The organism is Microbulbifer mixtoriginis (SeqCode) (genome assembly GCF_052467235.1).
Genome location: NZ_CP174305.1, coordinates 3,316,200 through 3,777,572, shown reverse-complemented (window position 1 = coordinate 3,777,572; position 461,373 = coordinate 3,316,200). Strand labels below are relative to the sequence as shown.

Below are 461,373 nucleotides of genomic sequence, written 5' to 3'. Positions count from 1 at the left end.
TTAAAGCAGGCAAGGTTTATTCTCACCGTAATTTTTACTTTCAGGTACAGGGCTGTGTCCCGAACATTGCCGCCCAGATACTTGAGCAAGCTACTGATAACGGCAATGTGCCTGAAGCCCTGCGTTTAGCGCATATGATAGGCGCAGCAGTAATGACTGGACAAAGTGGGAACAGAGCCTGAAACATCTCTTTAATGTATTTTCTTATCCTTGGCACCTTTGAATTTATTCTTTCCACAATCCAATTAAGGCTAAGAGTGAGGACATCTTTCATTGGATACCAAACTATTATCGGCGACCTGTATCTCAAAATAGGCTGTTAGGAATTCTTTTATCGATCTTTCTGCTCAGCTCTTCTCCCCCATATTGATCAACCCTCCCAAGATATCTCAAAATATCTATTATACTCAGCAGCAAGCAATAGTAATCTGAGTAAATCAGGATCACTCCAATGCCTCAATACTTCAATATCACCTACTGCCTTGACCTCAATATCACCAAGAAAGTAAATTACGCCTATATAGAGGATAATAAGCTGGAAGAAGGCTTTGTTGGTTACAGGTATCGAGTGGAATGTACATGCAGAGCAAAATACCAAGATCCTCCCACCGACATGTCATTCCTGAAAAAAATATTTAAAGCTGAGATTCAGGATCTCTGCGATCATGCTACGATTATTGATTATCAAGACCCCTTTTTAAAGGAAATTATTAACTCCATAGAATACATGGGCATAATCTATCAACAACAAAAAAAGGCACAATTTATTCAAGCGAACTCCAAAATTGGGAAATTGTGTATAACACCCTTTAAACCAAGCTCCGAAAACCTCGCTAAAGCTTGGCATGGTGCCATTCATCAAAGAGTTGCCGCCAATAGCTCAGACCTAGATATTAATTTCGAAAAGATCAAAGTCTGGGAAACCAACAATTGGTATACAGAGTTCTCTGTAGATCTGTAATTAAAATAGTGGATAGTGATAGCAAAACAAGTTTCACTTAGAGTGGACCACTCGGGTACATTTCAAGGCTATTTTCACTGGTTTTTAATGAAAGTAGCCCTGAATATTAAAAGGTACTGCAATCTACAGAATAACAGCGCTATCCCTCGAGCCAGAGGTGAAAAGAGCGACTAAAGAAAACTGGCTAAACCCTTGGTCCGTTGAAAGAAACTCCTTGCACCAAAAGTGTAAATCTTCAGAAAATGCAGCTATAGCGGATTGTTTGTCGTCATCAGTTTTAAACTGAGATTCTTGAAATTGCTTTTCCAGCGCAGTGAAGTGACAGCGAACAACAGCCTGGGCATCATTCTTTCTTTGGTCATCCGTGACGGTCAGGGTTAATTGCGAGCTGATGGGTTCCCACTGAATAAGGAAGTAACGAGAACTATCATTTACATTTTTACTTAGCTTGGAAATAGCCAGCTCAAGGCTTTCGGCAAGATCCTGATAAATACCCTCACTGCTTAATGCCTGACTTTCCGCATTATATATTTCATACTCAGTATTATCCCCCTCTACCGCTTCAAAGGCGGATATCGAATGACTCATATCCCAAATTAAACCCATAACTCCTCCAGCCAGTCGATCGATTACCCTTACAAGTGAACTATTTTACGACGTTCACGGCCTCCGTACATCCACTTACGAGGTTCAATTGACTGTATAGATTATAAGCAGTGATCTAGGCCAAGACTGTTATATTTCAGATACTCAGAAAAGGACTATGAGGACTACCTGCCCTCAATTTCGGTCAATTTCTGCGACTTGTGACAGTCTAAAAACCTAACCCCATTTGCCAACCGCAGCCTTTACTTGTTTGTGGGGCGCTGAGATACACGCATGGTGATGTCCGCGTGAAACACTTCCTCACCGTTAGCATCGAAGACACCCACGGGCATAACCACATCACCAACCTGAATAGATGCAAAATCTGGATACTCACAAACCGCACGCAGGTTGGTTTTTGCCATTTTCAGGTACTTAACTTCCATCCCCACGGGTATCCAACGAAAGCGGCGATCCAGAGAAACATCCAAGCAGACCCCGCCGGCTAGTTCGGCAGCATTACACATCGCAATCGCATGCACTGTGCCTATATGGTTTGTCACTCCCCAACGTTTCTTCAGCAATACTTCTACACGCCCCGGTGATACCTCAGCAAAGCAGGGCTTAATAGACCTAAAGTAAGGTGCTTTGAAAGCGACCACCTTCGAAACTGTCCAACGCCCAAACGCCGAACCACCAAACTTCTTCCAAAGCTGCAAAACTGCACTCTTCGAGGACTGATACTCCATCTTGTCTCACTACCTTAACCGTTTACTGATAAGCCCTTTGCTAAGGGGCTTGTTAACGGGGGCACTATACAACATCTCTTCTCTAAATCAGGTAATCAGAACTATCAGGGTAATTGACCCTCAAGTGCGCCTAGGGGTTGCCCAAAGACAAAGGAAGCGGAAGATGACCTGTACTCAAGCCTGTGTAGGCTCTCATCCACAGTTTAACCATGCATGCCAACCCTGCACTGAAATTAGCATTTAAATAGAAAGTAAAAGTCGAAAAGCTAAAAACACATTCACCGGAACTTAAATATCTATCTATAGCTTGTGAATTGTGAGAACCATTTCTTATCGACAACATGTAATACTTGAAGAAATTTTACCTATGAATCTACAGCAAAATCAAAAAAACCTAAAAACCATCTTTAAGTTGTATGCTGATTATTGTTTAATTTCGTAAGTTAAAATCATAAAAGTCTAAATACTAACATTTAATAAAAGAGGCTTGCCAATGCCTATTGAGCGATTAAGAACTCCCGAAGAGCGCTTTTCCCTTCTGCCAGGCTTTCCCTATCAACCAAAATACATCGATACTCTGGATGGATACGATTCAATGCGTATGGCCTACATTGATGAAGGCACCTCTGATGCAGAAACAACATTTCTTTGCCTACATGGGGAACCAACCTGGAGCTATCTGTACCGAAAAATGATTCCAGTATTCATAGAAGCTGGGCACCGGGTTATTGCTCCTGATCTCTTTGGTTTTGGTCGTTCCGATAAACCAACAGATGACAATACTTACACCTTTAATTTTCATCGCAACAGCCTGATACAACTTATTGAACACCTAGACCTAAAAAATATCACTTTGGTATGCCAGGACTGGGGTGGACTTCTAGGCCTCACTCTGCCAATGGATATGCCGGAAAGATTTACACGATTACTGGTAATGAATACTGCGATTGCAGCGGGGGATGGCGCTTCGGAAGGTTTTTATCAATGGAGAAATTTTTCTGTCAGTGTTCCAGAGATACCGGTAGGCGGCTTAATTGCCACTGATGCCAGATCGGAAATCAATCTATTTGATATAGTGGCTTATGATGCTCCCTTTCCCGATAACAGCTATAAGGCCGGTGTTCGTCGCTTCCCCTCAATTGTTCCCGTTGATCCCGACATGGAGGGTGTAGAACTGGGGCTAGAGGCCAGAAATTTCTGGTCCAAGACCTGGGAAGGCGATAGCTTTATGGCAATTGGAATGAGGGATGCCGTACTCGGTGAAAAAGTAATGGAAATGCTTAGGGGAATTATCAAAAATTGTCCTCCGCCTCTCAAGCTTGAAGAGGCTGGTCACTTCGTACAGGAATATGGCAAGGAAATTGCTGAAAAAGCCCTATCTCATTTTCAGCTACAAAAACCTGCCCAATAGATAAGAGTTAAAAAATTAGTGTTCATTGCATCTAAATCAGGCCGAATTAACGGCCTGATTTACTAATCGAATAATTTGATCAACACAACTCAGTTATTGACAGTAAAACTGCTCGACTTGCCTGAGTAGCTGCTAACCTTCCCTGTCCAGCCACTTTTCCAGTTTCCCTTGTGTTTTATGCGATAAGTACCCGCAGGAGTATCCTCACCAATTACCCACTGCCCTTCAGCAAAGGAGCAGGCCAGGCAGTCTACCGCAGTATCCCGTGTCCAGATAAAGCGAGTATCCAAGTCATTGTCAGTAAGATAGGTTTCCCAGTTGCCATTTACCTTACGTTGAATCTCTATAAAGGTATCTCCCGTTCTGAAATCGTTACGGGGATGACCGGAGCGAAAACTCGCGGAGACAGTATCACCAATAGAATAGTTGTTACGTACATCATTCCAAACCTGGCCGAAGGATTCCCATAGGCGCTTATCATCGTAGACGACACCAATGACATGAATAATTTGGTCATTCGATAAATCTGTTGGTGTCGGCCCTGCATCCACCGCCAGATTATTATTCATGGCGTTGGCCATGCCTGTATAAATCTGTTGATAAGCCGCCAAGGTATTGGGCCCATAGATCGTATGCCCCCCCTCATAGTGTTGTCTGTCAAATTCTTCATGAGTGGTCACATAACCGGTATAAGCATTGGCCAAACCGGCAATAACTACCCTGGTAACACCGTGCCCCTGCATTGAAGCCAATACCTTTTCTTCCAGGCGGCGACCAGCCATAGTGGTCATTTCACTCGGCGCAGCCACTAGGACCAGGGACCCAATGCGAAACATCTGAAATGGCAGATAAGGGGTATACAGCTGTTGCCCTACTACTTTACGCTCAACAAAAGTGGGTTTGGGATATTGGCAAGGATCATCCTGTGTATCCTTATAAACGGCAGCCGCAGAGAAAGCGTTCATTAACCCAAAGAGCGGGAAACCTCTGATCACTGATTCGAATAGGCTTTCGCTGCGATCCCACTCAATGCCTTCGTTTTCAACTGACATCCCCTCGAAAATACCATCAATCCCACTGGGGCCATCCCAGGAAGAGCCAGCTGTGAATGACCAGCCCACGGCACCTTCGCAAATGTTTTGCTGCCCTTCGCCAGTATATTCCCCGGCTACGGTATAACCGGGGAAATATATGTATTGATGGCGATAATCAAGATTGTTCAATAATTTATTGTTAGAGGTGCTGTAAAGAGACTTCGCTTTGTTTGCCTGTTTTTCTGCAGCCAACTCAAGACTCTCATATTCACTGGAGCCACAACCATTCCCTGGGCCACAAATATTGGGAGAAGCGTCACCTAGATTGCTATTGGCAAAGGCCGCAACAAGATTTCCTGTCGAATCTGTCTGATTTGAAGCCCATTGCTCAAATAAATAACTGGCAGCACCCTTGTGATCACTACTCAACTGACGTTGACCGGTACCAAGTGAAACATTGTGTAGCGCAAACCAGTTAATAATACCCAATGCTTTATTATTCGCATTAACCAGCTTGAGCTGCGTCATAGTTTTGTTGGTATCGTATTGGTAATTGCCCGTATCCGGATTTTGCGCGTAGGGCTCCGGGTTGCGGTTGACACTCGTGTTGAGCAAGGTACCTTGCTCCAGGTAAATGTCGCCCTCTGCCAAACTGCTATTTGCCATAACAATAGATTGGTAGATACCTTCTACGATCGCGTTATAGTTATCTTCCGCATAACCCAGTGCACTCATATTGAGCATCACATAGTGATCATAACCTCCAGGACCTACGTGGGTGTGGGTGGCCGTGAGCATCACATTTTCATCTGTAAAGCGGTCGTTGCCATACCTACTCTTGAGCTTAGCAACCACACCCTGTTTAACACCTTGAGTAATACTCTGTAAATCGGCGGAAACAAATACTAGACGCTGACTATCCTGAGGATTGGCGATTACAAAAGCACGGGACCACAAGCGGCTATGAATTCCTTTGGTTGTCTGACTGGTTTCTCCATAACCAACCATACCAACATCGGCGGCTGGCCCAGTGATATCGTATTTACCCGTACCTAATAGCCACTCTGCACTAAGAGCCAGGGGGGAGAATCCAAGCAGTATAAAAAATGTGGTATACCATCGAATTATTTTTGTCTTCATTTTTTCTCCATAATTTTTATACGAAAAGTCCTTTCAAAGCCCTCTATCCTTGATTTCAAGGCGCCAAGAAGCCAGTCCCTTCCGAAAAAATCAGCTTGATATTGTGTAATAAAAACTGGCCGAACCAGTGGATAGCTGTGAGTAATTACCAACTACTCACAACGGTTCTCTCTTCCTGATACCGCTGCCTTAGCATTCTAGAAACTGCGAAGAATGATCGGCAGGGTCGATGTCCTTGATCGCACCAGGCGTTTATTATTCTGTAAAGGCACGCGGGTGCCAGCATACTCTAATTATCCCAGTCAGTGTGGTTAACAGAACTCAACGGCCGCCAAAATAAATCTGACATGGTAAATTTCAAAGTAATACCAACCCAATAAAAAACAGAAATAACAATTAATTATTTCTGTTTGCGCCAACTGACAGCACTATTCATCTTATAAAGCACAACAATAAAAAGATGACTCGCGCGTTCTAACAAACACTTGATCAGCCGCTCATCTACCATGGCGATAAAGGACGTAATGAAAAAAAGACCGATAAAACTCATAGGCTTCCAGTAAACAATCACTGAGGAATGCTGGGAAGGGGATCAAAGTATGGCCAGGTCTTTTCCGGATAAAATGACCTACAAATGGGAAAAAATAGAGAAAAATATACCTTGGCTATTTAGTCATGAAAATCCAGATATTCCAGAAAGAAACTTTATTGCCCAGAAAGGGCCCTAAGAAGAGTTGCAAATAATGAATAAGCAGTGGTTAGCAAATGCGTATTAAATTACTCAAAGCGGGTTTCACCTCCCTATTCTTACTCGGCATCACCCCTCTCTCCATGGCCGCAACCAACTGTAAGGTCAATATGGTTGTCCAAAGTCAATGGGATAAGGGCTATATGGCCTCTGTAGTGGTCCGTAATACTGGCACAGAGCCTATTAATGGCTGGAACCTTAATTGGCAATGGCCCGGAGACCAGGTAATTGACGGCTCCTGGAATGCCAAAATTTCCCAAAATGGCAATACTGCAACAGCGGAAGGTACAGGTGACTTTGCCAATATTCCCGTGGGTGAGGCTCGCTCTTTTGGCTTTAATATCGCCTACTCTGGAGGAACACAAATCCCCTCCAAAATCAATGCCAGTTGTCACAATCAGCAAACCCCTCCACCGACAACATCAGAGCCACCGAAAACCAGCCCGACCTTATCAGCAATAGAGAGCTACAACTATATTTTGGGCACCCAGACTATCAGCCCTAAGTACAGCTTCACAGGCGAAGGCTCTCTAGTGGAATCCGCTAAAGCCATCCGCGCAATGGGGTCCAACCTACTTAAGATCGCCCTGTCTACCGGCTTGTACGATGAACTTAATGGCTTGGGCCTTGACTACCAGTTCAAACGGATGCTGGAAGAAGTACCCGCTTACCGAGAGGTGCTCGATATGGACTTCTCCCACTATATGTTCTGGGTGGAGGACTCCGGATCTTGGATGGACAATAAAGGCATGTCTCAGGAAGAGCTCACCTGGCAGTACGATAAGATTTATGCGATGGCCGAGTATCTGTTAACGAAATACAGCGGCTCAGGTAAAACGTTTATGATCGGTCATTGGGAGGGCGACTGGAACCTCGTGCAAAAAGCCGATGGAACACGGGACGACAACCAAGTGAAGATTGATCCGCTGCGTATTCAGGGATTGATCGACTGGCTCAATATACGCCAAAAAGCCATTGAAGATGCCAAGGCCAATATTCCCCACTCCAACGTCAACTTGTATCACTATGTAGAGGTGAATCGGGTTGAATCCGCAATGCAGGGTAAAGAGCGCATCACCAACGCCGTGTTGCCACACACCAATGTCGACCTCGTTTCCTACTCAGCCTATGATCTGACTACCAAAGAGAAACATTCTGATTTTGCCACCCTACACGCCGAGCTAACCAAAGCACTGGACTTTATTGAGTCAAAACTGCCGCAAAAAACTGGTCTGCCCTTCGAAAAGCGGGTGTTTATCGGTGAATACGGTTACGGTGAATCTTGGTTTAAAGACTGGGGCACCCGCTCTGGTGAAGCGCAAGATATGTTGTCTCGCAATGTAATTAAAACCTCTCTTGAGTGGGGCTCTCCCTTTATTCTCTACTGGCAGATGTACGGGAACGAATACGATAGCTGGATTAAAGAATTTGTCGGTTACTGGCTGATTGATAACAATGGCAATAAAAAGGAGATTTATCAAACCCACAAGAATTTTTACACTGATGCCAAGAGCTATCTAAATAACTATCACACCAAGCAGGGAGCTCTACCCTCAGAGTCTGAATTCCGCGCTTTTGCCCTAAAATGGTTTGAATCCTCTACTGCGACTAAACCTGACAACACCACTGAGCCCACATCAGGTACGAACACTGGGAACGGCACTAATACTGGAACTGAGCCAACACCCACAACACCCACAGAGCAACCCCAAGCCTCAGGTCAATGTACGGTGGAATACGCCATTCAAAATGACTGGGGTAATGGATTTATGGCCAATGTTGTCATACGCAATACCGGGGATCAGCCACTGGATGCTTGGCAAATAAAATGGCAATGGCCGGGCAACCAAAAAGTAACCCACTTTTGGAATGCTGAGGTGGTTGACCACTCTGGCTCGGTAACCGCTAGCGGCCAGGATGTTATTCCACCAGGAGAGGCACGTGCCTTTGGATTTAATGGCGAGTATAGCGGAACCAATAGTCAGCCAACTCTTAATGCCACCTGCCAAGCCAGCGGTTCATCCCAGGTTGGCACCGGCAATCCAGCAACTCCCCCCGTAGCCGGAAACCAACCCGGCGATAGCGGAAGCTCCTCTCAGGATGGTACCGGTAAAATCAAACTTTGGTTTATCGGGGATTCAATCACCTATGGTATGACCACCCTGCCCTACAACTCAATGGGGTTCCGCTCACAAATCTGGCAGCAAATCGTCGAGGCCTCTGATGGGAAATCCAGCTTTCCCCTAAGCAGTAGCGATAATAACGGCAGCCTGACCATTAGCTATAATGGTCAGCCCGTAGAAACTATTGGTACTGTGAGTGGCCCAACCGGACCCGATGGAGTAGAGAAGAAGACTGGAAATTACTGGCATACCGGAATTCCTGGAGCAAGTACGAGCGATATGCAGTGCTTTCTTAATCCTACAGGCCATCAAATCCCAGCAGGTTATAGCTCTGCCAGCTGCGCAGATGCTATTGCCTACTTTAATTCTGTCGTTACTGAAATGTGTCGTGAAAGTGGTAACAGCGCAGGGTGGTTAGACAACCAAGCCTGCCCATTAAACCTAAATCTGGCGGCATCAGATGCTATTATTGTGCCTATCCAGCTGGGCACAAACGATATCACCCATCTCAATCGGAATGGCGCTACCCAATGTGGTGCGGCTCCGAAGGCTGGGAGCCTAACGGCTAAGCGCCTAGACGAAGTAGTGGAAAGCATTATCTCTAGCAATAATACTCGAGATAAAACAACGTTGGTGGGCAAAATATACAGCCACCTAAGTGCAATGGGTATACCGGATAATAAAATTGCCTTTGTAATTTCCACCATTCCCCGTAGAACGAACTTGGATGGTCAGGACCCTTCCAACCATTGTACAGACTATTACAACACGAAAATCAAAAGTACTATTGCTAGTATCACTCCTCCGGTAAAGATTCTTCTTGTTGATCAGGGCAATATTGTACCGACAGGTGATTCTGTACACCCAACAACAGCCGGACATAAAGTTATGGCCTGCAACTTGCTGTATGGCTATAACTATGGGCACTCAGAAAATTTTAACTGTCCTACCCCCAATAGCACACCAAAAACTGGTTTACTGCATGCTTTTGCTGCTGTATCAGTAAAATAGCCTCTATTAGCTATTAGAAAGGTGTTCTAAAAATTCTAGCATCCATTAAAAAATAGAAGTGATTTATTGCGGAGCATTTTTGCAAGATATAAAGTCCCCATGGATTGGTGCGGTATCATAAATAATTGTTACAGCCATAAAAGTACTGAAATCTTCCGTTAAATCGAAGAGGTCTACCACATCAATTGTGGCCGGACCTCTTCCTGCTACTGACCGGGTATAGCTAAGATGTAATGCAACTTGGTTAGTCTTTAACACACCCGAAAGTATATTATTCAGTTTCATAGCACGATCACTAATTGACTGAAAAATATAGGAATAAAAACTCTCTACTGAGCATTTCCCAAAAATTGGCGAATAGACCAAAGCATTTTCTGAAAACAATGAAAGAAGTGTATCCAAGTCCCCCCGCTCCAAGGCAGATAGATATTGGTAACAGAGCTGCTCGGTCTCTTTAATATCTACAGATTTCTTCATCACTTATCTTGCCTAGCCAAAGTTCGATCCACCATCTCACCACAAAGCCCAAGGTAATTATTGGGATCAAGCAGCTTATCCACTTCATTATCGGTTAAGGCCTTAGAAACCTCATTATTCTCCTTTAATAGATCCGCAAATGGGCGATCAGTTTCCATTGCTTGACAGCAAATTTTGTAAACAAGATCGTGAGCTTTCTCACGGCCAATCTTTGGGCCTAGCCCCATCATCACCGCTTCAGAAGAAACCAAACCTCCAGTCATCTGTAAATTTCGCATCATATTATCTGGGTGTACATTGAGACCCCGCAACGCGAACTTCGCCTGTGCCAATGCCGCAGCGGATAAACAAAAGATTTCAGGAAGAACCACCCACTCAATCTCCCAGGTTCCCGTCGCACGCTCGTGATCTTCCTCCATAGCATTGAGTAACGCCGCCACCTGTTGTCGCACAATGGGCACTATTCCACTCATGTATACTGAGGAAACTGGATTGTGCTTTTGCGGCATAGTGCTAGAAGCACCGCGCCCCGCAGTGAAGGGCTCCGTGACCTCCCCGACTTCTGTCTGTGCCATCAGTTTGATATCTAGGGCTATCTTACTCAGAGTGCCGGTGATTAACCCCAATAGACAGGCGACTTCAGCTATCCGATCACGCATGGTATGCCAGGCGATAACAGGTATAGCGAGATTAAGCTCCTTCATAAGTCCAGCCTGTACCTCTAGGCCTTGATCTCCCAAGGAGGCTAGGTTTCCCGCAGCACCACCAAATTCCCCGACTAGGACTCGTTTCTTAATTTCTGTAAGCCGTTGCTGGTGCCGATGAAAACCCGCTAACCACACAGCTGCTTTATAGCCAAAAGTAATTGGTACAGCTTGTTGAAGGTTACTTCTCGCAACCATTGGCGTATCCCGGTAATCCTCGGCTAGAGAGGCCAGCGCACCGGCGATTTCATCTACTTCCGTCTCCACAAGCATTAATGCTGCACGAATCTGCAATACAGTAGCGGTGTCGGTAATGTCCTGAGTTGTTGTGCCCCAGTGGCACCACTGCCCTAGACCACCGTTACAACGCTCAACTAACTGCTGTACAACTCCAAATACCGGGTAGCCAATTAACTCTGTCTGGGATCTTAACTGCTCAAGGTCAATTTCTTCAGCACGACAATGTTGGCAAATCTCATCTGCTGCCTCTTTGGGAATGATATCAAGTCTCGCCTGTACCCTGGCCAAGGCAGCCTCTACATCCAAGTAGTACTGAACTCTTTGCCGGTCAGAAAAGATCTCACTCATGGCAGGAGTGCTAAAGAGACCAGAAAAGACCTGCGAGTCTATAAGAGTTGAAGCCATTGTTAACCTCCCAAATAACAGGTAACAGCAGCGCTTTAAAGCAAAGTGTAATAATCAAGAAGAGCATAAAATGAGGCAAATACAAGCATCAGTGTGCATATGCCACATTTTCTTTAAAGAGTAGACAATAGTCCCAACTTTCAGAGACATTGGTATGATCCATAGCTGGTAAACTTAACCGGGTCAAGTTAAGAAACTATGTAATCAAATTGAAGCAAAGTTGAGATATTCGGCGCTAACCAGCACCTAGGCCAAATGCTAAGTACCCGGTAATAGCCAACAGGAGCAGAAGCCCAATTAATCCCGCCCGACCAGGTAATTCTGCAGGTGATGAGTGTATGTTTTTTTCACGTACATAGGTGTTAACAATTATTCTTGCTTCTTTAAGATTAATATTCTTGTATTCACGCAGAAGCTTCATAGCTTGAATCATTTGGCCACTTTCAATTGCATCAACTACATCTTCTTCCAATTTCATCATTGGTCCAATTACCGCTCAAGGAACTATAATTTTGGCATATAAAATATAAAAATTCATGAAACCTACTATAGTTATGTCGAACCATTCCTATTAGTGTAATTGATTATATAAGAACGCCCCCTCAAGAACCTGACTACAAATACCCACAAATTCTTAAACAATCTTTAATGTTACTGACTGAAAAAATAAAATATATATTCTATAACCACCAAGAATAAGCCACCACTTAATCCTTTTTTGCAACCACAAAGAAGTCAACTCGAGCAGGCGAAAATAAATTAGTATCAACCCCTGCTAACCAGGAGAATGCCATCTTTGGAAACCCTAAAGACAACAACGTTAAAGCGCCTAGATCTCACAAAAGTATTACCAGTGAGACTTACAAGTTCGACAACTACACCCTTCTCACACATCGACCAACACAAGAGCAACCCCCTTTAACCCAATAAGATATTGAAATCATTGATTTAGATCAATAACCCGGGCCTCAAGACAGGAAATCAAAAAACATAAAAATAACAAGAATGAAGTCATTAACAACCAGAAAACCTACAACTGCATCAATCAAAAACGATAAAGCACAAAATAAAAGGCATGCTCTTGAAATATTTTTGAGCACAAAAAAATTATTCACCATTCAAAAGAAAACAAAACAAGCACTAAACCTGCATCAACTCTCACTTAAAAAAAGCAAATACCCCCAAATAGGTATAGAGATCTAACCACCAAGAATCACAGAAAACAAAAACCCATAAAATAAGAAGCGCCCATGGGAAATCAATTACAATTTAACAATTGCCAATAAAAATCCAACTTCGTATACTGAAATTCTATCAAAAAACAATAAACTTAAAGCTAGTGGGCACAGGATGTGCATTGACAACCTGAAAAGCAAACAAGCTATACCGTCAACATCTAAAAAAGGAATTTTAACATTAAAACGAGCAACACAAGCCGAGTTTGGCTGGAAGATCTATCCAAGGAAGTACTTAACCATAGGGCTGTAAATCATACCTATTTAATGCGGTTTAGTGAGGCATCCCTGCCAAACTTTCCTTATGTTGTGGCTGATTTTGCACAACAATACAGCCTATACACATCCCGATTTATTAACTTATTAAGTGCAGCCATCTCCAAGCTGACCATTCCGGAGCACCGAAATATACTCTTGGAAAACCTGAACGAAGAATCTGGTAATTATGAGGAGGATGAACTCCGAATACTAAATCACCATGGAATAGATCCAAGGTGGATAAAAAATATCCCCCATGCTGATCTTTTTACCCGCTTTAAAGAAAAGGTCACACAGGGTAAACAAGAAACACCTCTTTCGGATGATGCGATCATCTGGTATGACATGCTTTCAATGGTATTACTTTATGGCTCTACCGAGGAAGCAATAGGAGCTTTAGGGATAGGAACAGAGCATGTAGTAAGTACAATTTATCCATATATTGAAAAGGGCTTGAAGCATTTACCTGAAATTCAGCCCAAGGACTACTGCTTCTTTTCCGTTCACACTCTAATCGACGATGATCATGCTGAAAGTCTCAACCAGATCGCATTAACTTTTGCCGAGACAGAGGAAGGAAGGAGGCGTCTTCGCCAGGGTGCAACTAAGGCTCTGAATTTAAGAGCTGCTTTTTGGGATGGCATGCTTGCACGAGCATACAACAATACAAAAATCATCGACAACAATTATAACTCGACAACCACACAAGTATCAGGAGTGGCTCAGGATGAACCAACCTATATCAACTGAATCAATTTATAATGCACAAGCCACGAATTGGCTTAGATCAGAAAAAATACTGTTGAGCGACTTCACGGCAAGACCTCGTGTTTTAGAGGCTCTGGGCAAAATCAAAGACCAAGATATCCTAGACTTTGGCTGTGGAGAGGGCTATGTATCACGCATGCTGATAGAGGCTGGTGTCAAGTCAATTTTTGGAGTTGACTCTTCTGCTGAAATGATAGCTCAAGCACAATCGATGGCTAAGGAACTCAAGCTATCTAATGCAACTTATACCGTGGGCAATGCAGTTTCATTTAATCAATTTCCACAAACCAGATTCGACAAGGCCATTGCCGTATTCCTTTTCAATTACCTGACTATCGAAGAAATGACTCAGGTAATGAGTAAAGTACGCTCTTTGCTGGTAGCAGGTGGTACTTTTGTCTTTACCGTACCCCATCCATGCCTCCCCTTTATGAGGGAAGAAAGCCCACCGTTTTACTTTGAACATGGTGAAAAATCTTATCTCGACGGTATAAATAAGACCTTTGAGGGGAAAATCTGGCGTAGAGATGGTGTCCCGGTCTCTGTTCGCTGTGTACATAAAACCTTTGCACACTACTTCGAAGCCCTTGCTAAAGCCGGCTTTAACAGCCTACCCGAAGTCAAAGAATTAGCTGTAACGGATGAACATCTGGCATTTGACCCTGAATTTTTTGGTCCACTAAAAGGCTATCCACTGCATGTGTTATTTAAGGTGAAGGTAAATGATTGATATAGCACCTGACGAGACTATCCGTGCACAAGCATGGACAGCCGCAGAGTTGGAAGCTAAACCCAACTGGAAATTTAATTGGCCTAATGACTGGCCAAATGAAATCAAAGCTCTGCAAGAATGGTCTAAAGCGCAAGACAACCCTATTCGGGCTTTGCAAGCAGATTCTGTTGCCACTCCTCAGTTTGATCAGCTCGCCCAAAAAATCAAAAGTGAAATCCATGAAGGCAATGGTGTTACTTGGATTCGAGGAGTAAAAGGCTTTGATCAAGCAACACTAAATCTTCTGTTTCTCAAAATCAGCCTGGCAATGGGGCAGACTATTGATACCTACGGTAGACTCTACGGTATTTTAGATACGGGCAAAAGCTATAAAGACGAAGCCATTCCTGTTTCACAAACTAACGCAGCAACTGGTGTACATACAGATAGCTCACAACGAGCCATACAACCAAATATTTTAGGGCTCTGCTGTATTACCCCCGCGATTCAAGGTGGTAAATCTAAAGTAGTTTCTGCAGCCCAGGTACATCAAAATCTCAAGAAACAGGCACCTAAAAAGCTAGAGCTGCTCTACAAGAATTACATTCGAGATCTTGTCACACCAGGGAGCGATAAAGATATCCAGAATATTCTAAACAATCATTTCCCGATTTTCAGCTATGCCAATGACAAAATTTCTATCCGCTATATGCGCTACTGGATAGAGAAAGGCCATCAACGAGTCAATAATCCCTTAACAGCAGAGGTACTTCAAGCACTGGATCTTCTTGATGGAGAACTAAATAACAAAGAAAATGTTGTTAGCTTTTATATGAATTCTGGTGATATGATTTTTATTGACAATACTAGAGTCTTGCACGATCGCGATGAATTTATAGACACACCCGAGCAAAAACGAATATATACAAGGGTGTGGATAGATTAAGCGCTTACAGGCTCCAGGAGAATCTTCTCCAGGGGCCTGGCAATTAGGTGCATTAGTCTACTGGGTAAGTAATTATAAAGTCGGATCCGATTTAATCATTCTCACTAGCAACATAAGTATGAGGAAGCTGAATATATTCAAAAAACTTTCGCCCAAATCGGCCTCCAGTACTCTCTCTAACTCCAGGCCTGCTAAAAAGCAGCTCCCCTATATTCACTCCAACCCCAACATAGAGCTCTCTACGCAAAGGGTCGTCTCGTTCTTTTTCTTTCAAAGTGAAACCCCGAGCAAAGTAACCCCCATGTAACTCCAGATAATTAAGAGGATTTCTCCGTGATAAGCCAAAGCCACTTAACTTTAAGGCCAGTAGATATTTTTGCCCCGAGTAATCTGAGTGTGGCTTAAAGCCAGAGCGATTACCCGATGGAAGATATTCTAGACGAAAATCCAGCTTTTCCCTAAGCCCGGGGATATTCCGTCTCAGGTAAGAGATTCCTACCCCTGCAGTATTGGCAACAACGTCCTCCCAGGCAAAGCCATGCTCCTTAGAGTAACCATCGCCTAACTCCACAAATAACATACTCAGCCAAGCTAGAGTAACTGCACTAGCCTCCGCCCCCACCGCATTACCAGCCTTGCAGTGAATGGCATCTGTAAAGAATTCACTGAGAAGATAGCTCCCATAGACATGACCGAGCTTATCCATACCACCATTGGCAGTATCATCCTCAAAGAAACCCTCACTAGTTGTACCAAAACTACTAGATCCCCAGTCCCAATCCACTAAACCAATCGCTAAAGTGGAAACAGCTACCCCTGCAGCCTCAAATGGAATGGTAGATACATGCTCCTTGAATTTAGGCAGTTTAAAACCATGCCATCTAGAATCAGCCACCGGATACTGCTGTATACAACCAAATCTTTGTGATTCTTCGAAGGACATTGAATTACGGCCTACAGGGCTGGCCACCTCTTTAGCTAACCCCTCAAAGCTCCACATAGCAAAAAGCATGACCAAAGAAATTCTCTGAGCTATTACACGGTTCATCATTTCCATTTATTCCTTTAATAGGAAAATCCGACTTCAACTTTTATCACATTCAAGGGTAAGTGTTGTATGACAAAGCAAGCTATCTTAGCAATAAAGCCAAACTTGCTAGCTCAACTTTCCTTATTATCTCTATATATACCAATCATTAAGCATAGGAATAAATATAGACAAGGTCCAGAAACAGACCTAAAGGAGATTATTGCGCCAAAAAGGTGGGACGGGGCATATTGAATCAACTGATATTATTATTGGAACAACTCACTTCAAGACAATGCATCAGCATATAAACACCGCTCCAGGAGGATAAAGCATCTATAAAGACAAAGTGATTTATTTCATATAAACAATCGACTAACCGCCAAGTATTGGCGCTTTAAATTAAAGATTAGTAAAGATCAACGTCAAACAACATTACATCATAAAAATTCACTGTCTATCAACACTTGAAAGTGCACCCCAAAAATCAGCCTCATAGGCTTGAATAAGCCTTACGCGAGTTTCAATATCCGACTCACTTACTCCGGAGGCCAAGCCTTTTGCCACTATAGCTATAGCCTGCTCTCTAAAATCAGAAGGTAAAGTGCTAAAATTGATTAAGAACTCCAACTGACTGTCAGATAACCCTCTATATTGTTTAAGTGCTTTTGCCATACGGCCAACATTTTTACCAAAACTTTGAAAGTTGATTAAAAGAGCTGCCGCAATCTCTGCAGGTTCCGCATAATTTGCCAACCATGTTGTATAAGCTGGATACGCCTGCGCTCCAGCTAGTGGACGATACTTGGCAATGTGACTTTCCGAGATATTAAGCGCCTGAATGAGAGCCGGTAATTGCTCACTGGCTGATACCTCATTAACAACTAAACGATAAAAGAATTTATTAGTTACCTTACTTGAAGAATCACCGAATCGATGCAATGAAAGTGCGTTATTACGAAGGTCAGATTGAATAATCAAACGCTGCTCCAGTGCAAAAGCGTTTATAACTGACATTGACAACTCATTCTTCTCTAGCTTCTGGAGAATGACAGGAACTTCATTACTAAGATATTTATTTTCAAGCCTCTGGATTAACTCTTCGGCCTTATTTCGCTCTTCCTTAACAACCTCAGCTACAGAATCCGCCATAGCCATTACAAAGAAAATCACAATAACCGCCATCCTGGCAAAAAATCCTAAAGTCACCTTATGGCATCCCCACAATTAAAACATTAAGTGTAGCACCCTTTAGGAGGTTTAATTAAGCCACCTCAAGAAACCTCAAAAGATAATTTAGACAAATTACCATCAGAGGAGATATCATTCATTTAAAATTAACAAGAGACATAAATCGCTACCAGCAAGACGAAACTGCTTTCATTAAAAATGAATAAATTTTCCTTACACAAAAACTTTCAAAACTGATATTTAGCCGACCCCACATATTCACCTCAATAAACAACACAGTTTATATTAGGTATGCAGGAAAACCCTCTAATGAACCTTGATTTTAACTTTAATTTACCGATCACAGGATAAAGAGATCGGTGATCTCCAACCTCAATTAGGTCAAGCGGCGATAATTATCATTGGAAGCTAGTTTTCCCAAAATGAAAACTTGTACGGAAGGTTCAGAACCCACAAATAATTACTCACAATCATGAAGCAACGTTAATATTGCCTCACCTTCTATTACCCAACATCAAGCCCTTAATGGAGTAAATTGTAATGCAAAAAAATTGATCGATTGCAAAAATTTCTCTAACTGTTGACATAATCATTAAGTAAATTTAATCACCACCCCTAGCGGCATCAGAGCCTTTCAATTAGGACACAGTTTACTAGCCACACTCTATCACTGGGACTATTAATTAAAAACCAATTAATCCTCCCTCACCTTCAAAACATTTATCTCAAGCCTCTCCACTCATACAATACTCATTTATGAAACAAAAAGGAAAGCCATTTGAAATGGTATATGAAAAAATATTTCACTATGATAATATACCAAAATCTATTGATGATAATTTTATAGCTCAGTGGATTCAAAGGGTCTAAGAAGCTTTCTTTCTGACTTCTTGGACGAACCACAAATATTGAGTGAATTTTATACCATTATATACGTACGGTAAATTAACTAATGAGAATTAAGATTTTATTCTTGGCCCTTTCAATTTTTTCTTTATTACCACTGAAATCCCTCGCAGGGCATTCCGGGGAGGCTGGGGGAAATGTTCATAATATTATGGTTCACCGTACTATGGATATTCCAATTTTAATGTTTTCTACAAACCCTTACTTTGATGCACCGACCTGTCCCGAATCAAACAAGCCCGCAATACAATGGGCAGTTAAACTGGATGAGTTTGGGAAATCTGTTTACTCTCTTGTGCTATCGGCACAGGCACAAGGGAAGAAGGTCAAAGTAACTGGTTCTCATCAATGTTCAGACTGGCCAGATAGAGAGTCTATTTTCTATATTGAATTAGTAGACTAATCTAAAGCAGCAGCCATTTACAATTGAGCCCCATGTCTCCGAATCAAAGGACATGGGGCTACTGCCTATTGTATATACGCGATTTCACTGACCGCTTTAAACATCATATTTAACAGCTCTTGTTAAGATAATCATTACCATATCTACCCCACCTAAATCGACACCAATTTGTTTGCTTTTCAAGCAAAGTTAACAACCAAGGGGTAAACAATAAATTATTATTCTCGTTATACCTTCAAGACCCAATAGCAACTCTAAACAATTAAGAAGCGCCTATAACAACACTAATATTTAGCACCCTAGAAATTACTGTTAGATGGGAGAATGAGCAAAAAATTTAATTTAAATTACTTGTATTACCTACCATACTCACCCATAGCAGACATTAATAATAGGCACATTTAAAAGTTCAGAAATTTTTATCAACAAGCGCTAGAAGTAAGATTCTTTTTTGCAGAAAAGCATAGGTATTTAATGGTTTTAACAGGGATTCAAATACGCAACAATAGAAAGCTAACAGTGATGTCAAAAGAAAATGTCCCGGGTAATCCGCCGTGAATCATACGAAGAATAGTTTCTATGGAGAATTAGGATATGAAATTAAAATCCGCCATATTTGCTTTAGCTTCCTTTTTGTTTACCTATGTTGTTTTGCTGGCAGCATCACTAGTACAGTTCGGAAAGTAGCTTGTCACATTGACCACAATCACTGCTTTGTCTATTTGAATGAAACAATTGAAGATAAAGCAAATTGCGGGAATAATTCCTCCCTAAGGTGGGATGGTTCAGGAAACACCTCACAGAATGTCCAAGCAGCTTTATCAATTTTACTTACAGCCAAAACTACGGGACAAGCTGTTGAACTTGGATCTACCGGTAAAACCTGTTTTGGAGGATACACCAGCTTTACCTCGCTAGAATTACACTGAATAGCACAGAAACATTAGACTAATCCTTTATCTTCTTGCCCCACAGTACTCGGTATATTTGGCGATAGTGTAGGGGCTTGTTGACTGGAGGATTTCCGCATTAATAGGCCTAAAATATTATTACCCCGCCCCTACACATAAATGCCTATAGGTCAAAGCAAATCCTAACCATAAGTAAAAATTGATACCCCCTTTCAACTGTACAATTATTGAACAGCTATTGTACTTTTACATTATAAGATTTACATAAAACCTTTTATAGAAAACAGCATGAAAAATATTGTTAAAGCTGGATCCGCAATTTCATTGCTTTTTAGTTCAGGTATCACTGGGGCAGTCACCTCAACTGCAGTTGGTTGCACAGGTACGGTTTCTAAAGTATGGGTAGAAGCCAATGATTACTGTACTATGAAATAGAGCCATCGAGTTCAAGCTCATGCACCTGTAACTTTAATATAGGTAACGCGAAAGGTTTTATAGTTCCCTCAAGCCAGCCGAATAAAGATGAACAGTATACAGCCCTATTAGCCGCATTTATGGCTGACAAGAAAGTTATGGTCTGGTATGACTGGGATGGTGCAGATGGCAATAATAGATGTAAGGGCTACAATATATCGCTTTCCAAATAAACTCTAGATTTCCACATCAACTTATTCGATGCCGATAAAGCAAAGAGGCAGCCATCCAATCTAAAATTGGCTAGCTGCCTAATTAATAAGCTGGGTATACCATAAGGATTGATTTAAAATCGTCAGCCTTGAAAAATACCAGACCACACCTTTAGCATGGAATAATCAATATGACTCCAACAAACAACTTAGGCATCAGAAATTTTTCTATATCCAAATGTTATCATCCCTAAAATAATCCTGCCCCCCAACTAGTTAAATATTGTTGACCAGCTATCAAGTAGCTATAGGCTAATTCAACCAAAAAGCAATGCATGATCTCTGCCAACCTTTAAATTTCTGCACCTTCATATTCTACTTTATGGCCAACTAAAATTAATTAGCGCATGCGCAGTCTGACAAACTCGGCAGCATCGCCAACACATGACGACTCGCTAGTCTGAAAATCAATAGTACGATTCGAGGCCTGCGCAGCGAGAGCAATAGATAATGCATGGGAACAATAAGAATTATCTGTAGAGCAAGCAATAATTGTTTCCCACTTGGAGCAGGATGGCTGCTTGTTCATAGGCTCCTTCAAATGAATGTATACTTTGTTTCCACTTAGAGCCTCCACCAAACGAATAGCTTTATCCTCATCATCCAATGCCAAAGCATTTAAGGAGGTGAATGCAAATAGGCAGAGACTGGCTATTTTTTCAAATGAACCTTTAAACAACATTATTCTTTCCTCACAAACCTTAAAAAGTCAAAAAATCATACACACTCTTTATGGAAGGGCAATAGTCAAGCCCCACAAAAGCCGAAAACACCATTTAAAATTTATCAATAAAATCATTATAGTCCTCTCGACCATCAGGGCGAAATATGCTATTCGACCATCAATAGATCACAATAAGTAACCTTAACGGTGAAACTTGCTGATTATTTTTTGTTAAAAAAATAATCAGCAATCATACAACACCTAATACATGATAATTATAACAATCCCCTTTTATGATTATCACACTACCAGAGTAATAAAAAGCCTATCTTACGAAAGATAGGTAAAATTTACATATGACTTTATTTGCAGAACCTACGAATTTAAGAAGAGTTTCTTTTAAATTCGCCATGATAACTACTTAACAATACGTATCATCGAAGTTACGTCGTACATTCCTATACAAGTCTTACCATCAACACGCACCTGCACTTTTTTACCCAGGCTAAATGCTGTTAAAGCCGTACTATACATTGCCTCACCTTTACCTTCCTGTAAAGGCCACACAACCCAATCCCCACTTGCGCATTGATTATAAGAAGTGTAGTTGCTACAACTTCTAATAAAAGCCGTATCATTAGTTGCCTGAATTGCACAAACTTCAAAATCGAAATCTGCACTCCAAGCAGGAAACGGCAAGAGCATCAAAAACACTAAAAACTTAAAACGCATAAAGTAGTCCCTTTATCTATTGCAGATAATTTATTGCCCGCCAAGAGTATTAGAATGAATAAAAAATATCAAGAGGTAGCTATGACCAACCAAACATTAATCCTATTTAGCTTGAATCAAACGGAGCATACGTACCAAATATATTACACCCTTCCTTTCCACCGCCTATAGAATGCCTGAATGATTAAAGTAAAAACCCTACACGATGCACAAATCTGCAAATGGCTTAAGGCCAGCAATCATTGATTGACCTTATACCTCGAGCCTTTTATGCGGCTATTTCTACTTTGATTCCCTCTATGATAAGCTCAAATATATAAGCATAGATGCTCATCATTAGCTGATATTTACCAATAATTTATTTTTGAGACAAACGGAATTATCTAAGCTTTTCACATACAGCTAAATAACAGAATAGGCATAAAGTCTTAAACTTATTAATCTAGCAGGCACTCTCACCTTAGAAAAACAACTTAATTTTATACTTTGAGATTATTTCTGAAGCAGCGGAATTAAAGCCAAAAGGAAAGGTGAGTTCTAAAACCCGAAATAAAAACCACAAACGTTTACCTTGCATGAAAATTCATTCATGTTGATTTAAGCCTTTGAAACCAGGCGAACTGTGTTCTTTTATGAGGCTAAATTATCTATCAAGACATCCTAACTCTAAGATCAACAACCAACTCAAAATAAAAGCCCCTAAAAATTTTAGTCATTAGCGCCTGGAAAATTAATTTTACATGCATAAATCATCCACAAATCCAGGGAGACTTTTACTCATATCTAACTTTCATTTTCAAACCGTTTTGTTATGCATTTGCACCGTATTCAGAGACTCCATTACTACGAATATCAACTTAGATAAGAATCTTCTACTTGCAATTGCCTTATTAAACACTGTCAGCTTCATTTCCACTACCTTAGTATCTGATAACTCCTAGCCCTCATTTTCTGTGAGCAAAGATAACAAACTCAACTACATGTCAGCCATTACTCACTGACCTAAATATTGATCATTCCAGCCTTATCGATGATTCCTACCTCTTTCATAAGTCGCCCAATGCGCTTATAATTTATTCGCCCATCATCTGCTTAAAATTTAGATAAACTCTTTTTCAAATGCTGCAATGATAGCCTTTATACTTCCATGATTCTTTTATTTTTTCAATTCAAAAATTTTCAATATAGTTAAACTATTTATAGAAGTCCTGGGGCGTAACACTGATATATCTTAAAATGGGGAAACGTTTTTCTCCCCCCCTCTTTTTCAAGAGGATGTGTCAGATTTGATCTGAACTAATACAATTTATCGGTCTGCAAGATAATCTTCTTGCAACATGAAAGCACTGCAGCTATTACTTGAAACCAAGCGCTGTATGCCGCATAGCACACAGTTTTTTCCTTTGCCTCCAGAATTTTTATATCATATTTTTCACATTCCATTCACTGAAATAGAAAACTCTAAATAACTTTCCTGATCCAAATTCCCACAAGGAAAGATATTCACCCCGTATGTTAATTTTTTTGCCCGCGCCCACTCAACATTATAATACTCGTTAATATCAATTACTGCTTCCAATCTTTCCATAGGCTTAAAATATTTTACGATCTTTGCAATTTTAGTATCAGTTATTAAGGATGGTTCTATACCTAAAAACTCACTCACTAAATTCCCATTATCGTCATAAATATCAAGTACATCGACTTCCAATCCTCCTTGAGGGATTTGTTCATTGAATACACATAAATCAACCTCGGAAACATTAGTAGCCTTTAGATGTAGCACTCTGACTTGATCAAGCGTTAAATCAAGTTTAAGGAGCTCATCTGCGCAAGCTAAAGGCGCCACAAGTGTAAAAACATAAACAATCAAGATTTTCATTTAGCAATCTCTAGTCATATATATAGCACAAGAATAATTTGAAGCATTACTTGATGTAGCTGGAAATCCAACCTTGTTCGCCAACCTTCGAGATGCCCTCGAACCGTACTGGATTTTCTTTCTTATTTTATAGTGCCCGCTTCCTGCTAAATGAGCACCTTCATGAACCAATAGAGCAGCAAAATCCTTCCTACCTATCATAGCGGGATTATAAAATATCGTATCCGGATACTTTGATTGATGAACGTAAGCACCAACAGTCACCCCGTTTTTAGCTCGTCGTGCAATATATGCAGCATCGGCTTCAACTATTATTGCGGATGCAAACTCATTTCGGATATCAACATATTTTTTTGACAATACATTAAGATCAACATCAGCCCCAAAATATTTCACAAGATGCTTATTCGCACTGGTATCGCCAGCCTGGGCCGAAGCTATATCAGCAATCATTGCATCAATTTTTTCTAAAGCCTGCGCTCGGACTGCCTCAATATCTACACCACCTTCAGAAGAATCCTTCCCGACGCTAATCTCCTCAGCTGCACCTTCAGAAATAATACTTACAAACGCCGCTGTCACCGCCCCATTTGCAAATTTTCCACCAGTTAACCTGGAAATTGTACCTCCAGCGATTGTACCAACAACAAACTGCCCGGTGCTATTTCCAATATTGCCTATATAAGGTGCAGCAGCCATTCCTAGCCCAGCAGAAACAAACCCATGCCCAAATTTGCCACCCTGCAAAACGCTCATGGTGCCGCCAACCAGTCCTGCATATAAAGCAGCTTGACCGAGATTAATCGCACCCGCTTCAAGCCCTCCGCTTATTCCAACAAACGCATTATAGGAAACATAAGCATATGCACCCGCCTTAAGTGCACTCTTCCAAGATGCACCGTGGCCTCTCGCGGAAGCTACTGCGTAGGCAGCGCAACCCCATTCGCCGCCGTAATAACAAGCAGCAGCCTGTGCAACAGCATTTAACAGTGGACTCTCAGTTATGCCTAAAATGTCATCAAATACTTCTGAGAAAAATTCATAACCACTTGGGTCAACTCCACTAAGCGGATTATTTTTTCCGTAACTGTAACGACTGTAACCCTGGGTATTAAGCGTACCATCGATAAAGGGGTCCGCCTGCATAAAGCGCCCCAGGCGCGGGTCGTAAATCCGCCCATTCATATGGATCAGGCCCACCTCATCCAGCATTTCGTGGCCGGTGTAACCACGGGTGGTGCGGCTGTGATCGAAGTTGGACAGCGCGCTGAGAGAGAGCGCATTCCAGTTGGCCGTATTTCTGCGCTGACCCCAGGCGTCGAAAGACATTTCCTGTTTGACATTACCGGCTTTGTCGGTAATCAGGTCCATAGAGCCCAGGTGGTCCTTATACAGGAACAGTTTGTCGGTGGACTGTACGGCATAGGCCAGGTCGGTCTTGACCGTATATACGGCGGTGCCCAGTTGACGCTTCCATTCGATTTCGTTGGGGGCACTGGATTTCTGGATACGCTCAATGCCGCCGATATACCAGGTTTCCGTGACTTCGCCATTGCTGCTGTTGGTGTCCTTGCGGTAATAGCGGCTGTGGCTGGGCCCGTAAAGGAATTCAGTCGTGTGATTACCTTTCTTGATCCAGGAGGCTTTATCGAAGGTGGTATAGCGAATAGTGCGGCCACCGTTAAAGCCATCCGAGGTCATATTGCCATTGGCGTCGTAGTTGTAGCGCACGCCGCCGGCAGTGGTCACTGCGTGGGGACCGGCTCCATTCTCGCCGTACACATAGGATCCAACCCCGGCTTTATAGGTGATATTGCCGATGGCGTTATAACGCACATCCTGGTTGGCACTACTGAGACTACTGCAGTTGTAGTTGCTGCTGCCGATATGGGTTTTGATCAGGCGATTGAGGCTGTCGTAACAGAAACTCTCGCGCAGATTCTTGCTACCACTTTGGTTGTGGCGGCTACTGAGGTTGCCGAGGGTATCCCATTGGTAGGTAATATTCTGGATACCAAAGGTGCCCAGTACGGTGGAGGTCTGGTTGAGCAGGCGACCAGTACTCCCTTCGTAGCTGTAACTGGTGGTGGCGCCGTTCCCCAATAGTTGCTCTTTCAGCTGGCCGCGGGCGGTCTGGGCTTTGACTTCCTGGATCAGGTCTCCAGTCGCAAGATCGACCACTTTGTACAGGTAGCCATTGCCATTGTAGTAGTTGCGCACACCTGATTGCCCGGTGCTTAGCAGACTGTCGAGGGCGTCGTAACTGCGCTCTACCCGGCCGTAATCATCAAATAGCGTGGTGGTAACGTAGGCGGGCTGAGGGCCGGCTCCATCGAAGTCTACCGCTTGGGCATGGTTGCGACCCAGCTGGTCGTACTGGTACACGGCTTGGTAGCCGGTGACGCTGTCGCTGATCATTTCCAACTGGCCGAGGCCATTTTGGGCGGTATCGTAGAGCCAGGTTACGTTGCTGGTGAGGCTGCTGCCTCCGGCTTTTTCCATACGCGTCAGCTTGCGACCCAGCTTGTCGTAGGTGAAGGCGACGGTGTGACCATTGGCATTGGTCTGCTTTTTCAGCTCGCCATAGCCCGTGTATTCATAGCTCCAGGCGCCCTTATCGGGGTCATCCATATTTTCCTTACGACCCAGATGGTCGTAGTTGATGGTGACGACGATGGGGTAGCTGAGGCCGTCGCCTTCATCAATATGGCTGCCGGAGGCATTGGTCTTGCCCCAGGATTTCGCTTTGTGCAGGTTGCCCTGGCTATCATACTCGTAGGTGAGGCGACCATTCATTGCGTCGATCACTTCCACCAACTCACCGGCGACATTTTTGACTTCGGTCTTAGGCTGCCCCTTGTCGTTGGTGGTGATGGTCTTCAGACCGGCGTAAGTGATCGTTGCGTCCGAGTTGTCGGGGGCGATGACCCGGATAGGACGGCCGAGCAGATCGTACTGGGTCTCGGTCCACATACGAGTGTCCCCAGAGAAATAGGGCTCGCTGACAAATTTCACCCGGCCGAGGTTATCGTACTCTTTATCTGCATAGACTTTATTGTGCAGCCCTTGGGTTTCGGTGCGCATGGAACGGCCGAGGGCATCGAAGTATTCCCTGCCCCAGCTGCCGGTACTGCTGCTGGTGGTCACTCTGTACTTGGCGCCACTGGGACAGCCACTGGTACAGCGTTCATATAGAGTCTTCTTATCCGCACCGGCGTTGTTCCAGCTGTAGCCTTCACGGCCAAAGGCGTCGTAGGAGGCATAGCTGATCAGACCATTCAGGCCCTCCACTATCAGGGGGGAACCAAAGTGGTTACGGGAGACGACCTTCTCAGTCAGGTGCCCTAGGGCGTTATAGCTCTCGGAGACATAGCGACCGGAGGGGTCGTACACCGTTCTGGCGCTGCGGCTTGTCTCGCCAGCGGCAGAGAGTGCTTTCTTGCTGACATTGCCGAAGCCGTCGTACTCGTAGCTGGTGACCTGCTTAAATTCCGACTTATTCGGTTCGATGATCTCGGTTTTCAGCAGCCCTTTGTGGGCTCCAGAGGTGTAGTAGGTAAAGGCCGATTCACGCACATGGCTGGGCATCCCTGGGCGGGTGCTCGTCACCTTAGTTTTACTCAGGCGACCCTTCTCTTTTTCCCAGGTGGTGCTGCCATACACATTCTCGGTTTTTTTGACGAACTGCTGGCCGGATGCTCCATCCTTTGTCACCACGTTAATAGTGAGAGCGTTACCGTAGCCATCATAGCTGTTAGTAGTACTGACCGTTTGCAGCAGCTCTCCAGCACTATTGCCGTTATCTTTTAAGTCATAGGTTTCTTCGACCGCATTGTAGATATAGGGTTTGTACGGCCTAGAAGGTGTGCCACTACCTCCCCACCCCTGTAGGCGCCAATTATTAGTTGCTCTGCTCAACAGCCTTCCGCTAGCTGTGCGAGTTTCCGTTTTTAACGGCATTCCGGTAAAAGGAAAGTCCTGGCGATAGGTGGTTTCTGTTACCACGCCAGTCTGGTTATCTGTAGTACTTAATTTTTGAAAGCCCAACATACCGCGCCCAGCGGCTTGTAGCTTCATCTGATGGTAACGATAAGTAATTGAACTGCGGGCTAACTGATTAACTGAGCCTGGATTGATACCCGCTGCAGGAGCAGAGCTCTCCACTTTTGTAACCAAATACAGAGGACTTAAAAGTTCTAGAGTTGGTTTATCTTTGCCCAGAGAGTGGCTACCACTAGGAAGCACCCAATTACCATTTAATGCCTTATAAAAGTCCGTAACACTGGCTTTAGGGCTAATGCCGGAGTAAACATTTCCATCCAGCATATTCGCATAAGTGATTTCTGTAACATTACCCAAGCCATTATCTACTTTATAAATGACTTTATTAGGTTTTCTCTGTTCAGCTGGCTTATCTTTATTGGCAATTCGAACGGCAATTCGCCCGAAATCTCCATTATATTTATGATAATCCATCTGGCCATCGCCATTTATATCGGAAAACCAGATAGCATCATCATAATCACTACCTACAGACTGAGCAGTTTTCTGGGTAGCCGTGAAGTTATTTATGCTTGGATCAAAGTAACGCACCATCATATAGCGGCTACCCTTAAACTCAGGCCAAACCAAATCTTGGTAGCCATCATTATTTAAGTCTACAAAAGTAGATTTCTTGCCATATGAGAACAACCCAAGATTTTCAAACCCTGTACCTGTACTAAGTTTAACAACTAGTTTGTTTGATTTATTCAGAACATATGTAATATCAGTCAAGCCATCAGCATTGATATCCAGCGCCCTAGGTTCTTGAACCTCTGTAACAGGTAGATGTCCGAAGGATACAAATCTGTTACGTGACTGATCAAAAACCGCCACTTCATAGCCACGGAATTTAACACCCAATTCCCTCCACTCGTAATTTGGAGGGCAAGTGCCCGGACCACTGACCAACTGCCTAGGAAGAAAAGGTTCATCAGGTATAAAGGGTGGGTCAGTGACACCACCTCCACCACCGGTAGATTTCTTCACACAGCGCGCATCATTGTAGTAAGAGGCTACAAGGATATCGATAGAGCCGTCACCGTTAAAATCGCCCAGAGTATTAGGAACCCTCTTTTCAGGATCACCTATCGTTCCGCCCTCTACATCCACATAGTAGCGCTGTTCTTTACTGCTAAATGCATAAAAAACATCAGATGAAGCAGACTTCCCTGAGGGGACTAAAAGACGAACTTTAACTTTTCCATCTTGCGCAAATGAAATGTAATCAGCCAGTCCATCACTATTAAAATCGGCGAAAATAGCATCCTTATCTCCTAAACCAGTTTTAACGGGAGAATCGGAGTCAAGTTGCCAACGATTATTTTTATAGCGGCTAATAAATATATTCCACTGATAACTTGGCAAGCCATAATCAACTCGCGGGCTATAGACTGCCAGGTCAGTTCGACCATCACCGTTATAATCCAAAGTGCGTATTGAAAAAACTTTACCTACATCAGCTTTAGAGAAATAGTCCTTAAACTTAGAGCCACTAAAGACTTCTTTATCGTAACCTGTGCCATTAGCGAGGGCATATTTTACTCGAACATCTGTATCGCCGTGGTCACCGTCTTTATACCCCTCAATCCAAACAACATCCTGCTTACCATCTCCATTAAAGTCTGCATATTGGTGACCACCAGAGAATCTATTGGAAGTAGGTTCAAAGTCTAAGACTTCCACCTCCTGTCCCGAGTACTGCAATTTGGGCTGTAGCCAGCTAAAACTAATTGCAGGTAAGCATTTCGAGCCGACACATTCCTGTAAACTACTTAGTAAAGAAGTTTTATCTACGCCAATCGTTTCGCTGATGAACTGATAGCCGAAATTATATTCTCTAATAATTTGATTATCGGATCTTGAGACTAATTTCTTGAGGCGCTGAGTTGTTTTCAATTCATAACCCGCAGTATATCCACTCAGCTTGTCAGGACGGGGCTCGTAAACAAATTCAATTTCAGCATTATAACTGCCAGGGCCAAAAGCATATCTGATCTTTTTAATCCGGTGTCCAGTTTTCGTATCACCCTCATAGCGATACTCCATGTGATTGCCGACACTATCCTCAAAGCGATTCTGAGCCCAGGACAGGGTATGATTTCCAACCAGCTGTTTAGAGTCAGTGGAATTGCCATAGTAACTGATGGAGCCATCTTTGCGTTCAACCTTGAAATAGCTAGGCTTGCCAAGACTGCCTCCAACCGAAGTCACCATGACATAGGAGTCCATTTCGGTCTTATAAGTAGCGCCTACGGCACCATACTGAGAGCCGCTAGTCTTTATTAGGCGCTGTCCATCAAGACAAAAACGATCTGATGCAGACCAATTTAGAGGTGTGACCTGGCCATCAATCGCCAAAGTCTGTCGACAGCGTGATACTCCAGATATACCGCCGATGGCCCAGCCACGTCCCAATAAGCCATTGCCACCGCTGCTGCTATAATTAAGGGTAACCTCAGGCGCAACACCCGCAGTGCCCGCTGCTTTTGCAATGGAAACAGAGTATGTTGCCGCTCCAGACTCATTGACGCGAAACTGCCCAGCTGAAGAACCCGCCACATTGGGGCTACTTACCACTGCTGAGTCATTGTGCCCCTCAAAAATTCCTGTATTGCTGGCTAGAAGCGTTCTACGTAAAGAGCCCCCCACAGAAATATCATCCCTGCCATCTCCATTAGCATCACCAATAATCAGGATATCTGCATTTGCACGCGATAGAATAACTGCTGCCTCTGTGGCAAAACTATTAATAGGAAATTCTTGCGCAAGGCGAGGAAGACCGTTGCCATTGGCATGCAGGACTAGAGGGGTTGTGTCAAGCAGCAATAGATCAGACGCCCCATCACCATTAAAATCACCGGAAAAAGAATTTCTTTTGTCGAGCTTTTGTAGTTTCGCGACAAAATTACTACTTAGTGTTTTCTGTATCGGTGTACCGTAAGTCTCCCATGCTACCCCTCCCTTTCGATACAAAATGAAATTAGGCAGTAACGGCATCGCAATCGGAGTTATGACCTCACCATGTAAAAGAACCAATGGCTGCTCATACTCAAAGTAACGGTCACTATACCCATCGCCATTAATATCTCCTTTATATATGGTGTAGCCCCCATCCCAGATCCCTACGGAAGCAACTGAAAGATTGGAGAAGCTTAAAACACAAATCAGACATATAAAATTAAAGAGAAGGCGCATAGGTGTCACTGGAAACCAATGGTTTAGCATTACTAAAAAAAGGCCGCGACTCTAACAAGACATAGGGATTAATACAAATTATTTTAACTATGAAATCGCAAGCATTTGTCCAGAGGTCAACTTGTGAGTACATTTTTTGATCCGCTTATAATTAACGGGTGTATATCGGATTCACACAAACAATAGGCAACCCAATACAATCGCATAAAAAGCACTGTAAAAAGTTGAATTACCTACTTTTCAAATATGAATAAGACACATCAAAAAAAAGAAAGACTCAACATTATCCTTAAACACTATGCGAGCCACTGAAACCGAGGTTTAATTCTCTCCAGCCACAAAAAATAAGTCATTTCTACTTCTTTATTAACTTTAGCGACAAAGAGGTTCTAGATTAGCTTGTAAAGAATGGAGAGACTTACTTTAACAGTTTTCAGCTTAAAAAATTCTGAAGAGCATGAAAGACAAGGCCAATGCAGTCCCGCAAGCTGTGCGGTTGCCAACAAAACCGCCTTCAAAAAGATAACTCTGTAACCACTCTAAAACTTGAGAACTCTAACTATTAACCATAGCCTATCCCAGCGCGATTGATGTAACTATCTCGCTGAGGAGCAACTAACCACTCATCGCTATAAGCTTTGCCCCAGCAAAGCGCTTAATACCGACAGTAGAGTCGTGCATACAGTGAAGATTTTCAGAAAATTCCTTTATTTCATCAGCCGATAATATTGGAGGCAACTCCCTCTAAAGCACAAAAATATTTATATTTATAGTTGTCCCATGAAATATCTTGAAAGTCTACTTTTACTAGCCTATCCATACACTGAACCTTATTAACCATAGCATCTACCTTTGCAACTGCATCCTTCCCCCCTAAATAACGCAGCTCCTCAGGATAAAATTCCGGATAACACTGCTCATCCGGCACTAATGGCGTACAGCCTGCTACGGCGGCCTCCATTACCGCCAACCCCTGAAATTCATGATAAGCGGTAGATAAAAATACATGGCTGTTATGCAAGGTTTGTCGGTATAGAGATTCACTCTCCACGTACCCCACCACTAGCAGATTTTCACTAAACTCCCGCTGTATCTGCTCAAACTCTTTTGGGCTATTACGAAAGGATTGCCCCATCAGGTTGAGTAAGAATTTTACCTTTTTCTCTTTTAGGCCCCGAAGAATTTGCAGCAGGCGGTCTGCACCTTTGTCATATTCCCAGCGGGCGGCCCAACTGATGATTAGTGTATCCTTGCTTACTTCGCCCTGATAACCCTGCCCCCAGCGGTGATCCCAGCAAAAATCAGCTTGTGTGTACTCTTGAGTAAAGAGTGCATCCTCTAGTGGTACTGGCAGCACCTTCGACTTACTTGTAATTTCTTCACAAATTCCCACAGGCACACAGTCCGGGAAGCGCTTTAAAAGCTTGGCTGCGCCTTCAATCAGGGTACGGCGGTTGTATTCCGAATTAAACAGCAACAGGTCACCAGCTAGTGCGGTATAGATATTGAGTAGCTGTGGCTCTATAGACTGGAACGCACCTGAACTTACTGGATAGGCAAACTGATTCTCGTGAAAGTAGACCACCGTGGGCACCCCCACTATCTCGGGCACTAAGCCGCGCAACGCACTGAGATCGGTCATAGACGTGGCAACAATTAGGTCCCACTGTTGCTTTAGTATTTGTGCCGCCTCTCCCCTGGCCCAGGAAAGGCTGTTGCCACGTATACGCCAGCTGAAATAGCGCGGGGGCAGTGTCAAGACTGTCCACTGCCACTCGGGGAAGGCGGCGACTAGGCCTTTACGCCAACGTTTGTGACTGTCGGCATCATAGGCCGAGAGCAATAAAACTTTCATGGGGGAATCTGAAACAACAAAGAGTGGCAATCAGAGCTGGAAACAGGAGTATCCAGCTCTGCCATGGGCTCAAGGGAGAGTAAGATCAGTCAAAAGAGCGCACATTCATCAGGCGAGCAAACAGACTAGAGGTATCCCAGCGAGAACCGCCGATCGCTTGTACCTCACTGTAAAATTGATCTACCAGTGCCGTCACTGGTAACAGGGCGCCATTACGCTGGGCTTCCTGTAAAACGATGGCCAAATCCTTCCGCATCCAGTCCACGGCAAAGCCGTGATCATATTCACCGGCCAGCATAGTTTTTGAGCGGTTTTCCATCTGCCAGCTTTGTGCCGCGCCCTTGGAAATTACATCCACGACCTGTTCGGCATCCAGCCCTGCCGCTTTAGCAAAATGCAGCCCCTCTGCCAGCCCCTGCACCACACCGGCAATGCAGATTTGGTTGACCATTTTACAAAGCTGGCCACTGCCTACCGGGCCCAATAAGGTAACAGCACGGGCAAAAGTGTCTATCAACGGCTTTACACGTTCAAAATCTGTCTCTTCACCACCAACCATTACGGTGAGAACCCCATTTTCCGCACCGGCCTGGCCACCAGATACTGGGGCATCGAGAAATCCGATACCTTTCTCTTTGCCATTTGCTGCCAGTTCACGCGCGACATCTGCCGAGGCAGTAGTATGATCGACGAACAGGGTGCCCTCTTCCATAGTGGCGAAGGCACCCTGCTCCCCAATAGCTACCTGGCGCAGGTCGTTATCATTACCCACACAGGCAAATACCACTTCTGCACCTTTTGCGGCTTCAGCGGGTGTTGCAAAGCACTCCCCCTGATACTCACCCAGCCATTTTTCTGCGCGACTTGCGGTACGGTTATATACCCGCACTGAGTGGCCCGCTTTTGCCAAGTAACCCGCCATGGGATAACCCATTACGCCCAAACCAATAAACGCTACCGTTGCCATATTGATTACCCCCATATCATCCAAATAAGAGCCGCCCCCAAAATCAGGCGGTAAATCGCAAATGGCGCCATGCCGATGCGACTAATAAATTGCAGGAAAAAATGAATACATAGATAGGCACTAATAAAAGAAAGCAAAGTACCCAATAAAATATCCCCCCAGGGTACCGACTCTAGGGCGAGTAAATCATAGGTCAGTAACATGGCCGGCAGGGCTATCGCCGGTATGGATAACAAGAAAGAAAAGCGCGCAGCAGCTTCACGCTTCATGCCGAGCATCAGCCCTGCGGTCATGGTGATACCCGAGCGGGAAGTACCTGGAATAAGCGCCAATACTTGCGCACCACCAATAACTAGTGCTTTTTTCCAGTTAAGTTGCGCTAGGGTTTGCACCCTGGCACCACGCACATCAGCCCACCAAAGCAACAGACCAAAACCGATGGTGGTGGCAGCTATAACTGCTGCTGAGCGTAAATGCGTTTCTATATAGCCTTTAAAAATTAATCCTACCAAACCGACAGGAATCGTAGCCAGCACAATCAGCCAAGCCAAACGTCCTTCATCGCTAAATTGCCTCGATTTAAGCCCCCCTAAACCATCACGCAGGAGTAGCCAAATATCTTTTCGAAAATAGGTGACTACCGCGATCAGTGAGCCAAAATGTACAGCCACATCGAAAGCAAGCCCTTGATCCTGCCACCCTAAAACTTCTGCAGGCAAGATCAGGTGTGCCGAGCTTGAAATAGGGAGAAATTCAGTCAAGCCCTGGATCAGGGCCAGTACAACAATCTGAAATATTTCCATGAATTATCAGGATCGAATTTTTTGACGTTTTTGCCAGGTAACTTCATTGCGAAGATAAACGGGCTCCAAAGCTTCAGCAGATACCATTGCACCAGCTCGATAGAGAGGAACCGCTAGCTCAGCAATATCCCGTGCATGGATTAAGGCATTCAGATCCAGCTCTGCCGCTCGAGCCTTGCCTAATGCCTCATAGTGCCAACCGGGACCGGCACCGTAATATGTGTTTGTCAGCTTGGCCTCACTCAATGACAGTAGAACCTGCTCTGAATTCTGTACTGCCTCAGGTATCAAGCTGTCATTAGGCATCTCGGTGCCGTAAATACCCCAGTACACCTGCTGCATACGAGCGTCGAGCATAGCGACAATAGGATCTCCTCCCCACTGCGGGTGCGCCCTTCTGGCCCCCAAGGCCAAAGCGGCAAGGCTGGAAACCGGCACTACTGGCTTATCGGCGGAAAAGGCCAGCCCCTGTACACAACTGATAGCGATACGCAGACCCGTAAATGAGCCGGGCCCCCTGCTTACAGCAAGGGCATCCAGGTCGGGAAGGCTCAACTGGGCCTCAGCCAATACCTCATCCACCATTGGTAGCAGGCGCCGTGTATGGTCTCGCTCTGCTTGCACAAAGCGTTCGGTAATCTGGCCATTACTATAAAGTGCCACTGAGCAGGCACCAGACGTGGTATCCAGGGCAAGAATCTTCACAACTATTTCAAACCGGGTTATCGAAGGGAGTGAATTGTGGCACGGTCACAAGGTCTAGTCATGTAGATTAGCGATATTGAGGAAAGAGAAAACCCCGGTATTAACCGGGGTTGATGAAGAGTGAGCCATGCCACTAAGGCATGCTGTGAACTAGAGGAGGTTTAATTAAGCCGCACTCTTGGGTGGTCGACCACGGCGAGCGGTACCGGCCTTAGGTGGGCGCCCTCGACGAGTTGGCGTTTTCTTGGCCGCCTCCGCTTTGCTAGCAGACTTCTTCGGACGCCCTACTCTTTTCGCTGGCTTTGCTGCGGAGGTGGCCTTCTTGGGGCGCCCTACACGCTTGGTGGCTTTAGTTTCAGAAGCAGCCTTTTTGGGGCGGCCTACTTTCTTGGCCGTAGTAGTCTTTTTAGTCGCCGCCTTTTTAGCTTTTTGAGCATCAGCTTTTAGCTTCGCAGCTGCTTTCTTCTCTAGCTCCTTGGCTTTTGTCGCAGCCTTCTTTGCTGCAGCTTTTATCTTAGCCTCAGCTTTTTTCTCGGCGGCTTTGATCTTCTTGGCATGAGCCTTAACGCGAGACTTCATCCAGCGCGCTTCGAACGCCTTCAATGCCGCCGCCAGGTCTTTATCTGCCTTGGCAGAAAGGCTTTCAGAAAGGGTGGCCACCTTCTCCTTAGCCGCTTCTTCTGCATGACGCACGGCATCCATGGTCTTGGCCTTGGCAAGCTCCATTTTTGCCATCGCCAGCTTGGCGCGTAAATCTTTTGCTTTACCATTGGCGCTGGTCAAGGAAGCCTTGGCCGCTGCCGTACTACTTTTTTGTGCCCGCGCTTTTGCTTTTGCCACACGATCCATTTGTGCATCCAGCGACTTACTTGCTGCATCCACGGCTTTCTGTGCTTTTACGACTACTGGCGACGCTTTGGTCGATGTAGTTGCCTTTTTAGCACGTGTACTCTTTTTTACTACTCTTGCCATCCCTTGTCTCCTCATTAAAAAGAAGAAGTACTTCCAAAAGTGTGCTGGCAACGCGGCCTGTTAGCTATCGAATAAAACCCGGGGGTTATTTTATTGCTTATACAGAGCGGTGCGCTGCCTATTTCAATACAACTTTATCAAAGTTAATAAAAATACACGGCATTGCAAGTAAAAAAGCGAAAAATGAGAAATTTTTCAGCAAATAAGTCTCTTTTCCTTAACAAATTGCCTTTTGAAGAGGCAAAACACCTAAAAGTAAAAATTATTTTGGGCCTGGCAACTTATCTTCAACAACCGCAGCAAGAGCTTCGATATGATCCGCACGTAAATTTAACGCGGGAATATAATGGTATTCACTTCCACCCGCTTCGATAAAATTAGCGCGATTCTCTACCGAAATTTCTTCCAATGTCTCTAAACAATCGGCCGAAAATGCTGGGCAAATCACATCAACACTCTTGATACCGCCTTTGCCCCATTCAATCAGAGTTTTATCGGTATAAGGTTGCAACCACTCAGCCTTACCAAAGCGTGACTGAAAAGTAACTTGCCAACGCTCCGGGGAAATTTGTAATTCTTCCGCAAGCAGCCTCGCGGTTTCCTGACAATGGCGTAAATAGGGGTCCCCTTTATCAACATTTGCTTTGGGGATACCGTGAAAAGAAAGCATTAATTTTTCAGCCTGGCCGTGTTTCTGCCAGTGTTCCCTGACAGAGTTGGCGAGAGATTTAATATATAGAGGGTTGTGGTAATAATCACGAACCAGGGAAATATCCGGAATATCACGACTCTTTCGGAAAATTTGCGCCACTTGATCATATATTGCAGCAGTAGTGGTAGCCGAATACTGCGGATATAAAGGGAAAACAACAAAGGACTCATAGCCTTTTGATCGCAAGCTTTCAATAACTTTATCGAGGCGCGGTTCACCGTAAGTCATGGCATACTCTACCGCGATATCCCGCCCTTTATCCTTTAAATGCTTTTGCAGTAGCTGCGCTTGATGGCGGGTATAGTAGAGAAGTGGTGAACCTTCAACTTGCGCATCGTCCGCGCTGCAATTCCAGATTTCCGCATAAGCCGGAGCAATTCTCTTGGGGCGAAAAGGTAATATCAAACCGTTTAGTATTGTAAGCCACAGTGGTCGGGGTATTTCCACTACCCTGGGGTCGGAGAGAAAGTCTCGCAAGAAATCTCTTACGGCGGACGGCGTGGGCTGCGCAGGGGTACCCAGATTCATCAAAACTATCGCTGTGGACATACAAAGACCCGTCTGAAATACAATTTTGCCAGGAATAACCTGCCGGCCATCTTAATGATTGGTCAGTCAACTACAAGGTAGGCGCTTGCGAAACTAAAAAGGAAACCATCGGAGAAGATACAAAAAAGCCCCCAAACGGGGGCTTTTTTTAACAATGTTCAGTGCGATCAGCTCAATGCTTCGATGACCTTATCGCGGATCTCATCCATGCTGCCAACTCCCATCACTTTACTGTATTTCGGAGCTGCTTCAGGGGAGCGCACTTCCAGCTCTCGGTAGAAGCCAACCAGCGGCGCCGTCTGCTCGTGATAAACCGCCAAACGCTTGCGCACGGTCTCTTCGGTATCATCACTGCGCTGTACCAGTGCCTCACCAGTCACATCATCCACACCTTCGCTCTTGGGCGGGTTGTACACAACGTGATAGACGCGGCCTGAACCCTCGTGCACGCGACGCCCAGACAAGCGCTTGACGATTTCTTCATCGTCCACAGCAATTTCCAGCACATGATCGATATGCACATCGGCATCCAGCAGTGCTTGCGCTTGGGGAATAGTGCGGGGGAAACCATCGAAAAGGAATCCATTTGCACAATCTGCCTCTGCGATGCGCTCTTTCACCAGGGCAATAATCAGGTCGTCGGAAACCAGTTTGCCGGCCTCCATGATGTCTTTTGCCTGCAAGCCGAGAGGTGTGCCCGCTTTCACCGCAGCGCGAAGCATATCGCCGGTGGAGATCTGCGGAATGCCGAACTTCTCTGTTATGAATTGTGCCTGAGTGCCTTTACCGGCCCCCGGTGCCCCCAAGAGAATAATTCGCATGTTCAGTAAGCCTCCAAAACTATCGACGCACTAAGAGCCGCCGCGCCAAAAGAGCGCTACCTTACACGTCCACCCCAAATTGGGCAAGATTATGACTGTGGTACCGCCATTACCGCAGAATAAACTGCGGCCAATACGGCTACTTATCTGTCTGAATCCTGTCTTTCTGTGTCTTTCGCGCGTTCCCAGAGTCGATCAAGCTCTTGCAGGCTGGCATCTTCTGGCCCACGTCCATCTGTCCTGAGCGCTGCCTCAACAGCGCCAAAACGACGCTCGAACTTACGATTACACTGTCGCAGTGCAGACTCAGGATCAACTTTCAAATGCCTGGCCGCGTTTACACAGGAGAACAACAGGTCGCCGAGCTCCTCCCCAGCATGCTCACGATCACCGGTTGCAATAGCCTCGCGCAATTCGGCTACCTCTTCCTCTATTTTGTCCAGCACACCGGTAATATCTGGCCAATCAAAACCCACCTGTGAGGCACGCTTTTGCAATTTGGCCGCACGCGTCAACGCGGGTAAGCCCGCGGTAACACCAGCCAGGACTCCACTCTCACCCTTTGCGTTGCGCTCTTCAGCTTTAATGGCTTCCCAGTTTTGCTTTACTTGCGCTTCATCCATTGCAGAGGAGCCATTCTCGCCATAGAGCTTTCCGCTGGGGAATACATGAGGATGGCGTCGCACCAACTTGCGTACCAGGGTGTCCACAATACGGGAAAAGTCGAAATGCCCCTGCTCACGGCCGAGCTGGGAATAGAAGATCACCTGAAACAATAAGTCCCCAAGCTCTTCATGTAGATGTTCGAAATCTTCAAGCTCAATTGCCTCGGCCACTTCATAGGCCTCTTCAATCGTTGAAGGAACAATACTGGAAAATGTCTGTTTCAAATCCCAGGGGCAACCACCGTTTGGGTTGCGCAACTGGGACATTAGGTGGAGTAAGTCCTCCACCGAGTATTGGTCTTGCAAGGGTCCCCCTCAGCGCAGCATACGCCGCTTCGCCGATGCGACATTGGGCAGGCGATTAATACGGTGCAACACGTAACTCAACTCTTCAAAATTATGAATCTCGGCGGTAAGTACCATCTCTACAGTATGCTTATGCCTATTACTGTGTGTCTGCATCGCCGTAATATTGATTTTCTGACTATCGAGCATAGCGGTGACATCGCGCAACAGCCCCAGGCGATCATAGGCTTCGATAACGATTTCCACCGCATAGAGCTCCCTCGGTTTTGCCGCCCAATTAACTTCTAGTACTCGCTCAGACTCCTCTGCCTGCATACGCAGCATATTCGTGCAGTCTTTACGATGTATCGATACCCCGCGACCAAGAGTGATGTAACCCATAATTTCATCACCGGGAACAGGGTTACAACAACCCGCAATATGCGTCAGTAAATTGCCAACCCCTTCGATATAAACATCGGCTTTGCCCGCCCCCGTGGCCACCGGGGCAGTAAGTGAAGGCACACGCTCCGCATTGTCGACCTTTACCATACGCTGGGCGGTATTCAGCACCTGCCCCACACCGATATCCCCAGCTCCCACTGCCGCGTAGAGATCATCCAACGAGTGCATATTCAGCTTGGCGGCAAGCTGCTCAAAATTAAAATCACTCAGAGCGAGCTGTTTGAACTCACCATCCAAAATACTGCGACCATCGGCAATATTTTGATCCCGGGCCTGCTGCTTAAACCAGTGGATAATCTTGGCCCGTGCCCGCGAGGTTGTTATATAGCCCATACCGGACGAAAGCCAATCGCGGCTGGGGGCTTCACGTTTACCAGTGAGAATCTCCACCTGATTGGCGGTTTCCAGTTCGTGGTTTAATGGCACTATGCGGCCATCCACCTTAGCGCCGCGACAGCGATGACCAATCTCGGTGTGGATTTTATAGGCGAAATCCAGCGGTGTGGCTCCGCGGGGCAAATCGACTACATGGCCATCTGGAGTAAAAACATAGATACGGGAGTCCCCTTCCCCGGTCTGAAGATCTTCTTGTAAGGGATTACCACCCACCTCTTCATGCCAGTCGAGCACTTGCCGCAGCCAAGAGATCTTTTGCTCATAGCTATCTTGGCTCTCTGTTTTCAGGTCGGTGCCCTTATACCGCCAGTGAGCGCACACCCCATATTCAGCCTCCTCGTGCATGGCAAAAGTACGGATTTGCACTTCCAGCACCTTGCGTTCGGGGCCGATCACTGCAGTGTGTAGGGAGCGATAGCCATTCTCCTTCGGAGAGGCAATATAGTCATCAAACTCGTTGGGAATATTGCGCCAGAGGTTATGTACAATCCCCAACACCGCGTAACAATCCCGCACGGTAGGTACCAGTATGCGCACAGCACGAATGTCATAAACCTGAGAAAAGCCGATATTCTTGCGGCGCATCTTGCGCCAGATACTGTAGATATGCTTTGCGCGGCCATAGACATCACCCTCTATATCCGCCCGCGCCAGTTCTGTGCGAAGAAGCTCCAGCACCTCATCGATATATTCTTGTCGCGCCATCCGCTTTTCATCTAAAAGGCGCGCTATCTGCTTGTAGTCTTCAGGCTCGAGGTAACGGAAGGACAAGTCCTCCAACTCCCACTTGATATGCCCTATACCGAGGCGATGCGCCAGTGGTGCATAAACATCGGCCACCTCGCGAGCGACCCGCTGGCGCTTTGTGGGCTCAGCATTCTTGGCCGCACGAATTGCACAGGTCCGCTCGGCAAGTTTGATCAGCGCAACGCGAACATCATCAACGAGCGCCACCAACATACGGCGAATATTTTCCGAGTGTTCCTCTACCGCACCGCTTTTGCTTTCCTCACTAGTATCGGCACTGCGACTGCGAATAGCCGCCATCCGCAGTACCCCGCGAATAAGCTTGGCTACAACCGACCCAAACTCCTCTTCAACGCTTTTAAGCGCGAGGCGCTTCTCTCGTACTGCTCGGTAGAGCACTGCAGCCACTAGTGCTTCAGAATCAATTTGCAAGTCCGCCAGGATTTCCGCCATTTCAAGGCCGGTGGCAAAACTGCTGGCACCCTCTGCCCAAATATTTTCCGCGGCAATAGCCTGTTGTTCAGCTTCAGCACTTACTTCTGCTGCACGGCGCAAGGTCACTATGGCAGCCCCATCCAGCCCAGCCAGTTTTTGCACATGGCGCAACCAGGCTTCCAGGTCGTGCTCTCTCTCACCTCCAAAGGAATGATGTTTTCTGACTTGAACCATGTTTTAACCGGGCCGAAACAGGAATTTGTAAGCTTACTAGCATTGCTCGGTAGCTTGCATGATGGCAAAACCAAGCAAAAAGAATAACTTCCCAAATTAGGGACGCTTCTATCATAGGTTTGGTCAGACTAAAGTCCACGATTTTCTTTATGTTTTCAACAAGCTGCGTGAAATTTAGCGATAACTCACCCCAGCGGATATGGCTTGATACTGGAAACTGCAAACGACAATACCAATTGGTCAATCACATTGAGTAGCGAGAATTTTTACCGAGGAGAATGCGACCAAAGGAAGGCTTGCCGGGTTGAAAGGCTTTTACAAGGAGACCCGCTCATTTTCGACATCTCTGCGGTGACACTCGAAAACTGAGAAAATCAGCTTCTATTACAGCCTTTTTAGTGAAAGCCTATTCATTAGCCACATAAAGAGAGTTTTAAGCCCTCACCTGCCGCCCACCGCTAAGTAATAGTCTTTGTTTTAATAAAACAATCTACGCACTGACAAGCTTAAACTGAGGACACGCTTAAAATCAGAGCATCAAAAAAATAAAAATAAAAGTCGCAGAGAGAAAATATCAAATATACGCAGATAGATTGGCAGGCATATAAAAATTCACACTAAAGTCGGGGGCAATAAAAAATCTGCACACCCGACTGTGCCTTTTTCCCAGCCTTACTGATTGAACAATCCCGAGGATAAATAGCGATCGCCGCGGTCACAGATGATTGCCACAATTATGGCATTCTCCACTTGGCTGGAAAGGCGCAGTGCTCCGGCAACCGCTCCGCCGGAAGAAACACCACAGAAGATGCCCTCTTCACGCGCCAGCCTACGTGTCATTTCCTCCGCCTCCCGCTGATCCATATCGATAACGAGATCCACTTCCTCTGGGACAAAAATTCTTGGTAGGTAAGCCTGTGGCCATCGGCGAATTCCGGGAATACTGGAACCATCGGTTGGCTGCAGACCCACAATCTGAACCTCCGGCTTCTGCTCTTTCAGAAAGCGGCCGCAGCCCATTATGGTACCTGTGGTCCCCATAGAAGAGACAAAATGAGTAATTTCCCCAGCGGTCTGCTGCCAAATTTCGGGTCCGGTACCCTCGTAATGGGCCAGAGGGTTATCCGTATTGGCAAACTGATTGAGCACAAGACCACGACCTTCGGTCTGCATTTGAAGAGCCAGATCCCGAGCACCTTCCATTCCCTCCTCCGCGCTGACCAAAATCAGCTCGGCACCGTATGCTGTCATAGAGGCCTTACGTTCTGCGGTAGCACTGTCCGGCATAATCAGGATCATACGATAACCTTTAATGGCAGCTGCCATTGCCAGTGCGATACCCGTATTGCCGCTGGTAGCTTCTATCAAGGTATCCCCTGGTTTAATCTGCCCTCTTGCCTCGGCGTGGTTGATCATTGATAGAGCCGGGCGATCTTTTACCGAACCGGCCGGATTATTGCCTTCCAGCTTGAGCAAAATCGTATTGCTGGTATCACCGGGGAGGCGTTGCAGCTTGATCAGTGGCGTATTACCTACGCAGTCAGCAATCGTTGGGTAATCCATAGCACCTTGAGTCCAGACATATTGCGGCCGCACAGTGTACCCGATGCTCCCTCCCGGACTAAATACCGACTATTTTGGTGGACTATATAGTCGAGTTATTACAAATATCAAAAAATCGCAAAGCAGAAAACATTTACCCAGAGCAGCCCGTATAGGAGTGCGCCTCCTCTCGCATAGGGGTAAAATGGGGAAAAAATAATCGCACAAGACCCTTGATTTCTCATGGCCCCAAATAATACCGACCCTTCCATGCCGGCTCCTTCAGAGCTCCGCTCGTTGCGTTCAACTATGTTTCGCTTCACGGTTGCGCCAGCGCTGATTTTGGCCATGACTCTGGCCCTGGTGTTCACACTGCAACAAATGCACGATCGCCGCCAGCTCTTACTCAGCCACGGACGGGCAAGTGCCGAGCAACTGGCCGAGTTAATTGAAATGAGTGGCGGCCACCCTTTCGATCTGCGTATGGAATGGTTACGCAAGAGCCTTCTGGCACTGATGTTGGAAAAGGACATGGTGCGCTCGGTGCATATTTATTCCACTGAGGAAAGTAAAAAAATCTCACTGGATAGATCCACTGGGCTGGGGCTTCTGGCCAGTGTGGGCCCACGACCACGCACCCCGCTTACAAACCACCAACTCAATCAGCGCGAAGCTTTTATTTTTGAAGATGATGAAACCCTACAGGTATTACAGCCATTAAAGGGGGACATCACCACCTGCTGGATTAGTATCGAGCTACACCGGCCCTATTTTCTTGTGGGCACCTACCAAGTATTACTCGTGGGCTTGGTGGGCTTAATTATTTGCACCTTGGCCGCCCTAGCTTGGTCGGTGATTTTATCTGAGCGTTTTGCTCACAGCCTGGTACGTATGGGACAGGTGTTACAAGCCATGGGGCGCGGTGAGTTTGACCGCCGCATTCACGAGATAGAGAACCGCGAACTCGCACAACTGGCCGATCAGATTAACGAGATGGGTGAAAGTCTTGCCAATTACCAGCGGGACTATAAATCCAACATGCTGCAGAGCATGGACGATCTACGTCAGTCTCTCGACAGTATGGAAGAGCAAAATATCGAGTTGGACCTGGCACGCAAAAGGGCCCAGGAGGCGAGCCGTATCAAGTCGACCTTCCTTGCCAATACCAGCCATGAAATCCGCACACCATTAAACGGCATTATCGGGTTTACTAATTTATTGCTTAAAACCGAGATCGATGAGCTACAACAGGACTACCTGCAAACCATTCTGCGCTCCTCAGAAAACCTGCTCACCACAATTAACGATATTCTGGATTTTTCTCGAATCGAGTCCGGCAATTTGGTGCTCGACCATATCCCTATGGACCTGGGGCAGCTGCTTGAGGAGACCCTGCAAATCCTTGCCCCTTATGCCTATGAGCACCACCTGGAACTGGTGCCACTGATTGACCCACAATTGCCTGTCACCCTGGTGGGCGACCCTCTGCGTACAAAGCAAATATTTACCAACCTGCTCGGTAACGCCGTGCGCAGTTCCGAGAATGGTAATATCCCGGTACGCCTCATTGTACAGAGCAATAAGGACTCTGAACTGGTATTGCGAATCAGTGTTACCGACCTGGGAAATCGCATTGATGAGCCCGGCCGCCGCGAGCTGGAACAAATTCTCAACGCCAAAACACCACAACATTCGCAGCAGATCAGCGCCAACGGTCTCGGTATCTCTATCGCTCGCAGCCTCGTCGAACGCATGCGCGGTTGCACGGGTATGGAAGTAGCTGCGAATGGTGCCAGCACCTGCTGGGTGGAGCTGACCCTGGTGCCCGAACGCAACCGCGGCATCCCGCCACGGGTGCTTTTCCCAGACTGCCGCATACTGATTGCCGACCCCAACGAATTGACCCGCTCCCAGGTTGCTCAACTGCTCAAACAGTGGCAGGTTGAACCCATTGAACTTGCCGATACCGATACTCTGCAGCCAGCAATTGAACAAATGTGGCGGCACGATGCGCTGCCAGATGCGGTGATTATCGATACCGCCATCGCCAAGGGAGACTTCGACAGCTTCAGCATGAAGGTACAGTCCCTGGTCGATGCCTATCAATGCCGGGTAATCGTACTCGGTGCCCCAGCAGAGCTGCGCCGCTGCTATGAGCAGCTGCGCACCCGCACCTTAACTTTCCTTGGCAAGCCGGTAACCCGCGAGAACCTGCTTCGCGCTCTGAAAAGAGCCGTCCCCCAACAGAGCCAGCCTCGCCCCAGTAATGGTGCCGTACCCGCCCTCCCCTGGCCCGCGCCGCCGCGTGTCCTGGCCGTGGATGATCACGCCGCCAACCGGCGCCTGGTCGGCGAGTTACTGCGCGCCCAGGGTGTAGAGGTGGTGATCGCCGCCAGTGGTGAAGAAGCCCTGTTACATTGGCAGCAAAGCACATTCGACTTGGTCTTTATGGATATCCAGATGCCCGGTATGGACGGTATTGAAGTCACCCGCTGCATCCGCGAACGAGAGACCGGCCGCCGCACGCCCATTATTGCACTCACTGCCCATGTGGGAGCCGAAGAGAAGGCGAGGCTACTGTCCGCAGGGCTAGACGACTACCTGAGCAAACCAGTGAGCGAAGCCCAGTTGTCCCATATGATCAAACGCTGGCTCAAAATTATCACTCCACAAGTGGTAGAAAAATTGAGCCCAAACCAGATGCGCCTGGTGGATATCGGCGAGAGTCTAAACCTAGCAAATGGCGATGCAAAACTGGCCAGGGATATGCTGCAAATGCTCGTGGATGGGTTGATAACCGATGAACGGGAACTTGAGCGACTACAGGGTCTAGGTGACATAAAAGGTATGTTTGAGTTGACCCACCGCATGCACGGCGGCTGCTGTTATTGTGGCGTATCACGCCTACGAGAGGCCACTTGTGTGTTACAGGAGGAGTTACGCATCCAGCAAAATCAGGAGAATCCCCAGCTCGACCGCCGCAAATTGGATAGGGCACTCAGGGAAATTCGCGCCCTGCGAGAATGGGCCTCTGAGCAGGATCTCGACACACTGTTTGGGTTGGAGGTTGCCTGACTCGCAGTGAATTAAGGCCGGGGAGATGCTCCGGCCTAACTGCGAGCTTCAAAAATCACGAACGCCAGGGCTGCATCCTTTTCATCGGAAAGGGAGAGGTGTATCACCTCCACCCCCATCGCCTGAGCCCGCCTCTGCGCTCCACCCTGCAGCAGCACCTGCGGAGCTGCACCCTGGCGCCGACGCACTTCGATATCCTGCCAGGAAACACCCTCTCCAATACCAGTACCTAGAGCTTTACCCACCGCTTCTTTAGCAGCAAAGCGCTTGCACAAATAGGCCGTTTTATTGGCCTCGGCAAGATCGGCAAAATCACAGCGTTCGCCATCACTCAATATACGCTCCACGAAACGATCACCATGGCGGCGCCAAACTGACTCGATACGGCTGTAATTGCAAATGTCGGTACCGATGCTAACAATCATTTCCCGTAAACCTGTTTAAATAACTCGCGGCTCTGCAATGGCTTCTCCCCCAGTAATGTGTGCAACAAAATACGGGTTAAGCGCTTTGCCGGGCCCAATACTTCTGCCGGCCACTTACCTGACTCTTTAGCCTGCAGTATTCCCAGCAGCTCTGAACCAAAAAACTCCCGCTCACGCAGAGCAGTGGCACCCTGCCTGTGCACCGGCACAAAGCCCACCTCCAATTCCAACCTGTAGCTGCCGGCCTCACTCACAACACCCTGACTCTGCACACAATAATCCAACGGCGGACAACTACCCAACTCCCCGAGCAGCTGTAATTCGAAACTGCGCAGTGGTCCTTCCAACTCTGCACTGTCCGTACCGCCCAGATCTGATAGCTCCTGCAGTAGACGCTGATAGGTGGCAAACAGACCTATGTGCCCCTCACCCTCCGGTAGCAAGCGCACCATCAACTCATTGGCGTAGAGCCCGCCATAGACAGCACGCCCCTTAAGCCAGAGTGGAACTCCAACATTCTCCACGGGCCCGAGGGTTTTCAGGGATCCAGCACCGAGCAGAGTAACTAATAGAGGCGTAAAAGGTTGCAGCGCCTGCTGGCGCCGCTGCTTGTCCCTCCGAGCACCGCGGGCAACACAACCAATACGGCCATGGTTTGGAGTGAATAACTCAAGAATCAGGCTGGAGTCGCGATAGGGCCGGGCGTGGAGAATGTACGCCGGCTGCGCCGGCGGTGGTGTCTTCATGGCGGACGAGTCAGGGGAAGAGGGTTACTCGTCACGATAGCCGAGACTGCGTAGGGCACGCTCGTCATCAGACCAGCCGGACTTCACCTTAACCCACAAATTCAGCATTATCTTGCTATCGAACAGGCGCTCCATATCTTCACGAGCCTGACTGCCAATCTGCTTGATACGCTCACCCTTGTTGCCGATGATAATTCGCTTCTGCCCCGATCTCTCCACCAGGATCGCCGCGCTGATATGCAGAATCTTCCCTTCCTGTTTGAACTCCTCAACCTCAACAGTGACTTGGTAGGGCACTTCCGCACCCAGCTGACGCATAATTTTTTCACGCACAATCTCTGCGGCGAGGAAGCGTGAACTGCGATCAGTAACTTGATCCTCTGGGAAGAAGTGTTGCCCCTCTGGCAAATGCTTGAGGATTACCTCTTCTAAGGAATCAAGGTTGACGTTGCGCAGTGCCGAGATCGGCACAATTTCAGCCTTAGGGTGCTGTTCCGCCAAAGCCTGCAGCTGAGGCAGCAGATCACTCTTATCCTCCAGCTGATCGACTTTATTGACGGCGATAATCAGCGGACACTTGAGACCGCGTAACTTATCGGCCACCAGCTGGTCTCCCTCACTCCAGCGGGTGCGCTCCACGACAAACACCACCACATCTACATCCCGAGCTGCACTGGAAGCCGCACGGTTCATATAGCGGTTGATGGCCTTTTCCTGATCCGAATGCAGGCCGGGTGTGTCCACAAAAATAATCTGATTGGGGCCATCGGTTTTAATACCGAGCATGTTGTGGCGGGTTGTCTGGGGCTTGCGTGAAGTAATCGCCAGCTTCTGGCCCAGCAAATGGTTAAGCAGCGTGGACTTTCCCACATTGGGGCGGCCGACGATCGCTACATAGCCGCAGCGAGAGGGTTGTTCGCTCAAGAAGTTTCTCCGAAAGGGTTGAAGTGCCCAGCGAAACCGGGCTCTGCTCGCCCCCGCACACAGGGGCTATCTGTCCGAGCCGGGCGATAAACCGCTGCGCTCTAATTGTAAGGTTAGTCCTGCCCAGTGAGGCGCTTATAAGCCTCTACCGCGGCAGTTTTCTCTGCGGCGCGGCGACTATTGGCCTCGCCGCGAACCGGCTGGGCCAAACCACTAACCCGGCATTCTACGATAAAGTGCTGGGCGTGCTCAGCACCGGACACATCCACGACTGAATACTCAGGCAGTGGCTTTTTACGGGCCTGGAGCCATTCCTGCAAGCGGGTTTTGGGGTCTTTCACCGTCTCCAGTGACAACTCCTGTAGCCGTGGTGCAAACCATGCCAGCACTCTAGCGCGCGCTGCCTCCAGACCGGCATCAAGGTAGATGGCACCGATCAGGGCCTCCACCGCATCAGCCAGGATAGAGGCGCGGCGAAAGCCGCCGCTTTTCATCTCCCCCTCGCCCAGGCGCAAGCAGTCGCCAATATCCAGCTCTCGCGCCAGCTTGGCCAGGGTTTCACCACTGACCAGTTGCGCGCGCAAACGGCTCAGCTGGCCCTCGCGCCCCTGGGGAAATTGCTCATAGAGTGCGGCACCAATAGTAAAGCCGAGAATGGAATCACCGAGAAATTCCAAACGCTCGTTGTTACGGCTGCCGTGGGATCGGTGTGTAAGCGCCAACTCCAAAAGAGTGCTTTGTTCAAATTTGTGGCCAAGGCGCTGGCAGAGGCGCTCCAGTAAAAGGTCAGTCACGTTTGCGGAATTGCTCCAGATCTATCAAAGGATCACAACAAAGCTCAGGCTTGGCCGTATCGAGCTGTTTGTTAAATTTCATCACGACATCCACGTTATAAATCAGCGGCTGGCGCAACTCGTAATTAATACTGACCACAGTACTTTTCGCCCCACGCACCACCTGCAATGCTTTAGTGGGCTCTCCGCGCACATTGTTGATCAGAAAGAAACGGCCCAGCTCTTTCTTGATCTGGCCGGTCGACATATTTTCCAGCTCAGGGTTCTCACCCAGAGTTCTCAGGGCCTCACTCACATAACGCGCATCCACGTAGGCTGGGGCCATTTTAGAAACACAGGTAAGGGCAAAGCCCAACACCGCAATAACCAACAACCAACCCCAGTAACTCATGCCGCGCTGACGCTTTAGTGAAACCCGGATAACACTACTCATTACCTTTGCCCTCAATCCATATCGCCGGCACAACGCCGACCATTTTCGTTATTGGATAGAGCCTACTCGTTTAAAGCTGGGCAAACTGAGCCAGTTGTCCCAGTGCATCCAAATAGCAAAAGCTTTACCCACTACATCACGCTCAGGGACAAAGCCCCATGCACGGCTATCGAGGCTGTTATCGCGGTTGTCGCCCATCATAAAGTAATGGCCTTCCGGGACTACACCACTAAAGTTACCGTACTGACTGGCAGGGATATTTTTTTGCATTAAATGGCGCTTGCCATAGAGATTTTCCCACAATATTTCCTGTCTCGGATTTACCGGGGGCATCGCCTGAATCAGCTCCTGCGGTGCCAGCTCACCGTTGACATAGAGCACATTGTTTTTCAGCTCAATTTTGTCACCGGGAAGGCCAATAACCCGCTTGATAAAGTAGGTATCATTCATGTGCGGTGGGAAAAACACCATCACGTCGCCGCGCTGAGGTTCGCCGATATCTACTACTTTTTTACGGGAGACCGGCAGGCGCAAGCCGTACTCATACTTATTGACCAGAATAAAATCACCAACCTGAAGGGTTGGGATCATGGAGCCAGAGGGAATCTGGAAAGGCTCGACAATAAAAGAGCGCAACACAAAAACGATTGCCAGGATTGGGAAGAACGACTTTGCGTACTCCACAACCACTGGATCCTCTTGCTTGCCCCCACCTTCTTTTTTGCGGCGACGGGCAAAAAACAGGCTGTCTACCAGCCAGATACCGCCACTGATAACGACTAACCAGAGCAGAATCAGAGGTAAATTAATATCCATTATGTATCTCTATTTTCCTTGAAGCCAATAGCGGACCTAGCCGCTATTGATCCACCTTCAGCACGGCCAGGAAGGCCTCTTGTGGCACTTCCACTCGACCGAGCTGTTTCATACGGCGCTTACCCGCTTTCTGCTTTTCAAGCAGTTTTTTCTTACGGGTGACATCGCCACCATAACATTTTGCAGTCACATTCTTGCGCAGAGCCTTTACGGTGGTACGGGCCACCACTTGGCCACCAATAGCCGCCTGAATTGCCACATCGAACATCTGCCGGGGAATCAATTCTTTCATTTTTTCCGCCATGGCACGCCCCTTCTGCTGGGCATTCTCACGGTGCACGATCAGCGCCAGGGCATCGACTCGATCCCCGTTAATGAGGATATCCAGACGCACCAGTTTTGCCGCTTCGAAGCGCACAAAGCTGTAATCCAGGGAAGCAAAGCCACGGCTCACCGACTTGAGGCGGTCGAAGAAATCCATCACCACTTCACTCATGGGTAGCTCATAGCGCAGGGATACCTGGGAACCCACGTACTGCATATCTTTCTGAATACCGCGCTTCTCCACGCAGAGAGTAATCACGTTGCCCAGATATTCCTGCGGTACCAGGATATTCACCTCGGCAATAGGCTCACGCATCTCCTCAATGTTACCCACATCCGGCAGGCGCGATGGGTTATCCACCATCACCACTTCGCCGTCGGTCTGCTCAACCTCATACACCACAGTTGGCGCGGTGGTGATCAAGTCGAGATCATACTCGCGCTCCAAACGCTCCTGGATAATCTCCATGTGCAGCATACCGAGGAAGCCGCAGCGGAAACCAAAGCCGAGCGCATCAGAGGTCTCAGGCTCATAGAACAAAGAGGCATCGTTAAGAGAAAGCTTCTCCAGCGCATCGCGGAAGCCTTCGTAATCGTCGGAGCTAACCGGGAACAAACCCGCGTAAACCTGTGGTTTGACCTTCTGGAAGCCCGGCAGCATTTCGATTTCATCGGCACCCTTAGCGTGGGTCAGGGTATCGCCCACTGGCGCGCCATGGATATCCTTGATGCCAGCCACAACAAAACCCACTTCACCGGCACGCAGCACACCAGTTTCTTTGCGCTTGGGGGTAAAGATACCGACGTTATCCACCACATGGGGGCGACCAATCGACTTGGTGACAATCTTGTCTTTGGTTTTCAGGGTGCCCTGTACTACTCGTACCAGGGACACAACGCCCAAATAGCTATCGAACCAGGAGTCGATGATCAGGGCCTGTAGCGGCGCATCCACATCACCCTCGGGTGGTGGAACCTGACGCACCAGATCCTCAAGGACATCCTCTACACCCAGACCGGACTTGGCGCTGCAACGGGTCGCATCAGCTGCATCGATGCCGATGATTTCCTCAATTTCCTCAGCGACTTTATCCGGGTCCGCTTGAGGCAAGTCCATCTTGTTTAGTACCGGGATAACCTCCAGGCCCTGCTCAATCGCCGTATAACAGTTGGCCACTGACTGGGCCTCGACACCTTGTGCGGCATCCACTACCAACAGCGCCCCTTCACAGGCTGCCAGGGAGCGGGATACCTCGTAGGAGAAGTCCACGTGTCCCGGGGTATCGATAAAGTTCAACTGGTAGGTCTTACCATCCCGCGCTTTGTAGTCGAGCGTTACACTCTGCGCCTTGATGGTAATACCGCGCTCGCGCTCCAACTCCATGCTGTCGAGCACCTGGGCTTCCATTTCGCGGTCTGAGAGCCCACCGCAATCCTGAATAAAGCGGTCCGCCAGGGTAGATTTCCCGTGGTCGATATGGGCAATAATGGAGAAATTGCGGATATGTGAGAGATCTGTGGCCACTGCGGAATAAAAACCCTTGAAAAATCAAATGATTAGCTGACGGAGCTGCCAGCTGTGTGGCGCAAGTCTAACAGAACTCCCGAGCAGAGGTGAGAGGCAGGTGACCCAATGGGCCACCATTTGCCTCTTGTACTTAGCTTTCGATCTTAATTGTGCGGAAAGTTGACTGGCCAGCTCGGAAAAAGCGGATCGGCAATAGCTCATCTTTGGGGAGGTCATCGACCACCGTTTCGTAGTCGCTGATATCAGTCACTTCCTCAAAGCCCAGCTGGGCGATGATATCACCGCTACGCAGACCCGCCTTTGCACCTGGCTTGCCGGGAATAACCTGGCGTACAAGCACGCCAGTATCTACATTCCAGCGCTGCTTCATACCTTCCGGGATTTCCTCGACAACCACACCGAGGGGGCCACCCATTCTGGATGCCGGCTGATTGGACGCCTGGCTGCGCTCTTCATCAGAACCCGGAAGAGAACCGACAACCACTTGTAGCTTTTCGGTTCTGCCCTTGCGCATCAGCTCTACAGGAACCTCGGTGCCGGGGCGAACCTGACCTACTACATGTGGCAGGTCTCCATGTACACCAATCTTGCGACCATCAAAACGGATAATTACATCTCCAGGTTTAATACCGGCCTCAGCCGCAGGAGTACCTGGACTCACCTGCTCCACTAGCGCACCAGAAGGTTTACCGAGCCCCATGGCTTCAGCCATATCACGGTCCACATTGCGGATACCAACGCCGAGCCAGCCGCGATCCACACGACCCTTCTCTTTCAACTGGGCAACCACATCCTGGGCCAGGCTCGCTGGGATAGCGAAAGACAGGCCTATAGATCCGCCGCTACGGGTATAAATCTGGGAGTTGATCCCCACTACCCGCCCATCGAGATTAAACAACGGCCCACCGGAGTTACCAGGGTTGATGGCTACATCGGTCTGAATGAATGGCACATAGTTTTCACGACTCTCATTGGGAATACTGCGCCCCATAGCACTCACGATACCGGCACTGGCGGAGTAGTCGAGGCCGAATGGCGAGCCGATCGCGACCACCCATTCACCCACCTGCAGCTCCTCTGAGTCCCCCCAGCGCACTGCCGACAGGTCATCGGCTTCGATCTTAAGCAGGGCGAGATCCGAGCGCTCATCGGTGCCTATCACCTTCGCCTCGTATTCGCGGCGATCGGTTAGCGTAACTCTCACCTCATCTGCACCATCGACCACATGGTTGTTGGTCACGATATAACCATCTTCAGAAATGATGAAACCTGAGCCCATGCTGGCCACTGGGCGCTGACGACGGCGTGGCTCGATCAGGTGACGGAAAATATCGGGGATTTCCTGCTGATACTGCGGCGAACTGTTGCCGCGAGCCACTCGGCTGCGATCCACCGTGTTGATCTTAACCACCGCAGGAGAGTTTTCCTCTATCAATTCGGTAAGCTCTGGCAGTCCGCGCGCACTAGCAGCGCCGGAAACCAAGAGACAGAGTACCAAGAGATATTGTGTACAGCGTTTAACCATAGGTTTGTTACCCCTAGTGTTCCCTTCTAATATGAAACCATTGGAATTTGAATCCCTTCCAGGGCATGCCTCGACGGAATGGCTCCGGCCCCTTTAGGGACATTCAGTAACGATTTAGTGGCTGTATAGCCACGAAAGTTCTGCCGCCTAATGTAAATCTGTGTAAAGGCCAGCGATGTCCAAACTGCGCCCACGCCCACAGCGAGGCCAATTCCACCTCCCCAAAGAACTGTACGGATACAGTGCCCTGGGCGCACCACTTTTTTATTTTCCCGCTCAATCCGGCCACAAACCAGGCCTGGTGATGGCCGGCACCCACGGCGATGAAGTCGCAGCAGTGGTAGCACTCTCTTGTGCATTGCGCTCACTCGCGACGAACCAACTCAAGCACCATGTGATACTGGCGGTAAATCCCGATGGTTGCCAGTTGGGTACCCGCTGCAATGCACACGGCGTGGATCTGAACCGCAACTTTGCCACAGAGAACTGGGACGGCGGCGGCAATGTTTACCGCTGGAATAGCACAGCAGATGCCCGCGATGTCCAACTCGGTACCGGCAACAGGCCCGCCTCCGAGAGCGAAACTTCCGCGTTATCCCAGTTGATTACCAAACTGGCACCCCCTTGGACGGTATCCATCCACGAGCCCCTGGGCTGCGTGGAAGACCCCGACAAAACTGCTCTGGGAGCCTGGTTGGCCGAAGGTATGCAGCTGCCACTGGTCGAACAACTAGGCTACCAAACACCGGGTTCTTTCGGTACCTGGTGCGCCGAGCGCGCCCTACCCTGTATCACCGTGGAGTTTCCACCAATCTCCGCCGATGCAGCCAGTGAAGAATATCTGGATATACTGATCGACCTGATTACTTACGACCAATAAACCCTGCCAGCAGTAAAGCGCAGTGGGGGCTCGGTATCCCTCGCCAGCCAGGTGGGGCCATCCAAATCCAGGTAGCGCGCCTTTGACCCCAGAGGCCAAGCCGCACGTATTGCCCGCGAGGTACACAACATACAACCGAGCATCAGCTCAAAACCCTGCGCGGATGCCTCCTTCGCCAGAGCCTCAGCCTCACGAATCCCCCCGGTCTTATCGAGCTTAATATTGACCATCTCATAGCGCCCCTTCAGGCGCGGCAGGTCAGCTCGGGTATGGCAGCTCTCATCGGCACAGATAGGAAGTGGATGGGGAAATGTGGAGAGAAATTCATCGTCGTCCGCAGGCAAGGGTTGCTCCAGCATGGCAACCCCCAACTCGGCCAACTGCTGACAGCGTTCGATCAGAGTAATGCTCTGCCAGGCTTCATTGGCATCAATCACCAACTGGGCACTGGGCGCAGCGGCACGTACGGCCGCCACCCGCTCACAGACCAGATGATCATCCAGCTTGAGCTTTAACACTTGCACTCCATGGGATACCGCATTGTCCGCGGCCATAGCCATGGCCTCCGGGCTGTCGATCACCAAAGTCTGTACGGTGGGCAGGGAATCGGGGCCGGCAAAGGGCACATTATTGTACTTCGCCTCCCAGTCAGCCAGCGCGCAGTCGAGGGCATTGCGCGCGGCGCCAGCGGGCAATCGCGACGCCAAAGCACTTCGCTTCAAACCGGCAGCCAGCTCGGAAAGCAAGGGTTCCAGCTGCTGCACAACCGATTCAGGGCTTTCGCCATAGCGGGCATAAGGGGTGCACTCTCCAATACCCACGCGGCCTTCCAGCTTTACCTCTACAACGACGACTTCTGCTTCAGTGCGGGCTCCGCGGGAGATAACAAAGGCCGTGCGCAGGGGCCAGCGCTCTATATAGCAGCGGGCCAACATGGAAAGACTCCGATTAAACCTTGGAGTTATCAGTTTAGGTTCTGTTATGAATGCCCGCTGCTGGGCTCTATGCGCAATAGCACCGGGGTATAAGTGGGATTGGCAGCTTGGCGGCGACTGTACCAACGCACGCCAAGAGCACCGCCCAGCAGGCCCAGTAGCGCGCCTATAACGGCGCCAGCTTCAGCGAAAAGATAGTCCCCCAATAGTGCGACAAGCATCAGGGAAACCAGGGGTAACAAATAAACCAGCAGGGTACTACTGGTAAGGGCACTCTCAGTAATGCCGATTACGGCGGTATCATTCAGGAAAATTTTATCGGCCGGGTAGCCGTTAAGAACTGCTCTCACTCGCGTGGAAGAAGAAAAAAAGTCACCAAGTAGACCAGTGCCGCAGCCAGACTTGGCCTCACAACCATTGCAGGCGCTGCGCTGGATTGTTTCAACCCATACAGCGTCGGATTCTATGGCGACAATACGGCCGCGCTCTTCAAGCACGGCACTCAGCCTTTTTCAGCAATAGAACTGGCTACTCTGCGCGCCGTGGCATCGGGGATTTCCCCAACGACAGTAACGGTATAAGCGACGCCATTGACTTCCATCCGGTCCATATAGGCCACTGTCGCACCGCGTATGGCTCTGCCTTTAAAATCCTTTAGCTCAGGTCCAAGGCGTTGCACAAACACGGTAAATACGCCTAGCCCATCACTAAAGACCATCATATCGCCATCGGAAAGGGGTTTCACCGATACCACCTTGAAACCTTCCGGCAGCCAGCGCACTTGCCAGCGACTCTGGGAGGATTCGCAGCTAGTTCGATTATCAACCCGTCGCGCATTATTGGAGACCGCCTCCAGAGCACCATCCTCTACCGGCGACAAGTCTAGCTGTACAAACTGGTAGCGCTCCAACACTCGGCCCTGAGTGCTCACCAACATAGTTTTAAGGGGCAGGCCGGTTTCCCGGTCTAAGCTGACCACCAGCCCGAGCCGGTAGCGATCCCGCGGCCTGGCCTCGATCACTACTGCATCGCGGTCGGCAATGCGCTCCTCGCCACGCAAAATAAACTGGTAGGCGCGCTGAACTTGTTGCTGCCCCACCGCATTCCATAGGGTAGCCCGAGCACTGGGCGAAACACCGTAGTCACAATTGCTGCTGCTACCGTGGCTGATCAATTCTCGCGGTTCGCCACTGAGGTAGCGCACACGCTCTACCTGTTCTCCGTCGCGGACCGCGTGTACCACCTGCAGGGTTTCAAGCATGCCGGCGTGCTCAAAGGTGACCAGCCCGCTGTATTCCAGCTCAGCAACCGCCTTGGCAAGCTTGGCCAGCCACTGCTCTACCTCATTACCGGCAACCGCTACAGACACAGCACCAGGACTGGTCAGAGCTTCCGCAGAGAGCACTGTGGGGTCAACAGCCGGAGCTTCCGGGTTGGCGGTAGTCAGGGCATCCTGTTCACTGCTCGGGTTTGTCACCTCAGCAGCAGAAGCTGCCGCCTGGGTGCTGGCCATATCGAGGTTTACGATACTCGGCGCACTGGGTTGGATAGCATTATCGGTGCTGGCTGTCTCCTGGGCGATCGCCAGTGGCGCCAGCAGTGAGGTGGCCAGTAAGAGGTTACTGGCCCTGCGAATTCCAATATGGATAAGACTCCCCCTGAAAACGGCTTTCGTCACGCTACATACCAACTTGTTCGCCGTAGGTCGCGCGGGCAAAAGGCACCATGCCCTGGCTGCCGACATGCGCGGCCTGTTCTGAGTGTTGCATCATTACGCGGTTCAGATGGCGCATCAGCTCCGGTGTAGGCACCTGCTGAATCACCTGCTGGCCAACCACACCGCGCTGCTCGGGTACAAAGCTCGGAGTGGCTGTGCTCACTGAGCGGGTAGATGGTGCCGGCACATAAAAACCGGACGGCTGCGGGGCAGATTGCACTACCGGCTGTGCCGGGCGCTCAACCTCCGCCATCAATTCCACACCCTGACCCTGCACTGGACTCTGCTGTGTATCGGTAATCTGTTGAACCCCAAGAATTGCAGCAAATGCTACAGTGGCCGCTACCGCACCGCGTGAAAGCGGACGCCACCAACGGTTATTGATCAACCCATTGGCCGCCACGGCACCACCACTCCCCGTTTGCGACAAGGGCTCTTCGAGATCAATTGCCGCAGAGATGTTCGCAGCGAGACTGCTGTTCACAGGGGCAACCTGTTCGCGGCGCATTACACTCGCCGCAAGTTGGTAGCGTGACCAGCGCTCACCCAACTCTTCAGAAGCCGAAGAGGCTTTTAACAGCCGCTGCAACTCCAACTCGCTGACTTCGCCATCCATAAGCGCCGAGAGCGACTCGTTGAGACGTTCCTGATGATTCCCGTGGGACATAGGGGTTAACCCTCTTGTGCAATCATTTATTCGGTGCCCACACGCACCATAGTTGGTATGAGATAAGACCGGGCTCTCGGCGGTTGGTTTCCCCAGTTGGGAAAATTTTCCGCAATTTTAACCCCGGTCACCCAGTGTTTCCGGCTCACCGGCCATCACGGCCTGGACTGTCCGGTCAATAGCTTCCCGTGCACGAAAAATTCTCGAACGCACTGTGCCTACCGGGCATCCCATTACCTCGGCGATCTCCTCATAGCTCAGTCCCTCAAGCTCTCTCAGCGTAACCGCTGAGCGCAGATCCTCTGGCAGTGCGCGAATGGCGCGATGCACCGCAGATTCAAGCTGGTCACGAAACATCTGGTTCTCAGGTGTTTCGTTATCCCGCAACAGATCGGCGCCGGAGTAAAACTCAGCATCCTCAAGATCCACATCGGAAGACGGGGGCCTGCGGCTACGGGAAACCAAATGATTTTTAGCGGTATTAATCGCAATCCGGTACATCCATGTGTAAAAAGCGCTGTCGCCACGGAAATTGGCGAGCGCCCTGTAGGCCTTAATAAAAGCCTCCTGAGTGACATCCTGTACCTCACTGTGGTCCTTGATAAATCTGCTGACCACAGCAACAATTTTGTGTTGATACTTGAGTACTAACAGGTCAAAAGCGCGTTTATCTCCCTTTTGAACCCGCTCCACCAGCTCACGGTCACTCGTTGACGCCTGATGCGCTGTCATCCCCAACTCCCATATCCAGCCACACTGCGGGCACCACAACGATTTACTGAGGGGCTGCCGGCGCAGGCGTTTCTTTTACTGTGTTGAAGACACTGACAATAGGACATAAGTTCCACGTCAAATCGACGAATAATCAGGAGGCGCTATACTACGCGACCCTTAAAGATAAATGAAATCTATGAATGCCCCGGTAAACTACGACGTTCTCGTCATCGGCAGCGGCGCCGCTGGCCTCACCCTGGCCCTGCATCTCTCCGCCAAATACCGCGTAGCCTTGCTTTCCAAGCAGCGTCTGCAGGACGGTTCCACCTGGTTCGCCCAGGGGGGCATCGCGGCAGTGTTAGACGATATGGATTCGGTGGAGTCACATATTGCAGACACATTAGACGCGGGTGCCGGACTCTGCCACCCATCGTCTGTCCGCTTCACGGTAGAAGAGAGCACCGCAGCCATTCGCTGGCTGATTGACCAGGGCGTGAGTTTCACCCGCGAGGGCGAGGACTACCACCTGACAAAAGAAGGTGGGCACAGCCATCGCCGTATCATTCACAGCGCCGACGCCACGGGCAAAGCCGTACATAGCACCTTGCTGGTGAAAGTACTCAACAGCCCCAATATTGACTGCTTTGAACATCACGTCGCCATTGATTTAATACGCCAACCGGACCCCGAGAAAGGGCGTTTTCGCTGTGCTGGCGCCTATGTGCTGAATAAAAATACTGAAGAAGTCGAGCTATTGCAGGCCAAGGCCGTGATCCTCGCCACCGGTGGTGCCAGCAAGGCCTATCTGTATACCAGTAATCCAGATGGTGCCAGCGGCGACGGCATTGCCATGGCTTGGCGCGCCGGCTGCCGGGTGGCCAATATGGAATTCAACCAATTCCACCCCACCTGCCTCTACCACCCCAAGGCTAAAGCCCTGCTGGTTACAGAAGCCCTGCGCGGCGAGGGAGCACAGTTGAAACTGCCCGATGGCGGCCGCTTTATGGAACGCTTTGATAAGCGCGGTGAATTAGCCCCCAGAGACATCGTCGCCCGCGCCATTGACCACGAAATGAAACGCCTTGGTGCCGACTGCCTCTATTTGGATATCTCCCACAAAGATTCCACCTTTGTACGTGAGCACTTCCCCACCGTATATAGCAACTGCCTGAAATACGGCATTGATATCACCAAAGAGCCCATCCCGGTGGTGCCTGCCGCCCACTATACCTGCGGTGGAATTATGGTAGATCAACACGGTTGCACCGACCTGGACCAACTCTATGCCATCGGGGAAACCACTTTTACCGGCCTTCATGGCGCCAATCGCCTAGCTAGTAACTCCCTATTGGAATGCCTGGTATACGCCCGTTCTGCCGCCCTGCATATCGACGAACATCTCGACTCGGTGCAAGCACCGCGCAAGGCGCCGGAGTGGGACGCCTCGCGAGTTACGGACTCCGATGAAGACGTTGTGATATCCCACAACTGGGATGAGCTGCGGCGCTTTATGTGGGACTACGTGGGAATCGTGCGCACCCGCAAGCGCCTTCTGCGCGCTCAGCACAGAGTAAAACTCCTGCAGCGGGAAATTCGCGAGTTTTATGCCAATTACCGCATCACGAATGATCTAGTGGAACTACGCAATCTGGCCTTGGTTTCCGATTTGATCATCCGCTCGGCTCTGGACCGCCGGGAGAGTCGGGGCCTGCACTACTCTCTCGATTATCCAGATCTCAGAGAGCTGGCCATGGATACGGTGCTGGTACCGGAAAACTACGCCAATCAGAGGCAATTTATCTGAACACAGGGGTATGGGTGGGCAGAGCCCACCCTAGCGCGAATAGCGCAAAGCCACCTGCAATCTGCGCCAGTCGTCCCGATTGAGCGCGTCCCGCGCCAAAACCAAGCAAAGAGAGGCGCCCATCTGATCACGCCCACGGATTACCAGCAACCACTGCCACACTACCAGCTCACCACAAAACTCAAATTCTCGTTCCACTCCACTTTCAGTACGCCAAAACCAGCGGCGGTCTCGGGTTGATAAGATCCCGCTCATCCGCTCCAGACGACGTTTTTCAACAAAGGCATAGAGGCACACAAGCAGCAGTGCCGACCAGAAAAGCCAGGAAGGGAGGTCACTCAACCACAGCAGCAATACCGTCTGCCCTGTGGCAAGCAATAAAAAGAGAAGAAGGAGAGGCGATCGCGCAACCACGCAGCTCAAGCGTGCGCTGCGCTCAAAAATTTGAGACGGCGGTCTACTGCTGTAAACCGGTGTTGTCACGGATGATCTGTACTATGCGCAATAGCTCCGGGTCGGCCGGATCTTCACGGCGCATGAACCAGGCAAATAGATCCTGGTCCTGCTCGTCCATCAGTCGCACATAACGCTGTTGATCTTCGGGCTCCAGGGTCTCGTAGATATTGTCCAGAAACGGCAGCAGCACCAGATCTAACTCCAACATGCCGCGGCGGCTGGCCCAAAACAGGCGGTTGCGATCCATACTTCATTTCCAACCAGATTAAAGTGCGCAGTATACCTGCTAGCTGAGCAAACTTGAAAAGGGGCGCTGTAATCCCCAATTAATGCCACCAAGACAACCGGAGGTGGCAACACTATGGACCAGCAACAGTGGCAGGATTTTCTCAGTAGCGAAGGCGCCATTTGGGAAGGCGGCAGAGCCCACTTCCCCCTTACCAGCAATGATGACCGCCAGGGCTTACATCTTATCGACCTCGGCCCCGTGGGCGCCGTTTCAATAGTAGGCCCCGATAGTCAGAAGTTTCTGCAAGGCCAGCTCACTTGCGACCTTGTAAATCTTCCCGACGGGCACAGCACACTGGGTGCTCACTGCAACCCCAAGGGACGCATGATCAGTGCCTTTAGTGCCCTTAAACTCTCCCAGAGCGAATTTATACTCCGCCTACCCCGCAATCTCGCCCCAATCGCCCAGCAGGCGCTGGCGAAGTATGCCGTATTTTTCAAGGCGGAACTCAGCGACACTAGCGATAACTCCCATTGGCTAGGCCTACAGGGAGAGGATGTTGCGGAGCAGGCGGCACAACTACTGGGCTTCGAGGCCCCTTCTCCAGGCCAGGTAGTGACTTTCGATTTCAGTGGCGAGCGCTGTATCGCCCAATCGGTCAATGAGTTCCAATTGGCTCTGCTTAGCCCCAGCGATAAAACACAACAACTCTGGCAAAAACTCTCTCCCCATAGTGAAGCCACAGGTTACGACCAGTGGCAGAAGGGGCAGATCGAAGCCGGCATCCCCCAGGTTGATGCCACCACTTCTGAGATGTTTATCCCACAGATGACTAACCTGCACCTACTTGGCGGTGTGAGCTTTAAAAAGGGATGTTATACCGGCCAGGAAGTTGTCGCCCGCATGCAGTTCCGTGGCGCCGCCAAGCGTCGCCTATACCGTGCAAAATGTGAGGGTGGTGATCTTCCAGCCAGTGGACTGGAAATTTTTGCCGACGGACAACAAAGCATCGGCAATCTGGTTGAAGCCTGCCACAGCGAAGAAGGCATAGAATTGCTCGCCGTACTAACAATCGCCAAAATTGCCGCCGGCGAAACCTTAAAGTTGAAAGATGGCCGCACCCTGGAGATTCAGGATTTACCCTACGATGCTGATGCCGACCCCTTAGCATAAGGGTAATTAACCGGCTGATTCACTTTTGGCAGATAGACCGGTATACAGTTCATACCGGTCTCAGGCGGAAAACACCTTTCCAAACGGCCTTTAGTCAATGTTTATAACCATTGCCTCCATAGGCCTGATAATCCAATCAGATATTAGGCAAAAAATTCACAAAGTGATATTCCCCGTCGCCGCTTTCACATTCAGGCCACTAATTAATAAGCGCTTTCCTAATACGACATGTAACTTTTACACCAAATAATTACAGCTATTTCCACAAAAATATTTTGCCTTTTTCCACTAATCTTATTCTGCTATACCCAAAACTTACACAGGCAAAGGGATGACTCCACTGAAAGAGATGAGCCAGATTATCGTTACTCTTGAATCCTGTGTTGTACTGGCAGGTTTCGCGGCAATCGTAGGCACCCTTCAGCCAAAAAAAACCAGGAGAATCACCAAGGGAAGAATTGTCTCCCTCGCCATGATAATTTATATCAGTCTAGTTAATGCTCTCCTCGCCGCCTTCACCCTAATACTTGCAAACTTTGGCATTAGTGATCAAACCTTATGGTCTGCAAGCAGCTTTGCCATGAGTTTGGCTACCGCTTTCTCCATTACTTATTTATGGATAAAAAAGCGCCTTAGGACAGTTTCCAAAGTAGCGAAAATTATTTACTTTGCACTCTTTGGAGGCGCAGGGTGCATGGTAATTATCAACCTCTTAAATGCCTTTGGACTTGGCTTTAACAAAGAATACGGACCCTACTTCCTATCATTTGTTTTTAATTTGTTTATTGTTGGTTATGCCTTCACTAGACTGCTTATGCGACCTCTTTGGGCAGTAGTAATAGAAAACGAACAACAACATGCAAGAAAGAGTCAAGCCGGTACAAGGTAGCTCTACCAAAACAGATAAGAATCACACCCGACTCTCAAGGGCATATAAATTGCCCTAAACAACCAAACGTACTTCATCCACCGAGAAGTACCTACCTTACCAAGAGCCCTCAATAGAAAATTTCGGCATGCAACAGAAACGAATGAAACCCTATAAAGTCTGCAAGCCACTAAAAAACATAAACTATCCTTTACACACCGATAACCCCCTCACAACATAACATCTCTGCCCAGGGCAACAGCGGAAGATGGATACACTGCCGGGACAAATTGAACAACTGCTGCATATTATCGAAGTCTCCATTATCCTGGCAGGTTTTGCAGCTATGGTTGCAACTTTTCAGTCAAGAAAAATGGAAAGTATCTCCAGAGGACATGTCGTCTCTCTCGCCATGATTGTCTATATCAGCTTGTGTAGCGCCTTACTCTCCGCTTTTTCACTTACGCTTTTAAATTTTCATGTCGAGGCTAAGCATGTCTGGTCTATCAGCAGCAGCCTCATGGGAATAGCCACCATGGGGTTTATTGCTTACCTGTGGAAGAAAAGACATTTCAAGTTTGTCTCCCCCATAATGAAATTCACCTACTACGGACTTTTTGGCATAGCTTCTTCCATTGTCATTATAAGCACTCTAAATGCAGCCGGGATAGTTTTTGAAAGAGAGTTTGGGCCGTATTTTCTTGCTTACATATGTAATTTGTTTTTTGTCGGCTTTGCCTTTGCCAGGCTCTTAATGCGGCCTTTATGGAAGTCCGTTGAAAAGAAAGAAGCCAGCCGGCCTCATATCGAGCGTGCAAGGAGGCGCCGTTAACCACACAGGGAAGCCTCTGGATAATTCATGAAAAATTATTTTTTAGTAAATCCAAGACCTCAAGAAACCTGCTGCACAGTAAAATCAACCGTCACTCAAAAAACCGAAGACCCCATACCTATTTTTCAAACAATAGATACGGGGTCTCTGAAAACTACCCAGCTGTAACTTCAACTATTTACCAGGGCTGCTCTTCACCAAGGTGAATAAATTGACCGTTAGGGCCATCACTAGCAATCAAGGCAAGCTCCACAACAGTTCTCGCCCCTTCGGTCACATCCATTGGCGCCGCGCTGGTACCCAAATCGGTTTTAACCCAACCTGGGTGTGCGCTGTTTACCTTAATACCAGTATCTGCAAGACTTTGGCTCAAAGAAACTGTAAACATATTAAGCGCAGCCTTTGACGCATTGTAAGCGAAGGGCTTCACTGCACTCCAACCAGAGTTCTGGTCAGCATTCACAGCTAAAGAACCCAGAATACTACTCACGTTCACGATACGGCCAGCTTTACTCTTCTTTAGCAGTGGCAGAAGATCTTGCGTTAGACCAATTTGAGCGAATACGTTAATACTAAAAGTGGTGTTCAGATCCTCCTGCGAAACTGTTTCACTATTGTTCTGGCCCCACTCCCCCTCAACGATAACACCGGCATTATTCACCAGAATATCCAGCCGACCATATTGCTCCGCAATCTTTTGAGCAGCTCGTGCCCTATTTTCAGCTTTGGTAATATCCAGCTCAATAATATCAATTGGTGCCACCTCACCATTCCAAGTAGCTTGAACGGCCTCTAATTTCGCTTTATCTCGACCAGACAGGATTACTTTGACTCCTTGGTCAGAAAGCTGCTTGGCAGCCTCCAGACCAATTCCTCGATTTGAACCGGTGATCAATGCAATTCGATCGTTAGACATGGTAAATCTCCTGTGAGTTAGGTTGCTTCAAACACAGGAGCATTCTATTATTCGAGAAAATAGAAACAATTATATAAAAAGAAAATGAATGTTCGCGAACTGGAAACAATCAGCCTTAGAACTTTATCTGTTTTTGTCCATGTCTGTAGGACATTAAACCTATCGCTGGCTGCAGATCAGCTAGAACTTCCTAAGTCAACAGTTAGTAAGGAGGTTTCAAGACTGGAATCCCACCTGAAAGCCAAACTATTGGATCGTACCACCCGGCGTGTTGCACTGACAGAAGTGGGGGCTATTGCCTATGACCGGGCTCTGCATTTGATAGAAGACTTTAAAACCATGCAAAATGATGTGCTGGTAATGGATCAGCAGGTCCAAGGCTTATTGCGAATCTCAGCCCCGCCAGCCCTGGGTGAATTTCTCTCCAAGAGAGTTTTACCCACTTTTTTGAAGCGCTGGCCAAAAATTACCGTCTCCCTAAACCTCACTTACGACTTTGAAGACCTCTTCTCCCAAGGCATTGACCTCGCGTTTCGTGTTGGCGACATACATGATGAGCGCCTGATTTCCAGAAAGCTTGGCAGTTCAACGCGAATTCTCGTAGCCAGCCCTGAATATCTCACCACACAGGGAAAACCACAGCAGCCCAGCGACCTAATAAGCCATAACTGCCTGAGATTTCAATTTAACCCTGGAGATACCGAGTGGGCGCTAACCTCTAAACAATCGACAGTGACTTTACCCGTTAATGGGAATTTCTTTTGTGCTAATATTTCAGCCCTGAAAAATGCGGCAGTCAATGGGCTGGGAATTGCGCAATTACCAATCAACAATATTATGGAAGAGTTAGGCAAAGGCTCACTCGTTAATATTCTTCCAGACTGGCATGTTCCACCAATGGACATTCATGCCGTTTACCGCCAGGGGCTCAATAAGCCCAAGAAACTCGCTGCATTATTAGACTTTCTTAAAGAGGAAAAAAATTTATTTAATTGGAGTATCTAGCAGGATGAATAGAAACCTATACAGTCAACCGCCAATCGCCCCTCACCTTTATCGCCACCAGAGTATTCCTTAAGAGTATTTGGGGCTGAATTTTTAACCTTATCTTAAGTAACATTACAACAACAAAAGCTCTCAAAGGGCTCCGCTCAAAATCATAATCCCAATAGGCAAAATTCTTTGCATTTAGAACCTCTCAGGAAAACACCCAGAAAGCCTACTCTTCTAACAACAAGCATCGAAATCAACTAAATACCAAGCTCTTAGATTTGACAGGAAGACTCTATTCTTCTCACTTTTTCCACAGAAGGAAACCCTGTTACCATCCCCCTTACAGTAGACTTTGTGACAGCAAACAGAGACTTGTTTAACTTGAGGCTTTCAGCCAACTCTGGCAGATGCGTCCCTTTGCCGCACAAAGCTTGAATTGCCGAATAAGTCCCATGTGACCATATCCCAAAAACCAAGCATATAAAACTGTCTTTATGGTAGGGGTTTTCCGAAAAAAATATAAACCCATAATCTTCTGTAATTGAATCTCCTAAAACACTCGACTTATAAACACTATCATCAACCTCATCAATCGCATAGCGGCCTAAAAAATCCATTTTGAACTTTTCATCTATTCTTCTAGTTAGCAATAAATCACGGCTCACAACATTTATAGCGGGCCCACCGACACAGATAAAGGTCTTGTGATCATCTACAAAATTATGAGAATCATGAAAAATTACTTTTCTTTTCGGATACACCCTCTCAATCCGATCCTTTAACAACTGTATTCCAAGAGACTCATCGTAGGGCATAAACAGCACATTATCAGGAATTCGACTTTGTGTTCTAGTAATCTCGGAAAACAGTGTTCTTTGCTTTATCAAAGGAAGCACCACGTGAATATCAGAGTCAGAATCACCAAAGAATTTATCCCACAGAGCCTTATAATCTTTTGCATCAAATTTTTTCTTTAAAATTGCTGCAGAACCAATAAAGCTAGCAGTAAGAAAAGCCTCCACAAATGGGGCCGAAAGGAAATCCAAAAGAAAATCTGCAAATGTTAGCACCATTTCCACCCCTAGTCAGGCCACCAGACACCCTAAAAATTTTATACAATGAAAATCTGTCAAATAAGGGGCAAACCTAGAAAACCCTTATTAAAGGTTGCAGAAATTTAAACTACAACCATTGTAGACAAATTGTAAATTCCATCAGTACGTGAATTTTTTTTCTGGCGCTGAAATACATAAATGGAGAAGTGTTATTAAAAAGATTTCAAACAACTAAAAATCTTCCGACTTAGCAGATAAAAGATGCCCAGCATACTCACAAAAGCCGGAAGCTGGGCAAAGATATTATTAAGTAGACATCTACCGCACTGATAAGTGCTATTACACTTCCACAGCAACTCTTTCCAACAGATGCGCTTCCGGCAACGCCCACTCAATGGGCTTTTCACCTCGCTGCTGCAACCAGTGGTTAGCTTGAGAGAACGGCTTGGTGCCAAAAAAACCGCGGTGCGCTGAAAGGGGGGATGGGTGAGGGGCGCGTAGTACCAAGTGTTTATTGCGATCAATAAAACCGCCTTTCTTCTGTGCGTAACTACCCCAGAGTATAAACACTAGACCTTCACGCTGCTCGGCCAGCTTATGGATAGCGGCATCGGTAAACTGCTCCCAACCGCGTCCCTGATGGGCACCAGCTTTACTGTCCTCTACAGTGAGGGTGGCATTGAGTAGCAGCACTCCTTGTTCTGCCCAGGGTTGTAGGCAGCCGTGGTGCGCTGGAAGTATCCCCATATCAGAGTGCAATTCTTTGTAAATATTTTGTAACGATGGCGGGATTCGTACGCCGGGCATCACAGAAAAGCATAAACCGTGCGCCTGGCCTATCCCGTGATAAGGGTCCTGCCCCAAAATCACCACTTTCACCTGATCAAATGGGGTGGAGTTGAAAGCATTAAAGATCTGCCCACCAGGTGGATAGATGCGCTTACCAGCCTCTTTTTCTCCCCGCAGAAACTGACGTAGTTCCGCCATATAAGGCTTTTTGAATTCCTCGCTCAGCACATCGTACCAGGAGGGGTGAATCTTAACTTTTTCCGGAACCGGCATTATCAAACCTTCAGAATCTTTTTTACGTACTTTTGCAACTCGGGCACCACAGCCTCTTCAAACCAAGGTCTTCGCCGCAGCCAAAGTGTGTTGCGCGGACTCGGGTGGGGCAAAGGGAAATACCCTGCGGGCAGGGCATCACGGTAGTGGCGCACATTCTCTGTAATATTGCCATACCAATGCGGCAGGTAGTGTCGCTGGGCGTATTGTCCCACCAACAGCGTGAGTTGCAAGTGAGGTAGCTGTTGCAGCAAGCGCTTATGCCAGGTGACAGCACACTCCGGGCGCGGTGGCAAATCACCTCCTTTACCTCGCCCCGGATAACAGAAGCCCATGGGAATAATGGCAATCTGGGATTCATCGTAAAAGATATCCCTATCGATCGACAGCCACTCGCGCAGACGATCACCAGAGGGGTCATTCCATGGGATACTGGTGGCATGAACCTTAGTTCCCGGCGCCTGACCAATGATCAACAAACGAGCAGATTCTGCCGCTCGCAGCACCGGATTGGCTCCCAATGGCAGGTGGTCCTCACATAGACGACAAGCGCGTATCTCCTCCAATAAGGTTGGTAACTTCTCGACGACCACCTATTGCGCCCCTTCGGGATAAGCTAGGTGTAACAGAAGCGCCCTGCGATCTTGAGGGTCATGTATACGGCTGATATTGTCGTTGTCAAACACTATAAAAATGCCCGTATCGCCCACTGCCAGCCCATCGCCTTTGCCCCCAGTGCGGGATACTTCATAGCCCAATTCAGAGGAGTTCTCTTGCTCCCAATAATCCAGGCACCACTGCGCCTTCAAGCTAGGTAATTCTCTCCGACATACCGCAGACGCATTGGGCTCCAGAGTAAACAGCGCGCCATCATAATAGGACAAACCCGCCAGGTTCTCTGATTGTCCGCGAAAATTTAGCCCCTCTACAGCCGGCGGTGTAAAAATTTGCACTCCCCCCTTAGGGCCAAGCTTAACTAAAGCACGGGGATCACGCTCTAGCACCATCCAAAAATCATCGCCAACTTTCTGTAAGCCTACGCCTGATAGATTGTACCCCTGCATATAGCCCTGAGCCTTAGCTGTGGTCGACCACATATTTTCCAGCCAACGGCCCTGCCCCTGCATATCAACTTCGGCAATGCGGTTGTAGCGCTCACTTAATAAATACAAATTATTATCTACACAGCTGATTGCTTCAAAATCCATTGCCGCTGCCGGTCGGGTAAGATCCAATAAAAAGTACCATACGTTTGTCGGCCGATCTTTCTTTGGAACATTCAAACCAGAGAGTGTGACAAAGGGCTCCAGCTTGGCATGAACACCCTTTAAAACGATCTGATAAACTTTCTCTGACTTTTTATCTGAGATAGTAAGAAGTCTGCCATCACAAAAAGTTAAACCAGAGAGGCTCAACCCTGCGCTGGCATTTACCCAATAATGCTGTACTTTTTTAGCGGGAATAATGTCAGCAGCCATCGCTGAAGGCACCAACAAACTGATAAAGAAAAATAAAATTCGCTTGATCACGATTTTTCCAATCCATCGAGAAATGAATGAACTAATAGGATAATTAGTGATTTGGCGCATTCTTAGATCTTCTAATTCACCGTTTACCTTTCAGAGAAATGGAAAAGTCTCTCTCCATAAAGCCGCTGCCAACATACTCTAGATCGCTAATCACTAGGAAATAGCATAGCCACCATAATACCCATCGACAATTTTTGCGCTACAAGGAGGATAATACGATACCCGATTTAGGAGGCAGACTAAACCCAAGCCAAAAGTTGGCAAATAAAAGGAGAGGAAATGAAAAGAGTTCGACGCCGAGCGCAATAAACGTGACGCCGAAATTTATCGGCATAGTGCCAATAGAGCTGCAATTAATTTGCCATTTCCGGCATTGCAAGGTGTAGCAGTAACGCGCGCTTATCTTCAGGCTCTTGCGCACGGCCAACATTGTTATTGTCCAGCACCACAAAAATGCCCTTCTCGCCCACAGCCAATCCCTCACCTTTTCCATAGCGGGTTTCCTCATAAACACGCTCTGGAGACTCTTCAAGCGAGCGATAATCCAGACACCACTCCGCCCGTAGACTGGGCAATACTCTGCGACAAACTGCGTGCGCATTTCGCTCCAAGGTATAGAGGGCGCCGTTAAAGAAGTCCAGGCCGGCTAAATCCTCAGAGCGATCAGCAAAATTTAAACCCTCTGCCTGTGGCAAAGTGAATGCGCTGGCTTCTCCATCTGAATCCAGCTTCAACAGGCCCCTTGGCTCACGCTCCATCGCCACCCAGAAAGTATCGCCAGCTTTTACCAGGCCCTCACTGGAAGCGTTGCTCTTTTGTAAGAAACCTTGAGATTTGGCTTCACCCGACCAGATATGCTCTTGCCAGCGCGCATTCCCCTCTGGGTCCACCACGGCAATGCGATTGTAATGCTCACTGACCAGAAAGATCTGATTCTCACCACAACTAACGCCCTCAAAGTCCAGATCTTCTGCGGGGCGGAAAAACGCTTTAAAGCTCTCCCAGACATTAACAGGCTCGTCACGTTCCGGCACTCCTAGACCACTCAAACGCAAAAAGGACACCAGATCGGCGGAACCTTCGCTGAGCTCTAATGAGTAAATCTCTCCAGAATTCTTATCGGAAACTGCCAGCAACTTGCCAGCACAAAAGCTTAGGCCAGAAATATCCAGACCTTCGCTATTATCCACCCAATAGCTGGCTTGCAGCTTGGCGGGAGAAATCTCCACTGCCGCCAGCAAGGGGGAGAACAGCACGATAGCAATGCCAGAGAGATAATTTTTGATCACTGTGTAACCATTTAATCGCGGAAGTTATTAAATTGCAGTGGCTGTTCCAGTTCCTTACCACGAAGTAAGGCAATTACCTGTTGCAGATCATCGCGCTTTTTCCCGGTAACCCGCACCTGTTCACCCTGAATAGCCGCTTGCACCTTGAGCTTTTCATCTTTGATCAGCTTAACGATTTTTTTTGACAATTCTTTATCCAGGCCATTCTTTAGGGTCACACCCACTTTAACCTGCTTACCAGACTGCTCTTTTTCACCTACATCCATAGCCAGCGGATCGATATCACACTTGATCAAGGCACCACGCAGCATATCCACCATTTGGTCTACTTGCATATCCACCTCGGCACGGACCACCAGAGAGAAATCGCTCATCTCCACTTCCGCATCCACGCCTTTAAAGTCAAAGCGATTAGTAACAGTGCGGTTTACCTGATCCACTGCGTTAGTCAGCTGGTGCTTGTCTACTTCAGATACAATGTCAAAAGAAGGCATTAAATTCTCGGCTCCTATTTCCAGATTTGCGGAGTAATCTCCGTATTGTGATCGTTATCGGCCAACCAAATATGGCCGTCTTGAATGGTGATACTGAAATCCATATTGCGCTCAACCATCTGTGCCAATTGCTCAGTGGTGTCCGCAGCGAGATTGTAAATTCTAAGGTTGTCAAAACGTTCGAGCTGATTCTCCAGCTTTTGCCACCAGATCGGTGCGGCACGACGCCCGTAACTGTATACCAAAACCCGCCCGGCACGGTTACAGGCCTTGCGCAAGCGCTCCTCAGCTGGAAGACCCACTTCTATCCATAGGTCGATTTCTCCACTGAGGCTCTTTTGCCATAAATCCGCCTCCTCATCAGATGAGAGGCCTCGGGTAAACTCCAATAACTCGGATGCATTGTGTGCAAACGCCAATAAGCGCACCATCATACGCTCATCTGTTTCTGAAGGGTGGCGCGCCAAGGTCAGCTGGTGTTCCGCGTAGTAGTCACGGTCCATATCGGCTATTTGCACCTTGGCTTTGAAAATTGTTGCTTTTAGTGCCATTTCGGCTCCATCTCTACGCCACCTTCAGCACTACAACTGAGGCGGACTATTCTTGGTTGGTTTACGGAAGAATAAGGATATTCCGCATGACCTCTGCTACCGGCAACAGCCTGCTAATTTGGCGCTGCACCATGCTGTGTCTGATGGCAAGTCTCATCAGTGGCTGCGGCGTAAACAATATCCCCACCTATGACGAACAGGTAAAAGCCGCCTGGGCTCAGGTGGAAAACCAGTACCAGCGTCGCGCAGACCTAGTGCCTAACCTGGTGAAAACCGTTCAAGCCTATGCCGGGCATGAGCGGGAAACCCTTCAGGCCGTAACCGAGGCGCGCGCCAAGGTGAACTCACTTCAGCTGGACAGCAACCTGCTCAACGATCCGGTCAAATTACAACAGTTCGAAGCCGCACAGGCACAACTCTCCAGCGCCTTGTCACGGCTGCTGCTTGTGGTCGAGCGCTACCCCAACCTCAAAGCCAATCAAAACTTTCTCAGCTTGCAATCCCAGCTAGAAGGCACCGAAAACCGCATCAGTGTCTCGCGGCGGGATTATATCCAGGCAGTGCAGCGCTACAACCGTGAGATTCGCACTTTTCCCGGTCGTATTTGGCACGCACTCCTATATCGAGATATGTCTTTGAGGGAGACCTTCCAGGCCACCAGCGAAGAGGCCGAGAAGGCTCCGGAAGTCAATTTCCAGTAGGCCGCCGGGAAACCCTTATGACACGCTCCCTTCTGACCTTGTTGACGCTCATTACAGCATTACTGGCTTTGGCTCTATGGGCCGAGGTACAGCTCCCTCCTCTATCCGGGAGGGTGGTGGATAAAGCTGAGCTACTAACTGCCGAAGAGAGATACAAACTTACAGAATTGATTCAGCAATACGAATCTGAGAGCAGTAACCAACTGGTGGTGGCCACCCTCCCAGAGCTCCAGGGTATCACCATAGAGGAATACGCCAATCAACTGGCAAGAGAGTGGAAGCTGGGCCACAAGAAGAAAAACAATGGAATTCTCTTCTTGATAGCCCCCAAAGAGCGCAAGCTCCGAATTGAGGTTGGCTACGGCCTCGAAGGTGCTCTCACCGATGCGCTATCTGCCAATATTATTCAAACCAAGGTTCTGCCGGAATTCCAGAAAGGGAGTTATGCCGGTGGAATTAATGCCGGCGTGAACTCAATTATTGCCGCCACCAAGAACGAATATGTGGCCGAACCGATCGAGACCAAGGAGGGCCGACGCCTGGCCTTTGTAGTTGGGCTATTTCTCTTACTGGTAATGCTGCATCTGTTTGGTAGCTCGGTCCTCAGCTCACCAATTCATGGGCGTAATTATAAACGCGGTCGCTTTGGCGGCTACTATGGTAGCGGAGGCTTTGGCGCGGGGCACCCTAGAGGAGGCTTATCCGGGACTGGTACAGGCGGTGGATTTAGTGGAGGAGGTGGCGGATTTGGCGGAGGAGGTGCTTCGGGAGGATGGTAATGCTTAGTAATAGCTATCAACGCCAGGTGGCGGAGGCCATCAAAGAAGTGGAGATCCAAACCGACGCGGAGTTGGTAGCTATTGTCGCGCGGGAAGCCGATAACTATTTGTATATCTCCACCCTTTGGGCTGCCTTCTTGACCCTGCTGTTATCGCCACTATTCCAGTTCCTACCCTGGTGGCTCAGCTTTCAGCAAGCCTTTCTGCTACAGTGGGTTCTCTTTATTGCGCTGGCAGTACTGTTTCGCTGGCGGCCGATAACCATGCGCCTTGTACCCAAAAAGATCAAATACTGGCGCGCCTCAAACCTAGCCCGCCGTCAATTTCTTGAACAAGAGCTGCATAGCACCAAAGATCGACTGGGTCTGTTGATTTTTATTTGTGAAGCGGAGCACTATGTAGAAATTCTGGCAGATCGCGGCTTGGCTCAGCATGTATCCAACGACAACTGGCAGGTTATTATCGAGCAATTTGTACGGGAAATTAAGCGCGGTAAGGCTGGGGAAGCACTGTTACTCTGTATTTCCCAATGTGGAGACTTATTAAAAGATGCAGCCCCCTGTAGTGCTGTGAAAGATGAGTTACCCAACCACCTGATTCTAATTAACTAACCTAATTTATTGCCCTACTTACCCTTCAGGCGTGATTTTAACGCCACAATACTTCTATACCTACGCTTTAACAACTCCTTCTACTAAGCTGCTGTAAAGGAGCAATAATCCCCATGAAAAATTAAAGCTTATGGTGATTATGCACTTATAAAACCCATTAAAAGTGAAAACTAAACCAGATAAAAACAAAGTCAGCCACGCCAATTTAACTGGGCCTGGCAATTAATATTAAGCTTAAAAAATGTCAAATAAAAACTTCAATATCCGTATGAAAGCATCCAGCTCACAGAAAAGTCCAGCGCCAAATACTAGTTACGCCTATAACTACAGTGATTCCTCGCAACCAAAAAATTAGAAAACCTAATGAGAAAGATCTTAATTACAATTTGGTTATTTATATCGGCTTCACTGTCCTCCACTATCTGCGCCGACTATATCAATCTCACCGGTGCGGAGACTGCACCAAATATTGCAGAAATAGAGATACTCAATAACAATCTTTACATCAGCCTAGAGGTTTCTGCAGCTGATGCGAACGCGTTTTGGCCGGGAATACCACCTACAAAGAGTATTTATGAAATAGCTAGACTTGCTCTTGCACAAAAAGAGATCGCCATTGAGGTGCACTCCCCAGAGGGTAAAATTGAGCCGACTATAACCTCTGTCAGAATTGCCGAGAGAAAACCGAGAAACTCACCTTTTGCGGGAAGAATAGATCCAAGGACAGGCCTGCTAAGGCCGAATTTTCCAGCCGACAAAACCATACTGTTGGCAGATATCGAGTTTCCAATAAAAGGCTTGAGCAATCTGGAAATACGTCCACCACTGGATTCCGATGGGGCTGTCTTAGCCACAATAGGATTTACCAGTCAACACGGCCACACATCAGTAAGCAGTTTTCAATATTTGTCTCAAATAGAAAAGCTGAAAATTGATTGGGGAGATCCTTGGAATACTCGCTTTGAAAACCAAGCTATAAATCGGCACAATCGCTATCCCCTTAGGTCTTTCCTCTACGTGGAACCTCGCCAGGTTCGCCACGAAATTTTATTGCGCCCAAGAGATTTATTACAATGGACCGACCAACCCTTTGATGCCTGGAAGCCCCTTACAGCCAAGCGAAGAAAAGAGTTAAGAGCAACTACAGAGAAATTCCTACAGAAAAAAAATCCCACTAGCATCAACCAAACGCTGGTTGAACCTATCAGCACGGAAACAGTTTTTCTCAAGGCAAACGATACAGGCTTTACCACAATAGGAGAGCATGAGCGGATCGAGATAGGTTCATTACTGATCGGTTACCGGGAAAAATATCATGTTAAGGAGCTACCACAAAGTGTTACTATCGACTGGAACCTCTTTACAGAATCTATCAAATCAGTTCCCACACTAATACAAGATCCGGCTGGTCCTTTCCCAACACATGTTATGCCGGACTTTCCCGACATTCAATGGCGCAATTATTTATATGATTACCGTGCTCCCAATAGTGATCCAATCCCCATTGAGAATACCATAGCGGCCATACCCATGGCGGTGCTTTTCTCCTTCTGCTTTGCAGTATTTTTCATTCTCACCCTGCGAAGCAAAAAGGTTGAGACAAAAAACAAACATCCGATACTCTTTTACGGCATTGTAATTATTTGTGCCGTACCCATTTATTACACCCTTCCAAGTGAACTGCGCATCCCCCTGCCCGGAACCATAAACAAGCAAGAAATAAAAGAAATTACCGAGACAATACTTGATCGCCTTTCCGCTGCCTATGAAGAACCTCAAAGTGAAAAATTAAACGACCAGCTTGCCAATCTAGTAAGCAGTGAAAATTTTGATTTTACCGTCGCAAACTTGTCACAAGTTTACCAACCTCTAACCAACAGCGGCAATAAGGGTTCTATTAGATCTATCCGTGACCTGGAAATTGAGCACGCAGATCAAATGATCCTAAACGGAAATAAAATTTTCAGAATTGTTGGGAAGTGGCATTCAATGATTGAAGATTACAGCTGGGGACATATGGAGCAATTACCGCGAGAAACTCGTGCAAGTATAGAAATAACCCAATCAGACAAGTATTGGAAGATATCCGCCTTTACACCACTATCTATACGATAAGCCTGCCACTAGAGTTGGTAACTAAGTGCCATGAAAAAAAATATCTCAAATTTAATTAATCTCCTCTCTTTTGCTCTGGCTCTCCACCTATCTGTAATATCTCAAATCACTGAAGCCCACTTTTCACTAAACCTAAATATAAGAATTCTACATATTGAGCACACCATCAATGGAACCAGCCTCTATATGAGACTGCCTCTTTCCTATTTACTGGCGGATAAGGCGCAACATGGTATTGATCCCTACTCGGGGAAAATTCCATATCAAGTACCATATACTCGCAACAGCTTGGAAAATGATCGGCTGGTTCACTATGTGGATGTCGAACAATTCACGATCGACCCTGAGGGGGTGGGCAATATTGCCGCAGCAGCGACACATATCCTCTCTGCTAATCAGGAGCTTAAAGGGCATGTAAAGTCAGTACGTCTTTATCCTATCGGCAACGAGCCAGCTTTTGCCACACTTGCAGAGGCAAAACGAGCCCTTTCTAATAACTTTGAACAGATGGCACTTAACAACTCACTCCATGTCAGTGACACACTGGTTGATATCCACATCCATTACCCTACTCAGCAACAGCTGGAAGAATATCAACTCTTTAGCTCCCTGAATCCAGGGCTTCCCGATCAAGAAAATACTGCAAATTTAATCCTCAGTTACAACCCTGGAAAAATCCAGATTTTCCGCTCTAGGGGGCTAATGCGAGAGCCTGTTCAAATCCGTTATTCCAGTATAGATGCCATCAATACCTTTCTAAAGGAGGGTATGGTACATATTATTCAGGGGCTAGATCATGTGCTTTTTGTACTTTGTCTTAGTCTTGGTGCCCTCGCTCTCCCCTTATTATTCTGGCGTGTCACGGCCTTCACTATCGGCCACAGTATTACCCTATCCGTAGGTTTCTTTGGTTTTATTCCTAGCACTGTCTGGTTTGTCCCACTGATTGAAACCGGAATCGCCATTTCCATAATCTATATTGCCTGGCTTACAATAAGACAAAAATCGATCGCCTCTATATCCAGCGAGCGTACAATTTTTTTGACTTCCTTGATGCTGGGCTTATTGCATGGACTGGGATTTTCCTTTGTATTACACGAAATACTCAACATCAACTCACCTAATATTTGGCAGAGTTTATTAGCCTTTAATCTCGGCGTAGAAGCTGGTCAAATTTTAATAATTTTAGCAATCTGGCCTCTGCTTTATTTGGCCAGACGTCGAAAGAAAAACTGGGAATCTAACCTACGCTACACAATTGCCACTATATGCTGCGCCATTGCCTTACTCTGGACTTTTGAGAGGGGTTATGAATTGGTGAACGCAATACAGCAAGAAAACCAACCCAGAACCAATATTACAATCAGCAACAGTAAAATCTAATTCATGATTTTACCAGAGAGGAAGTTATAAGCCTCATTATATCGAACAATAAATCTAACGATTTAAAGTTAAAGACAGCCACAAATCAAGCAGCACTCTATTTACTGGATTTGTAACCAAGAACCGAAAAGGTAACCACTCCTATAGACTAAATGGAACAGGCCAATAAAAAAGTATTATTTTTTACAACTATTGCTATTCGCCCACAAGGGATCTTATTAAACTCACCAGCGAAGTGTATTCTACACACTATTAGCCACCTTCCCCCTGCCTAATAGCCGAAAACAAATTCGACCACACCCTGCTTAGAGCAGAATAATAATAGCATCCATATAACATATGGTCATATCAGAACGAATGGTATCTTTAAACCTAAAGGAGAAAGTCACCGATATCATTATAAATTAAAAACCTACCATTAATAACTTAGTGTATTTTCGAGACAGATTGCATTTACTTAATTGAATCAGGGTTTCTACATGGACGTCTAAATGCCCTCTAACACTGGAAACACTTGCAGACTTTTATGTATTTTGCACTGAATAAGCCGGGATAAATAAATCCACTTCGCTACAGCCCCACTGGAGGCCTCTCAGCATGCACAACTACCAAATCTACACCCTAGAAGAGCAGCTCCTTGTATTATTTGCCCACCCATTAATCGACAATACTACTTCCATTAAATGGACTAAAATCGAATAACAGGAAACTTACACAGAAAAAAATGGGGATGCTACCCCCTAGTTACCAAGAATTAAAACCACCTACCCCACAAACAAGAGGGCCTGCTCTTAGGCTAGGTCAATCTAGAACAAATACTAGTAGCCAAAAAGATGCTTTCCTCCATTTGCAACTTACAAACATTCAATCTCGGGGGACATGATGATCCTTAGCAGATGGGTTGGTAAAGCACTCTTTCTTCGACAGCAAAACGAGGCCAGTGGCCACACACCAAATCAGATTATCCTCGCTAGGGCAATACCACCTCAATCAATAACAAGCACCAAAACATAACGAATAGCTTTGCTTTTATTTAACCACTACTTAAAGGCTTGAATCGCTGCTTTACATATTAGTATTACCAAGGGAATATTGGATAAAGCGAAGATAACAAAGCGAAATTCTATTTTATTAACTAAAGCCTGAACAAGGCTATGAATCACTCTTAAACCCACATATGCCCAAGCAGTATAAACGATAAACTCCGTGGCTGCGCCTAGAAAAGCCAATGAGAAAACTGCTGCATAAAATAGAGTAGGCTGCTCCATTAAATGATTATAATTATCCGCCTTCCATCTAACCCTTGCCGGAAGCTGTGACATTTGGACTCCGGATGGCACTTCAGAGTCCAACTTCATTTTCATAGATGCAATCGCCGGCAGTCTTGTTGCATACATCCAAAACCACATAACCATTGACCAAACCAGCAAAGCCACTACCGGCTGAATTAATTGAACCGTTGAATTCATCTTATTTCCAATAGTTAAATTTTAATTTTCCAATAATGCACTGAACCTTTAGGGAAGCAAAATTACGAAGCTTAAGTTATATCACCTCACCCACCAAGCAAAAGCTATCAAACTTAATCTAATTCAACATGCAATAGCAGATACGGATTCCCTCAACCATCCTATTGAGACCTACCAATAACGATGACACCTAATTTTCTTAAGCATCCAGGGTTTGGCCTCTATATTCATCGATATTTTTTCGTTACGCCTAACTTTTATTGAATATCTAGCAGCAAGGGTACCGGTCTCAACCACTCTCAACTCAAGCGCAATAAGCAACACCTCAATAATCCTATCACTTACCCCACAAAAACCAAACCCCAACTCCATCTATCACGTACAGTAAATTAACTTTATCAAAATGTTGCTGCACGATAAAAACTTATATTTAAAAAAACACCTCTATTTATCAGATATTTGTTACCACACACTCATAAAACTCTGGAGTTTCAGAGGGCTCAATCTTACTGACTTTTTCTACATTAACTTTTGAAACAACACCCCCAAAACTGAAATGTAAAAGTATCCCCCTAATAGACTGCGTCATATGCCACTGCCCGGTTTCCTTAAGCATAAAACCCTAACTATTTTACTTGCCACCCGTTGATTGCGATATTTTGGAAGAACAAAGATATCAGACAATTCCGGCATTTCCATACCAACAATTTCGGCTTGCTCTATAGTTACAATACCAGCAATTCCACCTTCAACCAGAACAACAAATGCATCACATTCTACATTGCCAGATATCACATCACTTAGATGCTCTTCATCTATAGTACCGACCTCTACTATCAATATCTTCCAAATTAAAGGAGCTCTGATGATATTGATAGAACTGCCATAACATAAAAAACGAATCGGCATAATCGCTCACGAAATTGACCCGATAAGTACTCGCTGCCACGGTCAGAGTGAAAGATCAGCTTCGGATGATGTCCACGGTTTCGTACCGCCCTATCGATACTAGCCAGTGTCAGAGAGGCATCCCTCCTACTGTAGCGATCCACGACTACTGACAAATACTGCCAGCTGCCATCTCTGAGCTTTATATAAGTAACATCACCTACCCATAGCTGGTTCGGGCACGTTAGCTTGATTCCCTATATCTTACATGTGATCCCGTAAACATGTCTGTAAGTACCTGGCCTAGCCGTATAGAGCCTCGATTTTACAGCCTAAGACCATGATTTCGCATGATCCTTGCCACCCGTTTTTGACCAACTTTTATACCCCTCTTTTTCAGATCCTGGGTGATCTTAGGACTACCACAGCAGCCATCATGCCGGTTAAAAATTGATCTTATATGTGCAAACAGCTCACTATATTCTTGTCGATGTTCACACATGCCCCGGCGGCGCCAAGAATTGTATCCATCACGGGTGACGTCATAGATCCGGCACATCATTGCGATACTGTGCTTCTCCCTGTTTTGATCTATGAACTCGAAGATTTCCTTTTTTGTAGTAAAGAGAATCGGGTGGTTTTTTTTAAAAGGGCGTGCCCTTCCTGAAGCAGATTGTACTCCTGCTCCAGTTTCCTGAGACGCTTCAGCTCGGATTTTACCTCAGAATCTATGTTTATGTTTTTCTTCTTTGCCATGATCTGCCCCCGCCGCATTTCCATGCGCCAACGATAAAGCATCACGTCATGGATATCGAGAGCATCAGTCACGTGTTTTGCTAGTACACCGGGGGTATCCGCTGTTGCCTTAAAATCGTCATCGTAACGGTTGTAGTGTTTTCTTCGTGCCATAAGACGCCTCCCCATACCAGTTAGGTGGAGGTGTGTGTAAAAACGGGTTAGGCTCCCTCTGAGTCCAATCCTTTTGTTAAGTCATCAATCATGGCCCTAGAGAGTATAACGCCCAGTGCAGCGGTGTGTATTAGAGCGTCCGAAGGGAGATACTGCCTTTGCTTGTATGGTTGTTCTTGCCCGATTCTGATGTTGAAAATCCTTTTCGCTAACGGGTAAATTGAGACCCACCTTCGGCGGCCAGCGAAGGCCTTGTTTATCACAGTTCGCTGCCTGGCCGGCTCGTAAAAGACCGATAACAAGTATGAACGTGATAAGCACTCACTAGGCATAACTCGAATAGTCATGTGGGCCTCAAGCTCGAATAGCAAGGCGGAGATAGCTTATCTTATGGAACCTCAAGAGATCAATGTCGGTATCGATACCAGCAGTAAACAACTCGATATTTATGTGAGACCTACTGGCCATTTCTTTAGTGTTGCCAATGATAAAAATGGCATCAAGGAGGCCATTAAAAAACTACAACCTCTTAAACCCCAAAGAGTATTAATAGAGTCTACAGGAAGACTAGAATTAGAATTCGTTTGTGCTGCTCATAAAGCGGGACTGCCGATAGTTGTTTGCAATCCTTCACAAGTAAGAAACTTTGCAAAGTCAGCGGGGCGGCTCGCAAAAACAGATAAGCTGGATGCAATTGATATCGCACATTTTGGTGAAGCAATGAAGCCAAGATTGTCATCAATCAAACCAGAAAAACTTAGAAATATTAGTGATTTACTGACGGTCAGGAACCAGTGCTTAGAGATGAGCACAATGCAAAAGAATCGTCTCAAAAGAATGCCCAAATCTGTTCACAAGCCCATTCAGGCTATCTTAAAAGCCATCAAGAAAGAGCTAGAAGGGGTCGATAAGCAACTTGATAAACTTGTTAACAGTGTTGCCGAATGGCGACAAAAACGCGATCTCTTATTAAGCGCTAAAGGAGTCGGCAATGTACTGGCTTACACGCTAATGAGCGAACTTCCTGAACTGGGCAAGTTGAACCGCAAAGAGATTGCGGCACTTGTGGGTGTCGCCCCGATGAATCGTGATAGCGGCAGCTTCCAGGGTAAACGCTATATTCGAGGTGGGCGACATCGTGTACGCACGGTTTTGTTTGTTTCTATGATGTCAGCAATACAATGTCACCCTATATTAAAGCCAATGTATGAGCGCCTGGTCGCTGCCGGTAAACCAAAGAAAGTGGCCCTTATCGCATGTATGAGGAAGCAACTTACCATTCTAAATACGATGGTAAAAAACAACACTTACTGGGATGAGAAAATGGCTTAAATACTTGACAAAGGACCATAGTCACTTGTTAACCAATCCTCGCGTGGACTTTGACTGGGCGATCCCTGTACCCGAACTCAACGCTAAAAATAAGTTTGCCATATTTTGAAAGATCTATTAGATCCTCCATTTCAATACGACCGCTCCAAATCTCACCAGGGGCTAGAAGTATTGGAAAGTTCTGATGCGTGTGACTTTGAAACCTCTGATCTGTTTTGGTTAAAGTCGATCCATTTTTGGAGGTATGGCTGGCCTCAATTTTTGTAATTGTTCCAGCAACTCTACCAACATTGACAATTTCTTTATGGCAGTAGGATGCCAAAGTGGAGCTTGTGCCATGCTCCGACACTTCTTTAGAAATTACTCGTGAGTCTGGGTAGCAAGTATTTGGCTTTAACTTTACCTTCATCCGGGCGTTACTCAAAAAGAAATTAAAGAAATTCCAACTTAGAGCAATCGTTGCAACTACCGCGCCCCACCATTTTATAAAATCGATATCTTCCACAGAACTTCCTTAAAGTGGCTAACGTTGCCAGAAAGGGCAGCCGAAGCGGAGCGTAAGCTGTCCAGCCCAGCCTCCGGCTGGGCGAGCTTGCCTGGCCTGGTTATAGCTGGCGCGCACTGAACAACCTACTTGCTCTCTGCCAGCCACCGCTGGCTGGCCACTGCCCGATAAATTTACTAGGAAAAATACCATACTTTTCCAACCAGTTAACTAGCTGATTGGCACTCCACAATGGTGCAACTGAATTGCAGGGCTTACTTGCTTTAAACGAAGGCACTTGAGCGAAACTACGGTGCCAGCTTGCAGATAAACTCTCTGGAGGAGAGTGTTCAGGTAGAGCTTGGTACTTGCAGCAACTACATACGATCTAAAAATTGACCGCCACAATAACGACGCCGGCAGGGGCAGCTTACCTTGTACGCTTTTTGCGCGAAAATAGGAACGCAGCGACCTGCACAAAACGTGCACAAGGTAAGCTGTCCCGCGGAGGGCCGTCGGCCCGGAGCAAACTGCCCGGCTTTGTTAAGGTTTACGGGGCCGGATGTCACTAGGATTTACCCCTATCCTCTTTACTTGCCACAAACCAGAACTCATATGAAAAGCTACTATTTTTTCTCCGACCTGGACATTAGGAGAACCGCACGAGCCAAGCTCAATTCCGATTAATTTCTTTTCTGAGCCGGCGCCTAATAATGTTTCCACGATCGATACTATAATGGTGCGATCATATAGGCCCGATATTTCTATGGGAGGGAATTGGTCTTCAGTAACATTTTCGATGCTTTTTACTCTGCGGCTAGTGACATACCCTACATAAATGCCTTTCGAATTTTTTATCAAGTGGGCAGTGGTTTCCTGCGGTATTTCACAAGCATTTGTCACTTGGCAGATAAGACCAAGAAGTAGAACCGCAATGTATTTCATTGCTTGAAACCTTAACGCTCTGCGCACAGGCGAGCGAAACGTAGTGTAGCGAGTCCAGCCCGCGCTTTTTGCGGGCGATTGTGCCGTAGTTTGTTATAAGCTTTTGCCACGATGCTTCTTCCTTAACGCCCTAGCACTAACTGGCTTTAGTGGGCAGTATTTTGCAAAAATAAACTCAGCTAAAAACGGACCCGCTAGTAGTAAGGAGCCAAAAACCAGTAAACTTTGAAATCTCAACCCCAAGTAAATAGCAAAGATAGGTATAAACGCCCATCCGAATGCTATTACCCTCTTAGATAAGGCTGTATATTCATACTGGAAAAAGCATTTATCACAATGCATTCTACTTGAGAAAGATAACATCTTTACCTTTACAGTTTTTCCATTACATTTTGGGCATTTTCTCAACATGAATTATAACGTTACCAGCAAGGGCAGCCGAAGCTTAGCGTAGGCTGTCCAGCCCAGCCACCAGCTGGGCGATCTTGCCTGGCCTGGTTATAGCTGGCGCGCACTGAACGACCTACTTGCTCTCTGCCAGCCACCTATGGCTGGCCACTGCCCGATAAATTTACAGGGAAAAATACCATACTTTCCCCACCAATTAACTAGCTGATTGGCACTCCATAATGGTGCAACTGACTTGCAGGGATTGTTGACTTAAAACGAAGGCACTTGAACGAAACTGCGGTGCTAGCTTGTAGGAAAACTCTCAGGAAAAGCATGCGCAGATAGAGATTGATGCTTGCAGCAACTACAAAATATCTAAAAATTGACCATCTCAATAATGGGCCAGAACGTAGCGGCGAAGCCGCGGAGTGAAAGTCCAGCCCCGCAGGGGAGTCGATGATTGATTTGTTATGATTTTTCCTCACTTTCTATACACTACAATTTTAGTGAGAACCCCCGCTTCATTAAACATAAATCCGGATATTTCGTTCGTAGCAGTGTCATACATATACACGCTTCTACCATCTGGATTGTTGTCTATATAAGCAGGCTTCCCAAGTAGCGCAATTGTATCTTCCTGAGAAGCTTCGCCAACTTTTAGTGCACTATAGTCAAGGCGCGAGGTCTCTCGTACTTGAGTTGTACTACATGAGGTCAAAAATAGTACTGCAATGCAGAGAAAAACTTTGATTTTCATTTCAACGCTCTCTAAGAATCATAACGCCCGCAACAGGGACAACCAATGCTGTGCACCTTTTGTGCAAAACTGGGAGCGCAGCGACCTGCACAAAAGATGCATAGCGTTGGGTGTCCCGCGGAGGGCCGGAGCAACCTGCTTGCGTTTGTTATGCACGGGTAGCCCTAAACTCTAAAATAGTTTTCGGCATGCTATAGCGATCTATAGTCTTTTCCACAAAGAACGAGATATCCCATTTTTTGTTGAAGAGCCTACGTAAGTCAGCTTTGTCGAAGAAACGCTTAGCTTGATTATTTACAATGAAGAGGTTCGATTCAACTTTAGGGTAACCAGTTGATCCGTAATTGGTATCATTTTTCGAATTTACTCGGCCTATTAACATACCACCAGGCGTTAATACCCTATAAAGTTCGGATACTATCTCTTCAGTTTTATTCCAATCGAAGTAATGTAAGCAAAGACTTGCTACGACCACTTCAAAACTATTCGATTCATATGGCAATGGCTCGCTATGATCTAGCTCTTCAATATCCAACGGATCATTTCGCACCAAGTCAGTCGCTATCAGTTTACTCGCAATAGATCTAAGAATCTGCGTATCTATACCCGTACCTGCACCAAGCTCTAGAACTGACTTCCCCTTTATCTCTTTTACCCAGCTGTCTAGCCACTTGTAATCAGATTTCATATTAGATTCAGTGCAAAACGCAGCAAGCATCGAAGAGCGAATCGAGTCCGGTGCCTTGCTTTGTTATACTTGCTTTGTGAATGTTTCTAACAAGCGATTGAAAATTTGGTACTCTCTGTTTTTTACAGTTTCTTCGGATGGGTTATACATACCATCAAAGGACCTAGAAATATCGGCCTCGACCACATAGTACCCTTGGTTAAGGTATACCACCCCACACAAAAGCCACTGAGATGGCCCCATTTTGAAGGCTACGTAAAAACCTTTATTGCCATTAATCTCGATTTCAGTGTTCACGAGCTGCTCCGCCGTGTCAACCTCCCGATAGGGCTGCATTTTGGTTAATTGATTAAACAGACCTTCCGAAGGTTTAGATATATCATCAATAGAAGGAGTATTAACTAATGTGACATGATAATAATTAATATTAAACGCAGCTGGCCCAAACACTACCTTTGTGTACTTTTCTTCCTGGTGTTCGTGAACCTTTGTGTACGTCCACTCATATCCATCAATGCTTGGAGGATGCGGCAAGCCCACCTGAAACACACAACCCTCGGCAATATACATATCACCTTCGACCTCTCCTTCTAGAAACTTTGGCGCTGGTATAAGGCCTCCAATAATTCCTCCCGTTCCAGAACACGCTGTTACAAACACGCACAAGAAAAAAAGAACGACTTTTTTCAATTTAGTTCTCCTTTGTTTGAAGAGGTATAACGCCCGCATTTGCTTCTGGTTTGGAGCGCAGCGGAAAACCAGTGATCTTGCCCCATTTTAACGGACACCTCGTCTGTTTGACTTTGGTGTCCGTTAAAATGGGGCAAGATCAACGTCCCGTTGCTGCGCCTTGTTAAGCCCTTACTCCCAGAGCTCCAGGTACTTGCTATGGAGCTCTTTCCGCTCTTGATCTGACATATTTGAAATTGCCAAACCTTTGGCGCACCTATTTTCGATCACATACTCCTGCCAGCTTGGAGGGAAATCTGAAAGCCTTACTTCTGGCTCAGGCCGCTTAAAGTGAACTAGCTTGAGAGTAAAGTAACTAAACTCTTCTGCTCCACGCATAACTTGGAAAGATTGCCAGAAATGCATATGCCCGAAGAGAACAGAAAGCATCAAAACGAGCGAAAAAAATGGAATAAATCGCTGGGCTTTTGCAACTATACCAAGCCCCAACTCCAAAAGTGACCAGATAGCAAGTAACAGGAATACTACCGTATACATCCAAAAAGGATTCAATGAATCCGGATGGTAGTCCCACACGTCCTCAAAACTCCAGCATTCGAATGTAGTTACCGTCATAAAAATATGGAATCGGAAGAAAATCAGAACTGCCGTAACCGACAGCACCAGCACCGTTAATCTCCAATAATTTGATTCCACGTATCTCATTTTACTTTGGCTTAACGCCGGCCACAGCGGCTGGCAAAGCTGGCGGTTTTTGTGCTGAAAGCACAAAAAGTGACAGGTTTGACAGTCCGTTGCTGGCCCTTGTTAAGCGCCTAGCCATATAAGTACCCCAAACTAACAAAATTTGAATTAAGCCAATAAGGATAAGCCCCCTTACCTTTGACCAAACTCTCCAAAAGAGACTTGAAACTGTATGCGATTATGGGAGATTCACTTGTTGCATGAAGCTCCCAGAAGCTATCGTAACAGTAGCCAAACTGGGGATTTCCCAGATTAATGCTTATTGCTTGTTCCGGGCCATTTCTTGCGATGATATAGAAATTGTTAGAAATATCATCTTTAGTTATTTCTTCCTCAAATCCTTCAGGCAGTATATCTGGATTAGCAGGAATTAATTCTTCCGGTGAAGAGATCTTGAACCAATAGTCACTTCCCTCAAATAGAAGCACACCACCGCAGAGTGAATAAAACTCTTTTAGATCATCTGGAAGATCTATTTCGGGAATACTTGAAGGTGGAAATACCTTGCAGCTTTCCATCTCACCGATCTGTCGGAGTAATTCTCTCATTCTCTAGTCGCCTAAACTCTCTCTGCGCTTAACGCCGCCAACAAAGGCCGAGTGGTAGCGAGGTCCAGCCGCGCTTTTCGCGACGATTTTGCTTGGCCTTGTTAGCATTTTTCTTTGAGGCTGTAAGATGCATACCCCGAACGTTTTCCTTTTTTGTACTTTTCATGCCTTCCGAGTTTTTTAATACAGCCCACATCAATTCGCCGTTCTTCGGCGACATATTGAACGAGCGTAAAGTAATTCTTCGGATTTTGGCAATCCAACCTTCTAGGATTACAGAAGAATTCAGCAGGACCTATATTCCTACTGTTTCCCTTACAGATTCTTAAATAAGGTTGTTTCTTACACAAGACTCCTGCATGAGCTTGAAATATATTCTCACTAGGTAGAGATATCACAAGATTTTCCTCTCCCATACATAGGCTCGACAACAAGAAGCTTGCAACTAATAAGATGCCCCTCACTTTATACTCCGAAATGCTAACGTCGCGCTCAGCCGCAGCTTACTTTGGACATATTATGCGCAAAAATGGGAGCGACAGCGACCGCGCAAAATATGCCCAAAGTAAGATGTCGGGCTGCAGCGCTTTGTTATGGCTGAACGATATCAATTGTACCCATGCCATCCACTACTTCATTAACTTTGTGCAAGTTTTCTGAACTTGGCTTTAAAACAAAAGCGGGCCTGCATGGGTCTTGTAGTATTCTGTATTTTACAGCTTTTGATCCAATAGAATAAGGTTGATTCGCCAGCACAGCTGATGGCAACGCCTCCCTCTTAACAGCAACAAGGTATCTACCTTGCTCGAAATTCTCAGGCATATAACTGTAATCCTGCCAGAACGCATCCAACTCATATTCTTTATCATCACCTAGAAGATAACTTTCAATCTCAAAAGAAATTAACGAATATGAAGCCGTCTTTGCCACCGGGTTTCTATCAAAATAAATGAACTTAGATACATGACCAATAAAAATTGCGTCAGCATTTTCAATGTAGTCAAAATCAAGAGGTTCAGGAAATAAACAGGCTTTCACTGAACTTGAGCCCGTAGAGGCCAACAAAAACAATGAAAAAATTAATAATTTAGAATTTCTCATACTAGCCATCAATGGTTAACTCTGAGCCATAACGCCTCAATAACCCGCAGCTGAAACGCAGCGAAGCGGAGTGTAAGCTGTCGGGCGCCGAAGGCGCGTAGTTAATTGATTTATTAAATGTAAGACCACACTGCACCTATGATAAGTAGAACTATTATTGCCACTTGGATTTTATTGGCTTTACTTTGTTCAGCTCTGGCTTCAGGTGTATCAGTCACTCCTACCTGATGATCGAACCCTCCTTCATCAAGATCTTCGTTGAAGATGATAAGACCATTAATCAAAACAGCGATCATTACCAGTAACATTGCTGTTAGCCAGTAGAATCCCGTGAAGTACTGGATACCCAAACCAAATAGAAGACAAAAAGTAATCATTATTGCTGCGGATTTTAGGTCAATGCCATTCATTTTCGCGTACATTTAACGCCGCTAGCACCGAGCGAAGCACGCAGTGCGTAGTCCGGTGCCTAGCCTGGTTAAATGCATGATTAGGCATCTGCTCGTCTTTTCAGCTTGACGCAGCACAACGTTGTAAACATGTAGCTGCCTTTTTCATGCTCTACTTCTACAACGACATTATCTTTTTCTAAAACGTTGTCTGTTGTAACCCATTGCAAAAATCCTTCTTCTAGTTCGCTGTGAGAATAGTCTTCTCCGAGCATTACAACATTTGCAGATACGAATTCGTTTGGGCCCACATCGTATTCAACGATATCACCCAATTTTACTTCTTCTCCAGATTCGTATTGCATAAGCATTTAACGTCTTTAGCAGGCGAGCAGCGCTTTTTTGCATCGCCCTGCCTAAATTTGTTATGCAGGTTTCAAGTTAAAATCCGTTACCCTGATATCGGCATTTATTTGGACCATTAAAGCCTGCTTCTATTTCAGATAGTAACGACATTAAAAATTTAGTTGCCGTTCCTACGTCTTCAATACCTGATGGATCATGCGCCCACAACTTAACTTGATCGTCGTCTTCGTCGGTTGCTACTAGAAAGAAATAATTCCCGCACCCGTCCCCAACTCCAATATCAAAATATTGACTCTCCCATTTAGGCTCAGCATCAGAAAGGCTTATTCTGAGTTTCAAATTACCTTCTATAACTGACTCTGTGTCATAGGAAATTCCATATTTTTTAAGATCCAAGTCCTTTGAATCAATAGCATCAATAAACATACGATAAATATTAGGAACAATTAGATCTAGCTGACCTTCAATCTCATCAAAATCCATATCCGTCATCTAAAAACACCTATTACTGCATAACGCTGAGCTAACCGGCAGCCAGTGCGAAGCACGCTTTTGGCTGTCCGACGGAGGCCGCTTGCGGCCGGAGTGTAGTTGAGCGTTTTGTTAGGCATGCTCTCTACGCAGCTACTGAACACGGGTAACGCTCCCTTTGTTTGAAAACATTAAATGTTTTGCACGCTTAGTGGTAATGCCCCAATCGTCGGTTTTCCACCGCTGATCACCAGCCTCGGTTAGAAATAGGATGGTATTCCAAGACTCAGATTTACTCCAAGTCACTGCTATAGCCAGGGAGTCGTTTACGGAGTAGTCACTAAAGCTCTCACCTTCGCGCTCACTTAGTAAAATGGTACCGTCCTTAATGAGGCTTTCTATGATGGTGGTTACTTCAATAGAGCTATGATCCCACTTCTCGAACTCCCATCTAAGCTCGATCAGGGACGACTCTTCTGATGCGCTTAGAGCGACAAGGAAGAAAGCATCTTGCTCAGTTATTATTTCCATATGATGCCTAACGCCGCCAGCAGGGGCCGAAAAACCAAAGCGAAGCGGCGATTTTTTGGTCCCTATGGCTGGCTTTGTTAACTCTTTAAATTAATTTCATATGACAAATGATTGTGCTCGAAAACTTTAATTTTAAGTTTATTCTTAATTTTGTTGCCCGCATGATCGCCGATTTTACAATCAACTTTAAAACCATATAGTTCAACAATAATTCCAACACATTCAGTTTGGGAGAATAAAGGCGACACAGATACTACTTGGTCTATAACCATATCTTCTCCCACTTTGCCACCTATCTCCAGACTAACGTACTGGTTTATGTCCGCTTCGCCAAATGCCAGCTTAGCTAGGAAGTCAGTATCCAATGCCAACGCACTATTTTTGGTAAAGAATACATCCATTCCCAATATGGTTTTTACAAACCATTGCTTAACCTTTAAATAGTCGACTTCCCGTTTATGAACACTCCACCTCTTGGGTTTCTTTCTAGACCTCTCGTTATGTAGAGATACAGCGTATTCGAGTGCTTCAGAGAGTTTTATAGCTTCGGCATCAACCGGTGACAAATCATTGTTATGTCTTTCACACAAACAATTTCTTACAAGCTTCTTTATTGGTATTTCTTTTGTTTCGCCTTTTAGAAAATCAAAGCCACTGACTCTAACCAACTCAGATGAGAATAGGCCTTTTGATATATAGTGTTCTTCAGATTGAACATTACAGCAATCCGTAGACACATTCTTTGCCCAACACTTCATTTATGCCTCGTAAAGCTAACGCCCAGCGCAGGCGCAGCCAACGCGGAGAGCCTTTTGTGTTAATGTTTGAGCGACAGCGAGTAACACAAAAGGCGCGTAGTGTTGGCTGTCGCTCTGCCGCTGCTTGTTAGCCGTTTTTGATAAGTGCCAACTTGGACCCGAAGCCAATAAGTACAAGACCAGTAATGGAATTGAGCCACCGCCTAAACTTGGCGTTATTAGAAGCACTTTTAACACGAGATAGAGCAACAACCATGATTGAAAACCAAACAAAGTTGACCACCGAGTGCGCTGTGACTAATGCATATGCGTGTATTGCACTTTCATTTACTGACACGAACTGTGGAAAGGCGGCCAAATAGAACATTGAAACTTTAGGATTTAGAACGTTTGTCAAAAACCCTTCTAACAAGGCGGAACCAACCGAAGCAGGCCCAACATTATTCTTAGGTGAATCTGGCAGACTGGAATTACCACTTTTGAAGGCGCTAATAAGAGCTTTTATGCCAATCCAGATTAGGTAGACTGCACCTAGCATTTTGAAAATAAAGAACGCCTGTGCTGATTGCGTGAGAAGCGCTGAAACACCAAAAATGGCTAATGTTCCATGGACGTAAAAAGCGGCAACAAACCCCCAGACATTCGCGAAGCCAGTTTTTTTTCCCGATAATGGCACTGTTTTAGCTATCAGAAACCCGTTCGGACCTGGCGAGATAACCAGCAAAGCAGCTATCAGCATAAAGGCCATGACGCTATCTATATCCATATATTTTCCCTAAAGGTCCGAATTTTCATTGACGGCTAACGCCGGCCACAGTGGCCTGCAGACCCGGCACGTAATTGCACCAGCAATTTGAGTGACAGGTTTGCAGGTCCGTTGCTGGCCCTTGTTAAATTTCTAGTCTGCCACACCATGCAGCATTTGCCCTTTATTGAGCGCATATCCAATGACTGCGAGTAATTTATATAAAATATCCCTTTCTGAGTCAGGTAAGTCAACGACAAGAAGCTCTCCTAGTGACTCTTGAGCTTGATTAAGCTCCTCTACCGAAAATGACTGATCTTCAAATAGATTGGAAATTCTCGCCAGAAAGAAATTATCCGATCTCTTTAAAAGAGAACAAATATGAGGATATTCGTCGAACTCTATGCCGCCGACGATTACTGGATTGTCCTTAACGAACTTGCTAATTCCTACTACTAGATCGTAAGCCATGACTTCCTTGGAAATTTAACGCCAAGTTCAGCGGCAGTTTGTGGAGCGGAGCAAATGTGTTATAGCGTAGCGACAACACATTTGAGCAGTGGAACAAACTGTCCGTCTGCAACGCCTTGTTAGGCGGCTGCTCCCATAACTCGGTTCAATAATTTTCTTTCTGTGCAATTTCCCACACTTTCAGAAACTCTTCTTCCGTTAATTCTACAAGATCAAACTCTTTCTCAAGACGAGGTATATCTCCCTCAGGAAACTCCGGTTGATCAGTAAAAAAGTATACCTCATTATTTTCGGTGTCAGGTGTCGCCCAAAAATGGCATCCATCGATAACGTAAATTTGCCTTACGATTAGCTGGTCTACAACTTCACAAAGGAATGCACCTTCCTCACCTTCCATGCCCTCAGCATACGATTTATAAAATCTTTGATTCATGGTTTTATTTAACCCTCATCGCCTAACAGTTAATTCAAAAGCAGCGTCTACATATCACCCTTCTATATAATTCTGCTGTCCTCAATCAAAGCCAACTCAAAAACCTAGTAAAGTCAAAGAACTACATTGAGTGTCACAAAATAAAACAGGTAGATATATAGCAGCGTCTTTATAATTCCACGCTTTTCCTGCTTTATATCACTTTTCACATCCGTTAAAAATCAACAAGTTATATAGTTTTCCCTAGAAATAGGAGAAGCGTCTTTTGAATTCTGATATTTGAAGCAGGGCTTAGCTGTCAGTACTGTATTTCACCAACCTACTATGCACACATGTCCTAACTGGAAGGATACACTACCACGTAGAAAATTGGCTTTCTCAGTACACGGTCTTGAAGAATCGGGTACCTCCCCTGAAAAAAACAACAACTGTTTTTTTGGAGCAAAGAAAAGTGAAAGCCCTTACCTCAAAAGCAAAACATCCCGCTTCTCTAATTAAAGTTCTCATAAAATCACAGGGTCGCTAATAGCCATCTCTCCAGCGCTTGATAAGCCATCCATAGTGGTTTGTCCTCCACTCTGCTATTCTGCGCCCCCTATAAAGAAGCTCTTCGAACTTTGGCCTGGACCTTTCTGTTCAGATCTACCCCGATTGCATGCTTCAAGAACATCAGGTTTGGGCTTGCCGTTCATTATTTGATCGAACGCTTCTGCTCATTAAGCCCCCAGGAAACCTGCCCCCTACCCCAATCTGAGCCGACCGCCACTCCTGCGGAGCTCTTGGGGTTTGCGAACACTTTTGTAACTTACTGATTTTCTAAGAGAAAAATGCCAAAAACCGCAAACAAGACTAAGGCCGCGAAACCCGAACACACCCCCATGATGCAGCAATACATGCGCATCAAGGCCCAGCATCCCCAAGAGCTGGTGTTCTATCGTATGGGGGACTTTTACGAGCTGTTCTTTGATGATGCCAAGAAGGCAGCTGAGCTGTTGGATGTCACTCTTACTGCGCGTGGCAAGTCCGGGGGTGAGCCTATACCCATGGCCGGTATTCCCTACCATGCAGCTGAGGGCTACTTGGCGCGGCTGATTAAAGCTGGTGTTTCCGTTGCCATCTGTGAACAAATCGGTGATCCCGCCACCAGCAAAGGGCCGGTTGAGCGCCAGGTAGTACGTATTGTTACTCCGGGCACGGTCACGGACGAGGCACTTCTCAACGATCGCCGCGATAACCTCCTGGCTGCTATTTCGCACTTGGGCGATGTATTTGGCCTGGCACTGCTGGACCTGGCAACCGGTCGTTTTGTGGTTCAGGAAACAGATTCTCTGGAAGCCCTGGCCGAGCAGGTTCAGCGCCATAACCCGGCTGAGCTACTCGCGCCAGAAGACCTCTCTTTGCCAGTGGAAATTGAACGCCGTGCCGGTGTACGCCACCGTGCGCCTTGGGAGTTCGAGCTGGAAACCGCCCTGCGCCTGCTCAATCAACAATTTGGCACCATGAACCTGGAAGCCTTTGGTTGCAGTCATATGCACGGCGCTATAGTGGCCGCCGGCTGCCTGCTGCAATATGCACGGGATACCCAGCGCACCGAGCTGCCACACATTCGCGGCCTGCACACCGAAAGCGGCAATGAAACCGTGGCCCTGGATGGCGCCAGCCGTCGCAATCTGGAAATCGATCTGAACCTGAATGGCGGCGATGATAATACCCTGCTGTCGGTTCTCGACAGCTGTAAAACCGCCATGGGTAGTCGCCTGCTGCGCCGCTGGCTGAACAACCCGCTGCGCCAGCTCACTACCCTGCGCAACCGCCAGGATGCCATTGCTGCATTGATTGAAGAGTATGGTTTCGAGCCCCTGCGCGATGCCCTCAAACCCGTGGGTGATATGGAGCGCATTCTGGGCCGCCTGGCACTGCGTTCCGCACGCCCCCGCGACCTGGCAAGGCTGGGTCAGTCTCTGGCACAGTTCCCCGAAATCCTACAGCAGCTAAATGAATCAAATGCCACTCTAATAAAAGAGTTATGCGGTCAGATCGGTGAATGGCCTGAAACTGTTGAGTTGCTGCAAAAAGCGATTATTGAAAATCCGCCTGTCGTGATACGTGATGGCGGCGTAATCGCCACCGGCTACGATGAAGAGCTGGATGAGCTGCGCGCTATCAGTGAGAACGCAGGGGATTACCTGGTACAGCTGGAACTGCGCGAAAAAGAGCGCACCGGTATCCCCACATTGAAGGTGGGTTACAACCGGGTGCACGGCTACTTTATTGAAATCAGCCGTGGACAGAGTGACAAGGCACCGGCGGAATATATCCGCCGCCAAACCCTGAAGAATGCCGAACGCTTTATTACTCCCGAATTAAAAGAGTTCGAAGACAAGGCACTTTCAGCCAAAAGCCGCGCCCTGGCGCGAGAGAAGGCCCTCTATGAGGCGCTGATTAATCAACTGAATGAGTCTCTGGCTGAGCTGCAAGCCGCTGCGGCTGGTATTTCTGAATTGGATGTTCTGGCCTGCTTGGCTGAACGTGCCGACAACCTGCGCCTGTGCCGCCCTGAGCTGGGCACCGATCCTGGCCTGCATATCACCGGTGGACGTCACCCGGTGGTGGAACAGGTATTGGACGAACCCTTTGTCGCCAACGATATCGAGCTGCGCGACGATCGCCGTATGCTGGTCATTACCGGCCCGAATATGGGTGGTAAATCTACCTATATGCGCCAGACTGCGCTGATTGCCCTGCTGGCGCACTGCGGCAGCTATGTCCCAGCAGACAGCGCCCAGATCGGTCTGCTGGATCGCATCTTTACCCGTATCGGCAGTGCCGATGACCTGGCCGGTGGCCGCTCCACCTTTATGGTGGAAATGACCGAGACCGCTAATATCCTGCGCAATGCCAGTGAACACAGCCTGGTACTGATGGATGAAATCGGCCGCGGCACCAGTACCTATGATGGTCTTTCCCTGGCTTGGGCCTGCGCTCATTACCTGGCCGGAGAAGTGCGCGCCTTCACCTTGTTCGCCACCCATTACTTCGAGCTGACCGATCTACCCAATCAATGTGCCGAAGCAGCCAACATCCACTTGGACGCCACAGAGCACGGTGAGGGCATCGTCTTCCTGCATCGCATTCAGGAGGGACCCGCCTCCAAAAGTTACGGTTTACAAGTGGCCAAGTTGGCGGGGATTCCCGCCGATGTACTCACAGAGGCCCGTACTCGCTTGGCGGCCTTGGAGGCCGGCGCCCAGTCAGTAGATGTACCCGTAGTGACTCCCAAGTCCACTCAAGCACCTGAGCAGGCAACGGAAACGACTATAGCGCCAGTGCTCTCAGCACCAACTCAAGCTGATTCTCCCCAACAGGTCGATCTGTTCGGCAGTCCCAGCCACCCGGCAGTGGACGCGCTGGAGGAGCTGGACCCAGACGATCTGACCCCGCGCCAGGCCCTGGAAGCGCTCTATGCTTTACGCAAGTTATTGAAGTAAAAGGCTGGGCGGCAATTGTCGCCCAGTGCAACTTGTTATAAACAGTGAACTAAATCGACTGAAAAGCCACTACAATTCGCGCCAGTAATTGATAGAATCCGTGCACGAAAGAATCAGTGCACTATTGAGGGACAATCATGACATTCGTAATTGGGGAAAACTGCATTAAGTGCAAATACACCGACTGTGTAGAGGTTTGCCCGGTAGACTGTTTTTACGAAGGCCCTAACTTTCTAGTGATCCATCCCGACGAGTGTATCGACTGCGCCCTGTGCGAGCCGGAGTGCCCCGCCAATGCGATTTTCTCTGAGGACGAAGTGCCCGATGATCAACAGGAATACATCGAGTTGAATGCCGAACTCGCCGAGGTTTGGCCAAATATCACCGAGAAAAAAGACCCGCTACCCGATGCCGAAGAGTGGGATGGCAAGAAAGGCAAGCTCGACCTTCTCGAGCGATAGCAAAGCACAAAAAGCCGTCTCTGACGGCTTTTTTCTTTTCTGGTCCAGATAAAATTGCCGCATTAAATGAGAATAATAATATTTACGGTATCGAGCATTTTCCTATGCCTGTCTCTGGCAGTACTGGCAGAACCCAAAGAGAAAAAACGTATTGCCCTGGCTTTTAGTGGCGGGCCTGTGCCGGGCATAACCGAATCCCTGTTACACCAGCTTGAAGCCCTGCAAATACCCGCAACTTTCTTTCTGGTTGGCAAGGATATGGAGCGTTATCCCAATCAAACACACGCCATAGTGCGTGCCGGCCACCAGGTGGGAAGTCACGGTTACTCCTATGTCGACTTGGCAAATCTACCTTTGAGTAGTGCCAAAGCAGAGATTAAAAAGACCTGTCTGCTTTTACAGCATCATAGCTATCGAGAAAAACCGGCGATCCTGCCCCCTTTTGGCCATATTTCTGAAGAACTTGGCAGCCTTTTGGCTGCACAAAACTTCGAGTTGGCTCAATGGGACCTTCAGCCTCACCTGCATGTGGATATGAGCAGGCCCGAGCTCATCGCCGACTACATAGTTCAGAATGCCAAAGACCGCAGCGTGGTGATGCTGCACCCAATGTATGCGCATGGTGAGGAGGTGACAGCAGCACTGCCTCTCATCCATGCACAGGCCACGAAACAAGGGTTTTACTTTGTTAGCCTCGATAAGGTCACAGATACTGGCGGTGATAGAAATTTGTAATTAGCGACTCCATTCACTACCAATTAAGAGGTTGGGAGTCTGCCCCCCAAAGTTTTGCAACCGGTTCCCTCTATCTTAACTGGAGACCACCATGCTACGTTGGGCCATCATTTTCCTGGTTATTGCACTGATAGCCGCATTTTTCGGTTTCAGTGGTATCGCCACCACAGCGACAGAAATCGCTAAAATCCTCTTCTTCATCTTTATTGTGCTTTTTGTCCTGACATTGATTTTTGGCAGGGGCCGGCCACCCAAGTAGTACCCTTGCGCTATACAAGATTTTACCCCGGTAATTCACCGGGGTTATTTTTGGTGGGGCGTTCTGGTTGGTACCAGGTCCAGCACTTCTGCCAGGTGGTTGAAGCCCAGCACCAGCTCCATAACCCCCAAGGCTTCCAATAACTCATCATCCCCCGCTCCCAGCTTGCGTGCCTCAGCGATCAGGTGCTGCCGGTGATCGTCTGGGGATGTATTGGCGTTGCGAGCTAGGTCAAACAGTGCATGCTCCTTCTCGGAAAAGTGCACATTCTTTGGGTCTGTGCGAATACGCATGACTTCATCGGGGGTTACCCCGAGCATTTGCAGGGAGGTACTGTGGTGGTAAATGCCATAGTCGCAGTGATTATCCGCAGAGACCGCCAAGCCAATAGCCTCCTTCAGCTGGGCGGAAAGACAGCCGTGTAACATCACTGCCTTGAACTTCTGCCAATTAGCTAGCAGCAGTCCTTGGTGGTGGGCATAAATCCTAAACAGGCTGGGAATCCCACCCAGCTCATCCTGAATTTCTGCAAAAACCCTGATGGCTTCATCTGAATCAGGGGTCTCCACTAAAGGAATGCTACTCATCGTTCACCTATCCGTTGTCAAACCGGCTCTGTCTAATGGCAGAAATAACTTCCTGGCGCCATAAAACACTGTATATAATCACAGCATGAAAAAGATTATCCACTGCGACTGTGATTGTTTTTACGCTTCGGTCGAAATGCGAGACGATCCCAATCTTCGCGGGCGCCCACTCGCCGTAGGTGGTAGCAGTGACCGCCGCGGGGTAATCTCTACATGCAATTATGAAGCTCGCAGTTACGGCGTGCGCTCCGCCATGCCAACCGCCCAGGCCAAAAAACTCTGCCCTGACTTGATTGTAGTACCCGGCAACATGGCCAAATACCGTGAAGTCAGTCAGCAGATCCGCGAAATTTTCCTCGATTACTGTGATGATATTGAGCCCCTATCGCTGGATGAGGCTTTTCTAGATGTCAGTAATAGTGGGCGCTGCCACGGTAGCGCTACATTAATGGCGGAGGAGATCCGCCAAAGAGTGAGAGAGACCCTTGGTATTACGATCTCAGCCGGCGTCGCCCCAAACAAGTTCCTGGCCAAGATCGCCAGTGACTGGCGTAAACCCGATGGACTCACGGTAATCACGCCAGAGGAAGTAGATCAATTCGTATTGCGTTTACCGGTGAACAAAATCCATGGTGTGGGCCGAGTAACAGCAGAGAAAATGCACCGCCAAGGAATTCACACCTGTGCCGACCTCAGGCGCTATTCCCAGGTGGAGTTGAGTAAAACCTTTGGGAAGTTTGGGCGCCGTCTCTATGAACTGAGCCGCGGCATCGACGATCGCCCAGTGAGTGGAGATGGCTCTCGCAAGAGTGTCAGTGTGGAGCGCACCTTTAACAAGGATCTCTGTGAGTTTAACGAATGGTTGGAGGAAATGACTCACCTGTATACGCGACTGCTGGAACGCCTGGAAAAACTCAGCGATCGCTATGAAGTTAATGGCGCCACCGTAAAGGTAAAATATGCTGACTTTTCCCAGAGTACTCATGAACGCAATAGTCGCGCAGGTCGAATTTCTGAATTTCGCCAGTTACTGCAGGAATGCTGGGATAAACGATCGACTCCCATTCGCCTGCTTGGCGTAGGTCTGAGGCTAACAGATCTGCGCGCCGAACACGGTCCCTTACAACTGCCTCTACCACTGCCGGATTTGCCGACACATCACTAACCGGGAGACTTCTCAAGCAAATTATTTTTTATAAATAGTTTGCCCTGCCCCCGCAGAATCGGTCGCATTTTTTCTGTCATATTTTCAAACAAAGCGAACATCGACAATTTTAAAGAAAACACTCTTTATTAAGAGAATTTTTGAGTCAAAAAAAGTCATTGCGCGCCAATTACCCCTCAGAAAAAGGTTTAAAGCGCCAAACGACCGTTCATCAAGTTATGGCGTTACCCGTTACCCTCTGTAAGCCCTGGCTAAGCAGGGGCATCTATACTTCGCAGGCCAAGAGAACTTGGGCCGATCTAAAAGCAAGAGGCATCCAAAGTCGTTCACTTGGATAAAAAATTTAATGTCTAAACCGACTACAATTTTTATGATCAACGACGCATAAATCCAGACCTAAGCCACCTCTGGCTTTCGGGTTCACTGCGTACGGAGGCACAACACTTTGTCTCGCAAAGCATTCAAACAATTTTCTGATGAAAAACTGCTCGAGCATTACCGGGAGAAACGCAGTCTTGCTGTATTTGAGCCACTGTATAACCGCCACAAAGACGCTCTCTATCGCTACTGCGTACAAATGGCACCCTCTTCAACCACACAGTTGCTACAGGCCCTGTGGGAAAATATCTTACAGAACCCTCCGCAACTTCATGGCCGGCTATTTAGAAACTGGCTGTTTATTCAAGTCAACAAAGCTCTGCGGGAACATGTAGACAGCACTACACGATCTGAGGCATTAACCAGTGAGAGTAAGGTTGTCGCAGCTATTCAAAAACTCCCCAAGCTTCAGCGCAACGTATTACTACTGCATATGGAGTGCAAACTCTCCCTGGCCTCAGTAGCGGATATAGAGCGTATTTCACTGAAAAAATGTCGAGAGTATTACCAGTTGGCTCGACAACAAATTGAAACCCTGATCTACGGATCTCAAGCAAAACCCTGGCAAGTGGAGGCCATAAAAGAGTGATTGAGGTAGAAGCATGAGTAACTGGGAGCACCAATACCGCGAAGAGGCGTCAGCTTTTACCTCACCGCAAAAGTTAGACAGTGGAATCTTATTACAGGCAAAAGGCTATCAACCGAAAAAGGATATAGGCCGAATCTTATCCGGAGCCTCCCTGAGTTGCGCTTTGGTGACCGCTTTTTTAATGTTGGTACATCCGGCACAGCACCTTGGTGCCCGAACCCCCGCTATGACTCAGAATAATGAGATTCAACTAACCACTCAGGAAATTGCCCAGTGGCAACCTCCTCGGCCAGAACCTGAAGTAAAGGAAGACCCATGGCAGACATTACGCAGCCAGGTTAGTGCCGAAAACTATGTTGCTCTTTGCCAAGAATGGCGCCAACAACAAAATAATATTGCGGAACCGGTCTTACCCCGAGAACTGCGTAAGGCAGCGCAGAAACGCTGTCGGATTCTGCCATAGAAACAGTAGCTCTCTTACCAGTGTGCTACGTCTATTTCTACACTTAAGCATCAGTGTCGTTGCAGTGCAAAATGACACTTATAAACAATAAAGTTACAAAGAGTGAGCTGGCCGTGGTGGGCATCTATGGCGCGGGTGGCTCCAATGCCGGTGATAACCAAGCTTTGAGGGCTTGGGTAACCGAAATGGGCGGGGCCATGTTCGGTCCAACTGAAAAAAGTAGAGCCCGGGATTTTCTAGTGGGGGCATCTCTACAGCAGAAGCACTTATTACTGCTTGGCTACAGCCGTGGGGGAACCACGGCCATCAACCTGGCCAATTTACTCGGTCGCAAAGGCATATCCCTAAACCACCTGATAATCTTCGATGCACATAGTGTCTTCGATAATAGAATTTTTTATCTCAGATATGACAATGTTCAGCAAGCGATCAATTTTCTGCAGAGAAACCCCAGAAGCGCTGGTCGATATGGCTGGTGGGGAACAAATCCCTACTGGGGAAGCCCACTAGTCTCTAACTTTATCAAAGTTCAAGAAATTGACTTTACCGGTGCATTCTTTAGAAAAGGGATGCCGGTTTCCCATTTAAATATCGTGCGTCAATCTCTTGCTTCGCTCTGACTTCTTAAACTCAAAGGCAGTGATAAAAAGTAGCAACAAAAATTCTTTACCCATAAAACTCTAGAGAGAGAACGGAAGGATAACCTACTCATAAACCCCAGCAGTTTTTTCAGCACAAGCAATCACTTAATTTCAACCATCCACTCCCAAACCGGTTTCTTGGCTGCTTCTGGGTTCGTATCAACACATGGTTTACCCATGATTCACTTAGGGAAACAGTTAATTCATCACTGAGCAATCTCCAATCTTCTTACAGAGTCTCTCCCAGCGTATTAAAGACTTCCCATATTCTTTTTGGAAATTAATTTTTACTGGGAATATTCCCTTTAGAGCACTATCTTCATTAATAACTTATTACATCGAAGACTCATATTCCTTTGCCCCCTTTGAAAAAAAGACAAAAACTCCATATCAAACAAAATATTGTCTTTAGCCTAATATATCTACATTACCCTATTAACCTCAGATATCCGCTAAGCAAGTGAAATCAATATGCCATCAAAAATATTATCGCATCTTAGCCTACTCCTGATCTGCTTCGCCTTCTCAAGCCACGCCAAAGAATTGAAAATTGCCATATCTCAGGATGCCCCCCCCTATGTCATCAATCAGGCGAAGAGTGGGTTAGAAGTCGATGTCATCACCCAGTCTCTTCCAGATTACACCATCTCATTTATCCAAATGGGCTGGGGGGAGATTCTTGGAGCAATAGAGCGAGGTATGGCAGAGGCCGAAGCGAATGTACACGGAAACAATGGAGACCTCTATTATTCAAATGACTATATAGCATTTATCAACTACGCAATCAGCCGTAAAAAAGATCAAATTAAAATCAATCAACTAAAGGATCTAGTAGGACACCACGTAATAACCTGGACAGGAGCACACAAGGATCTTGGGCCAGAATTTAGCCAGCTCTTCTCTCCCGGAAAGATAGGTGCAAAGAATTATGTAGAATTAGAAAGCTCTCAAGATCAGGTAAGGGAATTCTGGAGGGAAGACAACTCAATTATAATCATTGATAAAAGTATTTTTTCTTATTTCTCCTCTAAAGATGGCCACTCTATGAATGAGGTCGATATCCATACAATCGTTGTACCTGTTCTGACATTTAAAATGGCATTTAAAAATAAAGCAGACAGAGATGCCTTCAATCACGGTCTCAGACAGCTATGCAATAAAGGAATATACGAAGCTCTCCTAAAGCGATATAGCGTTGCACCAGAAGCCAACATCTGCAAAAACCTTTCGCAATAAACTTGCTTTTAGGATTCTCCATCGCGGACTGGTTTTCATCAACCAAAAAAATATCAGGTTGTGGGCTGTTAACACCTATCTGCCTTCTCCCTTGCTCGGCAATAAATCTTCAGGGGTGGCAGTGCAGGTATTAACAGCACCTATTTTGATCCACCTCAGCTATCAATAAGCCGATAAACCGCCATCCACAGCCAGTGCCTGGCCGGTAACATAAGTCATCTTCGGAGAGAGTAGCATTAACATAGCCGCTACTACTTCTTCCGGCTCACCAAGACGCTTCATCGGACAACCTTCGGCGAGAAAAGCCTGAACCTCTTCCGGGCTGGCCCCTGGGGCCTCCACAGAGGTCACCATTGGCGTCAGGCAATAGAATGGGCAAATGGCATTCACCCGAATACCGTACTTGGCGTTTTCCATTGCTGCAGTTTTGGTCAGTCCAATAACCCCATGCTTGGCGGCAGCATAGGAGGCAATTTTGGGTGCACCCCCCAGCCCTGCCATAGAGGAAACATTGAGAACCACACCGCCTCGATCTTTCATCAATGGCAGCTGGTGCTTGAGACCGAAAAATACGCCCTTCAGGTTTACATTGTATTGATGGTCCATCATCGCTTCGTCAGTCTGCTTCAGGGACATCATCGGCGGAGCGATACCGGCATTATTAACCGCCATATTCAGGCCACCGAACTCAGACTCGGCCAGTCGCACCAGAGCAACGCAATCCGCTTCAGAGGAAACATCGCAACGTTGAGCGCGCACCTGGATACCATCACTACCCAGGTCATCAGCGAGTTGCATCAGGCCCTCTTCATTAATATCTCCAAGTACCAAGCGCGCTCCGCGAGATCCCAACTCTTTAGCCAGCAGTTTGCCAAAACCACTGGCGGCGCCGGTAATTAGGGCAACCTGGTTGTCGAAATCCAATATTGGGTCTTGCATATTAAATTCCCCCACAGGAAGTCATTCCGCCATCCACCACTACGCATTCGCCCGTGGTGTAACTGGAGGCGTTGGAAACTAAGTAGAGTACTGTACCCGCCATCTCCTCAGGCTCGGCGTGACGGTGCATAGGGATATGGCCGATTGCGGTTTTATAAATATCCTCGTGGGTGAAGAGAGCCCCGGCAAACTTGGTTTTGGTCAGCCCAGGCAATAGGGCATTAACACGGATATTGAACTGGGCACACTCCTTGGCAAAGGCTTTGGTCATATTGACTACTGCCGCCTTGGTGATGGAATAGATTCCCTGCCCCACACCAGGCTGCAGGGCATTGACCGAGGCAGTATTCACAATCACACCACCACCCTGCTCACGCATCAACTTGCCCGCTTCCACAGACATAAAGAAATAGCCACGAATATTCACTTCAACCGTTTTTTCAAAAGCCGCGAGGTCGGTATCAAGGATATGACCAAAATAGGGGTTGGTAGCCGCATTGTTAATTAGGATATCCAGCCGCCCAAAGCGTTCGCGGACATCGGAAAACATTTTCTGGATATCTTCCATATTGCCGATATGGCAAGGCACCGCTTCCGCTTTACCGCCGGCATCGACAATCGCATCGGCAACAGCCTGACAGCCTTCAATTTTTCGGCTGGATACCAGCACATGGGCGCCCTGCTCAGCCAAAAGTTTGGCAATTGCCTCACCAATACCCCGGCTAGCACCGGTTACCAGAGCAATTTTTCCGGTGAGATCAAAAAGATTCTTTGCCATTTTTTTATCCTTATCATTTTTCCAAAGCACAATAAAAAGCGAAATAAATTGTATCGAGATGACCTTCTAACTAACTCGCCTCACTGGCAATGCTCATTGCCGTTTGTGCCAGTGGCGCTACCAGGGCGCCGAGGCTCGCCGCATTGCGATTAGAGGCGTTGCCATCCTGTGCGCGTTTGGCCACGCCCTGGACTATCGCCGCTAAACGGAAAAAACTAAACGCCAAATAAAAAGGCCAGTGGTCAATGCCCTCAATCCCCATACGCTCACAATACTTGGCCACATAGGCCTGCTCTGAGGGGATACCCAGCGAGGCAATATCCAGCCCCAACAGACCGGACATCTTGTCACCCCCAGCAGGCATACGCATTTGCATACACTGATAGGCAAGATCGGCAAATGGGTGGCCCAACGTAGAAAGCTCCCAATCCAGCAGGGCGATCACTTTGGCTTCTTTAGGGTGGAAAATCATATTGTCGAGGCGGTAATCACCGTGTACTAGAGCTATCCGACCATCGTCTTCCGGGAGCGCACTGCCAAGCCATTCAATCAACTCTTCCATCGCCGAAATAGGCTGTGTCTCGGAAGCCCGGTATTGCCCCGTCCAGCGTTCCAGCTGCCGCTGAAAATAGTTTCCCGGGCGGCCGTAATCGGATAACCCCATAGCGTCGATGTTGAGACTGTGTAATGCGGCGAGCACCCGATTCATTTCATCGTACATAGCACTGCGCGTGGGAGCATCCACCTCGGGAATTGCCGCATTCCAGAAAATCCTCCCCTCACAGTATTCCATCAGGTAAAACATGGAGCCGATCAGATCCCGGTCTTCACATAAATGAAAAACTTTGGGCACCGGTACATCGGTATCTGCCAGTGCAGACATAACACGGAACTCACGATCCACTGCGTGAGCAGATTTCAATAGTTTTCCCGGGGGTTGCCGACGCAATACATAGGTATTTGAAGGCGTTTCCAGCTTAAAGGTGGGATTGGATTGACCGCCGGAAAATTTACTGACTTTCAGTGGCCCGGAAAAACCTTCAACATTTGCGCTGAGGTATTCCTGCAACTTTTCCAGCGGCAAAGCTTCCACTGAGTTACGTGACTCCTTTACGGTTTCAGACATGCTCCTCTCCCTGTGCAGTCTCTGCGGCATAACGGGCAGCCAGGTTACGTCCCAGCTGCATCATATGTACTTGGTCTGGTCCATCGGCTAAACGGATTGTCCGCGCGTAAGCATAGTGGTGGGCCAAGCTATAGTCCTGGCTCAACCCTGCCGCACCGTGAATCTGGATAGCGCGGTCAATCACCTTGCAGGCCATTTGCGGTGCAACAATTTTAATCATGGCAATCAGGTCTTTGGCCGCTTTATTGCCAAGCCGATCCATTTGCGCCGCAGCTTTTAAAGTTAGCAAACGTGCCTGCTCAATTTCACAGGCAGACCTGGCAATATCCTCCCGCACTGAGCCCTGCTTGCTCATCGGGCGTCCAAATACAATACGATTTTCCGCGCGGCCTGCCATCATTTCCAGGGCGCGCTGGGCCTGGCCAATTAAACGCATACAATGGTGAATTCTGCCCGGCCCCAAACGCCCCTGGGCAATTTCAAAACCACGCCCTTCTCCGAAAATCAGATTAGACGCAGGCACCCGAACATTCTCAAAAATCACTTCCGCATGACCTTCCGGAGCATCGTCGTAGCCAAATACCTGCATGGGCCGAATTATTTTTACCCCAGGGGTATCTGTGGGAACCAGGATTTGCGATTGCTGTCGATGCCGATCCGGATTAGTGGGATCGGTCTTGCCCATCACAATCATGACCTTACAGCGCTTATTCATCAGGCCACTAATATAAAATTTATGACCATTAATCACATATTCATCGCCATCGCGCACGATAGAAGTTTCAATATTCGTAGCATCGGAGGAGGCCACCTTGGGTTCAGTCATGGCGAATGCCGAGCGAATATTGCCCTCCAGCAATGGCCTCAGCCAGGTTTCCCGCTGCGCTTCCGATCCGTACTGGGCCAGCACTTCCATATTGCCGGTATCCGGGGCGCTGCAATTAAAAATTTCTGAGGCAAATAAGACCTTCCCCATCTCCTCCGCCAAAGGCGCATATTCCAAGTTTGTAAGGCCGGCACCATAGCGGGAATCGGGTAAGAATAAATTCCACAGCTCAGCCTCACGGGCTTTTTCTTTTAAAGCCTCCATAATAGGGGGCTCGCCCCAGGGGTCATCCTGCAACTGCTGTATATAGGTACTCTCAGCGGGATACACATATTCCTGCATAAAGTTTTTGAGCCGCTCCAACAGGCCCTGTACCTTTTCTGAATATTCAAACTCCATGTCTTTTCACCTTTAATTGTGTTGTAGGTTTTAATTCAGCTGTAAGTCACGGAAGTGTGGCGCTCATCTCTCTCCAAATGAGGCACGTGATTAAAACTGTTCAAGCTGAGCCCCTGCCCTGCGCTAGAGAAAAAACGGGTAGTGCCGGTATTCTGTATCTGCATATTGAGTTTGATCACCGACTCGGGGGGACCGCCCAATACCTGCCGCACCATCATGGCAATAGCCCCACCGGAACTGACCACCAGAGTTTTACTGCCTTTGGGGCTATCGCTGATTAAATCCAAAACTTCACGAATGCGATTTTCGAATGCCTGCCAACTCTCTGCCGGTGCAATTTCCCCTGCAGACCAGGCGAGCATGCCCTGCATTAGAAAGCGGTAAAAGTCGGCACGGGGTGCATTGGGGCCCGGGGTAGCTGTGGGTTTTTTCTCACTGTAGAGGCGAGCTACTTCAAGGAAGTCGAACTCATTCAATTGGGGAACCACCGTCAAGTGGCCCTCTAAGTCGATGCCAAGGCCTGCACAGATACCCTCGGTAGTTTGCCGATGACGGCGCAGGCTGCCGCAGAAAATCCGGTCAAACTTCTGGCCAGTGCCCCGCCAGTATTCCCCCAGCCAGCGGGATTGCTGCCAGCCGATATCGGAGAGATTGTCGTAATCATCGGCGCCGAAGGACGCCTGTCCATGGCGCACCACGATTGATTCGGCCACTGCGAGTTCCTCTTTTTATGGAACTCCAACCCTAGTCCTCTCGTTTGAATCATCAAAGTTTATTGTGCGAATATATGATCATTCACACTGGTTATGATTGAGGCACAGATGCAGTTGCAAAAAATGGATATGAACCTGTTCTTGGTTCTGGAGGCCATTTATAACTCGGGCAACCTCACCCGAGCCGCTGAGCAGTTGCATATCACCCAGCCGGCAGTGAGTAATGCCCTGGCACGTCTGCGCCGCACTCTTGACGACCCATTATTTATTCGCGGCCCCTCCGGCATGGCTCCCACCCCTCTTACGGAGTCCATCATGCCCAGGGTGCAGCAGGCCCTTTCCCTACTGGGTACCAGCCTGAATGAACACCGCCAATTCAACCACGCCCAGGCACGCAAAACATTGCGACTATCTATGAACGACATGGCAGAAACCCTACTGCTGCCGCCTCTCTTAGAGCGCCTGGAAAAAGAAGCGCCGGGTGTAACAGTAGAGTCATTTCACGTTCCCAGGGATCAGCTTGCCAAGGAACTGGCCGCCAATACATTGGATTTCGCCCTGGATGTCCCTCTGGCTACAGCGCCCCAACTGCAACAACAGCGCCTGCACCAAGACCGTTATCTCTGTATGTTGCGCAATGAGCATCCCTTGGCTGGGGAGTCGAGCCTGACACTGGAACAGTATTTACAACTGGAACATATCCATGTTTCCAGTAGGCGCACGGGTCCTGGCCTGGCGGATATAGCACTGAACAAACTGGGGCGGCGACGCACCATCAAACTGCGTGTACAACACTACCGAGTAGCACCTTTAATTGTATTACGCACAGATTTGGCTCTAACCGTACCGGCGAGTCTGGCCAGTCAGTATTCGGCACGTCTATTTGAACTGCCGTTCCAAATACCCCTGATGGACTGGCATCTTTTGTGGCACAAAAATCTACAAGAAGATCCCGCCAATCGCTGGCTGCGAGAGCAGCTTCTGTCGGTTTTGGCTGTGTAAGTGAACAGAGCAAAATCCCTTTAAAAACAAGCATTTCAGCCAAATGAGAATGGGACGCAAATAGCTTAATAAAACGTCAGGAATTGATCACTGAATTCGACCGGAAAGGTCACTGTTTCACGTCAAAGGCTCTTGTTATCCTGCTGGGCAACGATATGCACTTTTTTGCATATATAAATGAACCCCAAAGGTTACAAGAAGAGAATTTTGCCATGTCCCAAGCCTACCCTAATATGCTTGCCCCCCTGGACCTGGGCTTCACCACCCTGAAAAACCGGGTGCTGATGGGCTCCATGCACACCAACCTGGAAGAACACCCCGGTGGCTTTACCCGTTTGGCGGCATTCTACGCTGAGCGCGCCCGCGGTGGCGTTGGCCTGATTGTAACGGGGGGTATCGCGCCCAACGAAGAGAGTGGCGTATTTAAGGGTGCCTCTAAAATGAACACCCCAGAAGAGGCTCAACAGCATCGGGAAGTGACCGAGGCCGTTCATGCCGAAGGCGGCAAAATCTGCATGCAGATCCTGCACACCGGCCGCTACGCTTACAACGAAAACCTGATTGCTCCCTCCCCCATCCAGGCTCCGATCAACCCTTTCACTCCGCGCGAGCTGACCAGTGAGGAAATCGAAGGCCAGATCGATGATTACGTACGCTGCGCCACCCTGGCCCGCGAAGCCGGCTACGACGGCGTAGAGATCATGGGCTCCGAGGGTTACTTTATTAACCAGTTCATCGTAAAGCGCACCAACAAGCGTACCGATGAGTGGGGCGGCAGCTTCGAGAATCGTATCCGCCTGCCGATCGAAGTCGTTCGCCGTGTGCGCGAGGCTGTTGGCGAAGACTTTATTATTATCTACCGCCTGTCCATGCTGGACTTGGTGGAAGATGGCAGTGACTTCGACGAAGTAGTTGCCCTGGGCCAGGCTATCGAAAAAGCCGGCGCCACGATTATCAATACCGGTATCGGCTGGCACGAAGCGCGCGTTCCCACTATCGCCACCAATGTACCCCGCGCCGCATTTACCGATATTACCGCCAAGGTGAAACAGCACCTGTCTATCCCGGTAGTTGCCAGTAACCGCATCAATGTGCCGGAAGTGGCCGAAGAAGTGCTGGCCTCCGGGCAGGCCGATATGATCTCCATGGCGCGTCCATTCCTGGCAGATTCCGATTTCGTCAACAAGGCCGCAGAGGGCCGCGCCGATGAAATCAATACCTGTATTGGCTGTAACCAGGCCTGCCTGGATCACACCTTCCAGCTGAAGCTCACCTCCTGCCTGGTCAACCCACGCGCTTGTCATGAGACAGAGTTGAACTACCTGCCTACCGAAAACGTGAAAAAAGTTGCTGTTATCGGTGCCGGCCCCGCTGGTTTGGCTGCCTCCACCGTTGCCGCCGAGCGCGGACACCAGGTAACCCTGTTTGAAGGCAGCGACAAAGTCGGTGGCCAGTTTAATATCGCCAAGCAGATTCCCGGCAAGGCAGAATTCCAGGAAACCCTGCGCTACTTCAAACGTCGCCTGGAAGTGACTGGCGTTGAGGTCAAACTCAACACTATCGCTACCGCAGAAGACCTGCAGTCTTTTGACGAAGTGATAATCGCCACCGGTATCGAGCCACGCACTCCACCGATCCCCGGTATTGAGAGCGACAAGGTGTTGGGTTATCTGGACGTACTGAAGCACAAGAAACCAGTCGGAGAAAAAGTGGCCATTATCGGCGCGGGCGGTATCGGTTTCGACGTAGCGGAATACCTGACTCACGACGGCCCCCACTCTACCGAAGAGGAAGTGGTTGCCAGCGATAAAGAAGAGTTCTTTAGTGAATGGGGTGTGGATATTGAGCTGGAACAGCGCTCTGGCCTGAAACCCCGCGAAGCGGTAAGCACCCCTCGCCAGGTTTATCTGCTACAGCGCAAAACCACCAAAGTGGGTGCGGGCCTGGGTAAAACTACTGGCTGGATTCACCGTGGCAGCTTGCAACACCGCAAGGTTGAGATGATTGCCGGTGCTCTTTACGACAAAATTGACGAGCAGGGATTGCATGTTCGTGTAGGCGATGAAGAGCGACTGCTAGAGGTGGATAACATTATTGTCTGCGCCGGCCAGGAACCTGCTCGCAAACTCTATGAAGCGCTGCAGGAGCGCGGAGTAAAGACCCACCTAATCGGTGGTGCCGACGAGGCCGCGGAGCTCGACGCTAAGCGCGCCATTGACCAAGGCTCACGCCTCGCCGCAGAGATCTAAAAAAATTCCCCGGCAATATTCTTGTCGGGGATTTTCTCAGGCAAATCAGAACGGGAAACTCCACGCTTACTACTGGATTTCCCGTTTTTTATGCCTCACAGACACCATCTATTTCTATATCTGAAAAACCTCTTTTTAACTATCCAGTGATTTTGGCACTTTCACCTGAAGAGATTATCGGCTCTTTCTGCTCCGGCCACTGTGGGCGGGAGAGGTAAGCTGTTGTGCGATAAAGCGCGAATACTACACCGCAAAGCGCCAGCAACATCCAATAAAGCGTCGGTCCACCCCACCACTCTAAAACCACCCCTCCAGCCAAAGGAGCCAGGGCCCAACCAAGAGCGTAAAAGGAAGAGGCCCCAAAATAGGTACCGCGTAAATGTTCAGGCGCCAACCGGTCTATCTGTACACTCATGGTTGGAAAGAGAATCGCTTCAGCCAAACTGAGGACAAAGGTCGCCCCCATCCAGCCCCAAAACCAGTGCACCGGATTGAGGGCAAACCACATTTGTGCCGCGGCCAATATCACCAGCCCGATCATAATTCGCCCATTAATATCCAGCTTGCGCATCAACTGCATGAGTGGAAACTGCAATAACACGATGGTCATTGCGTTCACAAAGATCATACTGGATATCAGCTCAACCAATCGCGGAGCCTCCGCCCGTGTCAGATATTGCACCAGACTGGAATCCATATGGGCATAGATAAACATCGTGAGGATATTGGCAACAATCACCACCATAAACACCTGGTCCCTGCGCAATATCGCCAGGGTACTGCCTAAATCGACAGAACCATCACCATTGCTCTTTGCGAGCTGTCCCTTCTCTGTTTTTGCAAATCCCCAAATAAACGCCAGCGCCAAAAGCAGATAACTGAGAGAAGTTAAGCCAAAGGTGGACTGCTGCGCACTAAGCCCCGCCCAGACACCAACAATGGGCCCTAATGCCGCTCCCGCATTAATAAGGAAGTAACGCAGCTGCAGAGCTAACTCACGACTCGCCTGGTTATCAATTAAGTCGCCAATCAATGCGCTAGCTGGCGGCTCCCAAACGGCGCGACCAATTGAGCAAAGAGTCATCGCCAGAATAAATCCCGCTAATGTCTGGGTCACTGCTAGTAGGGCAAAAGAACATAAGTTTATTAGCGAACCTAATAGCAGGATATTCCGACGTCCATAACGATCAGACAAAGCCCCCACAAAAAAGCCTAATAGCGCCGCACCAATTGCTGAGGCACTCAGAATCAAGCCAATTTCCGCTGCACCCAACTCAAATTTATTGAAAAGAAGAATGGCCAGAAAGGGCCAAACCATAAAATAAGTGCCACGACTAAAAAAACTGCCTACTAATATTATCCAGACCAGAGGAGGAAATCCCCTGAGGTTCTGCCACCAATTCCAACGCATTGCCTAATACTCCACTTCTATTTCTTCCTTGTTCTCTAAAGGTCCTCTAAGACTCTTTGAGCTCCGCACCAGGTAGTAAAATTCAAACAAAACCAGGAAGGACAACCCTTCGCACAGGCTTAACGCCCATGTGCCGCCTTAAAAGTCGACAGGGTAATCAACCGCGAGAACCAATCTTTAATTGGTCGGTTAATAGTTTTCTGACAAAAAACCCGAAAGGGTCGCCTTTCGGGTTTTAGGGATTGGCAAGCGTATAACCTGCAAACTCATTCAACCTGGAGTTAACCCTTTTAAGTTGCTTAAGGGTTAATTGTGAGAACCTTCGGCACTTTGCGTGCCTTCCATTCTTAAGCGCGGTATCCCTAATACTATCCAAGTGGATTAGTTTTGAAAACCTAATTTTCTATATTCATAAAAAATTTATCTGATCAGATTTTTCCTGCAAGATTTCTCTCATTACCAGCAGAATCTGTTCGCATGTCTATACTCCAGCAGGAAAGTCCTCTTTTAGTTACCCAGCAAAGCTATACGAATAATGTAGCCGTCACCCCGATCCACAGAGAATAATAGCGACATGTCCCTATCCAGCATGCTTAGACGAGCACGCCCCATGGTAGAGCGGGCACTGCGTGATCTCAGCCCACCCTATACGCTTTTTTTTTCTATCAGTGACGCCAAGCAACGAGCTCAAGTACGGCACACCCATGCTAAGGACTTCCCAAGCGCTTGGCAGACTCTCACTGAAATTACCCATAGGGCAGCTAAAAGCTCCAAAATAGAACCCTGCTGGCTACGGGTAGATTGGGTTACCCGCAGGAGCACAATGACTCTTGCCGGTTTACATGAACTTCTCCAGGACACCAAGCGCTCCTACTTCCGCTACGGCCTTGCATTGGATGTCGATTGCAAATTTGCTTTTCTCGAACAAGAGCTTAACGGGAATGCCATGCTACATGGCGGCGATAAAATCGAGCATGGATTCCTCAATGAAAAGAATTTTACTTCATACTTCAAGAAACGTTTTAACCAGCAAGAAGATCTGGATTTCTCCGATGAACGAAGCATTGTACTTCTGACCACTGCAGGGCTTTTTTGCGAAAAAGAACTGGAGCCTTTGTGCCTATATGAATCGGGATTGAATACTGGACGCCGGGTTATTGAAGAGCTGGATAGCCAGAATGCTACAAAGATTATTGAAAGTAGCAGCCATTATCTAGCTGGTCAGGTAAAGCCCAGTGGGCATTTTCACTATGGATGGCATGCCTGTTTCGATCAAGAGATCATCAATGACAAAAACTTATGCCACGCAAGTAGCATCTGCGCGATGGTTGAGGCCTGGGAAGTCACCAAAGAGTATTCTCTATTGGAAGCCATAGAGGAGGCATTGAAATATCTTACCTCTAAATTAATCCAAATAACTTTCCCAAACACAAGTGAAGTCGCTGCCTTTTGGGTAGAACAGCATAGTGAAATTGACCTAGCTAGTAACGCGGCAAGCCTATTAGCCCTGGTTAAATATTCTGAGGCTTTGCAGTGCAGGACTTATGCAGACCTGATGGAGCAATTAGCCAGGGGCATAGAATTTTTACAAAACCTGGACACTGGGCAGCTTCCCCTTGTTCTGGAGTTTTCTTCTTTCACCATTAAACAACAGCCGGCCTCGAATAACCCTCTGGGTAAAGCAGCTTTCGCATTAATATGCCTTTATAGCTGGGATAAGAATCCGCGCTGGTTAACACTGGTAGAGAAAAGCTTGGATCATTTTATAGCGACTGAGCACTGGCGCGCTCACGATCACTGGGTGAGCCACTGTGTAAACCTGCTCACGATTTATAGGCCGAAGGAAAAATACTATCAGTTCGGTATCCGTAACTTTGTCAGTATTCTGGACTTTGTCGAGAAGCATATAACTGCATCCCCAAGGTTACTCGAGTTAATGGTGGCTGCGGCAAAGATGATCTCAGATCTAAGCACCCAAGAGGCATATCAATATCTACTGGACCAAATTGATCTTGAACACTTTTATCGTGCATTACATGGAAGGGCCAATCACCTATTAAACGGCTATTTTTGGCCTGAGCTTGCCATGTTCTTTAAGAATCCGGCAAGAGTTACTGGCAGTTTTTTTACTCGCCATGAAAACTTCAGGGTCAGATTAGACGAAGTGAGTCATTGTCTTTCTAGCTTGATCGCCTATAGGAAATATCTTTTATCCCAAGCACCTAAAAAAACAGGGGCTACCGCCAATCTATACCATTCCAAAATCATTACTGATGGGCAAGCCACCGCGTCCTCTGTCGCTCAAGATCGGCCAGTGATTGCCTGGGGCGGTGATGTAAATCTGGGGCGCAGACAACACTACCGTACAGCCCAGCTGGGCATTGAACAGGTTCTGGGGCATGTCCCAGCAATGAATAATGCCGATCTCAGCGTTATCAATCTGGAGTGCGTGATCGCCACTAGCGGTGAGCAGGGTATTCCAAAGGGAGAGGCCTCCCCATGTTATTACCGCGCTAGACCAGAGATGCTGTCCATACTCATTAATGCAGGAATAGATATAGCCTGTACTGCTAACAATCACAGTGGCGATTATGGGCCTGCCGCATTAATGGAACAGGGGCAGTGGCTTGATTGCACAGGGATTGGACATTCAGGTTCCGGCAGGAATCTAGAGGAGGCACTCAGCCCTGTAATCAGACCTGCTGGAAATATCAATGTAGCGATATTCTCTCTTGATGCCACCCAGCCTCGTTATGCTGCCGGCCCCACGCATCCTGGTTGTGCTCACCTCCCCCTATCAGTACCAGAGCTATGGTACGACACTCTGCGGCCCCTTATTACTGCAGCTCGCAAGAAAGCCCAGGTGGTTCTGGTAGCCGTGCACTGGGAAGCAAACCATAAGGCTCAACCCTGTCCGCAGCAAGTCATCGCAGCCCACAAAATTATAGAGGCTGGCGCAGATGGTATTCTGGGCTCTGGCAGTTACAATCTAAAAGGTATAGAAATATATCAACAGCGCCCTATTATCCACGGTGCCGGGGACTTACTCTTTGATTGTATCCGTGAAAGCGTGTCCGATAGTGGCGTTTTTCGCCTGCATCTAAGTACCAGTGGCATTGAGCAAATCACATTTGCTCCTGTTGAAGCTGGTTTTGGCTACTCAAAGCAGTTATATGGTGAAGCTGCTAAAGCACACTGTAAAAGGTTTTCCCAAATTTGTTTGTCACTGGGAACTCAACTCCATTTATGTGAAGACGGCACAGCCAATCTAAAGCTTACTCCGCCCTCACGCCTGGCAGGAAAACTCTCTATTAGTAGGAAAACCACTTATCGGCAAGAAAAGATATTGGCAAAACGCCCAATAAACCCCCAATGGCAGGTTCCTTCGGTACCTGTTGATGCCCAAATCCCCCCCCAAAAAATTGGCCCTCTAGTGCTACTGGGGGTTAAATTAACTCCTAGAGAGCTAATATCCCGGCAGATGCTATGGGTGGAGTCCTTTTGGAAAATCGAAAGTAAACTCTCTGAGGACTTCAGACTGGACTTCCGCGCTATACCAACTTTGCAGAGTTCCATGCCCTGCTGGGGAACCTCTATGGACCACGACCCCTGTGACTGGCAGCTCCCCACTAGCCACTGGGAGCCCAACACGATTTACCGCGATTTTTTTGGGCTTAGAGCCCCTGCAAGCAGAGATCTTAGTGATGCGGAGCTACATCTATATGTCGGTTTGATTTCCAATAAAACTAAAATCAAGCCAATACCTATTCCAGGAGTAATGAGCAAACTAAGCCTCACTCCGCAACGTGAATACCAAAAGAGCAAAATTCCAGTTTATAGAACCAAGTTTCCAGACATTATTTATGATCATCTACCTGGGCAAACTTGGAATGCAGAACAGCTGGCCACTATCTCTGGAGGCACCTGGCTGGAACCTCCCCCTAAAGATAAAGAGTGGTTCGTAAGCAGTGTAGTTTCAGATAGTGGACTTATTGAAGCATCATCAGAGCCAGTTCTCTTCGTTGCACATACAAACTTGGATCGCTCCTACCATGCGCCGATTCCGAAGGTCTCAGCAAAATTCTGGGATTCTCATAAAAAACTACCATCGTTTGCTGACCGAATTGCCGGAGCAATAGTCTCACGCCCTATCCCCGGACTGCCTAAAGGACTGCCAGTGTTAAAGGTGGATGACCCTCTTAAGACGATCATAGAGCTAGGTTTTGCAGCCCGCGAGCGTTTCGATGGTGAAGTCATTGCTATTACTGGAACATCAGAGGGGCTTCCTATACGAAACATGATCACACATACACTTGGTCCAAAGGATAAAGTTCTAACCAATTCCGGTGCAGACAATTCATGCATAGCAGCCCCATGTGTGTTGGCCAGTCTAAATAAGGATCATGAAGCTGCGATTATTGAAGTTACGCAAAGTGCCCTCAGTATGAAGCCTGGGCCAATTACACATCGTATTAAACCGACAATATCTTTAATTACTGAAATTGATTTACCGTCCACTAACCAAATGGCAACTTCAGTAGCCGACATGGCCAAATTGTGCTCCCGGATCTTTGAAGGTTTAACCGGTCCTGCTATTGCAATAGTTGGAGAACACCTTCAATGCTTTGACTATATATTCAAAAAGGCTAAGAAACACGCTCGAAGAGTTATTCTATTTGGGGAAAGCACTAATGCCGAAGTCCGTATCAATAAAACATGCGCAAACGACAATGATGACTCGGTTTCCCTACAGTTACCAAATCGAGAATTAGAGATAAGTTTACCAAACTCAAGTAACGAAGTTTTATATCGCATAGCAGCGGTAATTAGTATCATCTATGCAATGAATGGCAATATTGAAGAGGCAGTTTCTAAACTTCAAAAAATCAATTTGAATGCGAAGCCCAAGCAACAAGCAACCATCTCTCCACCACAATATATCAACTGGATATGATCACTAAACACACAAACTAAGTTACAGTGGTCATCATTAAGGGAACGCATGAAGATCTTCAATCTCATAAGAATAACAAGCGACTAAAAAGTGGGGCAAACTATCTCAAACGAGGTATGTTTCTCATAAACGTTATAAATAGTGAAGTCAGCGTTTTCAAAGACAAGAAATTTGAAAATATGAATTTTTTATGAATGTAACATGACCAATCAGCTTGCAACATAAAATTCATGAAATCTCTAACCACTTCTTAAGGCCATCGCTTAATACCCGACCAGCAGTGCACTCCCCCATGACTAATCATCCTTCAAAATCCTAATCTAAACAAACCTCAGACTAATAGACAGCTAATACCCCACCGTCAGTAATCCGCTGACTAAATTATAATTCACCTCATTAAAATTACGCTCAGGGTATAAGTATGCACTCCCCAACAGCGCCTTTTTGTAAATATGATTTCAGTTGAGCCTGTAACAGTCATGCAACCATTCACACTGCAAAAACAAATCTGAGAATTAATTTTAGAGATAGGGGCGCCAGAAATGACTAAGGATCCAGATATTGGCAAACACTTAAATAAAAATCTGACGCCAATAATAGAAACTAGCTCTGGCCCCATCATCGGTAAAAGTGATTTGAAATTGGGAATCCATAAGTTTCTTGGGATACCTTATGCCCGCCCCCCCGTAGGAGAACTACGCTGGAGTCCTCCTGAAGAGCTCCCCCCCTGGACAACTCCATATCATGCAGAAGAATTCGGCATGCCGGCTGCGCAAAACCCATCCACATTAATGGAAGTCCGAGGACGAGATGGCGAAATTCCTGAGCGGGAGGAGTGTTTACATCTCAACATTTTTTCTCCCTCAGTCAACCCCTCACAGAAGCTTCCAGTTATGTTCTGGATTCATGGGGGATCTTTCTATATGGGCTCTGGCTGTCAACCTATTTACAATGGTAGTTACTTAGCTGCCAGTGGCAGGGCCATCATCATTACATTCAACTATCGACTAGGCTCTTTTGGGTTTTTGCGCCTCAAGGACATCAGCGAGATTCCCTCTACCGGTAATGAGGGCATTCTGGATCAAATTGCCGCACTTAAGTGGGTAAAGAATAACATCTCCGTATTTGGTGGAGACCCAGACAATATTACACTTTTTGGCGAGTCTGCAGGCGCTATGAGTATCGCCTCTATTTTGAATATTTCTGAATGCCAAGGATTATATGCCCGTGCCATTGTGCAAAGCGGCCACCCCAGAGCCCTTCACTCTATCGAGCAGGCAAACCAGATGGCAGAAGCCTTTACTTTTCATCTCAGGAAAATAAGTAAAGGAAAATCACTTTATCACTATACAGCAAAAGAACTTTTACAAGCACAGAAAAAAATTCTAGAAGCTACACAGCTACATCAAAAATGGGGAAAACTTCCGTTTAAACCCGTTATTGACAATAAACTTATAGAAGATACAAAACTTAGTAGAAAACCAACAGAAAAAGGCCTCCCACTCCTTTTAGGAAGCAATCTAGAAGAATGGAATTTGTTTAGTGCATCCAATCCGGAAATATATACACTTACTTATCAAAAGATTTGTAAACACCTAGAGTGGTTAATTCCTGAAGATAAGCTAAAACCCATTATCAATTATTATTATCAACAAGCCTCTATAACTAAAGATAATCATTGGCCAATATGGAGTAAAACCTGGAATCTAATGCTTACAGATATGGTATTTACCCTCCCAGGCCTCAGGCATCTCAATGGATATCCCGGTAATTGTTTTCACTACCATTTCACACAACCCCTTGCCTCTCAACCTCTGTTAGGGGCTTGTCATGCAGTAGAGCTCGGCTATGTATTTGGAACCCATGGCGAAGATTCTCTTAAGATGCTGTACGGTGGAGAAACCGAGGCCCATCTGCTCAGCGCCTCTATTCAGGGATCCTGGCTTAGCTTTGCTGAAATAGGTACTCCTGGAGGGGATTGGGCTGTCTATTCAGGCACCAACAGTAAGCGATTAGGCCAAAATTCAACCTCTAGAGAATTTAATGCCACGGATTTACTCAACTTATGGCAAGATATTCCCAATGAAGCCTTAAATAAATACCTATAAAATCAAAAGCATGATAAAAATTCTACTTGCCCGTCATGGTGAGGCCGCAAAAGGTCCTCTAATACCTGACCCAACTCTCACCACCTTGGGACATAAACAAGCCACAACTTTAGCTCAAAGTTTCACTGAAAATACGGATCTCAATATAGTTAGTAGTCCCAAACTACGCGCACAGCAAACTGCACAACCTTTAGCAGAGAAGTGGAGGAAAATCGTTACTTTAGAAAACAGAGTCAGCGAAATCCCTACACCCAAAGGGGTCACACTACAACAACGCTTACCTTGGCTACGTTCTTTATTAGATCAGAATTGGGACCCCAACAATACACAACAAAAGAAGTGGCGTGACGGAATCATTCACTATCTTTTAAGTGTTCAAGAAGACACTATAGTATTTTGCCACTATATGGTAATCAATTCTGTAGTAGCACATGTTCTAGATAACTCTAAAATTCAGCAGTTCCGTCCTGACTATACATCCATTACCGAACTAAAACTACTCAACGAAAAACTCAACTTAGTTAGACTTGGCAGCGAGCGGATAAGACCAATATTATAAAGAAATTTAGAGTGCTTCACGCTCAAGTCAAAAATGGGGCAATTTATCGCCCCATTTAACAAACTTGACAACTGAGCTTTAGTTTATACTTTTACTCACCACCTCAAAAACATCCTTAGATAACCCACCAGAATCAAGAATACCCTGAAGAGCCTCTCTCATTTTACCCGAAAGATCATCACTGTATTTTTGCCAGCGTGTAATCGGCACAACAAGCCGTGCTGCTATCTGTGGATTAATTTTATCTAGCATAACGACCTGCTCAGCAATAAAGAAGAAGCCGCTACCATCTTCCTTATGAAACTGCTTAAAGTTTCGATTAGCAAATCCACCGAGTACCGCTCGAACTTTATTTGGATTTTTAATCTCAAAGGAGGGATGCTTTATTAAATTTTTGATATTGGCAAGAGTCCCGTTTCGGGCACTGCTACTTTGCAGCCCTAACCAAAGCTCCACAACTTGAGTATCATCTTTCCAGCGCTGATAGAATTCTTGTATTGCCGAATCAACCTTCGGAGCACTTCCGTAGTTAATCAATGCACTAAGTGCTGCGGCGCTATCAGTCATATTCCCAGCTGTCTCAAACTGCTTTTGTACAATATTTAACGCATCATCTTTTTCTGTAGCTGCAAGATAAGATAAGCAAGTATTTTTCAAGCTTCGCTCAGCAATATCTTTTGCATTGGGACTATAGGGTTTCTGGTGATCCAACGCTGTATATCTTTGTAACAGCTCAGGAGCCAATGCCGTTGCCAAAGTTTTTAAGGCGAAATCTCGCGCTACAACTATCGCTTCAGCATCAATAAGATCATTCATCTCTGCAACGGATTGCTCACTTGGCAATCGTAGTATTTCTGCCACTAAGGCGGGATCTAGTGTGCTATCTTTTAGCACATCCCGGTATGCCTCTATCAGTTCAGGCTGTAACTGAAGTGCCTCTCCACTACGATAGTCTTGCTGTAGTTGTGTAAGGGCCATAAATGCAAGACGCTGCGATGCATCCCAACGGTTAAACGTATCTGAATCATTACGCATCAGGAAAATCAACTGTTTCCCGGTATAGGGGTAACGAACCTTGACAGGCGCAGAAAAATCACGCAGAAGTGATGGCAGGGGTTTTTCCCGAAATCCACTAAACTCAAAGAGTTGCTCAGGCTGAGTAACCTCTAGAACTTCCTCAATGTCCCCTTCATTGTTGAGAATAGAGTTATTTCCATCCACATCCAGCAAACCAATTTTAATCGGGATATGAAGTGGTAGACTTTTATCCTGGTTCGCCCTAGTTGGGCAAGACTGAGAAACTTTAAGGCTATATCTGCCCGTTGCTTGATCAAAGCTGTCTGTAACCTCTAAGAGTGGAGTTCCAGCTTGACTATACCAATGTCGAAACTGGGTGAGGTTTACCTGATTAGCATCTTCCATCGACAGGATAAAATCTTCACAGGTTGCTGCACTTCCATCATGTCGTTCAAAATAGAGATCGCTACCTTTGCGAAACTTCTCCTTCCCCAATAGGGTGTGCAACATCCGGACTACTTCCGCACCTTTTTCATATACTGTTAATGTATAGAAATTGGAAATCTCTATGTAAGAATCTGGTCTTATTGGGTGAGACATGGGGCCCGCGTCTTCAGCAAACTGGTTGGTTCGTAATAGTGAAACATCTTCGATACGCTTAACAGCCCGAGAATTCATATCAGCAGAAAATTCGGCATCACGAAACACCGTAAAACCTTCTTTTAAACTGAGCTGAAACCAATCCCGGCATGTAACTCTATTTCCCGACCAGTTATGAAAGTACTCATGCCCAACGATAGATTCTATTCTCTGGAAGGCAGAATCGGTTGCTGTCTCAGGACTCGCCAGCACACAAGCTGAATTGAAGATATTTAGCCCTTTATTTTCCATGGCCCCCATATTGAAATGATCTACCGCCACGATCATAAAAATATCTAGATCATATTCTCTGCCATATACTTCCTCATCCCAACTCATAGCCTTTTTCAGGGAGCGCATGGCATGCTCGCATTTACCGATGTTTTTTGCTTCAGTAAAAATTTGCAGTTTTACTTCACGCCCGCTACTAGTAGTAAAAGTATCCTCTACATTTTCTAAATCCCCTGCCACCAAAGCAAATAGATAAGATGGTTTCGCAAAAGGATCCTCCCAGGTCGCAAAATGACGACCATCCTCACAATCGCCAAAATCAATCTGATTACCATTGGATAGCAATACAGGATGATCTTTTGGCGCAACGATAGTAGTGGTGAATTTCGACATCACATCTGGACGATCGGGGTAAAAAGTTATTTTTCTAAACCCTTCTGCCTCACATTGTGTGCAATACATACCATTTGAAAGATACAAACCTTCTAAAGAAGTATTATCTTCAGGATTAATTCTATTATGGATTTCCAATATGAATTCAGGCTTATCCACCAATATAGACAATCCCTGGAGGGTTTCTTGATATGAGACCTCGGGAAGAATTGAACCATCAATTGCAATAGATAACAGCTCTAAATCGACGCCATCCAGAAGTAAAGGCGGCAAACCTTGACCCGCCTTGGGGTTCCTACGGATTTTTAGCTGTGACTTTACCAGAGTCGCCTTGGGCTCCAATTCAAAATGAAGATCTGTGCTATCTACCAGATAATCTGGTACTTGATAATCTTTGAGGTAAATAGTCTTCGGCTGAGCGTCTTGCATTTTTTAAATATCCTCATTCAATTCGCCCCCATGGAAGATTAATTCCGTGTAAATTGGGCTCGTATATTCCAACACAGGCTAAAGAAAACATAAATAGATAATACCTCTTCTAATCTTGAATATCTCTAAGATCCATGCCCCATTTACCAATCACAAATTAGGCTAATTTTGCACAACTCAAGCAACGCTTCCTAAACAGATTCAATACCCACCCAGAATCATCGCCGTGTTTATCCCTCTAGCGGATGGTCAATTTTTTAGCTATTTAAGCCTCTCTCCACCAATCACCGGCTAAAAATCTTATATTTTTAGTTTGATAAGAATGGGGTTCTTGGACTGTTTGTTGGTCCATTGACAGAGGCAGTGGTTTAGTAGGGGTAAACTGATCGGCTATCTTCTAATCAATGAAAACTTCTAGTTACCCGCCCGCCACTCCTGTGGCAGATTTCAGCCTGGACAGCAACTCTAACCACGTGCGGACTGCCTCCGATCGTACGTGATGACCTTCACAACAAAAGCAATTACAAGACTCTTACTGATAGCCTAAAACTATTTAACATGCACCTTAATCACTGAGTGAACCTACAAAAGATTCCAGGTGTTGCAGGTCAAGATACCCCTCCCTCATGAGGTATCTGCATTGCTATCAAAGCCCAATACAGCCTTAATACTTCATTCGAATGGGACTGCATGGCTAAGCCTGTTGCTTTCTGGCTTTTACACCCAAAGCCGGAAAATAATAACAGATGCAATGACACCTAAAACTGCTGCAGGACAGAGTGGCTGACATCTTATGACCCAACATTCATTTCTCATTTTGGTGGGTAGGTGAACCATCTTAGTAGTCAATAATCTAACTCTCACAAAGTATTATCCTGACAGTCTGATAAGATATCTTGTTACAGATCTGCAAAAGACACTATTAACCCGTTACATGACTGCTGCAGTTTTCTAGCGATTATACGAAATCACCTCCACTCTATAAGTTAAGAGTTTTAAAGTGCGAAAACCCCGTATTCTTATCATTGTGACTACAGTACTCTTAGCTACCTTTCTAGTTGGTAGTTGGTGGAAAAAAGATATTGTTGTCTCTCAGATGATCAACCTATTTGCAGGCGAAGTTGTTATTCAGCAATTATCCGGATTGAAATTAGGCATCAAGGAAGCTTCTATCGAACAAGTCCGCCTTCAGTCCAACCGAAAAAATAACCTTATCCTGAACAAGGTTAAAATACTCTATCCTTTTCATATTATTTTTGATCGGGATAACACCCAAAAGATTGAGCTATCAATTGGCAAACTCACATACTCTGAAATAAAAAACTCTACATCAAGCAAACCTAACAAAACTGAAAAGATACCCTCTAAAGAAAACACTCTCACCTTAAGTAATTTAACTCAGAATATAATAAGCTTTATACCTGGATCAGTATTCGTAAGAGAAATTGAATTTGGTGATGATTTGAAGGCTGGCCCACTGAAAATTAACCGGCATAATACAGAGATCCATATACAAACACCTTTCAGCTCAATCAAAACCGGAAATCACGAACTTTCACTAAAAGCCAATTTGACTTCAGGCGACATTACTACAGTTACAGAAATAAGCTCTGACTTAATTAAAGAACCTTCTCGACTGGAAATAGATATATCCAAAACCCATAAAAATCAATGGGAACTAGATGCGAGTGCATCATCAAACCTAAATTCCATTGAGTCGATTCTAAACATCTCTGAAGTATTGGCCGAAACCCCTGTAGATGGGATGAGAGCCAGTGGGAATATACTGATTAATGCTCGCGCCTTCATTCCAGACGAAATCTTATCCAAGGCAAATTATCAGGATATTCTATTTAAAGTTGAGAGTGATAACCTGGGATTGAGCTTACCCATTGAATCTTCCAATAAAAAGATACAGGCTCACTTGTCAACTCAGTCACCCATAGAACTCAAACTAAAGACTCTAAATCCTATTCAGTTAGAGTCCGTCACTGGTTCTGGCTCAATTGAGGTTTCAACACTAAAAGATTCTGGCAGCAAAAATCTTTTGGCAAATCTTAGGTTCGAATATAGCGATCTAACACCCAACCCTAAGTTCCAATTGAAGGGCTCTGTCGATCTGGCTGGAGCAGAACCACTAATCAAGCCCCTTTTGACTAAGAATTACTTTCCTTCACTCGAAATTACCAATCCCAAAGGATATCTCAGCTTTCAAAGTGAGGCTCACTTAAATTTTACCGAAACATCGTCTATAAATAAAAACTGGCTTGAGCAAATTCATCTAACTATCTTACCAAAAAGCGATTTACTGTTTGATGCAGAAGTAACCGGTCTGAAAGAAGAGTCTCCCTTACTCAACAGCGGGTTAAATCATAATCATATTCAAGCCGAAGTTAAGAAGAACATTCATATTACCGGGAGCCCCTCGGAATCCAACTCCTTCAATATACAAATTCACGATGGATTAATTGTCACTCAGCTAAAAGCCAAAAACACCTCTAATTCAGCCGCTTCAAAAATTGAACACATTCAGTGCAACATCAAAAATTTTACCGAGTGCAAGTTTAAGTTCGAGGCCATATCTCCTGTAATAATTGATATGCCGGCGGGTGTTGCTCTCAGAAAAATGGATATTTCATCTACCATTCACTTCCAGGAAGATGGCCACATTCAGAATTTAAAACTGGAACAAGTTAAAGCCTCACTTGGAGAGCTGAAAGCTAAGGAATTCAAGATTAGGGAAGCGGAATTTATAGCGCCTAAAGTCAATTGTGAAATTTTATCAGACATCACAAGTTGCATTATTGAGAAATCAAGCAACCATTTTAGCAACCTCTCCAATGAGCATGGGACCTTATCTGGAACACTAGATCTGAATAATATAAAAGTAATATCTTCAAGAGATAGCACACAGTTCAGCAGTGACTTTAGTAGTAACAGACTTAAGGTCGCTACCCCTGAAAATTATACCCTTGAGACTTCTCTTACTGGCTCTCTCTCCCTGGACGGGAGTAAGCTTGAGGGACAAAGCCAAGTTAAGGCCGGTAATTTACAACTCACCTCAAGTTTGCATCATGATATCGAGTTAGCAGTTGGCGCTCTTCAATTTTCACTGCCATATGTTGAGTTCAATTCCGCAGCACCTCTCAGTAAGGTTTTCCAAGGCTTACCTTTAGATATCGTTTCTGGGGGGCTTTCTGCCAATGGCGCTATATCATGGCCTCGCCAATCAACTGATACTATCGATATAAGTTTAACTAATATCGCTGCGATCTACGATAGTAGCTTTGCTGCAGGAGTTAATGGGAATGTTCTGGTGGAAACTCATAGAGGAAAATGGTTTACATCTAAACCACAGCCTCTGACTATAGAATCCATCAACGCAGGATTACCTCTAAATAATTTGTCCTTTTCTCTGTCTGTAAATAAAACACAAGATCTTATCCTAAACGATTTTTCTGCAGAGTTTCTTGATGGAAAACTGTCTTCCGAAGCTTTGTATTGGAATCTGGATAATATAGAGCGCAACAGTACCTTGTACGCAGAGCATGTATCTCTTGAAAAGCTAGCTAAAGAAACCGAATCGGAAAGTTTCAAAGCCAAAGGACGTCTAAACTTAACCATACCTATTACCACAGGCCCCCAAGGGATTACCGTTAAAAATGGTCATTTGGAAGCAGTCGAGCCTGGCGGAGAGCTAAGATATTATGGTGCATTTTCTCAGCAGATGCTCAAGGGCAATCCCCAGCTGAAACTGATCTCAAATGCCCTTGAAGACTATGACTTCCGCACCCTGGAAGGCAATTTACAATATCCTCCCAGTGGAGACCTATTACTCAACTTAAAACTTGTCGGGCGTAGTGAATCAATGGATTCAGAAAGAGACCTGATTATTAACCTCAACCTTGAGAATAATATTCCTGCAATGTTGCGCTCGTTACAAGCCAGCCGTGACCTGACAACAGCGTTAGAAAAGCAACTGGACCAATAGGTTGCTAGTACAGTAGGCTCTCCCCACTAGTGCATAAGGTCGACTAATTCAGAGCGGGTTAAGGTAGAGCCATTACAATTGCCAAATGTGGTCACTCCCGACGCAGTTGGCGAACCTGGCCTGATTTTTGACGTAACTGCTGAAGATGCAACAAATAAAAGGCGCCTAAGTGGCACCATAAGGAGTATCAGATGAGGGCCAGCCGGCTGATTCTTTTAGGAGTACTGTACACTTTGATTGCTATAGGTTGCACACCTACTGTAGCAGTGAAGGCCCCCAGCGAGCCAATTACTGTAAACCTGAATGTTAAGATTGAACATGAAATCCGGGTCAAAGTGGACAAGGATCTTGAAAACCTGTTTGACGACAAGGAAGGCATTTTCTGAGGAGATAGAATATGAGTATGGTAAAGAAAGCTCTATTAGTTCTGGGCTTGATATTGGCGTTACCCGCAATGGCGATTTCCTTAGAAGATGCCAAAAAGCAAGGGTTAGTGGGAGAAGCAAACAGTGGCTATATCGCTATTGTGGACGCCAGTTCGCCTGAACTGGAGAAGCTTGTAAAAAAAATAAATGCGGAACGTAAGCAGGCCTATACCGAGATTGCCAAAAGCCACAATGTCGATATTGCCCAAGTTGCGGCACGTGCTGCCGAGAAACTAGAGGCCCGCCTATCCCGTGGGGAGTACTACCAGGACAACCTTGGTCGCTGGGTGAGAAAATAAGCGCTCTTGAAGTAGAAAAACGGAAACTGTGACGTATTACATCGCTATCACAGTTAGTTTGAGGAAGCCCCACGAAACACACCTTTCATGGGGCCTCCCTATTTAGGGGCCAAAATTAGAGATTTCCAAACAGGGATTGCCCGTCAAGTCCCTGCTTTTCCATAACTTCCCTTAAACGTTTCAGTGCATCAACTTGGATTTGGCGAACCCGTTCACGAGTGAGACCAATTTCACGCCCAACTTCTTCTAGGGTGCTCGCCTCAAAGCCACGTAATCCGAAGCGCCTGGATACAACTTCACACTGCTTATCGGGAAGCTCACCAAGCCAGCGATTAATGCTATCGAAAAGGTCGCTATCCTGAAGGAGTTCTGCCGGATCAGACTCCTGCTGGTCGGGTATAGTATCAACCAACGTCTTCTCGGAAGAAGGGCCTATAGGAGTATCTACGGAGGTGACTCTCTCATTGAGCCCCAGCATCCGTTCGACGTCCTCTACTGGTTTCTCCAACAAGTTAGCAATCTCTTCTGCAGATGGCTCGTGATCCAGCTTCTGTGCAAGCTCACGAGATGCTCGAAGATACACATTTAACTCTTTTACTACATGGATTGGCAGGCGAATAGTACGAGTCTGATTCATAATGGCTCGTTCTATTGTCTGACGTATCCACCAAGTAGCATAAGTAGAAAAGCGGAAACCTCGCTCCGGATCAAACTTCTCAACAGCGCGAATTAACCCCAAGTTGCCCTCTTCGATTAGGTCTAACAATGCGAGGCCACGACTAACGTAGCGACGGGCGATTTTTACAACAAGGCGTAGGTTACTCTCGATCATACGCTTTCTTGATGCAGCATCACCACGCAAGGCCTTGCGTGCGTAATAAACCTCTTCTTCAGCGGTCAGTAGGGGGGAAAAGCCTATTTCATTGAGATAGAGCTGGGTGGCATCCAGGTTCTTCTGTAAATGGCCATCGCCATCCAACCTGCTAACCCGACTCTTCTCTGTGGGGGAGGAAACGGAGTTATTTTTTGCCGCATTTCTCCGCGTACGGCCACTACTTTTACCTTTTTCGGAATTTAGTTTCTGCTCATCATTCTCTACCGCCAACTCAGGAGGAAAGTCTTCTGCCTGGCCAGTCATGGACTGGTCTTGCCGTTGTGCTTCCATTTCCCCTGCTCCTTGTACTTTGCCAATATCAACCGCATAGCATGAGACCAGAATCGGTCTAAAAAACGACCAATCAGGTACACATGTGCGACAGCCACAGAATCGGCTTGACCATTTGGTCGCCACGATTGCTGTGACCACCCCAAGTGGTATTAGTTAAAAGTCCATTTTTATTTGCAGAGCTTTAGAGCACTCTCCCGGCTTAAGGCAGATACGCGAGAGGGTCCACTGGCTGACCGTTTTTTCGTATTTCAAAGTGGAGCTTGTCGCGGTTGGTACCACTCGAACCCAGTTCCGCTATCCGTTGTCCAGCTTTGACCTTACTACCCTCTTTCACCAGCAGTCGGTGATTGTGGGCATAAGCACTCAAGTAAACATCGCTGTGCTTAACGATCAGCAGTTTTCCATACCCTCTCAGTGCACTGCCAGCGTAGATAACAGTGCCATCAGCTGCTGCCGATACAGATTCTCCCTTTTCACCGGCGATATCAACACCCTTCCGCAAGGGGTCTCCAGAGCGGAACTTACTGATGACTTGTCCACGGACAGGCCAACGCCAGTGAATCGCCCCTGTTCGCTTACTTTGAGGCTTCTGGCGCGTAGAGCTTCTCGTTAAAGATTTTTTATTCTTGGCGGGAATAGCTTTTTTTGTGGGCACAGGCTTAGCCACAGTTTTTTTTCTGGCTACAGGGGAGCTTGAGGCGACTTGACGCGGCACTTTACCATTCAACTGTAAGCGTTGGCCGGGATAAATATTATAGGGAGGCTTAATGCCATTGATAGCCGCCAGCTTGCGGAAATCCTGACCGTAACGCCAGGCAATAGAATACAGGGTATCCCCGCGGCTCACAGTATGATGATTGAGACGGATACTTGGAGGCTGATTTAGGGAACTACTCGGTGCTCTGTGGCCAGCACAGGAAACCAGGGCTATAGCCACGACACAGACGCCTAATATTTTTAACATCAAAGTCAAAAAATGACCAATATTAGGCTTATTGTTCCGCCAAAAATGGGCCTCAACTTGTCGTAAAAGATGACATTCCATTATTCTCTTTTTACATCAGACCACGGCATTTATGGAAAAAGTGTCTAAAGAAAAGCTCTAAAAATCATTGGAAAAGCTTCATAAAAAGCTGCCATACCGAGATATTCCAGATCTTATTGCGGTGTGGCGTAGGATTTACCTCGATGCCCCCCTCCGAAATAGTCCACCGCGAGAACCAGTACCGCAGCAACCAAAGCGGCAATAATCGCAGGCCCCAGATTCGCATTCTCACCTGTCTGGGCCATAAAGTTCGACGGGGATGTATTGGCGAGTAATGGCGCAAGCTTACTGGAAACAGTTTCGGCACCATTGATTGGTAGCTTCCAGGGCCAAATTATTTTCAGGCTACCTAATAAGATCCCTGCAAGAAAAGCCAATGTGCGAGCGACATATTTGTGCATCAACCAGGAAAGCAATCGGCTAAAAAGCATTAACCCCAGAGCGGCCCCAACCGCAAAGTACAATAAATTCGACAATTGCAGCTCATGTACTGCAGTGAGTACCTTGGGATAAATCCCAATCATAAGCAGGATAAAGGCACCTGAAATTCCGGGCAAAGCCATGGCACAAATTGCCAATGCTCCAGATAAAAATAAAGTAAGTGGCGTAGCTGGGATGTCCCCAGGGCGAAGCTCACTGACAACAACTGCCAGCGCGATGCCTAGAAAGAGAAAGACCGCTGTCGAAAGAGACCACCTGGGGATATTGCGAAGAATAGGGAAGGTAGAAGCCAGCACTAGGCCAAAAAAGAAAGACCAGACGAGAATAGGATATTGCTCTAAAAGGCCGCTAATAATCCTCGCCAGGCTGAAGATACTGATCAACACCCCTAAAAACAGGGATAACAGGAAGCTGCCATTGATGTGCTTCCACGTCGCTGATAGCCCTTCCTCCCGCATTATCGTAATACAGTGAGGCCCTATCCGGCTCAAAGAGTCGAGTAACTCCTGGTAGATCCCTGTGATAAAAGCAATGGTCCCCCCGGAAACCCCCGGAACAACATCTGCAGCACCCATTCCCATACCACGCAGCACTACACCCGGGTACCGGCTCTTAAAGAGCTCTCTAAATTTCATCGAACCACACCACTAAGCAGCGGCACAAACCGCACTGCTTCTAGCTTTTCCACATCGAACTGATCGGTATCCTGGCGACGAGAGATCATCATCAGGTGCTGTTGCTCCGAACCCACAGGAATAACCAGCACGCCATTTGGTCCCAACTGTTGCTTGAGTTCATCGGGAACCGTTGAGGGAGCCGCTGCTGCCAGGATTGCATCATAAGGCCCTTTTTCCGGCCAGCCAAAACCACCACTACTGAGATTGTATTCAATATTCTGATATCCCAACTCGTTAAGACGCTGGCAGGCCTTATCGAGCAAGGGTTCGACACGCTCAACAGAAAAAAGTTGTTCAACCAGCCTAGAAAGAATTGCGGTTTGGTAGCCGGAACCCGTACCAACTTCTAAAACTCTATGCAGGGATTTGGCCCTGCTCAGCAGCAACTCTGTCATGCGGGCAACAATGTAAGGTTGGGATATTGTCTGGCCATAGCCAATTGGCAGAGCTGTATCCTCATAGGCGCGGATCGCCAGGGCTTCATCCAGAAAAAGGTGCCTGGGGGTCGAAGCCATCACATCGAGGACTTCTTCATTGCTAATGCCCTCATCCCTCAAGCGTTGGATCAGGCGATTGCGAGTTCGCTGGGAGGTCATTCCCAAGCCTTCGTGTCTCAAGCGGTCCATAAGCTTTTATTCCATCCCCTGTATAACTCTCGCTTTCAGCCACAAATTTTATGTGTCCGAGTTCACATTGACCAGCTGTGCCACCTCCCTTAGCAAGGCTGTTGCGAATGCCCCAGGCGGCAACGCAAATTCCAAGAGGAGGTCATCAGACTGCCACTCAAAACGAAAGGCCTCTGGACGTAGGGCCAGTGGTCTTCGCTCTTGCTTGAGCCCGCAATGTTCCAGCCAGTTACACCAGCTCAGCCACTTCTCTAGTACTTGCTGCTCCAATTCGCCTTGAGGACCTGTGGCGAGGTTTCTACCGCGCCCCCACAAAGGACCACTGGGCTCACTTTGTGGCTCACCCTCAATACTTTGCTGCCAGCAGTCTTGAGTGATTCTTTCTGCCAATACCTGATTAAACAGCCAACTGCGCGCAGCCGACATGGCAAAGGCCTTTTCATTCTTACGACAGCGTCCCTCTTCTTCCGCCAGGTGACGCGCCAGGTTCAGGTTGCCGCCATCGATACCAAAGCGCTGCTCACCGAAGTAATTTGGCACTCCGCCACCTACCTGTTTAAGCACCTCTTCCGCAGCCACCCGATCACCACTTACATTGCGCAGGCGAATTTTAAACCGATTGCCTACATGCTCCCCGCGACGTAGTTTACGGCCGCCTCGAAAAAACCTCAGAAGTGAAACTTCTTCACTATTGATCTGCGACCAATCTGCCTCTGGCTTCTGTCCGAGCCAAACACTAAACCACTGCGTGGTTACGGCATGTCGATCCTTCAACCCAAAGTAGCTGACATCCAGAGGGCGCACTCCGGCGAGTTTGGCTAGCTGTTTTGCCACCCAGACAGTATTGGCCCCCCGCTTCTTAATATGCAGATACACATGCTCCCCGTCCTCTGTAGGTTCGGGAAAAGCCATCTCATCGACAACAAAATCTTCCGCAACAGTACGAAAATCAGCAGAGATTGCCGCCCCACCCAAAGCGCGGGGCCAATTTAGATTCCAGACTTCAGACATCATATCGCTCAAGTAAAACAGTGGCCTGGGCCGCAATTCCTTCACTCCGCCCGGTAAAGCCAAGCTTCTCCGTAGTCGTTGCTTTCACACTAATATCGGCGATATCCACACCGCAATCCGCAGCAATATAGCCGCGCATGGTTTCTACATGAGGAGCCATCTTGGGAGCCTGTGCAATGAGAGTGGTATCAGCATTCACCAGGCGATATCCCCTTTCCTTAATTAGGGTCATGACATGTTGCAAAAGGGCACGACTATCCGCTCCACTAAAACGCTCATCCGTATCGGGAAAATGATGACCGATATCACCGAGAGCCAAAGCACCAAGAAGCGCATCGCAAAGTGCATGCAGCAACACATCCCCATCGGAATGGGCTTTTAAACCAAAGCTATGGGGAATTTTTGCTCCACCAAGCACAACATGATCGCCAGGGCCAAACGCATGCACGTCAAAGCCCTGGCCAATTCTAAAACTCACTATCGATAATCCTCGGTGGGAGCGTAGCGCAGACGTAAAATGGTCTCTGCCATTACGATATCGGTGGGGTGGGTCACTTTGATATTGTCACTCCGACCTTCAACAAGTTGCGGAGAGTGACCAAAAATTTCCAACGCACTTGCCTCATCTGTAACAGCTTCACCTTGCTGCAATGCTTGACTGAGGCAGGAGCGAAGTAGTGCAAGAGGCGCTCGCTGAGGGGTCTGCGCAAGCCATATCTGTTTGCGATCCAGGGTTTGTTCAACACATTGAACACCGCTTATCTCAGACCCTCTCTTTACAGTATCACTGGCCTGACGCGCTAGCAGCGCGGTCTGTGCAACCTGGCTGTGCAATAGTGCACTAATGTCTTCCATTGCAACACATGGCCGAGCGGCATCATGTACAAGCACTGGGGTGTCGCCATGTTCCCGTTGAGCGAGAAATTCCAGGGCTGAGAGGACAGAATCCGCTCGCTCAGCGCCACCAATTACAGTGTGCATTAATGGGTGAGAAGCTTCTTTCAAGTGCGGGAAAAATTCATCATCCTTTGATAGGGCCACAACAACGCCAGCAAGTCCCGGCCAACTTAAAATATTCCGCAGGGTTAGGGACAATAAAGGGCGCCCCAGTAATGGTAAATACTGCTTAGGGCGATCGGCTCCCATGCGTTTACCAACACCCGCAGCGGGCACAACCACCCAATAATCTGTAATCACTTTTTAGCCTCTTCCGAGTCCAGGAAGATAAACAGGGTTTCCCCTTCCTTAATCAATCCCAAATCATAGCGTGCCTTGGCTTCGACACCATCAGTGCCCACTTTCAGGCTTCGTACTTCTCTCAACAACTGGCGATTTTCCCGCGCTAAAGCTGCATTTTTTTCCTGTTGCTGAGCAAGCTGTCGTTTGAGACGGGTAACTTCGGCAAGACTGCCATCACCAACCCAGAGACGATACTGAGTGGCAAGCAGAATAAAGGTAAGAATTCCCAGCAGCCATTTCATACGAGATTACGATATTTCGCTTGTTCGTATTATAGGTATTGCAGAGGAATCCCTCTGCAATACCAATGTGCGATTCAAATATTGATTATTTGAATTCAGCACGGCCACGGTAAGGAGCGGAACCATTCAGTTCAGCTTCAATACGCAGCAGACGATTGTACTTAGCTACGCGGTCGGAGCGACACAGGGAGCCGGTTTTGATTTGGCCAGCAGCGGTAGCTACAGCCAGGTCAGCAATGGTGGTGTCTTCGGTTTCACCAGAGCGATGAGAGATTACAGCGGTGTAGCCTGCATCTTTTGCCATCTTAATCGCGTCCAGAGTTTCGGACAGGGAGCCGATCTGGTTGAACTTGATCAGGATAGAGTTACCCACGCCTTTCTCGATACCTTCTTTTAGTATCTTGGTGTTGGTTACGAACAAGTCATCGCCTACCAGCTGTACTTTTTCACCTATCTTGTCGGTTAGAATTTTCCAGCCGCCCCAATCGCTCTCGTCCATACCGTCTTCGATAGACAGGATCGGATAGTTGGCGGACAACTCAGCCAAATAGCTGGCGAAACCTTCGCTGTCGAACTGCTTGCCTTCGCCAGCCAAGTCGTACTTGCCATCTTTGTAGAACTCGGAAGAAGCACAATCCAGAGCCAGGGTAATGTCATCACCCAAGGTGTAACCGGCCTTTTCTACCGCTTCAGCAATCACTTTCAGAGCGGCTTCGTTGGATGGCAAGTTCGGAGCAAAGCCGCCTTCATCGCCAACCGCAGTGTTCAGGCTGTTGCTGGACAGTACTTTTTTCAGTGAATGGAAGATCTCAGCACCTTGACGCAGGGCTTCGGCAAAAGATTCAGCTTTAACGGGCTGAACCATAAACTCCTGGATATCCACATTGTTATCGGCGTGCTCGCCGCCGTTTAGGATATTCATCATCGGAACCGGCATAGAGTATTCACCCGGAGTGCCGTTTACTTCAGCAATGTGCTGATACAGGGGGATTTTTTTGGAAGCTGCAGCGGCTTTAGCGGCCGCTAGTGAAACCGCCAAAATAGCGTTGGCACCCAGGTTAGCTTTGTTTTCAGTACCGTCGGCATCGATCATCGCCTTATCCAGGGCGCGTTGATCAGTTGCGTCCATACCTTTGAGCAGATCGGCGATAGTGGTGTTGATATTCTCAACCGCTTTCAATACGCCTTTGCCCAGGTAACGACTTTTATCGCCATCGCGCAATTCCAGAGCTTCACGAGAACCAGTGGAGGCGCCAGAAGGAGCGCAAGCGGAACCAATGGAACCGTCTTCCAGGATTACATCGGCTTCGACGGTAGGGTTACCGCGGGAATCCAGCACTTCGTAGGCTTTAACAGCGACAATCTTGCTCATTAACAATGGGCTCCGTATTAGTACTAACTAAACTTGTTACTTATTAAAAAGGTAATTACTGAAAGAAATTTTCCAATAGCTGCACGCAACAATTAAGGGTTCTTACTCTTGTGAAACTTTTTCTCACAGTTTTTTGTGAGTATCTCTAATCGTAGCTTCCATGAATAATAGCTACAGAATAAGTACCAAGTGCCCAAAAAGGGCGCGCGCTATGTATTTCTTACTTTTATTCAGTATCCAGAGGCGTAAAGCCTTTGATTAAATCATCCACAGCTTTCATCTGTGCGAGGAATGGTTCCAGCTTCTCCAGTGGCAATGCACTGGGGCCATCACACAATGCCTTATCTGGATTCGGGTGTGCTTCCAGGAACAGGCCGGCAATACCAATAGCCAAACCTGCTCGGCCCAGCTCAGTGACCTGTGCACGGCGACCACCAGAGGCAGCACCGGAAGGGTCGCGCATTTGCAGTGAGTGGGTGACATCAAAAATCAGCGGCGCACCGCCGGAGGCATTGATCATGGTACTGAAGCCCAGCATATCGACAACCAGGTTGTCGTAGCCAAAGCAGGCACCGCGCTCACACAAAAGAATATTTTCATTGCCGCACTCAGCAAATTTCTCCACCACATTTTTAACTTGCGGAGGGCTCATAAACTGGGGCTTTTTGACGTTGATCACTGCACCAGTCGCTGCCATAGCGGCGACCAGATCAGTCTGGCGGGCCAGGAAGGCCGGCAGCTGGAGAATATCCACGACTTCGGCAACCGGAGCAGCCTGGTGTACTTCGTGGACATCGGTAATCAAGGGGACCTTAAAAGTGTCTTTGATTTCCTGAAAAATCTTCAGGCCTTCTTCCATACCCGGTCCGCGATAGGAGTTGATGGAAGAGCGATTGGCCTTGTCAAAAGACGCTTTAAAAACATAGGGAATACCCAGTTTTTCAGTGACTTTTACATAGTGCTCAGCCACCTGCATCGCCAGGTCGCGGGATTCCAGTACATTCATACCGCCAAAAAGCACAAAGGGCTTATCGTTGGCGACCTGAATATTTCCGACTTCAATTGTTTTCACTGTCAGCTCCCTGTCATCTCACCCCCAATCACAGAGACCGGGGGCGGATTACTGATTAACCCTGGTTTTCACGCTGCTTCATTGCGGCGGCAACAAAGCTTTCGAACAGCGGGTGGCCGTCGCGCGGGGTTGAAGTAAATTCCGGGTGGAACTGGCAAGCAACGAACCAGGGGTGGTTCGGCAATTCAACCATTTCTACCAGGGTATCGTCTGCAGACCAGCCGCCAATTTTCAAACCGGCTTGCTGCAGGCGATCAACGTAGTTGTTGTTCACTTCGTAGCGGTGGCGGTGACGCTCTACAATGACGTCTGCGCCGTAGATATCGCGAGCCTTGGTATCTTTAGCCAAGCGACACTCCTGGCCACCCAAGCGCATGGTGCCCCCCAGGTCAGACTGCTCGTCGCGCTTCTCGATATTGCCTTCACTATCGATCCACTCTGTGATCAGGCCGATAACAGGGTGCGGGGTTTTAGTATTAAATTCAGTACTGTTGGCACCTTCGAGACCGAGCACATTGCGCGCAAACTCGATAACCACAGACTGTAAACCGAGGCAGATGCCCAGGTAAGGAATATTGTTTTCACGAGCGTAGCGAACAGATTCAAGCTTGCCCTCTAAACCGCGCTCACCAAATCCACCGGGAACCAGGATTGCATCGGCATCCTTGATCAGGTCAATGCCGTTTTCACCCTCAACGTCTTCAGCGTTGATAAAGTCGATATCCACTTTGCAGCGATGCTTGATACCCGCGTGGGTCAGGGACTCGATCAGGGACTTATAGGCATCCAGCAACTCCATGTATTTGCCAACCATGGCAATTTTCACTTCGTGCTGGGGGTTCAGCTTGCCATCGACCACTTCATCCCACTCGGAAAGGTCTGGTGCCTGGCATTCCAGCTGCAGTTTTTCCACAACGATATCGTCGAGGCCGTAACTGTGAAGAAGACGCGGGACGCCGTAGATGGTTTTGGCATCGGGCAGCGGTACTACAGCGCGCTCTTCAACATTGGTAAACAGTGCGATCTTGCGGCGGGAGTCCTCATCGATCTCGCGCTCGGAACGGCACAGCAGAATATCCGGCTGCAAGCCGATAGAACGCAACTCTTTAACAGAGTGCTGAGTCGGCTTGGTCTTGGTTTCACCAGCAGTGGCAAGAAAAGGCACATAGCTCAGGTGGATCAACAGGGCGCGATTGGTGCCCATTTCCACACGCAGCTGACGCACAGATTCCAGGAACGGTTGGGATTCGATATCACCTACGGTGCCACCGATTTCAACAATAGCGACGTCGACATCGCGGCCACCTTCTACAACGCGGCGCTTGATCTCGTCGGTAATATGGGGGATCACCTGTACGGTGCCACCCAAGTAGTCACCACGGCGCTCTTTGCGCAGTACGGTCTCGTACACGCGGCCGGTGGTGAAGTTGTTACGCTTGGACATCCGGGTACGGATAAAGCGTTCGTAGTGACCCAGGTCCAGGTCAGTCTCGGCACCATCCTCGGTGACATACACCTCACCGTGCTGGAAGGGGCTCATGGTACCCGGGTCTACGTTGATGTAGGGGTCCAGTTTGAGGATGGTAACCTTGAGGCCACGGGCCTCGAGAATGGCGGCCAAAGAGGCGGAGGCGATACCTTTCCCCAACGAGGAAACCACGCCACCAGTTACAAAAATATAGCGCGTCATGCAAAACCTTGGTCAGTTGAGCGCTCGATGAATGTCGAGCTTACAGGGCTGGCCCGGGCGGATAATCCAGCTTCTCCCGGTGCCTTTGAGACGGGGCGCCAGGGTAGCAGAAAACCCCTCTCCGCTCAATCGAAAAACCGCCAGCTGGGCGGTTTCACCGAAGGTGCTACTGGCAAAGTGGAGCAGCCCGCCTTACAGCAGAATAAATCGGCAACTGCCACCAGCTCTCCATCCAGATACACGAGCGGTATCCGGTCTCGCAGCCAGGGTTCCAACGCCCTCTCCTGCAACACCTTCTTGAGAGTCTGGGAGCGAAGTCGGTCGAGAGGCTGGACGCGCTCACCGCCCCGGCGGTATTTCACTTCATATACCCCCTGGGGCCAACCCTGCACCGATTCCAGTACACCACCTCTGGGCAACAGTAGTACTGACACGCCATCCCATTGAAGGCTTTCTTCGGTGGTAGAAAAGGGCTCCATGACAGGGGTCAGATAGAGGCGCTGCTGAAAGCGTCGCACTACACACCCACCCAGTCGTACTTCCACTTGGGCATCCGCACTCGCTTTCTCAATTTGCACTAAAGCTTCTTGCAGAACCACGGATTCCGGCGCCATACCACCCTGCAGCAACACCCAACCGCGCAGTAGATTTTTGCGCCGCGCAATACTTAAATTCATGAACGTCGCTAAAAAGAGGCTCTCCCCTAACCTCTCTCGCCTGATATCACAGATCTGCAAGTCAGCAAGCGCCAACTCCTCTAGCAGTAATGCAGATTCCCTAAGATTATCTGCAGCCCGCTGAATACTCTGCCGTGCCGACCAACGGGTGGATAAAACAGGCATGACCTGTTGGCGTAAATAGTTGCGCTCAAAAGCCTCATCAGCATTACTCTCATCCTCAATCCAGCTGAGCCCGTGTTCAAGGGCCCAGGCTTCCAGCTCACGGCGCCCCGCTGACAACAAAGGACGAAGTAAGGATTTACCCTCACCCAACGGCCGACTCTCCGCCATACCCGAAAGCCCAAGGACGCCCGCTCCCCGCATTAGTCTATATAGAAAGGTTTCTGCCTGATCATCCCCATGGTGACCGAGCAAAATTTGATCACCGGAGGACATCACCGAATCAAAAGCCTTGTAGCGAGCCTTACGCGCCCCCTGCTCTATCCCACCACCGCTTCTATCGACTTGCACACGCACCGCAACAAAAGGCACTTGCAGCTCACGGGCAACAGCTTCGCAGTGGCCAAGCCAGCGCTCTGCATTACTACTTAGGCCGTGGTGCACATGCACTGCCTTAACGGGGATACCATTCTGGTTGAGAAGATGCAGCAAGACAGTGGAATCCAAGCCACCAGAAAATCCAACCCATAGCTGTCCCAGAGCCGGGTGGCGCTGCATCGAAGACTTTATAAGTTGCGGTAGAGAATTTGCTGCGGATTTGGAGGTCACTGCCTATACCCTGGAACTGAGATCGACACAGTATACCGGTGCTGGCAACTTGAGTTGATGGACTTCTGAGCGGGAAGCGGGATATTGCAGAGCTACAGCTCTTCAGCAACTCAATCACTTAAAAGAGAGGTGTAGCCCAGACCTCAATTTTTACAGACCCGGGCATTTAATTACCAAAAACGGCTAGAGATAAAAGTCACTAACCCGCACAGCGAATATCAGCAGAAGCTGCCGCATCGGGTACCAATCGAACATTGGCTACGGCTATCGCTGCGACCCCCTCACTCTCCAAGCGGAAGGCACTGAAAACCTTGCTAAAGTCAGCGCCAGCTTTGGCAAAGCATTGCAGGTCCACCGAGAGACGGGTCCAGTTATTCAGCGGCATGGTTTTCAGAGTGGCTTGCAGCGGCACTCTGGCAATACAGCCCTCTCCACAGGTCACCGCCGCTTGTAACGGTTCACGCAGCTTCTGATCAACGCGAATATTCAGGCTCAAGGCTGAGCCCTCCTCCAAATAAATGTCCAAGTTCTGCATATACTCCGCAGACAACTGCACAGCACCGGGGCGCAGGCCCTTCCACTCGATCAAACGCGCATCTTCTTGAGAGGACATATCAATCGAGGTCACAACGATATTGTTATCCTCACCACTGGCCGCTCGGTTGCCATTCACTGGTACTGCCTTGGCTCCGTCTTCGGCAATATTCAATACCCAGGGAGCGCGCGGACGGGAAACCAATAACCAGGCATCCTCCAGTCCAGCCGCAGCCATATTTTCGCTGGTCTCAGGCAAGTCGTTGCTGACCAGGGATTCCTCATTCACACTCAAGCCGTAACCCAAAGCAAACAGGGGATCGTAGTGCTCGTGGTATGGATTCAAAACCGTTTGATTGGTGTACATCGGCCAGCTAAAGGGCAACTTACCAGTGAAATCGTAGCGAATCTCACCTTTGGCACCTCGGAATAATACATCGGCCACACCGGCACCCTCAGACCCCGGCAGCCAAGCGGCCACAAAAGCATCCGATGCATTTAATTCACTGTTCACCCAAAGCGGGCGACCGGACAGGAAAACACTGACAACTGGAATTTCCTGTTTACGCAATTTCTTCAACAGTGCCAGATCTTTCTTATTACCGCGCTGGTATTCCAGATTTGTGATATCACCATGCCATTCCGCGTAGGGTTCTTCACCATAAATGGCAATAGCCACCTGGGGTGCCTTGCCATTGGCAAAGCTGGCATCGGTAAAGCTTCCATCCTCACTCAGTATGGCTTCACCACCCACGCTCTTTACGGCTGCGGCGATGCCCTCAAAGATGGAAGTAGCACCGGGAAAATCTTCACGGGTATTACCAGTGCCCTGCCAGGATATTGTCCAACCACCACTTTGTTTGGAGAGGTTGTCGGCCCCATCGCCGACGACTAGAACATTCTGCTTCGCGGCTAGCGGCAACAATTGATCATTGTTTTTCATTAACACCAAAGACTTCCGCACTGCCTCTCTGGCGATAGCGCGGTGCTCGGCATTGCCGAGAATACCAGCCTTGCCCGCTAGGGGCATATTACGCTCGAACAAGCCGGCGCGAAGTTTCACTCGCAGTATGCGGCGCACCGCATCATTCAAACGCTCAGTGGGGATTTCACCGCTCTTCGCCTGAGCCAAGGTATTGTTGTAGAGGGCCTTCCAATCCGCAGGCACCATAAACATGTCCAGACCAGCGTTAATTGCCGCGGCACAACTTTCCAGAGTGCAACCCGGTACGAAACTGTGACCATTCCAGTCCCCGACTACAAATCCATCGAAACCCAAACGCTCCTTCAAGACATCTGTCAGCAAGTATTGATGGCCATGCAGCTTCTCACCATTCCAACTATTAAAAGAAGCCATTACCGTTTGCACACCAGCGGGCAAAGCGGTCAGGTAACCTGCCGCATGTACTTCTGCCAGCTCCTTTTCAGGCACAGCGTTATCCCCGCGGTCGATTCCACGTGTAGTTCCACCGTCACCGACAAAATGCTTAGCCGTGGCGACCAGGTTTTCCCCGCGCAGAAAATCGGCTTCGTTCTTGCCACCCTGCAACCCTTTCACCATGGCTTCCGCATAGTCAGCCACTACAGCCGGATCTTCAGAATAACTTTCATAAGTGCGTCCCCAGCGGTCATCCCGCACTACCGCCACAGTGGGGGCAAAAGTCCAGTCGATACCGGTAACAGCGACCTCGCGGGCCGTCGCACGACCAATACGCTCGATCAGCTCAGCATCCTTCGCCGCCCCGAGGCCAATATTGTGGGGAAAAAGAGTTGCCCCAATAACATTATTGTGACCGTGCACCGCATCGGAGCCCCAAATCAGGGGAATAGCAACACCGCCATCGGAAGTGTCCATGGAAGCCTTGAAAAAGGCATCGGAAAGCGCGAGCCAATCTTTAGGCGTGGCAAACTTATCGTTGTTTGGAAAGGCACCACCACCGTTTAGCACAGAGCCCAGATGGTATTTCTTAACATCTTCAGCGGTGACGTGGCGGATCTCCGCCTGAATCATTTGCCCCACCTTCTCTTCCAAAGACATGCGCGACATAATTTCGGAAATACGCGCTTCCCGCTTTTCGCTGCGTGGAAACGCGGGCTCGAGTAGCGGCCAGTTTTCCAGGCTACCGCCACTGCTTATCTGGGAGTTATCCTCTTTTGACGGAACTTCTTCCCCCTGCGGCTGACAGCCAACAAGTGCCGAAACACAGAGCATTAAGCTCAGTGAAAATCGTTTTTTTAATTTCACGGATAACTCCCAAAGTTTTCCCACGCGAGTCCTTCTGTCCTACCAATTCCATCGCTATCAGAATGAGTAACACAGATATTATTATTTCGGTGTAAATCCCATACTCCAGCCACAGCCAATAAGGCCCCGATTGGATTTCAGGTATTCCACGCAACGGTATCAACGGAGCAAAGTGCAATACTTGCCGAGGAGCGCCAATAGAAATCCGATGGATTGGGCTAAATCACAGACAAGGCGGAAAACAATTTCTAGCTGGACTACTTAAAAAATAGCCTGGAGAAACGTTTCAGTTGCCTTTGCCCACTACTCCATCGCAGCGCCACGCAGAGCCGGAGAAAAAGCACCGTAATAAGCGATATAGCAGTAGCACAGCAGCGGTACTAAAAAAGAAATCTGAATACCCGCTTCATCGGCGAGCATCCCCTGAAGCAATGGAATAACCGCACCGCCAACAATCGCCATGCACAGGACACCGCTGCCCTGACTGGTGTACTGACCCAAACCTCGCAACGCCAGGCTGAATATGGTTGGAAACATAATGGAGTTGCAACCCCCCACAGCGACAATCGACCATACAGCCAAATAACCAGAGGAGAGCATCGCCACCCCGATAAGTACTACAGAACCCAGTGAACACACTGCCAGTGTTTTTCCCGCAGAAACATAGCGCAGCAGCAGGGCCCCGGCAAAGCGGCCTACCATAGCGCCACCCCAGTAGTAGGAAACATACTTTGCCGCTTCAAATAACTGCATTTCAGCAACAGAGGATTCACTAAAAAAGCTAACCAGGAAACTTCCTATAGCTACCTCGGCGCCTACATAGGCAAAAATACCAATTGCCCCCAGTGTCAATCTGGGAAAGCGCCAAATGGAAAAAGTCTCACTGCGGGGCGGGCTTGTACTGTGAGAAAGGCGGTGTTCGGGGATTGTCGGCAAGCGAATCCAGGAGAAAAAAGCCACCATCATCAACAGCACTACTGCCAACCAGAAATAGGGTTTTTCCACCAGGGCCGCCTCCCTAGCGCGAAATTCATCGACACTAGTTGCCGTATCGGGATCGGCGCCCATTGAAATCGCGGCAAAAAAAACGGCACCACCGGCAACCGGCGCCAAGGTAGTTCCCAGAGAGTTAAATGCTTGGGTTAGGTTTAAACGGCTTGGAGCCGTTTTGGCACTACCCAAAGCAATAACGTAGGGATTTGCTGATACCTGCAATACTGTAATACCAGAAGCCAGTACAAAAAGCCCCAATAAAAACACTTCATAGATTTGCAGGCGCGCAGCAGGAATAAAAACCAGGCAACCAGCACAAGCCACTAATAAACCAAAGACCAACCCCAACTGATAACCAACTCTACGCAACAGCAACCCAGCAGGAACGGAAACCAGAAAATAGGCTGCAAAAAAGTAAAACTGTACCAGGACAGCGCGGGTATAACTCAGCTCAAAAACATTTTTAAGATGTGGCACCAGAACATCATTCAGCCCGGTGATAAAACCCCACAGAAGGAAAAGCGAAGTCAACGCTGCAAGATTTAAATACCCTGGAGAGCGCCCCTCTTGAGCCTGGGCATCTGAATCACAAACAGCCATTTCGTTCGAGTGAAGACTCGAATCGGGCAACATCTGGCGCATTGGAAACCGATCCCCAAATTTCAAACTCGTTTCTTGGCGATTATACTGTTCTTCCTAAACGCTTTTGAGTCGCCAGCGGAAAATTAAGGACAAAATGTGCAATTTTTTATAACCCTTAATAAAAAACACTTTCACTCAATGAAAGTTGTCTTATGGGTCCAGATTGCCGAAAGTAACTTGACTAATCACCCCGAAAAGCGACAAAAAGGACTAAATAAGGGCTAAGCTGGAATCCTAGCGCACAGGCCCACTGGCGGGCACCGGTAAGCCAAGGTAATATCTTCCGGATAATAATGAACGCGATGATGAGCGTCTATCCCGTCATTTTCACAAAATTAAATATACGGGACATCATGCAGTACTCTACCCGTCAATACTGGAATGCAACTGCGGAAATTCCTTCGACCCGCTGGTTTTGGAAATTACAGCTGGTCAGCTGGATTGGCATTTTGTTGGTGACATTCCTCTCCCTGACTCTCTGGCATTCACCCACTGAGTGGCCAAGCTTCGAGCCAGCAAATACTATTTTCCAGTGTGCTGTGGCTTTTGTTCTCTCGGTATTCCTAAGACCCATTTTTGATATCGCCTGGGACTCTGAACTGGCCGTTCGCACAGTTATCTATCTACTCGCCGTTGCGGTGATTTCCGGCATCTGGACCCTGATGCGCATGGAGGCCTATATCCGCTTGAGCGGGGAGCACTCCATCTGGTCTGAATTCGGCGGCTGGTATTATGCCTCCCTCTTTGTCTTTCTTTTTTGGAGTGCACTTTACTGTGGCGTTAAATACCACATACTGCTGCAAGGGGAACACAAAAAAATGCTTGAAGTGGCCGCGGACAACGAGCGCGAGCAACTTCGTAGACTCCAGGCAGAGGCTATCGCCAATGAGGCCCAGCTTAAAATGTTGCGCTATCAGCTCAATCCCCACTTTTTGTTCAATACACTAAATTCCATTAATGCTCTAATTCGCTTTCAACAGGCCGATGAGGCCCGCGAAATGGTGGTACGACTCAGTGATTTCCTGCGCCTCTCCCTAAAAGAGAGCCCTATGCAAAAAGTAGAACTTGAACAGGAAGTCAAAGCAGCACTCCTCTATCTGGAGATTGAAAAAACCCGCTTTGCTGACCGTTTGGCTGTAGATCTCAATGTCGCTGATACAGCCCGGCAAGCACTGGTGCCCAGTATGTTGCTACAACCACTGGTAGAGAATTCAGTAAAATATGCTATCGCCCCCAATGAAATGGGAGGCACCATCGGAATTCATGCGAAAAGTACCGGTGAGCGCCTACTGCTGGAGGTACAGGATTCAGGCTGTTCCGAAGACTGCGCCGGCGAGAGAAATTTCCAAGCAAGTTCCACCGGTGTTGGACTGAAGAATGTACGGGAGCGACTTTCCAGCCTCTACCCACAAAATTACCGTATAGAGCAACAGGAAAAACCTGATTGCGGTATGTCGATACGAATCGATATACCGCTGGAAAAATCCACGCACCCCACCAATAAAACACAGGGAGAAGTCCAATGAACAAACTCACTGTCGTGCTGGTGGACGACGAACCCCTAGCCCTGCGCCTGCTGCAAAGCATGTTTGAGGAATTCCCGGATATAGAAATTACCGCCTGCTGCCGCAATGGGCGCGAGGCGTTGCAAGCCGTATCTGAATACAGTCCAGACCTATTGGTTCTGGATGTGCAAATGCCCGGGATGAATGGCTTTGATGTGGTCAGTCGTCTACAAGCCGACACCATGCCACTGGTAATATTCGCCACCGCTTTCGACGAATATGCCCTTAAAGCCTTTGAGGTTCACGCTGTCGATTATGTTTTAAAGCCCCTGGATAACGCTCGCCTAGAAACCGCCCTTGATCGCGCGCGCCAGCGCTTGCAATTGGCACATGCCGGCAAAAAAGATATCCACCAAGAAGAAAAAAACCGGCTGCTGCGCTCTATTGAGGAAATGAGCTCAACCAAGGGACAAGCCTCTGAGACTCGCACCCCAGTGATCAACAATCGCCTGGCGATTAAGGATCGCGGCAGTATTACTATGGTCAATCAGCAGGATATCGAGTGGATAGATGCCGCCGGTGACTACATGTGTGTGCATGTAAAAGGGGAAACCCATGTTATGCGCAGCACCATCAAAGACCTGCAAAAACAGTTGTGCCCGGATAATTTCAAGCGTATTCACCGCTCCACCCTGGTGAATCTTAACTATATCGTACACATCAAAGTACTAACTAAAGGAGAGTACTTTCTCACCTTAACGAGCGGCGCTAAAGTCAAAGTCAGCCGTAACTATCGCCTACCGATCAAGGAATTTCTCGAAGCCAACCGACGCATAGCTTCAGAAGCCTCCTAAACAGCTTGCCCTTCAACGCCACTCAATACCGGCAGGGACTCGCCGGTATACCAGCAAAATAACCAACCTAAGCAATATCTGATCCACGCCATCCAGTTAATACAGAGAGCCCCTTTCTTTACAAAAAAAAGCCGGCATGGAAATACCGGCTAAACGAGCTCAGAAGAGAAGAAAAAAATTAAGCGCGTTTTTCTGGGCGGTGACCAATGGCACCGTAGTAAAGAATATAGAGGTAGCAGAAAATAGGCAGGACAAATGCCAACTGGATACCCACCTTGTCCGCCAATAATCCCTGCAATAACGGCACTATAGCGCCACCGACTATAGCCAGGCACAAGATACCAGAACCCTGACTAGCCGCCTTGCCAAGTCTCGCAAGAGCCAAACTGAAAATTGTTGGGAACATAATGGAGTTACACAGCCCCACCGCCAAAACAGCATACATTGCCAGGTAGCCGCTACCAGCTACAGTGATAAGCAGAAGTAGGCAGGAACCCAGGGAACAAATTGCCAGCACTTTTCCCGCGGAAATAAAGCGCATAATCAAGGCACCGGCAAAACGCCCAACCATGGCCCCACCCCAGTAGAGGGAGATATAGAACGCTGCCTCGGATTCCTCGAGACCAGCAATAGAGTCTTCGGCAATAAAGTTCACCAGGAAGCTGCCGATAGAAACTTCCGCACCGACATAAACGAAAATCGCTACCGCCCCTAATACGAGATGGCGATAATTCCAGGCCGAAGCTTCACCTATCTCCGATGGGGTCTGTGAAGTATTGCTGACAATAGACGGCAGATTCAAAAACGCAAAAACCAGAGCCAACACGGCTAGGGTAGCCGCCAGAATCAGGTAGGGCACTTCGATCACTGAGGCACTGACTGCGCCGACGGCAACTCCCGCAGCTGGGAGAATTAATAATGCACCGAATTGTGGGGCTACGGTGGTACCTAGTGCATTAAAGCCCTGGGTCAAGGTTAGTCGGCTGGGTGCCGTGCGCTCATTTCCCAAGGCGGCAACATAGGGGTTTGCCGATACCTGTAAGATAGTGATACCGGAAGCGAGAATAAACAGGGCCCCTAGGAAAAGCCCATAGACCTCCATGCGCTCCGCAGGAATAAATAGTAAGCAACCCAATACCGCGATAGTGAGGCCGGTGACGATACCTTTTTGGTAACCAATCTTACTCACCAGACTACCCGCCGGCAGGGAAACCAAAAAATAAGCTCCAAAAAAACAGAATTGCACCAGCATCGCCTGGGCATAGTTCAGCTCAAAAATCCCCTTGAGATAGGGAATCAGGATATCGTTCAAACAGGTAATAAATCCCCACATAAAAAACAGTGAGGTCAAAGCTACCAGCGCAAATTTTTGTCCCGCTTGATCACCAGCTTGTAACTGCACAGCATCCGTTGCCGTATTCCTCTGCAAAATTGCCATATTTGATTTCCAGAAACTTCTGCCGCAACTAAACCGTAAATGGCAAGCCAGCACTTAAACACTTGTTATTCTTTTTGCTTTCTACCATGGAGGCACAGATACGACGCAGCGGTTTTCGATAAGGGGGGCTAAAAATGGGGGCAGTAGGGACAGTGTAAAGTGCCCTGGACACGCTCAACTAGCGAGGCAAACAAATAACAGAAGACGAATAACCCACCCAATAAACGGGGAATCGCCAAATATAGAGCAGATCTCGTAAAAGGAAACTGGACTCAAAAAAACAAGAAAAAAGGGCAGCGCCATGATCGGGACTGCCCTTTTTAAGAATATTAAGAAACGATATTGCCGTAGCTCATCAGACGCTGGTAGCGCTTTTCCAGCAACTCATCAATAGGAATAGCACTCAACTGCTCCAGTTGTTCACCGAGGCGCTCCTTCAGGCTCTCAGCCATGGCATCCGGATCTCGGTGCGCACCGCCGAGGGGCTCGGGGATGGTTTCATCCACAATACCCAACTCCTCCAACACACTGGAAGTCACCCCCATAGCCTCGGCAGCCAGTGGAGCCTTCTCTACGGTTTTCCAGATAATATTGGCGCAGCCCTCCGGAGAAATCACAAAGTAGGTGGAGTACTGCAGCATATTGAGCTGATCACCAACACCAATTGCCAGAGCACCACCGGAAGAACCCTCACCAATCACGGTACAAATAATCGGCGTGCGCAAACGGGACATCACCGCCAGGTTCTGGGCAATGGCCTCACTGATGCCACGCTCTTCACTATCGATTCCGGGGTAAGCCCCTGGAGTATCGATCAAAGTCAGCACCGGCATTTTAAAGCGCTCGGCCATTTCCATAATGCGCAAAGCTTTGCGGTAGCCCTCCGGCTTAGGCATACCGAAGTTACGCGCAACCTTCTCATTCACAGAGCGCCCTTTCTCTTCACCGATCACGGCTACCGGTTTGCCATTCAAGCGTGCGATCCCAGTAATAATCGCCTTGTCATCACCAAAATGACGATCGCCATGCAGCTCGTCCCAATCGGTGAATAGCCGCTCAATATAATCCTTGGAGTATGGACGCTGCGGGTGCCTGGCCACCTGGACCACTTGCCAGGGACTCAGGTCTGCGTAGATGGACTCGGTCAGAGTTCTGCTCTTATCCCGCAGCCGGGTCACTTCATCCGCGATATTCAGCTCATTGTCGTCCCCGACCAGCTGCAACTCTTTAATTTTGCTTTCCAGCTCTGCAATCGGCTGCTCAAACTCGAGAAAGTTGAAATTCATGAAATCTGCGCCTTAACTCTTTTCCATGCCTCTGGGCAATCACAGCGACATAGCTTAACTGTACAGAACCGACCAGTCGAGCCCAGTGGACTTTAACGCCGCTCAGCGTATTGAAGTGCCACCCGCTCACGCCCCAGCAACTCCCGCAGGGACTGAACCATCTGATCATTCGGCTCCACATTCCACTGTGGAGGCAGGCGGTAGAGACCTCGCGCATCGTGGCGCAACACTTCCAGACTGACCCCGCACTGGCCACCGGTATAGGGCTGCAAACACGAGGCCAGACGCTTGGCTAATCCAGGGGCCACAACACCGGTATCGACTTGCAGGCGCACACCGGTCACCCGGCTCTGACGCAGCTCATCCAGGGTGGAAACCCCATTCACGGTCATTTTCAGACCGCCGCTGTAATCGTCATTGGCCACGGGGCCTTCGAGTACCAGCAGCGCATCCTTAGCCAGCTTGTCGCGGTGTTCGCCAAATGCCTCGCTGAACATGGCCGCCTCAATACGGCCGCTGCGATCATCCAGGGTAACAATAGCCATGGAATCGCCACGCTTGGTCTTCATCACCCGCATGGCAACCACCAGGCCCGCCACTTTTTGCGCTTCGCGGCCAGGTTTTAAGTCGGCGATTCGCGCCTTCACCAGGTGTTGTAACTCACCGGCATATTCGTCAATGGGGTGGCCGGTGAGATACAGACCCAGGGTGTTTTTCTCACCCTCCAAGCGCTCGCGAATACTCCAGCAGCGAGTGCGACGGAAGTCCTCGTACACATCACCATCGGAAGATTGGGGCACCACCTCACCGAACAAATCCATCATGCCTGCATTGGCATTAGCCTTTTGCTGTTCCGCCGCCTTCACCGCTTCATCCAGCGCGTTAAACAGCACCGCGCGGGAATAATCCAAGCCATCACTGCCGCCAGTATCCGGTCCAATGCTGTCGAAGGCACCAGAGCGCACCAGCGCCTCCAGTGCGCGCTTATTCACCTTGCGCGGATCGACACGCGAGCAGAAATCGAACAGATCGGTAAAGGGACCGCCCTCTTCCCGCGCCGCAATAATATTTTCAATCGGCCCCTCACCCAGGCCCTTGATGGCACCGAGACCGTAAATAATGCGGTTATCGATATCCACCGAGAACTGGAAGCTACCCAGATTCACATCCGGCGGCACCAGCACCAGCTCCATGGCTCGGCACTCTTCGATAAAGGTCACCACCTTATCGGTCTTATCCATATCCGAAGACATGGTCGCCGCCATAAACTGGGCGGGATAGTGCGCTTTCAGCCAAGCGGTCTGGTATGACACCAGTGCGTAAGCCGCAGAGTGCGATTTGTTAAAACCATAGCCTGCGAACTTCTCTACCAGGTCGAAGATCTTAATCGCAAGTTCGGGGTCAATTCCTTGCTCTTTTGCCCCGTTTTCAAAAGTGGCCCTCTGTTTGGCCATTTCCTCCGGTTTCTTTTTACCCATCGCCCGGCGCAACAGGTCGGCGCCACCGAGGGTATAGCCCGCCAACTCCTGGGCGATCTGCATAACCTGTTCCTGGTAAACAATAACCCCGTAAGTGGGCTCCAGGATCGGTTGCAGTTTTTCATGCTGGTATTTGGCATCCGGGTAGGCCACCTGGGCGCGACCGTGCTTACGGTTAATAAAGTCATCAACCATGCCCGATTGCAGCGGACCCGGACGGAACAGGGCCACCAGGGCGATCATATCTTCCAGGTTGTCCGGCTGTAGGCGCTTGATCAGGTCCTTCATACCCCGGGATTCCAGCTGGAATACCGCCGTGGTCTCTGCCCGTTTGAGCATTTTGAAGGTTTCTTCATCGTCCAGCGGCAGCGCGGCAATATCCAGGGGCTCCTCACCCTCACGCGCGCGGGTCTCATCCACCATGCGCTTGGCCCAGTCGATGATGGTCAGCGTCCGCAGGCCGAGGAAGTCGAACTTCACCAGGCCCGCATCTTCCACATCGTTTTTATCGAACTGGGTTACCAGACCCGCGCCAGTCTCGTCACAGTAAAGCGGCGCAAAGTCGGTAAGCTTGGTGGGGGCGATAACCACACCACCGGCGTGCTTGCCCACGTTACGGGAGACCCCTTCGAGCTGCAGGGCCATTTCCCAGATTTCCTGGCCCTCATCATCGTGGTCGAGGAATTCCCGCAGGATCTCTTCCTGGTCGAAGGCCTTTTGCAGGGTCATGCCCACATCGGGGGGAATCATTTTGGACAGCTTGTCGGCGAGGCCGTAGGACTTGCCCTGTACCCGCGCCACGTCCCGCACCACCGCCTTCGCGGCCATGGTTCCGAAGGTAATAATCTGGCTCACCGCCTGGCGGCCATAGTTATCCGCAACGTAGCCAATTACCCGGTCGCGCTTCTCCATACAGAAGTCGATATCGAAGTCGGGCATCGACACCCGCTCCGGGTTCAGGAATCGTTCGAACAGCAGATCGTATTGCAGCGGGTCCAGATCGGTAATGTCCAGCGAGTAAGCCACCAGGGAGCCGGCACCGGAACCCCGCCCCGGGCCCACCGGTATATCGTGGTCTTTGGCCCACTGGATAAAGTCCATTACGATCAGGAAGTAACCGGGGAATCCCATCTGGATAATGATATCCAGCTCAAAGCGCAGCCGGTCTTCGTAGACCTGGCGGCGCTCGGCATAGTCCGCAGCGGATTTGTCGAGGATGGTGGCGAGGCGCCGCTCCATACCCTCGTAAGAGACCTTTTCGAAGAACTGGTCTTCGGTCATACCCTCGGGAATCGGGTATTCCGGCAGGAAGTATTTACCCAGCTGGATTGGCGCCGAACAACGCTTGGCAATCTCCACGGTGTTTTGCAGGGCTTCGGGGATATCGCCAAACAGTTCCCACATCTCTTCCGGCGTGCGGAAATACTGTTCGGCGGAATAACGGCGCTCGCGGCGAGGGTCATCGAGGGCGCGACCTTCGTGAATACACACGCGCACCTCGTGGGCCTCAAACTCGCTCTCCTCCATAAAGCGCACATCGTTGGTGGCCACCACTGGCAAATTTAATGCCTGCGCCAAATCCACTGCCGAGTGCAGGTAGTCTTCATCGCCGGCGCGACCGGTGCGCTGTAACTCCAGGTAATAGCGGCCGGGGAATAACTCCGCCCACTCCCGTGCCAGCTCCTCCGCCTGGGCGTGGCGCCCCGCCACCAGTGCACGGCCCACATCGCCGTACTTGGCACCGGACAGCATCAGCACCCCTTCGCTGTACTCCTTAACCCATTCGCGCTTGATATAGGCGTTACCGTGGTACTGCCCCTCCATCCAGGCGCGGGAAATCAGCTCGGTAATATTGCGGTAGCCGTCGGCGTTCATCGCATAGAGCGTGATCAGCGTAGGCTTGCCTTCGCCGCCTTCGCTGAGCCAAAAATCCGCTGCGGTAATCGGCTTGATACCGGAACCCAAACAGGCCCGGTAAAATTTAATCTGCCCGTAGAGGTTGCACTGGTCGGTAATCGCCAGGGCTGGCATTTCCAGCTCCTGGGCGCGGGCAATGGCCGGCTTGATTCTTACCAGGCCATCGATCAGGGAAAATTCTGAGTGAATTCTTAGGTGGACAAAGGGTTGGGTCATAGTCGCATTTAGTTCCGGGCCCTGCGAGGCCCGGCCCCGACAAAGCGCTATCGATTGTTTACCAGATTCGGCCCATTTGCCGCGCGCGCTCGGTGCAAAGCTTTAACACTGCACGGCGCTCATCATTGTTCATGGAGCCCCAGCGGCTGATTTCGTTACCACTGCGAAAACAGCCCTCGCACAGGTCCTGCTCATTCAGGGCACATACGGAGATACAGGGGGATTTCACCGGGCGCTCTTTCGGCTCCACGGTTTTTACCGGTTGTTCAGACATCTTTAGCCTCAAGCGGGACCAGTTCACTGGCGAAATGTTTGCCGTTGGCCGCATAGTGATCGCTGCTGGCTTTGAGCAGCTCGTAGGTGGCGGGATCGAGAGATTTTACTACCTTGCCGGGAGAGCCCAGCACCATAGAGTAATCGGGAATTTCTGTGCCCTCGGTCACCAGCGCATTGGCGCCAATGATACAGCACTTGCCGATTTTGGCCCGGTTTAAGATCACGGCATTGATACCAATCAGGCTGTAATCACCAATATCACAGCCGTGCAGCATCACTTTATGGCCTACGGTGACACCGGTGCCGATGGTTAATGGCACACCCACATCGGCATGCAGTACCGAGCCATCCTGTACGTTGCTGTATTCACCGATAGTGATCGGCGCACAGTCGCCGCGCACCACCGCGTTAAACCATACGGAGCTGTGCGCAAGCATACGCACATCTCCAATCACATGGGCACCGGGCGCAATATAGTGGCCCTCACCTTCCAGTTGTGGCTGTTTATCCCCCAATCTGTACAGCATTTGGCCTCCGGCTCGATATGATGATGAACCGCTTATTATCTCGCGCCAATGAGGCCGTGGCTAGGGAGAGATGATTGCGCTTTTCCCAATATTACCCGCTAGAGCAGCTCGCCCTGCTGGACAAAGTTAGCACCCTCAAGGGTGAGCAAGCGCGCTTTCAAAGACAGACCGCCGGCGTAGCCGGTAAGGCTGCCATTGGCACCGATTACACGATGGCAGGGAATAACGATGGCAATCGGGTTCGCACCATTGGCCCGCGCCACCGCGCGAATAGCCCGTGGCTGGCCCAACCACTGGGCTTGCTGGCTGTAACTGCGGGTTTCGCCAAAGGGAATTTGCAACAGCGCACCCCAAACCCGGCGCTGGAATTCAGTACCCTTTGGCGCCAGGGGCAGATCAAAGCTTTTGCGCTGGCCGGCGATATATTCCCGCAACTGCTGGGCGGCCAAATCCGTCAGCTCCGAGGCGCCCCGCTGCCAACCGCCCCCCAAACGCAATGGTCGTTCATCATCATAAAACTGGAGTGCAACTATACCTCTGGCGCCTCGGGAGAGCCCCTCTCCCTCCTGCTCGCAGGCCGCGATGGCAACATCCCCCAATTCCGTGGTGTAACTCTCATAGACAATCATTTTTTCTCTCCAGATTTCAGGGACTGCCACAACAAAATGGCTCCATATGCCCGCCAAGGCCGCCACTGCTCTGCCCGCTCCAGGACCTGCTTGGGTTTTGCCTTTTCACCATCACTGCCCAAGGCTTGTAGAATACCCAAATCCGACGCGGGGAAAGCGTCCGGCATCGACAGGCCACGCATAGCGATATAATGCGCCGTCCAATCGCCAATACCCGGCAGTGCTGTGGCCTGGCTGCACCAATCCTCCAGGGACTGATCGGCAAAACTCACACGGCCATCCAAAGTTGCGGCAACAAACTCCTGTAGGGTTTTCATCCGAGCCCGGGTCAAACCCAGATCCGCAAAGTCCGCCTCAGCGAGACGCTCGGCCGTTGGGAATAAAAACCGCTCTCTGCCAGCATCGTCTACAAACGACTCCCCGTAGCGGGCCACTATACGTCCGGCAATAGTGGTCGCCGCCGCGACACTGATCTGCTGACCGAGAATCGCCCGCAGTGCATATTCGAATGGGTCCCAGGCACCGGGCAAGCGCAGGCCCGGATTCTTCGCCAACTGATCTGCCAGCAATGGATCTTCGTTTAATACTGTCTGGATCTCCTCAATATCCGCATCCAGATCAAACAGCCGGCGCAGGCGCTGGTTCAGCAGATATAACCCTGCCCCACCTTCCTGACCAAAAACCTCCACTACCAGGCGATTTCGTTCCGGGTCGTGGGAGACCTCCATCACGCCGCGACAAGCATCCAGTTCGAAACTGCGTGAATAGACCTCCCCCTCCACCTGCTCTACCCCCGCCAAAGCGCGAGTTCCCAAAAAAGCCAGGAGTTGCTGCCAATCTAACGGCGGGCGGTAATCCAGGTACAACCGTACCCGTGTGGCACTCGCCTTCTCCACGCGCACTGCGTGCCCCTCCCTGCGCACCTCGGATGGAGTGCGTTGATAGATCTGTTTGAATACGCCGTTAAAGCGTCTCAAGCTGTTAAAACCTGACTCATAGGCAATTTCAGCAATAGGCAGGTCCGTATCCCGCAGTAAACGAAAAGCAAACAGTGCTCGCTCGGTTTGCCAAACCGCTAAGGGGCTTACCCCCAAGTGCTCAGAGAACAGACGGCGCAAATAGCGGCTGCTGACCCCGAGACGCTCTGCCAGTCGCTCCACAGACTGAGGCTCGCGCTCACTGCGCATCAGTTTTAAAGCGCGCTGCACGGTGGTCGATACCAATCCCCAGGCTGGACTACCCGGCGCAGAATCGGGGCGACAGCGCAGGCAGGGCCTAAAGCCCGCATTGGCCGCCTCCGCCGCAGTCTCAAAATAAGTGACATTGCGCTCCAGCGGAGGCCGCGCGGGGCAGATGGGTCGACAAAAGATACCTGTGGTCTTCACCGCCGTAAAAAAACGCCCATCAAAACGCCGATCGCGGGCAAGCCGCGCACTGGAACAAATTGCCGCATCAATTTTCATTTGCCCTCCCGAATCTGACTTCCAGTGTATTTCCACGCTGCCTTGGAAACTAGTCAAAAACGGAACTGACCCAAAAACCATTAGACCCGATAGTCACAACAAGACTCAAGCCTTCGTTATCATGAGAAATACATTCACATAACCAACGTTTGTCGCGGCAATGACTATATCCGGTTGCCAGATTAATTTACGCACCTGATTACTCTTTACAACTCACAAGAAATTTTCAAAACCATCAACGTCTCTCTACTTAGCCCCATCAAAAATACACACCGGCAACAAGCTGAAAATTTCTCAGCACAAATGTTCGGGAATTTTCACTTCCCTCACCGCCAACAAGAAAAACTAAAAAAATAAACTGCCATTATTTTTTCAATAATCACCTTTATTCAGAGAAATCACACATATTTACCCACATCGAAATTCGGTGGCTCATCTATTCTGATAAGAAATAAAAATCAGGTATTTACTCCACAAATTACATCTATAGGGAAGCAACCTTCAAGAAGTGGGCACTTATTTTCACTTCTATTTTCTCGTAGCAAATGACAGTTCTTCCCCAACAGATAACAAAAAAGTATTTGTTTCCAGAGATTTCAAAGCATGTCAAAAATATCGTTAATTGTATTTTTTCTTTCGCTACTGCTATTGAGTGCCTGCGGATCGGACAAAGGAAAAGCCCGAGCCGCCGATAACTTCCCCCCGGGCTCCAATGTGACAGACAGTGATGGAGATGGCGTTCGCAATTCCGACGATAACTGCCCCAGCATCAGTAATCCCTCCCAAGATGACCTCGACAGCGACGGTAGCGGTGATGCCTGTGACAACGATGATGACAGTGATAATCACCTGGACTTAGAAGATAACTGTCCACAAATCGCCAACATCGATCAGGCAGATAGTGACGGCGATAAAGTTGGCAATGCCTGCGATGAAGATCTCGATGGTGATGAAGTAGTCAACGATGCGGATAACTGTCCTGCAAACGCCAACCATGAACAGAGTGACATGGATGGCGATGGTGTCGGTGACAGCTGCGATAACGACCTCGATGGCGATGACTTCACCAATAGCCTCGATAACTGCCCCACCGTCTCCAACCCAGACCAAACCGATCAAGACAATGACGGCATTGGCGATCTATGTGATAGCGACAGTGATACCGACAATGATGGCCTGGATGATGGTGTAGACAACTGCCCGCAAGTGCCCAACGGAGATCAAGTGGATACCGACAACGACGGCACGGGCAACGCCTGCGATAACGACGATGACGGTGATAGCATAGAAGATATCAGTGACAACTGCCCTGGCAAACCAAACCCAGCACAAGAGGATCAGGACAACGATGGATTAGGCAATGTCTGCGATCCGGACCTCGATAACGACGGCATTGATAATGAAGCTGATAATTGTCCTGCTATCGCCAATACCGACCAAAGTGATATCGACTCCGATGGAAAGGGCGATCTATGCGATAGCGATGATGATGCGGATGGCATTGAAGACCATGCCGATAATTGTTCCGTCGATGCCAATGCAGATCAAACCGACACTGATAGAGATGGCAGAGGCGACCTATGTGACTCCGACCGGGATGGCGATGGGGTAGACAACGATGCAGACAATTGCCCCCTCGTGGCCAATGAGGACCAGGTAGATACCGACGGTGACAGCTTCGGCGATGCCTGTGATAACAACTCTGATATCGACGGGGATTTAATTACTGACTATGTCGACAACTGTGTAAACATTGCCAATACCAGCCAATTCGACCGAGACGGAGACGGTATTGGTGACGCCTGTGACAACGATAAGGATGGTGACGGCAGTGCCAACACAGAAGATAACTGCCCTGCCATTCCCAATCGAGACCAAGCCAATAACGATAGTGACCAGTTCGGTGATATCTGTGATAGCGACGATGATAACGACGGTATCATCGACCTGATCGATAACTGTCGCTTCGACCCCAATGCCCACCAAAAGGATAGCGATGCCGACTACCTCGGTGACGCCTGCGACCCCGATCTGGAAAACGATGGCATCGTAAATAGCAGTGACAATTGTCCCCATAACCCCAACACACTTCAGGAGGATCATGATGGGGACGGCGTCGGGGATGCCTGCGATACCAATACCGATGCAGATAACGATAGCTTCGACGATGGTGTAGACAATTGCCCCGCAGTAGCGAACCCGAATCAATCAGACCAGGACAACGATGGCCTGGGAGACATTTGTGACAATGACCGGGATGGCGATGGTACGACAAATGAACAAGATAACTGTCCCTTCGTTCCCAATGATCAAAGCGATAGTGACGGCGACGGAAGCGGTGATCATTGTGACAATGATGTCGATGGAGATAGCATCGAGGACACCCTAGACAACTGCCCACATGTACCAAACCCGGAGCAGGAAGACGGGGATGAAGATGGCAACGGCGACGCCTGCGATAGTGATATCGATAATGACACCCTGGATGACAGCGCAGATAACTGCCCAGCTATTTCCAATCCAACGCAAACAGATAGTGATGGAGACGGACAGGGAGACGCCTGCGACCTCGACGTAGATAACGATGGTGTGGAAAACACCTCAGATAACTGCCCTCAAACCTGGAATCCGAATGGAGAAGACTCTGATCAGGACGGCATTGGTGACGCCTGTGACTACGATACTGTCCTTTCCTGCACTTCCTTCGAGGGGCTTGAAATAATGGATGGCGCTAGCACAGAGCTGGAACATGGTATCAATGCTCCCTGCGATGGCTGCTCAGTAGTTTCATTAGCCAAAGTAGGCAATGAAATACTCTCCGATGCCGCCAGAATGGAAGTTGCGAGTGGCGCTGGAGGCAGCACTTATATCCAGGTCAACCACAGTAACGTGAAAAGTGGTCGCTACCTACTTAGCTTCCTGGTGGAAAATACGAGCTCAGTACTGGATCTTATCTACCTCAACAGTATTACCATCAGTACCTATCTGGACGGAACTGCTACAGGTGAAAGCATCAGCGGTTATAGGTTGGCTCCATTTAAGGTCAATGGTGCCCAGAATCACCGCCTGTTACTGGCAAATACTCAGGCAGACTTTAACCAGGTACGCCTGACTCTTGGCGGATTGGAGCTCACCAATAACAAGCTGGATATCTATCTCGCCTGTGCGGTTCCTATAAGCCTGCCGTAGTAAAGCCCTTATAAAAGTAATAAAGCCCCGAGTTCCGGGGCTTTATGTTTACAAAGGTTTATTGAAACGATATTTGACCGCGCATATAGTCAACGGCTTGGCCGATTAGAATAACCTCATCACCTACAACCTCACAGGTGAGTACTCCGCGCCTCTTTGATAGCTGCATTGCATTGAGATATGACTTACCCAAAACCTGACTCCAATAGGGTGCCAACTCGCAATGTGCAGATCCTGTTACGGGGTCTTCATTGACTCGCAGCTTGGGAAAAAAACAGCGACTGACAAAATCACAGTGATCCCCCGGTGCGGTAATTATCACACCCCTCAAATCGAGCTCAGCCAGCAACATGAAATTAGGCTTTACGCTCTTTAGTTGAGTCTCGCTATCCAGCACAACGATATAGTCAAAGGCAGCCAAAGTTTTCACAGGAACCACACTTAAAGCCTCGGCCAAACCTGATGGACATTCCGTTGGGGCAGGGATACTGATAGGAAATCGCATTTTATAGCCGCCTTCGCAGAGCCCCACTTTTAACAAGCCACTGCGAGTTTCGAAGTTGATAACAGGCTTTGCGTACGATAAATGTTTAAACAAAACATGGGCTGCCGCCAGGGTGGCATGACCACAGAGATCCACCTCAGCTTCAGGTGTAAACCATCGCAGTCTATAGCCCTCTCCCTCGGAAACAAAAAACGCCGTTTCAGATAAGTTATTTTCTGCAGCAATATTTTGCATTTGTATATCTGTGAGCCACTCATCAAGTGGACAAACCGCGGCCGGATTACCAGAAAAAATTCTGGATGCAAAGGCATCTACCTGATAAATATTAACTTCCATGTTCTTCTAAACTTCCCACTTATAAAATAACAACTAGAGTACTACTAGTAGCACCTCTATTACAGGCAACATATACAACGCAGCACAAAATTAACAAATATAAAAAAGGGACAATTTAGTGCCCCTTTAAGTAGAAACCTGGCTTTAAATAAAAAGTTAAATTTTCACCTTATCCATACCGCATACTCCAGAACTCTATCAATCCAAAGGACAAACACTTGCCAGGGAAGTAGTGAAAGCCCGCTTCATAAACTCAAACTGCTCATTGGTTTCCATGTGTGCACTCAAGGAGTTTCTGGCCGAGAGAAAGCGCTTTTTCTCAAGCTCCGTCATGCCGTCATGATAGAGGTATAATTTTTCAATCGGCTTCATGGCCGACTTTTCACTTCTATAAAATTTATCCTTGGACATAGCAAGGTCAACCTTATCCCGTATTGACCCATCCGGCATTATCTGAACAGACACACTCGGCACATAGTTTGCAATTGGCCCTTTTAGATTTAACACCTCGGGATTCAACTCACTGAGTTTCTTGGCGATATAGACTTTCAGTTTGTTATTTCTAACTTCCAATTTCACAAACGGCTTTATTATTTTGAATTTATCTTTATCTTCTTCAAACAACTGCACAGACGCCTCCAACATCACCAAACTCTGGGTGTTTAGAAAACGTTCATATTCCTCTAATTGACAAGACGCCTGTACATACTGACTAAAGAAGAAGGCAAGAACCAGGGCTGGTATTTTCATAGTTCTAATGATTATCCTTAATTTTTAGATATGGACCGCCCAATTCCACTGGGCAAATCTGACGTATATCACACCCTATTCTAGTCGTCTTTTTTTCTTGGATAATCTATAGGTTCACATTTGCGGATCTTCCCACAGAAAATACGCAGCTTCCTTCATTTTTCAGGTTATATACGCCATACAAAGGCAACACAAATAAGTACAAGGGCCAGACTTTCAAGGATTCATTCACCACGAAAACCAATGTAATAAAGCTGCTTAGAAGCTGTTTCATAACTTGAAATCGACTATTCTAACGCAATTACATAGAAAAAAGTCCAGCAATCGTGAGCCAATTCAAGTTATAAAACAGTTTCTAGCGTCATCGCCATAACGCTGCTGCAACTCCATATCAGCGGCACATACCGCCGGCGCAGTGTTGCAACCGAAGGGCTCGAGCAAGTAACGAAGCGGGATAAAAGGTGACAGCTCCCTATTCCCACTCTCTGTGCGGAAGAACAACTCGCGGTTAGTCACGATTGTAAGACTTTCAACCGTGCCAGTGGCATTTCCACGCAAGTAGATGTTCTAAAGTAAGGAGAACTCATCTTCCATCTTGACGAGAGGCTTGGGATTTGCCTCACGCGAGACAGGCCACAACCGAGAGCCAGCCCCACCTGCAATTATTAAGACATGCATGTCAACTCACTTGCTACTTATATCAAGATAAAAAAATACAGGAATAAATAAATCAAATCGTCACAGAAAACGCAGCAATTAAATTCTCACGAAATCGTTAATTGCTTCTTGAACGTTAATCTTGTTATGCGTTACCCACCGCTGCCAGTCAGCGACCTCACTCCAGCCACTCAAGAAAACAAAGTCCAACCCTGCGCCACTGGCTGCCTGGTAGTCGTACTTACTATCCCCCAAAAAAAGTGCAGGCTTTAAGATATTCCCATTTGCCAATTCACGAGAAAGAATTTCATCCTTGGTATGCGGACTTCCAAAAATACCCCCATCAAATAGCCCTTCCAATCCTCGCTGGGAAAACACATTGCGCAACTCTTCCTGATCCCCGCCAGAAACAATAAGCCATCGGGCGTTGATCGTTTTCTTACGTAACTGAGCAAGGCCGCTGACGATATCGCAGCTCAAAAGGCCTTGACGAACTTCTTCAGCGTACGTTTTCAGTAAAACGTCAAGGCCCGGCCCAGAACAACGCAATGCCAGCTCAGGCAGAATGTATTCAAAAAAATAGGCAAACTTTTTATACCGTGATACACCACCATTTGCCAGATGATAGTCCACCATGGACTCTGCCGCAGCCTTCCCATAAGGCAAGACGGCTTGATAAAAGGCTTGAGTTTTGACAGAATTTGAATGCAACACCACACCATCACAGTCAAAAACCAAAGTTTCGTAGGCGGATATATCAAAGTTCATCGTAAAACTCTTTCATTGCCAGTGAAATTTGATAGCCCTCATACCCGTCAATATCCACACTGGAAATTTTACTGACCTGGTACATAAAAGGCTTTGAACCAAGAAAGTAACCTTCAGCCAAGGTAGCCTCTTTATTGCGCATGTATAAGCCGTTGGTAACTCGATAGATATTAGGTAATTCTTTACTGATGGTTTGATGCCTATCTGCACGATAATTCAATGGACCCTCATCACTCCAGAAGTATTCCTTCAGTAAATTAACAGACACCAAACTATCATGTATCTTATTTTCTACAACCTTAGAAAGATAAAACTGAAAAGCCTCGCGATACTCTGAGGGCTTCATTAACGGTAAGACAACCGTTACCCAGGCAAAGTGTTCCGTAGGCAAATCATTGATAACTCCCTTGATTACCTCGCTAAGCGACGCATCATGCCCAGTGCTAAGATAGCTTTTGGGAGGAATAAACTCAACGCCCATATTATCTGCAATGGCCTTTACATGGATAGAATTAGAACTTAAAAATATACGATTTCCACTTTGCAATCGTTTTAATTGATCTATTTTCCACTCAACAAGATTTAGCTTCTCATGATAGGGAAGAAAAAATTTTTTCTTTAAGCGGCTACTGCCTTCCCGCACAGGTATAACCACAGAAATACCAGTAAATTCATTCATCCGATCATTTCTTTCACACCTATACAGGCCTCGAGATAAACGTTTACATCAACGGAGTACGCTATATAGTGAAAGCCCTGCTGACGCAAGATTTTGACATTATCGAGAGAATCACTGAAAGCGCCCAGTAGAACACCTTTCTCCTTCGTCTTTTGGGCAATCTCTCGCATTAAATATAAGACCTCTGGCGCATCTACATCACCAGGTTTCCCTACTGACTGCGAGAGATCATATGGGCCAATAAAGAGAACATCGAAGTTGGGCACGTCGAGAATCTCATCTAAATTCCGGACGCCTTCAATCCCCTCCACCTGCAACACTACAACTGCCTGGTTACCTTGCGCAAAGTAATTGGCTTTATCTTGACTACCGAACTGAGCTGCTCGAACAAAACGACATACACCACGGCTACCGTGGGGATAGAAACGCGCAGCGGCTACTGCTGCGTGTGCTTGGTCCGCCGTATTAATATTGGGCACCTGCACTCCAGCAGCACCAGCATCAAGCGCATTCCCAATAGCGTGAGCATCAACGCCCTTGACTCTCACGATAGGTTGCATCGACGTCAGGCGTGCTGCTCTAATATGATGCTGAAGGTTCTCCAGGCTAACAGGGCCATGCTCCGTATCTAAAATAATGAAATCCAGGCCAGATAGTCCTGCTGCCTCGACAAATGCACTATCAGTAGTCTTGCTAAACATCCCGACAGCCACTCTATTCTGCATGATATCAATCAATGCCATGTAATTTCCTACGAATCAATTTGCGCGGAATAGTGCACAGGTTAGAGTGCATAAACACTGGCAACATTAATGTTATAACGCGTTGGCGTGACAGCCTTAATAGGGGCTGCGCCTTCTGCGTCTCCATAAGCAACCAATAGCTTTTCCATCTCAATATTACGTGGGTCATCCGCAGCAAACCCATCAAAACCAGCCATTAAGACCTGTTTAGCATTGCCACTGGTTGCCACAGCTAACGCATAGGCAACGACGAGCGATGAAGGCGCAGTGCAGTGAGTATCTCCAAACTCAAATAAACCTGCCTGCACATTTATGCCGAAGTCCAGCACCTCTTTGTCCGCAAGTAACCTCTGTACATCTTCCGGCAGCATCGAGTAAGGTGTGATCAAAGGCTGCGGCAATTGCGTATGTGCCCCACAGTCCGCCAACAAACGTAATGGGTGACAAGCCACGCGTAAATCTATCAATTCAGCATCAATAGCGTTTTGTGTGTTCAATGCCAATACCAATGGCTTTTGATCACTGATATAACGTTCAAGCGCCTGCCGATGGCGTGCGACACCGGGCCCAGTGCCGAGCAACAACACATCACGCCCCGTAAAATGCTCAAACGGCGACCATTGTCCTTTTGGTTCACCACGGAAGAAATGTCTCGCAGCATCCAAGGTATTCAGACTGAACTTTTTGCCACCTTTCAAGCGCAGATGCTCGATAACTGCCAAGACGTCTTCGTCATCGAAGCGAGAGTCACTGAGCATTTCCTGGATGTAGGTAGGATGAATACCGTACTTACCTGCCAAGTAATAGTAGGGGTTGGTGCCCCAACCGTAGTGGACCTGCATGGGCTTAAAATGCTTACGAAGTAGCGCCATCAACGGTACCATATTCGAAGGCTTACGGCCCCTCTCAGAAATTTCAATGGCCAATTCTTCTGTACGCGCGTTCCCCGGCCCGCGTCCCATGCCTGTCACTGTAGAATCCACCCAAGTCACACCTTCATCCAATGCACGTAAAGTATTGGAGAGAGCCAGACCAAGATTGTCGTGAGTATGAATACCCATCTCACCGTTCCACTCACTGCGGAACCAGTGGATGAGCTGCGTCACTTGATCCGGGTTCATGCTACCCATACTATCCGCAAAGTAGAGTACATCCAGAGGATACTTTGCCGCTTCTCGAGCTAGGCCCTTTACCTCTTGCTGGGTTCGGTCGGCTACTTGCATTAAATTAAAACCGACCTGATAACCCCGCTCTTTTAACCAGCCCACTGCCGGCAGTGCCTCGGTAAATTCATGCACATGGCAAGCAATACGCACTAAGCCCACTGGGGATTGATCTGCAGGCACAGGGAATAAATGCTGCAGCACCTCTTGCTGCGGGAAATCCCCAATCAGCTCAATGCCGTTAACCATGACACCGACGTCCAAGCCTGCCGGAATATCTAAGCTTCTAATAAAATCATCAGTAGTAAACGCACAGGGACCTTGAAAACCTTTGCTTTTCAGTGTGCGCAACCCCAATTCCACGATATCCACACCTGCGGCCTCGACGGCCTCGATGTAATTGAGGATAAGATCTCTAGAAAAATCCCAGCAGTTGTAATAACCACCATCTCGCATGGTGCAATCTAAAAATTTCATAATCTAGGCCTTATATAAGCTTAAAATGAAAAACCTTGAAACACTCGAGAGATGAAGATAAAAACTTATAGCATCATTGATGCAGAAACTTTTGGCCTCCAATTGCTAGACCTATTTATCAAAAGTTTCATATCAAGGAAACCAACATTTTCAGGCACATCCACAGAAAAACTTCCCTTCACCTCCCTATCTAACACTGCAACTCCCTTACAGTCCTTAAGTCTTAAAATTAAACTTTTAATGTTTTTCGAGTAATCATCCAATCTAAAGGATAATTTTTTATTGCTGATAAATGGAACATCAAATAGAGGGCTCTCATACGTACCTGCGCCATTCTCAACTGTTTTTTTCAAACTTGAGAGCCAATCATTTAAAGTTAAAGTCAAATCAATACTATTTTTCAACGCGCTGATCAAATAACTTGAATCTATACTGATATCTTGTCGATCCCAATCGTCCGTAGATATCTCCCCGACATCAGACACCATTTTTTTGGGTACTTCATGGGTGAGAGGGTGAAGAAAACTTCCTCTACCGAAAGCTAATTTAGGGCGATAAGCAATGCCTGGACACGCCCCTATGGCAGAGCACCATATAGAATCCGTTAAGTAACTTGAGAAATAGAAATCTACGCTTGAAGCAACAACTACCTTCTCTTTGGCTGTGGCTCCAATCAAATTAAGAACATTACTCTCTGGAAAATTTGATACTATAGAATTAAAGCAGCTCAATTCACTAGAGCACTTTGAGGCTACAAATTTTTCACGACCCTCTGAAGGTACACGAGTAAGCCCATCAAAAACAAAGAGGGGATTTTTATACTTACAGGAGAGGTAGTCTATAACACCACATATTACAGTCTCTCTTTCTATGAACTTACGCTTTTCAAGACTCAACCCAAACCAAAACACCCTATCAAACCTGCTAAGCTCCCCCTCACCATCAGTCCTGGACTTAACCAATGAATATTTCAAAGTTTCGAAGAAACTTCTGGGTGATCGGGTATAAAGAGATTTTGACGGCATCAAATAAAAGCCAGACTCTTCAGCTTGCTCGCATCGAACAAATGATGTCGAAACCTCATCCAGCTCGATAAAAGAACCAGAAATATTTCGATACTTAACCTCCTCCAACTCATGAATCAAGCTGAGTGTTGGAAAGAGTTTGTCATAAAAGTAATGATATGGCCTACGGTACCCATTCAATATTCCATTAAAGCAGCCTTTATCGCCAATGGATAGATTCATCAAGGAACTTTCAAAAATTTTTTTAGCTTTTGACTTGGAACTATTTCCACATACGACCAAGTCGAAAGCTGGAATATATATAGAGTCACAAAAAACAAGATGCTGAATCACCCAGAATCCTGCTGCACCACTTTTAAAGTACAAAAAATTATGAGGGCAAATAAAACAACTCTGATTACAATAATCACTATCGCCACCAAAAACCGAGGGTGAAGTTATACGATCACCTGCAGTGGCCTCCTTTGTTATTTCAGAAAACTGCCTCTCTTCGAAATAAATAAAAACATCAAGTGCGCCCCTCCCTAAACCTCCGAAGCTGTCAGGTTTAACATCCTTTCGATCTACAAACCTCATCTGCTGCCCCTCTAATAAACCTACGACAAAAATTTACTTATTACTCGAATATACGCATTGAACAGCTGGTCAGCCCCACACCTAGAGAAAATGCAAGTGATTGAGCAGCTACAGTTTTAGAGTGGCCAGTACACCTCGGTGTTTCCTCTAGGTGATTGCCAAAATCACCGTATTTTAGGGGGGTATCTTCCTTTAAGTGCAGGCTACAGCTAGAGAAAACCGGCTTTAAAAGATAACTGTCAAGGCTTACAACTTCTAAGTTAGAAGAGAAATTATTATATATTTTTCGTCGTTTTATACAGGATACTGCTTCATTAAAGACTATGCTTTTATCCTCTGCAATTACGCTTCTAGCATGCGTAGAAAAACTAAAGCGCGCTAGGCCCTGAAGGTGACTCCTATCACTTCCAACTGAGGTAGAAATACCCCCCAAGTCTAGTGAGTTTTTCATACCATAAGACAATGAATAATGGCCACTACTTGCCCTAAACCACTTATAGCGAGATTCATCACCATGCATATATGGGTCACCAGAATCTACTATCACACTACCTATTCCAGAAGACCAAATGTCAGCATACAATGGAGAATAGCGCCCATGAGCACTCTCACCATTGTGGCTCAATATCAAAAACTCAGTATTATGATGTCTTGATGCGCTACGATAGCAACCAAGCTCGTTCATTCTTCTCCAACAGCTAGTTTTCTCTTGGTTATTAAACTTATTTTTTTTGATGGCTTGTTAATCTAAGCCCCACCGGGCTATCTCCATAGACTGGTGACGAATCATGAGGATTCTGGTTACTTCGTACTACATCAGGATTATTTTTTAGATAGCTAACTCTGCAAATTAATTCCGAGAGGCTTCGACCTATGCGCCAACCATAGCGAGGATAGCGCTGCACGGGTGTGAGCCTTGCATCCTCCAGATCTGAGAACGGAGAGTTCTTGAGTAACCGTACTTGATATTCCTCATTCACTACAGTGTTCGCCATACATTATCAATATAATGGTTGATATTTAATTAGAGCCTATTGATACTGGTAATTAATCCACCACAAATAAACACCAATACAAGCTAGGCAACTATGCAGTCGGCCAAACCAAACACTTACTTCATCAATTAAAGTTGGCAAAGACATGGACTCTATTAAACATAACCTTATGTTTTTGACTTACAATCCGCATATACTATAAAGCACTCTTCATTTAAGGCGCCCATTAAACTTTCGTAAATACCTACAGGGATTGCGATTGACCATCCAGATGCCAATATGGCAAGTTTTAATGTTCCGAATTTTGTTTGCATATCAAAATACAGCTTACCCCAAAAGTATATTTACCCATCGCCTTATAATAATTTTTTTCACTTGCGAAAATCGATTTTTAGAAACATAGCAACTGATAATTCTAGAGCTTATCGAACTTAGAAGTACACCAGCCCGCCCGCTAAATGTCCAATCAATAATGCGCCAACTTACTTTAATTGATGCGTATCAAACCTAATAGATTAGATGTACGACATTTTCCTATATGATAAAACTTAGATATCACAATTAGGACGCCAAATTTTGAGTTCAGATATAATGCGACTAGAAATACCTGCTCGTCAAAAATCGCTAACATCAAGTGATAACTGAAACTCCCAAATGCTGTGATTATATCATCTTGCAGCCCCTTAAATAATACATTTAGTGTTGGTGTCCTGCTTCCCCGGATCGCTCCTGACCTACCATTTAGGCGATTCATTACAAGTTGAACTTTCTCGCCTATTACTTTATTGATCTCTCTCCAAAAATGAATATGAATGAGTAAAATAGATATCAGGCTTTCAGCCTTATGCAATCGCCCCATGACCAGTGAACTCAAGACCATTTCCGAATGGTAATTGTTTTTATTTTACCTCTGAAACTCACCATATGACTAAATGCTGTCTCAGCTAACAAGTCTGATCGTTTACCCGTCAATCTAAAAATAACAGTAAAAAATATTTTACGCTCTACCAAAGTCAGCAAAGATCCGCCACGCTCCTTGCCTATAGCGGTATCACCTTCCCAGTCGCCAATCCGATTAATTCGGTCTACAACAGCTGGTCGATCATATATGCTCACTCTGTTTTTGATGTTTCCGCGTCGATCATACTTGCCGTTTCGCTTGCGATAGAGCTTTGATTTAATCCTAAGATGCTTGAATAAGTCTCCACCATTTTCCTGATCTAAATAAATTAGTTTGCAGATCGTTTCATGATGTAACGATACAGCTTTATGTCTCTTTAAATAGCTCACAGTCTGTTTTGGACTTAATTCTTTCCGAGTTAGGGTGTCTATTTGTTGCCACACGCTATCAATCACTTTTTGTGCCTTGTACGCTTGCTGACGTCTTAGTTCGGCGAACTTATGTACTTGCCCGAGACGATATCCTCGCAGGCCTATATTGAGTCATAGCTCTCGGCTGATCGTCGAGGGATATTCCTCTAACAATTTTGCTATTGCTCTCTGAGGATGTCCGGCTTTTTTAGGCTGTAAATCTGGTGTCGTTAGTTCTCACTTAGTTGGTAGTAGCTCCTCAATGTCTTTATCTTGATCGGGAGAGGTTCCGACTCTACCAGCTGAGCCCTCCTATACCAATTGCACTTATTATCCGTGACCAAGATTGAAAGAGCACTACAATATGTTGATAATCATTTTGATGATTTTGACAGAGTATTTTTCACCCCCCCTGTTACCTGACAAAAGATAATATCTTTAATTTTCAAGGGAAAACATGGTACGTATTTTATATATCAGCACCAAAATAATTCTCCAGCTGGGCTTTCGGGCATGGCTTCCTTTTAGGACGCTGGGTATTGAATTTAAAGAACAGGGGATTGATATTTACAAGCCGTTGCTCTTTGAAAATTTGCGTAGAATAGGTGAAATGTCTCCCGCTGCCTTGGTAGCCATGCTGGTGGAGAACCAAAGTGTTATCTTTGATTCGATGGATATTATGGAGTATGTCAATGAGATTGGTGGCAGACATTTACTTCCCTAAGATCCCTTAACGAGAGCTGGGGCACGTTCCTTCTTAAGTTGGCTGTGTGCCAGCCACTCAGGGCTATGCCCACAACTTTCATTTGAAAGTGCTTTCTAACAGGATAAGCGTCAGATGACCCAGTCTGAGCAGGCAGATGCCGAGCGATTGTTTCACTGCTGGGAGCAAGAATTAGTCCATAGTGGTGGCCCTTACCTTTGTGGTGATCTCTCCCTCGCAGATCTGGTACTGATGCCCACGGTTATCAGGTTGATTTCCCATAGCCCGGAAATGTGTGATTGGCCCCGGGCTCATCAATGGGTAATGAGGCTTCTGGCAAGAGAGAGTGTGGAAGAGTGGATGTCGGAAGCCAAAAGCTTAACCCCGGTAATTTTGCATAGCGATTGACAGTAAAGACATAGAAGCTATTTCATAATTTTTTTAATGTAATTAACATGCATGTAATATAGAAAAAGGCACGATAAGAGGACAAATATCGCTCCCATCTAACAACCAAACGGCTGTAATTTCCCAGCCAGGTAAAAGTCCGCTTAATTTTCCAACGGCAAGCATACCTTCTGAGTTTTCTACGAGCCTGCCTTGAGGCTTATTTCCTATTTTTCCGGTCTTGACAGATAAGGTCGATTCCACGACTCAACAGGTTATCTCCCAGAGCCCGAAGTAATGGTGCTTCCCAGTGGAATCCCTTCGCCATCGACCACCACCATCCACTTTGAATCCTTGCCCCGCTTGGTTTTCCCAATTTCATAGCCCCCTTTTTTTCTGGTGCAAATCTGCCATCAGAAAAGACCTCCTCCCAGTTAAGCAAAGACTGTTGATTCAACAGCTCTTGGAATCTTCTCCATGCCTGCAACCAAGCTCCTTGCTCTTCCCAAAATTGCAGCCTTCTCTAGTATGTACTCGGTGATGGATAGTGGGAAGGAAGATCTTTTCATCGAGTTCCAGAATGCAAAACCCACAGGATGTCCTCAAAGCAATCTCGATCATCAATGGGTGTGGGGCCTCCCTTTCCTCGTTTCAACTCAGGAAGACAAGGCTCGATCAATTTCCATTAATCATCGGTTAACTCTGATTTGAATCGGCTCACTATTGCTGGATTTTTTTCTATTTACCTGTGTGAGAATAGCCGATTTCAAGTTATAAAGCAGCCTCTAGTATGGATCACGGGGTTTATCTTTGGTTTTAGGTTTAGGTTTAGGTTTAGGTTTAGGTTTAGGTTTAGGTACCTTCATCAAAACCAGTAAACTCCTCGTTTTCAAGGGGATGTATCAGATTTGGCCTGAACTAATACACTTTGAGCTTATTATTTCTTACTTCCAGTTTCACAACTGGTTTTATTACTTTGAATTTATCCTTATTCTCTTCAAACAGCTACACAGATGCCTCCAGCATCATCAAGCTTTAGGTGTTTAGAAAACGTTCATATTCCTCTAATTGACAAGACGCCTGTACATACTGACTAAAGAAGAAGGCAAGAACCAGGGCTGGTATTTTCATAGTTCTAATAATTATCCTTAATTTTTAGATATGGACCGCCCAATTCCACTGGGCAAATCTGACGTATATCACACCCTATTCTAGTCGTCTTTTTTCTTGGATAATCTATAGGTTCACATTTGCGGATCTTCCCACAGAAAATACGCAACTTCCTTCATTATTTCAGGTTATATACGCCATTTGAGGACGACACAAAGAGGTAAAAGAACTAGTTCCTAAAGTACCCATTGAGTGAGGAAACCAATACGGGAAGCCTCGCTCCTCTTTACCTTCGGTAGTCATCCAGAATTACCGGCGGCAAGCTTTTGGCTTCCAGCATCCACTCTTCCACACTCTCTCTTGCCAGAAGCCTCATTACCCATTGATGAGCCCGGGGCCAATCGCACATTTCCGGGCTATGGGTATACAACCTGATAACAGTGGGCACCAGTACCAGATCTGCGAGGGAGAGATCACCGCAAAGGTAAGGGCCACCACTATGGGCTAATTCTTGCTCCCAGCAGTGAAACAATCGCTCCGCATCTGCCTGCTCAGACTGGGTCATCTGACGCTTATCCTGATAAAAAGCGCTTTCAAAAGAAAGTCGTGGACACAACCCTGAGAGACCCGCATGTTGCCAACTTAAGAAAGAACGTGCTCTAGCCTTGGCCAAAGGATCTGAGGGAAGTAAACTTCCGCCGCCAATATCGTTGGCATATTCCATAATGGCTAGGGAATCAAAAATAACACTCTGGTTTTCAACCAATACGGGTACTGAAACAGCGGGGGATATCTCACCAATCCGGCGAAGATTTTCAAAGCGCTGCGGCTTGCGAATATCAACAACCTGCTCTTCAAATTCAATACCCAGCTCCCTAAAAGGTAGCCATGCCCGAAAAGCCCAGCTGGAGGCATTTTTAGTACCAGTGTATAAAATACGTTCCATGTTTTTCCCTTAAAATTTTTAGATACGGTCTTTAAAACAGATAACAGGGTAATTAAATAGACTCAACTATAAATCCAAAATGATGATCAACCTACTGTAGTGTTTCTTCAATGTAAACCTCCTTATTTTTTATGATTAATCACTTAGCTTTTTCTATCAACCGATAAAAGAGTCTCCATAAAAGCAACATCTGATACTCAATATTTATTGCATCTAAACTGCACCCCTACTTTCCCCTAAGAGTTTATTCCAGGTAAAAATAAAAAACCCGGCAAATACCGGGTTTTTAAGGTGAAAATTTGCTTAGTTTTACTTCAAGCCAAGAACTTCTTTACCCTGGATGAAAGTAACATCCACGGGTATATCCGCCTCTGCCAATCGATCCAGGTCAGCCTGTAACTCAGGACCGATAACCCCTTTTTCAGCGAGCAGAGTTTTGGCCTGCTCGTAGTTACCATCACCCTGAATAGTCAGGATCAGGCGCGACAGGTTGGTCATGGCCTGCTGCATTTTTTCGAAATCCACACTGTATTGACCGGTTTTCGGATCGCGGGTAAAGGCGCCCTGCTCTTTGAAGAAGTTAAAGCGCATCATATTGGCCTTACCGTGGGCACTGGCTGCACCGAAGCGCACGCTGCGGAAAATACCAGCGAGGAAGGTAACGTAGTTATCCATCAGCTCGCCCTCTTGGATCTCGCCTTTCTCATGCAAGCGGGTCACCATATAAAGGCCGAGAATATCGGCTTTGCCTTCTTCCAGAGAGGAAGAAGTCTCCTTCAACACCTGGCGTACATTTGCTCCGCCGGTCACAGTCTTCTTAATACCCAGGCCGTGCGCCACCTCGTGGAACATGGTATTGGCAAAGAAAGCGGGGAATGTGATGTGCTTGCGCTGATCTGGAGCAATCAATACATCGCTGATGGGTACCAGGATCTTGTCAAACTTGGCACGCATAGCGTTTTTCAGCTGCAGGCGACGAGTGCCTTTCGCCAGCTGAACTTCTTCATCGTTAGGCAGGTTAATGGCAATCGTCTTGGAACCCGCATTGCTGTGACCTGCGTAGAAAAGTACATCGTACGCATTCAGATCAGAATCAGTACCCGGCTCTTCGGCCTTGTACTTTTCTTCTACCGGCAAGCCTTCCTGTAATTCAGGCAACAGCGCAGCAAACTTGGCCAGCTTCTTACTCCACTCTTTATCTTTGAGGAGTACGTAAGACTCGTAAGCCGTGCGATAGGCGAACATTTGATCTTCGTAGTTTTCAATGGGGCCGATCACTACGTCGATATCATTTTCCTTCATGTCCATCCATGCCATATCGCTGGGACGGAAATTATCATTGAGCAGCGCGTCGGCACGCATGTCCAGATAGTTGGCGAATTCTTTACTTTCCGCCAGCGCGGCTGCCTGGCGCAGGATATCCGCTGCCTTCTTCAGGTCAGCATTGTAGGCTTTGCTGTAGGGGATCAGCTCCAGCTTACCAGCATCGTTGCGGCGCACCAGAGAGTAGAGGCCATCTTTTCCAGGTTGGTCCCAGTTCTCAAACTCTTCGCGAGTCATATCTGCCGGATAGAAGTTGGCACCCAGGGGTTTGAGACCGTAGCCAGTGATAAACGGCTTATTGTCATTGAGGCGATCCCAAGGACCGTAATTAATCTCGGCAAACTTGCGCGCGCGGTTGTCTTCGATATCGGGCAGCAGCACTTCTGCTGGGCCGTAGGACTGCAACCAGAACAGTCGATCCATGATCCGGCTGGCATCAATCAACAGGCCGATCATCTTACGCTGATTCTCGCTAAGATTACTCATATCAGCGGTAAGTTCTACCGGTACATAAATATTAAAACGCTTATCAGCGTTTTCTATGGCTTGGCCTGCGGGCGGTGTGACCGTCTCAGATTCTACAATCTGTGCCTCCGCTTCATCTTTACGGATTTCCTCGGCCTGTTTGTCTTTGCTACAGCCGCCCACCAGCGCCATGGCCAGCAGTGCGGCAGCGATCTTGGTAGTGTGAAAGGGAATGGTCATATCGCTCTGCCTATCATTTTTTTGTTTCGGCGCCACATTAGTCTGGCTACACACAATTATCAAGACAGGCTTTTATGGCTCCGCCACCTGAGAAGCCACAGGAGTTTCCTCCCCCATCCCAGCCGTACGCTCCTGCTGTTGCATGCGCCACAGAGTCGCATAGTGCCCGCCTTCCTCCAGAAGCTGGCTGTGGGAACCCTGCTCAACGATCTGGCCTTGATCCATGACTAAAATCTTATCGGCATCTACAATTGTCGAAAGACGGTGGGCGATCACCAGTGTGGTCTGTTCGCGGGCAATTTCTTTCAGAGAGGCGACAATACTGCGTTCCGAACGGCTGTCCAGAGAGGAGGTGGCTTCATCAAAAATCATAATCGGTGGTTTTTTGAGCAGCGCCCGCGCTATGGCAACCCGCTGTTTTTCACCACCGGATAGCTTAAGGCCGCGCTCACCAACCAGAGTATCCACCCCCTGGGGCAGCTGGCGGACAAAATCCGACAGGTGGGCATGATGAATTGCAGCCATCACTTCCTCATCAGTGGCATCCACCCGCCCATAACGCACATTTTCTTTGATTGATTGGTTGAATAACACCGCATCCTGGGGCACCACACCAATAGCGCGACGCAAGGATTCCTGACTGACCGTACGAATATCCTGGCCATCAATGCGAATCGACCCATCACTTACATCATAAAAGCGGAACAACAACTTAAACAGGGTCGACTTACCGGCCCCGCTGGCTCCCACAATCGCCACTTTCTGGCGTGGCAGCACGGAAAAACTAACCTGGCGCAAAATTTCACGATTGTCTTTGTAGCCAAAGCGCACGGCATCAAATTCAATTCGCCCTTCCTGCACTTGCAAATCTGAGGCCTCGGACTGATCGGCCACCGCTGGCTTAACCCTGAGCAAAGAGAACATCTTTTCAATATTGGCCAGGGCACCTTTCATTTCCCGATAGACAAAACCGAGAAAATTCAACGGGATAAAAATTTGCATCATAAAGGCGTTAACCAGGACAAAATCTCCGATGGTCATCTGCCCCTTGGTCACACCTACTGCCGCCAAAATCATCGCTGCGCACATGGCAGAGGCAATAATCAGTGCCTGGCCAGTGTTTAGGCTAAACAGCGATAGGCGGTTTTTACGCCGGGCCCGCTCCCATACCGCCAGCTCACGATCGTAATGATTCGATTCGTGCCGCTCATTGGCAAAATATTTCACCGTCTCATAGTTGAGCAAGCTGTCTACCGCACGACTGCTGGCCTGGGATTCGGCTTCATTCAGGGCCCGTACAAAACGGGTGCGCCACTCGGTGGCCACGACAGAGAAACCGATATAAACAATAACGGCAACCAGCACTACCAGAGCAAACACGCCGCTGTAATTCCACCAGAGCAAACCTGCCACCATGGCAATCTCAAGCAGTGTGGGTACGATATTGAACACCATAAAGCGCATCAAAAAGCCGATGCCACTATTACCCCTTTCAATATCCCGAGAGAGCCCCCCGGTACGCCGATCCAAGTGAAAGTCCATATCCAACTTGTGTAGGTGCCGAAATACCTCCAGGCCAACTCGACGCTGAGCCCGTTCCGTCACCCGACCAAAGATGGTATCCCGCAACTCACCAAACAGAGTACTGGAGAATCGCACCGCACCATAAGCCAATAACAGCCCCAGTGGCAGAGCTATGGCTTGGGCAACACCACCGGTTTTATCCAGATTGTCGACGATATGCTTGAGGATAAAGGGTAAAGTGACCCCCGCAATTTTTGCCCCAATCAGGCACAAAATTGCCAGGGCGACAGCCCGGCGAAACTCCAATAAGTAGGGGAACAGGGTTTTCAGCGCACCCCAGTGCACCTCGTCCAGAGAAACAGTGGACTTGGGTCTCGGCATAATCAGTTCCGGAAGGAAAAATAGCCGCCTATTATAAATAGACTTAAAGGGTTATATAGACGCTCAATCGCAGAAACCGATTGGATGCAGAACCCCTAAACCAAAAGTTGAGCAGCAAATCTCAAACCTTGGCTACCAAGCCTCCATCCACATTAATCGTTTCCGCCGTGATAAAGCGAGAGTCATCTGACGCCAAAAACACAGCAGCATTAGCAACATCGAGCGGGTATCCTGGCCCCTTCAGCATCTGCGCGGGCTCTAAGAAGTTAGTAAAGACATGCTTGCCCTCTGGAGAGGTAACCGCCTCGGTCAGTATCTGCCCAGGCCGCAAGCAATTGGCTCTGATATTGTGACGTGCGCCAATTCCGGCAATATAACGAGTAAAGGCTTCCACCCCTGCTTTCGAGGCATAGTAAGAAGCTGATGGCAGGAAACTAACCTGCTCCAATTGCGTATCGGTTGGCGCACTCTGCGCAGCAAGCGAAGACACATTAATAATGGCACCACCCCCTGCGCCAATCAGGTAGGGCCAAACCGCTTTACACATCAGAAAACAGCCAGTCAGGTTGACTTTAAAAACCTCCTCCCACTCCTGTAAGCCCTCGTAGGGAAACATATTCGGCGCACCCGTCCCTGCACCGTAAAACAGGATATTGATTGCCCCATAGCAACTGATTGTCTCCATCACTGCTTGACTGACTAACTTGTTATCGGTGACATCGCAGGGGATATAAGTAGCTTCTCCGCCGGAAGAACGAATGGACTGCTCGACCTTTCGCCCCTCCAAAGCGCGGCGCGCCAAAATAGCCACCTTGGCGCCCTCCTCCGCAAAGCGATGAGTAGTCCCATCACCGATACCTTCATTACCGCCAACAACAATGGCGACTTTGTTGCTTAGTTTTCCCATAGTCGGCACTGCCAAAGTCGATAATTACTGTATTGATGAAGAGAGTACTTATAGTTAAGGAGTCCCTGAAAAATTCCGTAATACATTTGTGGACCCCCAAGGCTGTAGAGGTTAGACAAAACTCCTGGCCAATGGCCTTTGCAAGAGCTGAAACCCAGCAGTTGCAACCTTCAACATCAGCCTTCTAGCTTTCAAAGCAGCCTAAAGAATTATGAAGGAATTCCTTAATTTTAGGTTAGCTATATAAAAGCCTAGTATCACCGTGCGATATGCCAACCAACAAATCGGCCAAAGAATATTTTCATGCCTCCATAAAGAACATATGAAAGACATGTAAATATACGACCGCAAGAAAACTAAGCCTCGTTAAAAGTGTGATTTCAGTAAAATAGATTAGATGCCATGGACAGAAATCAAAAGAGAAAGCTCAATGCAAAAATTAATGGAAAAGCCTTATCGCAACCCCGCCGATTTACAACTAGCGCTGATACGGATTTATATTGGGCTTAACTTTACTCACCATTTTGCTGAAAAATTCGGACTTCTAGGCGCCAAGACTTACGAAGAAGTCGTTCAATATTTCACAGCTATAGGTTTCTCCAGCATCATGGTAGTTATATCTGGGCTTTGCGCATTTGCCGCATTTATTGGTTTCACTTTTGGCCTATTCACTCGTTTCGCAGCAATAGGAACGTCACTTTATTTGCTCATCGCCTTGTTTTCAGGGCGTCACTATCTCGCCGGCTTCTCCTGGGCTAACCATACTAGCGGCATTGTTATTAATGGTGTAGAGCAAACCGTTTATGGTGGATGGGAATACCCCTTATTTTGGTCATTTATCTGCCTATCGTTCGTGTTAACGGGTGGTAGAAAGTGGTCCTTAGATGCACATTTAAGAAAATCCAGCTCTGCTATTATTAGATTTTTAAGCCAGTGAGTTACTGCGAAGAAAAAATTATCGGTTTTAAAAATCACAAGCGTCTAGGCGATAAGTATCTTTAGCACTGAACAACAAAATCAAAGGGTAAATCTATGCAATATAGCCTTCACCCACTAGTTGAAACCGATGCACATGAAGGCCTCGTATGGGTCGATTGGCAAAAGAGATTATATTTCACCTCCAAACCTTCAAGTGATTATCGAACTCCATCGGCCATTCGTTATTTTGATTTTAAAGACAGGTCTATACATACGGTAATTGAGCGAAGCAATATGGCTAATGGTATGTGCCTGACAGCTGATAAAAATCACCTGCTAGTGGCTGAACAGGGATTCCATGATAGTCCTGGATGTATTAGCCGCATAAATTTAAATAGCTTTTGCCGAGAGATTATTGTTGACAACTTCAAAGGACTACCCTTTAACTCACCTAACAAGATAGTTCAAGCAGACTCCCACTTTTTCTTTACCGACCCCGATTATGGTTACTACCAGGGGTTTAAACCACAAAGCGAATTGCCCACCGGCCTATACTCCTATGATGCACAAGCATCGCAATTATTTTGCCTGGGCGACGAATTTATTGTTCCTCACGGGCTTGCACTCTCCCGCAATCAAGAAACTTTGTTTCTAGTTGATAACTGCAGTATCACAAAAGAAAAGCCTTTTTACGACCCCAACCATGAACAAATTATATTCACCCTCCAGCTCAGCTGTGGGTCAAGCAATGTTCAAACAGAAACAATCATCAAAATACCCCCACAGGGTTTTATCGATGGAATAATTATTGGAGAGAACAAACAGCTAGTATTTACCTGCTTAAATAAGTTGATGACCTGTTCAGCACAAGGAGAAAACTTGCAGTGCCTCTACGAAAGTTCTGAGGATATTAACTTTGTAAACATAGCAATGGCAGAAGGAAGGCTATACGCCACTTCAGATAATGCCATTTACTATCTTGAAGCTTAATGAAAAACATGAAAACAAACCATGAAACCCAGCAAAAGTACTACCACCTTTGGACTGACAAAAGTCATATTTCCAGGACAACAGAGCACTATTTAACGGGCTTTAGATTAATCCAATATTCCAACCCCAATCCAGAATATCACTACAAAGATTTGCCAGAGGTAATAAACAGTGAGTTTGCCATCTTACCTCCCAGCTGGGAAAGTGATTTTCACCCAACACCCAGTCCACAATGGGTCATTACCTTATCCGGCCGATGGAGAACAACAACAAAAGATGGGGTTTGTGTAACCTACCAACCAGGTGATGTGCACTTTGGTGGAGATTTACCGTTGAAGGGAGTGCCGTTAAATCAACAGGGTCACAAAGCGCTTAATCCATCCTCCAAAGAATCGACAAAGGTACTGATACTTTCTGTCAACACCCCTCTTTCAATTCCTGAAAGCCAGTTCTGCCCCTAAATACCATAGCTATAGTGAAAGAACATATAAATTATTATGGAGGATGAGAATATTATTTTTGAACAGCTGGCAATTTTCGATTTGCTGTCAAAGTTTATTCTCACTATAGATAATCAAGACGCCAAGGTCTGTGCCTCGCTATTTACCGAAAATGGTCGCTTTGAAAACGGTAGTTTGATGATTAAAGGGCGGCAAAAACTTTATGAATAGCTGCTTGTCCACAGCCGTTTGGGTACCCGACATATCACGTCTTCATATCTTTATGTTGTTTCTCTCGATAGGGCGACCGATAAGAGAAAATCAACCATAGTAGTTTTTTGCAGCAACTCGCGCGGGTTATTGCGTGGTAATGGCGGGCCAGTATGACGATGAACTTGTGAAGGTTAATGGTGATCGGCTATTCCTGCGCCGAAGTGCCATCGCTTCTGGTTTACCTGAAGATCCAGAATTTTCATTACTCAATGCAGATCAGCAAACTGCACATGTAATAAAACCCTTATTAGATGCATGGCAGCAACTGGGCGAACCCATCAGGCATTGATGACACCAATTGTCGAAGCCCCTATGACAGCTACACGAGCACTAGCCATACTGAAAGAATATGGAAAATCAAAAAGAAAACAATGATTCAGCACCTGACCAAAACAGAAATAAGATTTGCTGTATTCTATGTTTGCCTTGTGGAGAGATAATCACTTCAATCAGTATCTATCCAGGCTTAACGCAATTGGCTCTGATATTGCAATCTGCCTAAATTCAGGGAATGTAATAAAAAAGCCTCCCACTCCAGCCTCAGAGGGCTAATCATTGACTAGAAATAGGGCTTCAATTGCACATCCGTCAGTACACTTAGTGCAGCGAGTAGAAACACATTGATGATCTGGCCCCACTCACTACGCTAAGCAACAATGTATCAATAAGGAAATAAAAGAATTAATATGCTTTAGCCCCAGCTCTGGCTATCCATGCCTTACATGCACCACAAGGAGGCCTTCTATCCGATTTCCCTTTGTGCTTATTGGGCTGACGAGCCGCAAAAATACTATTTTTGATAGATTGACTGTTTTCTCCTGATTTACGCCGCTGACTGAATGCCCTTCTCAGGCAGTCTACCTCAGCACAGGTTCGACCAAAGATATATCGGTCTACATCCAGTTCTGCCGGAATAGTGTTCCAAATCGTATTCGGGATATATCCTCGACTGGTTCCATTCCCTGTTGATCCTTCAAACCACTGTTCTAATATACTGTCGTACATAACTGCTACCATACTCGGTGTGTTCGAACCATTTCCGCCACGGTCCCTGGCTAGTGTTCTAACTTTATTGACGGCCTGATTCCCTAAATTTTGGGCAGAGCCAGCCTTCGGTACTGTCTGAATATATTTGACATATTTTTGGCAATGCAACATTGGCCGGCGCTTAGGGGCTATCCCCTTATAGATAGGACCAAACTGACTGATAACATTATGGGCATGGTAATAGGCATGTTCCATCACCGGAGGAGGCAACGGAGAACCGTTTTCAACCACAAAAATACCACACTTATTACACTGGAACTTATGATGATATTCTGGCATCTTGTATATCCTTTACGTTAACCCAATTTAATTAAAAAGTTAAAAACTGCTCTTTTTATTTCTCAAAGAAATCTACGCACCCTTTAATTGAAAAGGCACCTCTTAGTCGAGAATGGATCTGTTTTTGTTACATTAAATATCTATAAAATAACCATCATTAAAACTGGCCAAAAATTCTTGGCCAGCGAGCGTTGGCGATACTGCTAGTTAGCAGCGAAAATCAGAAGTATTTATACTGTTACCTTCAGCTTGGTTCTATAGCTTCAAAGTCATCCTCGCGCAGGCGCATGGTTCCATCCTCTTGCAGGACCCATAGTTCCCGAGTGATAACTCCTTGCGCATTGTTCATCTTCCACTTACTGGTAAGAACTGTTGAGGAACCATCAACTACCTCAATCTCGGTATCCTGATAAGCCACATCAGAGAATCCCTGAGCCACTAGGTTTTGCCAGAAAGCTTTTATCTGCTCCCGACCTAGAAATACACCAAACGGCCTGGCATTCATTTGAGCATTCTGTTCATACATTGAAGCGCAGCCTTCAGCATTCCCTTGATTAAAAAACGACTTCCACTGTTCGCTGGCCACAATAGTTTTCTCAATAAGTATCTTGTTCATATCCGACTCCTCTTGATAAAGGTTTGATCTTTAACTTCCATAAGCATATTGCCCTAACGCACCGCCTGTGATAAATACACATTCAATCAAATTAGTGTTTAGTGAAATTAAACTATGAAACCCACTCTAGAGGATATGCAGATATTTTTAGCCGTAGTTGAGGCCCGCAGCTTTACTGCCGCAGCAGACAAGCTGGTACGTACCAAGTCGGCAATTAGCCAGGCAGTGACTAGATTGGAAGAAGATCTCGGTACAAGGTTGCTTTACCGGAGCACCCGCTCGCTTTCACTGACGGAGACAGGAACCCAATTCTACGCTCACTGTCGCGAGATCCGGGATATCTACAACAACGCCCTGGCCGATTTAAAAAGTAATAACAAAGAACTCTCAGGCACACTGACAATCACAGCTCCCCACGCGCTCTGCGAGCCGGTTATAGTCCCTGCAATTAGACAGCTTAACGAGCAGCACCCACAGCTGGGGGTTCGTTTACTGGCGGATGATGCCCCAATGAATTTGATTGATTCCCAAGTAGACTTGGCAATTCGTGTAGGTAACCTGGATATGCAATCCGCCAAAGTGTCAAAGCTGGGAATACTCCGGGAAAGCCTCTATGCGAGTAGAGGATATATAGAGCAACAGGGAGGAATACCTGACGATCTTACCGAATTACGCAACTGGCAACATATCATCAATGATTGGCAAGGCACCCCGGTGAAATATCAGCTGGGTAGTAAAAAAGAGATTCGAGTTATTCCCAAGATACGCTGCAACTCACTACATGACATTTTACAAATGACAACAATGAGTTTAGGGGTTGCAAGACTACCAGACATTGTTGCAGAAAAATTGGTTAGAGAAGATTCTTTAAGGCATCTAGCCACAGTAGCTTCAACTCCTGTTCACTATATGCACCTTTTTTCTAAAAGGCCTCCGCCAAAGGTTCAACACTTCACCAAGATTTTGAGAAGATTAATGTCATCTTATCACTAGCTTCCGAGTTATCTTCGACTGAGGTGCTATCGAACACAGGTAGGACCTTAGCCTTAGTATCCGATAAAAATTTACAATAAATAAAAAGAAAAAACCCTACAGGCAGGGTCAATTTTCAAGTGCCAGAGTTCTTTCCCGCTCCACAAAAGAGCGCTTTACAAACTCAGAAGCGCTAAGACCCAACTCCTCTTTGAATGCCCGGGAAAACTGGCTGGTGCCGTTAAATCCACAATTGAACGCCACTTGTAAAATACTTGCATTTTTCCCGGCAGCCAATAACTGTGCGGATGCGGCCTCCACCCTGGCACGTCTCACCAAGTTAATATAAGAGGTATTATGAAAACGCAGCGCTCTATGTAAATAGGAGGTTGAGATATCCAATGACGCTGCCAGCTGTGGAGCGGACAAATCCGAGTCACAACAGTGTTTTTGAATCAGCCTGCAAGCCTGTTGAAAAATAGACTTTAAGCGACTCGGAGTTTCCGACTCCGCCTGCAAATTGCCACGACTCTCCTGGATACAGGCAATAATTAATTCGGCTATCGGATTAAAGAGGAAGCTGGAAGAAGCAAAGGTGCACCTCTGTTTGGCCTGGGGAAACAGCAAAAGATAATTGCGTAATAAGAGGCCGGGACCACTGCTACCATCTATGGTCAGAGGACAGTTATCCTTGGGACCTGAACGAAACCCCTCGAGCTTCTCACGGGGAATGCGACACAATAGCGAGCGACTTTCATGAACCAAATCATGAGTAATTGTCTGCGCCAGATCAACCAAGTAGAGTCCACCGGGATTCATCGGGGTAAAATAACTCCCACGCTGTATAGCACCACGGCCAGATAAAAGATATATCAATGTATAATTGGCATAGCCATCACTCAAGTGATTGCTTGCTCGATGGAAAGAATTCCCAGAGAAGCAGGCTCGAGCAAATGAATCTCCCGTTTCAGGATTGGAAGATACTGCAAACTCCCCATAATACGTGCTGTTATGATGAGACTTGAGCAACAATTCACAGCGGTAGGGTAGACCAGCCTCCATCAGCTCCTTCCAGCGGCGCCAGCGTTCATTAACTACAAAATCATCTGTCCTGGCCACCCAGTCAAAAAACGGAGTCTTATCGCGATCTATCGAAACATCAGTCTGCATGACATGCTTATCCTTAAGCTGTCCATTTATGGTATTAAGCAAGAATAATAGATTTTTGAAAGCCTCTTTGTACCCAAAAGTTATTTCGGCGGCATCCTAATTTTTTCTACACCAGGGTACAGGCTGGAGAAGCGGCACCTGTAAATAATCTCCAGAAACACGCCTTAAAAGCTATTTTCATAAATAGTGAAGCGAAATAATCAGTGGGTAAAATGATGAATGAACTACAGCTATTCAGAGACCGATTCGCAATTAGCGACCTACTTGCTCGCTACACTTTAACTATCGATAACCGTGATGCCCGAGGTTGGGCGTCACTTTTTACACTTGGCGGTCGCTTCGAGCATGGCAATCGAGTAATCCGAGGAAGGGAAAAACTAGAGCGCTATGCAGTCATCCACAACAACCTGGGTAGCCGGCATATTACCTGTTCGCCATTACATCATATTTCAGAAGATGGGCAATCTGCCTCAGGCAAAGCAACTACAGTATTTATTTTTAGTGACTCGCTCTGGTTATCGCGTTGCCGTAGCCGCAGAATACCATGATGAATTAGTCAAGGTGGACGGCAGCTGGCTATTTCAATGCCGCCGTGGCGTTATTGCTAAGCTACCGAATGATCCTGATTTTCCCATACTTACTGCGGATCCCAATACTCGTGACCAGTTAAGTCTTTTAGAGGATGCCTGGAAAGACTTGGGTGAACTGATATCAGATTAAAGCTACCAATATAACGAGTATCAAAAAATCCGAATCCGTGAAGTATTCCTCTAGAGCAGGGCTAATTCAATGTACGTAATGGCACATCATCCCTGCGCCCAATAGAAGCGCCCAGTATTCTAACGAGGAACTCGGTTAATACTCCGGCAGTAAAGCCCCAGATTTCATAGTCGCCAAACTGGTAGGCGGGTAGATAAATAGCTTGATTATCGATAGTGATTCGGTCAGTGCGGATACGGGGATCGTCAAGAAAAAACGACAAAGGCACACGAAAAATCGCATCCAGCTCACCAGGGTTGGGCCTGAGATGGGTATCCGGTGAGATTACCCCCACCCAGGGAGTGACATGTACCTGCCAGCGAGTAGTGCGTGGCCACAGAGGGCCGAGCATCCGCACCTGATTCATAGGCAGGTCCACTTCCTCTTGAGCTTCGCGCAGGGCAGTATATTGCAGGGAGGGGTCGGTGGCATCCCAACGCCCGCCCGGTAGGGAAACTTCTCCGGAATGGGTAGATAGTGTATCGGCGCGCTTAGTCAGCACTACATGGGGGTCTGGCTCTTCGGTAAGAGCAATCAACACAGCGGCATGGCCATACAATTCTGGCCCTGTTGGTACGCCAGCCTCCAGCTCTTCTATTTGCTGGGAAATTTTCTTTTCGATAATCGATAACATATCCACTTATCCCGCCTCATACAACAAAGGCTCCCTAACGTTCATCATACCGATTCCCGATGATAACACCGAGCTGTATACCGCAATCTCCATTTGCGGCTCCCAGCCAGTTACTGCCGCTCAGCCGAAGCTGCATCCAGCTGGGACTGGGGCGTATAGCCCCCTTTGAGCTTCTCACGAATCGTCTGCACCAACGCGTAGTACACCGGCACCAGTAAAGTGGCAAACAGGCTGGCTGCGAGCATACCGCCAAACACGACCAACCCCAGGGAAATACGGCTTACGGCACCCGCGCCTGTGGCTACCAGCAACGGTATCACTCCGAGAATAAACGACATAGCCGTCATCAATACTGCCCGGAAACGCAAGCGGGTGGCGGAAATCGCAGACTCGGCAATAGACTTGCCTTTATCCCGTTCCACACAGGCGAACTCAACAATCAAAATTGCGCTTTTTGCCGCCATACCAATTAACAACACCAAACCGATCTGGGTATAGAGATTATTGATAGATCCGGCCAGCCACACCACCAACATGGCACCGCAAATCGCAATAGGCACGCACAAGAGCACCGCAATAGGAATACTCCAGCTCTCATACTGGGCCACCAAAAACAGGTACACAAATATTATGGCCAAACTGAACAGGATGGGAGCCAGATTGCCTGAGGTAACCTCCTGTAAACTGATTCCGGTCCATTCATAGCCGTAGCCTTCCGGCAGCCTGGAGGCCAGCTCCTCCATGGCATCCATGGCCTGACCGCTGGAGTAACCCGGTGCTGGAGCGCCATTAATCGTCACACTGTTATAGAGGTTGTAGCGAGTGATAGTTTGTGGTGCCACAACCGGTTCAATAGTGGAGACCGAGGTAATCGGCACCAGACCACCACTGTTGGCGCGCACATAGAAGCCCGCCAGATTTTGTTCGTCATCGCGAAACTGCGCATCTGCCTGGGCGATCACTCGGAATACTTTGCCATATAAATTAAAGTCGTTTATGTAATATCCGCCCAGAAAAGTCTGCAGTGTCGAATAAACCTCTGGCAACGGCACACCAAGTACGTGCGCTTTTTCTTTATCGATCTTTAATTCCAACTGGGGGGTAGCCGCCTGGAAACTGGTGAAGGCCTGGGAAATTTCCGATCGCTGATTGGCCGCGCCCAGCAGATCAATCATTACTTGTGATAATTCTGTAATACTGCGCCCCTGTAAATCCTCCAACACAAATTCAAACCCTCCCACGGTACCGATACCCGGCAGGGGTGGTATGACAAAAGGCATAATCTGTGCGTTGGGTATCTGCGCCAGTTTTTTCTGAGCCCGCTGCATAATGGCGAACTGGTGATCCTCTTCACTGGTGCGGTCATCCCAGGGTTTTAACACCGCAAACATCATTGCGGTATTAGATGAGACACTGTTGGTAAGCAGGTTATAGCCGGGCACACCCACCACATGGGCCATACCGGGTTCTTCCAATAATATGTCTGTAACCTGATTCACCACCGGGCCAGTGCGCTCCAGGGAGGAACCATCCGGCAATTGCACATGTAGCATAAACGTGCCCTGGTCCTCATCAGGGATAAAGCCAGTGGGGATACTACTAAACAACCAAAAGGCCAGCAGGAAAATACCGATAACGGAGATAATTCCGATTAGCGGAATCTTTACGCAGGCTTTTACCATGCCCACATAAAAATTGGTGGAGCGATGCAGCCCTCGGTTGAAAAAACCAAATACCCCGGTCTCTTTCACTCCGGCAACTTCGCCTTCCTTACCCACTTTTAAAATACTGGCGCAAAGTGCCGGGCTCAGGGTAAGGGCATTAAGGGAGGAAATCGCGACCGACATAGAAATAGTAACCGCAAATTGCTGATACATTTTTCCGGTGATACCCGGCATCAACATGACCGGTACAAACACCGCAAACAACACCAGCGTAGTGGCAATGACCGGCCCAGTAACCTCACGCATAGACTGCAACGCAGCCTCCTTTGGCGTTAGGCCGTCACTCATCAGTCGCTGGGTGTTTTCCACCACAATAATCGCATCATCAACCACTATGCCAATCGCTAGAATCAGCGCAAACAAGGTGATGGTATTAATAGTCATACCAAACGCCAGCATCAATGCAAAAGTGCCCACCAGTGAAACAGGAATGGCAATAGCGGGGATCAGGGTGGAGCGCCAATCCTGTAAAAACAGGAAGACCACCGCGATCACCAAAATCAGGGCAATAAATAGTGTCTGCACCACCTCTTTGATAGAGGCCTGCACAAACAGAGTGGTGTCGTAGAGGATCTCTGCCTTTAGGCCATCTGGAAAACGCTGGGAAAGCTCTTTGACCTTGGCCTTGATGCCGTCAGCCACTTCAATGGCATTGGCTTCCGGCAACTGATAAACACCGATCACTGCCGAAGCCTGGTTATCCAATTGCCCATAGGAGGAATAGGACTCACTGCCTAATTCCACCCGCGCCACATCTTTCACTTTTACCATGGCGCCATCGGGTTTGGCGCGAATAGTAATTTCCTCAAATTCCTTGGAATTCACCAGGCGCCCCTGCACCAGGATGTTGTATTGAAATTGCTGGTCCTTGCGAATGGGTGGCGAGCCAATCTGCCCAGCCGCTACCTGCACATTTTGTGCCCGTACCGCGCTGATAACATCCTCGGTGGTAACGTCCAGGGACGCCATCCTATTCGGGTCCAGCCACAGGCGCATGGCGTAATTGCGCGAGCCAAAAATAACTACGCTGCTCACGCCCAATACGCGCGCCAGCTCATCCTTCAAATAAATTTCTGCGTAATTGGCTAGGAAAAGTTCATCGAATTTCTGCTCAGGAGAAAATAAGTTCACGACCAATAGCAAAGTGGTGCTTTGCTTGGAAACCACCACACCATCGCGCTTTACATCCTCTGGCAATTGCGGCGTGGCCTGCTCCACACGGTTCTGTACATTGACCTGAGCGATATCATCGTCATAACCAGATTTAAACGTTACCGTGAGACTATAAGAGCCATCGTTGCCACTGGTGGAGGACATATAATCCATGCCTTCCACGCCATTCACTTGGGATTCGATGGGCACGGCAACACTATCGCGCACAACTTCAGCACTGGCCCCGGCGTAATTGGCTGCGACGTTTATTGTGGCTGGAGTAATTTCTGGAAATTGCGCCACCGGCAATAATGGCAACGAGAGAATACCCGCAAGAGAGATAAGTATGGAGATGACAAAAGCGAAACGGGGCCGCCGTATGCAAAAGGCACTGATCATAAATTCGCTAAGCCCCCCCCATTTCAGGCGGGCTATTTATAATCATGCTCTTGTCCCTCGTATCGGTGGCGTTCGCCCTCCTCCACACCTTCAGGAAGTTCCATGTCATCGGGGAGCAGTGTCCCCTGCCCGAAGCCTATAGGCTGTTTGGTACTTTGCTTACCTACGGGAGAAGCGCCACCGCTTGCGGGCTCTGCCGGCTTTTCTGATGCGTCGTAGGGGTTCCGCGGCGTGTTTTGAGGGGTCACTGGCTTGCCCGCAACAACCCGCTGCAAACCGTTAACGATGACCGACTCCCCAGCAACCAACCCATGGTTGACCGCCCAAAGCTCCCCCTCCCGCTGCCCCAAAGTGACATAGCGTTTTTCAGCAATATTTTTCTTACCCAGCACAAAGAGGTAACGCCCCTGCATGTCCTCCAGCACTGCAGATTGCGGCACCAGCGGTTTAAGTGCCTCACTGCCTGTATACAAACGGATTGAGACCCGAGCAAATTGTCCTTGCACCAGTAGGCTGCCCGGATTGGGAAAGAGTGCGCGTACCGCTACGGAGCCGGTGTTGGGGTCTATCTGGTTATCGATAAATACAATCCTGCCCTGATAGGGGTAAAAATTGCCATCCGGTAGCTCTATACGCACATCCAGCCTCGTTGGCGGCAACCCCTCCCGGCGGCGGCGCTCGGCATCCACCTGTACGGCATAGAGTTGGTTTTCAGGAACCTCAAACAACACATAGATTGGGTCCATCTTGACGATGGTAGTGAGCGGGTCCGAATCAGGTCCCACCAGGGAACCCTCAGTGAACTGGGTACGACCAATGCGGCCGGTAAGTGGCGCGTAAATCTTTGTGTAGGAGAGGTCTAGGCGAGCACTTTCCACTTTGGCCCGATCTGCATCGACCTGTGACTTGGCCTCTTCAAAAGTGCCCAGTAATTCATCCATCTGCACCTGGCTGATAGCACCTGTAGCGACCAACTTTCGACCACGTCGATAATTGCGCTCAGCGATCCGCAGAGTTGCCTCGGCGCGCTCCAAATTGGCGCTTTGGTTATCCAATTCAGCGATAAATGGGCGCGGATCTATTTCAAATAGCAGGCGCCCTTTCTTAACCGTTTCCCCCTCTCTAAAATCGCGACTCTGGATATAACCTTGCACGCGGGGGCGCACCTTATACTCATCGGTGGCCTCCACCCGGCCGACAAATTCAAAGCGCGGAATCACTGGCTGTTCTCGCACCACCAGCACCTCTACAGGAGGCGGTGGCGGTGCCTTTTGCTTATCGTCTTTGCCGCCACAGGCCGCCAAGGCGATCAGCACAAGCCAAAAAAATAAAATACGCGCCATAGTAAAGCTGGCACCGCCCTATGAACTTCAACACCTTTAACAACTATAGGCGTCAAAAAGCTGGAAGCTGGCGCTGGAATCTTGCATGGGTATACTGACGCCATGAAATTTTGTAGCCAATGCGGCAGTAATGCCGTCACATTTTCCATCCCCCAAGGCGATGACCGCCCTCGCCACCTCTGTGGCAATTGCGGCACCATCCACTACATCAACCCGCGTGTGATTGTCGGTGTTTTACCCTACCTGGAAGACCGGGTCTTACTGTGTAAACGCGCCATTGAGCCACGCCTGGGACTCTGGACCCTGCCCGCCGGCTTTATGGAAAACGGTGAAACCAGTGAAGAAGGTGCTTTGCGCGAGTCCTGGGAAGAAGCACGTGCCAGCATTCGTGTGGACGAGCTTTATTCAATTTATGACATTCCGCATATCAATCAGGTTTACCTGATGTATCGCGGAGAGCTCACCGATACGAATTTTGGCCCCGGGCCGGAGTCACTAGAAGTGTCACTATTTCGCCAGGAAGAAATCCCCTGGGCTGAAATTGCCTTCCCGATCATGCATAAAACTCTCAAGCACTATTTCACCGACACGGAGCAGGGGCAATACCAGCTGCACCGGGGCGTTATTTCGCGGAAGCTATAGTGGTAGCTGCAGCGCGAGCCAAGCTGAAGATAGTGCACTGGAAGAGGACTCTGGGTGGGAGAAGCACTCACCCACCTGGGTACATTTAAAAAGGATGTTCCAATGAAATACGCCTATATGCTTGCGGTACTGTTATTAGTAGGCGTGGGCTTACCCATGTTGATTCCCGGTCCCGATGGCAAACCGATTATGTCTCCCCAAGACTGGCTTCCCGATCAGCAGACTCTGGACACAGTTCGCCAGCAAGGCCAACGCGCCATTCAAGCGGTGAGCGACAGTACTCAGAAATCTGCCGAGCAACTGGAAACCCTGGTGGAATCCAGTGGCCTTTTGCCAGAAGAGCAACATAAACAGACCAGGGAGGTGTTTAGCTGGCGGGACAGTGAGGGCAATTGGCACTTCTCTGATTCGATACCCGAGGGCCTGGATACTCATGTACGTATACATCGGATAAAACCCATCAATACCCTGCCCGCCACACCCAGCAACGATGCTCAGCCACAAGGCCCCCAGGCACAGCTATTGCAGGAGAACCGTGAGGGCGATAGCCGGATTTCACAGATTTTGAAAGAGGTTCAAGCGCTAAAAGAAAACAGTCAGCAGCGCCAGCAGGCACTGGATAACCTTTAAAGCCCTCTCTCGCGAATGGCAGGATACTGTTTATCTCCTGCCACTAGCGAATTTTGCCGCCACAACGCTCATCCAGGCGCCAAAGGTCAAAGGCCGGCTCCTCGTAAGGATGTGCCTGGTAGAGGGCTTCAAGTGCTGCATCCACAGACTCATCGGCACACGCCATCTCAACCCGATATTCCTCTACCTGCTCTATCTGCCCGGACTCACCAATAAACGGCTGACTGCCCGCTAGTGGCCGGAACTGACCGGCACCCAATACCTGCCAGCAACAACTGTCGTAGTCGCCGATTCTGCCGGCTCCGGCGTTAAACAGAGCTTGCTTGACAACTTCCAGATGACTTGAGGGTATATAGATACAGAGCTTATGCATTCTACTGATTCACTATTCAACGGTGTATAAAGTAAAGGGGCCTTCAAGGCCCCTTTACAGTGCAATACGATTGAAACGTCTAGAACATCAACGTCATCAGCTTGCGCTGATATTGGGTGGCGATGGGGTCGCCGGCACCCAAGCTTTTCACCATATCGAGAAATGCCTGCTTGGCCGCGCCATCGGCAAAATTCATATCCTTGCGCAGGATATCCAACAACAGCTCCAGGGCTTCCTCGTGACGATTGGCCTGACTGTACTGTACCGCCAGCTTATAGGCAGAATCATAATCCTGCGGGTTCTGCTCCAGGGCCTTCTGCAGCGCCTGAATCTCGGGGGTATCCGCCGCCTGTTGTTTTAGCTCCAACTGGGCCATCAGGCGCTGGTATTCCGCATCCTGATCCGCCAGCAGAATTTTGCTGAGCACGGTTTCTGCTTCCGCAGCGCGGTTTTGATCGAGCAGCAACGCCGCCAGGTGTTTGGCAATATCCACCCGCTCGGAGGATTCAGCGTAAGCCTGGCGCAGCAACGGCAGGGCTTCATCCACCTTGCCCTCACCAATCAGCGCCTGGGCCTGCTGCAATTTGATGTCCCAGGGTTTGGGCAGATATTTGTCGAGCATTTCACGAATCTGACTTTCCGGCTGCACCCCGGCAAAGCCATCTACCGGCTGCCCCTCTTTGAGCAGCATAACTGTAGGTAAGCTGCGTACCCCCAGCTGGCCGGCGATCATCTGCTCGGTGTCGGCATTCACTTTTGCCAGGAGGAACTGGCCTGCATATTCATTCGCGAGCTTTTCCAAAACCGGCATCAGCTGTTTGCACGGCTCGCACCAATCGGCCCAGAAATCCACCAGAACCGGGCGATTCATGGATTCTTCAATGAGTACCTGCTGGGCGTTTTCTGCCGTTACATCGACAATAAAATCGTTCACAAACTCTCCTGAGTAATGTCTTGCTAATCTGCTGAGGTTCTAGCGGTAGAGGGTATCCATGCCATAAGCCAGCTCAAGGGATTGCCGCTCAATTTTACGCAGCCCCTTAACCACCAGGCCATAGGAGCGATCCGCCATCCGCTCAATTTCATAATCCGGCACTGTGCCATCGAGCAATACAGTATTCCAGTGCTTCTTGTTCATATGGTAACCCGGCAGCACGCCAGGGAAGATATCCCGCAGGGCCTGAGCCTCGTCGGGATCACACTTTAAATTGGTCGCATCTACCTCGCGATAACGGCTGAGAGTCGCGAACATACGCCCCTTAATCTTGTACACCGCAACATCGGGACCAAAGGGGAAGTCCTCAATCGCCTCTGGTCGCGCAAGTAAATAACTCCGCAGTTCCGCCTTGTGCATTGTTAGCGCCTACCAGTCTAGCGAAGAGGGTAAGCGTGGCGACGACAACAGCTTGGCGAAACGCTGCCAGCGCTCTTGTGCACTGTTTGTATCTCGCTCCACATAATCAGCTACGAGTTTTTTGCCCCAGTTGTAATTAATTACATAGGCACCGTAGGCATCGACAAAATCCTTGCGCTGCTTTGCCTTGGCCGGGCTCATCAGCGTGTATTTCTCAAACAGTACCGCAACTTGCTCTGGGGCAATTTCACCATCGATATACTGCCGAGCAATTTCATTGCCGGCAAAACTGAGCTTATCCACCAGCCCCATCACCCGCTCATACTTTTGCGCACTTTGAGGGTCCAACCCGGCGAGGGGATAAAGTACCTCCATCTCGAAGCGGTTTTTTTCCTCCCCAGGAAAGGCCAGATCGATACCGTAATTGGCACTGCCCTCGGCAATCAGAGATTGGGGGCTGAACAGCGGATACACGCTGTATTCCACCCAGCCACGGTCTTCCACCAACGTCTGTTCCAACAACGCGTTATAGGTGTGATGGCCCGGGTAGCCTTCATGGCAGCCAAGGTCGATCGCGCGATCAATGGTAATCGGCAAGCCACTGTTCACCTGTATCAGGCTATGCGCCCCTCCCTGATACCAGTTGTAACCGCTCCAGGGTTTGTCACTGACATATTCAAGGGCAAAATTTTCATCCTGTGGCAGCGGAATATACTGCTTGGTGCGCTTGCGACACTCCGCAATGGCTGCATCAAAAACCTCTTGGAGCTTGTCCACTGGGATTTCATACTGCTGCCGAAACGCCTGCACTCGCGCACTTAGGGGCTCATTGCCGGGCAACAGCTCATCCAACTCCTGCAAGAGTGGATCGAAACTAGTGAAATTTTGCCTGGGGGGCTCGGTGTCATAAAGCTCGCGCGCTTCTTTGGCAAAGTTGCGCTCGCTTTCGCCAGCAAGGCTGCGGGCGTGAGCCACCAGCGCAGCCAGTTGAGTTCGCAGGTAGTGTAGACGCAGGCCGTCAAGGGAACCATCCACCACGCCGTCCCCGGGTAGCTGAGCGATGAGGGCGTTACCGCGTTTGGCAATATCCGCCGGGCTGGCCTGGCTCTGCTCCGCCTGCTCTCGCCACTGCGCCGGGCCATAATAGGCATCGACATAACTCTTGTCGTGATTACCCAATTCCAACACCAGGGCAACATAGTCCCTGGCCACTGTATCCATGGACATATCCCCTTTCCCTTCTATTGCAGTTTTTTGCCCTTTAACCTCTACTGCTTCTCGTAACTTATCCTCTGATCGCGCTTTACCCTCGCAGGCGGCAAGAAATAGAGGTGCAGCCAGAATTGGCAACAGACACACCGCCTTTACTACTTGTTTCATTATTATTTCTCTTGAAATTTATTTCACATCTGGAAGTTTACTCAGCCGGGAAAACCCCAAAACGGCCTGCTATGGCAGGACCAGGCCGGGAAGCCCCTCAACGTTGACGACCGGGATTTTCCTGAGCGGAACTATCTTGCTTCTCTAAGCCTTCTTGCTGAGCTTCACTGCCCCCCGCAGGCTCAGGTTCCCGGCCATCGGTCTGTACATCAAACTCTTCAGTAACCGGCGCAGTGCGCAGTACCAGGAAACCGGCGATACCGGCAATTACAGAAGCCAGTAAGATACCTGCCTTGGCCTGATTCAACAGGTTATTCTGGTAACTGAACGCCAGTTCGGCAATAAAGATCGACATAGTAAAGCCGATACCGCCGAGTAATGCCACGCCAATGATATGCTGAAAATTAGCCAACTTAGGTAAGCTGCCCAAGCCTAATTTCCAACCGATCCAAGTAGCCCCCACAATCCCAATCAGCTTTCCGAATACCAGCCCAGCGATTACCCCCAGGGTTACCGGGTTGAAAACTGCACTTGAGCTAGTAAAGCTATCGAAGGGAATGCCTGCATTAGCGAGCGCAAAGATGGGAATCACCAGAAAGCCAACCGGAGTGTGCAGGCGGGTTTCCATACGCTGCAGAGGAGACTGCGCCAGGTTAACGCCACTGCCTAGGGCCATAACCCGTGCGCGTAAGGCATCATTGGCAATGATTTTATCACCGGGACGGAAACAGCGATCGAAGCTGCGGATAATATCTTTAACAAAGGAACTAAACGCCACTGGATCGTACTTGGGCTTCGCCGGCAGCGCCATTGCAGTTATGACCCCCGCAATGGTGGCGTGAACTCCGGCCAGATAAAATTCATACCACAGCAGAATGCCCACAAATACATAGGGGGGGGAGTTACGCACGCCAGCCGCCTTCAGCAACCACATGATCACAACCAGGCAACCCGCAGCGATCAGCGCGGTCATATTTACCTGCTCTGTATACCAGATAGCGATCACCAGAATGGCGCCCAAGTCATCAACAATAGCCAGAGCCACTAAGAAAGTCACAACCGCGCGAGGCACACGATTACCCAATAAGGCAATACAGCCCACGGCAAAAGCAATGTCCGTGGCCATGGGGATGCCCCAACCGCGCTCCGCCTCACCGCCAGCATTGAATGCTGCATAAATCAATGCCGGCACCACCATGCCACCGATTGCCGCCATCACAGGTAGTACCGCATGGCGTAAATCGGACAGCTCCCCTACCATAAATTCCCGCTTGAGCTCCAAGCCCACTAAAAAAAAGAAGATCGTCATTAGACCTTCATTAATCCAGTGGTGTAGCGATAAAGAAAACTCCCAATTTCCCACAGTGAAACTGATGGGCATATGCAAAAGGGTTATGTAGACATCTTCCAGGGGGGAGTTTGCGATAATGAGCGCCGCCAGCGCAGAAAGCATCAGTAAAATACCACTGCTGCTCTGCCGGTGGATAAACTCTTCAAAAGGTGTCACCAGGCGCCCAAAAGCCTGTTCTAAAGGCGCCTCAAAAACCTTTCCTTTGCGGATCTTGAACTTATTCAGAACGCTTTTTGCCATCGACAACCCCCTCTTTAGTAAAGAGTAGCCCGACTAGAAACGGAGCCGCACTTCTACCTATGGGAGCCAGAGGTTAGCATGGCCACACTATTCTTAACCATTTGACAGGACCCAGTAGCAAAACATGACCCGCTTGGACCAACTGCTAGTACAGAGAAAACTCGCCAATTCCCGCACCCACGCCAAAAAACTGGTTGAAGCCGGCAGGGTCACGCTATCCGAGGGCGGCCCCATGGAGCTGGCGCGCAAAGCTGGGCAATCCGTCAGTGAGAACTGCGCCTTAGAAGTCACTGCACTACCCGAAGATCAATATGTTTCCCGCGCCGGCCTAAAACTTGCCGCGATACTCGATCACACAGGATTAAACCCTATGGGCTGGCACGCCCTGGATGTAGGCTGCTCTACTGGAGGCTTTAGTGACTGCCTGTTACAGAGAGGCGCCACTTCCGTAGTAGGGGTAGATGTAGGACGAGATCAGCTAGCACAAAAATTAATAGATGATCCACGTATGCACCTCTTCGAAGGAATTAATGCCCGTTATTTAGAGGCATCACAACTTTCTCCTTACGCAGATACTGGCTTTGATGCCATCGTGATGGATGTATCCTTTATTTCCCAAACGTTGATACTGCCGCAGCTGCCTTCTTTACTCAAACCCGAAGGCCAGCTGTTGACCCTGGTAAAGCCACAATTCGAGGTGGGACCTGAGGGCATTGGTAAAGGGGGAGTGGTGCGTAACGAAAAACTTTACCCGCAGGTACGTGAGCGTATTACGGCATTATGTGATGAACTCGGCCTTGAAGTGAAGGAGTATATTGATAGCCCGATTAAAGGGGGCGACGGCAACCGGGAGTTTTTGCTCTGGGCAAGCCCAGCAATTTAAGATTAATTAAATCGAGAGAACAGGTTAATAAGGAATTAGATGAAAGACCCTTTACAGGGTCTTTCAAATTAACATGCTTTAAAAATAATTATTGCTGACCACTAAACTGGTCAGTGAGAAGACTTAGAGGAATTACACCGTTTTGCAAAACTTTCCCATGAAATTCTTTTATATCAAAGCCTGCCTTTTCCTGCTCTACCTGTCGAAGCCTCAAAATATGTGTAAAACCAATATAATATGAACTTGCCTGACCTGGAGAGTAAATAAAGCGATTAATGTCTCTAGAAACTTCTGCATCTGTCAGCCCAGAAACCTCAGAATAATACTCCCTAGCTTCTTCCAAAGTCCAGCCTTTTGCATTTATTCCAGTATCAACTACTAAGCGGGCAGCTCTATGCAGCTCCGCCTTTAATCGACCTAGATTTCCATATTGATTACTATCATACCAACCCTGCTCAAAAGCTAACCGTTCTGCATACAATCCCCAGCCTTCAGAAAACCCTGAGATTTTGGTAATACTCCTAAAGAGAGGGAGATTAAGTTTACCAGTAAATGAATACTGAGCATGGTGACCGGGTACCCCCTCATGATAAACAAATCCAGGTAAATCCAGCATTGTAGTGTCTACAGAATTATTTACATAAAGCAAAGCACTTTCGTTATCTTTAGCAGGGGCATAAGCATAACTAATACCATTCACTAGCTCTAACTTAGAGTAATCAAATTCAGGGAATAGATTAACACTTTTCTCACTTGCCTCATCTAAAAGCTCTTTGAAAACAGCAAGCACATTTTCCTTTGCTACTTGTGGCGCATCCTTGCGGACCATGGCGTACAGTGTAGCCAAATCATTTGACATATCATAACCAAGCGATTCAAATTCCGAATAGACTTCTGTATGCAGATCCCTGAGCGCATCAATACCTATTTGATGTAATTCAAGTGCATTAAGCGGCATACTGACTTCTCGGCTTAACAAGCTATTGTAATATTCCTTACCTCCCGGATATTGGGCAAGACCTGGATTTTCAGGTGCATCTTCCAACTGAGTTAAGAGTAAGTTTGACACCTCTGTTCGCATTGGAGTAACTTCCTCCTCCAATATGTACTTACATCGTAGCAACCACTCTTTACGCTGCTCCGCTGAAACTTCTATCTTATTTACAGCAGCCTCCAACATTAAATAGATAGGGTCTCGCTCAGGATTTTCTACCCAATAATCAAGCCAATCAAGCACCGATAAAATAGTCTCTTTGTCATCAATTATTCCAAGCCTACCCCTAACCAACAACCAAAACTCCACAGAGGAATAATAGGATGACAAATATTCTACTTGACTTAAGTAGTGCTCAACATCTCCCGCATTTTCAAGCATAAAAAAATAAAATATATCCTGAACCTGAACTGCAGTGGAGGCATTAATAACAAAATGAGGCTTACTTTCAACAGCTAAGTAACTCTTCAAAAACCAACTATAAAAATCGTAATCAACATTCTGCACATTGCTTAATAGCCGCCTATCAAATGCTTTCAATTTAACCAACGCCTTAGTATATAGCTCAAGAGTTTTCGCCTTATAAGGTAAAGAAATTGGAGTGATGCCAGGCGAGGACAAGCCCACCTCCTCATGCACTCGATAAATTAAAGCCAAAATCGGATCCCGTCTAAGGAGCTCAACATTTGACTCCTCTATAAATGAGTCAAAATTCGGATCGTATGCCTGAAGTGGAAAACTAATAACAAAACATAGCGCAACCAAAATATATTTAAAGGCTCTCATAGAGTTTCCTTGTAAACTGTATCTTTAAGAAAAAATAATAATGCCAAGAAAAATATCAAAGTGGAATAATATTCACTCAAAACGCCCGGCGTTCATACCTTATAATTACAAACAACCTAACAAAAACAATCACTCAACACTCGCGATTTATACCAAAAACAAATCATGCCAAGAATACTGCAAAAACTGACAAGGAAATTACAGGCACAAATTATAACTTGATTCACTTGAGACAAAGTCAATCAGAAGCGATGCCTATGCCTTGGGAAACAGGCATGAGCATATGAACAAACCCAATATTAATTAGGAAATCGTACCATCGCCGCCTCCAAGAGTTATTGCAATCACTACAGCTGTGAATTTGAAATGGAACAGGGCTAAAGCATCAGCTTTTGGCCAAATCCTGAGGCTAGATATCCTAATATTTTCGCAAGAATTTGAACCCCGATTACTGCCACCACACCCTGCAGCACAAACCAACTTTTGACAACTAGAATCACCTAAAGAAAACTCTGCTAAAACCAGCACTAAATAACTTGGCGACCTGATTGCAGAATAAGCAGGAACATCTCAAGGCTTCAAATTTAGGATGGACACTGAAATAAAATTAGCGAACTCCCAATTTAGATATTTTGCTTCCAGAAGCTGTTTCATAATTTCTTTAACGTATTTAGCATGCAGGAAATGTAGAAGAAAGCTCTATAAGAAGGTAAATAGCGATCCCACCTGACGATCAAGCGACGGCTATTACCCAGCCTCGCAAAAGTTCGCTAAACTTTCCGACGCCGAATATACAATCTAGGCTTTCTGCCTAATTGTTTCGAAGGCTTTTTCCTATTCCTGCGGTGAGGGAAAATTATTTCAACTTTACAGCGGGTCAAGCTGTAGAGTAACGGGTCAGAATCTGCAGCTTTGTCGTACACAAGGCTTCGATTTTTTATTTTTATAGATAACACCAAGTAGCGGATGTAATAAATTTACTTCTACTGGTGAGGCCGAAGTAATGGCGCCTCCCAACGGAAGACTTTCGCCAATGACCACCACAATCAATTTTGCACCCCTGTCCCGCTTGGTTTTTCCGAATTCTGCTCCCCTTTTTATGCTGAAGCAAAGCCGCCACCTGAAAAGACTTCTTCCCAGTTAATCAGGGATCTTTGATCAAGTTGTCCGAGAAATTTTTGTCAAAGCTCCAACCAAGCGCCTTACTCTCCCCAAAACTGAAGCTTTCTTCAGCAACTACTCGTTGATGGATAAGATAGAGGGAGATTTTTCCATGGCGCTCCTAAGCGCGAAATCCACAAGATACTTTCAAAACGTACACGCTTATCAATGGGTATGGGACCACTTTTCTCACGTTTTAGCTAGGGTAGGCAAGGCTCAATCAATTTACACTGAGCGTCGGCTAATTCTGACTTAATCCCAACTAAACTTACTGTATCTTATCATTCCATGAGGTAGCAAGAATAACTAATTTCAAGTTATGAAACAGCTTCTACCAATTAGAGCTAAGTAATATCCTCATGCCCACCTCTAAAAACCCCCTTTAACAAAAACTATTTATTACTATCACAATCTATAAATAAATACGTAATAAATACCCCCTATCCTGCGCACATAAAACAACGACGCAGATAATCCCAATGAAAAGATTAATTTTGCTGTGTACGCTCTCCACTTCATTACAAGCGGCTCCACTGACTAACTACAGGATAATAGACGGTGACACAGTTCACGGATATGTTTCTGGTGAATATGTTGAGATACGTCTTCAGTGCATTGATGCACCAGAAACCTATCCCAGCACGCAAATATATGGCCCAGAAGCCACTCAAACCCTGAATCATTTATTGTCATTTGGCACTGTGGATTTCCAATCGACAGGAAGGGATCAATACGGCAGAGAAACTGGCTATCTATTTGCAAATGGATACAACATCAATCAAGAAATGGTTGCAAGAGGAGCCGCTTGGAATTACGCCTACTATTGCGAAGATAAATTCAAGATTGAGCAAGACTTTGCATACTACTCAAATCTAGGGTTATGGGGCGAAATGGAAGCAAAAGACCCCTACTGCTTTCGCAAGAATCTAGATCACGATTTTTGCTATTACAATCCGGAAAACAACTTCTTTTTAGATGATTAAAAGCTAAATTTTCTGAACATGAATTTTTACCCACTAAGCAAACAGTTCCCATAAAGCTCAAAATAAAAAATCATTAGAGCTACCAAACTGGTCTATAACTTACACCATACAGGAGTATATGGGACTGTTTGCGGATATTTTAAGAGGAGATTCCTTGGGTTTTACCTTTGGGAGGTTGGGTAAGATTCTATTGCCTGTCCACCCTTTTTATAGAGGACTCCTCCTTTCATAACCAATGAGACATTGGATAGAAGGTTAATATGCCTCAGCACATCCCCTCTTACTGCGATGATATCGGCAAATTTTCCTTTAGATACAGTCCCTGATTGGTCCGAAACCCCCATCATTACTGCGGGCCAGTAGGTAGCTGCTCGAATTGCATCCATAGCGGAAAAATTCATCTCTTCAACCAAAACGGCCAATTCGTTCCAAGTGCTTTGGCAATGAAATTTAGTTGGGATACCACTATCTGTCCCCACAAGAAACACCACACCAGCATCTTTAAGCTGGGAGATTTTCTTTTTCAAAGTTGGTTTACGTAAGGGAGTTAACTGCATGTACTGCAATTGCCCAGGGTTTCTCAATGACTGTTTAATATCGTCAATAGTGTCTGGTTTTAGTCCTTTGTGCCAGCATGTATCATCCAGCCTTTCCGGGTTATCCACAGTGTTACTATAGTTCCAGAGACCTTCTACGGTTGGAGTCCAGAAAAGTGGCCCCCCAGCAACGCGGCCCTTAGCAGTGCGCTCTTTTAATAACTGGATGATATCTTCAGGGTACTCAGGTGCTGTTGTCAGCCCTGTATGTTCAAAGTTATCGACACCTATGGCCAGCCCTCTGCGGATCTCATCTGGGCGGTGCGAATGAGCTACAACTTTTAAACCATGCTTATGGGCCTCATCCACGACCGTTTGAGCAACTTCTATAGTCATCTTGTCATGATCAATCAGCTTAATTATATCGACACCAGCTGTTGCCAGTAAGTTTACTTTCTTTTTTGCTTCAGGGGCACTAGAGACTGACCAACGAAAAGCTTCAGTACCAGGATAAACTTCATGTTGGATAAATGGACCGGAAACAAATAGCCTTGGCCCGGCAATTTCACCAGAAATGATTTTCCGTTTTATCTCTAAAGATGCTTCTAGCGGAGCACCCAAATCACGAACACTAGTAACCCCGGCTAGCAGTAATTGTATTGCACTAGCAGGCATTATTTCATTGGTCAGGCGATGTAGGTAGTGTTTATCCCAATGCACATAGTCCGAGTGTCCACTGAGCATTAGGTGAGCATGATTTTCCCAAAGTCCAGGTAAGACATCCATCCCCTCAGTAGAAATAATTTGATACCCGTCGGGGACGGGAAGCGTTTCAACCGTGCCAACTTCCTCAATTTTGTCGCCCCGAATTAAAATCACACTGTTTGCGATTGGCCGATTACCAAAACCATCGATCAGCCGCCCCCCCACAAGCGCACTTCTCGTCTCCGCCTGAATTGACAAGCTGAACAGCAACATAATACCAAGAGATAATGCCTTAATTATTTTTTTTATCATTAAAATTTCCTTCTATTAGCTGGCGATAAATTCAAATCAACAAAACAGGATAAAAAGCCCCCCACTCAACTAAAAGCGCTTAACATGCATTATCTAAATAGACATACCCAATAGCGCTTCATAGCTTTTCAACCAACATCGGATCGCATAGCTAGTTTTGACCTATATACACCCTACTAACTTAACGAGCAACACTGCAAAGACCATAAATCAGACAATACATTCATCTCTCACATAGTCTAAACAGTTATTTTATTTCTGAGTATAAACATATTGCAGCATCGCTCACCATCAAGCCCATATTTCATAACGCATGATCAAATCCCGACATAATAGAGACAGCATTAGTTTTTCACGACAAACTATCATTATATATCGTACTGCACAACAAAACATACAGACCAAAATACAATCAAGAATACATAAAGAGAAAATAAAGGATAAAAATATTCCGGTCAAAGAACTGGGACTGTAACATTAATTTTTTATGGATTTACAACTCAGTGGCCATCCTACCCACACGCAGTCTTTCATCTCCATTAATAAACTATTAGAAAGAATAAAAATTAGACAAATCAAAAAATAAGCATCTAGAGAACTTACCGCAGCATCTATTGAAATTCTTGCAATCTATTTTACACAATAAACAAATAAACAAATAAACAAATTAGAATAAAACTCCTAAGAAGGAAATGATGACTACACCTAAAGACGACGTAATATCAACCTTCCAACCCTACAACAAATTGCTCAAAACCATAAGGTCTCACGTACCTACATAAATTCCTAACACATTGCTCAGAAACTTTTATCTTTCGGCAGAGATAGATAAGACCGACCTCACGAAACCCAAGAGAACCCCTTAAAAATTTGGAATCTACAAGCTTATCATGTATTAAATATTGGCTCTTTTGAAGCTAAGATAGACAGACATTCTTAGAAAATACAAATAAACTGCATGCTTTTTACCACCCTAAATATACGAGTTAAGAAGTGATCAAAACAGCTACAAATAAAGTGCCGTTGATTATAACGTTGCTCCTATTTTCCTGGCCATCGATACTCTATGCATGCTCCCGAGTTACCTGGAATACTGAGCAAGGTGTTTTTGCCGCCAGATCAATGGATTGGGGACATTCTTTTGAGGATATTCTTTATATAAATCCTCGAGGTATGAAGATGGTTGGTGAGGATGGCCATAACCCCGCCAAATGGACTTCAAAATATGGAAGTGTTGTACAAAGTATTATTCCTTATGCCCGCCAATATGGCTTCTCAAATAATGACGGTGCTACCGACGGAATTAACGAGAAAGGTCTAACGGCACATATTCTATATCTTGGAGCAACCCGCTACGCCAAACCAAATAATACGCCAGGAGTATCCTATATGCGCTGGCTGCGTTTTATTCTCGATAACTATGCTACAGTCGCAGATGCTGTCATTGGGATGAAAAATATACGCATATCGCCAGTGAAAGTTGGTGGCGAAGTTCTTGGTGCACATATGGCAATAGAGGACCCAAGTGGTGATTCAGCTATCTTCGAAATAATCGATGGTAAATTAGTTGTACATCACGGTAAGAAATTTTCGGTCATGACAAATGACCCACCATATGGATGGCAGCTTCAAAACCTGCCTTTTTACCAAGGCTTTGGTGGGATTAAATCTGTACCTGGAGGGATTGATGGCGCTGACCGTTTTGTTAGGTTATCTTACTATCAACACAATCTACCAAAACCTGCCAATGCTATTCAGGCAGTCTCTTACCTCCTAAGTGCTATCCGTACTGTGGCCGTTCCTTTTGGCGCACCTTATAGCCGCCCCAATCAGGAAGAAGGAGCTGAAGAACCAGCTACTTATCCCACTTGGTGGCTTTCGGTGATTGATTTAAAACGCCGAATTTACTATTTCAACTGGGTCAAAAATCCAAATATTGTTTGGGTAGATTTACATGGAATCGATTTTTCAAAGGGCACAGGAAAGCGGGTTGCCGACCCAAAGAACCCCAAATTGGTTGGAGATATCACGGATGTATTTAAGCCACTAAAAAAATGAACAGAAAGAAACACAAAGTGTACAGGTTACTCTAAAAACATCGCTGAATATAAAACACTCTGCCCGATACCCAATATGGCCTTAATTACAGCCAAGAATTTACATACTTTGAAATAAATCTACTTCAACATGTACATCCCTTCACTTTCAGGGCTGCTTAACCTAAAGCCAAACTTCTCGTACAGCTCCGGTACATCCGCCATAAGGGTAATATAAGCAGAAGGAAGCGCCTCACGATCCAAATAAGACATAATGTGTTCCATCACAACCCTTCCCAACCCTTGACCTTGATAAGTTGGGGCGACAGCGACATCCACAATCTCAAAATTTAAGGCTCCATCACCAACCACCCGCCCCATGGCAATGGTGGTTGAACGAGTTTGAATGTGAATGCCATAGAGACTATTTGGCAACCCCTTCTCTGCGGCCTCCCGACTTCTTGGGGATAGCCCACTAATCTGCCTGAGGCAAAGAAAATCCTCAACTGAAGCCACAGTTTCAATAACTTTAAACATACTGCCGTCTACATGAGTATTTATGAAACCTACTCACTTCAATGAGTAGTTATACCTCCCGAATCTCAGTAACCACTTCCGTTTTTACGGAGTTAGCAATAAAGCACTGCTTGTGGGAAAGATGGTGGATTTTTTCCAATTGCTCGCGACTAGGTTTCTTTTCACCAGAAAAGCGGATCAAAGGTCTCAGAGTGACCTTAGTCATGGCCAACTTACCCCCCTCTATTGTATCCATCACGCCTATCGCTTCATCGCGATACTCATCAATGACGAAACCCCTTTTTGCGGCAATTGCAAGGAAAAACAACATATGACAACTAGATAGCGACGCCACGAAAGCTTCTTCTGGGTCGACATTTTCCGGGTGTGAGTAGGGGATTGGGACAATATGGGGAGATGAAGAGGCTGGAACTGACAAACCGCCATCAAACTGCCAAGTATGAGCGCGGCTGTATTGATTGTCGGTAAAAATCTGGTCATCACGTTGCCAGACCACTGTAGAAGTATACTCAGACAAAATCTCTCTCCTTCTATCCAGGGCACACACTTTCAACTATTGATATACAGGGCTACCGAACGACTCCGGAACCAGGAGGTATTTAGCGGAGTGAATAGAGCCGAAGGGTTCCTTCTAGGGCAACCTCAGTTTAGAAATGACGCGGGATGGCAGAAAATTGGGCGCTAGATGCGCCCTTGGGAGATGCTTAGTCTGCATCTACTTGCTGGTCGGTGCGCGCAGCCATAATAAAATCATTCTTATGCAACCCCTTGGCCTCATGGCTCCACCAGGTCACGGTTACCTTACCCCACTCGGTAAGCAGTGCCGGGTGGTGGCCCACTTCTTCTGCGATGGCACCTACACGGTTAGTAAACGCCAAGGCCTGCTTGAAATTCCGGAACTTGAACACGCGCTCCAGCTGCATAATGCCGTCGCGGGTCATTGGCGTCCAATCAGGAATTTGGCGCAGCAATCCTGGCAGCTCGTCATCGCTGACGAGAGGGGCATCGGCGCGGCAGGCTTCACACTGTTGTTGGGCTAGCTCAGTCATGAATAAATCCTCAAAACCTTGTTTATTATCGGTTATTTCACGTGGGGCTCACTCTAACCGGGGCTCTTCCACGACACAAGCGCAGACGTTAAAAACGCATTATCTACGGTTTTCACTCGCCAATATGGGACAGTGTGCTAAATGCTTGGATATCAATTCACGGTGTAAACAACCATTGTCAGGCTGATCAAGGGTCTCCGGCCGATATGATAATTTTTAAGCAGATACACAAGCGTTTATAAACCCCTTTTGGCAAGGATCGCCATGAAAGCCCCTCTTAAACTGTTGATTTTGACGTCGCTCACTCTTGTTTGTGCCTGTGGCCCCCAAGGTACCGATAGGAAACGCATAGTGCCCCCTCAAGTTGAAACGATGATTGAAATGCGTGCCGAGATGGAACTGGCCTTTCAGCAGCTGAGCCAACAATTCGTTAACGGTCTGTGGAAACTGTTTCCGTCCTGGGCAGTCCGCGAAGGCTATTATGAGGCTGCCATACATTTACAAGTGCCTGACAAGGCCTTCCGCGCCTATCTACTGGACTTCGCTCAAACTTATGAACGCAAGTTCGCCGCTCTGGATAGTGAATTACTCAGTATTTCTTCCCTCACCGATATGGCGCTTATTATGAATTTCCTACAGCGCCTGCAGTGGGAATATACCACCTTCAAATCCTACCAGTGGGACCCCTCCATATATAACGTATCCCATCCTTTTGCCCTGATTTTAAATACCGAGTACGCCCCCCTCAAAAACCGACTGCGCACCTTCAATACGCGTATGCGCTTGGTTCCCGATTACTACCAAGCCGCAAAACAGGCTATCCGTAGGCCCGCCGCGCCACAATTAATGTTGGCTATTCAACAGAACGAAGGTGCCCTGGAAGTTTTTGGGACTAGGGTAGAAAACCTGGTAGAAAGCAGCCAGATGTTTGATGATGAAAAAGAAGTATTCAGGCAACGTCTGCACGCCTCCCGTGAAGCGATAAAAGACTATGTAAACTTTTTAAAAAATTTACAAACCAGCCTGGAAAAATCTGCAAGGTTTCGTGATTTCCGTATTGGAGAAAAGCTATATGAAGAAAAATTCCGCTTTGATATTCAGATTGATACCAGTGCCAGTGCCCTCTACCTGCGTGCTTTGGAAGAAAAAAAACAGGTCCACAGTAAAATGGCGGCGCTCACCGAGCAACTTTGGCCGAAACATTTTCCCGATACCCAGTCACCATCAAATCAAATGGAAAAGGTCCGGCGCCTACTCGAAAAACTATCCCTTAATCATGCCAGTAAAGATACATTCAAAGAGGTTATAGAAAAGCAAATACCACAGCTGGCAAACTTTGTCATACAGCACAATCTACTCGACCTGGACAAAGAAAAGCCACTAATAGTACGCACTACCCCCCCCTATCTTCGTGGCTTTGCTGTTGCCTCTATCAATGCGCCTGGTCCCTACGATAAGAATGCCAATACCTATTACAATGTGTTGCCCATAGAGAATTACAGTGATGAGCAAGCGAATAGCCTGCTGCGGGAATATAACCATTACACTTTGCAAATACTGAACATTCACGAAGCCATCCCCGGTCACTATACCCAGTTGGTTTATGCCAACCAGTCTCCGAGTATTATTAAAACCATCTTCGGTAACAGCGCCATGATTGAAGGCTGGGCGGTCTATGCCGAACGTATGATGCTGGAGGCTGGATACGGTGATTTTTCGCCGGAACTCTGGCTGATGTACTACAAGTGGAATTTACGCGTGATTACCAACACCATTTTGGATTACGGTGTACAAGTCAAGGGCATGACAGAAGCCGAAGCAATGAATTTAATGGTTGATGGGGCTTTTCAACAACGGGCTGAGGCGGAGGGAAAGTGGCGTAGAGCAACTCTCAGCCAGGTTCAACTCACCAGCTATTTTGCCGGATTTACAGATATCCTTGCCTTGCGCGAAGAAGTAAAGAATAAGCTCGGAGATAAATTCAACTTAAAGGAATTCCATGAAAGCTTTCTAAGCTTTGGCAGTGCGCCAGTGCCGATTATTCGAGAACTAATGTTGACCCAACTGGAGAAGACGGGTTCTATTTGAACCAAGCACTCTGTAGAGCTCTAACTCTCACTCTTCTGACAAGATCCAATAGATTTCCAGTGAAAAGTGCCCAGCAAAAGATCAAACAGAGGGATAGTCAAATTAAAATTACATTCATTCATCCACTTACGTTGATGATGTATGCGATGCAATTGAGCCAACTCACGCAAAACGGGAACTCGATGAAACCAATGATCTTGAGGCTGGTGGTATCCCAAGTGCAACAATTCATAACCCAAATGATTTACCACCATAGTCACAATCAAGAGGTAACCAGCATTCATCGAAAAAAGTATGGAGAAAAAGTATCCTAAAATTGGCGCAATCACTAAAGCAAGAGTCGCAGTTAAATAAGTGGGGAAAAGTACTATTCTCCAGTCTCTGGTAGAGTCAATAGAAAATAGGGGTGGAGAGAAAAAACTGTGATGATCCCCGGTATGTCTGCGATAAAACAGCCCTGCAATCCGAATCTTTTTATGACCAGCCCAACGGTGACTAGCGTATTCAGAAAAATTATATATAACAGTCCCTGCGGGGATCACTAACAACTCCCAAGTTTTTAACAAATCCAATTGAAATATGCAGTAGATACAAACTCCGGCACCAATAGCTAGAATACCCATCAGATGAAGCCATCCATGGTAACGGCCTTTCACTCGCGCCCTGTATCCAGCCCTGAAAGGGGCCGCATCGTGATTGATCGACATATTTGCTCCTTTTTATTAGCGTTGGAATTCCGTAAAACTATATAAACAATCAAAACCCGGCAGTTTGATTACATCCATCTAATAGCGATGTACAGAGTGCCCCTCATCATTTGCACTAGAAAATTTAAGAATTTGATTGACCAGAAATATAATCAGGCGGATGATTGAATTCTAATAAATAATAATTAACAGCATTATTTGTGAGATTGATAATGTCGAATCATCTCAGATCAATGGATTTGAATTTACTGCCTGTATTTGATGCCCTGATGGTCGAACGCAACCTGACTAGGGCTGCAGTAAAGCTACACATGAGCCAACCTGCAGTAAGTGCTGCCTTAAAGCGTTTGAGATCCACCTATAACGATGCACTTTTTATCCGCACCGCAAAAGGCCTACGCCCTACCGAGCGTGCGCTGGCACTACACCCTTCCATTCACACGGCTCTTGGGGCAGTGAGATCAAGCTTCCGGCAGCTCGACTTTGAACATCGCGAGGCAGAACGGGATTTTTCGATTGTTCTACCAGATGTGGTGGAAACCCTTATGATTCCAGGACTCAGCGCCTGGCTACGAGAGTATGCACCAGGGATAAAGCTTACAATATTACCTGACGAATCAGAGATGACTTCCAGAATGGTAAGTAATGGTGAAGTCGACTTAATTATCGATTATTTACCATTAGAATCTCCCAATTACAGCAGTCTGATTATTGCCGAAGAAGAATTGGTGGTGATCGCAGGGGAGCATAATGAAGAGGTGGGAAAATCAATCTCTGAGGCAGATTTTCAATCAATACCACAAATATCATTGCTGAGAGGAAGCCCCGTAGGCTCACCGATGGAGAGGCTGGCCAGACCGAATAAATTACAGCGCAATATTTGCCTGCGTGTCCCTCACCTATCCTCCTTTCCTCATATAGTCGCCACCACCGATTTAATTGCCGTTGTACCCGCAAGGATGATGAAGTCCTCTCATTACCGAGCACTACCTGTTCGTACAATTGAGCTGCCTATGGATTTCCCCAAGGTCAGCCTGCAGCTGATTTGGCATAAGTCACAAACTAACAACCCCGCCCATCGCTGGTTAAGAGAAACCATTTTGCAGCTTTACCCAGAGCTGGGGATGTAGAAGCTTTTGGAGTGGGCTGTACCAGAATGAATCTAATTGAGGCATCAGGTTAGGCTTTTACTATGCCTGTTTTACCGTGACTAGCTGAGAAGACAACCTAGTCCCGCCAAACTTAATCCCTAAAAGCTTGAAGACAAAAAAGCCGGGAACCTCGCGGACCCGGCTTGTTTAGATTGGGGCAGCCCTTAGGCGAGACCCTCCTCGATTTTCGCCTTCCAGATCAATGGTCCCGTGGTATGCACAGACTCACCTTGGCTATCGACTGCTACGGTTACTGGCATGTCCTCCACCTCAAACTCGTAGATGGCTTCCATACCCAGCTCCGGAAAGGCAATTACCTTGGAGGCTTTAATCGCCTGAGCCACCAAGTACGCAGCGCCACCCACAGCCATTAGGTACACCGCTTTATTGTCACGAATCGCTTCAATTGCCATTGGGCCACGCTCTGCCTTACCGATCATCCCTTGCAGGCCGGTCTCTTCAAGCATGGTGCGCGTAAATTTATCCATACGGGTGGCGGTAGTTGGGCCTGCGGGGCCAACTACTTCATCGCGCACAGGATCTACCGGCCCTACGTAATAGATAAAGCGGCCAGTCAGGTCCACTGGCAGCTTCTCCCCTTTCGCTAGGATATCCACCATTTTCTTGTGAGCGGCGTCGCGACCAGTAAGCATCTTGCCATTCAGCAGCAAGGTTTCACCGGGCTGCCAGCTCTGTACATCCTCTGCAGTAACGGTATCCAGGTTGACACGGCGAGTATTGCTGCCAGCTTCTCGAGTAATTTCCGGCCAGTCTTCCAGCTTCGGCGGAGTCTGGCGCGCGGGGCCAGAGCCATCAAGAGTGAAGTGGGTATGACGAGTAGCGGCGCAGTTGGGAATAATTGCTACGGCCTTATTTGCTGCGTGAGTAGGATAATCCTTCACTTTCACGTCCAAGACAGTGGTCAAGCCACCCAGGCCCTGGGCACCAATGCCCAGCTTGTTGACGGAATCGTATAGTTCCAGGCGCAACTCTTCGGCACGGTTGGAGGCACCGCGCTCCTGCAACTCCTGGATATCGATAGGATCGAGCAGGGATTCTTTGGCCAGCAACATAGCTTTCTCAGCAGTACCGCCAATGCCAATACCCAGCATGCCCGGCGGACACCAGCCCGCCCCCATCTGAGGCACCATCTTCAGAACCCAATCCACTACAGAATCAGAGGGGTTGAGCATGGCAAATTTGGTTTTGGCTTCACTGCCACCACCTTTGGCTGCCACATACACTTCCACAGTTTCACCAGGAACGATTTCATAGTGAATCACTGCCGGAGTGTTATCACCGGTATTCTTACGGGCGCCATCTGGGTCGGCAAGAATAGAGGCGCGCAACACGTTGCTGGCATTTTGATAAGCGCGGCGCACACCTTCGTTGACCATGTCGGTAACGCTCATGTCCGCTTCCCAACGCACATTCATACCCACTTTCAACTTCACGGTGACAATGCCGGTATCCTGGCAGATAGGGCGGTGGCCCTCGGCACACATCCGTGAATTGATCAGGATCTGGGCCATGGCGTCTTTGGCCGCCGGGTTGACCTCTTTCTCATAAGCCTTGTTCAGGGCCTGAATGAAGTCCTGTGGGTGGTAGTAAGAGATAAATTGCAGCGCATCAGCAACGCTGTCGATCAGATCATCCTGGCGGATAGTGGTCATGCCCAACTCCGATTAACGTCTCAAGGCCGGCGATTCTACACGAAATGTAGGGTTATTGGCCTGTTATTAAAATGGCGATAAATTTTCCACAGGCAATAAAAAAGGCGAACCCAAGGTTCGCCTTTTCTAGCCCCTGAAAAACTACATTGAGGAGGCTGTAGGCTCACTGGACTGCAGAGAGCGAATCGCATCGCGCAGTTGTACCAGATCTTTGTTCACCGAGCGACGGTAGGCATCAATAGACTCCACTGCCTCTTCATTGGCTCCGACACGCATAGTCAGATCACTGCGCACAGAGGCCAGCTGACGCTCCAGGCGTGAAATTTTGTCGGTCATCTCACGCTTGCTCTCAATACTGCCTTTACGCAATTCCGCCAGGGCAGATTCAACCGCAGCAATCTTTTTCACACTGGCATCGAGGCTACCGAGCTTGCTGTTGAGTGAAGCAACCTGTTTCTTGTTGGCTTCGTTTGCGGCCTTATTGGCTGCAATACTCTTGCGGTTGGTATCGTAAGCCACCCCCCAAAGCTTGCGGATCTCGGAGGAGTTCTCCTTGGCCTTGGCGCTCAGCACCTCAACAGAAGCTGTAGACTCCTCATCGGAGAGACTAAAGCGCTTCTCCAGCTCAGCAATCCGGTTCTCGGCATCGGCTATGCGATTCTCCGCGTTGACCAGCTGGGTACGGCTTTCCTGCCACTGCTGGTAGAGGAAACCAGAAGCAGCAAGTCCCCCCATGGCTAAGACCAAGGCACAGAGGCCTAGGAAGGAGAAGCCACCGCGGCGCTCCTCAACGATCACTTGTGGTTCCTGGGACTGCTCGCTGCGCTCAGGAGAGCTGGGCTCCAGTGCGGGTTCGATGGCGGCGCTGCCGTCCAGTGTGGGCTCTCTACGTTGCATGTATCAATACACCCGGTAACTAATCTGGTGGGTTCGGTACTGGTCAGTTCGGGATTGTCCCGCCCGGCACCGCTAAATTCATTACTTAGAGACAATCAAGCCGGGACAGATTCGTCGAATTATGCGGCAGTTATACCAAAAATTGACGAAAAAGTAATCGGCCACAAGTAAGAATAGACGACAGCAAAACATTGGTGTCATCAAACACCACCCCTTGAGTTCGAGGAAAACGTCCCAAAATCCCCTATTCTACTGCGCCGGCTTAATTCTGGCATACGGCGCGTGTAGAATGCTCTCACCAATAACCCTAAACAAAGGAAGGAAGACACCATGGCTTTCGAATTGCCCGAACTCCCCTACGCGATGAATGCCCTGGCCCCCCATATCTCTGAAGAGACTCTGGAGTACCACTACGGTAAACACCACAAGACTTACGTTGACAAGCTGAATGGTCTGCTGGAAGGCACTGCTGACGCCGATAAATCCCTGGAAGAAGTGATCAAGTCCTCTTCCGGTGGCGTATTTAACAATGCCGCACAAGTATGGAACCACACTTTCTACTGGAACTGCCTGAGCCCCAACGGCGGCGGCGAAGCCACTGACGCTGTTGCAGAAGCTATCACCACAGCATTCGGCAGCTTTGACAAGTTCAAGGAAGAGTTCACCACCAGCGCGGTAAACAACTTTGGCTCTGGCTGGACCTGGCTGGTGAAAAAAGCCGATGGTTCAGTAGCTATCGTCAACACTTCCAACGCAGCCACTCCGCTGACTGATGAAGGCGTTACCCCACTGCTGACCTGCGACGTATGGGAACACGCTTACTACATCGATTACCGCAACCTGCGTCCTAAGTACATGGAAGCTTTCTGGGCGCTGGTGAACTGGGAATTTGTAAGCCAGAATTTCGCCTAATCGCGGAATTACCTAAAAAGCGGGCACTGCCCGCTTTTTTTATGGGAGGAAATCACTCCCGACATGGCTCCAGAATACTGCCCCTAGTCAAAGACCCATCTAGTGCGCACAATACCCTCTGGAGTGCGCTGTTCTCGCCACGTTAAGCGCGGCCAGAATTGGCTCAAAAACCTAAAGAATGCCACCCAAGTGGCACAATATAGCAATGATTATCCGAACACTGGGAATATGCTTATGAAGTTGAAACCAACCCTGATCGCAGCTGCCATTAGCGCGCTGGTTATCAGTGGCTGTGACCGCGGCGCCCCCGAAGCTGCACAGCAGAATGCTGCCTCCGTCACCGCGGAAAGCAAGTCCATTCAAGACAGCACTGCCAAGGTGAGCCAAGAGGCCATCAAGCAGGTAAACCAGATGTTCGAGGACTTCTTCCAGGAGCATCTGTCTCGCAGTCCGGAGTTCAAAACCTTCCTGGGCAAAAAAGAAGATTACGATAAGTGGGATAATCTCTCCCCAGAATTCGCCAAAGAAACACTGGAAATTAACAAGCGCCAGCTCGCCGAGCTGAATAAGGTTGACCCCAATACTTTGGATGAAGCCACTCGCCTGAGCCTGCGTCTTGCCAAGCGCAATCTTGAGCAAGACATTGAAGGCTACAAGTGGCGTAACCACTACTACCCGGTTAACCAGATGTATGCCACCCATACCAGTGCGGCATCCCTGCTGATCAGCCAGCATCGTATCGATGCAGTGAGTGATGCCGAGGCTTACATCGCCCGACTGAACGGCATGCCCCAATACTTTGCCCAACTGGAAGAGAACCTGAAAGCCAACGCCAAGGCCGGTACTATTGTGCCGAAGTTTGTCTTCCCCTATGTGATCAGCGACTCACAAAACCTGATCAGCGGCGCACCTTTTGAAGGTGAGAAAGACAGTCCGCTTTTTGCTGACTTCAAAGGTAAAGTCGAAAAGCTGGAAATCAGCGCCGAACAGAAAAAAGCGCTGATCGATAAAGCCAGCACCGCCCTGCAAGAGAGCGCTGGCCCAGCGTACAAAAAACTGATCAGCTACTTACAGGAACTGGAAAAGAAAGCCACTACCGATGACGGCGCCTGGAAGCTGGCCAACGGTGATGACTTCTACAAGTTCCGCCTCGGTGTATACACCACCACCGATATGACAGCCGATGAGATCCACCAGACTGGCCTCAAGGAAGTTGCGCGGATTCACGATGAAATGCGCGAGATTATGCGCAAAGTGAAGTTTGAGGGTAACCTGCAAGAATTCTTCGAGTTCATGCGTACCGACAAGCAGTTCTACTACCCCACTTCTGAGGAAGGTAAAGCGGAATACCTGGAGAAGGCTACCGCCATTATCGACACTATGAAGGGCCGCCTGGACGAGCTGTTTATCACTAAGCCCAAAGCCGACCTGGATGTACGAGCTGTGGAACCTTTCCGCGAAAAATCCGCAGGTAAAGCTTTCTATCAGCGCCCGGCGCCCGATGGCTCGCGCCCAGGTATTTACTACGCCAACCTGTATAACATGGAAGATATGCCCACTTACCAAATGGAAGCACTGGCTTACCACGAGGGCATCCCCGGTCACCATATGCAGCTCTCTATCGCACAAGAGCTTCAGGATATCCCCAAATTCCGTAAGTACGGCGGTTACACCGCCTACACCGAAGGCTGGGGCCTCTATTCAGAGTTAGTACCGAAAGAGCTGGGCTTCTATGAAGACCCCTACTCAGACTTTGGCCGCCTGGCAATGGAGCTGTGGCGTGCAGGTCGCCTGGTAGTAGACACTGGCCTTCATGCCAAAAAGTGGACTCGTGAACAGGCTATCGATTATCTGGTTGAAAATACACCAAACCCGAAAGGCGATGTGGTTAAAGCCATCGAGCGTTACATTGTGTTGCCTGGTCAGGCGACGGCTTACAAAATCGGTATGCTGAAAATTATTGAGCTGCGAGAGAAAGCCAAAGCCGAGCTGGGTGATCAATTTGATGTGCGCGGCTTCCACGACACCATTTTGGCTAACGGTGCGGTACCACTAAATGTTCTCGAAGAACTGGTAGACGGCTGGGTTGCAAGCGTTAAAGCTAAGAGCTAACTTCTCCGGGTAAATAGCACCCAATAAAAAAGGCCACTCTCAGAGTGGCCTTTTTTGCAACTATCTAAAGGAGTTAAAAACTACTTTATCCTTTTTTAATTGCAATCCAGTCATCCACTTGGCGCTCCAAGATTGCCAATGGCAAGGCCCCATTGGTCAGCACCACATTGTGGAACTGGCGAATATCAAACGCCTCGCCCAGCTCCGCCTGGGCCCGATCACGCAACTGCAGAATTTTTAACATTCCAGCCTTGTAGGCCAGTGCCTGCCCAGGCATTACCAGGTAACGCTCGATTTCTGTGGTCACTTCGGTTTCGGTCATGCCAGTTTTTTCCACCATATATTCGATGGCTTCTTCGCGACTCCAGCGCTTGTAGTGCATACCAGTATCCACCACCAAACGCACCGCACGGAACATCTCGGCCTGCAAACGGCCAAGATCATCGTAGGGGTTTTCCTGAAAGCCCGCTTCCTTGGCAACCTGCTCAGAATAAAGTGCCCACCCCTCAGCGTAAGCCGTAAACAAACCCAATTTGCGGAAAGTGGGCACACCTTCTAGCTCCTGAGCAATCGCCAACTGGAAGTGGTGGCCGGGAACCGCTTCGTGATAGGCCAGCGTGCGCATACCAAATTTCTTGGTTTCATGAACATCACGCAGGTTTGCATAGAAAACCCCCGGACGGGAGCCATCCATAGCCGGAGGGTTGTAGTAAGCCCCCGGTGCGCCCTGCTCTTTAAATTCTGGTACCCGTCGTACTTCAACCCCCATCGCCGGCTTCACATCGAAATAATCTCCTAGCCCAGCATTAATCTCATCGATCATCGCTTGGTAGTCGGCAACTATGCGTTCGCGCCCCTCATCCGAATCTTCGTATAAAAACTGGGGATCATTGTTAATCACAGAAAAGCGGGCGCTGATACTGCCGCTATCTTGCCCAATTGAAGAGAAAATACGATTCATCTCCCCCTCTATTCTTGCCACCTCTTCAATACCAACTCGGTGCAACTCCTCGGGGGACAAATTCGTTGTGGTGTGGCTACGAACCTGGTACGCGTAAAACGCCTCACCATCAGGAAGCGCCCAAACACCATTATTTTCGAAAACCTTGGGCTGTAACTCACGATAGTAAGCAATCAGATTCTTATATGCAGGATATACTTCTGCATCAATCAAGGCCTCTCCCTGAGCGAGGATACGCACCCGCTCCCCATCGGCCAGACCTTCAACTTTATTTAGGCGTTCTTCAAGGGAGGTATAAAGAATATTCTCATGGGCCGGTACCGCTATAAACTCTTGCATCTCTTCCAGCACGCTGTCGATAACAAAGCGGGGAGGCAGGATGTTTTTTTGCTCACGGATTTTTAGACCATCAAGCACCTGTGAAAATTTGCGGTCAACCTCACTCAGGCGGGAAAGGTAATAATCCGCTTCTTTGACATTATGAATCTGGTGCACCTCCGCAAGAAACTCCGGCAGGCTGTTTTGCACTCCAAACATTTGGTTAAGCGGATAATTGTGGTGTTTCCAGCGCTCCCCCTCCACCATATTGCCAAGAAAGTAGGCAAATACATCGTAAGAGATCGCTTGCTGGCCATCCATGCCTGCACGATCGTACTCCTGCAGAACGGCAAGCTCATCCTTAATCATCTGCATCTGACGCTGCTGTTCAGCCTCAGAAGCGTCATCAAGATGGGCATTGTGTCCATCGATTCCAAACTGCTCGAGCAATCGCAACTGGGAGAGAATTTCTGGACTGGTACTGCCGAGCTTGAAAAAGGCCCGCTCAAAGTACACATCTATTGACCAGGGTTTAAAATAGATCGCGTTGACCGCAACAACAGAAACCGCCGCAACCCCCAATAACAAAATACCGCCAAGCCATTTGGCCAACGTTTTAATCATTTTTTATTCTCCTAATATAGATATTGCGGTTCTAACTCCTCTCCGCCCCATGACGGCCCTACCCTGAGTGAGTCATGGCCAGCTAGGTCATAGAAAAAATTATACTGCCGACACACCGCACACCCATATTAAGCGCTATATCTTGATGGGAGAAACAAAATCACTGGGCTTTAACGCAAGCAGAGAGCAACTCACCTTTTGCAGAATATTCTCGGCAGTGTTTCCCATAATAAAACCGGGTATACCCGCACGACCCACAGTACCCATGATGAGGAGATCCAGCTCCTCCTCATCGATCAGCAGGGGAATATAGCTATCTGGGTGAGCAATGACATGGTGAACTTGAATATCCCCGCCGATACCCGCAGCCCGAATAAGTACATCCAATTTTGAGCGGTGTTGAGATCGAGCCGCTTCTGTAGCCTGGTCCAGCTCCTCTTCAGAGGCGCTGATAGGGAAGTGACGACGCAAGAACTCATCAACGTCATAATCCCAGCAGGAAACAACGTGTAAAATACCGTTACAACTATCCGCCAACACCCGCGCCCAGCGTAGTAAGCGGATCGCCAGATCGTAAGTACTCCCCTCATCACACTCGGGGTCAATCGCCACGGCCACCCTTATCTCAGTGTGCGCACGCTCTATGGGACGACACAGCCACACTGGGCAGGGGCACTTGCGTAATAACTCCATATCAATGGCTTTGAAGCCCTTGAGCTGGCTCAGCCCCTCCACATTTTTAATTACCAGATCGTAACCTTCGCTAAGTACGCGGCGAATAACTCTCTCTGCAGGGCGTGGACCACAGTCAGATTCGATCTCTATATTCACCTGCTCTTTCGACAGTTTCATACGCTCTCGAGCTGCGGCAATTCCTTCATTTACACGTTCCAGCATTGCCTTAACACAGAAGCTACTAAAGTCCTCAAACCCCGCCGGTACCGCTGGGCAAACCAGCAGCACCTTAATTTCCGCATGATTATTGCGGGCTATGGCAAAAGCCTGTAACAACCCACTGGACTCATCTTCAGCAGCATGGCTCACATAGAGGACTTTATGAATATTCGGCATAACAATTTCCTCAAACTGTGGGCATTGGAGGTAAAAGCAGACGGAGACCACCATGCAGCCCCTGCGGCCACCACCATTTAATATGGTCGATGAAAGCCAATTCACAGAAGAAGAATAGAAGTGCAGCTCTAGTCACCACCAGATTGAATACAAACCTGGGAACAAAAGAGGAAGCAAAGGGGGGGGGTTATAGAAGGGGCGGCGGCAGATGACCCAGAACTCTTTGACAGTCTCCTAGGTCAACTACTGAGTTAGGCTTAGGGGCAAATTGGATACCCTAGATATCCAGCACCTGCTTTACAAAGGGGATGGTAATTTTACGCTGTGCCATCAGGGAGGCCCTATCTAACTGCTCTAACAGCAGGAACAGTGCGCGAGTATCCCTAGGCGCGCGGTGCAAAATGTATTGCGCCACATCTTCAGGCAGATCGAAGCCGCGCAGGCGGCTACGCCTGCGCAAGGCAGCCACTTTGTCGCGATCATTCATTGGCTGTAACTGGAATACCAGCGACCACTGCAGGCGCGACAACAAATCAGCCAAGGAGATATCCATCCCCCGCGGAGATTTTCGCGCCCCTAATAATAACTGCCTACCGCTGTCTCTGACCCGGTTGTATAAATGGAACATCGCCGTCTGCCACTCGGGCTGCCCCTCTAACAAGTGCAGGTCATCAATACACACCAGATCCAACTGCTCGAGGCCGTCGAGCAGTACAACCGGGTCCATGGCCATCAATTCAGCCATAGGAATATATTGGAAACTACGACCATTGGCCTCGGCACTCTGACAAGCAGATTGCAGCAAGTGGCTAACACCACTTCCTGCATCCCCCCAGATGTAAATCACCGCTTCGGGATTTTGCCCACTGGCAAATGACTGCAGCAGAGCTACAACTTGGCGGTTGGGGTCCGACTCCGACAGATAAAAGTTATCGAAGGTAGCATCGTCTCGCAGGGATACTCCCAGCGGCAACTGTTGCGGAATACTCATCTCAATCCCAACGATAGCGCAACGGATTATCAGCGCTGCCCAAAGGTGCACGGTGCCCATTCAACTCAATGGCATCCTCGTCCCCATGTGCTCGCAACTTATGATTTAACGCCAGGGTATCGCGCAAATTGCGTAGGCCTACGGTGGCACTCAATGCCAAGCGCATCCGATCTCCCTCCACAGAAAGGAGATTTGCACTGCTCACCTGCGCCAGTCCCTGTAAATAGGCCGAGGCCTCTGCGTAATCGGCAAAGCTATCCACGCCAGATAACTCCACAAAAATTGAGCCCTGTTGGGCATCCTCAATACCGGGGCGCACGGCATAGCGTTGGGCAAGCAAGTTAGCCATCTGATTAACACCGCGCAGTGCAACCTCTTCCAAAGAGCCACCATTGCTATCAAAGGCATAACTGCGACCACCGTGCAGTAATAACCAATCAGCCTGCCAGCGGCGTCCCGACGCCTGAAGCAAGCGCCCCATCAAAGTGGCATCCGGCCTGTAGCGTAAACCAGCGCGCTCTGCGGCCTGTTCACTCTGAGCCCAAAGGTCACCAAGAGGCATATTGTGCTGATCATTGAGGTCCATCACCGGGAAATCCAATGGCACACCGCGCTCCACAGCCATAGCGTCCAATACCGAAAAGAGCTCCGGGGCATCTTCTTCCCTGAGGATACTGCGCCCTTCCTTTAGGGTATCCACAGCCAGCCACACCAGAGTGCCGGGGCGATTATTGGGCCACATCGGCAAACCCAACTGATGGACTTGCCTGGAAATAGCTTGGGGATCAAAAGAGAGATGAAGGTAGAGCTGGTTATCTTCGCTGGTGTAGCGGTAACCTTCTAGGAAATGCTGGGCTTTCTGCAGGATAGGCTGCAAATTTGGATTACTGCCAATTGCGGCGTCTCCGGTGACACGCATAAATATCCGCTCCAGCCCCCGGCTGCCAGCACTCGCGCGGTCAGTAGCCCCACGGCTCGGTACAGCCTCGACCACTTCATACAGGTCCGAGATAACTCGAGCCTGGACTGGCAGAATTAGGGCACCGAACAACAGGACCAAAAACTGCAACACCAATCCCTGCCGGAGCAGCTTGTGCATAGGATTCTTCTCCAAACCTCATTCCAACCCGTGAGCTTGCACGAAATCGTTGTTATTGCGCAAGACGCCAAAATCCACGGCTGGGATAAAAATTGGGGCTATTGTATCAGCGTCGGCGACTTCTCTCAGCCCCGAGTTCTCACTATTAGAGGGTTTCTAGCCGTTTAACTGAAGATAAATACCAGATTCCTTCATTGAGATGCCCACTGGGCGTGGCTACCGGACCAAGACCCGGCTAGAATACGCGCCCTTCGAAGACCCACTGCAGGAAGAATCATGAGCGATTCCAAGCCGCAATCCGCTGAAACATCCCTCTCTTATAAAGACGCCGGTGTCGATATCGACGCAGGTAACGCCCTGGTAGAGCGTATCAAGCATGTCGCCAAGCGCACTTCCCGCCCGGAAGTCATGGGAGGCCTGGGCGGTTTTGGCGCTCTCTGCCAACTCCCCAGCGGCTATAAAGAGCCAGTCTTGGTCTCCGGCACCGATGGCGTGGGTACCAAATTGCGCCTGGCTATGGACCTGGGCATCCACGACACCATTGGTATCGACTTGGTTGCTATGTGTGTCAATGACTTGGTGGTAGCAGGTGCCGAACCACTTTTCTTCCTCGACTACTATGCCACTGGCAAGCTGAATGTGGATATCGCCGCTGAGGTTGTCTCCGGTATTGGTAAAGGCTGTGAGTTGGCAGGCTGTGCCCTGGTCGGTGGCGAAACCGCCGAAATGCCCGGCATGTATGAAGGCGACGACTACGATCTGGCCGGTTTCTGCACCGGGGTCGTGGAGAAATCCGAGATTATTGATGGCAAAAAAGTAAAGAGTGGTGATGTGCTCATTGGACTCGCTTCCAGCGGCCCCCACTCCAATGGCTACTCTTTAATCCGAAAGGTACTCGAAGTCAGTGGCGCCGATTTACAACAGGAATGCGGTAGCGAAACGCTAGCCAAGGCATTGATGGCCCCCACCCGCATCTATGTTAAGAATCTGCTGCAACTGATGAAGAGCGTCCAGGTAAATGCCCTCAGCCACATCACCGGCGGCGGCCTGCTGGAAAACCTGCCCCGCGTACTCCCGGAAGGCTGCCTTGCTCGTGTAGACGTCACTAGCTGGGAGATGCCCGAAGTGTTCCGCTGGCTCCAACAGGCAGGCAACATCGACGCCCGTGAAATGTACCGCACCTTCAACTGTGGTGTCGGTATGGTAATTTGCGTACCTGCGGAACAAGCCGACCAAGCACTGCAAACCCTGAAGCAAGCAGGTGAAGACGCCTTCGTCGTGGGCAAAATCGAAGATGCTGTGGCAGGCGCAGATACCGTAGAGCTGGCGGGCCTGTAATGTCACAGGGAGTATGCAAAGTTGCCGTGCTGATTTCCGGTAGCGGCAGCAACTTGCAGGCGCTCCTGGATGCCTCGGCAAATGCCGGGGCAGACTTTTCCGTCTGCACAGTAATCAGCAATAAGCCCGAGGCCTTCGGCCTCAAGCGCGCCACCGAGGCCGGAGTCCCCACATCAGTGGTCGACCATCGCAACTTCTCCGGCAGAGAAAGCTTCGACCAGGCGCTAATCGCAGAAATCGACAGCCATCAGCCGGATTTGGTTGTCCTGGCCGGGTTTATGCGTATCCTCACTCCCGAGTTTGTTCGCCACTACAGCGGTCGCCTGCTCAATATTCACCCCTCTTTACTGCCAAAATATCAAGGGCTCCATACCCATCAGCGTGCTCTGGAAGCCGGTGATAGTGAGCACGGTGTTACCGTTCATTTTGTCACCGAAGAGCTCGATGGCGGACCACCCATCGTTCAAGCCGCCGTACCTATAAAGGAAGGGGACACTCCCGAATCTTTGGCAAAGCGGGTTCAGGTACAGGAACACGTCATTTACCCCATGGCTGTTACCTGGTTTGCCCAGGGGCGCCTAAAAATGCTGGCAGACCGCTCGCAACTGGACGGCGAGCTTCTACCTCTTAGTGGCGCCAGAATCGATAGTTAAGCAAAGCCAAGCTGGCGGGATCAGCATTGCAATGTACTTTGCGGGTCGCGCCAGCTAGTATTCAAAGAGGTTCAGATTTTGCGAGGCTCTGTCGTGCGCATTTTTTTCTCCTCTCTGTTTTTTCTCTTTCTCTCCACTCAATCTCTCGCCAGCCAATTGGAACCCTTTAAGGCGACTTATACCGCAAGGTACAACGGCATTAGTGTTACAGCCACTCGTGAGCTTACTGGGCAAGAAGGGAGTTGGCGGCTGGACTTTAATACCTTTGCGCTTTTTGCCAGTATTAAAGAATATTCCCGCTTTATCAGCCAGGACGGCAATATTACCCCCTACCACTATGAGTATCGCCGCAAAGGACTCGGCCGCGATCGCGGTACAATTCTCAGCTTCGAACCCGACAAAGGCATGGTGTTCAACGTCTCCAACCCAGAACGGGATATGGAAAACGTATCGCCAAACATCCTGGATAAGTTGAGCTATCAAATGCAGCTAACACTGGATGTCGCCGCAGGCAAAGAAAATCTCCAGTATGAGGTCGCCGACGGTAAGAAGATTCGCAAGTACACTTTCGCCAAAGAGGGCACCGAAGTAGTAAAAACACCAATGGGGAAAGTAGAAGCAATAAAGGTACGCCGGGTTAGAGATGCGGACTCAGAAAGAGAGACGACCGTCTGGATTGCACCTCAATGGAACTACGCCTTAGTGAAGCTGGTACAACGTGAGGAGAATGGCAAAAAGTACCAAATTACTTTGAAAAAGCTATCTATCAATGGCAAAAGTGTCGGTGCTGGCCAATAAATTGCCATTTTTTTACAGAGGCAAAAAAAATATTCACATTTGATGGATTTTTGCCTCCTTTCTCTTTATAAAGTGACTCCTTTCCCTTGCACAGGCAATTCCTTGTTGCCTAACCTGTTTAAAAGCGAGGGATTTGCTACGAAAACGGAAGGCATCTATATAAATCTAATGGCCTTCCCTCCATATCCCAGCATTTCCAATGCTACTTATGGTTTTCAGTAATCAGCAGACTTAGAGATGGGCTCTCATGAATAAGAAATACCTGCGACATGCAGTTTTAGCCGCAGCAATCGGCTCCGTTTCCCAAGGCGCTATGGCCGCGGGCTTCTACCTTCAGGAAACCAGCGCATCCGGCCTTGGCCGTGCCTTCGCTGCCGAAAACACTATCGGTGATAATGCCTCCATCCTAGCCCGCAACCCGGCTGGTTCTGCACTATTTGATACTTATACTTTGACTGGCGGCCTCACCTACGTCGACCCCGAAATCGACGTGGCCGGAACAGTTACTAACTACGCTTTTAGCCCGCAACTTGGCAGATATGTTGCCGTTAGCTCTTCTGTGGCTGACGCTAGCGACTATGCCACCAGCGCCTTTATCCCCAATGGGTATCTGGCAGCACCAATCAATGATGATTGGTCCTGGGGCTTAGCTATGTACACAGATTTCGGTCTTGAGACTGATTTCCCCGACAGCTTCCCCGGCACCATCATCGCCAACAAAACCAACTTGTTGACCCTTAATATCCAGCCCTCTGTTGCTTACGATATTAATGACACCTTTAGTATCGGCGCATCTATTAACTTCCTCTACGCCGAAGCAGAATTATTAACCACCTTCCCCACAGATTACGAAGTTGTTCCTGCTCTGGCCGATGCAACTATCTTGGATGTTAAAGGGGATGGCTGGGATGTAAGCTGGACAGTCGGCGCCCTGTGGCGCATTAGTGACAACACCCGCGCAGGTATTTCTTACCACGCAAAGTACGACCCCAAGCTAAAGGGTGATGTTAATTCGGATGTTACCCCCGCAGAAGATCCCTTTGATGATGCCAGCGGCAGCCTGACCCTGAACCTACCCGACACCCTGGAGCTGGGTCTATACCATCGTTACGATAACAACTGGGCTATCGCTGTTGGCTATATGTACACGAACTGGGATCGCTTCGAGCGCCTAGCCGCATTTGTTCCAGCGGGCGGCGCCGAGTGGGACCCTAAAGTACTTAAAGAGGAAAACTTTAAGAGCGGCTCCCGCTTCAGCCTTGCCGCCGAATACTTCTTTAATGACAATGTAACCGTACGCTTTGGTTACGCCCATGACGAAGGTGCAGCTCGTGACGGCTTCAATCGCCACGAAGAGGAAGTTATTAGAGAAGAGACAGGCTTCGATTTACCAATTACTTGGCGCACACTGTCTATCCCCGATACCGACCGTCAATGGCTGACCCTGGGCGGCACCTACACTCACAATGATCGCCTGAGTGTTGATGCTGGCTTCGCTTTCATCTGGGGTGATGATGAGCGAATCCAGGAAGTTTCAGAGCCTGGAGCTGTTTTCGCATACTACGATGGCGGCACCACCAAGACCGAGGCTTGGCTATTCAGTGCAGGTGTAAACTACAGCTTCTAAGTAGTTCGCCCTCTCGACAAACAAAAGGCTCTACCCCGGTAGGGCCTTTTTTAATTCTCCTATCGACCTCTCACCCTAGCGCCTCCAAACCCACCAACACCTCACCCCCATCAGCATCAGCATCAATACCACTTAATAGCAATATTAAGAATTAGTGGTTAGATATCTATCGAAAGTAATTTGTTATATAGCCACCTCAACAATTAAGAAAAACAACACAACATCGAAAATCGACTCATTATTGAAAATATACAAATTAATAATACTCACTTAAAAGAAAACCAAATGACTTTATCGAGAACACCAGCTTTCTAGATAATTTTTGTAACATGCCATAGTGAGTGACAACAGTGGCTCTAAAACAGAAAGGTAATCCTCTCATTAATAAGTCTGAAATGGGGCAGCAGAAAAACTAGCAGGCAGGCCCAAAACCTCAAACTTAAAAAGTCAAACCAAAAGAGTAAAACATGAAACTAACCGTGGTATTTCTCCTACTAATAGCAAGTCTTGATGTTGCAGCATTATCCATGGGAGAGGCAATTAATATAGCCGGGCGTCAACGAATGCTATCTCAAAGAATCACTCAAGCATTTATCCTAAACGGTGTACAACCCGAAGCACAACGCCACCAGAAAGTATTGAAACGGTCAGTGCAGGAATTTGAGCGTAACAATCAGAAACTCAATACGTTCCCAGCTGCAGAAAAAATCAAAGATCAGCTAAAAAAAGTACAGAGCGAATGGCAACCCTTTAAGCAACTCAGTCTGCAACCGGTAACCAGGGAAGGAGCAACCGACTTATTCCTGCGCAGCAATAAACTATTAACAGAAACGCACAGCTACGTGGTTAAATTACAGCAACTCGCCAATCACAATTCTGCCGAACTAATCAACATTGCCGGTCGGCAGCGAATGCTTTCTCAAAGAATTTGCAAGAATTATGCTGCTAAACTTTGGAACATCTCACCAGCTGAAGCGGAGCAAGGGCTACAACAAGATCTTACAGAGTACTCCAGTCGCCTAACCCGCCTTCTGGAAAGCACACTCAACACCCCTGAAATCAGCAGTAACCTTCTCAAAGCCAAAGATCATCTCAACTATGCCAGCCGAGGCTTTGAAGGGGAAATGAAATTATCTGAACAGCGTCAGATTCAAGTAATTACTGGCACTACAGACTTGATGCTGCGCGATATGGATGTCGTTACCAAGCAATATGCCAGCTTGCTGGACTCAAGAGAATAGTCATGAAAACAGATGTTGAATTTAGGCCCAGCATGGAGGAGCTTCTGGAAAAGCTGGCAACGCCAAAATTCCGAGGCCTAAATCAACAAGCTAATGACGAAACCATAAAACGTATGAAGCAGTCCGTGCCGATATTAATCGGGATTGGCAAAGCTGGGGATCACATACCCGGCATGCGTAAGAATCTGATTTTACACGCCGGCCCACCAATCACATGGAACCAGGCCTCGGGCCCTTTAAAGGGGGCAATTATTGCCGGCCTCCTATTTGAAGGGCTCGCAAAAAACAAAGAAGCCGCCATAGAGATGATGAAAAAAGGGGAGGTGGATTTAGAGCCCTGCCATGATCACAATGCCGTAGGACCAATGGCCGGCATTATTACCTCTTCAATGTCAGTGTATATTGTTGAGGACCAACTCTCTGGCTATAGAACTTACTCCAACCTCAGTGATGATAGAGGTGATTTTCGCGGAAGCTCCATTCGCTTTGGCGTTTACGAAAAAAGTGCTATTGATTACCTCCACTGGGTTGAGAACAATGTGGCCCCAGTTCTCAATCAAGCCATTGCCGATGTCGATGGGATTGACTTCCTGCCAATCATCGGCAGAAGCCTACTTATGGGCGATGACTGCCATGTAATGACCAATGCTGCCACTTTAATATTCTCCAGAATCCTCCTCCCTGGTGTTATCAAGGCCAGCCCTAAAAAAGAGTGGATAGAGAAAATTGCCTCACAGATTTACCAAGATGAATCATTTTCCCTGAATGCCATCATGGCCACCTGTAAAGCGATTGCGGATGCGGGTAATGGCATACCACACAGCAGTATTATCACAACCATGGCGCGTAATGGTACCGAGTTCGGCATCAAGATATCAGGACTCGGTGAAAAATGGTTTACCGGCTTAGCCGGTGTTGGACGCGGTTTTTTGATGCCCGGAATTACGCCTGCGGATGTCAACCGCGATATGGGTGACAGCGCAATAACCGAAACCGTAGGGCTTGGTGGTACTGTGAAATCACTATCCGGTTCAAACCTGGATACGATCGACAACACTCTCAAGATGTATAGCATTGCACACTCAGAGAGTGATTCTTTCTTAACTCCAGGTATTGATGATCGGGGGCCACCGCTTGGATTCGACCTATTAAAGATCGTCAAGACCAATACAACCCCAACAATCAACTCAGGCCTGGCACACAAAAATATGAATCGCTATATGGCCGGTACTGGATCACTTCACCCTCCAATGGAGGCTTTTATTAAAGCCGCTGTAGAGTTTTCTGAAATTGAAGTCCCCTTAACTCAAATGCAGTCCTGACATTTTTTAAACAAAAAAAGGGGAGTAACACTCCCCTTTTTTGGCCACTTCTCGCAAAGCTAGCAGATTACCAGCCGCACTGACGACCCTTGTTCTGCTCTTCCAAGTATGCCATCAAAGGCTGGAAGTAATCGATAATTGCAGATGCATCCAGATCGCGCTGGCCTGTCAAAGCTTCCATCGCATCCGGCCAAGGCTTACTGGCACCCATAGCCAACATGGTACGCAATTTCTTGCCCGCTTCATCATTTTGATAAATAGAGCAGCGATGCAGTGGCCCGGTCTCACCAGCAGCTTCACACAATGCGCGGTGGAACTGGAACTGCTGAATGCGAGCAAGGAAATAGCGGGCATAAGGAGTGTTGCCGGGAATATGGTACTTGGCACCTGGATCGAAGTCCGCTTCGGTGCGCTCTACCGGGGCCTGGATACCCTGATACTCCTCGCGCAGCTTCCACCAAGCCTTATTGTAATCAGCCGGCTGAACCTCACCATTGAAAACCTGCCAGCGCCACTTATCTACCAGCAAACCAAAAGGCAGGAAAGCAATTTTATCCAGCGCCTGCTGCATCAGATAACCGATATCTTTGCTCTCATCCGGCACCTCATCCATCAGGCCAATTTCCTTCAGGTACTTAGGTGTGATAGACAGGGCAATGGTATCGCCGACAGCTTCGTGGAAACCATCGTTGGCCCCCTCTTTATAGAGGAAGGGCTGCTCCTTATAAATGCGCTGATAGAAGTTGTGCCCCAGTTCATGATGGATAGTAACCAGATCTTCTCCGGTCTTGTTAATACACATCTTGATGCGGATATCATCCTGGCCGTCCATATTCCAGGCGCTGGCGTGACAGACAACATCGCGATCACGGGGCTGCGTGAACTGAGAACGCTCCCAGAAAGTTTTGGGCAATGGTTTGAAGCCGAGAGAAGTAAAGAACTTCTCACCCGCCTTGACCATATCCTGCTCACTCATCCCCGAGTCAACAACGAGCTGAGTCAGGTCATAGGGTGCCTGCATGTCATCGTCTTTGACCAGGTCATAGACATTGCCCCACTCCTGAGCCCACATATTACCAAGCAGATGTGCGGGGATTTTACCCTGAGCAGGTACTACCTCATCACCGTAGTGATCATTTAGCTTGGCGCGTACATGGCAATGCAATGCCTCATACAAAGGCTTCACTTTGCCCCACTGAGCATCCATATCGGCAGCGAAGGCATCTGGCTCCATATCGTATTTGGAGCGCCAGAAAACACTCAGGTTATCGTAACCCAGCTCCTCAGTGCCGGCATTGCCGATCTCCACTTGACGCTCATACAGAGGCTTCATAGGAGGGGAAACTTTACGCCAGCCCACCCACAAATCCTTGAGCAGCTCTGGGTCGCGGTTGCTAGCCATAACCTGACCCATCTCGGTCAGGGTGTAACACTTTTCAGCCCCTTCCTCTTCCCGACAGTACTTACCGGCACCATACATACCCTGCATTTTCGAGCCGATTTGCGCCAGCTCAGCGGTCAAAGCCGGATCTTTCGGCGCCGGGAACACCAAACCCTGCTTCAGCATGGTCAATTGGCGACGGGTATCTGGGTCGAGCTCCAAGTCATTAAACTTTGCCGCTTCCGAAGCGAGCTCCACAGCCATCGTTGTATAGCGCTCGGAAGCGAGGGCTTCTACATATTGCGAATCAAGATTGATATAAGTGGATGCCAACCAAGCGGCGTGGCTCATTTCCTGAGCCATTTTCTCAAGGCGGGCCTGGGCATCATTGAGGAATGCCTTGGCATCCTCAGCAGTCAGCGGGCCATTTTTGGCCGCTGGGTTTTCTGCGGTGGCCTGAGCCACCCCCATGGATTTTGGTGACTGCTGATTGCTGTCACAGGCAGACAGCGCTACTGCAGCGGCAATGGCAAGAGCAACTTTCTTCATCTTCCCCTCAAATAATCGTTATTGGGCCTAGCTATAACTGTCGCCGTTTATAGCATAAGCAAGCTGCTAGCAGCGACGGTAAGCTTATGAGTTAGCTACAGATCGACACAAAATCTCACGTATTCGGCGGTTTCTGGGGAAAAATACGGCGTGATCGGGTACGGCTGCCAACAGACAGCGAGACGATTAGCCTCAGAGGCCATCTGGCGAAGAATCAGGGAAAGCTTTAAAAAGGAAGGCGTTTAAGGAGGCAGCCCAACCAGCAACACCCTCGGCACATGATACCACTGCTACCGTTGCTCCCTTCCGGGCCTGGCGGGGTTCGCAGCTGCTCATTGCGAGGGGACCGGAAGGGCCACCACAACGATCTTCGGTGCATCCGAAGAGGGCGCGATTATAGAGGGTTAAAGGCGCAAGTTCCAGCCCTATTAACAGGTTATAATAGGCGACTACTACTTTATCCCCTTCTGAAGAGTTAACCATGCATCTGTTTGTCGATAATTTGACCAATGTTGATTTCAGCTACCTGGACCACCAGCGTGGTTTAGTGGGCGAAACCTGGCTAGCGAATGCCGCCCTGGATGGGGCTCTCGATCACCAGGGCATGGTTTGCGATTTTGGTATCGTTAAAAAGACATTGCGCCACTGGCTAGATGATCAGCTGGATCACCGCCTCCTGGTTCCGATCCTCGCCCCTGGCCTGGCGCTAGCCCATCAAGACGGCAATATCTCTCTCAAGTGGCAACTCGCAAGCGGCGAGCAGATTTCAGTATCTGGACCAGAACAGGCATTCGCCCTAGTAGAGAGCGATAGCATCAATGCTGAAAGTGTTGCCCGCTGGAGTGTTCAGCAACTGGCTAACTCCTTCCCTGCCAGTGTTGAGCAGCTCAAGCTATCTTTTGAAGACGAGCAAATTCAGGATGCCTTTTACCACTACAGCCACGGACTGAAAAAACATCAGGGCAATTGCCAGCGTATTGCCCACGGCCACCGCTCTCGCATCCAAATTTTTGTTAATGAAAAGAGAGACAAATCGCTAGAGCAAAAGTGGTCTCAACGTTGGAAAGATATTTACCTGGGTACCCGTGAAGACCTGCGCGAAGAAAATAAAGAGAATGGACATAGCCTGGTCTTCGCCTACAGAGCCCAACAGGGAGATTTCACTTTGCAATTGCCCGCAAGCGCCTGTGAAATTTTGGATTGCGATACCACTGTTGAGCAGCTGGCTCAATATATCGCCACGACTCTTGCCGAACAGTACCCCGGCAGTGAAGTCAAAGTGCGAGCCTATGAGGGGCTCGGCAAAGGAGCCATTGCCAGTGCTAAGCTCTAGCCCCTGTAAAAGCCACTAAAACCAACAATTCTCCATAGTCTCAAGAGACTTGATTTTGAATCTGATTCTTTTGCAAGAAGCGGACTTTATCAGCCCTGATATCGTCCGTCTCTCTGGCCGTAGGCTAGAACATATTGTCAATGTTCACCGGGCCGAGCCCGGTCGGCAACTGCGTGTGGGTCTGCTGGACGGAAATATCGGCTATGGGCAAATCACTACTCTCGCCGATCAGCAAGTAGAGCTCCGGGTGGAGCTAAGTAAAAACGCTCCACCACCTCCTCCCATCACCCTGATCCTGGCGCTGCCACGTCCCAAAATGCTGAAGCGCATTATCCAGCATGTCACCGCACTGGGAGTTAAAAAGCTGGTCTTGATCAATAGCTACCGGGTGGAAAAGTCTTATTGGCAAACCCCATGGCTAGAAGAGAAAAAGCTTTTTGAACAATGCCTGCTTGGGCTCGAGCAAGCCGTCGACACACAAATGCCAGAAATTCTATTGCGCAAACGCTTTAAACCTTTTGTGGAAGATGAGCTACCTGAGCTGTGTCAGGGCTCTCAAAAACTGGTTGCTCACCCGGTCGGTGGCACAGCTTGCCCAGTAGATATCGGAGAGGCCTGCACCCTGGCAATTGGTCCTGAAGGGGGGTTTATTGCCTACGAAGTTGAGAAGTTAAAAGAAGTGGGGTTTCACTCTGTACACCTGGGCCCACGAATTCTCCGAGTGGAAACAGCCCTACCAGTTCTGGTAAGCCGACTTTTCCCCTCCTGTTAAGTGTAAGTCTCGAGTCGTGGTCACATGCCAATTTCACAGTGCATGTGACCCATACTTCTCATATTTATTTCACAAGCCATTAATATCGCTCGCCCAAAGCTTTCAAAAAGCTACGGCAATATGGTCTTGTTTACCGCAAATTGTCCTGGACTCAAATTTGAGACTTTTGCACGCTTCCTTCATGAATATTTCATCATTTTGTCACAATTAAGACATATTTTGCGGCCTCGTTTTACTTCCCTAGGCTCTGAGATCACATGTACCTTTTTCTTCAACGACTGTGCCGCTCATTAATACTATTAATACTGCTTGCTACTAACCTTCTAAGCCCTTTCGCCGCCGCTGAACTTCCTCCTTTTCCTTCAGACAGCACTGGAAAGCTATTTAGCCTACACGGCTCCAATACTATTGGCGCACAACTGGCACCCAACTTGGTTCAAGACTATTTCATTGCGAAAGGGGCGAATGACATTAGTGTCCAGCCACTAGACGCTCCCAACGAAATCCGTATTCAGGCAAAAGTTGGCAACAATTCTGTATTTGTCGATATTGCTGCACATGGTTCCAGTACGGGCTTTACTGGGTTAAAGCTGGCAAAGGCCGATATCGCCATGGCTTCGCGCCCAATCAAAGACGGTGAGTTCACAGAGCTGAGCACGCTGGGCGATATGCGCAGCCGCAATGCGGAGCATGTCATTGCCATAGATGGACTGGCCATAATAGTGCATCCACGCAACCCACTTCACCAACTGACCCTACAGCAAATAAGTGCTATTTTTTCTGGTCAAATTAAAGACTGGTCGGAACTCGGTAAAGGCAAAGGGCGAATTAACGTTTATGCCCGAGACGACCAATCAGGTACCTGGGATACTTTTAAAAGCTTGGTGCTTGGCAAGCGTTACGCTCTCACCAGCAGGGCCAAGCGCTTCGAGTCCAATGATCAACTTTCCGACCGTGTTACCTCTGATCCGCGCGGAATCGGTTTTGTTGGGCTAGCATCCATTCGTCAGGCAAAGGCTGTAGCCGTTTCTGACCAAAATACTCTGCCGCAGGCTCCAGAGCACCTAACCATTGCTACGGAAGACTACCCACTGTCACGCCGCCTTTTCCTATACACTCCGATTTATTCCTCCAACTCTACAGCGAAAGAATTTCTGCGTTTTGTACAGAGTGAGCTGGGACAGGAACAGGTGAAATCCTCTGGATTCGTCGCGCAAACTCCCATCGGCTTTAAACCAGAGGATTCTCGGGAAGGACCAAGCGAATATTTGAAGCTTACCCGAAATGCTGAGCGACTCAGTATCAATTTCCGTTTCTCCGAGGGCAGTGCTTCCCTGGATAACAAGGCTCAGCAGGATATTGAAAGGCTGGCAAAGTACATGGAAAAGCCACAGAACCAAGGTCGAAAACTATTACTTGTCGGGTTTGGCGATGAGAAAGTCAGCCCTGAACGTTCGGTTATCCTATCCAAACTTCGCGCAGTTACCGTACGTTCAGCTCTGCGCGATTATAAAATTAGTACCGCGCCAGTGCAGGGTTTTGGTGCTTACCTCCCAATCGCCTCGAATAACTCCAGCGCAAAAATTAAAAATCGTCGAGTTGAAGTTTGGCTACTCTAGCTATTAAAGTCCGGCCAGAATCAGGGAAGAAGAAGCGAATAAGGCTGGATAAATAGACATCTAAAGGGAGGCCACCGCGGCCTCCTTTTTTTACGACACAAATCATTGTATTTATTGAAAAATGAAAAATAGTTAAGGAGCAAAACTATTTTTTCTTAGGGGAAGCGGAGCTATCGTTCAAGGGTAACGATAAATTAGCAATAAAAAAGCCGCGTTTAAACGCGGCTACAATGGTGGCACAAGCCACCAGGTCTCACAGAGAGGAACGCCAAAGAGCGCTCCGGGGAAAATTTCCCTTCAAAACAAGCGCGTTACCGCTTTCTTGTTCAAGGTGCGGCTGACGCAGCCGCACCACATTAAGCTACGGCGCCTTCCGCCTCAGCTACTTTTTGCAAAGCCAGCTTCGGATCTACAAACTCATATCCCAGTACATCGGCAACTGCCTTGTAAGTCACCATACCGGCGTGAACATTCAGACCTTCCAGCAGGTTGGCATCATCCAGCAACGCCTGCTTAGCGCCTTTGTTTGCCAGGGCTACAGCGTAAGGCAGGGTAGCGTTGTTCAGAGCCATGGTGGAGGTGCGTGCTACACCACCGGGCATGTTGGCCACACAGTAGTGCACTACACCATCGACAACGTAAGTGGGCTCCTGGTGAGTGGTCGCTTTGGAGGTTTCGAAACAGCCACCTTGGTCGATAGCTACATCCACTACCACTGCACCCTTCTTCATACGGCTGATGATATCGCGGGTCAGCAGCTTGGGAGCTGCGGCGCCAGGAATCAGCACTGCACCTACGACCAGGTCTGCTTCCAGGGCGTGCTTTTCAATCGCATCATTCGTAGAGTACTCGGTGCGTACAGCACCACCAAAAATGTCATCCAGCTGACGCAGACGTGGCAATGAACGATCCAAGATGGTGACGTCGGCACCCATACCCAGCGCCATCTTGGCGGCATTGGTACCAACAACACCACCACCGATGATAAGCACTTTGGCAGGTGCAACACCGGGAACACCACCCAGCAGTACACCGAGGCCGCCCTGGGCTTTTTCCAGATGATGCGCACCACACTGTACAGACATACGGCCGGCAACTTCGGACATGGGGGCCAGCAGAGGCAGGCCGCCAAAGCGGTCAGTCACAGTTTCATAAGCGATGCAGGTTGCACCAGATTTTACCAATAGCTCGGTTTGCTTGGGGTCTGGAGCAAGGTGGAGATAAGTGTAGAGAACCTGCCCTGGGCGCAGCATTTCGCACTCATTGGGCTGCGGCTCTTTCACCTTGACGATCATATCGGCAGTAGCAAAGATCTCTTCCGGAGTCTCAATGATTTTGGCTCCGGCCTGCTCGTACATTTCATCAGTAAAACCGATAGCGGCACCGCCATCTTTCTGTACGATTACTTGGTGACCATGGCCGATCAGTTCGCGAACACTAGACGGCGTCAGGCCAATACGGTACTCGTGGTTTTTGATCTCTTTCGGGACGCCAATCAACATTTTCTGCTCCTTAATCTCTGCGTTTGGCGTAGTCTCCGCAAAAAACTTGGAGCTACGCCTACTTTCTGTGTTTTACCCAGTATAGGGCCACTTTAAAAGTGGATTTCTGTAAGAATTTTTAACAAACTAGTGGAATCAACTACTTACAATAGCAATAAGACTATTTATTGATCTGATCGCCCACAAAGGAAACAAGATATGCGCAAGCGCGCGGGAGAGCTGAATACCGTAGACCGCAATATCTTGCGGGTTCTGCAAAAAAATGGCCGTACCAGCTATGCAGAGCTAGCTCGTCAAGTGGGATTGACTGCTACGCCATGTGTCGAGCGGGTGAAACGGCTGGAAAACGATGGGGTTATTCAGGGCTATACCGCGCTGATCAATCCAGAGTTTCTCGACGCAGCCCTGGTGGTTTTTGTGCAGATTCGCCTAAACCGTTCCGCCCAGGACGCCTTCGAAGAGTTCCGCAATGCTGTAGCAGCCCTGCCGGAAGTACAGGAGTGTTACCTGGTATCAGGCAACTTCGATTACCTGATCAAGGCACGAGTTGCCGATATGAGCGCCTACCGTAAGTTTTATGGTGAGACCCTTCTGACTCTACCGGAGGTACAGGAGTGCACCAGCTATGTGGTAATGGAGGAAGTGAAAGAGACTTTAGAGGTGCCGGTCCATTACAACCGCTAGCCCCAATTTGCGGAGTTAGATCACAAGAGAGACGACTGATCCATCGCCCCTCTTGCTTGCTAACAACACATGAAATCAGTACTGAATTCCCAGCTTTCGATAGATGAAGCCTATCACCCAGGCGGGGCCGATAAGCAGGAATTGAATATCCTTGAAGAAGGAAGGTTTTTTCCCTTCGATGTGGTGACCGATAAACTGAAAAATCCACATCAGCACAAACAGTCCCAGCGCGGTTTGCCAGACGGGTATTCCCAGCCGCTCTACCACAGACCAGGCCCACAGGCACACTAGCGTTAGTGCAGTCATCCCCAGGCCAATGGAGAATGACAGGGCGAAATAGAACAACATCACCGGCACTGTGATCACTACGGCCCAATTTAACCAGGGTATTGATGCCATAAACTGCGGCTGGGGTATGGCCCATAAGAGGCCAGCGACGGTGGCGTAAATCACTGGTACCGCAATCCAGTGAATAGATTTATTAACGGGGTTCTGATGGCTTTCACCATATTCGGCAAACCACTGTTGGGCACTGCGCATGACAATCTCCTTTTCTTATTTTTTATTGTCAGACGCTCATCTTGCTAAACAGCTGCAACGCAATCAATGGCCGAATGTATCAGGCAAAAGCGCAAAGTAATCAGCTAACGCCGCACATAGGCATCCAATTGGGTGTGATAGAGCTCTGCCATTTCCTCGTCGAAACAACAAAAAACAATACTCACTGGCGCCCCTTCCCTCTCCTGGTGTTGCTGTACCTGCTCTACAGCAATTTCCACAGCCTGCCTGGGAGGGTAATCGTAAACACCGCAGCTAATCGCGGGGAAGGCTATAGAGTACATGCTCTCTCGCCGCGCTAAGGCCAGACACTGGCGATAGCAGCTCGATAGCAGCTCTGGCTCACCCAGACGGCCCCCGCGCCAAACGGGTCCGACCGTGTGATAAATACGTTTAACGGGGATTGAGAAAGCGCTGGTAGCACGGACCTCGCCAACTGGACAGCCGCCGATACTTCGACAAGCTTCCAGTAGCTTAGGACCTGCGGCACGGTGAATGGCCCCGTCCACACCACCACCGCCGAGCAGGCGTGTATTGGCGGCGTTGACGATGACATCGACGTTCAATCGTGTGATATCACCGAGATGAACTTTGATCACTCAGTATCTCCAACCGCTATTTGAATAATCGCTGCGGATGGAAATCCTTTTCGCTTCACAACAGTCGCGCCCATGAGTAGGACGCGTCCTCTGCACTGCAGACAAGTGGCCGGGCCAATGCAACAGGGCCCCGCAGCCCCCGGGCTTATCCCAGCAGTTTCTTGTGTTGGGAGGCCACAGTTTCCGGGCATTTCGTCAGCGCGCTAACTATGACGATAGCAGCTGCTGAGAAAATGAAACCTGGCAGCAACTCATAGATATCGAAGATTCCCCCAGACAGCTGCTCCCAAATCACTACGGTAAGCCCACCGACAAGAACCCCGGCAATGGCTCCACTGCCCGTCATACGGGACCAGTAAAGGCTGATCAACAGTGCCGGGCCGAACGCGGCACCGAGTCCTGCCCAGGCATAGCTCACCACATCCAAAACCTTGGAATCCGGGTCCATCGCGATCCACACCGCGATCAGGGAGAGCCCAACAACAGCCCAGCGCCCCACTTTAACCATGGCCTCCGGACTGGTCTTGCGACCAAACCAAACATGATAGATATCTTCCGCCAATGCCGCAGATGACACTAACAGCTGGGAATCTGCCGTACTCATGATGGCTGAGAGAATCGCTGCCAACAGCACACCGGCAACAATCGGGTGGAACAACACCTGAACCAGCTCCATAAAGACAGTCTCACCATCGGGCAGCCCTTGTTCCATTTGCAGATGGGCAAAGAGACCCACCGCCATGGCGCCGAGAAAACCGATCAGGGACCACACCGCGGCAACGGTTGCCGCTGCTGGCACATCATCGGGGCTGCGAACTGCCATAAAGCGCGCCAGGATATGGGGCTGACCAAAGTAACCCAGCCCCCAGGCCAAAGAGCTGAGAATCGCGACTAAGCCCAATGCCTGGCCGCTGCCATCTGTGAGCCAATGCGTTAATTGCGGTTGCTGCGCTTGCAACTGGGCCCAGCTGGCGGAAAAACCGCCCTGGTCCGAAATCACAACCAGAGGTACGGCAATTAGAGCAGCGCTCATTAATAAGCCCTGAAACACATCAGTCCAGGATACCGCCAGGAACCCACCAAACAGCGTGTAGGAAATGACAGCTATAGCACCAACAATTACCGCCCAGTGGTAATCCCAACCGAATACCGTTTCAAATAGCTTGCCGCCGGCAATCAGACCAGAAGCCACATAGAAGAGGAAAAACAGCAGGATAAAGACCGCGCATACCGTGCGCAGGTAGGGGTGCCCCATTTTGAAGCGACGATCCAGGTAAGCGGGAACTGTGAGGGAGTCATCCAACTCATAGGTATAAATACGCAGGCGACGCCCCATGCTAACCCAACTCAACACAATTCCCGAGAACAGGCCTATAGCGATCCAGCCTGCGGAGAGACCGGCAGCATAAGCAGCTCCGGGCAAACCCAGCAGTAACCAACCGCTCATATCCGAAGCGCCAGCCGACAAGGCTGCTACAGCTGGAGGCAGCGAACGGCCACCGAGGAAATAGTCACTGGCATTTTTGGTGCGTAAATAGGCGTAAATGCCGATCACCAGAATCAACGCCAGGTAGGCGATAAAAGTTAGGGCGACGAGCCACTGTGCGGACATGGGAATTCCTTCTGCTCAAAAACGGAATGGCACCGAAAGAAGGCAATGACTGCGACACTTGCTCGCTTTTTGAGCAAAATGCACTACAGAACCGGAGCCACTTCAAAAATAATTATGTTTATTGCGCGTAAATCTACTTAACGGCTGGCGCCAACTCAATCCACAAACTAAATATTCAGAACAACCACAGAAAAAAGACAATACTATGGGCATCTGTCTGGACGAACTGCGCCTCCAGGTTATCCGTCCAACCCTCAAGCACTTGAGAGCCTGGAGCCAGGGCATGGAAAACCTTTTGCTGGGCACTGCTGCACAGGAGTCACAGCTGGGCTTTCATCTCAAGCAGGGACGGCGCCACGGGTTGGGGATCTATCAAATCCAGCCACATACACACCGGGAAATCTGGGATAACTACCTGATTGATCACCCCGCACTGGCCTCAAAAATTCGAGGGCTCGCCAGCCAACGGGATTTTCTCGACCACCCCCACAGCGAACTGACCACCAACCTGCGCTATGCCACCGCTATCGCCTGGCTGGTTTACCGCTCGGCAGAAGTGCACAAAATACCCGAATCAGACACCCACGATGTGGCCAAAATGGCGCGATTGTGGCACCAGCACTTCCATCACGGACCCAGTGCCACTACGCGGGATTTTGAATGCAGCTATGCCCAGCTGGTGAGCGGTGCCGATCCTACAAATTCAGCGCCGAGATATACTGGGGCTCAACCTCCTGGGCATCGTCCGGCTCCCACGAATTCACCTGGCGCTGAATTAAATGGTCAGGGCGCTCGGCAGCCGACGGCTTAGAGCGATCCAATTCCAGACTTTCAAAATCGTAGAGATCCCTGTCCGCCAATTGCGACGGGGATATACGTGTTAATGCGGCAAAGATATTTTCACTGCGCCCTGGGAATTTATTGTCCCACTCCCGCAACATCTGCTTGATCGCCTGGCGCTGCAAGTTTTCCTGACTACCACACAAATTACAGGGAATAATGGGGAATTCCTTGAACTCCGCGTAACGGGCAATATCTTCTTCTCGGCAATAAGCCAGCGGGCGAATCACAATATTGCGCCCATCATCGGCACGCAGCTTGGGCGGCATTGCCTTCAGGCGACCACCGTAAAACATATTCAGGAACAAGGTCTCGACAATGTCGTCTTTATGGTGACCAAGAGCCACTTTGGTAGCACCGATTTCCTCGGCAAAGCCGTAAAGGGTACCGCGACGCAGTCGTGAACAAAGGCTACAGGTGGTCTTGCCCTCTGGCACCACTTCCTGCACCACCGAATAGGTATCTTTCTCTACGATATGGTGTGGCACGCCAAGGGAGCGCAGATACTCCGGCAGGATATGTTCAGGGAAACCAGGCTGCTTCTGATCCATATTCACCGCCACCAACTCAAAGTTCACCGGGGCGGTTTTTTGCAGGTTCAGCAGAATATCCAGCATGGCGTAAGAATCCTTACCACCGGATAAGCAAACCATGATTTTGTCGCCCTCTTCAATCATGTTGAAGTCGGCAATAGCGCGACCCACATGGCGGCGTAGGCGTTTCTGCAGTTTGTTGAATTCGAGTCGCTCGCGGCGATTTTCCACTTCGGACATGGTGTCTCTCTAACTATTTCGGTACCGGTGACCGGGGCTGGGGGTCACAGCCATCGCCTATCAGTGTGGAGCGAGGCTTTCATATTGCTAGGGGGCGCGATTGTACGCATTTCGATCACGGAGTACACGACTCCCCATCCGACTTATCCGCCAACAAGAACTCAACACAGGGCCAAACATGCTCCAGCAAGGCAGGCTGTGCCTTGGCGGTTGGGTGGATACCGTCGGATTGCATGGCGCCGTCTGCAAGCGCGACGGTTTCCAGGAAGAAGGGCACCAACCCGACCTGTTCGGATTTGGCCACCTTGGGGTAAACGGCGGCAAAAGCATTGGTATAGGCGCGGCCGTAGTTGGGCGGGATACGCATGCCCAGCAGCAAAACCTCTACACCAGAGTTCTTCGCCAGCTTCACCATCTCCATCAGGTTGCGCTGTAAAGACTGAGGAGGGTATCCCCGCAGACCATCATTGCCGCCCAGCTCTACAATCAGCCAACGCGGATTGTGCTCCTGCATCAGGCGCGGCAGACGCGTCAACCCACCAGAAGTCGTCTCTCCGCTGATACTGGCATTGATCACCCGAACTTTTTTGCCCTTTTCCTGCAAACGCTCCTGCAGTAATTGCACCCACCCCTGCTCTTCATTGATACCGTAGGCCGCACTGATACTGTCACCCAGGACCAACAAGGTATCTGCCTTACTTGCCTGGGCAGCTCCAATGGGGATAAACAGCAACAGTACCAAGCTGAATTGAGCCGCCATCTGCCGAAAAATGGCTGTCGTCATGTCATACTCTCCAAAAATTCGCGCATCCGTATAGGGAACACAGTATGTCCGCCATTCTTACGGCAGAAAACCTGTATCACAGAGTCTCCACCAGCGAAGGGCCATTGACCCTATTAAACAATATCTCCCTGCAGCTGGCGCGTGGAGAGAGTCTGGCTGTGACCGGTGCCTCAGGTTCCGGCAAGTCCACCTTGCTCGGTCTATTAGCTGGATTGGACAAGCCCAGTGAGGGAAAAATCTGGCTGGCCGGCGAAGAAATTACCGCCATGGATGAAGAACAACGTGCGGCGGTACGCGCCCGCTGTGTGGGGTTTGTCTTCCAAACCTTCCAGCTACTACCCGGTCTCACCGCTCGCGAGAATGTCATGCTGCCCAGTGAGCTGCGCGGTGAACGCGGCGCCGCCAAACGCGCGGAGGAATTCCTAGCCAAGGTCGGACTCGAACATCGTCTGGGCCATTACCCGCGCCAACTCTCCGGCGGGGAGCAGCAAAGGGTCGCCATTGCCAGGGCATTCGCCAGCTTCAGCGGCGAGGACGCTATCCTTTTTGCCGACGAACCCACCGGCAGCCTGGATGCCGGCAACGGCGCCAAGATCATCGATTTACTCTTTAAGCTCAATGCCGAATCCAGCACCACTCTGGTGTTGGTAACCCACGAGCAGCGCCTGGCTGAACGCTGCGCCACTCACTTGCGTATGTCTGCAGGTGCCGTGGAATCCTACGAGCCCCTTGCCGGTGACGACAACTTCTCGGAGGTATCCGCCTGATGCTGCCACTTAGATTGCTGTTCAGGGACTGGCGCGGTGGCGAGTTGGCGCTAATTGCCTCAGCCCTGATTTTGGCTGTTACCTGTGTCACTGCGATCGCCCATTTCACCGACCGCCTTACCCGCGCCATGGAGCAGCAATCCCTCACCTTCCTGGCCGCAGAGCGGGTGCTGCGCAGCAGCAAACCCGTGGATAGCGCATGGCTGGAGGAAGCCGACAAGAAAGGTTTAGAACTGGGCCAGATAGTCCAGTTTTCATCCATGATCTCCGCCAACGACCAGTTCCAGTTTGTCTCGGTCAAAGCTGTCGACAAAGGCTATCCATTGGTGGGACAACTGGAAATCAGCAAGTCCCAGGGAGGCCCTGGAGAAATTGCACCACAAGGCCCCCCCCCGGGAGAAGCCTGGGTGGAGTCCCGCCTTCTACCTTTGATGGGAATCCAGCTCGGCGATCCTATCGCCCTCGGCGACACCCAACTGAAAGTGACAGCCATACTGGAGCGGGAACCCGACCGGGGCACCAGCCTGTTTGATATGGGCGCGCGAGTATTAGCCAATACCGCCGACCTGCCCGCCTCAGGTGTAATCCAGCCCGGCAGCCGTGTGCGCTACCGATATCTGTTTGCCGGTGATGACCAAGTCCTGAAGGATTACTTTGACTGGCTCAAACCTCAACTGACTGAACACCAGCGGATCTTGGACCTGCGCGAAGGCCAGCCCCGGGTTGCCTCGGCTCTGGATAGAGCCGAGTCCTTCCTATTTCTCGCCGCCAGCCTGGCCGTTCTCCTCGCCAGCGTCGCCGTCGGCTTGGCAGCCAGACGCTACGGACTCCGCCACGGCGCCTACGTAGCCGTAATGAAAAGCCTCGGCGCTGGGCGCAATAAAATTCTCGGTATCTACCTGGGGCAGCTGGCCGCCCTCACCCTGATTGCCACCGCTATCGGGCTGGCACTGGGCACCTTTATCCAGAGCCAGGCGGTCAACCTGATGGAAGGGTTCTTCCCGGTTCAGCCCCCGGCTACCAGCTGGAGCCCACTGCTGATTGGACTCGCCACCGGCCTCGCCTGCGCCCTGGGCTTCGCCCTGCCGCCACTTTTCCGTTTGGCGCGTACAGACCCGATGCAAACCCTGAGGCACGACTGGAGTAACCCGGACAGACGCGAATGGCTCGGGCTGATTCTCGGCCCCAGCGCCATGCTGCTCCTAATCTGGTGGCTGTCCGGCAGTCTACTCATGACGCTCGCCTTGTTTGTCGGCATGCTCCTGTTGGTAGCAGGCAGCGCCCTGGTCAACCGACTCCTGGTGCGCGGCAAATTGGCTTCCCTCGGCGGCGCTTGGCGTATTGCCCTGGGTAGCCTGCAACGCCGAGCCGCGTTTAACACCCTATTGATTGCCGCTTTTGGCACCGGATTATTGGCCATGCTGGCCATGGTCTTTGCTCGCACCGCCCTGGTGGACGAATGGCGGATGCAATTACCGGAAAAAGCCCCCAATCACTTCCTCCTGAATATCGCACCCCACGATGTTCCAACCATGGAAAACATGCTGGCAGAGGGTGAGGTAAGCAGCACCGAGTTTTACCCCATGGTGCGCGGCCGTTTGGTAGCGATTAACGGCGTCTCGATTAAAGAGAAAAAAGATCGTCCCGGCGGCGTTCGGCGGGAGTTGAACCTGAGCTACACCGATACCCTGGCGCCGGACAACCGTATCTTGGAAGGCGAATGGTGGGACAAGGCCAGCGAAGGTGTTTCCGTAGAAGTGGAGCTGGCAGCCCAGCTGGAACTATCACTGGGAGATCAGTTGCGCTTTTCCATCGGCGGACTCGAAGTAGAAGCCCCGGTAGCCAGCTTCCGCTCGCTGGACTGGAACAGCATGCGCCCCAACTTCTATATGATATTTGCACCGGGCACTATCGATGATTTCCCGGCTACTTATATCACCAGTTTTTACCTCCCACCGGAGGACAAGCTACTGGTCAACGATCTGGTTCGCGCCTTCCCCAGCGTCAGCGTGATAGAGCTGGATAAGATCATCCAGCGTATCCGCGACACCATTAACCAGGTCTCTTTTGCTATCGAATCGGTTATGGCCCTGATGCTGGTGGCCGGGGTCCTGGTATTAATTGCCGGGGTGCGCGCCAGTATCGCCGAGCGATTGCAGGAAGCGGCAATTATCCGCACACTGGGAGGCCGCAGGCGCTTGTTGCTGAGAAGCCTGATACTGGAATTTGGCCTACTGGGTTTTGCCGCCGGTTTGCTCGCGGCTATCGGTGCTGAAGCCACCTTGGCGGTGCTGTCTTATTGGGTCTTTGAACTGCCGGTGATATTGCACCCAGTCCTTTGGCTAACCGGACCACTCACCGGTGCAGTACTGGTTGGCACCGCCGGTACCCTGGCCTGTTACAGCTCGATCAGCCAGCCCCCGCTCAGAGTACTGCGCGAACTGGCCTAACTGATGAATGTCGGCTCTTGAGAATAAAGATGTAGTTTTTATGGACCTGGATTTCGATCGCAAACATATTTGGCATCCCTACTCCTCCCTGATCGACCCGCCCCCGGTATATCCGGTAGCGCGGGCCGAGGGGGTAAGACTTTACCTGGAAGACGGGCGCGGCCTGATCGACGGTATGTCCTCCTGGTGGAGTGCCCTGCACGGCTACAATGTGCCCGAGCTAAACCAGGCCATGCGCGATCAGATGGACAAAATGTCCCATGTGATGTTCGGAGGGTTAACTCACGAGCCCGCAATCGAGCTGTGCAAGAAATTAGTGGAAATCACTCCACCCGGCCTCAACCGGGTATTTCTGGCTGACTCCGGTTCAGTGTCTGTGGAAGTGGCCATCAAGATGGCTCTGCAGTTTTGGCACTCCCAGGGCAAACCGGGCAAGAGTAAATTGCTGGCCCTGCGCAATGGCTACCATGGCGATACCTTTGGGGCCATGGCCACCTGTGATCCCGTTACCGGCATGCACCACCTGTTTGCCGGGCAATTGAGCCAACACCTGTTTGCCCCCGCCCCGCAAACCCCTTTCGGCGAAACCTGCCCGGATGAAGATATCCGTGAACTGGAACAACTGATTGCGCAAAACGGCGATCAACTGGCCGCGATTATTTTAGAGCCGATCGTCCAGGGCGCTGGCGGCATGCGTTTTTACTCTGCCGATTATTTGCGCCGTGTACGCGAGCTCTGTGACGAGCACGATCTGCTATTAATCGCCGATGAAATCGCCACCGGCTTTGGTCGCAGCGGCGAGTTATTTGCCTGTGAACACGCCGATATCACCCCGGATATCCTCACACTGGGCAAAGCCCTCACCGGTGGCACCATGACCCTCGCCGCCACACTCTGTACCGATAAAGTGGCCGAAGGAATTTGCCGAGGCGAAGCCGGTGTATTTATGCACGGCCCCACTTTTATGGGTAACCCCCTGGCTTGTGCCGTCGCCGATGCCAGTATTCAACTGCTACTCAGCGGACCCTGGCAGGAACGAGTGACCGCAATCGAGCAGCAGCTGACCGAACAGCTAGCCCCATTAAAATCCGCACCGGGTGTCGCCGATGTTCGAGCCCTTGGAGCGATTGGCGTGGTGGAAATGCGCGAGCCGGTCAATACGGCCAAAGTGCAGGAAGCCCTAATCGAACGCGGAGTTTGGCTGCGCCCCTTCGGCAAGCTGGTCTACGCCATGCCGCCCTATGTGATTACTAAAGAAGACCTCAGCCAATTAACTTCGGCAATGGTTGATGTATTGGGCGAGGTTTCTTAGCCTCCGTACCAATTAATTTGTGAAACCGGCCTCAATAATACCGGGTTAACCGGCTCTTCCTGTAAATAACCTTCTCTTTGCTACCGCGAAGAGAGGGTTAACTAATCAAATTCCATGACACGGGGCGCCTCTTCCTGGCTAAAGGCCTCCGTTGGCCCCTCCCGTACTCACCGTTCTCAGATTCCATTTTCTTGACCTGTTCAAGCTTCGATCAGCCAGATCGCAATTTCTGCCAGAAATGTTTTGAGCCCCTAAAAATTCCTGTATCATAAATCTTAATGATAGTTATCCTCATTTACGATAGCGATCAAAGTGACCAAAATGATCACTGATAAATGTTAGGCATTCACCTCGCCCGATCAATGCCTTACCAACCCTTAAAGTTTGGGCGTTAGAGAGGAAAGATGAGAACTTTAATTGCATTACTTTTTGCTGTTACTTTTGCTACCACAGCGCAAGCTAGCGATGCTTCTGGAGAAAAGCCCATTCAGCACCTTAAAGTAGCGGATGTTACTTCGATGAAGGATGCCAAGAAGATTTTCGTTGAGAAAACCGCAGAAATTAAGAGCAAGCAAAAGCTTGATGCTGCTGAGCTTCACCAAATACATGTCATCACCTACACACTTGAGAAAAGTGTTGAGTTTTTCGCTGAGAACCTAAAGGGTGACAAGCAAGAGCTGGCAAAAGAAATTGCCGTTGTTGTGGAGAATATCCATCTTAACTCCGAGAACAACCGTACAGAAAAGACCCGTAAGGACCTTAAGGAATACTTTAAATTAGCAGACAAATTTGCCGCTGGGTTTAAGCATCACTAATAAAGCTTAATCCTGAGCTTAAACGGCGGCTCTAGTCGCAGCGAGAGGCTCGTCTGGTTCGATTGAAAATTGAAGGGCTAACTATCATTAGTTAGCCCTTCAATGGCAACATAACCCATTCATGGCTAAGCGCCACCATCTCGATCAAATTCTCAGCGATTCCCATTGTCCATATTTCCCTCCCTTTTGATCCGCCTATAAATCTCCTCGCGGTGTACAGGCAGGGATTTTGGAGCAAGTATTCCCACCTTTACCTGATTACCCTTAACTTCCAATACCGTGACTGAGACATTTGCTCCAATCCGTAAGTTTTCGCCTGTACGGCGCTTTAAGATCAACATATTTGTTTCCTACTGATACTCAAACCATGGATAGACCTTCCATAATGGGAAAGCTTGAATAGAAATGTTTTGAGTAACTACGAGGAGGTGCGCGAGAACGGTAGGCATAGAAAAAGAAAAGGCAGACGCAACGCCCCCAGGGCTTAGAGAATCTCTCCAAGCCGCTGATTGTGCTCCACTTTATTGAAGACGAGCGGGTTTGTAGCGTACTATGCATATAGCCACTTTGATACCGTGATTATCAACTTGGTTAGCTGGCCCCAGGTGTTCCAGCACCTTGGGTCAGCGCCTTTTACTTATTCTTACTTCACGCTACCGGTCTCCTTTGAGAGGTGATTTTTAGAGGATTCTTGGTTTCTTGATTCTTTCGACTCTTTGAATCGAGCTGCTTTGATTGTTGCCTTTAGATGGCTTCTAAATCTCGACCAAAATACCAATAAATATCTTTCGATTTTACGTGGCTTTGACACTAAAACAATCCTAATAAAATCCAATAAGATTATTTTTGTGCCTATATTTTTTATTATTTATGCTTTGGAAAATTTCAGTTGCGCATAAAAATGGCCGTTTAGATTAATATACCCACCGCTCCCACGCTGGAGTTCAGACAACAATAGATCATCAATGCTTCGACTTAATACGTACCCCATATATCTACAGAAAAGATCTCTCCATAGACCAAAGTAACTTGCAGACTTTTAAGATATTACTGCGAGATTTAGGAGCCTCTGAACAACCCAGTGATGCCTCAACTTACAGAGTGGTTTCAATAAGAGCGTAGCTTCACAGGAATGACTAGACCATAGAAGAAATGAATCGTTATGGAAGCCCCTCAGGCCGATCCTTGAAAGCCACATCTGCTGCTTTGCAACGCTTGCAAAGGGCTACGTCCATTCGCGCGAACTGCACCTAACATCTTTAGCCTTCAAGATCCGCAGAGATATTACAGAGTGATTCAGAGGAACCCTGGATACCTTAACCACTCCCCAACTAATACCAGCCTGTAAAAGTTGGCGAGTGCTAGCTTAGGGATTTACGATCATATTGACCCTGATATTGGAGAACAAGAAGATAAACCCCAAAATAGCAATAAAATCAATTGCTTACGAACTAGCGTTAAAATTGGGATAGTAGTCAAAGTGATCGCTTTTCCAGTTTGCACGGATGTATCAGGATACTTTAAGTCTATGGTTTTAAATAAAAATTTAGACCTTGGCGTAGAAATTGATTCTGAGATAACAATCAGGATAATAGTGGTCAGAATGATTACTGTATAGCTGTTAGGCGCTCCTCATATCAACACCAATATGGAATCAATATGATAGAAGTGAAAGCTTCCGTAAGTGATATAGATATAATGGTACAAAAGTGGGGTGATATTCTTGTCCCTATTTATACAGAAAAACCTCACCATAATGGAGTTGCCCAGCTCCTTGGAACTGGTTTCATTGTTCAGGAAAGGAGTGAGTTTTTTCTTGTTACCGCTCTTCATGTTGTAAAAGAGCATGCAGAAGAATTATTAATTGTTAACATAAATAGTCATTCTATACCACTAAACAAGATGCCTTTTGCTATATCTGAAGAAGATGATTTAGCTGTCAGCCATTTAAGCATTGACTGGCTTAGTAATAATGGCATTGAGAAGATTAAAGCCTTACCAATTGATAACAATAGGACTGAATCAGAATCAACAGGGATAAACTTTTTAATTGGTTTCCCTGGAAAGAAGAATATTATCAATCCAAGACTCAACAAGATTAAAAAATATATTCAAGGAACAAGCTTTACTGCTCCAGTAAAAAATCATCAATCCAAACCTCATATACGAAACCCTCTTGTATTTCATTTCAGTAAGAAAAATGCTGTAGATAGCGACAATAAGAAAGTAACACCCCCCAGCTTTAGCGGTAATAGCGGTGGTCCAGTTCTTGAGCTTGTAGGTATAGATTCAGAAAATGAGCTTCGATTTGCGTGCCGTTTATCAGGTATATTCGTTGGTTGGTATGAGCGTGAAAAAGAAATTATATCTATAAAAAGTAGCACTCTGCGAAATTTCATACACTCTAAATACTGGGAATAAATTCTGCGCCTAACAAGCCCATCCAAGCGACCGTGATCTTGCCCCGTTTTAACGGACACCAAAGTCAAACAGACGAGGTGTCTTATGCCGAAATACAACAAACCTAGAAAGACTTGGCAGTATTCAAACGAATTCAAAGTGAAAGCGGTAATGCTTAGCTTGATAGAGGGTGTTCAAGTTAAGGAAGTGGCCGAAACTCTCGACATTCACCCTTTCATGCTGTCACGATGGCGAAAAGAGTTTCAGGAGGGGAAGATTGTGGCAGATAAACGAAGAAAGCTTACTGGTGTAGTCTCTAAAGCAGAGAAAGAACTTTCTAGAGTAAAGCGTTTAGAGGCGGAGAATCGTAAATTAAAGCAGGAGCTTGATTTGTTAAAAAAGTGGCAACGGTTTCTTGCGGAGGAACATCAGCAAGATATCGATTCATCCAGAGGTTCGGATCAGAACTAGGTATCAAAAGAACTTGTCAGTGGCTGGGAGTATCGCGCAGTGGCTATTATGATTGGCTGAAGAGGCAGCGATCGCACCGAAAACACCAAGATGATGATCTAAAGGTTCAGATTCAAAAGATTTCGGATGACTCTGCAGGGCGCTATGGTAGTCCAAGAATTTGGAAAGCCCTGCTGACCAAGGGATATGAAGTTAGCCGTAAGCGCGTAGCCCGGCTGATGCAGGAATTAGGAGTCGTAGCCAGAGTTACGAGAGTGACACGTAGGGCACCAGGCATAAAGCGTTTCCTAGCCTCTGGGGAGAATCTTAGACCGGATGGAGCTGTGCCTAAAAGCAAGAATCAAGTTTGGGTTGCTGACATAACCTACCTTAAGGTTAAGGGTCAATGGCAGTACTTGTCAGTGGTGATGGATTTGTATTCTCGCCGAGTAATCGGTTGGAGTTTAGATACGAAAAGAACAACAGAATTAACCCGAAGAACCCTGATGAATGCTGTAAGGAAAAGAGGATCCAAACCGGGATTAATATTACACACGGACAGAGGTGTAGAGTACAGAGGGTCCGAGTATCAAAAAGAGTTGAGAAAATATGGAATCCAGCATAGCTTGAGTAGAGCGGGTAAATGTACGGATAATGCCCATATGGAGTCGTTCTTCCATAGCTTAAAAGCTGAACTGATTAGAGAAACTAGATTCCAGACAATGAGCCATCTAAAGTATGCTTTGGCTCGATATATTAATGATTTTTACAACCGTAGGCGGCTGCATTCAGCTCTAGGCTACCGATCACCAATGGAATATGAGCGAATAGCAGTATGAAAAGTAGTGTGTCCGTTTTATCGGGGCAAGATCACCGCCTACGGCGGCGCTTGATGGGAGCGTTATGTGGCATGCAGATCTATCAGCAGACTCAAGTTGTCGCCAAAGTGATGAACATGCACGTACGTCATATTTCGGTCATTGATATACTTAGTTTCTCTGAGAACATAACTAGTAAAATGGAGATGTAACACCGTATATTTTCCCCTTGCATAGTCATCGTCATCTTGGAGATGCCTAAGGAAATTAAAGGAAAGAATAATGCAAGAGCCTGAGCCCAATACAAACGGTATTCAGAACCTTCGCCGGTGGATAACTTGGGCAGCTGTCATAGGTACGGCGCTTTGGGCTGGCTACTTCTTTATTTTTCTCATTTATCAGTCAATTGTCGGGAGCGCCACCTCCAACAACTGGTTTCTCCAAATGGTCCAAGAACATCCGGCCGCGACCATAGGAATAGCCATGTCAGCGATAACAGCGTTTTGTCTCGTTGCATTGCTGGAGATCGCTCGAGGTCCAATCGAATTCGAAGCCATGGGTTTTAAATTTAAGGGGGCTTCTGGCCCAGTAATACTTTGGGTATTCTGTTTCCTGGCTATGATATTTGGAGTGTGGTTACTTTGGGACAAGAAGGGGGCAGGTAATTCGGCAATAGCGACTGCTCCCACATCTAAGGCTGATTCACGGATATTGTTGACTCGAATGAGCTACCCATCAATTGATTATCTGAAATATTGGGAATCTACCTCGGCTAAAATCTCGCCATATCGTTCTTTGCCCAAATGCCACATAAATCGGGTAGCCGGTAGTTTCTAGCTACCGGCCCCCACACCACCTATCGTGCGAGTCCGCAATGGGCGGTTCCCTATCCGTAATGAACTTCTACCCAGCGATTACGTCGAGCAGCTCTTCATTTGAGTTGAGTGTCATGGCTGTGTGCTACGTCAATTTTATATCCGGCTGACAACATATCGGTAGGCTAGCCCTGTCTTTTAATTCGTGGATTTTGGGTTCAGGCCTTCACCGTATCTAAGGTATTACTCTTGGCATTAGGCTACTATGCCGTCGGCTGACTTCTGTTTAATCACCTTGATCATTACTGACCGAGACGCCGCTGTGTTCCACCATTTTTTCTCCTCACGATGGTAGCTAGCGGGTTGGGCCTACTTATGAGTCAGCGGCCGCCTGTCAGCTTCACAGCAACAAGCTAAACAGATCTCTCCCGATAAGAACGTGAACTTTCACTACACAACTGTATCATTTACTCTACCCGTTAGATCACATGACTTCGGTGTCCTTGGTCACCTCGTCTCCAGACTAAGCCTTATAGGATGTTTCTGTTCGTCAGCTCATAGTTTTGCTAGCGGCTTCCTTCCCACAAGACCTCACGGTATTGCAGTTGCCATTCGCTAGTAGTTAGCATTTAATGGAATCCATTAAATGGTGATCCTCCTACAGCGGACTTTCACCCCATTAATCCACGCTCTTGCTGGGCGTACCAAGTCAATTAACTACGCGCCTTTGGCGCCCGACAGCTTACACGCCGCTTCGTTATGTTTCTGAGGATGACAAGTGCATAAAGATCAAGTTCGAAGATTTTATGAGGTTCTTTGGGATGCCCACGATAAGAAAGCAATGCCATCGATCCTGCATAAGAGCTTCTCCTTTAGAGGATCATTGGGGCAGGAAAAGCGAGGTCATAAAGGTTTCGCTGAATATGTCGATATGGTTCACAAAGCACTGGGTGATTACAAGTGTATTATTGAAGATCTCGTAGAAGAGGAAAACAAGGTTTTTGCAAAGATGTCCTTTACCGGATTTCATAGAGATGAGTTTATGGGCTTTTTACCATCACATAAACGCGTAACTTGGAATGGATGTGCTTTGTTTACCTTTGAAGGTGATCGAATCTCTGATGTATGGGTACTGGGTGATTTAAAGAGCCTTGAAAACCAGCTCAAGAAAAACGAAATATAACAGTCGCAGTCAGCAGGACCGTCGCTACGTGCCGACCTCTGCTGCAAGGCGTTAGTTTTCATCGGGCTTCGATCAATGAAAGTTATATATCTAACCTTATTAATCATCCTTTATTCTCAGCGAGCCATTTCGTTTGAATATGATCATAAGAATTTAAGCGTTGATTTGAATAATGCCACTGACATTGTTATTGCTAAGAAAATCTCAGGCCGCATCGCGTACGCAGATATGACACATGAAATTAGCTCATATAACGCAAAGCCTATTGAGTGGCGTGACTCTCCAGCGTGGGAGAGATTGCAAGATCTGAATCGAGGTATCGACTCAACTTTCTTGGTATTGAATTCAATCAAGAGTACTTTTGAAATAGGGGATCGATTTACATTTAATGACTCATGGATACCTGTTGAATTGGGTTCAGTTCAACTGTATTTTCTATATCGGAAAAATGATCAAATCCAGTCTAATCCGTGTCATCGAATACCAATCGGCGATAACAAACAATCAATCGTCGAGCTTTCTTCAGATCCTAATGGGATTATTGGTTTGGTTTTACGCAATAAGCTATCATTTTGCGATTCAAAAAACTGACAAAGCAATGTACTTGACCTCCACTGCGCCGCTTTATTTTGTGCTTTAATAGCACAAAATCAACCAACTACGTTCCGGCCAGTGCTTGGGGCGTCATGACTAAGACTTTCCACTGTTAAGGAGGTAATACAATGTCAAAGGAAAGAACTAAGAGCTTAGTCGATTTATTTTCGTCTAGACTAACGACTCTTGGTCATATTCTTGAAATTTCTGAACAGCACTTCCATGAGGAGTCAGAATCCATATTGGATTTTCGACTAATTGAAGACATGCTTCCTTTTGGCACACAGATCGCCTACGCATGTAATCAGCCTTACAATTTCTCGCTTTGGTGCAAAAATCAGGAATCCGATAATCTATCTCCTAAAATTGAGTCCTTAACCGTAGCTAAGAACCTAATTGAGCGAACTAAATCTCAACTTCAAGATTCGGAGCTAGGAGATTCAAAATTGTCAGAACTAAAGCGAATAAACCTTAATGGAAATCAATATCTTGAGTTAGAGGGGAAGGATTACATTCAAGAATTTCTAATCCCCAACTTTTATTTTCATTTGGTTTCTGCTTACAACATCATGCGGATGAAAGGGGTTCCTTTGGGAAAGGTAAACTATATGGCACATGTAGCTCCCTTGGTTAAGGTGGCATAACAAGTGACTATGGTCCTTAGTCAATTATTTAAGCCATCTTTTTTGGTTTGCCAGCAGCGACTAGGCGCTCATACATTGATTTTAATTTAGGGTGCATTGTATTGCCGACATCATAGAAGAAAATAAGACTGTACACACACGATGTCGTCCGCCTCGAATATAGGGCTAACCCTGGAAGCTACTGCTATCACGACTTATCGGGGCGATTCCCACGAATGCTGCAATCTATTTGCGGTTCAATTTCCCTAATTCTGGAAGTTCGCTCATTAGCGTGTAAGCCAAAACATTTCCGACCCCTTTAGCACTCAACAGTAGGTCGCGCCTTTGCCGCCACTCAGACACACTGTTAACCAGTTTATCCAGTTGCTTGTCGATACCTTGTAGCTCTTTCTTTATGGTGTTTAGAATGGTCTGTATAGGTTTGAGTACTGATTTCGGCATTCTCAGGAGCCGATTCTTTTGCATTGTGCTCATCTCTAAACACTGACTTCTTACCACCAGCAAGTCACTGAAATCCCTAAGTTTTTCTGGTTTCAGCACCTACAGTCTTGGATTCATGACCTCACCAGAATGTGCAATATCAATTGCATCTAGCTCGTCGGTTTGGCGAGGCGTCCTTCGGATTTAGCGAAGCTTCTTATCTGAGACGGATTGCAAGCGACAATAGGTAATCCTGCTTTATCTGCGGCGCAAACAAACTCTAATTCGAGCCTTCCAGTAGACTCTATTAATACGCTCTGAGGTTTAAGAGGTTATAGTTGTTTAATGGCATCCTAACTACCATTTTTATCATTGGTAACACTTAAGAATTGGCCAGTAGGTCTCATATAAATATCAAGTTTTTTACTGCTCATGCCGATACCGACACTGATCTCTTGAGGTTCCATAAGATAAGCTATCTCCGCCTTGCTATTCAGGCTCAAGGCCCACATGACTATTCGAGTTATGCCCATTGAGTGCTTATCACGTACATACTAGTTATCGGTCTTTTACGAACCGGCCAGACAGCGAACTGTGATAAACAAAGCCTTCGGTGGCCGCCGAAGGTGGGACTCAATTTACTCGTTAGCGAAAAGGATTTTCAACATCAGAATCGGGCAAGAACAATCATACAAAGCCCAGTAAAATCGCCGCCAAAAATACGGCTGGATCTCTCTACCATTCAGCATTTGTTGGCGACGTTATGCCACCTCATCCATACACAACCTGTTTTTGTAAAAAACTTTTAAATTCGGTCTTAAGTGTCTATGATTCTCATTCGTAATTGAGTGAAAGTTATTTTGGAGAAATATATGACACTGCCGAATTTGAAAAAGTGGGCTTTTTTCTATTTTTCAGCTGGCTTTTCACCTGAAGAAAACACCAGGATAAATGAGAATCAACATTGCACATTCATAACCGTTGGTTTTGACCCTTCTGCTAAAAATGACAATTCTATTATTGAAACAGCGGTAAAACTTGTTAATGAAGGTGTTCAGTCTATTGAGTTGTGTGGTGGTTTTGGACCAGAATGGGTTGTTAAATTAGAAGAGGCATTACAAGACGACACTCCAATCGGTATTGTAATGTATGGCCCCAAGTACAGAAAAAAATTACTTGAAATAATGAAGCCTTGATACTTAACATTCAAACAAAACTAGCAATAAATGCTTATAGGTATTTCGACAACAATAATCTAAAGGGTATAACAAAAAAACGACGCCTCAGCGCCACTGTATAAGGAGTTATAGGACCTGGAATGGCAAGGCAAGGTTAAAACTTAAAGCTGTAATTACACTTTTCGTAATGGCGCTAAGTGAAAGACTTACCAAATAAACTAATCTCAAAGAAGCGTAAAATGAGATACAGAGAGTACGTAGATCATCCACGATATGGTTCCAAGCCAATATACTCCGGAAGCAAGATGACGGCTGAAATGGCTGCGTCTGCTCATTGGAGCCTTGATAAAGATAGTGTTTTCCCCGAAACGGCTATCCCTGCAAATATTGATAGGCAGAACTATTCAATATTTCCGCGTAAGTTTTACGTAGATATAGAACGCTGTTGTATTCAATGCAGGCGATGGTTTATTTTTTTTGCTAACGAGCAGAAGCACTGGTTTGAAGGGCTGGGGTTTTATGTTGATGCCGATTGTACCAAATGCGTCGACTGCAGAAAAAATGATCAGAACATTAAGCTGATGCAAAAGAGATATCAGATCCTTAGTGTGAAAAAAGATCGTAATGCAAAAGAGATATCTGAGCTTAAAAGAATTGCCTTAGAGCTATTTCAATTGGGATATATCAAAGATCAAACTAAAGTGGATAGAATTGGCTAACAAACGCAAACAAACCGGCCTATCGGCCTCGACTCACAACGCTCGCGTTTGTTGCAGACGTTAGATTGCCATGGTCAAGTCAATATCAACCGTTGTTTTAGTAATCTTGATGTTGTTTGCTATGAAGCAGTGGATGCTTTCTAAAGATAAGCAAGAAAAACTTGCGAGACTCAATGCAATTGAAACAGCAGAACAGTGCCTCGCGGTTGGTGGGGAGCTTCGCCCTGTGTGTATGTCCGGTACTAAAATGTGCATCGTTAACTATTCGGATGCCGGAAAATCCTGTCTAAGTAGTTCACAATGCCAGGGTGAATGTAGGGTTTCGGAGAGTAAGGCTGGCAACGTTTTTGCCGTGGGCCAGTGCTCTACCTCCAATAATCCTTGTGGTTGCTGGGCAAATGTCGAGCTAGGTATGGTAAACCATGCTATTTGCTTCGACTAAATCTAACAAACGCAAGCAGTATGCTAAGGCCCAGCGGGCCTCCGCGGACGTTAAGGCACTATGAAACTACTACCAATAATTTTGTTTCTTTGTTCCAGCACCTGCTACAGCTGGGAATGTGCCGAGCGTGATCCGCCAGTTTACATTGAGGAGTTCTGGAATCAGCGACCCAGAGTTATTGTTGCCCAAGTGGTTTCAGGAAAGTACGATCTGAAAGCAAGAGATGAGTATGAGTACCAACTTTTGGTCAAGCATTGGCTTAAAGGAAATTTGAGAAGAAACTTAAATATACAGAGTCGTGATTCTTTGCAACTTTCAATTAGCGAGAAATACATTTTTCCAATTAAAAATAGTACGGTTGATTTTTGTGAATTGATTTTGCCGTTTTCGTATAGCTGGCTAGAGCGTTTTGATATTCCTGTGGAGCGGGCTCGTGTAGAAAAATTGTGGAGTTTTCAGGTTACAAACCCTAACGATACACAATGCAGCCAATGTTAGAGAAACTATGAATAACGAATACAGAGCAAGGGATTGGATTAACTTCATTTTAGAGAGATGTCAGTTCCCTGATACACAAGCGCTAAAGAATCACCTCGACAAAGCCGTGTTTTCTGAGTTCTGTCAGTGCGGATGTAATAGCTTCAAAGTTCTGGTCCCGGATTTCATCAAGGCCATTGCAGTTCCAGGTAAGTATCGTGTAATTTTTGAAGCAAACTTTAATCTTGCAGAAGCAGGTAAAACGTTAGAGATCCTAATTTTCTCTGGAAAATCAGGAATGGTTGAATACATAGAAATTGACTGTAGTGGTAACAACTTTCCTGTCCCAGAAATAGTTGAGGTTGTTGGAGAACCGTTTCATGTCAGTGCTAGTAGTGCGCTTGCTCTCTAACGAAAGCCGGCACATGCACGCACTTCTTGCGCTGGACTCACAACAAATTGCTCACCTTTGCGGCGGGCATTAAATTCACGGAGATATCGTGCTAAAGATTCTGAAACTTATAACATTTACACTATTGAGTATGTCGGTACTGGCAGAGTCTATTGAGTCCATTAACAAAGATAAGCACATTGAAATCTCAGGTTTTGACTGTGCAGATAAAAGCACTCATATGATTGAGTGGCTAGGACTGGGAACGGATTATCGTAGCTTCGTAGTAAAGGATGTAGAAACAGAGCTTTATAATCAGCAACCAGGTTCTCAACTTTTAAAGCTTGAATGCACTGGTGAACCAGAACTGCTGACTGGTGCGTTACCACAAGATGGAGTTGAAGCTAAAGCAATCTTAACGAGGTTCTCGGTGACATTTCCTCTTAAAGCTACCGTTAATCTTTCTGGTACCATCTGGGTGTTATCTATTGATCAAAATTACTACGCTGAAAACCTAAATTTACTCACCGATCGTAAGCTAACAAAAAAATTCACTGTCAAAGGCAGTTCCAAGCAATGAATTTTACAAGCAGATGCACTACGTTCCGATCAGCAGCCTCTATTGGACTCGTTACCCTCACTGATAAGCTAGGCGTTATCAAACAACATAAAGTCTCACTACCTGTATTCTGACAACTTAGCAACTTGTTTCTACTGATTTCACCTTCATTTCACCTCTGCTTCTTTAAAGTGCTGCTCAACCAGTTCTTTAAAGGAGCTAGCCATGTCTAGCAGTATTCACTTAAAGCAAATTGACCATCGCTTTACCTTGGCCAAACAACAGGTCAGCCTGTTTGAGGATTTAAATATTGAGCTGCACAGTGGTCAGTCTTACGCCATTGTGGGGCCCTCTGGAGTAGGCAAATCAAGCTTATTACTGTTAATGGCGGGTCTTGAACCTCCCGTTTCTGGCGAAGTGCAATTCCAAAAAAACGGTAAACCGCAGCTATTAAAGAGCCTGCGTCAAATCTCAGGTTTTATTTTTCAGCAGTTTCATTTGTTACCCGAACTCGACGCCTTAAACAACGTCGCGCTGCCTTTAAAACTAAAAGGCGATAAACGTGCATTAACCACAGCCGAATTATGGCTCGACAAAGTGGGGCTAGCTGAGCGAATGTACCATAAACCACAGCAGCTCAGTGGTGGTGAGCAACAACGGGTGGCCATTGCCCGTGCTTTTGTCATGCAGCCGCAATTTATTTTTGCCGATGAACCCACGGGTAACCTAGATGAAAAAACTGCGCAACATATCGCGCAATTGATGTTTGATTGCTGTCAGCAAAGCGGCGCGGGGCTGGTACTCGTCACTCACTCGATGGAATTAGCGCAGCAGGCCGATACTTTACTGCAATTGGGGCAAGGCAAATTAACGGTCAAGGCGCGCAACCAAGCTACGTCTAGGGTGGGCGCATTATGCTGATTTTATTAGTGTGGCAATTATTCCGCCAGCAATACCATCAAGGGGATGCGCGCTTAATTCGCTGGACCCAAGCAAGTTTGATGTTTTTCATTTTAACACTCAGTTTGACCAGCAGTTCCATTCAGGCTTATTTGGCCAATAATTTGCAACAAATGCTTGGCAGCGATTTGGTAATTTCTCAGCATCAAGCCCTAACCGATGCGCAACTAAACAAGTTGCACCAGCATGCACAGCAGTTGAGCGTGAGCCAGCTGGTGAACGTAACCTTGACCCATGATCACCATTGGCAAGCAGTGCAGTTAAAAGCAGTGGATGATCATTATCCAGTGCAAGGCACCGTGCAAGTGGCGTTTGAGACGGATGGGCAAGAGCAATCCCTGAGCCATGGACCTAAATCCGGTGAAATCTGGGTCGATAGCCGATTGTTTGCTTCGCTGCAGCTTACCCTTGGCCAACCCTTAGATATGGGACATGGACAATTAAAGCTCACAGGTTTGGTACAACATGAACCCGACCGCCTGCTCGAAGGCCATTCGGTGGCGATGCGGGCATTGGTGCATCTAGATGACCTTCCACTGATACAAGCCGACAATGCCCTCTTTCGCTATTTACTTGTGGGGGATAAAAGCGAATTGAACACCCTAAAACAGTGGGCCACCACTGAGCTAGTAACTGCACAGCTTTATGACAAACACAGCGGCCATCCGTTGGCAATGTTTTGGCAACGGGTTGAGAATTTTGTGGGCTTAGCATCGGTACTGTTGTTTTTGATGGCAGCCATTGCCATCGACCAAGCCGGTCGACGTCAGTTGTTATCCCAGCAGCGTTTTGCGGCGGTGTGTTTGGCCATGGGCAGCAATAAACCCCAAGTGTTTGCTTTATCATTTGGTCAATGGCTATTAACACTCATTGCAGGGCTAATTCCGGCAACCGCCTTGGCATGGGGGGCCGAATACCTAATTTTGCTACAAATGCAGACACAGTTTGCTGACCTAACCACCACCTGGGTATGGACAGATTTACTCAGCAGTTACGCGCTATTGTTAGCTCTATTGGCAATTTTCCAAATTCCCAATTGGTTAGTGATGGCCAAAGTAACCCCGGCACAGTTGATTCGCCAAATGTCGAGTCCGAATCACTTATTACCTCGCTATGGATTTGCATTAATCAGTGTGGCTGCGGTGGCTTTTGTTTACTCCGACAACGGTCTGCTCACGGCCATGACGCTATCCGCTATGGCAGCCACCTTGATACTGATGATGGTATTGACTTGGTTGGTGCTGAGTTTGGGCCATACGGTGACGAGCCGTGCAATGGGTATGATGGCTTTTGGTTTTTATATGATGAAGCAGCGCTTACTCAGCAAATCCATTCAAATTTTGGGCGTTGGAATGTGTGCCACCTTGTTGCTGTTCACCTTGAGTTTGATGAAAGACATTGGCCAAACCATGGAAGGCTATACCCGCGAGCACGATGGTAATCTGATCATCACCCAGGCCAATGAACAACAGGTGCAAGACATTCGCCAGTGGAGTGCACAAACTGGCAGTGACATTCGCCAATTAAAGCCGTTTTGGTACGGACAGTTAAGCCATATCAATGGCCAGACGTTGGCGGAATTTGCCACCAGCCCCAGCGAAAGTTTGGCTAGTTTACAAAAGCCTGTTCGCTTGCATTTCAGTATTCAGCAAGCAAACAACAACCAAACTGAGACAGGCCAACGCTGGCAAGATCGAGATGCCGACTGGCAACAAGTGTCGGTAGAGCAAGAAGTCATGACTGATATGGGGTTGAAACTCGGCGACCAATTACAGTTTGAAGTTGCGGGGCAATCTTTGAACTTTGAAATCAAAGCCAGTCATAAATACGTGCCTGGCGAAGGTTCCATCACCTTTTGGTTTAATGTGCCACAAAGCACCATGAACCAGCTTCAAACACCGCCACTTTATATGGGTAGCCTTGAGCTTGCGGACACTGCTTGGGGTCAGCTGGCAGAGCTTTGGCAGCGTCACCCATCATTGCGGTTAATCTCGGTGCGCGAATTGACGCAACGCTTTGATGATACTTTGTCGATGGTGATTAAGCTGGTATCTGGATTTAGTTTGATGATTATTTTACTGGCACTGCTGGTGATCAGTGCATCGGTCAAAGGCTATGAAGCTGATGAGCGTAAAAAGAACGCTTTACTGATCAGCTTTGGCCAGTCACGCCTTGCCTGCGGTAAACTAAGCCTGTTTGAGTGGTTGCTGACTTCTTTAATTGCTAGCGTGGGGGCCATTTTAGGTACTAACCTTACGGCTCAATTGATCTATCAATCTCAATTTGGCATCAATTACAAGCCAGATTGGTTATGGATCATCGCTACTTTACTCGTCAGTGCATTGGTGGTGTGCAGCGCTGGCATGATAGCCAATCGCAGCAGTTTAAAGTTTTCCGTTGGGACCTTGTTAAGAAACGTAGGGTGATCAACTTTATTGATGGAAGACCAACAGGATTCGGCCAATAACGTCATCGAATATCTTGAGCCCAAAGGGCTGTCGGTGGATGACGTAAGTAGGTCTCAATATACCCGTTAGCGAAAAGGATTTTCAACATCAGAATCGGACAAAAAAAACTATACAAACACAGGCAGTTTGTTCCAGCCCTTCTGGCCTCTGCTGACGATAAGACGGCCATGTATAACGATATTGATAACAATTGTATTGTTGCTTTCAGGCTGTACAAGTACCAAAGAGCAGAGAAAGCCGGAGCCAAAGTTTCAGGTTCAAATTGAATCTTCGGGAGTGGAGTATTCAGTTACAAGAACCATTGCATTGCAATATCTCTCCTATGTGTCACGGTATAACTATGATGGTGAAAGTATTGAAGTTAGCAAATGTGACGGCACAGTGACCAATGAGTGCCATTATTATGTGAGCTATATAGGAAATGGTTGTGGGCAGGACTCATATCTCATTGAGCAATGCATATCAGATAAATGTACTTTCAGTTTTACTCCATACAATGCCGGGACCGTAATTTGTGAATATCCTTAACAAAAGGGTCCAATCAACGCCCAAAGCTATACACCTTCTTGTGCAAGGACCTGCATCCCTATTATGCTACAAACAACGTCCCACTTCGGCTACCTGTGCTGGCAACGTTAGGTCTGAATAAATTATCTGAGATCTTCAAGAAGATGGAAGTTGATAAAAGCGGCACTCGAAAAAGAGCCAATCAAATTAAGCCTTATCGCTGTAAAAATCTAATATGTGTTCTTGAATACCCGATGGATATGAAGAACATAGGAACAGTCATTCGAAACGTCAATGCTTTAGGCGTCGAAAAAACCTATATTATTGATCCACGCAACTCACTGCCTGATGAATGGAAGGAAATGAGAGAAAGGAAATCACTCTCAAAACCGTCTGTCTCAGCAATCAAATGGAGCTTTGTAAAGCGATTTGATAGTACCGAAGAATGCCTGGATCATTTGGCGAACAACAGATTTACCTCGATTGTTACCTCTCCTCATGTAAAAGGAAAAGACAACTTTATATTGCATGAGGCCGATTACACTCAGCCAAGATTAGCAGTATGGTTTGGTAACGAATCTAGAGGTATCAGTGATCTTGCAGTCAAAAGTAGCGATTTCTGCGTATCTATTCCAATGTTTGGAATGATAGAAAGCTTAAACCTTGGAACAACTTCTGGGATTGTATTGTATGAAGTTACCAAGCAGCGCCGCGAGTACCAGGAAAAGTATAAGCGAGCCAACCGTGGCACCTGACAGAGCAATTCAGCTGACATCTTGCTTTGTGCATTCTGATTTAGTTTTCACTGGTAAGTAGGCTATTTTTTCGTAAAATAACGATACAAAAATTTAGGTGTTTTTTTCTATACCCACGTTAAGCGTTAAGGTGATCACTTGCTAGTAACCGTTGCTAGATTCTCATTTCCATATGAAGCCCAGATTGCAAAAGCAAGACTTGAGTCTGAAGGAATAAGCGCCTTCATTGCAGATGAGCACACAGTCAATATGCAGTGGCTATATTCTAATGCTATGGGTGGAGTAAGGCTTCAAGTGTCGGAAAGCGACCTTGATAAAGCCCATGAAATCCTTAAGCAAGACCGTTCCAATCTTGTAGACCAAGAATTAGGCTGTGATGGGGAAAGGAAATGTGAGTCCTGCTCTTCACGAAATATTGAGCCATTTACCAAGGGAAAAAAGCCCGCATTTTTGGTCTTCCTACTCTTGGGTATGCCTCTATTTTTCTACCAACATGGTATTAAGTGCAGGGATTGCGGCCATTTCCAAAAACTTAATAATCACAAGTAATAAGGCATCTGCCCTTTGAGCCTCCGTCTAGCTATCTAGATTAGGACATTCTTTACCCTCTGGTCGTTCGAGTATGATCAATAATACGGGCAAACAGTGACTCAAATAGTAGTAAGTGTTCACCGTGATCTCAGCATCCGAAATGAGTCTAAAATTCACGATTATATCAGTGTGATAAGGACGCCCAAATTTATGAGGGTAATAACATATGACCGCCAGTTCTTATTTACCGCAGATAGGCTTAACCGTGACATCCACGCCTAAACCCAAGGTGCCGTTAATAGGGGAAAATAGCTCACAGCAACTAAATTTCAGCGGATTTTCCTGTCTTCTTGGGCAAGGTACAGTTGACTGAGCCATCGCTAACCACCTTAACCCTGCCCAATAACTTCGCTGTCACAAGATGATTGGTGACCCCCTCTTTATGCGCGTAAAGTAAATGACCAGAAAGTACCGATAAGAATAATACCTCCAATACAATTAGTGTTTGTGGGAGCATTATTACTTTAGTGTGCAATAGGAAACCCCCGACGCAAAGGTCAAAACGATGACCAACGTTAATAACTGAGTAAAACGCTGCAACTGACTTAGAGGTGTCAAACTGGCTTGTTGCCCACAGTCGACATAGACTTTATCTACATAAGCATCAAATTTCATAGGTAAACTCGATGCCCCTTTGATGGTGTTTTCGATCTCACCCACAGGGTAAAACGAAGGGTTGAAATTGACTTAGGCCTTCCAGAAAAATTCAAAAGCTTAATACAAATTAGCGAATTTCAACCAATTTTTTAGGTTAAGGCTATTGTTATATAGTTCATCAAGCTTTAAGACTCTGGCTTAAATGACAATATTTTACATACAGAGAAAACCACTATGTGTTTTTCAGCCACAGCATCATTCGGATCAGCAGCTGTCCTTCTTGTTGGCGGTGCTTTGTGCACAAGACACGTTATGAAAAATGATAAAACCTATTTATTACTCGCGATTACCCCTATCCTTTTTGCGTTACAACAAGCCATTGAAGGAGCGGTATGGATTGGGTACAACGAGAACATAATATCATTGATGACGCTTTCTTCTATTTTATTTTTATTTTTTGCCTTCTTCTTTTGGCTTACTTGGATACCTATTGTAGCCTATAGCCTTGAAACAAAAAAATGGAAAAGAGTTTTTTTCATTATATTTATCATAATAGGTTTTGTTTTTGGTTTATACCTATGGATACCTGTCCTATTAGAAACAGGGCCAAGGCATTTAATAAAAACAAGTGTATGTGGACATAGCCTGTGCTATGAAGTGTCCGGTGGCGGATTGTTATCCGTTATAGTACGAGATATTATCTATGCCTCGCTTGGTGTTTTATTTTTATTATCGAGCAATCGTCTATTTAGGAAGTTTTGGGCACTTGTCATGCTATTCGGTGCTATCACTTTCTTTACTCAACGTGAAACATGGATATCAACCTGGTGTTTCTTTGCTGCACTATCGACCTTATGGATTTATTTTCTATTAATAAATAACCATAAAACAAACATTAAAAAACAAGCATTATGATTTTAGGGATAAAGCTAACTTGACTGCAAGCGTAAAGGGAAAGACCTCCAAGGAATTTTTTAAGGAGCTAAGACCGCGATGCTTTTGACCTGATGCTTGCTTTCAATATCACATAACGCGTTACTGCATCAGACTATGGTATAGTGCTGACAACACTATACAAGCCAACACCGGCTATTAAAATATTATGAATCTCAAATTTGTTTCGCCGAGCATGAAAAGATTGTTTTTCACTCTGTCAGTTATATTTATTTCCGGATGTGTTTCTACCGCTAACATATATGAGAGAAATACCAAAGCTAATGAACTAGAAGCACAGGCTGAAGACGCCAGAGTAAACAATAATTATTCCATGGCCAAACAGCTGGACAGAAAGGCAGAGAAGCTACGAGAAAAAGACTCTATCAACAAAGAGGATATTGTTGCAGGTATTTTTTCCGAGCTTTTTAAGCGATTGCTCGGAGGAAGCTCTAAAAACGATCAACATGGCTGGCAGTAAAGCAAAGCACTAAAGTAAACCTTTACCAACAAGCATTACGCGGCTCAAGATCTCTATGCCGAGGCTGATGGTATCATCTGATTTGGGTCGGCTTATTTTACAGTTAGATATCGATTCTATTTAGCTGGTCACTGTGGTTCTGAGATAGACGAGATCTTATTATCTATGAGAAAGAATACATTAGCCTATGAGGTTTAGAGTGAGTATTTACTGCTTAAAAAACACCCAGCTTTGCTCCAACTAAAAGAAGCCTTCGCAGGGCTGCTAATAGTATGCTTCACACGGGACTAGTTGCCGGTTAGCTTAGTGATAACTATGATCAGCAACTACACCCGAACGCTGCCCGAAGTGTTTAAAAGCCAAATTACCGGAAAACCCGTGCACCCCATACTCTCCATAGAAAACCTGCAGTGCCGCTACGGCGAGCAGGTGGTTATCGAATCAGTTTCCTTTGCTTTACAAGCCGGGGAGATTGCCTGCTTATTGGGCCCCAGCGGCTGCGGCAAAACAACCCTGCTGCACGCCATCGCTGGATTTCAGCCAGTCGTTGCAGGGAATATTCAACTGTCTGGAGAAGTAATCTCTTCTCCCAAAGTAAAGGTTCCAGCGGAGCAGCGGAAAATTGGGGTGGTATTTCAGGACTATGCCCTCTTCCCACACCTCACCGTTGAGCAAAATATTGCCTTCGGTATCCAGTCAATGCCGAAAGGCCAACGGCAATCCCGTACCCAGTCGTTGCTACAGCTAGTACGCCTGAAAGGTTTTGGGCAACAGTATCCGCACCAACTATCCGGTGGTCAGCAGCAGCGTGTCGCTCTGGCTCGGGCACTGGCACCGCGCCCCAAGTTGTTGCTGCTGGATGAACCCTTCTCTAACCTGGATACCGAGCTGCGCCGCAGTCTTGCCGCCGAAGTCCGCCATATACTGCGCGAAGAGAAGATCCCTGCGATTATTGTTACCCACGACCGCCACGAGGCCTTTATTGCTGGAGACAAGCTGGGAGTACTCAGCCAAGGTCAATTACAGCAGTGGGACAGCCCACAGGATACTTATCAGAAGCCAAAGAATTTGGCGGTTGCGAGAATCGTTAGTGAAGGGAACATTATTTCCGGCACTGTCCTGGGCAATGACCTGATCAGCACCCCATTAGGGGAAGTAAATATGCCAACAGCTGCATACGAAAGTGGAGATAGGCTCGAACTGTTTGTGCGCAGTGAGGATATTGCCGCAGGCGAACATCCCGGTGCGGTTATGGCTCAGGTTGTGGAAAAGAATTTTCTCGGCAATCAAGTGAGCTATCGCTTTCAGTTAGCCGCAGGGGAAACTGTCGAGGCCGCTTTGAATACCAATGTTCAAGCGGCTCCCGGTGATAAACTCCCCCTACGTCTCTCCTCTGCGCTGGTGTTTGACCAGGCCCGATAGCAGCTATCAAGACAGGGCGGGCGCTTCAGAGCTCGCCAGGGCTGTGCGCTCCTCACCTCTGCGCCACCCAATGGAACGGCTCAACAAAATCACCGGGATTAATCCTACCAGGACAATCAATAAAGCCCCCAGGGCCGAGCGTTCCAGCATCTCATCAGAAGCAAACTGGTAAACATAAGTCGCCAGGGTGTCAAAGCCGAAGGGGCGCAGAAGCAACGTCGCCGGCAGTTCTTTCATACAATCCACAAAGACCACCAAACCACCCGTTAGCAACCCTGTACGCACCAAGGGGAGGTGCACGGCCCACAGGGTTTGCCAGCTATTGCGCCCCAGAGAGCGGGCAGCCCTATCCATTGATGGGGTTACCTTCTCCAGGCTGGATTCTATGGCCCCAGTAGATACCGCCAGGAAGCGCACCGTGTAGGCAAAAATAATGGCAAAAATACTGCCGCTTAACAGTAGCCCTATGGAGATATCGAAGTGCTCACGTAAAAAAGCGTCGACGGCATTATCAAATGCGGCCAGTGGAATCAGGACTCCAATCGCCAATACCGCCCCGGGCATTGCATAACCCAGCTTGGAAAAGCCGACCAAGAGTCGTACGGACCTTTTGGGTTGCAGTCGCTTACCGTAAGCCAACAGCAAGCCCAGTAGTACGGAGACCAGTGCTGCTGCAATAGACAGTAACAAGCTATTGCTGGCGATCTGTATAAAATCTTCGCTCCAATAGCTGGAAAAGTTACTAAGTGCGTATCCACCCAGAACCAGCAGGGGAATAATAAAACCGGCCACCAACAATAACCCACAGAACAACAGGGCTACACCAGCCCGCCAACCGCACAATACATAACGTTCACGCTGGGAATTTGGCGACTGTACAAAGTGCTTCTGCCTCGCCCGCCCCATTCGCTCCAACGTAATTAACAGAACAACAAAAATCAGGGTGCTACAGGCAATTTGTGCCGCCCCCCCTAAATTACCGCGGCTCAGCCAGGTATCGTAAATCCCAACACTCAAGGTGCGCACCGCAAAGAAGTCGACAGTGCCGAAGTCATTCAGGGTTTCCATCAGCACCAGTGATAAGCCCACCGCAATTGCCGGGCGTGCCATTGGCAGGGATACACGCAAGAAGCTTTGCCAGGGCGTGCAGCCCAATGACCGGCTCGCGGCCCGTATACTGCCGCACTGTTCGATAAAGGCCGCGCGCGCGAGCATATACACATAGGGGAAGAGCACCAGTGACAGCATGGCAATCGCCCCACCCATACTGCGAATCTCAGGGAACCAGTAATCCCTGGCCGTCTGCCAACCAAACCAAGCCCGCAAGGACTTTTGCACTGGGCCCGCGTACTCCAGCAGATCTGTATAGACGTAGGCAATCACATAGGCGGGAACTGCAAACGGCAGTAGCAACGCCCACTCGAACAACCGGCGCCCGGGGAACTGGCACATACTCACCAGCCAAGCGCTGCCAACGCCAGCTATCAATGTTACCAAACCGACACCGCCAGCCAGAATCAATGTGGAGGATACATAGTGAAACAGCACCGTGTCTAACAGGTGCGGCCAGATATTTTCTTCAGGGAAAAATGCCAACCAAAAGATAGATAGCACTGGCAGGGCTACCAGTAGGGAAATAGTAGCTACCAGTAGCAGCCAGCGCGACGCTGATAAATTCGCTCGGTTTAGCATGAATTAAGAAATCAAAAGCTCATTATAAAAGAACGGCCCTGGTCTCTCGACAGGGCCGTTCGAATAAGGCTGAGATAGTGCTGCCAATAGGCTGGGCAGCAACTCCCATTCAGTTAATCATTCTAAAAGTCAAAGCGTACTTCATCAACCATACGGGAAGCCGCCGGAACGTAGGAACCGATTTCCGTGAGGCTCAGATCGTCTTCTTTAAACTCACCCATATATTCCTTGATCAACTCAGAGCGAGCAGTACCGGGGCGTACAGGGAACTCAAAATTTTTCTCAGCGTAAGCGTATTGAGCATCGGCACCACTGAGGAATTCCAGCAGCTTAACGGCATTTTCACGGTTGGGGGCATGCTTGGTCAGCGCCGCGCCGGAAATAAACATATGGGTACCGCGATCCTTCTGGTTAGGGAAGATCAGATTGACTGACTTGGCCCAATCCACCTGCTCCGGCTGCTCCTTGTTGGTGATCATTTTACCGAAGTAGTAGCTGTTACCCAGGGAGAGGTCGCAGACACCTTCGCTAATGGCTTTCACCTGTGCACGGTCATTGCCCTGCGGCTTACGCGCCAGATTCGCTTTCACGCCTTGCAACCACTCTTTAGTTTCTGCTTCACCGTGATGGGCGATCATGGAGGCGATCAAGGACAGGGTGTAGGGGTGCTTGCCGCTGCGGGTACAGATTCGGCCCTTCCACTTAGGCTCTACTAGCTCTTCGTAGCGAGTGATCTCACCGGGTTTAACGCGGTCTTTGGAGGCGTAAATTAAACGCGCTCGGGTTGTCAGGCCAAACCAGTTACCGGCCTTATCACGGAATTGCGCCGGGATATTGTCTTCCAGGATTTCACTACTTACCGGTTGGGTCAGCTGCTTATTAAGCAGGTCCATCAGACTACTGGTATTGGAAGTCAGAACCAGATCGGCAGGGCTGTTGCGCCCTTCCCTTTGCAACCGCTCGTTCAAGCCTTTGCTAGCGTAGACCACTTTGGTCTCAATACCGGTTTTCTCGGTGAACTCCTGCAAGATCGGCTCAATCAGGAAAGGTTGTCGGTAGGAGTAAATATTTACTTGCTCAGCGGCATTGGCCCCAATGGCACCAATCAAACCAACAGTTGCAATCGCTTTTTGAAATAGAGATCTGGTAAACATGGGAGTCCTATCACCCTGGGGTTAATTTGAGAAGCATTCTCATTTGGAAAGGTATTAATGTCAACCTGGAACTTCTCTACCCAGCAAAGTCGCAAAATCCCTCCTATGCTTAGATTCAAACCAGTCACCTGCAGAGGCTCTATGCATTACCTTATTCTGCCACTCGCTCTGGTTTTTGCCTTATCCGGCTGCGACCGCAAGGGTGAGCCACATAAGGCCCAACCATCGGGTAGTGAAGTAACCGCTGGTCAAACAGCCAGCGAGGCAATGAAACAGCCGATTAAGCGAAACGCGAGCAGCACGGTGGAAGACCCCACCAATCAGCTACAGGCTACCGCTTCGGGTAGTGAAACCATTTGTACACCGGGCTGGTTTACCTGGGTACAGCGGCAAGTGATGGCCCAACAAGATGGCGACCTGAAAAAAATGTACCCATCAGGTCTACCCCCTACTGGCAGTGCAGAGTGGTTTGATGCAATCACCAAGCTGACGGGCGGCAACCTGGCCGATGTAAAGCCCGGCAGCCCGGAGTGGTGTCTAGCAGTTCAGAAACGTCTCAGTCACCCCGGTGACCAGGGCCTGTAAGGCAATCAAAAGGCCAAGTATCTTGCTAAGTAAAAGCGAGATGTAAACCTTCTATTACCCGGTCAATTTTTCAACCGGGTCCGCAAGCGAGGTAGTGAAAAATGAAGTTCTTCAGCAGAATGTTGCTGGCACTAATCGCCGCAACCACGCTACAAGTCGCCATCGCCGACGAGAAACCCCCTCCCGGGGCTATGGCACTCTCTATGGTGCTCACAAAGTTAGAGCAACAGGGTTACACCCCTATTGTGGAGGTAGACCTGGAAAGAGGACGCTGGAAAGTGGAGGCCTACAAGGGCGATCAGAAATACGACCTGATTGTGGATCCTAATTCAGCAGAGGTCCAATCCGAAAAGCCCGATAACAGCTGACTCGCATAGTCTGCGATCACTCCTACCAGCCCTCCCCGGATTAGGGATACTCTAGGGAGGGCCTGAATTCATCACAGTTTTTACCAATGTGGTGGCAACTCACGTAACCACAGTGATTATGTCTATTCACTGACGTAATTGGTCAAGCACCGCGAGGATGAATGCGTTAGTCTGGTCTAAGACAAACGCCAAAGGATAATAAAATGACCATCCAGACGCTTACTCGGCAGGATGCAGACAAGGCGCTACTCCAGAACCAGCTAGACAACCAGCGCCGAGCCCATCACGCCAACCCTGTTCCCAGCTATCAGCAGCGTGTTCAAGATCTAAAAACCCTGGCACGAATGCTGCGTGAACAGCAGGAAGCCATTATTGAAGCCATATGCTGTGACTACGGCAATCGCTCGCGGGAAGAAACCCTGCTATTGGAGATATATCCTGCGCTTTCCGGCATCAAGGATGCCATAAAGAACATCAAGAAATGGATGAAGCCCAGGCGGCGCCATATCGACTTCAAAGCCTACCCCCTGTCAAAAAATACTGTAGTACCTCAACCCCTGGGAGTAGTTGGGGTAATCGTGCCGTGGAACTTCCCCATTAACCTTAGCTTTTCACCTCTAACCAATATCTTTGCCGCAGGCAATCACGCAATGGTAAAGATGTCTACCAACTCCTGTCGGCTTGCTGAGTTGTTAAAAGAGGTTAGTCCCAAGTATTTTCCAGAGGAAAAACTCTCTTTTATTGCTGACTATGGTGAAATAGGTCCACTATTTTCCAGCCTAAAATTTGACCACCTAATTTTCACCGGCTCCAGCACTACTGGGCGGGCCGTGATGCGCTCCGCTGCAGAAAACCTGACTCCAGTCACACTAGAGCTTGGAGGGAAGTCCCCCGCTATCATCGCCCCCGATTTTCCCATCGAAAAAGCTGCGGAGCGTCTGATCCACTGGAAAATGGTCAATGCCGGGCAAATATGTGTCAATGTAGATTATCTCTTCATCCCTGAGAACCAACTGGATACCTTTATTGAGCATGCCAAGCGGGTAATAAAAAAGCACTTCCCCAACTGGCAAAGCCCTGACTATACCTCCATTATTGACAACGCAGCCTACCAGCGTCTGTGGAAAACACTGGATGATGCCGTCGATAAGGGGGCTAAGGTTTACGACCTGAGTGCCGGAGAACTCAAACGAAATGACAGCCTGCGAAAGTTCCCTCCCCATCTATTAATCAACGTAAATCGGGACATGCTGGCAATGCAGCGGGAAATTTTTGGCCCGCTTCTACCAATTATGACCTACTCAAGGCCTGAAGAAGTCATTGACTATATCAATGCTCAGCCACGACCACTGGCAATTTATCCCTACACGAACGATAAGAACCTGCAAAATCGCTATATTGAGCAAATTATGTCTGGCGGTGTGTCGATAAATAACTGTGTATTACATGTTGGACAGCACGATATTCCATTTGGTGGGGTTGGGGAAAGTGGCATGGGTCATTACCACGGTTACGAAGGCTTCCTTACCTTCTCCAAATTGCGCCCCATCTACCAACAGGGACCAATCGACCTATTGAAATTAATGCGCCCCCCCTATGGAAAACTTTCCAATAAACTATTGAACCTTATGCTTAAGATGACCCGATAAAATTGGGTACTGGAGAGCATAACCGCATTTAAAAATAATAACCCGGCGAACCCATACTCCGGGTTATTATTTTCGATTCATTCAAACATTTAATTAAAATCACTGGCGTAATGATCATCCACTGTCCACACTAAAAACATGGCTTGGTTGTAGTGTGGAGCCTCGCGTGAGTTTTATTGTAACGGTCATGCTCGTTAGTAATTTGACAAACCCCATTCCCCCAGGGCTAGACCCTAACAAACCCGCCCCAATCTACGATAGCCCCGATCTTTACGGAGCAACGCCTTCGGTTATTGCTCTAGATCCATCGACTATTAGAGCAAAACTCTACAGTCTTGGATTTAAGCCTATAACCAGTATGCGCTTCGTGGGGGGGCGCTGGAAGATTCAAGCAGTTTACCAGGGCGAGCTCCGAGCCCTGGAAGTAAACCCAGATAATGGGATTATTTTTGCAGATCGACCAGCCAAATAGGTAACAAGAAAATCCTGAACCAACCTTATGAAAAAAGGAAAAATATTAATACTCGGAGCAGGTTCCATTGGATCATACCTAGCGGCAAAATTTTTCCGGGCAAACTATCATGTAGATGTCATAGGAAGAAAAGCGGACAAAATTGGAGAATATCTCCTCATCAACTCTAAGAGATATGACTTCCCGCCCACCTCAAAGGAGATCAGCACTCAATCAACCTATGACTTTGTTTTTTTAACATGCAAAATCTATGACCTAAAGAAAAACCTCATCAATTTAAGCAAGACAAGCCCAAAATCAAAAATTATTATTCTATTACAAAACTGCCTTTTTGATATCTCAGAGTTTGAATACACTTATCAGAAAAACTTCACTAGCGTCTTGGTATATGACGGCTTCAATCTGAACAACAATAAACTGAAGCATACAAAAGGTTCTGGGTTTCTCATTGGGAATGACAAATACTCAGAAAGCTTACTGCAGCTATTTAAAGACTCACTTATCGAGACCAAAACAACTAGCAACATAGTACAGCATCGTGTTGAAAAGACTATTTTCAATTGCACAACAAATATATTTTCAGCCACCTATTCAAGAACCCTCAGGGAGCTTTTTGCAGACGAAAAAATAACTAAGCACATGAAAAATGTACTATATGAATCCTACGAAGTTCTCTCAAAAGAAATTGAGATCAATCAAGACAAACAAGAGATGTGGAAAAAACTCACCCAACAAGCCAAAAATTTGGATCATTATACTTCAACCTACCAGGATGCTAGAGAAAATAAAGTTACTGAACTTTCCTACTTGAATGGTTTTGTTATTAAATTAGGCCGTAAAGTAGGAGTTGCCACTCCTTACACCATTGAGGCCGTGAGTAATTTTAAGAGAAAGTATCCTAACTTATATTGAAATTACCTAGCTGTCCGCCCCAAACTCCCAACTGGCTACTTATTGTAGAGCATTCAAATAAACCTACGACTTTATACTGACCATGAAGAAGCATATTTAACTACACCGCTAGGGCCCAGTATGATTTACCTTCAATCTAGTAGCAGCACTAAAACCAAAGATAAATCTGATCAATAAATAGAATTCCGATATTGAAGAGGTGTCACCCCTTTCCACCCTCGGTAAGCGCGTATAAATGAATTAGGCTCCTTAAACCCTAGCATAAAGGAAATTTCTCCCAGATGGAGATTAGACTTAGAGAGATAATGATCAGCCAAGCTTACCCTAACCTCCTGTAAGACAGACTGAAAAGTGTGATTTTCCTCCCCAAGTTTTCTCTGTAAAGTTCTTTTGCTGATCATTAAACGTTCAGATACAGCTTCAATAGAGCTCTCACCAGCCGGCAATAACTCCATTAACACGGACCCGACCCGCTCTCCCATTGTGGCTTCGCTGCCCAGATCCTTTAGCTGTTGACTCAATTTACCTTCAAAAAAATCCCACATACGGGCATTGGCAGTCAGAAACGGTTTTTGTGCATCTTGTGCTGAGAAGCAAATTCTCACCCGGTCTGATTTCTTAATTGAGCAACCAAAGAACATCTGATAAGGCGTTTGATCTTCCGGTAACTGCGGTAGAGCCAATGCCAAAGGTTGAATTTTATCCCGGGTTCCCAATCGAGCCAGGCGGATATAGAAAATTAATTCACTCAATCCCAAAGCTGTGGGGATAATTTCATCACTGCCATAGCACTCTAAATTAAGCCTTGTGTACTTATCAGTAATATCCAAGTGCAATTCCATTGGACCAATCAATGGTTTGTACTGCTGTATCCGCAATAAAGCTTGATTCAGGTTTTCGCTGCAAAGGCTCGCAAACACAGGGGGATCAAATGTTTCAGCCGTAAGATGCTCTGCCAATAAGAGCGGCAGTGGCTTATCCTTCGAAGCCTGGTCAATACCACACCAGAAGCGGAAATATTCCACCGGAGTCAGTGTCACAGACTCCCGCTGCAATAAATCCGCAGGTAACCCGGCATAGGCCAAAGCCAGCGCTGTATCGATATTCATATCGTGTAATATCAACTTCCAGCTAGGAGGTACCAAAAATTTAGCTGCACGTCTGATCATTACCGGGCCTTCCTACAGTTAAGACTTTTCCATCGTCTGACGGGAAAACTTCAGTAGCATTTTACGAGGCAATAAAGGCATTATCCAATTCAGAAACAACTTGAGCCGCGTCTCATTAAAAGCAACCAGATCTCCACGCTCCATAGCCTGATAAGCACATCTGGCAACAGACTCAGCTGAGCGGGCATTCTTCCAAATATCAACACCCTGAAGATCGCCTGCCGCGACGAATCCTGTTGCAACAGCGCCGGGGCACAAAGCGGTTACTGTCACACCTGTGCCGTTCAGCTCCTCAGCCAGTGCCTGGCTGAATGAAGTTACATAGGCTTTAGTTGCGTAGTAAACCGCCTGTAAAGGGCCGGGAATAAAAGAGGCTGTAGATGAGACATTAAGGATATGCCCGCTATTTCGGGCAACCATACCCTTTAAATACAGATGGGTGAGATTGGTAAGGGAAATCATATTTACCTGCATCATACTCTGCTCAGCTTCCAAGTCCCGCTGATGAAAAAGGCCATGACCACCAAAACCCGCATTGTTGATCAGGGTACCAACCTCCACATTCTCACCTTGGGTTCGCTCAAAAATTCTCTGTGCGGACAACGGGTCAGATAGATCTTCAGCAATTACCATTGCTTGGACACCAAACTCTTTCTCCAACTGCTGCTTGAGTGATAAAAGCTTCCCCTCAGACCGAGCAACCAGAACCAGGTTGCCACCTTTAGCCGCATGTATCTTGGCCAACTCCAGACCAATACCACCAGAGGCTCCTGTGATAAGTGCCGCTTCCATCAAATTGTCTCCCAAGTGTTAATCTTAGAATCAGTATATATACTAAAGACGCCAACCAAGAATCCGATTGTGCCGGTTGGCTATCCAAACATGCCATCGCTCAAAGGGATAGTTTCAACTTATCTAAGATTTTTTCAGAAACGTTGAAATAAGCTCGAGATCTCGTTTCTCGTATTAAGGGTATTGAAATCGCAACCCCAGAAATTGAGAGACGCTACGTTTGGGTAAAGACGGAATAATTTCCTAGGTTAGCTTTCACTAGCGGTGACCATTGCCCTCGTACATACCATACCTATTAAAATTCAGTGTATTCAGGCTACCGTTGCTTGTTATTTTTGATGCTGTGACTTTATGGTCGCGTCACTGTTCACTCTGGAGAGTAAGAACCTCTACCTCAATTGAGTCATATACTGTGACTCCGTGAACCCAACGTTCTAACATTCATGCATTGATTACACCAGCCTGGGCTTAAACAACAGGGTATTCTCTTGGTACTTGATTTATATAGCATTGATATTACAAGGGGCATGAAGCACACTTAACACACAATTTAAGACGCAGTTTTAGCCTAGCAACTGTTTTTTTTGCTAGTGTTCTCCACATGCAAAAATCTAGAAAGGCTTCACTACTCCCAACCCTTCAGCGTGGTGTAAAAATAGTATTTATCACTTTTAAATTAATTTTGTTCATGTCTAAAAGACTGAAAGTTCCTGGCAACATTTAGTTACCCTTTAATATTCACCATGCACACATGACTTAGCCTGAGATAAATAAAAAAATTAAAAAATCAATTTATAGAACTCGATCAACAAGTAACTGGCAACCAAAACTATTTACCAGCTAAAGATATATGCGAATTTTTATAATAGAAGACGACATCAAATTAAGCCATTACCTTCACAAGGGCCTCAACCAGGAAGGGCATAGTGTAGAGCTATGTCATGATGGAAAAACAGGATTAATTCAAGCTAGCACCGAAAATTTTGATGCAATCATCCTTGACCGAATGCTTCCTGGTATGGATGGGCTAAAGCTATTAAGGTCCCTGAGGGGAATGGAAATCAGTACACCGGTTTTAATGCTAAGTAACCTCGGAGACGTTGACCATCGCGTTGAAGGTTTACGTAGTGGATGTGATGACTACCTTTCCAAACCTTTTTCTTTTGCGGAGCTTTTAGCCAGAGTCGAAGTCATTGGTAGGCGCCAACCTCAGTCCAATACCTATGAATCCCTTATTGTTTCAGACCTTGAGCTCAATCTCTTAACAAGAAAGGCACAACGCAGAGGCCGTAGTATTGAGCTATTAACCCAAGAATTCAAACTCCTAGAATATCTTATGAGACATGAAGGTCAAATTATTACAAAAACAATGCTTTTGGAGCAAGTCTGGGACCTTCATTTTGACCCCAAGACCAATGTAGTAGAAGTACACGTAAGCAGACTGAGAAAGAAAGTTGACCAATCTCAGGATAGGCCTCTTATTCACACAGTAAGGGGGGCCGGTTATGTCCTTCATGAAAAAAATTAAGCTACATAAAAGCTCTAGTTTCAGACTGGCAATTATTACATTCAGCTGCGTCTGCCTTAGCTCCAGTATTTCACTGGCAAGCATCTATTTACTCACAAAGCAATCCTTGACAAATCCAACATTTCATAAAGTTGAAAATATAACAAAAGAATCTATTGCAGAAATCAATGACCTAGAATTTTTTCACCCCGACCTTTTTCCAAACTTCCAAAATGTAAAACCTAGAAATTTTATTAACAACCACGCTTCACCATCAAAATTTACTAGCGATTACACACACCATTTCAAACACCTTTTAAGTAAAAGCAGCTTAAGTCAGCAAGAGAAACTTGCTATTCAAGGGCGATTATTCGCACTGGGAGAGGACATAACCCCACCTCTAGAAAAGATTCCGGCCAACTTAATCTGGTATCTGCTTAACAGCGAATTTCCCGAAGATTTTCACGATTATGTAGACCAGATTACTGATGAACGATTTAGCCATTGGCCCCAATACCATAAAAAACGTCACATAGATACAACACTACTTACAAAATATTATATTGAAACTGAGTATTTTTTAGATACAGAGGACCTCTGTGTACAGCTTCAGGATAGAAAGGGAAATATTATACTCAGCAATATCGAAGGAACTTCCCCACAAAGCACTAATTATAAGTCTACATACACAGCAACCTACAATCCAGACTCTACATTTTCTCAAGAACATGAACAACACATATGCCTAGCAAAATCTTCTCAACTTAGTGATGGAGGAGAACTCATACTGGGAAGGGATTTCACCCAAGAATTTCACTTATTGAAAAACCTTAACTCAGCTATTTTTTATGGGCTTTTGATCACTACAATTATTAGTCTAATTTGTGGATATCTTGTATCTAGGCAATCAGTCAGAAGAATAAGCGAGATCAACAAAGTATGCCGCCAAATTATGTCTGGCGATCTGGACAGACGGATCCCATATAATAGTAATGGCGGAGACTATGATCAATTATCTATACATATCAATACAATGCTGGACAAAATTCAACAGTTGATGATGGGGATAAAGCAGGTTTCCGACAACATTGCCCATGACCTAAAGTCCCCACTTTCTCGGCTACGAGGCCAGCTAGAACTATTATTGCATATAGAAAAACCAGATAAAGATACCATCGAAGCCATTATTAATGAAAATGACAAGATCATAGAGTGCTTTAATGCATTACTCAGGATCTCACAAATTGAGCAAGGAACGAAAAGGTCAGAATTTCGACACTTTTCACTACACAAACTCCTTAAAACCCTAATAGAAGTCTATGAACCGACTTTTCATGATCAGGGAATATTTCCATCCATCACTTTAGATGATGAGCAGCATATGATTTTTGGGGATAAAAACCAATGGTCTCAGTCTATTGCAAATCTATTTGATAATATAATTAAGTACGCACCAGGAAGTGGCAATCTGGATATTAGGCTTTCAGCCCAATCTCAGCAGGGTAGAGATTACCTTCGTCTGCAGCTACACGATAGCGGTTCAGGAATTCCAGAAGATGATCAAAAAAAGGTCTTTGAACGATTCTACCGGTTGGAATCGCATAGGCATACAAAAGGCAACGGACTTGGATTAAGTCTTGTTTTAGCTGTTTGCAATTTACACAAAGCCAAGATTCATTTAGCTAACTGCAATGGATTAAAGATACAGATAGATATCCCATCAATCACAGAACCACATTCCGCCCATCCTTTAAATTCTCAAGAAAGCAAGCCCACTGAATTATATTGAGTGTTTATCTGCAAGAGGAAAAAAAATTATTTATAGTTAATTTCCACTTACAAAGCAAAATTGCCATACTATTGTATGGCAATTCTGCTTATTCTTAAAATATAACAACCAGCAAGAAGGTTAACGCTCACCAACAGAATCACGAATAATTTCAATGGATGAATCCATGGTCGCCGTTACAGGCAACCATACAATCAAAGTCTGAGATCCATCAGTATCTCTGATAATACCCAATTTTACATCGGATAGTGCTTTGCCATTGAATTTTACTTTCGGAGTTTTACTTGTTCTCCATTGGCGAATAATTAGTGATGGGTTTACCAAAGGACTACTATCATTAGCTTTCACCAGCAAAGAAATATCTCCTGATACCCCATCTGATGTCAGGCTATAGGCTCTTTCATCTGTGATAAAAGTAATTGCATTGTCCTTAACACCTTGAACCGCATCTATTACAGGTGGAGAAATCCATGAACTTGCCAAGTCTTGTAAATCAACCGGTGTTCCCTGAGTAAATCCATACATCATAGATCCAGAACCATATTCAAAGGCCTCTAGATTACCAACCGCAAAGTGAGAAACTCTATCATTGGCAACGGAGAATCGACCATCGGAAGGAATTTGAGCTATTGGCCAATGATTCCAAGGGCCTGCAAACGGAAAAACACCTCCCAGGAAATCTATATGCTCTGAACTCTCCTCATTAGCAGAGGGAAAAAAACCACCTGCCTGACTTACTCCAAAGACCTTCCAGTTTGTTTGGCTATTGAGCACCGCAATATTACCGGGCAAAGGGCTGGGGTCCACTCCATCATTAGGTCTATCTAAGGATATAGGATAAATTATATCAGAGGAGTCCCCCTTAAGCCCCGCAATCGAAACTGCATTATAATTCAGGAAGTCCTCAGCCTTTTGACCAGGTCCTAGTAACCATTGGAAGTCCTGGTAAAATTCTACTCCACCTTCATCAGCTGCAGGATGGTAAAAAACATCCCGGATTGCCACCCCATCGGGATAAATTGTATGCACCTCATCAATATAAGCAGTATCCATAACGAGTAAATCAAATACATCTGCAGCAGCATAACGCCAGTGAACCTTAACCCGTGCAGGAGTATTTTCAATCATGCGAACATGGGTTCGTAGAGCCGCCTTATCAGACATGTGTTCAGCCAAAGAAACAATTGGATTGACTGAAGCTGGAGTTTCAGGATCATCTGGATCTGGAATTACTAACTCCACACTTTGATCAGACATCCACCGATTATCCGTCACCAAGTTCATGCCGTGTGATGTTCCTCGCCAATATACATAGCTAATCGGCTTATTATCGAACCGGACTACAATATCTTCGTTGTTCGTAACCCTCCATAGGTTATCCCAAGCATCATGAAAGTCTAACTTTGTATAAATCCCACCAAACTTCTGAGGGTATTTTTCCAGATCTGGCAATTGCCGCTTTGTAAAACTAGGATCTGGAGCTTTCTTTTGTGCTAATAAAAAACCATTGTAACTATCATAAAAATCCTTAGATGTCCGAGAGTGTTTATAGATGGCAATCTCGTCTATTGCCCCATCAATACCGAATATACTGGAGAAGTGATTGAATTCATTTAATTCACTCTCCCGAACCCCATCGGTTGCCGGTAAAGGTGAATTATTCATCCCCACAATCATTGGCATATCTGGAGTCGAAAGATTGACATCATAAGATTGACTCTTATCTAAAACACCATTGATATAGAGTGATAAATTCTTTTCTGCAGAAACACCAACATGAACCCACTGATTAACTGGGATTACGCTATCAGAGATTAAAGTTTTTCCATTTACCGTAAAAAGGAGTTTACCGTCAGAACTTACTCCAAAATAATACCCCTCATTTCCCATATTATCTGACTGGTGAATAATAGGAGCATTATTCCATGGATAAGCGGCTAGATTAATCCAGGCTTCAATGGAAAGAGCCTCCTTAAATATGGGTGCCTCATCCTGCGCTACCACCACTGCTGATCTATAACCGTCAAAAAAAAGGGCCGAACCAGACACACCAGCGACCCAATCTCCTCCGTGGCTATCAATATATCCAGTCGCTGATTTCAAGCTCTCAACAGTACTCGTGCCCTTACCCTCATCAAACTTCCAATGAGCCACTGGCAAGCCAGGGGGAGTATAATTGACTATCGCATTTCCATTACCCTGAGACACATCTGCCTGTAGCTCTCCAGACTTATTTTGTACATCAGCTATGCCATTTTCCGTGAGACGCATAGTCTGAATAATGGCCCCTCTACGCACATCCCAGTCTGTGATGGTATCAGTGCCTGGCCGGTATAACCTGGTTACATTGCCATCTCGAGTAATCGTATAAATCTCATGGACTACCCCTTCGGGATCTCGCCCCATTTTTGCATTAGCTTTCGGGAAGTAACGCCAATGAATAACAACCTTTTCATCTGACTGCTCTAAGATACGAACATAAGAAAAGTCATTTGATTTATCAAAGCGAGTATTAGCATCACTCGAAATATCAGCCAAATGCGCTACAGGATTAGAATTGTTTCCAAAATGCCAGACAGGCCGGTAACTATGATCACGAGCAAAAACAAGCTTACCTTTCCCTTCAAGGTTCACAATGATGTCAGCATAAGGCCCTGTGATCTTTTCCGGAATATCTACTGAGTTGACACGGGTATAGTGCGCAAAAAAACCAGCCGACGCTTGGCTTAAGTCTACTTGCGAACTCCTGGATTCTAACGCCTGCCCCTCTCCAGAGCCCCCCGAATCCTTGCAGCCTAGTACTGCAAGACAGGCAGCTAGTACAAGATTACCTTTTGATAGCAACATATCTGCTCTTTCCTCCCATTTACTGAAAGGGAAGTCTAAAAGGGCATGCTAACCCTTTGCTGGACTGAACATTAAATATATGTAATGTTTCTCCTCCAAATTAGTATCAATTACTTATATATCGAGTCCTTGCCGACCTATATCATCATCCTTGTTACAACCAAGAAAGTAATAAACAAAAACAATCAGAGGATTATTTTCAAAAGAAAGGGCTATCTCCTCAATTACCTGTTTCACCAAATAAGGATATAGATCTTAAACACACTGCACAGAAATAAGCCGAGAGTTAACCTAACCTAACCTAACCTAAGCGGCAATTGGCCCATTTGAAAGTCTGAAACAATGAATAAACCCGAAAGTTATTTAAAACTAAAAATACTTTTTCTTATCTCTCTATTAGTAGTAGGAACTTTTTTATTAGTAGCGCAAAAGACGCAAACTGATCAAGAACACCAGAAAATTCTCTCCGTGCTTTTTATCGGCAATAGCTACACTCGCCCGCTTCCTACAATGATCCAGTCAATCGCTGAAATTAATGGGACACAAATCACCTATAGATCCTTAACCCCAGGTGGATGGACCTTGCGAAAACATTCTGAGTCTGAAGAGACATTAGAAGCTATTCATGAGAGAAAATGGGACTATGTAGTGCTTCAGGAACAGAGCCAGCTTCCATCTTTTCCTGAAGAACAGAGACGAAAAGAGATTTACCCTTACGCGAAAAAACTGACGGATGAGGTTCGAAAAGCCGGAGCCACCCCTCTGCTCTTTCTAACCTGGGGACGCAAACATGGAGATATTCAAAATATTCCTGACGATACTCGCAGCAAAATGCAAACTCGTCTGCTAGAAGGCTACCAAAATATGGCTAAATCAATAGTCTCAGAAATCGTTCCAGTCGGCCTTGCGTGGGAGGCAATTCAATCTTTAGATAAAAACATCGACCTTTACACTCATGATGGAAGCCATCCCAACCGTAAGGGTGTCTATCTATCTTCTCTAGTCTTTGCTTTCCATCTAGTAGGCTTATCGCAGTTAAATATTCCTCCCATCACGGGTATTCCCGAAGAAACAGCAGAGTTACTTGCACAACAAGCTAAGGCACTCACATTGAGTCCATAAACTTTTCCCAAGTCTAACCATCATTGGGAATATCCAGGCATGCTTCGACTCGTCACAGCAGCTATCTAGCATTTTGTTCTGGACAAAAAAAAGCCCCGCAATTGCGGGGCTTTTTAGATAGGCTATTAGGCCGGCTTACATCATGCCGCCCATACCGCCCATGCCACCCATACCGCTCATGTCAGGAGCAGCCGGCTTGTCTTCCGGGATCTCAGCAACCATAGCTTCGGTGGTGATCATCAGGCCAGCGATAGAAGCTGCCGCTTGCAGAGCAGAGCGGGTTACTTTAGCTGGGTCCAGGATACCCATTTCCAGCATATCGCCGTACTCGCCGGTAGCAGCGTTGTAACCGAAGTTGCCTTCGCCTTGCTTGATCTTATCAACAACTACAGAAGCTTCATCACCAGCGTTGGCAACGATTTGACGCAGAGGCATTTCCATAGCGCGCAGGGCTGCAGCGATACCGTGGTTCTGGTCTTCGTTGTCGCCAGTTACAGAGATAGCCTGAGTAGCGCGAACCAAAGCGGTACCACCGCCAGGTACTACACCTTCCTCTACTGCAGCGCGGGTAGCGTGCAGAGCGTCTTCTACGCGAGCTTTCTTCTCTTTCATTTCCACTTCAGTAGCGGCGCCTACTTTGATTACTGCAACACCGCCAGCCAGTTTGGCTACGCGCTCTTGCAGCTTCTCTTTGTCGTAGTCGGAAGAGGACTCTTCGATCTGTGCACGGATCTGGCCAACGCGAGCTTCGATGTCTTTAACATCACCAGCGCCATCAACGATTACAGTGTTTTCTTTGGACAGGGTTACGCGCTTAGCAGTACCCAGGTGCTCCAGAGTAGTACCTTCCAGCTCCAGACCAACTTCTTCAGAAATTACGGTGCCGCCAGTCAGGATAGCGATGTCCTGCAGCATGGCTTTACGACGGTCGCCGAAGCCAGGAGCTTTAACAGCAGCAACTTTAACGATGCCGCGCATGCTGTTTACAACCAGAGTTGCCAGCGCTTCGCCTTCTACGTCTTCAGCGATGATCAGCAGCGGCTTGGAAGCCTTAGCTACTTGCTCCAGCAGGGGCAGCAGGTCGCGGATGTTGGAGATTTTCTTGTCTACCAGCAGGATGAAAGGGCTATCCAGCTCAGCAGTCATGTTTTCTTGGTTGGTGATGAAGTAAGGAGACAGGTAGCCGCGGTCGAACTGCATACCTTCTACTACGTCCAGCTCGTTTTCCAGGCCAGAACCTTCTTCAACAGTGATAACGCCTTCTTTGCCCACTTTTTCCATGGCTTCGGCGATGATGGTACCAACGCTCTCGTCGCTGTTAGCGGAGATAGTACCTACCTGAGCGATAGACTTGGTGTCTGCACAAGGAGTGGACAGACCAGCGATGTGGTTGACCGCTGCGGTTACCGCTTTGTCGATACCGCGCTTCAGATCCATCGGGTTAAAGCCAGCGGCTACGGATTTCAGGCCTTCGGTTACGATAGCCTGGGCCAGAACGGTAGCGGTGGTGGTGCCGTCACCGGCAGTGTCAGAAGCTTTGGAAGCAACTTCCTTCACCATCTGCGCGCCCATGTTTTCGAACTTGTCTTTCAGTTCGATTTCTTTTGCTACGGAAACACCGTCTTTGGTTACGGTAGGTGCGCCGAAGGACTTGTCCAGAACTACGTTGCGGCCTTTAGGACCCAGGGTAGTTTTAACGGCGTCTGCCAGGATGTTTACGCCTTTCAGCATTTTCTGACGAGCGTCGTCACCAAAAATTACGTCTTTAGCTGCCATGATTCTTATTCCTCAAATTCTTTTTGCGAGTAAAGTTAAAGGCTTTTCTTAGCCTTCCAACACGCCGTAGATGTCACCTTCGCTCATGATGATCAGCTCTTCGCCGTCCACCTTGAGGGTATTGCTGTCGGCATAGCGACCGAAAACAACAGTGTCACCCACCTTCACAGACAGTGCGCGAACATCGCCATTGTCCAGCTGCTTGCCCTCACCCACGGCTACCACTTCACCTTGGTTCGGCTTTTCTTTGGCAGCACCTGGCAGCACGATACCGCCAGCTGACATCGCTTCTTCTTCCTTACGGCGTACTACGACGCGGTCGTGTAAAGGACGAATTTTCATGGATAAGTTCTCCATTGAGTCGTTTTTTTAAGGTTTTCAACATCGGCGGCACTGGCTTTATGGGCCGGTAACCTCACCCCTCTCTGATTCCCAGAGGCGGGGCTTAATTCTCAGTTGAACCCTATCTATGGGCGCGAGAATGGATTTCAACAGTCTTCAATAAAAAAACTACAAAAGTGCCGGGTGAAGCACAAAATAGTGCACTATTTAACCAGCTCAATCTTTATGATGCTTGTGATCTACCTGATCCATAGGTTTTCGCTCATCCCTAGAAAATTCCCCCTCGATAATATCTGGACCGCGTTGGTTGGGGTCCGAGCTGCGGGGGTCACCAGGCCGCACAATGGTGATATGACGCACCAGTCTCCCCAGTATCAGTTGGCGTAAACCCGGTATCAGGCAAGCAAATCCGATGGCATCGGTGATAAATCCAGGAGTGAGCAACAATGCCCCGCCCACGGCAAGAAAGATTCCTTCAACCATCTCCTGGGCAGGTATATCGCCTGTTCGCATCTTCTCCTGAGCCCGCATTAGGGTCGATATGCCCTGCCGCCGCAACAGGGTTACGCCAACAATAGCGGTTAAAAATACCAATCCAATCGTGGGCAAGGCGCCGATTTCTCTCCCTACGGTGATTAAAACCCACATTTCAAGTACAGGTAGGACTATAAATAGAAGCAGTAATGGGCGCATTGAGGGAATTCCTAATAAACCAGCTCTACGAAGCTGGGACGATCAAGGTTTTTCAATATGCTGAAGTAAATGGAGTGGGGAGGCAAATTATTCAAGGGCGCCTCAATCAACCCACAGCAACTAGGAGAGAGGGAGGCTTTGATGGCAAGCGAGCAGCAGGACACCATAGAAGTGCCGGCCATTGGCCGCAGTCGCCACTTGGTAGACGAAATATTAGCCGAGGCCGACATCCAGGTGAATGGTGATAGGCCCTGGGATATACAAGTCCACCGCGAGGAGGCCCTAGACGAGATTGTCGCTCGTCACAGTATGGGGCTCGGTGAGACTTATATGCGCGGAGATTGGGATGTCCAAGCGCTGGACCAATTTGTGTACAAAATTCTGGAAGCCGACCTTGGCCGCCATGCCAAGACCTGGCGCTATGCTTGGCGCTACCTGCGCAGTTTCTTAATCAACCTGCAAAGCCGTCGTCGCGCCTTCGAGGTTGGTGAGCACCATTACGATCTCGGAAACGAGTTTTATACAGGTATGCTCGATAACCGCCTTACCTATAGTTGCGGTTATTGGAAGGATGCTCAAACCCTGGACGAAGCTCAAGAAGCCAAGCTCGACCTTATCTGCCGTAAGCTGCAGCTAGAACCTGGGATGCGTCTATTGGATATCGGTTGTGGCTGGGGGAGCCTGATCGGCTATGCCGCCCAGAAATACCAGGTAGAGTGTGTCGGAGTAACGATCTCCCGCGAACAAAGAGCCTATGTTTCCGAACGCTATGCCAACCTACCGATTACCGTCTCCCTACAGGATTACCGAATGCTTGATGAGCCTTTCGACCGTATTGCCAGTGTCGGAATGTTTGAACATGTTGGGCGTAAAAATCATCGAGCTTTTATGGAAGTGGCTAAACGCTGCCTAAAGAAAGATGGAACTTTACTGCTCCATACTATCGGTAAAGCAAGACCGGCCAATACCGATCCATGGATTGAAAAATACATTTTCCCCAATGGAGAAATACCGGCTGCAACGCAGATAACCAAGGCAGCCCAAGACCTTCTCACACTTGAAGATCTGCATAACTTTGGGCCTGACTACGATAAAACCCTGATGGCATGGCATAAAAATTTCGAGGAAAATTGGCCGCGCTTTGCCGATCGTTACGGCAGACGCTTTTATCGTATGTGGCGCTATTACCTGTTGTTCTGCGCCGCTACATTTAGAGTTCGCAGAGTACAGCTCTGGCAATGGATGCTCTCAAAAAATAGGGTTGGCGGTGTGGAGAGAATTTGCTAGATCAAGAAATTTTTGATTAAAGACTTCAAATTCTTCCAACATTGAGAGTTCCAAAAGTCTGGGGGAGCAATTGGTAGCAGCGATTAAGCTCTACTTCTATCAAAGCTTCACCCAGACCATTCTCCTGATAATCAAATCCATTAACTATCGCCATTTGCCTGTAAGCCTTATTAATACTTGCTGCCGCCAGGTCTTTACTAAATGCATTATCTATTCACAACCCCTGAAGGACTAAATCTATTTATAGAGGTTCATACGGTTGCAGCCATCATCTTAACGTTCATTACTATCCCATTAACTCTTCTGATGAAGAAGGGCAGCCGTTACCATCGGATCGGTGGTCTCAGCTCATTGTTGATTGCCATTATCTTTTCCATCAGTGCCCTGCTGATGCTATTCAACCCTTATATCATCCCGCATCTCAAGGCAGATATTCCCAAGTACCAGATCGATATTGCCTATGTCTACAATACCCACCCAGACCTTTTATTACTGGGATTGATCAGTATATTCAGCTACTCCATATTTTCTGCTTACAGAATATGGCCGAGAATCAAGCACTCTAATGATGGCAGAATCACTTCCAATATTATCGATTGGGTATTGGCTGCTATAGCTGCCTGGGTCGCGGTCTTCTATTTCCAGGTTTTTCTTTACGACATTGGTAAACACCCCAATTATGCCAACATTTACTTGGCTCCATCCGCGTTAATGCTGTTTTTTGTTGGACTCGATGTCTATACGTTTTTTTTCCGACCACAAATAACAGGCCGACCATGGTGGGCCCTGCATATGTGCAAGATGTTGTATGCCTGGTCGGCACTAATCAAAGGCTTTGTGATGCGGGATTTTCACTTATCTTTAGAGCAAACCGTATTTCACGAAGTGGCATCCATCCTGGCCTGGCTCATTATCTCCTTATTTGTATACCTGTTTTATCGAAAGACTCTCAACACGCGATATGCAAGGAAGAGATAGATAAACCTTAGAGTCATTACTGAAAGGGAAATAAAAAAGGGCGAACAAAGTTCACCCTCTTCTGATCGCGCACTGCTTAATTATTAAATACGTGCACCACCATCGATATCCAGAACTCGACCAGTTAGATAATCATTCTCCAGAATAAACGCCACGGTTGAGGCAATTTCCTCTTGCTCACCCAGGCGTCTCAATGGCACTTGCTTAACCAGACTTTCCAGGATTTCCGGGCGCATCTGTGCAACCATATCAGTGCCAATAAAACCTGGAGCAATTGCAGCTACCCGCACACCGTAGCGAGCCAGTTCACGGGCCCAGGTTACGGTCATAGCGGCAACACCCGCCTTGCTGGCAGAGTAGTTGGTCTGCCCCATATTACCTGCTCGGGAAAGGCTGGAGATATTAACCATCACCCCGCCCTTGCCACTCTCCGCCATAATGCCCGCTGCCGCTCGGCCACAAAGAAAGACACCTGTCAGATTCACATCAATAACAGACTGCCACTGGGCCAGAGACATACGATCGGTAACTTTGCCCTCTTTGCATTTCAACAACATGCCATCGCGCATAATTCCGGCATTATTGATCAGCACCTGCAGGCCACCAAAATCTTCGGCAATTTGCAGGAAGCCCTTATCTACCTCTTCTTCACTGGCAACATTGATAATATAGCTACGAACCTCGGCGCCATGCTTTTCACAAGCGGCAGCGCTCTGCTTGAGGCCTTCCTCATTGACATCAATCAATGCCAGCCGGGCTCCGCGTGCAGCCAGGTATTCCCCCATTGCTCGCCCCAAACCCTGGCCTGCGCCAGTAATCGCCACTATGCTGCCGGCAATCTGCATGATGAACTCCTTATTTTTAAATTTTATTGCTGCTGTGCCTTGGCAACCTTCTTAAAAGCAGGTTGCCAGCAAGATACTACCATTCATAACCGACACCCACGGTTAGCTTGGTATCCTCTTTTTCACTCTCGAGTGATGGTGTGTTGTCGTACTGCCACTGATAGCCGATTTCCATCAATACGCCTTCAACCAATGGCGTGCGTACACCCAATTCGGCATTTGCTTGGTAATCATCGCTATGATCAAAAGACTGTAGGGTTTCCTGGTTAAAGTAAATTTCCGGACCCAGGGAAAATTTATAGCGATAATCTAGCTTAATTCGACCCGCCACATATTGGTCGTCCTGGTCTTCACTCAACTCGGTATCGATAAAATCTTCCTGCAGGCTACTGACACCACCTGCCAGTGAAAATGCAGTCTTGTCTGTATCGTAGAATAGGTAACCAAGACCGAGACCCATAGTGGTCCCCAAATCCAAGTTGCGCGCCTCTTCATGCTCCCACTCAGTGTTTGCCTCGGCAAACCACTTTTCTGCGAAGATCCAGCGCAAGTCATAGGCCAGCTGGTATTTTTCCAGGGCACCATCATCTTCACTATCTTGGTTCTGGTAGAGAGCTCCTATCAGATGATGAAAATCCCCATGACGTACATCCAAATTGAGTTTGGTATCCAGGTCTTTTCGCTCACGGTTACCAGATTCAAAGACACCCCCAGCACTCACGTTGCCTTTGAAAGTTAGTGGGTTACTGACAAAGTGCGGATACGGCTCTGCCCGCTCGACTCCAGGGAAATCAATTAACCAACCATCTCCCTCTGCGCAGTAGACTTCCCACTGCTCCTGCCGGTGCCCCGCCAGGGTACAGGGCTCATCGCGCCCGGCAATCTTCAAGTCAGTATCAACATCCATAGAGACGACTTTGGACTTATCGACTTTGACCTGGCCAAAAGTTTCTGACTTCCAAATTACCTGTTCGCTATCAACCAGCACCAACTCTCCCTGAATACGGTCACCATTCTCAAGGGTGAGCACACCAGCATGGAGTGGCAAAGACGCCAGACAGAGAAGAGTTTGCGTGAAAAACCTAGACAAGCGTGTCGATAGAACCACAGGAGGACCTTAAAGTTTCTGGGTGAACCAACAGTGAAAACCGTTCTAAAAAAACAAAACAAGCTGCAATAATGCCATAACTGTCATTAATCTGGCACGCCGTTACTACCCAACTACCCATGGCAATACATGGGCAAGACTTCTTTAGATGCTCATTTATAGCCTATTCGGCATCAATTGCGGCAAACTGAAGCTAACTTCCGGTAAATGGTTTAGCAGAGAAATTTTGTGAGCAAAGAACAAGCCAGCGATACACTTGCCAGAATATGCCGCGTTCTGGCCTCAATCCCATGTGGCCATGTAGTCACCTATGGGGATCTGGCGGAAATGGCCGGCTTCCCCAGGGCTGCACGACTTGCGGGCCAACAACTGAGGAAGTTACCCAAGGACACTGCTCTTCCTTGGCACAGGGTGATTAATGCCCAGGGCCGTATCTCGCTGCCAGAGCCCGGAGCCTCTCGCCAGCGGGAACGGCTGGAGAGTGAAGGGGTTAGTTTTCTTAAGGGACGGGTAGATATGGCGAAATATCGCTGGAAGCCCTAAATCAGGCATCCTCTGCACAGTCATGGAATGATCTTGCCACTATTAAGCCTCTTCGCCCTCGCCTCGCCAGGGGGCTACGACAAAGAGTAACAGCATCCCCGGCACCGCAAGCGCTGCGCACAACAGGAAGAAGTTGGTCCATCCCATAGACTCTACCAAGTACCCCGTGGAGGCATTGGCAAAAGTTCTGGGCAGGGAGGTCAATGCCGTAAAAAGTGCCAGTTGTGTCGCAGTGTGTAATTTACTGGTTGTTCGAGCAATAAAGGCAATAAACACCGCTGTCCCGAGCCCCACCCCTAAATATTCAAAAGCAATCACCACTGCCAGTAACCAGAGGCTGGGCTTAAAGCCCGGGGCGCCAACCAAGCCTTCATTAGCTTGGGCCAGAATCATAAAGCCGAAGATCGAAACAAGCTGAATAACCCCAAAAATCCACAGGCACTTATTAATACCGATACGTACAATTAACAGACCGCCTAGAAAGCCGCCAATTACCGCCGGCCAAAGTCCAGCATTTTTAGCAACAATACCAATATCCGTATTGGAGTAGCCCATATCCAGGTAGTAAGGTGTCGCCAGGGCTGTTGCCATACTGTCGCCCAGCTTGTAAAGAAACATAAATGCCAATACTAAAATGGCATGCTTAACACCGTTACGACCGAAGAATTCCACAAAAGGCAGGACAATTGCTTCGCGCAAGGACCTAGGCCGCTCCGCCGGGTGTTGCGGCTCAGCTACCATCAAGGTCATAAAAACTGCGATCAGCATAAAAGCTGCCGTCACCCAGAAGACCTGTCCCCAGGCCAGATGATCCGAGAGAATCAAACTGAGAGAGCCCGGCACCAAGCCGGAAATCCGGTATGCGTTGGCATGAAAAGAGTTACCGAGCCCCAACTCCCAGTCCGGTAGAATTTCCCGGCGAAAAGCATCCAGGACAATATCCTGGCTTGCACTAAAGAAGGCTACGCCAAAACACAGGGCCGCTATCGTCCAAATATTAAACTGGGGATTGAACATGCCCAATGCGCCAATAAAAAGGATCAGCAGCAGCTGCATCACCAACATCCACCCCCGGCGGCGCCCCAGTATTGGAAACGCGTAGCGCTCCATAAGCGGCGCCCAGATAAACTTCCAGGTATAGGGCAATCCCAGCAGGGAGAAGATGCCTATCGTCGCCAGGTCCACCCCTTCAGTTCTCAGCCAGGCAGGTACCAGCTGAATCAGCACAAACAGCGGCATCCCCGAGGAAAAGCCGGTGCCGATACAGATCAGCATTCTCCGGTTAAATACCGCTTCCCTGACTGTTTCGTGGGACATAGTTTGTCGCGTTTATTTGTTAACTCTGCAATTGAAAATATGCACTCTCCAATTTACACAGCGATAAACTCAAATGCGGGGGGAGTATTAGCGGCGCACAGGAGAGGTAGTGGTTTCCCCTCCACCAACATAGACACAAGCTGACAAAAATGCTCGGTGACTACCGTCACCCAATGCACAAATAGCTGGTAACCAAAAACGCTAAAGGCCACGTTCAGTGGCCAAAAAGAAAATCGATAAGCCTTCGATAGGAAAAACGAAAAGAGAGGGGGCACCCTATGGCCGCAATAAGCCCTTAACCCGGCTGGGGCTGTTCTTCACTCCAGCCGCGTCTCTCCCGCCGCCAAAAATAGATAGAAAGGAATATGGCCGGCAGCCCCATTAGTGCCGCATAAATAAAGAACTGGGCGTAGCCCTGAGCATCCACCACGATACCGGAGAAGCCACTGATAAATTTACCCGGCAGTGTCATGAGTGAGCTGAACAGTGCATATTGGGTGGCTGTATAGGCCTTATTGGCCAGGCTGGAAAGGTAAGCAACGAGCACAGCATTAGCCATACCACCACTGATATTGTCGGCACTAATCACCAGCGCGAGCCATGCCTTGTCCGGTCCTATCAGTGCAAGCTGAGCAAACAAGAGATTGGTACACGCCACCATCACTGCACCGAGTATTAATGGGCGCAGCACACCATAGCGAACAACTAAAACCCCGCCGAGAAAAGAACCGATAATGGTACAGAAAAACCCAAATAGTTTACTGATTTCCGCGATTTCAGTCTTGGTGAACCCCAAATCCAGATAAAACGGATTCGCCATTATCCCCATCGCAATATCGCTGAGACGGAAAATACCGATAAAAACCAATAAAACGAGGGCAAAGCGACCATTGCGCTGAAAGAATTCAACAAAAGGGCACACTACAGCTCGAATAAACCACTGTTTCAGGCGGCCGTGCTCCCCCTTCCCCAACAGGCGTTCTTCCCACTCACTTTGCAGCTTATCTGCCTCTTTGTTCACCTTGCTGTGATCAGGCTCGGAGACTAGCAAGCATGTAATCACCCCCACCCCCATGAGGGCTGCCATCACAAGATAAGCACCTGACCAGCTGAAAGCATCCGCAATAAATAACGCCCCGGCTCCGGCAATCAGCATTGCGACTCGGTAACCGAATACGTAGTTAGCCGCCATAGCACCCTGGTAATCTTCATCCATGGCCTCTATTCGGTATGCGTCAATTGCCACATCCTGCGAAGCCGAACAGAAGGCAACCCATAAAGCGAGCAGGGCTACTTCCATCAGTGATTGCTGCGGGTTAACGCTGGCCATACCCACTAGCCCGATAGCAATCCCCACTTGAGATACCAACATCCAACCGCGGCGTTTACCCAACTTATCAGTGAAAAAAGGCAATCGTAGTTGGTCAATAATTGGGGCCCAAAGCACTTTTATCGAAAAGGTAATTCCCACCCAAGCGAAGAAACCAATAGCTGTGCGGCTTACACCAAAATCTCTCAGCCAGGCGGTCAGGGTAGAGAAGACCAATAAGAGCGGAAGGCCGGCAGAAAAGCCAAGAAAAAACATGGTGAGTACACGAGGCTTAAGGTAAGCACCGAGGGCTTGCCCCCATGTCAGTTGCTGCTGCGACATATTCAACCTTTCCCCTTAAACCCCATAATTGGCCTTGGTAAAATAATGCGGGCAACTAGCCCGCACTTGGCCATCAATTTAGAACTGATGCGCTCAGTGGCCCCACAGAACCTCGAGCTCGGCCTCCGCCAATTTATTGGCATTTACATTGAAACCCACTTTAGCGGGGGAAGAGTTCTCATCCAATGGCAGCGAGTCTACTTTCAGGGCATAGACTCGAAAACGGTAGCGATGATCGCCGTGCCCCTTTGGTGGACAGGCGCCACCATAACCGGGGTTGCCGTAATCATTGCGCCCCTGAACGGCCTCTGGTACCAAACCATTTTTCAGGTCGCCCGCGCCTTCTGGCAAACTGGTTACCTCAGCGGGAATATTGAACATCACCCAGTGCCACCAGCCACTGCCAGTTGGCGCATCGGGGTCGTAAACCATTACCGCATAGCTTTTAGTTCCTTCAGGAGCACCGCTCCAGCTCAGTTCGGGGGAGAGGTTTTCTCCACCACATCCACTGTACACATGAGCCAGCGGCATTTTGCCACCGGGTTTTAATGAGCTGGAAGTGAGCGTCAGCTGCCCAGCTTGTGCAGCCATTGCCGCCAGGAAAAGGGCCGATGCCACCAGGCCCGCTCTGAGTTTGCAGTAAATAAAGCGGCCAAATCCTAAATTCATATTCAATCGTCCTGTAGTTATTTTTCTGCTTCGGCCAACAAGCTTGAAGCCCGGTCCAAATCCATATTGCCGCCGGTGAGGACAATCGCAACATTCTTATTGCGAAAGCGCGCGCTGTGCTCTAGCACAGCCGCCAGGCCAACTGCCGCAGAGGGCTCAACCAATTGCTTGGTACGCGTCCACAACAGCTCCATTGCCCGCACGATACCATTTTCTGAAACTGTCACAATATCTCGCACCGTGCGCCGAATTACAGAGTAATTTCTGCGCCCCAGTGTGGTGCGCAGGCCATCTGCGATAGTTTGCGGCTGCTGGGTGGTGACATGCACACCACCACGTAGTGATCTCTGAGCGTCATCTGCGCCAGCGGGTTCCGCACCAATTACCAAGACATCTGGTGCCAGGGCTGCCATGGCCAAACCAATTCCGGCGAGTAGCCCCCCGCCCCCCACGGGTGCCAGGAGTACATCCGGAGTAAAACCCTGATCGCGGCATTGCTGCACCACTTCCAGGGCAACAGTACCCTGCCCGGCGATAATACGACTATCGTCAAAAGGCGGAACCACATGGGCCCCCGTCTCCTCTACTACGGTTTGCAGTGCGGCCTCGCGCTCCGATTGGGTAGGACCACAAATAATTATTTGTGCGCCATAACTCTGTACAGCCTCACGCTTAGCTCTGGGCGCCGTCTCGGGCATCACCACAATGCAGGGTAGGCCCCTCTCAGCAGCAGCCCAGGCCAAAGCAGCACCATGATTTCCCGAGGAGTGAGTCGCTACCACTTCAGTTCCAGCAGGCAGGTTGGCAAGAGCATTGGTGGCACCGCGGGCTTTGAAGGCACCTACTTTCTGTAGATGTTCACACTTAAACCAGAGGTTAGCGCCCCCCACTTGGTCGAGTAATTGGGAGCGAATTAGCGGTGTTCGGTGGACAGAGTCAGCAATGGTTTGCGCGGCACAAAAAACATCCGCACTGGTGGGTAGGTCATTACGATCCGAGGGCATAGCATTTTTATCTAAATAATTTTTGCTGAATGTACCAATTCAGCCCCCCAAAAAACCAGTAAAATCCCCGCTGCTGGTCACACTTCTCAGTATTTCTACTTCTGCAGCATTCTCAACAAACTGAATTTGCGTTTGCTGTAAGGGGCGTAACGTAAATTAACATCCAAAATATTTTTGCGCTTCATTACCGCTTTATAGTGGCTAAAAGTTTTAAAGCCATGTTCACCGTGATAACAACCCATACCGCTGGCTCCCACCCCACCAAATGGTAGATCTTGGGCCAGCATAAACATCATGCAGTCATTCACACAGGCGTTACCGGAGCTGCAGCTGGAAAGAATCCGCTCGGCCAAGCTATCGCTTTTAGTAAAAATATACAGTGCCAGCGGTTTTTCCCGCTGATTGACAAATCCCTCCACTTTTCCGAAGTCATCCAGTTCGACCACCGGCAGGATTGGCCCGAAGATCTCATCCTGCATCACTGAAGCTTCGAGATCGACGCAGCGCATCAGTGTCGGCGCTATATAGCGGTTGTCGGCATCTACCTCACCGCCATAAATAACATCTCCACCACTGAGAAGATCCGCCAGGCGCAGGGTATGCCGGCTATTGACGATACGTCCGTAGTCCGAGCTCTTTTGCGGGTCCTCTCCGAACATTTTTGTCACCGCCTGCTGAATAGCAGGCACCAGGAGATCGGCGGTGTGACGGGTGCACAGCACATAATCCGGTGCGATACAGGTCTGCCCTGCATTGGTAAACTTTCCCCAAGCAATGCGGCGGGCGGCGAGTTCAATATCGGCATCGTCAGCCACAATACAGGGGCTCTTGCCCCCCAGCTCCAATGTAACCGGCGTCAGGTGCTCAACTGCAGCCGCCATAACAATCCTGCCGACTCTAGCACCACCGGTGTACATAATATGATCCCAGCGCTGCTCCAGTAACTTAGAGGTCTCGGCCGCAGCGCCTTCAACACAGGCAAAAGCGTCGTGATCGAGGTAACGTGGCAGCAGTTCAGCAATCAATTGGGAGGTACTGGGAGCCAGCTCCGAGGGTTTCACTACTGCGCAGTTACCCGCAGCAATCGCGGGAACCAATGGCGATAACAACAACTGCAAAGGGTAATTCCAGGCACCAATAATCAGAACCACCCCAAGCGGTTCCGGCTGGATGTAACTGTTTGCGGGCTGGGTCAAAAGTGGTGAGGATACTTTGCGAGGGCGAACCCAGCGCTTCAAGTGTTTCAGAGTATGTTCGATATCAGCGTAGAGGAAAGCAATCTCGGTCAGATAAGCTTCTTGTGGCGCCTTATGTAAATCTTCACCCAGGGCCTGAATAAAGCGGGTTTCATTTTCACTGAGCATCTTGCGCAGTTGATTCAACTGCCGGCGTCTCCAGCTCAGTTCCACAGTGGCACCACTACGGAAATAAGCCCTGAGGCCAGCAACCAAAGCTGCGGTATTGCCACCACTTGCCACACTGAGATCTGACAGCATTTGTGCTTCCAGTAATGAAACCTTCAACCCCTGCATCCTCCACTAAGTATATGTCGCCCGCAGCCAGGCAAAGAACCTGGATTTTGTAGCGGGCGCAATCTTCTTGGATACTGGTGTTAAGTCAAGTAACTGTTAGCAAATTAATCCCACTTTATAATTTTTTGTGGAACTTTGATCCCAGTGGGTGCGAGTGTTCACATTTAGAAAAACAAGACAGTAAGTGCCAGTGCGGTAATCCACAGCAGTAGGGACCTGGATAGTAACGCCTGCAAACCTTCGATCTCCGCACCACTCTGGCGCTGGATATGGGAGAGATCTGCAGAGGCACTGCACTCACTGGCATCAATCCCTCCCAGGGCCCCCTCCAAATAGGATTCGAGAACCTGATCAGTATCCCGTTCCCGGCACATCAGGCACTGCCTCCAGGCCCTGTAACAGCCGGCAAAGTTACCGACAATGGCAAAACTTAGCCCCATCAACCTTACTGGCACCCACTCCAGCAACCACAGCCAGCGCGCGGCCAAAGCCTCCCGTTCGGTTCCCCGAGCACGCTCCGCGTAAAGAGCGCTCAGGCGAAACAGCAGCGCTCCCGGAATACCCAGCAGGATAAACCAAAACAAAACGGCAAAAAGTCGCTCGAAAGCGGAATAGGCCGCTCCGCGAAATACCTGCTCATGCAAACGTCCGCCCTCGGCGGCACTCTCGTGAATTTCCCGCAACAGGGGGCGTGCCGCTTCGGCGGCCCCGTTAAAATCACCCCGATACCAGTTGCGCAGATAAGCACTCAAAGTCTCATTAAAATTTCCACGTCCCAGGCAATAGAGCAGTAGAGGGACCCCTAGCAAAAGCCCCCCCAAAGCCCCAGCGGAAGATTGGGCAAAAGCCATTGCCAGCGCCGCCATCAGAACCGGCGGCAGGACGCTAAATCCGAGTAGCAAGCCTTCTTTTCCCTGCAGCGGGGAAAGCCCCTCGATGTGGGTACTCCAGCGATCGAACCAGTGATCGCGATGTAAAGGCGCGCCCGATCCCCAAATTTGTACCAAACCCAAGGTCAATAGAATAATCAGCAAGGTCATAACGTTGCCGTGATAGTGCTAAAGAAATTCAGTTACCGGCACAAAAGTGCCGAGATTCGATTGTAAGACTCTAATTAATAAATATGTGCCAATAATACCGCTCACAATTACTCGGCGCCTTTTTTTACGTCCCCCAGATAACGCTGCCAGTCAAAGCCTGGGCCCGGATCTAATTTGCGCCCAGGAGCTATATCAGAATGCCCGGTAATTTTATCGACTCCTATCCCTGGATAAGCCTGCATAATCGCTCGGGTAACTTCTGCCAGCGCCAGATACTGAGCATCGGTATAAATATCCGTATCCAGGCCCTCCAGCTCAATACCAATGGAAAAATCATTGCAGTTGCTGCGCCCCCTAAACTCCGACTTGCCCGCGTGCCAGGCTCGCCGGTCCAAAGGCACATATTGAGTGACGATGCCGTCGCGATCGATAAGCAAGTGGGCAGAAACCTGTAAAGCGGCAATTTCCGTGAAGTAAGGGTGGGCATCAATGTCCAACTGCCCAAGGAAAAACGTATCAATATAGGGGCCACCGTACTGACCTGGGGGCAGGCTTATGCTGTGAATCACCAGTAGGTCTACAGGGCAGTTATCCGGCCGGCTGTTGCAGTGTGGGCTGGGAACACGACGCGCCCCTGATAACCAGCCGGAATCCACTTGATATTTCAATCTGCGATCTCCGCTCCAAAAAAACTACCAACCCGAGTAGCCCGGGATTTCAGCAGTAACCATTTTATGGAAGCGTTGATCGATATGCCAATCCGTTTGGAACTGTCTGACGACAGAAGTGGAAACCCGGTCTAGACTGCCGGGTATATGAAATTGCCTTTTTATTCCCTAACGCTGTTCACTGCGTTTTTTACGTACATTACCGATTACTGACTGCAAGGCGCGCTCGAACAGCATGCCGTCATCTAGGGGTAACAACTGTGCTGAGCGCAGGGCATGGGCCAGTTCCAGGCGGGCAAATTCCGCTACTTTGGCACCATTGCGATTTACAAAAATAAACTGGTCGATATCCCGGATCACCGCCGCCAAACGGCAGCGGAACTGTTCCTCTTCGGATCGCTTCAGCTCGAACCAGCTACCCTGAGCCAGGCGGAAGGTCATCTGCCAGTGGGGATCGTCTTCATCGAGTTGTGCCAGTCCCTGCTGCTCCTCAGTAACCGGGGCGACTTCAGCTTGGGCCACCGCCTGCTCTATCTCCTCCATAGGCGGCAGAGCAACTTCCTCTTTGGCTTCGGCACTATCAACCGCTACCCGATCCTCAGCCAAGGCCACTTCAGCTTCTGGCGATTCTGCAACTACTTCAATCTTGGCTGTTTCAGCCGGTGTTTCCGCCACCACTTCTACGGCAGTAGCCGCTTGGACTTCCCTGGCTACCTGCTCTTTGACTAAGCGCTCGCGCTCCTCTGTTAAGCGTTGTGCCAAGGCGAAGCGCTCGCGATAAATTTCCTTAAGGCCAGCAAACAGATTACGGGCCTCAAAGGCATTGTAGGAAAGCGCCTCGATACCTTCCCTCAGGCGCTCCTGCAAAGTTGGCAGAAGGCTCAAAAGCTGCTTGCGTGCTTCCGGCATCGGCGCCTGCACACTCCAGACCAGGTCTCGAGCGGTGCGCACATCGCGACTCCAGGCCTCACTGTCAGTACCCTCTTTAACGCAGGTGAGGAATAAAACGTTATTCCAAACCTTATTGAGCCAGTCCTGCACAACCGGCGGCAGATCGCGCTCCGCCACCAACGCATCCATAACAGCAGCAACGCGCGCTCGTGCGGCCTGGGTTTTTGCACGGCCATCGGCCTCATCCACCACTCGGCGTTCTAGCATCTCGGCGCGTTTGCGCTCACGGGCTATAAATTCACGCAGGGACTCCAACAAGGATGAAAAGATATGAATATCCTGATCAAACTCATTCAGGGCGCGCTCAACAATCTGGGAGATTTCCCGGTAAAGAGGGTCGGACTCATAGTTTTCCGGAGCCTGCCAACCCGTGGCTGCATCGGCGAGTTCGTTGAGCAGCTTACGTGCGGGGTGCCCCCCTTTACTAAAGAATGATTTATCGGCGATAGCCACCTTTAGCAAGGGCAGCTGTAAACGACCCAACAAGGATTTAATGGGCGTTGCCAGGCTGCGATCTTCCAGGATAAAGGAGAACAGCATCTCCACCAGCTTGATAACATCACTGTCCACTTTCGCCAGCGATGCCGCTTGGTTTGCCTCTACCAAACGCTGCTGTAATAGCTCACCCACATTGAGCAATTGGGCCGTACCACCGCCCTGGTAATGAGCTCCGCTCTGTAAGGCGCCCAGGTGGCTGAGCAGATCTCCCGCCGGCATGGGGGTCATACCAGCTGTAGCAGGTACTAGGCCCGGAGCAAAGTGGCCGCTAACTGGAACGCCTGAAGCAACCGGCCCCTGCCCCTCAGCCGCAGCATGGCCAGTACCCACCGTAGTCTGGGCATCACCTGACACCGGCGTAGAATGTGCAGGCCGTTGGCGCGCCGCACGCTGTTGCTCCCTCAGAGAAGGCAATACTCCCTGCTCCACCAACAACTGGTTACAAAAATCATAAAACCCCCGCAGCTGTTGCATAACAAGCTGCTCAAACTTTTTCAGCAGGGTGAGGCGGGCGCGAATATGTAGATCGAGGGGCTGGATTGCCTCCACAAAGGCGTCGCAAATAACATCGGGCCCCAAGGGGTTGTTCTTGTCGTAAATCTTAACCGAATAAAGGGTATCCAGGCGCAGACACAATTCCGTTAAAGGTTCTGCAAAATCGCGTTTTGCAGAAGCCACCATGGTATCTGCAGCCACCAACTGCTCTAGATCATCGTTGTGGACCAGTGACAGGTTATCTGGAGCAAAGCTGGGTGTGTCCTGAGCCTCCTGGCGAATCTGAAAAGCCTGTTGGACATTGCCGATGAAGTTTTCTGCAATATTGCGGCGCTCAACCCGCAACAGGCGCAAGGCTTGGAACAATCCATCTTGCTCTTCCTGGCCATGGGCACGCTCGGCCATGGCAAAAAGTGAGTCATCCACTTTGCCAAACAGTGACTTGACCCGCTCGAATAACTCGGCGCAAGCCTTCTCCTTCAACATTGCAACGGCCGATGGAAGCACCATGGCTTTACCTGCAAGCACCGTAGATCGCTCTGCGCTTTTCTCTGAAAGGGAAACTACCTTGCTGGATTCACTCATTTCCAAGAGGTCCTTCAAATACCATCCGGCTATTACGTATTTGCTGGCTTAAATCTTGTTGGCCGCACAAGTCGCGGTAAATAACCAAGCCTTACTTTTTACCCACACCACTTCTATCAATCAGTGGAAACAGGTTGGGATGCACACCGCCACCACTAATTGAAATTAATCGACATTTTGCTTGAAAAAAACCAATAACCTCTTGATTTTGCTCAGATTTCAAGCTTTTTAATGCAGGTAAATTGAATAGTGAAGACAGGGATAACGTGCGCCTACGCCGATACCCATCCGCCTTGGATTTTACCCATGATAACTGCCCTATTGACACAGTTTCGCGACACATTTGAGACACTTGTCACAGCGAAATGTTGGGGCAGCTGCTATCGGGAAAAATACATGCAAGGAGTGGCATGGACCCCCAGGCAATCCAAATCCCATGGGTTTTGGTAAACTGCCCGCGCGTTTATTTCGAGGTTTGCCAATGCACCCTAAAGACTCCACCATCCCAAACATCATGACCGACCTGCAAAGGGCTGTGCGAACGGCACTGGAGGAGGATATTGGCGATGGCGATATCACCGCCCAGCTGATCCCCGCTGATCGCAGTGCCCGCGCCCGCGTGATCACCCGCGAGGACTGCACCCTGAGCGGGCGCGCCTGGGTTGAGGAGATCTTTCGACAACTGGATCCCGACCTGCAATTAACCTGGCATTTTACCGATGGCGATAGGGTTTCCGCCAATAGCGTGATTTTTGAACTCGAGGGCAATGCCCGCACAATTCTCACCGGCGAGCGCACCGCGCTTAACTTTCTGCAGACCCTGTCCGGCACAGCAACCACTGCCGCAGAGTTCGCCGCACGCGCCACCGGTACCGAGGTGAAAATCCTCGACACCCGCAAAACCATTCCCGGCCTGCGCAGCGCGCAAAAATATGCCGTACTGTGCGGCGGCTGCCACAATCACCGCATCGGCCTCTACGACGCTTTTCTTATCAAGGAAAATCATATCGCCGCTGCCGGTGGTATCGACAAGGCCGTAGCCCAGGCGAGAACGATCAAACCGGAGGCACTGGTAGAGGTTGAGGTGGAAACTCTCGAAGAACTCCAGCAAGCGCTAGATAGCGGTGCAGATGTAATAATGCTCGATGAATTCAACGATGCGGACACCCGCAGTGCTCTGGATATGGCCAAGGGGCGCGCGAGAATTGAAATTTCTGGCAGTGTAGATCGGGAGCGAATCGCACAGCTGGCGGAACTGGAGGTCGACTACATATCCTCTGGCAGTTTGACCAAGCACCTGCGTGCTGTCGACCTATCGCTGCGTATCGAATTTTAGATTTGAAGGGGCACAGTGCTGCTATTGCCGTGCCCCACAAGCCCGCCAACAACAATCAGTGATGATGGTGGTGGCTTTCTTCCTGTGACTTCTCCTCAACAGATTCCACAGCATTCATAGCACCGTGATTGCTGTGATCTCCGTGCCCCCCATGACCGAGAGCGCCCCACAATGTCCAAAAGCCAAACAGCATAATCGCGGCGGCAAACCCCAGGCGCACCCCTGGCTTCTGCACGAAATTACGCACCTGTACGGCGGCGGCGCCAGTGGCCAACATGGCCGGCAAGGTGCCTAGGCCGAAAGCAAGCATCGCCAACGCCGAGCGTTCCGCACTGCCCTGGGCCAAAGCAAAAGTCAGGGCGCTGTAGACTAAACCGCAGGGCAACCAACCCCACAGAGAACCCAGTGCAATAGCCTGTCCCGCGGAGCGCACCGGCAACAACTTAGCGGAAAGCGGCTGAACATAGCGCCAGAGATAGCTACCGCCCTTCTCAAGCCACACCAGGCCGCGCCAGATGCCCGCTACATAGAGCGCCATCACAATCAACATTATTCCTGCAGCAAACCGCAAGGGTGTCAGTGCTGGAATGACGGCAGCCCCCAGGGCACCGGCCAGGCCACCCATCAATGTGTAACTGGCAACGCGCCCCAACTGGTAGGAACCCAGTTGCACCCAGGCGGTCTGCCTACCTGGCACCGCCATGCCCAGTGCCCCAGAAATCCCTCCACACATACCAATACAGTGACTACTGCCGAGAAAACCGATGGCGAGCGCAGCCGCCAAAAATCCCCAATCCCCCACGAACTACTACTCCTTTTCCTCAGTCTTTGTGGATGATGCCTGCAGATCATCTTCAAACAAGATTCGTCGTCCCTCCGTCTCCAGATCGTCATATTGGCCGTTATTTACGGCCCAGAAGAAGACTTTTATGGCGAGAGCAACAAATACCACCGCAATAGGAATCAGGAAATAGAGACTGTCCACGCTTCACTCCTCTGTATTAATCCGCCAATCTGGGGCGAATATTGGGCTCTACACGGGTGGTGTCCTCTGTAGAAGGTGCGGCTCGAGACAAGCGCAGTGCATTGATAACCACAACCAGAGAGCTCAGAGACATACCAATAGCGGCAGCCCATGGAGGCACCAGGCCGCACACCGCCAGGGGCAGTGCTATGACGTTATACCCCAGGGCCCAGGCCAGATTTTGACGTACCACCCGGCGACACTTACGCGCCAGAGCGATAGACTGCGCCAACACTCGCAGATCACCGTTGAGCAGAATCGCATCCGCGCGGGATTGGGCCAGGTCAGCGGCAGACATCATCGCCACCGACGCGTCAGCACCTGACAATACCGGCACATCATTGAGACCATCACCCACCATCAGGACTTTCTCCCCCGCATCCTGCCGCTGCTTCATATGGGAGAGCTTGTCTTCGGGCGATGCACCAGCGCGGAAACCTTCAATGCCCGCCTGGGCAGCCAACCGTTTTACTTCAGCGGATTGGTCGCCGCTCAACAATTCAACTGACAGGCCCATTTGGCCCAGCTGCTCAACCGCCTGTGCGGCGGAGTCCCGCAATTTATCGCCAAGCGCGATCCAGGCGATAGCGCCAATATCATCGGCCAGCAACAGCCACTGCCCCTCTCCCTGTGGAGCCGCAATAGATTGCGTGATGGCAAAATCGGCACGGCCCAGGCGGTAGCGGTTGCCCTCTATCTGCCCCTCCAGGCCGCAGCCTGTATGTACCTTGAGCTGGCTTGCAGTCAGGTTGCCACGCCAGGCACGAAATGCCCGCGCCAGTGGATGGTGAGTTTGGGACTCGAGTGCTGCAGCCACATCTTTGACTTTCTGTTTGGTCCAGCCATCACGCAGTAAATCAATATGCAGGATGCGCGGCTCACCACGGGTCAAGGTACCGGTTTTATCGAACACCACACGACTGATGCGGGGCAAGGTCTCTAAAAGACTGCCGCCAGCAACCAACAAGCCCAGCTCCTGCAGACGCAGAGTTGCTGAGGCCAATGCCGCAGGTGTCGCCAAAGACAAAGCACAGGGACAGGTCACCACCAACACGGATAAGGCCACCCAAAATGCCCTACTTGGGTCCAGTTGCCACCAGACCGCGAAAGCACTCAGGGCTGCAACCAGTACGACTCCGACAAAAATGCCGGCAACCCGATCCGCCAGGGCTACCTGAGCTGGTTTCTCCAGCTGGGCGCGCTCCACAAGACGCTCAATCGCCGACAAGCGCGTGGATTTTCCGGCGGCGGTGACACGCACGGTAAGACTGGAATCGCCGTTGACGCTGCCTGCATACACAGGACTGCCCACGGTCTTTTGCTGTAGCGCAGATTCACCACTGAGTAGCGATTCATCTACGCCACTCTCACCTTCGAGTACCTCACCATCAGCGGGAATCGTATCGCCGGGGCGCAGTAAAATCCGATCGCCAGCCGCCAGGGCTGCTACGGGGACGTGGGCAATCTCAGTGCCGTCATACCTTGCCGCGGTCATGGGCAACAGCTGCGCGAGCCCACCGCTGGCTAGCCCCGCTCGGTGGCGCGCGCGCATCTCAACAGTGCGCCCCAACAGCAAAAAGAAGGTAAACATGGAGATGGATTCAAAATATACCTCGCCGGTACCGAATACGGTGGCATAGAAACTGGCCCCATAGGCCAGGCCAATAGCGAGGGAAACCGGCACATCCATACTCAAGTGGCGCGTGCGCAGACTGCGCAGGGCCGCGCTAAAGAAAGGCCGCGCAGCATAGAACACTACAGGAGTGGCTACCAGCAGAGAGACCCAGCGGAAGTAACGTTCGAACTCACCCACATCACCGCTGCCGGCACCAAAATAGAGGGCGATGGCGAACATCATCACCTGCATGGTACCGAGACCAGCGACCCCGAGGCGGCGCAGGGCAGCGCGATGCTCACTCTGGATCACACTTTCACGATTGGCAGCAGTCGCCGGCGCAGGGCGGTAGCCGATCTGCTCCAGGGCCTCAAACAGGGCGCTGGGTTGAATCTGCTCTGGATCGAAAACAATTTGCGCGCGCTGGGTACTGGCGTTGACCGAGACTTTCTCGATACCGGCCAATTGCCCCAGATGTTTTTCTATCAACCAGACACAGGCGGCACAAGTAATACCACCGATCAGCAGCGCCGCCATTTGGCGCCCGCCGTCCCAGTCGTGCACAAACTGCTGCTGCACTTCGGGAAGATCATAAGCACTCCAGCGATCCTGTGGCTGGTTCTGCTCCGGGCGATCACTTTGTTTTTCCCGATAACGGTAAAAACCGTCCAATCCCCCGGAGACAATTGCACTCGCCACGGCCTCACATCCCGGGCAGCACATGCTGCGCGGGACACCTTCGATCACAACTGAGTGATTACTGCCAGCGGGAACCGGTAGACCACAGTGATAACAGGGTGACTTCATTGACTGCCGGGATTCATGGGCGCCGCGTTGCCCAGGTCGAAGTTGATCTCGCCTTTCAAACGCCACTCGGCTTGCTGATGTGCACTTGGGTCAAGTTCAGGCATCAGACGCAGGTACCAGCGGCTTTTTAAGGCGCCCGGTACTTCACCGGAATAGCGCCCCACAGAGAGCTGTGACAACTCGATATGCTGGTCCAGATCCTCTTCCACCGGGTGGCTCAGAGTGAGCAGCAGTTTTTCCGGGTAGTCGGTATTGCCATTCAATTCGACAGTAACGCCACCTTCAGTGCGCTGGAACTGCACCAAAGCCGCCAGCCCCAGAGCCTTGGCACGCTGGTCTTGCTCCGCGGAAAAATGGTACATGCGGCTGTCTTTGTAGTAGGTATCGCTGACCTGATCATCAGCAAAACGCACGGCAATGGAGACCGTAATAGAGGAGACTACAACCACCGTAATCAACGGTGCCAAGACCATCCAGGCCCAGAATTCCCGATACCAGGGTTTCGACGTTGGTTCATTCATCGCGTTACCAAAATTACCGTTTTGTGCAGAAAAGCAGAGCCCGCCTGAGCGGGCCCGTACTTTGCAACGGGAACGGCTTCCCGTCTACTGCTTGGGACCAATAAATACCGCTCGATGCTTATTGACCAGCTCCGGGTCATCGACAGCCTGCACCACGATATCAATATCGTGCTTGGTGTCCTTTAGCTGGGTCTCGGGCACACTCACCCGAATCGGTACCGGATAGATCTCCCCGGCCTTCAGGTAAATATTGCGCGGTTTGCGCACCGAATAATCATAATTCGGATTGCCCTCAACACGGATCGTGAACTCATGAGCTGCCTGATCCATATTGCTGATCTTCACGGTATACACATTCTGCACCAACCCTTGTGAAACCCGATACATACGGGCACCGCGGTCACGGGTGACTTCCGCCTCGATAGGACTGCGAGTTGCCACCTGATGCGAAAACAATCCTATCATGGCCAGCAAAACGACTGCGTAGCCAAACAGTCGCGGACGCAAAAAGTTCGTCTTGCCAGTCTGCAGCTCGTCTTCAGAAGTGAAGCGAATTAAGCCCTGCTCATAGCCCATCTTATCCATGACGCTGTTACAAGCATCGACACAGAGGCCGCAGTTGATACACTCAAACTGCAAGCCATCGCGAATGTCGATATCCACCGGGCAAACCTGCACACACCAATAGCAATCGATACAGTCACCCATACCTTCGGCTTTGTAGTCCACGTTCTTTTTGCGCGGCCCGCGAGTCTCACCACGCTTGGCATCGTAGTAAACCGCAAGGGTATCCTCGTCGTACATCACCGACTGGAAGCGTGCGTAGGGGCACATGTATTTACATACCTGTTCCCGCAAGAAGCCCGCGTTCATGTAAGTGGCAAAGGTAAAGAAAGCTACCCAGAAGACACCTTGCGGATGAGCTTGGAAGGTGGCGAGGTCTACAACCAACTCACGAATGCCATAGAAGTAGCCTACGAAAGCCAAGGCTGTAGCCAGAGAAATCAACAGCCATAAAGCGTGCGTGCCGCCCTTGCGCAGAACCTTTTCCACGTTCCACGGGGCCTTATCCAGCTTCATGCGCTTGTTTCGATCACCCTCGCAGATACGCTCCGCCCACATAAACATCATGGTCCATACGGTCTGAGGGCAAGTGAAGCCACACCAGACCCGCCCCATCCAGGTGGTAACAGCAAACAGGGCGAAGGCGGCAATAATCAGCAGCCAAGCCAGTAGGAAGCCGTCCTGGGGGCCAAAGGTTGTCCAGAAAATATGGAATTGTCGGGTGGGGAGATCAAAAAAGACTGACTGGCGCCCGTCGATATTGATCCAGGGAAGAAAGAAGAAGGCCAGCAATAACGGCAGGCCGGTATATTTGCGGATACGGGTGAAAACACCCTTGATATGTCGGATATAAATTTTATCGTCCGACTCATACAGCATGCGATAGCGAACCTCGCCATCACCTTCCTGTTCCTCACGGGTTGGAATTAAATCACTCACACAAACCTCACTCTCGCACGGACACATCTTGTACGCGGGCCAGGTAGCCACTTATTTTGAGGCTTTTTTCTCCGTCCCTGCAGCGCCCGGAGTCCCTTGAAAAAACAAGGCCCAGCAAATGCCGGGCCTCAATAGTAAATTACTGCTGTTCTTCGTCCTGCTGGGACAGGCTGTAGACATAGGCCGCTACCAGGCGGATTTTGTCTTCACGCAGTTTATCTCTCTGCGCGGGCATCATATTGGATCGCCCACTGCGAATGGTGTGCTGGATCTGCTCCCGGCTGCTGCCGTAGAGCCACAGATCGTCGGTCAGGTTGGGAGCACCCAGGGCTTGATTACCCTTGGCGTCCATTCCGTGACAGGCCATACATACAGTGTTAAACACCTTCTGGCCTTCAGCAGCCATCGCCTTGTCGTGGTTTAGGCCATTGAGGGAGAGCACATACTCGGTGGCATTACGCACACCCTCTTCACCAATAATCGGACCTTGTGGAGGCATCATACCCTGACGCCCATTGTATAGGGTCTCAAGGATTTTCTCCGGGGTACCACCATACAGCCAGGCGTTATCGGTCAGGTTGGGGAAGCCAAAGTTACCGCCGGCATCGGCACCGTGACACACCGCACAGTTGTTAGCAAAGATTCGAGAACCCATTTTTAGGGCTTCCGGGCTCTGCGCAATCTGCTCAATAGGCATATCGAGGTATTTGCCAAACTGCTCGTCGAACTTTTCCTGGGCCTTAGCCTGGGAAGCTTCCAACGCGCCGACAGATGACCAGTCACCAAGACCTTTGAAGTTACCCAGGCCTGGGTAGATCACCAGGTATCCTGCAGAGAACACCAGTGTGGCGATAAACAGCATGAACCACCACTTGGGCAGAGGATTGTCGTACTCCTCAATACCGTCGTAGACGTGGCCGGTTGTTTTGTTTTCCGGTTCAGCCTGGTCGTCCACCGCAACCTTTCGGTTGGCGAACAACACCCAGGTAATCAACGCCAGATTGGCGAGGGTGAGTACAATTACCCACACACTCCAGAATGTACTCATTACTTATCCTGCCCCTGTTTTCGTTCAGTCCCGGGCTTTTGCCCGGATTTGGATTCGTCCTTCTGAGCAGCCGACGAATCATCCTTATCGGCTTGCTGCTCATCATCGGCAAATGGCAAATTGGCATCTTCTTCGAAGCGCTTCTTGCGCTTCGGAGAGAAAGCCCACCAGCAAATAGCCAGAAAGGCCAGTGATCCCAGAACCAGTCCGATTTCCCGCAAAGTTTCGATAGTCACGAGTTTCCTTCCTCGCTATTAGCGTTTTTGGGTAACCAGGGTACCCAGCTGTTGCAAGTAAGCGACCAGCGCATCAATTTCCTTCACCTTGCCACCTTTGAAAGGCTCGGCGGCATTGGCGATATCCTCATCGGTGTAGGGCACACCGACCAGGCGCAGCGCTTCCATCTTACGCGCGGTGTAATTACCAGTAACCACATTGTCGAACAACCAGGGGTAGGCCGGCATAATGGATTCAGGCACTACACTCCGTGGGTTGTACAGGTGAGCACGCTGCCATTCATCGGAATAGCGGCCGCCCACACGGGCCAGGTCAGGACCAGTACGCTTGGAGCCCCACAGGAAGGGGTGCTCGTACACGGATTCCTGTGCCATGGAATAGTGGCCGTAACGCTCCACCTCGGCGCGCAGTGGGCGCACCATCTGGGTGTGGCATACGTGACAGCCTTCGCGAATATAGATATCCCGGCCTTCCAACTGCAGTGCGGTCAGCGGCTTCTGACCCGGCAGCGGAGTGTAGTTTGCCTTGGTAAAGAACTGCGGGACAATCTCTACCAGAGCACCAAAGCTGATGGCGATAATGGTGAAAAAGATCATCCAGCCGATATTTTTTTCTACGATGTCATGATTCTTCACGATCTAAACTCCTATGCCGCAGGCACTGCACGAACGGTGTTATCGGCTTCGGCATCGTTTACTTTCTCAGTAATCGTGCGGTAGACGTTGTAAGCCATCAGCAGCATACCGACCAGGAACATGGCACCGCCCAACCAGCGCACCACATAGCCCGGGTGGCTCGCAACAACACTTTCCACGAAGCTGTAAGTCAGGGTGCCGTCGGCGTTGAAGGCGCGCCACATCAGACCTTGGGTAATACCGTTTACCCACATCGCAGCGATGTACAGAACCGTACCTACAGTAGCCAGCCAGAAGTGCGCGTTGATCAGCTTGGTGCTGTACATTTCGCGACGCTTCCACAGAACAGGAACCAGGTGGTACAGAGCACCGATAGAGATCATCGCAACCCAGCCCAATGCGCCGGAGTGTACGTGGCCCACAGTCCAGTCGGTGTTGTGAGACAGAGCGTTCACAGTCTTGATGGACATCATCGGGCCTTCGAAGGTGGACATACCGTAGAAGGACAGGGAAACCACCAGGAAGCGCAAGGTAGGGTCGGTGCGCAGCTTATGCCAAGCGCCAGACAAGGTCATGATGCCGTTGATCATACCGCCCCAGGAAGGCGCCAGCAGGATCAGGGACATTACCATCGCCAGGCTCTGCGCCCAGTCGGGCAGCGCTGAGTAGTGCAGGTGGTGACCACCGGCCCATACGTACAGGGAGATCAGTGCCCAGAAGTGCACGATAGAAAGCTGGTAGGAGTAAACCGGACGACCAGCTTGCTTAGGTACGAAGTAGTACATGATGCCGAGGAAGGCAGCAGTCAGGAAGAAGCCTACCGCGTTGTGGCCGTACCACCACTGGATCATCGCATCCTTGGTACCGGAGTAGATGGAGTAAGACTTGAACGGAGCAACCGGAATTTCCAAATTATTAATAATGTGGAGTACGGCAATGGTGATGATGTAAGCACCGAAGAACCAGTTGGCAACGTAGATGTGGGAAGTCTTGCGCTTCATGATGGTGCCGAAGAACACCAGTGCGTAAGCCACCCAAACTACGGCGATCAGGATATCGATCGGCCATTCCAGCTCAGCGTATTCCTTGGTGGAGGTGAAGCCCATCGGCAGGGTAATAGCCGCTGCCACGATAACGACCTGCCATCCCCAGAAGGTGAAGGGAATCAGCCAGCCGCCCCAAAGGCGAACCTGACAGGTGCGCTGCACCACATAGTAGGAGGTGGCAAACAGAACACTACCACCAAATGCGAAGATAACCGCATTGGTGTGCAGTGGCCGCAATCGCCCAAAGTGCGAGAAGGGCTGCCAGAAATCGTTCAGCTCGGGCCAGGCCAGCTGAGCCGCGATCAATACGCCCATGCCCATACCAAAGATGCCCCAGACCACGGACATGATGGTGAACTGGCGCACGATATTGTAGTCATAGTCCGGCACAGGGCCGGTCTTTGCCACCGTTGTCGTCATGTTTTTACTTCCGTTGCTTTTAAAATTCGGTTCCACTGAGCGGGCCTGGCCCACCACTGGGTCTGCAGCAGTCATGTATGAACCCGCTTATAACGTCGAAGGCATACACATAACTGTCACTGTTGGCCAGAAAAGGATTTAAGCGCATCCATTTCCAGCCTTGACTGATCTAAATCAACTAAGCCGACTAAATCAATTTTCTTCCTTTACCGGCGGCGATGCGCAGGCGCAGGGCATTGAGCTTGATAAAGCCCTCTGCATCTTTTTGGTTGTAGGCCCCGGCATCATCCTCGAAGGTAGCGATACGCTCATCGAAGAGGCTATCTAAAGAGCGGCGGCCTACTGCACTGACACTACCCTTGTAGAGTTTCAGGCGTACTTCACCATTCACCACTTCCTGGGATTCATCGATAGCGGCCTGCAACATACGGCGCTCAGGCGACCACCAGTAACCGTTGTACACAAGATCCGCGTAGCGTGGCATCAAGGAATCTTTCATATGCGCCACTTCACGATCCAGCGTAATGGACTCGATAGCGCGGTGCGCCTTCATCAAAATTGTTCCACCGGGAGTTTCGTAACAACCGCGGGATTTCATACCCACATAGCGGTTTTCCACAATATCCAGGCGGCCAATGCCGTTAGCTCCACCCAACTGGTTCAGTTTTTCCAACAGGGTGGCCGGGCTCAAACGCTCACCGTCGATTGAGACTGGATCACCTTTCTCAAAGCCGATGGTGATGTAAGTCGGCTCTTCTGGTGCGGCCTCCGGGCTCACACTCCAGCGCCACATGTCTTCCTCGGCTTCCGCCCAGGGATCTTCGAGGATGCCGCCCTCGTAGGAAATATGCAGCAGGTTGGCATCCATCGAGTAAGGGGATTTTTTCTTCGTAGAAGAGAAATCCACTGGAATCTTGTGCTGTTCGCAGTATTGCATCAGCTTTTCGCGGGAATTTAAGTCCCATTCGCGCCAGGGCGCGATTACCTGAATACCCGGCTTCAGTGCGTAGGCACCCAGCTCAAAGCGCACCTGGTCGTTGCCTTTACCGGTGGCACCATGGGAAATAGCATCGGCACCGGTTTCGTTGGCAATTTCAATCAAGCGCTTGGCGATCAGTGGGCGCGCGATAGAGGTGCCCAGCAGATACTCGCCCTCGTAAATCGCATTGGCACGGAACATCGGGAAAACGAAGTCCCGCACATATTCCTCGCGCAGATCGTCGATATAAATCTCTTTCACACCGAGCGCCTCGGCCTTGGCCCGCGCCGGTTCAACTTCCTCACCCTGGCCAATATCCGCAGTGAACGTCACTACTTCACAGCCGTAAGTATCCTGCAGCCATCGCACAATCACTGAAGTATCCAGTCCGCCGGAATATGCCAGTACTACCTTCTCGATTTTGCTCATTGCTGTCCTCTGCTGCTGGATTTTTGCCGCCACGATCAAAGTGCGGCGATTGGAATCACCTATCTGTGAAGTTTGTTTCGTTCTGGGGGAGGTTATTCTTGGAGGTATGCCCAGGCTCGGTATTTATGGGCACAATTAATACCCACACACTTTATCGGGGCGCGATTGTAGCGCCTCTGCTCGCAATCGACTAGCGCCAAGGTGAGAGTCTATACAATTGATTAACTTTTAACCGGTTCGCGCATCGCATTTTGACCCTGCATCGGGTAGCATGCGCGCCGCACAGAGACACTTCTACAGCAATTGATATCCTGGAGTACCATGACGGAGCAAATCACTCTTCGCGCCCCCGACGACTGGCATATTCACCTGCGTGACGGCACTGCCCTGGAACGCACCGTTGGCGATGCCGCCCGACAATTTCACCGCGCAATTGTGATGCCAAACCTGGTACCGCCCGTCACCACCGGTGAAGGCGCAGCCGCATATCGCGAGCGCATTCTCGCGCATATCCCAGCCGGCCGAACTTTTGAACCGCTGATGGTGATTTACCTCACCGACAAGACCGATGCCGAAGTGATTCGCCAGGCCCACGCCAGCGGCGTAATCGCAGCAAAACTCTACCCGGCTGGTGCCACCACCAACTCCGATTCCGGCGTAACTGACATCGCCAATATTTACCCGGCTTTGGAAGAAATGCAGTCCTGCGGCATGAAGCTGTTGGTACACGGTGAGGTCACCACCAGCGATATCGATATTTTCGACCGCGAGCAGGTATTTATCGAGAAGACCCTAGCGCGCCTGGTAGAAGATTTCCCCACTCTGAAAGTGGTTTTTGAGCACATCACAACCGCCAATGCCGCTGAGTTTGTGCAAAATGCCCGCGAAGGCGTTGCCGCGACGATTACCGCGCACCACTTGCTGTACAACCGCAACCATATGCTGGTTGGCGGTATTCGCCCGCATTTTTACTGCCTGCCAATTCTCAAGCGCGGCGATCATCAGTCCGCACTGATTGAAGCCGCCACCAGTGGCAGCCCGAAATTTTTCCTCGGCACTGACTCGGCCCCCCACGCGCACCACAAGAAAGAGCATGAGTGCGGCTGTGCCGGTTGCTACACCGCTTACTCCGCTATCGAGCTGTACGCCGAAGCCTTTGAGCGCGCCGGCAAGCTGGATAAGCTCGAGGGCTTCGCCAGCAATTTCGGCCCGGATTTCTACGGCCTGCCGCGCAATCAGGACACCATCACTCTGGTGAAGCAGCCCTGGGCACTTCCAGAGGCGCTGGATATGGGCGGCGAAAAGCTGATCCCCCTGGCCGCCGGTGAAACCCTGAACTGGAAGCTCGTATAATTCCAGTTCAAACCCTCGCGGGCCCAAGCCCGCGAATCCCCTACCCCGCCGGATTTATCCCGGCACAACTGAGATTTACAAGGACCCAAAGTGACCCCGGCCGAAGAACCCACAGGACCAAAGAGCTCCCTTGCCCAGCGATTTCGCGGCTTCCTGCCGGTTGTGATCGATCTGGAAACCGGCGGCTTTAATGCGCGCACCGATGCCCTGCTGGAAATTTCGGCGGTAATCCTGGATATGGATGAAGAGGGGAAACTTTTCCCGCTGGAAACCCACAGCTTTCACCTGGAACCATTCGATGGCGCCAATGTGGAGCAATCGGCGCTCGACTTTATCGGCATCGATCTGGAATCCCCCGAGCGCGAGGCCTGGCCCGAGGAAATCGCCCTGCCGGAAATGTTCCGCAAGATCCGCAGTGCCGTGAAGAAACACAGCTGCACCCGTGCCATTATGGTTGCCCACAACGCCCACTTCGACCTGGGCTTTGTGAATGCCGCGGTTGAACGGACCGGGATCAAGCGCAATCCCTTCCACCCCTTCTCCTGCTTTGACACCGCTACCCTCGCCGGACTCGCCTACGGCCAAACCGTGCTGGCCAAAGCCTGCCAGGTAGCCGGTATTGAGTTCGACAATAGCTGCGCCCACTCCGCCGAATACGACGCGGAAAAAACCGCAACCCTGTTCTGCGGTATCGTCAACAAATGGCGGGAGCTGGGTGGCTGGCCAGTGGCCAATACCGAACTCCTGGAGCAGGAGACCGAGTAATCCTCGTTCGGGCCAGTGCAACTGGCCCTCTCCCACAAACCGCCCTTTAGTGACAGTGCAACCTCTGTATATGGCGGCAAACTGTGCACTATGAGTGCCACTTAGGCAGTTGGATGCTTTTTTATCCAATTTGCTGTATGATGACTGGCCAACCCAAAACACCGGACAGTCACCGTGGCCAAAAAAGCATCCTCCTCTTCCAGTCGTAAGCAGACCGCCCCCTTAGAGACCAGCGAGAGTATTGAGGCGCAAGTGCAAGCCTTTTTGGAGAAGGGTGGCGAGATCGAGCAGGTCCCCAAGGGGGTCAGCGGCCAGACCAACACCTCCGGTCCCAAACATATCACTCTGGGCAAAAAACCTCGCAGCTAACTGTTTGCAACTAGCTCCGCAAATCACCCCACAGTGAAAACCCCGATTGCAGTGCTTACTTATCAGTGACTGAATAATCGGGATAAAAAAAGGCCGCTAAACAGCGGCCTTTTTTATTTGGAAGCTCTTCCCGATTAGGGCATTTCTTCCAGCTCTGCACCTTCCTTCACCGGCGGCATCAGATCCTCTTTGCTGATCTTCAATGCCATCAGCACGTTCGCAGCGACGTAAACAGACGAGTAAGTACCCACAACCACACCGACGATCAACGCCAGGGAGAAGTTGTGGATCAGCTCACCACCAAAGAACTGCAGTGCCCAAAGCACTAACAAGGTGGTGAAAGAGGTCATAAAGGTACGGCCCAGGGTCTGACTGATGGAGATGTTAATAATCTCCTCCGACTCTGCCTTGCGCACTTTACGGAAATTCTCGCGGATACGGTCGGATACCACGATAGTATCGTTCAACGAGTAACCGATCACCGCCAGCACCGCCGCCAGCACGGTCAGATCGAAGTCCAACCCCATCAGAGCAAAGAAGCCCAGCACAATAATGACGTCGTGCCCCAGTGCCGCTACCGCGCCAACCGAGAACTTGTACTGGAAGCGCAAAGCGACGTACATCATCACCAGTGCCAGCGCCACCAACATACCGAGGCCGCCATCGTCGCGCAGCTCGGCACCCACTTGCGGGCCGACCAGTTCGACCCGGCGCAGGGTAACGGTGCCCTCACTGCCGGCACGTAGAACCTCTACCACCTTGTCACCAATAGGCGTAGTGGTCTCCTGATCGGTGGCGCTAATACGAGTCTCTTCTTCGGCTACCTCTGGGGGCAACTTGATCATCAGCTCGTTATCGGAGCCGTAGTTAACAACCGTGGCGCCTTCGAAGCCGGCATCTTCCAACTGAGTGCGCACGTCGTTAATAAACGGAGTAACTTCGTAGCCCACTTCTACCTGGGTACCGCCGGTAAAATCCAGACCGAACTTCAGGCCCTTGGCCGCCAGTATCCCGATCGAAGCCAGCACCAGTACAACGGACAGCACGGTGGCAAACTTGCGCCAGCGCATAAAGTCGTACACGCGCTTGCCCATGTACTCGGTAATCTTTCCGCTTTCCACTTTGGTCTCACTCATGGCCAGCCTCCTTAAATCCAGAGTTTCTGTACACGGCGACCGCCGTAGAACAAATTGATGATTGCGCGTGTGCCCATGATGGCACTAAACATAGAGGTGAGAATACCGATAGACAGGGTCACCGCGAAGCCCTGTACCGGGCCGGAGCCGATAGCGTAGAGGATCACCGCCACAATCAGGGTAGTGATATTCGCATCCACAATGGTGCTGTAAGCATTATCGAAACCGGCACTAATCGCCGTTTGGGGAGGCATCCCATTCCTGAGCTCCTCCCGTATTCGCGAGAAGATCAGTACGTTGGCATCCACCGCCATACCCACGGTCAATACGATACCGGCGATACCGGGTAGCGTCAGGGTGGCACCGAGAATCGACATCACCGCCACCAGCAGAATCATATTGACCGCCAGGGCGATATTGGCGGCGAGACCAAATACCCGGTAGGAGATCAGCATACAAATAATGACTGCGAGCAGACCGATCTGTACCGATTGCACACCCACCTTGATGTTATCCGCACCCAAGGACGGGCCGATCACACGCTCTTCCACAAAGTACATGGGAGCCGCCAGCGCACCGGCGCGCAGCAGCAGGGCCAGTTCCTGGGCTTCTGCCGGGCTGTCCAGTCCGGTTACACGGAACTGTTTGCCCAGGGCGCTCTGCACGGTGGCCAGGCTGATAATCTTTTTATCTTCGGTTCTAACCTGCTCGACAATCTCATTGCCCTCGGCATCCATTTTGGTCTGCGGGGTAAAACGGGTCTCGATAAACAGGGTGCCCATTCGGCGGCCGACATTCTTCCAGGTGGCACGATGCATCAGCTCACCACCACGGGAATCCAGGGTGATATTTACCTGGGGAAGACCGCTCTCATCGTAGCCGACACGCGCATTGGTTACGCTGTCACCCTTGATGATGATCTTGCGCTCCAGCCAGGCGCCGCCGTACATCTGCTGTTGGCGCTCGCTGCGGTACTCGAAGTACTCCTTGTTGGTGACCAGCTCATCGGGGCGGGCCTCCATACGGTATTCCAGGTTGGCGGTCTTACCGATAATCCGCTTGGCTTCGGCAGTGTCTTGAACACCGGGCAGCTCCACCACAATACGGTTGCGCCCCTGGCGCTGTACGATCGGCTCGGCCACACCCAGCTCATTCACCCGGTTGCGCAGGGTGGTGAGGTTCTGGGAAACCGCGTAATCCTCAAGTTGCTTGATCTCTTGCTCAGACAAGGTGGCCCGGATTTCCAGGTTCTCGCCACTGCCGGTCTCGCGCAGTTGCAACTGCGGGAATTCCTTGCGCATGGTGGAAAGGGCCAGGCTGCGCAGCTCCTCGTTGCGGAAGCGCGCCACAATCTCGCGATCGTCGATCAGGTTAACGCTACGGTAACGGGCCTTGGCCGCGCGCAGTTTGGTTTTCACATCCTGCACATAGCCTTCCATATTGGTTTTTACGATGGTGTTGGTATCCACCTCCATCAGGAAGTGCACACCACCAGCCAGGTCGAGACCCAGCTTCATCGGGCTGGCGCCGATATCACTGAGCCACTGGGGGGTAGTCGATGCCAGGTTTAGAGCAACCACGTAATCGCTGTGCCCCAGAGCCTCCTGAATCGCGCGCTTGGCAGGTAGCTGCTGGTCGATGGATTCGAGGCGAATCAAAATCGCCTTGTCACCCACCTCACCACCGAAGTGGGGAATACCCGACTCATCCAGGGCTTTGCGTGCCTTGGTGAGGACATTCTCGTCCATCTCCATGGCACTGGACTGCCCGGAAATCTGCACCGCAGGGTCCGGCTTGTAGAGGTTGGGCGCGGCGTAGATCAGGCCGAAGGCCACAACCGCGAGAATCAGAAAGTACTTCCAGATCGGGTAGCGATTCATGCTGTTCTCATTGTTCTAGTGTGACCCCGAGGGCCGGTAAATCTTGGCAATCTGCCTGGATATGTGGGCGCAGTACACAAATTGCAAGGTGCACAGCCGCCGACAAAAGTGGGAGCGATTATACGGGGATCGAATGAACGGACAAATGACAGGGGCACAATCGTGCGATCGACTGTGCCCCAGATAGGATAAAAGTGCGACAGGGTTAGGCCTGCAGTGGCGGAACCTCGCGGCCCAGGCCGCGGTAGAACTCCGCGACATACGCCTCCAGCTCATTGGCGGCAATGGCGTCGCGCAGCTTTTGCATCAGACGCTGGTAGTGGCGCAAATTGTGAATCGTATTCAGCTGCGCACCGAGAATTTCACCACAGCGATCTAGATGATGCAGGTAAGCGCGGGAGAAATTCTCACAGGTGTAGCAATCGCACTCTTCCTCCAAGGGGCCCGTATCGTGGCGGTGCTTGGCGTTGCGGATTTTCACTACGCCTTCAAAGGTAAACAGATGGCCGTTGCGCGCATTGCGCGTGGGCATGACGCAGTCGAACATATCCACACCACGGCGAACCGCCTCGACAATATCCTCCGGCTTGCCCACGCCCATCAGGTAGCGCGGTTTATCTTCCGGCATCTTGTGCGCCAGGTGATCCAGTACCTTGATCATCTCTTCTTTCGGCTCACCCACAGACAAGCCGCCAATGGCATAGCCATCAAATCCAATCTCAGTCAGGCCGCGCAGGGACACATCGCGCAACTCCGGGTACATACCACCCTGCACAATACCGAACAGCGCCGATGGGCTATCGCCGTGAGCCTTCTTGGAGCGCTCCGCCCAACGCAGGGACAACTCCATAGATTTGCGCGCTTCATCGGTGGTGGCCGGATAAGGCGTGCACTCATCGAAGATCATGACGATATCGGAACCCAGGTCCCGCTGAACGCGCATGGATTCTTCCGGATCCAGGAATACCGGACTGCCATCGATCGGCGAGCGGAAAGAAACCCCCTCTTCGGTAATCTTGCGCAGCTCACCCAGGCTAAACACCTGGAAACCGCCGGAGTCGGTGAGGATCGGGCCGGACCACTGGGTAAAATCGTGCAGATCGCCGTGGGCTTTAACCACTTCCGTACCCGGGCGCAGCATCAGGTGGAAGGTGTTTCCCAGAATAATCTGTGCACCGATCCCTTCGATATCCCTCGGCAACATGCCTTTCACGGTGCCATAAGTGCCCACCGGCATAAACGCCGGGGTTTCCACCACACCGCGAGGGAAACGCAAGCGACCGCGACGGGCCTTGCCATCAGTGGTATCCACTTCAAACTGCATAAAACATTCGCGGCTCACTGGGTATCTCCTTTCGCTGGTGCGACTTCTTCTTTTTTGGCATTGGGATCGCGGGTAATAAACATGGCATCGCCGTAACTAAAGAAGCGGTAACGCTCCTCAACTGCGGCCTTATAGGCGGCCATCGTATGCTGGTACCCGGCAAAGGCGCTCACCAGCATCAATAAGGTGGATTCCGGTAGATGGAAGTTGGTGACCAACTTATCCACAACCTGGAATTCATAACCGGGATAAATAAAGATATCTGTCTCTCCCACGGTGGCCTGTAACTGGCCACTGCGCGCCGCACTTTCCAGCGCGCGCACGCTGGTGGTACCCACCGCAATCACGCTGCCATTGCGCGCGCGGCAAGCGGTTACCGCATCCACCACTTCCTGGGAGACATCCAGCACTTCGCTGTGCATCTGGTGCTCGTAAATATTGTCCACGCGCACCGGCTGGAAAGTACCCGCCCCCACATGCAGGGTAACGAAGACAACCTCGACACCTTTATCCCGCAGCGCACCGATCATTTCATCATCAAAGTGCAGCCCCGCCGTCGGCGCCGCCACTGCACCGGCGTTGCGGCCGTATACGGTTTGGTAGCGTTCCCGATCACTGGCATCGTCTTCTCGATCAATATAAGGAGGCAGCGGCATATGGCCGAGGCGATCCAGAATCGCCAGCACACCTTCTTCTTTGGGGAAGGACAATTCAAACAGTGCATCCTTGCGGCCGGTCACCTCTATACGGGTACCGTCTTCAAGGACAATGGTAGAACCGGGTTTGGGCGACTTGCTGGAGCGCACATGGGCCCAGATATCCGTCTCGTTGAGCACCCGCTCCACCAGGATTTCCAACTTACCGCCGGTCTCCTTCTGCGCGAACAAACGCGCCGGGATCACCCGGGTATCGTTAAAGACTATCAGGTCACCAGCTTGGACCTGGTCGAGAATATCTGGGAACTGCCGATGTGCAATGGCCCCACTGGGCCCATCCAGACACAAAAGACGGCTGCCACGGCGCTCTTCAGTAGGCGCGCGGGCGATCAGCTCATCGGGCAGATGAAAGTCAAAGTCCTGACGCTGCATGGAATCCTGGAAATCTAGAAACTATGGAGAGGCCGCGAAGGTTATAGGAAATTTTAGGAGCTGTTAACTGGGACGACAGAAAATGCGCTAAGTTATTGAAATCACTGGTTGACCCAGACCAAAGCATTGCTATAATCACGCCCTCTTCGCACCGACCCCAAGGTCGAACAGCGAAAGTGCCAGAGTGGTGAAATTGGTAGACACAGGGGATTCAAAATCCCCCGCCCTTAAAAGCGTGCCGGTTCGAGTCCGGCCTCTGGTACCATCTCTCAAACCCGCGTCAGCTCTAGCTTTCGCGGGTTTTTTAATTCTGACTTACCTTCCCTAAATTTTGAAGAATGGCGCTCAAAATCTCCAGAGTGTCCACATTGTGTCCACACAGGATTTTTTTGACTCTCCCTTGCCCACATGTGGACACCATCTATCTATTGCTTTTCCCTTGTGAAACCCCTCTTCATTTCTCTTCACAACTCTTCAAAGTGTGAAATCCAATTCTTGCCCAAACCCCGCACCAGCTCAGGCCAGGGCCGCTAGTCTCATTTCATTAACTAAAAGAGCGCCAAAAATCGGCAGGCGTGGGGAGGAGTGACCGGCGGTCATTTTTCCTGCACAATTATTGATCACACAAAATCAGAGGGAGCTGGTTATGCGAATTTTTAAGGGGTTTTTAAGGGCTGGGGTGTGCTTGATAGCTTTGACTGGCTGCCAGGACGCAATGAAGGAAAATGAAATCCATCCAACGGCAGACAACCTGATAGAAGTTGATCCAAGCCGGCTAAAAATTATAGAAATCAAGGAAGGCGATAATGGCATCCTGGTTGTTGTTGGTGAATCATCAAACCGCCTTTGCGACATTAGAGTAAGTGAAGCAACTCTGAATCAACTCGTCGCCACCAACTCCATTGAAGAAAGAAGAATAAAAGCTAAATGTCTTTGGGATGGAGCCACTTACAGTCTCTACCCTTCACCTTTTTCTACAGCCGTACTACGCATTGACGAATCAAGGGTCACGATTGACCTTCAACTGCTAGACCCTAAAAATAAAAAATTTCTAGCACTTACAAAAATTGAGAAAAATATTCACAAGTGAGGTAAGAGCTATGCTCGCTGTTATGACCTGGGTGCCATTACTACTAACTGCAATCTGCAGTGGTGCCGCCGCTTATTTCGGGGCCTATCTAAAAGAGGCTGGAAAACTGCGTAAACTTAATGAGTCACTAGATGAAACCACTGAACAAATTAGATCGCACACCCAAGCAGCTGAAGAAGTAAGAAGCAAACTATCCAAAGAAATGTGGGTTGAACAACAAAAATGGGAGTTCAAAAGAGATTTATACCTTCCCATGCTAGATATACTTGTTGAACTTCATGAAAAATGCCTCAAGGCGAACAAAATCATGGATAAGATTGGAAATCTTGATAATGAAGACTGGGATCGATATCAATCAGATAGAAATAGCATTATGAACGAAACGAAGGAGTACATCTCAAGAGAGGTTGAACCTATAGAAGAAAAACTATGGACACTTACTCTAAAAAAAGGCAACTTATTTTTAGATTATGAAATAACCCAGCACATCGAAAACCTTCGCAACGCAGAAAATATTCGTAGTCGAGAATCATTTAAACAATATCAAAATGATGTGAAAAACGGTCGAGCTTCCGTTGATGATATTAATTCATATCATAGTGAAGAGATTTCAATATCGTACAAATCTGAAGCCGTAGAAAAAGCCTACAAATTATTATTAGATTCAGCAAGGCGAGATCTTGCGTTAATCGCAAAACCCATCAATCCCACAGGTAAAAAAAGTAAAACTTTAAGGCCTTCAGAAACACATACTGAGAACTGCCCCGCGTAAATATTGGATCAACATGGTTATGTCTCCCTACCTAAAAGAAATAGATCTTGATAAATATATATACAGAATAATCTCTCTGGAAAGACTTCTAGAACTTTTTGCAACGAATGAAAACACACTTGTAAAACCTGAACTCTGGGAAGACACATTCGAAAACTTCATACTAAAGAGAAAAGTTAAGCAAGAAACAGGCGAGATAAAAGAGTTTGATCTTCACAATTATATATTCGGGCAATGCTGGACTCTTGCTAGTTCATCTGACGCTATGTGGAGAATTTACTCCCCCAACAAGGACGGCATAAGAATTAGGGTAAAAATTCGCGACTTAATAAGTAGCCTGCATGATGCACAGAGCAGTAAATGGCCAAAAGATATGACATGCTGCATAGGAAAAGTTGAATATTTAAGCGAAGACAAATTAATGGAAAGAGCAAATTCTACATTTTCTGGCAATGGAATAGAGGTCAGAAAAATATTTGGAAGTTTGCTCTTAAAGCGAAAAGCATTCGAACACGAAAACGAAGTTAGACTTTTATACCAAAACTGGGAAACTGACAAACCGGGGAAAATTTACAGGTACAAAATAAACCCTCACAATTTAATAAGCCAGATAATGATTGATCCCCGAAGGAAAGAGAGAGAGTTCAGCACCTTGAAAAAGATTATCATCAAAGCAACTGGATATAAGGGAGATATTAAAAGATCCTTACTATATAGGCTTCCAGAAGATACAATTCTTGATTACATGAAAGATCAAGCATAGTAATCGCACCAACTCATTGGCGTCATTAAAAATCACATAAAAACTTAGCAGAAGAAAGAATTTATACTCCTAAGTTCAGCATAGAAATCCAGCGCAGCCTGGATTTCTATCACGTCCATACTTATTCGTCGAGTGTGGCATCTTATTACTAGCACGTACTTTCTCTTTCCACCAACACCCCGCCCCGCTCAACCGAGTACTCAGTAAACTTGCCTGTCACAATATCCAAAATCTGCAACCAAGAATAAAATTCCGCTTTCTTAGACTTCGCAATTTCTTCCGCCAGCTCCATTGCCGCTTCTTCAGAAGGTGCGGAACCTCTGAAACTCTTTGCTCCGCCATTCATCAAGTGAACTCGTTCTGCGAATATGGCGTACCTGTTTACTCTATTATTCATAACTTCTCTCCTTTTAAGTGTATAACCAGCTTAAGCCCGAACCGCGCTAAGCTGAGATTTCAAACTATCCGCACTGCTCTTGTGCCCGTTAATTGCCGCCTCCTGGTCTGGTTTTTTGCCATTACTGGGGTGCGTGTGTGTAGCGAGTGTGCCGGCCAAGGCCGACACTACGCCGATTAAATCTTCTAATACCTTCAGCACATTTAAAGATTCACTACCTAACCAAACCTTGCCGCCGTCTTTTACTTTGATGGTTTGGCGGACCTTGGCCACTGATTCGCGAATATTTCCCATCTGTTCTTTTAAGTCGCGCCCCACTGAAATATTAATATCACTGCCGCTTGTAATATTTAGATTGTCTAGGGCTGACAAGTTCAGGCCACCAGCAGATAAGAAACGTAAAGCTCCAAGAAATTCAATTATTTTTACGCCGGCCATTTCTTCCACGGAATGCTCATGGACTTGTCGGTGCTCGCTTTCACAGCTTGTCTTTATTTCGGCGGCCTCTGTAATTCCGTGTAATAATTTCTCGCGTATATCCCCGTGGGTTTCCCGGCTCCAGTCTGTGCTGTCATCCACTTTTAGTCACACTGAGTCGCATTGCTGCCACATTAAACTCTACGGTCGAGTGCTAGGGGCCCTACCCCGTGCGATAACACCGTACGAACAAATGGCTCATCAGCCATTGCCTGCATAGTGCAGCGATAGCGGTACAAAAAACAGGCAAGCAATCAAATGAAAAACCTCTACCATCTCGTAATTTATATCGAAATAGGACGGATAAATAACTAGCCAAGCTACCAACATTTATGTTTACATCACGTTGTGTGATCTGCATTTATGATTCAAACAAATCATCTTGTCGATAATAAAAAAGCATACTTAATTTAGATTCTTATTTTAAGCCAACTTTTACATCTACAGGCTCAATATATGAATAGTGAGAATACAATTACTTCCGGTGGTTGCTTGTGTGGAGCTGTGCGGTACGAGGTTAAAGGGCCACTACGCAACGTAGTTAACTGTCATTGTAGTATGTGTCAAAAGTTGCATGGAAGTTTCGGCCCTCACACAAAAGCTCGCAAAATAAATATCAAGATAACAAAAGATGACGGGCTGGCGTGGTATAAAACATCAGAAGTGGCCCGCAGAGGCTTCTGCCAGCAATGTGGCTCAAGCCTATTCTGGGAACCATTTAATCTCGATGCAACTGGAATTATTGCGGGCTCACTAGATGGCCCAACCGGGTTGAAAACTATGGGGCATATTTTCACTGGCGAAAAATCTGATTTTTACGAAATTGATGACGATCATCCTCAATTCAAAAAGTCATCAAATGGACAGCTTGTCAACGACTACAAATAAATCATTGTTTTTTTGACTGAGGGAAAACCACAGACCTAAACGAAGAAAAGAAACATAAAATTAATCTTTCGGTCATAGGCTCAACCCCTATCTGACCGAAAATAATCAATTTAAATAGCAAGTGAGCTGTCACCTAAGTGAAAATATCGACTTTAGTGACAGCTAAAATTAAAATTGGAACAGTGCAAAACAACATAGCTAATAGCCTTTTGGCAGTAAAACAACCTCTCAGGAAAGGGGGTTTCCTGGCCACTCTCGCAACGGTTAAGGCTCCCTTCTATGATGCCTTCTTCTATGATGCCCTCTTCACTTTTATCGAACTTGACTGAAACCAGAGGGTGTCATTAATTAGCTATTCAGTTTTTACTATCCGGACACTCTCTTTCCTCCAACACCCCACCGGTCTTGATTGAATACTCGGTATAGTTACCAGTCATAATATCGAGAATTTGCAGCCAAGAATAAAACACCGCTTTTTCAGACTTAGCAATTTCTTCTGCCAGATCCATGGCGGCTTCTTCTGTGGGTGCAGAATCCCTAAAACTTTTTGCACCGCCATTCATCAAATGAATTCGTTCGGCAAAAATTGCGAATCGATTGATCTTTCTTCCCATGATCTATCTCCTTTTCGATAAAACTGCTTAAGCCCTTACATCCTTATGCAGGGGCTGCCAGCCAATCCATACTGCGCTCGACCTCCCGCATCTGCGTCAATGTCAGATCCAACTCCTTGCGCAGATTTACACCTACAGAAACTGAAAAGCTGCGCACGTACTTCGTATAATTCAGCATACAGATAGCATACATTGCTCGGTTGTCATAATCCGAACGATACCGGCAAATCCGGACAGGCTCCCCGTCGAAAATGATGCTTCTGGTTCCCATGACTACCCATACCAAACTACTGTACATGCATACAGTATAAGATATGGTGATCCTGCTTTGTCAACCCACAATGGACTCAACATCCTTAATGAGCCCTGAATAGGCTAAAAATCAATCTGTTATCACAAAGTGGGGTCTTGAAGATTTTTGAGGTCTGAATGAGTCGCGGAATAAACTGGGATCTGTTAAACAACGAAAAATCGTTAAATAACATTACTAAAAGTTGGTCGTTCAGAAAGGTAGCCCTGCACCAATTGCAAGTAGTCAAGGGAGACTGAACTCCATTCAACGCTACTCTACTTATTAAGAGAAACAGATTTTCTGAAATACGGCCTGAATAACCGATTTAAGCGCTCACTAGCTTATCTTGGTTTATATCGTTGAGTAGATAGCGCTAACTTGGTCGATCAGCACAATTATTCACTAATGGTAGAAGGCATTCCAATCGTTCAGTTTGCACAGCATTGAATTTATATACCATCACTTTGCCAATACATGCTGTCATTTTTAATAGCCTGTTTTTATAATTCAGAACATTCAAAATTTAGTATTGACTAACAATTGTCACTTGAAATTAAAAGGCGAGCAACATAAAGTACCCACTTAAGTAATAACACTTAATATCGCTATTTTTAGTATCAGGCTTTTAACATCATTGGATTATCAAATGGAAAAGGTTGCCATTCTTGTTGACGTGCAGAATGTTTATTACACATGTAGGCAAATCTATAAACGAAACTTTGATTATAATAAGTTTTGGTCTGAAGCAACTAATGGAAGGAAAGTCGTAAAAGCCGTGGCCTATGCTATCGACCGCGGCGATAGAAAACAGTATCAATTTCAAAATATCTTAAGATCTATCGGTTTTGAGGTGAAACTAAAACCCTTCACTCAACGGTCCGATGGTTCCGCCAAAGGTGATTGGGATGTGGGGATAACGATAGATGCGATGGAATATTCAAGCTTAGTAGACACTATAGTTTTAGTTTCAGGTGATGGTGACTTTGATATTCTTGTGCATAAGCTCAGATTAGATAGAGACAAAAAGGTTGAAGTATATGGCGTACCAGAGTTGACCGCTGCCACATTATTCAACGCGGCAAGTAAATTTATTCCAATTGATAACAAGCTTTTACTTTAACAACTATCTATCTAAGTATACGGCTCTTTTATAGGCTAATATGCATCTATAGGAACCCAGCATAAACTCCAAAGCCAAACATCAAAAAAGGAGCCTGGTGCTAACTTGAAAGTTTTATACAGGAAGTATGATTCTCGATACACTTGACTCTCTGTGACTACAATTCAATTAAACAAATAAAAACTTCGAAAATTATACGGCTAGCTAATGCGAAGAATCAAACTTTTGAAGTTTTATTATGATGAATGGAAAGGATTTGCTTTAATAACTCTCTTTTTTTTATTAGTTCTGCTACACGTAATCAACCTAGCGAGTAATACTGAAAAGGTAATAGAACAGAACGGCAGAATTACATCAAAATATCACCATGGTTTTTCTAGTGCAGGTAGAAAGGGGACGCTAGAGTATTCATATAATGTAGAACTGAATAATAGGAGTGTGATTCAGGTAGTTAGTGATTTGAATCTAAGTATAGGTGATACTGTTTGTGTCGCAAGTATAACCTATAAAAACAGCTTGAGAGTTGCCCAGTATGTAATAGAGACTAAAGGAGTGTGCCGTCAATAACGAGTTACAGAAATAGAACAGGAATATATCTCCGTACTGACTTAATCATATCTATACGATTACTTGAACGATCAATAGAAGTATGATGTCACAAACCTTGTAAAGATTAGTCAGACTATATCAATGGGAAAGATATAAGCTTAAGTGAAAACAGTCAGAAACTTTTAAAAGCTTAGTATGGATTGTTGACTTATTTCGTAATGACGCACTCATAACTCTTATAAAAAAGCCTGAATAAATACAGTATTTTACTCTAAAAACGAAAAAAACCGAAAGATTAGCCTTTGTAAGCTCGTAAAGATTAACGAGATAAATCCTGAATTGGAGAGACACTATCTTCGAATAAAACATGTCGGCGTCGAAATGTTTTGCCCTTAAGGTATTCCGGATTACTGATTCTGTCCATTCGAAAATGACGGAAGTCTTTGCGTGCGGGATCCCAAGCTACCAAATACCATAGAGGTGGCAAAATCAGCATCGCCTGTGGCTCAACAACCCTACTGGTTACAGATCCCTTTGCATCACGGTATTGGAAGCTTAGTTGTAACCGCTGGAGAAAAGCTGTCTCGAAAGTGGGGAGCAACGCGGGCTCCATTTCCTGAATATTTGATACGTCTACGTGTGGTGAAAGCTTACCGATATATAAGCATTCTAAAAACCGGCGTAAATCACGTACTTTGTCCGGTGGCAAAGCCTTCTCTATTTTGGCAAGCCCAGTATCTGCAAGCCCCGAAAAAGGTAAATTCCCGGCTGCACGCATTGATGCAACGCTGATAAGGAGTGCAAAGACCTCGGCAACCGAGAGGCGCGCTGTGGTTTGGACCGATTGCGGGTCTAATTGCAGACCGCCCCCAGGACCAGGGTCAGAATGGATAACAAAGCCCTCATCGCGCAGTGCGCTAATATCACGCAACACTGTACGCCTGGATACACCGACCTCTTCTGCTAAGTCAGCAATCGTAGAAGTACCATTTCGGCGAAGGCTGCGCACGATGGCGTCTTGTCGAAGGCGAACACTCATTTTGTAAAGATATTATTAAATAGTGACATTATTTGGCACCATTTGATTTTAGCCTATGTCTGTTCTTTTCAGCAAAGGAGTTCTGAAATTGCAACGCACATCCGTAGCCCCAAGTCGAAGAAAAGGGGCTGTCCGGCACATAAGGCATTGTTGAGCCTCAATAAGGAGAAATACATTGTTTAATCTAACCGAATTCCCCAAGCCCACTCTTATTCCAGTCAACGGCGTTGAGTTAGAAGTCTTTGAAGCAGGTCAACAGAATACGGGAAAACCAATTGTGCTTTGTCACGGCTGGCCAGAACATGCCTATTCTTGGCGCCACCAGCTGCCTGTACTTGCCGAAGCCGGCTACCACGTTATCGTTCCAAACCAGCGTGGTTATGGCAATTCATCCCGTCCTGCCGATATAACTGATTATGGCATTGAAAACTTGTCGGGTGACCTCGTCGCGCTTCTTGATCACTACGGATACAAAGATGCCACCTTTGTCGGCCATGATTGGGGTGCAATGGTGGTTTGGGGGCTTGCGTTATTACATCCAAACCGGGTCAATAAAATTATAAATATGGCCTTACCTTACCAGGCTCGCACAGAAAAGCCTTGGGTCGAGTTTATGGAAGAATTCCTAGGAAGCGACTACTACATTGTTCACTTTAACCGACAGCCAGGCATCGCGGACACTGTGTTAGATGCAAATACTTCACAATTCCTTCGCAATATATTCCGCAAGAACGTACCTCCAGCACCACCAGAGCCTGGAATGATGATGATCGATCTCGCCAAAGCAGAAGCGCCACTTGGGGAGCCCTTAATGAGTGATAGCGAACTGGCTATTTTTGTTTCCGCATTTGAGAAAACAGGGTTCATGAGCAGTATTAATTGGTATAGAAACCTTGACCGAAATTGGCAGATCTTGGCAGATGTAGAGCCAACCATCCAAAAGCCAGCACTTATGATTTACGGCGATCGAGACTTGATCCCTAAGGCTCCAAACTTAAAAGAGTTCGTTCCTAATGTTGATATAGTCAGTCTCAACTGCGGCCATTGGATTCAACAGGAAAAACCGGAAGAGACAAATCAGATCATTCTAAAGTGGTTAGAAAAACAGGATGCCACTTAGCGTAAAAGGCTATTCGATATAAAAAGTATTTAATTAAAGCATTTGAGTAATTTACGGGTACACTAAAACCCACTATTTCTCGTTACTCAGATACTTTTCTCGTACTTGATTAATCATGCCACCAGCCTCTAGCACTTCGATTTCATCTGCTGACAAGTCACTGCGCAGATTAATACTCTCGCCGGATGACTTAATCAAAAGCTTTACAGAATTGTTTGATTTCAGTTGTGCTATTGGCTTCTCAATCACAAGAATTGAATCTTGCTCAAGTTGATCGTAATCATCAAAATTCCCACTCAGTAGTGGCAGTACACCAAAGTTAATGAGATTGCGCCGGTGGATACGAGCCATGAGAACTTTCACTCCATAACCACTGATAGCAGCTGGTGTAGTGGCTGCACATACCCGTACAATACAGGGTCCAACTACAGCGCTCCTCAATACTGGCATTCAACTGAGAACTCAGAAAAATTTAGAATCTATCTCGTGGACGTAATACGTATCAAGAATGTAATTCCATTAAAATGTTCCAGGAAAGTAATGTAGCATTTTTTGACCCCAACCTAGTCCCCTTCTGTGTATCTAAAATAGTTTTGAATAACACAACAACAATCAATTCACCTGTGTGTCAACCCATGTTATCCAGAGAAACATTATAACCAAAACCTACATTTGCTTTTATTGGAATTTATTCTTCGATATCGGATGGTTCGTTTTATTATGAGACTTTAGCCCCAAAACGATTAGTTGATATTTTTAGCGCCAAAATAGTAGAAAATATGTTGTCTTTATTGACTTACTCGCCTTACTAACGGCAAACTTAGCATGCTATTTATTTTGGCTCCAACCTTTATGACGCCCTCTACCAATTTAGTTACCACTAGTTTCTTACAATTTTACTTTAACCCAAACAAAGTAAATAAATTACGCACGTCAAATCCTCCTACATAAGGAAACTTTGCCACCATGCACCTTGTGAACAAATTTAAATCTATTAAAAAAGCTTGCACATTTGTCACTTTACTACTGCTTTTTAATCTACACATTGAGGCTTGGGCAAGCACTGATAAGACAATAAAGAACATTTATAATCAGATACGACAGATCTACAAAAACTCAAGAATAGATAAAAATAAGATAAATTCAGCCAAACAATTTTATGTAGATAACGTCACTCCCATTATAAACTCCAACGAATTTATAAGTTTTAGCAGGATTGAATTGGAATACCTATTTCAAGCTACAAAAATTACGATTGCCTATAATCCAGAGATTAAATATGTCGACGACATGAATGAGGTATTAAATTATTTGAAGGTAAAAAATATTATAAAGAAGCGCCACTTAGCCGATCTACAAGAAGCCTATATCGCTACTCGGCAATTTGAATTGGCTAGAGATATGATAAAAAATAAAAACTTAGACTATTTGCAAGCGATACCGAAAGTTTATAGAAATAAAGAAATAGCATCTAACCGCCCTACTGTTTGGCAAATAGGGAAAACATCTCTTACACAACGCGCATTTAGTATACCAAACGATGGGCCATTTGTTTTAGTAGTATCAAATCCCTTGTGTAATTTCTCAATTTCAGCAGCTAAATATATTGTTAGTGATAGGGAGTTGGAAATGATTTTCTCTGATTACTCATATTGGCTCACTGAACCTAGAGGAAAGTTGTACATAGAGAGCTTTCTTAAGTGGTCACTAAATTACCCAAAGTTACCTGCAGGATTAATGCATATCGCACCACCATGGCCGGGACACCCTGAACTTAGAAGCAATATTGGAACTCCTGCATTTTATTTTTTTTCTGATGGAAAACTTACCGAATCATTTGTTGGCTGGCCTCAAAAGGGAGAGCCTACAGCACTCAATAATGCTTTGGCCAATATCAATTTGAACCGTTCGCTGAAAATGGCACCAGAAAATACCATAGATAGAAAATAAATTTTTTAGATTCTTTTGCATTGTATGCTGAACAGGTCTAAGCAATAAACCTTATATAAGAGGCATAAAAATTAAAACTGATATCAGTGCAGATCATAGTAGACAACCAGTCATAATTTTGAGTCAGAGTAAAACTTGACCTTTTTCCAGCAACTTTAATATAAACTTCAGAGATTGTTATTTGGGCCACAATTAAACCTTTTGAGATCTGTAAGTACTTAGAATTCATTCTTACATCGCTGATTATCTGAAGCAGGTATGATCATTTATAGATAGGCAAAACATGAAAAATATCAGAAAAACACTATCAATCCTTACAGTAACATCTATTTTCTTCTCACTTCAGGCATCTACCCTGGAGAATTCATCTCAAAATCAAAGAAAAAAATTCAACCACAGTAGGTCAATGAAAGATAAACAACAATATTGGATGGAGAAAAGAAGGAGTGACTTCCTACTTGCTCCAATAAAAAACAGAAAAGAGTTAGACAAGTATTTAGAGATTACTCCAATAGAGAAATCACCCTTAGGTGCACTACCAGAAATAGAGAGAGAAATATTTGTTAACAGTTTAACTTTTACCAATAAGGGGGTGGCTGGATTTGATCATAGCATGCTTAGCTATGGCCCAACAGCAACAGAAGTCTACAATATACTTTCGTTATTTGGTACTCAATCCATGACTCCATTTTTACCAGGATTAACAGTAGCGTCAGAATCAGATAGCTCGATAATGGCAGTATCAAAAATTATGCAAGGCGATTTTATTTTGTTGAACAGCTCATGTATATGGAATGCTGATATCAGACAATTCTTTTGTGGTCGACGAGGACTAGAAATTTGCTTCCCTAAAATTTGTTTGTAATATTACGGTTTTTTAATTCTGGGCTACCCTAAACCCTATAAAGCGAGTCAAGTTTTTTACATTTTCCTCTGTTACTTTAGATGTTTTACTTATCTATTATGTCAACATCAATGTTAACTATATCCAAATAGCATTCTTTCATTAAGAGGGGTTGCCCGAGTGAGATCCCCTAATAAATTAGGGACTAGAATGATTGTCTGTAGTGCCACCTTATCGTTTACAAAAATAAACTTTATTCACTAAAGTATAACTCTAAGTTTCTTGCGATACCCACCCCCTTTATTACCTTGTGTCGGCACTTAGCAATATGGGAGCTACAATAATAAAAACATGGAAATATATATTCATTTCACGGATATGATTGATTTTATTTCCTTTAATTAGAATTAAAGAATGTTTCAAATTTTAATGCCACATAACTCACATATTTCGAAAAAAAAGAGCTTTTCGCTCGTGACTAAAGCACTAGATGCAATTTCCTATCTTAAGATAAAAATTATTATAAAGAATTATTAATAAATTGAAATCTACGACTTTCCATTGCTCAGATACTTTTCTCGTACTTGATTAATCATACCACCAGCCTCTAACACCTCGATTTCATCCGTTGACAGGTCACTGCGCAGATTAATACTCTCGCCGGATGACTTAATCAAAAGCTTTACAGAATTGTTTGATTTCAGTTGTGCTATTGGCTTGTCAATCTCAAGGATTGAATCCTGCTCAAGTCGATCGTAATCATCAAAGCTCTCAAAAAGTAGTGGCAGAACACCAAAGTTAATGAGATTACGTCGGTGGATACGAGCCATGCTTTTTGCAATTATGCACCTTACCCCAAGAAATCGTGATGATACCGCTGCATGCTCACGGCTGGAGCCTTGCCCATAATTTTCACCACCAACAACAAAACAGTCACCATTCAATTTTATCGCCCGCTGGTAAAAGTTTTCATCAATACGGGAAAATGTATAGCGACTAATGGCGGGGATATTTGAGCGTAAAGGTAAAATCTCCGCTCCAGCAGGCAGTATTTCATCTGTCGAAACGTTGTCACCCGCTTTCAGTAATAGCGGACCCGTTAAGGTATTTGGAAGCTTTTCAAAGTTTGGCAACGGTTTGATATTCGGACCTTTAATCAGCTCAACGGCTACGGGGATTTCTTGTGGTGGCTGAAGTAAAGGTCTTATATCTGGCAGATATTCCGGCTCACTAAAGCTGGGATAGTCCATGTCCAGATCACGAGGATCGGTGATCACGCCCTTCAGTGCACTAGCAGTGGCGGTTTCTGGGCTGCATAAATAGACTTGGTCATCTGCTGTGCCGGATCGACCGGGAAAATTACGTGGCACAGTACGTAGGCTGATACGGCCAGTGGCCGGAGCCTGCCCCATACCGATACAACCGCCACAACCTGTTTGGTGCAAGCGCGCACCCACTTCAAGTAGTTTTGTGAGATCGCCACTCCGGCTAAGCTCCTCGAGCAATTGACGCGAGGTTGGGTTGATATCAAAAGAGACATCGTCAGCTAATCGACGACCTGCGACGATACGCGCCGGTATGGCGAAATCCCTCAGCCCAGGGTTAGCAGAAGAGCCAATATAGCTCTGGTAAATAGGGCGACCAGCCACTTCACGTACGGTTACCACTTTGTCTGGACTGGATGGGCAGGCGATCAGCGGCTCAAGATCAGATAAATTAATGGTATCTTCTTCGTCATAGCTCGCACCCTCGTCGGCTTTCATTTCTACATAATCGCTTTCCCGATGCTGTTGTTTGAGGAAGGCCTTCACAGCGTGATCGGCAGGAAAGACACTGGCCGTGGTACCCATCTCCTGTCCCATATTGGCGATTACATGGCGGTCCATAGCAGTAAGATTGGTGAGGCCTGGGCCGTGGTACTCGACAATCTTATTCACACACCCCTTGACCGTTTGCCGACGCAACATTTCCAGGATGATGTCCTTGGCACTGACCCAGGGAGGTAGTTCACCCTCAAGCTTTACGCCGAGCACTTTCGGCATTTTCAGCGCGAAGGGAACGCCAGCTATAGCCATGGCCACCTGTAGACCACCAGCACCAATGGCCAGCATACCCATAGAGCCGGCTGCACAGGTATGGCTATCGGCGCCAAGTAACGTCTTTCCGGGAATATCAAAGCAAGCCATATGTACCGGGTGGCTTACACCGTTTCCAGGGCGTGAAAACCAAAGCCCAAACTTGCGACAGGCGCTTTGCAGGAACAGGTGATCATCCGCATTTTTGAAGTCCGTCTGTAGAAGGTTGTGGTCTACATACTGTGCGGAAAGCTCAGTTTTGATTTGTGATAAACCAAGCGCCTCTAGCTCTAACATCACCAGAGTGCCAGTACCATCCTGAGCCAGTGTCTGGTCAATCTTTATCTCTATTGGGCTGCCGGGTTCCAATGAACCGCTCACGAGATGACTCTTAATCAGTTTCTGTGCGAGGTTCATAGCCATAGTGGGTACCCTTGAGCAAATTTCCTTAATCTGAGAAGCTCCACTTTCGGCGCCTCTTGAACCTGATTCATTGTAGTCCGGGTCAAGATAGTTACTATGTGTGTCTAAATGCCCTTCTGTATTGGCATGATTAATTAAGCGCCGGGCCGACAACCTAAGGTCTTAGACAATTCGAAAACACGCTAGCCTCAATATGCCATTAAAAATGGCCTTCTCTTTTGCCTTTTAACAAACCAGTGATCAAACCCAACAAAACTCACGCCCTGTGCATATGTGAATTTTCTTTAAAATTAACTTATTCATTTTATGAATACAGCCGTACTGCTCAACATGTATTTTTTAATACCAGAAACTTATTTTTACATGCATTAATCACCTCTCACATTTAAGGCATTAACCATTGAGCCTAGTGCTATCTTTCTACAATTGCACTCAATGAATGAATCCAGGGAGAGTTAACAGTGGCGATCCGAATCCTATCTATTGATGGAGGGGGAATAAGAGGCATACTGCCCGGTGAGATATTGGTCTCTCTTGAACAGAAGCTAAAAGTGCAATCAGGCAACCCCGACGCCAGAATAGGAGATTTTTTTGACCTCATTGCAGGAACAAGCACTGGCGCCGTATTAGGCGCGGCCTATATTTTCCCTAATGAAGAGGGAAGGCCAAAATTTTCAGCCCAGGAAGCCGTTAATATTTATTTTAAAGAAGGAGATAAGGTATTTAATGGTGGAATCTGGCCTTACCTGGATAAGCTGAGACTACTCAAGGAAGAAAAATACTCTACACATGAACTAGAAAAGATTTTGAAGAAATATTTTGGAAAAACAAAGCTTAGTGAACTATTAAAACCCACCTGTTTTATTTCCTATGACATTAAAAAGCGAGAGCAAGTTATCTTTAGGCAACACTGCGCATTAGTGAGAAATGAAGACTTTCTAGTTAGCGATTTACTACGAGGCAGCACCGCCGCACCAACCTACTTTGAACCCGCACGTATTTACTCACTATCACCAATTAACAAAAAATATATCCTGGTAGACGGTGGTATGGTTGCCAGTGACCCCGCTTTATGTGCTTACTCAGAAGCCATTAAGTTTAGCGGTGTGAGTGGGATCAAGGATATGATTATTGTGTCTCTTGGTACTGGTAAGCAGCTAACAAGTTACAAATACAAAGAAACGAAAAATTGGGGCATTTTCAACTGGGCAAGGCCAGCTATAGATATTGCATTAAGTGGCGGAGCTCAAATGACCCATTATTACCTGAAACAAATTTCATCAACCGTAGAAAACACAAAGTACTACCGAATTCAGCCAGATCTCTATGATGCGAACTCTGCATTAGATGATGCATCTCCCAAAAATTTGAAAAAACTGAAGAAGTCTGGTGAAAGAAATGCAAAGTACTATGATAAGTTATTAGATGACATTGCTCGGACACTGACAAATACACAAGATAACCATCAATATGTGCAAAGATACTGATACCTATCATTACCAAATTAGCTATATTAATAATTAATCATTCAAGCATCTCGCCAAACAGAGACCACACATTAAACACTTTCTATAGAGTTTACCAATACTCAAACCATGTCTATTCTTGAGCTTTCATACGCTATTTTTAATTGAATAACACCAGAAACAATCGGTAGCAACACTAAGCTTATTAAGCTCATATGACCCTTTATTCAGGCCTCACATAAAACAATGTTTATTAACTTTTCTACTCGATCTCCGGTATTACTCTCTCCATATTCAATATGCCTTTCACAGCATAGAACCCTAAAGCCAGCTTCAATTAATTGAGTCCGAATATCGCTTTCATCAAAAAGCTGAAACCCAAACGATGTAAATGATAAATTCTGCATAAAGGACTTATCACCAAAAGCTAAGCAAAACTTTCCTTCAGGCACCAATACTCTGCGTATTTCAGACAAATGCGTTTTGATAGATTCCCAAAAGTAGATAGTATGGACAGTAATCGCCTTCTCGAATTGACTGTCAGCAAACGGTAATCTCTCCGATGTTCCAACTTTAAAGTCCATCTGTCCCGATTCAATGTGTTTAGAGTTGAGAGTTTTCGCGCTCGAAACCATTTCACTAGACCAATCAATTCCGGTATAGCGAATGCTGGAACCCTTTCGAAGTACATCGACTGCAAATTTACCATTGCCAGGCCCAATCTCAAGAATATGGTCATGATCCACCACACGAAGTAATTCTAGCGCGGCCAGGTTCGTTGCTTTATTAGCCTTATTCATCTGCAGTGCAGTATCTGAAGCTAAGGCGCCAGATGGCTTCCTTAGTTGTTCGGCAACTAGTTGAGGATCTTTAGACATTGTATCTCCATTTAGTATTCATCATAAAATGTATATTAATATCCAAAATATATTATTTATGATACTTACAAATTGACATTCATTCAGAGATTAAAAATAGTCCCCTCGAGGTGGTTTTGCCTTAGTGTTTAGCCGCCACAAAGAATTTACTATCTTTTATTGCTAAGCTTATAAAACTCATCATTAAATTTATCTAAATACACCAAAAACAACCAAATACTTTTATAGAAAGCCCTAGAGTGCAAAATAAATTACCCTAAGCAATTTCAATATATAACGTTAAGCGGGATCATCAGGAAATTTTAAATGTCGATTAAAATAAAGACTAAAGGTATTACTCCTGCATACGCCATAGCTCAGCAAAAGTACGTACATATACAACTATGTAGCTGTGGGTAGATAGCAGCTAGTGCTCATCCGGATTCTCAAAAACCAGCCCCTATCAATTAAACTACTAGATACCGACATAATCCTTAAAGAGAATCTAGCATGCTAAATGGCGCTATGCTTGTCTGGTTTATTTTCGCGGCTATGAGTGTGGTCTTTGTCGTTTGGGATTCTATCACCAACGCACCGACCAGCTGGGTACAGCGCATGGCGTGGATACTGGTTGTTGTATATACAGGTGTTGTTGGGTTGATTCTGTATTTACTGACTTGCCGGCGCCCCTTTCCCGGTGGCCACGATGCATTTACGCGCGCCACTTGGAAACAGAGTGTCAATAGTGAGATGCACTGCCTGGCCGGTGATGCCACCGGTATTGTTATTGCCGCATCCATTGTACCCTTCTTTGGACTCACCAATGGCTGGGATGCCACCATTGAGTATATTGCTGGCTTCATTTGCGGGCTGTTCATTTTTCAGGCGTTGATGATGCTGGGTATGTACCAGGGCAACTATTTGAAAGCGGTGCGCAAGACATTTTTTGCTGAAACGGTTTCTATGAATATGGTAATGGGGGGAATGATTCCTACCATGGTGATACTGGCTTCACTATGGCCAGAATCGGAAGATCCCACCAATGCCACATTTTGGTTTCGAATGAGCCTTGCAAGCATTGTCGGTGGCTTTATCGCTTATCCCATCAACTACTGGCTGGTAAAAAACCACCTAAAACACGGATGCATGACCCTACCAGGACTGGATGGTCCTGCGCCCTGTCTAGGGTTCTGTTCACCGGAAACTGATCCTGATATCAAGAATAGCCAGCCAATCCCCTCATCCACCCATGATTCACAATCCGAACATGAGGGGCATACCATGACAATGCAAACATTGCCTTTTATTGCATCCAGTTTTTGGGTAGTGGGAACTTTTCTGTTTCTCTTATTTGCGATACTAGTGACTAATCAGTTTGTGCCGTTGAAGTTCTGACTGTTTATTTAATAATCAGTCTCGAAAAGATCAGCAAGTAAGACTGAATTATCCTCTGATTCGAGGATTTATGGTAGGATTCGGTTCATTCGTCAGTGTCCTCTGGAAGCTAAGAACCGTTCGCTTTAAGCAATAAGGCTCATTTCCTTGACCTGATTTTAAGTATAAATTGCCTTGTAAAGGCTTATCATTGTACTTAATTACGGCTCGCCTTAAATGCTATTTATAGCATTTCAAGCTTGCCCGTAGCAGCGAAATAAATTCTAAAACCTATGGGTTTTCCTCTGCTGATTAAAGGAATACAGCAAATCTATGAATAGCCGTTTACTTAACCTTGATGCACTGCGGGGGCTTGCAGCAATTCTTGTTGTTTGGCAACACAGTAGTGAAGTTTTTATTCGTAATTCCAGTATCGCCCAACATGGCACCGAGCTGGCTGAGTTTGTGAACCAACTAGATTTTGGCCGAATAGGGGTAATCTGTTTCTTTTTAATTTCGGGCTTTGTTATTCCTTTTAGCCTCTCTAGTGCTCAAAGCTCTTTAAAGAACTTTGCCATTCGCCGTTTCTTCCGTCTGTATCCAGCCTACTGGACATCGCTATTTATGGCACTTGGCCTAACTTGGCTTATCAGCGACTGGATGTATCCTGCAGCCACTATTGTCGCAAACACAACCATGCTACAGGGGTTAATGGGGTTTGATAATGTGCAAGGGCTTTACTGGACCTTGACAGTTGAATTAATTTTTTACTGCTTATGTGCATTGATTTTTGCCAAACGGCAACTTGCTAACCCCCTAGTCCTACTACTCTTCTGTTGGGGAGGGTTATCCCTATTTATAGGTTGGCAATTATTAGAACAATTACCCATTAAGCTGCCAGAGATGGCTCCCACCATTACTTATATTCCTTTCTGTATCGCCGTTATGTTCTGCGGAACCTTGATCCGACATAGTTATGTGCGTAAGAAAAACTACTGGTATGCCATTCTCGCAGTAGCAGGCACCTTCTCTATTCCGCTGATGGTTTTGTTTCTTTATTTCCTCGGTAAACCGGTCACCGAAGATCCTTTGCGCTTTGCCCTACCGCATCTCATTGCTTTGGCTATTTTCTTTGTAGTTCTGCTAGTACCCTTTAGGCCATGGCGCAGTCTGGTAGCATTGGGAACCATCAGTTATTCCGTTTATCTATTCCACCCCATTGTGATGCGTGGGCTGAATTGGACCATACAGCAGTCGTGGGCACAGTCATTTTCTGCTTATTCTGTAGAGGTCTATATGTTGGCCACGACTCTCGTGAGTATTGCCCTGGGAACTTTGGTGTACAAGCTGATTGAGAAGCCGGCTATCAATATGGGTCGCCACTTAAGCAGAAACACAGAAAATAAAGAGATGGCCATTGCCTAAAGGGGTTTTCCACTTATCTACAATGGGAAGCTAATGATTATTCATACATGCCTGATTTATCCAGGCATGTATGAATCGGAGCGGATAGCTTAAAAAATCTCCAATGACCGCTCCGTTAATCTGATTGGTTACTGTGCCCACAGCAAGCTTGCTGCAATCGACCACATCATAATACCCACCAATACATCCAGTACTCGCCAGGTTTTTGGGTTCTTAAACAGCGGCTGCATCATACTGCCACCAACCGATAACAGCGCAAACCAAAGCACCGAGGCACTGCAAGCGCCAATCACAAAGAATAAAGTACCTTCCCCTGCATACTGGGCACCAACCGAGCCAATCAGGACAACCGTATCCACATAAGCATGGGGGTTTAACAGGGTAAGCGCCACAGCGGTAATCAAGGCAGAGCGCCTGGATTTAACCCACTCTTTCTTATCCTCTAGCCCCTTATTGGTAAAAGCTGAACGAAACGCCATAGCACCATAGCCAATCAGGAAGGCCACGCCCAACCAGGTCAACCAGACCATCCAGTTTCCTTCTGCTTGGGCCAAGTGTGATACCAGGTAGACACCACTGGTGATCAGGACAATATCCATCAGAACACACAACGCAGCGATACTGTAGTGATACTGACGGCGAATACTCTGCGTCAATAGATAAGCATTCTGCGCGCCAATTGCCATGATCAAGCTGATAGTAGTGATAAAGCCCTTGGTCAGAGGGGCTAGCAGCAAACCCGAAATCACGTTGCCTCCTATGGTCATTGGGGTCTGCCCGCGGTGTGCGGGTCGGAAAGTGGCGGGAGATTAAGAGGCGAGCTAGAATAAGTAAATTTAATTATATTGATACCTCATAAGAATATCTTATGTTAGATCTCAAACAGCTTCAGGCCTTTGCTTTCGTGGTAGAGGAGCAGAGTTTTGACAAGGCCGCCGCTTTGCTTCACGTCAGTCAATCTGCAGTATCCCAGCGAATCAAAGCGCTTGAGGGACAAGTCGGGCAGGCCCTACTCATCCGATCAACACCACTGCGCCCCACTGAGGCCGGTCTTAAAGTGCTGGGTTATTTCCAACAGATGCACCTTTTGCAACACGAGCTGCTAGCAGACATAGACCCGGAGGGCAGCAAAACCCGTTATAGCAACCAAAATAAGGTACGTATCGCCCTTAACTCGGACAGCCTGGATACTTGGTTCCTTAAAGCCGTTACCCCCATCATTCGTTCCCATCACCTACTTGTTGACTTGAAGGTCGATGACCAGGAAGCCACCTTAGAGTTGCTCAAGAACGGAGAAGTCATTGGCTGTATTAGTTCGGTAACCAGTAACCTACAGGGCTGCCAGTCCATTCTATTGGGACACATGGCTTACTACCCGGTATGCACTCCGGCTTTTAAGGCACACTACTTCTCGGACCCAGTCGATGTGGATGAATTTCGCTATGCCCCTGCAGTTGAATTCAACTATAAGGACCAGCTGCAAAGCCGATACTTAAAGCAGTTTTGGGGAATAGAGGCCGGCCAATACCCGTCTCACGAAATCCCCTCCTCTAAGGGATTCCTCAATTTTCTGACATTGGGCTTGGGCTGGGGAATGGCACCAGATATACAAGTGGAGGATTTGTTAAGACAAGAGAAACTGATCAAGCTGACTCCAGATCAGCATCTGAAAATCCCCTTGTACTGGCATGTTTGGAATTTGAAATCCAAGTTAATTAAAGAAATCACGAATACTTTGGCTGAGTATGCCCATAAAGCATTGCACCAGTAAGCAGCACTGGTGCAAATAAATACTTGACCTTAGCTACGCCTCATCTCACTACCTGTTTCAAAACACCGAAGTAGTTACTGGCCAGCTCAACATCATCGTAATAACCACGATCCTTTAGCAACTTATGCAACGCCCTGAGGTTATAAGTGGGCACTGCCATGAAGGCATGATGTTCACAATGGTAACTCAAACCTTCTGTGGGACTGACAAACAGAAGCCCTAAAATACCCCTAGGCACCGAACGCGTATTGTATTTTGGTTCCAAATGGTAAAGATCTTTGACCCCTGCGTGTTCGGCGATCTGACGCATCCGAATAATAGCCATATACACGGTAAGATAAGCCACAATCCACAATAGATATAACTGCGGGACACCAAAAGCCCACAGTATGGCAAACATTACACTATTAACGAATAAACCTCGGGTTAACTGAAAATTCACTCGCTTTTTACGGCTTAGTAAGTCTCGCCCACTCAAAAATAAATATAAATTCGCTTTTAAACCAGTTAACCCCAAAAAATCTCTGGAAAACTTCCTAACCAAACTCTTTTTACTGACAGGATAATCCTTATAGTTTTGCAGGTCTGGATCTTGATCTGTACCGGCTTTACGATGATGCACCATATGACTTTTTATATAGGTTTCTCCATCCATTAACAAAAACGGTGAAGACAACCACTTACAAACAAACTTGTTATAGGCTCGAGTTGCGAAAAGTGTTTTATGACCAGTTTCGTGCATAATGGCTGCCAGGGCCTGCTGCCGTCCAGCAAGTAAAAATACTGCAACAATATAAATTGCCCAGTGTGGCAATAACGCTGCTATGGTAAAAATTCCCATTATACCGAGCCAAGTACTGACCACTATCCACCAGGCCTTGGCATCACTGCGCTGTAGGAACGGCTTAACCTCTTCTTTACTAAGGGGGATATTCATTGCAAGTCACCATTTTGTGATTATGTATCAACGCCTAACTTCTGCAATTGTTCCAACCAAATATTGCGACCTGTACGGTCATACTTACGTACAATACTTTTAAGTTCCTGGTATTTATTTTGTGGCCTGATTACTTTTGGTAGTAAAGGGTCAGTCGCTAAACGATGGATAGCCTCGCCACCCAAGCGGCATGTTTCAGATAACGAAGCTTTGGCAGGCTTTGATGCCAGGTTTGTAAGACTGCTCTCAAGAGCATCTATCAAGGCATCATACTCTCGATCTAAACGTTCAATATCCCACAAATCGTCTCCCCATTGATTAACCAGTGTGTCCGATACATCCTGCAAGACAAAGCAGTGCGCATTGGTTTCGAGACCTAGTGTAATCAGCATGTCGGTTAATTTTGCATGACTCAGTGTGAGATTATTGGGTCGCACCAGCAGGTGATCCAGACCTTCGGCAAATCCATACCACTCAAGTACCATTAATGATTTCTTACGAACTGCACGTGCTGCTCTTTTAGGTAAGTGGCAGGCTATCCACCTAAAATCCCAGTTATCGTATAGAAAGGTTTTGTTTTTCCAACGGTTTATAAAAGCACGTTTGGACAGTGCTTTTTCTGTCAAACTGTAGATACCACGTCGATTTTGAGTGATCAGGCCGGTGCCCACCAATCTATTAAGTGTCACCCGTAAATTATTTGTGGAAACATCAAATGCATCAGATATGAAACCCAGCTGACTGGTTGCCAGTTCATGTCGCTTATTAACCCCCATCAAATCCAATAGAATATTTTTGGGGGTAGGCTCATAGGTAAACTGATACATATTGAATATTACGTCATTAATCCTGAGATACCTTTTGTGTAATATTACAGAACCAGACATAACACACAATACTTTGTAATTTTGACTTTAGAAAAAAGTCATTTAAATCAACATAAACATTACCTGGAGATTACCAAAGGCATTCAGCTCGCATTCTCACTTATTGCCACCTAATAGCATTGCGATTAATAAAACACCCTAAACATACCCATAGAATGACACATTCCCCCACACCCTACTTAGACAAGCACTATACAAATCGCTTACCACCACTGAACACCTTTATTTGTTGATCCAATTTACACAAAAAGAGGACACCCATATAAACAACCAACCAAACAAAATATATTAACCAATAAATTAGCACTTCCAAAAATGGCAAGATTAAAATTAACCTACCGAAGATCTGGAGCAACTTTCATTGAAAACCTGCTGGAACTTTTACTGAGCGATCGCTATTAGTCCATATTTGTTTTAATCGCAGCTACAATTCACCTTGAGATTCCGGACCAATAGCCTCAAGAGAAATCCGGGCTACTTAAAGTAAGTTTACTCTAGGGCACCATTCAATAAATATCATGCTGTTTCACTTTCCACTATTACAAAAATCAAGCATCAAGATTAAAAAACGAAAAATAAATAAATTTTTCACTAATTAATTTACCTTCTCAACAGTCCATAAAGCATCAATCATATTGCAATAAAATACATGTCACGCTTCACAGAATAACGTAAATGCCTCCCTATAATTCGCTCGATTTTATAAAAGTACAACGTGTAAAGTGGGTCTGATATGAATGATTCCTTCAAACTAATAACAGCTATCTGTTTATCCGCCCTCCTGGCTGCCTGTTCAGGTGGCGGGGGTGGTTCCGACAATGACAATAAAGGCATTCCTGAGGTTAGTGATGATGGAGGGATGAACCAAAATCCCAATCCTGATCCCAACCCTGATCCCGACCCCGACCCCGACCCCGACCCCGACCCCGACCCCGACCCCGATCCCGATCCCGATCCCGATCCCGATCCCGATCCCGATCCCGATCCCGATCCCGATCCCGATCCCGGTGAAGATGGTTCCTTTGAACTCTCTTTGGAACAAAAACGTATCATGTTAGACACTCACAATGAGTACCGGGAGAGATGCGCGAAGGGTGAATCTGGAGAAGGTAACGGCCCAGAATCTGCCGGTAATATGCAGACCCTTTTTTGGGACGATGCTTTGGCAAAAATGGCCAAAGAAAGAGCATCAGCCTGCTATTTTGGTCACTTAAATGAGGCAACCGGTATTAGAGAGGCATTTGAAAAAGTTAAAGGTGAAGTATCTTTTGTATTGCCCGCTGGTAGTATTGAAATCGGAGAAAATGTTTCAATTAATATTTTTAATCCACCGGCATCGCAGTATGCTGCCGAGACCTGGGCCGGTTCAGTTAAATCTTGGTATGATGAAAGCTATGGGTATGACTGGGATAATGAATTCTGTCATGCGGAAACATGTGGCCATTGGGCCCAGGTATGCCATGGAGAAACCCGTTATGTTGGCTGTGCTGTAGCGGAATGCGATAGCATTATTGGTTCTAGTAACCCTGCCTATAACGATGGCGCACATGTGGTGGTATGTAATTACTTCCCCTCATTAGATAAGAGCCGACGTATTCCTTTCACCAATGGCTGGGGATATGAAACCTGTAGAACGTGCCAAAACTACGACCTTCCCTACTGTGTTGATAACATGTGTACAGGAGGGATAGCCAAAGATTGGAATGCCTCAGAAAAAAGAAACAAGAATGTAGATCAGTGTACCGATGGCTTGGGCAGAGATATAGTACCTTGTAGCTTTTACGATAATGAGGGTGTTCCCCCCCAGGTAACAGGGTTCAAATATAAATACTCTGAAGGAAAAGTAATATTATCATGGAATGAAGCCATTAAAAATGGTGGCACACATCACTATAAGATTTTCCGCGATGAGGAGTTTGTAGGTAAAACTCGCCACTTGACCTACAGTGACTCTGATTTAGGTCAGGAAAAAAATTATAGATATAAAATAATTGCTGTGGACCATGCTGATCAAAGAAGTCAGCCAGCATTTCTGGATATAGTTGTTGATTAACTTTGCAAGGTCCTAATATGGCACTTGATGCCTCAAGGGACTAAGAAGGTTATTAGGGCCTACCTACTTCAATTATCATAGATAGAATAATGAGTGTAGGCAGGCCCTAGTAAGAGTCTCAAGTGTTGTTCTTCGTAATAAAAATTGCAGCCAATATAAATTGGCTCAATGCGTACCTTGATGATCTGACTTATTAACTCACCGATCTCTAACCGATAATAACTATTTTAGCTGTCATAGAGGACCATAATTTTAGCTTTTCCATAGTCAGAACTCCTTATAGCGGCTCTAAAGGATCTCTGAAGAATACGGTAGATTTTCCTTACCCGATGGGTAAGAGGTAGCTATATGGGCTTCCAGCCTATGCCATGGGAGGAGGCCATCCATTTGAGAAAGGAATTTTCCCAGCGGGTTTTAGGACGCTTCAAACGGTATCCTGCTTCGGCAAAGGTGACTTGATGCATGATCTATCATAGCCTTGACTGATAACCGAATACTATTAGATTTGATCCGAATTATTGAGGCCCCTTAGAAAAGAAGGTAGTCTCCATGATAACTACCTCAATGTAGTTATCATGGCAGGGGTTTAGTACTACTAACACTTTAAGATAAGAGGATAAAATAAACTAAAGCACGTCATCTAAGTGCTGTAAGAAAGGTACTATTGTTTGATTCCTCACATCCTGACTCATATCTCGACCGATACTCGTATGATCCAAATTTACCCATCTCTGTGAATACCACCCTAGGTCAGTATCTTGAGCTGTATAAGCAAAAGAGTGAACCCCAGATAATTCAATGACCTCAGCCCCACCAGTCAACTGCCTAAGATATAAATTATCTTTGTAAGGAAATTGTGTATTGAGATCAGTGTAATAGCTTAAGTAACTAGAATTCATGGGATTACGATGGAATGAAGAAGTTACTCCCAACTCATTTTGGGTCCATTTACAAACACCATCAAAACTGTGTACAACAGTTCGTATATTACGAAAATCGGGATCAGCTCGCATAGCTTTCGCCAATCTCATAACGAGACAACCACCACGAGAAGAACCCGCCAAGTAAATAGTCTCTAGATTGGAGGCATAAGCCTTTGACTTTAGCCAACTGAGGTATGCCTTTTCTATACGAGACTTCTCATTACCACTAATCATCTGGTTAAATTGTGTATCAAAAGCAATCGCCAAGAAGGTCTCATCTGTTGGAAAATGCTCTGAATCTAGCAACTGTCGAGCAAGTGAACGTCCATCTATACTGCGAGAGCAAGATCTCTTTAGTACTCCACAGTCTTTTTTATAGCCAGACCTCTGGCCTGTCACAGAACTTTCTGCACCATTTCCTGGTGGCTGTTGTCCTGCAGCAATAAATACTAAGTTTTTTACATCATCGCGTGCTGGGTTTTGCACTCTAGCAATCTGAGTATGAAGCTGACGGCTATTACTAACGCCCTCTATCTCCCAGGCTCGATACTCAGATAGGGTGTCTTGTTTGAGGCACCAAAATTCCTGGCAATACCGAACCCGCTCCAAATTCACCAAAAAATCCGACTTTGGCTCGAAAGCTTGAATCTGGACAGAATTAAAAGCAATCGACAGCCAAAATAATTTTTTTATTATTTGAAGTTTCATTATTCACCAATAGTGTACTTTAACAATCTAATGATCCATGGAGGCCCAAACCTCATATAGCCCTAATTACTGCCTTTAGTAATGAAGTAGACCGCAATTGAACAACTATACTACTCCAGGCGAAAGAGCCATCCATGGCTCTCACCGTAGCAGTTACTACTCAACGGTTTCTGGATTATTTATATTCTCGGCATCAGATTTAGAAACATCAGTATGCCGGAAAACTATTCTATCTACCTTAAATTTCTGTGAACGGCCTGACATCACCAGTTTATACGATTCTCCTGCTTTTAGCTTATAAACGGCGACACGTTTATTATTATGACCACCAGGATCAAATTTATTGCCAGATTCCCAGATGAATTTATTATGTTCTCCACCAAAGAACTTTGTATCTTTTTTTAATAGTTCCAGAGGAGCATCTTTACCATGACTATTCCCAGCATTAGGTCCCGCCTCATAATTTCCTTCAAGTCGAAAGTAAGCGTCATTTGCTAGGTCTGTACGAAACTCACCCTCATACACTAAGTTTTCTTTCGCAGCGTGCAGGTGCAAATAGTACAAACCACTTCTTGTTATATTGAAAGTGTACTCCAAGGGAGATTTAGGTGGGCCGTTTAGTGGCGTATTACCATTAAACTCAAGATAACTGCTCCCTGTATGGCCGCCAATATCATTTTTCTTGATCCATTCACCTAGATTTGAGTAGGTATTTTCAGCCTCCATAATTACCAGGCCGTTTTGTTCCGTGTAGTCACCTTCAGGTTGATCTGGGTTTAACTTATCAAAATTCCACCTCGGGCCAATATGGCCACACCCTTCTTTACCTATATCCACACGACCTGGACAGTAATCCTCATCACCGGCATCATTTGCCGGGCCGTTGCCGCACTGAATATCATTGTATTTGGGACGGCCAGCCGATCCTGGGCCCGGGCCAATTAGGTCACAAGCTTCTTTAACCGTTATTGTTCCATGGTCGGTCGAAACCATAATATCGGCAATATTGTGGTCAAAAGTTGACTCACAAAAACATTGATCTCCAATAGAATAACTATCCATCCAATTAGTTTGAGGTTCGAGTAAAACATCATTAGGGTTAATTGGTAGAACTTTTACAATATCTGGGTGAACATTGCTATTTATACCTTCCGCTTTGATGACTACTGCCCAGTCCTGATTAGCTTCTGTTGGGGCAGTGCCAATACTATGAGTACCTATTCCGTCAAGTTGATTACCCGTTGTCAACTGGCCGCTTCTTGGATTGAACCAGTAAACCTTATAGGTATCCTCATTTGGAATCTCTATATTCGTTGTGCCACCTTCACGCAAGTAAACTAGATAAACATTACCGCTATCTGAAAGCACCCAATCGTTATTGGTTGAAGTTACTTCATTATCCACATTCAAACTGTGTAGATTAACTTCAAGTTGATTTTGCAAAATATCGTTAAAGAATTTAACAAAGTGACCAGTTTGCTCCCAATGGTTGTCAAACTCCCTTAAGTTCTCTACCGCTAAGTCATACGCGTGGCCGGAATTAGGATTTTTTAAATACCACTCAAATCCTGCACCACCTCCCATAACACTGCCCCACATCCAGTTGACCCTCTGAACTTGGGTAACCTCAGAATGGGGCACAGGCGCTTGCCCGCCGGAAGCTTCAGTGAAAGTAACATACCAAAGATGGTTATTATTCTGGGATTCAGTCAGCCACTTTCTACTCATCTGATAAGGGGCATTGCGATGGTTCGCATCGCTAGGAATATTATCAATTTGAATACTCGGTCCATCAAAATTACTATTTCCCAACAATGGCCGATAGTGCTGATCCCATTGACCACCATACGTATGGAGCAGGGTGGGATGATCGTAGGGATCTACATCCTTTAAATATTTAGCGATTGCCTTGTGTTGCTCTTGGCTAAGAGTGCTCTCCTCACCCATATTCCATTGTAGCGCCGGGTGATGTCCAAAGCGGGAAATCATCTCCCGGTAATATAGTTTACGTTCAAGTCCTAAATTGCCGTTATTCAGAACTTTATTATTCTCTGTTTCCTGGGTCATAAAGTGAATCAGCATGCCTTTACTAGTCATGTGATCCATTGCGACTTCCCACTGGTCTAATTTGCTGACATCAAAAGCCCGATGGTTACCATCATATACCGTCCAAGGATGGGCATCGCAACCATCACCACTCTCGGTGTTTGCCATGATATAAATTGCGTTGACATTTTTTTCAGCTATATAGTTCACTAAACCAATAAGGCTTTTTCCTTTACCATCTTTCCAGGTAGGGTCTCCATTATTCCAATCACCAAGGTGGGGCTCAAAACTGTGTAATATGCCTTTGCAGGAATTTACGTTATAGTGTTTTTCTGTATTATCAAAGCCTGAATAACCAAAAATATTTTCAGGGCTATCCATTCCACCTTCTATATATACCGACTTATCCCCCAGATGCTGCAAGTAGCGGGTTCCTTTTTTATGTACCAGTAATCCCTTACTCCTCATATCAAGCTCAGGTGCTGTGGATTGTAATACTGGGAAATAACCACTTTCACCATCAAATGAAATAGCATTACCTGCATTTGTATCTAGATCAACCGCAACCTGGCTTCCTTGTCTCATAGATATATCGAAGAACCATTTACCTGAAGTTGGCGGTGAAAAGTAGGCACGCCACTTAGTTCCTTCAGTTGCACCTGTATTTGCTGAATTGCCATCAGCGGCGAAATGTCCAGGCACTGTGTAAGACAAGTCACCTTGTGTAAATATCACGTTATATCGATAATCGGTAAACGTAGCATCATCATTTTCTGATGCATACAAATCATCACAAGTGATCGTTATACGGTGCCACTTTTCCAGCGTACCGGAAACAGTACAATGTTCACTATGGCCGATATCATCCGGGTCAACTGGACCCGGAGGATCTGTTGGATCTGGGTCTGGATCTGTAGGATCGGTTCCATCATTCTGCTTTACAGTAAATGTAATTGAGGCACTGGTTCCGGCAGTGCCTGCCCCATCATCCAGAGAATAAGGTGTTGCGGTAAGGGTGTAAGTTCCAACTGCGGGGGTCCAATGATTAAAATCACCCTGATCATCACCAAATAGAGCATAGGGCGAGACATTTTCAGTCATATTGTGCGTCTGAGCCCCTGCCAACTCAAATATTACACTCTCTGCCTGATCACTATTTGCCCTAATATTTAACTGGCTTCCAACCTGGCTTAGATATATCTCTGCACCATCGGTAAGTGAAAAAATATCCGAGTTGCCCTGTGAATTGACCAGAGTGAAAGACGATATTGCTAATCCATTCCCAGGGTCCGTTATATCAGAACCTGTCGAAGGAGGCGGGCTCTCATTATCAGATTCCCCAGATGACGAGTCGCCACCACAACCAGCCAATGTGGCGGTAATCAGAAGTGCCAAAGGCAAGCTACTGTTATTCATTTCCAGTTTTCTCTACTTTAGAAGTAAACAATTATTTACTAATTACAGGATTTAATGGGCATATAGAAATTGGCTACAGCATGCAGCACTGGCCAGATACTAAATCGCTCAGATACATACCTACCGTGAATTCAGTCACATGCAATCAGGACTAGTTCCACAGCTTATAGATTGGCGAAAAAAACTATTTTTTTTCATTTTTCTCAAACAAGAAGGTTTTGATCCACCTTCACTTTAATAGCATTAGAATTACCCTTATCAAATCCTTAAGCTAACCAACAAACCGACAAAAAAGATTCCGAATAGAACCAAAAGAACCATTGGCTCCAACAAAATAAAATAGTGAGAAAAAGATGAACAGTGCTAAGAAATTATTCGACGGAGCGGGAAACCTGGACGATACTATACCTCACTCAAAATATACACCTACGAGAAAATTATCTGTTACGATAGAAGAGATTACTTAACCCGATATTTTATAGCTTCAGATCATATTAAAAGCTTTCGTGCGATATTACGATAGCGCTTTTATTTTCAATCCTGATATATATTAAACCATTTTTAATTTATATCTCCGCGGACTAGACAAATTGGAACACCAACTGCTCCGCAAGGATTAGCTAAAACTGGAAGCGTTACCGCTAGCGTAGTAAAAATTATACCTTGTAAGTACTGGAGGAATTTAATCTCACCAAACCCAAATCGCCAGTCAAAAAAACTGGTTCAAAATCACACTTTAAGTGTTAAACTCATACTATAATGGCGTTGCTTTATACATTAACTTAAGAAATTCACTAAAATAATTTATTTGTCATTTGGCGACCAATTTCATAGATTATTAGCAGTACAAAAAAAAATCAGTATGACTACCAATAACCAGGAACTTTATGCTTCTGAGCCAACAGGCTTGGCAACTTCCACTTATCGTCACGTACTATACTGGCAACACCTGGGGTTTCCAAAAGATAAGTTAAAGAATATATATGGTGATCATTACTCTCAGTTTCAAAACCTACAACATCGTGTACCAGTAAGGCTGACTGGACAAGCACTTCAAGAGGTATCCGACTACTTCAGTGATAACACCATAGCGTTTCGTACTGGTCTAGATGTGTCAATTTCCAGCATTCAAGCATTTGCTCATGTCCTAATGGCTTGCCCTACTGTCAGACATCTTGTTAGCCTCGGTACGCAATTCCAACAACTGGGCACGCAAGGCTATCAAGGGTTATTCAGTGAGGGGAATGAACGCTCCAGCTTTGATATTTTAATTCCTAGCTTTTCGCCTCTCACTACACAACAAGTTGAATTGAATATTGGAGTCATCTTTAAGCTAATTTCAGATATTGTTGTCGATTATGAAAGCTGCCATCCGGTTATTCACTTTGCTCATCATAATTCCGAATTAATGAATAATGCATCCTCCTTAATTAATATTCCCATTGATTTTGGACATCAAAAAAATTGCATTAGCTTTGATAACTCCATTCTTGATAAACAACTATGTAGCCCAGGAAAATCCTCCCTTGACTTTAATAAGCTAACTGCAAAGAAGCAGCTCCAGAAGATGAAGTCAGATGAATCATTACCCAATCGATGTAAAGATATTATCAAAGATTATTTATCAGAGGGTGCAGCCAACCTGGATTTCTTGGCAGACATACTGCAAATTAATAAGCGTTCCTTACAGATTCGCCTAAATGCACAAAATACATCTTTTAGACGTTTATTGGATTTAGCCCGGAGAGAAAAACTGAATTCACTGGACATCCAGTCCATGGACAAGTTACAAGTCGCAAAAGAATTAGGGTTCTCAACAATTATAGCGTACGAAGAATCCTACAAACGCTGGAAAAACATTTGAGCAAGCCTGTCAAATAAAAAATAAATAAAAGAGAAAATCAACACACCACCAACCAAAATCATCTTATTTAAACTCTAACTGTTAATCCTACAGCCCACGAAAATACTTCTAGCGAGCATATAGATGTCATTCGATCTATATTGCTCGCCCCCAGAAATTCAATCATCTACTCTCCGACAACTTCTATAGAACTTTTCAGATCATGTTTTTTCAACTGAAATTTTAAGAGTGAGCCTAGGACCAATCTTCTATTTATGAAACTCTGGAGAACGTCAGCATCTTCATAAGTCGAATCAAACACAATTAAGCCACCTAGAAGCAACAAAAATCAGGAATTTTTAAACCACTGATGATTGCCATCAATAAAGCAAATCAATCACCCCAAAATCTAAAGGCTCACATTTAACAAAATTAGTGGTGATGTATCTCCCCCACTAAACACCGATCTATATCTCCTGGAGTACTTTCTAATTGCTTCAATCGCTTTTGGCTCTCCAGCAGAAGATTATTGTTAGCCTGATATTTAGGCTTAAAACCCATAAGCCGTTGGTGGGCAGCACGATAAATATTCTTCGCTTCAGCACTCATCAGAAAATCTGTAATCGTGCTACTAAACAACAAGCGATGATTGTAAAACGCCCCTTCAAGCTGGGCCCTCTGAAGTAAACTAGATGGCTCTGAAGAAATATTTCTAGCTCGATAATTTGCAGGAATATCTATTTTACAAACATTTTCCACATGCGGTTTCGACTCAAATTTATATCTACAATCAGACTTAAAACTCTGCTTCAGCCTTTCTATATTCTTCCCAAAATCCGGATCTGATTGGCCATAAATAACTCTAGAGACCTCAAGAAAAATCATCATACCTCCACACATCATACAGGGCTCCAGAGTGCTGTAGATCGAAGTATCATTCAGGTAATTAGTCTCTTTCCCTCTACATTTACTACCGATACATTGCTGCATTAATCGCACTTCCGCATGTTGGGTTTTATCTCGACACAAACCAACTGCATTGCGCTGTACTCCTATAATTTTTTCCTGCACATTGTCATACAGGACTGCCGCAATATTGTAGCCGCGCTTCTGTTTTTCTTTTGGCTCCACCCAATCAAGGTAAGCTACCGAGTAAGCAAGCAGCATTAGTATCTCGTCTTTCTCCTGCTGAACAACTGAGCTGGGCGGCAACTCAGCCTGAGCACCCATGGCAATAATCCCAAAATATAACCAGCAAATAAAACGCAACATAAAATGTCCGAAGTATTCTAACGGTTTAAAGCCACTCCCTAGCTAAAGCAACCACAGTTTTTACCCGCGCCGGTAACGCCTTGTGGCGACGTGTAATTAGAAATAAAGTCTCAGTGATAGAGTTCGCCAAGCGATGAGGCTTAATTTGCGTAAAATTATGAAAGGCATTGACTGCATGAGCGGGTAATACCGTAAAACCCAAGCCCATACTGACCGGTTCCAAGATCAGGCCAATTTGGTTACAAAATCCCTTGAGTTTAAACATATCTACATGCTGGAATTCTGAGAAATTTGCCCCCAGTAACAAGCCCGCTTGATGAGCACCATCTGGGTGACCGATATAACCCAACTCTAGCAACACCCTCCAACTCAACTTCTTGACTGACGCAGGAGTCACAAGCAGTAATTCTTCACTGCCTACAGGCTGACTCGCTATCTCCGCCATTGTTGACGGATTAGTTACAAACCCAATGTCTGCCTTATAACCAAGTATGGATTCTTCCACAGCCTGATTTGGAGCAAAACGATAGTCTATGGTCAGTTTCGGGTATTCTCTTTGCAGGTCCAGTAATTTTGGATAGAGCTTTAGACCCACACTACCTGGGGATTGAATACTCACTTGTCCCTCATAAGCTGGATCTTCGCCAAGTCGTTGACCCAGTGTAGAGAGGGATTCGACGATATCTTGAGCCTCTAGGTATAGCTTTTCGCCTGCCTCGGTCAGGGTGAATTGTTTCCCCTGCCGATGGATCAGCGCCAACCCAAGGAAGTCTTCCAGGCGGCGTAAGTGTTGACTAACGCCAGATTGGGTCATATGCAGGTGCTGCGCCGTTTTGGTAAAGCTACCTAGCTCCACCAAAGTACAGAAACTACGCAGCCACACAGGATTAATCATTACAAAAGTTACTCAAAAAAATCACAAATCATCATTATACGTAATGATCTAGGCACAGTAACTTATGCGAAAGTAATTGTTGGAGAGTGACTAATGAAGAGTGTTTATCCGAGAAACTTTTCTCATATCGGTATTTCAGTGCCAGACTTGGAAGCTGCCGTTAAGTTCTACACAGAGGTCATGGGCTGGTACCTGATTATGCCACCAACGGAAATCAGTGAAGATCACAGCGCCATTGGTGAGATGTGTACCGATGTCTTTGGAGCCAAGTGGGGTAGTTTCCGCATCGCTCACCTTTCCACCGGCGATCGAATCGGTGTGGAGCTATTCCAGTTTCCCAACCAGGAAAACCCCAAGGATAATTTCGAATACTGGAAAACCGGCGTATTCCACTTCTGTGTTCAGGACCCGAACCTGGAAGAACTAGCAGAGAAAATTGTCGCAGCTGGTGGCAAAAAGCGTATGCCAAAACCCAGATATTACTATCCAGGAGAAAAGCCATATCGCATGATTTATATGGAAGATCCGTTTGGCAATATTCTGGAAATATACAGCCACAGTTACGAACTGATTTATAGTAGCGGTGCCTACAACTGATTCTATAGTGAACCGGCACCGGTACTTCCGGTGCCATAGTCAACAATTGGTTGATCGCTAGCAGTTTGTATTGCTAGTGCAAGACTTTATTGTCTGAGAGGAAATCGGCAATCACCTTGCCTAGAACCGAGTGTTGATCCTCGTCTAAATGAATACCATCCCGTTCACTGACTTTGACCCACCTATTTGCATCCAGAAATAAGGTACCCAGATCGTTAGAGACTTTTTCCAGCTCCTGCGGGAAACCTTCGCAGCGTTTTTTCGCACCAGTAAATTTATAGCCAATAATGCCGCAAGGATTGTTGATTGTTAGGGGGGCAACAATTAGAACCTTAGGTACTGGCATACCCGGCTCGATAGGTGCACTGCGAATTACGGAGACTAGCTTAGCCACCCCCTGGGCAGACATACTGGCTTTATTATCGTGAGTATCCTGGAAATCATTGGTGCCCAACATTAGGATTACACAATGCAATGGGGAGTGCATTTCAATCACCTGTGCCAATCCTTCAACACCCCGCCGGCCCTCACGAAATGGATCGTCCCAAACGGTCTTGCGACCATTCAGGCAATTTTCAATCACTCGTACATTATGCTTATTTTCGTTTAAGTGGAACTCCATAACTCCAGGCCAACGCTGGGCAAATGTCATGCGCTGTCGCGTATCCGGAATGATGCCCCAGGAAACACTATCGGAATAAACCAGAATATTATCCATCTTGCCGACCTCCTTCCTTATATTTGGGGAACTCACTTACAAAGAGATTCCCGAACTTTATGGACAAAGGGGCCAACTCCTAAGGAAATGTAAGCCCAAGCTAAATTTAAACTCTAGTATGGCACCGCCAAATGCGCTATTCCCCGCAAAGTTAGACGTGAAATAATCAACGAACTGACACCACAAACAGCAATAGCTGCCGTTAACGGCAAAGGCGTGCCATCAAAAACCAGACTGGTTAAAACAATAGCCAATGCTCCGAGCAACATTTGTAAAGCGCCACCCAGGGCTGCGGCAGTACCAGCAATGGGGCCATGTTCTTCAAGAGATAACACCATGGAAGTGGGAATAACCAGCCCAAGGAATATATTACAGGTCAACAACATTGCCACCAGTAATAAAAATTGATCATAACCCCAAAACACAACCATACACATCACCAGAGAGCTGATGGCAAAACCAGCAGTAGCCCACTTCACCACCGCCACTGAACCAAAACGGGCCCCCAGGTTTGCAGCAAACTGACTAGAGATAAAGAAACCCAGCGCATTTAAGGCAAAAGCAAGGCTGAACTCCGTTGGTGTCAGTCCATAAAAATCGGTGTACAGGAAAGAGGCCGTGGCAAGGAAAGAAAAAAAGCTGGCGATACCCAGACCACCGATGCTAGTCAGACCCACATACACAGGGTCGCGCAGCAATGTCGAGAAAGCGCCAAGCATGGCATTTAAACGAAATGGTACACGGTGATGATGATGTAAGGTCTCCGGCAAGCTGGTTACTGCCAGCAATAAGCTGGCCAGGGTCAGCAGAGCAATCAGCAAAAATACACTGCGCCACCCAAAAGGGACTATCAAGGTACTGCCAATCAGCGGAGCGAGCATCGGCGATATAGAAATCACCAACATCACCGTAGTCATTAAGCGAGTGGCCTGGGTACCAGTGTAATAATCTCGAATCACTGCCCTGGGGATCGACATCACCGAAGCGGCACCAACGCCCTGTAAAAACCTTAAAGCGATCAGCGCCTCTATAGAGGGCGCCAGAGCACAACCGATAGAAGCCAAGGTAAAAAGAACCAATCCAAAATACAGCGGTGGCTTTCTACCAAACATGTCCGAAGCGGGGCCATAAAATAGTTGGCATACCCCAAAAGCAACAAAGTAAGATATCAGGGTGTACTGAGCAGCCTCTATAGGGGCTCCCAAATCCTGGGCGATATCCGGTAGGGCCGGCAGATACATATCGATAGCAACAGGCCCAACACAGCTCAATAAGCCCAGAATGAGTGCCATCTTAATAAAATTCAACTTCATAGAATGTCCAATAAATCAGGCTCGGAAATACAAAAAAATCGAAATGTCGCTATCAAGAAATAACCTGATGCTTCCAGAGTAAATTCTCTTATTTCATTCAAGCTAGCGCTCTTACAGTACAGAATACCTGCCTAGGTATAAGAAATGCGAACACAAACGTATACAGCCTAAAAGTCGGCTCAACCTCACAATCTTTTTACTCCCCAATTCCCACAGTTATTCAGTGGCAACTAAAAGCTCTATCGCCCAGTAGTACTGACCATTTCCTAAAAGCCTATACCGACTGGATAGTCGGACATTAAGATTAGCCAAGGCAAAATTTTGGATGGCGATGATCTAGGAGGATAGCGTTCAAGACGCTGGGGGTTAGGTAAAAATAGATGAAATTATGCATTCACTCCCCTACTGACCCTGTTGAACTGCCTTTTTAGCCCTCCTGATGATGGGGTAGAAATATGTTCGAATCCTATATCTCACTAGCCAGACTGCAGTTTCCTATCGGTAGTTTTATCTACTTACAGAGAAATAAGATATTGTGGCACTAGAAAAACGCCGCAGGAATCACTCTGTACCCAGTTGGTCATTAGCGGCTGCAAAAGCCGAACGTTTGCCCCTGCGCTCTCGCCACCGCTTTGCCCCACAAATTCCTCTACGCACTCGGCCTACACTCAACCGGCGGCAGCAAAAAAACCCTTTGTTTATTGCCCACACGCCCTGTTGGGTAATCACAATGTATCCAGAGGGGGAAACTGTAAATCGGTTACTGGGAACCCTGAAATCTCAGCGCCTTCGTGCTAGCCAAGTCGCTGGCGTTGAAGGGCGCAATGGTATACCCAAGCTTGAGGACGATGAGGTTCTCTGTAACGCCATCACACGTTGGCGTCACTTATGTGAGCTGAAAAATTCTGAGATCGGTTGTTATCTGGCTCACCTTCGCGCTATTCGTCAGGCTTACCAGGCCGGTCTACAAAGGGTATGTATCCTTGAGGATGACGTTCAGGTGGAAGGTGACTTTGCCAGAGTATTGGCGGAGCTGGAGCGATTGCCCCCAGAAGTGGAAATGATCCGTTTGATGGGGCTGAAAGTACGCAAACGCAAGATCATCCGATCCCTCAATGATGGTGTGCATAAGCTAGTTCGCCCAGAGCGGGGTTGGTGCGGGGCCCAGGGTTATTTGATCAATCGCTGTGGAATGGAAAAGGTTCTGAGGTATGCCAGGCGGATTTTCGAGCCTATCGATAAGGTCTTTGATCACTTTTGGCAGTTTGATCTGAAGCTTTATGGTATCGAGCCCCATCTACTATGGGAAACCGAACACATTTCCAGTATCGAAAAATCTAACGTCCACAAGGCCAAGGTGGCCCGTTGGCTTTATTGGCTACACCCTTTTGGCAAGTTGTGGCGCAGTATTGAAAGACATAGCTACCTATATCGTTTTAAAGGCGATTTTTACCCAGCAGAGAAACCAAAGAAACGCCCAGGGCGCACTGCCCGAATGAAACTCTAATTCAAGAGATAACCAGGGCGCCTCTGAATAATTCCGTGATGCCTCTGGGTTTCAGAGCGGTTCTCTATCAAAAAGTGGCTTTGTAGGAATATCTAAGACCTTTCAAGAGAACACAACGCATAGTGTGAACACTCCACAAGGCCCGCATAGATCTTATGGAATTATTCAGTGGCTCCCTAGATATCCCAATAGCGCTGCATTTTTAAAAACATGAAAGAGGCCGTCCAGGTAATCATGACCAACCCCGTTAAAGCCTCTAAGCCAGCAGTGAAGCGTAGATGCCCCAAAGGCTCAATATCGCCAAAGCCAAGGGAGGTATAAGTGGTAAATGAGAAATACGCACAATCAAGCAGGCTGCCGTTGAAATTACCTTCTAGTGTGCCGAAGTAAGGCGAATTCACCATAAAGTAATAGCCATAGGCAAAGAGCCAAATTTCCGCTACGTGAGCCAAAAGGGCACCAAACACCCCCAGCACTATGGCAAAGTTGTGCCGCACCGGTAACCAGCGCCCCAGGTGCACCAAAGCATTGAGGACTTCATGATGAATCAGCACCACAATAGCAACAATGATGCTGTTCACCGCAAATGCAAAAGCCAATTCAGCGTCGATCATGGAAAAACTCGCGCACCAGCCTCCCGGCCTCTTCAGCCATCACACCAGACTCCACAGAAATTTTGTGATTGAAGAAACCAGCTTCACCAAGCTTCAGCTGGCTTTCCACCACGCCGGCACGTGGCTCTTTGGCACCAAAAACCAAACGACCAACACGCGCATGCATCAAGGTTCCAAAACACATGGTGCAGGGCTCGATAGTGACGTAAAGCGTGGTATTTGGCAGGCGGTAGTTTTGCTCTGCCTCCGCCGCGTGACGCAATGCGACAATTTCCGCATGAGCACTGGGGTCACAGTTGCCAATAGGGCGATTACTGCCCTCGCCAATGATTTTACCTTCCCGCACCAATATGGCCCCAACCGGTACTTCTCCCCGCTCTGCGGCAAGCTCGGCTAATTCCAGGGCTCTGCGCATAAACGCATAGTCTTTAGGTGTCGCCATAACTCTTTCTTAGACCTCTACTACACGGAGTACCAACGCACACACAAAGTATTTCGCTGTCATTTCTACTAGATTATTTTCTCTTGATGAAACGACGAACAATAAAATCCGCCTCGAGAACCAGGCTTTCCTGCCCTTCCAACTCCGCGCGAGCCTCTCGATTGCCCTTCCAGGCAAAAGGCGTCATCGCGAGAAAATCCGCAATCGCTTCTTGCCCGCGCAATTCAAAAGGAAAACAGCAGCGTAAATCGACCTCGGGATACAGCCCCTCAATCAACTTTGGGGCTGGGTGTTTACGAGGTTCCCGGTAGAGGTGTCCCTTCAAACTCCACAAGTGATCCGGACCGGGAGAAACGTCCAGCAAATGCCCCCCCTCCTTTATTACCCTAAGCATCTCATTATCCGGTGCAGGCGCAAAAATACGTAAGAGGTGATCCACGCTATTTGAAGCCACTGGCAGGTTGGTATTGCTGGATACAACAAACTGAGCACCACTGTCGGCTTTAGCCGCCATACGGACGCCTGACTTGGAAATATCTACCCCGGCCAACGCATGGCCGTGCCATCCGGCAGACTCCAACTGGCGTAAATAGTAACCTTCGCCACAACCGATATCCAAAAGCCGACGCCCAGACTGGTAGGGCAGTAGCGCGGTAATCGTGTCCACTAGTGGGCGATAATAGCCCGCCTTGAGAAAGCGGCGACGGGCATACAGCATTTCTGTGGAATCTCCCGGGTCCTTGCGCCGCTTGCGATAGACGGGTAACAAATTAACGTAACCCTCTCGAGCGCGATCAAAACTGTGCCGGTTACTGCAGTACCAGGTATCTTTACCCAGTGTCAATGGCGTTGCGCAGAGGGGACATTGCCAAATCATTCAACTTCCTGAACTTGTGTATTCTTCATCATTGAGGGAGGGGTGCGCTGTAAAATAAGATCCGCTGCCTTCTCCGCAATTGCGATCACCGGTGCATTGGTATTACCGCTGATCAGGGCCGGCATTATGGAGGCGTCCACAACCCTCAGTCCATCTACTCCATGTACTTTTAACTCCGCGTCGACTACTGCGAGATCATCATTGCCCATCTTACAAGTGCCCACCGGGTGATAAATTGTCTCGGCATGCTGACGAATATAGTGTTTGATGGAAGCCTTGCTGCTGAGCTTATGCTCCGGCAGCCAGAGGCGCTTCTGGTAGCGTTGTAAATCTTCCTGGTGGATGATGTCCCGAGCCATTTCGAATGACTCCAGCATCACCTGCATATCTTCGGGCTCGCTAAGATAATTGGGTTGGATACTCGGCAGGGCCTTGGGATCCTCTGTATTGAGAGTTATTTCACCACGGCTTTTGGGGCGCAATGCACATGCATGTAAGGTGTAGCCATACCCCGACTGTTTATTGAAACCGTGTTCAAAGGATGGCACTGCCGTGAAGTGGAATTGTATGTCCGGGCGGCCGTTGGCCAAGGTTGAACTCGCGAATCCCCCCGCTTCGGCAACATTACTCGTCAATGGGCCCCGATTCAGGAAGAACCATTCAGGCGCACGCATGGCGTGCTTCACTCTCGCCCACAGATCATTCGAAAAAGTGATTGGGTCTGTGGTCTCCACCACTTGAGAGATATCGAGGTGGTCCTGGAGGTTTTTACCCACCCCTGGCAGGTGGTTCTGCGGCAGAATATCAAACTTACGCAGCTCCTCTTGTGGGCCAATGCCTGAGAGCAATAGCAAGTGCGGGGTCTGTATTGCGCCTGCGCAGAGCAATACCTCCTTATTGGCCAATATTTTTTTACCATTGAGCAATTCCACCCCCACAGCCCTGTCACCTCTCAATATCAGGCGAGCGACTGGACTACGCGTGAGCACTCGTAAATTGGGACGCTTTTTTATCGGATGTAAATAGGCTGCAGCAGCAGAGCACCGCCGACCTCTGCGCTGTGTTACCTGGTAAAAGCCCACTCCATTCTGCTGGCTGCCATTAAAATCACTGTTTGCCCGGTGTCCAGCAGACTGAGCTGCGCGCAGGAAGGCTTGCCCAGACTCAGTTTTCCACTTCAGATCACTTACCGTGAGCGGTCCATAGCCACTATGGTGCGCATCACTGCCACGCTCATTGCCCTCCGAGAGAAGAAAGTAAGGCAATAAACTACGCCATCCCCAGCCTGCATTACCTGCGGCTTCCCAGGCATCATAGTCTTCACTTTGACCACGGATATAAACCATCGCATTAATCGCGCTACTGCCACCGAGGGTGCGGCCTCTCGGCCAGAACAATCGACGCTTGTTCAGGCTTTGCTGTGGTTCCGTGTAATGGTGGAGGTTATAGTCTGTGCCTGACATCAGCATCCCGATACCCAGGGGCATGGATATCAACGGACTGCGATCCGGGGGGCCTGCCTCGAGCAGGCAAACACGATGCTGCTCATCAGCACTCAGCCGGTTGGCCAATACACAGCCGGCAGAGCCGGCACCTACGATCACATAATCAAACACCATTTGAGTGGACATGGGACCTCAGCACCTTTGCAGCTGGATTTTCCTCGACGGTACACTCAACCTCGTCAAAATTACAGAGATGAAGGAACGCAAAGATGAGGGATTGCGAATTTAGTGACAATAAAGTCCTACGCAGCTGGCACAATAATGCCGGCGAGTGGGTGAAGGTGGTGGACCGGGGAGCAATACCCAGCCGCAGGCTGATCACCGATCAGGCAATTTTTGAGGCTGTCCTTGCGCATAATCCCTCCAACGTGCTGGATATTGGCTGTGGTGAAGGATGGCTATCCCGCCGCCTGGCAGCAGAGGGCATGGATGTCTGGGGGATTGATGGCGTGGACGAGTTAATTAATGAAGCCAAGCGTCGAGGGCAAGAACGGCAACAATTCCGTACTGTTTGTTATGAAGAGCTAGATCCGCAGGCATTTGAGCGTAAATTTGATTTGATTGTATGCAACTTCTCTCTGATTGGGGAGGAAGCCACCAATGCCATTTTTCACAGGGCTTGCTCCCTGCTCAACCCACAAGGGTATCTACTCCTCCAAACTTTACACCCCCTACTCTCCTGTGGCGATGAAAAGTACCTGGATGGATGGCGACCAGGTTCCTGGCAAGGTATAGAGGGTGATTTTCAGGAGGCAGCGCCCTGGTATTTCCGCACACTATCAAGCTGGACCCAATTATTCATCGAACATGGATTGATGCTCACCACCCTGCAAGAACCCCTCAACCCAACCACCGGAAAACCTGCCTCATTAATCCTGGCAGGACAAGTTTGCCCTTAACCCCTAAAGCAGTTACTGGCGCCAGTTTTTGAATGCCCGGTTATCAGCGTAGTCGCTTTCAGCGACACTTTCGCGCTCAAGTCTACTGAAACCCCACAAGCTCCCCTCAAATACGGCGCTCAAAGCAAGACCGTTTTTTCATCAACCATGGCGCACCAATATCAAAAAAATAATAAAAAAACATTGGCGCTCTCCTGATCACAGCTAGGACTGCTTGGACAAAAATGGAAAAGGGTCCAATCCATGCGGCTTTCAGGGATGTTTCCGACAATTTGCGACTGTCCAGTAAGTGAAGTAGCAGAAGCCGCCTATTTTCTATGGGAAAACGCTTCGAGGTGGGTATCCCATAATAAATTCAACGACCGCTTGCGGCCTTCCGAAATGAGATGCAACACCTGGGGTAGATAGAATGGCACTCTGCAGTTTCAGAATCAGACCGGGCAAATCCTTACCCAAAACAGTTGGATTACTGCTTTTCCCCACCTGTTGTATCTGCTCTGCGGACGAACTTTTTATCCCCGATTCACAACAAGCCCTAAATATACAATCCGTGAACCTGTTTTTCTCCGACAGTGCCTTCGCCATGGACAATGCTGCACTATTCCAAGCCGCAGATTATCTCCGCAGTAATTCCATGAATAGTACGCAACGCCGCCTCAACTACCAGTGGCTACAAATGCATACCTACCCCAGTGAGTTTCGACCAACCACTGGCGGTAAGGCACTATTCAAAATTGTTAAGATTGGTTTAGATACCTACAAGCAGCGCAACAAGAGCACGGTGCAAAAAAGTCTTCTGCGTTACACCACCAACCGGGGCAAGATAGGCAACTCGGTAGATTATGGCATCAACCTTTCTGACGACAAATTCAAGATTTCTTTCGAGTACGAATTTTAGACCTGGCAGACGACTTGCCCTTGCCCTCCCCTAGTTTTGTTAGAATCTCCGCCAATCGATTTTGGCGGAGATAGCCGTGAGCAGCTCAAGTACCCCTTCTTCATTTCCCGAACTTCCAATCGCCAGCGTCGGCCGGCGCTTGGCGGCCCTGATGTACGACCTGTTAATCCTGATGGGACTGATGATGGTGTACGGCTTTATCGCCCTGCCAGTGGCCTCGGTATTTGGTGGGTTAAGCTGCCAACCAGAAGCTATGGATTACAGCCCATGTGTCGGCGGACCAATTTATCAACTGGGCGCTCTAGCGGTGATCGCCGGCTACTTCTTCTGGTCCTGGCGGGTAGCCGGACAAACTGTGGGAATGCGCGCGTGGCGCTTGATCGTGGCGAATCCAGATGGCGTACAGCTTACTTGGCGCCAATGTATCCTGCGAGCCATTGTCGCCCCTCTCTCTATCGCCTGCCTGGGCCTCGGCTACTTTTCCGCCTGGGCCCGCTCCGACAAGGCTACTTGGCACGACTTGATTTCAGAGTCTCAAGTGCGCCTTTTACCCAAAAAGAAGAAAAAAGGGTAACTGCCAACAAATTAAGCTCAAGGGGCCCTATCGGGCCCGCTTAAGTAATAGCCAGCCCGCGCCAAAACAAAGAAGAACCGGTAGCAGTACAGCCAGCAGTGGTGGAAAACCAAAAACCAGTGAAGAGGGGCCGAGTATCCCCTGCACAGTTTGGAAGATGATCCCCACCATAATCCCGGTAAACACTCTCAACCCGGTGGTTACTTCACGCAGTGGGCCAAAGATGAAAGAAATTGCCACCATAACCAAACTGGCAATGGTCAGTGGTTGCAGTATTTTCTTCCAAAACTCCAGCCAGTAGCGCCCGGAATCTTCACCCTTACGATCCAGGTAAGTACCGTAATCCCAGAGGTTGCGCGGGGAAAGGTCTGAGGGCAGCGGCACGATCAGGGCAAACAACTCCGGCGAGACCTCCGCTTTCCATACACTGGTTGGCAGGTCTTTACTCTGCGTATCTTCTCCCAGGAACTGGGTGCTACGGCTGTTCTTAAGCAGCCACTGCTCATTCTGAAACTGCCCCCGTTCAGAGAACTCCACCCATTGCAGCTCCCGGTTATCTGCAAAGTGATAACGGGTTACGCCATAGAGTTCACCATCTGGCAGGGCAGCATTAAAGTGCACAAATTCGCCGCTATCTTTTAGCCACAAACCGCTTTCGAGGCCACTTGCTTCGAGCTCACCCAGGGCGCGTGCCTTGTTGTTCTCGGCGATTACATTGGTCTTGGGAATCACAAACTCCGCCAGGGCCAAACCGATAAAAATCAGCAAAATGATCGGTTTCATTACCGCCCAAGCAATACGGCCGATAGAGACTCCAGCCGCGCGCATAACGGTCAATTCACTGGTGCCGGCCAGTGTCCCCAGCCCCACCATACATCCCACGAGAGCGGAGAAACCCAACTGCTCATAAATACGCCCCGGCAATCTCCACATGACATATTGTATTGCCTGGCTAAAGCCGTAATCGTGCTTGAGGTCTCCCAATTGGTCGATAATGGCGGAAATAATATCCAGGCCGAGAATAATCAATAGCACCACGAAAACTGCTAGGGCAATGGTGCGGCCAATATACATATCCAGCTTATACATCGGCCGACTCCTTAACACCTTCCGGCAATGGTTTGGGTTTAGGGCGCCAATTCCTCGCCGCCAGAAGCAATAACCCAATCAGTAGGAAGGGCGGGTGTACCAACCAGATCACCGCGGGGTTGGCAAACTTGCCATCCTCTACAGCCCCGCGAACCCCCTGCAGAACCACCAGGTAAATGAGGTATAGGAGTATCGCGGGGAACATCTTGATAAAGCGTCCCTGGCGCGGATTAGTACGCGATAGCGGTACCGCCAGCACCGCAACCACCAACACCAACACCGGCAAACTCAAGCGCCAGTAGAGGTAGGCCGTCTCCCTGGGGTTGTCACTGCCAATCAGCTGCGTAGTGGGGGCCGACTCAATTTGGTCGCGCCAACGACTGCGCAACCGTGGTGGTTCCATTAGTACCTCGTAGCTGGAAAACGACATCTGCCTGTATTCCCGCTGTCCCGGTACGCCCTCGTAACGATAGCCATCGCGCAGTACCAGGTAGCGCAGCCCCGTTTCGGGATCGATTTGCTGGACCCCTTCTTTGGCACGAATAACCACCTGATGGTTCGCTTCTGTTTCTGCTTCCGTGGCCCTCAACTCGGCGAGGAACACTCCCAGCATGGTGGACTTATCCTCACTCAGGGCCTCTGCGTAATACACTGCCTGGCCGCCACTGGTGGATATAAATTTCTTCGGTATCAGGTGATCAAACTCATTGCGGGATTTTTCCGCGTTGAGCATCAGGTTGGAACGCTCGGCACCAGCCGGGGTCAGGTACAAACTCATTGAAGCCACAAACAAAGCCACTGCCAGAGCCGGTGCCAGGGTGTAAAACAGCAAACGCCATTCGCTGAAACCACAGGCGTGCAGCACTGTCATTTCGCTCTCTATATAGAGGCGCCCATAGGCCAAAAGAATCCCGACGAATAATCCCAGTGGCAATATCAATTCCAGGAATCCCGGTAAGCGGTAGGCCATTAAGGAGAAAAGGATATTAGCCGAAAGGTCCCCTGCGGCGGCTTCCGCAAGGTATTTCACAAATCGGCCACTCATCACCATTAATAGCAAAACTGCGCTGACCGCCAGCGTGGCAAACAGCAGCTCGCGGCAGAGATAGCGGAAAATAATCACAGGGCGAACGAATTCCTTGGTGACAGCGGTGTGATGAATTGGACTTCAGTCGAACAAGTTGCCCACTAGGTACAGCAATCCATAGACGAGCAGGTTAAACTTGTGCGACGCATTATCACTAAAAATTCTTGCTATGTCTCGGTTCAGAGCTATGCAATCTATTGTCAGATTTTAAGGAAAGCGAAAAATGCAGTTCTCCGCAAAGGTCTCGGATATCTCCAAACAGCGCGCAGCCTGTTCCGTTATTTCAGCTGATGCTAAAAATGGCTTAAGCCCCAGCGGTAAAAACCTCGATCAACTCGCAAAAGGAACTATTGGCAAAATTCTCAAGCGTGGTGATCTGGGCGTAAAACCCGGCAGCACCCAGTTAATCGACCTGCTGGACGGACCCAGTGAGCGAGTGCTGGTCGTTCGCACCGGCAAGGGATACATCAGCCAGGCAGAGTTCCGCAAGCTGGCCAGCGCCAGTGCCGCAGTGGTGAAAAAGTTCAAAGACGCTACCAGCTACCTGTGCGAGCTCGAAGTAAAAGGGGCTGATAAAGCCTGGCAAGCCCAGCAGATTGCGCTGGCCACAGGTCTGGCCACCTACCGCTTCACCCGGTGCCTCACTGATGCCAAACCCTATCCTCTCACTAAATTCACCCTGCATGCCATTGATCGCAAGCAGCTAAAAACCATCCAAAAGGGGATGGAGATTGGTGCCGGCCAAGCACTGGGAAGCAATGTAGCACGGGAACTGGGTGATCTGCCTGGCAATATCTGTACACCCAACTATCTGGCAGCTCAGGCCCGTACACTGGCCAAAAAACACACAAAGCTCTCCACAACTGTGCTCGACGAGAAAAAAATGAAAGCGCTTGGAATGGGCGCACTTCTCAGCGTAGCAAAAGGCAGTGACCAGCCCCCCGCCCTGATCGCCATGAACTACAAGGGTGGCAAAACCAGCGAGAAACCCATTGTGCTGGTGGGCAAAGGTATTACCTTCGATAGCGGTGGTATCAGTATCAAGCCCGGCCAGGCTATGGATGAAATGAAATACGATATGGGCGGTGCGGCCAGTGTTTTCGGTGTGATGAACGCCCTGGTGGAACTGCAACCATCTATCAATGTGGTGGGCCTGGTCGCCGCCGCAGAAAATATGCCCAGCGGCCGCGCCAGCAAGCCCGGTGATATCGTCACCTCCATGTCCGGAAAGACTATCGAGATTCTGAACACCGACGCCGAAGGCCGCCTGGTACTTTGCGACGCACTCACCTATGCCAGCAAGTACAAGCCCCGCGCGGTCATCGATATCGCCACTCTCACCGGTGCCTGTGTAATCGCTCTCGGCCACCACGCCACTGGCCTCTATGCCAATAACGAAGAACTCGCCCAAGACCTGCTCAAGGCCGGCGAAACCAGTGGCGACCGCGCCTGGCAAATGCCTCTTTGGGATGAGTACCAGCCCGCCCTGGACTCCAACTTTGCCGATATGCAAAACATCGGCGGCCGCGATGCCGGCTCTGTAACCGCCGCCTGTTTCTTGTCCCGCTTTGCCGAAGAGTACACTTGGGCACATATGGACATCGCCGGTAGCGCGTGGAAATCCGGTGCCGCCAAAGGGGCCACCGGACGTCCGGTACCGCTTCTGGTGGAATACCTGCTGGGAAAATAACTGGCAAAAGCGCACAATAGCCGCCCCCGAGCGGCAGCCGTAACGGCCCCTCGCGGGCCGTTGTCGTCTCTGTACAAATAAAAGCCAGCATGACCCGTATCGACTTTTACATCCTCTCCTCCGATCAGCCCCAGCAAGCGGATATCTTCGCCTGTCGCCTGGCGGAAAAGGCCTATCGCAACGGTCTTCGGGTTCTGCTTGCCGTGGATAATCAGGAACGTGCCGAGCAACTCAACCAGCTGTTGTGGACCTTCCGTGAAGACAGTTTCCTGCCCCATGCCAACCAAGCGAATGGCGAGCAGGCAGCCATCGAAATCAACTGCGGTGAAGATCCGCAGGCACACCACGGCCTACTGATCAACCTGTGCAGCAAAGTCCCCAACTGGTTCAGCCGCTTCGAACGTCTCGCCGAGATCGTCGTTCAAGAGGCCAATGCCCTGCAACGCTCACGATCGCGATTTGGTCACTTCCGTGATCGCGGATATCCGTTACAATCCCATAAGATCAACCAGAGCATGTAATCACTAACTACCGCCATGTCCGGTCGAAAGAACAAGCACAAGCAGCGCGGACAACCACGCAAACCTTCCAGCGAGCTGCTCGATGAGCTGAACTCACTGCACGACCTACTCAACAGTGACGATCTCGATGAAATCCCACTGCTCAACCAGGTAGCGGGCCAAGCAACGGGGAAGGATGAGCCAAAAACCCTAACCACTGCACCTCCTACAGAGCCGCCATTGTTATCCACCGAGCCAGAAGCCCCTTCCCCAATGGATGACGCCTTAGAAGAGGAACTGCTACAGCAGGAGGACCTGCCCATATTGTTTTCCCCAATTGAGGAGACACTGGGCGAAGAACATAAAGTGCAGTTGGCCGAATCGGATCTAGCCCTATTGCGCCCCTTACAAAACCTGCCCGGCAAAACAACGGCAGAACCCCAAGTGCAGACTTCCCAGGAAGCGTCAGCCCATGGCGATGATGACCAGCCTGGCAATAACGCTCAATCGAATAGTGAGGGGACTGACACGGATCGCACAACCGCAACAGATACAGCCGCAGAGGCTCCTGTACCGGCACCCGACAACCCCTTCTTGCCAGCCCATATTCGCTCGCGGCTTACCGGGGGGCGTATTCCATCCCATGAAAGGCAGCCCCAAACCAAACCCAAAGCCATCGAAACCGCCAGTGCGGGTACCCGCACCCAGGCACTGGTAATGGCCCAGGCGATTGCAGAAAAGGAGGGGCCAGTAGAAAAATTGGAGCCCTCAGAGAAAGAGCGCCAGCGCAACGACCTGATTGAAGAATTGGTAGCTCAACAGCTTCCTCAACTGGAAAAACAGCTGCGTGCCCAGATAGAAAAAGTGGTCGACGAGCTAGAGATCTGGGACTGAGTGCGATTTAGCCCCAAAGCTGCCTTTTGCCCACCCTACCCCCGGCGGTATAATTGCCGCCTTTTCCGCGCAGCCCGAGCAAGCACCAGGCTATCCTGAGCCAAAACGCTGTGCACGCAGTCAGTTAAACACAAGGTTTCCCGCCCGCATGGACAAAACATACCAGCCCAACGCCATCGAACAGCAGTGGTACAAAACCTGGGAGGAGAACGGCTACTTCAAGCCTTCCGGGGATACTGAGGCCAAGCCCTACAGCATTATGATCCCGCCGCCGAACGTCACCGGCAGCCTGCATATGGGCCACGGTTTCCAGGAGTCCATCATGGACGCCCTGATTCGCTACCACCGCATGCAGGGAGACAACACCCTGTGGCAAGTGGGCACCGACCATGCCGGTATCGCCACCCAAATGGTGGTAGAACGCCTGTTGGGCGCCGAAGGCGTATCCCGCCACGACCTGGGCCGCGACAAGTTTATTGAGAAGGTCTGGGAGTGGAAGGAAGAGTCCGGCGGCACCATTACCCGCCAGCTGCGTCGCCTGGGCGCCAGCCCCGACTGGTCCCGCGAACGCTTCACCATGGACGACGGCTTCTACAAAGCGGTGCAGGAAGTCTTTATCAAACTGTATGAAGACGGCCTGATTTATCGCGGCAAGCGCCTGGTGAACTGGGACCCGAAATTCCACACTGCGATCTCCGACCTGGAAGTATTAAACGAAGAGAAGCAGGGTCACCTGTGGCACTTCCGCTACCCGCTCTCCGACGGCTCCGGCCACTTGGTCGTTGCCACTACCCGCCCGGAAACCATGCTCGGCGATACCGCCGTAGCCGTACACCCGGAAGACGAGCGCTACCAGCACCTGATTGGCAAGACCATCAAATTGCCCCTGGCGGATCGCGAAATCCCGATTATTGCCGACGAATACGTCGACCGTGAATTCGGCACCGGCTGTGTAAAAATCACCCCAGCCCACGACTTCAACGACTACGAAATGGGCCAGCGCCACAACCTCGAGATGATCAACATCCTCGATGCCGACGCCCACCTGAACGATGCAGTGCCGGAAAAATACCGGGGCATGGAGCGCTTTGCCGCGCGCACCCAAATTGTCGATGACCTGGACGCCCTCGGCCTGCTGGAAAAAGTAGAGCCCCACACCCTTAAGGTACCTCACGGAGACCGCTCCGGCGCCGTGATCGAGCCCTGGCTCACCGATCAATGGTACGTAAAAACCCAGCCCCTGGCCGATGAAGCCATCGCCGCCGTTGAAGATGGCCGCGTTGAGTTCGTACCGAAAAACTACGAAAACATGTACTTCTCCTGGATGCGCGACATCCAGGACTGGTGTATTTCCCGCCAGCTGTGGTGGGGCCACCGCATCCCCGCCTGGTACGACAACGACGGCAATGTCTATGTTGGCCGCAGCGAAGAGGAAGTGCGCGAGAAGCACAACCTGGGCGCCGACATCAGCCTGCGCCAGGACGACGACGTACTCGACACCTGGTTCTCCTCCGGCCTGTGGACCTTCGGCACCCTGGGCTGGCCAGAAGATACCGAAGAACTGAAAGCCTTCCACCCCAGCTCCGTACTGGTCACCGGCTTCGATATTATTTTCTTCTGGGTTGCACGCATGATGATGCTGACCCTCTACTTCAAAAAGGAAGTACCGTTTAACACCGTGTACGTGCACGGCCTGGTGCGCGATAACCACGGCCAGAAGATGTCCAAATCCAAGGGCAACGTGATCGATCCTATCGACCTGATCGACGGTATCGACCTGGAGAGCCTGGTAGCCAAGCGCACCTCCGGCATGATGGTGCCGCACCTGCGCGAGAAGATTGAAAAGCAAACCCGCAAGGACTTCCCCGAAGGTTTCTCTGCTTTTGGTACCGATGCCCTGCGCTACACCTACTACTCCCTGGCATCCACCGGCCGCGACATCAAGTTTGACGTGGGCCGTATTGAAGGCTTCCGCAATTTCTGTAACAAGATTTGGAATGCCTCCCGCTACGTACTGCAAAACTGTGAAGGACAGGACTGTGGCCAGGACAACAGTAGCGACTTCGAGCTGACTGTCGCCGACCGCTGGATTATTTCCCAACTGCAGCGCACCGAAATCACCGTGCGCGAAGCCATGGACACCTACCGCTTCGACCTCGCCTCCCAGGCCCTGTACGACTTTATCTGGAGCGAGTACTGCAGCTGGTACCTGGAACTGTCCAAGCCGGTACTGTGGGACGACAACGCCTCCGACGCAGTGAAGAAGGGCACCCGCCGTACACTGATCCGCGTACTGGAAACCATTTTGCGTTTGGCCCACCCGCTGATGCCGTTTATCACCGAAGAAATCTGGCAGCGTGTAAAAACCCTCGCCGGTTCCAACGGTGACACCATTATGCTGCAGCAGTACCCAGAGGCCGATAACAGCAAGATCGACGAGGAAGCGGAAGCGGCTGTTGCCTGGTTGAAGCAGGTTATTGAAGGCGTGCGTAATATTCGCGGTGAAATGAATATTTCCCCAGCGAAGAAAATCCCACTGATCCTGCGCGGCGGTTCCAGCCGTGACCAAGAACTACTGGAGCAAGCCCGCAGCCTGCTGACCAAACTAGCCAGCCTCGAAGAAATCACCTGGCTGGAAAGTGGAGAAGCGGCCCCCGCCTCCGCCACGGCACTGGTAGGCGATATGGAATTGCTGGTACCCATGGCTGGCCTGATCGACGTTAAAGCCGAGAGCGCCCGTCTACAAAAAGAGATTGATAAACTTTCCAAAGAACTCGCACGAGTCGAAGGCAAGCTCAACAATCCCAAGTTTGTAGACAAAGCCCCCGAAGCCGTTGTTGCCAAGGAAAAGGACAAGCTCGCGGAAATGAAAGGTGCTCACGAGCGTCTGCAGCAGCAGCTTGAGGAAATCAGCAACCTTTAATGGTTCTGGTAATCCGCTCCAATAAAGAGCGGATCTGATTTAAAAAAGGGGGCTCTGCCCCCTTTTCTTTTTTTTGATATAAATCAAGCACCCCCTTCTAGCCCTAGTGCCTTTCGATTTTCTATCAACTTCAGAACCCATGTATGTGCTCATTGTACTTGCACCGCTTATGGGTTTGTCAGCTCCAAAATCAGCTTTACCCAAGTGGTATACGACCTAAAGCGAGGTGAAACGCTTCAGGCACCCCCCAATTTTTCAAAACTCCTAAGTACCTCGAAAGAAATCAACATGATTTTCAACCGGTTGGCTGTTATTTTTTATAAAGATCATGAATGATTGAAAGCTCCAGGCATAACAGTGAGTTAGAGAAAGTCTATTCATTGGGGATAGTGGCCAAAGAATCATTTTGCATTTGGGTCAAGAATTCAGGCTTGTATGTAAATTACTCATCCCTCAAGGTTTTTACGTATTTCTTCGTTAGATTGATTCCAGGATGGTAATCATGATAATAGTGGTCAGAATGATTACTATATAAATGTTAAATTACTAATCCGGAGCATCGATGCATCCAGAAATTAAGGAAAATTTTCAAGAAAAAATGAGGCTAGTTGTCCTAGATCTCATGAGCCACATGGATGAAGACATAAAAGCTATGCTTGCTGAGCACTCAGCTAAAGGCCTATTGCGATCTGGGAACACAATTAAACGAACTATGGACTTCATCGCTCAGGGAAATGCTAGCTTATATCAGTCAGTCCTAGATTATTTCCAAGACCTAAATCTTGCATATTATCCAACCATGGAGGTTGATATTCAGTCGTTGGCCATCAGTGCCCAGGAACTTTACAAAACCGAGTGTTTGCCAAGATTCCAAAAAAGCATCGAGCTTGCTGGCAAGCCTAGCCTCTATGAGAGGATGCTCCCAGAAGTGGAGTCTGGTATGGCTACAGATCTTGCGAAGTTCCAAAACTCGCTAAATGCAGTTGTAGTTCAAATTAAACTGAGCAAAGAAATACCTCCAATGACAAAGGTTCTTTGGGGGCTGGAGGCACTACTCCTTTTATCAATAATGTTCATTGCTGGTATGTGGTTTAAAGACCCTGAAGGAAACTATGAACCTCTGGTAGTAGGGCTAAGCATAGCAATGCCACTAGTTTTGGTTGGCATAAAACTCATTGCCAAAAAGGTAACTTAACAAGGCGTTGTTAGCGCCAGGCCTTCGGCCTGGCTGGGACCTCCGCACTGCGGCCCCAAAGCTTGGCGTTAGCTAACTAAAGTATGGAATATATAACATATCGAATTATAGATCCTAGAGATGGTGTACCTGTATATGTAGGCCAAACTGAAGACTTTAAAAATAGGAAAAAGCAACATATACGTAGAGCTAAAAGGTCTTTACCCAAAACTAAAACATTCGATATTAAAGTTTATTTAGTTCTTCTATATTCTGAAGGCTGTGATCCCGAATTCGAGATTGTGGATATTATGCCTACAGAGGATGAATCACTCGAATCTGAGAAAAGCTGGGTGAGAAAAACTGTAGAGTCGGGTTTTCCTGTACTTAATCGGTGGAAGGCGCACAGGTCAATAGTCAAAGAGCGGTTCACAAGCAGTGAATTCAAGCAGTACTTCTGTGCAAGATTTCCAGCTAACAAGGTTATCAATTATGCGCCTTCGGCGCCGGGCGCAGTAAATCTGCGCCGTTTATAACGGCTTTAACGCTCTTATTAACACGCCCCGTGGACTGGACGCGCCAACGCGCGCCGCTGCTGCTTCGCGGCGCTCCGTAATCTCAACCAACTCCATCCCCCAACACCCTCTCCTTTTGTAAACGTCTATAGATTTCCTCACGGTGAACGGGCAGAGATTTGGGAGCACGTATACCTATCTTTACCTGATTACCCTTAACTTCCAATACCGTAATTGAGACGTTCGCTCCAATCCGTAAGTTTTCACCCGTCCGGCGCTTTAAGATCAACATAATTGCTTCCTATTAATACTCAAACCATACGTAGACCTCCCTTAATGGAAGGATTTGAAAGTAACTTTTAAGGAAAGCAAGGTGGGGCGCGAGAACGGTAGGCATAGAGGTAGAAAAGGCAGACGCAACGCTTCCAGAGCCAGGGGACATGCCCCAAGCTACTGAATGAACTCCACTTTATTGAAGACGAGCGGGTTTCTAGCGTATGATCCATATAGCCATTTTGATAGGTCGATTATCAATTTGGTTAGCTGGCCCCGGGTGTTCCACCACCTTGGGTCAGCGCCTTTTACTTACTCTTACGTCACGCTACCGTTCTCCTTTTAGGGAATAGTTTTTAAAAGAAATTTGAATCTCTCGAACCGCTTTGTTCATTGACCTTCAGAAGACAGCTCAATCACGGCCCAAATACCGATAAATATCCACCGATTTTACGCAGCTTTGACACTGAAACAAACTGAATAAAATCCAATAAGATTATTTTCGTGCCTATATTTTTAGCTGCACACGCTTTAAAATTTCGGCTGCGTATAAAAATGGCAGTTAAGACTGGTACACTTCACTGCCTTTCAGTTTTGAACCCAGATGCAATAATCACCCCTAGCGACTTCACATTACTGCTTTTACATAAACCCTGTTGTTTTCTTCTACTATCAATATCGAGAATCAAGAGTAGTCGCACATATCCGCAGCAAAAAGATCGTTAACTAATTGATTTTGAATAGTTTATGTCTATTATCAAAAGTAGCAATATATCCAGTAGAGAATTTTTCCACCAGTCTTGGATAAAGTGTATATTTATTTTTTCTCGCTAGAGAATTTTTTCATTCTTGAGACATATTGACTGGTGATATAATGCAGCTTATTTTGAATACACTGTTAGCACCACAGGAATTTTTCCATGAGAGATTTAGGGTTAATGGGGGAAAGCACATTTAGCTTATGGTGTGCGGATGTAGGTATAGTTCCAAATGGCTCTCAAATTGATAAAACAGGGTGGGATTTTTTTGTTGAATTCCCATTCGATTCAAGCCTCTCACCTCAGGATATTCATAAGCCAGCATTTGAATGTAAAGTTCAGGTCAAGGCAACTGATAAGAATGATCGAAAACTGCCTATCACTCTCTCAAATCTGAGGCGTTTAATAACTGCCCAGATGCCAGCATTTTTTGTATTTATTGAATTTGATAAAAAGGATACTGCACAAAGATCCTATGTCGTTCATGTAGACAATAACATGATATCAAAGGTATTAAAACGATTACACGAAGTTGAGCAAAGTGAAAAAGAAAACAAACTCAACAAACGAACAATGACTATTCACTATGATGATAGCAATCTACTCAATATGCCGAATGGTGTCAGCCTAAAAAGTAATATTTTGGGTCATATTGGTGATAACTATTCCGAGTATATTGCTAGTAAAAAGAGTCACTTAGAATCAACTGGCTATGAAGGTGGGTTTGCACAAATTACATTTACAACTGAGGGGGAAGAAAATTTAAGGTCTCTAATAGATGTTTCCCTTGGCATTGAAAAAGAAGTGGAAATAGCAAAATTCAAAGGTGTTGATACGCGCTTTGGCATTAAGAGCGAAAATCTACTGTTTGATTCTGATGGTGGGAAACTGGCAATGCCAGACCTAAAACCTATGACTGAGGGGAGAATTAGATTCAAAGAAGGCCGGCTCTCTTCTGGATTATCATTTGAATGTAAATTGTTCAACTCCCCGTTTAATCAAATGGTTTCCGATGAATTTAAAAAGATGAGGATTGAAGGTGAGTTCTTCGATCTTAAATTTAATCCATTTACTGGCTCTGCGACTTACTCATTTTCATTTGGAGAGGGTGTTAGGATGGAAGTTAGTAAGTTTAAAAATGCTCTTAAGCTTCTAAAGCTACTAAGTAAATCTGAAAAGAATATTATTGTAGAGTTGATTTTCAACGAGATGCCAAGGCTAGAATTTGTTGCTGGCTGCATAGCAACAGAGTTCGAATATTTAGCTGAGCTAAAATCACTTGAAAGTGCGGTTAAGATTATGTCTGATTTTGAGAGTACAGACATTATTGATATTTCATTTGATGAGATTTCTAGGTATGGGGGGCATATATGTCAGCTTGAAGGTATCCTTTCTTCGCCACCAAGTTTATTTAAGGTTGAATTCGGAATAAACGAAGAAGGATATAATTCAGAAAAGGAAACCGCCTGCATATTTTTGATAACCACCCCAATTGGCAGCCATGTTTTTGGATTGATTCTAGTTCTTACTGGAAGTGTTGAGAAAATTGAAGATGAAAGATATAGATTGATTGCAAATGATGTGATAATTGAGCAACGAATAATCTCAGAAAGAGATGAGTCAATTTCTAATGAAGACTTAGTTACAATTGTAGAGTCTATAGAAGAAAAGTATGATGACGAATTTTCGGTAGTTACCATGTTTGATGATTGTACTAACAGAGCGCTCAAAAGCGATACCGAAAAAACTGGCGCGCTTTAGCGCGGCGTTAAGTTTAAGAATTACCCACGTTTAGCAGCATCTAAACTTCTCAGCAAGGAAAATTGATGACATTAAAGAAAGTAATAATTGAAAATGTGGGCCCAATTAAGAACATTGAAATTGTATTCCCAAAATCAAATCAAAAGCCTAAACCTCTTCTTATAGTTGGTGAAAACGGTACAGGTAAAAGTATTCTTTTATCACATCTTGTGAATAGCCTCGTGGTTGGAAAGCAGGAGATCTTTGATGATGTTGAAGTAGAAAAAGGGAAAGCTTATAAATATAGAAGTCCTGACTACGTTAATTCTGGAGAATATTATTCCTTTTCTTCAGTAGAATTTGATTCTGGGCAAAAAGTACAGGAGTGGCAATTACTTTTACCAAAAGACAAATTTGAAGAAAAATTGAAATATGTACCTATGCGCAGCGAGTGGAATCAAATACCCAACAAGGAAAGCTCTTACTTTAACTCTACCTTCCGCAACTCTATAGAAAGCACTAAAGATATTTTCGAAAAACAATGTAATTTGTATTTCCCAGTTAATCGATTTGAAGAGCCTGCATGGTTAAACCTTACAAATTTAACCGCAAAAGCAAGTTATACTGATCTAAAGAAAATATCAGGCCATTCAAATCGAGATCTTATTTGTACATCCCCATTAAAAAAGAACATAAATTGGCTATTGGATATAATATTTGATCGGCAAGCTTTCGATTTAAAAACTCAAAATATTCAGGTTACATCTACGCCAGGACAACCTCCGACCATATTAAAGCATTTTACTGGATTTGAAGGTCAAAGTAGCAAGATATACGCTGCAATATTAGAGGTTATAAAAGTTATTTTACGAGAGTCAGGAAACATAAGATTAGGCGCCGGTACTCGTCAAAATCGTCAAATATCAGTCATGAAAAATGAGAAAGTATGGGTACCTAATTTATTTCAGCTTTCTACAGGCGAAGTTCAGCTGCTAAATTTGTTCTTTTCGATTGTTAGAGATTATGACCTTTCTTACGGTGAGTTTAATGATTTAAGTGACATCAAAGGAACTGTAATTATTGACGAAATAGATTCACACCTGCACGCAGTTCACCAAAAAGATATTCTTCCAAAATTAATCCAATCATTTCCAGGCGTGCAATTTATTATTACAACGCATGCTCCTTTGTTTTTGTTAGGGATGGAGAGGACTTTTGGGGAAGATGGTTTTGATATCATAAATATGCCTGACGGGCAAAAAATGACAGCTAGTGATTTTTCAGAGTTTAATACAGCTTATGATACTTTTAAAAACACAACAAAACATAGGGAAGAGATAAAAAGAGAACTTGATATAAATTCAAAGCCAATAGTTTTTGTGGAAGGTGATTACGATATCCGCTACCTAAATAAGGCGGCCACTTTACTTAATAAAGAAGAGCTGCTTTCTAAAATTCAGCTTAAAAATGCTGTTGGTTTTGGTAATTTAGATAAAGTATGGAAAAGCTTTAACAATGTTGTGTCCGAAGCGATTTCAAGTAAAATAATTCTATTATATGATTGTGACACAAACAAGCAAAACTCTAATAAAAACTTACTATTTAAACGTGTGATACCACCTATTCTTGAAAATCCAATTTCGATTGGAATTGAAAATTTATTTTCAGTTAATACTATTGAAAAAATAGAGGGAACTAACCCACAATTTATTGACATTCATGAACAAACATCTAAAAGGATTAGAGGTCAAATGGTTGCTACGCCAACTATTAAATCTGTGAACAAAGATGAAAAAGGAAATATGTGTAATTGGTTATGTGAGAATGGAGATTTAGAAGATTTTTCGGGTTTTTCTTCCGCTTTTCAAATTATCGAAGACGTAATCAATGGCTAAATCGGGTAGCTGGTAGTTTCTAGCTACCGGCCCCCACATCTCCCATCGTACGGATCTGCAATGGGCGACTCCCTATCCATAATGAATCTCTACCCAACGATACTGTCGAGCAGCTCTTCATTTGAGTTGAGTGTCATGGCAGTGCGCCACCTCAACCTTATCCGACTGGAAACATATCGATAGGCTAGCCCTGTATTCTAACTCGTGGAGTTTAGGTTCAGGACTTCACCCTGCCCAAGGTATTGATCTTGGCATAAGGCTACTATGCCGTCGGCTGACTTCTGCTTAATCACATTGATCATTACTGACCAAGGCGCTGCTATATCCCACCACGTTTTTCTATCCCCACGATGGTGGCTAGCGGGTTGGGTCTACTTATGAATCGGCGGCCACACTGACAGTTTCGCAGTAGCAAGTTAAACAGATCTCCCTAGATAGGGGCGTGAACTTACACTATACAACTGCATTATTGGCTCTACCCGCTAGATTAACCGACTAAGCCTTATAGGGTGTTTCTATTCGTCTTTGCTAGCAGCCTACTCCTCACAAGACCTCACGGTGCTGCAGTTGCCATTCGCTAGTAGTTAGCATTTAATGGAACCCTTTAAATGATGATCCTCCTACATGGAACTTTCACCCCATTAGTTCATGCCCATGCTGGGCGTACCAAAGCCATCAATTTGACCGCCTTACGCTGCACTTCAGGCGGCAAATTATGGCGGCGTTAGCCGCTGCCACATCCTCAAACATTGGGAACAAATATTGAAATATCGTGACATTGCTAGAACAGCCCTTGATAGAGCAAATACTATTTTAGAAAGAGAAAATGACAATGAACTTCATTACGTTGCTCTTGATTTGAGAATGGCTTTAGAAGCTTTAATTTATGAAAAAGCTCTGCATTATCATGAAGAACTATCTGAGAAGAAACTAAGCACTTGGCAGCCAAAGAAGCTTTTATCCATATTGTTGGAAATTGATCCATTTGCCGACAAAAGCTCAACTTTAAGTTTTGCGCTAGAAGACGAAAACGGTGGTGTAAAAGGTGATTTCAAGAAACTGGGAAATGAGCGACTATTGTCATTAAAAGAGATTAAAGATTACTATGATCGAATTGGATCATACCTTCATACAAAGACTATCGAACAATCTAAACGACCAAATTCATCATCTGATAAAATAAGGTCTAGATGCTTGAAGCTTTCAAAGATTATTGGTGAAGCAATATCTTCCAGTGTTTATAATCTAAATATGAAACGCAGCGCATCTCTGGATTGTGATGAGTGCGACAATAAGATAGTTCGGAGAATACGACCAGGCTCTGAAAAATATGTTGCAAACTGTCTTAACTGTTTAGCGTCATATGAAATTACACTTATCAATAAAAGCCAAGTTCATTGGGAACCAATGTATATAGAAGTACCTTGTTCAGGACCAACATGCTCAGGAACACAAATGCTTTGGCACCGCGAATATAAAATAGGTACAAATTGGAACTGTTCAGTTTGTCATGGACATCATAAGATAACAGCTGGCATAGTCTATACACCCAAAGAAAGCGGCTAAATCGGGTAGCCGGTAGTTTCTAACTACCGGCCCCCACACCACCCATCATTCGAGTCCGCAACGGCCGGTTCCCTATCCGTAATGAATCTCTACCCAACGATAGTGTCGAGCAGTTCTTCACGTAAGTTGGGTGTCATGGCTGTGCGCTACCTCAACTTTATCCAACTGGAAACATATCGGTAGGCTAGTCCTGTCTTTTAACTCATGGAGTTAGATTCAGGTCCTCACCCTGTCCAAAGTATTAATCTTGGCATTAGGCTGCTATGCCGTTGGCTGACTTCTGTTTAATCACCTTGACCATTACTGACCAAGGCGCAGTTGTGTATCACTACTTATATCTATTCCCACGATGATCACTAGAGGGTTGGGCTTATTTATGAGTCAGCGGCCACGCTGACAGCTTCACAGCAGCAAGCTAAACAGATCTCCTCAGATAAGAACGTGAACTTTCACTACACAATTGCATCATTTATCTGGACTGGCTCAAGCTGTTGTTACCTAGCTACCATTATAGATTTACATGCTCATCGTATCGTTGGATGGGCTCTCTCAGGGCACCCAGATACAGTATTAACTATAAAAGCACTGGAAATGGCTTGGGAACAGCGAGGAAGATCCGATGGAGTTATGTTCCACTCGGATCAAGGCTGTTAGTATACAAGTCATCAGTTCCACCAACGGCTGTGGCGCTACTGAATGACTCAGATCATGAGTTGACGTAGATATTGCTGGGATAACACACCAATGGAGAGACTGTTTCGGAGTATGAAAAGCGAATGGATACCCTCTCTCGGTTACACCTCCATCACAGAAACAAGCCGCGACATCAGCCATTACTTGATGACTTACTACAACTGGAAGCGTCCCCACCAATACAATGACGGATTACCGCCTGCAAAAGTGGAAGAAAAATTTAACCTACTGTCCAGAAATAGTTGACCACTACACCTCCTTCCGATACCTAAATATCAAGATATTGAGACATTAGAGAGGAAAATTGCCAAAGAAGAACTAATGTGGCTTTCATGACAAAAAACAAAATTATGAATATTAACTCTTAAGCGTGTTTCTTCTCCTTCGACCCACAAAATAAGTACGATTGTTCGACTCCTTATTGCCTGCTGCATTTATGTATGCAATATTTGGGTGGATTTTTTACCTCATGAAATCCAGCAAGGAGAATTTTTATCCAAAAAATCCACATGATAGGTCTATATGATCTTTTTCTTCCCTACTTCTCAGCTGAATTCTCACACCATTAAGAATAAATATAAAATTTAAGATTAGAAATGCAATTTTATGAAAATTAAAGCCCTGTATGGAAAAGCTCTTTTACTCATACTTATTTCCCTTTGTTTTACCTCCACAGTAAATGCTCAGTCTGGTTTTGAGGCTGTAGTGCCAGGGCCGGTTCATCTGGGTGTAAATGTCAATACTGAAGATGTTCCGTTTTGGAAAACATTGGATAATGACCATCAAGATGATTGGGATGGACGTGTACTCCATTACCCTGCCGATTGGCGAATAGCGAAAGGCAGCGATGGTCGTTGGATCACTTTTCCCCATGAGTGGGATCACCGCGAGGGTTCGGATGGCCGAATTGTTGCCTATCCCCACGGTTTTTACACACAAGAAGGAGATGATGGAAGGGTAATTTCCTATCCTTATAGTAAATGGAGGTACTTTGAAGGGGGAGATGGTCGCGGCGTGGCAATTCCAGGGGATTGGGATGTAGATGAACACGGTAACAGACTGTGGGGAAAAAATGTTAAAGCAGGCAGTGATTACCGCAAGATTGTAGTACCTCCCGGCTGGGAATCCGATCAAGGACGCGATTCAAGATTGATAGCTTATCCTGCAGGCTGGCTAACAGACTCCGGTTTTGATGAAAGGCTGGTAGCCATTCCACCACTCTCACCATGGAAGACCACCTGGGGGAGGGATGGGAGAATGATTACCTACCATGAAGGTATAACATCAAGAGTTGTTGAAGGGAATGACGATAGAAAAGTCGCAATCACCAATAACTGGTACTATCGATCAGGTCCCGATGGAAGAATCAAACAAAGGCCCAAAAGTACAATTAAAACACCTTTAACTTTTGATAATCCAGCACAAATTGCACTGATTAAGAAGCTGAAGGAAGATGCCGAATTATCAGATGAGGAGTACCATGATTATCTGCTTTACACATATCTCAATAGTGACTAGATTTCACTAATAATAAATCATCGTGAAGGCCACCCTTACAGCGGGTGGCCGCATGCCACTCACCAAGGGGTAATTAATAGTTTTGGCAGGATTCAAACTATCACGTTATTTTACTTCAATACACGTCGACTATTAGCGACTTCCAATTAGACACCGCCGATAGAAAAGTAATTTAATAGTTGGCTTTGGAAGGAGTTCTACTACTGCTAAAGGATACCTTCCTCCTCTATCTCCACTTCTATAGTTTTACCACTCACATATCATTAATGGATTACCGCCGGCAAGCTCATCAACTGGAGCATACTGCACCGCTCGACAGTGCAGTAATCAACTATTTCCGGACGGTAAGTTAAGTTTTTATTCCGCACTTTGCCACTGCAGCTGATTCATGGAGCTTCCCTTCGAAGTTGATGGAGGGACATCATGCCAGTCTGCCATAGCAATTTATAAAATCTCGTTTATGTACCGCTTACTGATTAACTCTACTCGTTAGATCAGCCGGGGGGCCTTGGCCACTCCGTCTCCAGGCTAAGCCTTATAGGATGTTTCTGTTCACCAGCTCGTGGTCTTGCTAGCGGCTTCCTCCCCACAAGACCCCACGGTATTGCAGTTGCCATTCGCTGGTAGTTAGCATTTAATGGCGCCCATTAAACGTTGATCTTCCTACAGGGGACTTTCACCCCATTAGTCCTCGCCCATACTGGGCGTACCAAGTACAAGTAGGTTGCTACGGGCCTTTGGCCCTTCGCGGAACGGCCTACGCTGCGCCCCATCCACCCCTGTTGTAGTCGCTATGAGTAAGAGCATGGAATTCAGATACTTTAGAGATCCAGAAGGGTTTGCACTTCTAGTAGACAGCCCGCAACCTTGTTCTGTCTGTAGCAAAGTAGGACTTTGGTTTGATACTGGCGGCTACCCTGGTATCAATGAAATTGACTGTATTTGCGAAGATTGTCTCAAGTCTGGAAAGTTAATCGACTTAGAAATAGAAGCAAACCAATTCTACGACGATGATTCGGAAGAGTCGGTCACTCTAATGTATAAGACTCCAGCGTTACCCACTTGGCAGGAAACTGCATGGCCTTTAGTAAACGGCGAGTTTCCTGTGTTCGAGAGAATTGCATCTAAGCAAGATTTCGAAAGTAAGGACGATTTTTTGAAGTCATTTTCAGGGGAAGGTCAGGAAGTGTCAGAGATCGAATGGCTGTGGGATAGACTACCAGAAAAGAAATTGAACAGTTACAAAGATGCCGGTGATGTCTCGGTTTACCTATTTACATTGGAAGGCAATAAATACTGGGTGTGGGATGCAAACTAAAATTCATAACAAAAACAGCCTAGGCGACGCCAAAAAGCGGCCCGCTTGCTGTTGACGTTAGGTATTGATGGGTATGCTCATAAAAAGAATTTATATAATGTCACTTGAACATCCAGGGCCCGGATTTAACGGGACCTTGGGGCGAGTCGGTCAAAAAGCTAATCTTCTGGATCTAGAAATGTTTGTGAGAGGCTATGAGTCATGCTTACTAGATGCTTATGGTGAGAAACGAGCTGAAGATGAGTGGCTAGATTTTATTGAATACTTGCGGCATGAAGGGTTATTTCCTACAGAAGGGTGGGCAGCGAAAATCAGTCAGCAAAACCAATATAGTGAAGACTGTTTTGAGTACTTTCGTGAACTTCTCCATAAGTACCTTGTGTTGCGAATGCCCGATTGGTTTATTGAGTTCAACTGCTCAGCTCAGCCTAGCCCATGGCATAATGTCAATGGTCCTCGCAGTCAAGATATACGTCTAAAAAAACATATAGAGGCCGTGAACAAAACCTAAATTGGGTAGCAGGTAGTTCTAGCTACCGGCCCCCACTCCACCCATCATGCGGGTCCGCAATGGGCAGCTCCCCATCCGTAATGAATATCTACCTAACGATAGTGTCGAGCAGCTCTTCATTTGAGCTGAGTGTCATGACAGTGCGCTACCTTAACTTTATCCGACTGGAAACATATCAGTAGGCTATCCCTGTCTTTTAACTCGGGGATTTAGCTTCAGGCCTTCACCGTGTCCATGCTATTAATCTTGGCATTAGGCTACTATGCCGTCGGCTAACTTTTGTTTAATCACCTTGGCCATTACTGACCGAAGCGCTACTGTGTTCCACCACTTTTTTTCTATCCCCGCGATGGGGGCTAGCGGGTTGGGCAGCGGCCATGCCGACAACTTCACAGCAGCAAGCTAAACAGATCTCCCCAAATACGAACGTGACCTTTCACTGCACAGCTACATCATTGACTCTACCCTTAGACCACCCCGTTTCGGTGCCCTTGGCCACCTCGCCTCTAGGCCAAGCCATATAAGATGCTTCTGTTCGTCAGCTCGTAGTTTTGCTAGCAGCCTCATCCCCACAAGACCTCACGGTGTTGCAGTTGCCATTCGCTAGTAGTTAGCATTTAATGGCGCCCATTAAACGGTGATCTTCCTACACGGGACTTTCACCCCATTAATTCACGCCCATGTTGGGCCCATCAAGTAAAGGCACCCGATGTCAAAACCGCCGCTTCGCTCTGGTTTTGCCACAGGTGCTTTAGGCGTTAGAGGTAAAGAGTTTCAAATGAGGGCCATTTTATTAATAACCGTTCTTTTTCTTGGTGCTTGCGAAGTATCCACTTCAAAGAATTATACTATTCAAGTTGAGGGAGGCCAGAATCATGAGGAGAATCTCAAGGCCGCCCCTGTCATAGCTAACCTTGTCTGGAATGGCAATTTACACCATCAAATTCAAAAAGAAGTTGTAGAGCTCCAAGATCAAGATTTAAGTAATCTTTTAGGTCTTCGCTACAAAAATGTGTCTTTTAGTTCTGGTGAAAAAGGCGTTTTTATTCAATGCATATTTAAATCTTCATTCAGTGACAAGGTGGGCGATAAAGTTATTGAGATTTGTAGAAAAGAAGTGGAAGCTCAAATTGCTGACCACTTCACTTCCAATAAGTCAAATCATTCGGACGCCACTGTCGCGACGCCCGGTGTTTGAGACGTTATGACTTGACCAATGATGCAATTTATTAAAACCAAAGACTTGAATAAATCTGCAAAACTTACTCTTGCCAACATGCAGGAGTACTATGACATGTATGGCGTTGACTGGACTTTATCAGATGTACGCAGTGCAATTGAAAATCTTGAGAATTATGATGTAGTGAATGATGATGGAGTTTTTGGGATTGTTAGACTCTCATTTGAAAACAATCGCTGTCAACTACGAGATATTCAAGTTGTATCTAATCAACAAAACAAAGGGTTAGGCGCTTTAGTTATCTCTAAAGTAACCGAGCTTGCAAGGCAAAAAAAACTAGGGTTCATTGATCTACGAGTATTTAAACGTAGTCCAGCATATAGACTTTATGGTCGCCTAGGGTTTGTCATAGAAAAAGAAGATGATAAATTTTACCAAATGACGCTTACAGTCATATAAATCGGGTAGCCGGTGGTTTCTAGCCACCGGCCCCCACACCCACCATCGTGCGGGTCTGCAATGGGCGGCTCCTATCCGTAATCTCTGCCCAACGATAGTGTCGAGCAGCGCTTCACTTGAGTTGAGTCTCATGGCAGTGCGCTACTTCTGAATCAGCCGCCACGCCGACAACTTCACAGCAGCAAGCTAAACAGATCTGCTCAGATAAGATCGTGAACTTTCACTACATAACTGCATCATTAACTCTACCCGCTTCGGTGCACTTGGCCACCTCGCCTCTAGACCAAGCCATATAAGATACTTCTGTTCGCCAGCTCGTAGTTTTGCTAGCGAATTCCTCCCCACAAGACCCAACGGTATTGCAGTTGCCATTCGCTGGTAGTTAGCATTTAATGGCGCCCATTAAACGGTGATCTTCCTACAAGGGACTTTCACCCCATTAGTTCACGTCCATGCTGGGTGTGCCAAATTTAGGCAAGTGGACAAATTACTGCGCCTTCGATTCCGTAATTTGCCGTTGCTAAGGGCGTTATGTGGGACTAGACCGAGGTCTTATTGGGAGATGTGGCGTAATTGACATTAGCTTAAAGAATCATCCTGACACTCACTGTAGTGCTACGACAAATTTACCAGATACAATAAGTTGTTTTTATGCAGCCTTTTAATACTCAATTTACCTTATCTAGAGATTACCTAGCCGAATGCTATGATCAGTCTCTACCCTATGGGAAAAATGTCAAGCCCAATTATCTTCTTCCTACATTATTATTATCTTCTGGTGCGGGATTACTATTATTTACTGAGCAACCTAAGATCGCAAGTTGCACGTTAATTGCATTAGGCGTGCTGGAACTGATTCACATTCGATATCGACGAGCTTGGTGGTTAGCACGGCAGATGCTTGGGAAAAGTGCCGGTAGTGAGGTGAAATTAACCATAGATAAGGATGGAATCCAGACACAGAATCCTTATACGACAACAGCTCTGTCGTGGACAGATATCGAGCATATTATTGAAACCGATTTAGGGCTTATTTTGGTGGCTAAATCCGGGGGGCAGCAGTACTTGTCTAAATCGTTATTACCTGCTGAATTAATTAATGAGATCGTTACCAAGATTAAGGGTAAACATTGATTTCAATAAAAATTAAAGTCGTGCCTACAATGCAGCTAATACAATGCATAACAAGCTGCCCAAACGCGACGACCCTACGGGGTCGCCGCTTGGCAAGGCGTTAAATGCACACAAGGAACACGTAATGCAGTTCATCCGAAGAATACAGCGAAATAGAGCGATAAAATCGTACTTACGGAAATTGCCTAAGTTGCTAGCGAAAGATTATGGAAAATCTAAAAGGTATCGCCCAAAACAAGTAAGGGCTACGATTGAGAGGTCAGGGCTCTCAATTATTTATACCTGTTACGCGATTTCAATTTTTTGCTCAAAGAAGGAATTTGATGCATATCATCATGAAATTGGTGAAGTGTGTGATTACGGAGCAATGCGTGGAAAAGTAGGAGATCTTCATTTTTACGGAAATGCAAATTTTAGTAGTAACGATGTTGCATCTGTTGGCTCTGACTTTGGTGGCGGTTCACATGGTATGGATAACGGCAGCACAGATTAAGGCATTTAAATCGGGTAGCCGGTAGTTTTTAGATACCGACCCCCACACCGCCCATCAGCGAATCCACAATGGGCGACACCCTATCCGTAATGCATCTCTACCCAACGATAGTATCGAGTAGCTCTTCATTTGAGCTGAGTGTCATGGCAGTGCGCTACTTCTGAGTCAGCGGCCACGCCGACAACTTCACAGCAGTAAGCTAAACTAATCTCCCTAGATGAGAACGTGAACTTTCACTACGCAACTGCACCATTGACTCTACCCGCTAAGTCACCCAGCTTCGGGGTCCTTGGCCACCTCGCCTACAGGCTAAGCCTTATAGGATGTTTCTGCCCATCAGCTCGTAGTTTTGCTAGCAGCTTCCTCCCCACAAGACCTCGTGGTGTTACAGTTGCCTTTCACTAGTAGTTAGCATTTAATGGAAACCATTAATCGGTGATCTTCCTACAGAAGACTTTCACCCCATTAGTTCACGCCATACTAGACATATCAAACGCCTGCAATCTGACTTCCGGCCATTGGTACCTTTTGTACAAAAGCCGTACAAAAGCTGCCGGCAGTTAAGGCAGGCGTTAGCTTTAGTCGGAAATAGCAAACCAACAAGGAAGTTAAATGATACGTTTTGATAGATTATGGGAAAACTACCCAAATGAAGATCCATGCGACGCAAAGAACCGGGATGGTGAAAAGCTTTTTGGAAACCAATGCGCGATTCGGCTAAGTCATGCAATGAAAAAATCTGGTATTAAATTCAATACTTTTCCAAAAGGAAGGAAGTGTTGGGTTCACCCAGGAGAGGAACATATTCTCGCAGCAGCAGAGCTTGCAGATTGGATTCAAAACTCAAAAATTCCAAATATGCTAGTTACTGAAAATATTACCGGTGAAAACTGGAGAGAAAAAGTAGAATCGAGGAAAGGAATTATATGCTTTGAAGATTACTATCTCCGCAGTGATGGTAGCGGTGGAGATCATATCGATCTCTGGAATGGTAGAGCTATGACTGGAATTGGTTCATACTTTCGTACGAGATTCAATATAGTTATTCCAAGCATTTGGTCTGACTTAGGTAAATCTAAAAAAATAAGGTTCTTTCCGGTAGCATGATGAAAAAATTACTCTGGTTTATCATCGCGTTTGTTTGCATCAGCATTGCTTATTTCTTCTTAGTGTATTTGGCTGGGTGGGCCTTGAGTCTGGCAGATTTCAGGCTCTACAATTCTGAAGCAGATCAGCAGCGTAATTTCAACATCGTAATGTCAGGGTGGCTTTTACTTTCCATAGTGGGTGCTGCTTGGTTAAGTAGGCGAAAAAACTGATAATGCGCAGCAAGCTGCAGTAGAGCGCGGAGTTAGCACCAAAAAGGTGTTAAGCAACGCATCAAGAAGAAGCTCAGGCTTTTATACTAGATACCCTATGGCCAGTTATCTACGTGTGGAACCACAATTATATTTCTAATAAAGTTGACTATAAAGCTAGCTGTGCTAAAGCGGGTAGCCGGTAGTTTCTAGCTACCGCCCCCCACAACACCCATCGGGCAAGTCCGCAATGTGCTGCTCCCTATCCTTAATGAATCTCTACCCAACGATAGTGTTGAGCAGATCTTTATTTGAGTTTTGTGTCATGGCAGTACGCTACCTTAAATTTATCCGACTGGAAATATATCGGTAGGCTAGCCCTAACTTTTAACTTGTGGATTTTGGGTTCAGGCCTTCACCATGTCCAAGGTATTCATCTTGGCATTAAGCTACTATGCCGTCGTCTGACTTCTGCTTAATCACCTTGATCATTATTAACTGAAGCGCTGCTATGCTTCACCACTTTGTATAACCCACGATGGTAGCTAGCAGGCTGGGCCTATTTATGAGTCAGCGGCTACGCTGACAACTTTACAGCAGCAAGTTAAACAGACCTCCCCAGTTAAAACGTGAACTTTCACTCCACAACTGCATCATTGACTCTACCCGTTAGACAACCCGGCTTCCGTGCCCCTGGCCACCTCGTCTCCTGGCTAAGCCTTATAGGATGTTTCTATTTGCCAGCGCGTAGTTTTGCTAGCGGCTTCTCCTCAACAAGACCTCACAGTGTTGCAGTTGCCATTCGCTAGTAGTTAGCATTTAATGGCGCCCATGCTAGGTGTACCAAGGCCAGGCACAATCGCCCCTTCGGGGCTGGGCCGCCGCTGCTTCGAAGCTCCGGCCTGTGCTGGCGGGCGTTATATGAATACGAGGAATCATCATGGATAAGAAAGATATTGATAGAAAGGATCAACTTGTAAGGGAGATTCTTGCTGATTGGGGTGAAGCACTCTTAGAGGTTGGAGAAGATATTTCAGTACGCGATGTACTAAAGCAGGAGTTAAGGGTTGCAACCCCGACCTTAAGAATATTCATAACAGTTAAGACTTTTGAAGAAAGAGCTGAGTATTATCGCTCTCATGGCAACTATGAGGAGTTAAAAGAGAAGCTAGCAGAGGCAAAAAATACTCTAAATAAACAAATAGAACTAGGCTCCATTTTTATGAGAAATGGACTTCATTATAAAATTGATGGTGAGACCATCGAAATGAGCTCAGAAAGGCTTAATAATGAAAGCTTAGCCGGGGCTCTTAATAATGTGAAAGCAGAAATGGACAGCCAAACAGAAGATGACCTAAATTCAGAGTTTAGTAGCTTGCTTAAAGGTATCGAAATGTTTGCTGAGGTTTATAATTAATCAATTTTAATAATAGGAATTGTTTTGTCTGAAGAAGCCGGAAAGTTTGTATTAAAAGCACCTAAGGAGCTTTTGGTAAAGCTTGTAAAGCTAAATGGGGAGGACTTAACAGAGGCCCTAAAAGAGCTTTTTTCGTACTCTGGTGTAGAGTCAAAAACATATGAGCGCGAGAGCTATAGATTCGATAAATCGGAGTTAATAGGCGACTATCTAATCGCAACATATGGACAGGCCTGCTGTGAATGGAGTTACATTGCTAATGCTCTTCTAAAACAAGGTAAAGGTATCGAAGTCTATGCTAGTTGTAATTGCTACGATGAGTGTAGCTACGAATACTACGCATTAGATGAAAAAGGTACAAAAGTGGCATTTTCTTTACCGCTAGAGAATGCAGACGAGATTGTACAAGAAGATGAAGACTTCATTGAGCGAGTATCACAAAAAGCGAAACAGTGGAGTTCCATGATTCCAGAGCAAGTCAAGCAAGGGGCTCCAGAGTTTGATGAAGTACAACTTGATGAGTTCTTAAGTTACTGCGAGTAATCATATAAATCGGGTAACCGGTAGTTTCTAGCTACCGGCCCCCACACCACCCATCGTGCGAAATCGCAATGGGCGATTCCCTACCCAAATTAAATGTCTACCTAACGATAGTATCGAGGAGCTCTTCTTTTGAGTTGAGTGTCATGGCAGTGAGCCACCTCAACTTTAACCGACTGGATAACATATCGGTAGGCTAGCCCTGTCTTTTAACTCAGTGATTTAGGTTCAGGCCTTAACCCTGCCAAGGGTATTAATCTTGGCATTTGGCTATTATGCCATCGGCTGACTTCTGTTTAATCATCGTGGTGATTACTGACCGAAGCGCTGCTGTATCCCACCACTTTTGTCGATTCCCCCGATGATGGCTAGCGGGTTGAGCCTACTTATAAGTCAGCGGCCACACTGACAGCTTCACAGCAGCAAGCTAAATAAATCTCCCCAGATAAGAACGTGAACTTTCAATACTCAACTACATCATTGACTCTACCCGTTAGATCTCCCGGTTTCAGTACACTTGGTCACCTCCCTTCCAAGCTAAGCCTTATAGGATATTTCTGTTCCTCAGCTCGTAGTTTTGCTAGCAGCTTCCTCCCCCACAAGGCCTCCCGGTGTTACAGTTGCCATTCACTAGTAGTTGGCATTTAATGGCGACCATTAAATGGTGATTTTCCTAAAGGGGACTTTCACCCCATTAGTTCACGCCCATGCTCGTGGCATTATGCGTCATTAAACATAGAGTATTGATTGAAGAATGAGTAAAGAACAACCAAATAATCCGCTACATGGTATTACTCTTGAGAAAGTTGTTACACGATTGCAGGAGCATTATGGCTGGGATGGTTTGGCAGATAGGATTAATATCAATTGCTTTAAGAGCGACCCATCAATTAAGTCTTCGCTCAAGTTTTTACGCAAAACCCAGTGGGCACGAGATAAAGTCGAGAATCTGTATATCTCAACTTTTGAAAATAAATCTCCGTGGGGTAATCGTAAATAAGCACTATTTGGTAACCACATAGATGTCGCTGTGATTAGGCAGGGACAGGCGCATAAATCGGATAGTCGGTAGTTTCTAGCTACCGGCCTCCACACCACCCATCGTGCCAGTCCGCAATGGCCGGTTCCCTATCCGTTGAATCCCTACCCAACGATACTGTCGAGCAGCTCTTCATTTGAGTTGAGTGTCATGGCAGTGCGCTACTTCTGAGTCAGCGGCCAGGCTGGCAGCTTCACAGCAGCAAGTTAAACTGATCTCCCCAGATAAGAACGTGACCTTTCACTGCACTGCTGCACCAGTGACTCTACCCTTAGACTACCCCGTTTCGGTGCCCCTCCAGGCTAAGCCTTATAGGATGTTTCTGTTCGCCAGCTCGTGGTCTTGCTAGCGGCTTCCTCCCCGCAAGATCTCACAGTGTTGCAGTTGCCATTCGCCTATAGTTAGCATTTAATGGCGCCCATTAAATGGTGATTTTCCTACAGGGAACTTTCACCCCATTAGGCAACGCCCATGCTAGAAATTATGTATGGCCAGAGAATTTAGGTTGTGCTAAAACAAATTAACGAAGACAAATGGGACAAAATGTATGGAGGTGAGACCCTGAGCTCACTGCCATATTCTGTTAATAAATTTGAGAAAGCACATGGAATAACCTTCGAGCGATATGAAGAAGGTGGGATTGGAGGGTGTTATTGTACCTTTATAAAAATTTCTAAAAATAAGTACTTTCTGCAAGGGTTTGGAGATAAAGATAATCAGGAACCGGGGGTGTCACTGGAAATGGATGGGTGCAATCCTTCACCAAAACACAGTCTTAACGATATTGCCTCCACTCTTAATATCGCTATCGAATCTATGCCTTGGGTAAGGGAAGACCTTTCTACTCCAAGATGGATGTTAACTCGACAGGGAGATGATGGAAATGAAGTGGAAATTTTCCGAACTCATCGTAAGATAGTGGCTGATTGGGCTATGAGTCAATATGAAAAGCCTGGGAATAAACAATGTTACTTCGTAATAGAAAAAACATAACAAACGAAGGCAGCCGACTCATAAATGCGCAGCTATTTTAAACGTTAGGAGCAAGACAAATGGAAGCTATCGTTTATTACTCAAGAAATGCAAAAAAGCCCCCGTTAGAAGTGGTCATCGAGCTAGATGAACAAACTGTATATATTAACTGCAGTTGCCCGCTTGGGCAGGAAAAGAAAATATGCCGACATAAAATAAACGCTATCAGGGGGGATAAGTCAAAGCGACATCAATCCACCTCTGACAAAGTCATTACGCGGTTAAGGCATCTTTTTGGCTCAAGCTCTTCATTACGGCAGCACCTCGAAGAAAAATGGCGTGCACTTCGGGTTTTTTCCTCAGAGCACCCGGAGTATAAAGAGGAAATAGGCAACAAAAGACGAATATTGGGTGAGGCATTAGCAAACGGCTTTCTGAATGAAAACATATACCAATCTCAAGAGCCGTTTGATGCTGTTGAGTGGGAAGAAGCTAGAGAAACATTAATAAATGGTATGAATTGCCCAGTAACACTGAAGTATGTAAATCATGAGGGTATAGCTACTGAAAGAAAGGTGCTTGTGGGTGAGGTATTTGTCAGTAATGCTAATTTCTATATGCTCGGTTATTGCTCTCTCCGCGAGCAGATGCGTACGTTTCGTGTTGATCGTATACAAGGAATTAGTTTTGACAAAGAATGCGCCGTAAGCGATAAAAGCATACTTCTGGATGTCGTTTTCCAGGGTAATCCGCAAGTACAAATATGAAGCCAGCAAGTACGGATGTAGCCCCTAAACCGGGTAGCCGTTAGTTTCTAGCTACCAGCCCCCACATCACCCTTCGTACAGGTCCGCAATGAGCACTTCTCTATCCGTAATGAACCTCTACCCAACGGTAGTGTCGAGTAGTTCTTCATTTGAGTTGGCTGTCATGACAGTGCGCCACCTCAACTTTATCAGACTAAAAACATATCTGTAGACCAGCCCTGTCTTTTAACTCGTAGATTTTGGGTTCAGGCCTTCACCGTTTCCAAGGTATAAATCTTGGTATTTGGCTACTATACCGTCTGCTGACTTCTGTTTAATCACCTTGACCATTACTGACCTAGGCGCTGATGTGTTCCACCACTATTGTCGATCCCCGCGATGGTGGCTAGCGGGTTGGGCCTATTTATGAGTCAGAGGCCACGCTGACAGCTTCACAACAGCAAGCTAAACAGATCTCATCAGATAAGATCGTGAACTTTCACTACAAAACTGCATCATTGACTCTACCCGCTAGATCATATGGCTTCAGTGTCCTTGGCCACCTCGCCTCCAGGCTAAGCCTTATAGGATGTATCTATCCGTCAGCTCATAGCTTTACTAGTCGATTCCTACCCATAAGATCTCACAGTATTGCAGTTGCCATTCGCTAGCAGTTAACTTTAAATGGTGATCTTCCTACAGGGGACTTTCACTCCATTAGGCTACGCCCATGCTGGGCCTATCAAGTAAAGACAGCATCGCCCCTTCGGGGCTGGACCTTGCTACGCTCGGCCGCTGTTGGAGGCGTTAGATTTTTTTACTCATCGGAGATAGGGAATGTCAACGAGAGAAATCTCCAACTATTATGACTCAACAGAACATAGTGATACTCGTGAAGATTTAATTTTTGCTCTTGGTGAAGTAAAAGGAAGAAAGATTGCTGTTGATTGTGGCTGTGGAGCAGGATCAGATATAGCTTATTTGCGCAGTAATAATTTCACGGTTCATGCCTTTGATATCGAGAATGAATCTATATCTAGATGTCGTAAACGATTCAAAGATGATGAGCAGGTTATTCTATCAAGGGATAGCTTTAATACTTTCCATTATCCTGAGTCCTCGTTGGTAGTTGCTGATGCCAGTCTTTTCTTTTGTCCTGAAAAAGATTTTGAGTCAGTTTGGTTGAAAATAATTAACTCTTTAACGGGAGGTGGAATCTTTTGCGGTTCATTCCTTGGGCCGAAAGACACAATGGCTGGGCCTGAGTATGATAAGGAAGCATTTTGGAGTGATACTCTAGTTATGAATGAATCGAAGATTAAAAAACACCTCAGTAACTTTGAGCTATTAAAGTGGACTGAACATGACCTTTCAGGAGAAACTGCAGATGGCACACCGCACCATTGGCATATATTCTCCATCGTAGCGAGAAAAAAATCTAAACTGGGTAACCAGTAGTTTCTAGCTACCGGCCCCCACACCACCCATCATGCATGTCCGCAATGGGCGGTTCCCTATCCGTAATAAATCTCTACCCAACGATAGTGACGAGCAGCTCTTCAATCGAGTTGAATGTCATGGCAGTGCGCTACCTCAACCATATCTAACTGGAAACATATCGGTGGTCTAGCTCTGCCTTGTAGCTTATGAATTTTAGGTTCAGTGTAGTGATCTAATCCATCCAGACACTTCGCGAAGATGGTAAAACTAACGAGCAAGGTGAAGTATGAAAACAAAAGGTACACGTCGGCATTTCAATCCGGCATTTAAGAAAGACGTCAAAACTCTTATCTCTGAACAAGGAGATTCGATTTCTAAGCTATCAGAGGCTGCAGGAACAACTGCCAATAACCTGCGACGCTGGATAAAGGGCCTGAAGCAGGAAGAGGAAAATTGTCGGGATAAGATACCGATTGAACGTTTTTTTAGCGTCCTGAAGCGAGAGTGATTAACGGGAAATCTCTATCCGATAAGAAAGGAGGCGATAGCAGATGTAAGAGCCTATATTGCTTTTTACAATTCACGCAGAATACATACAACACTGGGGGACCTAGCCCCTATCGAATTTGAGAAATGTACTTAGAGGTGTGTTCGGTTGGAGTTGACCACAACAGAGTGGGGGAAAGAACTGAAATAGGCGTTTAAATTTACTAACGGTGGTTAGAGCCTGGCAATCTGACTTATTTGCGCCACGCCCCTGAGCTATTTTTTTAAAGAGGCTAGGCTACCGTAGATTATTGAATTGCAAATAAATTTATCTGATTGCCACTTTATAGGAAATCTATAATCTAAAGTAGCTAATAGATTCGCTTTGGGACTTAAAGGGTCTTTAATAGAAAGATAGATAGTGAACCACTGGCTCCCTGGTCAACTACTACATGAAATCAGGGCTCTTAACTCATGAGTAAAGATACAAGATTTTTTCATAGTGTTTTTTCAAAATACGCTGATCTTTCCAAGGAGCAGTGGAAGCTGGCGCTATGTAATGTAACGCAAATGTATACAGCGGATAAGATTAAAATGTTCCCTGTCTCTGAAAGAAAAAGAAGAAGCGAAATTGTAGCTTCAGCGAGAGAATTTGCTGTAAAGCAACATGCAGAGTACGAGGATTACAGCAAGATAATTAAAGCTAATAGGCGCGGGGGCTGGGTATGTTGATCGTGGCCGGCACCATGATTGCCTTCTCGGTCTTCGTCCTCCCTTTGACGGGGGAAACGGCCACCACAACAGGCACGACACCCGCGGCGCTTCCGCCGCTGCAGGACACCCCACTCCCCGATCGGGTTAAGCTGGGATTCCTTCTTTACAACGACCTGAACATCTCGGCCAGGCGTAACACCGGCTGCGTCACCTGTCACGCGCACTCGGCCGGTTTCGCCGATCCACGCAGTGCCGCCGATCCCGTAAACATGCCGGTCTCCCCCGGGTCCGAGCCCGGGAAATTTGGCACGCGCAACGCCCAGACCGCCGCTTACGCGACGTTCAGCCCCCCATTCCACTGGGATGAGCAGAAGCAGACCTATGTCGGCGGGCAGTTCTGGGATGGCCGGGCCAACTCGCTGAAAGACCAGGCAATCGGACCGCCACTCAACCCACTGGAGATGGCCATGCCGAACAAAGAGGCGGTCCTCGCGCGCCTCGCGGAGAATCCGGTCTATCTCGAGGCCTTCCGGCGGCTCTACGGCGTAGACCTCAAGTGGCCACAGGTCGAGATGGTCTACCCCAAGTTCGGCGCCGCAATCGGGTCCTTCGAGCCCACTGACGAGTTCGCCGAGTTCAACTCCAAGTACGACTACTACGTTGCAGGCAAGATCGACCTGACCCCGCAGGAACAGTTGGGACTCCAACTGTTCAACGGCAAAGCAAAATGCAACAACTGCCATAGTAGCAAGCCGCCGGCGAACTACCCGCACGCCCTGTTCACCGACTTCACCTACGACAACCTGGGGCTCCCTGTGAACCCGCGAATCGCCGGCCTGCACGGCGTCGACAGCCTGCCACTCGACCTGGGCCTGGGCGGTCGACCAGAGATTGCCGCCAAGCACCCCGACGGATCGCAGAATGGTAAATTCAAGGTGCCCACTCTCCGCAACATTGAGATCACCCCACCCTACGGGCACAACGGCGTCTTCGCCACGCTCGAGCAAATCGTTCATTTCTACAACACCCGTGATACGCTCGGTGAAGTGCCCGACGCAACCGACCCGAACTTCGGAATCACCGGCTGGCCTAAACCCGAAGTCCCTAAGAACGTCAACCGGGCCGAGCTGGGCAACCTCGGGCTGACAGACGACGAAGAAGCCGCAGTCGTGGCGTTCCTGAAGACGTTGACCGACGACGCGTTCGACGAAAAGGACCTCGAACACCCCGAAGGCGAGGCGCCGCTGCGCCGTTGACGATAATCAAATTGTCGAGCAGCTTTGGATGCCTGGAGTCCATTTAAATATCGGTGGATCCTATCCAGGTAGTAGGCTTTCGGAGATCTCGCTCAGCTGGATGGTAGCCCGTGTCACTAAACATCCCGACCTCATTCTCGATGAGAAATGCCCCCCAAACCCAGATAGCTTTGAATCCAACATCAGGGACTGGTTACGAGAGTCAATCGACCTTGAATCTGACTTCTAGACTTTATCCCTATCAACGCCTGATGAATCAGACACTACCGGATAGTAGAGATATCGGTGAGAGGCTTTGACACAAATTCGAGAGCACTGATCGACGCAACTTGCTGCCTGCTGATTTCAAAACAATCGGGGATTACTTGGCTTTTAGTATCGTTAACCTTGAGCTTAAGCCTGCGTTCAACAAAGCGTTTAATACTCGCCATAACCCGTTCACCCGCGCGTTTAGAGGAAACGAAAATCAAAAATCGTCCGCATAGCGGATAAAATTATGTCAACGTTTTTCCAGTTCTTTATCTAGCAGGTCGAGTACAATATTGGAGAACTGCGGCGATAAAAGGCCACCTTGTGGCCCCCCTCATGACAGGCTTTCCAATATCCATCTCCTACACATCCTGCGCGCAAGTAGCTTGCGATCAATTTGAGTAAACGCTTATCGCTGATTCTTTGGCCAAGTAAACTCTTAAGGAAATCATGATTTACTCGATCAAAAAATTTCGATAACTCGACATCCTCCGCTATTCGTTTCCCTTCCTCGATATACTTTCGCAGCATTTTCACTGCATGATGCTGTGATCGCTTTGGACAGAAGCCATAGCTAATTTCCGAAAATTTTTATCGAAGATGGGGTGGATAACTTGGGCAACAGCTTGCTGAATAACACGATCAAAGATTGTAGGTATCCCAAGACCTCGCTGACCACCATCTGGCTAGCGAATTTAGACACGCCTAACGGGAAGCCGTTGATAATGACCTTGCCGAATAATTTCAACAATCTCATCGCCAATTAGCTTGAAGTGCTGAACAAACTCATCGATGGTAATCCCATCAATGGCTGCGGCACCTTTATTGCCGGATGGCAACATATCGGTAGGCTGCCCTGTCTTTTAACCCTGGAGTTTGGTTGAGGCCTTCACCGTGTCCAAGGTATTAATCTTGGCACTTGGCTACTAGGCCGTCGGCTGAGTTCTGTTTAATCACCCTGGTCATTTCTGACCGAGGCGCTGGCTATGTTCCACCATTTTTTCTACTCCACGATAGTGGTGGACCTACTTATGAGTCAGCGCCCACGCTGACAGCTAAACAGATCTCCCTAGATAAGAACGTGAACTTTCACTGCACAGCTGCATCATTGACTCTACCTGTTAGATCACCCAGCTAAACCTTATTGAATGTTTCTGTTCGTAAGCTCGAAGTTTTGCTGGCGGCGGTCTCCCCAAAAGACCTCGTGGTATTGCAGTTGCCATTCGCTAGTAGTTAGCATTTAATGGAATCCATTAGCGGTGATCTTCCTACTGGGGACTTTCGCCCTATTAGTCCAGGCCCATGCTGAGTGCACCAAGCGCCTGTAAATTGACCCCCGGCCATTGTCATCTTTTTTGCCAAAACCTTAATAAATAAGGTGACAGTAGCCACCGGCAGTTGAGGCGGGCGTTAGGTGCGTAATATCGACGACCTCTTTGAGAGATGATAATGAAGAAACTCAAAAACGAAAAAGAGATGGTAAAAAAGGCTATAGCACTCGGTACTGCATATGGCACCAAGCGAGGCGTTGTCGAATTCGAAGCTACCGATTCAGCTCACGAGAAACTCGAATATATTTACCGTCTTTTAGTTCACGATAAATTAATTCAACCCCTTCCAGAAGACAAAATATCACAGAAGGCTATCATGCATAGGTTAGCAATATGGGCCTCAAAGCAGTGAAGAGAGGAGTTTTATCGTAAGACCAGGAAGTATTTGGTAGACATACTAAAAGGGCTTAAAAAGTCATAGTCATGGGTTAGCAGCCATTAGCGCCGATATTCCTACGTTTCACCACAAATAAAAACGAAACCATGTCCGGCTTTGTTTATAGCTTAGGTAAACACCGTTAACACAAGAAAACCGATAAATCGTCAGGCTTAGAAGAGGAGTATGAAGTGGCTTAAGATAAGCCACTTCAATCACAAACGACTAATATCCGCTAAAGGGGCAGCGGCATAGGTTTTTCATTCACCTTAAACTCGCTGTCTTTCAGACTGATATTGGAGCTATAGCCGTCATTGGTTGATACTAACAAACCTTGTTGCTCAAGAGACGCTAATATGGTCGGCACTTGTTGAGCAGCTACTTGCTCCAGCTGCTCTTCACTCATGCCTTGGGTTTGCGGGTTATTTTTCAATTGAGCTTTCATCACTTGTACGGCCATAAATTCAATCAGGGCTTTATCGCCGCTTAGCTTGCCGTCAACTAAGGCATGTGACAGCCAGAAAGCCGGATCTAGTGGTTGCTCCGGTAACGCGCTAATGCCAACTAAGCTAGTATGCAGGTTACTGTTAAAGCTGCCTTGCGGGAAAGTACCACGTAAGCTGGTAACATTCACTTGAGGTTCGCCAGCCACTAAAGATAACAGATTAGCGTTCATAAACTCCATAGCCTTAGCTCCTGCCTCTTCAGCAGGCAGCGTATTGGGTGAGTTGGCAAAATCCTGATAAGACTTCCAAAACTCTTGGCTGATATTGACGACCTCAATCTCAAGGGCCAGATCTTCACCATGGAATTCAGCTATGTCGACCTTTTTAGAGCCGTAGGCAACCTGCATATTTCCCAGTTGTTTTTCTTGGTTGAATTCAGTACTGCCCTTCACATATAGGTCAGCAATGTCAATATTTTCGTTTTGTTCTCTATCATTTAAACTGATGGCACCAAGGTTAATTGTTATATCAGAATCATAAAAAGCACTTTCAAAGATTGCCTTAAAGGAGGAAGCCATGGTCATATCCATAGTCAAACTTTCAGCCTTGACGTCCCTTAACTCAGAAGTGACAGTAAGGCTATCGGCACCCCCCTGGTAAGTTAGTTGCCCATCCTGATATTGCCCTTTACCCTGGAAACCGCTGAAAGTTAACTGAGCTTTATGATCTTCAATATCAGTAGTAAATGGCGTAATGCTGTCGTTATAGTAATAACCACCTAAAACATTCATATTGCCATGAAGCTGGTAAAAAGGAGTTTGCTCAGCCCACACCAAATGTTCACGTAATTGATCACCGGCAGCTTCTAGTGTCCAGCCAAGCCATCCGAAACCGGCATGTTCACCGAAGCGAAAGGGGCCGTGGGAAGCACTGAAATCTACTTCTACAGAAAAAGATTCAAGTTCAGGGGTATCTGACACACCCGAGAAAGCATTGAAATCCATGCTTACCAAAAAGGTAGTCTGGGTTGAAAACCAGGATGAATCCATGCTTTTTATTTCAACCGTGTATGCCGAATTTTCATTTGCGGCAGTGACTATTTCATCAATAGATGACTCAAGTTGAATGCCGGCAATTTTCGGTGCAACAACACCAGTAAGCACTGCTGCTGGAAGCAATACACTCAATAATTTCTTCATTAAAACAAATCCAAACTACAAATTGACTGAGAAGTAAATCTATTATTAGCTCATATTTACAGGCAGCTGTAAGCCAAAATATAAATACTTATTCTTTCTTGGTGTAAACTACAAGCGGACGCCCCTATAACAACAATATGTAAAGTGGACTCAATAAAAATCACCACATCTAGTCCTTAATATTGGAGGCGGGAAGCCTTGCTCGCCGAAAATACGAACGCTGTAATTAGTTGTAATTGGTACAAACTTTTATATTCTATAAGGGATCGCGTAAATGTAACCATTGGTAAGTTGAGATTCAGTTTGCTGGGCCACCGGAAAGTATAAATTCATGTATTTGTGATTGTAATTATTGCCTGCATTCAGCTTTAAAGTGCATCACTTACTCTACCCGTTAGATCTCCCGGCTTCTGTATCCTTGGCCAGCTCGTAGTTTTTCTATCGACCTCCTCCCCACAAGACCTTGCGGTATTACAGTTGCCATTCATTATTAGTTAGCATTTAATGGAATCCATTAAAGGTGATCTTCCTACAGGGGCTTTCACCCCATTAGTCCACGCCCATGTTGGGTGTACCAAAGCCATCAACCATTGCCAGCAAAGCTGCCTGGACCTCTGCACTATGTGCTCCAGCTGGTTATGACGGCGTTAAGGCTACAATGAATATTCGAGAATCAATCCAGTCTCAATTTTCCGGAAAAGCTTTCGAAAGACCTTTGTTCTATGCCCACAAAGGAGGTCTTCGTTTTGAGCTTTCCTTAGGTGGAGATTGGCTCGATCAATTTGATTTAGCATTACGTAAATCTCACGAAATATGTGAAGAAATATTCGATAAGGAGATTGTTGCCTGTTACCGTATCTTTAGTAACGAACCCCTAGTTTCTTCTATCTCCACTTTTCGTGAGCTTAGAAACATTGGATTATTTCCCAAGAAAGTGAAAGAGAAAGAGCACTGGCTTGAGCGTGTAGCGGTAGATGAAGGCTGGATTGAGGGGGAAACTGAAGATTACTGGCATACAATTGCGATAAAACTACCCAAATCAAGTCTGAAGAAGCTACTTTGGTGCAGCATGGCACAAGACTTAGGCGTCAAGCCATGTCCGCTAGTAAACATCTACCTCTTTGACCTAACTAAAGGAGTTGAAGCTTGGCCTTATGATGTTCGAGGCATGGACGTTATTGGCAACAAGGCCATACTGTCTCAGCTATACAAGAAATTCGACTCATACCTTCTCGACTACGATAGAGAGATGATGGACACGAATTTTGGCTAACGCCTTAAATCGGGGGGCACAGCCCCCTGATTTATCCTCCGCACCACTCCCCATACGAATCCCAATCCCAGCTCTCTCTATCTTGCATCGCCTTTTCACCTATTTTATTGCGCCATACATTTCTTAAATATCTCCATTTATTGACACAAAATTAAGTTTTTCGATCGCTGACGTTAATTATCACAGAATTCCATCTAATAAAAAGTAAAGGTATAAGAATTAAACGTTCCTTAGTGATACTGGCGTAATCTTGGACTAAGCCTTATAAACAGTGAACAAGCAAACAAGGATTTTGGGAGCTAGCAGGCACCTCGTTGAAGTAGAGGGCAACTCAAAAGTATTCCATTCGTTTTCTGTACCAGAAATCGTTCCTATCAAAAAAATACCAAGTATTTTCGCGGCGGTACTAAGAATCAATTCGGGCGTGACCCATAAGAAAAACGGGGAGAAAGAAGTTGAACTACCCAGAGCAGCTCAACCCGGAAGTGTGGCCTCTTGTCGTTTATTGCCTTGCTGTACTCGCACTAATTGTCCTGATGCTGAGTCTTTCCTATTTTCTCGGGCAGAAGAGAAGAGATCCCGCAACAGATGAACCTTTTGAATCCGGGATTATCTCCCAGGGCAGTGCTCGCCTGCGAATTTCAGTTGCCTACTATTTGGTTGCCATTTTATTCATTGTATTCGACCTGGAAGCGGTTTATCTGTTTAGCTGGTCAATTGCCTTCTTTGAGACCGGACTTCTCGGCTTTATCGAAGCCACAATCTTTATTGTCATCCTACTGGTAGGGCTGATCTACCTATGGCGCCTGGGTGCATTGGAGTGGGGCGGACAACAAAAAAGTTTGATTGGCCGCAAAAATAATCAATAAAGAAACCAGGAAAACACCATGCGCTGGCAGCTGAGTAAGGCAGATGATGTCATCGCCTCTGACTCCCGTAAGTCAAGTGGCGAGGAATTCGAAGAAGACCTGCAAAAAAATGTTCTGCTCGCCAAGTTGGAAGAGTTAGTCGCCTGGGGACGCTCTAATTCACTTTGGCCATTTAACTTCGGGCTTTCCTGCTGCTATGTGGAAATGGCCACTGCATTTACCAGCCGCCATGATATCTCCCGTTTCGGCGCAGAAGTCATTCGTGCAACGCCACGGCAAGCTGATCTTATTGTAATTTCTGGCACCGTATTCCTAAAAATGGCGCCTGTGGTACAGCGGCTCTACGAACAAATGATCGAGCCTCGCTGGGTGATATCCATGGGCTCTTGTGCCAACTCTGGCGGCATGTACGACATTTACAGCGTGGTGCAAGGTGTCGATAAATTTTTGCCTGTTGATGTATATGTCCCCGGGTGCCCCCCACGCCCAGAAGCATTACTGCAGGGTCTCACTCTGCTACAAAAATCCGTTGCTGCCGAGCGCAGAAATTTCAGTTGGGTAGTGGACGAACAGGGAACCAGAAAAGTAGCCAAACCAAGCCAGCGGGATTTGCATCGAGAAGAACGGATGCGTACGGAACTATTGCGCTCTCCAGATACGGTTTAAAGCTTAAAGCGCTCTAATAAAACAATAACAATGGGACCCTCATGACAGGCGTTATAGCAAAAAGTATTCACAGTGAGACTGCCTATAGCAAGGAGGCTGAGCTATTCCTGCGTGATTTCGACCAGGAATATCATTTGCACAATTACTGGTTACAACCAAATTGTGGAGATATGCCCACTCTATGGGTAGATGCCCAGTCCCTGATTCCCATATTGCAATTTCTCAAGGTAGATATTTCTCGTCCATTCGCCATGCTTTACGACCTCAGCGCAATAGATGAGCGCTTGCGAGTAAACCGCGGAGAAGGACCAGAAAAGCAGCCAGCGAGTGATTTTACCCTGGTCTACCAACTCCTATCTTTCACTCGCAATTTATTTATTCGCATTAAGGTCGCTCTGGCCGAATCCAAGCTTTCAGTGCCATCAATTGATGACATTTGGCAAAACGCCAACTGGTATGAGCGGGAGGTTTGGGACCTCTTTGGGATTAATTTCGAAGGGCATCCACATTTGCGCCGGATTATGATGCCCACTACCTGGAAAGGACATCCCCTGCGTAAGGATCATCATGCACGCGCCACAGAAGTAGACCCTTTCAGTCTTTCTGAAGAAAAAGAGCGTAAGGAGCAAGAGGCACTATTATTTCGCCCTGAAGATTGGGGCATGGCTCGTGCCAATGAAGACTCAGAATTTATGTTTCTAAATCTGGGGCCAAACCACCCCAGTGTGCATGGCGTTTTTCGCATCGCCCTGCAACTCGATGGTGAACAAATAGTGGATGCGGTACCGGATATCGGTTATCACCATCGCGGCGCAGAAAAAATGGCAGAACGCCAAGCCTGGCACACCTATGTGCCCTATACAGATCGCATTGATTACCTGGGTGGCGTTATGAATAACCTGCCCTACGTATTGGCTCTGGAGCAACTCGCCGGAATTCTGGTGCCCGAACGTGCCCAGGTTATTCGTGTAATGATGTGCGAGTTTTTCCGCATTTCCAGCCATCTGGTCTTTTTCGGCACCTTTGCTCAGGACGTCGGACAGATGTCCCCTGTCTTTTACATGTTTATCGACCGGGAGAAACTATTTGGCATAGTCGAGGCCATCACTGGTGGGCGTATGCATCCGGCCTGGTTTCGGATCGGCGGTGTAGCTCAGGATCTGCCAGAGGGTTGGGAAAAGATGGTCCGGGAATTTCTCGACTATATGCCACAACGCTTGCGCGATTACGACGGGATGGTAATCAAAAATAAACTGCTACAAAAACGTACACGGGGCATCGGCGTCTACAATACCGCTGAAGCACTGGAGTGGGGAGTGACGGGTCCCGGTCTGCGCGCAACCGGGCTTGAATGGGATTTACGTAAAAAACGCCCTTACAGTGGCTATGACCAATTTGAATTCGATATTCCCAGCTATGATGGTGGTGATTGTTTTGATCGGTGCCGTGTGCGAGTGGATGAAATGTGGCAGAGCCTGCGTATTATCCGTCAGTGCCTGGAAAATATGCCAGCTGGGCCCTATAAATCCGATCACCCATTGACGACGCCTCCACGAAAGGGGCGCACTATGCAGGATATAGAAACCCTCATCCAACACTTTGTAAATAACAGTTGGGGACCAGTAATGCCCGCCGGTGAAGTGTGTTTCCCAATCGAAGCCACTAAAGGTCTCAACAGTTATCAAATTGTCAGCGATGGAGGGACGACATCATACCGCACCAGAATACGCACCCCCTCATTCCCACATTTACAAATGATTCCACTTATGTCACGGGGACTGTTAATTGCGGATCTTATTGCAATCATTGCCAGTATTGATTTTGTGATGGCAGATGTTGACCGATAACAACAATAAATTCAGCTTAGATTATGGGGAGACTTATGAAATACAGGATTCGATGCTCTTATGTCGCAGTAACTACCGGCGGCAGTAGCATCTTCTAGATGCCTCCGTGATTCGACCATAGGAGGCGAAAATGTCCAGCGTACTAGAACCGGAACTGATCGAAGTAATGGAGCAAAGTAACAAGGATCCAGAAGAACTCTCCGAAACCCTCACCGATGAGGAAAAGCGAGAAATTGATGAAGAGGCCTCTCACTATGAGGGAAAATCTTCTGTGGGTTTAGAAGCACTTAGAATCGTACAAAAGTATCGAGGCTGGATTTCAGACGGTAGTCTACGGGCCATTGCAAACTACTTGGACATGCCTGTAGCTCAACTGGAGAGCGTAGCCACCTATTTTCAACTGATTTTTCGTCAGCCCGTTGGGAAAGAAGTGATCTTGCTTTGTAAAAGTGCCAGCTGCTGGGTTATGGGCTGTGATCAATTACAAAAACACATAAGCCAGAGTCTACAAATTGAACCAGGACAGACAACAAATGATGGAATATTTACTCTATTGGAGGCTCCCTGCTTAGGCGATTGTGATAAAGCGCCTGTACTCATGCTGGGAGAGGAAATGTATAGAAACCTCGATGAATCAGCTATCGACGCACTAATCGATAAAAAGAAACAAATCCATGCTGACAAATCCTCTCACTAAAAATATCACCAAAGAAAATACCGCAGCAGATATCACCCGGTACCTGGATAATGATGGTTACCAAGGATGGCGCAAAGCGCACTCTATGGTACCGGATGACATTATCAATCTTGTCAAAGATGGCGGGTTACGTGGACGCGGTGGGGCGGGATTTAACACTGGATTGAAGTGGAGCTTTGTTCCCCGAGGCGAAGGATCCCCTGAGCAAAAGTTTGTTGTCTGCAACGCAGATGAAATGGAGCCGGGCACATTCAAAGACCGCCTCCTTATGGAGCGTGATCCACATTTATTATTAGAAGGGATGGCAATTGCTGCCTACGCCATAGGCGCATCCATTGGTTACATATTCATTCGCGGGGAATATCACCTGGCAGCAGAACGCCTGGAGCGAGCAATAGAGGAAGCAAAATCTCAAGGTCTTATCGGAAAAAATATTTTTGATAGTGATTTTTCATTGGAAATTTTTGTGCATCGCAGTGCAGGTAATTATATCTGCGGTGAAGAGACAGCGCTTCTCAATGCTCTCGAAGGGCAACGTGCAATCCCCAGAGCTAAACCACCATTCCCTCAAGTAAGTGGCTTATGGGGTAAACCTACAGTTGTAAATAATGTAGAAACCTTCTGCAATATACCCCATTTGGTAGCATATGGAGTCGACTGGTACCGTGGCTTGGGCATCGGACAGGATGCTGGCAGTAAAATATTTGGCGTCAGCGGCAAAGTCAAAAATCCCGGCACTTGGGAATTGCCAATGGGTACCCCTATTCGAGAAATTATTGAACAGTATGCCGGTGGCATGAGAGATGGACTTCGGCTAAAAGGCTTCCTACCAGGCGGAGGATCTACTGATTTCCTGGGGCCCGATCACCTCGATCTCCCTATGGATTATGACGTGATCGGCAAGGCTGGTAGCCGTATGGGGACCGGTACAATTATTGTGTTAGATGATAAAACCTGTCCTATTGGGCTGGTACTAAATCTTACACAGTTTTTTGCGCGCGAATCCTGTGGATGGTGTACTCCTTGCCGAGATGGCTTGCCCTGGATTGTGAAAGTTCTGCAAAGAATCGAGAATGGGGAAGGTCTGCCCGAAGACCTTGAATTGCTACATGAGCAATGTAAGCGCATTGCCCCAGGTAAAACTTTCTGTGCATTGGCTCCTGGGGCAGCAGAACCCATTCAGAGTTCCCTCAAACTATTTGAACAGGACTATATAGATCATATCAAGAAAGGCTGTTGCCCCTATAAATAACTAGCGAAAGAGATTGGCCGGACTCCCAATAATATCAAATAAATAATGGATTAACGATGCCAACCATAACGATCGATGGCGAGAAGTATCAGGTTGATGGCGATCAAAATCTTCTCAGCAGCTGTCTGACTGTAGGTCTAAATGTCCCCTATTTTTGCTGGCACCCTGAAATGGGCTCGGTAGGTGCTTGCCGGCAATGTGCCATGATCGAATATAAAGACAGTGAAGACCAATCGGGTCGATTAATTATGAGCTGTATGACACCAGTTCGAGATGGTGGTATCTACAGTGTCAATGCCGAGGCAGCAAAAGAATTTCGCGGTAGTATCATTGAAGACCTGATGACCAATCATCCCCACGACTGTCCAGTTTGTGAGGAAGGTGGTGAGTGTCACTTGCAGGATATGACTGAAATGTCAGGTCACACCATGCGCCGCTATAGGGGCACCAAGCGCACACATCGCAATCAATATCTTGGTCCATTTATCAATCATGAAATGAATCGGTGTATTACGTGCTACCGTTGTGTACGGTTTTACAACGATTATGCTGGAGGGAGTGATTTACAGGCACTCGGTCGTAATCATCAGGTTTATTTTGGTCGTCAAGAAGAAGGTCGCCTACAAAATGGCTTCAGCGGAAACTTGGTTGAAGTCTGCCCTACCGGTGTATTCACTGATAAAACATTCAGTGCACATTTTGTTAGAAAATGGGATCTACAAACAGCGCCTTCGGTTTGTGAACATTGTGCAGTAGGGTGTAACACTGCACCTGGTGCAAGAGAATCCAGCAATGGTAACGACCCTGTACTAAGGCGTATTACCAATCTCTTCCATCACGATATAAACGGTTACTTTCTCTGCGATCGAGGTCGTTTCGGGTACGAATATGTCAATGGCTCAACACGCATTGATCAGGTATTGAGTGTACATAATGAGGAGCTTATTAGCTCCACCGCAGATTCAAAAGATAAACTTCACTGTAAAGTAAACCCCCGCGATGGTGTTCTACACCTATCGGTACAAGTCACCGCAGCTCAACGCCAACTCCGCCGGATCATTGGCGTTGGCTCTCCCCGAGCATCAATAGAAAATAATTTTGCTCTACAGCAACTAGTTGGAGCCGACAATTTCTTTTCTGGGCTAAACCGTTTCGATCAGCAATTATTGCAACAGATCAACGCTATACAGAGTGACGAACGAATAACAAGTCCCAATACTCCAGAAATAGAATCCGCAGATGCAGTTCTGATAATCGGTGAAGATATCTATAACACGGCGCCCCGTATTGCCTTGGCTGTGCGTCAAGCAGCACGTAATCGTCAAAAAAAGCAGGCTCAAAATTTAAAAATTCCTTTGTGGCAAGATGCCTCAGTAAGACAACTAGAGGGTGATCCCAGCCCGATTATTTTTATAGGAACAGAGCTTACCGACCTCACAGATATAGCCAAAACTACCCTGTTTGAGTCACCAGAAAAAGTTGCACAGTTTACTAATGCGCTCACAGAGGAAATCAAAAACTCTAACAACCAGGGAACTGAAAATACCTCAGAACTACAGAAACAGATTAGACGCGTGGCTCAAATACTGGAAAACGCAAATAATCCACTGATTATATCCGGAGTATCCAGCAGGCATCCCGACACTTTAAGCGCCGTAGCCAATCTGGCTTGCGTAATAAGCGATCACAAAAAGTCACCCACTAATCTGTATTTAAACTGTGGTGAAGTTAACAGCTTGGGATTAATTCAGCTTGTTAATGAAAGTGATAACAATCTGGATCAGCTCTTAGAGTCACTGACAACGACAAAGAATACTATTCCAACCAGTCTTGTTGTGCTGGAAAATGATCTATATCGGCGACTGGATACACCATCTGCAGAGAAGATTTTTTCTCTAGTGGATGAAGTTATTCTGATGGATTCTCTACTTACGCCTACCGCCAAAAGAGCCAACTGGATCTTCCCAGCATCTACAACAGCCGAATCACAGGGTACTTATATAAATAATAATGGTTTAGCCCAGCGATTTTATGCAGTCTATGAAGGCAAAGGATACATTCAGGAGAGCTGGCGCTGGCTTGTGGATGCTGTAGATTTCTGTACTGAGAAGTCCGCTAACCTCTCAGTGATCAACAGCTGGAAGCACAGTACAGATCTCAGTAATGCCATAGCGAAGGAGTTCACGACACTGGGGGTTCTCGCCGATCTCGGCCCCAATGAAGACTATCGCATAGATGGTCTTAAGATCGCTCGACAAAGTGCCCGTTATAGTGGGCGTACCGCTATCCACGCCCAACAACATGTTTCAGAAACACCCCCCATTAAAGATCCTGATGCTCCCATGAGCTTCAGTATGGAAGGCATACACAATCCCAATAAAACTCCACTCCAGGCAAATATTTGGTCACCAGGATGGAACTCCAACCAATCTATCTTTAAGTTTCAACAACAAGTTGGTGGTGAGCGTAAAGGGGGGCCGTCAGGCAAAAGAATTGAACGAGCTCCACGACCTATCTCTGAATACCTCCCCTCTAGGAGTGAATTAGAGCATCCATCAGACACCTCCAATAAAGTACAGATGCTCCCCATTTATCGCCTCTTTGGTAGTGAGGAACTCAGTAACCAATCAATGTCTCTCTCTGAGATTATTGATGCTCCATTTATATTAATACATCCAGATACCCTAGCTCACTACACTCTGACTATGGGAGAACTGGTAGATATAGAAACCAGCAATGACACCCATAGAGCAGAAATAAGACCCTGCAACACCATACCCCATGGGTGTATTGGTGTGCCTTTTGGATTACCGGGAATGGAGACCCTGGCTCCTCAGATTCCTGGCTATGCCTCTCTACGTCCGGCAGTGGCACCTATGATTAGCGAGGATCAATAAGCCATGAGTACACCAATCTGGATTACTCTGCTCAATATTTTCGGTGTACTTATCGTTACCGTGTTACTCGCAGCTATCCTCACTTGGGGAGAGAGACGACTTCTTGGATTTTGGCAGGATCGGCCGGGTCCAAATCGGGTGGGTCCCTTCGGCACATTACAAGTTCTTGCCGATATGATTAAGCTGTTCTTTAAAGAAGACTTCATTCCTCGGTTTGCCGATATTCCTGTCTTTGTTCTAGCGCCTACAGTCGTTATGGCAACCATGCTCATTGCCTTTGCCGTAGTGCCCATGTCGCCAAGTATTGGGGTTGCCGATCTTAATATTGGTCTACTGTTTGTGCTTGCAATGAGCTCCATTGCCGTTTACAGCATAATCCTTGGTGGTTATGCCTCTAATAATAAGTATGCGCTACTAGGTGGTCTCCGAGCCGCCGCACAGACGGTCTCCTATGAAGTCTTTATGGGATTGAGCCTGATGGGTGTAGTGATGATGTCCGGTAGTTTCAATTTGAGGGATATTGTCAATGCCCAGGCGGACACCTGGTTTATTGTGCCCCAGTTTCTGGGTTTTATTGTTTTCTTTATTGCAGGTATCGCCGAGAGTCGCAGGACACCCTTTGACCTCCCCGAGGCAGAACATGAATTAACAGCAGGATTTCATACTGAGTATTCAGGTATGAAGTTTGGAATGTTTTTTGTTGGTGAATACCTTGCTGTAATTCTGATATCCGCACTAATCACCACTTTATTTCTAGGAGGGTGGCATGGCCCTCTACTCCCTCCTATTATCTGGTTCTGCCTAAAAACTGCTTTTCTGGTTGCCATTTTCATTCTATTGCGTGCAGCCCTTCCCCGTCCTCGATACGACCAGTTGATGAAATTTGGCTGGAAGGTCATGTTGCCCTTGTCTCTGTTTAATCTGCTCGCAACCGCTGGAGTACTGTTATGGATCGCCTAGGCCTTCAATCACATCCCCACAGTATTGCCGGAGGACGGAAATGATCGCCAGTCAAATTCGCAGTATGTGGTTAATATTTAAACATCTATTCCGGCGTAATGTCACCGTTCAGTATCCAGAGGAGAAACCTTACTTGGCGCCACGCTACCGTGGGAGAATTATTTTAAGCCGGGATCCCAATGGCGACGAGCGCTGCGTAGCCTGTAATCTCTGTGCAGTTGCCTGCCCGCCAGATTGTATTTCTTTACAGAAAACCGAAGATCCTGATGGTCGTTGGCGTCCAAAATATTTCCGTATTAATTTTTCCCGCTGCATCATGTGTGGACTCTGTGAAGATGCCTGCCCAACTTATGCGATCCAATTAACACCTGATTTTGAAATGTGTGAATACGATCGTCAAAACATGGTGTATGAAAAGGAAGATCTATTGATCGATGGACCAGGGAAATATCACGACTATAGTTTTTATCAGGTCGCAGGAAAAGCCATAAAAGGAAAAGATAAGGGCCAGGCAGATAATGAAGCAGAGCCAATTAATGTTAAAGGCTTGAATCTATAGCTTTAAAAAACATACATCATTATTGGCCCAAACAATCACCAACAAGTCAACAGCCGCCGGTAAAGAAAACAATAATTAAAAAACAAAATTATTCATTAAATAAGAATAAGTCGCTGAGAAAAACAATCACTCAATCGACTAACACAATACCAGGGAGCCGAAAGGCATGAATCTTATCTTCTATTTGACAGCCGCCATAGCGGTAGCGTCCACAACCATGGTTATTTTTCATAAAAATGCTGTACATGCCCTTCTTTATCTAGTGACATCGCTACTCGCAGTGGCTGTAATCTTTTATCAATTTGGGGCCCCTCTCGCTGCTGCCTTAGAAGTAATTATTTATGCCGGGGCAATTATGGTATTGATTATTTTTGTCATTATGATGCTCAATCAGGGAGATTCCACTGTAGCTCAGGAACAAGCGTGGCTCCAGCCCAGAACCTGGATCGGCCCGGCTTTATTGTCTGCCTTATTATTAGCTCAACTTATTATATTGGTAAGTAATGGACAAATCTCTTCAAGTCAAACCTATCACTACATAGGCCCTAAACAAGTAGGTATCGCGCTATTTAGCCACTATGTTCTCGCTGTAGAGTTGGCTTCAATGTTATTGCTGGCTGGATTAGTTGGTGCATTTCACTTAGCTCGTCGTAGAAATATTGATTCAGAGGGATCTAATAATGCCAATTGAAACCGCACCAGGTCTTGAGGCAGGTGTTCTACTTGCAGCCATCCTTTTTTGCTTGGGACTGGCAGGATTAATGATGCGAAGAAATGTCATTTTCATGCTGATGTGTGTGGAGATTTGCACAAATGCTGCAGCACTGATGTTCGTAGTCGCTGGTGCACATTGGGGAAATGCTGATGGCCAGGTAATGTTCCTATTTGTCGTCACTCTTGCGGCAGCTGAAGTAGCAATTGCGCTTGCTTTAGTCCTGCAATTTTATCATCGCAAGCATACTGTTGATATTGATCAATTAAATGAACTGAGAGGCTAACATGCAGGGCCTATTAGCTTGGGTGCCACTTTTACCACTGATTGGCTTCCTCACATTGGTAGCTATCCCACTATTTTATCGGGATGAGCCTTCGCAAAAAGTGATTGCCTATATCGGCGTAGGCAGTGTTGGCTTGGCTGCTCTATTTACAATAATTGTGGCTATTGTTTTATTTTGGGGGAATCCCTCTGAATCAATCAATATTTCTCTATGGTCGTGGATGTTGGTGGACAACCTGAAACTAGGTTTCAATTTCCACGTGGACTGGCTAACCATGGTGATGTTACTGATTATCACTGGTGTTGGGTTTCTTATCCACCTCTATTCAGTGGGCTATATGCGGGAAGACCTGGATTTCCGCCGTTACTTCGCTTACCTAAACCTGTTTGTCTGTGCCATGTTGATTCTGGTTTTGGCTGATAATCTGGTCTTACTTTATCTTGGCTGGGAGGGTGTTGGACTCTGCAGCTATCTTCTGATTGGTTTTTGGTATAAGGATCCAGCCAATGGAGCAGCTGCCCAAAAAGCTTTTATCGTCACCCGTATTGGTGATACGGCAATGGCTATCGGCTTGTTTCTGCTTTTCTATGAATTCTCAACACTAAACATTCCTGAGCTTGTCTCGACCATAAACGGTCCAGATGTAAACAATGACATAGTCACTTTAGCGTGCCTTCTCTTACTGGGTGGTGCCGTGGGTAAGTCGGCACAATTACCACTGCAAACCTGGCTACCTGATGCCATGGCTGGTCCAACACCAGTGAGTGCCCTGATACATGCTGCCACTATGGTTACCGCAGGTGTATATTTAATTGCCCGTATGCATCCTCTTTATATGTTATCGGAAGTGGCAATGACCGCAGTGGCAGCCGTTGGCGCTCTCACACTACTTCTGGCTGGCTTCAGTGCAATAGCTCAAAGTGACATAAAAAGAGTACTCGCCTACTCCACAATTAGCCAGATCGGTTACATGTTTCTTGCTTTAGGCGTTGGTGCTTGGTCTGGCGCGATTTTTCACTTAATGACTCATGCATTTTTTAAGGCCCTGCTATTCCTATCTGCAGGATCAGTAATTTTAAGCCTGCATCATGAACAAAATGTTTTTTCAATGGGTGGACTCTATCGAAAAATACCACTTACTTTTATTTGTTTTACCATTGGATGTGCATGCCTTGCTGCACTTCCCTTCACCTCAGGATTCTATAGTAAAGACCATATATTATTGAGGGCCTGGGAATATCACCATGGCATTAACATCTTGTGGCTCGCCGGCATACTCGGAGCACTCGTAACCGGAATTTATAGTTTCCGTGTATTATTTCTCGTATTTTTGGGAAGAGAAGGTCAAGCTTCCACTCACTGTAAAGATGCCAATATCCCTGTAATGAGCATACCTCTCTGTATTCTCGCAGTGTTGGCATTATTTGGTGGCTTATTGGCCCCGCCGCTGCAATCCGTATTTGGTGTTCGCCCAGACGAAGCCCACTCCCCCTGGATCGAAGGCACGGCTATTGCAATGCCATTAATAGGCCTTGCCATTGCCTGGAAGTTATTCCGTCATGAGCAAAGAACAGGAGAACAACGTTCAAGCCTATTGCAGTTCTGGTTCTCCGGCTGGGGATTCGATTGGATATACGATCATCTACTGGTGCGACCTTTCAAGTTTCTTACTCAAATAAACCACAATGATATTATTGATAGTATTTACAAAGGCACCGCAACAATTAGCCGACAAATGCATGCTCTTCTAAGTACCTCGCAAAATGGACAAGTGCGTTGGTACCTAACTACCTTCGCCGTTGGTTCCATTCTATTCCTCGCACTTCTGGTGGCGTTATGACCCTTTTAACGATCATTATTATATTGTTCGCCGGCGGCGTGCTAGCCTGGCTAGCTGAGCGCTATTTTAAAACTGGTGGGCGCTGGATCAGTATGATCAGCTTATTACTTGCCGCCTTATTACTCACAAACTACTCAACATTTATTCATTCAACAGAAGTTGGCACATCGGAGCCTTGGTGGGAGAGTTTACAAATACCCTGGATTCCCAGATTTGGAATTGACTTCCATTTAGCCATTGATGGCTTAAGTTTTCTCATGCTGGTACTGACACTGGCAATGGGAATTTTTGGGATAGTAATGACCTGGAATGATATTAATTTTCGCAGAGGTTTCTTCTATTTCAATTACCTATGGACTTTAGCCGGTGTTGTTGGTGTCTTTACCGCTATTGATCTTTTCCTTTTCTTCTTTTTCTGGGAAGTCATGCTGATACCCATGCTGTTCTTAATCGCAGTATGGGGTTATGAGCAACGTATTTACGCCGCAATCAAGTTCTTTATTTTTACTCAAGCAAGCAGTCTTCTAATGCTTATTGCGATAGTTGCTCTTGTTTATATCCACTACACCAACACCGGGCAGCTCACTTTTAATTACAATGCCCTACTAGATGCCCGTCTATCACCCGGAATTGACTACTGGATAATGCTAGGGTTCTTTGTTGCTTTCATAGTCAAATTACCAGCTTTACCTTTCCATACTTGGTTACCAGACGCACATACTCAGGCACCTACAGCAGGGAGTATCCTACTGGCCGCCATTCTCCTTAAAACAGGTGCTTATGGCTTGTTGCGCTTCAACCTACCGCTATTTCCTGAAAGCTCAGTAGCATTTGCACCGGTAGCAATGACTATTGGAGCACTCAGTATTATTTACGGAGCAATGCTCGCCTTTGCTCAAAGAGACATGAAGAGGTTGGTAGCCTATTCCAGTGTTAGTCATATGGGGTTTGTGTTACTTGGCTTGTATGCCCTTGATACTATTGCTATTCAAGGAGCTGTTATGCAAATGATCGCTCACGGCTTGAGCACTGCAGCTTTATTTGCCCTGGTGGGTGCTATTCAGCATCGCTTTCACACTAGAGATATGCACCAGTTGGGCGGTCTTTGGGCCAGATTGCCAAAGTTATCTGCCGTTGCACTTTTCTTCGCAGTAGCATCTCTGGGCCTACCTGGTTTAGGCAATTTTGTTGCTGAGTTCACCGTACTTGTAGGTAGTTTCCGAAGTAATCACTGGCTAACAGCCCTGGCTGCAGTTGGGCTTATTGGTGCAGCGCTCTATGCCTTACTTATGATGCAAAAGGTATTCTTTGGAAAACTGAACAAGCGACTGGAAAAGCCGATTCAGGAGCACGAGGCTACAGATCTCAGCATACGGGAATCTAGCGCCCTTCTCACTCTCGCCGTCCTATTAGTCTTTATCGGTTTACGCCCACAACCAGTTTTTGATATTGCCGATCCAACTGTTCAACGATCCGCAACAAGAATTGATACTGTTTTAAATGATCAGAAAATCTTAAATGAACAATTATCATCTCAGACTCTCTCACCCAAGCTTAAACCGACCTCAGTTGAGGATAACACCCCATGAGTGCACAGGAACTTTTTGGAATACTGCCACTACTGATACTTAGTGCAGGTATAGTTATTCTATTGTTACAGGTATCTTTTTGGCGTGGGCACCTGGGTGCATTGGTAACCACCCTAATGACTCTACTGCTTGCCATGGCTTCTTGCTTTTGGGTTGCCGATGAACTGACTGGTGCGACAAGCTCGCTTCAGGTAACTGAGCTTATCCTGATCGACTACACTGCATTATTTTTCACACTTATATTATTGGTAACCGCCTTTGCCGTCAGTATTATGGGGTTCAACTACCTACGTCTACGCTGTGACCCAAAAGGAGTAGCTGGTAGTTATCCAGAGGAATATTATATTTTATTGCTTCTGGCAATGCTTGGTGCCTGCACTCTGATTTTCTCCAGCCATTTTGCAACTTTTTTCCTGGGACTTGAGTTAATTAGCCTCTCTCTTTATCCCATGCTAGGTTTTTCCTTAACTGGCGATCTATCCCCAAAAAGAGAACAGCTTCAGTCCCTTGAATCAGCCATTAAATATTTAATTCTATCAGCACTATCCACTGCATTAGGCCTGTTCGGTATTGCGCTTATTTATAGCGCTTCTGGCGCGCTAGACTTTACCGGCATAGCCTCTCGAATTACTGAGTTATCCCAGACCTCCACGCTATTTGCGACTGGAGTTACTTTATTTCTTATCTCTGTGGCTTTTAAATTATCACTTGTGCCCTTTCATATTTGGACACCTGATGTTTACCAAGGGGCCCCCACGCCAACAACAGCCTTGATTGCAACCGTAGCCAAAGGAGCGGTTATTGGCTTCCTATTACGTTTCTTTAATACTCTGGACCTATACAGCAGCAAAACTTTAATCGATATGCTTTCTATTGCAGCCATAGCCAGTATGATTGTAGGAAATCTTCTCGCATTAATGCAGTCGAATATCAAACGTCTTTTAGCCTATTCTTCAATTGCACATATCGGTTATTTGATTGTGGCTTTTATCATAGGAAAAAGCACCTTTGGCACAGAGGCCGTTATTTATTACTTGATAGCTTACATAATTACTACCCTAGGTGCTTTTGCGATAGTGGGCTTGGTCGCCGATTCGGTTGAAGAAAAAGTGCTTAGTGGAGAGTACCCTGAAAATCCCACTTCAGATAGCCAGAACCCCTATCAGCGCGCATTTTATCAAGGGTTGCTCTGGCGCTCCCCCTGGTTGGCCAGCTGTTTCGCTGCCATGCTCCTCTCCCTTGCCGGCATACCGCTAACTATTGGCTTCATTGGCAAGTTCTATGTGTTTACAGCAGGGGTTGAGGGTGAAATGTGGGGGCTTCTAGCGGGTGTGGTTATCGGTAGTGCTCTGGGACTTTTCTATTATCTAAGATTACTTCTTACCCTTGTACAACGTGATAGCTCCCAAGATACAACCTCTAACGGCACAGTACAAATTGCTGCATCTGGCCAGTTGTTACTACTGGCACTGACGGGGGCTCTGTTAGTATTCGGTATTTTTCCTCAGATCTTGATCAACTGGATAAATGCACTATAAAGATTAATTAGGGTATGGCCGCAAGAAGATACGACCTGTTTTCCGCCCAATAACAATTTCCTGGGTATCAAAGGGCAGACCTATGAAGACTTTCAAGCAGGCATTTGAAATCATTCAGGATGCAGAAAAGTTTCACCTGGATATGGCAGACCTTTACGAGAATTTACTTGAAAAATCTGAAGATTATCGAACTCAGCTGTTATTAAGACATATGTTAGAGCATGAACAACGTATGGCGAGAAACCTCTCAAACTATGGAGAAATCGCCCAGCAAAAGGTCATGCAGACCTGGTTACAGTACACCCATGAAGAATCCGCCCATGATTTTATTCGCCAACTACCACTTAGTGACCCGCCCACTATCAAAGAGGTCAATAATATTGGAAGGGAAGTAGACCGATATTTTTCCAGTCTTTATGAAGCGGTGTACGGCGCTATTGAGTCCATGGAAGTAAAAGAAGTCTTTGAGGACTTGAAGCAGATACAAGACAAAGAACGTATCACCTTATCTATGGCAACTAACTCTCTCTGGGACATGTAAAAAAGCCCGCATAAAGCGGGCTTTTTTACAGTAACGATAGCTTTTAAGTAAAGCTATTCACTGAGGGCTTAAAACTCATACTGTGCACGTACATAGTAGAGCGCACCATTAAAGCCCATTGGTGCTGTCTCGGGGTATTCAGCGCCTGCAACACCTGACCAGGGGTTCTTATCTGGGTAGTTATTAAACAGATTTTCAGCCCCTGCGATCAGCGACAGCGAATCGCTAAAGTCATAGGCACCCTCTATATCCACAGTCCACTCATCACCGGCATCAATGGGTAGGCTGTAATCATCCAGGTGCGCTTCCCAGTAGCTGCCATAGTAGTTCAAACGAACTAGACCACGCCATCCTTCACCCGCATGAGAAATGGTTGCATTACCACGAATGTTGGGCAGACCATCTTCCAACTGCCCAAGACGCATATCACTGATGGTTTCTTCCCGATACTTGGTGACTTCTGTATCAGTCCAGTTTGCTGCGAAACTTAAGTCAGTGGCATCTCCGAGCGGATAGGTTGCCACCACATCAATTCCACGGGTCTTGGTGTCGAAGTCGTTGGTATAAAAGCGAATCGATGTTAGTGAATCAGCTCCGCTAATACCATCGGCCACCAGTTGCGCTTTTTCCGCTTCACTTAGTTCCTGATCGGCAGACTGGGTGATACGATCACTTACGGAAATTTGGAAATAATCGAGGGTAATATCCCAGTCACCGGCAGCAATAATGGCGCCAATAGTAAAGTTTTTCGACTCTTCAGGTTGTAGTTGCTTCCCACCTTTTAATACCGCAACAGGGTTTGTCGGTGGGATAGTACCTTTATTCTCTAGCTGACCATCTGCAAAAGCCGTAGTCACATTACTTATATTTGACTGAGCTGGTGTAGGTGCACGAAAGCCGGTACTGTATGTAGAGCGCAAGGCGATTACATCATTAATTGCCCAATGTCCGGAAACCTTATAGTTGAAAGTACTACCGAAGTCTGAGAAATCTTCCCAGCGTAGGGCTGTGCCCAAACGAAGATTATCAGTCGCTTCCAGTTCAAAGTCGGTATAGAGCGCAATATTATCGCGGTCGAAAGTACCAATAACTTCAGGTCCGAACCCAGAAAAACCATTAGAACCGATAAGGAATTCTTGTTCTGTCAATGGACCTTGAGTCCATGAGGCTTCATCCCCCATATTGACTTCGAACTCTTCCTCACGCCACTCAAAGCCCCCGGCCATATACAATGCCTTACCGGAAATTTCAGTAGCCTTGGTCAGGTCAATATTAAAATTGGTCTCAGTTTGCGCATAACCACCAGGGCTAAAGCTGGTTGGGGTATTTGGGCCCATTGTGGCATTAATGGTATTGTAGATATGGAAATCTACTTTGTTCTGGCCCCTACTGGCACTGACATCGTAACCAATACCATTGGCCAATTCACCGCGCAACCCGAAGACCATGGAGTAATCTTCTAGATCACCACCGAAACGAGGGGTAAACCCGCCAGGGAACATCTCGGTAAAGGAGAAACATTCATCGAGATCATGAGCTTCAGAGACACTGACATTCTGACAATTATCAATACCATTGCTGGGATCTAAGTCACCTATCAGAGGTAAAACAACCTCCTTGTCAGGGACCCCATCACCATTTGTGTCAATCTTATCCTTATAGGTAAAAACCCCATCTCGATTTTCTGGATTACGGAAATAGAATCCTCCATCGGTGGAACGGCTGGCATAGTTACCAAAGGCATATAGTTCAGCAGTATCGTTCAGCTCAATGGCACTGTTAATAAAGAACTTAGTGTCATCATCAACTTCGGGCTGACCCCAAATTTGCGCTGGATTAGCAACATGAGTATTGCCATCGGCGATCAGCTGCGCAGCATCGTCCCGCTGAGTACTGCGGCTTGTGGAGTCCTGCTCGCGATACTCCATACTGAAGTTTACAAAACCAGAATCGGTCAACGGCAGGCCAAAGTTGGCAGCAACCATACTCTGGTCGCCATCACCCTCGGCAGTGGTAGCATGCTTCACCTCAACGGTGCCACCCTCAGCAGCATCTTTAAGCTGGAAGTTAATCACCCCGGCAATGGCATCAGAGCCGTACTGAGCGGCCGCACCGTCACGGAGTACTTCTACTTGCTTCAGTGCAATCGCTGGAATAGCAGAGATGTCAGGTCCTTGGGCACCATCCGATACACCACTACCAAGGAATGCAATCACGGATGCACGGTGACGGCGCTTACCGTTTACTAGAACCAGGGTGCTATCGGGCGGCAGTCCACGCAAGTTGGCCGGGCGTACAATCGATGCGGCATCAGAGATCGGCTTGGCATTAACATTGTAGGAAGGCACAACATTGCGCAGCAGGTTGTTGAGGTCACCATCACCTTGGTTAACAAATTCGTCACCAGTAACGATGTCGATAGGTGCGGAGGAATCCGTAGCCGAACGCCCCTCAACACGGGTACCAATAGTGATGACTTCCTCCAGAAGTGCATCCTCGGCAACTGCGGGGCTGGACACAGCGGCAACCGCCATTGCCAATAGCGATGGCGCGCCACAGGCCGCTAGCCAACGCTTCTTATTTTCTTTCATGTAATTACCCTGTCAATTATTGGTTTTATCTTCCAATGCTAATCGATCATTTTTCGGCAGTGTGGTACCGGGTACGAAGCAATCTATCCTGATTGGAACAGTACGTGCCGAATAGCGTACTGATATAGCCCGCCCCTCCAATGATGGACATCATCATTCTTCATCACTGCAAGAAGCGTGACACAGGTAAAAAATGCCAGCAAAAATGGAAAATTAAAATACCTAAATAACAGGTATTTACAATTTAAATCATGTCTATTGAGGTGATAATGACATTCATGTCACTGTGAGAATTCACAGCAAAACGAACTAAAGGAGATTAATAGAAAGTAATTTTCAGAGTACTAGGTAGGCAACTGTCATACAAACAAAGGATATGCGAAATGGTAACTGATTTTTACTCCAGAGTTAAATAGCTCATCCTAAAAATGTAAAATAAGTAGGGACCAATATCCACATAAAGGTATTGGATCCCAATATATTCCTATAGGTAGGCCCCAAAAACTGACTAGGAAGCGTTCAAGGAAAATTCCACAGCTTTATTCGCATGAATTTGAGTAGTATCCAACAGTGGGATAGTCACATCCTCTTTTGAAACCAGCATACCAATCTCGGTACAGCCAAGAATCACACCATCCGCCCCTTGAGCAGACAAAGAGTGGATAATACGCAGATATTGCTGCTTTGATGCAACTTCAACTTTGCCCTTACAAAGCTCCTCATAAATTACCCGATGGACAATTTCCCTATCCGCGGCTGTGGGAACTATCAGGTTTATTCCGTACTTTTCCTGAATGTATTTACGATAAAAATCCTGCTCCATGGTGAAAGCAGTACCCAGCAACCCTACCTTATTGACTTTATCTTTAAGCAAAACTTCAGCTACAGCATCGGCAATATGTAAGAGAGGAATACCTACGGAAGCCGTCACCTGATCCGCGACTTTATGCATGGTATTGGTACAAATTAGAATGCAATCTGCCCCAGCAGCTTCCAACGCTTTGGCGGCTTGTGCTAAAAGGCAGCCTGCCTCATCCCAGTTATCGGATCGCTGTAACTTCTCCACTTTATAAAAATCAACACTGTATAAAATAATCTCTGCTGAGTGTAATCCTCCAAGACATCGATTGAACCCCTGGTTAATTAACCTATAATAAAGCTGTGTACTCTCCCAGCTCATACCACCAATTAGGCCAACTTTTCTAACTTCACGCTTCACTACTTGCTCACCTAACTTCCATAAAATTAAGCAACAAATTTAAAGTAACCCAGCAGTAGAAACAACCAATAGAAAAACAATCAGATAAAAGAAATAAAAATGTAAAATATAGCTAGTAGCTACTCGGTGTACTTTGATGGATCCATGGACATACAAGAAGCAATCAAGTTTCTTTTACTGAAGTTATAACCTGAAAGAAGAGCCATCATATTCTCCCTCCCCAAAAGGCGACGAGTAATTTCTTTAAGTGATACACCCTGGCGCCCCAACTCCTGAGCAGAACTCGACAGGTTAAGCAAGTAATCATACTTTTCTTGAAGCCTTTTCTTACCATTCTCTACTAAACCCCGATGGGGACATAAGATAAGATCAAATTCATATTGAAGTACTTTGCGCATACTTTTCATCAAAACCGGAATACTCTCATCCTTACGCAACATTTTTAGATGACTGGCCACATAGAGGTCAGCAGTAAAAATCCAGCCCCGGTCTTCCATCAGGTAACAGGTCATATCCTTAGCATGACCTGGTGCGGCGATAGGTATTGTTTTCTCGCCGGCTATACGCAGATCTTTTGGCAATTCGGCTGCTTCAGCCAGCCCGGCAGCTCCCCAAATTAACCTTTGAATTGGCGGTATACGAAAACCCCGTTTAAGAATTTCTATAGTGGCTTTGGGGGCACGAGGTTGAACTCCTGTCAACTTATAGATAGCGCCGGCATTGCCGCTATGATCCTCATGATGGTGAGTAAGTAGAAGCTGACGAAACGGCTTGTTTTTCACAAACCACTTGACATACTTCCATTGATTGCTAGGCCCTGTATCAATAATGGTATCTTTTAAGCGATAAACAATAAATGTGGTATTGATCCCAAAATCAAATCTGCCAACTCTCTGCGCATCAAGATCTTTGTAGTCAAATGAATCAATGACCGACACACAAGCCTCCCATGCCTGAGACCGAAAAATTGAGAAGACTAGAGATTTAAGATAGTTATACCTCAGTGAGAAGGTCTAGATATCTGATGAAGTAGGGATAAAATTGGTGACAGCATCGACCTATTGAGTCATGAATCTGCTAAAAACGGCTATTCCGTGAGTTCCATACGCAATTTCAAGCCAAGCTTGGTGGTAGCACCACTGGTAGTCCAGGCAATCTTTCCGTCACTCCCCACAATAATCATCGTTGGCGTTACTTTGATTCCCCAACGGGAACTTATTCTGCCCTCGGGGTCATTGATTGTAGGAAACTTCAGATTGTGCCGGAGCATATATTTCTCTACCTCATCCTCATCACCAGATCGCATGGCAATTCCCAAAACCTGATATTCCCGCGCCAGCTCAGATATTTTGGGAGATACTATACGGCAATAAGGGCACCAGGAGCCCCAAAAGTAAATAAGGACTGGTCCATGAGTTGTCATCTCTTTAAGATTTAACAAGTTTCCATTTATGGTTTTACCTTCTAGTGGTGGAGCTGTGTCTTTGGGAAGGTCTCTTTGCTGGTAATAGCCAACCGCAGCCATTACCACTATAGCTAGCATAGAAAAGGCTACTATTTTTACCGCCGCCCGGTACCATTGAATTTGCACCGTAAACTTTTCCTATATTTTGAATTTTCTAGCCAATTTTGGAAATCCATCACACCCAGTACAACTAAGAGTGGTTCAACTCTATCGCTCCTCATCCTCTTCGTTGTTATTACTATCTTCGAACAAATCGACAATCATAAATTCCTGCAATACCTGGGGTAGAAGCTTGGGTCTCTTTGCTCCAGCAGGATACCAAGCATAAACAGGGATTGAGTTGCGCCCTAATGCGGCCAGGGATTCAGTAATTTCTGGGTCTTCTCGAGTCCAATCGGCACGCAGTAACAAAACATTATTATCCTGAAAGAGTTTTAATGTTTCCTCTTTATCAAGCACTCGCTTTTTATTTACCTGACAGGTAACACACCAAGCAGCTGTATAGTCGACAAACACTGAACGCTTTTCCTGTTGCGCCTGTTTAAGCAGTTCAGGATCATACTTTTGCCATGAAACTAAAGTTTGTATCATTTTCTGATCTGCTCGCTCCATAACCTTAAAAGCTAACGGCAAACTGATAAATAAGAGCCCCCAGGAAATTCCCCTAACTAAACCTGTGGAGTTATGTATCATCCAGAGGATAATCGTTGCTATCAGTACCATAGAGGTACCCATTAGCCAACCCATCTCTCCTTCCATTCGACCCAGAATCCAAAGGAGCCAAATCACTGTAGCGTAGAGCGGAAAAGCCAGAAATTGGCGAAGTTTTTCCATCCATGGTCCCGGAGATGGAAGCCTTCTTAGGAGTGATGGGCTAACACAGAGAATTAAGAATGGAGCTGCTAAACCAATCCCCATAGAGATAAAGATAAGCATGGCCTCTAGTGGAGGTAATATTGTTGCAGAACCCAACGCTACGCCCATAAATGGTCCAGTACAGGGTGCAGCAACAAACACTGCAAGGGCACCTGTACCAAAGGTTCCCCCTTTACTCAGGCCTGCAACCTTCACCAAGTGTTGACCAAATTCAAAGACTCCATGAAAAGACATGGCCATCACCCAAAATAATACAATCAGGCTCAACACCACTTCAGGGGACTGAAGTTGGAAGCCCCACCCTATAGATGCCCCTCCTGCTCGAAGTAGTAAAAGTAACAAGCCTAGGATCGTAAAGGTGCTAACCACGCCAGCAGCATAAATGAGCCCTTCCAACGGGCGAGAACCACCGCTATAGCCCTCCCCTATTAAGCCAAGCAGCTTAATTGAAAGTACAGGGAAAACACAGGGCATCAGATTCAATATGACCCCGCCAATAAATGCCGTGAGGATGATCAGCCAAATGGGACGCCACTTCTCAGTAGGTAGAGGGCTACCGAAGGGTACATCATCAAACTTCCAGGCCTGTTTTCCATCACTGATGACAAAACCAGTTACCGCGGGAGTAGTCGCCTCAGGCTGGCGCTGGAAGAGATAGATGAGTGACCAACCATCTCGTCGGACCCTTGGCTTGGCGGGAGAGATGACTTTTCCATCCAGTGGAAAAACCTGTGGTACCTGACCTTTCTCACGTGCTTCAATCAACAGGCGTATGCGGTCTTTTCCTTGAGGAACCAGCGATTTTATCATCCAAGGGCTGCTTTCATTCGAGGTAGGCACTCTCTCTGCAAAGTAATCCCTTATTATCAGGTCATCTCCTGTCCACTTGGGCTGCTTCCCAACAGGGCGGGTTAAGGTTATGGTGCCACGTCCTGGAATGCACTCGATCTTACACACAAGCCATTCAAGATCCGCTTTCAAAGCGACTTGCTCAGCTCCTGACTTGGGTTTGAGGTCAAAAAGATAGGCAACACTGCTCTCATAACCCAGGTTTGTAAGGTGTTCCACCTTCAAACGAGTTGGAAAAGGCCATTCAATATTTCCTATGCTTGCCCCCGAAGCTTGTATATTAAAACGGGGCGCGGCTCCGGAATCTCCCGGATTTCGCCAATACACGTGCCACTCAGGGTCCACTTCGAAGTAGATACCAATTTTTTCGGTGCGTACTTCTTCAAAGCTAGAAGGGGCTAACCAACGTATACGCACATGATCGCCGGAAGTCTCTTCCTCTGCATAAAGGAAAGAACCATAAAAAAAAGCCAATCCACTAATGATGATTATCAAGACAAACTTGATTTTAAACACACTCTTTTCCTTGGGCCTTATGCCTGGGAAATTTATAAATGCAGTACTGGTTATCTATGAACACTATACTGAGAGATAACCACTTAAGATCAATAAATTGGACGCAGATTACCCCGTCAATATCCCCTTACTAACTTTTGTAATTAGACGCAGATTCTCGTTTGAGATATTCGTCAGCCCTTTAAGTTTTTCAATAATCTATAACCATCGCTCCTTAGACTCCAGGCTGGTCAGAGACCTAAAACTTACTCACAGCTCATCTTGGCACAAAAAATAGCCGCCGATTAGCCTGGTATTTAGATACTCATCAGCACATAGTAGGAAAATAATTGATTGGAAATAGAGATCGAGACTCTGGCAGACCGCTTACAGATCAACCACTTGTCAGTCGTTGAATATTATGACGGCGTTCCTTATGCCCTTTCCAGCGCCCATTGCTTTCCATATTGGTCTCTCGCTTATTCAGTATCAATCTTATGGAAAAGGGAGTGACGCCTAAGAAAAAGGCAACCATCTGAAATTTATCGGAAAAATCCGCCAGAATATGTTTTCTGAATTAATGTATCTGCGCTTTTACGGCGAATAGTGCCTCAAAGAGATAAGTAATTTCATCTAACAGACTGTAAAGAAAAATAATCAGAAGCAATAATTCTAGTGAGCACTTATCTTTCAACGCAATGTTTAAGATTTCTTTTATTTCTGGGCTCATAAAGAGTGGAGAAAGTATTTATAAAATAACAATGGCACTCTGGAATTGAGACTCTGGGCTTGAAAACCTGTAAAATTCAACCTCAACTTTCTATGAAAGTTTTAATGATATCATTGAATATATAATACCCTTGTGCGGGATCGAAAGATCTCCCCAACACATACTCTCACCTTTGATCTAAAATGGGTCATTACATATACTTATAAAATACAAGCTGAACTTAACCCTTTTTATCCACACTATCAATATTTATATAATTTATCTTTTCAATATTCAGCCAATAAAGGATGCTCAACATTAACAGGAACCAAATTCTCCAAAAAGTCCTCAGTAGCCAAATCCCAACAGAAAGTTCTCGCTCGTGCGATACAATCCTCTGATTTGAATGTAAGAGCTTTTTGAATAGCCACCCCAAGATCTTCATCCATAGCACCAACCGGTGCATCGCCAATGATATCTCTTGGTCCGGTGACCGGATAGGCCGCAATTGGCAGGCCACAAGCTAACGCCTCAAGATTCACCAAACCGAAAGTATCTGTCAAAGATGGAAATACAAAAACATCCGCTCCAGCATAACACTCGGTTAATGCCTCTCCCTCTTTTACCCCCAAATAAATTACCTCTGGAAACTCTTTCTTTAATGCATTTAATTGAGGACCATCTCCTACCACCACTTTGGTTCCAGGAGTATTAATAGACAAAAACCTATCTAGTGACTTCTCCACAGCAATACGACCAACATTTAACATAATTGGCCTGGGCAGCCCTGAAAAAATTTCAGTTTCAACCGGGTGAAATTTATCCAACTCCACTCCTCGACGCCAGCGAACAATCCTACTAATACCTAAATTTCTTGCTTCTGTCTCCATACTTGTAGTTGTCACCATCGTTTGAGCTGCAGACTGGTGAAAATCCACAAGTAGTCTATGCAACCAACTTACAGGTATTTTGTATCTTAGGGAAACATATTCAGACAGTCTTGAAAGCCATGAAGTTGTATATCTTAAACCTCGCTTTTTACAATATCTCCGCATGGAAATACCAATTGGCCCCTCTGTCATAATATGAATAGTATCTGGGGAAAAATCATCAACAATACGAGCAAGACGGGAACCAGGGAATACTGCAATTCTAATTTCATGATATCCAGGCCAGGGGAAATACCTAAAGTCATCAACAGATAAAAGCTTGACTTCATGCCCTCGAACAGACAATTCTTTTATGGTTTTCTCTAGAACCCGCGATACGCCATTAAGCTGCTTCGGATAGGTGTCCGTAGCAATCAATATTTTCATACCATAAAACCTTTATCTAAAGAGAAGAATCGTTTCAAAGCAGCGCCAACAAAAATACGAAACCACTAAATAAAGCTGAGACGATTCCGACACTTACCATTTTGACAAGCAGGGTATTTTGCTCTGATCACAGCGACTGGAATATTTCTTTGCCACCTGCTCCACTTCTGATAAAAGCTTATCACTCAGCGTGATCGGCTGTAGCCCCATCTCCAGCAACTGGTCATTAACAGCCAGTAAATCATTTTCTGGAGACTCTTTTCTTGGGTTATCCACATAGGCAATAGCCACGTCTGTTTTATCAGCAATCAACTTCGCCAGATCCCTGACTCGATGCATTTCAGTCATCTGGTTCAATATTTTGACCCGATCATCTTTTTCCGGAGGATTTTCTATCGCTAACTGTATACAACGGCAACTATCCTGAATATGGATAAAAGCACGTTTCTGCCCACCGGTACCATGAACTGTAAGGGGATAATTAATCGCAGCCTGCATTAAAAATCGATTCAATACAGTGCCATAGTCTCCATCATAATCAAATCGATTGATAAGATACTCATCCCTACGGGTTTGATTTGTTTGTGTGCCCCAAACAATACCCTGATGTAAATCAGTAATACGCAGCCCATCATTTTTATTATAAAAAGCAAACAATAACTGATCCTGAGCCTTAGTCATATGATAGATAGAACCAGGATTTGGAGGATATAAAATTTCCGAACTGATAAATCTACCTTCCTCTTCCACTTGCACCTTAAGGTATCCTTCTGGGATTTTCATGCCGGCAGTGCCGTAACCATAAACACCCATAGTTCCCAGGTGTACAAGATGAATATCCAGCTTACTTTCTACAATCGCGGCAAGAATATCGTTGGTCGCACTCAAATTATTATTAACCGTCAATCGTCTATGGCTTGATGACTTCATCGAATAAGGCGCTGATCGCTGTTCGGCAAAGTGTACAATTGTGTGCGGTTTCTCGGTAACCATTAGCTCTAGCAGCCTGTGATATTCTTTACCGATAGTGATTACAACATGCCGAATATTCTTGCCCGACACTTCTCGCCAAACCCTCAGCCTCTCTCCTAATGGCTGAATAGGCGTGAGCGACTCGACTTCCAGCTCTATATCGGTTTTTCTCCTTGAAAAATCATCGACAATTATAACTTCATAGCCTGCATCAGAAAGATGAAGGGCGGTTGGCCACCCGCAGAATCCATCCCCACCAAGAACCAGTACTTTTCTCACCCTAACCTCATTTATTAGTGACGGAAAAATGACTTCTATTTGAATACACTGAATCAACTATTGATAACGAACTAGATTATCTTCACTAGCAGCATATCCAATCCAAGAGCAAAATCCTTTCGCTTATTGGTTATCTTTATCAGTAATTTCCACTCAAACTTAACTCACGGATAAAGCCAAGCATCTCTGCTAGAACTATCTCACTGTTTGCAGTGTGAAATATATGGCGTCAAAGACAAAACAAGCGCCAATCAAAGGGAAATAGCGCCAATCTTCATTTTCTTTGGCTTTTGTGGGAACAGAGTAGATCATTCAGGAATTCAGCGTTACTTTGAACAACCTTCAAATTACTAAGCATGTCCCAACCAATCAGACAAGATTTACAATCATTTTTGATTATCTTCACCGGCGTAGATCACCACCATTTCATGTGCAATAGAAATTTGCACATTCCTTCCACATTCCAATCATGATCAGGAAAACCTGAGCCCATCCACGCAAGGCAGAGCCAACAGAGCGACTAAACCTATTCCTCACATTGAAAAAAACCTGCACTCATAAAAACACGGGACTTTATTATTTGCTGTACGAAAAACTTATGCCTGCCAGATTAAAGTACTGACCACCATTACCAAGAGGCCCACTGTCATCGAAAAACAACTTTTTAATTTATCTAAATTAATGGGAACTTCACACGCCGAGATGACAACTAAGACACGTAAGACAAATACAAAAGGTCTGTGCAGCAGCGCAGAGGGTTATGGGCAAAAATTAATATCTGGGGTCGTACTTAGGGCATTAGCTCTAGCAGAAAGTTAGCTCTCTAAAAAAGCCAACTATCAGCAAATCTCCCTATTTTTTGAGCCTACTTCCGCAAACGGTTTTCCGTAAGCGGCTTGCAAGGATGCATTTAAGCTTTATTGAAATGCACTTTGTGGGAATAAAAATATCCTCACCAAGAATCTATTTAGCAATTTTTCCTGAGACTGACTGATCAGCCCCTGGATAAATTGCCGTACTTTCTACCCGTGCATTTTCATAAATATACTGCTCCATCCGCATTCTATTTCGTACCGGGAGATATAGCTGATGATTTCCAGAAGACACTTATTGCCTATTTCCCTGGCAATATCGGCCCTAACATTTATTGCACCTCCAGTCCTCGCGGATTTTGGTTCTAAACATGACAAGCATCGGGTACCTAAGAACGCAAGAAAAGGTCCGCGGCCACCCAAGCAACAACCCTTCGATTTCAGTTCAATCTTTAACACCGTCCAGATTCTGGAAGCTGGCGCTGTGGAAATACACCTCGGTGGCCATATTGATCAGGCCACACTGGAAGCAATGGACCCAATTGAAGCCTATGTTCATGCTTTCGAAGAAGGTGATGAGCTATTTGAAATGAACTACAACGCGCTCGATGGGGTAGGTGTCAATGTCGGCAACGGTAAGCGCTTCACCAGTTTTCCGCGCCCTGATCTCAGAGGCCCAAGGGCCTGGGCCAATATTTTGCCCCATCGAGCTACAGGCCCCAACGGTGATTCCTGTATCAGTTGTCACAATGTTCCCGTTGCCGATGGCGGCGGTGGTGTGAACGATAACGTGATCCGTATGGACCCAGAGCGCAAACAAAAAGGCTTTATTGAGCGTAACTCCCCGCACCTGTTCGGCATGGGCGCGGTACAGTTGGTGGCCGAGGAAATGACCACCGAATTACACAACCTCAGGGATCAGGCTGTCGACGACAGTTGTGCCTCCGGTGAAAGTGCCACTGTGGAAATGGTAGCCAAAGGGGTGAGTTTTGGTGAAATATCCGTTTCCTGTGAAAACGTCAACTACGACAATCTCGCTGGCATTGATACAGATCTTGTTGTGCGCCCCTTTGAGTGGAAGGGACTCACCGGCTTCGTACGTGCTTTTGTGCGAGGTGCTGCGCACCAGGAACTCGGTATGCAGGCCACCGAACTGGTCGGTGATGCCGATAGCGACTTCGACTCTGTCAGCAACGAACTGAGCGTGGGGGATATCACCGCACTGGCAATCTACAATGCTGCACAACCACGGCCAGTCACCAAGCTCGAATTGAACAGCGTGATTGATACCCTGAATGAAGAGGAAAGGGAAACCTACGGGCTACCTCTCAGTGAGGCAGATATTGCCAGCATTCAAAATGGCGAGGAAATTTTCTCCTCTATCAGCTGCGCCTCCTGCCACTCTCCCGAGATGGAAGTCAGCTCACCAGTATTTTATGAACCGTCGAAACACGCCAGCTATCGCGATGAGACCTACCCAGCGGGCAACATTGCCGGGTTACCCACTACCTCCCTGCAATTTAACCTGCTGACAGATATTCTCGACAACCCTCAGGAGCTACCTTCCGGCCAGACATTGGGACAGTTCGAGGAGTCCGAGAATGGCGGAGCAATTGTACGCCTCTATGGCGACCTGAAGCGCCACGATATGGGCCGAGCCATGGCTGAGGAGTTCGATGAGGGCAACGTGGGTGCCTCGGTATTCCTTACCGAAAACTTGTGGGGAGTAGGCTCCACGCCACCCTATCTACACGATGGCCGCGCCACCACCATGACGGAAGCTATTCTGTTTCACGGAGGGGATGCACAATCCAGTAAAGAGCAGTTTGTAGCCCTTAGCGATGGTGACAAAGCCGACCTGCTGAATTTCCTGGATAACCTGGTACTTTACCTGGCTCCAGAGTAAGTCTCTAAAAACCCACAATCCAACCGGGGCGGCCTATCGGCTCGCCCCTTTCACATCTCAATACAAATTATGGCGTTGATGCCACTCTGCCAGTGACTCATCTGGGTACTCATCGAAATGCTTGTCCACGGCTCGAATATCCGGCTCTACCCAGGTTTTGGCAAAGGCCAGCATCATATGGGTAAGTTCTGGTGGTACGGGAAGCTCACTATCTATCGCAGAGGCAAATGGGTGGACCAGATCGGGCCAGCGGGGGTCCCACAACCAAAGCGCACTGCCACAGCGGGAACAAAAATGGCGCTGCGCCGGGCTGGCACTATTGCTGCCAGACTTATCTCGCAATATTGCCTGATACACTGAGATAAACTCCTTCCCCTTTACCGTCAGCGACTGGTAATCCCCTCCCAGGTTAACGGCATAGCCCCCTCCCCCAGCCGTCTTGCGGCAAATCGAACAGTAACAGCGGTTAAATGGGTATGGTTGTGCACATTTAAGATTGAATTGCACCGACTGGCAGTGACAGGAACCTTTTAGTTTCAATATGAAATCTCCCCACTTGTCTTGCTTACACCTCCAATGTCTGTATCTAGGCTAGACTGGTTAGCGGTCCCACAATCAAGGGTTATGCCGCCATGGCAATCGATAAGCCCGTCAGACACGATAAGTGGCAGGCCCAGGAATATGTAAAGGCCTCCTCCATGCAGTGGCGGCACGCCATGGAAGCTATCCAGCGCTGCAACTATCAAGGCGCCAGTACTATCCTCGATGTGGGCTGTGGCGATGGCAGAATCACCCGCTATCTATCCGAACACCTCAAGAGTGGCAAGATCGTCGGTGTGGACCTCACTGAGGATATGATTCGCCACGCCCGCAAAGCCCACTCCGGCGTACCCAATCTCTCCTTCGAGCAAATGAGCGCCGATGAAATTCAGTTTGATAAGCAGTTCGACATTATTTTTTCTTTCAGCTGCTTGCACTGGGTGGCAGACCAGAAGAAGGTCTGGAATGGCTTTTACAAACACCTACGAGAGGATGGCAAGATTGTGGCCGGCTTTCAGGTTGACCATGAGAATTTCTGGGATACGGTGTACGAATTCCAAAACAACAATCAGTGGCAGCCATATTTTGAGAACTTTCTCGATCCTTACAACCATTATTCCTTGAATGCGATGCGCAATTATATCGAGGAAGCTGGGTTTTACCTGCCCAGGATCGATGAAATCCATCATGTGGAAAATTTCGGCACCCAAGACACGCTCACAGCGTTTTTCTTATCTTGGGTGCCTCAATTTCGACATCTGCAGAACTCGCAAAGACAAGAATTTGCCCAGCAAGTGATGGACGCCTACTACAAAAAAATACATCCAGTAATGCATAAACATGCTGGAGTGCGCATCAAGCGATTTATTATTGAAGCCGTCAAATGAATCGGCATCCATGTATTAATTTTAAAACTAGTGAACTCAAATCACCCTTAGCTGCTAACTTTTTAGGGCTTAACCATTCTCTGCAAACTTTTGAAAAAGTATCAACAAAATAAAATCACGAACGGGCCATTATATCTAGATCCACCTTCAAGCATGAGGCAATTAAGTTTCTCTTACAAAAGTTGTGGCCAGTTAAAATACTTACCAAGCCCTCTTTTCCCAGCAAACGCTCGCTGATTTGCTCTAATGGCAGCCCTTGCTGATCAAGCTGCTGTGCCTCTGCAGATAAATTCAACAGAAACTCATACTTCTGCTTTAACTGCTGCCAGCCATTTTCTACAACTCCTCGATGGGGACAGAGAATGACTTCGAAGGAGTGCTCCAATACACTTTTGATGCTGTTTAACAGGATCGGAATATCCTCATCGATGCGAAGAAACTTTAAGTAGTTGGCAATATATAAATCCGCACTGAACAACCAGCCACGCTCAGGCAACAGGTAGCAGGTCATATCTTTGGCATGACCTGGGCTAAATAGGGGCTGCACTTCTTCAGTACCAATGCGGATATCTTCTGGCAGTGGCGCTACTTCGGCTTTTCCAGCAGTTCCCCAGAACAGTTTTTGCATTGGGGGAATACGAAAGCCCCTTTTTAATATCCCTATAGTTAAGTCTGGAGCAAAAGCCTGCACGCCGGTGAGCTTTTGGATAGCACCGGCGTTGCCGCTGTGATCCTCGTGGTGGTGAGTCAGCAATAGTTGTTTTAGCGGTGTATTTTCAATAAACGGCTTAACATATTTCCACTGGTTACTAGGCCCAGTATCTATTACTGTGCCATTAAGCCTATAAACGACAAATGTGGTGTTGACCCCCATATTCAGGCGGCCAACTCGGATTGCCTCCAGGCCCTGATAATTAAATGTTTCTCTTACCGACATGGGGAACTCTCTTACAGATTTTGGAGTATTTTCAGGCAAGTGGCACAAGCGGAGAAATTGCAATTTCCTCGAATGTAGGTGACATATCACTACTAATCTCTATAAGGGGACAAGCCAGAAGGCCCAGGTGAGGCATAAATCCCCTAACCCAGTAGCAAACTGTTCTCACAATGCATCCAGCGACACCACCTCAAGCCCTCTTTCCGTGTAGCGCCAACACAAATTGAACCCACACAGCGCCATGCCATAAATTCGCTGTGGATCGTTTTTTTGGTAAGCAGGCCGGGGATCTTGTGCCAGAACCTGCTCAATTAACTTCGGCAGATCGGTGCCCCAGTCATCTTTATAGGCCTTGGCTTGGTGAAGAATCGCTTCCGGGATATTTACAGTGATTAATGCCGGGGCGGCATCGGCAAAAGCGCTTTCAGCATGGTTTAGGGCATCGGCATAGGGCACATAGGGTTTGATATCCAACACGGGGGTGCCGTCTACCAGGTCGGCTCCACCGACAATCAATTCCACTTTGGGGGAGCTGCGCACTTCCAGTAAACGCACCACGGAAAGACCAATATTATTGGGCCTAAAGGGGGAACGAGTGGCGAGTACACCGAGCTTTTTATTACCACCCAGGCGCGGGGGGCGGACCTTGGCGGACCATTGCCCGGCAGCCTGGTGAAACTGAAAAACAACCCAGATATGACTGTTTTCCTCCAGCCCCGCTACCGCATCTGCCACATTCAGTGGCGGTAATAGTTCGATACTGGCCCGACTGGCATCGGCGAGCAGTGGCTGACGGGGGACACCAAATTTTTCACCAAAACAGGAGTGCACACGGGCAATGGGCTCAACAACCATGGAAAATCCAGACAACCAATAATGAGCCCGATATTTTAAACCAGTTGCGGGAATTATTTATCGACACCAGCAATACACAAATATTTTATTTCCATGTAGTCCTCAATACCGTATTTAGAACCTTCCCGTCCCTGACCAGATTCCTTTACACCTCCAAAGGGCGCCATTTCATTGGAGATAATCCCTTCATTCACACCCACCATGCCGTACTCCAGCGCTTCTGACACTCGGCAAACCCGTCCAATATCACGGGAATAGAAATAAGAGGCGAGGCCAAACTCGGTATCATTAGCCATGCGAATCACCTCTTCTTCCGTGGAGAATTTAAACAGTGGTGCCACTGGACCAAAGATTTCCTCTTTAAACAGATTCATTTGCTCAGTGGCATTTCCCAGTATTATGGGTGCATAGAACTGATCTCCCATAGCATCGGGTCCGCCAGCAACCAGAGTTTTCGCACCTTTTTGTAGGGCATCTTCTACCAACCCCTCCACCTTTTCGACCGCTTTGACGGTAATCATAGGGCCAATATCGGTTCGCTCTGCAAAGCCATTCCCCATTGTTAGCGCGTTAACTGCCTGGGCAAATTTCTCCGCGAAAGCCTCGTAAACCCCTTCCTGTACAAAAATACGATTGGCGCAGACACAAGTTTGCCCGGCGTTGCGGTACTTACAGACAATGGCACCTTTCACTGCCTCATCCAGATCCGCATCATCAAAAACAATAAATGGCGCGTTGCCGCCCAGCTCCATGGAGGTTTTCTTCATGGTTTCAGCACACTGCGCCTGCAGTTTCTTACCCACAGCGGTGGAACCGGTAAAGGTAAACTTGCGCACTAGAGGATTCTTCGTCATCTCGGTGCCGATGGCAGGCGCATTTTGACCAACCACAATATTGAAGATCCCCGGGGGAATACCCGCTTCCTCCGCCAGTACCGCCAGCGCCAGGGCGGATAATGGCGTCTCATGGGCCGGCTTGGCGATAAATGGACAACCGGCCGCCAGGGCCGGCGCCATCTTGCGGGCGATCATGGCATTGGGGAAATTCCATGGCGTGACTGAACAAGTGACCCCAACAGGTTGCTTGATCACCACGATGCGGCGGTCGTTGGCGGGGGGCGCTATGACATCGCCATAAATGCGCTTAGCCTCCTCGGCAAACCACTCGATATAGTTGGCACCGTAGACTATCTCTGTGCGTGACTCAGAGAGGGGCTTCCCCTGTTCGGCGGTAAGAATTCTGGCTAAGTCCTCGGTGTTATCGATCACCAAGTTGTACCAATGCCGCAGTAACTTGGCCCGCTCCTTAACCGGAGTAGCGGCCCAGTCTGGCCAGGCAGCACTGGCCGCCTCAATAGCGCGACGGGTCTCATCGGCACCAAGGTCAGCTATGCTGGCCACTACCTTGCCGGTGGCCGGATCTTTAACGTCGAATGTAGCGCCAGAATCGGCATCGACCCACTGGCCGTTGATATAGGACTGGGTGCGCAATAGCGCGGGTTTTTTCAGCTCCAGCATCGCCATCTCCTTAGGTGTCGTCCATGATCCCGGTCGGATCCGCGATCTACCGCTAAGGATATTAACCCGTAAAATGCCCCCCGCAGTGCAAGACAAGGGGGGGATTGGCGACACTCGGGCTTGTAGGCGCGTGGAACTTTATTTTTTCTTTTTCACAAACTTCATCAGGCGGCGTTTCTTGGCCTTCTGGCGATCACTCAGTTTGTTTTTCTTACCGGCGTAGGGGTTGTCACCGGTACGGAATTCGATTTTCACCGGTGTCCCGTGTAGCTCCAAGGCCTTGCGGAACGTCTTTTCCAGATAACGTACATAGTGCGCAGGCACCTGTTCGGTCTGATTGCCGTGAATAACGATCACCGGCGGGTTCTGGCCGCCCGCATGGGCGTAACGCAGTTTGATACGGTGGCCGTGCACAAGCGGTGGTTGGTGCTCACTTACTGCCCATTGCAGAATACGCGTGAGGTGGTTGGTGGAGAGTTTATCTGTCGCACTCTGGTAGGCGGCCTCGATAGACTCGTACAAATGGCCAACGCCAGTGCCGTGCAGGGCGGAAATAAAGTGCACGTCAGCAAACTCGACAAAACGCAGGCGGCGCTCCAGCTCCGTTTTCACGTAGTCGCGGTGATCTGCCTCCAGGCCATCCCACTTGTTCAGAGCCACCACCAAGGCTCGCCCGGCCTGAATCACGCTGCCCATCAGGTGCATATCCTGGTCCACCAGGCCCTCGCGAGCATCAATCACCAGCACCACCACATTGGCGTCTTCCACCGCCTGGAGGGTTTTGACGATAGAGAACTTCTCCACCGATTCCTTAATGTTCTTGCGTCGGCGAATACCGGCAGTGTCGATCAAGGTATAGGGCTTCTCATCGCGCTCGTAATTGATATAGACACTGTCGCGAGTGGTGCCAGGCTGGTCGTATACCACTACGCGGTCCTCGCCGAGCAGGCGGTTGACCAGGGTAGATTTACCCACGTTGGGTCGCCCAACAATGGCAATCTTGATTCCGGTGGCCTCTTCCGTCTCCTCTTCAGCCGCCACCTCAGGAAGGTCCTCAACCACGCGCTGCATCAGGCTGCGCACACCACGACCGTGGGTGGCAGTGGTGGGAAAGAGTTCACCGATACCCAGCTCATAGAAGGGCGCCAGGGCGATATCCGGGTTGACACCATCGACCTTGTTGGCAACCAGGAAGGTCGGCTTGGAGCGAGTGCGCAGCCGGTCTGCGATCATTTCATCCGCCGGAGTCAGGCCATCGCGACTATCCACCAGGAACAGTACGATATCCGCTTCTTCGATAGCCTGCATAGACTGCTGCGCCATGGCCGCATCAATGCCCTCTTCTCCACCGGTGATACCGCCGGTATCTACGAGAAGTACCTTGCGTCCATCGATTTCGGCCTCGCCATATTTGCGGTCGCGAGTAAGACCGGCGTAATTAGCCACCAAGGCGTCGCGGCTCTTGGTTAGACGATTAAACAGTGTGGATTTGCCCACGTTGGGGCGCCCGACCAGGGCGATAACTGGCAGCATAGAATTCTGGCTTTAGCCTAATAAATAAATACAAACGCCCGCACAAGGCGGGCGATTTCAATTCACCTGCGAAGCAGGCTCCTTTTGCGGGCTGGTGCCCAAAAGCGGACTGCCTGTCCGCCACAGCAATATTGCGCGCTTAGCTCCGAGCGAGGGTCAGGGCTACCAACTTGCCGTCATCAGACAGGACAAACAACAGGTCGCCATCCACCAGCATGGGGATACGAATCGAATCGTTATCCACCTCTTCGCGGCCGATAAACTGACCGGAACTGGGGTCAAGCACATGCAGGTAACCTTCCAAGTCGCCGACAATCACAACATCCTGGAAATAAGCCGGGCCACTCAGTTCGCGGCGCAGTAATTCATTGTTACTCCAGGCGATCTGGCCAGCGCCCACATTGTAAGCGTATACACTGCCCGAGGCGCCGCTCAGGTACACATGCCCTCCACCAACAGCCACTGAGTGGTTGGTAGAGGCATCACGCGCCCAGAGGCCGCGACCGTTTTCCTTGGATAAAGCGACAACACGCCCCTGGTAACTGGCGGCAAACACCAGATCACCGCGCACTACCGGCGACCCGTCGATATCCACAACCCGCTCCAATTCAGCAGAACCCTGCGGAATGGCAACGCGCTGTTCCCAGCGGGTGATACCGTCGCGGGCGTCCAGGGCAACCAATTTGCCATTATCGAGACCGGCAATTACCAGACCGCCGCTAATCACGGGGGCCGCGGTGCCGCGGAGAGTCAGTACCGGTAAGGTGGTGGTTTGGCTCCACAACTCTTCACCGCTGCTGGCATCCAGGCCCACCAACTTACCGTCAACGGTTTGCAGGACCACAACACTGGATCCTATTGCCGGAGCGGAGACCACTTCACCAGAGACCTGATAGGTCCATAGTTGAGCGCCATTTCGCAAGTCCAGGGCCACCGCACGGCCGCGGTAGTCGACAACTACAGCGATACCCAATCCAACACCGACACCACCGCTCAATTCAATATCCAGATCGGTTTCCCACTGGGGCCTACCGCTGCTGCGATCAAAAGCGGTCACTTCACCGTCGCTGCTGGCGGCAATCAGTTTACCGTCAGCCAGACCCGGCTGCAGCATCGCATAACGCTTCTCGTCGATGCTGCCCACATCCGCCGACCAGACTTCGCGCAGCTGAACACTAGGCGCGAAATCGACCAGGTCTACCGGCTCGACATCCTCCTTACTCTCGTTGGAGGCGCAGGCACCCAGAGCTACCGCTAGGGCAACCGCTGCGGTGCGCCCCACAGCGCGATTGAGAAATCCCATTATTCGCCTCCCTCAGGTGCTGGTTCACTTGGTTTCTGCTCTTCGCCAGAGGCCACTGCTAGGCTCTCAACTTTGAGTTGTAGCAGCTGGGTACTGCCCGCCTGCTCTGGTAACAGCTCGGTCAAAGCTTGTTCGTAGGCGCTGCGCGCGCCGGCGTCATCACCTTTTTGTCGGAGAATATCACCGCGCGTCTCGGAATAGAGGGCGGCAAAGGCCGGGGGCACACTGCCCTCAATCAGCTTCAAAGCTTCATCTGGTTTGCCGCGCGCGGCAATCACCGTGGCCAGACGGCGCTTGGCCAGCAGCTTCATGGCGTCTTCTTTGGAGTTGTCGAGCACCCACTGCAAGTGAGTCTGCGCGACTTCCAGGTCATTCTTGTCGACGGCAATTGCGGCCAGGCGCAGAGAGGCCTGACTAGCGTAGATACGGCTGCCGTACTCGTTTTTCAGCTGCTCGGCGAGTGACTTCGCAGTAGTCAGCTGCTTGTTGTCTGGCTGGTTGTCATTAGCGGATACCGCCTGGATAAAACCTTGGTAAAGGTCCGAGGCCGCCTCAGACTTGGAGCGCTGGTCACCCTGCCACCATTGATAACCAAAGTAGCCGGCCAGAGCCAGGACTATGCCGGTAAGAATGCCCCTGCCGTTTTCCGCCCACCAGCGCTTCAGCGTTTCTATTTGTTCTTGTTCGGTAAGATGCTCAGACATTGGGTAAATCGCCTTTCCTGTGGTTTCTAACTATCCTGGCGGGGGCCACCGCCACCCTGAGTATTTGAATCAGCCCTGCAGCAATGCCGCAAGTTCCGTGAGCGCGAGAGTCTGTTGCTGTTGCTCGGAGCGCAGATATTTCACTGTAATCTGACCATTTGCAGCCTCATCCTCGCCGATAATCAGTGCGTAATCGGCACCGCTTTTATCCGCTTTCTTCATTTGGCTCTTAAAGCTCCCACCTCCGCAGTGCGCCTGTAGACGCAACCATGGTAGCTCGTCGCGCAATTGTTCGGCGGCAGCCAAGGCGGCTGATTGTACATCACCCACCGCCACCAGGTAGGCATCTACTTGCTGCGCCAGACTCTCCGGTAGTACTTCAAGGGTTTCCAACATCAATACCAGGCGCTCGGCACCCAGGCCAAAGCCAACTGCTGGAGTGGGCTTCCCACCCATCTGTTCTACCAAACCATCGTAGCGGCCGCCGGCACAGACAGTGCCCTGGGCACCGAGACTGTCGGTCACCCATTCAAAAACGGTTTTACCGTAGTAATCGAGACCGCGCACCAGTTTGGGGTTGATCTCGTATTTCACCCCTGCTACATCCAGTAGCTCGCGCAACTGGGCAAAGTGGGCGGCAGATTCCTCATCGAGGAAATCCAATAGACAGGGCGCCTCGGCGAGCAGTTCCTGGGTTTGCGTATTTTTACTGTCGAGAATACGCAAGGGATTGCGCTCCAGGCGGCGTTGGCTGTCCTCGTCCAGCTGCTCGCGGCGCTCGCTTAGGTAGGCCACCAGGGCCTCACGATAGGCTGCGCGGCTGTCGGAGTTGCCCAGGGAGTTCAACTGCAGGGTGACGTGTTCACCGATACCCAGCTGACGCCACAGCCGCGCGGTCATAATCAGGATTTCCGCGTCGATATCCGGCCCTTCGATGCCGAACACTTCCACTCCAAACTGGTGGAACTGGCGCAGACGGCCTTTCTGTGGGCGCTCATAGCGGAACATGGGGCCGAAATACCACAGGCGCTGGGGCTGAATCAGCAGGTTGTTTTGGATCGCTGCGCGCACGGTGCCTGCGGTGCCCTCTGGGCGCAGGGTAACGCTGTCTCCGCTCTTGTCCTCGAAGGTGTACATTTCCTTTTCAACAATATCGGTAGCCTCGCCCACGGCGCGGCTGAACAGCTGGGTTGCCTCCAGAGTGGGCGTACGGATTTCACTGTAGCCGTAGCGGGCAAAGAGTTCACTGAGGGTGGCTTCCACATATTGCCAAACCGGGGACTGTTCCGGCAGCAGGTCGTTCATGCCGCGAATTGCGCGAAGTTGTTTCAACGCTGTTCCTTAAATTTCTAATTACTTAAATCAACGTATTGGGCAGTGCAATAGACGTGCCCGCTACGCTTTGGCGATGATATCTGCCTCGCGCTCGGCCTTGGCAGCGGCCTTTTCGCGAATTAGGCGTTCCAAATCATCCACTAGATTCTCATTTTTGAATTTGCGGTCTGGCTGGCCGTCCACATAAATCGCGTGGCTCGGTGTACCGCCGGTGAGGCCAATATCCGCTTCCTTCGCTTCGCCCGGGCCATTGACGATACAGCCGATCACCGCCACATCCAACGGCGTGGTGACATCTTCTAGGCGCGTCTCCAGCTCATTCATGGTTTTTACCACATCAAAGTTCTGGCGTGAGCAGCTGGGGCAGGCGATAAAATTGATCCCCTTGCTGCGCAGGCGCAAGCTCTTCAGAAGATCCCAACCTACTTTCACCTCTTCCACCGGGTCTGCCGCCAGGGATACCCGCAGGGTATCGCCAATACCGTCGAGCAACAGGGCGCCGAGGCCAATTGCGGATTTCACCGTACCGGCTCGCAGGCCGCCGGCCTCTGTAATACCCAAGTGCAAGGGCTGCTCAATTTGCTGGGCCAGTTTGCGATAGGCAGCGGTGGCCATAAAGATGTCCGAGGCTTTCACGCTCACCTTGAAGTCCTGAAAATTCAAGCTATCAAGAATCTCAACATGGCGCAGTGCGGACTCCACCAGTGCATCTGGCGTGGGCTCACCGTATTTTTTTTGCAGGTCTTTTTCCAGAGAGCCCGCGTTTACACCGATACGAATCGGGATATTCAGATCACGGGCCTTATCTACCACCGCACGAATACGCTTCTCACGGCCGATATTACCGGGGTTGATGCGCAGGCAATCCACCCCCAGGTCGGCCACTCGCAAAGCAATGCGATAGTCGAAGTGAATATCCGCCACCAGCGGAACATTCACCTGCTTTTTAATTTCCCCGAAAGCCTCAGCGGCCTCCATGCTGGGCACTGAGACCCGCACGATATCCGCACCGGCATTTTCCAGACGCTGGATCTGGCCCACAGTGGCGGCCACATCACAGGTTTCGGTATTGGTCATGCTCTGCACCGAGATCGGCGCATCGCCACCGACTGGTACATTACCCACCATGATCTGGCGCGACTTGCGGCGGACAATGGGAGATTCAAATTGCATAGGGCTGACCTGGCAGTATTGCTGCTAAAAATTCGAGGGGGAGATTATAGAGAGATTGGGCGCAAACCTACAGAGTTCGCGCCCAAACGGCGGAGATCCTTTAATTGCCCACAATCAGGCGGCGGGTGCGGCGGTTGCCAATGGGGTCGCTTTCAATCGTTTGCTCGCGGTAAACCACCTTGGTTGCACGGGCATTACCGAGCATCACTTCGAAGGGCGCGCGACCATCCAGGTTCTTGGAACTGCCGGCTTGCTGAACACCGGCGAGCAGTACAACACCCTCGGCATCCTTTACTTCAACCCAGGAATCCTCGTCGAAACTGAGACGCAGCGCTCCTTGCAACTGTTCATCCAGCTGCGCAACGGTTGCGGGTAGCTGGGCGATAGCGTCTTCAGCTTGCACACTGACCTGGGGTTCAGTAAGCGCATTATGTTCGGGAGTTTGAGCCTCCTCCGCGACTGCTTCCCCGGCGGGCTCTAGTTGTTGCGCCGGTGCCTCAGCAACCTGCAACTGGGTTGAACCAGGCTCCGCCAATGCTATTTCATTGATATTTACGGATGGCTCAGCAACGGATAGCTCAGTAGTTTCGGCAGGGGCAGCATTTTTCTCTACTGAGTTCTGCAGGCCGGGAATATTTACCGGGCCAACATAGAGCCACCAAAATACAGCGCCCGCCACCACAAATGGCAGGAGAGCCAACAGACCATAGCCGTGTTTGCGCGCCGGGCGCAGGGAGTCGGCTTTCATCTCGATACGTCGCGATTCTTTGCGCACCTGCTGTTTTGGACGTGCCGCATCGTAGGCGGTAAGCACAGGAGCGGAGTCAATGCTCAGCTCCCGGCAAATATTGCGAATATAACCCCGCGCATAAACCGCTTCCGGCTGGCGCTCGTAAAGGTCTTCTTCTAACCACTCCACCGTATTGTCGATAATACACAAGCGCCGGGACAGCTCCTCGCGAGACAGCCCGGCCGCCTCGCGCGCAGAGTGCAGTAGCGCACCGGGAGAAGCCTGTGTACTGGATTCGATTTGGCCGCTGTCGCGGTGCACGGAGTTACTATCCGTCATTACCACTCAACTCCTGATATTTCAGTGTTTCCGCAGAGTACGGGTACAGATTTTTTAGCGCAAGAGCATAACTCAGCTCCTTGTCGCGGTTGCCAAACACCTTTTCGATACGTATCCCCAACCATAGGGATTGGGGTGTCTGGCGTTTATTCTCACTGTAACGATCAAGGTACTGTTTGGCCGCAGAATAGTCGCCGGCCTCATATTTAAGCTCCGCCAACTCCAGTAGCGCTACCGGCAGATTGCTGTTGAGAGCGAGCGCACGCGTGTAGGCCCGTTCTGCTTCATCTGCTAAGCCCAAGCGATTGGCAGTACGGCCATAGTTAACCAGGGCAAAGAAACGGCGGTTATAAGTCAGGTCACTGGAGGCGTGACGAAATTGCTCTAAAGCATCCTCATAGCGCTCCTGCTGGTAAAGGAACACGCCATAGTTTGTGCGCGCCATGGAGAAATTGTCGCTGTAGCGCAGGGCCTTTTTGAAATGGGACTCGGCCACCTTCAATTCGCCATCGGCCTGGTACAGCAGAGCCAGGCCATGGTGGGCCATAGGATTCTTCTTGCCCAGCTCCAGCGCTTTGTTGAAGTGACGGCGAGCCAGCTCGCGGTTCTCTCCACTCTGCAGATAGCGAATACCCAGTTGAACATGGGTTTCCAAAGCCTTCTCCAGGTTGACCTCCTGGCGCTCTGGCAAACCAGTGGTTACACATCCCCCCAGTAACACAGTGAGAATCAGGCCTAAGAACCGCAGGCCAAAAGAATTTGCAGACACGACATCACCTGTACATTTATTTTTCATCTATCCATCAAGCGGGATCGCAGTGATTAATCACTATCGATCAAGCACCAGGGCGGGGCAAAGTAAAAAAATAGTGGTGTGCCCACTGTGATGGCAGAGCAGTCCCCAAGATAACCTGTCTGCAATGCCTCTTCCGATACTGGATCCGGACGCAGATCCTGCCTCCCGACTCATATAGTGCCGCAAAGCACCGTGAGTTTCAGCTGTGTACCCCTAATTAATTCCAATTGACTCGGCGATATCTCTCGCTGATAACAAAATAAAATCGGGGCAGTGCGGAACCTGCACAAAAGTCAGAAAATTTCGTTAGTACCGGTAATAAAACCACCACTAGAGCTCCTTACCGGAGCTATCCCTCGCATCCAGCTGTTTGCCATCAGGACCCCCGTCGCGGGTAGGGATCAGGGCACGAACGGAATTTGAGGAGGTGTTGGCCGCATCCGGGTCGGTCAGGGTCTCAAGAAAACGTACGACCAGGTCGATCTCGGCATCGCTGAGATTATTACCGGCATCACCACCGGTGGTTGCAAGGATTGCTTGGGAGAGCGCAAGGCCATTGGGCGCCACCTTACTGGCACAATCTGTTAACTCTGAAAATTGTGACAAATCGCACATTTCGTTGTTGGTGTAATACTGGTTAACCGATGCCGCACGGTCGCGATAGTGTTCGACATTTCTGCGTAGCGTCGCGAATTGACCACTGTGCCCCCAAGGGCCAGTGAGCGCGACATTCAGTAATGTTGGGGGACGGAAGGCACCAGCACCGTTCGCCCCCAGATCCGCGCCACTGCCATTCTCATCGGTACCTATACCAATTTGTGGATAATTCGCAGGCCGTGGCCCTTCAGTAGTAAAAAATGCACCCGCATGGCAATTAGTACAGCCGGAATTCCCTGACATAAAAGTAATGGCACCGCGCTTCTCATCATTATCGAGCGCATTCAAGTCGCCATCTACATAGTCGAAGAAAGGGTTGTCGATAAAGAGCTGCACCGCTTCAAAAGCGGCTATAGCCTGCGCAATACGGCTGAAAGTAATCTCGTCGTCACCAAAAGCTGCGTTAAATAACCCGCTCCAGGATTCCCGCCCCAGATTGGCCGCCACTATATCTTCGCGGTAATCGGTGGTGCCACTATCACTACTCGCATCGTAACCAAATTGAGTAACATCACCCATTTCTGCAGGATTGGTTACTGGAAAATGCGCCTGCGCCATCATCAGGGCCAGGGTGCCAGTACCCACCGCCGCTTCGGTATTAAAGCTGACATCCCGTGAGTCGGTGCGGATACCGCGATCGGTAAGTGCCACCCGGTTATCCCAAAAGAGCCCACTACTCCACAATGCCACATTACATATCGGCTGGGCGTTTCTGGGTACTATGGGTACCTCATTGATACCGTCAGAGCGGCCTGGGCCAACCAATGCAGGATCTAATGGATTCACACCCACGGGCATAGAGAGATCGTCACCGCCACAGCCGATAGCAGCGTGGTGACAGGAGGCACAGGCTACATCGCCATTGGCACTGAGGGATTGACTGTAGAACAAGCGCATACCCAGCTCGACCATGGCGGGGTCTTGTTCACTTCGCACCCTGGCAGCAAAAGCGCGCATATCTTCCAGATGCCCAGCCATGTTGTTCGATTCCAGCATGGCCGCCAGGCAGGTATCCAGATCTTCATCTAATAAATTCAATGCACTGCGAACATTTTTACATTCACTAATGTTCACAAGGCGCTCGAGGACCGGTACTGCAACCGCACCATTGTTAAGGCCGCTATTCGTATTATTGATTAGTGTTTTCGCATTGACCCGGGCCGTTTCATTCTCGCTGATCACATCGCCACTGGTCACTGAGTAGCTGTACTCGGTATTTATCGAAAGGCCCTGGTCAACATAAAAATGATTATCTGTCTCGGCAATTTTTTCTCCGCCACGATAGATAGCATAGGTTGCCCCATCGCGCTGCCAGGAAAGGCCGATACTCGTTCCTGAAAAAGCATTGGCGATCAAGGCCTTCGGCGCACTGCCTTGCCCGGTCTCTGCGCCATTGCCTGTATCATCGTCATTATCTGTATCTGTGTCGCCGCCATTGCCCGTATCATCACCACCGGAGTTTGTATCGGTATTTCCCCCAGCGTCGGTGTCAGCTTCCACCGTTTCCGAGCCAGAGCTGTCATCGCCACCGGATGAACCGGAGCTGCAGCCCACAGCCAACAGAACAAGCGGCAGTAGCACTAATCGCAACAGTGCTGCGCATGATATCGGCAAATTATTGCTCTGGGTTTTCATAAATACAGCTCGACTCCGCCACTGAAAAATCGTTTTGAACAGCACTGGACAGACAATGGAGCTACTAGTGCCCCATTCGGCACCAAAAGCTAATATTTTGGAACTATCCAACATTTTTAAAGGTAGTTTTTTGGGGAGCAGAAAGAGTTGCCTGCCCTCACAATACTTTTCATGAAACCGAACTTTTTGGTCAATTTCATGGGATACAGAGGTAATGACCCTAAAGCTTTTATTTGGCAAATTCTGTTGAGAGAGTCGCAAAGCACTGATGCTGGTACAGTGATATTGGATACTGTGAATTGTCTCTGGGTTTAAAGAAATAGAGAAAACGGTATTGAGAAGGCTACAAGCTAAGTTTGCCCATACTGCGACCCAGCCTAAAAAATTAATTGCACAAATCGCAAAGATAAGTATGAGGGTATAAAAACTATACCCTCATACTTTTGACTTTTTTCTAGCTATTCACTTGGCTATAAAACAAGGTAAACAGGGAATTACAAACTCTCCCCATTCCGGTTTCTAGCATCCAGCTGTTTGCCATCCGGACCACCGTCTCTGGGAGGAATCAAAAATTGAATCTCATTAGAGCTACTATTGGCGGCGGCTGGGTCAGTGAGAGTGCCCAGAAAAATGACAACAAGGTCGATCTCATCATCAGTCAGGCGGTTGACACCACCACCATCATTCCCTGCAAGAATATCCTGAGACAGAACCAAACCATTAGGCGCTACTTTACTGGGGCAATCCTGTAAATCTTTAAACTGTTCAAGATCACACATTTCATTATTGGCAAAGTAACTGGCAATTGAGACACCCTGATCCCTGTAATGCTCGACATTTCTACGCAAGCTGCCAAACTGCCCGCTATGTCCCCAGGGGCCGGTAATCGCAACATTTAACAGCGTTGGGGCTCGGAATGCTCCGAAGCCCAAAGACCCCTCTCCACCCAAATCGGCTCCACTGCCACTCTCGTCAGTACCAATTCCAATCTGCGGATAGTTAGCAGCCATCAGCGCCTCGGAAGTAAAGAAGGCCCCCTTATGGCAGAAAGTACAGCCTGAATCTCTCGACATGAACGTGATAGCACCACGCTTCTCTTCGGCGCTAAGCGCTTGTAAATTGCCCTCGACATAGGCAAAAAATGGATTATCTATAAATATCTGCACCGCCTCATAAGCTGCAATAGCCTGGGCAATACGGCTAAAGTTAATCTCAGGATCACCAAAAGCGGATGTAAATAGCGGCCCCCAAGCTTCGATATCCAGATTCGCCGCCAATATATCTTCGCGGTATGCAGTAAAGTTTTCGTCGACAGAATCATCGTAGCCAAAGTCGACGATATCCCCCATCTCAGGTGGTGCTGTAACAGGGAAGTGTGCCTGTGCCATCAGTAGTGCCAAGGAACCAGAACCTACCGCGGAGGAAGTATTTCGGGTAACGTCCGTTGAATCTGTGCGCAGCACACCATTAGGACTCAATGAAACCCGGTTGTCCCAAAACAGGCCACGAGACCAGAGCGAAGTGTTGCAGGTCGCTTGTGAATTCCGCGGCACTATCGGCACTTCATTAATACCGTCAGAACGCCCCGGCCCTAGCAACGTACTATCTACCGCATTAATGCCAACCGGCATTGATAGATCATCCCCACCACAGCCAATCGCCGGGTGGTGACAAGAGGAGCAGGAAGCATCTTGATTGGCACTCAGGGATTTATTGTGGAACAGGCGCATACCCAGCTCAACCATGGCTGGTTCCTGCTCGCTGCGAACACGCGCGGCAAAAGCACGTATATCCTCAACAAGAGAGGCCATGCGATTGAGCTCAAGCATGGCTGCCAGGCAGTTATCAAGATCTTCCTCGAGTAAATCCAGGGCACTGGCGACATTTTTACACTCGGCAAAAGTGGATATACGCTCGTTTAAGACATCGTCTTCTGTGCCGTTATTTAGCCCTGTATTCGTGTCATTTACCAATGTCTTAACAACAATCTGATCGGCCTCAGAGGCGCTGGCAGTATCGATTGTATTTAGCAAGTAGCTGTACTCAGTCGCTACCGTGAGGTTTTTATCGACAAAAAAGTTATTACTGGTTTGCGCGACTCTTTCACCATTGCGATAAACAAAATAGGTCTCACCATCCCGCTCCCAAGCAAGGCCGATGCTGGTCCCGGAAAAGGCATGGCCAATCAATTTACCGGGCCCACTACCCCGCTCAGATTGCGGATCGGGGTCTGAGTCTGAATCACCCTCTACAGTATTCGGTGTCGAAGTATCATCATCGCCTCCAGATGATCCTGAACTGCAAGCTGCCAAGGATATACAGAGTATTAAAAATAAATATCGCAATAGGACATTGGCAGACACCTTAAAATCCACTTTTTCAGTACGCATAAAATTTAACAGTCCTTTCCATCCACTTTCGTAAAGTTCTGGACTGTTAACGCAGTATCCTGGGATTTGGTTGACACCAATAAAAGGGAGATCAGAAAAAAATGGAGAGGCTTTAAAGGAATTACGACCCTAAGGCCTACAGAAAGGATAGGACAAGCCCGGATCTAAGCTAGCAAGTGGCTATGCAAATCATCCAGGCTGGGTTCGTTGATCAGCCGACTATACGAACGGGGCGTTCGGCGTTGCGGTAGCGCTCGGAGCGGCGGGTGCGGTCGTTAACACTGCCGGCCAGCTGGCCACAGGCTGCATCGATATCGTCGCCGCGGGTAGTACGCACGGTAACCGTATAACCCTTATCAAGCAATATCTGCTGGAAGCGACGCAGAGCATTGTTGCTCACACGCTGGTAGTCGGACAGCTCAAACGGGTTAAAGGGAATCAGGTTAATTTTCACCGGAATCTCTTTCAGCAGCTCCGCCAATTGCTCAGCGTGCTCCGGGCGGTCGTTAACCTCGCGCATCAGCGTGTATTCAATGGTCATTTTACGGTGCGTATCCGGCATACGCTCGATATAGCGCTTAGCGGAATCCAACAACACCGCAATGGGGTATTTCTTATTGATCGGCACCAACTCGTTACGCAATTCGTCGTTGGGAGCGTGCAGGGAAATCGCCAGGCTCACATCGGTCACATCGGCTAGGCGGTCCAGTGCGGGCACGACACCGGAAGTTGACAGGGTGACGCGGCGCTTGGAAATACCGTAGGCATTATCTTCCATCATCAGATTCATGGAATCGACCACATTGTCGAAATTGAGCAATGGCTCACCCATGCCCATCATCACCACGTTGGTGACTTTGCGCGGTCCTTTCGGGTCCAGCTGGCCGAAAGACTTACAGGCGATCCACACCTGCCCGATAATTTCTGCCGCGGTTAAATCGCGGTTAAAGCCCTGCTTGCCAGTTGCACAGAAACTGCAATCCAGGGAACAGCCCACCTGCGAGGAGACACACAGAGTGCCGCGATCGCCATCGGGGATATAAACCGTCTCGATAGCATTGCCACCGGAGACTTTAATTAGCCACTTGCGTGTGCCGTCGGCAGAATCCCACTGATTCAATACTTCCGGGGCACGGACTTCGGCCACTTCCGCCAGCTTTTGACGCAGGGCCTTGCTGACATTGGTCATCTCAGCAAAATCATCAACCCCATTCTGGTGAATCCACTTTAAAACCTGAACTGCGCGGAAGCGCTTCTCGCCCAATGATTCAAAAAAGGCGGCCAGCTTTTCTACTGAAAGGCCGAGCAGGTTGGTTTTCTCTGTGGTCATTCATTTCACCTCGGGGGAAGAATTGCACCGGTCCGGACAGACCGGTGCGATTTGTGGCGCTAATTAAGCGCGCGCGCAGATTTCGTCGTCGGCGAAGAAGTAGCTTACTTCGCGGGCAGCGGACTCTGCGGAGTCGGAACCGTGTACAGCGTTGGCGTCGATGCTGTCAGCGAAGTCAGCGCGGATGGTGCCAGCAGCCGCTTCTTTCGGGTTGGTAGCGCCCATCAGATCGCGGTTTGCCAGGATAGCGTTCTCGCCTTCCAGAACCTGTACAACAACCGGACCGGAAGTCATGAAGTCAACCAGGTCTTTGAAGAAAGGACGCTCTTTGTGCTCAGCGTAGAAACCTTCAGCCTTTTCACGGGACAGTTGAACCATTTTCATGGCAACGATGCTCAGGCCAGCTTTCTCAAAACGGCTCTCGATTTCACCGATTACATTCTTGGCTACTGCGTCCGGCTTGATGATGGAAAGGGTACGCTCCAGGGCCATGGTTATCTCCAAATTGATTTTTGTAACTTAACTTACATATAGAAAGAGCAACCTACACAGTTGCTCTTCCCTAGTATTCCTTTCATACCCACCGGGGGTACTCAATTTTTGATCACCGCATTTCGCGGCCGGCGGATTATACGGGGTATTGATCGACTTTTGTACTCCAATACCAATACCCCCTTAAACCCATTCTGACTACTCGCGTTCCTCAATCCAGGCGGCCTGAATAGCCTCCAGAATCTTTTCACCACAACGGCCCGGCTCGTCATCAAACTCAGGTAACGCCATCACCCAGTTGCGCAAGTCGACAAAATTGACCGTGAGCGGGTCCACATCTTCATGGGCTTCGCAGAGCTCAATAGCGATATCGTGAATATCGGTCCACTTCATTGTTTTGGCTTCCTCACTACCCGCGGTACTCAGTGCTTTTCCGATACCTGGTTGATGGTGTATTTGGGAATTTCCACCACCAGATCTTCATCTTCAACGATCGCCTGACAAGACAGGCGCGACTCGGGCTCCAAGCCCCAAGCCTTGTCCAGCAGGTCTTCTTCCAGCTCATCGGGCTCCTCCAGGGAGTAGAAGCCTTCGCGCACAATCACATGGCAGGTAGTACAGGCACAGGCCTTCTCGCAGGCGTGCTCGATCTCGATATCGTTGGCCAGTGCCGCATCAATTACACTGACACCGCTCTCCGCTTCCACCACTTTACCTTCAGGGCACATTTCCGGGTGGGGTAAAAATACTATCTTCGGCATGGGTACTGACTCTCTATGGTCTCAATCCGACGGGGGCAAGCCCCGGCCGCAAGTTGTGCGGGCTAGGCGCCCACCGCTTATTTATCAAATTCATCCAGGCTGTGGCCGCGCATGGCGCGCTTGATAGAAGCATCCATACGTTTGGCCGCAAAGGGCTCTGACAGCTGGTTAAGGGTCTCCATACGCTGACGAATCTCATCGGCATCGCCCCCGTTATGGGCCAAGCGCAGAGCTTCCATTGCATGCTCCAACTCACTCAGCTCATGCTCTTCCAGCAGCTCGGCACCGTTTTCACGCAGGGCCATCAGCAAGCTCTCTAAAGTCCGCTCCGCCTCAACCTGCGCCTCGCGCAAAGCACGCAGGGCAATATCCTCGGCGGCGTGGGTATAGGATTCCTGCAGCATGCGCGCTATGTCCTTATCCTCCAGGCCGTAGGAAGGCTTCACTACGATATCTGCACTAACACCACTGCTCTTCTCCATGGCAGTCACCGATAGCAAGCCATCCGCATCCACCTGGAAGGTCACGCGAATATGAGCGGCACCCGCCACCATTGGAGGAATTCCGCGCAATTCGAAACGTGCCAACGAGCGGCAGTCGCTAACCAGCTCTCGCTCACCCTGCACCACATGAATCGCCATGGCGGTCTGACCATCTTTGAAAGTGGTGAATTCCTGAGCTTTAGACACCGGAATGGTGGTATTGCGCGCAATCAACTTCTCGGTGAGTCCACCCATGGTCTCAATACCCAGAGACAACGGGATTACATCCAGCAGCAGCAGGTCGTCGTCGGATTTATTGCCCACCAACACATCGGCCTGCAGGGCGGCGCCAATGGCTACCACTTGATCCGGGTCGATTTCCGCATGGGGCGCACGGCCAAAATAGTCTTCGACCCGCTCACGCACCCGCAAAGTCCGAGTGGAACCACCCACCAGGACCACTTCCTGCACTTCATCCACACCGATATCGGCATCGCGCAGGGCGCGTTTACAGGCGCGCAGGGTCTTGTCGATCATGGGGTCCAGTAACGAGGCCATGGTCGCCCGGTCGAGCACGCCACGCCAGTCCCCATGGTGTATTTCTACCTGCTCGGCACCACTCAGCGACTCCTTAGCAGCGCAGGCACTGTCCAGCAACAACCGCTGAGTCGACGCATCCAGATCGGTGCCCAAACCCGCTTGCTCGGCGATCCAGGCCGCAATAATGCGGTCGAAGTCATCGCCACCCAAGGCCGTATCGCCACCGGTGGCCATTACCTCAAAAACACCGCGGGACAGCCGCAGGATTGAAATATCAAAGGTGCCGCCGCCCAGGTCATAGACAGCGATCACGCCCTCTTCCCCCCGATCGAGGCCATAGGCTACCGCCGCGGCAGTCGGCTCATTGAGCAGGCGCAGCACCTTCAGGCCGGCCAGCTTGGCCGCGTCCTTGGTCGCCTGGCGCTGGGCATCATCAAAATAGGCCGGCACGGTAATCACTGCGCCGTCGAGCTCGCCATCCACTTTGCCGTAGAGTGCATCGCGGCCACGCTGGGCCAGCTTCTTAAGGATTTCCGCAGACACCTGCACCGGGTTGACCGGGCCGGCGGCAGTTTCAATAGTGGGCATGCCGCCATCGGTATCGGAAAAATGATAGGGCAGCTGCTCGCCCAGGCTTTTTACATCGGCGACCCCACGGCCCATCAAGCGCTTGATCGACAGCATGGTGTTGTAGGGATCAGCAGCAGCACGCAGACGCGCCTCGCTACCAACGGCAATACCGTCGCAGCTGTAGTGCACCGCCGAGGGCAGGATGACACTGCCATCCTCTGCCGCAATGGCCTCTGCCGAGCCGCTGCGCACCGTGGCCACCAGTGAGTTGGTGGTGCCCAAGTCGATGCCCACCGCGTATTTGCGCTGATGGGGGTCGGGACTCTGTCCCGGCTCGGAAATCTGCAGTAATGCCATTACTTATCTCTTCTATCAGCGGGATTTATCGCGTTGGCACCGCCTGTGCCTGATCCCGGTTTATTTTCTGGTAGCGCTTGTTTAATCGCCGAACAGATCAGCTTCCAGCTCTTCCACTTGCGACTGCAGCTTGACCAGGAATTGCTGCTTGCGCAGGGCGTCTTCTGCTTCGCTGAACTTGCCCGCGGCATAGGCCCCAGCAAATTGCCGCTGCGCACCGCGGTAGAGGTCATCCACCTCTTCGGCGAGTTCCTCCAGGGCAACAGTGGGATTTGCTTGCTCGCGCACATCCTCCAGGCGCTCGCGCAGCAGCATCTGCTGCATCAGGAACTCTGTATCGGCAGTAGTCTGCTCAGGTGGCACTTCCACCCCAGCCAACTTGAGCAGGTAAGCAGCGCGTTGCACCGGATCGCGAAGTACCGTGTGGGCTTCATTGATCTGCGCAGCCATTTGAATAGCGAGCAACTGTTCGCGCTCGGATTTGGAAGCGTATTTATCCGGGTGGAATTTCCGCTGCAATTCCCGATAGCGTGCGGACAGAGCACTGCGATCGAGTTCAAAGGCGGGGTCAAGCCCGAATATTTCAAAATGGGTCAGGTTGGTTGCCATCTCAGTTCACCTGCCGGCACTGGGCCTTAAAAACTGGGCGGCGGCGCCGCACCCGGCAACTGCCGGGCCAATAAAAAGGCCGGCATGCGCAGTGCATCCGGCCTCGCTGAAGCGGGCCACGCTCAGACGTGGAAACTCTCGCCGCAGCCACACTCGTTTTTGACGTTGGGGTTGGTGAAGGTGAAGCCTTCGTTGAGCCCTTCTTTAACGAAATCGAGCTGGGTACCGTCTAGGTAAACCAGACTCTTGGGGTCTACGATCAGCTTTACTCCATCCTGCTCGAATACCACGTCTTCGGCCTCTGCCGAATCGACAAATTCCAGTACATAGGCAAGGCCTGAACACCCGGCGGTCTTAACACCCACACGAATGCCGATTCCCTTACCGCGCTTGGCCAGCTGACTCTTGATATGAGCCTCAGCGGCCTCGGTCATAGTAATAGCCAAAACAATACCTTCACTGCTATTGGGCCCTGGGCCCGGTGGTTAACCTGCGGCGGATTCCGGCGCGTCAGCGGCTTCGGCAGACTCACCGCGCTTTTCACGGATGTTGCGTACAGCGGCCTTGATTGCATCTTCGGCCAGCACGGAACAGTGAATTTTCACCGGTGGCAGCGCCAGTTCCTCGGCGATAGCGGTATTTTTGATCTGCTCCGCCTCATCGATCGTCTTACCCTTCACCCACTCGGTGAGCAGGGAGCTGGAGGCGATAGCGGAACCGCAACCGTAGGTTTTGAACTTGGCGTCTTCAATCACACCCGCGTCGTTCACCTGGATCTGCAAGCGCATCACATCACCACAAGCGGGCGCACCCACCATACCGGTGCCTACATTGTCCGCCTTGTCGTCCATGCGCCCGACATTGCGGGGGTGTTCGTAGTGGTCAATTACTTTATCGCTATAGGCCATGACTTTTCTCCTAACTCTTGTGCGCGCTTAGTGAGCGGCCCATTCAATCTTGTTCAGGTCCACACCGTCTTTGTACATATCCCAAAGCGGCGACAATTCACGCAGTTTCTCCACTGCCTTGCGCACGGCGGCCGCGGCGGTGTCCACGTCCTGCTCGCTGGTGAAACGGCCGAAGCTGAAACGCAGGGAGCTGTGCGCCAGCTCATCGTTTACACCCAGGGCGCGCAGCACGTAGCTGGGCTCGAGACTGGCGGAGGTACAGGCGGAACCGGAGGAAATTGCCAGATCGCGCAGGGACATAATCAAGCTCTCGCCTTCTACAAAGGCAAAGCTCACGTTCAAGTTGCCCGGTACACGCTGTTCGGCGGAACCATTGATATGGACTTCTTCCATATCTTTGATCTGATCCCAGAAGCGGTTGCGCAGGGAAACCAGACGCTCGCCCTCTTGCACCATTTCCTCTTTGGCGATGCGGAAGGCTTCACCCATACCGACAATCTGGTGAGTCGGCAGAGTGCCGGAACGCATACCGCGCTCGTGGCCGCCACCGTGTATCTGCGCTTCCAGACGGACGCGGGGTTTGCGGCGTACATACAGTGCGCCGATACCTTTGGGGCCGTAGATTTTGTGGGCGGAGAAGGACATCAGATCGACCTTCATCTCCTGCAGGTCGATAGGCAGTTTGCCTGCGCTTTGCGCCGCGTCTACATGGAAAATAATTTTGCGCGAGCGACACAGCTCACCGATCGCGGCGATATCGTTAATTACACCGATTTCGTTGTTCACGTGCATCAGGCTCACCAGAATGGTGTCCTCACGCAGCGCTTCCTCAACCTGTTGCGGGGTCACGATGCCGTCTTCACGGGGGTTCAGATAGGTTACTTCGAAGCCTTCACGCTCCAGCTGGCGACAGGTGTCTAGTACTGCCTTGTGCTCAATCTTGGAGGTGATGATGTGCTTGCCGCGGCCCTGATAGAAGTGCGCCGCACCTTTGATCGCCAGGTTATCGGACTCGGTGGCACCACTGGTCCAGACGATCTCGCGGGGGTCAGCATTAATCAGCTCAGCCACCTGACGACGGGCATTTTCCACCGCCTCTTCGGCTTTCCAGCCGTACAGGTGAGACCTTGAAGCCGGGTTACCGAAGTTGCCTTCCATCGTCAGCTGCTCTGCCATCTTTGCAGCGACACGCGGGTCAACCGGACAGGTAGCTGAATAATCCAGGTAGATGGGAAGCTTCATAGTCATACCGTTTCCGCTCAATAATTCTCAAATATTCCGCTTTGGCCACAGTTGTGGCCGATATTTACAAGCCGCCGAGTACGGCGACCCGCTCTTCCGGCGCTTCGCGCATATCCTGGCGGCGTGCCACTTCCTGTACCTCGGCGCGAGACACCAAGTTGGCCAGGCTGATTCCGCTCAGGAAACCGTGAATCTGATCACTCAGGTCTGACCAGAGGTAATGGGTCAGACACTGTTCGCCATTGGCGCAATCGGCGTTGCCGCCACAGCTGGTGGCATCCACCGATTCATTGACTGCATCAATGATCTGAGCCACAAAAATCTCTTCGCCATCGCGCGCTAGACGATAACCACCGCCGGGACCGCGCACACTGGACACCAGTCCGGATTGCCGCAGGCGGGAAAATAACTGTTCCAGATAGGACAGGGAGATGCCCTGCCGTTTGGAAATATCTGCCAAGCTGATCGGCCCACGCTCTGCATGCAACGCCAGATCCAGCATGGCGGTTACCGCATAGCGGCCTTTGGTTGTTAAACGCATACCAGCTCCCAACTGATGAACAGCCCTTTTCCGATCGGGGCGCGAGTATGAAATAACCCAGCACCTTAGTCAAGTATATAACCAAGCAAAGTACTCGGGTACTCAACTAGTCTGGGCGCCCCTTGCCACCAGAGCGGTGAATATAGTTCTGGATGGAGGTGAGCATGCCGCGCAGGATACCCAGCTCCATATCATCCGGGCGCACACGGCTGTACAGCCTACGCAGTCGGGTCATAGTCTGGCGAGGGTTATCCGGATCGATAAAGCCCAGTTCACCTAAAGCTTGCTGGAGGTGCTCAAAATAGAGCTCCATATCGCTGGCTTTGGACGGTGGGCGATCCCAGTCTGCATAACTCACAGGCTCGCCTTTCTCTGCTTCTAGCGCCGCCATACGCACCTCATAAGAAAGCACCTGTACGGCGGTCGCCAGGTTTAGAGAGCTGTACTCGGGGTTGGCCGGAATATGCACATGGTAATTGCACGCCTGAAGCTCTTCATTGGTCAGGCCGCGGTCTTCGCGACCAAACACCAGCGCCACCGGGTGGCTGGAGGCCTCGGCCACTGCGCGCTCACCGCACTGGCGCGGTGTCAGCAGAGGCCAGGGAATACGTCGCTCGCGGGCACTGGTGGCCACCACCAGGCCGCAATCCGCCACCGCCTCTTCCAGAGTGTCCACTACTACTGCACTGTCGAGCAGCTCCGCCGCACCAGCGGCGCGCCATACGGCATTGGCCGCAGGGAATTCCCGCGGTGCAACCAGATAGAGCTGGCTCAGGCCCATATTCTTCAGGGCGCGCGCCGCGCCGCCAATATTTCCTGGGTGGGCACTGTTAACCAGAACCACACGCACATTGTCGAGCGCACTGAGCGGAGTCGTGTCTAATGGGGACTTGGCCATACTGAAAGTAATAATTCGGTGTCATGGGGGCGCGCGAGTGTAGCAAAAAGGAGCGGGAATCCATACAATCGCGTCCGCTGCGGTTAACCCGCGGTCTGCTTTTTAACCACTTCAACCACTTAGTGCGGAATAGTTATGGAACCCATGCTAAATATTGCCCTGCGCGCAGCGCGCAAGGCCGGAGAATTGATCGAACGGGCCTGGGAGCGCGGCGACCTAATGAAATTCGAGGAAAAGGCGCGCAACGATTTCGTCACCGAAGTGGACAAGGCCAGCGAACAGGAGATTATTTATCACCTGCGCAAAGCCTACCCCAAGCACAGCATCCGCGCTGAAGAGAGTGGCCTGATCGAAGGCGCCGAGCCCGACTACGAGTGGATTATCGACCCTCTCGATGGCACCACCAACTTTATCCACGGCGTACCCCAGTTTGCGGTATCTATCGCCTGCCGCTACCGCGGCCGCATTGAGCACGCGGTGGTTCTCGACCCGATTAAGCGCGAAGAATTCACCGCGAGCCGCGGTCGCGGCGCGGCCCTTAACGGCCGTCGCATCCGTGTTTCCCCCCGCCAGGGCCTACGCGGCGCTCTAATTGGCACCGGCCTACCCTTCAATGGCCCCGCTCTGGAAAACATCGACCCTTACTTGGGCGCTTTGAAAGAGATCGCCGGGCAGACCGCCGGCATCCGCCGCCCCGGCGCCGCAGCACTGGACCTGGCCTATGTAGCGGCCGGGCGCTTCGACGGTTTCTGGGAGATGTATCTGAATACCTGGGATATTGCTGCAGGCTCGCTACTGGTCAAAGAGGCCGGCGGTTTGATCAGCGACTTCCGCGGTGGAGAGGACTACCTTGAATCCGGCAATCTGGTCTGTGCCACCCCCAAAGTCTTCAAGCCGCTGGTGCAGATCGTCGGTAAGCACCTGGGCTCCGTGCGCTAAGCTTTATTCGCTCACTGGCCCGGCGACTGCCGGGCCAGCTGTTACGGTGCCGCTAAACTGACCGACCGGCCCGCCCAAGGGTTTCCGCCAGCACACGCGACAACTGCATAAAGTCAAACTCTGCCGGCAGTGCCGGATAGTTCTCCCCACTGGGTTTTTCACCAACTAGTACAAAGCGCATGGCTCTGGTGGCGATATCCTCCTGCAAAATAGAGATTAGGTCCGCAGCGGACATGCCCGGCACCTCACTGTGAAACAACAGTACATCGGGACGCTGCGTTCGCGCGATAAAAATTGCCTCCACCACATCGGTGGCAATCAGGCACTGAACCTGGGGACTCTCCTTCAGCATTTCCTTTAGCTGGTCGGCCGCAGCAGGGCGGTTATCCACAAGTAACACGCGCCCCTCCGGCAACTGCGGAGGCTCCTGTGGATGAGCGGAAAAGCTCATAAGGGCATCGGGCGCATCGATCATAGGGAATTCGATCCAGAAAACTGAGCCCTGCCCCTCCTGACTATCAAAGTCGATTCGCCCACCCATAGCCTCGGTGAGCCGCTTGGCAATTGCCAGACCCACGCCGGTCCCTTCTATATGGCCCTTTTCCTCCCCCAAACGATTAAAGGGCTCGAACACCTCGCTGCGCCGATCCGGAGAAATGCCCTTACCGGTATCGAGAATACTCAAGCGCAGCCAACCCTCTGCCTGGGGAGTAAAATTAATAATGACCCTGCCGTTATCCCGGTTGTATTTCACTGCATTGCCGGCGAGGTTTAGAACCACTTGCTTGTAACGTACCGGATCAGCGCAGATATAGGCGGATTCCCAGCCGAGAGGCTCGTAGACCAGACTGACCCGGCGGGTCTCCGCCAGTGGTTCCAGCAGGCGCTTACATTCGGCCACTAATTCCACCGGGCGCACCGACTCCATTGAGGGGCCAAGCCGCCGACTGTCGATACGGGCGAGCTCCAGCACATCCCCCACCAGGTGCAATAGGTGTTGACCCGCTCGGCGAATCTCCCCAAGCCGCTGGCGTTGGTCGGAGTTCAAGCTCTGATCCAGTTCCACCATTTGGCTGTATCCCAAAATGGCGTTGAGAGGGGTCCGCAGCTCGTGGCTCAGGCTGAATAAAAGATCGGCTCGATGGGCATTTTCCTCACGTTGCTGGTGCAACTCCCGTTCCAGCCGCGCCTGGCTCTCACGTCCAGCGCTAACATCCTGTAAAACCCCGAACACCCGCACCGGTTGACCACGGCTGTCCAGTTGGGCCTTGCCGCGACAGCGAACCCATACCAAGCTGCCATCGGAGCGCCACAGGCGGAATTCCACATCCAGGGGCAGCCGGTCGCGCACATGGTCCAACATGGATTGTTCCACCCTGGCTATATCCTCGGTGAGAATACGCGCTTTCCATTGCTCCGCAGCAGAGCGCCCAATACTGCGAATCGGGCTCACCTCGTAGCCGAGAATCCCCCAACAGGCGTCATCGAGTACCATTTCATCGGCGCGTAAATCCCATTCCCACAAACCATCTCCCACCCCGGACAACGCCTGCAGCGGTCGCTCACTGGGTAGATTGGTCAGATAGCGCTGCGAAAGTGCCTCGCTATAATCGGCACAAGTGCCAATCGCGATCACCTCGCTGCCATCAGCACTGGTGGTAGCCCGGCCACAAAAGCGCAGCCAGCGCATTTGTCCGGAGATATCGTAGGCGCGAAAAGCGATATCGAAGTAGCCACCCTCGCTGGCGATCCTTTTGCGTAACGCCAAAATACGGTGACGCTCATCAGAATGCACCGGGTGCAACTCGGCGCCAGACCACAGACCCTGAAGGGCGCGATCAGCACTATCGGCAAACAAATGCCAGATATCCCCCTGAGCGCGCTGGGCGCCACTATTTAGGTGCCACTCCCACAGGCCGCAATCCACATCCATCATCAGCCCCTGCAGGCGACCGGTTTGGTGTGTGAGCTCCAGAACATCCAGAGAGTGCAACTCCTCTGGAGTTGCCAGCAGGAAAGGGAGATGGGGCGGAACGGGGTTCTGAAATTCGGACACGCTTAACTCGATTCGTTGGCATTGCTGGCAAAAAAAAGGGGCATTTATACCTAGGCGCGAAAAGGGCGTCTATTTACCAAGCATTAGTGCCAATCAGAATTCCACACAGAGTCACAAAAATAAAATTTTTTTCGAGTGGGAGCGCTTGGAAAGAGGGATAGAAGAATAAAAAAGGCCCCGCAGAGCGGGGCCATAATCAGCGATGATGAGAGAAAACGGGAAGTTCCTCATTGGAAACGGTTTGCCATAACCCCATGCAAACTCCCCGAAGTACGGGTCATGCGTCCCGTACGTTTCTAATGCTGCAATCGGTATGCCAACTTTCTCGTAGGATTTTGCGGTGGCCGATCTCTTTTTTTCCTGGCGACCAAGCAATATGAACCAACAAGTGCCAAAAAACCTAAATATCGCACCAAAAAGAGGCGCAACCTGCCAAGGACAGCAACCACTAGAGGCCTGATGTAAAAAAATCCCTCTGAGAAATTCTGTGCGCCACTAGATTGGATGATCCACAAATATCCTTTAGGTAGAACAATGCCAAAGGCCTTTAGTGGGACAACATTGTGATGGGGCAACACCGCCACTCTCTGCTGATCGCCGCCAGTATGAACTTTGCTTTCGGCCTAATCCTCGGTCTGATTACCGGAGGTATTGTCGCCATGTTTTTGCTGGCAGGTGTTTTGCGCATGGTAATCAATCACCATGCCGCCTTCGCTTTCAACTCTTTGGGGCCACCACTGGAGCAAAAGAAAGTTCAGGGCGATATTTCGGCCCGGGACAACCCTGTTATCCATACTTTTGCATTTGGCGAGGGCTATCAAAACTCCCATCACGCCTTTCCCAAAGACTATCGAAATGGCGTAGGCTGGTTTGCGTACGACCCGACTAGACTAAAGGGCTGATAAAGGGCCTCAGTTGGCTGGGTATCACTTGGCAGTATGGATGGCTGCAAAAAGCGCACTGCGCCTCCTCACAATAATTATCTATATTCTCTGTGTAGCATCGTATTGGTAACTGGAAATTATCCCCAGAAATACACCGCCAAATAACTTCATAGAAAAATTGCGCCACTAACTATACGGGGCTTCCCGAGGCCGTTTCACAAACAGGCTCGAATTATGAATACTACTTCACCAACATCCACAACCAAGCGCAAATGCTTTTGGGTTCCCACAGTGCTGTTTGCCAGTACAGGTTTCCTGGCCCTGACCGCCGTGCCCATCTACGGGCTGATGGTTGGATATCACTGGTACCAGTGGCTCGCCTTCGCACTATTAGCCGCCTTGTGCAGTCTCTCGGTAACAGCAGGCAATCACCGGCTCTGGTCTCACAGAAGCTATAAAGCCCACTGGTCTCTACGCCTGTTCTTTGCCTTGTTCAGCGCGGCTGCCCTACAAAACTCCACCCTGACCTGGAGCGCTGCGCACCGCTTGCATCACCGCCATATTGATGACAATGATCGCGACCCCTACTCAGCAATGCGCGGCTTCTGGTTTTCTCATATCGACTGGATGATGCACGAATATCCAAGCAGCCACTTGGATTATAAAAATGTCGGGGATCTGAAGCGCGACAAGATCGTGATGTGGCAACACAATCACTATATCCCCATCACCCTCAGTATGAATCTGGGTATTCCTCTAGTGCTTGGGCTTCTCACCGGCGATGTGATCGGTATGCTATTGCTCGCTGGAGTACTCCGTATCGTAGTCAATCACCACACAACTTTTTTGGTCAACTCTCTGGCGCACATGTG

At 47.8% G+C, this 461,373-nt stretch carries 409 protein-coding genes, 1 tRNA gene, 1 other RNA gene and 2 pseudogenes (2 of these 413 running past the window's edge); 180 read left to right on the top strand and 233 right to left on the bottom strand.

Going from position 1 to position 461,373, the window contains the following annotated elements:
- Both ACJJIO_RS16495 and ACJJIO_RS16490 read left to right on the top strand, forming a co-directional pair.
- A protein-coding gene (locus ACJJIO_RS16495) for an endonuclease dU (protein WP_444884251.1) crosses the window boundary here: on the top strand, nucleotides 1–182 show its 3' end. 406 nt of this gene lie to the left of the window's left edge; only the last 182 of its 588 coding nucleotides appear in the window; the start codon falls outside the window, past its left edge; it ends in the stop codon at nucleotides 180–182.
- A gap of 269 nt (nucleotides 183–451) precedes the next feature.
- Entirely contained in the window at nucleotides 452–961 is a 510-nt protein-coding gene (locus ACJJIO_RS16490; RefSeq protein ID WP_444889798.1) for a 6-carboxytetrahydropterin synthase, read from the top strand.
- A gap of 123 nt (nucleotides 962–1,084) precedes the next feature.
- On the opposite strand, the gene ACJJIO_RS16485 is transcribed toward ACJJIO_RS16490, so the two are convergent.
- Complete coding sequence (locus ACJJIO_RS16485; RefSeq protein WP_444900262.1) at nucleotides 1,085–1,567, bottom strand: hypothetical protein; 483 nt, start codon at nucleotides 1,565–1,567, stop codon at nucleotides 1,085–1,087.
- A gap of 242 nt (nucleotides 1,568–1,809) precedes the next feature.
- Complete coding sequence (locus ACJJIO_RS16480; RefSeq protein ID WP_444886779.1) at nucleotides 1,810–2,295, bottom strand: hotdog fold domain-containing protein; 486 nt, start codon at nucleotides 2,293–2,295, stop codon at nucleotides 1,810–1,812.
- A gap of 493 nt (nucleotides 2,296–2,788) precedes the next feature.
- On the opposite strand from ACJJIO_RS16480, the gene ACJJIO_RS16475 reads away from it, so the two are divergent.
- Complete coding sequence (locus tag ACJJIO_RS16475; protein WP_252082499.1) at nucleotides 2,789–3,706, top strand: haloalkane dehalogenase; 918 nt, start codon at nucleotides 2,789–2,791, stop codon at nucleotides 3,704–3,706.
- 89 nt (nucleotides 3,707–3,795) lie between these two features.
- On the opposite strand, the gene ACJJIO_RS16470 is transcribed toward ACJJIO_RS16475, so the two are convergent.
- A complete protein-coding gene (locus tag ACJJIO_RS16470) occupies nucleotides 3,796–5,880 on the bottom strand; it encodes a neutral/alkaline ceramidase (protein ID WP_444909127.1) in 2,085 nt (694 codons plus the stop codon).
- 765 nt (nucleotides 5,881–6,645) lie between these two features.
- Between ACJJIO_RS16470 and ACJJIO_RS16465 the strand changes: the two genes are divergently transcribed.
- Complete coding sequence (locus tag ACJJIO_RS16465; protein ID WP_444909126.1) at nucleotides 6,646–9,762, top strand: cellulose binding domain-containing protein; 3,117 nt, start codon at nucleotides 6,646–6,648, stop codon at nucleotides 9,760–9,762.
- A gap of 63 nt (nucleotides 9,763–9,825) precedes the next feature.
- Here ACJJIO_RS16465 and ACJJIO_RS16460 read toward each other — a convergent pair whose 3' ends face one another.
- The 3 genes from ACJJIO_RS16460 to ACJJIO_RS16450 all read right to left on the bottom strand — a co-directional run bounded on the left by ACJJIO_RS16460 (nucleotide 9,826) and on the right by ACJJIO_RS16450 (nucleotide 12,069).
- Nucleotides 9,826–10,239, bottom strand: coding sequence for a nuclear transport factor 2 family protein (locus ACJJIO_RS16460; RefSeq protein ID WP_444909125.1), 414 nt, complete (start codon nucleotides 10,237–10,239; stop codon nucleotides 9,826–9,828).
- Nucleotides 10,239–11,588 (bottom strand): 3-carboxy-cis,cis-muconate cycloisomerase, encoded by a 1,350-nt coding sequence (gene pcaB, locus ACJJIO_RS16455; protein WP_444909124.1) that lies wholly within the window; start codon nucleotides 11,586–11,588, stop codon nucleotides 10,239–10,241. The genes ACJJIO_RS16460 and pcaB overlap by 1 nt, the downstream gene beginning before the upstream one ends.
- A 235-nt stretch (nucleotides 11,589–11,823) precedes the next feature.
- Nucleotides 11,824–12,069: a hypothetical protein gene (locus tag ACJJIO_RS16450; protein ID WP_444909123.1), complete on the bottom strand. Its 246-nt coding sequence runs from the start codon at nucleotides 12,067–12,069 to the stop codon at nucleotides 11,824–11,826.
- A gap of 1,021 nt (nucleotides 12,070–13,090) precedes the next feature.
- On the opposite strand from ACJJIO_RS16450, the gene ACJJIO_RS16445 reads away from it, so the two are divergent.
- The 3 genes from ACJJIO_RS16445 to ACJJIO_RS16435 are packed head-to-tail and all read left to right on the top strand — an operon-like array spanning nucleotide 13,091 to nucleotide 15,507.
- The gene (locus ACJJIO_RS16445) at nucleotides 13,091–13,831 is read left to right on the top strand and encodes an iron-containing redox enzyme family protein (RefSeq protein WP_444909122.1); all 741 of its coding nucleotides are present in this window, start codon (nucleotides 13,091–13,093) and stop codon (nucleotides 13,829–13,831) included.
- Nucleotides 13,809–14,579, top strand: coding sequence for a class I SAM-dependent methyltransferase (locus tag ACJJIO_RS16440; RefSeq protein WP_252082512.1), 771 nt, complete (start codon nucleotides 13,809–13,811; stop codon nucleotides 14,577–14,579). The genes ACJJIO_RS16445 and ACJJIO_RS16440 overlap by 23 nt, the downstream gene beginning before the upstream one ends.
- Nucleotides 14,572–15,507: a TauD/TfdA family dioxygenase gene (locus tag ACJJIO_RS16435; protein WP_444909121.1), complete on the top strand. Its 936-nt coding sequence runs from the start codon at nucleotides 14,572–14,574 to the stop codon at nucleotides 15,505–15,507. Before ACJJIO_RS16440 ends, ACJJIO_RS16435 begins: the two co-directional genes overlap by 8 nt.
- Nucleotides 15,508–15,598: 91 nt before the next feature.
- On the opposite strand, the gene ACJJIO_RS16430 is transcribed toward ACJJIO_RS16435, so the two are convergent.
- Nucleotides 15,599–16,558: a DUF2279 domain-containing protein gene (locus ACJJIO_RS16430; RefSeq protein ID WP_444909120.1), complete on the bottom strand. Its 960-nt coding sequence runs from the start codon at nucleotides 16,556–16,558 to the stop codon at nucleotides 15,599–15,601.
- Between the two features lie 426 nt (nucleotides 16,559–16,984).
- The gene (locus ACJJIO_RS16425) at nucleotides 16,985–17,743 is read right to left on the bottom strand and encodes a thiaminase II/PqqC family protein (protein ID WP_444909119.1); all 759 of its coding nucleotides are present in this window, start codon (nucleotides 17,741–17,743) and stop codon (nucleotides 16,985–16,987) included.
- A gap of 934 nt (nucleotides 17,744–18,677) precedes the next feature.
- Between ACJJIO_RS16425 and ACJJIO_RS16420 the strand changes: the two genes are divergently transcribed.
- From ACJJIO_RS16420 to ACJJIO_RS16410, 3 genes are all read left to right on the top strand, one after another.
- Nucleotides 18,678–19,034 (top strand): hypothetical protein, encoded by a 357-nt coding sequence (locus ACJJIO_RS16420; protein ID WP_444909118.1) that lies wholly within the window; start codon nucleotides 18,678–18,680, stop codon nucleotides 19,032–19,034.
- A 554-nt stretch (nucleotides 19,035–19,588) separates the two neighbouring features.
- Entirely contained in the window at nucleotides 19,589–19,963 is a 375-nt protein-coding gene (locus ACJJIO_RS16415; RefSeq protein ID WP_444909117.1) for a hypothetical protein, read from the top strand.
- 270 nt (nucleotides 19,964–20,233) lie between these two features.
- On the top strand, nucleotides 20,234–20,380 hold the full coding sequence (locus tag ACJJIO_RS16410; protein ID WP_444909116.1) for a hypothetical protein: 147 nt from the start codon (nucleotides 20,234–20,236) through the stop codon (nucleotides 20,378–20,380).
- A gap of 591 nt (nucleotides 20,381–20,971) precedes the next feature.
- Here ACJJIO_RS16410 and ACJJIO_RS16405 read toward each other — a convergent pair.
- The 14 genes from ACJJIO_RS16405 to cysM all read right to left on the bottom strand — a co-directional run bounded on the left by ACJJIO_RS16405 (nucleotide 20,972) and on the right by cysM (nucleotide 43,322).
- A complete protein-coding gene (locus ACJJIO_RS16405; RefSeq protein ID WP_444909115.1) occupies nucleotides 20,972–21,313 on the bottom strand; it encodes a hypothetical protein in 342 nt (113 codons plus the stop codon).
- 399 nt (nucleotides 21,314–21,712) lie between these two features.
- Complete coding sequence (locus tag ACJJIO_RS16400) at nucleotides 21,713–22,027, bottom strand: hypothetical protein (RefSeq protein ID WP_444909114.1); 315 nt, start codon at nucleotides 22,025–22,027, stop codon at nucleotides 21,713–21,715.
- A gap of 1,432 nt (nucleotides 22,028–23,459) precedes the next feature.
- Nucleotides 23,460–23,909: a hypothetical protein gene (locus tag ACJJIO_RS16395; protein WP_444909113.1), complete on the bottom strand. Its 450-nt coding sequence runs from the start codon at nucleotides 23,907–23,909 to the stop codon at nucleotides 23,460–23,462.
- Nucleotides 23,910–31,148: an FG-GAP-like repeat-containing protein gene (locus tag ACJJIO_RS16390; protein ID WP_444909112.1), complete on the bottom strand. Its 7,239-nt coding sequence runs from the start codon at nucleotides 31,146–31,148 to the stop codon at nucleotides 23,910–23,912. It abuts the gene before it with no gap.
- A 715-nt stretch (nucleotides 31,149–31,863) separates the two neighbouring features.
- A complete protein-coding gene (locus ACJJIO_RS16385; protein ID WP_444909111.1) occupies nucleotides 31,864–33,003 on the bottom strand; it encodes a tRNA-queuosine alpha-mannosyltransferase domain-containing protein in 1,140 nt (379 codons plus the stop codon).
- 85 nt (nucleotides 33,004–33,088) lie between these two features.
- Nucleotides 33,089–33,970, bottom strand: coding sequence for an NAD(P)-dependent oxidoreductase (locus ACJJIO_RS16380; RefSeq protein ID WP_444909110.1), 882 nt, complete (start codon nucleotides 33,968–33,970; stop codon nucleotides 33,089–33,091).
- Between the two features lie 5 nt (nucleotides 33,971–33,975).
- Entirely contained in the window at nucleotides 33,976–34,773 is a 798-nt protein-coding gene (locus tag ACJJIO_RS16375) for an undecaprenyl-diphosphate phosphatase (RefSeq protein WP_444884234.1), read from the bottom strand.
- A 6-nt stretch (nucleotides 34,774–34,779) separates the two neighbouring features.
- The gene (gene tsaB, locus ACJJIO_RS16370) at nucleotides 34,780–35,478 is read right to left on the bottom strand and encodes a tRNA (adenosine(37)-N6)-threonylcarbamoyltransferase complex dimerization subunit type 1 TsaB (protein ID WP_444909109.1); all 699 of its coding nucleotides are present in this window, start codon (nucleotides 35,476–35,478) and stop codon (nucleotides 34,780–34,782) included.
- Nucleotides 35,479–35,643: 165 nt separating this feature from the next.
- Complete coding sequence (locus tag ACJJIO_RS16365) at nucleotides 35,644–36,450, bottom strand: hypothetical protein (protein ID WP_444889774.1); 807 nt, start codon at nucleotides 36,448–36,450, stop codon at nucleotides 35,644–35,646.
- 262 nt (nucleotides 36,451–36,712) lie between these two features.
- A complete protein-coding gene (gene hemH, locus ACJJIO_RS16360) occupies nucleotides 36,713–37,711 on the bottom strand; it encodes a ferrochelatase (RefSeq protein ID WP_444884232.1) in 999 nt (332 codons plus the stop codon).
- Nucleotides 37,712–37,878: 167 nt separating this feature from the next.
- Complete coding sequence (gene adk / locus ACJJIO_RS16355) at nucleotides 37,879–38,532, bottom strand: adenylate kinase (RefSeq protein WP_444884231.1); 654 nt, start codon at nucleotides 38,530–38,532, stop codon at nucleotides 37,879–37,881.
- Between the two features lie 143 nt (nucleotides 38,533–38,675).
- On the bottom strand, nucleotides 38,676–39,503 hold the full coding sequence (gene mazG, locus ACJJIO_RS16350) for a nucleoside triphosphate pyrophosphohydrolase (protein ID WP_444909108.1): 828 nt from the start codon (nucleotides 39,501–39,503) through the stop codon (nucleotides 38,676–38,678).
- A 9-nt stretch (nucleotides 39,504–39,512) separates the two neighbouring features.
- On the bottom strand, nucleotides 39,513–41,759 hold the full coding sequence (relA, locus tag ACJJIO_RS16345; protein WP_444909107.1) for a GTP diphosphokinase: 2,247 nt from the start codon (nucleotides 41,757–41,759) through the stop codon (nucleotides 39,513–39,515).
- A 672-nt stretch (nucleotides 41,760–42,431) separates the two neighbouring features.
- Nucleotides 42,432–43,322 carry a cysteine synthase CysM gene (gene cysM / locus ACJJIO_RS16340; RefSeq protein ID WP_444909106.1) on the bottom strand — a complete coding sequence of 297 codons (891 nt, stop codon included), beginning with the start codon at nucleotides 43,320–43,322 and terminating at the stop codon, nucleotides 42,432–42,434.
- A 288-nt stretch (nucleotides 43,323–43,610) separates the two neighbouring features.
- Here cysM and ACJJIO_RS16335 point away from each other — a divergent pair, with 288 nt between their 5' ends.
- Complete coding sequence (locus tag ACJJIO_RS16335; protein WP_444884227.1) at nucleotides 43,611–46,376, top strand: response regulator; 2,766 nt, start codon at nucleotides 43,611–43,613, stop codon at nucleotides 46,374–46,376.
- Between the two features lie 35 nt (nucleotides 46,377–46,411).
- Here ACJJIO_RS16335 and acpS read toward each other — a convergent pair whose 3' ends face one another.
- The 8 genes from acpS to ACJJIO_RS16295 all read right to left on the bottom strand — a co-directional run bounded on the left by acpS (nucleotide 46,412) and on the right by ACJJIO_RS16295 (nucleotide 53,891).
- Nucleotides 46,412–46,801 carry a holo-ACP synthase gene (gene acpS / locus ACJJIO_RS16330; RefSeq protein WP_444909105.1) on the bottom strand — a complete coding sequence of 130 codons (390 nt, stop codon included), beginning with the start codon at nucleotides 46,799–46,801 and terminating at the stop codon, nucleotides 46,412–46,414.
- Nucleotides 46,798–47,547, bottom strand: coding sequence for a DNA repair protein RecO (gene recO / locus ACJJIO_RS16325; RefSeq protein ID WP_444909104.1), 750 nt, complete (start codon nucleotides 47,545–47,547; stop codon nucleotides 46,798–46,800). The genes acpS and recO overlap by 4 nt, the downstream gene beginning before the upstream one ends.
- A gap of 24 nt (nucleotides 47,548–47,571) precedes the next feature.
- The gene (gene era, locus ACJJIO_RS16320) at nucleotides 47,572–48,471 is read right to left on the bottom strand and encodes a GTPase Era (protein ID WP_444884224.1); all 900 of its coding nucleotides are present in this window, start codon (nucleotides 48,469–48,471) and stop codon (nucleotides 47,572–47,574) included.
- A gap of 113 nt (nucleotides 48,472–48,584) precedes the next feature.
- Nucleotides 48,585–49,265 carry a ribonuclease III gene (rnc, locus tag ACJJIO_RS16315; RefSeq protein ID WP_252082551.1) on the bottom strand — a complete coding sequence of 227 codons (681 nt, stop codon included), beginning with the start codon at nucleotides 49,263–49,265 and terminating at the stop codon, nucleotides 48,585–48,587.
- Nucleotides 49,258–49,698 carry a DUF4845 domain-containing protein gene (locus ACJJIO_RS16310; RefSeq protein ID WP_444909103.1) on the bottom strand — a complete coding sequence of 147 codons (441 nt, stop codon included), beginning with the start codon at nucleotides 49,696–49,698 and terminating at the stop codon, nucleotides 49,258–49,260. Before ACJJIO_RS16310 ends, rnc begins: the two co-directional genes overlap by 8 nt.
- 48 nt (nucleotides 49,699–49,746) lie before the next feature.
- On the bottom strand, nucleotides 49,747–50,514 hold the full coding sequence (lepB, locus tag ACJJIO_RS16305) for a signal peptidase I (protein ID WP_252082555.1): 768 nt from the start codon (nucleotides 50,512–50,514) through the stop codon (nucleotides 49,747–49,749).
- 43 nt (nucleotides 50,515–50,557) lie between these two features.
- The gene (gene lepA / locus ACJJIO_RS16300) at nucleotides 50,558–52,363 is read right to left on the bottom strand and encodes a translation elongation factor 4 (RefSeq protein WP_252082557.1); all 1,806 of its coding nucleotides are present in this window, start codon (nucleotides 52,361–52,363) and stop codon (nucleotides 50,558–50,560) included.
- Nucleotides 52,364–52,496: 133 nt separating this feature from the next.
- A complete protein-coding gene (locus tag ACJJIO_RS16295; protein ID WP_444900240.1) occupies nucleotides 52,497–53,891 on the bottom strand; it encodes a Do family serine endopeptidase in 1,395 nt (464 codons plus the stop codon).
- A gap of 175 nt (nucleotides 53,892–54,066) precedes the next feature.
- Between ACJJIO_RS16295 and mpaA the strand changes: the two genes are divergently transcribed.
- Nucleotides 54,067–54,771 carry a murein tripeptide amidase MpaA gene (gene mpaA, locus ACJJIO_RS16290; RefSeq protein ID WP_444909102.1) on the top strand — a complete coding sequence of 235 codons (705 nt, stop codon included), beginning with the start codon at nucleotides 54,067–54,069 and terminating at the stop codon, nucleotides 54,769–54,771.
- On the opposite strand, the gene ycjG is transcribed toward mpaA, so the two are convergent.
- From ycjG to rpoE, 5 genes are all read right to left on the bottom strand, one after another.
- A complete protein-coding gene (ycjG, locus tag ACJJIO_RS16285) occupies nucleotides 54,759–55,706 on the bottom strand; it encodes an L-Ala-D/L-Glu epimerase (protein WP_444909101.1) in 948 nt (315 codons plus the stop codon). The genes mpaA and ycjG overlap by 13 nt on opposite strands.
- Nucleotides 55,707–55,750: 44 nt before the next feature.
- A complete protein-coding gene (locus ACJJIO_RS16280) occupies nucleotides 55,751–56,203 on the bottom strand; it encodes a SoxR reducing system RseC family protein (RefSeq protein WP_444909100.1) in 453 nt (150 codons plus the stop codon).
- A 5-nt stretch (nucleotides 56,204–56,208) separates the two neighbouring features.
- The gene (locus tag ACJJIO_RS16275) at nucleotides 56,209–57,384 is read right to left on the bottom strand and encodes a MucB/RseB family sigma factor regulatory protein (protein WP_444909099.1); all 1,176 of its coding nucleotides are present in this window, start codon (nucleotides 57,382–57,384) and stop codon (nucleotides 56,209–56,211) included.
- A 1-nt stretch (nucleotide 57,385) separates the two neighbouring features.
- Nucleotides 57,386–58,090 carry a sigma-E factor negative regulatory protein gene (locus ACJJIO_RS16270; protein ID WP_252082571.1) on the bottom strand — a complete coding sequence of 235 codons (705 nt, stop codon included), beginning with the start codon at nucleotides 58,088–58,090 and terminating at the stop codon, nucleotides 57,386–57,388.
- Between the two features lie 117 nt (nucleotides 58,091–58,207).
- Nucleotides 58,208–58,822: an RNA polymerase sigma factor RpoE gene (rpoE, locus tag ACJJIO_RS16265; RefSeq protein WP_226647383.1), complete on the bottom strand. Its 615-nt coding sequence runs from the start codon at nucleotides 58,820–58,822 to the stop codon at nucleotides 58,208–58,210.
- A gap of 178 nt (nucleotides 58,823–59,000) precedes the next feature.
- On the opposite strand from rpoE, the gene nadB reads away from it, so the two are divergent.
- Entirely contained in the window at nucleotides 59,001–60,608 is a 1,608-nt protein-coding gene (gene nadB, locus ACJJIO_RS16260; protein WP_444902780.1) for an L-aspartate oxidase, read from the top strand.
- Between the two features lie 30 nt (nucleotides 60,609–60,638).
- On the opposite strand, the gene ACJJIO_RS16255 is transcribed toward nadB, so the two are convergent.
- Together ACJJIO_RS16255 and ACJJIO_RS16250 are read right to left on the bottom strand one after the other, a co-directional pair.
- Entirely contained in the window at nucleotides 60,639–61,091 is a 453-nt protein-coding gene (locus ACJJIO_RS16255; protein ID WP_444902781.1) for a protein YgfX, read from the bottom strand.
- Nucleotides 61,066–61,311 carry an FAD assembly factor SdhE gene (locus ACJJIO_RS16250; protein WP_252082577.1) on the bottom strand — a complete coding sequence of 82 codons (246 nt, stop codon included), beginning with the start codon at nucleotides 61,309–61,311 and terminating at the stop codon, nucleotides 61,066–61,068. Before ACJJIO_RS16250 ends, ACJJIO_RS16255 begins: the two co-directional genes overlap by 26 nt.
- A gap of 114 nt (nucleotides 61,312–61,425) precedes the next feature.
- On the opposite strand from ACJJIO_RS16250, the gene ygfZ reads away from it, so the two are divergent.
- The 3 genes from ygfZ to ACJJIO_RS16235 all read left to right on the top strand — a co-directional run bounded on the left by ygfZ (nucleotide 61,426) and on the right by ACJJIO_RS16235 (nucleotide 64,166).
- Nucleotides 61,426–62,466, top strand: coding sequence for a CAF17-like 4Fe-4S cluster assembly/insertion protein YgfZ (gene ygfZ / locus ACJJIO_RS16245; protein ID WP_444909098.1), 1,041 nt, complete (start codon nucleotides 61,426–61,428; stop codon nucleotides 62,464–62,466).
- Between the two features lie 331 nt (nucleotides 62,467–62,797).
- Nucleotides 62,798–63,355: a hypothetical protein gene (locus ACJJIO_RS16240; protein ID WP_444900231.1), complete on the top strand. Its 558-nt coding sequence runs from the start codon at nucleotides 62,798–62,800 to the stop codon at nucleotides 63,353–63,355.
- A gap of 247 nt (nucleotides 63,356–63,602) precedes the next feature.
- Entirely contained in the window at nucleotides 63,603–64,166 is a 564-nt protein-coding gene (locus tag ACJJIO_RS16235; RefSeq protein WP_252082583.1) for a hypothetical protein, read from the top strand.
- Nucleotides 64,167–64,344: 178 nt separating this feature from the next.
- Here the strand turns inward: ACJJIO_RS16235 and ACJJIO_RS16230 are convergent, their stop codons facing one another.
- Nucleotides 64,345–65,082 carry an SDR family oxidoreductase gene (locus ACJJIO_RS16230; protein ID WP_444909097.1) on the bottom strand — a complete coding sequence of 246 codons (738 nt, stop codon included), beginning with the start codon at nucleotides 65,080–65,082 and terminating at the stop codon, nucleotides 64,345–64,347.
- Nucleotides 65,083–65,166: 84 nt separating this feature from the next.
- Between ACJJIO_RS16230 and ACJJIO_RS16225 the strand changes: the two genes are divergently transcribed.
- Nucleotides 65,167–66,087, top strand: coding sequence for a LysR family transcriptional regulator (locus tag ACJJIO_RS16225; RefSeq protein WP_444909096.1), 921 nt, complete (start codon nucleotides 65,167–65,169; stop codon nucleotides 66,085–66,087).
- A 260-nt stretch (nucleotides 66,088–66,347) separates the two neighbouring features.
- Here ACJJIO_RS16225 and ACJJIO_RS16220 read toward each other — a convergent pair whose 3' ends face one another.
- The 7 genes from ACJJIO_RS16220 to ACJJIO_RS16190 all read right to left on the bottom strand — a co-directional run bounded on the left by ACJJIO_RS16220 (nucleotide 66,348) and on the right by ACJJIO_RS16190 (nucleotide 72,055).
- On the bottom strand, nucleotides 66,348–67,148 hold the full coding sequence (locus ACJJIO_RS16220; protein WP_444902786.1) for a hypothetical protein: 801 nt from the start codon (nucleotides 67,146–67,148) through the stop codon (nucleotides 66,348–66,350).
- 321 nt (nucleotides 67,149–67,469) lie between these two features.
- Nucleotides 67,470–68,192 (bottom strand): uracil-DNA glycosylase, encoded by a 723-nt coding sequence (gene ung, locus ACJJIO_RS16215; RefSeq protein WP_444902787.1) that lies wholly within the window; start codon nucleotides 68,190–68,192, stop codon nucleotides 67,470–67,472.
- A 2-nt stretch (nucleotides 68,193–68,194) separates the two neighbouring features.
- Nucleotides 68,195–68,785 carry a uracil-DNA glycosylase family protein gene (locus ACJJIO_RS16210; protein ID WP_444902788.1) on the bottom strand — a complete coding sequence of 197 codons (591 nt, stop codon included), beginning with the start codon at nucleotides 68,783–68,785 and terminating at the stop codon, nucleotides 68,195–68,197.
- Nucleotides 68,786–69,721: a YjiK family protein gene (locus tag ACJJIO_RS16205; RefSeq protein ID WP_444884208.1), complete on the bottom strand. Its 936-nt coding sequence runs from the start codon at nucleotides 69,719–69,721 to the stop codon at nucleotides 68,786–68,788.
- Nucleotides 69,722–70,074: 353 nt separating this feature from the next.
- Complete coding sequence (locus ACJJIO_RS16200) at nucleotides 70,075–71,010, bottom strand: esterase-like activity of phytase family protein (RefSeq protein ID WP_444909095.1); 936 nt, start codon at nucleotides 71,008–71,010, stop codon at nucleotides 70,075–70,077.
- Nucleotides 71,011–71,021: 11 nt separating this feature from the next.
- Nucleotides 71,022–71,504, bottom strand: coding sequence for a YajQ family cyclic di-GMP-binding protein (locus ACJJIO_RS16195; RefSeq protein WP_444909094.1), 483 nt, complete (start codon nucleotides 71,502–71,504; stop codon nucleotides 71,022–71,024).
- A 14-nt stretch (nucleotides 71,505–71,518) separates the two neighbouring features.
- Nucleotides 71,519–72,055, bottom strand: coding sequence for a YaeQ family protein (locus ACJJIO_RS16190; RefSeq protein ID WP_444909093.1), 537 nt, complete (start codon nucleotides 72,053–72,055; stop codon nucleotides 71,519–71,521).
- 86 nt (nucleotides 72,056–72,141) lie between these two features.
- Here ACJJIO_RS16190 and ACJJIO_RS16185 point away from each other — a divergent pair, with 86 nt between their 5' ends.
- The 5 genes from ACJJIO_RS16185 to ACJJIO_RS16165 all read left to right on the top strand — a co-directional run bounded on the left by ACJJIO_RS16185 (nucleotide 72,142) and on the right by ACJJIO_RS16165 (nucleotide 77,644).
- Nucleotides 72,142–72,756, top strand: a complete 615-nt coding sequence (locus tag ACJJIO_RS16185; protein ID WP_444909092.1) for a LemA family protein — start codon at nucleotides 72,142–72,144, stop codon at nucleotides 72,754–72,756.
- A gap of 17 nt (nucleotides 72,757–72,773) precedes the next feature.
- Nucleotides 72,774–73,535 carry a TPM domain-containing protein gene (locus ACJJIO_RS16180; RefSeq protein WP_444884204.1) on the top strand — a complete coding sequence of 254 codons (762 nt, stop codon included), beginning with the start codon at nucleotides 72,774–72,776 and terminating at the stop codon, nucleotides 73,533–73,535.
- Nucleotides 73,535–74,146 carry a TPM domain-containing protein gene (locus tag ACJJIO_RS16175; protein WP_444909091.1) on the top strand — a complete coding sequence of 204 codons (612 nt, stop codon included), beginning with the start codon at nucleotides 73,535–73,537 and terminating at the stop codon, nucleotides 74,144–74,146. Before ACJJIO_RS16180 ends, ACJJIO_RS16175 begins: the two co-directional genes overlap by 1 nt.
- 363 nt (nucleotides 74,147–74,509) lie before the next feature.
- Nucleotides 74,510–76,261, top strand: coding sequence for a hypothetical protein (locus ACJJIO_RS16170; protein ID WP_444909090.1), 1,752 nt, complete (start codon nucleotides 74,510–74,512; stop codon nucleotides 76,259–76,261).
- Between the two features lie 30 nt (nucleotides 76,262–76,291).
- The gene (locus ACJJIO_RS16165) at nucleotides 76,292–77,644 is read left to right on the top strand and encodes a HupE/UreJ family protein (protein ID WP_444909089.1); all 1,353 of its coding nucleotides are present in this window, start codon (nucleotides 76,292–76,294) and stop codon (nucleotides 77,642–77,644) included.
- Nucleotides 77,645–78,684: 1,040 nt separating this feature from the next.
- On the opposite strand, the gene ACJJIO_RS16160 is transcribed toward ACJJIO_RS16165, so the two are convergent.
- The 5 genes from ACJJIO_RS16160 to ACJJIO_RS16140 form a co-directional block, all read right to left on the bottom strand.
- Nucleotides 78,685–79,113: an MAPEG family protein gene (locus ACJJIO_RS16160; RefSeq protein WP_444909088.1), complete on the bottom strand. Its 429-nt coding sequence runs from the start codon at nucleotides 79,111–79,113 to the stop codon at nucleotides 78,685–78,687.
- A gap of 585 nt (nucleotides 79,114–79,698) precedes the next feature.
- Nucleotides 79,699–80,022 carry a GNAT family N-acetyltransferase gene (locus ACJJIO_RS16155; RefSeq protein ID WP_444909087.1) on the bottom strand — a complete coding sequence of 108 codons (324 nt, stop codon included), beginning with the start codon at nucleotides 80,020–80,022 and terminating at the stop codon, nucleotides 79,699–79,701.
- On the bottom strand, nucleotides 79,965–80,207 hold the full coding sequence (locus tag ACJJIO_RS16150) for a DDE-type integrase/transposase/recombinase (protein WP_444911005.1): 243 nt from the start codon (nucleotides 80,205–80,207) through the stop codon (nucleotides 79,965–79,967). Before ACJJIO_RS16150 ends, ACJJIO_RS16155 begins: the two co-directional genes overlap by 58 nt.
- A gap of 119 nt (nucleotides 80,208–80,326) precedes the next feature.
- Nucleotides 80,327–80,503: an IS3 family transposase gene (locus tag ACJJIO_RS16145; RefSeq protein ID WP_444911004.1), complete on the bottom strand. Its 177-nt coding sequence runs from the start codon at nucleotides 80,501–80,503 to the stop codon at nucleotides 80,327–80,329.
- Nucleotides 80,504–80,592: 89 nt separating this feature from the next.
- Complete coding sequence (locus tag ACJJIO_RS16140; RefSeq protein ID WP_444909086.1) at nucleotides 80,593–80,910, bottom strand: transposase; 318 nt, start codon at nucleotides 80,908–80,910, stop codon at nucleotides 80,593–80,595.
- 390 nt (nucleotides 80,911–81,300) lie between these two features.
- On the opposite strand from ACJJIO_RS16140, the gene ACJJIO_RS16135 reads away from it, so the two are divergent.
- Nucleotides 81,301–82,242 (top strand): IS110 family RNA-guided transposase, encoded by a 942-nt coding sequence (locus ACJJIO_RS16135; RefSeq protein ID WP_444909085.1) that lies wholly within the window; start codon nucleotides 81,301–81,303, stop codon nucleotides 82,240–82,242.
- A gap of 28 nt (nucleotides 82,243–82,270) precedes the next feature.
- Here the strand turns inward: ACJJIO_RS16135 and ACJJIO_RS16130 are convergent, their stop codons facing one another.
- The 16 genes from ACJJIO_RS16130 to ACJJIO_RS16055 form a co-directional block, all read right to left on the bottom strand.
- Nucleotides 82,271–82,747 (bottom strand): hypothetical protein, encoded by a 477-nt coding sequence (locus ACJJIO_RS16130; protein WP_444909084.1) that lies wholly within the window; start codon nucleotides 82,745–82,747, stop codon nucleotides 82,271–82,273.
- A 522-nt stretch (nucleotides 82,748–83,269) separates the two neighbouring features.
- Nucleotides 83,270–83,671: a hypothetical protein gene (locus tag ACJJIO_RS16125; RefSeq protein WP_444909083.1), complete on the bottom strand. Its 402-nt coding sequence runs from the start codon at nucleotides 83,669–83,671 to the stop codon at nucleotides 83,270–83,272.
- An 871-nt stretch (nucleotides 83,672–84,542) separates the two neighbouring features.
- On the bottom strand, nucleotides 84,543–84,818 hold the full coding sequence (locus ACJJIO_RS16120; protein WP_444909082.1) for a hypothetical protein: 276 nt from the start codon (nucleotides 84,816–84,818) through the stop codon (nucleotides 84,543–84,545).
- Between the two features lie 148 nt (nucleotides 84,819–84,966).
- Entirely contained in the window at nucleotides 84,967–85,506 is a 540-nt protein-coding gene (locus ACJJIO_RS16115; RefSeq protein WP_444909081.1) for a class I SAM-dependent methyltransferase, read from the bottom strand.
- Between the two features lie 63 nt (nucleotides 85,507–85,569).
- Nucleotides 85,570–86,196 carry a hypothetical protein gene (locus ACJJIO_RS16110; protein WP_444909080.1) on the bottom strand — a complete coding sequence of 209 codons (627 nt, stop codon included), beginning with the start codon at nucleotides 86,194–86,196 and terminating at the stop codon, nucleotides 85,570–85,572.
- Nucleotides 86,197–86,367: 171 nt separating this feature from the next.
- Nucleotides 86,368–86,865, bottom strand: a complete 498-nt coding sequence (locus ACJJIO_RS16105; protein ID WP_444909079.1) for a hypothetical protein — start codon at nucleotides 86,863–86,865, stop codon at nucleotides 86,368–86,370.
- A 146-nt stretch (nucleotides 86,866–87,011) separates the two neighbouring features.
- Nucleotides 87,012–87,488 carry an SMI1/KNR4 family protein gene (locus ACJJIO_RS16100; RefSeq protein WP_444909078.1) on the bottom strand — a complete coding sequence of 159 codons (477 nt, stop codon included), beginning with the start codon at nucleotides 87,486–87,488 and terminating at the stop codon, nucleotides 87,012–87,014.
- 591 nt (nucleotides 87,489–88,079) lie between these two features.
- Complete coding sequence (locus ACJJIO_RS16095; protein WP_444909077.1) at nucleotides 88,080–88,589, bottom strand: hypothetical protein; 510 nt, start codon at nucleotides 88,587–88,589, stop codon at nucleotides 88,080–88,082.
- Nucleotides 88,590–88,702: 113 nt separating this feature from the next.
- On the bottom strand, nucleotides 88,703–89,011 hold the full coding sequence (locus ACJJIO_RS16090; protein WP_444909076.1) for a hypothetical protein: 309 nt from the start codon (nucleotides 89,009–89,011) through the stop codon (nucleotides 88,703–88,705).
- Between the two features lie 68 nt (nucleotides 89,012–89,079).
- Complete coding sequence (locus tag ACJJIO_RS16085) at nucleotides 89,080–89,343, bottom strand: hypothetical protein (protein ID WP_444909075.1); 264 nt, start codon at nucleotides 89,341–89,343, stop codon at nucleotides 89,080–89,082.
- 76 nt (nucleotides 89,344–89,419) lie between these two features.
- Complete coding sequence (locus tag ACJJIO_RS16080; RefSeq protein WP_444909074.1) at nucleotides 89,420–89,836, bottom strand: hypothetical protein; 417 nt, start codon at nucleotides 89,834–89,836, stop codon at nucleotides 89,420–89,422.
- 132 nt (nucleotides 89,837–89,968) lie between these two features.
- Nucleotides 89,969–90,346, bottom strand: coding sequence for a hypothetical protein (locus ACJJIO_RS16075; RefSeq protein ID WP_444909073.1), 378 nt, complete (start codon nucleotides 90,344–90,346; stop codon nucleotides 89,969–89,971).
- Nucleotides 90,347–90,423: 77 nt separating this feature from the next.
- Nucleotides 90,424–91,104, bottom strand: a complete 681-nt coding sequence (locus tag ACJJIO_RS16070) for a hypothetical protein (RefSeq protein WP_444909072.1) — start codon at nucleotides 91,102–91,104, stop codon at nucleotides 90,424–90,426.
- 127 nt (nucleotides 91,105–91,231) lie between these two features.
- Nucleotides 91,232–91,870, bottom strand: coding sequence for a LysE family translocator (locus ACJJIO_RS16065; RefSeq protein ID WP_444909071.1), 639 nt, complete (start codon nucleotides 91,868–91,870; stop codon nucleotides 91,232–91,234).
- A 132-nt stretch (nucleotides 91,871–92,002) separates the two neighbouring features.
- A complete protein-coding gene (locus ACJJIO_RS16060) occupies nucleotides 92,003–92,320 on the bottom strand; it encodes a hypothetical protein (protein WP_444909070.1) in 318 nt (105 codons plus the stop codon).
- Nucleotides 92,321–92,465: 145 nt separating this feature from the next.
- Nucleotides 92,466–92,753 (bottom strand): hypothetical protein, encoded by a 288-nt coding sequence (locus ACJJIO_RS16055; RefSeq protein WP_444909069.1) that lies wholly within the window; start codon nucleotides 92,751–92,753, stop codon nucleotides 92,466–92,468.
- A gap of 827 nt (nucleotides 92,754–93,580) precedes the next feature.
- Between ACJJIO_RS16055 and mutS the strand changes: the two genes are divergently transcribed.
- From mutS to ACJJIO_RS16035, 4 genes are all read left to right on the top strand, one after another.
- The gene (gene mutS, locus ACJJIO_RS16050) at nucleotides 93,581–96,241 is read left to right on the top strand and encodes a DNA mismatch repair protein MutS (protein ID WP_444909068.1); all 2,661 of its coding nucleotides are present in this window, start codon (nucleotides 93,581–93,583) and stop codon (nucleotides 96,239–96,241) included.
- 137 nt (nucleotides 96,242–96,378) lie between these two features.
- Nucleotides 96,379–96,702 (top strand): ferredoxin FdxA, encoded by a 324-nt coding sequence (gene fdxA, locus ACJJIO_RS16045; RefSeq protein ID WP_252085117.1) that lies wholly within the window; start codon nucleotides 96,379–96,381, stop codon nucleotides 96,700–96,702.
- Between the two features lie 66 nt (nucleotides 96,703–96,768).
- The gene (locus ACJJIO_RS16040; RefSeq protein WP_444909067.1) at nucleotides 96,769–97,437 is read left to right on the top strand and encodes a polysaccharide deacetylase family protein; all 669 of its coding nucleotides are present in this window, start codon (nucleotides 96,769–96,771) and stop codon (nucleotides 97,435–97,437) included.
- Between the two features lie 91 nt (nucleotides 97,438–97,528).
- Nucleotides 97,529–97,696: a DUF1328 domain-containing protein gene (locus ACJJIO_RS16035; protein ID WP_252085115.1), complete on the top strand. Its 168-nt coding sequence runs from the start codon at nucleotides 97,529–97,531 to the stop codon at nucleotides 97,694–97,696.
- A gap of 44 nt (nucleotides 97,697–97,740) precedes the next feature.
- On the opposite strand, the gene ACJJIO_RS16030 is transcribed toward ACJJIO_RS16035, so the two are convergent.
- A complete protein-coding gene (locus ACJJIO_RS16030; protein WP_252085114.1) occupies nucleotides 97,741–98,283 on the bottom strand; it encodes a carboxymuconolactone decarboxylase family protein in 543 nt (180 codons plus the stop codon).
- A gap of 85 nt (nucleotides 98,284–98,368) precedes the next feature.
- Between ACJJIO_RS16030 and dinB the strand changes: the two genes are divergently transcribed.
- The 5 genes from dinB (at nucleotide 98,369) to ACJJIO_RS16005 (ending at nucleotide 102,755) form a co-directional block, all read left to right on the top strand.
- A complete protein-coding gene (gene dinB / locus ACJJIO_RS16025; protein WP_444909066.1) occupies nucleotides 98,369–99,448 on the top strand; it encodes a DNA polymerase IV in 1,080 nt (359 codons plus the stop codon).
- Between the two features lie 445 nt (nucleotides 99,449–99,893).
- Complete coding sequence (locus tag ACJJIO_RS16020; protein WP_444909065.1) at nucleotides 99,894–100,415, top strand: RNA polymerase sigma factor; 522 nt, start codon at nucleotides 99,894–99,896, stop codon at nucleotides 100,413–100,415.
- A gap of 13 nt (nucleotides 100,416–100,428) precedes the next feature.
- A complete protein-coding gene (locus tag ACJJIO_RS16015) occupies nucleotides 100,429–100,878 on the top strand; it encodes a hypothetical protein (protein ID WP_444909064.1) in 450 nt (149 codons plus the stop codon).
- Between the two features lie 71 nt (nucleotides 100,879–100,949).
- Complete coding sequence (locus ACJJIO_RS16010) at nucleotides 100,950–101,498, top strand: hypothetical protein (protein WP_444885640.1); 549 nt, start codon at nucleotides 100,950–100,952, stop codon at nucleotides 101,496–101,498.
- 492 nt (nucleotides 101,499–101,990) lie between these two features.
- Nucleotides 101,991–102,755 carry a substrate-binding periplasmic protein gene (locus ACJJIO_RS16005; protein WP_444904184.1) on the top strand — a complete coding sequence of 255 codons (765 nt, stop codon included), beginning with the start codon at nucleotides 101,991–101,993 and terminating at the stop codon, nucleotides 102,753–102,755.
- Nucleotides 102,756–102,917: 162 nt separating this feature from the next.
- On the opposite strand, the gene ACJJIO_RS16000 is transcribed toward ACJJIO_RS16005, so the two are convergent.
- The 5 genes from ACJJIO_RS16000 to ACJJIO_RS15980 all read right to left on the bottom strand — a co-directional run bounded on the left by ACJJIO_RS16000 (nucleotide 102,918) and on the right by ACJJIO_RS15980 (nucleotide 107,536).
- Nucleotides 102,918–103,694: an SDR family NAD(P)-dependent oxidoreductase gene (locus tag ACJJIO_RS16000; protein ID WP_252085108.1), complete on the bottom strand. Its 777-nt coding sequence runs from the start codon at nucleotides 103,692–103,694 to the stop codon at nucleotides 102,918–102,920.
- Nucleotide 103,695: 1 nt separating this feature from the next.
- Entirely contained in the window at nucleotides 103,696–104,472 is a 777-nt protein-coding gene (locus ACJJIO_RS15995; RefSeq protein ID WP_252085107.1) for an SDR family oxidoreductase, read from the bottom strand.
- Between the two features lie 70 nt (nucleotides 104,473–104,542).
- On the bottom strand, nucleotides 104,543–105,598 hold the full coding sequence (locus ACJJIO_RS15990) for a phosphotransferase (RefSeq protein WP_444909063.1): 1,056 nt from the start codon (nucleotides 105,596–105,598) through the stop codon (nucleotides 104,543–104,545).
- Entirely contained in the window at nucleotides 105,591–106,823 is a 1,233-nt protein-coding gene (locus tag ACJJIO_RS15985) for an acyl-CoA dehydrogenase family protein (RefSeq protein ID WP_444909062.1), read from the bottom strand. Before ACJJIO_RS15985 ends, ACJJIO_RS15990 begins: the two co-directional genes overlap by 8 nt.
- 35 nt (nucleotides 106,824–106,858) lie before the next feature.
- On the bottom strand, nucleotides 106,859–107,536 hold the full coding sequence (locus tag ACJJIO_RS15980; RefSeq protein ID WP_444898748.1) for a histidine phosphatase family protein: 678 nt from the start codon (nucleotides 107,534–107,536) through the stop codon (nucleotides 106,859–106,861).
- A 108-nt stretch (nucleotides 107,537–107,644) separates the two neighbouring features.
- On the opposite strand from ACJJIO_RS15980, the gene ACJJIO_RS15975 reads away from it, so the two are divergent.
- The gene (locus ACJJIO_RS15975; RefSeq protein WP_444909061.1) at nucleotides 107,645–108,538 is read left to right on the top strand and encodes a LysR family transcriptional regulator; all 894 of its coding nucleotides are present in this window, start codon (nucleotides 107,645–107,647) and stop codon (nucleotides 108,536–108,538) included.
- Between the two features lie 212 nt (nucleotides 108,539–108,750).
- Complete coding sequence (locus tag ACJJIO_RS15970; protein ID WP_444909060.1) at nucleotides 108,751–110,787, top strand: oxidoreductase; 2,037 nt, start codon at nucleotides 108,751–108,753, stop codon at nucleotides 110,785–110,787.
- Nucleotides 110,788–110,926: 139 nt separating this feature from the next.
- Here the strand turns inward: ACJJIO_RS15970 and ACJJIO_RS15965 are convergent, their stop codons facing one another.
- Nucleotides 110,927–112,198, bottom strand: coding sequence for an MDR family MFS transporter (locus tag ACJJIO_RS15965; RefSeq protein ID WP_444909059.1), 1,272 nt, complete (start codon nucleotides 112,196–112,198; stop codon nucleotides 110,927–110,929).
- Nucleotides 112,199–112,772: 574 nt separating this feature from the next.
- Here ACJJIO_RS15965 and ACJJIO_RS15960 point away from each other — a divergent pair.
- The 3 genes from ACJJIO_RS15960 to ACJJIO_RS15950 all read left to right on the top strand — a co-directional run bounded on the left by ACJJIO_RS15960 (nucleotide 112,773) and on the right by ACJJIO_RS15950 (nucleotide 119,819).
- On the top strand, nucleotides 112,773–117,152 hold the full coding sequence (locus tag ACJJIO_RS15960; protein ID WP_444909058.1) for a CapA family protein: 4,380 nt from the start codon (nucleotides 112,773–112,775) through the stop codon (nucleotides 117,150–117,152).
- A gap of 542 nt (nucleotides 117,153–117,694) precedes the next feature.
- Nucleotides 117,695–119,260, top strand: a complete 1,566-nt coding sequence (locus tag ACJJIO_RS15955) for a carboxylesterase/lipase family protein (protein WP_444909057.1) — start codon at nucleotides 117,695–117,697, stop codon at nucleotides 119,258–119,260.
- Nucleotides 119,261–119,270: 10 nt separating this feature from the next.
- Nucleotides 119,271–119,819, top strand: coding sequence for a histidine phosphatase family protein (locus ACJJIO_RS15950; RefSeq protein WP_444909056.1), 549 nt, complete (start codon nucleotides 119,271–119,273; stop codon nucleotides 119,817–119,819).
- 78 nt (nucleotides 119,820–119,897) lie between these two features.
- On the opposite strand, the gene pepN is transcribed toward ACJJIO_RS15950, so the two are convergent.
- The gene (pepN, locus tag ACJJIO_RS15945; RefSeq protein ID WP_444909055.1) at nucleotides 119,898–122,528 is read right to left on the bottom strand and encodes an aminopeptidase N; all 2,631 of its coding nucleotides are present in this window, start codon (nucleotides 122,526–122,528) and stop codon (nucleotides 119,898–119,900) included.
- 1,000 nt (nucleotides 122,529–123,528) lie between these two features.
- Here pepN and ACJJIO_RS15940 point away from each other — a divergent pair.
- From ACJJIO_RS15940 to ACJJIO_RS15930, 3 genes are all read left to right on the top strand, one after another.
- Nucleotides 123,529–126,519: an intermembrane phospholipid transport protein YdbH family protein gene (locus ACJJIO_RS15940; RefSeq protein ID WP_444909054.1), complete on the top strand. Its 2,991-nt coding sequence runs from the start codon at nucleotides 123,529–123,531 to the stop codon at nucleotides 126,517–126,519.
- A 191-nt stretch (nucleotides 126,520–126,710) separates the two neighbouring features.
- Nucleotides 126,711–126,905, top strand: a complete 195-nt coding sequence (locus ACJJIO_RS15935) for a YnbE family lipoprotein (RefSeq protein ID WP_252085095.1) — start codon at nucleotides 126,711–126,713, stop codon at nucleotides 126,903–126,905.
- Nucleotides 126,906–126,916: 11 nt separating this feature from the next.
- On the top strand, nucleotides 126,917–127,243 hold the full coding sequence (locus ACJJIO_RS15930) for a YdbL family probable chaperone protein (RefSeq protein WP_444909053.1): 327 nt from the start codon (nucleotides 126,917–126,919) through the stop codon (nucleotides 127,241–127,243).
- 115 nt (nucleotides 127,244–127,358) lie between these two features.
- Here ACJJIO_RS15930 and rpoS read toward each other — a convergent pair whose 3' ends face one another.
- The 14 genes from rpoS to ACJJIO_RS15860 all read right to left on the bottom strand — a co-directional run bounded on the left by rpoS (nucleotide 127,359) and on the right by ACJJIO_RS15860 (nucleotide 143,688).
- Entirely contained in the window at nucleotides 127,359–128,408 is a 1,050-nt protein-coding gene (gene rpoS / locus ACJJIO_RS15925) for an RNA polymerase sigma factor RpoS (RefSeq protein ID WP_252085093.1), read from the bottom strand.
- Between the two features lie 202 nt (nucleotides 128,409–128,610).
- A complete protein-coding gene (locus tag ACJJIO_RS15920; protein WP_444909052.1) occupies nucleotides 128,611–129,348 on the bottom strand; it encodes a peptidoglycan DD-metalloendopeptidase family protein in 738 nt (245 codons plus the stop codon).
- A 221-nt stretch (nucleotides 129,349–129,569) separates the two neighbouring features.
- Nucleotides 129,570–130,532: a DUF368 domain-containing protein gene (locus ACJJIO_RS15915; protein WP_444904172.1), complete on the bottom strand. Its 963-nt coding sequence runs from the start codon at nucleotides 130,530–130,532 to the stop codon at nucleotides 129,570–129,572.
- Nucleotides 130,529–131,200 (bottom strand): protein-L-isoaspartate(D-aspartate) O-methyltransferase, encoded by a 672-nt coding sequence (locus tag ACJJIO_RS15910; protein ID WP_444909051.1) that lies wholly within the window; start codon nucleotides 131,198–131,200, stop codon nucleotides 130,529–130,531. Before ACJJIO_RS15910 ends, ACJJIO_RS15915 begins: the two co-directional genes overlap by 4 nt.
- Nucleotides 131,201–131,248: 48 nt before the next feature.
- Nucleotides 131,249–132,214 carry a tRNA pseudouridine(13) synthase TruD gene (gene truD / locus ACJJIO_RS15905; RefSeq protein WP_444909050.1) on the bottom strand — a complete coding sequence of 322 codons (966 nt, stop codon included), beginning with the start codon at nucleotides 132,212–132,214 and terminating at the stop codon, nucleotides 131,249–131,251.
- Nucleotides 132,204–132,689: a 2-C-methyl-D-erythritol 2,4-cyclodiphosphate synthase gene (ispF, locus tag ACJJIO_RS15900; protein WP_444909049.1), complete on the bottom strand. Its 486-nt coding sequence runs from the start codon at nucleotides 132,687–132,689 to the stop codon at nucleotides 132,204–132,206. The genes truD and ispF overlap by 11 nt, the downstream gene beginning before the upstream one ends.
- Nucleotides 132,689–133,408 (bottom strand): 2-C-methyl-D-erythritol 4-phosphate cytidylyltransferase, encoded by a 720-nt coding sequence (gene ispD, locus ACJJIO_RS15895; RefSeq protein WP_252085087.1) that lies wholly within the window; start codon nucleotides 133,406–133,408, stop codon nucleotides 132,689–132,691. Before ispD ends, ispF begins: the two co-directional genes overlap by 1 nt.
- Complete coding sequence (locus ACJJIO_RS15890; protein WP_252085086.1) at nucleotides 133,405–133,692, bottom strand: septum formation initiator family protein; 288 nt, start codon at nucleotides 133,690–133,692, stop codon at nucleotides 133,405–133,407. The genes ispD and ACJJIO_RS15890 overlap by 4 nt, the downstream gene beginning before the upstream one ends.
- Nucleotides 133,693–133,777: 85 nt before the next feature.
- Nucleotides 133,778–135,064 (bottom strand): phosphopyruvate hydratase, encoded by a 1,287-nt coding sequence (eno, locus tag ACJJIO_RS15885; protein ID WP_444909048.1) that lies wholly within the window; start codon nucleotides 135,062–135,064, stop codon nucleotides 133,778–133,780.
- A 226-nt stretch (nucleotides 135,065–135,290) separates the two neighbouring features.
- Nucleotides 135,291–136,136 carry a 3-deoxy-8-phosphooctulonate synthase gene (gene kdsA / locus ACJJIO_RS15880; RefSeq protein WP_444890926.1) on the bottom strand — a complete coding sequence of 282 codons (846 nt, stop codon included), beginning with the start codon at nucleotides 136,134–136,136 and terminating at the stop codon, nucleotides 135,291–135,293.
- Nucleotides 136,137–136,191: 55 nt separating this feature from the next.
- The gene (gene pyrG, locus ACJJIO_RS15875) at nucleotides 136,192–137,826 is read right to left on the bottom strand and encodes a CTP synthase (RefSeq protein WP_252085084.1); all 1,635 of its coding nucleotides are present in this window, start codon (nucleotides 137,824–137,826) and stop codon (nucleotides 136,192–136,194) included.
- Between the two features lie 125 nt (nucleotides 137,827–137,951).
- Nucleotides 137,952–139,274 (bottom strand): tRNA lysidine(34) synthetase TilS, encoded by a 1,323-nt coding sequence (gene tilS / locus ACJJIO_RS15870; protein WP_444909047.1) that lies wholly within the window; start codon nucleotides 139,272–139,274, stop codon nucleotides 137,952–137,954.
- A gap of 199 nt (nucleotides 139,275–139,473) precedes the next feature.
- Nucleotides 139,474–142,020, bottom strand: a complete 2,547-nt coding sequence (locus tag ACJJIO_RS15865; protein WP_444911003.1) for a glycoside hydrolase family 3 protein — start codon at nucleotides 142,018–142,020, stop codon at nucleotides 139,474–139,476.
- Between the two features lie 336 nt (nucleotides 142,021–142,356).
- A complete protein-coding gene (locus ACJJIO_RS15860; RefSeq protein WP_444909046.1) occupies nucleotides 142,357–143,688 on the bottom strand; it encodes a sugar MFS transporter in 1,332 nt (443 codons plus the stop codon).
- Nucleotides 143,689–144,041: 353 nt separating this feature from the next.
- On the opposite strand from ACJJIO_RS15860, the gene ACJJIO_RS15855 reads away from it, so the two are divergent.
- Entirely contained in the window at nucleotides 144,042–145,214 is a 1,173-nt protein-coding gene (locus ACJJIO_RS15855) for a sensor histidine kinase (RefSeq protein ID WP_444909045.1), read from the top strand.
- Nucleotides 145,211–146,047, top strand: coding sequence for a LytR/AlgR family response regulator transcription factor (locus ACJJIO_RS15850; protein WP_444909044.1), 837 nt, complete (start codon nucleotides 145,211–145,213; stop codon nucleotides 146,045–146,047). Before ACJJIO_RS15855 ends, ACJJIO_RS15850 begins: the two co-directional genes overlap by 4 nt.
- Nucleotides 146,048–146,225: 178 nt before the next feature.
- On the opposite strand, the gene ACJJIO_RS15845 is transcribed toward ACJJIO_RS15850, so the two are convergent.
- From ACJJIO_RS15845 to ACJJIO_RS15815, 7 genes are all read right to left on the bottom strand, one after another.
- A complete protein-coding gene (locus tag ACJJIO_RS15845; RefSeq protein ID WP_444909043.1) occupies nucleotides 146,226–147,485 on the bottom strand; it encodes a sugar MFS transporter in 1,260 nt (419 codons plus the stop codon).
- Between the two features lie 329 nt (nucleotides 147,486–147,814).
- Nucleotides 147,815–148,771 (bottom strand): acetyl-CoA carboxylase carboxyltransferase subunit alpha, encoded by a 957-nt coding sequence (locus ACJJIO_RS15840; RefSeq protein WP_252085077.1) that lies wholly within the window; start codon nucleotides 148,769–148,771, stop codon nucleotides 147,815–147,817.
- 92 nt (nucleotides 148,772–148,863) lie between these two features.
- Nucleotides 148,864–152,382 (bottom strand): DNA polymerase III subunit alpha, encoded by a 3,519-nt coding sequence (gene dnaE, locus ACJJIO_RS15835; RefSeq protein WP_444909042.1) that lies wholly within the window; start codon nucleotides 152,380–152,382, stop codon nucleotides 148,864–148,866.
- Between the two features lie 58 nt (nucleotides 152,383–152,440).
- Entirely contained in the window at nucleotides 152,441–152,656 is a 216-nt protein-coding gene (locus ACJJIO_RS15830) for a DUF1289 domain-containing protein (protein ID WP_108732299.1), read from the bottom strand.
- Entirely contained in the window at nucleotides 152,649–153,185 is a 537-nt protein-coding gene (locus ACJJIO_RS15825; protein ID WP_252085074.1) for a gamma carbonic anhydrase family protein, read from the bottom strand. The genes ACJJIO_RS15830 and ACJJIO_RS15825 overlap by 8 nt, the downstream gene beginning before the upstream one ends.
- A gap of 98 nt (nucleotides 153,186–153,283) precedes the next feature.
- Entirely contained in the window at nucleotides 153,284–153,814 is a 531-nt protein-coding gene (locus tag ACJJIO_RS15820; RefSeq protein ID WP_444909041.1) for a methylated-DNA--[protein]-cysteine S-methyltransferase, read from the bottom strand.
- Nucleotides 153,811–155,277, bottom strand: a complete 1,467-nt coding sequence (locus tag ACJJIO_RS15815) for an AlkA N-terminal domain-containing protein (RefSeq protein WP_444909040.1) — start codon at nucleotides 155,275–155,277, stop codon at nucleotides 153,811–153,813. The genes ACJJIO_RS15820 and ACJJIO_RS15815 overlap by 4 nt, the downstream gene beginning before the upstream one ends.
- A 603-nt stretch (nucleotides 155,278–155,880) precedes the next feature.
- Here ACJJIO_RS15815 and ACJJIO_RS15810 point away from each other — a divergent pair.
- Nucleotides 155,881–158,466, top strand: coding sequence for a thrombospondin type 3 repeat-containing protein (locus ACJJIO_RS15810; protein ID WP_444909039.1), 2,586 nt, complete (start codon nucleotides 155,881–155,883; stop codon nucleotides 158,464–158,466).
- Between the two features lie 58 nt (nucleotides 158,467–158,524).
- Here ACJJIO_RS15810 and ACJJIO_RS15805 read toward each other — a convergent pair whose 3' ends face one another.
- From ACJJIO_RS15805 to ACJJIO_RS15760, 10 genes and pseudogenes are all read right to left on the bottom strand, one after another.
- Entirely contained in the window at nucleotides 158,525–159,307 is a 783-nt protein-coding gene (locus ACJJIO_RS15805; protein WP_444909038.1) for a PhzF family protein, read from the bottom strand.
- Nucleotides 159,308–159,505: 198 nt separating this feature from the next.
- Nucleotides 159,506–160,057, bottom strand: a complete 552-nt coding sequence (locus ACJJIO_RS15800) for a hypothetical protein (RefSeq protein WP_444885676.1) — start codon at nucleotides 160,055–160,057, stop codon at nucleotides 159,506–159,508.
- A 567-nt stretch (nucleotides 160,058–160,624) separates the two neighbouring features.
- The gene (locus ACJJIO_RS15795; RefSeq protein WP_444909037.1) at nucleotides 160,625–160,735 is read right to left on the bottom strand and encodes a sugar phosphate nucleotidyltransferase; all 111 of its coding nucleotides are present in this window, start codon (nucleotides 160,733–160,735) and stop codon (nucleotides 160,625–160,627) included.
- 78 nt (nucleotides 160,736–160,813) lie between these two features.
- A complete protein-coding gene (locus ACJJIO_RS15790; protein ID WP_444909036.1) occupies nucleotides 160,814–161,482 on the bottom strand; it encodes an HAD family hydrolase in 669 nt (222 codons plus the stop codon).
- Nucleotides 161,472–162,161, bottom strand: coding sequence for a cytidylyltransferase domain-containing protein (locus tag ACJJIO_RS15785; protein ID WP_444909035.1), 690 nt, complete (start codon nucleotides 162,159–162,161; stop codon nucleotides 161,472–161,474). The genes ACJJIO_RS15790 and ACJJIO_RS15785 overlap by 11 nt, the downstream gene beginning before the upstream one ends.
- Entirely contained in the window at nucleotides 162,158–162,904 is a 747-nt protein-coding gene (locus tag ACJJIO_RS15780; protein ID WP_444909034.1) for an HpcH/HpaI aldolase family protein, read from the bottom strand. The genes ACJJIO_RS15785 and ACJJIO_RS15780 overlap by 4 nt, the downstream gene beginning before the upstream one ends.
- Nucleotides 162,905–162,945: 41 nt before the next feature.
- The gene (locus ACJJIO_RS15775) at nucleotides 162,946–164,544 is read right to left on the bottom strand and encodes an aldolase catalytic domain-containing protein (RefSeq protein WP_444909033.1); all 1,599 of its coding nucleotides are present in this window, start codon (nucleotides 164,542–164,544) and stop codon (nucleotides 162,946–162,948) included.
- A gap of 65 nt (nucleotides 164,545–164,609) precedes the next feature.
- The gene (locus ACJJIO_RS15770; RefSeq protein WP_444909032.1) at nucleotides 164,610–166,145 is read right to left on the bottom strand and encodes a hypothetical protein; all 1,536 of its coding nucleotides are present in this window, start codon (nucleotides 166,143–166,145) and stop codon (nucleotides 164,610–164,612) included.
- Between the two features lie 40 nt (nucleotides 166,146–166,185).
- A complete protein-coding gene (locus ACJJIO_RS15765) occupies nucleotides 166,186–166,830 on the bottom strand; it encodes a hypothetical protein (protein ID WP_444909031.1) in 645 nt (214 codons plus the stop codon).
- A gap of 965 nt (nucleotides 166,831–167,795) precedes the next feature.
- Nucleotides 167,796–168,672: pseudogene (locus ACJJIO_RS15760) on the bottom strand (IS30 family transposase); the annotation flags it as partial.
- Nucleotides 168,673–168,908: 236 nt separating this feature from the next.
- On the opposite strand from ACJJIO_RS15760, the gene ACJJIO_RS15755 reads away from it, so the two are divergent.
- Together ACJJIO_RS15755 and ACJJIO_RS15750 are read left to right on the top strand one after the other, a co-directional pair.
- Entirely contained in the window at nucleotides 168,909–169,175 is a 267-nt protein-coding gene (locus tag ACJJIO_RS15755; RefSeq protein WP_444909030.1) for a thioredoxin domain-containing protein, read from the top strand.
- Between the two features lie 114 nt (nucleotides 169,176–169,289).
- Nucleotides 169,290–169,562: a glutathione S-transferase family protein gene (locus ACJJIO_RS15750; RefSeq protein ID WP_444909029.1), complete on the top strand. Its 273-nt coding sequence runs from the start codon at nucleotides 169,290–169,292 to the stop codon at nucleotides 169,560–169,562.
- Between the two features lie 42 nt (nucleotides 169,563–169,604).
- Here ACJJIO_RS15750 and ACJJIO_RS15745 read toward each other — a convergent pair whose 3' ends face one another.
- Complete coding sequence (locus tag ACJJIO_RS15745) at nucleotides 169,605–169,805, bottom strand: hypothetical protein (protein WP_444909028.1); 201 nt, start codon at nucleotides 169,803–169,805, stop codon at nucleotides 169,605–169,607.
- A gap of 213 nt (nucleotides 169,806–170,018) precedes the next feature.
- On the opposite strand from ACJJIO_RS15745, the gene ACJJIO_RS15740 reads away from it, so the two are divergent.
- Nucleotides 170,019–170,252 carry a hypothetical protein gene (locus tag ACJJIO_RS15740; protein WP_444909027.1) on the top strand — a complete coding sequence of 78 codons (234 nt, stop codon included), beginning with the start codon at nucleotides 170,019–170,021 and terminating at the stop codon, nucleotides 170,250–170,252.
- 685 nt (nucleotides 170,253–170,937) lie between these two features.
- Here ACJJIO_RS15740 and ACJJIO_RS15735 read toward each other — a convergent pair.
- The 4 genes from ACJJIO_RS15735 to ACJJIO_RS15720 all read right to left on the bottom strand — a co-directional run bounded on the left by ACJJIO_RS15735 (nucleotide 170,938) and on the right by ACJJIO_RS15720 (nucleotide 176,437).
- The gene (locus ACJJIO_RS15735) at nucleotides 170,938–171,597 is read right to left on the bottom strand and encodes a glutathione S-transferase family protein (protein WP_444909026.1); all 660 of its coding nucleotides are present in this window, start codon (nucleotides 171,595–171,597) and stop codon (nucleotides 170,938–170,940) included.
- 309 nt (nucleotides 171,598–171,906) lie between these two features.
- Nucleotides 171,907–173,625: a DUF8614 domain-containing protein gene (locus ACJJIO_RS15730; protein WP_444904158.1), complete on the bottom strand. Its 1,719-nt coding sequence runs from the start codon at nucleotides 173,623–173,625 to the stop codon at nucleotides 171,907–171,909.
- Nucleotides 173,626–173,697: 72 nt separating this feature from the next.
- Entirely contained in the window at nucleotides 173,698–175,530 is a 1,833-nt protein-coding gene (locus ACJJIO_RS15725; RefSeq protein ID WP_444909025.1) for an ABCB family ABC transporter ATP-binding protein/permease, read from the bottom strand.
- 121 nt (nucleotides 175,531–175,651) lie between these two features.
- Nucleotides 175,652–176,437 (bottom strand): SDR family NAD(P)-dependent oxidoreductase, encoded by a 786-nt coding sequence (locus ACJJIO_RS15720; protein ID WP_252085065.1) that lies wholly within the window; start codon nucleotides 176,435–176,437, stop codon nucleotides 175,652–175,654.
- Between the two features lie 430 nt (nucleotides 176,438–176,867).
- On the opposite strand from ACJJIO_RS15720, the gene ACJJIO_RS15715 reads away from it, so the two are divergent.
- From ACJJIO_RS15715 to ACJJIO_RS15695, 5 genes are all read left to right on the top strand, one after another.
- Complete coding sequence (locus ACJJIO_RS15715; RefSeq protein WP_444909024.1) at nucleotides 176,868–177,374, top strand: DoxX family protein; 507 nt, start codon at nucleotides 176,868–176,870, stop codon at nucleotides 177,372–177,374.
- Between the two features lie 95 nt (nucleotides 177,375–177,469).
- Nucleotides 177,470–178,345 carry an SMP-30/gluconolactonase/LRE family protein gene (locus ACJJIO_RS15710; protein WP_444909023.1) on the top strand — a complete coding sequence of 292 codons (876 nt, stop codon included), beginning with the start codon at nucleotides 177,470–177,472 and terminating at the stop codon, nucleotides 178,343–178,345.
- Nucleotides 178,345–178,806 (top strand): cupin domain-containing protein, encoded by a 462-nt coding sequence (locus tag ACJJIO_RS15705; protein ID WP_444909022.1) that lies wholly within the window; start codon nucleotides 178,345–178,347, stop codon nucleotides 178,804–178,806. Before ACJJIO_RS15710 ends, ACJJIO_RS15705 begins: the two co-directional genes overlap by 1 nt.
- Before the next feature lie 36 nt (nucleotides 178,807–178,842).
- Nucleotides 178,843–179,016 (top strand): hypothetical protein, encoded by a 174-nt coding sequence (locus ACJJIO_RS15700; protein ID WP_444909021.1) that lies wholly within the window; start codon nucleotides 178,843–178,845, stop codon nucleotides 179,014–179,016.
- A gap of 139 nt (nucleotides 179,017–179,155) precedes the next feature.
- Nucleotides 179,156–179,347, top strand: a complete 192-nt coding sequence (locus ACJJIO_RS15695) for a hypothetical protein (RefSeq protein ID WP_444909020.1) — start codon at nucleotides 179,156–179,158, stop codon at nucleotides 179,345–179,347.
- 392 nt (nucleotides 179,348–179,739) lie between these two features.
- On the opposite strand, the gene ACJJIO_RS15690 is transcribed toward ACJJIO_RS15695, so the two are convergent.
- Nucleotides 179,740–180,384: a hypothetical protein gene (locus tag ACJJIO_RS15690; protein WP_444909019.1), complete on the bottom strand. Its 645-nt coding sequence runs from the start codon at nucleotides 180,382–180,384 to the stop codon at nucleotides 179,740–179,742.
- Nucleotides 180,385–180,628: 244 nt separating this feature from the next.
- Nucleotides 180,629–181,000 (bottom strand): nuclear transport factor 2 family protein, encoded by a 372-nt coding sequence (locus ACJJIO_RS15685; protein ID WP_444904156.1) that lies wholly within the window; start codon nucleotides 180,998–181,000, stop codon nucleotides 180,629–180,631.
- Nucleotides 181,001–181,114: 114 nt separating this feature from the next.
- Here ACJJIO_RS15685 and ACJJIO_RS15680 point away from each other — a divergent pair, with 114 nt between their 5' ends.
- Nucleotides 181,115–181,993 carry a LysR family transcriptional regulator gene (locus ACJJIO_RS15680; RefSeq protein WP_444909018.1) on the top strand — a complete coding sequence of 293 codons (879 nt, stop codon included), beginning with the start codon at nucleotides 181,115–181,117 and terminating at the stop codon, nucleotides 181,991–181,993.
- Nucleotides 181,994–182,101: 108 nt separating this feature from the next.
- On the opposite strand, the gene ACJJIO_RS15675 is transcribed toward ACJJIO_RS15680, so the two are convergent.
- The gene (locus tag ACJJIO_RS15675; RefSeq protein ID WP_444909017.1) at nucleotides 182,102–183,142 is read right to left on the bottom strand and encodes a helix-turn-helix transcriptional regulator; all 1,041 of its coding nucleotides are present in this window, start codon (nucleotides 183,140–183,142) and stop codon (nucleotides 182,102–182,104) included.
- Between the two features lie 212 nt (nucleotides 183,143–183,354).
- On the opposite strand from ACJJIO_RS15675, the gene ACJJIO_RS15670 reads away from it, so the two are divergent.
- A complete protein-coding gene (locus ACJJIO_RS15670; RefSeq protein WP_444909016.1) occupies nucleotides 183,355–183,690 on the top strand; it encodes a nuclear transport factor 2 family protein in 336 nt (111 codons plus the stop codon).
- Between the two features lie 233 nt (nucleotides 183,691–183,923).
- Here ACJJIO_RS15670 and ACJJIO_RS15665 read toward each other — a convergent pair whose 3' ends face one another.
- From ACJJIO_RS15665 to ACJJIO_RS15655, 3 genes are all read right to left on the bottom strand, one after another.
- Nucleotides 183,924–184,535, bottom strand: coding sequence for an NUDIX hydrolase (locus ACJJIO_RS15665; RefSeq protein ID WP_252085055.1), 612 nt, complete (start codon nucleotides 184,533–184,535; stop codon nucleotides 183,924–183,926).
- A gap of 110 nt (nucleotides 184,536–184,645) precedes the next feature.
- A complete protein-coding gene (locus ACJJIO_RS15660; RefSeq protein ID WP_444909015.1) occupies nucleotides 184,646–187,810 on the bottom strand; it encodes an efflux RND transporter permease subunit in 3,165 nt (1,054 codons plus the stop codon).
- Between the two features lie 32 nt (nucleotides 187,811–187,842).
- Nucleotides 187,843–189,153, bottom strand: coding sequence for an efflux RND transporter periplasmic adaptor subunit (locus ACJJIO_RS15655; protein ID WP_444885690.1), 1,311 nt, complete (start codon nucleotides 189,151–189,153; stop codon nucleotides 187,843–187,845).
- 102 nt (nucleotides 189,154–189,255) lie between these two features.
- Here ACJJIO_RS15655 and ACJJIO_RS15650 point away from each other — a divergent pair, with 102 nt between their 5' ends.
- On the top strand, nucleotides 189,256–189,795 hold the full coding sequence (locus tag ACJJIO_RS15650) for an NUDIX hydrolase (protein WP_252085052.1): 540 nt from the start codon (nucleotides 189,256–189,258) through the stop codon (nucleotides 189,793–189,795).
- Nucleotides 189,796–189,897: 102 nt separating this feature from the next.
- Nucleotides 189,898–190,425 carry a hypothetical protein gene (locus tag ACJJIO_RS15645; protein WP_444888363.1) on the top strand — a complete coding sequence of 176 codons (528 nt, stop codon included), beginning with the start codon at nucleotides 189,898–189,900 and terminating at the stop codon, nucleotides 190,423–190,425.
- Nucleotides 190,426–190,468: 43 nt separating this feature from the next.
- On the opposite strand, the gene ACJJIO_RS15640 is transcribed toward ACJJIO_RS15645, so the two are convergent.
- From ACJJIO_RS15640 to nhaA, 5 genes are all read right to left on the bottom strand, one after another.
- Nucleotides 190,469–190,798 carry a YqfO family protein gene (locus tag ACJJIO_RS15640; protein ID WP_444885692.1) on the bottom strand — a complete coding sequence of 110 codons (330 nt, stop codon included), beginning with the start codon at nucleotides 190,796–190,798 and terminating at the stop codon, nucleotides 190,469–190,471.
- Between the two features lie 79 nt (nucleotides 190,799–190,877).
- On the bottom strand, nucleotides 190,878–191,732 hold the full coding sequence (gene trxA, locus ACJJIO_RS15635; RefSeq protein ID WP_252085049.1) for a thioredoxin: 855 nt from the start codon (nucleotides 191,730–191,732) through the stop codon (nucleotides 190,878–190,880).
- 39 nt (nucleotides 191,733–191,771) lie between these two features.
- Nucleotides 191,772–192,152: an MmcQ/YjbR family DNA-binding protein gene (locus tag ACJJIO_RS15630; RefSeq protein WP_444888362.1), complete on the bottom strand. Its 381-nt coding sequence runs from the start codon at nucleotides 192,150–192,152 to the stop codon at nucleotides 191,772–191,774.
- 9 nt (nucleotides 192,153–192,161) lie between these two features.
- Nucleotides 192,162–193,532 (bottom strand): hypothetical protein, encoded by a 1,371-nt coding sequence (locus tag ACJJIO_RS15625; RefSeq protein WP_444909014.1) that lies wholly within the window; start codon nucleotides 193,530–193,532, stop codon nucleotides 192,162–192,164.
- Nucleotides 193,533–193,629: 97 nt separating this feature from the next.
- Nucleotides 193,630–195,123, bottom strand: coding sequence for a Na+/H+ antiporter NhaA (nhaA, locus tag ACJJIO_RS15620; protein WP_444890955.1), 1,494 nt, complete (start codon nucleotides 195,121–195,123; stop codon nucleotides 193,630–193,632).
- Between the two features lie 124 nt (nucleotides 195,124–195,247).
- Here nhaA and ACJJIO_RS15615 point away from each other — a divergent pair, with 124 nt between their 5' ends.
- Nucleotides 195,248–196,006, top strand: a complete 759-nt coding sequence (locus tag ACJJIO_RS15615; protein WP_444909013.1) for a TlyA family RNA methyltransferase — start codon at nucleotides 195,248–195,250, stop codon at nucleotides 196,004–196,006.
- An 88-nt stretch (nucleotides 196,007–196,094) separates the two neighbouring features.
- On the opposite strand, the gene ACJJIO_RS15610 is transcribed toward ACJJIO_RS15615, so the two are convergent.
- Nucleotides 196,095–197,786 (bottom strand): DUF885 domain-containing protein, encoded by a 1,692-nt coding sequence (locus ACJJIO_RS15610; RefSeq protein ID WP_444909012.1) that lies wholly within the window; start codon nucleotides 197,784–197,786, stop codon nucleotides 196,095–196,097.
- 1,640 nt (nucleotides 197,787–199,426) lie between these two features.
- Here ACJJIO_RS15610 and ACJJIO_RS15605 point away from each other — a divergent pair.
- Complete coding sequence (locus ACJJIO_RS15605; RefSeq protein ID WP_444909011.1) at nucleotides 199,427–199,930, top strand: thermonuclease family protein; 504 nt, start codon at nucleotides 199,427–199,429, stop codon at nucleotides 199,928–199,930.
- Between the two features lie 161 nt (nucleotides 199,931–200,091).
- Here ACJJIO_RS15605 and ACJJIO_RS15600 read toward each other — a convergent pair whose 3' ends face one another.
- Nucleotides 200,092–201,483, bottom strand: a complete 1,392-nt coding sequence (locus tag ACJJIO_RS15600; protein WP_444909010.1) for an amidohydrolase family protein — start codon at nucleotides 201,481–201,483, stop codon at nucleotides 200,092–200,094.
- A gap of 993 nt (nucleotides 201,484–202,476) precedes the next feature.
- Between ACJJIO_RS15600 and ACJJIO_RS15595 the strand changes: the two genes are divergently transcribed.
- On the top strand, nucleotides 202,477–203,541 hold the full coding sequence (locus tag ACJJIO_RS15595) for a bile salt hydrolase (protein WP_444909009.1): 1,065 nt from the start codon (nucleotides 202,477–202,479) through the stop codon (nucleotides 203,539–203,541).
- Between the two features lie 119 nt (nucleotides 203,542–203,660).
- On the opposite strand, the gene ACJJIO_RS15590 is transcribed toward ACJJIO_RS15595, so the two are convergent.
- The 3 genes from ACJJIO_RS15590 to ACJJIO_RS15580 all read right to left on the bottom strand — a co-directional run bounded on the left by ACJJIO_RS15590 (nucleotide 203,661) and on the right by ACJJIO_RS15580 (nucleotide 205,105).
- Nucleotides 203,661–204,056 carry a GNAT family N-acetyltransferase gene (locus ACJJIO_RS15590; RefSeq protein ID WP_444909008.1) on the bottom strand — a complete coding sequence of 132 codons (396 nt, stop codon included), beginning with the start codon at nucleotides 204,054–204,056 and terminating at the stop codon, nucleotides 203,661–203,663.
- Nucleotides 204,057–204,105: 49 nt separating this feature from the next.
- Entirely contained in the window at nucleotides 204,106–204,573 is a 468-nt protein-coding gene (locus ACJJIO_RS15585; protein WP_444888354.1) for an OsmC family protein, read from the bottom strand.
- Nucleotides 204,574–204,760: 187 nt separating this feature from the next.
- Entirely contained in the window at nucleotides 204,761–205,105 is a 345-nt protein-coding gene (locus ACJJIO_RS15580) for a 4a-hydroxytetrahydrobiopterin dehydratase (protein ID WP_252085039.1), read from the bottom strand.
- A gap of 351 nt (nucleotides 205,106–205,456) precedes the next feature.
- Here ACJJIO_RS15580 and ACJJIO_RS15575 point away from each other — a divergent pair, with 351 nt between their 5' ends.
- Entirely contained in the window at nucleotides 205,457–207,193 is a 1,737-nt protein-coding gene (locus tag ACJJIO_RS15575; RefSeq protein WP_444909007.1) for a DUF885 domain-containing protein, read from the top strand.
- A 20-nt stretch (nucleotides 207,194–207,213) separates the two neighbouring features.
- Here ACJJIO_RS15575 and ACJJIO_RS15570 read toward each other — a convergent pair whose 3' ends face one another.
- Nucleotides 207,214–207,900, bottom strand: coding sequence for a sterol desaturase family protein (locus tag ACJJIO_RS15570; RefSeq protein ID WP_444909006.1), 687 nt, complete (start codon nucleotides 207,898–207,900; stop codon nucleotides 207,214–207,216).
- A 212-nt stretch (nucleotides 207,901–208,112) separates the two neighbouring features.
- Between ACJJIO_RS15570 and ACJJIO_RS15565 the strand changes: the two genes are divergently transcribed.
- Nucleotides 208,113–209,030 carry a LysR substrate-binding domain-containing protein gene (locus ACJJIO_RS15565; RefSeq protein WP_444909005.1) on the top strand — a complete coding sequence of 306 codons (918 nt, stop codon included), beginning with the start codon at nucleotides 208,113–208,115 and terminating at the stop codon, nucleotides 209,028–209,030.
- A gap of 185 nt (nucleotides 209,031–209,215) precedes the next feature.
- On the opposite strand, the gene ACJJIO_RS15560 is transcribed toward ACJJIO_RS15565, so the two are convergent.
- Nucleotides 209,216–210,724, bottom strand: coding sequence for a fumarate hydratase (locus ACJJIO_RS15560; protein WP_444909004.1), 1,509 nt, complete (start codon nucleotides 210,722–210,724; stop codon nucleotides 209,216–209,218).
- 141 nt (nucleotides 210,725–210,865) lie between these two features.
- Nucleotides 210,866–211,621: a hypothetical protein gene (locus tag ACJJIO_RS15555; protein ID WP_444909003.1), complete on the bottom strand. Its 756-nt coding sequence runs from the start codon at nucleotides 211,619–211,621 to the stop codon at nucleotides 210,866–210,868.
- Nucleotides 211,622–211,951: 330 nt separating this feature from the next.
- Here ACJJIO_RS15555 and ACJJIO_RS15550 point away from each other — a divergent pair, with 330 nt between their 5' ends.
- Both ACJJIO_RS15550 and ACJJIO_RS15545 read left to right on the top strand, forming a co-directional pair.
- Complete coding sequence (locus tag ACJJIO_RS15550; RefSeq protein WP_444909002.1) at nucleotides 211,952–212,533, top strand: superoxide dismutase; 582 nt, start codon at nucleotides 211,952–211,954, stop codon at nucleotides 212,531–212,533.
- A 234-nt stretch (nucleotides 212,534–212,767) separates the two neighbouring features.
- Nucleotides 212,768–214,645: a DUF885 domain-containing protein gene (locus ACJJIO_RS15545; protein WP_444885708.1), complete on the top strand. Its 1,878-nt coding sequence runs from the start codon at nucleotides 212,768–212,770 to the stop codon at nucleotides 214,643–214,645.
- 85 nt (nucleotides 214,646–214,730) lie between these two features.
- Here ACJJIO_RS15545 and ACJJIO_RS15540 read toward each other — a convergent pair whose 3' ends face one another.
- The 4 genes from ACJJIO_RS15540 to ACJJIO_RS15525 all read right to left on the bottom strand — a co-directional run bounded on the left by ACJJIO_RS15540 (nucleotide 214,731) and on the right by ACJJIO_RS15525 (nucleotide 219,709).
- Nucleotides 214,731–216,548, bottom strand: coding sequence for a DUF885 domain-containing protein (locus tag ACJJIO_RS15540; protein ID WP_444885709.1), 1,818 nt, complete (start codon nucleotides 216,546–216,548; stop codon nucleotides 214,731–214,733).
- Nucleotides 216,549–216,683: 135 nt separating this feature from the next.
- Nucleotides 216,684–217,619: a universal stress protein gene (locus tag ACJJIO_RS15535; protein ID WP_444885710.1), complete on the bottom strand. Its 936-nt coding sequence runs from the start codon at nucleotides 217,617–217,619 to the stop codon at nucleotides 216,684–216,686.
- 277 nt (nucleotides 217,620–217,896) lie between these two features.
- Nucleotides 217,897–218,610, bottom strand: a complete 714-nt coding sequence (gene hda / locus ACJJIO_RS15530) for a DnaA regulatory inactivator Hda (protein ID WP_252085029.1) — start codon at nucleotides 218,608–218,610, stop codon at nucleotides 217,897–217,899.
- Between the two features lies 1 nt (nucleotide 218,611).
- On the bottom strand, nucleotides 218,612–219,709 hold the full coding sequence (locus tag ACJJIO_RS15525; protein ID WP_252085028.1) for a DUF2066 domain-containing protein: 1,098 nt from the start codon (nucleotides 219,707–219,709) through the stop codon (nucleotides 218,612–218,614).
- Between the two features lie 276 nt (nucleotides 219,710–219,985).
- Here ACJJIO_RS15525 and purM point away from each other — a divergent pair, with 276 nt between their 5' ends.
- The 6 genes from purM (at nucleotide 219,986) to ACJJIO_RS15495 (ending at nucleotide 226,688) form a co-directional block, all read left to right on the top strand.
- Nucleotides 219,986–221,047 (top strand): phosphoribosylformylglycinamidine cyclo-ligase, encoded by a 1,062-nt coding sequence (gene purM / locus ACJJIO_RS15520; RefSeq protein ID WP_444909001.1) that lies wholly within the window; start codon nucleotides 219,986–219,988, stop codon nucleotides 221,045–221,047.
- On the top strand, nucleotides 221,047–221,700 hold the full coding sequence (purN, locus tag ACJJIO_RS15515) for a phosphoribosylglycinamide formyltransferase (RefSeq protein ID WP_444885713.1): 654 nt from the start codon (nucleotides 221,047–221,049) through the stop codon (nucleotides 221,698–221,700). Before purM ends, purN begins: the two co-directional genes overlap by 1 nt.
- Nucleotides 221,701–221,778: 78 nt before the next feature.
- Entirely contained in the window at nucleotides 221,779–222,498 is a 720-nt protein-coding gene (locus tag ACJJIO_RS15510) for a DUF3108 domain-containing protein (RefSeq protein WP_444909000.1), read from the top strand.
- 247 nt (nucleotides 222,499–222,745) lie between these two features.
- Nucleotides 222,746–224,125, top strand: a complete 1,380-nt coding sequence (locus ACJJIO_RS15505; RefSeq protein WP_444885715.1) for an OmpP1/FadL family transporter — start codon at nucleotides 222,746–222,748, stop codon at nucleotides 224,123–224,125.
- 467 nt (nucleotides 224,126–224,592) lie between these two features.
- Nucleotides 224,593–225,366: a type IV pili methyl-accepting chemotaxis transducer N-terminal domain-containing protein gene (locus ACJJIO_RS15500; RefSeq protein ID WP_444908999.1), complete on the top strand. Its 774-nt coding sequence runs from the start codon at nucleotides 224,593–224,595 to the stop codon at nucleotides 225,364–225,366.
- 2 nt (nucleotides 225,367–225,368) lie between these two features.
- The gene (locus ACJJIO_RS15495; RefSeq protein WP_444890973.1) at nucleotides 225,369–226,688 is read left to right on the top strand and encodes a YlbE family protein; all 1,320 of its coding nucleotides are present in this window, start codon (nucleotides 225,369–225,371) and stop codon (nucleotides 226,686–226,688) included.
- Between the two features lie 67 nt (nucleotides 226,689–226,755).
- Here the strand turns inward: ACJJIO_RS15495 and ACJJIO_RS15490 are convergent, their stop codons facing one another.
- Together ACJJIO_RS15490 and ffs are read right to left on the bottom strand one after the other, a co-directional pair.
- A complete protein-coding gene (locus ACJJIO_RS15490; protein ID WP_444908998.1) occupies nucleotides 226,756–228,618 on the bottom strand; it encodes a M2 family metallopeptidase in 1,863 nt (620 codons plus the stop codon).
- 254 nt (nucleotides 228,619–228,872) lie between these two features.
- An RNA gene (gene ffs, locus ACJJIO_RS15485) (signal recognition particle sRNA small type) lies at nucleotides 228,873–228,970 on the bottom strand.
- Between the two features lie 129 nt (nucleotides 228,971–229,099).
- Between ffs and ACJJIO_RS15480 the strand changes: the two genes are divergently transcribed.
- The 3 genes from ACJJIO_RS15480 to ACJJIO_RS15470 all read left to right on the top strand — a co-directional run bounded on the left by ACJJIO_RS15480 (nucleotide 229,100) and on the right by ACJJIO_RS15470 (nucleotide 232,342).
- Nucleotides 229,100–229,951, top strand: a complete 852-nt coding sequence (locus ACJJIO_RS15480) for a 6-carboxytetrahydropterin synthase (protein WP_252085020.1) — start codon at nucleotides 229,100–229,102, stop codon at nucleotides 229,949–229,951.
- Nucleotides 229,952–230,006: 55 nt separating this feature from the next.
- The gene (locus ACJJIO_RS15475; protein WP_444908997.1) at nucleotides 230,007–230,723 is read left to right on the top strand and encodes a 16S rRNA (uracil(1498)-N(3))-methyltransferase; all 717 of its coding nucleotides are present in this window, start codon (nucleotides 230,007–230,009) and stop codon (nucleotides 230,721–230,723) included.
- 257 nt (nucleotides 230,724–230,980) lie between these two features.
- Nucleotides 230,981–232,342, top strand: coding sequence for a substrate-binding domain-containing protein (locus ACJJIO_RS15470; protein ID WP_444908996.1), 1,362 nt, complete (start codon nucleotides 230,981–230,983; stop codon nucleotides 232,340–232,342).
- Nucleotides 232,343–232,698: 356 nt separating this feature from the next.
- Here the strand turns inward: ACJJIO_RS15470 and ald are convergent, their stop codons facing one another.
- Nucleotides 232,699–233,844: an alanine dehydrogenase gene (gene ald / locus ACJJIO_RS15465; protein WP_252085017.1), complete on the bottom strand. Its 1,146-nt coding sequence runs from the start codon at nucleotides 233,842–233,844 to the stop codon at nucleotides 232,699–232,701.
- A 198-nt stretch (nucleotides 233,845–234,042) separates the two neighbouring features.
- Between ald and ACJJIO_RS15460 the strand changes: the two genes are divergently transcribed.
- Nucleotides 234,043–234,528 (top strand): Lrp/AsnC ligand binding domain-containing protein, encoded by a 486-nt coding sequence (locus ACJJIO_RS15460; protein WP_152452263.1) that lies wholly within the window; start codon nucleotides 234,043–234,045, stop codon nucleotides 234,526–234,528.
- Nucleotides 234,529–234,603: 75 nt separating this feature from the next.
- Here the strand turns inward: ACJJIO_RS15460 and ACJJIO_RS15455 are convergent, their stop codons facing one another.
- From ACJJIO_RS15455 to putP, 3 genes are all read right to left on the bottom strand, one after another.
- Nucleotides 234,604–235,068, bottom strand: coding sequence for an Mpo1 family 2-hydroxy fatty acid dioxygenase (locus tag ACJJIO_RS15455; RefSeq protein WP_252085016.1), 465 nt, complete (start codon nucleotides 235,066–235,068; stop codon nucleotides 234,604–234,606).
- A gap of 104 nt (nucleotides 235,069–235,172) precedes the next feature.
- Nucleotides 235,173–235,685 carry an O-acetyl-ADP-ribose deacetylase gene (locus ACJJIO_RS15450; RefSeq protein ID WP_252085015.1) on the bottom strand — a complete coding sequence of 171 codons (513 nt, stop codon included), beginning with the start codon at nucleotides 235,683–235,685 and terminating at the stop codon, nucleotides 235,173–235,175.
- Nucleotides 235,686–235,830: 145 nt separating this feature from the next.
- Nucleotides 235,831–237,297: a sodium/proline symporter PutP gene (gene putP, locus ACJJIO_RS15445; RefSeq protein WP_444885723.1), complete on the bottom strand. Its 1,467-nt coding sequence runs from the start codon at nucleotides 237,295–237,297 to the stop codon at nucleotides 235,831–235,833.
- Between the two features lie 205 nt (nucleotides 237,298–237,502).
- Here putP and ACJJIO_RS15440 point away from each other — a divergent pair, with 205 nt between their 5' ends.
- Nucleotides 237,503–238,108: a hypothetical protein gene (locus ACJJIO_RS15440; RefSeq protein WP_252085013.1), complete on the top strand. Its 606-nt coding sequence runs from the start codon at nucleotides 237,503–237,505 to the stop codon at nucleotides 238,106–238,108.
- Here ACJJIO_RS15440 and ttcA read toward each other — a convergent pair.
- Nucleotides 237,993–238,910, bottom strand: coding sequence for a tRNA 2-thiocytidine(32) synthetase TtcA (gene ttcA, locus ACJJIO_RS15435; protein ID WP_252085012.1), 918 nt, complete (start codon nucleotides 238,908–238,910; stop codon nucleotides 237,993–237,995). The genes ACJJIO_RS15440 and ttcA overlap by 116 nt on opposite strands.
- Before the next feature lie 115 nt (nucleotides 238,911–239,025).
- A complete protein-coding gene (locus ACJJIO_RS15430) occupies nucleotides 239,026–239,694 on the bottom strand; it encodes an arylesterase (RefSeq protein ID WP_444885725.1) in 669 nt (222 codons plus the stop codon).
- 44 nt (nucleotides 239,695–239,738) lie between these two features.
- On the opposite strand from ACJJIO_RS15430, the gene ACJJIO_RS15425 reads away from it, so the two are divergent.
- From ACJJIO_RS15425 to ACJJIO_RS15410, 4 genes are all read left to right on the top strand, one after another.
- Entirely contained in the window at nucleotides 239,739–240,461 is a 723-nt protein-coding gene (locus ACJJIO_RS15425) for an ABC transporter ATP-binding protein (RefSeq protein WP_252085010.1), read from the top strand.
- Nucleotides 240,461–242,911: an ABC transporter permease gene (locus tag ACJJIO_RS15420; protein WP_444908995.1), complete on the top strand. Its 2,451-nt coding sequence runs from the start codon at nucleotides 240,461–240,463 to the stop codon at nucleotides 242,909–242,911. The genes ACJJIO_RS15425 and ACJJIO_RS15420 overlap by 1 nt, the downstream gene beginning before the upstream one ends.
- A 7-nt stretch (nucleotides 242,912–242,918) precedes the next feature.
- Nucleotides 242,919–244,223, top strand: coding sequence for an adenosylmethionine--8-amino-7-oxononanoate transaminase (gene bioA / locus ACJJIO_RS15415; protein WP_444908994.1), 1,305 nt, complete (start codon nucleotides 242,919–242,921; stop codon nucleotides 244,221–244,223).
- A 404-nt stretch (nucleotides 244,224–244,627) separates the two neighbouring features.
- Nucleotides 244,628–245,038, top strand: a complete 411-nt coding sequence (locus ACJJIO_RS15410) for a DUF6746 family protein (RefSeq protein ID WP_444908993.1) — start codon at nucleotides 244,628–244,630, stop codon at nucleotides 245,036–245,038.
- Between the two features lie 152 nt (nucleotides 245,039–245,190).
- On the opposite strand, the gene csrA (ACJJIO_RS15405) is transcribed toward ACJJIO_RS15410, so the two are convergent.
- Nucleotides 245,191–245,379: a carbon storage regulator CsrA gene (gene csrA, locus ACJJIO_RS15405; RefSeq protein ID WP_444908992.1), complete on the bottom strand. Its 189-nt coding sequence runs from the start codon at nucleotides 245,377–245,379 to the stop codon at nucleotides 245,191–245,193.
- A 1,318-nt stretch (nucleotides 245,380–246,697) separates the two neighbouring features.
- Between csrA (ACJJIO_RS15405) and ACJJIO_RS15400 the strand changes: the two genes are divergently transcribed.
- From ACJJIO_RS15400 to ACJJIO_RS15375, 6 genes are all read left to right on the top strand, one after another.
- Nucleotides 246,698–247,459 (top strand): hypothetical protein, encoded by a 762-nt coding sequence (locus tag ACJJIO_RS15400; RefSeq protein ID WP_444908991.1) that lies wholly within the window; start codon nucleotides 246,698–246,700, stop codon nucleotides 247,457–247,459.
- Nucleotides 247,460–247,543: 84 nt separating this feature from the next.
- Nucleotides 247,544–248,727, top strand: a protein-coding gene (locus ACJJIO_RS15395; protein WP_444889693.1) for an IS3 family transposase whose coding sequence is annotated in 2 segments (ribosomal slippage) — nucleotides 247,544–247,826 and nucleotides 247,826–248,727 — 1,185 coding nt in all. Because the reading frame shifts where the segments join, the coding sequence is not laid out codon by codon here.
- Between the two features lie 261 nt (nucleotides 248,728–248,988).
- Entirely contained in the window at nucleotides 248,989–249,543 is a 555-nt protein-coding gene (locus ACJJIO_RS15390; protein ID WP_252084997.1) for a hypothetical protein, read from the top strand.
- 756 nt (nucleotides 249,544–250,299) lie between these two features.
- Entirely contained in the window at nucleotides 250,300–250,704 is a 405-nt protein-coding gene (locus ACJJIO_RS15385) for an ester cyclase (RefSeq protein WP_444908990.1), read from the top strand.
- Between the two features lie 75 nt (nucleotides 250,705–250,779).
- A complete protein-coding gene (locus ACJJIO_RS15380; protein WP_444908989.1) occupies nucleotides 250,780–251,295 on the top strand; it encodes a hypothetical protein in 516 nt (171 codons plus the stop codon).
- Nucleotides 251,296–251,426: 131 nt separating this feature from the next.
- Nucleotides 251,427–251,942, top strand: coding sequence for a DUF1993 domain-containing protein (locus tag ACJJIO_RS15375; protein WP_444908988.1), 516 nt, complete (start codon nucleotides 251,427–251,429; stop codon nucleotides 251,940–251,942).
- A gap of 225 nt (nucleotides 251,943–252,167) precedes the next feature.
- Here the strand turns inward: ACJJIO_RS15375 and ACJJIO_RS15370 are convergent, their stop codons facing one another.
- Complete coding sequence (locus ACJJIO_RS15370) at nucleotides 252,168–252,482, bottom strand: hypothetical protein (protein WP_444908987.1); 315 nt, start codon at nucleotides 252,480–252,482, stop codon at nucleotides 252,168–252,170.
- Between the two features lie 752 nt (nucleotides 252,483–253,234).
- Here ACJJIO_RS15370 and ACJJIO_RS15365 point away from each other — a divergent pair.
- The 12 genes from ACJJIO_RS15365 (at nucleotide 253,235) to ACJJIO_RS15310 (ending at nucleotide 264,842) form a co-directional block, all read left to right on the top strand.
- A complete protein-coding gene (locus tag ACJJIO_RS15365; protein ID WP_444890996.1) occupies nucleotides 253,235–253,558 on the top strand; it encodes a DUF6506 family protein in 324 nt (107 codons plus the stop codon).
- 287 nt (nucleotides 253,559–253,845) lie between these two features.
- Nucleotides 253,846–254,259 (top strand): zinc-ribbon domain containing protein, encoded by a 414-nt coding sequence (locus ACJJIO_RS15360; RefSeq protein WP_444908986.1) that lies wholly within the window; start codon nucleotides 253,846–253,848, stop codon nucleotides 254,257–254,259.
- Nucleotides 254,260–254,761: 502 nt separating this feature from the next.
- Nucleotides 254,762–255,199, top strand: a complete 438-nt coding sequence (locus tag ACJJIO_RS15355) for a hypothetical protein (protein ID WP_444908985.1) — start codon at nucleotides 254,762–254,764, stop codon at nucleotides 255,197–255,199.
- A 7-nt stretch (nucleotides 255,200–255,206) separates the two neighbouring features.
- Complete coding sequence (locus ACJJIO_RS15350; protein WP_444908984.1) at nucleotides 255,207–255,590, top strand: hypothetical protein; 384 nt, start codon at nucleotides 255,207–255,209, stop codon at nucleotides 255,588–255,590.
- An 88-nt stretch (nucleotides 255,591–255,678) separates the two neighbouring features.
- The gene (locus ACJJIO_RS15345; protein WP_252084988.1) at nucleotides 255,679–256,149 is read left to right on the top strand and encodes a hypothetical protein; all 471 of its coding nucleotides are present in this window, start codon (nucleotides 255,679–255,681) and stop codon (nucleotides 256,147–256,149) included.
- Nucleotides 256,150–256,353: 204 nt separating this feature from the next.
- Entirely contained in the window at nucleotides 256,354–257,049 is a 696-nt protein-coding gene (locus ACJJIO_RS15340) for an ABC transporter ATP-binding protein (protein WP_444908983.1), read from the top strand.
- Nucleotides 257,043–259,514 (top strand): ABC transporter permease, encoded by a 2,472-nt coding sequence (locus tag ACJJIO_RS15335; RefSeq protein ID WP_444908982.1) that lies wholly within the window; start codon nucleotides 257,043–257,045, stop codon nucleotides 259,512–259,514. Before ACJJIO_RS15340 ends, ACJJIO_RS15335 begins: the two co-directional genes overlap by 7 nt.
- 713 nt (nucleotides 259,515–260,227) lie before the next feature.
- Nucleotides 260,228–260,818 (top strand): TrmH family RNA methyltransferase, encoded by a 591-nt coding sequence (locus ACJJIO_RS15330; protein WP_444891002.1) that lies wholly within the window; start codon nucleotides 260,228–260,230, stop codon nucleotides 260,816–260,818.
- 138 nt (nucleotides 260,819–260,956) lie between these two features.
- Nucleotides 260,957–261,367 carry a putative signal transducing protein gene (locus tag ACJJIO_RS15325; protein ID WP_444908981.1) on the top strand — a complete coding sequence of 137 codons (411 nt, stop codon included), beginning with the start codon at nucleotides 260,957–260,959 and terminating at the stop codon, nucleotides 261,365–261,367.
- Nucleotides 261,368–262,240: 873 nt separating this feature from the next.
- Entirely contained in the window at nucleotides 262,241–262,921 is a 681-nt protein-coding gene (locus ACJJIO_RS15320; protein WP_444908980.1) for a DUF6629 family protein, read from the top strand.
- 187 nt (nucleotides 262,922–263,108) lie between these two features.
- Complete coding sequence (locus ACJJIO_RS15315) at nucleotides 263,109–263,420, top strand: hypothetical protein (RefSeq protein WP_444891005.1); 312 nt, start codon at nucleotides 263,109–263,111, stop codon at nucleotides 263,418–263,420.
- A 315-nt stretch (nucleotides 263,421–263,735) separates the two neighbouring features.
- Entirely contained in the window at nucleotides 263,736–264,842 is a 1,107-nt protein-coding gene (locus tag ACJJIO_RS15310) for an ABC transporter ATP-binding protein (RefSeq protein ID WP_444891006.1), read from the top strand.
- Between the two features lie 6 nt (nucleotides 264,843–264,848).
- Here ACJJIO_RS15310 and ACJJIO_RS15305 read toward each other — a convergent pair whose 3' ends face one another.
- The gene (locus tag ACJJIO_RS15305) at nucleotides 264,849–266,534 is read right to left on the bottom strand and encodes an ABC transporter permease (protein ID WP_444891007.1); all 1,686 of its coding nucleotides are present in this window, start codon (nucleotides 266,532–266,534) and stop codon (nucleotides 264,849–264,851) included.
- Between the two features lie 122 nt (nucleotides 266,535–266,656).
- Entirely contained in the window at nucleotides 266,657–267,688 is a 1,032-nt protein-coding gene (locus ACJJIO_RS15300; protein WP_444898831.1) for a Fe(3+) ABC transporter substrate-binding protein, read from the bottom strand.
- Between the two features lie 141 nt (nucleotides 267,689–267,829).
- Between ACJJIO_RS15300 and ACJJIO_RS15295 the strand changes: the two genes are divergently transcribed.
- The 5 genes from ACJJIO_RS15295 to ACJJIO_RS15275 all read left to right on the top strand — a co-directional run bounded on the left by ACJJIO_RS15295 (nucleotide 267,830) and on the right by ACJJIO_RS15275 (nucleotide 271,674).
- Nucleotides 267,830–268,273, top strand: a complete 444-nt coding sequence (locus ACJJIO_RS15295; protein ID WP_444908979.1) for a hypothetical protein — start codon at nucleotides 267,830–267,832, stop codon at nucleotides 268,271–268,273.
- A gap of 101 nt (nucleotides 268,274–268,374) precedes the next feature.
- Nucleotides 268,375–268,641, top strand: coding sequence for a PepSY domain-containing protein (locus ACJJIO_RS15290; RefSeq protein ID WP_252084977.1), 267 nt, complete (start codon nucleotides 268,375–268,377; stop codon nucleotides 268,639–268,641).
- A 203-nt stretch (nucleotides 268,642–268,844) separates the two neighbouring features.
- Entirely contained in the window at nucleotides 268,845–270,290 is a 1,446-nt protein-coding gene (locus ACJJIO_RS15285) for a coniferyl aldehyde dehydrogenase (RefSeq protein ID WP_252084976.1), read from the top strand.
- Between the two features lie 166 nt (nucleotides 270,291–270,456).
- Nucleotides 270,457–270,762 carry a hypothetical protein gene (locus ACJJIO_RS15280; RefSeq protein ID WP_444908978.1) on the top strand — a complete coding sequence of 102 codons (306 nt, stop codon included), beginning with the start codon at nucleotides 270,457–270,459 and terminating at the stop codon, nucleotides 270,760–270,762.
- A gap of 27 nt (nucleotides 270,763–270,789) precedes the next feature.
- Complete coding sequence (locus tag ACJJIO_RS15275) at nucleotides 270,790–271,674, top strand: ketopantoate reductase family protein (protein ID WP_444908977.1); 885 nt, start codon at nucleotides 270,790–270,792, stop codon at nucleotides 271,672–271,674.
- 170 nt (nucleotides 271,675–271,844) lie between these two features.
- Here the strand turns inward: ACJJIO_RS15275 and ACJJIO_RS15270 are convergent, their stop codons facing one another.
- Together ACJJIO_RS15270 and ACJJIO_RS15265 are read right to left on the bottom strand one after the other, a co-directional pair.
- Entirely contained in the window at nucleotides 271,845–272,843 is a 999-nt protein-coding gene (locus tag ACJJIO_RS15270; RefSeq protein ID WP_444908976.1) for a helix-turn-helix transcriptional regulator, read from the bottom strand.
- An 18-nt stretch (nucleotides 272,844–272,861) separates the two neighbouring features.
- Entirely contained in the window at nucleotides 272,862–273,635 is a 774-nt protein-coding gene (locus ACJJIO_RS15265) for an SDR family NAD(P)-dependent oxidoreductase (protein WP_444908975.1), read from the bottom strand.
- An 850-nt stretch (nucleotides 273,636–274,485) separates the two neighbouring features.
- On the opposite strand from ACJJIO_RS15265, the gene ACJJIO_RS15260 reads away from it, so the two are divergent.
- Both ACJJIO_RS15260 and ACJJIO_RS15255 read left to right on the top strand, forming a co-directional pair.
- A complete protein-coding gene (locus tag ACJJIO_RS15260; protein ID WP_444885759.1) occupies nucleotides 274,486–275,163 on the top strand; it encodes a winged helix-turn-helix domain-containing protein in 678 nt (225 codons plus the stop codon).
- On the top strand, nucleotides 275,141–276,931 hold the full coding sequence (locus ACJJIO_RS15255; protein ID WP_444908974.1) for a sensor histidine kinase: 1,791 nt from the start codon (nucleotides 275,141–275,143) through the stop codon (nucleotides 276,929–276,931). Before ACJJIO_RS15260 ends, ACJJIO_RS15255 begins: the two co-directional genes overlap by 23 nt.
- Nucleotides 276,932–277,051: 120 nt before the next feature.
- Here ACJJIO_RS15255 and ACJJIO_RS15250 read toward each other — a convergent pair whose 3' ends face one another.
- Nucleotides 277,052–279,778 (bottom strand): LamG domain-containing protein, encoded by a 2,727-nt coding sequence (locus ACJJIO_RS15250; protein WP_444908973.1) that lies wholly within the window; start codon nucleotides 279,776–279,778, stop codon nucleotides 277,052–277,054.
- Nucleotides 279,779–280,120: 342 nt separating this feature from the next.
- On the opposite strand from ACJJIO_RS15250, the gene ACJJIO_RS15245 reads away from it, so the two are divergent.
- Nucleotides 280,121–280,900, top strand: a complete 780-nt coding sequence (locus tag ACJJIO_RS15245) for a DUF4886 domain-containing protein (RefSeq protein WP_444908972.1) — start codon at nucleotides 280,121–280,123, stop codon at nucleotides 280,898–280,900.
- A gap of 135 nt (nucleotides 280,901–281,035) precedes the next feature.
- Here ACJJIO_RS15245 and groL read toward each other — a convergent pair whose 3' ends face one another.
- The 3 genes from groL to ACJJIO_RS15230 form a co-directional block, all read right to left on the bottom strand.
- Complete coding sequence (gene groL, locus ACJJIO_RS15240; RefSeq protein ID WP_252084967.1) at nucleotides 281,036–282,676, bottom strand: chaperonin GroEL; 1,641 nt, start codon at nucleotides 282,674–282,676, stop codon at nucleotides 281,036–281,038.
- A 48-nt stretch (nucleotides 282,677–282,724) separates the two neighbouring features.
- On the bottom strand, nucleotides 282,725–283,018 hold the full coding sequence (locus ACJJIO_RS15235) for a co-chaperone GroES (protein WP_152452204.1): 294 nt from the start codon (nucleotides 283,016–283,018) through the stop codon (nucleotides 282,725–282,727).
- A 216-nt stretch (nucleotides 283,019–283,234) separates the two neighbouring features.
- Nucleotides 283,235–283,711 carry an FxsA family protein gene (locus tag ACJJIO_RS15230; protein WP_444891016.1) on the bottom strand — a complete coding sequence of 159 codons (477 nt, stop codon included), beginning with the start codon at nucleotides 283,709–283,711 and terminating at the stop codon, nucleotides 283,235–283,237.
- A 141-nt stretch (nucleotides 283,712–283,852) separates the two neighbouring features.
- Between ACJJIO_RS15230 and cfa the strand changes: the two genes are divergently transcribed.
- Nucleotides 283,853–284,998 carry a cyclopropane fatty acyl phospholipid synthase gene (cfa, locus tag ACJJIO_RS15225; protein ID WP_252084965.1) on the top strand — a complete coding sequence of 382 codons (1,146 nt, stop codon included), beginning with the start codon at nucleotides 283,853–283,855 and terminating at the stop codon, nucleotides 284,996–284,998.
- A gap of 201 nt (nucleotides 284,999–285,199) precedes the next feature.
- Nucleotides 285,200–285,976, top strand: a complete 777-nt coding sequence (locus ACJJIO_RS15220; protein ID WP_444908971.1) for a hypothetical protein — start codon at nucleotides 285,200–285,202, stop codon at nucleotides 285,974–285,976.
- 83 nt (nucleotides 285,977–286,059) lie between these two features.
- Here ACJJIO_RS15220 and ACJJIO_RS15215 read toward each other — a convergent pair whose 3' ends face one another.
- Nucleotides 286,060–286,821 (bottom strand): SDR family oxidoreductase, encoded by a 762-nt coding sequence (locus ACJJIO_RS15215; protein WP_444885765.1) that lies wholly within the window; start codon nucleotides 286,819–286,821, stop codon nucleotides 286,060–286,062.
- 76 nt (nucleotides 286,822–286,897) lie between these two features.
- Entirely contained in the window at nucleotides 286,898–287,869 is a 972-nt protein-coding gene (locus ACJJIO_RS15210) for a DUF481 domain-containing protein (RefSeq protein ID WP_444898843.1), read from the bottom strand.
- Between the two features lie 288 nt (nucleotides 287,870–288,157).
- Here ACJJIO_RS15210 and ACJJIO_RS15205 point away from each other — a divergent pair, with 288 nt between their 5' ends.
- Nucleotides 288,158–288,472, top strand: coding sequence for an MGMT family protein (locus ACJJIO_RS15205; protein ID WP_252084961.1), 315 nt, complete (start codon nucleotides 288,158–288,160; stop codon nucleotides 288,470–288,472).
- Between the two features lie 42 nt (nucleotides 288,473–288,514).
- Here ACJJIO_RS15205 and ACJJIO_RS15200 read toward each other — a convergent pair whose 3' ends face one another.
- The 8 genes from ACJJIO_RS15200 to ACJJIO_RS15165 all read right to left on the bottom strand — a co-directional run bounded on the left by ACJJIO_RS15200 (nucleotide 288,515) and on the right by ACJJIO_RS15165 (nucleotide 298,882).
- The gene (locus tag ACJJIO_RS15200) at nucleotides 288,515–289,789 is read right to left on the bottom strand and encodes an AmpG family muropeptide MFS transporter (RefSeq protein ID WP_444908970.1); all 1,275 of its coding nucleotides are present in this window, start codon (nucleotides 289,787–289,789) and stop codon (nucleotides 288,515–288,517) included.
- 295 nt (nucleotides 289,790–290,084) lie between these two features.
- The gene (locus ACJJIO_RS15195) at nucleotides 290,085–291,440 is read right to left on the bottom strand and encodes an AmpG family muropeptide MFS transporter (protein WP_444908969.1); all 1,356 of its coding nucleotides are present in this window, start codon (nucleotides 291,438–291,440) and stop codon (nucleotides 290,085–290,087) included.
- Nucleotides 291,441–291,533: 93 nt separating this feature from the next.
- Entirely contained in the window at nucleotides 291,534–292,109 is a 576-nt protein-coding gene (locus ACJJIO_RS15190) for a YbhB/YbcL family Raf kinase inhibitor-like protein (RefSeq protein ID WP_444885770.1), read from the bottom strand.
- A 17-nt stretch (nucleotides 292,110–292,126) separates the two neighbouring features.
- Nucleotides 292,127–293,113, bottom strand: coding sequence for a threonine ammonia-lyase (locus ACJJIO_RS15185; RefSeq protein ID WP_444908968.1), 987 nt, complete (start codon nucleotides 293,111–293,113; stop codon nucleotides 292,127–292,129).
- 95 nt (nucleotides 293,114–293,208) lie between these two features.
- Entirely contained in the window at nucleotides 293,209–294,645 is a 1,437-nt protein-coding gene (locus ACJJIO_RS15180) for an aldehyde dehydrogenase family protein (RefSeq protein ID WP_444888297.1), read from the bottom strand.
- A gap of 164 nt (nucleotides 294,646–294,809) precedes the next feature.
- Entirely contained in the window at nucleotides 294,810–295,685 is an 876-nt protein-coding gene (gene ampE, locus ACJJIO_RS15175) for a regulatory signaling modulator protein AmpE (protein ID WP_444908967.1), read from the bottom strand.
- A gap of 107 nt (nucleotides 295,686–295,792) precedes the next feature.
- Complete coding sequence (gene ampD / locus ACJJIO_RS15170; protein WP_444908966.1) at nucleotides 295,793–296,353, bottom strand: 1,6-anhydro-N-acetylmuramyl-L-alanine amidase AmpD; 561 nt, start codon at nucleotides 296,351–296,353, stop codon at nucleotides 295,793–295,795.
- Nucleotides 296,354–296,521: 168 nt separating this feature from the next.
- The gene (locus tag ACJJIO_RS15165; RefSeq protein ID WP_444908965.1) at nucleotides 296,522–298,882 is read right to left on the bottom strand and encodes a DUF1631 domain-containing protein; all 2,361 of its coding nucleotides are present in this window, start codon (nucleotides 298,880–298,882) and stop codon (nucleotides 296,522–296,524) included.
- 481 nt (nucleotides 298,883–299,363) lie between these two features.
- Between ACJJIO_RS15165 and nadC the strand changes: the two genes are divergently transcribed.
- A complete protein-coding gene (nadC, locus tag ACJJIO_RS15160) occupies nucleotides 299,364–300,218 on the top strand; it encodes a carboxylating nicotinate-nucleotide diphosphorylase (protein WP_252084953.1) in 855 nt (284 codons plus the stop codon).
- A gap of 55 nt (nucleotides 300,219–300,273) precedes the next feature.
- Here nadC and ACJJIO_RS15155 read toward each other — a convergent pair whose 3' ends face one another.
- From ACJJIO_RS15155 to ACJJIO_RS15110, 10 genes are all read right to left on the bottom strand, one after another.
- Complete coding sequence (locus ACJJIO_RS15155; RefSeq protein ID WP_444888292.1) at nucleotides 300,274–301,020, bottom strand: sulfite exporter TauE/SafE family protein; 747 nt, start codon at nucleotides 301,018–301,020, stop codon at nucleotides 300,274–300,276.
- A gap of 6 nt (nucleotides 301,021–301,026) precedes the next feature.
- Nucleotides 301,027–301,203 (bottom strand): cbb3-type cytochrome oxidase assembly protein CcoS, encoded by a 177-nt coding sequence (gene ccoS / locus ACJJIO_RS15150; protein ID WP_252084951.1) that lies wholly within the window; start codon nucleotides 301,201–301,203, stop codon nucleotides 301,027–301,029.
- A 16-nt stretch (nucleotides 301,204–301,219) separates the two neighbouring features.
- The gene (locus ACJJIO_RS15145; protein WP_444908964.1) at nucleotides 301,220–303,664 is read right to left on the bottom strand and encodes a heavy metal translocating P-type ATPase; all 2,445 of its coding nucleotides are present in this window, start codon (nucleotides 303,662–303,664) and stop codon (nucleotides 301,220–301,222) included.
- Nucleotides 303,661–304,185 carry a FixH family protein gene (locus tag ACJJIO_RS15140; RefSeq protein ID WP_444908963.1) on the bottom strand — a complete coding sequence of 175 codons (525 nt, stop codon included), beginning with the start codon at nucleotides 304,183–304,185 and terminating at the stop codon, nucleotides 303,661–303,663. The genes ACJJIO_RS15145 and ACJJIO_RS15140 overlap by 4 nt, the downstream gene beginning before the upstream one ends.
- An 84-nt stretch (nucleotides 304,186–304,269) precedes the next feature.
- The gene (gene ccoG, locus ACJJIO_RS15135) at nucleotides 304,270–305,688 is read right to left on the bottom strand and encodes a cytochrome c oxidase accessory protein CcoG (RefSeq protein WP_444891026.1); all 1,419 of its coding nucleotides are present in this window, start codon (nucleotides 305,686–305,688) and stop codon (nucleotides 304,270–304,272) included.
- Between the two features lie 139 nt (nucleotides 305,689–305,827).
- Nucleotides 305,828–306,736, bottom strand: a complete 909-nt coding sequence (gene ccoP, locus ACJJIO_RS15130; RefSeq protein WP_444885779.1) for a cytochrome-c oxidase, cbb3-type subunit III — start codon at nucleotides 306,734–306,736, stop codon at nucleotides 305,828–305,830.
- Complete coding sequence (locus ACJJIO_RS15125) at nucleotides 306,736–306,972, bottom strand: cbb3-type cytochrome oxidase subunit 3 (protein WP_252084946.1); 237 nt, start codon at nucleotides 306,970–306,972, stop codon at nucleotides 306,736–306,738. The genes ccoP and ACJJIO_RS15125 overlap by 1 nt, the downstream gene beginning before the upstream one ends.
- A gap of 18 nt (nucleotides 306,973–306,990) precedes the next feature.
- Nucleotides 306,991–307,608 (bottom strand): cytochrome-c oxidase, cbb3-type subunit II, encoded by a 618-nt coding sequence (gene ccoO / locus ACJJIO_RS15120; RefSeq protein ID WP_152452172.1) that lies wholly within the window; start codon nucleotides 307,606–307,608, stop codon nucleotides 306,991–306,993.
- A gap of 11 nt (nucleotides 307,609–307,619) precedes the next feature.
- On the bottom strand, nucleotides 307,620–309,074 hold the full coding sequence (gene ccoN / locus ACJJIO_RS15115) for a cytochrome-c oxidase, cbb3-type subunit I (protein ID WP_444885924.1): 1,455 nt from the start codon (nucleotides 309,072–309,074) through the stop codon (nucleotides 307,620–307,622).
- Nucleotides 309,075–309,261: 187 nt separating this feature from the next.
- Nucleotides 309,262–310,482: an argininosuccinate synthase gene (locus ACJJIO_RS15110; protein WP_444908962.1), complete on the bottom strand. Its 1,221-nt coding sequence runs from the start codon at nucleotides 310,480–310,482 to the stop codon at nucleotides 309,262–309,264.
- Nucleotides 310,483–310,803: 321 nt separating this feature from the next.
- Here ACJJIO_RS15110 and pyrC point away from each other — a divergent pair, with 321 nt between their 5' ends.
- The 3 genes from pyrC (at nucleotide 310,804) to ACJJIO_RS15095 (ending at nucleotide 312,969) form a co-directional block, all read left to right on the top strand.
- Entirely contained in the window at nucleotides 310,804–311,835 is a 1,032-nt protein-coding gene (gene pyrC / locus ACJJIO_RS15105) for a dihydroorotase (RefSeq protein ID WP_252084943.1), read from the top strand.
- 90 nt (nucleotides 311,836–311,925) lie between these two features.
- The gene (gene rnt / locus ACJJIO_RS15100) at nucleotides 311,926–312,600 is read left to right on the top strand and encodes a ribonuclease T (protein WP_252084942.1); all 675 of its coding nucleotides are present in this window, start codon (nucleotides 311,926–311,928) and stop codon (nucleotides 312,598–312,600) included.
- A gap of 174 nt (nucleotides 312,601–312,774) precedes the next feature.
- Nucleotides 312,775–312,969, top strand: coding sequence for a PFL_1563 family small protein (locus ACJJIO_RS15095; protein ID WP_252084941.1), 195 nt, complete (start codon nucleotides 312,775–312,777; stop codon nucleotides 312,967–312,969).
- Nucleotides 312,970–313,103: 134 nt separating this feature from the next.
- Here ACJJIO_RS15095 and secF read toward each other — a convergent pair whose 3' ends face one another.
- The 4 genes from secF to queA all read right to left on the bottom strand — a co-directional run bounded on the left by secF (nucleotide 313,104) and on the right by queA (nucleotide 318,397).
- On the bottom strand, nucleotides 313,104–314,105 hold the full coding sequence (gene secF / locus ACJJIO_RS15090) for a protein translocase subunit SecF (protein ID WP_252084940.1): 1,002 nt from the start codon (nucleotides 314,103–314,105) through the stop codon (nucleotides 313,104–313,106).
- A gap of 11 nt (nucleotides 314,106–314,116) precedes the next feature.
- Nucleotides 314,117–315,985 (bottom strand): protein translocase subunit SecD, encoded by a 1,869-nt coding sequence (gene secD / locus ACJJIO_RS15085; RefSeq protein WP_444891028.1) that lies wholly within the window; start codon nucleotides 315,983–315,985, stop codon nucleotides 314,117–314,119.
- A gap of 205 nt (nucleotides 315,986–316,190) precedes the next feature.
- Nucleotides 316,191–317,309, bottom strand: coding sequence for a tRNA guanosine(34) transglycosylase Tgt (tgt, locus tag ACJJIO_RS15080; protein ID WP_444885925.1), 1,119 nt, complete (start codon nucleotides 317,307–317,309; stop codon nucleotides 316,191–316,193).
- A 14-nt stretch (nucleotides 317,310–317,323) separates the two neighbouring features.
- Nucleotides 317,324–318,397: a tRNA preQ1(34) S-adenosylmethionine ribosyltransferase-isomerase QueA gene (gene queA, locus ACJJIO_RS15075; RefSeq protein ID WP_444888286.1), complete on the bottom strand. Its 1,074-nt coding sequence runs from the start codon at nucleotides 318,395–318,397 to the stop codon at nucleotides 317,324–317,326.
- Between the two features lie 178 nt (nucleotides 318,398–318,575).
- Between queA and ACJJIO_RS15070 the strand changes: the two genes are divergently transcribed.
- The 4 genes from ACJJIO_RS15070 (at nucleotide 318,576) to ACJJIO_RS15055 (ending at nucleotide 321,022) form a co-directional block, all read left to right on the top strand.
- Nucleotides 318,576–318,662: transfer RNA gene (locus tag ACJJIO_RS15070), tRNA-Leu, on the top strand.
- A gap of 381 nt (nucleotides 318,663–319,043) precedes the next feature.
- A complete protein-coding gene (locus ACJJIO_RS15065) occupies nucleotides 319,044–319,487 on the top strand; it encodes a hypothetical protein (protein WP_444908961.1) in 444 nt (147 codons plus the stop codon).
- A 10-nt stretch (nucleotides 319,488–319,497) separates the two neighbouring features.
- A complete protein-coding gene (locus ACJJIO_RS15060) occupies nucleotides 319,498–320,259 on the top strand; it encodes a hypothetical protein (RefSeq protein WP_444908960.1) in 762 nt (253 codons plus the stop codon).
- A gap of 19 nt (nucleotides 320,260–320,278) precedes the next feature.
- The gene (locus tag ACJJIO_RS15055) at nucleotides 320,279–321,022 is read left to right on the top strand and encodes a DUF2971 domain-containing protein (protein ID WP_444908959.1); all 744 of its coding nucleotides are present in this window, start codon (nucleotides 320,279–320,281) and stop codon (nucleotides 321,020–321,022) included.
- Between the two features lie 148 nt (nucleotides 321,023–321,170).
- On the opposite strand, the gene ACJJIO_RS15050 is transcribed toward ACJJIO_RS15055, so the two are convergent.
- Nucleotides 321,171–321,419 carry a hypothetical protein gene (locus ACJJIO_RS15050; protein WP_444908958.1) on the bottom strand — a complete coding sequence of 83 codons (249 nt, stop codon included), beginning with the start codon at nucleotides 321,417–321,419 and terminating at the stop codon, nucleotides 321,171–321,173.
- A gap of 30 nt (nucleotides 321,420–321,449) precedes the next feature.
- Nucleotides 321,450–321,866, bottom strand: a complete 417-nt coding sequence (locus ACJJIO_RS15045; RefSeq protein ID WP_444908957.1) for a hypothetical protein — start codon at nucleotides 321,864–321,866, stop codon at nucleotides 321,450–321,452.
- A 486-nt stretch (nucleotides 321,867–322,352) separates the two neighbouring features.
- Between ACJJIO_RS15045 and ACJJIO_RS15040 the strand changes: the two genes are divergently transcribed.
- Nucleotides 322,353–322,784, top strand: a complete 432-nt coding sequence (locus ACJJIO_RS15040; RefSeq protein ID WP_252084912.1) for a GFA family protein — start codon at nucleotides 322,353–322,355, stop codon at nucleotides 322,782–322,784.
- Between the two features lie 356 nt (nucleotides 322,785–323,140).
- On the opposite strand, the gene ACJJIO_RS15035 is transcribed toward ACJJIO_RS15040, so the two are convergent.
- Nucleotides 323,141–323,398, bottom strand: coding sequence for a hypothetical protein (locus ACJJIO_RS15035; RefSeq protein WP_444885786.1), 258 nt, complete (start codon nucleotides 323,396–323,398; stop codon nucleotides 323,141–323,143).
- Between the two features lie 43 nt (nucleotides 323,399–323,441).
- Nucleotides 323,442–323,576: a hypothetical protein gene (locus tag ACJJIO_RS15030; protein ID WP_444908956.1), complete on the bottom strand. Its 135-nt coding sequence runs from the start codon at nucleotides 323,574–323,576 to the stop codon at nucleotides 323,442–323,444.
- 760 nt (nucleotides 323,577–324,336) lie between these two features.
- On the opposite strand from ACJJIO_RS15030, the gene ACJJIO_RS15025 reads away from it, so the two are divergent.
- A complete protein-coding gene (locus tag ACJJIO_RS15025) occupies nucleotides 324,337–324,810 on the top strand; it encodes a LabA-like NYN domain-containing protein (protein WP_444908955.1) in 474 nt (157 codons plus the stop codon).
- A gap of 868 nt (nucleotides 324,811–325,678) precedes the next feature.
- On the opposite strand, the gene ACJJIO_RS15020 is transcribed toward ACJJIO_RS15025, so the two are convergent.
- Nucleotides 325,679–326,398, bottom strand: coding sequence for a helix-turn-helix transcriptional regulator (locus ACJJIO_RS15020; RefSeq protein ID WP_444908954.1), 720 nt, complete (start codon nucleotides 326,396–326,398; stop codon nucleotides 325,679–325,681).
- 175 nt (nucleotides 326,399–326,573) lie between these two features.
- Between ACJJIO_RS15020 and ACJJIO_RS15015 the strand changes: the two genes are divergently transcribed.
- On the top strand, nucleotides 326,574–327,518 hold the full coding sequence (locus tag ACJJIO_RS15015) for an alpha/beta fold hydrolase (protein WP_444908953.1): 945 nt from the start codon (nucleotides 326,574–326,576) through the stop codon (nucleotides 327,516–327,518).
- Between the two features lie 72 nt (nucleotides 327,519–327,590).
- On the opposite strand, the gene ACJJIO_RS15010 is transcribed toward ACJJIO_RS15015, so the two are convergent.
- Nucleotides 327,591–327,869 carry a hypothetical protein gene (locus ACJJIO_RS15010; protein ID WP_444908952.1) on the bottom strand — a complete coding sequence of 93 codons (279 nt, stop codon included), beginning with the start codon at nucleotides 327,867–327,869 and terminating at the stop codon, nucleotides 327,591–327,593.
- A 615-nt stretch (nucleotides 327,870–328,484) separates the two neighbouring features.
- Here ACJJIO_RS15010 and ACJJIO_RS15005 point away from each other — a divergent pair.
- Both ACJJIO_RS15005 and ACJJIO_RS15000 read left to right on the top strand, forming a co-directional pair.
- Entirely contained in the window at nucleotides 328,485–329,468 is a 984-nt protein-coding gene (locus ACJJIO_RS15005) for a hypothetical protein (protein ID WP_444908951.1), read from the top strand.
- 283 nt (nucleotides 329,469–329,751) lie between these two features.
- Nucleotides 329,752–330,333, top strand: a complete 582-nt coding sequence (locus ACJJIO_RS15000) for a hypothetical protein (RefSeq protein WP_444908950.1) — start codon at nucleotides 329,752–329,754, stop codon at nucleotides 330,331–330,333.
- A 527-nt stretch (nucleotides 330,334–330,860) separates the two neighbouring features.
- On the opposite strand, the gene ACJJIO_RS14995 is transcribed toward ACJJIO_RS15000, so the two are convergent.
- A complete protein-coding gene (locus tag ACJJIO_RS14995; protein WP_444911002.1) occupies nucleotides 330,861–332,804 on the bottom strand; it encodes an aconitate hydratase in 1,944 nt (647 codons plus the stop codon).
- 467 nt (nucleotides 332,805–333,271) lie between these two features.
- On the opposite strand from ACJJIO_RS14995, the gene ACJJIO_RS14990 reads away from it, so the two are divergent.
- A complete protein-coding gene (locus ACJJIO_RS14990; protein WP_444908949.1) occupies nucleotides 333,272–334,297 on the top strand; it encodes a patatin-like phospholipase family protein in 1,026 nt (341 codons plus the stop codon).
- A 206-nt stretch (nucleotides 334,298–334,503) separates the two neighbouring features.
- Here the strand turns inward: ACJJIO_RS14990 and ACJJIO_RS14985 are convergent, their stop codons facing one another.
- Nucleotides 334,504–335,154: a class I SAM-dependent methyltransferase gene (locus ACJJIO_RS14985; RefSeq protein WP_444908948.1), complete on the bottom strand. Its 651-nt coding sequence runs from the start codon at nucleotides 335,152–335,154 to the stop codon at nucleotides 334,504–334,506.
- Nucleotides 335,155–335,643: 489 nt separating this feature from the next.
- Between ACJJIO_RS14985 and ACJJIO_RS14980 the strand changes: the two genes are divergently transcribed.
- Nucleotides 335,644–336,528 carry a DUF4396 domain-containing protein gene (locus ACJJIO_RS14980; RefSeq protein ID WP_444908947.1) on the top strand — a complete coding sequence of 295 codons (885 nt, stop codon included), beginning with the start codon at nucleotides 335,644–335,646 and terminating at the stop codon, nucleotides 336,526–336,528.
- A gap of 312 nt (nucleotides 336,529–336,840) precedes the next feature.
- Complete coding sequence (locus ACJJIO_RS14975; RefSeq protein WP_444908946.1) at nucleotides 336,841–337,932, top strand: acyltransferase family protein; 1,092 nt, start codon at nucleotides 336,841–336,843, stop codon at nucleotides 337,930–337,932.
- 128 nt (nucleotides 337,933–338,060) lie between these two features.
- On the opposite strand, the gene ACJJIO_RS14970 is transcribed toward ACJJIO_RS14975, so the two are convergent.
- Nucleotides 338,061–338,681: a LysE/ArgO family amino acid transporter gene (locus tag ACJJIO_RS14970; protein ID WP_444908945.1), complete on the bottom strand. Its 621-nt coding sequence runs from the start codon at nucleotides 338,679–338,681 to the stop codon at nucleotides 338,061–338,063.
- Between the two features lie 119 nt (nucleotides 338,682–338,800).
- On the opposite strand from ACJJIO_RS14970, the gene ACJJIO_RS14965 reads away from it, so the two are divergent.
- Complete coding sequence (locus ACJJIO_RS14965; RefSeq protein WP_444908944.1) at nucleotides 338,801–339,703, top strand: LysR family transcriptional regulator ArgP; 903 nt, start codon at nucleotides 338,801–338,803, stop codon at nucleotides 339,701–339,703.
- 40 nt (nucleotides 339,704–339,743) lie between these two features.
- On the opposite strand, the gene ACJJIO_RS14960 is transcribed toward ACJJIO_RS14965, so the two are convergent.
- Nucleotides 339,744–340,640, bottom strand: a complete 897-nt coding sequence (locus ACJJIO_RS14960; protein WP_444908943.1) for a fatty acid desaturase family protein — start codon at nucleotides 340,638–340,640, stop codon at nucleotides 339,744–339,746.
- Between the two features lie 20 nt (nucleotides 340,641–340,660).
- On the bottom strand, nucleotides 340,661–341,527 hold the full coding sequence (locus ACJJIO_RS14955; RefSeq protein WP_444908942.1) for a hypothetical protein: 867 nt from the start codon (nucleotides 341,525–341,527) through the stop codon (nucleotides 340,661–340,663).
- A gap of 733 nt (nucleotides 341,528–342,260) precedes the next feature.
- On the opposite strand from ACJJIO_RS14955, the gene ACJJIO_RS14950 reads away from it, so the two are divergent.
- Nucleotides 342,261–343,580: a CAP domain-containing protein gene (locus ACJJIO_RS14950; protein ID WP_444908941.1), complete on the top strand. Its 1,320-nt coding sequence runs from the start codon at nucleotides 342,261–342,263 to the stop codon at nucleotides 343,578–343,580.
- Between the two features lie 626 nt (nucleotides 343,581–344,206).
- On the opposite strand, the gene ACJJIO_RS14945 is transcribed toward ACJJIO_RS14950, so the two are convergent.
- Entirely contained in the window at nucleotides 344,207–345,211 is a 1,005-nt protein-coding gene (locus ACJJIO_RS14945; RefSeq protein ID WP_444908940.1) for an alpha/beta hydrolase family protein, read from the bottom strand.
- A 156-nt stretch (nucleotides 345,212–345,367) separates the two neighbouring features.
- Nucleotides 345,368–348,673, bottom strand: a complete 3,306-nt coding sequence (locus ACJJIO_RS14940; RefSeq protein ID WP_444908939.1) for a DUF5060 domain-containing protein — start codon at nucleotides 348,671–348,673, stop codon at nucleotides 345,368–345,370.
- Between the two features lie 862 nt (nucleotides 348,674–349,535).
- Between ACJJIO_RS14940 and ACJJIO_RS14935 the strand changes: the two genes are divergently transcribed.
- Nucleotides 349,536–350,537, top strand: a complete 1,002-nt coding sequence (locus ACJJIO_RS14935; protein ID WP_444908938.1) for an AraC family transcriptional regulator ligand-binding domain-containing protein — start codon at nucleotides 349,536–349,538, stop codon at nucleotides 350,535–350,537.
- A 411-nt stretch (nucleotides 350,538–350,948) separates the two neighbouring features.
- On the opposite strand, the gene ACJJIO_RS14930 is transcribed toward ACJJIO_RS14935, so the two are convergent.
- A complete protein-coding gene (locus ACJJIO_RS14930; protein WP_444908937.1) occupies nucleotides 350,949–351,788 on the bottom strand; it encodes a nucleoside deaminase in 840 nt (279 codons plus the stop codon).
- A gap of 25 nt (nucleotides 351,789–351,813) precedes the next feature.
- The gene (locus ACJJIO_RS14925) at nucleotides 351,814–352,683 is read right to left on the bottom strand and encodes a LysR family transcriptional regulator (protein WP_444908936.1); all 870 of its coding nucleotides are present in this window, start codon (nucleotides 352,681–352,683) and stop codon (nucleotides 351,814–351,816) included.
- Between the two features lie 93 nt (nucleotides 352,684–352,776).
- On the opposite strand from ACJJIO_RS14925, the gene ACJJIO_RS14920 reads away from it, so the two are divergent.
- Complete coding sequence (locus ACJJIO_RS14920) at nucleotides 352,777–353,280, top strand: lactoylglutathione lyase family protein (RefSeq protein WP_252084890.1); 504 nt, start codon at nucleotides 352,777–352,779, stop codon at nucleotides 353,278–353,280.
- A gap of 73 nt (nucleotides 353,281–353,353) precedes the next feature.
- Here ACJJIO_RS14920 and ACJJIO_RS14915 read toward each other — a convergent pair whose 3' ends face one another.
- On the bottom strand, nucleotides 353,354–353,998 hold the full coding sequence (locus tag ACJJIO_RS14915) for an SGNH/GDSL hydrolase family protein (protein ID WP_444885805.1): 645 nt from the start codon (nucleotides 353,996–353,998) through the stop codon (nucleotides 353,354–353,356).
- A gap of 113 nt (nucleotides 353,999–354,111) precedes the next feature.
- On the bottom strand, nucleotides 354,112–355,311 hold the full coding sequence (locus ACJJIO_RS14910; protein WP_444888257.1) for a multidrug effflux MFS transporter: 1,200 nt from the start codon (nucleotides 355,309–355,311) through the stop codon (nucleotides 354,112–354,114).
- A gap of 535 nt (nucleotides 355,312–355,846) precedes the next feature.
- On the opposite strand from ACJJIO_RS14910, the gene ACJJIO_RS14905 reads away from it, so the two are divergent.
- A complete protein-coding gene (locus ACJJIO_RS14905; RefSeq protein WP_444908935.1) occupies nucleotides 355,847–356,818 on the top strand; it encodes a glycosyltransferase family 25 protein in 972 nt (323 codons plus the stop codon).
- A gap of 176 nt (nucleotides 356,819–356,994) precedes the next feature.
- Here the strand turns inward: ACJJIO_RS14905 and ACJJIO_RS14900 are convergent, their stop codons facing one another.
- The 4 genes from ACJJIO_RS14900 to ACJJIO_RS14885 all read right to left on the bottom strand — a co-directional run bounded on the left by ACJJIO_RS14900 (nucleotide 356,995) and on the right by ACJJIO_RS14885 (nucleotide 360,382).
- Nucleotides 356,995–357,432 carry a potassium channel family protein gene (locus ACJJIO_RS14900; RefSeq protein ID WP_252084886.1) on the bottom strand — a complete coding sequence of 146 codons (438 nt, stop codon included), beginning with the start codon at nucleotides 357,430–357,432 and terminating at the stop codon, nucleotides 356,995–356,997.
- Entirely contained in the window at nucleotides 357,419–357,874 is a 456-nt protein-coding gene (tadA, locus tag ACJJIO_RS14895; RefSeq protein ID WP_444908934.1) for a tRNA adenosine(34) deaminase TadA, read from the bottom strand. Before tadA ends, ACJJIO_RS14900 begins: the two co-directional genes overlap by 14 nt.
- A 73-nt stretch (nucleotides 357,875–357,947) precedes the next feature.
- Nucleotides 357,948–358,751, bottom strand: a complete 804-nt coding sequence (locus ACJJIO_RS14890; protein WP_444908933.1) for a putative RNA methyltransferase — start codon at nucleotides 358,749–358,751, stop codon at nucleotides 357,948–357,950.
- The gene (locus ACJJIO_RS14885; RefSeq protein ID WP_444908932.1) at nucleotides 358,748–360,382 is read right to left on the bottom strand and encodes a GMC family oxidoreductase; all 1,635 of its coding nucleotides are present in this window, start codon (nucleotides 360,380–360,382) and stop codon (nucleotides 358,748–358,750) included. Before ACJJIO_RS14885 ends, ACJJIO_RS14890 begins: the two co-directional genes overlap by 4 nt.
- A gap of 83 nt (nucleotides 360,383–360,465) precedes the next feature.
- On the opposite strand from ACJJIO_RS14885, the gene ACJJIO_RS14880 reads away from it, so the two are divergent.
- The 3 genes from ACJJIO_RS14880 (at nucleotide 360,466) to ACJJIO_RS14870 (ending at nucleotide 362,627) form a co-directional block, all read left to right on the top strand.
- A complete protein-coding gene (locus ACJJIO_RS14880) occupies nucleotides 360,466–361,155 on the top strand; it encodes a class I SAM-dependent methyltransferase (RefSeq protein WP_444908931.1) in 690 nt (229 codons plus the stop codon).
- Between the two features lie 409 nt (nucleotides 361,156–361,564).
- On the top strand, nucleotides 361,565–362,053 hold the full coding sequence (locus tag ACJJIO_RS14875; protein ID WP_444885811.1) for a hypothetical protein: 489 nt from the start codon (nucleotides 361,565–361,567) through the stop codon (nucleotides 362,051–362,053).
- 76 nt (nucleotides 362,054–362,129) lie between these two features.
- Nucleotides 362,130–362,627: an RDD family protein gene (locus ACJJIO_RS14870; protein WP_444888252.1), complete on the top strand. Its 498-nt coding sequence runs from the start codon at nucleotides 362,130–362,132 to the stop codon at nucleotides 362,625–362,627.
- Between the two features lie 27 nt (nucleotides 362,628–362,654).
- Here the strand turns inward: ACJJIO_RS14870 and lptG are convergent, their stop codons facing one another.
- Both lptG and lptF read right to left on the bottom strand, forming a co-directional pair.
- A complete protein-coding gene (gene lptG / locus ACJJIO_RS14865; RefSeq protein WP_444908930.1) occupies nucleotides 362,655–363,716 on the bottom strand; it encodes an LPS export ABC transporter permease LptG in 1,062 nt (353 codons plus the stop codon).
- On the bottom strand, nucleotides 363,709–364,839 hold the full coding sequence (lptF, locus tag ACJJIO_RS14860; RefSeq protein ID WP_444908929.1) for an LPS export ABC transporter permease LptF: 1,131 nt from the start codon (nucleotides 364,837–364,839) through the stop codon (nucleotides 363,709–363,711). Before lptF ends, lptG begins: the two co-directional genes overlap by 8 nt.
- Before the next feature lie 187 nt (nucleotides 364,840–365,026).
- Here lptF and ACJJIO_RS14855 point away from each other — a divergent pair, with 187 nt between their 5' ends.
- The 6 genes from ACJJIO_RS14855 (at nucleotide 365,027) to ACJJIO_RS14830 (ending at nucleotide 372,520) form a co-directional block, all read left to right on the top strand.
- Nucleotides 365,027–366,493 (top strand): leucyl aminopeptidase, encoded by a 1,467-nt coding sequence (locus tag ACJJIO_RS14855; protein ID WP_444908928.1) that lies wholly within the window; start codon nucleotides 365,027–365,029, stop codon nucleotides 366,491–366,493.
- A gap of 89 nt (nucleotides 366,494–366,582) precedes the next feature.
- Nucleotides 366,583–367,014: a DNA polymerase III subunit chi gene (locus tag ACJJIO_RS14850; RefSeq protein WP_252084876.1), complete on the top strand. Its 432-nt coding sequence runs from the start codon at nucleotides 366,583–366,585 to the stop codon at nucleotides 367,012–367,014.
- 15 nt (nucleotides 367,015–367,029) lie between these two features.
- Complete coding sequence (locus ACJJIO_RS14845; protein WP_444908927.1) at nucleotides 367,030–367,887, top strand: hypothetical protein; 858 nt, start codon at nucleotides 367,030–367,032, stop codon at nucleotides 367,885–367,887.
- A 148-nt stretch (nucleotides 367,888–368,035) separates the two neighbouring features.
- Complete coding sequence (locus ACJJIO_RS14840; RefSeq protein ID WP_444908926.1) at nucleotides 368,036–370,810, top strand: valine--tRNA ligase; 2,775 nt, start codon at nucleotides 368,036–368,038, stop codon at nucleotides 370,808–370,810.
- 562 nt (nucleotides 370,811–371,372) lie between these two features.
- Nucleotides 371,373–372,005, top strand: a complete 633-nt coding sequence (locus ACJJIO_RS14835; protein WP_444908925.1) for a hypothetical protein — start codon at nucleotides 371,373–371,375, stop codon at nucleotides 372,003–372,005.
- An 83-nt stretch (nucleotides 372,006–372,088) separates the two neighbouring features.
- Complete coding sequence (locus tag ACJJIO_RS14830; RefSeq protein ID WP_444908924.1) at nucleotides 372,089–372,520, top strand: GIY-YIG nuclease family protein; 432 nt, start codon at nucleotides 372,089–372,091, stop codon at nucleotides 372,518–372,520.
- A gap of 82 nt (nucleotides 372,521–372,602) precedes the next feature.
- On the opposite strand, the gene csrA (ACJJIO_RS14825) is transcribed toward ACJJIO_RS14830, so the two are convergent.
- Nucleotides 372,603–372,791: a carbon storage regulator CsrA gene (csrA, locus tag ACJJIO_RS14825; RefSeq protein WP_444908923.1), complete on the bottom strand. Its 189-nt coding sequence runs from the start codon at nucleotides 372,789–372,791 to the stop codon at nucleotides 372,603–372,605.
- Between the two features lie 901 nt (nucleotides 372,792–373,692).
- On the opposite strand from csrA (ACJJIO_RS14825), the gene ACJJIO_RS14820 reads away from it, so the two are divergent.
- The 23 genes and pseudogenes from ACJJIO_RS14820 to ACJJIO_RS14710 all read left to right on the top strand — a co-directional run bounded on the left by ACJJIO_RS14820 (nucleotide 373,693) and on the right by ACJJIO_RS14710 (nucleotide 396,174).
- Complete coding sequence (locus tag ACJJIO_RS14820; RefSeq protein ID WP_444908922.1) at nucleotides 373,693–375,291, top strand: hypothetical protein; 1,599 nt, start codon at nucleotides 373,693–373,695, stop codon at nucleotides 375,289–375,291.
- Between the two features lie 65 nt (nucleotides 375,292–375,356).
- Nucleotides 375,357–377,165 (top strand): AAA family ATPase, encoded by a 1,809-nt coding sequence (locus ACJJIO_RS14815; protein ID WP_444908921.1) that lies wholly within the window; start codon nucleotides 375,357–375,359, stop codon nucleotides 377,163–377,165.
- 762 nt (nucleotides 377,166–377,927) lie between these two features.
- On the top strand, nucleotides 377,928–378,731 hold the full coding sequence (locus ACJJIO_RS14810) for a hypothetical protein (RefSeq protein ID WP_444908920.1): 804 nt from the start codon (nucleotides 377,928–377,930) through the stop codon (nucleotides 378,729–378,731).
- Nucleotides 378,732–379,196: 465 nt separating this feature from the next.
- A pseudogene (locus tag ACJJIO_RS14805) lies at nucleotides 379,197–379,670 on the top strand (DDE-type integrase/transposase/recombinase); the annotation flags it as partial.
- Nucleotides 379,671–380,030: 360 nt separating this feature from the next.
- Nucleotides 380,031–380,942 carry a hypothetical protein gene (locus ACJJIO_RS14800; protein WP_444908919.1) on the top strand — a complete coding sequence of 304 codons (912 nt, stop codon included), beginning with the start codon at nucleotides 380,031–380,033 and terminating at the stop codon, nucleotides 380,940–380,942.
- 805 nt (nucleotides 380,943–381,747) lie between these two features.
- The gene (locus tag ACJJIO_RS14795; protein ID WP_444908918.1) at nucleotides 381,748–382,260 is read left to right on the top strand and encodes a CbrC family protein; all 513 of its coding nucleotides are present in this window, start codon (nucleotides 381,748–381,750) and stop codon (nucleotides 382,258–382,260) included.
- Nucleotides 382,261–382,357: 97 nt separating this feature from the next.
- Nucleotides 382,358–382,771, top strand: coding sequence for a hypothetical protein (locus ACJJIO_RS14790; RefSeq protein WP_444908917.1), 414 nt, complete (start codon nucleotides 382,358–382,360; stop codon nucleotides 382,769–382,771).
- Nucleotides 382,772–383,480: 709 nt separating this feature from the next.
- The gene (locus tag ACJJIO_RS14785; RefSeq protein ID WP_444908916.1) at nucleotides 383,481–383,969 is read left to right on the top strand and encodes a hypothetical protein; all 489 of its coding nucleotides are present in this window, start codon (nucleotides 383,481–383,483) and stop codon (nucleotides 383,967–383,969) included.
- An 18-nt stretch (nucleotides 383,970–383,987) separates the two neighbouring features.
- Complete coding sequence (locus ACJJIO_RS14780) at nucleotides 383,988–384,410, top strand: GNAT family N-acetyltransferase (RefSeq protein WP_444908915.1); 423 nt, start codon at nucleotides 383,988–383,990, stop codon at nucleotides 384,408–384,410.
- A gap of 651 nt (nucleotides 384,411–385,061) precedes the next feature.
- Complete coding sequence (locus ACJJIO_RS14775) at nucleotides 385,062–385,544, top strand: YcxB family protein (protein ID WP_444908914.1); 483 nt, start codon at nucleotides 385,062–385,064, stop codon at nucleotides 385,542–385,544.
- Nucleotides 385,545–385,587: 43 nt separating this feature from the next.
- Nucleotides 385,588–386,037 (top strand): DUF6559 family protein, encoded by a 450-nt coding sequence (locus tag ACJJIO_RS14770; RefSeq protein ID WP_444908913.1) that lies wholly within the window; start codon nucleotides 385,588–385,590, stop codon nucleotides 386,035–386,037.
- A gap of 612 nt (nucleotides 386,038–386,649) precedes the next feature.
- Nucleotides 386,650–387,144, top strand: coding sequence for a T6SS effector amidase Tae4 family protein (locus tag ACJJIO_RS14765; RefSeq protein ID WP_444908912.1), 495 nt, complete (start codon nucleotides 386,650–386,652; stop codon nucleotides 387,142–387,144).
- A 1,131-nt stretch (nucleotides 387,145–388,275) separates the two neighbouring features.
- On the top strand, nucleotides 388,276–388,752 hold the full coding sequence (locus ACJJIO_RS14760) for a hypothetical protein (protein ID WP_444908911.1): 477 nt from the start codon (nucleotides 388,276–388,278) through the stop codon (nucleotides 388,750–388,752).
- A gap of 24 nt (nucleotides 388,753–388,776) precedes the next feature.
- Entirely contained in the window at nucleotides 388,777–389,295 is a 519-nt protein-coding gene (locus tag ACJJIO_RS14755; RefSeq protein WP_444908910.1) for a hypothetical protein, read from the top strand.
- A gap of 751 nt (nucleotides 389,296–390,046) precedes the next feature.
- Nucleotides 390,047–390,292 carry a VF530 family protein gene (locus ACJJIO_RS14750; protein WP_226648534.1) on the top strand — a complete coding sequence of 82 codons (246 nt, stop codon included), beginning with the start codon at nucleotides 390,047–390,049 and terminating at the stop codon, nucleotides 390,290–390,292.
- Between the two features lie 546 nt (nucleotides 390,293–390,838).
- Nucleotides 390,839–391,324 (top strand): hypothetical protein, encoded by a 486-nt coding sequence (locus ACJJIO_RS14745; protein ID WP_444908909.1) that lies wholly within the window; start codon nucleotides 390,839–390,841, stop codon nucleotides 391,322–391,324.
- A gap of 59 nt (nucleotides 391,325–391,383) precedes the next feature.
- Complete coding sequence (locus ACJJIO_RS14740; protein ID WP_444908908.1) at nucleotides 391,384–392,070, top strand: WYL domain-containing protein; 687 nt, start codon at nucleotides 391,384–391,386, stop codon at nucleotides 392,068–392,070.
- 816 nt (nucleotides 392,071–392,886) lie between these two features.
- Entirely contained in the window at nucleotides 392,887–393,507 is a 621-nt protein-coding gene (locus ACJJIO_RS14735) for a class I SAM-dependent methyltransferase (RefSeq protein ID WP_444908907.1), read from the top strand.
- Nucleotides 393,508–393,775: 268 nt separating this feature from the next.
- Nucleotides 393,776–393,997 carry a transposase gene (locus ACJJIO_RS14730; RefSeq protein WP_444908906.1) on the top strand — a complete coding sequence of 74 codons (222 nt, stop codon included), beginning with the start codon at nucleotides 393,776–393,778 and terminating at the stop codon, nucleotides 393,995–393,997.
- Nucleotides 393,998–394,018: 21 nt separating this feature from the next.
- Complete coding sequence (locus tag ACJJIO_RS14725) at nucleotides 394,019–394,132, top strand: IS3 family transposase (RefSeq protein ID WP_444911001.1); 114 nt, start codon at nucleotides 394,019–394,021, stop codon at nucleotides 394,130–394,132.
- 317 nt (nucleotides 394,133–394,449) lie between these two features.
- Nucleotides 394,450–394,707 (top strand): hypothetical protein, encoded by a 258-nt coding sequence (locus tag ACJJIO_RS14720; RefSeq protein WP_444908905.1) that lies wholly within the window; start codon nucleotides 394,450–394,452, stop codon nucleotides 394,705–394,707.
- Nucleotides 394,701–395,945 carry a cytochrome-c peroxidase gene (locus ACJJIO_RS14715; RefSeq protein ID WP_444908904.1) on the top strand — a complete coding sequence of 415 codons (1,245 nt, stop codon included), beginning with the start codon at nucleotides 394,701–394,703 and terminating at the stop codon, nucleotides 395,943–395,945. Before ACJJIO_RS14720 ends, ACJJIO_RS14715 begins: the two co-directional genes overlap by 7 nt.
- Before the next feature lie 28 nt (nucleotides 395,946–395,973).
- Nucleotides 395,974–396,174 carry a hypothetical protein gene (locus tag ACJJIO_RS14710; protein ID WP_444908903.1) on the top strand — a complete coding sequence of 67 codons (201 nt, stop codon included), beginning with the start codon at nucleotides 395,974–395,976 and terminating at the stop codon, nucleotides 396,172–396,174.
- A gap of 715 nt (nucleotides 396,175–396,889) precedes the next feature.
- Here the strand turns inward: ACJJIO_RS14710 and ACJJIO_RS14705 are convergent.
- Nucleotides 396,890–397,036, bottom strand: a complete 147-nt coding sequence (locus tag ACJJIO_RS14705; protein ID WP_444908902.1) for a hypothetical protein — start codon at nucleotides 397,034–397,036, stop codon at nucleotides 396,890–396,892.
- A gap of 607 nt (nucleotides 397,037–397,643) precedes the next feature.
- Between ACJJIO_RS14705 and ACJJIO_RS14700 the strand changes: the two genes are divergently transcribed.
- Nucleotides 397,644–397,877, top strand: coding sequence for a DUF5062 family protein (locus ACJJIO_RS14700; RefSeq protein ID WP_252084850.1), 234 nt, complete (start codon nucleotides 397,644–397,646; stop codon nucleotides 397,875–397,877).
- Nucleotides 397,878–398,136: 259 nt separating this feature from the next.
- Here the strand turns inward: ACJJIO_RS14700 and ACJJIO_RS14695 are convergent, their stop codons facing one another.
- Nucleotides 398,137–399,546 (bottom strand): YdgA family protein, encoded by a 1,410-nt coding sequence (locus tag ACJJIO_RS14695; RefSeq protein WP_444908901.1) that lies wholly within the window; start codon nucleotides 399,544–399,546, stop codon nucleotides 398,137–398,139.
- A gap of 562 nt (nucleotides 399,547–400,108) precedes the next feature.
- Between ACJJIO_RS14695 and ACJJIO_RS14690 the strand changes: the two genes are divergently transcribed.
- From ACJJIO_RS14690 to ACJJIO_RS14620, 15 genes are all read left to right on the top strand, one after another.
- Entirely contained in the window at nucleotides 400,109–400,819 is a 711-nt protein-coding gene (locus tag ACJJIO_RS14690; RefSeq protein ID WP_444908900.1) for a DUF3885 domain-containing protein, read from the top strand.
- Nucleotides 400,820–401,274: 455 nt separating this feature from the next.
- A complete protein-coding gene (gene ndhC, locus ACJJIO_RS14685; protein WP_252084847.1) occupies nucleotides 401,275–401,688 on the top strand; it encodes an NADH-quinone oxidoreductase subunit A in 414 nt (137 codons plus the stop codon).
- A gap of 18 nt (nucleotides 401,689–401,706) precedes the next feature.
- Nucleotides 401,707–402,354, top strand: a complete 648-nt coding sequence (locus ACJJIO_RS14680; protein WP_444885845.1) for a NuoB/complex I 20 kDa subunit family protein — start codon at nucleotides 401,707–401,709, stop codon at nucleotides 402,352–402,354.
- 41 nt (nucleotides 402,355–402,395) lie between these two features.
- The gene (nuoC, locus tag ACJJIO_RS14675; RefSeq protein ID WP_444908899.1) at nucleotides 402,396–404,201 is read left to right on the top strand and encodes an NADH-quinone oxidoreductase subunit C/D; all 1,806 of its coding nucleotides are present in this window, start codon (nucleotides 402,396–402,398) and stop codon (nucleotides 404,199–404,201) included.
- A gap of 130 nt (nucleotides 404,202–404,331) precedes the next feature.
- Nucleotides 404,332–404,898 carry an NADH-quinone oxidoreductase subunit NuoE gene (nuoE, locus tag ACJJIO_RS14670; protein ID WP_444898897.1) on the top strand — a complete coding sequence of 189 codons (567 nt, stop codon included), beginning with the start codon at nucleotides 404,332–404,334 and terminating at the stop codon, nucleotides 404,896–404,898.
- Nucleotides 404,876–406,150 carry an NADH-quinone oxidoreductase subunit NuoF gene (gene nuoF / locus ACJJIO_RS14665; RefSeq protein ID WP_444908898.1) on the top strand — a complete coding sequence of 425 codons (1,275 nt, stop codon included), beginning with the start codon at nucleotides 404,876–404,878 and terminating at the stop codon, nucleotides 406,148–406,150. The genes nuoE and nuoF overlap by 23 nt, the downstream gene beginning before the upstream one ends.
- Nucleotides 406,151–406,206: 56 nt before the next feature.
- Nucleotides 406,207–409,047, top strand: coding sequence for an NADH-quinone oxidoreductase subunit NuoG (gene nuoG / locus ACJJIO_RS14660; protein WP_444908897.1), 2,841 nt, complete (start codon nucleotides 406,207–406,209; stop codon nucleotides 409,045–409,047).
- A 3-nt stretch (nucleotides 409,048–409,050) separates the two neighbouring features.
- Nucleotides 409,051–410,007 (top strand): NADH-quinone oxidoreductase subunit NuoH, encoded by a 957-nt coding sequence (gene nuoH / locus ACJJIO_RS14655; protein WP_252084841.1) that lies wholly within the window; start codon nucleotides 409,051–409,053, stop codon nucleotides 410,005–410,007.
- A 40-nt stretch (nucleotides 410,008–410,047) separates the two neighbouring features.
- Nucleotides 410,048–410,566, top strand: a complete 519-nt coding sequence (gene nuoI, locus ACJJIO_RS14650) for an NADH-quinone oxidoreductase subunit NuoI (protein ID WP_444908896.1) — start codon at nucleotides 410,048–410,050, stop codon at nucleotides 410,564–410,566.
- 166 nt (nucleotides 410,567–410,732) lie between these two features.
- Complete coding sequence (gene nuoJ, locus ACJJIO_RS14645) at nucleotides 410,733–411,257, top strand: NADH-quinone oxidoreductase subunit J (RefSeq protein WP_252084839.1); 525 nt, start codon at nucleotides 410,733–410,735, stop codon at nucleotides 411,255–411,257.
- A complete protein-coding gene (gene nuoK, locus ACJJIO_RS14640; RefSeq protein ID WP_435583630.1) occupies nucleotides 411,247–411,564 on the top strand; it encodes an NADH-quinone oxidoreductase subunit NuoK in 318 nt (105 codons plus the stop codon). Before nuoJ ends, nuoK begins: the two co-directional genes overlap by 11 nt.
- 1 nt (nucleotide 411,565) lies before the next feature.
- On the top strand, nucleotides 411,566–413,404 hold the full coding sequence (gene nuoL, locus ACJJIO_RS14635; protein WP_444908895.1) for an NADH-quinone oxidoreductase subunit L: 1,839 nt from the start codon (nucleotides 411,566–411,568) through the stop codon (nucleotides 413,402–413,404).
- Nucleotides 413,401–414,993 carry an NADH-quinone oxidoreductase subunit M gene (nuoM, locus tag ACJJIO_RS14630; protein WP_444908894.1) on the top strand — a complete coding sequence of 531 codons (1,593 nt, stop codon included), beginning with the start codon at nucleotides 413,401–413,403 and terminating at the stop codon, nucleotides 414,991–414,993. Before nuoL ends, nuoM begins: the two co-directional genes overlap by 4 nt.
- Entirely contained in the window at nucleotides 414,990–416,531 is a 1,542-nt protein-coding gene (locus ACJJIO_RS14625; RefSeq protein WP_444908893.1) for an NADH-quinone oxidoreductase subunit N, read from the top strand. The genes nuoM and ACJJIO_RS14625 overlap by 4 nt, the downstream gene beginning before the upstream one ends.
- Nucleotides 416,532–416,613: 82 nt before the next feature.
- Nucleotides 416,614–417,072, top strand: a complete 459-nt coding sequence (locus tag ACJJIO_RS14620; protein ID WP_252084835.1) for a hypothetical protein — start codon at nucleotides 416,614–416,616, stop codon at nucleotides 417,070–417,072.
- A gap of 68 nt (nucleotides 417,073–417,140) precedes the next feature.
- Here ACJJIO_RS14620 and ACJJIO_RS14615 read toward each other — a convergent pair whose 3' ends face one another.
- From ACJJIO_RS14615 to ACJJIO_RS14585, 7 genes are all read right to left on the bottom strand, one after another.
- Nucleotides 417,141–419,663: a TonB-dependent receptor plug domain-containing protein gene (locus tag ACJJIO_RS14615; RefSeq protein ID WP_444891092.1), complete on the bottom strand. Its 2,523-nt coding sequence runs from the start codon at nucleotides 419,661–419,663 to the stop codon at nucleotides 417,141–417,143.
- A 508-nt stretch (nucleotides 419,664–420,171) separates the two neighbouring features.
- Nucleotides 420,172–420,882, bottom strand: a complete 711-nt coding sequence (locus ACJJIO_RS14610; RefSeq protein ID WP_444908892.1) for an aspartate/glutamate racemase family protein — start codon at nucleotides 420,880–420,882, stop codon at nucleotides 420,172–420,174.
- Between the two features lie 119 nt (nucleotides 420,883–421,001).
- Nucleotides 421,002–421,820 carry an MBL fold metallo-hydrolase gene (locus tag ACJJIO_RS14605; protein WP_252084832.1) on the bottom strand — a complete coding sequence of 273 codons (819 nt, stop codon included), beginning with the start codon at nucleotides 421,818–421,820 and terminating at the stop codon, nucleotides 421,002–421,004.
- Between the two features lie 149 nt (nucleotides 421,821–421,969).
- Entirely contained in the window at nucleotides 421,970–422,473 is a 504-nt protein-coding gene (locus tag ACJJIO_RS14600; protein ID WP_444888215.1) for a protein disulfide oxidoreductase, read from the bottom strand.
- Nucleotides 422,474–422,554: 81 nt separating this feature from the next.
- Complete coding sequence (locus ACJJIO_RS14595) at nucleotides 422,555–424,588, bottom strand: protein-disulfide reductase DsbD family protein (protein ID WP_444888214.1); 2,034 nt, start codon at nucleotides 424,586–424,588, stop codon at nucleotides 422,555–422,557.
- 975 nt (nucleotides 424,589–425,563) lie between these two features.
- A complete protein-coding gene (locus ACJJIO_RS14590; protein ID WP_444908891.1) occupies nucleotides 425,564–426,592 on the bottom strand; it encodes a glycosyltransferase family 4 protein in 1,029 nt (342 codons plus the stop codon).
- A gap of 93 nt (nucleotides 426,593–426,685) precedes the next feature.
- A complete protein-coding gene (locus ACJJIO_RS14585; protein ID WP_444908890.1) occupies nucleotides 426,686–427,843 on the bottom strand; it encodes an NAD-dependent epimerase/dehydratase family protein in 1,158 nt (385 codons plus the stop codon).
- 1,089 nt (nucleotides 427,844–428,932) lie between these two features.
- On the opposite strand from ACJJIO_RS14585, the gene ACJJIO_RS14580 reads away from it, so the two are divergent.
- On the top strand, nucleotides 428,933–430,561 hold the full coding sequence (locus tag ACJJIO_RS14580; protein ID WP_444908889.1) for a di-heme oxidoredictase family protein: 1,629 nt from the start codon (nucleotides 428,933–428,935) through the stop codon (nucleotides 430,559–430,561).
- Nucleotides 430,562–430,618: 57 nt separating this feature from the next.
- Here the strand turns inward: ACJJIO_RS14580 and ACJJIO_RS14575 are convergent, their stop codons facing one another.
- Complete coding sequence (locus ACJJIO_RS14575; RefSeq protein WP_444908888.1) at nucleotides 430,619–431,101, bottom strand: GFA family protein; 483 nt, start codon at nucleotides 431,099–431,101, stop codon at nucleotides 430,619–430,621.
- A 92-nt stretch (nucleotides 431,102–431,193) separates the two neighbouring features.
- Between ACJJIO_RS14575 and ACJJIO_RS14570 the strand changes: the two genes are divergently transcribed.
- Nucleotides 431,194–431,988, top strand: coding sequence for a class I SAM-dependent methyltransferase (locus ACJJIO_RS14570; RefSeq protein ID WP_444908887.1), 795 nt, complete (start codon nucleotides 431,194–431,196; stop codon nucleotides 431,986–431,988).
- A 115-nt stretch (nucleotides 431,989–432,103) separates the two neighbouring features.
- Here the strand turns inward: ACJJIO_RS14570 and ACJJIO_RS14565 are convergent, their stop codons facing one another.
- The 23 genes from ACJJIO_RS14565 to trmJ form a co-directional block, all read right to left on the bottom strand.
- Complete coding sequence (locus ACJJIO_RS14565; protein ID WP_444908886.1) at nucleotides 432,104–432,925, bottom strand: MBL fold metallo-hydrolase; 822 nt, start codon at nucleotides 432,923–432,925, stop codon at nucleotides 432,104–432,106.
- A gap of 165 nt (nucleotides 432,926–433,090) precedes the next feature.
- Nucleotides 433,091–433,780, bottom strand: a complete 690-nt coding sequence (gene tsaA / locus ACJJIO_RS14560) for a tRNA (N6-threonylcarbamoyladenosine(37)-N6)-methyltransferase TrmO (RefSeq protein ID WP_444908885.1) — start codon at nucleotides 433,778–433,780, stop codon at nucleotides 433,091–433,093.
- Between the two features lie 53 nt (nucleotides 433,781–433,833).
- The gene (locus ACJJIO_RS14555) at nucleotides 433,834–435,297 is read right to left on the bottom strand and encodes an NAD-dependent succinate-semialdehyde dehydrogenase (RefSeq protein WP_444908884.1); all 1,464 of its coding nucleotides are present in this window, start codon (nucleotides 435,295–435,297) and stop codon (nucleotides 433,834–433,836) included.
- A gap of 138 nt (nucleotides 435,298–435,435) precedes the next feature.
- Nucleotides 435,436–436,830 (bottom strand): ribosome biogenesis GTPase Der, encoded by a 1,395-nt coding sequence (der, locus tag ACJJIO_RS14550; protein ID WP_444908883.1) that lies wholly within the window; start codon nucleotides 436,828–436,830, stop codon nucleotides 435,436–435,438.
- A 139-nt stretch (nucleotides 436,831–436,969) separates the two neighbouring features.
- A complete protein-coding gene (gene bamB / locus ACJJIO_RS14545) occupies nucleotides 436,970–438,133 on the bottom strand; it encodes an outer membrane protein assembly factor BamB (protein WP_252084820.1) in 1,164 nt (387 codons plus the stop codon).
- Nucleotides 438,133–438,837, bottom strand: coding sequence for a YfgM family protein (locus ACJJIO_RS14540; RefSeq protein WP_444908882.1), 705 nt, complete (start codon nucleotides 438,835–438,837; stop codon nucleotides 438,133–438,135). Before ACJJIO_RS14540 ends, bamB begins: the two co-directional genes overlap by 1 nt.
- Before the next feature lie 69 nt (nucleotides 438,838–438,906).
- A complete protein-coding gene (hisS, locus tag ACJJIO_RS14535; RefSeq protein ID WP_444908881.1) occupies nucleotides 438,907–440,169 on the bottom strand; it encodes a histidine--tRNA ligase in 1,263 nt (420 codons plus the stop codon).
- 63 nt (nucleotides 440,170–440,232) lie between these two features.
- A complete protein-coding gene (ispG, locus tag ACJJIO_RS14530; protein ID WP_252084817.1) occupies nucleotides 440,233–441,345 on the bottom strand; it encodes a flavodoxin-dependent (E)-4-hydroxy-3-methylbut-2-enyl-diphosphate synthase in 1,113 nt (370 codons plus the stop codon).
- 100 nt (nucleotides 441,346–441,445) lie between these two features.
- Complete coding sequence (locus ACJJIO_RS14525) at nucleotides 441,446–442,414, bottom strand: RodZ domain-containing protein (RefSeq protein ID WP_444908880.1); 969 nt, start codon at nucleotides 442,412–442,414, stop codon at nucleotides 441,446–441,448.
- Nucleotides 442,404–443,183 carry a type IV pilus biogenesis/stability protein PilW gene (gene pilW / locus ACJJIO_RS14520; RefSeq protein ID WP_252084815.1) on the bottom strand — a complete coding sequence of 260 codons (780 nt, stop codon included), beginning with the start codon at nucleotides 443,181–443,183 and terminating at the stop codon, nucleotides 442,404–442,406. The genes ACJJIO_RS14525 and pilW overlap by 11 nt, the downstream gene beginning before the upstream one ends.
- A gap of 357 nt (nucleotides 443,184–443,540) precedes the next feature.
- Nucleotides 443,541–445,502: a cytochrome-c peroxidase gene (locus ACJJIO_RS14515; RefSeq protein ID WP_444908879.1), complete on the bottom strand. Its 1,962-nt coding sequence runs from the start codon at nucleotides 445,500–445,502 to the stop codon at nucleotides 443,541–443,543.
- Between the two features lie 494 nt (nucleotides 445,503–445,996).
- Entirely contained in the window at nucleotides 445,997–447,892 is a 1,896-nt protein-coding gene (locus tag ACJJIO_RS14510) for a cytochrome-c peroxidase (RefSeq protein ID WP_444908878.1), read from the bottom strand.
- Between the two features lie 211 nt (nucleotides 447,893–448,103).
- Nucleotides 448,104–449,222 (bottom strand): dual-specificity RNA methyltransferase RlmN, encoded by a 1,119-nt coding sequence (rlmN, locus tag ACJJIO_RS14505; protein ID WP_252084812.1) that lies wholly within the window; start codon nucleotides 449,220–449,222, stop codon nucleotides 448,104–448,106.
- Between the two features lie 63 nt (nucleotides 449,223–449,285).
- A complete protein-coding gene (ndk, locus tag ACJJIO_RS14500; protein WP_108731991.1) occupies nucleotides 449,286–449,714 on the bottom strand; it encodes a nucleoside-diphosphate kinase in 429 nt (142 codons plus the stop codon).
- 198 nt (nucleotides 449,715–449,912) lie between these two features.
- Entirely contained in the window at nucleotides 449,913–450,107 is a 195-nt protein-coding gene (gene iscX, locus ACJJIO_RS14495) for a Fe-S cluster assembly protein IscX (RefSeq protein WP_444885872.1), read from the bottom strand.
- 29 nt (nucleotides 450,108–450,136) lie between these two features.
- Complete coding sequence (gene fdx, locus ACJJIO_RS14490) at nucleotides 450,137–450,475, bottom strand: ISC system 2Fe-2S type ferredoxin (RefSeq protein ID WP_152451921.1); 339 nt, start codon at nucleotides 450,473–450,475, stop codon at nucleotides 450,137–450,139.
- 77 nt (nucleotides 450,476–450,552) lie between these two features.
- Nucleotides 450,553–452,424 (bottom strand): Fe-S protein assembly chaperone HscA, encoded by a 1,872-nt coding sequence (gene hscA, locus ACJJIO_RS14485; RefSeq protein ID WP_444908877.1) that lies wholly within the window; start codon nucleotides 452,422–452,424, stop codon nucleotides 450,553–450,555.
- Between the two features lie 81 nt (nucleotides 452,425–452,505).
- Nucleotides 452,506–453,033, bottom strand: a complete 528-nt coding sequence (hscB, locus tag ACJJIO_RS14480; RefSeq protein ID WP_444908876.1) for a Fe-S protein assembly co-chaperone HscB — start codon at nucleotides 453,031–453,033, stop codon at nucleotides 452,506–452,508.
- Between the two features lie 122 nt (nucleotides 453,034–453,155).
- Nucleotides 453,156–453,467, bottom strand: coding sequence for an iron-sulfur cluster assembly protein IscA (gene iscA / locus ACJJIO_RS14475; RefSeq protein WP_435583629.1), 312 nt, complete (start codon nucleotides 453,465–453,467; stop codon nucleotides 453,156–453,158).
- Nucleotides 453,468–453,518: 51 nt separating this feature from the next.
- Complete coding sequence (iscU, locus tag ACJJIO_RS14470) at nucleotides 453,519–453,941, bottom strand: Fe-S cluster assembly scaffold IscU (protein ID WP_252084807.1); 423 nt, start codon at nucleotides 453,939–453,941, stop codon at nucleotides 453,519–453,521.
- A 27-nt stretch (nucleotides 453,942–453,968) separates the two neighbouring features.
- Nucleotides 453,969–455,183, bottom strand: coding sequence for an IscS subfamily cysteine desulfurase (locus tag ACJJIO_RS14465; protein WP_252085971.1), 1,215 nt, complete (start codon nucleotides 455,181–455,183; stop codon nucleotides 453,969–453,971).
- A 64-nt stretch (nucleotides 455,184–455,247) separates the two neighbouring features.
- Complete coding sequence (gene iscR, locus ACJJIO_RS14460) at nucleotides 455,248–455,724, bottom strand: Fe-S cluster assembly transcriptional regulator IscR (protein WP_252084806.1); 477 nt, start codon at nucleotides 455,722–455,724, stop codon at nucleotides 455,248–455,250.
- 106 nt (nucleotides 455,725–455,830) lie between these two features.
- A complete protein-coding gene (trmJ, locus tag ACJJIO_RS14455; RefSeq protein WP_444885875.1) occupies nucleotides 455,831–456,622 on the bottom strand; it encodes a tRNA (cytosine(32)/uridine(32)-2'-O)-methyltransferase TrmJ in 792 nt (263 codons plus the stop codon).
- A gap of 135 nt (nucleotides 456,623–456,757) precedes the next feature.
- Here trmJ and ACJJIO_RS14450 point away from each other — a divergent pair, with 135 nt between their 5' ends.
- Nucleotides 456,758–457,561 carry an inositol monophosphatase family protein gene (locus tag ACJJIO_RS14450; RefSeq protein WP_252084804.1) on the top strand — a complete coding sequence of 268 codons (804 nt, stop codon included), beginning with the start codon at nucleotides 456,758–456,760 and terminating at the stop codon, nucleotides 457,559–457,561.
- A gap of 52 nt (nucleotides 457,562–457,613) precedes the next feature.
- On the opposite strand, the gene ACJJIO_RS14445 is transcribed toward ACJJIO_RS14450, so the two are convergent.
- Nucleotides 457,614–459,617 carry a hybrid sensor histidine kinase/response regulator gene (locus ACJJIO_RS14445; protein WP_444908875.1) on the bottom strand — a complete coding sequence of 668 codons (2,004 nt, stop codon included), beginning with the start codon at nucleotides 459,615–459,617 and terminating at the stop codon, nucleotides 457,614–457,616.
- Nucleotides 459,618–460,183: 566 nt separating this feature from the next.
- Here ACJJIO_RS14445 and ACJJIO_RS14440 point away from each other — a divergent pair.
- On the top strand, nucleotides 460,184–460,519 hold the full coding sequence (locus ACJJIO_RS14440) for a fatty acid desaturase (RefSeq protein WP_444911000.1): 336 nt from the start codon (nucleotides 460,184–460,186) through the stop codon (nucleotides 460,517–460,519).
- Nucleotides 460,520–460,735: 216 nt separating this feature from the next.
- Nucleotides 460,736–461,373 carry the 5' portion of an acyl-CoA desaturase gene (locus tag ACJJIO_RS14435; protein WP_444908874.1) on the top strand. It continues 523 nt past the right edge of the window, so the window shows 638 of its 1,161 coding nt (coding positions 1–638); the start codon lies at nucleotides 460,736–460,738; its stop codon lies beyond the right edge, outside the window.

Coding starts and splice junctions, on each gene's coding strand:
- ACJJIO_RS16095 (WP_444909077.1), bottom strand. CDS start 88,589: ATGAGAAATTCTAAATTATTAATTTTTTCATTGTTTTTGTTGGCCTCT.
- csrA (WP_444908923.1), bottom strand. CDS start 372,791: ATGTTGATCTTAAAGCGCCGGACGGGTGAAAACTTACGGATTGGAGCG.
- ACJJIO_RS15000 (WP_444908950.1), top strand. CDS start 329,752: ATGAAAAATATCAGAAAAACACTATCAATCCTTACAGTAACATCTATT.
- ACJJIO_RS15360 (WP_444908986.1), top strand. CDS start 253,846: ATGACGGCTGAAATGGCTGCGTCTGCTCATTGGAGCCTTGATAAAGAT.
- ACJJIO_RS16470 (WP_444909127.1), bottom strand. CDS start 5,880: ATGAAGACAAAAATAATTCGATGGTATACCACATTTTTTATACTGCTT.
- ACJJIO_RS16420 (WP_444909118.1), top strand. CDS start 18,678: ATGAGAATTAAGATTTTATTCTTGGCCCTTTCAATTTTTTCTTTATTA.
- ACJJIO_RS15290 (WP_252084977.1), top strand. CDS start 268,375: ATGAAGTTCTTCAGCAGAATGTTGCTGGCACTAATCGCCGCAACCACG.
- ACJJIO_RS16485 (WP_444900262.1), bottom strand. CDS start 1,567: ATGGGTTTAATTTGGGATATGAGTCATTCGATATCCGCCTTTGAAGCG.
- ACJJIO_RS15270 (WP_444908976.1), bottom strand. CDS start 272,843: ATGATCAGACGTGCAGCTAAATTTTTGGTACCTCCTAGCTGGAAGTTG.
- ttcA (WP_252085012.1), bottom strand. CDS start 238,910: ATGTCCGAAGTGGAAAATCGCCGCGAGCGACTCGAATTCAACAAACTG.
- ACJJIO_RS15625 (WP_444909014.1), bottom strand. CDS start 193,532: ATGAAACAAGTAGTAAAGGCGGTGTGTCTGTTGCCAATTCTGGCTGCA.
- ACJJIO_RS15165 (WP_444908965.1), bottom strand. CDS start 298,882: ATGAGTGAATCCAGCAAGGTAGTTTCCCTTTCAGAGAAAAGCGCAGAG.
- ACJJIO_RS15965 (WP_444909059.1), bottom strand. CDS start 112,198: ATGCGTTGGAATTGGTGGCAGAACCTCAGGGGATTTCCTCCTCTGGTC.
- ACJJIO_RS16385 (WP_444909111.1), bottom strand. CDS start 33,003: ATGAAAGTTTTATTGCTCTCGGCCTATGATGCCGACAGTCACAAACGT.
- ACJJIO_RS14975 (WP_444908946.1), top strand. CDS start 336,841: ATGAATAGCCGTTTACTTAACCTTGATGCACTGCGGGGGCTTGCAGCA.
- nhaA (WP_444890955.1), bottom strand. CDS start 195,123: ATGGCAAAAAGCGTTCTGAATAAGTTCAAGATCCGCAAAGGAAAGGTT.
- ACJJIO_RS15440 (WP_252085013.1), top strand. CDS start 237,503: ATGGGCATCTGTCTGGACGAACTGCGCCTCCAGGTTATCCGTCCAACC.
- ACJJIO_RS16000 (WP_252085108.1), bottom strand. CDS start 103,694: ATGCAAGACCCAATATTGGATTTCGACAACCAGGTTGCCCTAATTACC.
- queA (WP_444888286.1), bottom strand. CDS start 318,397: ATGCAGCGTCAGGACTTTGACTTTCATCTGCCCGATGAGCTGATCGCC.
- nuoM (WP_444908894.1), top strand. CDS start 413,401: ATGACCCTTTTAACGATCATTATTATATTGTTCGCCGGCGGCGTGCTA.
- ACJJIO_RS16430 (WP_444909120.1), bottom strand. CDS start 16,558: ATGATGAACCGTGTAATAGCTCAGAGAATTTCTTTGGTCATGCTTTTT.
- ACJJIO_RS16405 (WP_444909115.1), bottom strand. CDS start 21,313: ATGTTGTTTAAAGGTTCATTTGAAAAAATAGCCAGTCTCTGCCTATTT.
- ACJJIO_RS16085 (WP_444909075.1), bottom strand. CDS start 89,343: ATGCAATACGAATCTGGAGAAGAAGTAAAATTGGGTGATATCGTTGAA.
- ACJJIO_RS16230 (WP_444909097.1), bottom strand. CDS start 65,082: ATGTCTAACGATCGAATTGCATTGATCACCGGTTCAAATCGAGGAATT.
- mpaA (WP_444909102.1), top strand. CDS start 54,067: ATGTCCAAACTGCGCCCACGCCCACAGCGAGGCCAATTCCACCTCCCC.
- ACJJIO_RS15235 (WP_152452204.1), bottom strand. CDS start 283,018: ATGAAAATTCGTCCTTTACACGACCGCGTCGTAGTACGCCGTAAGGAA.
- ACJJIO_RS15725 (WP_444909025.1), bottom strand. CDS start 175,530: ATGCCGAGACCCAAGTCCACTGTTTCTCTGGACGAGGTGCACTGGGGT.
- cysM (WP_444909106.1), bottom strand. CDS start 43,322: ATGGATTACCCAACGATTGCTGACTGCGTAGGTAATACGCCACTGATC.
- ACJJIO_RS15560 (WP_444909004.1), bottom strand. CDS start 210,724: ATGACCACTATCCGCCAGGATGATCTGATCGACAGCGTTGCTGATGCG.
- ACJJIO_RS15950 (WP_444909056.1), top strand. CDS start 119,271: ATGATAAAAATTCTACTTGCCCGTCATGGTGAGGCCGCAAAAGGTCCT.
- ACJJIO_RS15685 (WP_444904156.1), bottom strand. CDS start 181,000: ATGAACAAGATACTTATTGAGAAAACTATTGTGGCCAGCGAACAGTGG.
- ACJJIO_RS15660 (WP_444909015.1), bottom strand. CDS start 187,810: ATGATCAGTGCCTTTTGCATACGGCGGCCCCGTTTCGCTTTTGTCATC.
- ACJJIO_RS14985 (WP_444908948.1), bottom strand. CDS start 335,154: ATGTCTAAAGATCCTCAACTAGTTGCCGAACAACTAAGGAAGCCATCT.
- ACJJIO_RS14820 (WP_444908922.1), top strand. CDS start 373,693: ATGAGAGATTTAGGGTTAATGGGGGAAAGCACATTTAGCTTATGGTGT.
- ACJJIO_RS15340 (WP_444908983.1), top strand. CDS start 256,354: ATGTCTAGCAGTATTCACTTAAAGCAAATTGACCATCGCTTTACCTTG.
- ACJJIO_RS15845 (WP_444909043.1), bottom strand. CDS start 147,485: ATGGCAATTTTGCAGAGGAATACGGCAACGGATGCTGTGCAGTTACAA.
- ACJJIO_RS14945 (WP_444908940.1), bottom strand. CDS start 345,211: ATGAAACTTCAAATAATAAAAAAATTATTTTGGCTGTCGATTGCTTTT.
- ACJJIO_RS15780 (WP_444909034.1), bottom strand. CDS start 162,904: ATGGCATTGATTGATATCATGCAGAATAGAGTGGCTGTCGGGATGTTT.
- ACJJIO_RS15430 (WP_444885725.1), bottom strand. CDS start 239,694: ATGACGACAGCCATTTTTCGGCAGATGGCGGCTCAATTCAGCTTGGTA.
- rpoE (WP_226647383.1), bottom strand. CDS start 58,822: ATGACAGCGCATCAGGCGTCAACGAGTGACCGTGAGCTGGTGGAGCGG.
- ACJJIO_RS15545 (WP_444885708.1), top strand. CDS start 212,768: ATGAAGTTGAAACCAACCCTGATCGCAGCTGCCATTAGCGCGCTGGTT.
- ACJJIO_RS15570 (WP_444909006.1), bottom strand. CDS start 207,900: ATGTCGATCAATCACGATGCGGCCCCTTTCAGGGCTGGATACAGGGCG.
- ACJJIO_RS14680 (WP_444885845.1), top strand. CDS start 401,707: ATGCGCTGGCAGCTGAGTAAGGCAGATGATGTCATCGCCTCTGACTCC.
- der (WP_444908883.1), bottom strand. CDS start 436,830: ATGCTGCCAGTTATCGCCCTGGTCGGGCGCCCCAACGTGGGCAAATCC.
- ACJJIO_RS16055 (WP_444909069.1), bottom strand. CDS start 92,753: ATGAATCAAAGATTTTATAAATCGTATGCTGAGGGCATGGAAGGTGAG.
- ACJJIO_RS15640 (WP_444885692.1), bottom strand. CDS start 190,798: ATGCATAAGCTCTGTATCTATATACCCTCAAGTCATCTGGAAGTTGTC.
- ACJJIO_RS16075 (WP_444909073.1), bottom strand. CDS start 90,346: ATGGAAATAATAACTGAGCAAGATGCTTTCTTCCTTGTCGCTCTAAGC.
- ACJJIO_RS15975 (WP_444909061.1), top strand. CDS start 107,645: ATGCAGTTGCAAAAAATGGATATGAACCTGTTCTTGGTTCTGGAGGCC.
- ACJJIO_RS15400 (WP_444908991.1), top strand. CDS start 246,698: ATGATAGAAGTGAAAGCTTCCGTAAGTGATATAGATATAATGGTACAA.
- ACJJIO_RS14955 (WP_444908942.1), bottom strand. CDS start 341,527: ATGTCTGGTTCTGTAATATTACACAAAAGGTATCTCAGGATTAATGAC.
- ACJJIO_RS16295 (WP_444900240.1), bottom strand. CDS start 53,891: ATGGTTAAACGCTGTACACAATATCTCTTGGTACTCTGTCTCTTGGTT.
- ACJJIO_RS15320 (WP_444908980.1), top strand. CDS start 262,241: ATGTGTTTTTCAGCCACAGCATCATTCGGATCAGCAGCTGTCCTTCTT.
- ACJJIO_RS15710 (WP_444909023.1), top strand. CDS start 177,470: ATGCAATATAGCCTTCACCCACTAGTTGAAACCGATGCACATGAAGGC.
- ACJJIO_RS15420 (WP_444908995.1), top strand. CDS start 240,461: ATGCTGCCACTTAGATTGCTGTTCAGGGACTGGCGCGGTGGCGAGTTG.
- ndk (WP_108731991.1), bottom strand. CDS start 449,714: ATGGCCCTGGAGCGTACCCTTTCCATCATCAAGCCGGACGCAGTAGCC.
- acpS (WP_444909105.1), bottom strand. CDS start 46,801: ATGATTGTTAGCATCGGTACCGACATTTGCAATTACAGCCGTATCGAG.
- ACJJIO_RS14925 (WP_444908936.1), bottom strand. CDS start 352,683: ATGATTAATCCTGTGTGGCTGCGTAGTTTCTGTACTTTGGTGGAGCTA.
- ACJJIO_RS15645 (WP_444888363.1), top strand. CDS start 189,898: ATGAAATACGCCTATATGCTTGCGGTACTGTTATTAGTAGGCGTGGGC.
- ACJJIO_RS14890 (WP_444908933.1), bottom strand. CDS start 358,751: ATGATTTGGCAATGTCCCCTCTGCGCAACGCCATTGACACTGGGTAAA.
- ACJJIO_RS15740 (WP_444909027.1), top strand. CDS start 170,019: ATGCCTGCAACCAAGCTCCTTGCTCTTCCCAAAATTGCAGCCTTCTCT.
- ACJJIO_RS15785 (WP_444909035.1), bottom strand. CDS start 162,161: ATGAATGAATTTACTGGTATTTCTGTGGTTATACCTGTGCGGGAAGGC.
- recO (WP_444909104.1), bottom strand. CDS start 47,547: ATGAAGACACCACCGCCGGCGCAGCCGGCGTACATTCTCCACGCCCGG.
- ACJJIO_RS16135 (WP_444909085.1), top strand. CDS start 81,301: ATGGAACCTCAAGAGATCAATGTCGGTATCGATACCAGCAGTAAACAA.
- hscA (WP_444908877.1), bottom strand. CDS start 452,424: ATGGCATTACTGCAGATTTCCGAGCCGGGACAGAGTCCCGACCCCCAT.
- ACJJIO_RS15825 (WP_252085074.1), bottom strand. CDS start 153,185: ATGCTGTACAGATTGGGGGATAAACAGCCACAACTGGAAGGTGAGGGC.
- ACJJIO_RS15190 (WP_444885770.1), bottom strand. CDS start 292,109: ATGAATTTAGGATTTGGCCGCTTTATTTACTGCAAACTCAGAGCGGGC.
- ACJJIO_RS16365 (WP_444889774.1), bottom strand. CDS start 36,450: ATGGCAAGAGTAGTAAAAAAGAGTACACGTGCTAAAAAGGCAACTACA.
- ACJJIO_RS14730 (WP_444908906.1), top strand. CDS start 393,776: ATGAAAACAAAAGGTACACGTCGGCATTTCAATCCGGCATTTAAGAAA.
- ACJJIO_RS15410 (WP_444908993.1), top strand. CDS start 244,628: ATGAGAACTTTAATTGCATTACTTTTTGCTGTTACTTTTGCTACCACA.
- ung (WP_444902787.1), bottom strand. CDS start 68,192: ATGCCGGTTCCGGAAAAAGTTAAGATTCACCCCTCCTGGTACGATGTG.
- ACJJIO_RS16165 (WP_444909089.1), top strand. CDS start 76,292: ATGAAAAAAAATATCTCAAATTTAATTAATCTCCTCTCTTTTGCTCTG.
- ACJJIO_RS14510 (WP_444908878.1), bottom strand. CDS start 447,892: ATGCGTACTGAAAAAGTGGATTTTAAGGTGTCTGCCAATGTCCTATTG.
- ACJJIO_RS14465 (WP_252085971.1), bottom strand. CDS start 455,183: ATGAAGCTTCCCATCTACCTGGATTATTCAGCTACCTGTCCGGTTGAC.
- ACJJIO_RS15600 (WP_444909010.1), bottom strand. CDS start 201,483: ATGATAAAAAAAATAATTAAGGCATTATCTCTTGGTATTATGTTGCTG.
- ACJJIO_RS15890 (WP_252085086.1), bottom strand. CDS start 133,692: ATGAAATGGCTGCTGGGAATTCTTACCTTTATTCTGCTTGCCACTCAG.
- ACJJIO_RS16040 (WP_444909067.1), top strand. CDS start 96,769: ATGAGAATAATAATATTTACGGTATCGAGCATTTTCCTATGCCTGTCT.
- ACJJIO_RS16140 (WP_444909086.1), bottom strand. CDS start 80,910: ATGGCACGAAGAAAACACTACAACCGTTACGATGACGATTTTAAGGCA.
- nuoC (WP_444908899.1), top strand. CDS start 402,396: ATGACAGGCGTTATAGCAAAAAGTATTCACAGTGAGACTGCCTATAGC.
- ACJJIO_RS14565 (WP_444908886.1), bottom strand. CDS start 432,925: ATGTCGGTAAGAGAAACATTTAATTATCAGGGCCTGGAGGCAATCCGA.
- ACJJIO_RS16070 (WP_444909072.1), bottom strand. CDS start 91,104: ATGAAGTGTTGGGCAAAGAATGTGTCTACGGATTGCTGTAATGTTCAA.
- iscA (WP_435583629.1), bottom strand. CDS start 453,467: ATGACCGAGGCCGCTGAGGCTCATATCAAGAGTCAGCTGGCCAAGCGC.
- iscX (WP_444885872.1), bottom strand. CDS start 450,107: ATGAAGTGGACCGATATTCACGATATCGCTATTGAGCTCTGCGAAGCC.
- ACJJIO_RS14930 (WP_444908937.1), bottom strand. CDS start 351,788: ATGTTGCGTTTTATTTGCTGGTTATATTTTGGGATTATTGCCATGGGT.
- ycjG (WP_444909101.1), bottom strand. CDS start 55,706: ATGTTGGCCCGCTGCTATATAGAGCGCTGGCCCCTGCGCACGGCCTTT.
- rlmN (WP_252084812.1), bottom strand. CDS start 449,222: ATGACCACAGAGAAAACCAACCTGCTCGGCCTTTCAGTAGAAAAGCTG.
- ACJJIO_RS15470 (WP_444908996.1), top strand. CDS start 230,981: ATGTACCTTTTTCTTCAACGACTGTGCCGCTCATTAATACTATTAATA.
- ACJJIO_RS15185 (WP_444908968.1), bottom strand. CDS start 293,113: ATGCCCTCGGATCGTAATGACCTACCCACCAGTGCGGATGTTTTTTGT.
- ACJJIO_RS16465 (WP_444909126.1), top strand. CDS start 6,646: ATGCGTATTAAATTACTCAAAGCGGGTTTCACCTCCCTATTCTTACTC.
- nuoJ (WP_252084839.1), top strand. CDS start 410,733: ATGAATCTTATCTTCTATTTGACAGCCGCCATAGCGGTAGCGTCCACA.
- ACJJIO_RS15550 (WP_444909002.1), top strand. CDS start 211,952: ATGGCTTTCGAATTGCCCGAACTCCCCTACGCGATGAATGCCCTGGCC.
- ACJJIO_RS14775 (WP_444908914.1), top strand. CDS start 385,062: ATGCAGCCTTTTAATACTCAATTTACCTTATCTAGAGATTACCTAGCC.
- ACJJIO_RS16080 (WP_444909074.1), bottom strand. CDS start 89,836: ATGACGGATATGGATTTTGATGAGATTGAAGGTCAGCTAGATCTAATT.
- ACJJIO_RS15365 (WP_444890996.1), top strand. CDS start 253,235: ATGACACTGCCGAATTTGAAAAAGTGGGCTTTTTTCTATTTTTCAGCT.
- ACJJIO_RS16460 (WP_444909125.1), bottom strand. CDS start 10,239: ATGAAGAAATCTGTAGATATTAAAGAGACCGAGCAGCTCTGTTACCAA.
- ACJJIO_RS16390 (WP_444909112.1), bottom strand. CDS start 31,148: ATGCGCCTTCTCTTTAATTTTATATGTCTGATTTGTGTTTTAAGCTTC.
- ACJJIO_RS15055 (WP_444908959.1), top strand. CDS start 320,279: ATGTCTCCCTACCTAAAAGAAATAGATCTTGATAAATATATATACAGA.
- ACJJIO_RS15985 (WP_444909062.1), bottom strand. CDS start 106,823: ATGGAGTTTGAATATTCAGAAAAGGTACAGGGCCTGTTGGAGCGGCTC.
- ACJJIO_RS15025 (WP_444908955.1), top strand. CDS start 324,337: ATGGAAAAGGTTGCCATTCTTGTTGACGTGCAGAATGTTTATTACACA.
- ACJJIO_RS15805 (WP_444909038.1), bottom strand. CDS start 159,307: ATGGAAGTTAATATTTATCAGGTAGATGCCTTTGCATCCAGAATTTTT.
- ACJJIO_RS15490 (WP_444908998.1), bottom strand. CDS start 228,618: ATGAAGAAAGTTGCTCTTGCCATTGCCGCTGCAGTAGCGCTGTCTGCC.
- nuoI (WP_444908896.1), top strand. CDS start 410,048: ATGATCGCCAGTCAAATTCGCAGTATGTGGTTAATATTTAAACATCTA.
- ACJJIO_RS15495 (WP_444890973.1), top strand. CDS start 225,369: ATGAAAACAGATGTTGAATTTAGGCCCAGCATGGAGGAGCTTCTGGAA.
- ACJJIO_RS16220 (WP_444902786.1), bottom strand. CDS start 67,148: ATGGTGCTAACATTTGCAGATTTTCTTTTGGATTTCCTTTCGGCCCCA.
- ACJJIO_RS15915 (WP_444904172.1), bottom strand. CDS start 130,532: ATGAAATTTAGAGAGCTCTTTAAGAGCCGGTACCCGGGTGTAGTGCTG.
- ACJJIO_RS14690 (WP_444908900.1), top strand. CDS start 400,109: ATGTTGGGTGTACCAAAGCCATCAACCATTGCCAGCAAAGCTGCCTGG.
- ACJJIO_RS14795 (WP_444908918.1), top strand. CDS start 381,748: ATGGAATTCAGATACTTTAGAGATCCAGAAGGGTTTGCACTTCTAGTA.
- ACJJIO_RS16115 (WP_444909081.1), bottom strand. CDS start 85,506: ATGAAATCTGATTACAAGTGGCTAGACAGCTGGGTAAAAGAGATAAAG.
- ACJJIO_RS14920 (WP_252084890.1), top strand. CDS start 352,777: ATGAAGAGTGTTTATCCGAGAAACTTTTCTCATATCGGTATTTCAGTG.
- ACJJIO_RS14700 (WP_252084850.1), top strand. CDS start 397,644: ATGAAGAAACTCAAAAACGAAAAAGAGATGGTAAAAAAGGCTATAGCA.
- ACJJIO_RS16005 (WP_444904184.1), top strand. CDS start 101,991: ATGCCATCAAAAATATTATCGCATCTTAGCCTACTCCTGATCTGCTTC.
- ACJJIO_RS16170 (WP_444909090.1), top strand. CDS start 74,510: ATGAGAAAGATCTTAATTACAATTTGGTTATTTATATCGGCTTCACTG.
- ACJJIO_RS14615 (WP_444891092.1), bottom strand. CDS start 419,663: ATGAAAGAAAATAAGAAGCGTTGGCTAGCGGCCTGTGGCGCGCCATCG.
- ACJJIO_RS14800 (WP_444908919.1), top strand. CDS start 380,031: ATGAAAATTAAAGCCCTGTATGGAAAAGCTCTTTTACTCATACTTATT.
- ACJJIO_RS14830 (WP_444908924.1), top strand. CDS start 372,089: ATGGAATATATAACATATCGAATTATAGATCCTAGAGATGGTGTACCT.
- ACJJIO_RS15260 (WP_444885759.1), top strand. CDS start 274,486: ATGCGAATTTTTATAATAGAAGACGACATCAAATTAAGCCATTACCTT.
- ACJJIO_RS15735 (WP_444909026.1), bottom strand. CDS start 171,597: ATGGAACGTATTTTATACACTGGTACTAAAAATGCCTCCAGCTGGGCT.
- ACJJIO_RS14940 (WP_444908939.1), bottom strand. CDS start 348,673: ATGAATAACAGTAGCTTGCCTTTGGCACTTCTGATTACCGCCACATTG.
- fdx (WP_152451921.1), bottom strand. CDS start 450,475: ATGCCGAAGATAGTATTTTTACCCCACCCGGAAATGTGCCCTGAAGGT.
- csrA (WP_444908992.1), bottom strand. CDS start 245,379: ATGTTGATCTTAAAGCGCCGTACAGGCGAAAACTTACGGATTGGAGCA.
- ACJJIO_RS14780 (WP_444908915.1), top strand. CDS start 383,988: ATGATGCAATTTATTAAAACCAAAGACTTGAATAAATCTGCAAAACTT.
- ACJJIO_RS15665 (WP_252085055.1), bottom strand. CDS start 184,535: ATGTTATCGATTATCGAAAAGAAAATTTCCCAGCAAATAGAAGAGCTG.
- ACJJIO_RS14770 (WP_444908913.1), top strand. CDS start 385,588: ATGCATAACAAGCTGCCCAAACGCGACGACCCTACGGGGTCGCCGCTT.
- pyrG (WP_252085084.1), bottom strand. CDS start 137,826: ATGACGCGCTATATTTTTGTAACTGGTGGCGTGGTTTCCTCGTTGGGG.
- ACJJIO_RS14765 (WP_444908912.1), top strand. CDS start 386,650: ATGATACGTTTTGATAGATTATGGGAAAACTACCCAAATGAAGATCCA.
- ACJJIO_RS15355 (WP_444908985.1), top strand. CDS start 254,762: ATGAAACTACTACCAATAATTTTGTTTCTTTGTTCCAGCACCTGCTAC.
- fdxA (WP_252085117.1), top strand. CDS start 96,379: ATGACATTCGTAATTGGGGAAAACTGCATTAAGTGCAAATACACCGAC.
- ACJJIO_RS14580 (WP_444908889.1), top strand. CDS start 428,933: ATGATTTCCAGAAGACACTTATTGCCTATTTCCCTGGCAATATCGGCC.
- ccoP (WP_444885779.1), bottom strand. CDS start 306,736: ATGAGTACATTCTGGAGTGTGTGGGTAATTGTACTCACCCTCGCCAAT.
- ACJJIO_RS15350 (WP_444908984.1), top strand. CDS start 255,207: ATGAATAACGAATACAGAGCAAGGGATTGGATTAACTTCATTTTAGAG.
- ACJJIO_RS14845 (WP_444908927.1), top strand. CDS start 367,030: ATGTCCGGTCGAAAGAACAAGCACAAGCAGCGCGGACAACCACGCAAA.
- ACJJIO_RS15425 (WP_252085010.1), top strand. CDS start 239,739: ATGTCCGCCATTCTTACGGCAGAAAACCTGTATCACAGAGTCTCCACC.
- iscU (WP_252084807.1), bottom strand. CDS start 453,941: ATGGCCTATAGCGATAAAGTAATTGACCACTACGAACACCCCCGCAAT.
- nuoG (WP_444908897.1), top strand. CDS start 406,207: ATGCCAACCATAACGATCGATGGCGAGAAGTATCAGGTTGATGGCGAT.
- ygfZ (WP_444909098.1), top strand. CDS start 61,426: ATGGACCAGCAACAGTGGCAGGATTTTCTCAGTAGCGAAGGCGCCATT.
- ACJJIO_RS15670 (WP_444909016.1), top strand. CDS start 183,355: ATGATGAATGAACTACAGCTATTCAGAGACCGATTCGCAATTAGCGAC.
- ACJJIO_RS16100 (WP_444909078.1), bottom strand. CDS start 87,488: ATGAGAGAATTACTCCGACAGATCGGTGAGATGGAAAGCTGCAAGGTA.
- relA (WP_444909107.1), bottom strand. CDS start 41,759: ATGGTTCAAGTCAGAAAACATCATTCCTTTGGAGGTGAGAGAGAGCAC.
- ACJJIO_RS16490 (WP_444889798.1), top strand. CDS start 452: ATGCCTCAATACTTCAATATCACCTACTGCCTTGACCTCAATATCACC.
- eno (WP_444909048.1), bottom strand. CDS start 135,064: ATGAGCAAGATTGTCGCTGTTAAAGCCTACGAAGTGCTGGATTCCCGC.
- tgt (WP_444885925.1), bottom strand. CDS start 317,309: ATGCAGTTTGAAGTGGATACCACTGATGGCAAGGCCCGTCGCGGTCGC.
- ACJJIO_RS14750 (WP_226648534.1), top strand. CDS start 390,047: ATGAGTAAAGAACAACCAAATAATCCGCTACATGGTATTACTCTTGAG.
- ACJJIO_RS15245 (WP_444908972.1), top strand. CDS start 280,121: ATGAATAAACCCGAAAGTTATTTAAAACTAAAAATACTTTTTCTTATC.
- ACJJIO_RS15200 (WP_444908970.1), bottom strand. CDS start 289,789: ATGTCCCACGAAACAGTCAGGGAAGCGGTATTTAACCGGAGAATGCTG.
- ACJJIO_RS15540 (WP_444885709.1), bottom strand. CDS start 216,548: ATGATTAAAACGTTGGCCAAATGGCTTGGCGGTATTTTGTTATTGGGG.
- ACJJIO_RS15030 (WP_444908956.1), bottom strand. CDS start 323,576: ATGCTGAATTATACGAAGTACGTGCGCAGCTTTTCAGTTTCTGTAGGT.
- nuoE (WP_444898897.1), top strand. CDS start 404,332: ATGTCCAGCGTACTAGAACCGGAACTGATCGAAGTAATGGAGCAAAGT.
- ACJJIO_RS15705 (WP_444909022.1), top strand. CDS start 178,345: ATGAAAAACATGAAAACAAACCATGAAACCCAGCAAAAGTACTACCAC.
- tadA (WP_444908934.1), bottom strand. CDS start 357,874: ATGGCGACACCTAAAGACTATGCGTTTATGCGCAGAGCCCTGGAATTA.
- ACJJIO_RS15865 (WP_444911003.1), bottom strand. CDS start 142,020: ATGCTCTGTGTTTCGGCACTTGTTGGCTGTCAGCCGCAGGGGGAAGAA.
- ACJJIO_RS16475 (WP_252082499.1), top strand. CDS start 2,789: ATGCCTATTGAGCGATTAAGAACTCCCGAAGAGCGCTTTTCCCTTCTG.
- ACJJIO_RS15035 (WP_444885786.1), bottom strand. CDS start 323,398: ATGGGAAGAAAGATCAATCGATTCGCAATTTTTGCCGAACGAATTCAT.
- ACJJIO_RS16400 (WP_444909114.1), bottom strand. CDS start 22,027: ATGCGTTTTAAGTTTTTAGTGTTTTTGATGCTCTTGCCGTTTCCTGCT.
- ACJJIO_RS14740 (WP_444908908.1), top strand. CDS start 391,384: ATGGAAGCTATCGTTTATTACTCAAGAAATGCAAAAAAGCCCCCGTTA.
- ACJJIO_RS15040 (WP_252084912.1), top strand. CDS start 322,353: ATGAATAGTGAGAATACAATTACTTCCGGTGGTTGCTTGTGTGGAGCT.
- ACJJIO_RS16185 (WP_444909092.1), top strand. CDS start 72,142: ATGACCTCTGCTACCGGCAACAGCCTGCTAATTTGGCGCTGCACCATG.
- ACJJIO_RS14815 (WP_444908921.1), top strand. CDS start 375,357: ATGACATTAAAGAAAGTAATAATTGAAAATGTGGGCCCAATTAAGAAC.
- nadB (WP_444902780.1), top strand. CDS start 59,001: ATGAATGCCCCGGTAAACTACGACGTTCTCGTCATCGGCAGCGGCGCC.
- pepN (WP_444909055.1), bottom strand. CDS start 122,528: ATGCAAGACGCTCAGCCGAAGACTATTTACCTCAAAGATTATCAAGTA.
- ACJJIO_RS16235 (WP_252082583.1), top strand. CDS start 63,603: ATGGATACACTGCCGGGACAAATTGAACAACTGCTGCATATTATCGAA.
- ACJJIO_RS15305 (WP_444891007.1), bottom strand. CDS start 266,534: ATGCTAAACCGAGCGAATTTATCAGCGTCGCGCTGGCTGCTACTGGTA.
- ACJJIO_RS15555 (WP_444909003.1), bottom strand. CDS start 211,621: ATGCAACGTAGAGAGCCCACACTGGACGGCAGCGCCGCCATCGAACCC.
- ACJJIO_RS15005 (WP_444908951.1), top strand. CDS start 328,485: ATGCACCTTGTGAACAAATTTAAATCTATTAAAAAAGCTTGCACATTT.
- ACJJIO_RS15830 (WP_108732299.1), bottom strand. CDS start 152,656: ATGTCTGAACAACCGGTAAAAACCGTGGAGCCGAAAGAGCGCCCGGTG.
- ACJJIO_RS15750 (WP_444909029.1), top strand. CDS start 169,290: ATGACCCAGTCTGAGCAGGCAGATGCCGAGCGATTGTTTCACTGCTGG.
- ACJJIO_RS15610 (WP_444909012.1), bottom strand. CDS start 197,786: ATGAGAGCCTTTAAATATATTTTGGTTGCGCTATGTTTTGTTATTAGT.
- ACJJIO_RS15375 (WP_444908988.1), top strand. CDS start 251,427: ATGTCAAAGGAAAGAACTAAGAGCTTAGTCGATTTATTTTCGTCTAGA.
- ACJJIO_RS15815 (WP_444909040.1), bottom strand. CDS start 155,277: ATGAAAATTGATGCGGCAATTTGTTCCAGTGCGCGGCTTGCCCGCGAT.
- ACJJIO_RS16380 (WP_444909110.1), bottom strand. CDS start 33,970: ATGGCAACGGTAGCGTTTATTGGTTTGGGCGTAATGGGTTATCCCATG.
- ACJJIO_RS15455 (WP_252085016.1), bottom strand. CDS start 235,068: ATGCGCAGTGCCCAACAGTGGTTTGCCGAATATGGTGAAAGCCATCAG.
- truD (WP_444909050.1), bottom strand. CDS start 132,214: ATGATGTCTGAAGTCTGGAATCTAAATTGGCCCCGCGCTTTGGGTGGG.
- lepB (WP_252082555.1), bottom strand. CDS start 50,514: ATGGATATTAATTTACCTCTGATTCTGCTCTGGTTAGTCGTTATCAGT.
- ald (WP_252085017.1), bottom strand. CDS start 233,844: ATGTTGATTGGCGTCCCGAAAGAGATCAAAAACCACGAGTACCGTATT.
- ACJJIO_RS15955 (WP_444909057.1), top strand. CDS start 117,695: ATGACTAAGGATCCAGATATTGGCAAACACTTAAATAAAAATCTGACG.
- ACJJIO_RS15255 (WP_444908974.1), top strand. CDS start 275,141: ATGTCCTTCATGAAAAAAATTAAGCTACATAAAAGCTCTAGTTTCAGA.
- ACJJIO_RS16440 (WP_252082512.1), top strand. CDS start 13,809: ATGAACCAACCTATATCAACTGAATCAATTTATAATGCACAAGCCACG.
- ACJJIO_RS15195 (WP_444908969.1), bottom strand. CDS start 291,440: ATGTCGCAGCAGCAACTGACATGGGGGCAAGCCCTCGGTGCTTACCTT.
- ACJJIO_RS14440 (WP_444911000.1), top strand. CDS start 460,184: ATGGGGCAACACCGCCACTCTCTGCTGATCGCCGCCAGTATGAACTTT.
- ACJJIO_RS15140 (WP_444908963.1), bottom strand. CDS start 304,185: ATGAATGAACCAACGTCGAAACCCTGGTATCGGGAATTCTGGGCCTGG.
- ACJJIO_RS14760 (WP_444908911.1), top strand. CDS start 388,276: ATGGATAAGAAAGATATTGATAGAAAGGATCAACTTGTAAGGGAGATT.
- nuoK (WP_435583630.1), top strand. CDS start 411,247: ATGCCAATTGAAACCGCACCAGGTCTTGAGGCAGGTGTTCTACTTGCA.
- ACJJIO_RS15505 (WP_444885715.1), top strand. CDS start 222,746: ATGAATAAGAAATACCTGCGACATGCAGTTTTAGCCGCAGCAATCGGC.
- ACJJIO_RS15970 (WP_444909060.1), top strand. CDS start 108,751: ATGTCCCAAGCCTACCCTAATATGCTTGCCCCCCTGGACCTGGGCTTC.
- ACJJIO_RS14590 (WP_444908891.1), bottom strand. CDS start 426,592: ATGAAAATATTGATTGCTACGGACACCTATCCGAAGCAGCTTAATGGC.
- ACJJIO_RS15300 (WP_444898831.1), bottom strand. CDS start 267,688: ATGTTTACCAGATCTCTATTTCAAAAAGCGATTGCAACTGTTGGTTTG.
- ACJJIO_RS16155 (WP_444909087.1), bottom strand. CDS start 80,022: ATGCCGATTCGTTTTTTATGTTATGGCAGTTCTATCAATATCATCAGA.
- ACJJIO_RS16010 (WP_444885640.1), top strand. CDS start 100,950: ATGACACTTATAAACAATAAAGTTACAAAGAGTGAGCTGGCCGTGGTG.
- ACJJIO_RS15110 (WP_444908962.1), bottom strand. CDS start 310,482: ATGAGCAAAATCGAGAAGGTAGTACTGGCATATTCCGGCGGACTGGAT.
- ACJJIO_RS15935 (WP_252085095.1), top strand. CDS start 126,711: ATGAGGGCCAGCCGGCTGATTCTTTTAGGAGTACTGTACACTTTGATT.
- ACJJIO_RS14710 (WP_444908903.1), top strand. CDS start 395,974: ATGCCTGGAGTCCATTTAAATATCGGTGGATCCTATCCAGGTAGTAGG.
- ACJJIO_RS14835 (WP_444908925.1), top strand. CDS start 371,373: ATGCATCCAGAAATTAAGGAAAATTTTCAAGAAAAAATGAGGCTAGTT.
- nuoF (WP_444908898.1), top strand. CDS start 404,876: ATGCTGACAAATCCTCTCACTAAAAATATCACCAAAGAAAATACCGCA.
- mutS (WP_444909068.1), top strand. CDS start 93,581: ATGCCAAAAACCGCAAACAAGACTAAGGCCGCGAAACCCGAACACACC.
- ACJJIO_RS14910 (WP_444888257.1), bottom strand. CDS start 355,311: ATGAAGTTGAATTTTATTAAGATGGCACTCATTCTGGGCTTATTGAGC.
- ACJJIO_RS15795 (WP_444909037.1), bottom strand. CDS start 160,735: ATGCATGTCTTAATAATTGCAGGTGGGGCTGGCTCTCGGTTGTGGCCT.
- ACJJIO_RS16395 (WP_444909113.1), bottom strand. CDS start 23,909: ATGAAAATCTTGATTGTTTATGTTTTTACACTTGTGGCGCCTTTAGCT.
- ACJJIO_RS15765 (WP_444909031.1), bottom strand. CDS start 166,830: ATGAACGAGCTTGGTTGCTATCGTAGCGCATCAAGACATCATAATACT.
- ACJJIO_RS14450 (WP_252084804.1), top strand. CDS start 456,758: ATGGAACCCATGCTAAATATTGCCCTGCGCGCAGCGCGCAAGGCCGGA.
- ACJJIO_RS14525 (WP_444908880.1), bottom strand. CDS start 442,414: ATGACGGATAGTAACTCCGTGCACCGCGACAGCGGCCAAATCGAATCC.
- trmJ (WP_444885875.1), bottom strand. CDS start 456,622: ATGGCCAAGTCCCCATTAGACACGACTCCGCTCAGTGCGCTCGACAAT.
- ACJJIO_RS15145 (WP_444908964.1), bottom strand. CDS start 303,664: ATGAAGTCACCCTGTTATCACTGTGGTCTACCGGTTCCCGCTGGCAGT.
- ACJJIO_RS15020 (WP_444908954.1), bottom strand. CDS start 326,398: ATGAGTGTTCGCCTTCGACAAGACGCCATCGTGCGCAGCCTTCGCCGA.
- ACJJIO_RS16190 (WP_444909093.1), bottom strand. CDS start 72,055: ATGGCACTAAAAGCAACAATTTTCAAAGCCAAGGTGCAAATAGCCGAT.
- ACJJIO_RS16015 (WP_444909064.1), top strand. CDS start 100,429: ATGAGTAACTGGGAGCACCAATACCGCGAAGAGGCGTCAGCTTTTACC.
- ACJJIO_RS15700 (WP_444909021.1), top strand. CDS start 178,843: ATGGAGGATGAGAATATTATTTTTGAACAGCTGGCAATTTTCGATTTG.
- ACJJIO_RS15960 (WP_444909058.1), top strand. CDS start 112,773: ATGTCCCTATCCAGCATGCTTAGACGAGCACGCCCCATGGTAGAGCGG.
- ispG (WP_252084817.1), bottom strand. CDS start 441,345: ATGCAATTTGAATCTCCCATTGTCCGCCGCAAGTCGCGCCAGATCATG.
- ACJJIO_RS14850 (WP_252084876.1), top strand. CDS start 366,583: ATGACCCGTATCGACTTTTACATCCTCTCCTCCGATCAGCCCCAGCAA.
- ACJJIO_RS15220 (WP_444908971.1), top strand. CDS start 285,200: ATGCATTATCTATTCACAACCCCTGAAGGACTAAATCTATTTATAGAG.
- ACJJIO_RS15265 (WP_444908975.1), bottom strand. CDS start 273,635: ATGGAAGCGGCACTTATCACAGGAGCCTCTGGTGGTATTGGTCTGGAG.
- ACJJIO_RS14625 (WP_444908893.1), top strand. CDS start 414,990: ATGAGTGCACAGGAACTTTTTGGAATACTGCCACTACTGATACTTAGT.
- ACJJIO_RS14960 (WP_444908943.1), bottom strand. CDS start 340,640: ATGAATATCCCCCTTAGTAAAGAAGAGGTTAAGCCGTTCCTACAGCGC.
- ACJJIO_RS16375 (WP_444884234.1), bottom strand. CDS start 34,773: ATGGAAATATTTCAGATTGTTGTACTGGCCCTGATCCAGGGCTTGACT.
- ACJJIO_RS15380 (WP_444908989.1), top strand. CDS start 250,780: ATGAAAGTTATATATCTAACCTTATTAATCATCCTTTATTCTCAGCGA.
- ACJJIO_RS15990 (WP_444909063.1), bottom strand. CDS start 105,598: ATGTCTGAAACCGTAAAGGAGTCACGTAACTCAGTGGAAGCTTTGCCG.
- ACJJIO_RS15330 (WP_444891002.1), top strand. CDS start 260,228: ATGGAAGTTGATAAAAGCGGCACTCGAAAAAGAGCCAATCAAATTAAG.
- ACJJIO_RS14715 (WP_444908904.1), top strand. CDS start 394,701: ATGTTGATCGTGGCCGGCACCATGATTGCCTTCTCGGTCTTCGTCCTC.
- ACJJIO_RS15630 (WP_444888362.1), bottom strand. CDS start 192,152: ATGCACAAGGCGGAACTGCGGAGTTATTTACTTGCGCGACCAGAGGCG.
- secF (WP_252084940.1), bottom strand. CDS start 314,105: ATGAGTGAGACCAAAGTGGAAAGCGGAAAGATTACCGAGTACATGGGC.
- ACJJIO_RS15480 (WP_252085020.1), top strand. CDS start 229,100: ATGCATCTGTTTGTCGATAATTTGACCAATGTTGATTTCAGCTACCTG.
- ACJJIO_RS16160 (WP_444909088.1), bottom strand. CDS start 79,113: ATGAATTCAACGGTTCAATTAATTCAGCCGGTAGTGGCTTTGCTGGTT.
- pyrC (WP_252084943.1), top strand. CDS start 310,804: ATGACGGAGCAAATCACTCTTCGCGCCCCCGACGACTGGCATATTCAC.
- ACJJIO_RS14840 (WP_444908926.1), top strand. CDS start 368,036: ATGGACAAAACATACCAGCCCAACGCCATCGAACAGCAGTGGTACAAA.
- ACJJIO_RS15605 (WP_444909011.1), top strand. CDS start 199,427: ATGAAAAGATTAATTTTGCTGTGTACGCTCTCCACTTCATTACAAGCG.
- ACJJIO_RS15855 (WP_444909045.1), top strand. CDS start 144,042: ATGCAGTACTCTACCCGTCAATACTGGAATGCAACTGCGGAAATTCCT.
- ACJJIO_RS16175 (WP_444909091.1), top strand. CDS start 73,535: ATGCTTAGTAATAGCTATCAACGCCAGGTGGCGGAGGCCATCAAAGAA.
- pcaB (WP_444909124.1), bottom strand. CDS start 11,588: ATGGCTTCAACTCTTATAGACTCGCAGGTCTTTTCTGGTCTCTTTAGC.
- ACJJIO_RS15930 (WP_444909053.1), top strand. CDS start 126,917: ATGAGTATGGTAAAGAAAGCTCTATTAGTTCTGGGCTTGATATTGGCG.
- ACJJIO_RS15810 (WP_444909039.1), top strand. CDS start 155,881: ATGTCAAAAATATCGTTAATTGTATTTTTTCTTTCGCTACTGCTATTG.
- ACJJIO_RS15500 (WP_444908999.1), top strand. CDS start 224,593: ATGAAACTAACCGTGGTATTTCTCCTACTAATAGCAAGTCTTGATGTT.
- ACJJIO_RS15060 (WP_444908960.1), top strand. CDS start 319,498: ATGCTCGCTGTTATGACCTGGGTGCCATTACTACTAACTGCAATCTGC.
- ACJJIO_RS16125 (WP_444909083.1), bottom strand. CDS start 83,671: ATGAAATACATTGCGGTTCTACTTCTTGGTCTTATCTGCCAAGTGACA.
- nuoL (WP_444908895.1), top strand. CDS start 411,566: ATGCAGGGCCTATTAGCTTGGGTGCCACTTTTACCACTGATTGGCTTC.
- bamB (WP_252084820.1), bottom strand. CDS start 438,133: ATGGGATTTCTCAATCGCGCTGTGGGGCGCACCGCAGCGGTTGCCCTA.
- ACJJIO_RS14855 (WP_444908928.1), top strand. CDS start 365,027: ATGCAGTTCTCCGCAAAGGTCTCGGATATCTCCAAACAGCGCGCAGCC.
- ACJJIO_RS15295 (WP_444908979.1), top strand. CDS start 267,830: ATGCATTACCTTATTCTGCCACTCGCTCTGGTTTTTGCCTTATCCGGC.
- ACJJIO_RS15690 (WP_444909019.1), bottom strand. CDS start 180,384: ATGCCAGAATATCATCATAAGTTCCAGTGTAATAAGTGTGGTATTTTT.
- ACJJIO_RS15580 (WP_252085039.1), bottom strand. CDS start 205,105: ATGACTGAGCTAGCCCAACAACAGTGTGAAGCCTGCCGCGCCGATGCC.
- ACJJIO_RS15335 (WP_444908982.1), top strand. CDS start 257,043: ATGCTGATTTTATTAGTGTGGCAATTATTCCGCCAGCAATACCATCAA.
- ACJJIO_RS16060 (WP_444909070.1), bottom strand. CDS start 92,320: ATGGCTTACGATCTAGTAGTAGGAATTAGCAAGTTCGTTAAGGACAAT.
- ACJJIO_RS16065 (WP_444909071.1), bottom strand. CDS start 91,870: ATGGATATAGATAGCGTCATGGCCTTTATGCTGATAGCTGCTTTGCTG.
- ACJJIO_RS14570 (WP_444908887.1), top strand. CDS start 431,194: ATGGCAATCGATAAGCCCGTCAGACACGATAAGTGGCAGGCCCAGGAA.
- ACJJIO_RS14540 (WP_444908882.1), bottom strand. CDS start 438,837: ATGTCTGAGCATCTTACCGAACAAGAACAAATAGAAACGCTGAAGCGC.
- ACJJIO_RS15460 (WP_152452263.1), top strand. CDS start 234,043: ATGCGCAAGCGCGCGGGAGAGCTGAATACCGTAGACCGCAATATCTTG.
- secD (WP_444891028.1), bottom strand. CDS start 315,985: ATGAATCGCTACCCGATCTGGAAGTACTTTCTGATTCTCGCGGTTGTG.
- tsaA (WP_444908885.1), bottom strand. CDS start 433,780: ATGGTTGTTGAGCCCATTGCCCGTGTGCACTCCTGTTTTGGTGAAAAA.
- dinB (WP_444909066.1), top strand. CDS start 98,369: ATGAAAAAGATTATCCACTGCGACTGTGATTGTTTTTACGCTTCGGTC.
- ACJJIO_RS15285 (WP_252084976.1), top strand. CDS start 268,845: ATGACCATCCAGACGCTTACTCGGCAGGATGCAGACAAGGCGCTACTC.
- ACJJIO_RS15275 (WP_444908977.1), top strand. CDS start 270,790: ATGAAAAAAGGAAAAATATTAATACTCGGAGCAGGTTCCATTGGATCA.
- ACJJIO_RS16240 (WP_444900231.1), top strand. CDS start 62,798: ATGACTCCACTGAAAGAGATGAGCCAGATTATCGTTACTCTTGAATCC.
- ACJJIO_RS14915 (WP_444885805.1), bottom strand. CDS start 353,998: ATGGATAATATTCTGGTTTATTCCGATAGTGTTTCCTGGGGCATCATT.
- ACJJIO_RS15820 (WP_444909041.1), bottom strand. CDS start 153,814: ATGATTGTCTATGAGAGTTACACCACGGAATTGGGGGATGTTGCCATC.
- hemH (WP_444884232.1), bottom strand. CDS start 37,711: ATGTCCACAGCGATAGTTTTGATGAATCTGGGTACCCCTGCGCAGCCC.
- hda (WP_252085029.1), bottom strand. CDS start 218,610: ATGAGTATTCCGCAACAGTTGCCGCTGGGAGTATCCCTGCGAGACGAT.
- ACJJIO_RS16480 (WP_444886779.1), bottom strand. CDS start 2,295: ATGGAGTATCAGTCCTCGAAGAGTGCAGTTTTGCAGCTTTGGAAGAAG.
- ACJJIO_RS14720 (WP_444908905.1), top strand. CDS start 394,450: ATGAGTAAAGATACAAGATTTTTTCATAGTGTTTTTTCAAAATACGCT.
- ACJJIO_RS15680 (WP_444909018.1), top strand. CDS start 181,115: ATGAAACCCACTCTAGAGGATATGCAGATATTTTTAGCCGTAGTTGAG.
- purM (WP_444909001.1), top strand. CDS start 219,986: ATGAGCGATTCCAAGCCGCAATCCGCTGAAACATCCCTCTCTTATAAA.
- ACJJIO_RS15010 (WP_444908952.1), bottom strand. CDS start 327,869: ATGGCTCGTATCCACCGGCGCAATCTCATTAACTTTGGTGTACTGCCA.
- ACJJIO_RS16145 (WP_444911004.1), bottom strand. CDS start 80,503: ATGTGTGAACATCGACAAGAATATAGTGAGCTGTTTGCACATATAAGA.
- ACJJIO_RS14515 (WP_444908879.1), bottom strand. CDS start 445,502: ATGAAAACCCAGAGCAATAATTTGCCGATATCATGCGCAGCACTGTTG.
- ACJJIO_RS15800 (WP_444885676.1), bottom strand. CDS start 160,057: ATGAAAATACCAGCCCTGGTTCTTGCCTTCTTCTTTAGTCAGTATGTA.
- ACJJIO_RS15310 (WP_444891006.1), top strand. CDS start 263,736: ATGATCAGCAACTACACCCGAACGCTGCCCGAAGTGTTTAAAAGCCAA.
- ACJJIO_RS14965 (WP_444908944.1), top strand. CDS start 338,801: ATGTTAGATCTCAAACAGCTTCAGGCCTTTGCTTTCGTGGTAGAGGAG.
- ACJJIO_RS14980 (WP_444908947.1), top strand. CDS start 335,644: ATGCTAAATGGCGCTATGCTTGTCTGGTTTATTTTCGCGGCTATGAGT.
- ACJJIO_RS15730 (WP_444904158.1), bottom strand. CDS start 173,625: ATGACCATTCCCTTTCACACTACCAAGATCGCTGCCGCACTGCTGGCC.
- lptG (WP_444908930.1), bottom strand. CDS start 363,716: ATGTATAAGCTGGATATGTATATTGGCCGCACCATTGCCCTAGCAGTT.
- ACJJIO_RS15715 (WP_444909024.1), top strand. CDS start 176,868: ATGCAAAAATTAATGGAAAAGCCTTATCGCAACCCCGCCGATTTACAA.
- ACJJIO_RS15775 (WP_444909033.1), bottom strand. CDS start 164,544: ATGAAATTTTTAGATTGCACCATGCGAGATGGTGGTTATTACAACTGC.
- ACJJIO_RS16445 (WP_444909122.1), top strand. CDS start 13,091: ATGCGGTTTAGTGAGGCATCCCTGCCAAACTTTCCTTATGTTGTGGCT.
- ACJJIO_RS15615 (WP_444909013.1), top strand. CDS start 195,248: ATGACCCGCTTGGACCAACTGCTAGTACAGAGAAAACTCGCCAATTCC.
- ACJJIO_RS14875 (WP_444885811.1), top strand. CDS start 361,565: ATGGCACTCTGCAGTTTCAGAATCAGACCGGGCAAATCCTTACCCAAA.
- ACJJIO_RS16310 (WP_444909103.1), bottom strand. CDS start 49,698: ATGAGTAGTGTTATCCGGGTTTCACTAAAGCGTCAGCGCGGCATGAGT.
- ACJJIO_RS14935 (WP_444908938.1), top strand. CDS start 349,536: ATGACTACCAATAACCAGGAACTTTATGCTTCTGAGCCAACAGGCTTG.
- ACJJIO_RS16195 (WP_444909094.1), bottom strand. CDS start 71,504: ATGCCTTCTTTTGACATTGTATCTGAAGTAGACAAGCACCAGCTGACT.
- ACJJIO_RS15180 (WP_444888297.1), bottom strand. CDS start 294,645: ATGCAGGGGTTGAAGGTTTCATTACTGGAAGCACAAATGCTGTCAGAT.
- ACJJIO_RS16180 (WP_444884204.1), top strand. CDS start 72,774: ATGACACGCTCCCTTCTGACCTTGTTGACGCTCATTACAGCATTACTG.
- ACJJIO_RS15215 (WP_444885765.1), bottom strand. CDS start 286,821: ATGCAGATTGCCGGCAGCATAGTGGCGATTACTGGCGCAGGCCAGGGT.
- ACJJIO_RS14735 (WP_444908907.1), top strand. CDS start 392,887: ATGTCAACGAGAGAAATCTCCAACTATTATGACTCAACAGAACATAGT.
- ACJJIO_RS16030 (WP_252085114.1), bottom strand. CDS start 98,283: ATGAGTAGCATTCCTTTAGTGGAGACCCCTGATTCAGATGAAGCCATC.
- ACJJIO_RS16410 (WP_444909116.1), top strand. CDS start 20,234: ATGAAAAATATTGTTAAAGCTGGATCCGCAATTTCATTGCTTTTTAGT.
- ACJJIO_RS15250 (WP_444908973.1), bottom strand. CDS start 279,778: ATGTTGCTATCAAAAGGTAATCTTGTACTAGCTGCCTGTCTTGCAGTA.
- ACJJIO_RS14555 (WP_444908884.1), bottom strand. CDS start 435,297: ATGCTGGAGCTGAAAAAACCCGCGCTATTGCGCACCCAGTCCTATATC.
- ACJJIO_RS15860 (WP_444909046.1), bottom strand. CDS start 143,688: ATGCGCCAGATGTTGCCCGATTCGAGTCTTCACTCGAACGAAATGGCT.
- groL (WP_252084967.1), bottom strand. CDS start 282,676: ATGGCAGCTAAAGACGTAATTTTTGGTGACGACGCTCGTCAGAAAATG.
- ACJJIO_RS14705 (WP_444908902.1), bottom strand. CDS start 397,036: ATGTTGCCATCCGGCAATAAAGGTGCCGCAGCCATTGATGGGATTACC.
- hscB (WP_444908876.1), bottom strand. CDS start 453,033: ATGGCAACCAACCTGACCCATTTTGAAATATTCGGGCTTGACCCCGCC.
- ACJJIO_RS15675 (WP_444909017.1), bottom strand. CDS start 183,142: ATGCAGACTGATGTTTCGATAGATCGCGATAAGACTCCGTTTTTTGAC.
- ACJJIO_RS14900 (WP_252084886.1), bottom strand. CDS start 357,432: ATGATCGACGCTGAATTGGCTTTTGCATTTGCGGTGAACAGCATCATT.
- ACJJIO_RS14995 (WP_444911002.1), bottom strand. CDS start 332,804: ATGAACCTCGCACAGAAACTGATTAAGAGTCATCTCGTGAGCGGTTCA.
- adk (WP_444884231.1), bottom strand. CDS start 38,532: ATGCGAATTATTCTCTTGGGGGCACCGGGGGCCGGTAAAGGCACTCAG.
- ACJJIO_RS16335 (WP_444884227.1), top strand. CDS start 43,611: ATGTTTCGCTTCACGGTTGCGCCAGCGCTGATTTTGGCCATGACTCTG.
- ACJJIO_RS15790 (WP_444909036.1), bottom strand. CDS start 161,482: ATGAACTTTGATATATCCGCCTACGAAACTTTGGTTTTTGACTGTGAT.
- nadC (WP_252084953.1), top strand. CDS start 299,364: ATGCACCCTAAAGACTCCACCATCCCAAACATCATGACCGACCTGCAA.
- ACJJIO_RS15050 (WP_444908958.1), bottom strand. CDS start 321,419: ATGAATAATAGAGTAAACAGGTACGCCATATTCGCAGAACGAGTTCAC.
- ACJJIO_RS16225 (WP_444909096.1), top strand. CDS start 65,167: ATGAATGTTCGCGAACTGGAAACAATCAGCCTTAGAACTTTATCTGTT.
- ACJJIO_RS15995 (WP_252085107.1), bottom strand. CDS start 104,472: ATGGCAAAGAATCTTTTTGATCTCACCGGAAAAATTGCTCTGGTAACC.
- ccoN (WP_444885924.1), bottom strand. CDS start 309,074: ATGACGACAACGGTGGCAAAGACCGGCCCTGTGCCGGACTATGACTAC.
- ACJJIO_RS15695 (WP_444909020.1), top strand. CDS start 179,156: ATGGCGGGCCAGTATGACGATGAACTTGTGAAGGTTAATGGTGATCGG.
- ACJJIO_RS16120 (WP_444909082.1), bottom strand. CDS start 84,818: ATGAAAATCAAAGTTTTTCTCTGCATTGCAGTACTATTTTTGACCTCA.
- ACJJIO_RS14695 (WP_444908901.1), bottom strand. CDS start 399,546: ATGAAGAAATTATTGAGTGTATTGCTTCCAGCAGCAGTGCTTACTGGT.
- iscR (WP_252084806.1), bottom strand. CDS start 455,724: ATGCGTTTAACAACCAAAGGCCGCTATGCGGTAACCGCCATGCTGGAT.
- bioA (WP_444908994.1), top strand. CDS start 242,919: ATGTCGGCTCTTGAGAATAAAGATGTAGTTTTTATGGACCTGGATTTC.
- ACJJIO_RS16090 (WP_444909076.1), bottom strand. CDS start 89,011: ATGTACGCGAAAATGAATGGCATTGACCTAAAATCCGCAGCAATAATG.
- ACJJIO_RS16035 (WP_252085115.1), top strand. CDS start 97,529: ATGCTACGTTGGGCCATCATTTTCCTGGTTATTGCACTGATAGCCGCA.
- ACJJIO_RS15850 (WP_444909044.1), top strand. CDS start 145,211: ATGAACAAACTCACTGTCGTGCTGGTGGACGACGAACCCCTAGCCCTG.
- ACJJIO_RS15910 (WP_444909051.1), bottom strand. CDS start 131,200: ATGGACCGCTTGAGACACGAAGGCTTGGGAATGACCTCCCAGCGAACT.
- putP (WP_444885723.1), bottom strand. CDS start 237,297: ATGTCCGCACAGTGGCTCGTCGCCCTAACTTTTATCGCCTACCTGGCG.
- ACJJIO_RS15590 (WP_444909008.1), bottom strand. CDS start 204,056: ATGTTTAAAGTTATTGAAACTGTGGCTTCAGTTGAGGATTTTCTTTGC.
- ACJJIO_RS15755 (WP_444909030.1), top strand. CDS start 168,909: ATGGTACGTATTTTATATATCAGCACCAAAATAATTCTCCAGCTGGGC.
- ACJJIO_RS14885 (WP_444908932.1), bottom strand. CDS start 360,382: ATGTCCACTCAAATGGTGTTTGATTATGTGATCGTAGGTGCCGGCTCT.
- ACJJIO_RS15525 (WP_252085028.1), bottom strand. CDS start 219,709: ATGCACAAGCTGCTCCGGCAGGGATTGGTGTTGCAGTTTTTGGTCCTG.
- ACJJIO_RS15565 (WP_444909005.1), top strand. CDS start 208,113: ATGTCGAATCATCTCAGATCAATGGATTTGAATTTACTGCCTGTATTT.
- ACJJIO_RS14785 (WP_444908916.1), top strand. CDS start 383,481: ATGTCAAAACCGCCGCTTCGCTCTGGTTTTGCCACAGGTGCTTTAGGC.
- ACJJIO_RS15390 (WP_252084997.1), top strand. CDS start 248,989: ATGCAAGAGCCTGAGCCCAATACAAACGGTATTCAGAACCTTCGCCGG.
- ampE (WP_444908967.1), bottom strand. CDS start 295,685: ATGACCTTGCTGATTATTCTATTGACCTTGGGTTTGGTACAAATTTGG.
- ACJJIO_RS15230 (WP_444891016.1), bottom strand. CDS start 283,711: ATGCGCCCATTACTGCTTCTATTTATAGTCCTACCTGTACTTGAAATG.
- rpoS (WP_252085093.1), bottom strand. CDS start 128,408: ATGGAAGCACAACGGCAAGACCAGTCCATGACTGGCCAGGCAGAAGAC.
- ACJJIO_RS14880 (WP_444908931.1), top strand. CDS start 360,466: ATGAGGGATTGCGAATTTAGTGACAATAAAGTCCTACGCAGCTGGCAC.
- ACJJIO_RS15065 (WP_444908961.1), top strand. CDS start 319,044: ATGCGAATTTTTAAGGGGTTTTTAAGGGCTGGGGTGTGCTTGATAGCT.
- dnaE (WP_444909042.1), bottom strand. CDS start 152,382: ATGACCCAACCCTTTGTCCACCTAAGAATTCACTCAGAATTTTCCCTG.
- ACJJIO_RS15720 (WP_252085065.1), bottom strand. CDS start 176,437: ATGGGAAAACTAAGCAACAAAGTCGCCATTGTTGTTGGCGGTAATGAA.
- ACJJIO_RS15770 (WP_444909032.1), bottom strand. CDS start 166,145: ATGAGGTTTGTAGATCGAAAGGATGTTAAACCTGACAGCTTCGGAGGT.
- ACJJIO_RS15315 (WP_444891005.1), top strand. CDS start 263,109: ATGAATCTCAAATTTGTTTCGCCGAGCATGAAAAGATTGTTTTTCACT.
- ACJJIO_RS14790 (WP_444908917.1), top strand. CDS start 382,358: ATGTCACTTGAACATCCAGGGCCCGGATTTAACGGGACCTTGGGGCGA.
- ACJJIO_RS16435 (WP_444909121.1), top strand. CDS start 14,572: ATGATTGATATAGCACCTGACGAGACTATCCGTGCACAAGCATGGACA.
- ACJJIO_RS15655 (WP_444885690.1), bottom strand. CDS start 189,153: ATGGCGCGTATTTTATTTTTTTGGCTTGTGCTGATCGCCTTGGCGGCC.
- nuoH (WP_252084841.1), top strand. CDS start 409,051: ATGAGTACACCAATCTGGATTACTCTGCTCAATATTTTCGGTGTACTT.
- ACJJIO_RS16450 (WP_444909123.1), bottom strand. CDS start 12,069: ATGATGAAATTGGAAGAAGATGTAGTTGATGCAATTGAAAGTGGCCAA.
- ACJJIO_RS15535 (WP_444885710.1), bottom strand. CDS start 217,619: ATGCCGAATATTCATAAAGTCCTCTATGTGAGCCATGCTGCTGAAGAT.
- ACJJIO_RS14620 (WP_252084835.1), top strand. CDS start 416,614: ATGAAGACTTTCAAGCAGGCATTTGAAATCATTCAGGATGCAGAAAAG.
- purN (WP_444885713.1), top strand. CDS start 221,047: ATGTCACAGGGAGTATGCAAAGTTGCCGTGCTGATTTCCGGTAGCGGC.
- cfa (WP_252084965.1), top strand. CDS start 283,853: ATGGCAAGCGAGCAGCAGGACACCATAGAAGTGCCGGCCATTGGCCGC.
- ACJJIO_RS14950 (WP_444908941.1), top strand. CDS start 342,261: ATGAATGATTCCTTCAAACTAATAACAGCTATCTGTTTATCCGCCCTC.
- ACJJIO_RS16250 (WP_252082577.1), bottom strand. CDS start 61,311: ATGGATCGCAACCGCCTGTTTTGGGCCAGCCGCCGCGGCATGTTGGAG.
- ACJJIO_RS15840 (WP_252085077.1), bottom strand. CDS start 148,771: ATGAATTTCAACTTTCTCGAGTTTGAGCAGCCGATTGCAGAGCTGGAA.
- ACJJIO_RS16270 (WP_252082571.1), bottom strand. CDS start 58,090: ATGTCCCACGGGAATCATCAGGAACGTCTCAACGAGTCGCTCTCGGCG.
- ACJJIO_RS15650 (WP_252085052.1), top strand. CDS start 189,256: ATGAAATTTTGTAGCCAATGCGGCAGTAATGCCGTCACATTTTCCATC.